Source organism: Serratia sp. CY83965 (assembly GCF_052166375.1).
GTDB classification, from domain to species: Bacteria; Pseudomonadota; Gammaproteobacteria; order Enterobacterales; family Enterobacteriaceae; genus Serratia; species Serratia marcescens.
In genome coordinates, this window is sequence record NZ_JBJNOV010000004.1 from 1 (window position 1) to 450,691 (window position 450,691).

430 protein-coding genes, 3 tRNA genes, 8 pseudogenes and 2 riboswitches (1 of these 443 cut by a window edge) are annotated in these 450,691 nt (G+C 58.1%); of the genes and pseudogenes, 232 read left to right on the plus strand and 209 right to left on the minus strand.

Annotation, left to right across the window (positions count from 1 at the left end; all coding sequences use genetic code 11):
* The 9 genes and pseudogenes from ACJ8PL_RS10825 to dhbA form a co-directional block, all read left to right on the plus strand.
* Window positions 1-251, plus strand: a pseudogene (locus ACJ8PL_RS10825) (citrate lyase subunit beta); the annotation flags it as partial.
* Window positions 251-1,756: a citrate lyase subunit alpha gene (gene citF / locus ACJ8PL_RS10830; RefSeq protein ID WP_028130661.1), complete on the plus strand. Its 1,506-nt coding sequence runs from the start codon at window positions 251-253 to the stop codon at window positions 1,754-1,756. The pseudogene ACJ8PL_RS10825 and the gene citF, both read left to right, overlap by 1 nt.
* A 3-nt stretch (window positions 1,757-1,759) precedes the next feature.
* Complete coding sequence (citX, locus tag ACJ8PL_RS10835) at window positions 1,760-2,308, plus strand: citrate lyase holo-[acyl-carrier protein] synthase (RefSeq protein ID WP_033639902.1); 549 nt, start codon at window positions 1,760-1,762, stop codon at window positions 2,306-2,308.
* Window positions 2,289-3,173: a triphosphoribosyl-dephospho-CoA synthase CitG gene (gene citG, locus ACJ8PL_RS10840; RefSeq protein WP_016927088.1), complete on the plus strand. Its 885-nt coding sequence runs from the start codon at window positions 2,289-2,291 to the stop codon at window positions 3,171-3,173. The genes citX and citG overlap by 20 nt, the downstream gene beginning before the upstream one ends.
* Before the next feature lie 25 nt (window positions 3,174-3,198).
* Window positions 3,199-4,662: an anion permease gene (locus ACJ8PL_RS10845; RefSeq protein ID WP_015378437.1), complete on the plus strand. Its 1,464-nt coding sequence runs from the start codon at window positions 3,199-3,201 to the stop codon at window positions 4,660-4,662.
* Window positions 4,663-4,808: 146 nt separating this feature from the next.
* Complete coding sequence (gene agp, locus ACJ8PL_RS10850) at window positions 4,809-6,038, plus strand: bifunctional glucose-1-phosphatase/inositol phosphatase (protein WP_016927090.1); 1,230 nt, start codon at window positions 4,809-4,811, stop codon at window positions 6,036-6,038.
* A 161-nt stretch (window positions 6,039-6,199) separates the two neighbouring features.
* On the plus strand, window positions 6,200-6,892 hold the full coding sequence (locus tag ACJ8PL_RS10855) for a 4'-phosphopantetheinyl transferase family protein (RefSeq protein WP_016927091.1): 693 nt from the start codon (window positions 6,200-6,202) through the stop codon (window positions 6,890-6,892).
* 188 nt (window positions 6,893-7,080) lie between these two features.
* Window positions 7,081-8,271 carry an isochorismate synthase gene (locus ACJ8PL_RS10860; protein ID WP_442531154.1) on the plus strand — a complete coding sequence of 397 codons (1,191 nt, stop codon included), beginning with the start codon at window positions 7,081-7,083 and terminating at the stop codon, window positions 8,269-8,271.
* Window positions 8,272-8,373: 102 nt separating this feature from the next.
* Window positions 8,374-9,132, plus strand: coding sequence for a 2,3-dihydro-2,3-dihydroxybenzoate dehydrogenase (dhbA, locus tag ACJ8PL_RS10865; RefSeq protein WP_025303452.1), 759 nt, complete (start codon window positions 8,374-8,376; stop codon window positions 9,130-9,132).
* A 1-nt stretch (window position 9,133) separates the two neighbouring features.
* Here dhbA and rarD read toward each other — a convergent pair whose 3' ends face one another.
* The gene (rarD, locus tag ACJ8PL_RS10870) at window positions 9,134-10,012 is read right to left on the minus strand and encodes an EamA family transporter RarD (RefSeq protein ID WP_305178179.1); all 879 of its coding nucleotides are present in this window, start codon (window positions 10,010-10,012) and stop codon (window positions 9,134-9,136) included.
* A gap of 139 nt (window positions 10,013-10,151) precedes the next feature.
* Here rarD and alkB point away from each other — a divergent pair, with 139 nt between their 5' ends.
* Window positions 10,152-10,799 (plus strand): DNA oxidative demethylase AlkB, encoded by a 648-nt coding sequence (alkB, locus tag ACJ8PL_RS10875; RefSeq protein WP_016927095.1) that lies wholly within the window; start codon window positions 10,152-10,154, stop codon window positions 10,797-10,799.
* Here alkB and ACJ8PL_RS10880 read toward each other — a convergent pair.
* The gene (locus ACJ8PL_RS10880; protein WP_305178185.1) at window positions 10,782-11,717 is read right to left on the minus strand and encodes a LysR family transcriptional regulator; all 936 of its coding nucleotides are present in this window, start codon (window positions 11,715-11,717) and stop codon (window positions 10,782-10,784) included. The two genes, alkB and ACJ8PL_RS10880, sit on opposite strands and share 18 nt — an antisense overlap.
* 85 nt (window positions 11,718-11,802) lie before the next feature.
* Between ACJ8PL_RS10880 and ACJ8PL_RS10885 the strand changes: the two genes are divergently transcribed.
* Entirely contained in the window at window positions 11,803-12,435 is a 633-nt protein-coding gene (locus ACJ8PL_RS10885) for an alanyl-tRNA editing protein (protein WP_306376866.1), read from the plus strand.
* Between the two features lie 10 nt (window positions 12,436-12,445).
* Here the strand turns inward: ACJ8PL_RS10885 and ACJ8PL_RS10890 are convergent, their stop codons facing one another.
* Window positions 12,446-12,688 carry a hypothetical protein gene (locus tag ACJ8PL_RS10890; RefSeq protein WP_016927098.1) on the minus strand — a complete coding sequence of 81 codons (243 nt, stop codon included), beginning with the start codon at window positions 12,686-12,688 and terminating at the stop codon, window positions 12,446-12,448.
* 320 nt (window positions 12,689-13,008) lie between these two features.
* Here ACJ8PL_RS10890 and ACJ8PL_RS10895 point away from each other — a divergent pair, with 320 nt between their 5' ends.
* Entirely contained in the window at window positions 13,009-13,764 is a 756-nt protein-coding gene (locus ACJ8PL_RS10895; protein ID WP_016927099.1) for a glycosyltransferase family 2 protein, read from the plus strand.
* Between the two features lie 36 nt (window positions 13,765-13,800).
* Here ACJ8PL_RS10895 and ACJ8PL_RS10900 read toward each other — a convergent pair whose 3' ends face one another.
* The 4 genes from ACJ8PL_RS10900 to ACJ8PL_RS10915 form a co-directional block, all read right to left on the minus strand.
* Window positions 13,801-15,441: a Na+/H+ antiporter gene (locus ACJ8PL_RS10900; RefSeq protein WP_016927100.1), complete on the minus strand. Its 1,641-nt coding sequence runs from the start codon at window positions 15,439-15,441 to the stop codon at window positions 13,801-13,803.
* Between the two features lie 191 nt (window positions 15,442-15,632).
* The gene (locus ACJ8PL_RS10905; RefSeq protein WP_442531155.1) at window positions 15,633-17,999 is read right to left on the minus strand and encodes a membrane-bound PQQ-dependent dehydrogenase, glucose/quinate/shikimate family; all 2,367 of its coding nucleotides are present in this window, start codon (window positions 17,997-17,999) and stop codon (window positions 15,633-15,635) included.
* A gap of 430 nt (window positions 18,000-18,429) precedes the next feature.
* Window positions 18,430-18,603 (minus strand): hypothetical protein, encoded by a 174-nt coding sequence (locus tag ACJ8PL_RS10910; RefSeq protein WP_153297017.1) that lies wholly within the window; start codon window positions 18,601-18,603, stop codon window positions 18,430-18,432.
* 495 nt (window positions 18,604-19,098) lie between these two features.
* On the minus strand, window positions 19,099-19,986 hold the full coding sequence (locus ACJ8PL_RS10915) for a helix-turn-helix domain-containing protein (RefSeq protein ID WP_079449911.1): 888 nt from the start codon (window positions 19,984-19,986) through the stop codon (window positions 19,099-19,101).
* 773 nt (window positions 19,987-20,759) lie between these two features.
* Between ACJ8PL_RS10915 and ACJ8PL_RS10920 the strand changes: the two genes are divergently transcribed.
* The gene (locus ACJ8PL_RS10920; RefSeq protein ID WP_233504947.1) at window positions 20,760-21,500 is read left to right on the plus strand and encodes a helix-turn-helix domain-containing protein; all 741 of its coding nucleotides are present in this window, start codon (window positions 20,760-20,762) and stop codon (window positions 21,498-21,500) included.
* Between the two features lie 718 nt (window positions 21,501-22,218).
* On the opposite strand, the gene ACJ8PL_RS10925 is transcribed toward ACJ8PL_RS10920, so the two are convergent.
* Complete coding sequence (locus ACJ8PL_RS10925) at window positions 22,219-24,135, minus strand: sigma-54-dependent Fis family transcriptional regulator (protein ID WP_305178199.1); 1,917 nt, start codon at window positions 24,133-24,135, stop codon at window positions 22,219-22,221.
* 277 nt (window positions 24,136-24,412) lie between these two features.
* On the opposite strand from ACJ8PL_RS10925, the gene ssuD reads away from it, so the two are divergent.
* From ssuD to ACJ8PL_RS10965, 8 genes are all read left to right on the plus strand, one after another.
* Window positions 24,413-25,585, plus strand: a complete 1,173-nt coding sequence (gene ssuD / locus ACJ8PL_RS10930) for an FMNH2-dependent alkanesulfonate monooxygenase (RefSeq protein ID WP_197829818.1) — start codon at window positions 24,413-24,415, stop codon at window positions 25,583-25,585.
* Window positions 25,585-26,964 carry an FAD/NAD(P)-binding protein gene (locus ACJ8PL_RS10935; RefSeq protein WP_305178204.1) on the plus strand — a complete coding sequence of 460 codons (1,380 nt, stop codon included), beginning with the start codon at window positions 25,585-25,587 and terminating at the stop codon, window positions 26,962-26,964. Before ssuD ends, ACJ8PL_RS10935 begins: the two co-directional genes overlap by 1 nt.
* A gap of 84 nt (window positions 26,965-27,048) precedes the next feature.
* On the plus strand, window positions 27,049-28,455 hold the full coding sequence (locus ACJ8PL_RS10940) for an LLM class flavin-dependent oxidoreductase (protein ID WP_049300268.1): 1,407 nt from the start codon (window positions 27,049-27,051) through the stop codon (window positions 28,453-28,455).
* A 7-nt stretch (window positions 28,456-28,462) separates the two neighbouring features.
* The gene (locus tag ACJ8PL_RS10945; protein WP_110147160.1) at window positions 28,463-29,482 is read left to right on the plus strand and encodes a methionine ABC transporter ATP-binding protein; all 1,020 of its coding nucleotides are present in this window, start codon (window positions 28,463-28,465) and stop codon (window positions 29,480-29,482) included.
* Window positions 29,479-30,183, plus strand: coding sequence for a methionine ABC transporter permease (locus ACJ8PL_RS10950; protein WP_016927110.1), 705 nt, complete (start codon window positions 29,479-29,481; stop codon window positions 30,181-30,183). The genes ACJ8PL_RS10945 and ACJ8PL_RS10950 overlap by 4 nt, the downstream gene beginning before the upstream one ends.
* A 2-nt stretch (window positions 30,184-30,185) precedes the next feature.
* A complete protein-coding gene (locus ACJ8PL_RS10955) occupies window positions 30,186-31,061 on the plus strand; it encodes a MetQ/NlpA family ABC transporter substrate-binding protein (protein WP_016927111.1) in 876 nt (291 codons plus the stop codon).
* Between the two features lie 183 nt (window positions 31,062-31,244).
* Complete coding sequence (locus tag ACJ8PL_RS10960) at window positions 31,245-32,678, plus strand: MFS transporter (protein ID WP_016927112.1); 1,434 nt, start codon at window positions 31,245-31,247, stop codon at window positions 32,676-32,678.
* A gap of 17 nt (window positions 32,679-32,695) precedes the next feature.
* Window positions 32,696-33,913 carry an acyl-CoA dehydrogenase family protein gene (locus tag ACJ8PL_RS10965; protein WP_033639920.1) on the plus strand — a complete coding sequence of 406 codons (1,218 nt, stop codon included), beginning with the start codon at window positions 32,696-32,698 and terminating at the stop codon, window positions 33,911-33,913.
* Window positions 33,914-33,927: 14 nt separating this feature from the next.
* Here the strand turns inward: ACJ8PL_RS10965 and ACJ8PL_RS10970 are convergent, their stop codons facing one another.
* Complete coding sequence (locus ACJ8PL_RS10970) at window positions 33,928-34,563, minus strand: flavodoxin family protein (protein WP_033639921.1); 636 nt, start codon at window positions 34,561-34,563, stop codon at window positions 33,928-33,930.
* Window positions 34,564-34,678: 115 nt separating this feature from the next.
* On the opposite strand from ACJ8PL_RS10970, the gene ACJ8PL_RS10975 reads away from it, so the two are divergent.
* The 3 genes from ACJ8PL_RS10975 (at window position 34,679) to ACJ8PL_RS10985 (ending at window position 36,656) form a co-directional block, all read left to right on the plus strand.
* A complete protein-coding gene (locus ACJ8PL_RS10975) occupies window positions 34,679-35,575 on the plus strand; it encodes a LysR substrate-binding domain-containing protein (RefSeq protein ID WP_110147157.1) in 897 nt (298 codons plus the stop codon).
* A 69-nt stretch (window positions 35,576-35,644) separates the two neighbouring features.
* The gene (locus ACJ8PL_RS10980; RefSeq protein ID WP_015378412.1) at window positions 35,645-36,232 is read left to right on the plus strand and encodes a nitroreductase family protein; all 588 of its coding nucleotides are present in this window, start codon (window positions 35,645-35,647) and stop codon (window positions 36,230-36,232) included.
* A 130-nt stretch (window positions 36,233-36,362) separates the two neighbouring features.
* Complete coding sequence (locus ACJ8PL_RS10985; RefSeq protein WP_016927116.1) at window positions 36,363-36,656, plus strand: DUF2623 family protein; 294 nt, start codon at window positions 36,363-36,365, stop codon at window positions 36,654-36,656.
* A 13-nt stretch (window positions 36,657-36,669) separates the two neighbouring features.
* On the opposite strand, the gene ACJ8PL_RS10990 is transcribed toward ACJ8PL_RS10985, so the two are convergent.
* Window positions 36,670-37,239 (minus strand): helix-turn-helix domain-containing protein, encoded by a 570-nt coding sequence (locus ACJ8PL_RS10990; RefSeq protein WP_115436245.1) that lies wholly within the window; start codon window positions 37,237-37,239, stop codon window positions 36,670-36,672.
* Between the two features lie 38 nt (window positions 37,240-37,277).
* Here ACJ8PL_RS10990 and ACJ8PL_RS10995 point away from each other — a divergent pair, with 38 nt between their 5' ends.
* The 9 genes from ACJ8PL_RS10995 (at window position 37,278) to ACJ8PL_RS11035 (ending at window position 48,277) form a co-directional block, all read left to right on the plus strand.
* On the plus strand, window positions 37,278-37,796 hold the full coding sequence (locus ACJ8PL_RS10995; protein ID WP_151254650.1) for a GNAT family N-acetyltransferase: 519 nt from the start codon (window positions 37,278-37,280) through the stop codon (window positions 37,794-37,796).
* 17 nt (window positions 37,797-37,813) lie between these two features.
* A complete protein-coding gene (locus ACJ8PL_RS11000) occupies window positions 37,814-38,254 on the plus strand; it encodes a DMT family transporter (protein ID WP_274872057.1) in 441 nt (146 codons plus the stop codon).
* Window positions 38,255-38,694: 440 nt separating this feature from the next.
* The gene (locus tag ACJ8PL_RS11005; protein ID WP_349402415.1) at window positions 38,695-39,831 is read left to right on the plus strand and encodes an MBL fold metallo-hydrolase; all 1,137 of its coding nucleotides are present in this window, start codon (window positions 38,695-38,697) and stop codon (window positions 39,829-39,831) included.
* Entirely contained in the window at window positions 39,828-41,273 is a 1,446-nt protein-coding gene (locus tag ACJ8PL_RS11010) for a HamA C-terminal domain-containing protein (RefSeq protein WP_442531159.1), read from the plus strand. The genes ACJ8PL_RS11005 and ACJ8PL_RS11010 overlap by 4 nt, the downstream gene beginning before the upstream one ends.
* Window positions 41,270-43,465: a DEAD/DEAH box helicase gene (locus tag ACJ8PL_RS11015; protein ID WP_080528201.1), complete on the plus strand. Its 2,196-nt coding sequence runs from the start codon at window positions 41,270-41,272 to the stop codon at window positions 43,463-43,465. Before ACJ8PL_RS11010 ends, ACJ8PL_RS11015 begins: the two co-directional genes overlap by 4 nt.
* 12 nt (window positions 43,466-43,477) lie before the next feature.
* Complete coding sequence (locus ACJ8PL_RS11020) at window positions 43,478-44,425, plus strand: hypothetical protein (protein ID WP_442531160.1); 948 nt, start codon at window positions 43,478-43,480, stop codon at window positions 44,423-44,425.
* Between the two features lie 69 nt (window positions 44,426-44,494).
* Complete coding sequence (locus ACJ8PL_RS11025; protein ID WP_142925259.1) at window positions 44,495-44,998, plus strand: hypothetical protein; 504 nt, start codon at window positions 44,495-44,497, stop codon at window positions 44,996-44,998.
* A 517-nt stretch (window positions 44,999-45,515) separates the two neighbouring features.
* Window positions 45,516-46,463 (plus strand): ArdC family protein, encoded by a 948-nt coding sequence (locus ACJ8PL_RS11030; RefSeq protein WP_442531161.1) that lies wholly within the window; start codon window positions 45,516-45,518, stop codon window positions 46,461-46,463.
* A 482-nt stretch (window positions 46,464-46,945) separates the two neighbouring features.
* Complete coding sequence (locus ACJ8PL_RS11035) at window positions 46,946-48,277, plus strand: RES domain-containing protein (RefSeq protein ID WP_024218866.1); 1,332 nt, start codon at window positions 46,946-46,948, stop codon at window positions 48,275-48,277.
* A 175-nt stretch (window positions 48,278-48,452) separates the two neighbouring features.
* Here the strand turns inward: ACJ8PL_RS11035 and mobC are convergent, their stop codons facing one another.
* The 21 genes from mobC to ACJ8PL_RS11140 all read right to left on the minus strand — a co-directional run bounded on the left by mobC (window position 48,453) and on the right by ACJ8PL_RS11140 (window position 67,165).
* Complete coding sequence (mobC, locus tag ACJ8PL_RS11040; RefSeq protein ID WP_442531163.1) at window positions 48,453-49,199, minus strand: MobC family replication-relaxation protein; 747 nt, start codon at window positions 49,197-49,199, stop codon at window positions 48,453-48,455.
* 9 nt (window positions 49,200-49,208) lie between these two features.
* Complete coding sequence (locus tag ACJ8PL_RS11045; RefSeq protein WP_442531165.1) at window positions 49,209-51,068, minus strand: type IV secretory system conjugative DNA transfer family protein; 1,860 nt, start codon at window positions 51,066-51,068, stop codon at window positions 49,209-49,211.
* A 746-nt stretch (window positions 51,069-51,814) separates the two neighbouring features.
* Window positions 51,815-52,120: a hypothetical protein gene (locus tag ACJ8PL_RS11050; RefSeq protein ID WP_094898014.1), complete on the minus strand. Its 306-nt coding sequence runs from the start codon at window positions 52,118-52,120 to the stop codon at window positions 51,815-51,817.
* Window positions 52,121-52,138: 18 nt separating this feature from the next.
* The gene (locus ACJ8PL_RS11055; protein WP_094898015.1) at window positions 52,139-52,441 is read right to left on the minus strand and encodes a TrbM/KikA/MpfK family conjugal transfer protein; all 303 of its coding nucleotides are present in this window, start codon (window positions 52,439-52,441) and stop codon (window positions 52,139-52,141) included.
* A 49-nt stretch (window positions 52,442-52,490) separates the two neighbouring features.
* A complete protein-coding gene (gene virB11 / locus ACJ8PL_RS11060; protein ID WP_094898016.1) occupies window positions 52,491-53,519 on the minus strand; it encodes a P-type DNA transfer ATPase VirB11 in 1,029 nt (342 codons plus the stop codon).
* A complete protein-coding gene (virB10, locus tag ACJ8PL_RS11065) occupies window positions 53,509-54,804 on the minus strand; it encodes a VirB10/TraB/TrbI family type IV secretion system protein (RefSeq protein ID WP_049264836.1) in 1,296 nt (431 codons plus the stop codon). Before virB10 ends, virB11 begins: the two co-directional genes overlap by 11 nt.
* Window positions 54,801-55,688: a P-type conjugative transfer protein VirB9 gene (gene virB9, locus ACJ8PL_RS11070; RefSeq protein WP_049264837.1), complete on the minus strand. Its 888-nt coding sequence runs from the start codon at window positions 55,686-55,688 to the stop codon at window positions 54,801-54,803. Before virB9 ends, virB10 begins: the two co-directional genes overlap by 4 nt.
* Window positions 55,688-56,371 carry a virB8 family protein gene (locus ACJ8PL_RS11075; RefSeq protein ID WP_049264838.1) on the minus strand — a complete coding sequence of 228 codons (684 nt, stop codon included), beginning with the start codon at window positions 56,369-56,371 and terminating at the stop codon, window positions 55,688-55,690. Before ACJ8PL_RS11075 ends, virB9 begins: the two co-directional genes overlap by 1 nt.
* Before the next feature lie 222 nt (window positions 56,372-56,593).
* Window positions 56,594-57,625: a type IV secretion system protein gene (locus tag ACJ8PL_RS11080; protein ID WP_142471391.1), complete on the minus strand. Its 1,032-nt coding sequence runs from the start codon at window positions 57,623-57,625 to the stop codon at window positions 56,594-56,596.
* Window positions 57,626-57,636: 11 nt separating this feature from the next.
* On the minus strand, window positions 57,637-57,861 hold the full coding sequence (locus tag ACJ8PL_RS11085; protein WP_071823624.1) for an EexN family lipoprotein: 225 nt from the start codon (window positions 57,859-57,861) through the stop codon (window positions 57,637-57,639).
* Window positions 57,862-57,871: 10 nt separating this feature from the next.
* Window positions 57,872-58,588, minus strand: coding sequence for a type IV secretion system protein (locus ACJ8PL_RS11090; protein WP_049264912.1), 717 nt, complete (start codon window positions 58,586-58,588; stop codon window positions 57,872-57,874).
* A 23-nt stretch (window positions 58,589-58,611) separates the two neighbouring features.
* A complete protein-coding gene (locus tag ACJ8PL_RS11095; protein ID WP_442531166.1) occupies window positions 58,612-61,359 on the minus strand; it encodes a VirB3 family type IV secretion system protein in 2,748 nt (915 codons plus the stop codon).
* An 11-nt stretch (window positions 61,360-61,370) separates the two neighbouring features.
* On the minus strand, window positions 61,371-61,649 hold the full coding sequence (locus ACJ8PL_RS11100; RefSeq protein ID WP_047611357.1) for a TrbC/VirB2 family protein: 279 nt from the start codon (window positions 61,647-61,649) through the stop codon (window positions 61,371-61,373).
* Entirely contained in the window at window positions 61,649-62,296 is a 648-nt protein-coding gene (locus ACJ8PL_RS11105; RefSeq protein WP_270221635.1) for a lytic transglycosylase domain-containing protein, read from the minus strand. The genes ACJ8PL_RS11100 and ACJ8PL_RS11105 overlap by 1 nt, the downstream gene beginning before the upstream one ends.
* A gap of 68 nt (window positions 62,297-62,364) precedes the next feature.
* A complete protein-coding gene (locus ACJ8PL_RS11110) occupies window positions 62,365-62,586 on the minus strand; it encodes a hypothetical protein (RefSeq protein ID WP_094898021.1) in 222 nt (73 codons plus the stop codon).
* Between the two features lie 396 nt (window positions 62,587-62,982).
* Window positions 62,983-63,192 (minus strand): TraR/DksA family transcriptional regulator, encoded by a 210-nt coding sequence (locus ACJ8PL_RS11115; protein WP_009635174.1) that lies wholly within the window; start codon window positions 63,190-63,192, stop codon window positions 62,983-62,985.
* On the minus strand, window positions 63,182-63,769 hold the full coding sequence (locus ACJ8PL_RS11120; protein WP_094898022.1) for a DUF2857 domain-containing protein: 588 nt from the start codon (window positions 63,767-63,769) through the stop codon (window positions 63,182-63,184). The genes ACJ8PL_RS11115 and ACJ8PL_RS11120 overlap by 11 nt, the downstream gene beginning before the upstream one ends.
* Before the next feature lie 14 nt (window positions 63,770-63,783).
* Complete coding sequence (locus tag ACJ8PL_RS11125) at window positions 63,784-63,978, minus strand: AlpA family transcriptional regulator (protein ID WP_009635172.1); 195 nt, start codon at window positions 63,976-63,978, stop codon at window positions 63,784-63,786.
* Window positions 63,979-64,116: 138 nt separating this feature from the next.
* The gene (locus ACJ8PL_RS11130; RefSeq protein WP_120150989.1) at window positions 64,117-65,043 is read right to left on the minus strand and encodes a hypothetical protein; all 927 of its coding nucleotides are present in this window, start codon (window positions 65,041-65,043) and stop codon (window positions 64,117-64,119) included.
* A gap of 220 nt (window positions 65,044-65,263) precedes the next feature.
* Entirely contained in the window at window positions 65,264-66,457 is a 1,194-nt protein-coding gene (locus ACJ8PL_RS11135; protein ID WP_024359931.1) for an MFS transporter, read from the minus strand.
* Between the two features lie 3 nt (window positions 66,458-66,460).
* The gene (locus ACJ8PL_RS11140; protein ID WP_024359930.1) at window positions 66,461-67,165 is read right to left on the minus strand and encodes a type 1 glutamine amidotransferase domain-containing protein; all 705 of its coding nucleotides are present in this window, start codon (window positions 67,163-67,165) and stop codon (window positions 66,461-66,463) included.
* A gap of 142 nt (window positions 67,166-67,307) precedes the next feature.
* Between ACJ8PL_RS11140 and ACJ8PL_RS11145 the strand changes: the two genes are divergently transcribed.
* Window positions 67,308-68,225, plus strand: coding sequence for a LysR family transcriptional regulator (locus tag ACJ8PL_RS11145; RefSeq protein ID WP_032693554.1), 918 nt, complete (start codon window positions 67,308-67,310; stop codon window positions 68,223-68,225).
* Between the two features lie 425 nt (window positions 68,226-68,650).
* Window positions 68,651-69,553, plus strand: coding sequence for a LysR family transcriptional regulator (locus tag ACJ8PL_RS11150; RefSeq protein WP_015689822.1), 903 nt, complete (start codon window positions 68,651-68,653; stop codon window positions 69,551-69,553).
* A gap of 38 nt (window positions 69,554-69,591) precedes the next feature.
* On the opposite strand, the gene ACJ8PL_RS11155 is transcribed toward ACJ8PL_RS11150, so the two are convergent.
* The 4 genes from ACJ8PL_RS11155 to ACJ8PL_RS11170 are packed head-to-tail and all read right to left on the minus strand — an operon-like array spanning window position 69,592 to window position 72,569.
* Complete coding sequence (locus ACJ8PL_RS11155; protein ID WP_015689823.1) at window positions 69,592-70,473, minus strand: polysaccharide deacetylase family protein; 882 nt, start codon at window positions 70,471-70,473, stop codon at window positions 69,592-69,594.
* 43 nt (window positions 70,474-70,516) lie between these two features.
* Window positions 70,517-71,248, minus strand: coding sequence for an HAD family hydrolase (locus tag ACJ8PL_RS11160; RefSeq protein WP_024359928.1), 732 nt, complete (start codon window positions 71,246-71,248; stop codon window positions 70,517-70,519).
* A gap of 4 nt (window positions 71,249-71,252) precedes the next feature.
* Window positions 71,253-71,828, minus strand: a complete 576-nt coding sequence (locus ACJ8PL_RS11165) for a DJ-1/PfpI family protein (protein WP_094898025.1) — start codon at window positions 71,826-71,828, stop codon at window positions 71,253-71,255.
* Between the two features lie 21 nt (window positions 71,829-71,849).
* The gene (locus ACJ8PL_RS11170; protein WP_024359926.1) at window positions 71,850-72,569 is read right to left on the minus strand and encodes a cupin domain-containing protein; all 720 of its coding nucleotides are present in this window, start codon (window positions 72,567-72,569) and stop codon (window positions 71,850-71,852) included.
* Between the two features lie 460 nt (window positions 72,570-73,029).
* Here ACJ8PL_RS11170 and ACJ8PL_RS11175 point away from each other — a divergent pair, with 460 nt between their 5' ends.
* The 3 genes from ACJ8PL_RS11175 (at window position 73,030) to ACJ8PL_RS11185 (ending at window position 74,698) form a co-directional block, all read left to right on the plus strand.
* On the plus strand, window positions 73,030-73,587 hold the full coding sequence (locus ACJ8PL_RS11175) for an OsmC family protein (protein ID WP_048284453.1): 558 nt from the start codon (window positions 73,030-73,032) through the stop codon (window positions 73,585-73,587).
* 183 nt (window positions 73,588-73,770) lie between these two features.
* On the plus strand, window positions 73,771-74,340 hold the full coding sequence (locus ACJ8PL_RS11180) for a TetR/AcrR family transcriptional regulator (protein WP_094898027.1): 570 nt from the start codon (window positions 73,771-73,773) through the stop codon (window positions 74,338-74,340).
* A gap of 16 nt (window positions 74,341-74,356) precedes the next feature.
* Window positions 74,357-74,698, plus strand: coding sequence for a carboxymuconolactone decarboxylase family protein (locus ACJ8PL_RS11185; RefSeq protein WP_032693558.1), 342 nt, complete (start codon window positions 74,357-74,359; stop codon window positions 74,696-74,698).
* Between the two features lie 127 nt (window positions 74,699-74,825).
* Here ACJ8PL_RS11185 and ACJ8PL_RS11190 read toward each other — a convergent pair whose 3' ends face one another.
* Window positions 74,826-75,728, minus strand: a complete 903-nt coding sequence (locus ACJ8PL_RS11190) for a LysR substrate-binding domain-containing protein (RefSeq protein ID WP_032693559.1) — start codon at window positions 75,726-75,728, stop codon at window positions 74,826-74,828.
* Between the two features lie 142 nt (window positions 75,729-75,870).
* On the opposite strand from ACJ8PL_RS11190, the gene ACJ8PL_RS11195 reads away from it, so the two are divergent.
* A complete protein-coding gene (locus tag ACJ8PL_RS11195) occupies window positions 75,871-77,190 on the plus strand; it encodes a 6-phospho-beta-glucosidase (protein WP_270221634.1) in 1,320 nt (439 codons plus the stop codon).
* A gap of 121 nt (window positions 77,191-77,311) precedes the next feature.
* Here ACJ8PL_RS11195 and ACJ8PL_RS11200 read toward each other — a convergent pair whose 3' ends face one another.
* A complete protein-coding gene (locus tag ACJ8PL_RS11200) occupies window positions 77,312-77,641 on the minus strand; it encodes a thioredoxin family protein (RefSeq protein ID WP_094898028.1) in 330 nt (109 codons plus the stop codon).
* A 291-nt stretch (window positions 77,642-77,932) separates the two neighbouring features.
* Here ACJ8PL_RS11200 and ACJ8PL_RS11205 point away from each other — a divergent pair, with 291 nt between their 5' ends.
* Entirely contained in the window at window positions 77,933-78,775 is an 843-nt protein-coding gene (locus tag ACJ8PL_RS11205) for a helix-turn-helix transcriptional regulator (protein ID WP_142471411.1), read from the plus strand.
* Here the strand turns inward: ACJ8PL_RS11205 and ACJ8PL_RS11210 are convergent.
* On the minus strand, window positions 78,759-79,322 hold the full coding sequence (locus tag ACJ8PL_RS11210) for a YbhB/YbcL family Raf kinase inhibitor-like protein (protein ID WP_015697016.1): 564 nt from the start codon (window positions 79,320-79,322) through the stop codon (window positions 78,759-78,761). The two genes, ACJ8PL_RS11205 and ACJ8PL_RS11210, sit on opposite strands and share 17 nt — an antisense overlap.
* A gap of 368 nt (window positions 79,323-79,690) precedes the next feature.
* On the opposite strand from ACJ8PL_RS11210, the gene ACJ8PL_RS11215 reads away from it, so the two are divergent.
* The 4 genes from ACJ8PL_RS11215 to ACJ8PL_RS11230 all read left to right on the plus strand — a co-directional run bounded on the left by ACJ8PL_RS11215 (window position 79,691) and on the right by ACJ8PL_RS11230 (window position 83,256).
* Window positions 79,691-80,797 (plus strand): alkene reductase, encoded by a 1,107-nt coding sequence (locus ACJ8PL_RS11215; RefSeq protein ID WP_049264864.1) that lies wholly within the window; start codon window positions 79,691-79,693, stop codon window positions 80,795-80,797.
* Between the two features lie 81 nt (window positions 80,798-80,878).
* Entirely contained in the window at window positions 80,879-81,580 is a 702-nt protein-coding gene (locus tag ACJ8PL_RS11220; RefSeq protein ID WP_142471388.1) for a DsbA family oxidoreductase, read from the plus strand.
* A gap of 62 nt (window positions 81,581-81,642) precedes the next feature.
* On the plus strand, window positions 81,643-82,416 hold the full coding sequence (locus tag ACJ8PL_RS11225) for an SDR family NAD(P)-dependent oxidoreductase (RefSeq protein ID WP_015697019.1): 774 nt from the start codon (window positions 81,643-81,645) through the stop codon (window positions 82,414-82,416).
* 87 nt (window positions 82,417-82,503) lie between these two features.
* Window positions 82,504-83,256 carry an alpha/beta hydrolase family protein gene (locus ACJ8PL_RS11230; protein WP_049264868.1) on the plus strand — a complete coding sequence of 251 codons (753 nt, stop codon included), beginning with the start codon at window positions 82,504-82,506 and terminating at the stop codon, window positions 83,254-83,256.
* Window positions 83,257-83,499: 243 nt separating this feature from the next.
* On the opposite strand, the gene ACJ8PL_RS11235 is transcribed toward ACJ8PL_RS11230, so the two are convergent.
* The gene (locus ACJ8PL_RS11235; RefSeq protein WP_049264871.1) at window positions 83,500-83,994 is read right to left on the minus strand and encodes a thioredoxin family protein; all 495 of its coding nucleotides are present in this window, start codon (window positions 83,992-83,994) and stop codon (window positions 83,500-83,502) included.
* 185 nt (window positions 83,995-84,179) lie between these two features.
* Between ACJ8PL_RS11235 and ACJ8PL_RS11240 the strand changes: the two genes are divergently transcribed.
* From ACJ8PL_RS11240 to hxlB, 12 genes are all read left to right on the plus strand, one after another.
* A complete protein-coding gene (locus ACJ8PL_RS11240; RefSeq protein ID WP_049264873.1) occupies window positions 84,180-85,028 on the plus strand; it encodes a DMT family transporter in 849 nt (282 codons plus the stop codon).
* 130 nt (window positions 85,029-85,158) lie between these two features.
* Window positions 85,159-86,382 (plus strand): MalY/PatB family protein, encoded by a 1,224-nt coding sequence (locus ACJ8PL_RS11245; protein ID WP_064367713.1) that lies wholly within the window; start codon window positions 85,159-85,161, stop codon window positions 86,380-86,382.
* Between the two features lie 34 nt (window positions 86,383-86,416).
* Window positions 86,417-87,769 (plus strand): glutathione-disulfide reductase, encoded by a 1,353-nt coding sequence (gene gorA, locus ACJ8PL_RS11250; protein WP_142471387.1) that lies wholly within the window; start codon window positions 86,417-86,419, stop codon window positions 87,767-87,769.
* A gap of 90 nt (window positions 87,770-87,859) precedes the next feature.
* Window positions 87,860-88,621 (plus strand): thiol:disulfide interchange protein DsbG, encoded by a 762-nt coding sequence (dsbG, locus tag ACJ8PL_RS11255; protein WP_032693652.1) that lies wholly within the window; start codon window positions 87,860-87,862, stop codon window positions 88,619-88,621.
* A 224-nt stretch (window positions 88,622-88,845) separates the two neighbouring features.
* The gene (locus ACJ8PL_RS11260; RefSeq protein ID WP_071825604.1) at window positions 88,846-89,157 is read left to right on the plus strand and encodes a hypothetical protein; all 312 of its coding nucleotides are present in this window, start codon (window positions 88,846-88,848) and stop codon (window positions 89,155-89,157) included.
* A gap of 197 nt (window positions 89,158-89,354) precedes the next feature.
* On the plus strand, window positions 89,355-90,323 hold the full coding sequence (locus ACJ8PL_RS11265; RefSeq protein WP_015697025.1) for a sugar-binding transcriptional regulator: 969 nt from the start codon (window positions 89,355-89,357) through the stop codon (window positions 90,321-90,323).
* A gap of 419 nt (window positions 90,324-90,742) precedes the next feature.
* Complete coding sequence (gene gatA, locus ACJ8PL_RS11270; RefSeq protein WP_047611334.1) at window positions 90,743-91,192, plus strand: PTS galactitol transporter subunit IIA; 450 nt, start codon at window positions 90,743-90,745, stop codon at window positions 91,190-91,192.
* 18 nt (window positions 91,193-91,210) lie between these two features.
* Complete coding sequence (locus ACJ8PL_RS11275; RefSeq protein ID WP_024359913.1) at window positions 91,211-91,504, plus strand: PTS sugar transporter subunit IIB; 294 nt, start codon at window positions 91,211-91,213, stop codon at window positions 91,502-91,504.
* Between the two features lie 24 nt (window positions 91,505-91,528).
* Window positions 91,529-92,782: a PTS transporter subunit IIC gene (locus ACJ8PL_RS11280; protein ID WP_020439340.1), complete on the plus strand. Its 1,254-nt coding sequence runs from the start codon at window positions 91,529-91,531 to the stop codon at window positions 92,780-92,782.
* A 24-nt stretch (window positions 92,783-92,806) separates the two neighbouring features.
* Window positions 92,807-93,451 (plus strand): ribulose-phosphate 3-epimerase, encoded by a 645-nt coding sequence (rpe, locus tag ACJ8PL_RS11285; protein WP_270221633.1) that lies wholly within the window; start codon window positions 92,807-92,809, stop codon window positions 93,449-93,451.
* 109 nt (window positions 93,452-93,560) lie between these two features.
* On the plus strand, window positions 93,561-94,313 hold the full coding sequence (locus ACJ8PL_RS11290) for an SDR family NAD(P)-dependent oxidoreductase (RefSeq protein WP_049089945.1): 753 nt from the start codon (window positions 93,561-93,563) through the stop codon (window positions 94,311-94,313).
* Between the two features lie 15 nt (window positions 94,314-94,328).
* Entirely contained in the window at window positions 94,329-94,889 is a 561-nt protein-coding gene (hxlB, locus tag ACJ8PL_RS11295; protein ID WP_024359910.1) for a 6-phospho-3-hexuloisomerase, read from the plus strand.
* Between the two features lie 225 nt (window positions 94,890-95,114).
* On the opposite strand, the gene ACJ8PL_RS11300 is transcribed toward hxlB, so the two are convergent.
* From ACJ8PL_RS11300 to xylB, 4 genes are read right to left on the minus strand one after another with little or no spacing between them, the layout of a single operon-like run.
* Window positions 95,115-96,623, minus strand: coding sequence for a sugar ABC transporter ATP-binding protein (locus ACJ8PL_RS11300; RefSeq protein ID WP_038423126.1), 1,509 nt, complete (start codon window positions 96,621-96,623; stop codon window positions 95,115-95,117).
* A gap of 22 nt (window positions 96,624-96,645) precedes the next feature.
* Window positions 96,646-97,626, minus strand: a complete 981-nt coding sequence (locus ACJ8PL_RS11305) for a substrate-binding domain-containing protein (protein WP_024359909.1) — start codon at window positions 97,624-97,626, stop codon at window positions 96,646-96,648.
* Between the two features lie 41 nt (window positions 97,627-97,667).
* On the minus strand, window positions 97,668-98,693 hold the full coding sequence (locus ACJ8PL_RS11310) for an ABC transporter permease (RefSeq protein ID WP_032693575.1): 1,026 nt from the start codon (window positions 98,691-98,693) through the stop codon (window positions 97,668-97,670).
* Entirely contained in the window at window positions 98,690-100,138 is a 1,449-nt protein-coding gene (xylB, locus tag ACJ8PL_RS11315) for a xylulokinase (protein ID WP_270221632.1), read from the minus strand. Before xylB ends, ACJ8PL_RS11310 begins: the two co-directional genes overlap by 4 nt.
* Window positions 100,139-100,410: 272 nt before the next feature.
* Here xylB and ACJ8PL_RS11320 point away from each other — a divergent pair.
* The 3 genes and pseudogenes from ACJ8PL_RS11320 to ACJ8PL_RS11330 form a co-directional block, all read left to right on the plus strand.
* Window positions 100,411-100,638: pseudogene (locus ACJ8PL_RS11320) on the plus strand (integrase catalytic domain-containing protein); the annotation flags it as partial.
* Window positions 100,639-101,335: 697 nt separating this feature from the next.
* Entirely contained in the window at window positions 101,336-102,013 is a 678-nt protein-coding gene (locus tag ACJ8PL_RS11325; protein WP_126501350.1) for a hypothetical protein, read from the plus strand.
* Between the two features lie 18 nt (window positions 102,014-102,031).
* The gene (locus ACJ8PL_RS11330) at window positions 102,032-102,751 is read left to right on the plus strand and encodes a hypothetical protein (RefSeq protein ID WP_049264894.1); all 720 of its coding nucleotides are present in this window, start codon (window positions 102,032-102,034) and stop codon (window positions 102,749-102,751) included.
* Window positions 102,752-102,897: 146 nt separating this feature from the next.
* Here ACJ8PL_RS11330 and ACJ8PL_RS11335 read toward each other — a convergent pair.
* Window positions 102,898-104,136: pseudogene (locus tag ACJ8PL_RS11335) on the minus strand (IS110 family transposase).
* 369 nt (window positions 104,137-104,505) lie between these two features.
* Here ACJ8PL_RS11335 and ACJ8PL_RS11340 point away from each other — a divergent pair.
* On the plus strand, window positions 104,506-105,048 hold the full coding sequence (locus tag ACJ8PL_RS11340) for an RES family NAD+ phosphorylase (protein ID WP_075206699.1): 543 nt from the start codon (window positions 104,506-104,508) through the stop codon (window positions 105,046-105,048).
* 244 nt (window positions 105,049-105,292) lie between these two features.
* On the opposite strand, the gene ACJ8PL_RS11345 is transcribed toward ACJ8PL_RS11340, so the two are convergent.
* Window positions 105,293-106,177, minus strand: coding sequence for a LysR family transcriptional regulator (locus ACJ8PL_RS11345; RefSeq protein ID WP_049268274.1), 885 nt, complete (start codon window positions 106,175-106,177; stop codon window positions 105,293-105,295).
* A gap of 159 nt (window positions 106,178-106,336) precedes the next feature.
* Here ACJ8PL_RS11345 and attM point away from each other — a divergent pair, with 159 nt between their 5' ends.
* Window positions 106,337-107,131: an AttM family quorum-quenching N-acyl homoserine lactonase gene (gene attM / locus ACJ8PL_RS11350; protein WP_179275577.1), complete on the plus strand. Its 795-nt coding sequence runs from the start codon at window positions 106,337-106,339 to the stop codon at window positions 107,129-107,131.
* Window positions 107,132-107,454: 323 nt separating this feature from the next.
* On the opposite strand, the gene ACJ8PL_RS11355 is transcribed toward attM, so the two are convergent.
* Window positions 107,455-108,723 (minus strand): tyrosine-type recombinase/integrase, encoded by a 1,269-nt coding sequence (locus tag ACJ8PL_RS11355; RefSeq protein ID WP_049267539.1) that lies wholly within the window; start codon window positions 108,721-108,723, stop codon window positions 107,455-107,457.
* Between the two features lie 161 nt (window positions 108,724-108,884).
* Window positions 108,885-108,960, minus strand: a tRNA-Asn gene (locus ACJ8PL_RS11360).
* 62 nt (window positions 108,961-109,022) lie between these two features.
* On the opposite strand from ACJ8PL_RS11360, the gene ACJ8PL_RS11365 reads away from it, so the two are divergent.
* Complete coding sequence (locus ACJ8PL_RS11365; RefSeq protein ID WP_126502250.1) at window positions 109,023-109,247, plus strand: hypothetical protein; 225 nt, start codon at window positions 109,023-109,025, stop codon at window positions 109,245-109,247.
* A 51-nt stretch (window positions 109,248-109,298) separates the two neighbouring features.
* Window positions 109,299-110,222 (plus strand): nitrogen assimilation transcriptional regulator NAC, encoded by a 924-nt coding sequence (nac, locus tag ACJ8PL_RS11370; RefSeq protein ID WP_306376861.1) that lies wholly within the window; start codon window positions 109,299-109,301, stop codon window positions 110,220-110,222.
* A gap of 36 nt (window positions 110,223-110,258) precedes the next feature.
* Here the strand turns inward: nac and ACJ8PL_RS11375 are convergent, their stop codons facing one another.
* Window positions 110,259-111,722 carry an AMP nucleosidase gene (locus ACJ8PL_RS11375; protein WP_015378406.1) on the minus strand — a complete coding sequence of 488 codons (1,464 nt, stop codon included), beginning with the start codon at window positions 111,720-111,722 and terminating at the stop codon, window positions 110,259-110,261.
* Between the two features lie 137 nt (window positions 111,723-111,859).
* Window positions 111,860-114,163 carry a phosphatidylglycerol--membrane-oligosaccharide glycerophosphotransferase gene (opgB, locus tag ACJ8PL_RS11380; protein ID WP_193842889.1) on the minus strand — a complete coding sequence of 768 codons (2,304 nt, stop codon included), beginning with the start codon at window positions 114,161-114,163 and terminating at the stop codon, window positions 111,860-111,862.
* 284 nt (window positions 114,164-114,447) lie between these two features.
* Here opgB and ACJ8PL_RS11385 point away from each other — a divergent pair, with 284 nt between their 5' ends.
* Window positions 114,448-115,188 carry a transporter substrate-binding domain-containing protein gene (locus ACJ8PL_RS11385; RefSeq protein ID WP_016927121.1) on the plus strand — a complete coding sequence of 247 codons (741 nt, stop codon included), beginning with the start codon at window positions 114,448-114,450 and terminating at the stop codon, window positions 115,186-115,188.
* Here the strand turns inward: ACJ8PL_RS11385 and ACJ8PL_RS11390 are convergent, their stop codons facing one another.
* From ACJ8PL_RS11390 to ACJ8PL_RS11405, 4 genes are read right to left on the minus strand one after another with little or no spacing between them, the layout of a single operon-like run.
* Complete coding sequence (locus ACJ8PL_RS11390) at window positions 115,189-116,124, minus strand: ABC transporter substrate-binding protein (protein WP_079451552.1); 936 nt, start codon at window positions 116,122-116,124, stop codon at window positions 115,189-115,191.
* A 35-nt stretch (window positions 116,125-116,159) separates the two neighbouring features.
* Entirely contained in the window at window positions 116,160-116,927 is a 768-nt protein-coding gene (locus ACJ8PL_RS11395) for an ABC transporter permease (protein WP_079449898.1), read from the minus strand.
* Entirely contained in the window at window positions 116,924-117,664 is a 741-nt protein-coding gene (locus tag ACJ8PL_RS11400; protein ID WP_306376860.1) for an ABC transporter ATP-binding protein, read from the minus strand. Before ACJ8PL_RS11400 ends, ACJ8PL_RS11395 begins: the two co-directional genes overlap by 4 nt.
* Complete coding sequence (locus tag ACJ8PL_RS11405) at window positions 117,661-118,344, minus strand: TenA family protein (RefSeq protein WP_016927125.1); 684 nt, start codon at window positions 118,342-118,344, stop codon at window positions 117,661-117,663. Before ACJ8PL_RS11405 ends, ACJ8PL_RS11400 begins: the two co-directional genes overlap by 4 nt.
* 62 nt (window positions 118,345-118,406) lie before the next feature.
* Window positions 118,407-118,509, minus strand: a riboswitch (TPP riboswitch).
* A gap of 149 nt (window positions 118,510-118,658) precedes the next feature.
* On the opposite strand from ACJ8PL_RS11405, the gene ACJ8PL_RS11410 reads away from it, so the two are divergent.
* From ACJ8PL_RS11410 to gap, 4 genes are all read left to right on the plus strand, one after another.
* Window positions 118,659-119,681 carry an LLM class flavin-dependent oxidoreductase gene (locus ACJ8PL_RS11410; protein WP_016927126.1) on the plus strand — a complete coding sequence of 341 codons (1,023 nt, stop codon included), beginning with the start codon at window positions 118,659-118,661 and terminating at the stop codon, window positions 119,679-119,681.
* A gap of 13 nt (window positions 119,682-119,694) precedes the next feature.
* Window positions 119,695-120,429, plus strand: coding sequence for an SDR family NAD(P)-dependent oxidoreductase (locus tag ACJ8PL_RS11415; RefSeq protein ID WP_016927127.1), 735 nt, complete (start codon window positions 119,695-119,697; stop codon window positions 120,427-120,429).
* Between the two features lie 127 nt (window positions 120,430-120,556).
* On the plus strand, window positions 120,557-121,531 hold the full coding sequence (locus tag ACJ8PL_RS11420) for a GlxA family transcriptional regulator (RefSeq protein WP_028128346.1): 975 nt from the start codon (window positions 120,557-120,559) through the stop codon (window positions 121,529-121,531).
* Between the two features lie 78 nt (window positions 121,532-121,609).
* Complete coding sequence (gap, locus tag ACJ8PL_RS11425; protein WP_016927129.1) at window positions 121,610-122,620, plus strand: type I glyceraldehyde-3-phosphate dehydrogenase; 1,011 nt, start codon at window positions 121,610-121,612, stop codon at window positions 122,618-122,620.
* 54 nt (window positions 122,621-122,674) lie between these two features.
* Here the strand turns inward: gap and ACJ8PL_RS11430 are convergent.
* Both ACJ8PL_RS11430 and mtfA read right to left on the minus strand, forming a co-directional pair.
* Window positions 122,675-122,750 (minus strand) — tRNA-Asn (locus ACJ8PL_RS11430).
* A gap of 99 nt (window positions 122,751-122,849) precedes the next feature.
* On the minus strand, window positions 122,850-123,650 hold the full coding sequence (gene mtfA / locus ACJ8PL_RS11435) for a DgsA anti-repressor MtfA (RefSeq protein ID WP_048795162.1): 801 nt from the start codon (window positions 123,648-123,650) through the stop codon (window positions 122,850-122,852).
* Window positions 123,651-123,742: 92 nt separating this feature from the next.
* Between mtfA and ACJ8PL_RS11440 the strand changes: the two genes are divergently transcribed.
* Window positions 123,743-123,832, plus strand: a tRNA-Ser gene (locus ACJ8PL_RS11440).
* A 235-nt stretch (window positions 123,833-124,067) separates the two neighbouring features.
* Here the strand turns inward: ACJ8PL_RS11440 and ACJ8PL_RS11445 are convergent.
* The 3 genes and pseudogenes from ACJ8PL_RS11445 to ACJ8PL_RS11455 form a co-directional block, all read right to left on the minus strand.
* Window positions 124,068-126,438: pseudogene (locus tag ACJ8PL_RS11445) on the minus strand (membrane-bound PQQ-dependent dehydrogenase, glucose/quinate/shikimate family).
* A gap of 201 nt (window positions 126,439-126,639) precedes the next feature.
* Entirely contained in the window at window positions 126,640-128,016 is a 1,377-nt protein-coding gene (locus ACJ8PL_RS11450; protein WP_079451545.1) for an MFS transporter, read from the minus strand.
* A gap of 255 nt (window positions 128,017-128,271) precedes the next feature.
* The gene (locus ACJ8PL_RS11455; protein WP_442531171.1) at window positions 128,272-130,167 is read right to left on the minus strand and encodes a bifunctional sugar phosphate isomerase/epimerase/4-hydroxyphenylpyruvate dioxygenase family protein; all 1,896 of its coding nucleotides are present in this window, start codon (window positions 130,165-130,167) and stop codon (window positions 128,272-128,274) included.
* A 229-nt stretch (window positions 130,168-130,396) separates the two neighbouring features.
* Between ACJ8PL_RS11455 and pcaH the strand changes: the two genes are divergently transcribed.
* The 3 genes from pcaH to ACJ8PL_RS11470 are packed head-to-tail and all read left to right on the plus strand — an operon-like array spanning window position 130,397 to window position 132,746.
* The gene (gene pcaH / locus ACJ8PL_RS11460; protein WP_016927158.1) at window positions 130,397-131,134 is read left to right on the plus strand and encodes a protocatechuate 3,4-dioxygenase subunit beta; all 738 of its coding nucleotides are present in this window, start codon (window positions 130,397-130,399) and stop codon (window positions 131,132-131,134) included.
* Window positions 131,134-131,754, plus strand: a complete 621-nt coding sequence (gene pcaG, locus ACJ8PL_RS11465; protein WP_016927159.1) for a protocatechuate 3,4-dioxygenase subunit alpha — start codon at window positions 131,134-131,136, stop codon at window positions 131,752-131,754. Before pcaH ends, pcaG begins: the two co-directional genes overlap by 1 nt.
* Window positions 131,755-131,813: 59 nt before the next feature.
* On the plus strand, window positions 131,814-132,746 hold the full coding sequence (locus ACJ8PL_RS11470) for a LysR substrate-binding domain-containing protein (RefSeq protein ID WP_028128141.1): 933 nt from the start codon (window positions 131,814-131,816) through the stop codon (window positions 132,744-132,746).
* Window positions 132,747-132,755: 9 nt separating this feature from the next.
* On the opposite strand, the gene pcaDC is transcribed toward ACJ8PL_RS11470, so the two are convergent.
* Genes pcaDC through ACJ8PL_RS11495 form a run of 5 tightly spaced genes read right to left on the minus strand, consistent with a single transcriptional unit; the run spans window position 132,756 to window position 137,821 of the window.
* Entirely contained in the window at window positions 132,756-133,910 is a 1,155-nt protein-coding gene (gene pcaDC, locus ACJ8PL_RS11475) for a bifunctional 3-oxoadipate enol-lactonase/4-carboxymuconolactone decarboxylase PcaDC (protein WP_028128140.1), read from the minus strand.
* Entirely contained in the window at window positions 133,901-135,250 is a 1,350-nt protein-coding gene (locus tag ACJ8PL_RS11480) for a 3-carboxy-cis,cis-muconate cycloisomerase (RefSeq protein ID WP_028128139.1), read from the minus strand. The genes pcaDC and ACJ8PL_RS11480 overlap by 10 nt, the downstream gene beginning before the upstream one ends.
* Window positions 135,251-135,253: 3 nt before the next feature.
* Entirely contained in the window at window positions 135,254-136,456 is a 1,203-nt protein-coding gene (gene pcaF / locus ACJ8PL_RS11485) for a 3-oxoadipyl-CoA thiolase (RefSeq protein ID WP_047574595.1), read from the minus strand.
* Window positions 136,457-136,466: 10 nt separating this feature from the next.
* Window positions 136,467-137,120, minus strand: coding sequence for a 3-oxoacid CoA-transferase subunit B (locus ACJ8PL_RS11490; RefSeq protein WP_016927164.1), 654 nt, complete (start codon window positions 137,118-137,120; stop codon window positions 136,467-136,469).
* A gap of 11 nt (window positions 137,121-137,131) precedes the next feature.
* Entirely contained in the window at window positions 137,132-137,821 is a 690-nt protein-coding gene (locus ACJ8PL_RS11495) for a 3-oxoacid CoA-transferase subunit A (protein WP_016927165.1), read from the minus strand.
* 189 nt (window positions 137,822-138,010) lie between these two features.
* Between ACJ8PL_RS11495 and ACJ8PL_RS11500 the strand changes: the two genes are divergently transcribed.
* The 3 genes from ACJ8PL_RS11500 to ACJ8PL_RS11510 all read left to right on the plus strand — a co-directional run bounded on the left by ACJ8PL_RS11500 (window position 138,011) and on the right by ACJ8PL_RS11510 (window position 140,810).
* Window positions 138,011-138,817 (plus strand): IclR family transcriptional regulator domain-containing protein, encoded by an 807-nt coding sequence (locus ACJ8PL_RS11500; RefSeq protein WP_016927166.1) that lies wholly within the window; start codon window positions 138,011-138,013, stop codon window positions 138,815-138,817.
* Window positions 138,818-138,951: 134 nt separating this feature from the next.
* Entirely contained in the window at window positions 138,952-139,584 is a 633-nt protein-coding gene (locus ACJ8PL_RS11505; protein WP_016927167.1) for a helix-turn-helix domain-containing protein, read from the plus strand.
* A 263-nt stretch (window positions 139,585-139,847) separates the two neighbouring features.
* Window positions 139,848-140,810 (plus strand): hypothetical protein, encoded by a 963-nt coding sequence (locus ACJ8PL_RS11510; protein ID WP_079451543.1) that lies wholly within the window; start codon window positions 139,848-139,850, stop codon window positions 140,808-140,810.
* A 51-nt stretch (window positions 140,811-140,861) separates the two neighbouring features.
* Here ACJ8PL_RS11510 and ACJ8PL_RS11515 read toward each other — a convergent pair whose 3' ends face one another.
* Window positions 140,862-141,296, minus strand: a complete 435-nt coding sequence (locus ACJ8PL_RS11515) for a DoxX family protein (RefSeq protein WP_016927169.1) — start codon at window positions 141,294-141,296, stop codon at window positions 140,862-140,864.
* Between the two features lie 217 nt (window positions 141,297-141,513).
* Between ACJ8PL_RS11515 and ACJ8PL_RS11520 the strand changes: the two genes are divergently transcribed.
* The 3 genes from ACJ8PL_RS11520 to ACJ8PL_RS11530 all read left to right on the plus strand — a co-directional run bounded on the left by ACJ8PL_RS11520 (window position 141,514) and on the right by ACJ8PL_RS11530 (window position 143,737).
* Window positions 141,514-141,714 (plus strand): hypothetical protein, encoded by a 201-nt coding sequence (locus tag ACJ8PL_RS11520; protein WP_016927170.1) that lies wholly within the window; start codon window positions 141,514-141,516, stop codon window positions 141,712-141,714.
* 76 nt (window positions 141,715-141,790) lie between these two features.
* Window positions 141,791-142,189: a type II secretion system pilot lipoprotein GspS gene (gene gspS / locus ACJ8PL_RS11525; protein ID WP_016927171.1), complete on the plus strand. Its 399-nt coding sequence runs from the start codon at window positions 141,791-141,793 to the stop codon at window positions 142,187-142,189.
* Window positions 142,190-142,303: 114 nt separating this feature from the next.
* Window positions 142,304-143,737 carry an EmmdR/YeeO family multidrug/toxin efflux MATE transporter gene (locus ACJ8PL_RS11530; RefSeq protein ID WP_004935263.1) on the plus strand — a complete coding sequence of 478 codons (1,434 nt, stop codon included), beginning with the start codon at window positions 142,304-142,306 and terminating at the stop codon, window positions 143,735-143,737.
* A gap of 28 nt (window positions 143,738-143,765) precedes the next feature.
* On the opposite strand, the gene ACJ8PL_RS11535 is transcribed toward ACJ8PL_RS11530, so the two are convergent.
* From ACJ8PL_RS11535 to pqqU, 3 genes are all read right to left on the minus strand, one after another.
* On the minus strand, window positions 143,766-143,945 hold the full coding sequence (locus ACJ8PL_RS11535; protein WP_015378373.1) for a hypothetical protein: 180 nt from the start codon (window positions 143,943-143,945) through the stop codon (window positions 143,766-143,768).
* A gap of 398 nt (window positions 143,946-144,343) precedes the next feature.
* Window positions 144,344-146,716, minus strand: coding sequence for a glucose/quinate/shikimate family membrane-bound PQQ-dependent dehydrogenase (locus tag ACJ8PL_RS11540; protein ID WP_004935255.1), 2,373 nt, complete (start codon window positions 146,714-146,716; stop codon window positions 144,344-144,346).
* A 147-nt stretch (window positions 146,717-146,863) separates the two neighbouring features.
* Window positions 146,864-149,002, minus strand: a complete 2,139-nt coding sequence (pqqU, locus tag ACJ8PL_RS11545; RefSeq protein ID WP_176062978.1) for a TonB-dependent receptor PqqU — start codon at window positions 149,000-149,002, stop codon at window positions 146,864-146,866.
* Between the two features lie 305 nt (window positions 149,003-149,307).
* Here pqqU and ACJ8PL_RS11550 point away from each other — a divergent pair, with 305 nt between their 5' ends.
* Window positions 149,308-150,297, plus strand: a complete 990-nt coding sequence (locus tag ACJ8PL_RS11550) for an aldo/keto reductase (RefSeq protein ID WP_015378370.1) — start codon at window positions 149,308-149,310, stop codon at window positions 150,295-150,297.
* Here ACJ8PL_RS11550 and ACJ8PL_RS11555 read toward each other — a convergent pair.
* On the minus strand, window positions 150,294-151,187 hold the full coding sequence (locus ACJ8PL_RS11555) for a LysR family transcriptional regulator (RefSeq protein WP_016927175.1): 894 nt from the start codon (window positions 151,185-151,187) through the stop codon (window positions 150,294-150,296). The genes ACJ8PL_RS11550 and ACJ8PL_RS11555 overlap by 4 nt on opposite strands.
* A 173-nt stretch (window positions 151,188-151,360) precedes the next feature.
* Between ACJ8PL_RS11555 and ACJ8PL_RS11560 the strand changes: the two genes are divergently transcribed.
* On the plus strand, window positions 151,361-151,756 hold the full coding sequence (locus tag ACJ8PL_RS11560) for a (R)-mandelonitrile lyase (protein ID WP_016927176.1): 396 nt from the start codon (window positions 151,361-151,363) through the stop codon (window positions 151,754-151,756).
* 6 nt (window positions 151,757-151,762) lie between these two features.
* On the opposite strand, the gene ACJ8PL_RS11565 is transcribed toward ACJ8PL_RS11560, so the two are convergent.
* The 3 genes from ACJ8PL_RS11565 to gabD form a co-directional block, all read right to left on the minus strand.
* Window positions 151,763-152,131, minus strand: a complete 369-nt coding sequence (locus ACJ8PL_RS11565; protein ID WP_025159860.1) for a glyoxalase/bleomycin resistance/extradiol dioxygenase family protein — start codon at window positions 152,129-152,131, stop codon at window positions 151,763-151,765.
* A 22-nt stretch (window positions 152,132-152,153) separates the two neighbouring features.
* Complete coding sequence (locus tag ACJ8PL_RS11570) at window positions 152,154-152,567, minus strand: GyrI-like domain-containing protein (protein ID WP_016927177.1); 414 nt, start codon at window positions 152,565-152,567, stop codon at window positions 152,154-152,156.
* Between the two features lie 90 nt (window positions 152,568-152,657).
* Window positions 152,658-154,133, minus strand: coding sequence for an NADP-dependent succinate-semialdehyde dehydrogenase (gabD, locus tag ACJ8PL_RS11575; protein WP_016927178.1), 1,476 nt, complete (start codon window positions 154,131-154,133; stop codon window positions 152,658-152,660).
* A gap of 214 nt (window positions 154,134-154,347) precedes the next feature.
* Here gabD and ACJ8PL_RS11580 point away from each other — a divergent pair, with 214 nt between their 5' ends.
* Window positions 154,348-154,563, plus strand: a complete 216-nt coding sequence (locus ACJ8PL_RS11580) for a glycogen synthase (RefSeq protein WP_004935234.1) — start codon at window positions 154,348-154,350, stop codon at window positions 154,561-154,563.
* Between the two features lie 37 nt (window positions 154,564-154,600).
* Here the strand turns inward: ACJ8PL_RS11580 and ACJ8PL_RS11585 are convergent, their stop codons facing one another.
* The gene (locus ACJ8PL_RS11585) at window positions 154,601-155,515 is read right to left on the minus strand and encodes a pyridoxamine 5'-phosphate oxidase family protein (RefSeq protein WP_079451542.1); all 915 of its coding nucleotides are present in this window, start codon (window positions 155,513-155,515) and stop codon (window positions 154,601-154,603) included.
* Window positions 155,516-155,519: 4 nt separating this feature from the next.
* Window positions 155,520-156,137, minus strand: coding sequence for a glutathione S-transferase (locus tag ACJ8PL_RS11590; RefSeq protein ID WP_016927180.1), 618 nt, complete (start codon window positions 156,135-156,137; stop codon window positions 155,520-155,522).
* 98 nt (window positions 156,138-156,235) lie between these two features.
* Between ACJ8PL_RS11590 and ACJ8PL_RS11595 the strand changes: the two genes are divergently transcribed.
* From ACJ8PL_RS11595 to ACJ8PL_RS11615, 5 genes are all read left to right on the plus strand, one after another.
* A complete protein-coding gene (locus ACJ8PL_RS11595) occupies window positions 156,236-157,147 on the plus strand; it encodes a LysR family transcriptional regulator (RefSeq protein WP_016927181.1) in 912 nt (303 codons plus the stop codon).
* 147 nt (window positions 157,148-157,294) lie between these two features.
* The gene (locus tag ACJ8PL_RS11600; RefSeq protein ID WP_016927182.1) at window positions 157,295-158,092 is read left to right on the plus strand and encodes an alpha/beta hydrolase; all 798 of its coding nucleotides are present in this window, start codon (window positions 157,295-157,297) and stop codon (window positions 158,090-158,092) included.
* Window position 158,093: 1 nt separating this feature from the next.
* Window positions 158,094-158,465 carry a RidA family protein gene (locus tag ACJ8PL_RS11605; RefSeq protein ID WP_016927183.1) on the plus strand — a complete coding sequence of 124 codons (372 nt, stop codon included), beginning with the start codon at window positions 158,094-158,096 and terminating at the stop codon, window positions 158,463-158,465.
* Between the two features lie 58 nt (window positions 158,466-158,523).
* Window positions 158,524-159,711 (plus strand): amino acid aminotransferase, encoded by a 1,188-nt coding sequence (locus tag ACJ8PL_RS11610; protein WP_016927184.1) that lies wholly within the window; start codon window positions 158,524-158,526, stop codon window positions 159,709-159,711.
* A gap of 20 nt (window positions 159,712-159,731) precedes the next feature.
* Complete coding sequence (locus ACJ8PL_RS11615) at window positions 159,732-161,129, plus strand: amino acid permease (RefSeq protein WP_016927185.1); 1,398 nt, start codon at window positions 159,732-159,734, stop codon at window positions 161,127-161,129.
* 39 nt (window positions 161,130-161,168) lie between these two features.
* On the opposite strand, the gene paaY is transcribed toward ACJ8PL_RS11615, so the two are convergent.
* The 13 genes from paaY to paaA form a co-directional block, all read right to left on the minus strand.
* On the minus strand, window positions 161,169-161,765 hold the full coding sequence (paaY, locus tag ACJ8PL_RS11620) for a phenylacetic acid degradation protein PaaY (RefSeq protein WP_016927186.1): 597 nt from the start codon (window positions 161,763-161,765) through the stop codon (window positions 161,169-161,171).
* A 12-nt stretch (window positions 161,766-161,777) separates the two neighbouring features.
* Entirely contained in the window at window positions 161,778-162,716 is a 939-nt protein-coding gene (gene paaX / locus ACJ8PL_RS11625; RefSeq protein WP_016927187.1) for a phenylacetic acid degradation operon negative regulatory protein PaaX, read from the minus strand.
* Window positions 162,717-162,794: 78 nt separating this feature from the next.
* The gene (gene paaK / locus ACJ8PL_RS11630; RefSeq protein ID WP_016927188.1) at window positions 162,795-164,102 is read right to left on the minus strand and encodes a phenylacetate--CoA ligase PaaK; all 1,308 of its coding nucleotides are present in this window, start codon (window positions 164,100-164,102) and stop codon (window positions 162,795-162,797) included.
* Between the two features lie 15 nt (window positions 164,103-164,117).
* On the minus strand, window positions 164,118-165,323 hold the full coding sequence (gene pcaF / locus ACJ8PL_RS11635; RefSeq protein ID WP_079451541.1) for a 3-oxoadipyl-CoA thiolase: 1,206 nt from the start codon (window positions 165,321-165,323) through the stop codon (window positions 164,118-164,120).
* Window positions 165,320-165,760 (minus strand): hydroxyphenylacetyl-CoA thioesterase PaaI, encoded by a 441-nt coding sequence (paaI, locus tag ACJ8PL_RS11640; RefSeq protein WP_016927190.1) that lies wholly within the window; start codon window positions 165,758-165,760, stop codon window positions 165,320-165,322. The genes pcaF (ACJ8PL_RS11635) and paaI overlap by 4 nt, the downstream gene beginning before the upstream one ends.
* Complete coding sequence (locus ACJ8PL_RS11645) at window positions 165,757-167,289, minus strand: 3-hydroxyacyl-CoA dehydrogenase (protein WP_442531172.1); 1,533 nt, start codon at window positions 167,287-167,289, stop codon at window positions 165,757-165,759. The genes paaI and ACJ8PL_RS11645 overlap by 4 nt, the downstream gene beginning before the upstream one ends.
* Before the next feature lie 2 nt (window positions 167,290-167,291).
* The gene (gene paaG / locus ACJ8PL_RS11650) at window positions 167,292-168,083 is read right to left on the minus strand and encodes a 2-(1,2-epoxy-1,2-dihydrophenyl)acetyl-CoA isomerase PaaG (protein WP_015378353.1); all 792 of its coding nucleotides are present in this window, start codon (window positions 168,081-168,083) and stop codon (window positions 167,292-167,294) included.
* 3 nt (window positions 168,084-168,086) lie between these two features.
* A complete protein-coding gene (gene paaF / locus ACJ8PL_RS11655) occupies window positions 168,087-168,860 on the minus strand; it encodes a 2,3-dehydroadipyl-CoA hydratase PaaF (RefSeq protein ID WP_016927192.1) in 774 nt (257 codons plus the stop codon).
* 8 nt (window positions 168,861-168,868) lie between these two features.
* Window positions 168,869-169,927, minus strand: coding sequence for a 1,2-phenylacetyl-CoA epoxidase subunit PaaE (gene paaE / locus ACJ8PL_RS11660; RefSeq protein ID WP_016927193.1), 1,059 nt, complete (start codon window positions 169,925-169,927; stop codon window positions 168,869-168,871).
* Window positions 169,928-169,940: 13 nt separating this feature from the next.
* Complete coding sequence (gene paaD, locus ACJ8PL_RS11665) at window positions 169,941-170,438, minus strand: 1,2-phenylacetyl-CoA epoxidase subunit PaaD (protein WP_060444593.1); 498 nt, start codon at window positions 170,436-170,438, stop codon at window positions 169,941-169,943.
* Window positions 170,439-170,447: 9 nt separating this feature from the next.
* Window positions 170,448-171,206: a 1,2-phenylacetyl-CoA epoxidase subunit PaaC gene (paaC, locus tag ACJ8PL_RS11670; RefSeq protein ID WP_442531173.1), complete on the minus strand. Its 759-nt coding sequence runs from the start codon at window positions 171,204-171,206 to the stop codon at window positions 170,448-170,450.
* Between the two features lie 8 nt (window positions 171,207-171,214).
* On the minus strand, window positions 171,215-171,502 hold the full coding sequence (paaB, locus tag ACJ8PL_RS11675) for a 1,2-phenylacetyl-CoA epoxidase subunit PaaB (RefSeq protein WP_004935173.1): 288 nt from the start codon (window positions 171,500-171,502) through the stop codon (window positions 171,215-171,217).
* A gap of 21 nt (window positions 171,503-171,523) precedes the next feature.
* Complete coding sequence (gene paaA, locus ACJ8PL_RS11680; protein ID WP_015378348.1) at window positions 171,524-172,462, minus strand: 1,2-phenylacetyl-CoA epoxidase subunit PaaA; 939 nt, start codon at window positions 172,460-172,462, stop codon at window positions 171,524-171,526.
* A gap of 316 nt (window positions 172,463-172,778) precedes the next feature.
* Here paaA and paaZ point away from each other — a divergent pair, with 316 nt between their 5' ends.
* Window positions 172,779-174,845, plus strand: a complete 2,067-nt coding sequence (gene paaZ / locus ACJ8PL_RS11685; protein ID WP_016927196.1) for a phenylacetic acid degradation bifunctional protein PaaZ — start codon at window positions 172,779-172,781, stop codon at window positions 174,843-174,845.
* A 43-nt stretch (window positions 174,846-174,888) separates the two neighbouring features.
* Here the strand turns inward: paaZ and ACJ8PL_RS11690 are convergent, their stop codons facing one another.
* Together ACJ8PL_RS11690 and ACJ8PL_RS11695 are read right to left on the minus strand one after the other, a co-directional pair.
* Window positions 174,889-175,782, minus strand: a complete 894-nt coding sequence (locus ACJ8PL_RS11690; protein WP_028128136.1) for a Kdo hydroxylase family protein — start codon at window positions 175,780-175,782, stop codon at window positions 174,889-174,891.
* Window positions 175,783-176,261: 479 nt separating this feature from the next.
* A complete protein-coding gene (locus tag ACJ8PL_RS11695) occupies window positions 176,262-177,815 on the minus strand; it encodes a sensor domain-containing diguanylate cyclase (RefSeq protein WP_033639975.1) in 1,554 nt (517 codons plus the stop codon).
* Window positions 177,816-177,975: 160 nt separating this feature from the next.
* Between ACJ8PL_RS11695 and ACJ8PL_RS11700 the strand changes: the two genes are divergently transcribed.
* Window positions 177,976-178,170, plus strand: coding sequence for a hypothetical protein (locus ACJ8PL_RS11700; RefSeq protein WP_049240706.1), 195 nt, complete (start codon window positions 177,976-177,978; stop codon window positions 178,168-178,170).
* A gap of 15 nt (window positions 178,171-178,185) precedes the next feature.
* Here ACJ8PL_RS11700 and yjdN read toward each other — a convergent pair whose 3' ends face one another.
* Complete coding sequence (gene yjdN / locus ACJ8PL_RS11705) at window positions 178,186-178,605, minus strand: VOC family metalloprotein YjdN (RefSeq protein ID WP_016927200.1); 420 nt, start codon at window positions 178,603-178,605, stop codon at window positions 178,186-178,188.
* Between the two features lie 176 nt (window positions 178,606-178,781).
* Window positions 178,782-179,702 carry a Kdo(2)-lipid IV(A) acyltransferase gene (locus tag ACJ8PL_RS11710; protein WP_442531174.1) on the minus strand — a complete coding sequence of 307 codons (921 nt, stop codon included), beginning with the start codon at window positions 179,700-179,702 and terminating at the stop codon, window positions 178,782-178,784.
* Window positions 179,703-180,330: 628 nt separating this feature from the next.
* On the opposite strand from ACJ8PL_RS11710, the gene ACJ8PL_RS11715 reads away from it, so the two are divergent.
* The 3 genes from ACJ8PL_RS11715 (at window position 180,331) to ACJ8PL_RS11725 (ending at window position 181,279) form a co-directional block, all read left to right on the plus strand.
* Window positions 180,331-180,528 carry a glycine zipper domain-containing protein gene (locus ACJ8PL_RS11715; protein ID WP_004935148.1) on the plus strand — a complete coding sequence of 66 codons (198 nt, stop codon included), beginning with the start codon at window positions 180,331-180,333 and terminating at the stop codon, window positions 180,526-180,528.
* Between the two features lie 14 nt (window positions 180,529-180,542).
* Window positions 180,543-180,791 carry a GlsB/YeaQ/YmgE family stress response membrane protein gene (locus ACJ8PL_RS11720; protein ID WP_004935146.1) on the plus strand — a complete coding sequence of 83 codons (249 nt, stop codon included), beginning with the start codon at window positions 180,543-180,545 and terminating at the stop codon, window positions 180,789-180,791.
* 95 nt (window positions 180,792-180,886) lie between these two features.
* Window positions 180,887-181,279 carry a YidB family protein gene (locus ACJ8PL_RS11725; RefSeq protein ID WP_016927203.1) on the plus strand — a complete coding sequence of 131 codons (393 nt, stop codon included), beginning with the start codon at window positions 180,887-180,889 and terminating at the stop codon, window positions 181,277-181,279.
* A 3-nt stretch (window positions 181,280-181,282) separates the two neighbouring features.
* On the opposite strand, the gene ACJ8PL_RS11730 is transcribed toward ACJ8PL_RS11725, so the two are convergent.
* Window positions 181,283-182,215, minus strand: a complete 933-nt coding sequence (locus tag ACJ8PL_RS11730; protein ID WP_033639977.1) for a LysR family transcriptional regulator — start codon at window positions 182,213-182,215, stop codon at window positions 181,283-181,285.
* Window positions 182,216-182,325: 110 nt separating this feature from the next.
* On the opposite strand from ACJ8PL_RS11730, the gene ACJ8PL_RS11735 reads away from it, so the two are divergent.
* Window positions 182,326-183,378 carry an SDR family oxidoreductase gene (locus tag ACJ8PL_RS11735; RefSeq protein WP_442531175.1) on the plus strand — a complete coding sequence of 351 codons (1,053 nt, stop codon included), beginning with the start codon at window positions 182,326-182,328 and terminating at the stop codon, window positions 183,376-183,378.
* Window positions 183,379-183,422: 44 nt separating this feature from the next.
* Here ACJ8PL_RS11735 and ACJ8PL_RS11740 read toward each other — a convergent pair whose 3' ends face one another.
* From ACJ8PL_RS11740 to ACJ8PL_RS11750, 3 genes are all read right to left on the minus strand, one after another.
* A complete protein-coding gene (locus tag ACJ8PL_RS11740) occupies window positions 183,423-184,430 on the minus strand; it encodes an NAD(P)H-quinone oxidoreductase (RefSeq protein WP_028128134.1) in 1,008 nt (335 codons plus the stop codon).
* 153 nt (window positions 184,431-184,583) lie between these two features.
* Entirely contained in the window at window positions 184,584-184,793 is a 210-nt protein-coding gene (locus ACJ8PL_RS11745) for a hypothetical protein (RefSeq protein ID WP_004935132.1), read from the minus strand.
* A gap of 512 nt (window positions 184,794-185,305) precedes the next feature.
* Window positions 185,306-185,683: a hypothetical protein gene (locus tag ACJ8PL_RS11750; protein WP_028128133.1), complete on the minus strand. Its 378-nt coding sequence runs from the start codon at window positions 185,681-185,683 to the stop codon at window positions 185,306-185,308.
* 377 nt (window positions 185,684-186,060) lie between these two features.
* On the opposite strand from ACJ8PL_RS11750, the gene cspE (ACJ8PL_RS11755) reads away from it, so the two are divergent.
* Window positions 186,061-186,273 (plus strand): transcription antiterminator/RNA stability regulator CspE, encoded by a 213-nt coding sequence (cspE, locus tag ACJ8PL_RS11755; protein ID WP_004935122.1) that lies wholly within the window; start codon window positions 186,061-186,063, stop codon window positions 186,271-186,273.
* Between the two features lie 320 nt (window positions 186,274-186,593).
* Window positions 186,594-186,794 (plus strand): protein DsrB, encoded by a 201-nt coding sequence (gene dsrB, locus ACJ8PL_RS11760; RefSeq protein WP_004935117.1) that lies wholly within the window; start codon window positions 186,594-186,596, stop codon window positions 186,792-186,794.
* A gap of 217 nt (window positions 186,795-187,011) precedes the next feature.
* On the opposite strand, the gene rcsA is transcribed toward dsrB, so the two are convergent.
* Entirely contained in the window at window positions 187,012-187,641 is a 630-nt protein-coding gene (rcsA, locus tag ACJ8PL_RS11765) for a transcriptional regulator RcsA (RefSeq protein ID WP_004935115.1), read from the minus strand.
* Between the two features lie 797 nt (window positions 187,642-188,438).
* On the opposite strand from rcsA, the gene ACJ8PL_RS11770 reads away from it, so the two are divergent.
* Window positions 188,439-189,080, plus strand: coding sequence for a GNAT family N-acetyltransferase (locus tag ACJ8PL_RS11770; protein ID WP_240294092.1), 642 nt, complete (start codon window positions 188,439-188,441; stop codon window positions 189,078-189,080).
* Between the two features lie 13 nt (window positions 189,081-189,093).
* On the opposite strand, the gene ACJ8PL_RS11775 is transcribed toward ACJ8PL_RS11770, so the two are convergent.
* On the minus strand, window positions 189,094-190,509 hold the full coding sequence (locus ACJ8PL_RS11775) for a pyridoxal phosphate-dependent decarboxylase family protein (protein WP_442531176.1): 1,416 nt from the start codon (window positions 190,507-190,509) through the stop codon (window positions 189,094-189,096).
* A 101-nt stretch (window positions 190,510-190,610) separates the two neighbouring features.
* Between ACJ8PL_RS11775 and ACJ8PL_RS11780 the strand changes: the two genes are divergently transcribed.
* The gene (locus ACJ8PL_RS11780) at window positions 190,611-191,486 is read left to right on the plus strand and encodes a LysR substrate-binding domain-containing protein (protein WP_016927211.1); all 876 of its coding nucleotides are present in this window, start codon (window positions 190,611-190,613) and stop codon (window positions 191,484-191,486) included.
* Here ACJ8PL_RS11780 and ACJ8PL_RS11785 read toward each other — a convergent pair.
* Window positions 191,483-192,868 carry a CoA transferase gene (locus ACJ8PL_RS11785; protein WP_197789201.1) on the minus strand — a complete coding sequence of 462 codons (1,386 nt, stop codon included), beginning with the start codon at window positions 192,866-192,868 and terminating at the stop codon, window positions 191,483-191,485. The genes ACJ8PL_RS11780 and ACJ8PL_RS11785 overlap by 4 nt on opposite strands.
* A 61-nt stretch (window positions 192,869-192,929) precedes the next feature.
* Window positions 192,930-193,091, minus strand: a complete 162-nt coding sequence (locus ACJ8PL_RS11790; protein ID WP_162883457.1) for a hypothetical protein — start codon at window positions 193,089-193,091, stop codon at window positions 192,930-192,932.
* A gap of 432 nt (window positions 193,092-193,523) precedes the next feature.
* Here ACJ8PL_RS11790 and ACJ8PL_RS11795 point away from each other — a divergent pair, with 432 nt between their 5' ends.
* Complete coding sequence (locus tag ACJ8PL_RS11795; RefSeq protein WP_028128127.1) at window positions 193,524-194,222, plus strand: MgtC family protein; 699 nt, start codon at window positions 193,524-193,526, stop codon at window positions 194,220-194,222.
* 243 nt (window positions 194,223-194,465) lie between these two features.
* Window positions 194,466-197,165, plus strand: a complete 2,700-nt coding sequence (gene mgtA, locus ACJ8PL_RS11800; RefSeq protein WP_028128126.1) for a magnesium-translocating P-type ATPase — start codon at window positions 194,466-194,468, stop codon at window positions 197,163-197,165.
* 48 nt (window positions 197,166-197,213) lie between these two features.
* Here the strand turns inward: mgtA and ACJ8PL_RS11805 are convergent, their stop codons facing one another.
* The 4 genes from ACJ8PL_RS11805 to ACJ8PL_RS11820 form a co-directional block, all read right to left on the minus strand.
* Window positions 197,214-197,987, minus strand: coding sequence for a DUF3307 domain-containing protein (locus ACJ8PL_RS11805; RefSeq protein ID WP_016927216.1), 774 nt, complete (start codon window positions 197,985-197,987; stop codon window positions 197,214-197,216).
* A gap of 2 nt (window positions 197,988-197,989) precedes the next feature.
* Complete coding sequence (locus tag ACJ8PL_RS11810; RefSeq protein ID WP_015378329.1) at window positions 197,990-198,586, minus strand: hypothetical protein; 597 nt, start codon at window positions 198,584-198,586, stop codon at window positions 197,990-197,992.
* A gap of 213 nt (window positions 198,587-198,799) precedes the next feature.
* Window positions 198,800-198,979 carry a hypothetical protein gene (locus tag ACJ8PL_RS11815; protein ID WP_004935085.1) on the minus strand — a complete coding sequence of 60 codons (180 nt, stop codon included), beginning with the start codon at window positions 198,977-198,979 and terminating at the stop codon, window positions 198,800-198,802.
* A 95-nt stretch (window positions 198,980-199,074) separates the two neighbouring features.
* Window positions 199,075-200,184 carry a YbdK family carboxylate-amine ligase gene (locus tag ACJ8PL_RS11820; RefSeq protein WP_261459987.1) on the minus strand — a complete coding sequence of 370 codons (1,110 nt, stop codon included), beginning with the start codon at window positions 200,182-200,184 and terminating at the stop codon, window positions 199,075-199,077.
* 151 nt (window positions 200,185-200,335) lie between these two features.
* Here ACJ8PL_RS11820 and ACJ8PL_RS11825 point away from each other — a divergent pair, with 151 nt between their 5' ends.
* The 3 genes from ACJ8PL_RS11825 (at window position 200,336) to arsC (ending at window position 202,461) form a co-directional block, all read left to right on the plus strand.
* A complete protein-coding gene (locus ACJ8PL_RS11825) occupies window positions 200,336-200,662 on the plus strand; it encodes a metalloregulator ArsR/SmtB family transcription factor (RefSeq protein WP_016927219.1) in 327 nt (108 codons plus the stop codon).
* 69 nt (window positions 200,663-200,731) lie between these two features.
* Window positions 200,732-202,021: an arsenic transporter gene (locus tag ACJ8PL_RS11830; protein WP_016927220.1), complete on the plus strand. Its 1,290-nt coding sequence runs from the start codon at window positions 200,732-200,734 to the stop codon at window positions 202,019-202,021.
* A gap of 14 nt (window positions 202,022-202,035) precedes the next feature.
* Window positions 202,036-202,461, plus strand: coding sequence for a glutaredoxin-dependent arsenate reductase (arsC, locus tag ACJ8PL_RS11835; protein ID WP_442531177.1), 426 nt, complete (start codon window positions 202,036-202,038; stop codon window positions 202,459-202,461).
* 32 nt (window positions 202,462-202,493) lie between these two features.
* Here arsC and ACJ8PL_RS11840 read toward each other — a convergent pair whose 3' ends face one another.
* Genes ACJ8PL_RS11840 through fdhD form a run of 3 tightly spaced genes read right to left on the minus strand, consistent with a single transcriptional unit; the run spans window position 202,494 to window position 205,309 of the window.
* A complete protein-coding gene (locus ACJ8PL_RS11840; protein ID WP_016927222.1) occupies window positions 202,494-203,456 on the minus strand; it encodes a Dyp-type peroxidase in 963 nt (320 codons plus the stop codon).
* Window positions 203,457-203,490: 34 nt separating this feature from the next.
* Window positions 203,491-204,408, minus strand: a complete 918-nt coding sequence (locus ACJ8PL_RS11845; protein WP_016927223.1) for a bestrophin family protein — start codon at window positions 204,406-204,408, stop codon at window positions 203,491-203,493.
* A gap of 58 nt (window positions 204,409-204,466) precedes the next feature.
* Window positions 204,467-205,309, minus strand: a complete 843-nt coding sequence (gene fdhD, locus ACJ8PL_RS11850) for a formate dehydrogenase accessory sulfurtransferase FdhD (protein ID WP_442531178.1) — start codon at window positions 205,307-205,309, stop codon at window positions 204,467-204,469.
* A gap of 294 nt (window positions 205,310-205,603) precedes the next feature.
* Here fdhD and ACJ8PL_RS11855 point away from each other — a divergent pair.
* The 7 genes and pseudogenes from ACJ8PL_RS11855 to umuC all read left to right on the plus strand — a co-directional run.
* Window positions 205,604-205,774 (plus strand): annotated as a pseudogene (locus ACJ8PL_RS11855) (DNA polymerase V); the annotation flags it as partial.
* A 34-nt stretch (window positions 205,775-205,808) separates the two neighbouring features.
* Window positions 205,809-206,054, plus strand: a complete 246-nt coding sequence (locus ACJ8PL_RS11860) for a hypothetical protein (protein WP_016927225.1) — start codon at window positions 205,809-205,811, stop codon at window positions 206,052-206,054.
* A gap of 263 nt (window positions 206,055-206,317) precedes the next feature.
* Window positions 206,318-206,813 (plus strand): annotated as a pseudogene (locus tag ACJ8PL_RS11865) (recombinase family protein).
* Between the two features lie 75 nt (window positions 206,814-206,888).
* A complete protein-coding gene (locus ACJ8PL_RS11870; RefSeq protein ID WP_126502249.1) occupies window positions 206,889-207,260 on the plus strand; it encodes a hypothetical protein in 372 nt (123 codons plus the stop codon).
* 313 nt (window positions 207,261-207,573) lie between these two features.
* Window positions 207,574-207,753, plus strand: a pseudogene (locus ACJ8PL_RS11875) (SOS response-associated peptidase family protein); the annotation flags it as partial.
* A gap of 188 nt (window positions 207,754-207,941) precedes the next feature.
* A complete protein-coding gene (gene umuD, locus ACJ8PL_RS11880; RefSeq protein WP_079451533.1) occupies window positions 207,942-208,376 on the plus strand; it encodes a translesion error-prone DNA polymerase V autoproteolytic subunit in 435 nt (144 codons plus the stop codon).
* Between the two features lie 2 nt (window positions 208,377-208,378).
* Entirely contained in the window at window positions 208,379-209,695 is a 1,317-nt protein-coding gene (umuC, locus tag ACJ8PL_RS11885; RefSeq protein WP_079451532.1) for a translesion error-prone DNA polymerase V subunit UmuC, read from the plus strand.
* 27 nt (window positions 209,696-209,722) lie between these two features.
* Here umuC and aceE read toward each other — a convergent pair whose 3' ends face one another.
* Window positions 209,723-212,398: a pyruvate dehydrogenase (acetyl-transferring), homodimeric type gene (gene aceE / locus ACJ8PL_RS11890; protein ID WP_442531179.1), complete on the minus strand. Its 2,676-nt coding sequence runs from the start codon at window positions 212,396-212,398 to the stop codon at window positions 209,723-209,725.
* Between the two features lie 154 nt (window positions 212,399-212,552).
* Between aceE and ACJ8PL_RS11895 the strand changes: the two genes are divergently transcribed.
* Window positions 212,553-212,990 (plus strand): MarR family winged helix-turn-helix transcriptional regulator, encoded by a 438-nt coding sequence (locus ACJ8PL_RS11895; protein WP_028128123.1) that lies wholly within the window; start codon window positions 212,553-212,555, stop codon window positions 212,988-212,990.
* Here the strand turns inward: ACJ8PL_RS11895 and ACJ8PL_RS11900 are convergent, their stop codons facing one another.
* Window positions 212,991-214,070 (minus strand): transketolase-like TK C-terminal-containing protein, encoded by a 1,080-nt coding sequence (locus ACJ8PL_RS11900; RefSeq protein ID WP_442531180.1) that lies wholly within the window; start codon window positions 214,068-214,070, stop codon window positions 212,991-212,993.
* Window positions 214,071-214,375: 305 nt separating this feature from the next.
* Here ACJ8PL_RS11900 and ACJ8PL_RS11905 point away from each other — a divergent pair, with 305 nt between their 5' ends.
* Window positions 214,376-215,725, plus strand: a complete 1,350-nt coding sequence (locus tag ACJ8PL_RS11905) for a colicin-like pore-forming protein (RefSeq protein WP_442531181.1) — start codon at window positions 214,376-214,378, stop codon at window positions 215,723-215,725.
* 52 nt (window positions 215,726-215,777) lie between these two features.
* On the opposite strand, the gene ACJ8PL_RS11910 is transcribed toward ACJ8PL_RS11905, so the two are convergent.
* The 4 genes from ACJ8PL_RS11910 to ACJ8PL_RS11925 form a co-directional block, all read right to left on the minus strand.
* A complete protein-coding gene (locus ACJ8PL_RS11910) occupies window positions 215,778-216,194 on the minus strand; it encodes an RbsD/FucU domain-containing protein (RefSeq protein ID WP_049299083.1) in 417 nt (138 codons plus the stop codon).
* A 49-nt stretch (window positions 216,195-216,243) separates the two neighbouring features.
* Window positions 216,244-217,008: an SDR family NAD(P)-dependent oxidoreductase gene (locus ACJ8PL_RS11915; RefSeq protein ID WP_016927235.1), complete on the minus strand. Its 765-nt coding sequence runs from the start codon at window positions 217,006-217,008 to the stop codon at window positions 216,244-216,246.
* Window positions 217,009-217,029: 21 nt separating this feature from the next.
* Window positions 217,030-218,265 (minus strand): MFS transporter, encoded by a 1,236-nt coding sequence (locus ACJ8PL_RS11920; protein ID WP_442531182.1) that lies wholly within the window; start codon window positions 218,263-218,265, stop codon window positions 217,030-217,032.
* Between the two features lie 270 nt (window positions 218,266-218,535).
* Window positions 218,536-219,570 (minus strand): LacI family DNA-binding transcriptional regulator, encoded by a 1,035-nt coding sequence (locus tag ACJ8PL_RS11925; protein ID WP_016927238.1) that lies wholly within the window; start codon window positions 219,568-219,570, stop codon window positions 218,536-218,538.
* 295 nt (window positions 219,571-219,865) lie between these two features.
* On the opposite strand from ACJ8PL_RS11925, the gene kynA reads away from it, so the two are divergent.
* The gene (gene kynA / locus ACJ8PL_RS11930; RefSeq protein WP_016927239.1) at window positions 219,866-220,708 is read left to right on the plus strand and encodes a tryptophan 2,3-dioxygenase; all 843 of its coding nucleotides are present in this window, start codon (window positions 219,866-219,868) and stop codon (window positions 220,706-220,708) included.
* Window positions 220,709-220,731: 23 nt separating this feature from the next.
* Window positions 220,732-221,199, plus strand: a complete 468-nt coding sequence (gene sbmC, locus ACJ8PL_RS11935; protein ID WP_234212926.1) for a DNA gyrase inhibitor SbmC — start codon at window positions 220,732-220,734, stop codon at window positions 221,197-221,199.
* 181 nt (window positions 221,200-221,380) lie between these two features.
* Here the strand turns inward: sbmC and ACJ8PL_RS11940 are convergent, their stop codons facing one another.
* The 35 genes and pseudogenes from ACJ8PL_RS11940 to ACJ8PL_RS12110 form a co-directional block, all read right to left on the minus strand.
* Window positions 221,381-221,755 (minus strand): hypothetical protein, encoded by a 375-nt coding sequence (locus ACJ8PL_RS11940; protein WP_079449861.1) that lies wholly within the window; start codon window positions 221,753-221,755, stop codon window positions 221,381-221,383.
* Between the two features lie 6 nt (window positions 221,756-221,761).
* The gene (locus ACJ8PL_RS11945) at window positions 221,762-226,222 is read right to left on the minus strand and encodes a glycohydrolase toxin TNT-related protein (RefSeq protein ID WP_240293604.1); all 4,461 of its coding nucleotides are present in this window, start codon (window positions 226,220-226,222) and stop codon (window positions 221,762-221,764) included.
* A gap of 2 nt (window positions 226,223-226,224) precedes the next feature.
* The gene (locus ACJ8PL_RS11950; RefSeq protein WP_016927243.1) at window positions 226,225-226,665 is read right to left on the minus strand and encodes a DcrB-related protein; all 441 of its coding nucleotides are present in this window, start codon (window positions 226,663-226,665) and stop codon (window positions 226,225-226,227) included.
* A 55-nt stretch (window positions 226,666-226,720) separates the two neighbouring features.
* Window positions 226,721-228,649 carry a type VI secretion system Vgr family protein gene (locus ACJ8PL_RS11955; RefSeq protein ID WP_197754841.1) on the minus strand — a complete coding sequence of 643 codons (1,929 nt, stop codon included), beginning with the start codon at window positions 228,647-228,649 and terminating at the stop codon, window positions 226,721-226,723.
* Window positions 228,650-228,792: 143 nt separating this feature from the next.
* Entirely contained in the window at window positions 228,793-230,238 is a 1,446-nt protein-coding gene (locus ACJ8PL_RS11960) for a serine/threonine protein kinase (RefSeq protein ID WP_143778254.1), read from the minus strand.
* A 49-nt stretch (window positions 230,239-230,287) separates the two neighbouring features.
* Window positions 230,288-232,942 (minus strand): type VI secretion system ATPase TssH, encoded by a 2,655-nt coding sequence (gene tssH, locus ACJ8PL_RS11965; RefSeq protein WP_442531183.1) that lies wholly within the window; start codon window positions 232,940-232,942, stop codon window positions 230,288-230,290.
* Between the two features lie 56 nt (window positions 232,943-232,998).
* On the minus strand, window positions 232,999-234,069 hold the full coding sequence (gene tssG / locus ACJ8PL_RS11970; RefSeq protein ID WP_016927247.1) for a type VI secretion system baseplate subunit TssG: 1,071 nt from the start codon (window positions 234,067-234,069) through the stop codon (window positions 232,999-233,001).
* Window positions 234,066-235,952, minus strand: coding sequence for a type VI secretion system baseplate subunit TssF (gene tssF, locus ACJ8PL_RS11975; RefSeq protein ID WP_049188373.1), 1,887 nt, complete (start codon window positions 235,950-235,952; stop codon window positions 234,066-234,068). Before tssF ends, tssG begins: the two co-directional genes overlap by 4 nt.
* Window positions 235,953-235,956: 4 nt before the next feature.
* A complete protein-coding gene (locus tag ACJ8PL_RS11980; RefSeq protein WP_442531184.1) occupies window positions 235,957-236,532 on the minus strand; it encodes a type VI secretion system baseplate subunit TssE in 576 nt (191 codons plus the stop codon).
* Between the two features lie 2 nt (window positions 236,533-236,534).
* Window positions 236,535-237,356 carry a type VI secretion system accessory protein TagJ gene (locus tag ACJ8PL_RS11985; protein WP_275895864.1) on the minus strand — a complete coding sequence of 274 codons (822 nt, stop codon included), beginning with the start codon at window positions 237,354-237,356 and terminating at the stop codon, window positions 236,535-236,537.
* Between the two features lie 15 nt (window positions 237,357-237,371).
* Window positions 237,372-238,358, minus strand: a complete 987-nt coding sequence (locus ACJ8PL_RS11990; RefSeq protein ID WP_442531185.1) for a type VI secretion system-associated protein — start codon at window positions 238,356-238,358, stop codon at window positions 237,372-237,374.
* A gap of 28 nt (window positions 238,359-238,386) precedes the next feature.
* On the minus strand, window positions 238,387-239,160 hold the full coding sequence (locus ACJ8PL_RS11995; protein ID WP_015378289.1) for a PP2C family protein-serine/threonine phosphatase: 774 nt from the start codon (window positions 239,158-239,160) through the stop codon (window positions 238,387-238,389).
* Window positions 239,160-240,881 carry a type VI secretion system-associated FHA domain protein TagH gene (tagH, locus tag ACJ8PL_RS12000; protein WP_442531186.1) on the minus strand — a complete coding sequence of 574 codons (1,722 nt, stop codon included), beginning with the start codon at window positions 240,879-240,881 and terminating at the stop codon, window positions 239,160-239,162. Before tagH ends, ACJ8PL_RS11995 begins: the two co-directional genes overlap by 1 nt.
* 103 nt (window positions 240,882-240,984) lie before the next feature.
* Window positions 240,985-241,374 (minus strand): T6SS amidase immunity protein Tai4 family protein, encoded by a 390-nt coding sequence (locus tag ACJ8PL_RS12005; protein WP_234212922.1) that lies wholly within the window; start codon window positions 241,372-241,374, stop codon window positions 240,985-240,987.
* Between the two features lie 45 nt (window positions 241,375-241,419).
* Window positions 241,420-241,769 (minus strand): annotated as a pseudogene (locus tag ACJ8PL_RS12010) (T6SS amidase immunity protein Tai4 family protein).
* A gap of 12 nt (window positions 241,770-241,781) precedes the next feature.
* Complete coding sequence (locus ACJ8PL_RS12015) at window positions 241,782-242,240, minus strand: T6SS amidase immunity protein Tai4 family protein (protein WP_016927257.1); 459 nt, start codon at window positions 242,238-242,240, stop codon at window positions 241,782-241,784.
* Complete coding sequence (locus ACJ8PL_RS12020; RefSeq protein WP_071525932.1) at window positions 242,237-242,740, minus strand: type VI secretion system amidase effector protein Tae4; 504 nt, start codon at window positions 242,738-242,740, stop codon at window positions 242,237-242,239. Before ACJ8PL_RS12020 ends, ACJ8PL_RS12015 begins: the two co-directional genes overlap by 4 nt.
* A gap of 50 nt (window positions 242,741-242,790) precedes the next feature.
* Window positions 242,791-243,273 carry an Hcp family type VI secretion system effector gene (locus tag ACJ8PL_RS12025; RefSeq protein ID WP_004961372.1) on the minus strand — a complete coding sequence of 161 codons (483 nt, stop codon included), beginning with the start codon at window positions 243,271-243,273 and terminating at the stop codon, window positions 242,791-242,793.
* Between the two features lie 304 nt (window positions 243,274-243,577).
* Window positions 243,578-245,083 (minus strand): type VI secretion system contractile sheath large subunit, encoded by a 1,506-nt coding sequence (gene tssC / locus ACJ8PL_RS12030; protein WP_016927259.1) that lies wholly within the window; start codon window positions 245,081-245,083, stop codon window positions 243,578-243,580.
* Between the two features lie 3 nt (window positions 245,084-245,086).
* Entirely contained in the window at window positions 245,087-245,623 is a 537-nt protein-coding gene (gene tssB / locus ACJ8PL_RS12035) for a type VI secretion system contractile sheath small subunit (RefSeq protein WP_016927260.1), read from the minus strand.
* 121 nt (window positions 245,624-245,744) lie between these two features.
* Window positions 245,745-246,776: a type VI secretion system protein TssA gene (gene tssA / locus ACJ8PL_RS12040; protein ID WP_442531187.1), complete on the minus strand. Its 1,032-nt coding sequence runs from the start codon at window positions 246,774-246,776 to the stop codon at window positions 245,745-245,747.
* 23 nt (window positions 246,777-246,799) lie between these two features.
* A complete protein-coding gene (gene tagF / locus ACJ8PL_RS12045) occupies window positions 246,800-247,519 on the minus strand; it encodes a type VI secretion system-associated protein TagF (protein ID WP_028128112.1) in 720 nt (239 codons plus the stop codon).
* Window positions 247,520-247,537: 18 nt separating this feature from the next.
* Entirely contained in the window at window positions 247,538-251,173 is a 3,636-nt protein-coding gene (tssM, locus tag ACJ8PL_RS12050; protein WP_442531188.1) for a type VI secretion system membrane subunit TssM, read from the minus strand.
* Window positions 251,173-252,375, minus strand: a complete 1,203-nt coding sequence (locus ACJ8PL_RS12055; protein ID WP_016927264.1) for a DotU family type VI secretion system protein — start codon at window positions 252,373-252,375, stop codon at window positions 251,173-251,175. The genes tssM and ACJ8PL_RS12055 overlap by 1 nt, the downstream gene beginning before the upstream one ends.
* Window positions 252,376-252,396: 21 nt before the next feature.
* On the minus strand, window positions 252,397-253,743 hold the full coding sequence (gene tssK / locus ACJ8PL_RS12060; protein WP_028128110.1) for a type VI secretion system baseplate subunit TssK: 1,347 nt from the start codon (window positions 253,741-253,743) through the stop codon (window positions 252,397-252,399).
* A 40-nt stretch (window positions 253,744-253,783) separates the two neighbouring features.
* Window positions 253,784-254,314: a type VI secretion system lipoprotein TssJ gene (tssJ, locus tag ACJ8PL_RS12065; RefSeq protein ID WP_042705419.1), complete on the minus strand. Its 531-nt coding sequence runs from the start codon at window positions 254,312-254,314 to the stop codon at window positions 253,784-253,786.
* Window positions 254,315-254,343: 29 nt separating this feature from the next.
* Window positions 254,344-254,844, minus strand: coding sequence for a type VI secretion system accessory protein TagV (gene tagV, locus ACJ8PL_RS12070; RefSeq protein WP_033632731.1), 501 nt, complete (start codon window positions 254,842-254,844; stop codon window positions 254,344-254,346).
* A 48-nt stretch (window positions 254,845-254,892) separates the two neighbouring features.
* Complete coding sequence (locus ACJ8PL_RS12075; RefSeq protein ID WP_004934933.1) at window positions 254,893-255,285, minus strand: DUF4150 domain-containing protein; 393 nt, start codon at window positions 255,283-255,285, stop codon at window positions 254,893-254,895.
* A 16-nt stretch (window positions 255,286-255,301) separates the two neighbouring features.
* Complete coding sequence (locus tag ACJ8PL_RS12080) at window positions 255,302-255,937, minus strand: DUF3540 domain-containing protein (RefSeq protein ID WP_115436192.1); 636 nt, start codon at window positions 255,935-255,937, stop codon at window positions 255,302-255,304.
* A gap of 30 nt (window positions 255,938-255,967) precedes the next feature.
* Complete coding sequence (locus ACJ8PL_RS12085; protein WP_442531189.1) at window positions 255,968-257,035, minus strand: pentapeptide repeat-containing protein; 1,068 nt, start codon at window positions 257,033-257,035, stop codon at window positions 255,968-255,970.
* Complete coding sequence (locus ACJ8PL_RS12090; protein ID WP_115436191.1) at window positions 257,032-259,584, minus strand: DUF2169 family type VI secretion system accessory protein; 2,553 nt, start codon at window positions 259,582-259,584, stop codon at window positions 257,032-257,034. The genes ACJ8PL_RS12085 and ACJ8PL_RS12090 overlap by 4 nt, the downstream gene beginning before the upstream one ends.
* A 171-nt stretch (window positions 259,585-259,755) precedes the next feature.
* The gene (locus ACJ8PL_RS12095) at window positions 259,756-260,256 is read right to left on the minus strand and encodes a hypothetical protein (RefSeq protein WP_442531190.1); all 501 of its coding nucleotides are present in this window, start codon (window positions 260,254-260,256) and stop codon (window positions 259,756-259,758) included.
* 86 nt (window positions 260,257-260,342) lie between these two features.
* Complete coding sequence (locus ACJ8PL_RS12100) at window positions 260,343-260,732, minus strand: DUF3592 domain-containing protein (RefSeq protein WP_016927272.1); 390 nt, start codon at window positions 260,730-260,732, stop codon at window positions 260,343-260,345.
* Between the two features lie 10 nt (window positions 260,733-260,742).
* Window positions 260,743-263,082, minus strand: a complete 2,340-nt coding sequence (locus tag ACJ8PL_RS12105; RefSeq protein ID WP_306376843.1) for a type VI secretion system Vgr family protein — start codon at window positions 263,080-263,082, stop codon at window positions 260,743-260,745.
* Between the two features lie 521 nt (window positions 263,083-263,603).
* A complete protein-coding gene (locus tag ACJ8PL_RS12110) occupies window positions 263,604-264,536 on the minus strand; it encodes a LysR family transcriptional regulator (protein ID WP_261104810.1) in 933 nt (310 codons plus the stop codon).
* 97 nt (window positions 264,537-264,633) lie between these two features.
* Here ACJ8PL_RS12110 and pcp point away from each other — a divergent pair, with 97 nt between their 5' ends.
* A complete protein-coding gene (pcp, locus tag ACJ8PL_RS12115) occupies window positions 264,634-265,281 on the plus strand; it encodes a pyroglutamyl-peptidase I (RefSeq protein WP_079449957.1) in 648 nt (215 codons plus the stop codon).
* A gap of 34 nt (window positions 265,282-265,315) precedes the next feature.
* Here the strand turns inward: pcp and ACJ8PL_RS12120 are convergent, their stop codons facing one another.
* The 3 genes from ACJ8PL_RS12120 to ydgT all read right to left on the minus strand — a co-directional run bounded on the left by ACJ8PL_RS12120 (window position 265,316) and on the right by ydgT (window position 267,264).
* On the minus strand, window positions 265,316-266,347 hold the full coding sequence (locus ACJ8PL_RS12120; protein ID WP_261104811.1) for an NADP-dependent oxidoreductase: 1,032 nt from the start codon (window positions 266,345-266,347) through the stop codon (window positions 265,316-265,318).
* An 84-nt stretch (window positions 266,348-266,431) separates the two neighbouring features.
* The gene (uspC, locus tag ACJ8PL_RS12125; RefSeq protein WP_016927278.1) at window positions 266,432-266,851 is read right to left on the minus strand and encodes a universal stress protein UspC; all 420 of its coding nucleotides are present in this window, start codon (window positions 266,849-266,851) and stop codon (window positions 266,432-266,434) included.
* A gap of 197 nt (window positions 266,852-267,048) precedes the next feature.
* A complete protein-coding gene (gene ydgT / locus ACJ8PL_RS12130) occupies window positions 267,049-267,264 on the minus strand; it encodes a transcription modulator YdgT (RefSeq protein ID WP_004934895.1) in 216 nt (71 codons plus the stop codon).
* A gap of 1,345 nt (window positions 267,265-268,609) precedes the next feature.
* Between ydgT and flhD the strand changes: the two genes are divergently transcribed.
* From flhD to ACJ8PL_RS12205, 15 genes are all read left to right on the plus strand, one after another.
* Complete coding sequence (flhD, locus tag ACJ8PL_RS12135) at window positions 268,610-268,960, plus strand: flagellar transcriptional regulator FlhD (RefSeq protein WP_004934891.1); 351 nt, start codon at window positions 268,610-268,612, stop codon at window positions 268,958-268,960.
* On the plus strand, window positions 268,960-269,544 hold the full coding sequence (gene flhC / locus ACJ8PL_RS12140; protein ID WP_016927281.1) for a flagellar transcriptional regulator FlhC: 585 nt from the start codon (window positions 268,960-268,962) through the stop codon (window positions 269,542-269,544). The genes flhD and flhC overlap by 1 nt, the downstream gene beginning before the upstream one ends.
* A gap of 145 nt (window positions 269,545-269,689) precedes the next feature.
* Entirely contained in the window at window positions 269,690-270,580 is an 891-nt protein-coding gene (gene motA / locus ACJ8PL_RS12145; RefSeq protein ID WP_015378266.1) for a flagellar motor stator protein MotA, read from the plus strand.
* The gene (gene motB / locus ACJ8PL_RS12150; RefSeq protein WP_016927283.1) at window positions 270,577-271,641 is read left to right on the plus strand and encodes a flagellar motor protein MotB; all 1,065 of its coding nucleotides are present in this window, start codon (window positions 270,577-270,579) and stop codon (window positions 271,639-271,641) included. Before motA ends, motB begins: the two co-directional genes overlap by 4 nt.
* Window positions 271,638-273,659 (plus strand): chemotaxis protein CheA, encoded by a 2,022-nt coding sequence (gene cheA, locus ACJ8PL_RS12155; protein ID WP_016927284.1) that lies wholly within the window; start codon window positions 271,638-271,640, stop codon window positions 273,657-273,659. Before motB ends, cheA begins: the two co-directional genes overlap by 4 nt.
* 32 nt (window positions 273,660-273,691) lie before the next feature.
* Window positions 273,692-274,192: a chemotaxis protein CheW gene (cheW, locus tag ACJ8PL_RS12160; RefSeq protein WP_004934876.1), complete on the plus strand. Its 501-nt coding sequence runs from the start codon at window positions 273,692-273,694 to the stop codon at window positions 274,190-274,192.
* Between the two features lie 194 nt (window positions 274,193-274,386).
* Window positions 274,387-276,057 (plus strand): methyl-accepting chemotaxis protein, encoded by a 1,671-nt coding sequence (locus ACJ8PL_RS12165; protein WP_004934873.1) that lies wholly within the window; start codon window positions 274,387-274,389, stop codon window positions 276,055-276,057.
* A 76-nt stretch (window positions 276,058-276,133) separates the two neighbouring features.
* Window positions 276,134-277,750 (plus strand): methyl-accepting chemotaxis protein, encoded by a 1,617-nt coding sequence (locus ACJ8PL_RS12170; RefSeq protein ID WP_016927287.1) that lies wholly within the window; start codon window positions 276,134-276,136, stop codon window positions 277,748-277,750.
* A gap of 37 nt (window positions 277,751-277,787) precedes the next feature.
* Entirely contained in the window at window positions 277,788-278,660 is an 873-nt protein-coding gene (gene cheR, locus ACJ8PL_RS12175; RefSeq protein WP_025159837.1) for a protein-glutamate O-methyltransferase CheR, read from the plus strand.
* On the plus strand, window positions 278,660-279,709 hold the full coding sequence (locus ACJ8PL_RS12180; RefSeq protein WP_442531191.1) for a protein-glutamate methylesterase/protein-glutamine glutaminase: 1,050 nt from the start codon (window positions 278,660-278,662) through the stop codon (window positions 279,707-279,709). The genes cheR and ACJ8PL_RS12180 overlap by 1 nt, the downstream gene beginning before the upstream one ends.
* Before the next feature lie 102 nt (window positions 279,710-279,811).
* Complete coding sequence (cheY, locus tag ACJ8PL_RS12185; RefSeq protein ID WP_004934862.1) at window positions 279,812-280,201, plus strand: chemotaxis response regulator CheY; 390 nt, start codon at window positions 279,812-279,814, stop codon at window positions 280,199-280,201.
* A gap of 10 nt (window positions 280,202-280,211) precedes the next feature.
* A complete protein-coding gene (gene cheZ, locus ACJ8PL_RS12190) occupies window positions 280,212-280,856 on the plus strand; it encodes a protein phosphatase CheZ (RefSeq protein ID WP_004934858.1) in 645 nt (214 codons plus the stop codon).
* Between the two features lie 165 nt (window positions 280,857-281,021).
* On the plus strand, window positions 281,022-282,173 hold the full coding sequence (gene flhB, locus ACJ8PL_RS12195; RefSeq protein WP_033640021.1) for a flagellar biosynthesis protein FlhB: 1,152 nt from the start codon (window positions 281,022-281,024) through the stop codon (window positions 282,171-282,173).
* Window positions 282,166-284,244 (plus strand): flagellar biosynthesis protein FlhA, encoded by a 2,079-nt coding sequence (flhA, locus tag ACJ8PL_RS12200; protein ID WP_016927291.1) that lies wholly within the window; start codon window positions 282,166-282,168, stop codon window positions 284,242-284,244. The genes flhB and flhA overlap by 8 nt, the downstream gene beginning before the upstream one ends.
* Window positions 284,244-284,648 carry a flagellar protein FlhE gene (locus ACJ8PL_RS12205; RefSeq protein ID WP_033640022.1) on the plus strand — a complete coding sequence of 135 codons (405 nt, stop codon included), beginning with the start codon at window positions 284,244-284,246 and terminating at the stop codon, window positions 284,646-284,648. The genes flhA and ACJ8PL_RS12205 overlap by 1 nt, the downstream gene beginning before the upstream one ends.
* A 2-nt stretch (window positions 284,649-284,650) precedes the next feature.
* Here the strand turns inward: ACJ8PL_RS12205 and ACJ8PL_RS12210 are convergent, their stop codons facing one another.
* The 5 genes from ACJ8PL_RS12210 to flgA form a co-directional block, all read right to left on the minus strand.
* The gene (locus ACJ8PL_RS12210; RefSeq protein ID WP_015378258.1) at window positions 284,651-284,953 is read right to left on the minus strand and encodes a helix-turn-helix domain-containing protein; all 303 of its coding nucleotides are present in this window, start codon (window positions 284,951-284,953) and stop codon (window positions 284,651-284,653) included.
* Complete coding sequence (locus ACJ8PL_RS12215) at window positions 284,946-285,320, minus strand: type II toxin-antitoxin system RelE/ParE family toxin (protein WP_033640023.1); 375 nt, start codon at window positions 285,318-285,320, stop codon at window positions 284,946-284,948. Before ACJ8PL_RS12215 ends, ACJ8PL_RS12210 begins: the two co-directional genes overlap by 8 nt.
* 230 nt (window positions 285,321-285,550) lie before the next feature.
* Window positions 285,551-285,985 (minus strand): flagella synthesis protein FlgN, encoded by a 435-nt coding sequence (locus ACJ8PL_RS12220; RefSeq protein ID WP_016927294.1) that lies wholly within the window; start codon window positions 285,983-285,985, stop codon window positions 285,551-285,553.
* Window positions 285,986-286,024: 39 nt separating this feature from the next.
* Window positions 286,025-286,336: a flagellar biosynthesis anti-sigma factor FlgM gene (gene flgM, locus ACJ8PL_RS12225; RefSeq protein WP_016927295.1), complete on the minus strand. Its 312-nt coding sequence runs from the start codon at window positions 286,334-286,336 to the stop codon at window positions 286,025-286,027.
* 129 nt (window positions 286,337-286,465) lie between these two features.
* On the minus strand, window positions 286,466-287,119 hold the full coding sequence (gene flgA / locus ACJ8PL_RS12230) for a flagellar basal body P-ring formation chaperone FlgA (protein WP_049299124.1): 654 nt from the start codon (window positions 287,117-287,119) through the stop codon (window positions 286,466-286,468).
* Window positions 287,120-287,279: 160 nt separating this feature from the next.
* Between flgA and flgB the strand changes: the two genes are divergently transcribed.
* The 11 genes from flgB (at window position 287,280) to flgL (ending at window position 297,356) form a co-directional block, all read left to right on the plus strand.
* A complete protein-coding gene (gene flgB / locus ACJ8PL_RS12235; protein ID WP_015378256.1) occupies window positions 287,280-287,693 on the plus strand; it encodes a flagellar basal body rod protein FlgB in 414 nt (137 codons plus the stop codon).
* 5 nt (window positions 287,694-287,698) lie between these two features.
* A complete protein-coding gene (gene flgC, locus ACJ8PL_RS12240; protein ID WP_004934826.1) occupies window positions 287,699-288,103 on the plus strand; it encodes a flagellar basal body rod protein FlgC in 405 nt (134 codons plus the stop codon).
* A gap of 12 nt (window positions 288,104-288,115) precedes the next feature.
* The gene (gene flgD / locus ACJ8PL_RS12245) at window positions 288,116-288,793 is read left to right on the plus strand and encodes a flagellar hook assembly protein FlgD (RefSeq protein ID WP_016927297.1); all 678 of its coding nucleotides are present in this window, start codon (window positions 288,116-288,118) and stop codon (window positions 288,791-288,793) included.
* A 54-nt stretch (window positions 288,794-288,847) separates the two neighbouring features.
* A complete protein-coding gene (flgE, locus tag ACJ8PL_RS12250; protein WP_016927298.1) occupies window positions 288,848-290,071 on the plus strand; it encodes a flagellar hook protein FlgE in 1,224 nt (407 codons plus the stop codon).
* A gap of 12 nt (window positions 290,072-290,083) precedes the next feature.
* A complete protein-coding gene (locus tag ACJ8PL_RS12255; protein ID WP_016927299.1) occupies window positions 290,084-290,839 on the plus strand; it encodes a flagellar basal body rod protein FlgF in 756 nt (251 codons plus the stop codon).
* An 18-nt stretch (window positions 290,840-290,857) separates the two neighbouring features.
* On the plus strand, window positions 290,858-291,640 hold the full coding sequence (flgG, locus tag ACJ8PL_RS12260; protein WP_049299126.1) for a flagellar basal-body rod protein FlgG: 783 nt from the start codon (window positions 290,858-290,860) through the stop codon (window positions 291,638-291,640).
* 83 nt (window positions 291,641-291,723) lie between these two features.
* Window positions 291,724-292,425 (plus strand): flagellar basal body L-ring protein FlgH, encoded by a 702-nt coding sequence (flgH, locus tag ACJ8PL_RS12265; RefSeq protein WP_004934817.1) that lies wholly within the window; start codon window positions 291,724-291,726, stop codon window positions 292,423-292,425.
* Between the two features lie 10 nt (window positions 292,426-292,435).
* Window positions 292,436-293,536 (plus strand): flagellar basal body P-ring protein FlgI, encoded by a 1,101-nt coding sequence (locus tag ACJ8PL_RS12270; protein ID WP_004934816.1) that lies wholly within the window; start codon window positions 292,436-292,438, stop codon window positions 293,534-293,536.
* Window positions 293,536-294,480 (plus strand): flagellar assembly peptidoglycan hydrolase FlgJ, encoded by a 945-nt coding sequence (gene flgJ, locus ACJ8PL_RS12275; RefSeq protein WP_442531192.1) that lies wholly within the window; start codon window positions 293,536-293,538, stop codon window positions 294,478-294,480. Before ACJ8PL_RS12270 ends, flgJ begins: the two co-directional genes overlap by 1 nt.
* A 207-nt stretch (window positions 294,481-294,687) precedes the next feature.
* Window positions 294,688-296,337, plus strand: coding sequence for a flagellar hook-associated protein FlgK (gene flgK / locus ACJ8PL_RS12280; RefSeq protein WP_016927301.1), 1,650 nt, complete (start codon window positions 294,688-294,690; stop codon window positions 296,335-296,337).
* Between the two features lie 59 nt (window positions 296,338-296,396).
* Complete coding sequence (gene flgL / locus ACJ8PL_RS12285) at window positions 296,397-297,356, plus strand: flagellar hook-associated protein FlgL (protein WP_016927302.1); 960 nt, start codon at window positions 296,397-296,399, stop codon at window positions 297,354-297,356.
* 272 nt (window positions 297,357-297,628) lie between these two features.
* Here flgL and sra read toward each other — a convergent pair whose 3' ends face one another.
* The 14 genes from sra to fliF form a co-directional block, all read right to left on the minus strand.
* Window positions 297,629-297,763 (minus strand): stationary-phase-induced ribosome-associated protein, encoded by a 135-nt coding sequence (gene sra, locus ACJ8PL_RS12290; protein ID WP_087763075.1) that lies wholly within the window; start codon window positions 297,761-297,763, stop codon window positions 297,629-297,631.
* A 352-nt stretch (window positions 297,764-298,115) separates the two neighbouring features.
* On the minus strand, window positions 298,116-298,898 hold the full coding sequence (fliR, locus tag ACJ8PL_RS12295) for a flagellar biosynthetic protein FliR (protein WP_110147109.1): 783 nt from the start codon (window positions 298,896-298,898) through the stop codon (window positions 298,116-298,118).
* A 2-nt stretch (window positions 298,899-298,900) separates the two neighbouring features.
* Window positions 298,901-299,170: a flagellar biosynthesis protein FliQ gene (fliQ, locus tag ACJ8PL_RS12300; RefSeq protein ID WP_004934803.1), complete on the minus strand. Its 270-nt coding sequence runs from the start codon at window positions 299,168-299,170 to the stop codon at window positions 298,901-298,903.
* A 21-nt stretch (window positions 299,171-299,191) separates the two neighbouring features.
* Entirely contained in the window at window positions 299,192-299,953 is a 762-nt protein-coding gene (gene fliP, locus ACJ8PL_RS12305; protein WP_004934802.1) for a flagellar type III secretion system pore protein FliP, read from the minus strand.
* Entirely contained in the window at window positions 299,950-300,354 is a 405-nt protein-coding gene (gene fliO, locus ACJ8PL_RS12310) for a flagellar biosynthetic protein FliO (RefSeq protein WP_197754854.1), read from the minus strand. The genes fliP and fliO overlap by 4 nt, the downstream gene beginning before the upstream one ends.
* Window positions 300,354-300,770: a flagellar motor switch protein FliN gene (gene fliN / locus ACJ8PL_RS12315; RefSeq protein WP_004934799.1), complete on the minus strand. Its 417-nt coding sequence runs from the start codon at window positions 300,768-300,770 to the stop codon at window positions 300,354-300,356. Before fliN ends, fliO begins: the two co-directional genes overlap by 1 nt.
* Window positions 300,763-301,767, minus strand: coding sequence for a flagellar motor switch protein FliM (gene fliM / locus ACJ8PL_RS12320; RefSeq protein WP_004934798.1), 1,005 nt, complete (start codon window positions 301,765-301,767; stop codon window positions 300,763-300,765). Before fliM ends, fliN begins: the two co-directional genes overlap by 8 nt.
* A 5-nt stretch (window positions 301,768-301,772) precedes the next feature.
* Entirely contained in the window at window positions 301,773-302,258 is a 486-nt protein-coding gene (fliL, locus tag ACJ8PL_RS12325; RefSeq protein WP_016927307.1) for a flagellar basal body-associated protein FliL, read from the minus strand.
* Between the two features lie 165 nt (window positions 302,259-302,423).
* Window positions 302,424-303,653, minus strand: coding sequence for a flagellar hook-length control protein FliK (locus tag ACJ8PL_RS12330; RefSeq protein WP_016927308.1), 1,230 nt, complete (start codon window positions 303,651-303,653; stop codon window positions 302,424-302,426).
* Complete coding sequence (gene fliJ / locus ACJ8PL_RS12335) at window positions 303,650-304,096, minus strand: flagellar export protein FliJ (RefSeq protein WP_016927309.1); 447 nt, start codon at window positions 304,094-304,096, stop codon at window positions 303,650-303,652. Before fliJ ends, ACJ8PL_RS12330 begins: the two co-directional genes overlap by 4 nt.
* Window positions 304,097-304,117: 21 nt before the next feature.
* Entirely contained in the window at window positions 304,118-305,479 is a 1,362-nt protein-coding gene (gene fliI / locus ACJ8PL_RS12340) for a flagellar protein export ATPase FliI (RefSeq protein WP_004934781.1), read from the minus strand.
* A complete protein-coding gene (gene fliH / locus ACJ8PL_RS12345) occupies window positions 305,479-306,183 on the minus strand; it encodes a flagellar assembly protein FliH (protein WP_016927310.1) in 705 nt (234 codons plus the stop codon). Before fliH ends, fliI begins: the two co-directional genes overlap by 1 nt.
* Window positions 306,176-307,168 (minus strand): flagellar motor switch protein FliG, encoded by a 993-nt coding sequence (gene fliG / locus ACJ8PL_RS12350; protein ID WP_004934775.1) that lies wholly within the window; start codon window positions 307,166-307,168, stop codon window positions 306,176-306,178. The genes fliH and fliG overlap by 8 nt, the downstream gene beginning before the upstream one ends.
* Window positions 307,165-308,859 (minus strand): flagellar basal-body MS-ring/collar protein FliF, encoded by a 1,695-nt coding sequence (gene fliF, locus ACJ8PL_RS12355; RefSeq protein WP_048794699.1) that lies wholly within the window; start codon window positions 308,857-308,859, stop codon window positions 307,165-307,167. Before fliF ends, fliG begins: the two co-directional genes overlap by 4 nt.
* Before the next feature lie 315 nt (window positions 308,860-309,174).
* Here fliF and fliE point away from each other — a divergent pair, with 315 nt between their 5' ends.
* Together fliE and ACJ8PL_RS12365 are read left to right on the plus strand one after the other, a co-directional pair.
* Entirely contained in the window at window positions 309,175-309,489 is a 315-nt protein-coding gene (fliE, locus tag ACJ8PL_RS12360) for a flagellar hook-basal body complex protein FliE (RefSeq protein WP_004934773.1), read from the plus strand.
* A gap of 316 nt (window positions 309,490-309,805) precedes the next feature.
* Window positions 309,806-311,824 (plus strand): hypothetical protein, encoded by a 2,019-nt coding sequence (locus tag ACJ8PL_RS12365; protein WP_442531193.1) that lies wholly within the window; start codon window positions 309,806-309,808, stop codon window positions 311,822-311,824.
* Window positions 311,825-311,874: 50 nt separating this feature from the next.
* Here the strand turns inward: ACJ8PL_RS12365 and ACJ8PL_RS12370 are convergent, their stop codons facing one another.
* A complete protein-coding gene (locus ACJ8PL_RS12370; RefSeq protein ID WP_089184733.1) occupies window positions 311,875-312,474 on the minus strand; it encodes an FMN-dependent NADH-azoreductase in 600 nt (199 codons plus the stop codon).
* A 128-nt stretch (window positions 312,475-312,602) separates the two neighbouring features.
* On the opposite strand from ACJ8PL_RS12370, the gene ACJ8PL_RS12375 reads away from it, so the two are divergent.
* Window positions 312,603-313,520, plus strand: coding sequence for a LysR family transcriptional regulator (locus ACJ8PL_RS12375; RefSeq protein ID WP_079449840.1), 918 nt, complete (start codon window positions 312,603-312,605; stop codon window positions 313,518-313,520).
* A gap of 43 nt (window positions 313,521-313,563) precedes the next feature.
* On the opposite strand, the gene ACJ8PL_RS12380 is transcribed toward ACJ8PL_RS12375, so the two are convergent.
* The 5 genes from ACJ8PL_RS12380 to fliD form a co-directional block, all read right to left on the minus strand.
* Window positions 313,564-314,859, minus strand: coding sequence for a hypothetical protein (locus ACJ8PL_RS12380; protein WP_079449839.1), 1,296 nt, complete (start codon window positions 314,857-314,859; stop codon window positions 313,564-313,566).
* Between the two features lie 706 nt (window positions 314,860-315,565).
* Window positions 315,566-316,414, minus strand: coding sequence for a helix-turn-helix transcriptional regulator (locus tag ACJ8PL_RS12385; RefSeq protein WP_028128106.1), 849 nt, complete (start codon window positions 316,412-316,414; stop codon window positions 315,566-315,568).
* A gap of 308 nt (window positions 316,415-316,722) precedes the next feature.
* Window positions 316,723-317,091, minus strand: coding sequence for a flagella biosynthesis regulatory protein FliT (fliT, locus tag ACJ8PL_RS12390; RefSeq protein WP_016927319.1), 369 nt, complete (start codon window positions 317,089-317,091; stop codon window positions 316,723-316,725).
* The gene (fliS, locus tag ACJ8PL_RS12395; RefSeq protein ID WP_239441944.1) at window positions 317,091-317,501 is read right to left on the minus strand and encodes a flagellar export chaperone FliS; all 411 of its coding nucleotides are present in this window, start codon (window positions 317,499-317,501) and stop codon (window positions 317,091-317,093) included. The genes fliT and fliS overlap by 1 nt, the downstream gene beginning before the upstream one ends.
* 26 nt (window positions 317,502-317,527) lie before the next feature.
* Window positions 317,528-318,928 carry a flagellar filament capping protein FliD gene (gene fliD, locus ACJ8PL_RS12400; RefSeq protein WP_239441942.1) on the minus strand — a complete coding sequence of 467 codons (1,401 nt, stop codon included), beginning with the start codon at window positions 318,926-318,928 and terminating at the stop codon, window positions 317,528-317,530.
* A 281-nt stretch (window positions 318,929-319,209) separates the two neighbouring features.
* Between fliD and ACJ8PL_RS12405 the strand changes: the two genes are divergently transcribed.
* The 7 genes from ACJ8PL_RS12405 (at window position 319,210) to tcyN (ending at window position 325,183) form a co-directional block, all read left to right on the plus strand.
* On the plus strand, window positions 319,210-320,262 hold the full coding sequence (locus tag ACJ8PL_RS12405) for a flagellin N-terminal helical domain-containing protein (RefSeq protein ID WP_147880014.1): 1,053 nt from the start codon (window positions 319,210-319,212) through the stop codon (window positions 320,260-320,262).
* A gap of 182 nt (window positions 320,263-320,444) precedes the next feature.
* Window positions 320,445-321,167, plus strand: a complete 723-nt coding sequence (locus ACJ8PL_RS12410) for an RNA polymerase sigma factor FliA (protein WP_274984961.1) — start codon at window positions 320,445-320,447, stop codon at window positions 321,165-321,167.
* Between the two features lie 54 nt (window positions 321,168-321,221).
* On the plus strand, window positions 321,222-321,731 hold the full coding sequence (gene fliZ, locus ACJ8PL_RS12415) for a flagella biosynthesis regulatory protein FliZ (RefSeq protein ID WP_004934751.1): 510 nt from the start codon (window positions 321,222-321,224) through the stop codon (window positions 321,729-321,731).
* Window positions 321,732-321,856: 125 nt separating this feature from the next.
* Window positions 321,857-322,849 carry a D-cysteine desulfhydrase gene (locus tag ACJ8PL_RS12420; protein ID WP_048794696.1) on the plus strand — a complete coding sequence of 331 codons (993 nt, stop codon included), beginning with the start codon at window positions 321,857-321,859 and terminating at the stop codon, window positions 322,847-322,849.
* 115 nt (window positions 322,850-322,964) lie between these two features.
* On the plus strand, window positions 322,965-323,765 hold the full coding sequence (gene tcyJ / locus ACJ8PL_RS12425; protein WP_016927325.1) for a cystine ABC transporter substrate-binding protein: 801 nt from the start codon (window positions 322,965-322,967) through the stop codon (window positions 323,763-323,765).
* Entirely contained in the window at window positions 323,765-324,427 is a 663-nt protein-coding gene (gene tcyL / locus ACJ8PL_RS12430) for a cystine ABC transporter permease (protein ID WP_016927326.1), read from the plus strand. Before tcyJ ends, tcyL begins: the two co-directional genes overlap by 1 nt.
* A gap of 3 nt (window positions 324,428-324,430) precedes the next feature.
* Window positions 324,431-325,183, plus strand: coding sequence for an L-cystine ABC transporter ATP-binding protein TcyN (gene tcyN, locus ACJ8PL_RS12435; RefSeq protein ID WP_015378232.1), 753 nt, complete (start codon window positions 324,431-324,433; stop codon window positions 325,181-325,183).
* Between the two features lie 324 nt (window positions 325,184-325,507).
* Here the strand turns inward: tcyN and putA are convergent, their stop codons facing one another.
* Window positions 325,508-329,479 carry a trifunctional transcriptional regulator/proline dehydrogenase/L-glutamate gamma-semialdehyde dehydrogenase gene (gene putA / locus ACJ8PL_RS12440; protein ID WP_049299138.1) on the minus strand — a complete coding sequence of 1,324 codons (3,972 nt, stop codon included), beginning with the start codon at window positions 329,477-329,479 and terminating at the stop codon, window positions 325,508-325,510.
* Window positions 329,480-330,049: 570 nt separating this feature from the next.
* On the opposite strand from putA, the gene putP reads away from it, so the two are divergent.
* The 6 genes from putP to lpxO all read left to right on the plus strand — a co-directional run bounded on the left by putP (window position 330,050) and on the right by lpxO (window position 337,733).
* A complete protein-coding gene (gene putP, locus ACJ8PL_RS12445) occupies window positions 330,050-331,534 on the plus strand; it encodes a sodium/proline symporter PutP (protein WP_015378228.1) in 1,485 nt (494 codons plus the stop codon).
* A 243-nt stretch (window positions 331,535-331,777) separates the two neighbouring features.
* A complete protein-coding gene (gene efeU / locus ACJ8PL_RS12450) occupies window positions 331,778-332,623 on the plus strand; it encodes an iron uptake transporter permease EfeU (RefSeq protein WP_016927330.1) in 846 nt (281 codons plus the stop codon).
* Between the two features lie 20 nt (window positions 332,624-332,643).
* Window positions 332,644-333,780, plus strand: a complete 1,137-nt coding sequence (gene efeO / locus ACJ8PL_RS12455; RefSeq protein ID WP_016927331.1) for an iron uptake system protein EfeO — start codon at window positions 332,644-332,646, stop codon at window positions 333,778-333,780.
* Between the two features lie 11 nt (window positions 333,781-333,791).
* The gene (efeB, locus tag ACJ8PL_RS12460; protein ID WP_016927332.1) at window positions 333,792-335,090 is read left to right on the plus strand and encodes an iron uptake transporter deferrochelatase/peroxidase subunit; all 1,299 of its coding nucleotides are present in this window, start codon (window positions 333,792-333,794) and stop codon (window positions 335,088-335,090) included.
* A 717-nt stretch (window positions 335,091-335,807) separates the two neighbouring features.
* Window positions 335,808-336,596 (plus strand): phosphate starvation-inducible protein PhoH, encoded by a 789-nt coding sequence (phoH, locus tag ACJ8PL_RS12465; RefSeq protein ID WP_015378226.1) that lies wholly within the window; start codon window positions 335,808-335,810, stop codon window positions 336,594-336,596.
* A gap of 234 nt (window positions 336,597-336,830) precedes the next feature.
* Window positions 336,831-337,733, plus strand: coding sequence for a lipid A hydroxylase LpxO (lpxO, locus tag ACJ8PL_RS12470; protein WP_015378219.1), 903 nt, complete (start codon window positions 336,831-336,833; stop codon window positions 337,731-337,733).
* A 36-nt stretch (window positions 337,734-337,769) separates the two neighbouring features.
* Here the strand turns inward: lpxO and chaA are convergent, their stop codons facing one another.
* Together chaA and ACJ8PL_RS12480 are read right to left on the minus strand one after the other, a co-directional pair.
* Window positions 337,770-338,873, minus strand: a complete 1,104-nt coding sequence (gene chaA / locus ACJ8PL_RS12475) for a sodium-potassium/proton antiporter ChaA (protein WP_004934723.1) — start codon at window positions 338,871-338,873, stop codon at window positions 337,770-337,772.
* A gap of 294 nt (window positions 338,874-339,167) precedes the next feature.
* Window positions 339,168-339,986, minus strand: a complete 819-nt coding sequence (locus tag ACJ8PL_RS12480; RefSeq protein ID WP_016927334.1) for a siderophore-interacting protein — start codon at window positions 339,984-339,986, stop codon at window positions 339,168-339,170.
* Between the two features lie 130 nt (window positions 339,987-340,116).
* Here ACJ8PL_RS12480 and chaB point away from each other — a divergent pair, with 130 nt between their 5' ends.
* The 10 genes from chaB to ACJ8PL_RS12530 all read left to right on the plus strand — a co-directional run bounded on the left by chaB (window position 340,117) and on the right by ACJ8PL_RS12530 (window position 351,259).
* Entirely contained in the window at window positions 340,117-340,344 is a 228-nt protein-coding gene (chaB, locus tag ACJ8PL_RS12485) for a putative cation transport regulator ChaB (protein WP_016927335.1), read from the plus strand.
* Window positions 340,345-340,596: 252 nt separating this feature from the next.
* Entirely contained in the window at window positions 340,597-341,292 is a 696-nt protein-coding gene (locus ACJ8PL_RS12490; protein ID WP_016927336.1) for a gamma-glutamylcyclotransferase, read from the plus strand.
* A 300-nt stretch (window positions 341,293-341,592) separates the two neighbouring features.
* Window positions 341,593-342,546, plus strand: a complete 954-nt coding sequence (gene cbl / locus ACJ8PL_RS12495) for an HTH-type transcriptional regulator Cbl (RefSeq protein WP_004934716.1) — start codon at window positions 341,593-341,595, stop codon at window positions 342,544-342,546.
* 174 nt (window positions 342,547-342,720) lie between these two features.
* Window positions 342,721-344,289 (plus strand): ABC transporter substrate-binding protein, encoded by a 1,569-nt coding sequence (locus ACJ8PL_RS12500; protein WP_016927337.1) that lies wholly within the window; start codon window positions 342,721-342,723, stop codon window positions 344,287-344,289.
* Window positions 344,289-345,344 (plus strand): ABC transporter permease, encoded by a 1,056-nt coding sequence (locus tag ACJ8PL_RS12505; protein ID WP_118891944.1) that lies wholly within the window; start codon window positions 344,289-344,291, stop codon window positions 345,342-345,344. Before ACJ8PL_RS12500 ends, ACJ8PL_RS12505 begins: the two co-directional genes overlap by 1 nt.
* The gene (locus ACJ8PL_RS12510; RefSeq protein ID WP_016927339.1) at window positions 345,341-346,210 is read left to right on the plus strand and encodes an ABC transporter permease; all 870 of its coding nucleotides are present in this window, start codon (window positions 345,341-345,343) and stop codon (window positions 346,208-346,210) included. Before ACJ8PL_RS12505 ends, ACJ8PL_RS12510 begins: the two co-directional genes overlap by 4 nt.
* Window positions 346,200-347,042 carry an ABC transporter ATP-binding protein gene (locus tag ACJ8PL_RS12515; protein ID WP_110147103.1) on the plus strand — a complete coding sequence of 281 codons (843 nt, stop codon included), beginning with the start codon at window positions 346,200-346,202 and terminating at the stop codon, window positions 347,040-347,042. Before ACJ8PL_RS12510 ends, ACJ8PL_RS12515 begins: the two co-directional genes overlap by 11 nt.
* Window positions 347,039-347,710, plus strand: a complete 672-nt coding sequence (locus tag ACJ8PL_RS12520; RefSeq protein ID WP_016927341.1) for an ABC transporter ATP-binding protein — start codon at window positions 347,039-347,041, stop codon at window positions 347,708-347,710. The genes ACJ8PL_RS12515 and ACJ8PL_RS12520 overlap by 4 nt, the downstream gene beginning before the upstream one ends.
* Window positions 347,711-347,842: 132 nt before the next feature.
* Window positions 347,843-349,417 carry an ABC transporter substrate-binding protein gene (locus ACJ8PL_RS12525; protein WP_079451508.1) on the plus strand — a complete coding sequence of 525 codons (1,575 nt, stop codon included), beginning with the start codon at window positions 347,843-347,845 and terminating at the stop codon, window positions 349,415-349,417.
* 231 nt (window positions 349,418-349,648) lie between these two features.
* The gene (locus ACJ8PL_RS12530; protein WP_117286719.1) at window positions 349,649-351,259 is read left to right on the plus strand and encodes a hypothetical protein; all 1,611 of its coding nucleotides are present in this window, start codon (window positions 349,649-349,651) and stop codon (window positions 351,257-351,259) included.
* Here the strand turns inward: ACJ8PL_RS12530 and ACJ8PL_RS12535 are convergent.
* Window positions 351,256-351,924, minus strand: a complete 669-nt coding sequence (locus ACJ8PL_RS12535; RefSeq protein ID WP_033640046.1) for a prepilin peptidase — start codon at window positions 351,922-351,924, stop codon at window positions 351,256-351,258. The genes ACJ8PL_RS12530 and ACJ8PL_RS12535 overlap by 4 nt on opposite strands.
* Window positions 351,925-352,353: 429 nt before the next feature.
* On the opposite strand from ACJ8PL_RS12535, the gene ACJ8PL_RS12540 reads away from it, so the two are divergent.
* Complete coding sequence (locus ACJ8PL_RS12540) at window positions 352,354-353,865, plus strand: YchO/YchP family invasin (RefSeq protein ID WP_442531224.1); 1,512 nt, start codon at window positions 352,354-352,356, stop codon at window positions 353,863-353,865.
* On the opposite strand, the gene narL is transcribed toward ACJ8PL_RS12540, so the two are convergent.
* Together narL and narX are read right to left on the minus strand one after the other, a co-directional pair.
* Window positions 353,862-354,512: a two-component system response regulator NarL gene (gene narL / locus ACJ8PL_RS12545; RefSeq protein WP_016927346.1), complete on the minus strand. Its 651-nt coding sequence runs from the start codon at window positions 354,510-354,512 to the stop codon at window positions 353,862-353,864. The genes ACJ8PL_RS12540 and narL overlap by 4 nt on opposite strands.
* A 10-nt stretch (window positions 354,513-354,522) precedes the next feature.
* A complete protein-coding gene (gene narX / locus ACJ8PL_RS12550; protein ID WP_060444650.1) occupies window positions 354,523-356,307 on the minus strand; it encodes a nitrate/nitrite two-component system sensor histidine kinase NarX in 1,785 nt (594 codons plus the stop codon).
* Between the two features lie 349 nt (window positions 356,308-356,656).
* Here narX and ACJ8PL_RS12555 point away from each other — a divergent pair, with 349 nt between their 5' ends.
* The 27 genes from ACJ8PL_RS12555 (at window position 356,657) to ACJ8PL_RS12685 (ending at window position 389,221) form a co-directional block, all read left to right on the plus strand.
* Complete coding sequence (locus tag ACJ8PL_RS12555) at window positions 356,657-358,051, plus strand: NarK family nitrate/nitrite MFS transporter (RefSeq protein WP_016927348.1); 1,395 nt, start codon at window positions 356,657-356,659, stop codon at window positions 358,049-358,051.
* Between the two features lie 771 nt (window positions 358,052-358,822).
* Window positions 358,823-359,722 (plus strand): winged helix-turn-helix domain-containing protein, encoded by a 900-nt coding sequence (locus ACJ8PL_RS12560; protein WP_028127498.1) that lies wholly within the window; start codon window positions 358,823-358,825, stop codon window positions 359,720-359,722.
* Between the two features lie 179 nt (window positions 359,723-359,901).
* Window positions 359,902-360,864, plus strand: a complete 963-nt coding sequence (locus ACJ8PL_RS12565) for an NAD-dependent epimerase/dehydratase family protein (protein WP_016927350.1) — start codon at window positions 359,902-359,904, stop codon at window positions 360,862-360,864.
* Window positions 360,865-361,038: 174 nt separating this feature from the next.
* Entirely contained in the window at window positions 361,039-362,088 is a 1,050-nt protein-coding gene (gene wecA, locus ACJ8PL_RS12570; protein WP_110147099.1) for a UDP-N-acetylglucosamine--undecaprenyl-phosphate N-acetylglucosaminephosphotransferase, read from the plus strand.
* Between the two features lie 45 nt (window positions 362,089-362,133).
* A complete protein-coding gene (locus tag ACJ8PL_RS12575) occupies window positions 362,134-363,267 on the plus strand; it encodes a polysaccharide export protein (RefSeq protein ID WP_049299147.1) in 1,134 nt (377 codons plus the stop codon).
* Window positions 363,268-363,294: 27 nt separating this feature from the next.
* Window positions 363,295-365,475, plus strand: a complete 2,181-nt coding sequence (locus ACJ8PL_RS12580) for a polysaccharide biosynthesis tyrosine autokinase (RefSeq protein ID WP_049299148.1) — start codon at window positions 363,295-363,297, stop codon at window positions 365,473-365,475.
* A 4-nt stretch (window positions 365,476-365,479) separates the two neighbouring features.
* A complete protein-coding gene (locus ACJ8PL_RS12585; protein WP_048795031.1) occupies window positions 365,480-366,778 on the plus strand; it encodes a flippase in 1,299 nt (432 codons plus the stop codon).
* Window positions 366,759-367,607 carry an ATP-grasp fold amidoligase family protein gene (locus tag ACJ8PL_RS12590; RefSeq protein WP_028127496.1) on the plus strand — a complete coding sequence of 283 codons (849 nt, stop codon included), beginning with the start codon at window positions 366,759-366,761 and terminating at the stop codon, window positions 367,605-367,607. The genes ACJ8PL_RS12585 and ACJ8PL_RS12590 overlap by 20 nt, the downstream gene beginning before the upstream one ends.
* Before the next feature lie 6 nt (window positions 367,608-367,613).
* Window positions 367,614-368,768, plus strand: a complete 1,155-nt coding sequence (locus tag ACJ8PL_RS12595; protein ID WP_028127495.1) for a hypothetical protein — start codon at window positions 367,614-367,616, stop codon at window positions 368,766-368,768.
* A 3-nt stretch (window positions 368,769-368,771) separates the two neighbouring features.
* Complete coding sequence (locus ACJ8PL_RS12600; protein WP_016927357.1) at window positions 368,772-369,677, plus strand: glycosyltransferase family 2 protein; 906 nt, start codon at window positions 368,772-368,774, stop codon at window positions 369,675-369,677.
* A 1-nt stretch (window position 369,678) separates the two neighbouring features.
* Complete coding sequence (locus tag ACJ8PL_RS12605) at window positions 369,679-370,734, plus strand: glycosyltransferase family 4 protein (RefSeq protein WP_442531194.1); 1,056 nt, start codon at window positions 369,679-369,681, stop codon at window positions 370,732-370,734.
* A gap of 7 nt (window positions 370,735-370,741) precedes the next feature.
* Entirely contained in the window at window positions 370,742-371,485 is a 744-nt protein-coding gene (locus ACJ8PL_RS12610) for a glycosyltransferase family 2 protein (protein WP_015378195.1), read from the plus strand.
* A gap of 11 nt (window positions 371,486-371,496) precedes the next feature.
* Window positions 371,497-373,356: a carbohydrate-binding protein CenC gene (locus tag ACJ8PL_RS12615; protein WP_079451504.1), complete on the plus strand. Its 1,860-nt coding sequence runs from the start codon at window positions 371,497-371,499 to the stop codon at window positions 373,354-373,356.
* Between the two features lie 292 nt (window positions 373,357-373,648).
* Complete coding sequence (locus tag ACJ8PL_RS12620) at window positions 373,649-377,410, plus strand: nitrate reductase subunit alpha (RefSeq protein WP_442531195.1); 3,762 nt, start codon at window positions 373,649-373,651, stop codon at window positions 377,408-377,410.
* Complete coding sequence (narH, locus tag ACJ8PL_RS12625) at window positions 377,407-378,951, plus strand: nitrate reductase subunit beta (RefSeq protein WP_016927361.1); 1,545 nt, start codon at window positions 377,407-377,409, stop codon at window positions 378,949-378,951. The genes ACJ8PL_RS12620 and narH overlap by 4 nt, the downstream gene beginning before the upstream one ends.
* Complete coding sequence (gene narJ, locus ACJ8PL_RS12630) at window positions 378,948-379,670, plus strand: nitrate reductase molybdenum cofactor assembly chaperone (protein ID WP_079451502.1); 723 nt, start codon at window positions 378,948-378,950, stop codon at window positions 379,668-379,670. Before narH ends, narJ begins: the two co-directional genes overlap by 4 nt.
* A 2-nt stretch (window positions 379,671-379,672) precedes the next feature.
* A complete protein-coding gene (narI, locus tag ACJ8PL_RS12635) occupies window positions 379,673-380,350 on the plus strand; it encodes a respiratory nitrate reductase subunit gamma (protein WP_016927363.1) in 678 nt (225 codons plus the stop codon).
* A gap of 273 nt (window positions 380,351-380,623) precedes the next feature.
* Entirely contained in the window at window positions 380,624-381,631 is a 1,008-nt protein-coding gene (locus tag ACJ8PL_RS12640) for a 3-oxoacyl-[acyl-carrier-protein] synthase III C-terminal domain-containing protein (protein WP_016927364.1), read from the plus strand.
* On the plus strand, window positions 381,628-382,644 hold the full coding sequence (locus tag ACJ8PL_RS12645; protein WP_016927365.1) for an NAD-dependent epimerase/dehydratase family protein: 1,017 nt from the start codon (window positions 381,628-381,630) through the stop codon (window positions 382,642-382,644). Before ACJ8PL_RS12640 ends, ACJ8PL_RS12645 begins: the two co-directional genes overlap by 4 nt.
* Window positions 382,637-383,443 carry an MBL fold metallo-hydrolase gene (locus ACJ8PL_RS12650; RefSeq protein ID WP_442531196.1) on the plus strand — a complete coding sequence of 269 codons (807 nt, stop codon included), beginning with the start codon at window positions 382,637-382,639 and terminating at the stop codon, window positions 383,441-383,443. The genes ACJ8PL_RS12645 and ACJ8PL_RS12650 overlap by 8 nt, the downstream gene beginning before the upstream one ends.
* Window positions 383,440-384,726, plus strand: coding sequence for a F390 synthetase-related protein (locus ACJ8PL_RS12655; RefSeq protein WP_033640061.1), 1,287 nt, complete (start codon window positions 383,440-383,442; stop codon window positions 384,724-384,726). The genes ACJ8PL_RS12650 and ACJ8PL_RS12655 overlap by 4 nt, the downstream gene beginning before the upstream one ends.
* Window positions 384,723-385,340 (plus strand): phosphatase PAP2 family protein, encoded by a 618-nt coding sequence (locus tag ACJ8PL_RS12660; RefSeq protein WP_049299154.1) that lies wholly within the window; start codon window positions 384,723-384,725, stop codon window positions 385,338-385,340. Before ACJ8PL_RS12655 ends, ACJ8PL_RS12660 begins: the two co-directional genes overlap by 4 nt.
* Window positions 385,337-386,470 (plus strand): sterol desaturase family protein, encoded by a 1,134-nt coding sequence (locus ACJ8PL_RS12665; protein WP_117286725.1) that lies wholly within the window; start codon window positions 385,337-385,339, stop codon window positions 386,468-386,470. Before ACJ8PL_RS12660 ends, ACJ8PL_RS12665 begins: the two co-directional genes overlap by 4 nt.
* Window positions 386,463-387,545 (plus strand): fatty acid desaturase family protein, encoded by a 1,083-nt coding sequence (locus ACJ8PL_RS12670; RefSeq protein WP_016927370.1) that lies wholly within the window; start codon window positions 386,463-386,465, stop codon window positions 387,543-387,545. The genes ACJ8PL_RS12665 and ACJ8PL_RS12670 overlap by 8 nt, the downstream gene beginning before the upstream one ends.
* Window positions 387,542-388,627 carry a fatty acid desaturase family protein gene (locus tag ACJ8PL_RS12675; RefSeq protein WP_318669756.1) on the plus strand — a complete coding sequence of 362 codons (1,086 nt, stop codon included), beginning with the start codon at window positions 387,542-387,544 and terminating at the stop codon, window positions 388,625-388,627. Before ACJ8PL_RS12670 ends, ACJ8PL_RS12675 begins: the two co-directional genes overlap by 4 nt.
* 106 nt (window positions 388,628-388,733) lie before the next feature.
* On the plus strand, window positions 388,734-388,958 hold the full coding sequence (locus ACJ8PL_RS12680) for a hypothetical protein (RefSeq protein WP_016927372.1): 225 nt from the start codon (window positions 388,734-388,736) through the stop codon (window positions 388,956-388,958).
* A complete protein-coding gene (locus ACJ8PL_RS12685) occupies window positions 388,955-389,221 on the plus strand; it encodes a hypothetical protein (protein WP_033650914.1) in 267 nt (88 codons plus the stop codon). Before ACJ8PL_RS12680 ends, ACJ8PL_RS12685 begins: the two co-directional genes overlap by 4 nt.
* A gap of 9 nt (window positions 389,222-389,230) precedes the next feature.
* Here ACJ8PL_RS12685 and ACJ8PL_RS12690 read toward each other — a convergent pair whose 3' ends face one another.
* Genes ACJ8PL_RS12690 through ACJ8PL_RS12700 form a run of 3 tightly spaced genes read right to left on the minus strand, consistent with a single transcriptional unit; the run spans window position 389,231 to window position 391,808 of the window.
* Window positions 389,231-389,383: a DUF2474 domain-containing protein gene (locus ACJ8PL_RS12690; RefSeq protein WP_016927374.1), complete on the minus strand. Its 153-nt coding sequence runs from the start codon at window positions 389,381-389,383 to the stop codon at window positions 389,231-389,233.
* 14 nt (window positions 389,384-389,397) lie between these two features.
* Window positions 389,398-390,405, minus strand: a complete 1,008-nt coding sequence (gene cydB, locus ACJ8PL_RS12695) for a cytochrome d ubiquinol oxidase subunit II (protein WP_016927375.1) — start codon at window positions 390,403-390,405, stop codon at window positions 389,398-389,400.
* 2 nt (window positions 390,406-390,407) lie between these two features.
* Window positions 390,408-391,808, minus strand: a complete 1,401-nt coding sequence (locus ACJ8PL_RS12700) for a cytochrome ubiquinol oxidase subunit I (protein WP_016927376.1) — start codon at window positions 391,806-391,808, stop codon at window positions 390,408-390,410.
* Between the two features lie 144 nt (window positions 391,809-391,952).
* On the opposite strand from ACJ8PL_RS12700, the gene ACJ8PL_RS12705 reads away from it, so the two are divergent.
* From ACJ8PL_RS12705 to ACJ8PL_RS12730, 6 genes are all read left to right on the plus strand, one after another.
* Complete coding sequence (locus ACJ8PL_RS12705) at window positions 391,953-393,371, plus strand: aminotransferase-like domain-containing protein (RefSeq protein ID WP_004934613.1); 1,419 nt, start codon at window positions 391,953-391,955, stop codon at window positions 393,369-393,371.
* Between the two features lie 187 nt (window positions 393,372-393,558).
* Window positions 393,559-395,214 carry an ABC transporter substrate-binding protein gene (locus tag ACJ8PL_RS12710; protein ID WP_016927378.1) on the plus strand — a complete coding sequence of 552 codons (1,656 nt, stop codon included), beginning with the start codon at window positions 393,559-393,561 and terminating at the stop codon, window positions 395,212-395,214.
* A 48-nt stretch (window positions 395,215-395,262) separates the two neighbouring features.
* A complete protein-coding gene (locus ACJ8PL_RS12715) occupies window positions 395,263-396,219 on the plus strand; it encodes an ABC transporter permease (RefSeq protein WP_004934604.1) in 957 nt (318 codons plus the stop codon).
* A 4-nt stretch (window positions 396,220-396,223) separates the two neighbouring features.
* Window positions 396,224-397,174 carry an oligopeptide ABC transporter permease gene (gene opp4C, locus ACJ8PL_RS12720; RefSeq protein WP_016927379.1) on the plus strand — a complete coding sequence of 317 codons (951 nt, stop codon included), beginning with the start codon at window positions 396,224-396,226 and terminating at the stop codon, window positions 397,172-397,174.
* Window positions 397,171-398,157, plus strand: coding sequence for an ABC transporter ATP-binding protein (locus ACJ8PL_RS12725; protein WP_016927380.1), 987 nt, complete (start codon window positions 397,171-397,173; stop codon window positions 398,155-398,157). The genes opp4C and ACJ8PL_RS12725 overlap by 4 nt, the downstream gene beginning before the upstream one ends.
* The gene (locus ACJ8PL_RS12730; RefSeq protein ID WP_016927381.1) at window positions 398,147-399,115 is read left to right on the plus strand and encodes an ABC transporter ATP-binding protein; all 969 of its coding nucleotides are present in this window, start codon (window positions 398,147-398,149) and stop codon (window positions 399,113-399,115) included. The genes ACJ8PL_RS12725 and ACJ8PL_RS12730 overlap by 11 nt, the downstream gene beginning before the upstream one ends.
* A gap of 2 nt (window positions 399,116-399,117) precedes the next feature.
* Here ACJ8PL_RS12730 and ACJ8PL_RS12735 read toward each other — a convergent pair whose 3' ends face one another.
* Window positions 399,118-400,092 carry an alpha/beta hydrolase gene (locus ACJ8PL_RS12735; protein WP_016927382.1) on the minus strand — a complete coding sequence of 325 codons (975 nt, stop codon included), beginning with the start codon at window positions 400,090-400,092 and terminating at the stop codon, window positions 399,118-399,120.
* A gap of 658 nt (window positions 400,093-400,750) precedes the next feature.
* Between ACJ8PL_RS12735 and ACJ8PL_RS12740 the strand changes: the two genes are divergently transcribed.
* From ACJ8PL_RS12740 to ACJ8PL_RS12765, 6 genes are all read left to right on the plus strand, one after another.
* Window positions 400,751-401,965: an aspartate aminotransferase family protein gene (locus ACJ8PL_RS12740; protein WP_016927383.1), complete on the plus strand. Its 1,215-nt coding sequence runs from the start codon at window positions 400,751-400,753 to the stop codon at window positions 401,963-401,965.
* Between the two features lie 52 nt (window positions 401,966-402,017).
* A complete protein-coding gene (gene astA, locus ACJ8PL_RS12745; protein ID WP_089184716.1) occupies window positions 402,018-403,052 on the plus strand; it encodes an arginine N-succinyltransferase in 1,035 nt (344 codons plus the stop codon).
* Window positions 403,052-404,524: a succinylglutamate-semialdehyde dehydrogenase gene (gene astD / locus ACJ8PL_RS12750; protein WP_442531225.1), complete on the plus strand. Its 1,473-nt coding sequence runs from the start codon at window positions 403,052-403,054 to the stop codon at window positions 404,522-404,524. Before astA ends, astD begins: the two co-directional genes overlap by 1 nt.
* 52 nt (window positions 404,525-404,576) lie before the next feature.
* Complete coding sequence (gene astB / locus ACJ8PL_RS12755; protein ID WP_442531197.1) at window positions 404,577-405,917, plus strand: N-succinylarginine dihydrolase; 1,341 nt, start codon at window positions 404,577-404,579, stop codon at window positions 405,915-405,917.
* Between the two features lie 10 nt (window positions 405,918-405,927).
* Window positions 405,928-406,911 (plus strand): succinylglutamate desuccinylase, encoded by a 984-nt coding sequence (gene astE, locus ACJ8PL_RS12760; RefSeq protein WP_048796589.1) that lies wholly within the window; start codon window positions 405,928-405,930, stop codon window positions 406,909-406,911.
* Between the two features lie 568 nt (window positions 406,912-407,479).
* Window positions 407,480-408,562: a porin gene (locus ACJ8PL_RS12765; protein ID WP_284065314.1), complete on the plus strand. Its 1,083-nt coding sequence runs from the start codon at window positions 407,480-407,482 to the stop codon at window positions 408,560-408,562.
* A gap of 82 nt (window positions 408,563-408,644) precedes the next feature.
* Here ACJ8PL_RS12765 and ACJ8PL_RS12770 read toward each other — a convergent pair whose 3' ends face one another.
* A complete protein-coding gene (locus tag ACJ8PL_RS12770) occupies window positions 408,645-408,869 on the minus strand; it encodes a biofilm development regulator YmgB/AriR family protein (RefSeq protein ID WP_079451492.1) in 225 nt (74 codons plus the stop codon).
* Between the two features lie 123 nt (window positions 408,870-408,992).
* The gene (locus ACJ8PL_RS12775) at window positions 408,993-409,184 is read right to left on the minus strand and encodes a YebW family protein (protein ID WP_079451491.1); all 192 of its coding nucleotides are present in this window, start codon (window positions 409,182-409,184) and stop codon (window positions 408,993-408,995) included.
* Between the two features lie 228 nt (window positions 409,185-409,412).
* Between ACJ8PL_RS12775 and lysM the strand changes: the two genes are divergently transcribed.
* The 5 genes from lysM (at window position 409,413) to ACJ8PL_RS12800 (ending at window position 412,296) form a co-directional block, all read left to right on the plus strand.
* The gene (gene lysM / locus ACJ8PL_RS12780; protein ID WP_016927389.1) at window positions 409,413-409,859 is read left to right on the plus strand and encodes a peptidoglycan-binding protein LysM; all 447 of its coding nucleotides are present in this window, start codon (window positions 409,413-409,415) and stop codon (window positions 409,857-409,859) included.
* 265 nt (window positions 409,860-410,124) lie between these two features.
* Complete coding sequence (locus tag ACJ8PL_RS12785) at window positions 410,125-410,280, plus strand: hypothetical protein (protein ID WP_016927390.1); 156 nt, start codon at window positions 410,125-410,127, stop codon at window positions 410,278-410,280.
* A gap of 23 nt (window positions 410,281-410,303) precedes the next feature.
* Window positions 410,304-410,468, plus strand: coding sequence for a hypothetical protein (locus ACJ8PL_RS12790; RefSeq protein WP_004934557.1), 165 nt, complete (start codon window positions 410,304-410,306; stop codon window positions 410,466-410,468).
* A gap of 105 nt (window positions 410,469-410,573) precedes the next feature.
* Window positions 410,574-411,515: a pirin family protein gene (locus tag ACJ8PL_RS12795; protein WP_442531198.1), complete on the plus strand. Its 942-nt coding sequence runs from the start codon at window positions 410,574-410,576 to the stop codon at window positions 411,513-411,515.
* Between the two features lie 427 nt (window positions 411,516-411,942).
* Window positions 411,943-412,296, plus strand: coding sequence for a DUF1304 domain-containing protein (locus tag ACJ8PL_RS12800; RefSeq protein WP_079451489.1), 354 nt, complete (start codon window positions 411,943-411,945; stop codon window positions 412,294-412,296).
* 21 nt (window positions 412,297-412,317) lie between these two features.
* On the opposite strand, the gene ACJ8PL_RS12805 is transcribed toward ACJ8PL_RS12800, so the two are convergent.
* Together ACJ8PL_RS12805 and ACJ8PL_RS12810 are read right to left on the minus strand one after the other, a co-directional pair.
* Window positions 412,318-412,704, minus strand: coding sequence for a helix-turn-helix domain-containing protein (locus ACJ8PL_RS12805; protein WP_004927697.1), 387 nt, complete (start codon window positions 412,702-412,704; stop codon window positions 412,318-412,320).
* Between the two features lie 445 nt (window positions 412,705-413,149).
* Window positions 413,150-413,362: a YccJ family protein gene (locus tag ACJ8PL_RS12810; RefSeq protein ID WP_004927694.1), complete on the minus strand. Its 213-nt coding sequence runs from the start codon at window positions 413,360-413,362 to the stop codon at window positions 413,150-413,152.
* 184 nt (window positions 413,363-413,546) lie between these two features.
* Here ACJ8PL_RS12810 and ACJ8PL_RS12815 point away from each other — a divergent pair, with 184 nt between their 5' ends.
* The gene (locus tag ACJ8PL_RS12815) at window positions 413,547-413,786 is read left to right on the plus strand and encodes a DUF2766 family protein (RefSeq protein WP_004927692.1); all 240 of its coding nucleotides are present in this window, start codon (window positions 413,547-413,549) and stop codon (window positions 413,784-413,786) included.
* Between the two features lie 40 nt (window positions 413,787-413,826).
* On the opposite strand, the gene ACJ8PL_RS12820 is transcribed toward ACJ8PL_RS12815, so the two are convergent.
* Window positions 413,827-414,060, minus strand: coding sequence for a YobH family protein (locus ACJ8PL_RS12820; RefSeq protein ID WP_016927394.1), 234 nt, complete (start codon window positions 414,058-414,060; stop codon window positions 413,827-413,829).
* A gap of 161 nt (window positions 414,061-414,221) precedes the next feature.
* On the opposite strand from ACJ8PL_RS12820, the gene ACJ8PL_RS12825 reads away from it, so the two are divergent.
* Window positions 414,222-414,380 (plus strand): PhoP/PhoQ regulator MgrB, encoded by a 159-nt coding sequence (locus tag ACJ8PL_RS12825; protein WP_004927688.1) that lies wholly within the window; start codon window positions 414,222-414,224, stop codon window positions 414,378-414,380.
* A gap of 81 nt (window positions 414,381-414,461) precedes the next feature.
* The gene (locus ACJ8PL_RS12830) at window positions 414,462-414,734 is read left to right on the plus strand and encodes a YebO family protein (protein WP_016927396.1); all 273 of its coding nucleotides are present in this window, start codon (window positions 414,462-414,464) and stop codon (window positions 414,732-414,734) included.
* Window positions 414,735-414,773: 39 nt separating this feature from the next.
* Here the strand turns inward: ACJ8PL_RS12830 and fos are convergent, their stop codons facing one another.
* On the minus strand, window positions 414,774-415,181 hold the full coding sequence (fos, locus tag ACJ8PL_RS12835) for a fosfomycin resistance glutathione transferase (protein WP_015378164.1): 408 nt from the start codon (window positions 415,179-415,181) through the stop codon (window positions 414,774-414,776).
* A 170-nt stretch (window positions 415,182-415,351) separates the two neighbouring features.
* Between fos and ACJ8PL_RS12840 the strand changes: the two genes are divergently transcribed.
* From ACJ8PL_RS12840 to ACJ8PL_RS12850, 3 genes are all read left to right on the plus strand, one after another.
* The gene (locus tag ACJ8PL_RS12840; protein WP_016927397.1) at window positions 415,352-415,654 is read left to right on the plus strand and encodes a phage protein NinX family protein; all 303 of its coding nucleotides are present in this window, start codon (window positions 415,352-415,354) and stop codon (window positions 415,652-415,654) included.
* Window positions 415,655-415,728: 74 nt separating this feature from the next.
* A complete protein-coding gene (locus tag ACJ8PL_RS12845; protein WP_004927680.1) occupies window positions 415,729-415,965 on the plus strand; it encodes a DUF4060 family protein in 237 nt (78 codons plus the stop codon).
* A gap of 175 nt (window positions 415,966-416,140) precedes the next feature.
* On the plus strand, window positions 416,141-417,502 hold the full coding sequence (locus ACJ8PL_RS12850; protein ID WP_016927398.1) for an amino acid permease: 1,362 nt from the start codon (window positions 416,141-416,143) through the stop codon (window positions 417,500-417,502).
* 46 nt (window positions 417,503-417,548) lie between these two features.
* Here ACJ8PL_RS12850 and ACJ8PL_RS12855 read toward each other — a convergent pair whose 3' ends face one another.
* Entirely contained in the window at window positions 417,549-417,839 is a 291-nt protein-coding gene (locus ACJ8PL_RS12855; protein WP_016927399.1) for a hypothetical protein, read from the minus strand.
* 219 nt (window positions 417,840-418,058) lie between these two features.
* Here ACJ8PL_RS12855 and ACJ8PL_RS12860 point away from each other — a divergent pair, with 219 nt between their 5' ends.
* Window positions 418,059-419,093, plus strand: coding sequence for an MBL fold metallo-hydrolase (locus ACJ8PL_RS12860; RefSeq protein WP_016927400.1), 1,035 nt, complete (start codon window positions 418,059-418,061; stop codon window positions 419,091-419,093).
* Window positions 419,094-419,244: 151 nt separating this feature from the next.
* Here ACJ8PL_RS12860 and ACJ8PL_RS12865 read toward each other — a convergent pair whose 3' ends face one another.
* On the minus strand, window positions 419,245-419,454 hold the full coding sequence (locus tag ACJ8PL_RS12865) for a hypothetical protein (RefSeq protein WP_442531199.1): 210 nt from the start codon (window positions 419,452-419,454) through the stop codon (window positions 419,245-419,247).
* A gap of 306 nt (window positions 419,455-419,760) precedes the next feature.
* Between ACJ8PL_RS12865 and ACJ8PL_RS12870 the strand changes: the two genes are divergently transcribed.
* Window positions 419,761-419,877 carry a DUF2627 domain-containing protein gene (locus ACJ8PL_RS12870; protein WP_002211058.1) on the plus strand — a complete coding sequence of 39 codons (117 nt, stop codon included), beginning with the start codon at window positions 419,761-419,763 and terminating at the stop codon, window positions 419,875-419,877.
* 41 nt (window positions 419,878-419,918) lie between these two features.
* Window positions 419,919-420,128, plus strand: a complete 210-nt coding sequence (gene cspE, locus ACJ8PL_RS12875; RefSeq protein ID WP_002221949.1) for a transcription antiterminator/RNA stability regulator CspE — start codon at window positions 419,919-419,921, stop codon at window positions 420,126-420,128.
* A gap of 52 nt (window positions 420,129-420,180) precedes the next feature.
* Here the strand turns inward: cspE (ACJ8PL_RS12875) and pgeF are convergent, their stop codons facing one another.
* The gene (pgeF, locus tag ACJ8PL_RS12880) at window positions 420,181-420,897 is read right to left on the minus strand and encodes a peptidoglycan editing factor PgeF (protein WP_004927619.1); all 717 of its coding nucleotides are present in this window, start codon (window positions 420,895-420,897) and stop codon (window positions 420,181-420,183) included.
* A gap of 161 nt (window positions 420,898-421,058) precedes the next feature.
* Between pgeF and rlmA the strand changes: the two genes are divergently transcribed.
* Window positions 421,059-421,877: a 23S rRNA (guanine(745)-N(1))-methyltransferase gene (gene rlmA / locus ACJ8PL_RS12885; RefSeq protein WP_033640078.1), complete on the plus strand. Its 819-nt coding sequence runs from the start codon at window positions 421,059-421,061 to the stop codon at window positions 421,875-421,877.
* Window positions 421,878-421,939: 62 nt separating this feature from the next.
* Here rlmA and mntP read toward each other — a convergent pair whose 3' ends face one another.
* The 5 genes from mntP to manX form a co-directional block, all read right to left on the minus strand.
* Complete coding sequence (mntP, locus tag ACJ8PL_RS12890) at window positions 421,940-422,509, minus strand: manganese efflux pump MntP (protein WP_025159822.1); 570 nt, start codon at window positions 422,507-422,509, stop codon at window positions 421,940-421,942.
* Window positions 422,510-422,520: 11 nt separating this feature from the next.
* Window positions 422,521-422,703, minus strand: a riboswitch (yybP-ykoY riboswitch).
* Window positions 422,704-422,921: 218 nt separating this feature from the next.
* On the minus strand, window positions 422,922-423,380 hold the full coding sequence (locus tag ACJ8PL_RS12895; protein ID WP_016927403.1) for a DUF986 family protein: 459 nt from the start codon (window positions 423,378-423,380) through the stop codon (window positions 422,922-422,924).
* Window positions 423,381-423,434: 54 nt separating this feature from the next.
* The gene (locus ACJ8PL_RS12900; protein WP_015378157.1) at window positions 423,435-424,277 is read right to left on the minus strand and encodes a PTS mannose transporter subunit IID; all 843 of its coding nucleotides are present in this window, start codon (window positions 424,275-424,277) and stop codon (window positions 423,435-423,437) included.
* A 15-nt stretch (window positions 424,278-424,292) separates the two neighbouring features.
* Window positions 424,293-425,093: a PTS mannose/fructose/sorbose transporter subunit IIC gene (locus ACJ8PL_RS12905; RefSeq protein ID WP_015378156.1), complete on the minus strand. Its 801-nt coding sequence runs from the start codon at window positions 425,091-425,093 to the stop codon at window positions 424,293-424,295.
* 56 nt (window positions 425,094-425,149) lie between these two features.
* Entirely contained in the window at window positions 425,150-426,109 is a 960-nt protein-coding gene (manX, locus tag ACJ8PL_RS12910) for a PTS mannose transporter subunit IIAB (protein ID WP_004927601.1), read from the minus strand.
* Between the two features lie 562 nt (window positions 426,110-426,671).
* On the opposite strand from manX, the gene ACJ8PL_RS12915 reads away from it, so the two are divergent.
* A complete protein-coding gene (locus ACJ8PL_RS12915; protein ID WP_442531200.1) occupies window positions 426,672-428,216 on the plus strand; it encodes a TerC family protein in 1,545 nt (514 codons plus the stop codon).
* Window positions 428,217-428,232: 16 nt separating this feature from the next.
* Here ACJ8PL_RS12915 and ACJ8PL_RS12920 read toward each other — a convergent pair whose 3' ends face one another.
* The 4 genes from ACJ8PL_RS12920 to pabB form a co-directional block, all read right to left on the minus strand.
* Window positions 428,233-429,819: an EAL domain-containing protein gene (locus tag ACJ8PL_RS12920; RefSeq protein WP_016927406.1), complete on the minus strand. Its 1,587-nt coding sequence runs from the start codon at window positions 429,817-429,819 to the stop codon at window positions 428,233-428,235.
* 268 nt (window positions 429,820-430,087) lie between these two features.
* Window positions 430,088-431,452 (minus strand): L-serine ammonia-lyase, encoded by a 1,365-nt coding sequence (gene sdaA / locus ACJ8PL_RS12925; protein WP_004927589.1) that lies wholly within the window; start codon window positions 431,450-431,452, stop codon window positions 430,088-430,090.
* Between the two features lie 446 nt (window positions 431,453-431,898).
* A complete protein-coding gene (locus ACJ8PL_RS12930) occupies window positions 431,899-432,477 on the minus strand; it encodes a CoA pyrophosphatase (RefSeq protein ID WP_049299169.1) in 579 nt (192 codons plus the stop codon).
* On the minus strand, window positions 432,474-433,847 hold the full coding sequence (gene pabB, locus ACJ8PL_RS12935; RefSeq protein ID WP_442531201.1) for an aminodeoxychorismate synthase component 1: 1,374 nt from the start codon (window positions 433,845-433,847) through the stop codon (window positions 432,474-432,476). Before pabB ends, ACJ8PL_RS12930 begins: the two co-directional genes overlap by 4 nt.
* Window positions 433,848-434,369: 522 nt before the next feature.
* Between pabB and ACJ8PL_RS12940 the strand changes: the two genes are divergently transcribed.
* Entirely contained in the window at window positions 434,370-435,371 is a 1,002-nt protein-coding gene (locus ACJ8PL_RS12940; RefSeq protein WP_028127489.1) for a glycosyltransferase, read from the plus strand.
* Between the two features lie 70 nt (window positions 435,372-435,441).
* Window positions 435,442-435,681 (plus strand): YoaH family protein, encoded by a 240-nt coding sequence (locus ACJ8PL_RS12945; protein WP_015378151.1) that lies wholly within the window; start codon window positions 435,442-435,444, stop codon window positions 435,679-435,681.
* A 34-nt stretch (window positions 435,682-435,715) separates the two neighbouring features.
* Here ACJ8PL_RS12945 and purT read toward each other — a convergent pair whose 3' ends face one another.
* The gene (gene purT, locus ACJ8PL_RS12950) at window positions 435,716-436,894 is read right to left on the minus strand and encodes a formate-dependent phosphoribosylglycinamide formyltransferase (protein WP_049299172.1); all 1,179 of its coding nucleotides are present in this window, start codon (window positions 436,892-436,894) and stop codon (window positions 435,716-435,718) included.
* A gap of 246 nt (window positions 436,895-437,140) precedes the next feature.
* Here purT and cspE (ACJ8PL_RS12955) point away from each other — a divergent pair, with 246 nt between their 5' ends.
* The 5 genes from cspE (ACJ8PL_RS12955) to yebF all read left to right on the plus strand — a co-directional run bounded on the left by cspE (ACJ8PL_RS12955) (window position 437,141) and on the right by yebF (window position 440,070).
* Window positions 437,141-437,350 carry a transcription antiterminator/RNA stability regulator CspE gene (gene cspE, locus ACJ8PL_RS12955; RefSeq protein ID WP_004927572.1) on the plus strand — a complete coding sequence of 70 codons (210 nt, stop codon included), beginning with the start codon at window positions 437,141-437,143 and terminating at the stop codon, window positions 437,348-437,350.
* A 147-nt stretch (window positions 437,351-437,497) separates the two neighbouring features.
* Entirely contained in the window at window positions 437,498-438,880 is a 1,383-nt protein-coding gene (dbpA, locus tag ACJ8PL_RS12960) for an ATP-dependent RNA helicase DbpA (protein WP_274984945.1), read from the plus strand.
* 88 nt (window positions 438,881-438,968) lie between these two features.
* On the plus strand, window positions 438,969-439,292 hold the full coding sequence (locus tag ACJ8PL_RS12965) for a YebG family protein (protein ID WP_016927414.1): 324 nt from the start codon (window positions 438,969-438,971) through the stop codon (window positions 439,290-439,292).
* Window positions 439,293-439,331: 39 nt separating this feature from the next.
* On the plus strand, window positions 439,332-439,640 hold the full coding sequence (gene yqfB / locus ACJ8PL_RS12970; protein ID WP_004927562.1) for a N(4)-acetylcytidine aminohydrolase: 309 nt from the start codon (window positions 439,332-439,334) through the stop codon (window positions 439,638-439,640).
* 70 nt (window positions 439,641-439,710) lie between these two features.
* Window positions 439,711-440,070: a protein YebF gene (gene yebF, locus ACJ8PL_RS12975; protein ID WP_016927415.1), complete on the plus strand. Its 360-nt coding sequence runs from the start codon at window positions 439,711-439,713 to the stop codon at window positions 440,068-440,070.
* A gap of 57 nt (window positions 440,071-440,127) precedes the next feature.
* Here yebF and ACJ8PL_RS12980 read toward each other — a convergent pair whose 3' ends face one another.
* From ACJ8PL_RS12980 to mdtH, 5 genes are all read right to left on the minus strand, one after another.
* Complete coding sequence (locus ACJ8PL_RS12980) at window positions 440,128-440,691, minus strand: lipoprotein (protein ID WP_016927416.1); 564 nt, start codon at window positions 440,689-440,691, stop codon at window positions 440,128-440,130.
* Window positions 440,692-440,843: 152 nt separating this feature from the next.
* Complete coding sequence (locus ACJ8PL_RS12985; protein WP_442531202.1) at window positions 440,844-442,484, minus strand: ABC1 kinase family protein; 1,641 nt, start codon at window positions 442,482-442,484, stop codon at window positions 440,844-440,846.
* 32 nt (window positions 442,485-442,516) lie between these two features.
* Entirely contained in the window at window positions 442,517-443,164 is a 648-nt protein-coding gene (gene grxB / locus ACJ8PL_RS12990; RefSeq protein WP_049299174.1) for a glutaredoxin 2, read from the minus strand.
* Window positions 443,165-443,291: 127 nt separating this feature from the next.
* Window positions 443,292-443,540, minus strand: a complete 249-nt coding sequence (locus ACJ8PL_RS12995; RefSeq protein ID WP_016927419.1) for a hypothetical protein — start codon at window positions 443,538-443,540, stop codon at window positions 443,292-443,294.
* Between the two features lie 73 nt (window positions 443,541-443,613).
* Window positions 443,614-444,819, minus strand: a complete 1,206-nt coding sequence (gene mdtH, locus ACJ8PL_RS13000) for a multidrug efflux MFS transporter MdtH (protein WP_442531203.1) — start codon at window positions 444,817-444,819, stop codon at window positions 443,614-443,616.
* Window positions 444,820-445,165: 346 nt separating this feature from the next.
* On the opposite strand from mdtH, the gene rimJ reads away from it, so the two are divergent.
* The 4 genes from rimJ (at window position 445,166) to murJ (ending at window position 448,962) form a co-directional block, all read left to right on the plus strand.
* Entirely contained in the window at window positions 445,166-445,750 is a 585-nt protein-coding gene (gene rimJ / locus ACJ8PL_RS13005) for a ribosomal protein S5-alanine N-acetyltransferase (protein WP_028127485.1), read from the plus strand.
* A gap of 9 nt (window positions 445,751-445,759) precedes the next feature.
* On the plus strand, window positions 445,760-446,407 hold the full coding sequence (locus ACJ8PL_RS13010) for a YceH family protein (protein ID WP_016927422.1): 648 nt from the start codon (window positions 445,760-445,762) through the stop codon (window positions 446,405-446,407).
* Complete coding sequence (locus ACJ8PL_RS13015) at window positions 446,400-447,320, plus strand: Gfo/Idh/MocA family protein (RefSeq protein ID WP_261104916.1); 921 nt, start codon at window positions 446,400-446,402, stop codon at window positions 447,318-447,320. Before ACJ8PL_RS13010 ends, ACJ8PL_RS13015 begins: the two co-directional genes overlap by 8 nt.
* A 106-nt stretch (window positions 447,321-447,426) precedes the next feature.
* Window positions 447,427-448,962: a murein biosynthesis integral membrane protein MurJ gene (gene murJ, locus ACJ8PL_RS13020; protein ID WP_442531204.1), complete on the plus strand. Its 1,536-nt coding sequence runs from the start codon at window positions 447,427-447,429 to the stop codon at window positions 448,960-448,962.
* Between the two features lie 62 nt (window positions 448,963-449,024).
* On the opposite strand, the gene argS is transcribed toward murJ, so the two are convergent.
* Window positions 449,025-450,691: the 3' portion of an arginine--tRNA ligase gene (gene argS / locus ACJ8PL_RS13025; RefSeq protein WP_016927425.1), read on the minus strand. 64 nt of this gene lie beyond the right edge of the window; the window shows 1,667 of its 1,731 coding nt (coding positions 65-1,731); its start codon lies beyond the right edge, outside the window; it ends in the stop codon at window positions 449,025-449,027.

Genomic DNA, 450,691 nt, shown 5'->3' on the forward strand with positions numbered 1-450,691 from the left:
GCAAATCGCTGATTAACCCGCGCCAGATTGAGCTGCTGCACAACCTGTACGCGCCGACCGCCAAAGAGGTGGCGCACGCGCAGCGGGTGGTGGACGCCGCCGAGGCGGCGGAGCGGGAAGGGCGCGGCGTGGTGTCGCTCAACGGAAAAATGGTCGACAGCCCGGTGATTGAACGCGCCCGGCTGGTGCTGGAGCGCGCCGCGCTGTCCGGCTTACGGGAAGAACCGGCGCAGCACGGGGAGGAAGCATGATGAACCGCCAACAACGATTGATGACCTTCGCCAACCCGGCGGATCTGCCGGGCTATCAGGACGTGTCCAAAGCCAACCTGCAGGCGCGCAAACCGCGCGATCTCAAGCTGTGCGACTCCTTGCAGGAAGCGGTGCGCCGCAGCGGGCTGCAGGACGGCATGACCATCTCCTTCCACCATGCGTTTCGCGGCGGCGATCTGGCGCTCAATCAGGTGATGGAGACGCTGGCGGCGATGGGGTTCCGCAACCTGACGCTGGCCTCCAGCTCGCTGACCGACTGCCATGCGCCGTTGGTTGAGCATATCCGCCACGGCGTGGTGAGCCGCATTTACACCTCCGGGCTGCGCGGCCCGCTGGCGGACGCCGTTTCGCGCGGCCTGCTGGCGGAGCCGGTGCAAATTCACTCGCACGGCGGCCGGGTCAACCTGATTGAATCCGGCGAGCTGAAGATAGACGTGGCCTTCCTCGGCGTGCCGGCCTGCGATGAGTTCGGCAACGCCAACGGCTACAGCGGTGAAGCCTGCTGCGGCTCGCTCGGCTATGCGCGGGTGGACGCCGAGGCGGCGGGCACCGTGGTGCTGCTGACCGAGCAGCTGGTGCCGTATCCGCATCATCCCGCCAGCCTGGCGCAGGATCGGGTGGATCTGATCGTGCAGCTGGAGCGGGTGGGCGACGCCGACAAGATCGGCGCCGACGCCACGCGCATGACCTCGAACCCGCGCGAGCTGCTGATCGCCCGCCGCGCCGCCGAGGTGATCGCCGGTTCAGGTTACTTCACCGAAGGGTTTTCGCTGCAAACCGGCACCGGCGGCGCCTCGCTGGCGGTGACCCGTTTCCTGGAGGACAAGATGCGCGCCCGCGGCATTCGCGCCGCGTTCGCCCTCGGCGGCATCACCTCGACCATGGTGGATCTGCACGAGAAAGGGTTGATCGGCAAGCTGCTGGACGTGCAGAGCTTCGATCGGGCGGCGGCGACCTCGCTGGCGCGCAACCCGCGCCATATCGAAATCAGCGCCAACCAGTACGCCAACTTCAGCTCCAAGGGCGCGTCGGTCGATCGGCTCGACGTGGTGGTGCTGAGCGCGCTGGAAATCGACACCGGCTTCAACGTTAACGTGCTGACCGGCTCCGACGGCGTGCTGCGCGGCGCGTCCGGCGGCCACTGCGACACCGCCGCCGCCGCGCGGCTGGCGATCATCGTCGCGCCGCTGGTGCGCGGGCGCATCCCGACGCTGGTGGAGCAGGTGACCACCTGCGTCACGCCGGGTTCCAGCATCGACATTCTGGTGACCGACCACGGCATCGCCGTCAACCCGGCGCGGCCGGAGCTGGCGCAGCGCCTGCGGGAGGCCGGGCTCGAGGTGGTGAGCATCGACTGGCTGCGCGCCCGCGCGCTGCAGCTGACCGGCGAACCGCAGCCGATCGCCTTTACCGACAAGGTGGTGGCGGTGGTGCGCTACCGCGACGGCTCGGTGATCGACGTGGTGCATCAGGTGGCGGAGTAACCGATGGCCGCCGTCGATCCCCAACTGGCCGCCGAACGCGCGGTCAGCCTGCCGGAGCTGCTCACCAGCCGCGAATGCCGCCAGGCGCGCCAGCAGGCGTGGCTGGCGCAGCACGAGTGCACGCTGCTGGTGCTGACGCTGGTCGTCCCCGGCCCGGTGAAGGACAGCGCGCTGACGCGCGGCATCTTCAACCTCGGGTGGGCGGCGCTGCTGCGGCTGTGCGCCGAGCAGGGCTGGCCCAGCCCGCAGGCCGAGGCGCTGGCGCTTTCCACCGGCTGCGAAGGGTTTGTGGCGCTGCGCGCCGACGCCCAGCGGGTGAAAGATTGCGCCATGCAGCTAGAGGTGAGTCGCCCGATCGGCCGGCTGTGGGATATCGACGTGCTGGATGCGCAGGGGCGCATTTTGTCGCGCCGCGACATCGGCCTGCCGGAACGGCGCTGCCTGCTGTGCGGCCAACCGGCCAAGATCTGCGCCCGCCAGCGGCGGCATGGCAGCGAGCAGCTGCTGCAAGAAATGGAAAGGATGTTCAACGATGCGATCTCTGCCGATTAATCCACCCGCCCGTCGCACCGAGCCGGCCTGCGACTTCGCCCGCGCCGCTTTCCGCGCGCTGCTGGTGGAGGTCAACCTCACGCCCAAACCGGGGCTGGTGGATCGTCATAACACCGGCGCCCACCGCGACATGGATCTCGGGCACTTCTACCGCAGCGCCCGCGCCATCGGCGTGTGGCTGCCGCGCTTTATCCAACGCGGACGGGAAGACGCGGCTTTGCCGGCAGAGCAGCAGCTGGCGCGGCTGCGGCCGCTCGGCATGGCCTGCGAAAACCAGATGTTTCGCGCCACCGGCGGCATTAACACCCACAAGGGCAGCGTGTTCTCACTCGGGTTGCTGTGCACCGCCTTCGGCCGCCTGCAGCAGCAGAGCCGTGACATCGGCGCGGAGGCGCTGTGCGGCGAGGTAGCGGCGATGTGTCGGGGGCTGGTGGACCGTGAGCTGCGGCGCAACAACGCCGGGCAGACCGCCGGCCAGCGCTTGTTCGCTGCGTATGGCCTCAGCGGCGCGCGCGGCGAGGCGGAGTCCGGTTTTCGGTTGGTGCTTGACGGCGCGCTGCCGCTGTATCGGCAACGGCTGGCCGCCGGCGGCGACGAACAGCGGGCGCTGCTGGACAGCCTGCTGTGGCTGATGGCCCACAACGATGACACCAACGTCGCCTCGCGCGGCGGCCTGCGCGGGCTGCGCTGGCTGCGGTGCCGGGCGGCCTGGCTGCTGGCGCAGGGCGGCTCGGCGGGGGAAGCGGGCCTGGCGCGCCTGCGGCGCTTCGATGCCGACTGCATTGCCCGCAACCTCAGCCCCGGCGGCAGCGCCGACTTGTTGATAGTGACCTGGCTGCTGGCGCAGCTGGGTGCCCAAGAATAATAACCAAGCCTTCAGGAGAGTCCCTATGTCACAAACCCAGGAAAAGATCTGGAAAGCGATAGCGCCGCTGGCGGTGCTCGCGATCCTGTTATTGATACCGGTGCCCGACGGCATGCCGCCGCAGGCGTGGCACTATTTCGCCATCTTCGTGGCGATGATCGTCGGCATGATTCTGGAGCCGATCCCGGCCACCGCCATCAGCTTTATCGCGGTGACCGTCAGCGTGCTCAGCGCCAACTGGGTGCTGTTCGGCGCGCAGGAACTGGCGGAGCCGGGCTTCAAGGCCGGTAAAGAGGCGCTGAAATGGGGGCTGGCGGGCTTCTCCAGCACCACCGTCTGGCTGGTGTTCGGCGCCTTTATCTTCGCGTTGGGCTACGAGGCCACCGGGCTGGGGCGGCGCATCGCGCTGTTCCTGGTGAAGTTCATGGGCAAGCGCACGCTGACGCTGGGCTATGCGGTGGTGATCATCGATATTCTGCTGGCACCATTCACGCCGTCCAACACCGCGCGCACCGGCGGCACGGTGTTCCCGGTGGTGAAAAACCTGCCGCCGCTGTTCGATTCCTTCCCTAACGATCCCTCTTCGCGCCGCATCGGCGGCTACCTGATGTGGATGATGGTGGTCGGCACCAGCATCAGCTCCTCGATGTTCGTCACCGGCGCCGCGCCGAACGTGCTGGGCATCGAGTTCGTCGGCAAGATAGCCGGGGTGCACATCAGCTGGATGCAGTGGTTCCTGGCGTTCCTGCCGGTCGGCCTGCTGCTGCTGATCATCGCGCCGCTGATCTCCTACTACCTGTACAAACCGGGCGTGACCCACAGCAGCGAAGTGGCCGCCTGGGCGGATACCGCGCTGGGGGAAATGGGCAAGCTGACGCGCAAGGAGTACACCCTGATCGGCCTGGTGCTGCTCAGCCTGTGCCTGTGGGTATTCGGCGGCAAGGTGCTGGACGCCACCGCGGTGTGCCTGTTGGCGGTGTCGCTGATGCTGGCGCTGCACGTGGTGTCGTGGAAAGAGATCACCAAATACTCCAGCGCCTGGAATACGCTGGTTAACCTGGCGACGCTGGTGGTGATGGCCAACGGCCTGACGCGCTCCGGCTTTATCGACTGGTTCGCCCAGACCATGAGCACCCACCTGGACGGCTTCTCGCCGAACATGACGGTGGTGGCGCTGGTGCTGGTGTTCTACTTCGCCCACTACCTGTTCGCCAGCCTGTCGGCGCACACCGCCACCATGCTGCCGGTGATCCTGGCGGTCGGCAAGGGGTTGCCGGGCGTGCCGATGGAACAGCTGTCGATGCTGCTGGTGCTGTCGATCGGCATCATGGGCGTGCTGACGCCGTACGCCACCGGGCCGGGGGTGATCATCTACGGCTGCGGCTATGTGAAATCGAAAGACTACTGGCGCCTGGGCGGCATTCTCGGCGTGGTGTACATCGCCGCGCTGCTGCTGATCGGCTGGCCGATCATGAGCCTGTGGTACTGAGTTGACGCACAGCGGCCGCCGCCCGGTGGCCGCTGGTACGATCTTTTCCCGTGAACCCTGTCACACACTTGTCACACTAACCCCGCCATCATACGCAGGCAAACGCTAACACCTTAAAAATAATCATTTTCCGGGAGCCTCTGCGGATGAGAAAAAAAACGTTATTGCTGTGCCTGCCCTTGTTATTCACCGGGAACGCGCTGGCGGACGCCGGCGGTTATCAACTGGAACAGGTGCTGGTGATGAGCCGCCATAACCTGCGCGCGCCGCTGGCCAACAACGGCAGCGTGCTGGCGCAGTCCACGCCGAAGGCCTGGCCGGCCTGGGAAACGCCGGGCGGCCAGTTGACCACCAAGGGCGGGGTGCTGGAAGTGTATATGGGGCACTATTTCAACGCCTGGCTGAAGCAGACCGGCCTGTTGCCGCAAGAGGGCTGCCCGACCGCCGGCAGCGTGTACGTCTACGCCAACAGCCTGCAGCGCACGGTGGCCACCGCGCAGTTCTTCAGCAACGGCGCGTTCCCCGGCTGCGACGTCAGCGTGCACCATCAGGACAAGATGGGCGAGATGGATCCGACCTTCAACCCGATCATCACCGATACCAGCGAAGCCTTCAACCAGCAGGCGCTGGCGGCGATGAACGCCGCGCTGGGCTCGCTGAAGCTGGACGCCTCTTACCAACAGCTGGCGAAGATCATCGACTACAAGGATTCCGCCGCCTGCAAGACCGACAAACACTGCGACCTGACCAAAGAAGCCAGCGTGATGAGCGCAGTGCCGGGCAAAGAGCCGGGCGTCTCCGGCCCGCTGCGGGTGGGCAACTCACTGGTGGACGCCTTTATGCTGCAGTATTACGAAGGTTTCCCGATGAAAGAGGTGGCCTGGGGCAAAATCGTCACCCCGCAGCAGTGGAAGCAGCTGGCGCAGTTGAAAGACGGCTATCAGGATTCGCTGTTCACCTCGCCGGTGGTGGCGCAGAACGTCGCCAAACCGCTGCTGACCTACATCAACAACGCGCTGCTCGGCGAGCGCAAACCGGACGCGCCGAAGCTGACGGTGCTGGTCGGCCACGACTCCAATATCGCCTCGCTGCTGTCGGCCATGCAGTTCCAGCCGTATCAGCTGCCGCAGCAGTACGAGAAAACGCCGATAGGCGGCAAACTGGTGTTCCAGCGCTGGCGCGACGCGCAGAACAGCCGTGAATTGCTGAAGATTGAGTACGTCTATCAGTCCACCGAACAGCTGCGCAAGGCGACGCCGCTGACGCTGCAAACCCCGCCGCAGCGCGTGACGCTGGCGCTGAAAGGCTGCCCGATCGACAAAGACGGTTTCTGCGCCTGGAGCGATTTCGAAAAGACCATGAAAGGCATCTTGTAATGCCCAGCCTCTCTCCCGACCGCGGGGGAGAGGCCTCTCCCCATCCCGGCTAACGTGCCGCCGTACGAGCCTTAACGTCATTTATTTTGCCCAGGGTCATTGTTGCAGGCGGTTTCGGGGGCTAACATCATCAGCCTGCCTGCTTATCATGGATACCGCCGTTGCCCACTTTTATCCGCAATATCGAATTTTTCACGCCGGACGGCTATCCGGGCCAGGTGGCGCGCTGCCAGTTTGCGCTGGCGGAGTATCGCGACGAGAGTTTTCCCGAGGCGGGCTTTGCGCTGCCGGACCATCTGGCGCGCGCGGTACCGAAACGCCGTGCGGAGTATCTGGCCGGGCGTGTGCTGGCGCGACAGCTGCTGGCGCCGCTCGGTTTCGCCGACTTCACCCTAGCGCGCGGCGAAGATCGCGCGCCGCAGTGGCCGCCGGGCATCGCCGGGGCGCTGAGCCATAATTCGGATACCGCGCTGTGCGCCGTACACCGCGAGAGCGGGCTGGGCGGCGTTGGGTTGGATGTGGAGACGCTGCTCTCCGACGTGCGAGCGGAGGAGCTGTGGGGGGCGATCGTTTCGGCGGGGGAGCGCGAGGCGTTGCTGCGCGAAACGCTGCCGTTCAACGAGCTGCTGACGCTGACGTTTTCCGCCAAAGAGAGCCTGTTCAAAGCGCTTTATCCGCAGGTGCGTTGTTACTTCGATTTTCTCGATGCGCGCATGGTCGCCGTGGATACGCAGCGGCAGACGTTCGTATTAGCGTTGCTTAAGACCTTGACGCCAAATTGCCCCGCCGGCCGCCGGTTCAGCGGGCATTTTTGGCGTGAAGGTGACGACGTCACGACCTTTATTTTTTGCTAAAATACAATAATAACAGTGTGTTATTTCTTGCTGCGCCGTAACGTGGATTTGCCGCAGCGGGCGGAAAGATTCATTCATCGGAGATTGACCCTCGGTGGGGAATCGGTGTAATTTATCCTCCTTTTACAGCTAATGATAATTATTCGCATAAACATTATCATTGGTGAGGCGCAACAAAGGAGTGGTCTGTGGCGACACTGACGACAGAAAACCAAACCTTCCCCGGGTTTGCGTACGCCGAACAATCGACCTTTTTGTACCGGTCCGAATTCCGTTCCCTCTCCGCCAGCGGCGTGTCCGAACGGATTGAGACGCCGGCGTTCGGCGGCGAGCAGGAAGGCAGCGCGCTGGCGCAGCATATTCGCCAGGCGCTGGCGCGAGCCAACGCCGCCGGCCAGGAGACGCCGGTGGTGGTGGGCGCCATTCCGTTCGACACGCGCCGGCCTTCCTGCCTATATGTGCCTGAAAGTTATGAGTTTGTCGCCAACGATAGCTTTACCCGCGCCGCGCGCCCGATGCTGCAACAGCCGCATCGCCTGGCCGCCTGCACCAGCATTCCGGACGAGCCGCGCTTCAAGCACGCGGTGGCCGAAGCGGTCAGCCGCTTTAAACAAGGCAAGCTGGACAAGGCGGTGCTGTCGCGCATCCTCGACATCGAGCTGGAGCAGCCGGTGGCGGGCCACCAGATCCTCAATAACCTGATGGTGCAGAACCCGACCGGTTACCACTTTTCCCTGCCGCTGGCCGATGGCGGCGTGTTGATCGGCGCCAGCCCGGAACTGCTGATCCGCAAGCAGGGCGGCGAGATCCACACCAACCCGCTGGCGGGCTCGGCGCGCCGTCAGGACGATCCGCAGCAGGATCGCCTCGGCAGCGAGCGCCTGATGCGCTCGACCAAAGACAAATACGAACACAAGCTGGTGATCGACGACATCCGTCGGCACCTGGCGCCGCTGTGCGCCAGCCTGAGCGTGCCCAGCGGCCCGTCGCTGCTCAGTACCGGCACCATGTGGCACTTGTCCACCCGCATTCGCGGCGAGCTGCTGAACCCGAATCTCAACGTGATGCAGCTGGCCTGCCTGCTGCATCCGACGCCGGCGCTGTGCGGTTTCCCGACCGAGAGCGCCCGCCAGCTGATCGCCGATCTGGAGCCGCACGATCGCGGCCTGTTCAGCGGCATCGTCGGCTGGTGCGACGCCAACGGCGACGGCGAGTGGGCGATCGTCATCCGCAGCGGCCTGCTGCGCGGCAACCGGGTGCGCCTGTTCGCCGGCGCGGGGATTGTCGCCGCCTCGACGCCGCAGCCCGAGTGGCTGGAAACCGCCGCCAAACTGGGCACCATGCTCAACGCTTTCGGCCTGAACAGCGGTGCGCTGTAGGGCCACTTTGCGGCGCAGCGCGCGCCGCATCCTATCCTTTTCGCAGGAGACAACGATGAACAACAACATGACCCGGCTGTGCGCCCGGATGGCGGTGCGCGCATGAGCATTCAGATGGATTTCACCGGCAAACGCGTGTGGGTGACCGGCGCGGCGCGCGGCATCGGCGAGCAGATCGCCCGGCATTTTTTGACGCAGGGCGCCGAGGTGGTGGGGTTTGACCGCGAGTTCGCCAACCCGGATTTGCCTTACCCTTGCGTGACGCTGGACATCAGCCGGCCGGAGCAGGTGGAGGCGGTGTGCCGCCAACAGCTGGCGGAAAACCCGCAACTGGACGTGTTGGTCAACGCCGCCGGCATTCTGCGCATGGGCAATACCGAAGATCTGAGCGTGGATGACTGGCACCAGTGCATCAACGTCAACGCCTCGGGGGCGTTTTACCTGTTCCGCGCCGTTCTGCCGCACTTCAAGGCGCAGCGCAGCGGGGCGATCGTCAGCATTGGCTCCAACGCCGCGCACGTGCCGCGCGCGCAGATGGCGGCTTACTGCGCCTCCAAGGCGGCGTTGACCAGCCTGAACCACTGCGTGGGGCTGGAGATGGCGCCGTTCGGCGTGCGGTGCAATCTGGTGTCGCCGGGCTCGACCGACACGCCGATGCAGCGCGGCATGTGGCAGACCGATGATGCGCAGCAACGCACCATCGCCGGCTTCCCCGAGATGTTCAAGTTGGGGATCCCGCTGGGCAAAATCGCTCGCCCGGACGAGATCGCCAACGCGGTGTTGTTCCTGGCCTCCGACTTGGCCAGCCACATCACCATGCAGGACATCGTGATCGACGGCGGCGCGACGCTGGCCGCCTGAGTCAGACCCGCTGGCGGCGCAGCAGGTGCCGCGCGCCTTCCGCCGCCAGCAGCAGCACCGCCAGCCAGATCGCCAGATAGGTCGGCCATTCGCTTTGGCCGATGCTTTCGCCGAGCAGCAGCGCGACGATCACCAGCAGCACCGGTTCCACATAGCTCAGCAGGCCGAACAGGCTGAACGGCAGCAGGCGGCTGGCGAGGATGTAACACACCAATGCCACGGCGCTGATGACGCCGAGCAGCGGAATGCGCCAATACAGCTCGGCATTGATCGGCAGCGCCGCCGCGCCGCCGTCGCCGAAGGCGAACCAGGCCGCCGCCGGCAGCATCAGCGCCAGCTCGCACCACAGCCCGCCGAGATTGTCGGTGCCGAAACGCCGCCGCAAAATAAAGTAGAGCGGATACCCCAGCGCTACCACCAGCGTCGGCCACGATACGCCGCCCGCCTGATACAGCTCATTGCCCACCCCCGCCACGGCGCACGCCACCGCCAGTTTTTGCAGCAGCGACAGCCGATCGCGGTAGATCAAACGGCCCGCCAGCACCATGGTCAGCGGCAGCAGAAAATAACCGAGCGATACGTCGAGCGCCTTGCCGTGCAGCGGCGCCCACAGGAACAGCCACAGCTGCACCCCCAGCAGCGCCGAGGTGAGCAGCAGACCCAGCAGGCGCCGCGGCCGTTGGCCGATCCCGACCAGCGTGTCGCCCGCCTTGCGCCAATCGCCGGACAGCGCCATGAACAGCGTCAGGAACGGCAGCGTCAGCAGCGTGCGCCAGCCGTAGACCTGTTCGCCGTTCAGCGGGGTGAGGGTAGAGGTGAAGTAATACATCGCGCCGAACAAGATGGAGGCGACGACCGAAAGAGTGATGCCCTTAATCACACGCATTCCTGGTGAGTGATTGATTTTATGGCGGCTACTGTAGAGAAATTTGCCGCCAACGACAATGGCGCCGCCGGGCGCTGGACAATCGGCGGCGGCGGGTTACAATGGATACTGTGTATTCATACAGGCTTTGGCGATGACAATCGATCTTTTTGAAGACGCGCTGCCGCCGCCGTGGCGCGAAGAGATCGCCCCCGGCGCGGTGGTGATGCACGGCTTTGTGCGCGATCACGGGCCGGCACTGCTGGCGGCGGTGCAGGGCGTGGTGGCCCAGGTGCCGTGGCGGCATTTGACCACCCCCGGCGGGCACGTGATGTCGGTGGCGATGAGCTGGTGCGGCAACGGCTGGACCAGCGACAGCCGGGGCTACCGCTATTCGGAACGCGACGCGCGCAGCGGCAAACGCTGGCCGGCCATTCCGCCGATCCTGATGGCGCTGGCGGACGAAGCTGCGCAGCAGGCGGGCTTCGGCCCCTTCGTGCCGGATTCCTGTCTGATGAACCGTTACGATCCGGGCAGCAAGCTGTCGCTGCATCAGGATAAAGACGAACACGACTTCGGCGCGCCGATCGTCTCGGTGTCGCTCGGGCTGCCGGCGGTGTTTCAGTTCGGCGGCCTGCAACGCAGCGACCGGGCGCGGCGCATTCCGCTGGCGCACGGCGATGTGGTGGTGTGGGGCGGCCCATCGCGGCTCTGTTTTCACGGCATCCTGCCGGTCAAGGAAGGCTATCACTCGCTGGTGGGGCCGCACCGCATCAACATCACGCTACGCAAGGCGCTTTAACTGCGGCTCCTGCGCCAGGCAGGCGACGAGATAGTCGATAAACACCCGCAGTTTGGGCGGCAGATACTGGTTGGGCGCATAGAGCAGCCACAGGCCGCCGTGATAGCTGCTGAGGAAATCCCATTCTGGCAACACCTGCACGATCTCGCCCTCGTCGAGCGCCTGGCGGGCGGTAAAGTACGGCAGGCTGCCGATGCCGATATGCCGTTTCACCGCGTCCAGCCGCACGCCGGTGTGGTTGGCGGCGTAGCGGCCGCGCACGCTGACCGTCACCGTTTTGCCGCTGCGGCGGAATTTCCATTGCGCGTCGCTCGGCGTTTCTCCCAGATAGATGCAGCTGTGCGCCGCCAGATCGTGCGGGTGCAGCGGCGTGCCGTGTTGCGCCAGGTAGTGCGGCGTGGCGCACAGCAGATGGTCTATTCTCATCAACTGGCGGCCGATCAACCCGGGCGACGGGCGATCGGTAATGCGCAGCGCCAGATCGACCCGATCGTCGATCAAATCCATGTAACGATCTTCCAGCCGCAGCCTCACGTCCACCTTCGGGTAGCGGCGCAGGAACTCCGGCATGTGCGGATGCAGCACGAAGCGGCCCACCGCTTTGGGTACGCTGACGCTGATCAGCCCTTCGGGCTCCGCGGCGCCGCGCCCGCCGATCGCCATGACCGCGTCGGCCGCCGCCAGCAGGGTGCGGCAGTGCGCAAACGCCTCTTCGCCGCTTTCGCTCAGCCGCAGTTTGCGGGTGGTGCGGTGCAGCAGCTGCAGCGCCAGCGCCTGCTCGAGCTTCGCCACGCTGCGGCTGACGGCGGAAGGCGAAGCGCCCAGCTTGCGGGCGGCGGCGGAAAAACTGCCGCTCTCTACCACCTGAACGAAAACGGCCATTTCGGTCAACAGCGCGTAAGAAAGATTTGTGCTCATGACGCAAAGGTCCATTGTGATGGCGGCGGATTATGCTCCGATTATGACATGAATATAATGGCTCTTCGAACCGAGGAGAAAAATGATGACCGAACGACGTTATTACTACAGCGACGATTTACAGGGCCAGGCGCAGGTGTTGAGCTGTGCGCCGGCCGAGGCGGGCGCTTACGCCGTGGAGCTGGACGCCACGCTGTTCCACCCGCAGGGCGGCGGCCAGCCGTCCGATGTGGGGTCGTTAGGCGGCGTCACCGTGCTGCGGGTGCAGCAGCAGGGGGATACCGTGGTGCACTTTACCGCCGCGCCGCTGCCGAACGGGCCGGTTACGATGCAAATCGATGAAGCGCAGCGCCGGCTGCACGCCCGCTGGCACTCCGCTGGGCATCTGATCGGTTGGTTGGGCGAAACCCGGGGCTGGCGGCCGGTCAAGGCGCATCATTGGCCGGGTGAAGGGCGCATCACTTTCGCGCCGGGGCCGGATGCGCAGACGATAGAAGCGGATTTTTTGCAGGCGGAGCTGGCGCGCTTGATCGCCGCCGATCTGCCGCGCCGCCAGCAGGCGGTGGACGGTTTGCGCCAGGTCGGTTTCGGCGAGTTGCCCGCCTACGGCTGTGGCGGCACCCATGTCGCCGCGCTGGGCGAGGTGGGCGCGATCGCGATTACCGGCCTAAAGATGAAGAAAGGGCAGTTGAACGTGCAATATGAGCTGGTTGAATGAGGGGGGCGGCTCAGCGCCCGGCCTGCCGCAGCTGGGTGCAGAACGCGCATTGGCATCCCGCTACCGGCACCGCCGCGCAACTGCCGATGCTCACCGGCTGGGCGTCCATGGCGTGAAAGCCGTAAAACAGATTCTCGATGTTTTGTTCCGCCGCCCGCGCCTGCTCCGGGCGCGGTTCGGGCACTTTCGACTGAAACGCTGCGGCCTTGCCGGCCAGCAGGCTGAGAAACAACAGCGACAGCTGGATTTTCATCGTCGTCTTCCCTTTACTTGTTTTTTGATACGTTATAACAAAACCAAGACGCCGCCAAGCGCCGCGCTCGCGCTCGGCGCCCGCCAGCGCGTGAGCCGGTGCGGTGAACGCCCGTGTTTAATTCGCCTTTCTATTTGATTTCATTGAAATTGATGAAATAGTCAGATGCCATCATCCAGGGCATGACAGGGCAGCCAATATTCTAAATACTTAATCGAAGAGGCGCTCTGGGCAGGAGAAGCGCTTTGGGATCGCGCTTTTGCACGGCGCGCCCGCCGTTTTGGCATGGACTGCATTTTTTCAGTGTCGTGGAATGTAAAATGGATTTTTGTAACCGGATTTCCGTGTGTTTATTGACGTTTAATTCATCGCGCTTGCTGCGTGACGTGTTGCAACCTGTGGCGGCGTTCGCCGATGAAATCATCGTGGTGGATTCGGGCAGTACTGACGGCACGTTGGCCATTTGCGACGACTTCAATATCAAGCCTCTTTATCACCCGTTTGAAACCCATGGCCGGCAAATGAATTACGCCATATCCTGCGCGCGGCATGACTGGGTTTTGTGCCTGGACAGCGATGAGATCATGGATGATGAAGCGGTCGACGCGATGCGGCTTTTCAAGCGCACCCCAGGCCCTGACAAAAACAACGCCTATCGCATTCGTCGCGATTGGTTTGTGTTGGGACAGGCGGTCAGAACGCTTTATCCCGTCTCGTCACCGGATTACCCCATTCGCTTTTTTCATCGCCAGGTGGTGAAGTTCAATGATGCGCCGGTAGATGATGCGGCGGAAGGGGGCGCATCCACCTTGATACTGGCCGGGCACGTTAAACACGACACTTTTTTCTCAATCGAGGAAGTGTTTGCCAAGCTGAACAGCTATACGGCGCGCGTGGTGAAATACAAGGCGATAAGGCCATCGATTCTCCGAGGGGTGATTAGCGCCATCGGCGCATTTTTCAAGTGGTACATTTTCAGCGGCGCCTGGAAAGCGGGCCGGGTCGGGGCCGTGACCGGCGTTTACGCGGTGTCCTACAGCTTTTTGAAGTATTTCAAGGCGTGGTACCACAGATAGCCGAAGGCGGGGGGCGAACCGCCTTCATCTCCTCGTTTAAACGCTGTCTTCAGCGATCAGCACCTCAGTGATATCAATGCGATGCAGCAGCTTTCTCTGTTTCTCATGGCTGATTTTCTTCATGCGGCGCAGCCGGTACAGCTCTTCTCTTTCCGCGTGCAACGAGGCTAAGTACAGCTGCTTTTCCAGCCGCTTCAGCGCCACGATATTCTTAACGTCTTCTTTGGTCAGAATTTTACGTTGCAGCACGTCCAGCATCCGCCGCGTCGTTTCTTCAATCAGCTCCGGCGTGGCGTCGTCCGGCGGGGCGACGAGCAGCTTTTCCTTGGTTTCGTTGACGGCCTTGGTCGCCGCGCTCGCCAAGGCTTCTGAAACGGAGAAAGCCTCTTCCTGATCTTCTTCCGGCGGCAGATTGCCGCGCAACAGGAAGGGCAGCGTGACGATGCCGACGACGATCGACAGCAGGATGACCCCCGAGGCGATAAACACCAGTTGATACCGGCCCGGGAATGGCGAACCATCCAATAAAAACAGCGGAATTGACAGCACGCCCGCCAGGGTCACCGCCCCTCGCACCCCGGCAAAGGCGGCGACGAACAGATCGCGCGTGCTGAATTTCGAAAATAACAACGGATCTTTGCGCATCAGGGTCGCGCTGCCGACCTTCATCAGCCACAGCCAAATCAAACGCACGGCGATCAAACTAAAATAGATGATCACCACGTAAGCCAGCAGCGTCTCCAGGCTGATGGAATGATCGATACCGGTTTGCGCCACGGTGAAGTTCAAGATGCCCGGCAGCTGCAGCCCAAGCAGAATAAACACCATGCCGTTAAACACGAACTCGAGCATTTCCCAAATATTATTGGTGCGTAAACGCACCAGCGGCATGCTGCGATTCACTTTGGATTGGCCAATCATCATGCCGGCGCTGACGGCGGCCAGGATGCCGGATACGCCGATTCTTTCCGCAATCAGGTAGCAGGAAAAGGGCAGTAACAGCGAGAAAATAATCTGAGTGGCGGAATCGTTATACATCCATTTATGGATGAACTTAACCATTTGATTATAGAGAAAAACAATAATGATGCCGCACAGCACCCCACCAATCGATACCTGCAGAAAGGTCAGAAAGGCACTCTCCAGGGTAAACGCCATCGCGCCGAGCGCGACAGCGATGGAGAAGTTGAGGGAAACCAACCCGGAGGCGTCGTTCATCAACGCCTCCCCTTCGATCACGCTCATCACGGGTTTGGGCATGCGTCCTTTACCGACGATGCCGGACAGCGCCACGGCGTCCGTTGGCGACAGAACGGCGGCCAGGGCGAACGCGGCGGCGAGGGGGATTGACGGGAGCAGGAAGTGAATCAGATAACCCACCCCGACGACCGTGATGATCACCAGCACCAGGGCCAGACAAAGGATTTCTCTGCCGTAATGGATGAACTCTTGCGCCGGCGTTTTCCAACCGTCGGCGAACAGCAGCGGGGGAATAAACAGCATCAAGAAAAGCTCGGGATTGAAGTCGATATGCAACCCAAACTGCGGCCAGGCCAACACGGCGCCAACGATGATTTGCATCAGCGGAAGCGGGATCTGGAAGGGCAAGATGCGCGTCACGACGCCGGACAACGAGACGGTGAGCAATAAGATCAATATGGTGAAGAATGTTTCCATCGTGAACCTTTTGTGGATTTAATTTTTCTCGTCGTTATCAAACGGTTTTTCTGCATGCCGGCGTCAGGCGGGCTCGCCGGCCAAGGCTGAGCAGCGGCCATGGCGGCCGCTGTCGATAAAGATAGCGCAGTTGAGCAAGGCCGGTTCGCCCCGCTTGCCTGTGGGATGGCGCAGACAAACGGGGCAACGGGTTAAGGCAGCGCAAACGCCATCACGTAATCGCCGGTTTCTGTCGAATGCGCGGCGCCGCCGACCACAATAACGATGTATTGCTTGCCGGTTTTAGGCGAAACGTAGCTCATTGGCGTCGCGCTCGCGCCGACCGGCAGCGCATATTTCCAGACTTCTTTGCCGGTGCTGCTGTCGTAGGCGCGCAGATAATAGTCCTGGAAGCCGGCGAAGAAGACCAGGCCGCCGGCGGTCGTCATAGTGCCCGCGTAGGTGGGCATGCCAACCGGCATCGGCAGGTGCGATCTGATGCCCAGCGGCCCCATTTTTTCGGCGGTGCCGGCCGGTATCTGCCAGGCGATCTTTTTGTTTTTGTAATCGACGGCGGTGATCGTGCCGTAAGGGGGTTGGTTGCAAGGCACTTCGAGCGGCGACATCCACATCAACGTGATCATGCCGTATGGCGTGCCGATCATGGGGGAAGGCCCGTGGCCATCGATCACTTTTTGCGGGTACTGTTTCGCGACGCGTTCATAGCTGTCGCGCGCCACTAACCAAAACACGTTCGGAATGCGCACATCGTTCATGTAAGCCATATGGTTCACAGGATCAATCGACATGCTCCCCCAGTTGAGTCCGCCTAAATTGCCGGGCTGCTCAAGCGTTGGGCGGGTGCCGATCGGGGTCATGTCGCCCTGGTAATTCATCTGTTTGAACAGGATGCGGCAGGCCATCTGGTCAAACAGGGTGGTGCCCCACATTTTTTCTTCGGTCAGGCGTTCGGCGCCAATGGTCGGCATGCCGACGGAGAACGGCTGGGTTGGCGAGAGGCGCTCTTCCTCTGCGGCGCCTTGGGTCGGCACGGCTTTCTCTTCAACCTGCGCCAGCGGTTTGCCGGTCTCCCGGTTCAGGTAGAAAATCTGCCCCCGTTTGGTGCCGAGCAAAAGGGCGGGCACCGGGCGATGTTGCTCATCAAAACCGTCCACCAGCGCGGGTTGGGATGCGAGGTCATAATCCCAAATGTCGTGATGCGTGGTTTGGAACTTCCAGCGCTCACGGCCTGTTTCAATATCAATGGCGACCAGGGCAGAGTTGTACTCATCCGAATTTTCCGGGCGATTCATGCCGTAATAGTCGGGCGTTGCATTGCCAAGCGGCGCATACAACAAGCCTAATTTGTCGTCATAGGCGGCGGTGCTCCACATATTCGGCGTACCGCGCGTATAGGTGCTTCCGGCCGGCGGAGCCTTGGTGATGCCCGGGTTGCCTAAGTCCCACGCCCAGTCCAACTCGCCGGTTTTGGCGTCGAACGCCCTGATGACGCCGGAAGGCTCGCCTTTCATCACGTTATCGATAACCCAGCCACCGACGATAATCTTCCCTCTGGCGATGGTCGGCGCCGAGGTTTGGAAGTAATAGCCCGGTTTCACTTCCCCCATATGCTGACCGAGATTCACCTCACCGTTTTGACCGAAGGCGGGACATTTCTGGCCCGTTTTGGCATCCAGCGCAATGAGGCGGGCATCGATCGTGGTGTGAACGATCGCTTTCTCGCACAGAGCGCCTGGCGCAACATCCTCATTTTTGTAGTAGCCAAGCCCGCGGCAGCGTTGCCAAACGGGGGAGGTGGAATGCGAGTCAAATTTCCAGCGCGCTTTACCCGTATCGGCATCGATAGCGGTGATAAGACCGTTGGGCGTACAGCTATACACCAAATCATCGATCGCGAGCGGGGTATTTTGGTCCACGCCCGGCCGGAAATCGCCGGTGCGATAAACCCAGGCGAGTTTCAGGTCTTTGACGGTTGAACGGTTCACCTGATTGAACGGCGCGTAGCGCGTTCCTTCCGTCGTGCGGCCATAGGCGCTCCAATCGGCTGGCGCATTGTCGCTTTTGCTCTCGATAAACGTCACGTCGCCAGAAGGGGTAATTTCGCCATGGGGAAAGAAGGCGCCGATAAAGAAAGCGACAAATGCCACGGATAATACCGAACCGGCGATGTAAGCCTGCTTTTGACTCTTGGCGCTGTGCAGGTACGAGGGAAGTAAAAACGCGGCGATAATAGAGAGGCCGGCGGGCACCAGCAGGCGAGGGAACAATGCCCAGTAGTTAAGCCCCGACTCCCAAAGCGCCCACGGCACCGTCATCAAAAACAGCAGGCCGGTTAAGTAACAAGCTGATTTGCTGCGTTTGAGGACCAGCACTGCGGCGGCGATGTAGCCTATCCCGGTAATGGCATAGTAGAACGATCCGCCGAGGGCGATAAGCCAAACTCCCCCCACGGTTAACGCGACGCCAGAAAAAACCAGCAAGCAAAAGAACGTGATTATTGCGGCTCTCTTACCAAACGATGTTCTAATCATATGTTTTCCTTTGACTTTAAAATCCACATTGGATCACCATCCCATCGCTGCCAACGCGTGAAAATGCCGGCGCGAAAGGCAAGGCATTTCCCGCCTTGAGACTTTTTATTCTTTAACGCTTTAGGGGCATTGAGTTGTCGTTTTGATATCCATTTCAACAGTGGCCATTGCGGTTTGGATCAGTCGCCGGACCAAGATAAGGGGATTTTATTGGGCGATGACAGAACGCGCGCGATAAAAATAACCATCAATGTTTTTATTTAATACCGGGTTGTAACCGTTTCGCAGAGATACGGTTTTGGGTGTGCTGGGCAATCCGATATTCTATTGCAGTGATAAACGCATTGAATGAAAGAGCCTCTCTGGACTAATTATTTAGAGTGATGATGAATGCGGAATCGCTTTTAATCACGAGGTTGCGTAGAGGTTTACCCTGCGTTGAGTTCAGAGTGAAACGTCATTCTTTATCAAGCCGGTGTCGGTAGAAGCGGCGAAAAAAATGATTCAATGCCATTCTTTCTCCATCGACATAGACAATATAACCTTTCCCGCGTTCGCCGACGGTGACTTTTTCAACATTAACATTAGGATAGTGTTTTTTTAGGTTTTTAGACCATAATTGAATACTCATAACTCTATTTTCCTGACGCGCTTTATTCTTGTTTAAGGCATATTGATAGCACCCGTAAAAATAAGTCTCGTGGAAATAAAATATCGTCACTATCTGGGGATGTCTACAAGCGGGCGGGCGGGATAAAGCGAAAAATGTCGGCTGCGCTCAGGCGAGGGATTTATAAAAAATGAAATAAAAACAATAAGTTATCCAATCAACCGCACAAAAAGTAAATATGGGTAACGTATTGATATTTAAGGTTTTGGTACGTAAGTCATATCGGAGAGAACGCTTAACGGATAAGCGGTTATTCCTTGTGAGGGCGAGAAGATCCCATCTTGGCGCGATTTTCAGGGAGATGTTAATGTGTTTTCCAATTAGATAAGTCTTAAAGTTGGTGCTTTTTGGCGAGTGGATAATGCGTGGTTTTGAGCCTAAACTCATCATAATTCTTTATTGATAAATATAAATTATTACCATTTTTAATAAATAGCAACACCGATCGTGACAGGGTTACCGCTCTGGCCCTGGCGCTACCTCTTTCTCTCTGTGTTTGATCGGGAAGACAATGGGGATATAGGTCTTCATCTCTATTCTATCGCCGCCTTTGGGGGTGATAATTTCAATGAGAAAGCGATCGATCATGCCAACTTTATTTATCGGGAATGATTTGGTGTAGATGCTTTGCGTGAATTTTTGCGCCTCATCGCTTGCGCCATCAAAACTGAACTCTGCAAAAAGTTGCATGTCTTTTTTTCCCTGGGCGTCGGCCAGGGAGGCAAGCACGTTGCCAAGACAGTCTTCTTCAGAAATATAGAGGGTCTTCAAATAGATGCTGACGTAATTCTCTTTCCTGATGCTCGCGCCAAAATTGAAAAAATTAATCACGCCGCTATCCGTTTTTTTCATGTTATCAATTGCCGCCAATCGCAGCGCGGAAACCGCAGGATGGAAGTGATATATCTCTGCATCAACGCCATCCCCTGAATCGTCGAAAAATTTTGGCAGGTGCACATAGCGATGCTCGGGAATGCCGTCGAGAAACAGCAATGGGATGGCGGAGGACACGTCCCACGATTTACTTTTGCGATACTGCATCGGCGAGGTTCTGAATTGCTTGCGAAAGGCCCGTTCAAAGGATTGATATGACTGAAAGTTCAGCGCTTTAACGATATCGGAAATAGAGAGGTTCGTCGCTTTCAACATAAATGCGGCGCGAATGAGTTTTCTGCCCCTCACATAGCTTCCGAAAGTCATCCCTGTTTCATCTTTAAACGCTTTTTGGATATGCCCGCGTGAATATCCGCTTTTTTCTGACAGCATCTCAACGGTAAGCTTCTCATTGAACCCACTTTCTTCCACCCAGGCGAGCAGCTCCTCAATGACTTTGGTTATAAACATGCAGGAGCTCCCTTTTAGTTATCTGCCTAATGGTTGCGTTGGGTAAAATAACGCGATATCGGTATTCAGCGATAAGCCCCAATTCATCCGATCTTTTAGGCAATATCCTGAGTATAGAACGCGTGCAATATTAACGCGGTAAATTAAAAAAAATGTACTTAAAAGTGTCATTTACCAAATAGCAGCGTATGGCGAAGAAGTAGAAAGTGTATGGATACATTTTAAGTATATTAATTTGTTGATTTTTATTCACTTATATGAATGAACCAAGCTGGTGGGAGCACAATTTTTGCTCATTGATAGATAAAAACACTATATGGCTGCCAATTTATTGACAGTAACATCTTTTCGAATCGAAATAATTAACTATTCTATGTTTAAGAGTAGGGGGAAGCGGAAAATAGGCCCGGCAGGGGATTGTGAAATTAAATAATGGTTAATTCAAGGGGGCATCAAGGCTAATGACATTCAGGGAGGAATATGGGGGGGTATTTTCTCGAAAAATAGCGATTGCTATTTATCTTCTGGCTGTGGCCTGCGTTTTTCTGTCTTGGCGCTCGTGGTTTATCAGCGTTTTTCCACACGACTTCTTTGCGAATCTCATCTTGTGCGAGAGGTGAATCGGCATCTTTCATCCTGGAAATGATTTTTGTGCAACGTGATACGTGGATATATTTGAACGGGTATGGGAATGCCATTCTTCGAAAGAAAGCAAGTCGGACAGCTTTTGATTCTGCAAGAAGAGGGATGCATTCAATAATAAAAATAGCAAGATGACAGGCTTTACTATGGATTGTTCTAACAAGTTCAGACGCAATATTTTAGATGAGATAATCGCTATCATTGAAAAAGCCATTGATACACAAAGCCATGTATCAATAAGGGCGTTATCCATTAAGTCAGGGTATTCCATCGGGCATTTACAACGGATGTTCTATTTGTATGAAGGGATGAAGATAGGGACCTATATCAGAAAGCGCAGACTAAGCCGCTCGACGTTATTGCTGAAATGTACCGATATGAAGATCTATGAAATCGCGTTGCTCTCTGGATTTAGTTCTCAGCAATCATTTAGCCGTGCGTTTTCAAATCAGTTCGGTTGCCCGCCGAGAACATTCAGAACCCTGCGCGATTGGCCTTTTCTCAATTACCAACCGATTATTGGCTTCGATAAAGAGCCTTTCCCCAGCAGCATCGTGTACTTGAATTTGCATGAGTATTACGAGAAAAAAAGGATCGTGCAACTGCTTTCGCCGGTAATCAGCCGGGGGCAGATGAAGGTAAACGTAAAGAATCCAATAACCTGTAGCCTGTACAACGCATCGGCAAAGTACATTGCGATCAGGCGCAAAGAAAAAAAGATGAGTGAAAACGAGTTCATCCTATCGCTCTATGAGGGGGTGTTGGCTTCTCTGGATATCTTCATCACGCAAAGCGTAATCTTTAAAATCCACGATCACTGTCCAGGTGAAAAGGAAAACGTCAGCATGTGGTATTTCATCCCGATAAAATGATCTTTGTTTATCGCACATGGCAGAGGGTTGCCTGATTACAACGGAAAGCTTTGGTTATGCCATCGATATTTTGATGGCGTCCACCTGTCAACGCCCCATAAGCCTGCTTCAACCAACGAAGGTTGGCGAGGGAGAAAAAAAACCGACCGCGAGGATCGGTAAGCATGGGGTATTCAATAGGTATGACAACACTACAATTAAATAATAGCGCGCGTTGGGGATTTTTATTTACCGAAAAGTGTTATCTCACGGAACAATAGACCCGGCGTGCGCGCATCCTCTCTGGCAATAAGACGGGGGGCCTGCGCAACGCAGGCGTCATAAAATGAAGATAAAAAAAGCCGGCGATTAACGCCGGCCAATGAAACATCGACAATCTCTCTGAGATGCACGCCCCCTATACGGGAAATAAGGTCATGCAGTTCCTATGTAACCCTACCTGGTGCGTTTTTTTTTACCAAAAAGCGATATTTTTGGCCGGTGAGACGGAGAAATAAAAAAGCCGGTCATGACGACCGGCGAATGCGAAAATAACAGGGTAACGTTAATTGAAAGTGCACATAAAATGATAGCGAATTAATCCTAGCACTGACATCGGCGGTATATTTTACCTAAAAATGTCTTTGCGGCATTGGCCTTACCGCTCGGTTCCGGCGGCGGTATGGGGTTGCGTGGAGAGGCGAAAGGGCGGCCGATGCTGCTCCCCCTCGAAGCCAGGCTAAGATCCCCGCGGCCAGACCGCCTCGCGCACGGCGATCGCTCTGGGCAGCAGCCCGAGGGCGTAGAAGCGGTCGGCGATGCTTTGCTGCTGACGGATCACCTGTAAATCCATGGCGCGAACCTCATGGCTGCGGCGCGACAGCGCGAGTTCCAGTGAGGCGCTCGCCAGCCCCAGTTCATTGGAAAGGTGACGAGCGGCTTCTCTTGGCTGCGCGGCGATGTAACGGCCGGTGTGCTGCAGCGCCTGCATCAGCGGCCGCAACAGATCGTCCGAACGCTCGGCGAAGCCGCGGCGCGCCAGGTAGAATTGCTGATTGAGCACCCGCTGGGTGCCGTCGGCGATCACGCGCAGTTCCCCGTTGCGCTGCGCGTCGCTGAGCAGCGGATCCCACATCATCCAGGCGTCCACCGCCTGCAGGTCGGTCGCCGACAGCGGATACTTCGGCGGCGCGTAGACGATACGCACGTCGTTCAACGTCAATCCCTGTTCGTCCAGCATCTGCAGCAATAAATAGTGCACGTTAGAGCCTTTGTTAAGCGCGATGCGTTTGCCGCGCAGATCGGCGGCGCTGCGTATCGGGCTGTCTTGCGGCACCACCATCGCCACGCTCTGCGGCGCCGGCGGCTCAAAACCGACGTACACCAGCGCATTGCCCTGTGCCTGGGCGAAGATCGGCGGCACTTCGCCGGTGGTGCCGAAGTCTATCTCATCGCCGTCGAGCGCGTGCAGCAGCTGCGGCCCGGCGGGAAACTCGCTCCACAACACGCTGATGCGCTGTGTGGCGAAGAGCTGTTCCAGGCTTTGCCGCGCCTTGAGCACCCCGAGGTTGCCGAACTTTTGATAGCCGATGCGCAGTTCGCGTTCGGGCAGAGACGCTGCGGCGATGGCCGGTGAATGTGCGGGTGCGCCGGCGCTGCGACGGCGCGGTTTGATCAGACCAAGATGTGCCAAATGGGTGCGCAGGGTATTGCGGCTGACGCCGAGCAACGACGCCGCTTGCAGCTGGTTGCCGCCGCTGCGTTCGAAGGCGTTGCGCACCAGCGCATCCAGCACCCGTTGGTAAAGCTGTGCGCTGTCGCCTTGCAACTGCCGCTGCACAAAGCGGTCGATGGCGTCGTCGCCGCCGTCGTTATCCGTCAGGCGATGGGTAAGCTGCAGTTGCTGCGGTGCGATCGCCCCCTCCTGGCTCAGCAAGACCGCATTATGCAGCGTGTTCTCCAGCTCGCGCACGTTGCCAGGCCAAGGGTAGTCCAGCAGCGCCTGCTGCGCTTCCGCCGTCAACCGCGGCAGTGGCCGTTCCAAACGGCGGGCGTACAGCGCAAGAAAATGTCTGGCCAGCACCGGAATATCGTCCGGCCGCTGGCGCAAGGGCGGTAACGTCACCGCCGCCACGTTCAGGCGGTAATAGAGATCTTCACGGAACCGCCGTTGGCGAATCGCGCCGGCCAGATCGACGTGGGTGGCGGCGATGACCCGCACATCGATCTTCAGCGGTTTGCGCGAACCGACGCGGGTGATCTCCCGCTCTTGCAGCACGCGCAGCAGCTTGACCTGCAGCGACAGGTTCAGCTCGCCGATCTCGTCCAGCAGCAGGGTGCCGCCTTCCGCCGCTTCGAACCAGCCCTGATGAGTGCCGACGGCGCCGGTGAAGGCGCCTTTCTCATGGCCGAACAGTTCGGCTTCCGCCAGGCTTTCCGTCAGCGCGCCGCAGTTGACCGCCAGGAAAGGTTGATGGCGGCGCGCGCTGTGGTGGTGCAGATAGCGCGCCACCACTTCTTTGCCGGTGCCGGTTTCACCGACGATCAGCACGGTGGCATCGGTGGGAGCCAGCCGATCGAGCACGCTTTGCAGAGCGAGCGACGCCGGATCGATCAGCACCGGCTTGTCGGCGGCGAACGGTTGGGGATCGTACATGGGCGTCTCCTGTCTACGACGATGGGAAAAAAATCTTATCCCAGCCAATGGGCAGCCGCGAGAGGATAAAAGGCGCACGGTGCTGCATTGGCAACAGCCTTCCGCCGCCGCCTGCTGCCAATGCAGCAGTGTTTTTACGTCGATATCTCATCAATCTATTGATATATATTGGTTTTTTAAAATCTGCAATGTGGCATGCATCCTGCTTTTCTTTTTATAACCAAGCAAAGTTTTTCTATCGATAAATACTGAAAATAGTTATATAGGAAAGGCATAAATGACTGAGTCAGTGAAAGATCGCATCAACGTTTTCTGGTTTCTGCCGACCCACGGCGACGGCCGCTATCTGGGCACGGCGCAGGGCGGGCGCCCGGTGGACCTGCCTTATTTGCAGCAGGTAGCGCTGGCCGCCGACAACCTCGGCTATTACGGCGTGCTGATCCCAACCGGTAAAAGCTGCGAGGATTCCTGGCTGGTGGCGGCGGCGCTGGCGCCGATCACCCGCCGGTTGCGCTACCTGGTGGCGGTGCGCCCCGGTCTGCAGCCGCCGAGCCTGGCGGCGCGCATGGCGGCGACGCTGGATCGGCTGTCGGACGGACGCCTGCTGATCAATGTGGTAACCGGCGGCGATCCGGTGGAAAACAAAGGGGATGGCATCTTCCTCAGCCATGCCGAACGCTACGAGGTGACACAGGAATTTCTCACGGTGTATCAACGGCTGTTGAAAGGAGAGAAGGTGGACTTCAGCGGTAAGCATATTCGCGTCGAAGGCGCCGAATTGCTGTTCCCGCCGGTGCAGGAAAACGGCCCGCCGCTCTATTTCGGCGGCTCATCGCCGGAAGCGATCGATATCGCCGCCGGGCAGATCGACACCTACCTGACCTGGGGCGAGCCGCTGGCTCAGGTGGCGGAAAAGCTGGCGGCGGTGCGCCAGCGCGCCGAGCGGCAGGGGCGTAAACTCAGCTATGGCATTCGCCTGCACGTTATCGTGCGCGAAACTGAAGACGAAGCCTGGGCGGCGGCCGAGCGACTGATCGCGCATCTGGATGACGACACCATCGCGGCGGCGCAGCAGATCTTTGCTCGCATGGACTCCACCGGCCAGCGCCGCATGAGCGAGCTGCACGGCGGCTCGCGCGAGAGTCTGCGCATCGGCCCCAACCTGTGGGCCGGCGTCGGCCTGGTGCGCGGCGGCGCCGGCACCGCATTGGTGGGCAACCCGCAGCAGGTGGCGGCGCGCATACGCGAGTATCAGGCGCTGGGCATCGACAATTTCATCCTTTCCGGCTATCCGCATCTGGAAGAGGCTCACCGCTTCGCCGAGCTGGTGATGCCGCTGCTGCCGCTGGCGCAGTCGGCTCATCAGACGGCTCGCACGATCAATACCGGCCCGTTTGGCGAAACCATCGGCGGCGATCGTCGTCCCGCCCCGGCGCAGCGGGAGGGCTGATGGCGAAGCGTGCCCATATTATCGTTATCGGCGGCGGTTTCACCGGCGCGGCGCTGGCGATCCAGCTGGCGCGCGGAGCGGTGGATGTCACGGTGATCGAACCGCGCGCCGCGCCGGGCTATGGCGTGGCGTATTCGACCACCGATCCGACCCACCGCATCAACGTCCCGGCCGATAGGATGCAGCTGGCGGATGAACCGGCGGGGGATTTTGACCGCTGGTTCCGTCAGGGCGGCTGGCTGGCGGCCGATCCGCAGGCGTTATGGCGCGACGGTAAGGCCTATCCGCAGCGCGGCGCCTTCGGCCGCTATGTCGAGGAACGTTTTCATCAGGCGGCGCAGACGGGCCTGGCCCGCGTGCGGCACCTGCGCGATCGGGCGCAGCACCTGCAGCCGCAGGCGCAGGGCGCGTCCGTCATCACCGCCGGCGGCGAACGGCTGTGGGGTGATTATGTGGTGTTGGCGACCAGCCATCCGCCGCCTGCGCTGCCGCGGCAAATCGCCCCGGAACTGGCGCGCGACGCGCGGTTGATCGCCAATCCCTGGGCGGAGGGGGCGCTGGATGAGATTGAGCCCGATGAATCGTTGGCGATCGTCGGCAGCGGGCTGACGATGGCCGATGCGGTGGCGGCGTTGCACCGCCGCGGGCATCGCGGGCCGATTACCGCGTTCTCTCGTCACGGCCTGTTGCCGCGTGCCAATGCCGAAGGGGAGTACCCGACGTGGTCGTTTACCCCGCCATCCGGACTGCGTGACGGGGTGCGGCAGGTGCGCCTTGAGGTGGTGCGCGCCGCTGGGCAACGGGTGCCGTGGCAGGCGGTGTTGGACGCGGTGCGCGCCCAGGGCCAGCGTCTGTGGCAAGCATTGACGCTGACCGAACAGCAGCGCTTTCTGCGGCATCTGCGCGCCTATTGGGACGTGCACCGCTATCGCATTGCGCCGCAGGTGAGCACGCTGCTGGCGGAGCAACAGGCGGCGGGCACGCTGCAGGTATTGGCCGCTCGTCTGCGGCGGGCGGAACCCTCGCCGCAGGGCGTGCGCTTGACGATTCTGCCGCGCCAGGGCGCAGAGCGGGCGCTGCAGGCGCAGCGGCTGCTGATCGCTACGGGTCCGGCTCATGCCGGCCTGATCGCCGCCAGCCCGTTGCTCAGCTCGCTGGCTGAGCAGGGGGCGCTGCGCGCCGATCCGCTGGGATTGGGGCTGTGGGTCAATGCCGACAGCCAGGCGATCGGCGGCGACGGCCTTGCCAACCCGCGCCTGCTGGTGGCCGGCCCGGCGGCGCGCGGCCGCTTCGGCGAACTGATGGGGCTGCCGCAGGTGGCGGAACACGCCCAAAGCGTCGCGCAATACCTGTTGGCGCGATGTCCGGCTGCAAACTGATCGTCCATTCCCGTTTTTAACACCCTAAGACCCCCCATCCGGCCCGGCTTCGCCCGCGGCCGGCAGATAATTGTGGAGCTCGCTATGTCATCGCAACGTGAAATTCGTCTTAACGCTTTTGATATGAACTGCGTCGGCCATCAGTCGCCGGGGCTGTGGGCGCACCCGCGCGACCGTTCCTGGCAGTATAAGGATCTCGAATATTGGACCGATCTGGCGCGCCTGCTGGAACGCGGCAAGTTCGATGGATTGTTTATCGCCGACGTGCTGGGGATTTACGACGTGCTTAACGGCAGCGGCGACGCGGCGATCCGCCAGGCGACGCAGGTGCCGGTTAACGATCCGCTGGCGCTGGTGACGCCGATGGCGCTGGTTACCGAACATCTCGGCTTCGGGCTGACCGCCTCGCTGTCATTCGAGCACCCTTATCCTTTCGCCCGCAGATTGTCGACGCTTGATCACCTGACCAAGGGGCGCATCGGTTGGAATATCGTCACCTCTTACCTGGAGAGCGGCGCGCGCAATATTGGCCACCGGGCGCAGACCGATCACGATGCGCGCTACGACTACGCCGATGAATACCTGCAGGTGGTTTACAAGCTGCTGGAGGGCAGTTGGGAAGACGGCGCGATTTTGCGCGATCGTCAGCGGCGCATCTTCAGCGATCCGGCGAAAATTCATCCGATCAACCACAAAGGCGAGTTCTTCCAGGTGCCGGGCATTCACCTGAGCGAGCCTTCGCCGCAGCGCACGCCGGTGCTGTATCAGGCCGGCGCTTCCAGCCGCGGCAAGCAGTTTGCCGCGGAGCACGCCGAATGCGTGTTTGTCGCTTCTCCTTCGAAAACATTGCTGAAAAAAACCGTGGCCGATATCCGCCGCCGCGCCGCCGAGGCCGGGCGCGACCCGCGCAGCATTCTGATCTTCAACCTGCAGACGGTGATCGTCGGTGAAACTGACCGACAGGCGCAGGAAAAATGGCGGGAATACAAATCCTATACCAGCTACGAAGGCGCGCTGGCGCTGGTGTCTGGCTGGACCGGCATCGATTTCGGTCAGTATCAGCCGGATCAGGTGCTGAAGCATCTGCACACCAATGCCATTCAGTCGGCGGTGGAAACTTTCTCCAGCGCCGATCCCAGCCGTGAATGGACCGTACAGGGCATCGCCGAATGGGTCGGCATCGGCGGTTTCGGCCCGCTGTTGGTGGGCGGCCCGCAAACCGTGGCCGACGAACTGCAGGCGTGGGTGGAGGAAACGGATGTTGACGGTTTCAATTTGGCCTACGCCGTTACCCATGAAACCTTCACCGACGTGGTGGAACTGCTTGTCCCCGAGCTGCAAAAACGCGGAGCGTACAAGCGCGACTACACGGCGGGCACTCTGCGAGAAAAATTGTTCAATCAGGGGCCGCGCCTGGCGGAGCCGCACCCGGCGGTGGGCTACCGCTGGCCGGCCGGCGCGCCCTTGGCCGATGCACTGAGCGTCAAGTGAGGATGCGATGATAGAGATTGAAGGATTGCACAAGGCTTACCGCGCGCCGGACGGGCGACGGATTGAGGTGCTGAAGGGCGTTTCGCTGCAGGTGCCGGCCGGATCGATTACCGCCGTGGTCGGCCCCAGCGGGGCGGGCAAATCGACGCTGGCGAAATGCATCAGCCTGCTGGAACGGCCGAGCAGCGGCAGTATCCGGGTGAACGGCCAGGACTTGTCGCGGCTTGCGGGCGAGGCGCTGCGCAGGGAGCGGCGGGCGATAGGCACGGTGTTCCAGTCTTCCGCGCTGCTGCAGCGCAAAACCGCCTGGCAGAATGTGGCGCTGCCGTTGACCTATCTGGGCGTGGTGCCGCGCGATATCGACAAGCGGGTAAAGAGCCTGCTGGCGGCGGTGGGGTTGGCGGACAAGGCGGCGTTTTACCCGGCGCAGCTGTCCGGCGGCCAGCGCCAAAGGGTCGGCATCGCCCGCGCGCTGGCGCTGAATCCGTCGGTGCTGCTGGCGGATGAGGCCACCTCCGGGCTGGATCCGGACGCCACCGGGGCCATTCTCAGCCTGCTTAAACAGCTGCGCGATCGGTATGGCCTGTCGATCATCCTGATCACCCACGAGATGGATGCGGTGCGCGACGCCGCCGACGCGGTGGCCGAGATCCGCGACGGCGTGATTGTGCAGCAAGGGCCGGTGCGCGAGCTGTTGGCGGCGCCCGATTCCTCGCTGGGCCGCCGGTTGTTCCCGCTGAAGACGCTGGCGTCCGACGCCGCGCTGCGGCTGCAGGTAACCTATTCCGCCCGTCAGCCGGCGGCCTCCGACTGGATCAGCCGCATCAGCCGCCAACTCGACCTGCAGATCGATCTGCTGGGCGGCCACGTTGAAGTGGTGGGCGGCAGCCTGGCCGGGCGGTTGGAGATTGCGGTGCGTTTTGGCGGCATTTCGCGTTCGGCGGCTGAACTGCAGGGCGAGCTGCGGCGGTTGGGCATTCTCGCCGAGGTGCTGGAACAGCCGGCGGCCTTGCGGGAGGCGGTATGAAAAATCTGTCTGACAGCGTGATGAGCCAGGACACACCCTGGCGCGAGATCCATCGGTTGATGCTGCCGGCCTACGGCGAAACCTGGCTGATGGTCGGCATCGTGATGCTGTTTGTGGTGGCGATCGGCGGCGCCGTCGGCGTGGTGTTGTTCAACACCTCATCGCGCGGCTTGTTTCCGCGCCCGGCGCTGAATCGCGCGCTGAGCTGGTTGGTGAATATGGGCCGTTCGCTGCCGTTTCTGGTGCTGATGGCGGCGATTATTCCGTTCACCTTCTGGTTGACCGGCACCACCATCGGCATTCCGGCGGCGGTGATCCCGATGATCGTCGCCGGCATTCCGTTCTTCGGCCGGCTGGTGGAGAACGCGCTGCGCGAACTGCCGCCGGAGGTGACGGCGGTGGGGCTGGTGTCCGGCGGTTCGATCTGGCAGATAGTCACCCGCGCGCAGCTCAGCGAAGCGCTGCCGGCGATCGTCGCCGCCATCACGCTGAACGTCATCTCGATGATCGAGTATTCGGCCATCGCCGGCACCATTGGCGCGGGCGGCATCGGCTATCTGGCGGTGGTGTACGGCTACCAGCGTTTCGACAATCACATCATGATCGCCACCATTGTGGTGCTGATCGCCACGATTCAACTGATTCAGTTTATTGGTGACCGCTTGGTCGCCGCGTTGCGTCATCATCAGGAAACCTTTTAATCATGCCTAATCACGATTTTGAGATAGTGAAGAAGAAACGCTGGCCGTGGCCGGTGGGTATCGCGGCGGTGGCGATTATCGCCGCCGCGGTTTGGCACTTCAGCGCCCGCCAGCAGCAGACGGTGCAGTTCGGCAGCACGCTGAAAGTGCACTTTGAGCCGGCGATGGCCGGAGAGCAGCGGGTGATCGAGTACGTCGGCGAACATATCGCGCCGGATTACGGCCTCAGGCTGGAGGCGGTTGGCCTGCAGGATCCGGTGCAGGCCGATCGTGCGGTGGCGCAGGGGCAGTACGCCGCCACGATCTACCAGCACCAGTGGTGGCTAAAGCAGGTGGTGGATGCCAACGGTTTTAAGCTGACCCCGACGCTGCCGGTGTTTCAGTGGGCGTTTGGCATTTATTCCGACCGCTATACGTCGATCGCCGAGTTGCCGGACGGCGCGGAGATCGTGGTGCCCAACGACGGCGCCAATCAGGGGCAGGCGTTGTGGCTGCTGCAGCGCATTGGACTGATCGGGCTGGATCCGGCGATCGAGGCGCGCACCGCCAGGCTGAAAGACATTCGCGAGAACAAGCGCCATTTTAACTTCACGGAGTTGGATTTGCTGACCATGCCGCGCGCGCTGAATTCGGTAGATGCGGCCATTGGCTATGTGTCGCAGTTCGACGCCGGCAAGGTGCCGCGTGAGAAGGGCATCTTGTTCCCACCGGCGCCGAAAACCTTCGCTTCGCAGCTGGTGATTGGCACGCCCTATCTGCAGGACGAAAATATTCGCAAGCTGCAGCGGGCGTTTGCCGATCCCAGGTTGCAGGCGTGGCTGAAAAGCACCGACGACCCGCGGGTGAAAGGCGTGCTGGTGCCGGTCTCGGCAGAATAATCCCCGCCCGAAATGACCGTGATAAAGACCGGATTAACGCGCGTTAATCCGGCGTTTTTGTTACGCCGTAACGGTGTTTAATTTATTGATATTAATGATATTTATAGAAGAAATTGTTGTTTGTCGGCGTAATTTTTTCACCCTATAAACGAGGTGTCACCTGCCAATTACAACGAGGAAGCTATGAGTACCTTAAATATCGATACCGCGCCGCCGTTATCTGCGCCCATCGGCTCGGCCAGCGATGTGGCGCGTTTGATTAACCAGCGCAGCGAGAAAAATACCCATGCGCGCATGATCGTGCTGTTGGCGCTGGGCGGTGTTTTTCTCGATGCCTATGACCTGACCACGCTGTCTTACGGCATCGATGACGTGGTGCGTGAATTCAGCCTCAGCCCGCTGCTGACCGGGGTGGTAACTTCTTCGATCATGGTCGGGACCATTCTCGGCAACCTGGTCGGCGGCTGGTTGACCGATAAGTACGGCCGCTATCAGGTGTTTATGGCCGATATGCTGTTTTTTGTGGTTTCCGCCATCGCCGCCGGGCTGGCGCCCAACGTCTGGGTGCTGATCGGCGCGCGCTTTTTGATGGGTATCGGCGTCGGCATTGATTTGCCGGTGGCGATGGCCTATCTGGCCGAATTCTCCAAATTCACCGGCAAGGCCAACAAGGCGTCGCGCCTGGCGGCCTGGTGCCCGATGTGGTACGCCGCTTCGTCGGTGTGTTTTCTGATCATCTTTGCGCTCTATTTTCTATTGCCGGCCGAATATGCGAACTGGCTGTGGCGCGCCTCGTTGATTTTCGGCGCCGTGCCGGCGTTGCTGATCATCATGGTGCGCAGCAAGTTTATGAACGAGTCGCCGCTGTGGGCCGCTAACCAGGGCGATCTGAAAGAGGCGGCGCGCATCCTGCGCGAGTCATACGGCATTGCCGCCCATGAGGCGGAACCTGACGCCGCCCAACCGGCGGCGCCGCCGAAGGTCAGCTTCCGCGTGCTGTTCCGCAAGCCGTACCGCGAGCGCACTCTGGTCGCCAGCGTGATGAACGTTTGCATTTCCTTTGAATACACCGCCATCGCCTTCTTTCTGCCGTCGATTCTGGCGCAGTTTCTCGGCGCCGGGGTGTTTGAAACTATCTCCGCTTCGCTCGGGCTGAACGTGCTGTTCGCTTTTACCGGTGGCCTGCTCGGCATGCGTCTGGCATGGAAGTATCCGTCGCGCCACGTGGCGATCGCCGGATTCGCGCTGCAGTTTATCGCGCTGATTGCCCTGGCGTTGATCGGACATCCGCAGGCGGCGTTCGGCGTTGGGCTGGCGATCCTGATGTTGGGCCTATGGCTGTTCGCCGAAGGATTCGGCCCCGGCGCGCAGATGATGATTTACCCGGCGCTCTCTTACCCGACGGCGATCCGCGCCACCGGCGTCGGTTTCGGCCGTTCGCTGTCCGGTATCGGCAGCGCGCTGGCGCTGTTTATTCTGCCGATTTTGCAGGCGCGCTTCGGCACCGACATGTTTTGGATTGTTTCACTGGCGGCGGCGATCCCCATCGTCTTCCTGCTGATCATTCGCTTTGAACCGACGGCGCGCGATATCGACGATCTGGCCGATCGCGCTTAACCACAGAGGACACTGACATGACGCAACACCTGTTATCCACCGGAGCAGACTACGCACAGCTGGCCGCGCGTTTTCGGCCGATCTTCGCCGAAATCGCCGCCGGGGCGGTGGAGCGCGAGCTGTCGCGCACGCTGCCGCATGAACCGATCCGTTGGCTGAAAGAGGCGGGGTTCGGCAGGGTGCGCCTCCCGCGTGAAAAGGGCGGCGACGGCGCTTCGTTGCCGCAGCTGTTCGAACTGCTGGCCGAACTGGCGGAGGCGGACTCTAACCTGCCGCAGGCGCTGCGGGCGCATTTCGCCTTCGTGGAAGATCGGCTGAACGCGCCGGACGGCCCGGAGCGCGATCGCTGGTTCGAACGCTTTCTCGACGGCGAGCTGGTCGGCAGCGGTTGGACCGAGATCGGCGGCGTGAAGCTGGGGCAGGTCAATACCCGGGTAACACCGCAGGCCGACGGCTGGTCGCTCAACGGCGAGAAATTTTACAGCACCGGCAGTCTGTTTGCCGATTGGATCGACGTGTATGCCGAGCGCAGCGACAGCGGCGGCCCGGTGATCGCTTTGGTGAACGTCGCCCAGCCGGGCGTAGAGCGCGACGACGACTGGGACGGATTTGGCCAACGCACTACCGGCAGCGGCACCACGCGTTTTATTGATGCGCGGGTCGAGCAGGCGCACGTCTATGACTTTGCCGAGCGCTTCCGCTACCAAACTGCGTTCTATCAGCATGTGTTGCTGGCGACGCTGGCGGGGATCGGCCGCGCGGTGCTGCGAGACGTCGGCGAGGGCGTGAGGCAACGTAAAAGGATCTATAGCCACGGCAACGCCGGTTGGGTGAAGGACGACGTGCAGATCCAGCAGGTGGTGGGGCAAATCAGCGCCTGGGCCTATGCGGTTGAGGCGACGGTGCTAAAAGCGACTTCCTCGCTGCAGCAGGCTTACGAGGCGCATCGATCCGGCGATGAAGCGCTGCTGCAGGCGCTTAACGTGACGGCGGAGCTGGACGCCGCCAGGGCGCAGGTCATCGCCGGGGAGTGGGTGCAGCGCGCCGCCGGTGAATTGTTCAATGCGCTCGGCGCTTCAGATACCCGTACCGGCAAGGCGTTGGATCGCCACTGGCGCAATGCGCGCACGCTCTCTTCACATAATCCGGTGATCTACAAGGCGCGCAATATCGGTGACTGGGAAATTAACCGCCATACGCCGACCTTTATCTGGCAAATCGGCAGTGGCGGTTGAGGCCGAGGCCGAGGCTATTCCGTCCAAACCTGCGTGCTGCGCGGGCTGTCCATCTGATAATCCGAGTAGGGGCGGGTGAAGAACTCGCGCCCCAACTCGCGGGCGGCCCGCAGCGGGTTGCGCGGATCGCGGGCGATCTCGCCGCGCTGGTTGCCGGCGCCGTGCACCAGCCCGACGAAGGCGGAATGGGTGTAGCGGCTGAACTCCTGGATCTGATGCACGATGCCCAGCGCCGCGCCGGGATAAGTTTCTTCCGACGCCACCGCCAGCCCGATGCGTTTGCCGCTCATGCGTTGGTGCACCTGTTCCGCCTGAGGGTAGGCGTTGGAATAAAAGCTGAACGAGCGATCGAAAAAGGCCTTGGTTTGTGCCGACATGCCGTACCAGTAAATCGGCGTGCAAAATACCGCGCCGTCGGCCGGCAGGAAGTGCTCCAGGAACAGCTCGGCGTAGCGATCGGTCGGCGGCGGCGTATGGCGTTCATCGCTCAGGAAACCGCTCAGGTAATCGTCGAGAAAATGCAGGCTGGCGGAAGTGCCGGCTTCGGCGGCGCCCGCCATGATCGCCTGCGCCAGCGTGGCGCTGTTGCCGTCGCGGCGCGGGCTGCCGACCAGCACCACCAGGCGTTTGGATTGATGAGTTGTATTCATGTCATGTTCCTTGGTGTGAAGTGAACTCAGCCTTAATTTAGAGGCAAGCGTCCGCAGGCGACAAATGACGGTTTTTCTGCCAGGATGAACTCAACTCATCTCAAGAGGCTTCGCCATGTTCGCCACGCTGCCCGTCAACGCGTTACGCACCTTTGAATCCGCCGCTCGCCTGCGCAGCTTCAAGCTGGCGGCGGCCGAGCTGGCGGTGACGCCGACGGCGATTTCGCACCAGATCAAGGCGCTGGAACAGCAGCTGGGTTTTGCGCTGTTCGAGCGGGTGCCGCGCGGCGTGCGGCTGACGGCGAAGGGCGAAACGCTGTTTACCGGAGTGCATGGCGCGCTGCTGGACGTCGCCGCCACGCTTGAGGGCCTGCGGCCGCAGCCCAGCAGCGGCTCGCTGTGCGTCTCGGTCACGCACTCGTTCGCGGCGCTGTGGCTGGTGCCGCGCCTGGGACGTTTCTACCAGGCGCATCCGCACTATCTGGTGCGCCTGGAGGCCTGCGCCGAGGTGATCGACCTGCAGCAGGACGCCAGCGTGGATGTGGCGGTGCGCTACAGCCGCGCGCATTATCCCGCGCTGCATCAGGCGGCGCGGCTGGAGGAAAGCTTTGGCGTCTACGCCGCGCCGGGGCTGGCCGCCGCCGAACCGGAAAACCCGGTGCTGATCACCGTCAAGTGGGGGGATTCGGCGCTGTACGACAGCGGCTGGCATGACTGGTGCCGGGCCGCCGGCGTGGACTGGTGGCAGCGCCATGCGGCGATGCGCAGCTATCACGAGGAGCATTACGCCCTGCAGGCGGCGGTGGCCGGGCAGGGATGGGTGCTCGCCAGCTCGGTGATGGTGTCCGAGATGGTGGACAACGGTCTGCTGGTGGCGTACCGGCCGGAGGTGCGCGTACCGGGCGCCGCATACAGCGTGCTGTGCGCGCCGGGGCGCGAGCGGCACCCGCCGGTCAGGGCGTTTCTGGCCTGGCTGCGGCAGGAATTGCCGCAGGACAATGGCACGAAATAAAAGTTTTACCGTCCTAAGCTGTGGGAATATCAGCGAACTTTTGTTTTTACTTCACTGCGAGAACCTATCATGAGCCAGCCAAGAATCTCCGATTACCCGATTGACGCGCAATTTATCGAGCGCTGGTCGCCGCGCGCGATGACCAACGACGCCATCGACGATCAAACGCTGCTGAGCTTCTTTGAAGCAGCGCGCTGGTCGCCTTCGGCCTACAACATTCAGCCGTGGCGCTTTGCCTACAGCAAGCACGGCTCCGACAGCTGGGAGAACTACCTGGAGTTCCTGATCGACTTCAACCGCGGCTGGGCGCAACACGCCTCGGCGCTGGTGGTGATCGTCTCCAAAACCACCAGCCTGAACGGCGAGCGGCTGGTGGACAACCCGACCCATGCGTTCGACACCGGCGCGGCCTGGGCCAACCTGGCGCATCAGGCGCATCTGAAAGGCTGGCTGACCCACTGCATGAGCGGCATTCACCACGACAAGATCAAAGCGGCGTTGCAGCTGCCGGACGACTATGCGGTGCACGCTATGGTGGCGATCGGCAAACCGGGCGACAAAGCCCGCCTGCCGGATTTCCTGCAGGAGAAAGAAGCGCCGTCGGGCCGTCTGCCGCTCGGCAAGACCGTTAGCGAAGGGCTGAATTTCACGCTGTGATTGCCCGCTTTCTCGCAGGCCCGCTTGGCGGGCCTTTTTTATGCGGCGAGTAAAACTTAGGGAGTATGTTCTCGTTCGCTCATTCGATATATATTTTGTTATATAGCGATTGCGTGGTGAGGAGGAACCCGTGGGAGATCATTTTGGCAAAGGGCTGTTGGCGGGGTTAAAGGCGGAGAACCTGAAGCCGGAGGCGGAGCTGTCGCGTTTTTGCTCCGACTACAAGCGCGGTTTCGTGCTCGGCTATGCCCACCATTTGGCGCAGCGCTGCGGCGACGAGAACCGGGCGGCGTTCGAGGCCGGGCAGCTCAGCCGCGCCTATGGCCTCGGCAGCGAGCCGATGAGCGAGTTCTTCTCCGGCGGCGACAGCCGGTTGGCGGAGAAGTTTTTCCACGCCGGCTATAACCAGCCGACGCAGGGGTAGCGCCGGCGAGCCGTCAGGCGGCGCTCAGCACCGCCACCAAATACACGCATGCCTCATCGCTTTGGTTTTCAAAGCGGCAGTCCGCCGGTGGGCCGAGCTCCAGGCAGTCGCCCTCGGCCATTTCATGGCGCGCGTCGCCCTCAAGAAAGACCAGCTCGCCGGATAAAACCCAGATCAGCTGACGCTTGAAGGCGTACACCGACGCCGGCATCGGGATCGCCGCGCCGGCCGGCAGTTCGATGCGCACCAGATCGAGCGGCAGATCGGTGCGCGGCGACACGTGGCGCCGCACGTAGCCGCTCTCAGGATCGACCCACACCGGTTGATCTTCCCGGCGCAGCAGCCGGCCTTCTTGCGTTTCCGCCCGGGCGATCAGTTTGGACATGCTGAGGCCGAACGCCCCCGCCAGTCTGCCCAACAGCATCGCCGTCGGGCTGCTCTCGCCGCGCTCGATCTTATGCACCATCGCCCGTGAGACGCCCGCCCGTTCGGCCAGATCGGACAGCGACCAGTGGCGCGCCTCGCGTTCAATGCGAATGCGCGCGCCGATCAGCTGATTTAGATTGTCTAATTTAATATTCATATCGTAGTATTATAGTGGACAATTGGCCGGGGTAAACCATGATTATACGAAATGCGACGCTCAACGATAGCGCGGCGATTGCCGCTATCTATAACGACGCGGTGTTGAACAGCACCGCCATCTGGAATGAACAAACCGTGGATACGGCCAACCGTGCGGCGTGGATCGGCGAACGCCAGGCGGCGGGCTACCCGGTGCTGGTGGCGGTGAACGCCGCGGACGAGGCGATCGGCTATGCGTCGTTCGGCGACTGGCGCGCCTGGGATGGCTATCGCCATACCGTGGAACATTCGGTGTATGTTCATCAGGCGCATCGCGGCGCAGGGATTGGCAAGACGTTGCTGCTGGCGCTGATCGCACGGGCGCGGGAAATCGGCAAGCACGTGATGGTGGCCGGCATCGAATCCGGCAATCAGGCCTCGATTGAGCTGCATCTGGCGCTGGGGTTCCGCGAGGTGGGGCGCATGGAACAGGTGGGCGCCAAATTCGGCCAATGGCTGGATCTGACGTTCCTGCAGCTGACGCTCGACGAACGGGCGACGCCGCCCGCGCGCTGATCCCGGGAGACAGGGCGATGAATATGCTGTTACTGCTGATCGCGGCCGGGGTGGGGCTGGTGGTGCAGAATCTGCTGATGGTGCGCATTACCGAAAGCGTTTCGACCATCCTCATTACGCTGGTGATCAACTCCAGCGTCGGTTTGTTGTTGCTGGTGGGGTTGCTGCTGGCCAAAAACGGCCTCGGCGCGGTGGCGGAAGTGACCGGCGCCGCCAGGTGGTGGATGCTGTTGCCGGGGCTGCTGGGATCGCTGTTCGTGTTCGCCGGCATTCTGGGTTACCAGAAGTTGGGGGCGGCGGCGACCATCTCGATCCTGGTCGCCAGCCAGCTGTGCATGGGGCTGTTGGCGGACGTCTACCGCGCCGGCCCGGCGGCGCTGCGCGAGAATCTGCCGGCGCTGTTCGGCGCTCTGCTGCTGGTGGCGGGCGCCTATCTGGTGGCGAAACGCAGCTTTTGACGGCAACTGAAAGGCAAAAAGCCCGCTCGGGTCTCCCTGAGCGGGCTTCTCTAAATATGGCTCCTCTGACTGGGATCGCCTAAGCCAATAAGTGGCTAATATGTAAGCTAAACCTTAATCCAAGGTCTGTCAAGACCACCAGAATGACCACCAATTGTTGTGATAACGTCAGTGCAAGAGAGTAGCTAGGTTTAAGCCAGAACTAAGCGACGAACGATGTCTTATCTTAGTGGATGTGAGTAAGAAATGTGATGTCAATCAACTTTTGCAGTCTACTAAATAGCCTTTTTTTGATTTATTTTAATGACTTAATCCCTAACGTGTTGAATTTATATGCTTTTTTATTCATTTTGGCTTGAGATTGAAAATGAAATTTTAGGATGACTTGAAGGTGACTTTGGATTAAATTTTTAGTATGTAAAAATTTTGAAGGGACTCTAATGCATCCTCTTAAGATCCGGTTATTACCATCTGGTAATGGTGACTGTATATTGATCTCATCAGAAACGAGTTTTTTTCTTTTCGATGGTGGAACAGCTTCTTCTTACAAAGAATGGAAGAATGAAATTTTAACCTTACCAAAAATTGATGGTTTATTTATTACGCATATAGATAACGATCATATTAGCGGTATAATCAAACTTATACAAGAAAATGAGAATCATGCAGCACCTAATCTTATTGAAATAGGAGATGTATTCTATAACGGTGTGGAACAAATCTTAAAAGATAAAATTATCAATGACGTTTCAAATCAGAATGAATTTTTGCGGTTAAACGCTTACTTTGATACTAGTGTTCAGGGAAAAAATATTGGCTATAGTGAAGGTACAGGGTTGTCCTATCTTCTCAAAGAATTCGGTTACCCATTAAACCGTGGTTGCACTAATGGCAAGTTTTGTCGAGAAACCACACCAGGCTTATCATTATCTGGGATGGAAATTGATGTAATAGGTCCTAGTATTTCCGTTCTTGATAAAATGAAGAACGATTGGGATAATGAATTACAAAGACAACGCATTTCTAATCGCATATTAAATAAAATACACGCTCATTCTTTTGAAAAGTATGTGTCAAATATATATAGTGATGAGGATTTCGCGGGGGATATTTCATATAGTGTCAGAAAAAATCTGGATGCACTAGCAAACTCTCCTTATCATACTGATGACTCGCTGGCAAATCGATCAAGTATCTGTCTGCTTGCTGATTTTTCAGGAAAAAAAATTATGATGCTTGGTGATACTAACTGTGAAACAGTGATCGACTGGTTGAATAATAAAGCTATTTCTTGCTTGTCTGTTGATGCAATAAAAATTTCTCATCATGGTAGTAAAAAAAACATAAATAAAGAATTGATAAAAAGAGTAAAAACAAAGAATTATATAATATGCACTGATGGAAAGTTACATAAGCATCCTGACATGGAAGCTTTAGCAAGAATTGTGTATTATTCGACAGAGCAGGAGGTTTTCTTTCACTTCAATCATCGGCATGATTATCTGGATTATGACTTGTTATGTTCTATGCCGGGAAAAACGGTTTCATTTAATTTTTCCGGAGTTATACAAATATGAGTTTTCAAAATAAAAATGCTAGTTACTATATAATCGCTCAGTTTGATTCTGAAGGGTTTCTTATTTCTCGAGCTACGTCATTTAATTTAGATAATGAAAATATCATAACTGCTAGTCATTTTATAAAAGAATCTCCAGGGTGTGTTTTTAGAATATTTTTGACGCCTGATGACTATGGAAAATCAAATGGAAAAGTGGTTGAGCTAAAAAAAAATAGACCTGAACTAGATATTGCAATTTTTACATGCCCATGGAATTGCTTATCGTTAACTCCAAGTCTCGGTGGTTATACAATTCCAATTGGTGCTGAAGTTTATGTTAACGGCTATGCTGCTGAGAAAGGAAATATCCCCTCTCTGTTTTTCTCTGATATTGTTACTGATCTAAGGGCTATTGATACTTCAATCTACTGCTATGAAATTACGCAATGTAAAAAAAATACCATCACAAATTATTCTGGTGTATCTGGTGCACCACTTTTATATAAAGGCACCATAATAGGTATTGTTTTATTTCAGCAAAAAAATAACACACTTTATTGTGTATCACTTGAGAAAATAATACCGATAATATCATTGGATATAGGTAAGAATTATTTTCTTATCTCGGAAGAAGAAGTTGATTATTTAGCACCTAAATGTCCTAAAGAGCCGTTTAACCTTGTCTGTGAGATAAACACAAACTCGCCAATTACAAAAGGATTAAGTGTGCAGTTTTCCTTTAATCGATGGAATTTGAGTGAGTTCTCGAAAGAATTATCTGAATGGCTTGTTGATTATGTTATATCACCAAGTAAATTAATAGATTACGAGAATAGAACGCGAGCCGCGGTTAAAGTTGCTGAAAAACATTTTGTTAAAGTTAGTGAAAAGGAGTTTTTGGATCTTTTATTACATATAGCTATACGAAAAAGTTTCAAGACCATACCTGTAATAAATAAGATATTTACAGTTGGTAATGAACTTATACCTAGCTGCTCTCATGCAGTGATAAATAGTGGTAGGTTAGAGTTATGGCTTGGTGTTTCTGGGTATGAGAAAAACATAGCGGACGCCATATCTAATGTTAATGACACGATATCAAAACTAATAACCGCTGACAATATTTCAGAGAGGTTTAAATTAATAATTAATGATGTCAGTAAAGAATGGCCGTTATTTGAGAAATTAAAAAAACTTGGTGACAACTCATTATCATTAGACAAACGTGTCGATAAAATTATAGTGCCTGTTTTTATTTGCTATGAGGCTAGTATCGTCAAAGACTATAAAGATGAAGAAAGTTTCACTGATGCTTTTAAAAAGGAAATTTTAGAGCTTCAAAGTGGTTTTACTGAAAAATATAAGCATTCATTTATTGATAAAGTCGATATAAGGCTCTTCTCATTCCCTTTGGATTCATTTCAACAGATATTAGAAAGTTTTATTAAGGAATTATCATGACTAGTGAAAAAGGATTAGAAGTTTTTTTAAGGGGGCAATTAAATTCTGGTTCTATTGAACCACAGAGTTTTCTTCTAAATTTAGTTGAGCTACATAACACTCATAGTAGTGAAAGGAGTGTTCAAGATTTAATTATAAGGTGTCTTGAAAATCGGGAAGAGTTTAACGGATATGGCCATGTTTTAGATTATTTGCTTGAGGCTAGAGGGCTTTTCCCATATAAAAAATTCGATGACAACTTCAAAGATAAAATAACGGAAAGCATAGTAACATCGCCTTTAACTAATGCGGGAGGGGGAAGTAAATTATTCCATATCAAGCAGTTTGATGTATATCAGTTATTGATGAAACGAAAAAGTGTTATATTAAGTGCACCAACAAGCTTTGGGAAAACCCTTTTAGTTGAGGCATTAATTGCAACTAGAACGCTTTCAAATATAGTTATTGTAGTACCCACTCTTTCACTTATTGATGAACTTAAAAAGAAATTTCATAAGTACACAGTCGATAGCGATGAGTTTGTAGTGAAATATAAAATTATAACCCAAGTTAATCAAGCTCATGGAAAGAATAATATTTTTCTCTATACTCAAGAACGGGTAATTGAAAAGGAAGGGTTTCCTGTAATAGATTTTTTTGTAGTAGATGAGTTTTACAAATTGATGCCGCAAGGTATGGACGATTACAGAAGTGAACGCCTAAATATTGCATTTAAAAAATTACTATCATTGTGTAGTTTCTTTTATATGCTTGGTCCTAATATTAAAAACATTAATCCATTGACATTATCTAAGTTAGGATGTAGATACATTGATGAGTCTGATTTTATTACTGTAGCAACGAATGAGTATACCTTTACTATACCTCCAGGAAATGATACTGAGCGAGATATTACGAGAAATGAATATTTAAAGAAGGTAATGAATAATATTTCAGGAGAGCAAACGATTATTTATTGTAAATCTCCTAAAAGAGCCAGTGTTTTGGCTAATTTTTTGAGTGAAATTATTCCCCTAAAAAAAGAGCATGATCTCAATTCTCTATCCAACTGGCTTAAAGAGACTTTTCATCCAGATTGGTCTCAGTCTAAGATAATACAACATGGCATTTGTGCTCATCATGCTAAACTACCTCGTTCCATTGCGAGTCTTTTTGTTGATCTTTTTAATGAAAAACGTATTAATGTACTAGTTTGCACTTCAACTTTAATTGAAGGTGTAAATACTAATGCTAAAAATATCATAATTTATGACGATTGCATAACTAAACGAGTTCAGCTTGACTCTTTTACTTATAATAACATAGCTGGAAGAAGCGGCCGGATGTTCGAACATTTTGTAGGAAATGTATTTTTCTTCGGTGAAAAACCAACAGATGGTTTGAATCAAATTGATATACCAATTATTTCACATTCTGATAATGTACCCGACTCGTTGCTTCTTCACTATGATGAACCTTACTCTGAAAAAATAAAGGGGCGGCTTAATAAATATTTTGATCAGGATATTTTGAGTATTGATGTAATTACTAAAAATTCAGGGGTACCTCCAGAGGCACAATTAGAATTCGCAAATGATTTAATGGAGAATTTTCAGTCATGGCATAAGTTAATGTGTTGGAATAACATGCCGAACAGTGGTCAATTGAATCATATAAACAAAATTGCTGAGAAATACTTTAATATAAAAAGCTTTGCTTCTGGCGCTGTAAAAAGTGATGTCCAGTTATCTAGAAAAATTGTATCCATATTAAAAAATGAAACGTTAAAAGATATTATTGATCAGGATTACGAATACTTTAGTGAAGATGATGATAGTTTCACAATAGATGATGCAGTGTTAAGAAACTTTGATTTTAGACGTAAAATACTTGGACATTACTATCCTGTGATCATTAATGCTATTAATAATATTCAAGAATATGTTTTTACTAAGTTTGGATATAAAGCAGGAAATTATAAAGCCTTTATACTACGTGTTGAAAGCTTAAATGTCACGCCTTCACTTATGACGTTGGAAGAGTATGGTATACCAATATCTATATCTCTTAAAGCTAATAAAATTTGGAAAGTTAAAGATTCTGATAGTTTCGATGAGGCGATTGACAAAATAAAATCCTGCAGTTTATCTGATGATTTTAAATTAAGTGAATTAGAATTGAAAATTTTAGAAAGAAATATTGTTTTTTTATAAGAGGATATATTAATGAAAAAATGGCTTCAAACTCGACTAATAGATGAGGATTATGCATTTAATCCGGACTTTGCATTTTTAGGGACAGTTAACTGGATAAACTGTCTTGCTCAAAATTGCAATGTTTATTATCCTTTTGAGAGTAAGTTTATTCCTGAGTTACAGGAAAAATCTAAGTCTTTATCTATTTCTAATGAAAATAGAGTTTTTGAATACTTATTCATGGCACAGCATTCCTTAGTAGGATTAAACACAATAGTTGAAAATATTACTTTCCCCAGTGACGTGTGCAAATTATGTGTATATGCTTGGTATGATTGCATTCTAAATTCAATAAGAGCTATGGTAATATCTAACACCGGAATCATCCCACAAAATGAAATTCAACTTGAAAAATTGTGGTTCGAATTAGTCGAAGAATTTGATTTCATTCCGGTGCCTTTCAGGCTACAGATCAAAGATCTTACTGAACATAATGTTAAAAATGAAATTGAATCTCTGCGTAATGGAAACTCTTTTACGTTGAATAGTTTTGCTAGTAATAATGAACAAGCGTTTGGTGGATTGGTTTCATATTTAAGTGGGACTATTAAGTATTATGTTGATTGTGAAAAAAATAAACTTTTAGAAAGTGAATTGTTTATGTCCAAAAATATTTTAAATTTTAGAACTAATAAGGCCAAGGAGTATAGGGATACCCATTTGAGTAATTTAACAATCAGTTTCTTGTCATGCCTGACCAGATTTAAAGGGAAGGTGCTTGAGCGTGACTCAATATTTTTATCTTATGGTAATGTTCAGGATGAAAAAGTGACAAAAATGCTCAATGACTTATTGCTCGTTGCAAAATGTTTTTCTGATATTGCAGAGCAATTTTGTGCTAAAAATATAGACTCTAGTACATGGAGACTTTTCAAAGCTGATCTAGATGAAAACTCCAGGTTAACAGCTATTTTTTGAACTGGCAGGTTAAAAATAAATTATTTTTTAATTGGTATGGTTTATCTAACTCATAGAGGAGAGATGAATGTGAATGAAAATATTTTTATCTCAAAATTAGAGACGGCAATTAATGGTATTACTCATCCTCGTTTTTACGAATCAGAAAGAGGTTATCAAGGCGCTCTTGTTTCCGAATTGAATAAAATATTGCCAGATTTAGAGCTTAATGGCGCAATTGTTGAGCAGGAGTACCAAAAAAGAATTGAACAACATGGGATTAGAATTCGCCCTGATATAATAATCCATGTTCCTTTTGATAGTAATAATCATAACTCTCGCAGCGAGGGGAATTTTATAGCCATAGAGTTGAAGCTTGGTAGTAATTTAACTGAGAAACAGGCGGTTGCTGATTACTATAGCCTGGCATTAATGTGTGAGCATTTATCGTATCCTTTTGCATTGTTTATTGTAATTAATGGTAGTAGTACTTATTTTGAGAAATATTCTGGGCCTCACAAAGATAAAATTAAAGCATACATAATAAATCTAATTGATGGTGTTGTTGATTTTAGAAAAACAGAAAATCCATAGTTTTATTTAAGATGTTGTAAATATTACTTGGAAAGGTATCTACCTGACCCTATAAATAATTTTGCGTAAACTCCATCGTATTAAAGGTGATCGCTCAGGCGGTCACTGAACTGGCTAATAAAACGGTTTGGCCGAGCATAAACTAACTTCTCTGAGCCAGACTTATGACACCGAGGAATGCAGTCCAGATCCCTAACGGTTATGGATAATAATAAGTAAAGGGAAGCCTCAGTCTGACGTATAAGCATATCGCCACCTCTTATATGACTAAATCAGAACCCCCAATCCCATTTCATCGCTCGACCTAAGGGGCGCTACGCCCGGCTATGCAAGGGTAAGTTTTTCTCCTGTGCTCTTTTCGTTCTCGTATCGTCTTCGGTTAATCGTTTCCCAACACAGCCCGTCCCACAAGGGTAAATTGCACGCATGCTGCGCCCTTGCAGGACAGAACGATGCCGGGAAAGCGAACCGTCAGGCGATACGAAGACGAAAATCACACACTGACGGAGAAACAACCATGACGATTTCCTTGCATACCACCTGGACAAGCGCCCCTAACACCGGCGCGGCGACCAGCGTATCCCCGCTGGAGCAGTCAGGCTCCTCAAAAACGAATTTTTCTAAAACCAGAACGGACATTTATCAGACCGTTACCGACAACATCATTGCAGCACTTGAAAGCGGTGTAAAACCGTGGTCCTGTCCGTGGCAACGCGTATCGGGCATGTCTGGTCTGCCACCTAATTACGCAACCGGAGCAGCCTACAACGGTATTAATATCATGCTGTTATGGTGCAGCGCATCTAAAGAGGGTTTCAGCGATTCACGCTGGATGACTTACAAGCAGGCACAGGCAGCAGGCGGACAGGTTCGCAAGGGTGAACATGGCACAGCAGCCATTTTCTATACAACTCTGGAAAAGGAAAATGACGCCGGAGAAGTTGAACAAATCCCTATGCTGAAAACTTTCACCGTGTTTAACATTCAGCAAATTGATGGTTTGCCTTTGACAATTGAAACGGCCAGCCCGGAAGCAACTTTTGATCCGTTGCCGCAGGCTGAGAACCTGTTACGTAAGAGCGGCGCAAACATCATCGAGAAAGGACAAAACGCTTTTTTCAGCCCATCAACTGATGAAGTCTGGCTACCGGAGCGCCATCTGTTTTCGAATGCGGCTAACTTCTACGCTACCGGCCTGCATGAGCTTGTCCACTGGAGTGGGGGTAAAAAACGCCTGAACCGTGAAATGAAAGGGAAGTTTGGTAGTGCGGATTATGCAGAGGAAGAACTGGTGGCGGAGCTGGGAAGTGCTTTTTTGATGGCGGATTTGGGGATTGATGGAGAGGTACAACATGAAAGCTATATTGCTTCCTGGCTGAAAGCGCTGAAAAACGATAAGCGCAATATTTTCAAAGCGGCCAGCGCCGCCTCCAAGGCGCATTCTTATCTGATGGATAAACTCTGAGGTCGGGAGCTGGACAACAGCAAGCGAATGCGGTTACATGTTTTTACTGGCAACGCTGCAAGGTGCAGACTGAGGCGGAACACAGCACAGCGAGTAACGAACAGTCTGCGTTTTGCAGTGGAATAAAAAATCACCAGGACTGGCTACGATATCGCAGGCCGGGTAAGCCCATCATGCTGGCACTTTCCGTGCCCGGTAAACTTGGAAAATCATTTTGTGCTAACTGCAATCTTTTTCTTGTACGACTATAACTGCCTCTTGCTCGTTCAGGGTGAACCCCCGAGAATGTCAGAATCGGACATTGCAAACATTCAGGTGTGTTAATCATCGGGGAACAAGTCACATGTTTAGTTGGGTAAGATGGTTACCTGATTAAGAAAGATCTGACCAACCTACTAAACAATGTTGCTTATGGTAAAGTCGGTGCTAATCTGTTGAGACTGACAGCAGTCCTTCATCTTTATTCGGATATTAGAGAATTTATGAACGAAGAAAAATATATATGTCATAGATGTGTGGGTGAAGAGTATGTAAGGCTAGTTATAAAAAAAACAGGAAATGCCAACAATGATTGTAATTACTGTGGTAGGAAATTAAAGAGTATTAAATTGGAAGTTCTTGCAGAGATGGTGCACAATGTCTTTATTGAATATTATGAACAGCCTGATGATGGCGAGTTTTATAATGATAGTGGTGATACTGCAACCTCTATTATTCAAGACGAGCTAATCATTGAAGAAGAACCTGCCGATGATATATTCAATGTGATGCAGGACATTTATAACGATTATCACGGCATAGATGTAGTTTATGATGAATGCTTTAATTATGTTCGTGTTAATCGCGTCAATAATTCGCTTGGCTGGGCGTGGGAGAAAATGGAGCAGTCACTTAAAAGTGAAGCTCGTTATTTCAATAAGCATGTAAAAGAGTTTCTGGATGAGCTTTTTTCAGACATAGAAAGAATGAGGACAGGTGAAAGCAGGCAGGCAATTAATGATGTTGGCAGCGATGTCATTTTTTACCGGGCTCGGGCATTTGAAAACTACGAGGACGTGCAGGAAGCACTGGAGCATCCTGAGCGGTATTTTGGTCCACCACCACAAGCGTTGGCACGCTCAGGAAGAATGAATGCACACGGCATTCCAGTATTTTATGGTGCAACGTCACCGAGCATTGCTGTGTCGGAAATACGTCCAGTGGTTGGGAATTTCGTGGTGGTCGTACCGTTTCGACCTATCAGAAATTTGAAAATTCTCGATATTTCAGCCCTAAACGATCTCTCAAATATCAAAGGTAGTATCTTCGATCCATATGTGACCGGGCATAACGAGAAGGTCTCTTTCATGAGGACGCTTGCCAGAAAGCTGACTATGCCCGTTTCTGGCAGAAAGCCGGAAGATGAATACCTGATCACACAAGCAGTATCAGAATATCTTGCCTTATCCGATAAATTTAGTCTTGACGGTATTAGTTTTGAATCCACTCAGCATTCCGGTGATGAGCCCGAGGATATTGGTCACCACAACGTTGTGTTGTTCAGAAAATCATCGAGAATACTGAATTCTGAGAGTAACGAAAAATCTTTTCAAGTAGATCTATTTGAAAATGTGGAAGATGATAATTATATTTTTTCACCCGCTATTCATCCAATCAATAAAAATAAAACAAGGAGAACATTGTCTTCTTCTTTCAGTATCGATAAACACTTGTGTGCTCTTGAGTTAATGCCTGATGGCATCGTATTTCATAGAGTAAAAGGCGTTAAGTATTACACAGACTCAATTGATGTAAAATCAGATGGGATGTTATGAAAATTCACATCGTATATCTTTATGTATGCTACGTTTACGACCGTCTCTAGAATTATCGTGACTAGTCAATACTAATCGAGATATAAACCAAAAAATACCAGCATGAAAGGGCTTAAAATTCGGTGAGCCCGCTTTTGCTCATGCAGAAAGTTAGGCTTGCAACGATTTAACCAGCTTATGAATAGTTCTCGAGCTCTATACGCTCCAGTTCGGCAAGTGTATAAATGCGAAAAACGTTTCGGTGACGCGCTTCCAATTGAATGTGTTGATGGTTGATGATGACATGCCTGATGCTGTCAAACAGCAGTTCAAGCGCACGCTTCTTCTGTGGATCGGGCACAACATAAAAAACGTAAATCCACTGCTTGCGGGTACGGGCCAGCAGGTGGCTGGCAATAATCGACTGGTAGCGGGCTCGGGTTTTCAGGCGGCGCTCGGTTTCAATGGCAATAACGTTACCGTCAGGCAGCGTCAGTAATCCGTCCGGGCGATGTTTTACCTGAAACTGGCTGAGAAAGCTGGCCCGGTCGCCGTTAATCCATCCCGAAGCGCCTTTCTTCTCCAGAATAAGTCTGGCGGCCTGATTATCAAGATGGTGCTCCAGCGTCCAGCCGGTGATTTTTGATGGTTCAAACCGCGCAGGAAAGATTTTATCATCCAAGTTTAACACCACCGCCAGCCCGTCGCTGGTGATCCCCCACAATGAAATCTTAATTGTCAGTGATTCAAGCACATGCTTCTGGATTAACCCCATTCGCTCCGTTTTTGCAAGCAGCGAATAAAGCGACTTATGATCCCGGAAACCAAATAACAGCATCAGCGTTTTAAAATCACTGTAGGTTTCTTCTTTCAGGAAGTTCAGCAGTTGTTTTATTTTTTCTCTGTTGCGTGTCTGGCGCTCTTGATATGTCGAAATCAGCATAACCGCTCCTTAAAAATCCAGCGGGGACAGGTGTTCTCCCTCATCAGGTTGGGGCTCTGCCGGTTTGACTTCGCTTCCGTTGAAGAAAAGATCCGGGTACGTTGTCATTACATCCTGTATGGATGGTTTATCATCCTCGTCAAAATCCAGTGCGATTTTCACCGGTGCCGCCGATGCGGCAATATCAGGGGAAACCGAGAAGATTTTTAGCTGACGCTTTCTGACCTTTATCGGTGAAATCAGTGAAGCAGAAGGTAGCGTTTTTGTCGTAAAGATAAAGCTGACAAAATCGGGCAGGTTCAGGATCATATTGCTGTCGGTAAAGAAACGCTCGGCCTGCCTGATGGTGCGTTCACTGTCGATAGTCTCTGTCAGCACGGCGTCGGTTTTCGCTTTGCGGACCTCATCATCGACTAATATGGTGCCTGACATTCTGGCTACCCATTCAGCGGTATCCGGGTCCATGACACGATAAACCAGTTTGAATTTGGCATTTTCAACGACCGCGCCGACAACGGCGTCGCCTTTCAAATCTGCCGGACAGTCTTTTAAATCGGCAATCGACTGATGGTCCATAATAATATGCACGCCTTTATCGCGTGCCGCGCCTAAACCTTCCAGCGCTGGCCTGGATAAATGGTATTTCAGTTCGGAAAGATAAATAGCAATGGGGCGGGGTACGTCTTTCACCCGCTCGCGCCTTTCTGCCAGCTGGTACAGGCGAACCAGCAGCATGCGCTGCGCGGTAATGATTTTGCTGTTGCGCATTGAACCAATTACATAACAGCAACCGCCTTTCTTAAATATCGTATTAAGCGAAAATCCGGTGGGGGCATTGATGGCATTGAGCAAGGCCAGCTCCTCAATTTTCCCGAAAAAGGCTTTTATCTTATCTGCAATACCCTGAACGTAGTTACCGTTATACACATCCCGAATGGTTGAGGCAGTATTACGAGTGACAAATTGTGCGGCTATCCGGGCCGCTTTCCGATCGTCAATCCGATAAAAGTCAGATTCCTGACCTTTCTCTGCCAGGCTGAACCCGGCAACAAAAAGCTCTTCCAGTTCATCGGCGGTGATCTCTTCAATCAGGTTTAACTGGTATTGGGGTTTACGCAGGTCAATCAGGGCAAAAGGTTTGCCTGCATCCTCACAGGCCTTGCGGTAAAGGTGGGGTGCCCATTCATCATCCTTCGGGTCCATCACAAATACGCCTTCACCAGCCAGAATACTTTGATAAAGTAATATCCCGGTGGCAACGCCCTTACCGGCTCCGGTGGTGCCGATAATATCCGCGTGTTGTTTTTGCCAGTCCTTTAACGGCAGGTACATCGGCTGAATATCGCGGTCCATGCCGATAAATAATCCTTTGCTCAGGTCGATATAATCCAGCGGGTCATAATGCAGAGTTTCCGGCAGCAGGGATTTCACCGTGCGGACATCGGTGCGCAATTCCCGTTCAAGCGTGGTTTTTCTGACGAGGTGCTTCTTTATTTTGTCTAATTCAGGTGTTAATACCCTGCGCAGCAGAATATGCAAAATAAAACCCGTTACGGTAAAGGCAATCAGCACTGGCCATGCCAGATCGGGAATGCTGGCGACTACACGGCCTTTATAAAGCCACTGGAAAATCCAGATAACAACTGGGGCCATCGTACCGGAAAGAAAACACAGCAGGGAAAAAGCCATAATCAGCTTTTGCCACAACGGGGCTTTTTGCCGTTCATCGCTTTTCATCGACGCGAAAAACGGCATCGTCAGCCCCGATAACAGCGCCAGCATCAGTTGATGCTGTTGCATAAAAGCAATGAAGCTCAGCGCGCCATTCACTATCGGCGACAGTGAAACGGCCAGTTTATTCAAAATCACGATGCCTCCTTCGTCAGCAGTTCGCCCCATGACATCGCCCCATCAGTTCGCCCCACGGTGTCGGGCGAAAAGGCGGGGCGAACGTCAGGGACGAAGAAGGTGGCCGCTATGCGGCCATGTGCAGGAAAGCATGCTTTCCTGCACCAAACGGCGTGCGCCAGTACATGCGGGCTGGACGCCCTTATGATATGTCACATGGGGGTAATGTCGTGGCTGGACGCCGCGCCAAAACCCCCAACGTCAACGGCGGCACACCGTCGCCCGCTACGCGCGACCACCCCCTTTAAGACGGTCGCTTTCGCCTTTTTCTTCCCTTTGCTCGTTCCTCGCAGCGGGAATAAAAGGGAAGCTGACCTTTAAAGAGGGTGGTCGCGCCACGCTACCGGCTTTGGGCCGGAGACTTAGCCGCGACGGTGTGCGGGGCGATGCCCCCCAAATAAACCGCTGTCGTGGGCGACAGCTTTTCGCTCGCTGGGGCGGCGAAATTTATTCGGCTCCCCCCGGCCGGCAAAATCCGCGTGGGCGCGGCTGTTTGCCGGTGAGGCACGGCGCCTGAACTATTTTCGCTCCTTAACCCGCGAAAATAATTCTGTCCGCTGCCTCATTTTTACGGCCCGCATTTCTTCACTCCTTAATTCGCGAAAAATGTGGGGCCGTAAAAACCTGAAAACCGTCACGCCTTAAGCAAGAGTCGGCTGAAATATTTGGGCACTATAGGAGACCTGCGAATAAAACTAAGGCAGGGATTAATATTGGCTCTCACGGATTTCCCTGATGATGTCGGAATAACACTGACGACTTTCTTTAATGCCGGTTTCATCAAGCGTAAATCCTCGTAGGTTAGCTTCTTGTGTCAGCGTTATTCTGTCGGTGGCGTTCAGCGTTTGCATCAACTGCAATAACCGGCAGACAACCCGGTAGTGATAAATTTCATAATAAAGGCCGCATCCGTGCATCGCCTCATTTTCAATGTGCTCAATAACACAGGCTGCGCGAATGGAATCTCCGCGCTGACGTGTCCAGGGATGCTGAATAAAACCCGGTTTTGTCATGATGACTACCTCCGTTAATTAACCACGCATGCGGCCAAATTTATTGATAATCTGGCTGATAATTGCCGGGTCTGCCGAATCACACTCAAGTAAAAACGATTTTCTGGCATCGGCAGTATGGTCTGGCAGAAAACCGTGCTTGTTCTTTTTCACGATATTAAAGAATGCACGTTCAGCAGAATGGCATTCATTGCCGCCGCCGTTCCCGGTGGCTTTACCGTACATGCATAACACCACTTCACAGGCGTCAGCGGCCATGACGGAGGTTGAATATGACGCCATAGCGCTGAGTAATAATGCGAAGGATATTACTTTTTTCATTTCGGTCACCTTCATATTTAAACGAGGGTTGCGTAATTAGATATTTTATTTACTGAATCCCTTTGCTGAATACACCTCTCATGTCATTAAGATGAAGGGGTTTAAAATAAACATCACTCATCCGGCGTATGTCACCGTGAATATCAATGCTGACTATCACATCAATGCTCTTAAGCACCTTGCGTAACAGCACCTCAAAAGGAATATTCTGGCAGTCGGGATTTTCATAACAGCGGTCAATTAACCCTTCAATACATTCTTCCGGGCTGCCCGCATGCAGGGAAGTCATTAATCCCTCATGCCCGGAACCGACGATTTTCAGTGCATCCCAGGCTTCCCGACCGCGAATTTCAGCCAGTAATATCCGGTCAGGGTTCATACGATAATTGGCGCGTATCAGCCTGCCGGGCGTGATAATGGCATTATCCCCGGCATCCGCCGGATAAAAGAGATGGACATAATTGGTGTGGTGATAGAACCGGATTTCGGGATTATCCTCGATGGTGGTCAGCCTGAGGTGCCGGGGAATAGAGTGCAGCAGCGTTTTCATATAGGTGGTTTTACCGGAGCCGGTTTCACCGACGATAAAAATCGTCTTGCCGTATTCCACTGCCTTTTCCATAAAGCGGGAAATATCCCCCCCTTGGTAATAGCGGGTCAGTTCAACATCTTTGCCTTCCGTTTGCTCCTTACCGGTCACCCGGTTATAAAATCCCGCATCAATCCATGACTGATGCGTTTTCTGCCCAAATGAGGGCTTGCGCAGCGTAATAGACACGGTATTGCGCTCACAGGCCGGGGGAATAATGGCCTGAATGCGCTCGCCTGATTCAAGCGTGGCGGAAAGGATCGGCGAGGTGTCGTCGATATTATCGTCCTGCCACGACGCCAGCGCTCTGGCAAAGGCGTAACACTGGCGCAGCGTAATCGGAGCTTCATGTCTTCGCCATTTCCCCCGGATTTTGGTATGCAGTTCACCCGGCCGGTTAACGGCAATTTCCGTCAGGCCGTCCTGCGCAATAAACTCACCAAACAGCTGGTTTTTCATAAAATCCAGCGACAGGTTTTCAGCGTTCATACCACCTCTTTTTCAGTCGCAGCTGCCAGACGGATGAGAAATCAATATCGGTGCCGGTCATGATGCCGATGACATCACCCTGATTCAGGTACAGGGTGGGCGGGATATTGATGCTGTTGTCCAGCGTCGTTTTCGCCATTTCCGCCGTGGCGGCGCGGGTGTTTTCGGTGTAGTCGGTATTGCGGTCTTTCCCCGGGGCAGCATCCGACGCCGCCGCAGCCACGTCCTGCACGGTACTGAGCATCAGGGCATTGCCGAAGCGCTCCCAGAAATGGTTGTCGATCCAGCCTGAGATCCCCGCCTCGCCGAGCGGGCCGCTGGCCTGCGTATCAGTTAGCGGGATTTGCAGGCTGCCGGGCTCAGGCGTACGCAGCTCCGTCCACAGCACAAACATCCGGCTACGTCCGTGTTGCAGCGCCCCGGTGCGGTAGATGCCACGGGCGACCGTTCCCGCCGGGATCAGCGTCACATGGTTGCTGGCGCTGTAAACATCTTCACTGACCAGGCAGGAAATATGCCCTCCGACATCGGACACGAAGCGCCACATCATCGAACACGGGATATAGCGGTCCACCGGGATATAGAGATCCGGATCGAGACCCAGTCGTCTGACGCCGGTGACACGGGCGACGCCCGGATTGTCGTTGTTACCCGTTTCCGGTGCGGCAGTCTCCGGGCAGCGCAGGCGGCCATCCTTTCCTCGGGTCAGTACTGACGGGCAGGATGTGTACGTTGTGGATGATGACCGACTGTCGGACGTTTCTGCGTTGCTGCGCGTTTCACCCGGGGACGTGCGTGCATTATCGCCCGGCATTGGTCGGGCGTTGTTCACTCCGTCAGCCAGCGCGGCTGCCTTGTTCAGGGCTGGTGGCAGGGTGGGTGCGGGAGTGGCGGCCTGGCGGGCAGGGTCTGTTCCGCCCTGTGCGCGCGGCCCGAACAGGCCAAACGGGTTACTGTCCATGCCCAGATTTTGACGCTCATGCAGCGTCTTCCCGGCAGAGGGCGGCGGCGCGGTGTCGGCTTCTTTCTCATTACCCCCTTTCAATGCACTGAAAAGACGATCGCCGCCGGATGCCAGGGCGATCACCAGCGTCAGACTCAGCAGGCTGAGGATCAGCGTGCGGCGACCGGATGCCTTACGAAAACGGGTCACTTCCGGCTGGCCGGGCGGTGTTCTTTGCTCCGGCTCCTGATACGCCATTGCCGCACGGGCGCGTTCGCGGGCTTCCGCTTCCCGCTCTGCGGTGGTTTTTTCCGGTTCATCCGGGACAGGTTTATCGGTCATTTGGCCTCCAGCGTAACGGACGGTGAAACAGTGTCGCTGCGGGTTATCGGAATGCCCCCGAATCCGTCGTTTTCGATCCCCACCACCGAGGTGCCGTAACGCAGCACCAGTTGTGGCGCTGCCGGCACTACCATCACGATGTAGTTACCCTGTTTAACCGTCCGGGGCGTGACTGCCTGCTCCTGTCCGTTAACCACCCGGAAAACGGAAGGCAGGGTTCTGCTGGGGGAAAAACCGATATATGCAAAACGACCATCATCCCAGGCAAAATCCGGTGCGATGGTGGCCGAACCGGCGGCGACCCGTTTGGTGTAGCGCCAGTTGCGTGGCGTGCTGGCCTGTCCGAATGCCGCCGCTATCTGCTGCTTCTCCTGTCTTTCCCGCTGCTGCGTCTGACGTGCGGCGCTGGCGGCGGCGGATTGCTGGCGAACCTCGGCCGGATAGTGGTAACGGATAACGAACGCCTGCGCGGGGGAATCGTGGTCCAGCACGTTCAGCTCCAGGCTGTAATCACGCTTTGAGGTCACCACGAAGAGGTTGGTCTTCCAGTCCTTTGCCGTGGGCAGGAACACCTGGCTGACGTTGTTGCCGCTGGCGTCCGTCACCGGCTGGGTGATGGGATTCGGGCTGACGTCCACCCGGTTATCACTTTTCGTTACCGTCCAGCCTTTGGGAAAGCCCGCTTGCGCATCAATCACAGCTTCATCGCCGTCAAACAGCAGCGTGGTGACATAGCCAGGGCGGGTATTCACCACGGTGGCGTTCTGGCTGTTATACGATACGTTCTGCATCCGGCTGTCATAGGCGCTGCCGCGCGGGGTGGCGGCGCTCCATGTCGCGCATGACGCCAGTAAGCCCGCCAGGAGCAGGATGTTTTTCAGCATCATTCGCTCCTCAGTTCTTTATCGCGCTGGTAGCTGGTGACGATAAAGCCCAGCGGGTTCACTTCACGCTGACTGTCCGTCAGTTGCTGATGCGGGACATAACGATAAGTCAGGCGGATATTCCAGAAGTCCGTTTTCACTGAATTATCAGAAATACGGCGAAGGGTACGCTTGATACGCAGGGTTGCCAGGTTATCCGGCCCGGTGGCAGGCGCATGCACATTAGAAATAATGTCGATATAGACGACATATTCGGCTTTATTAAAAATAACGTCCGGAGCCTGGTCGCCGTTAAACCCGTCCAGATAATCCCGGTTCACGCTGTCACTGTTAAATAACTGTACGTCGTCATAATCACGCTGGAGGGAGAAATAATTATACCCTTCGCGGAGTCTGACATAGTGTGCCGCCAGTGAATGGGCCAGCGCTTTTTCAGACGCAATATCCCGCTCTTTAATGCGGGTCATATACTCATATCGACCGGTCTGTTTATCCACCGACCACAATTCAATGTCAGTGGTTTTCAGCGGCAGCAGAATAATCATGGCCGTAATTGCCAGTGCAGCCAGAATCAGCCCGGCAGCGGCCACCCGCCAGGCGGTTTTGCGGGAACGCTCTTCCTTTTCCAGCAGGATGGATTCAAAAGAGCGGGAAACATTAATGATGCGCTGAATATCAGACATGGTGAGTCAGCTCCTGAATTATGGCGGGGGAATTCACCGGCTGGGGATCGCCGGACACCGGCGGGAGGTCGCCCTGATGCTGCGCGCAGCCCGTAAGCGCGCACAGCATCAGAAGCAAGATGCTGAATTTCATGGAAGCCTCTTATCGGATAAGTGCAGGAAAGCCGCACCGCTGGCAGAGGTTACGGTGTGACGGGGAAAAGAAATTAGCGGTCGGAAGGATTAACGGTGACGCTGCTGATTCTGGCGTTTCATGCTTTCGATGGCGGTGGCACGTTTCTGCCAGGCGTTCACGGCTTTGCCCGCCCCTGCGGCAATGAACCTGCCGGTTGTCGCGGCTGCTGCCATGCCACCTTTGGCGGTCAGTCGGCCCCCGGCCTTTATGCCGGGTCTGGCGACGTCGGCAGATTTGCTCGCCAGCCCGCTCAGTCCGCTCATGGCTGCACCCTGTAACACGGCCTGCACGGCGGCACCGCCTAATGCGCTGGCAACTTTTGCCGAGAAGTAGATGATGACGCCTGAAATAACACCGGCGACACAGCACTGAACGCCGAGCGTGATGATATTGGCGTTATCCGCGAAATTGACCGCCTTATCCAATATTTCGTTCAGATAATTAATCACTATCCTGATTGATAATGCTGAAAACATAATCGTCAGAATAACGGTAAATATAGTTTTCAACCAGTTATTGAACATGGAGGTTAGGAATCTATATAGCAGGCAGAAAATAAAAATCGGCGCGGTAGTGGTCATTAATACTATTGTGATTTCGGCTAAAAGATTAACGGTCGAGCCGAATAGCAGGGTAACGATAGCGCCTCCCCAGACCAGAACTTCAGCAATCCCTCCGTTAAGTTTTACATAGTTGGAATCATCATTTTGATAAAGTTTTTGTCCGATTGCCTGTGCTTTTTCCCATACGGTATCGAGCAATGCCCAGACATTATCGTCGCCGCTGACACCATCTTTTAATCCATTAATGGCTGAGATGGCTAAATCCAGCCAACTGCCAAGATTTAAAACGAACGTCATGATCAACAACATTCGTCCGACATCCCATACGACATCTTCTATCGGGGTTTGAAGTTTTCCTGCCAGAGTCTGATACCCACGATAAGTGATAAATAATGTAAATGAACTGACGGCGATAACACTGATCATATTGCCGTACACGGAAGTTTGTCCCTGTAGTACGGCATTTAAACCGCCAGTGATAGTGTTGTTCATTCCAACAAACATACCACCTGACATAGGTCACCTCGTTAATTTAAATCGGGAACCTTTGCATTCCCCTGACGGAGTTCAAATCGTGCCTCACGTGCGTTTTTACAATCCATGGAATCATCACCGGATGATTCGCACGTCTTATATCGGATATTCATTTCATCCTGGTGTTCTTTATACCATTGCGTTGATTTCGGGTTATCACATCCTGTCAGTAATAAGAATCCTGAAATAATTGGAATCAACAAAATTGATGTTTTCATGTTTGCCCTCTCAATCATTAAAATCAGGAACAGGCGCGGCGAGTTGCTGCTCATTGAAAGCCTTTTGCCGCTGCTGAGTCAGCATAATGGAACGTTGCTCTGCCTGTTTGACTGACATTTCCCACTGGCTGGTCAGCGCATTCAATTGTACGCTTTTGGCTGCGATGGCGTTAGCCAGGTCCTGCGACTCTTTCGTATCCTGCGCATTAGCAATACGGTCTGATAAATCTGATATATCGTCGAGCGTGTCCGTGATCTTGTTTTCAACCTCGGACGTATTTTCTATCACTACAGCCTGATTCAGGATCATCTGTTTGCAGCTGTCCAGATAGCGTGGTGAAGCGCTGGACGGGTTACAGGTATCGAACGTTTTATATTTGTTATACAAGCTATTCAGTTCAGACGAATATGACCCGCTTTGGTTGCTCAGCAGGTCATCCAGTGAAATACCGTTTTGACGAAAATTTTCAATATCGGTTTTCAGACTTTTGGCCTCGCGGAGAAATGCCTGAACGTCCCGCACGCCCGTTGCCGTGGCTAATTGCTGCTTGTAGGCATCAAGTTCACTTCTGTAATGGGTGACGGTTTCCTGCCATTGCTGGAGTTTCTGGATCCACTGATTCATGGATTCGGTATTCTGTACGGCGTCGAATACCGGTATTCCGGCGCTCATCGCCTGGGTGGACATCAACAGCGAGAATGCCAGTATGAGTTTTCTGAACCGCATTTTCATTACCTCCGTCGTGAATATTACAGGGCTTGTTCAAGGAAGGCGGCTTTCCAGTCATCAGGCTGCATACCTTCCTGATACAGGGTGTCGAACAGTTTCAGGTTGTCTTCGCTCCCGCTCAGCATTTTGGTGAGTTTCCCGAGGCCCGATAAATCCATTTTCGCCACAGCCACAAAAGGCCGGGTTTCACCTGCGCGTAATGGCGTTTTCAGAACCACCATGTAGCGCTCACCCGGATCGAGGTTTCTGACGATGTCGTACACGCTTTCCGGCACTTTCATCTTTTCCACGTAATCCGCCCGGCTGGCCTTCGGGTTGGCGAGAAAAATCTGCGTACTGCACTGCTCGATAATCGCCGGGGCAATAGGGTGCTTGACGATTTCGTCAGGTGACTGGGTGGCGGGGACGAAGATGCCGTTCAGCTTGCGGATCACTTTCAGCATATTGAGCGAGAAGCGGGAGAATTCGACATCGGCCAGCCATTTCCAGAACTCGTCCATGAACATCACCAGCCGGCGACCGTCCAGCAGGCCGGTGACGCGGTACAGCAGATAAAACGTGATGGGGCCGCGAACATCGTCATCATCGAGAAATTCCGTACCGTCGATACCAAAATTTTCGACGTCGCTGATGTTGAAGGTGTCCTCCTCATTGTCTAATACCCAGCCGAACTCGCCGCCCTGCGCCCACTGTTTAAGGCGAATACGTAGCCCGTTGATGCGGGCGTCGGGGGTTGGTGGCTCCGGCAGGACTTCCAGCAGCCGGGTGATACCGAATTTGCGGTATTCCGGCGGGTAGTCGAGCATAATGGTATCCACGGCGGCACTGATGCGCTCCTCATCGCGCGGATCGAGCGGCTTGCCGTTGCGGCCGCACAGCATGCGTACCAGCCGTTTGATAAAGCTGATATTCCGCCGGGTTGGGGCCAGCGAAAACGGGTTGAAACCGGTAGGCACGCCGGTGCGAATACGAAAATAACGCCCGCCCATCTGACGTATCGCCATCTCCGCCGCCCGGTCCTTATCAAAATACACCGTGGTGAACCGCTGGATTGTGGCTGAGGCGCTGAACGTCGCCGGATTGCGGTACTTCTGCATCAGTTGCTGCATCATGGTCATCAGCATCGTTTTCCCTGAGCCGGTTTTCCCGATAATCGCCGTATTACCCGGCGTTTTTTCGTTGAAGTCATCCCGCCCGCTCTGGCTGTCGTGCAGGTTCAGGTAATACCCGCCACCACCCGGTGATTTGAGGATGGCGATGGCATCGCCCCAGGGATTACCGCTCCGCTTGTGGGAATGAAAATTGTGCAGGCTCGCCAGGTCGGCAAAGTTCTGGCTGCTGACGGCCACCAGACGGGGGCGCAGCGTATACACCCCCGGCAGTTGCGCCAGGTACGCGGCGGGCAGCGACAGCGTGGACAGTGTCGTCATGATGCCGAGGTCGGCGAAAGGCTGTGCCAGCGCGTTGGCATCCTTCACCACCAGCTCGGGGCTGTCTGAAGATACCAGCAGGGAAAAGTGGTATTTTCCGCAGGAGACATGCCCGGACTGGAGCAGGTCACGCAACACAATCAGCTCTTCGCGCTGCGAAATGGCGTCGTCATCTGCCGAAGTCAGGCGCTTTTCCGCTAGGCGAATATGCTTCTGCGCCTCATCGCGGGCCATGCAGGTGAAGGACTGCGTCAGCACATACTCGCTTTCGGCATACAGCAGCGCGTCCAGCAGGCCGGTCGCGGTCTCCGGCGAATAATCTTTGATTTCCAGACTGCGGAAAAAGCGGGAGCCGCTGACCGTCTGGCACTCGGCGGTGTCGGTGGTAAAAAAGACATCCGGCGTGCTTAACGTTTCGTAAAATGGTGCACGCGTGACCGCCACCTTTTGCCATTGGCCAGTGAGCAGGCGGTGATAAAAGGACAGTTGGGCGGAATACACCCGCCGGTTTTCTTCATACATCCCCAGCGGCGTCGCCGTATAGCGGGACAGCGCCGAATCCAGCGCCTCCAGGTGTTCCAGCATCACTTTCAGAGCATCATCCAGCGCCGCTTTGCGTTTACCCGATGGCTGCGCCTTCATGGCCTGTTTCTCAAGCGGAGAGAAGGGCACATAGCAGACGGTGAAAAACAGCCGGTGCCGCCAGAACGGCTTTTCGTTGATCGGCTGGTAATACCGCCGGGTCACTTCATCAGAAAAGGGAATACCTGAATTCGCATCAAAGCCATCGTGGTATTTCTCCCGGATACGGTGAAGATAGAAAGTGACCGGCAGACCTTCATACGCACGAATAACATTATTGAGATGCGTCGCCATTAACGTCAGGTGATGTTCATCCTCGCAATCAAAAATGGTGCCCTCCAGCTCCCAGCTGGCAACCAAATCACCCTGGCGGTTTCTGATGACGTGCGGGTGAAGATGGGAGGAATACGGAATGTATTTATCCAGCGTAACGTGCTCGTTTAACTTCATTTTTTCAATAAACTCCGAGACGTCGACGGCGTCATATCGGTTTGCCAGCAGGGCATTGGCACCAAAATGTTTATTGGTGCCAAACCGGCCACGGGTTTTAAAGGCCAGCCAGAGCAGGCCGAAATAGTGAATATCGGTTCTGGCCTTTGCCTTCATCTCCAGCCAGGCGGGAATAAGCAGTAATATCAGGTAATAGCTGACATAGACCGCCAGCAGGACGATGGCCCCGCTGACCATCACGAACGGCACGAGGGGAATGCCGGCTATGGCGGCAGGTCGCGTCAGCGCTTTGTTCAGCGTAGCCATCGTTGCCTCCCTTATGACGCCCAGTAGGCACCGAAACCTGACGCACCGACGATAAGGATGGCGCCAATGATGACGTTGCGCATGTCATGCAGGCTCTTGCCGTCAAATAAGACTTTGTATCCCACCCACATGGTGGCCAGCGTGATGGTGACGGCGGCCAGTCCGAGCAGGCCGGTAGAGGTGTTGCTCAGCGTCTCATTGGCTTTATTAAACCCGCTGTCTGCTGCCAGCACCGGGCTTGCCATTAACAGGCAAGTGAGGACGGGCCAGTCAGTCTGTTTTCGTTTCATCATTGTTCCTCCTGGGGGCCGGGGATGGGTAACGCGCCGCGTATCACGGCGTTGGGGTAGCGCAGGGATGTCAGAACTGGCGTGGCGTTATCGGTAAGCTCGCCACGCATGACGGCGGTGGGGTAATGGATTTCAGGCACGAGCTTTTCGGCAGGAGGTCGCTGCCGGTCTTCCCGCGTTGACGGTACGGCGTAGCCGATGCGCTGGATGTAACTGGTCTGGTTAAACGCGGATTCCGGCTGTTGGCCGGTCGTGAAATTTCCTGAGTAGTAGCAACTGAGCGCACGCTTGAGGGAACCGCCGCGGTGGTAGCAGTCGGTGAGGATGCGCTCAAACACGGACAGGTTGGTACAGGGGTCAAGAAGGTCACGGGCGGTCACGTCGTAATGTCGGAAGTTGGTGCTGGTGATTTGCATCAGCCCGACCGAATAGCGTCGGCCCTGTGCTGCCAGCCGTCCGGTGAGGCTGACGGCCTCATTTATGCTGGCGGGGAAATGTGAAGTCACGCCTTTGCCACCGGGCAGGATTTCAGCAATGGCATACGGATTCAAACCGGATTCGACCCGCGCCACATCAAGTGCCGTCGACGGGTGAACGCTGGCGGCGCACTGCATCGACAGCGTAAGAAAGGCTGTGGTGGATAGCATGGTGGCCTCTTAACAGTCAGCCCGGCGGGTGTATACCAAGCCCCTGCCGGAGGAAGGTCAAAAGCGGATTAAGCAGAGGCGGTATCCTGCGAAATGCCGCTATCTTCTCTGGGTTCAAGCAGCACCAGCTTGCCGGAGACAGCAATACCGGGTGTCAGCATGATATTCAGGCCAGACTTACCGTTATGAGCGAACGCCACGCCAACCTTGGTCCAATACGTGTTTATTTCGCCCTGTGCATCGGGTTGACTTTCCTGGGTGACAAATACGTGATAAATGGGTTTTCGCATGTGGCCTCCTCTACTAAAAACAACGATGAGTTAAAGAAATGTCACATCCCAATTCTGCATTCCGGTTTTAACGGGTCAGCGAGAACATTCAGCGGCACCCTGAATTGTGGTTTCGTGACAGCCCGAACCTTATTTTTAAAGAGCAACGCCTGATTCAGGCGAATTTACGTCAATACGGGTAACTATTATGTAATGACGCTTTCAGGATCAGATATCCGGGGCGGTATATAAACGATAAATTCAAAGTTAAAATGAGAGAGATGAATTAGCGGTAGAAGGGGATAAGCTTTGGGGTAAATAAATGGAAGTGAAATAGTTAATAAAGAAGACTGTGTATTCATAGTTAATGATAGAGACATGCAGGGGAAATATTCCTGCATGTCTCTGTGACCATTATTAACGTCTTCGGCGTTCAAGTTTTTCCTGACATTCCGTGCAGGTGGTTATGCCCGGAAGTGCCTGCCGTCGCTTTTCAGGAATGGGCTTACCGCATACACGACAATGGAATAATGATGGCGTAGACCCTGGCTTAAAACGACTCTGTTCAATCATATCCTCCAGTCGTTGCTCATTAAATTCCTGATCGCGGTCAATCTCATCTGGCATGGGCGGCCCTCCGGTCTGACGCCTCCTGTTCGCAAAGTGCGATACGCTTCCAGACGATGGTCAGTGACAACCCTTCGACTTTCGGCAGCAGGGTTTGCGTTACCTGCATCATGGCGGCCAACGCATCGGTCGATTCCAGGTTGGCCACCCGGCATTGTTGCCATTGCCGCCAGATGGCCGCATCCGTCTCTTCGTCCGGCTCTGGCGTCCGGCCATAAGGCACACGGACGCCCAGTAAGCGGCGGCGAAGGCAAACTTCGTTGGAGGTGAGGCCAAAATACTTATTGAGGAGCGCAATTGACCCACCCAGCCGGATAGCGTGGTTGATACGTTGCTGCTGCAGAACCTCCTCACGGGATTTCGCCAGAAGCAGGTGTAACGCGTCGTGATGAACCGTCACAGCCAAAAACTGCGCAGACTCCCGACTGAGGATAAACAGCTCGTCTAGTGATAATTGGTTGAGGGCATTCATTTCGTCGAAAGTGAATCCTAGCGATTCACAGTAACGAATGTTGCCCTCCTTCAATGCATGCAGGGCATCGGTTAATACGGCGTAATTAAGTGATGGGATAATCATGGTATTATCTCCCTTCAGCCTATTGAGCGGCGGACTAATTTAATATTGATCCATTCGTCAATTTCCGATTCGAGCCAGGCGACACTGGCCGGGCCAATCTTGATTGAGCGGGGGAAGGTGCCGTCTTTCATATACAGATAGATTTGAGAGCGCTTCAGGCCAGTTTTTTCTTCAACCTGTTTCAGACGTAATAACTGATGAGATGTCACGGTATTCTCCTGTGGCAGATATAGCGCTAGCCGGGAGAACACACGACAACACAAAATAGTGGTGTGGAGAAAGCTGATGAGCCCGTATTACGGGAAATACAATCCTTAATACGGGTTTTCATAGCGAAGGGCATCATCTTACTTTTGTGTTGGCAGGGAAGGGGGCGAGCCGCGCTCAAGCGCAGTCTTGAGCGTGTCGCCACTGAATCGATCGGTAATGCCTTCCTCAGATGCCCATTGTTCAAAAATGGACAGTAGTTTATACGGTTGCATGATTAACGGACTGATAGTTTCATTATTTTTGCAGGCAAGCCAGAAGAGGCGTGATAGAGGGGTGGATATCCGAGTTGGAGACGGTTGAAGTATTTCTTTTTCGATCGGTTTGTTGATCAACTTATCAAGTTCACTTTTTCTGAGGACAAAGCAGGCATCACTCGGTAATTCATGCATAGGAAAATAATATTTATGCGAATCTTTCTTTGTAGCGTTTAGTATTATATCTTCGTAATCATCTGATGAAATATCTTTAGGTAGCCTTTTTACGTGTCGTTCGATTCTTTCATGCCATGTCATCTTTTCGAAAAGTTGAAACGATTCCCCCAATAAACAGACGGTAATACCATAATTATTCGACTTTGCTCCTGTTACAGGTGATGGTATCTTTAATGAATGTGCAAGTAAACGCTGTATAAGGACATATTCATAGCCGAGTAATGTTGTGTCAATGACTCTTTGTACAGGGTGGATATATCTTCCTTCAGTACTGAAAGTTAAATTGTTCTCGTTGACAAAGGAACTTTCGGCAGGCATGAATGATTTCATCGTTGACGAATTTTTTATTGGTCTTAGCTTTAATTTATGATTTCGTGATTTAATTTTCCTCAATATTACTGGGGATTGAAAATATATTGAAAACCGAATTTTCCCTTGCAGAGCAAATCGATAAAAATCACTTTTTCTTATTTTACACCCATTCAATGCATTGAGAAGTCTTACCGCCTCCCTTATAGTTATCCAGTCTGGAATTCCATCTCTAATGTTTAGGCAAGTTGGATTGTCTGACATAATACATCTCCTTTCACACAATGATATTGCTGATGAATTTCGCTGTGTTTTTGAAAGATGTTTAAAATTCTGATTGATATGAAATAGATCAGAATGACATGGGCGGATTTTATAAAATAAAAAATAACCTATGTTTGGTTGTGACATTTTTCAAAGAGGTAAAATAAAATGGCTCAGTGATTTGGTGTTCACTGAGCCATTTTAAATGCTATGTGTACTATCAGGAGTAATCGGAGGTGGTGCGTCTTTTATTAGAATTTATTTGTAATAACATCCATAAAATACCAACGATTACTACTCCGCCTCCAACCCAAGTAGGGCTTGTAAGACCAGTAACATCCAGTGCTACCCCCCCCAATAGCGACCCTAATGCAATTCCTCCGTTAAAACCGGCAATATTCAGTCCTGCTGCCACAGCTGGAGCTTCAGGTGCATGTATGTGAGATAGCCCTATCACTCTTGCTTGCATTGAGGGGACCGCTGCGTATGTCAATGCTCCAAGCAACCCAATAAACAGTGCCATTAACATTAAGGATGAGACAGAGAACCACATAGCAAAGAGGACGATCGCCAGACCAATAAGAATTGTCATCACGGCACGATCTGCACCTTGCTTGTCAGTCAGGCGACCACCCCAAACATTCCCGATAGCGGCCATCACGCCGTAGACCAACATAAGCAAACTACTCGTACGCTCGTCTACATGCGTTACCTGAAGTAGAATCGGGGAAATATACGTATACAGGGCAAAAGATCCTGCATAGGCCAAAACTGTAATTCCTGCTCCCGCAAGCAGTAGTGGGTTGAACATGGCTTTTAAACCGTCCATGGCATTTGCTTGCAAGGAGGGATCATTTTGATCCGTGGGCATCAGCATTGCCAATCCAATGAAACCGATCGCTCCACTTGCCGTTACTGCCATGAATATAGACTGCCAACTCAACAGACTACCGATGTAGGTACCAAGTGGTACGCCTAATGCCAACGCAATTGTAAGACCGCCAAAAACGACCGAAACAGCGGCGCCAGCACGATGTCGCCCAGCCAGTTGGGTTGCCACACTTGAAGCAACAGCAAGAAACACTCCGTGCCCTAAACCGGAAGCAAATCGTGCAATCAACATAGGCGTTAGGGACTCAGACGCACCGACGATACCATTGCCAACTGTAAACAGGCCCATAGCAACAAGTAATAATCTTTTACGAGGCCATCGTGTTGCCAACGCAGTTAATCCCGGAGCACCAATTACGGCACCGAGGGCGTAGGCTGTCACCGCTGTACCTACATGACTGACACTGACGTTTAGATCAGCTGATATCCTGGAAACTAAGCCGATCGTGACAAATTCAGTGAATCCCAAAGCAAAAGCGCAGAGTGCAAAGACATATATAACAAAAGGCATGCGTTCTTTCATAACTCAGGCTCTTCTATTTTCAATAGAAGCCAACAAAGGCAGCATTGCCTCAGCGACTCCTTTTGCGGAAGCGGGATTCTGTCCGGTCACTAATCTCTCGCTGACAATCACCTGTGGCTGAAAATTTGCGGCTGCAAGATGCTCAGCACCTCTTTGCTTCAGCGTGTCTTCAAGTAAGAATGGAACAATGTCGTACAACCCTACAGCACGTTCTTCATCGTTGGTAAAAGCTGACACCTTTTTGCCCGCAACCAGATATTCATTATCGGAAAGCCGAATATTCACCAATCCGGCGGGGCCATGACAAACCGCAGCGACAACGCCACCCTTTTCATAAATTCGTGATGAAACACCCGCCAACTCTATATTGTCAGGGAGATCCCACATCGTCGCATGCCCTCCTGCATAGTAGACGGCGTCATAGACGTCAGGATCAATCTGCGAGGGTTTTAATGTGGTTTTAGTTGCCTCGCGTAAGGAATCATTATTCCAAAAGGAGGCGTTAACCGGATCGCTGAGGTCTAAACCGTCAACATGTGTCTTGCCTCCCTTGGGACTCACGAAATCAATTTCATATCCTTCTTTTGTGAGTACATCGTAGGGGTGAGACACCTCAGAAAGATAGAAACCACTGGGTGCGGCATCTTTACTCTCGGCTTGACCTTTACGGTCATGGCTGGTCAATACAAACAGGATACGTTTGGGCATTTTAACTTCCTCTATATGGGGGGACTTAAAGCAAAATTCTTCTGATTGCATGCGACATAACAGACTTGTCATATTGAGTCTTATTGTGGAACAATCTATTTATCCTTTAAATAGACCTAAACGGACAAACACTTACCCCAAAATGAACAAAATAAACTTGAGAAATGACGACCTTGAAGTGTTTTTACACGTCGTCGACAGAAACAATTTCTCTGCCGCAGCACGAGACCTACAGATACTCCCCAAGATGGTGAGCAAGCAGATAGCCAGGCTGGAAACTGCACTTGGCACTACACTTTTTGAAAGAAACACCCGTAATCTACGTATTACAGACGAGGGCAGAGCTATAGCTGAGAGGGCTCGCGTAGCGTTGGCCGTTCTGGATGAGATGAAGGAACTTTCCCGAGGGGATAGTGAGGAGTTAAGCGGAAATATTCGTTTGACTGCGCCCGCACCGTTTGGCCGAAAATATGTTGCTCCTGCGATCGCTGCATTCTGCCAAGTACATCCGAGGGTGGGCTTTGATTTAAGGTTATCTGACCAAATCCAGGATCTTTACAGTGGTGATTTCGATCTGGCTATTCGTATGGGGGATCTGGCTGATTCTCGCCTTCTGGCCAGAAAAATAGCAAATAATAGACGTATTCTCATCGCATCGTCCGAATATCTGAAGAATCATCCACCCATTGAGCGACCAGAAGATCTTTTAAATCACAACTGCTTAGTATTCGCTTACCCGGGTTTTTTACACAACTCATGGACGTTACGTAAAGCCGGTCATGAAAGAAGCATCAGCGTTACTGGCAACCTTATCAGTGACAACGGAGACGTATTGCATGCCTGGAGTTTGGCGGGGCTTGGCATATCTCTTCGAGAAACTTGGGATATTCATGATGAATTGAGAGCTGGGAAACTTTGCCGAGTTCTGCCTGATTGGGAAGCAAACACATCTCAGATCAGTGTTGTCCGGGCGCGGCGAGAACCAATACCCCGTAGGCTAAGTGTATTTATTGATTTCATGACTGAAAAATGGAAACGGGCACCATGGGATGATGATTAATGTTCCGAGAGGTAGTCCGAACCGGTCTAAAAGAAGCTAACCGCTTCGCTGACCAACGGAATTTGTGATAACTCGATTTGAGTTGAGGTCGTCAACGTTAATAGATAAAAATACAATGATTGTTTAGTCAATTTAAAGGTTTAGCGACTATCACTCCCCAGAGTATGTAATAGAAGACAACACGCCAATCCGAATCTCATGGCATGCTTGAAACCTTAATGCCAACCAGTATAACGCACGTAAAATATAGGTATATCAATGGGTTATCTTGATATGTTCTATCCTTGCCCTATAAAATCCTTTAATTGTTAAAATAAGTTAATATGTATAGAAGCATTAACGGAACATGTTTATAACATAATACTGTGCAGGCTTTCGATTTTATGTCGTAATCGGAGAGCTTCAGGCTCTTAAGGATGCGCAGTATGAGCTATCTGGTTCAGTTACGAAGTTTTGTTGAAGTATACAAAGCTGGTTCGATTTCAAAAGCGGCAATGCGGTTGGGCATAAGCCAGCCTGCAATGTCTGCCCACATTCATTCACTTGAGGCTTTTACCGGGTGTGTTCTCTTTACTCGTCGTTCACATGGTGTGGTGGCTACAGTGGATGGGGAGGAATTGGCGAGATTGGTGGCTTCAGATTTAGAAACTATTGAACTGAAGTTGTCGATGCTTAGATCACGTACAAGAAAGTCCTCGGGGACAGTATCTTTCATCGGGCCAGCAGAATTAATGTGGTCAAAATTACCGTACTTGGTGAAAATATTATTCAATGAAGGTATTAAATTTAAAGTTTTGACAGGAAATAGGAAGCGCATATACAGCTGTCTTCTGGACGGAAGTTGTCAACTAGGTTTCACAACTTCTATGCCGGATAAACAAAAATTTGGATATGCTGAAATTGGAATGGAAAAGTTAATAGTTGTGGTAGCGTCACTCATAGCAGACAACTTCAAAGAAAATGAGGACGTGATTGATACGCTGTCGAAGCTTCCTCTAATAGCTTACGATGAACAGTTACCCTTGATAAGGGAAGTTTTCCAGGATTCTTCGCGATTTTTTGCACTGCTTCGTCCGTCTATTACTGTACCGGATTTGCGGATTTTAGAAAGAATGATCCGAGAAAATATTGGTTGGACTGTGATGCCTGAGTATTTATGCGCCCAAAGCATAGCAGGAGGTCAGATCGTTGAAGTGAATGTCCATGAGAGACTCCCTATAAATTCAATCTATTTGGTATGGATTGATAGCTCATTACGTAACCCACTCGTTTCAGGAATAAGAGACAGAATTCTCGAACTATCAAAAAATAGCGGATTTATGGTTTGAGATACATAAAACAGGCAGCCTTATCGGCTGCCGTGTCATTATTTTATCCGTGGAGATCGCTTGGCAAAGTCATCTGCAATGTCATTCAATTTTAGGAATTTCACCCCTGGATGACCAAGCATATGAGTTAAGAGGCGTTCGAGCATCATTAACACGTGCGGGCGTCCAGATACGTCCGGGTGAATCGTAAAAGTAAAGATCGCATATTCATGCTCACGGTAGACCCAATCAAATTGATCTCTCCACAACTGTTCGATGTCCCTGGGATTCATGAAACCTTGGCTGTTGGGTTTTGTTTTCATGAACATGAAAGGAGGAATATCGTCGATTGTCCAACTGGCGGGTAATTCAATAAGGTCCGTCTCTTCTCCGCGTACCAGCGGTTTCATCCATTCGGTCGGTGTCTTGGAATAATCTATCTTGGTCCAGGAATCACCTTTCCTGACATAATAAGGCTGATGATCATGATGCATTAGTGAATGGTCATATTTGATGCCATTTTCTAATAGAAGATCTGTGGTTACAGGAGAAAATTCCCACCATGGAGCGACATACCCAGTAGGTCTCTTCCCTGTTAATTTTGTGACCATGTCAATGCCTTTTAGAAGGACTTCTCTTTCTTGGTCAGGCGACATAGATATTGGGTTTTCATGACTGTAATTATGAACCCCTACCTCATGTCCAGCATTGACAACTGCTTCCATTTGCCGAGGAAAGGTTTCGATGGAATGACCAGGCATAAACCAGGTGGTGGGGATATTAAACTGGTCAAATAGATTCAGAAGACGTGGAGTACCTACTTCGCCAGCGAACATACCGCGAGATATATCGCTTGGAGAATCTTCTCCCCCATAAGAAGATAGCCAGCCTGCAACGGCATCTACACCCACTCCAAAACCACATAGTATTTCTTTCGCCATGAGTTATTACTCCTCATACAGAAAAAATTGAAATAATATTGCGTTAAGAGGGTTTCTTGACTAATTTCAAGAGATCCTCGGTATCTAATTCATTAATTCCTTTTTGAAGTGCCATTAATTTATGCTCAGGGATGTTGTATCCCCAATTAGCCCAAAATGATTGAATGCCATGATCTAATGCATCAATAACATTTTGGATATTATCATCAATAAATAGAATATCCTCGTTTTTATCGAAGGCTATTGATTTTAGCAAGGTAAGAGTCTTGTTTTTGTCAGTCATCCTCCCATATATTTTATTCGCGGGTATGTTTAAACCATATTTACTTAGAATGTATAATATAGACTCTTCATCCTTTCCTGATACAATATAGATATCATTAGCTGTTTCAAATAAATTTGAAACATCCAATAGCGGACGGTGTAGTTCAGCCCAAAAATCAGGGTAGAGACTTCTTGCCAGCTTCCTATAATGGATGAACTTATCCCTGAATATTTTCTTATCTTCAGTTGGAATTGATTCATATATAGCAGTGAATCTGTCATTATCTATAGCTTCATTACCAAATTCAGTGAATGAGGCAATAAAGTGACCGTCATGGCGTACAAAATTCCTTAATTTCCTGAATCGTTTAGCCATCAGGCGTGGGATGTTTTGAAGTACATCTTGGTTAAAATCACTGAGAGGTCTGTCATGTAATACATTCCATGTAATTAGCATGCATTCGTCTACTCCATCAACCACGACCCCGTCGAAATCCATTGCTATTAACATCGAATTATACCACCAGCGGTTCTTTAAGAGTTTCGCCGCGCTTCCATCTATCTATTGCATCGAATGTCTGACGCATAAATTTTCCACATTCAGCATAATAGGAGCAAGTTATGATATTCCCGTCGACAACTACATCTGCTTCAATTACATTGGCGCCGGAATTAATCATATCGTCTTTCAGACCAACATAAGCGCAGGTGAGTTTGTCTCTTAGAATACCGGCAGAAATCATAATCCAGGGACCATGGCAGAGCCCAGCCACAACTTTCCCCTGTATTACCATCTGCTTTAGAAAATCTTTAACTCTCTGATCTTGGCGAACTCTATCAGGCGCTTCATGACCGCCAGTGAGAATAACAGCATCAAAATCAGTGGCGTTGAGTTGATCAAAATTAATATTGTCTTTGGATCTTTTATCCATAGGAACAGTGATGCCATATTTCCCTGTCACTGCACTTCCATCCTTTGTTGCAATAGATATATCGTATCCTTCCTCTTTAGAACGATAGTAAGTATAAACTACATCGTGATCCTGAAAACCTGGACCAGTGATTATCACTACTCGTGTCGGATTAGACATGTTATTTTCCTTCTTATTGCGTTACGGGACGTTAATTAAAAATACATTCTGACCACAGTACATTTCTGAGATGGCATCTTTAGCTCGTAGGATATGAATCTTTCCCATTAGATGGCTTTTTACATCTAATGAAATAAAAATAAAATCATCCTCGTCATTCAACATTTTTCTATCAAGATTTTTGACGGAAAAGTATGCTAATTTGTGTAGGTCATGTTCTCTGATCAATGTGCCTGCAGCTATCTGTTGCAAAGGAGGTAAAAGATCATGTTCCTGTGATTTCTTTTCATATGCCATATTTTGCCGGCCATAATTATCTTTAAGTCTGAGTAAGTCGAATTTGTTTCTTGGATTTTCAACTTCGATTAATTCGATGCCTGATTTTCCCGAAATAGTCTGATGGAATACACCTTTTGCAATATATATGCTGTCCCCAGATTTTAACGCCTGATGTGTACCATCAAGAAATCTGGTCTCGCCATCACCATGTAGGCATATAAGGACGGTGTCTTTGAGTATATGACAATGCATTGAAGTGGATTGATTCTTTGATATATGAAGGCGCCATACATCAAAAATAGAATCACAATAAACTCTATACTCATATCCCCATGGTTTTTCTATGAATCCATTGAGATGTAAGTCTTTCTCAAATGACTCACCATTATTTGAAGTTGAAAGTAGGATTTTGTTTATTTCAAGCAAGTCATATACATTTGGAGTCCGGTTGTGGATTTCCATATGGTCGCTCCCCCGCTAATTGAATTGCTGAATGTTGATTTCACTTCGGTCAATCGTTCTGTGATTTCAGTCTATAACGGTTATTTAGTACGAGAGAAATAACTTTTATGATGATTGCCTATATTGTTTCTTTTGATCAGTCCTTCATACTCAATAATTACTGAAAACTATGCTTCTATACTTGGGTACTGTTAAAGATGCATAGATTCTATGCCGTCAGGAGGTCATAGCTCACAAGCGATTAAGATGCTTAGCAAGATGCCGAACTCGGACGTCAGCACGATACATCGCATAATGTAGATATCGCAGCGTTTACGTCCCTGTTTGTAGCTCTATCTTAAGAAGTTGCCCCCATAGTGGTAGACAACACCTCAATCTTAAAGTAATCTACCATCTAGTAGGTTGATTGCGTTTGGCACCAACCTTATCTTTGAGATCACTCGACACTTCAGGAGTTGTCATGACTAATTCAAAAAAACCTTTTGCTGACGCTAATGTTATTCGCGGTACACGAGAAGCTATTCGCCAGCAGCCAGAGCTGGGCAATCTCACCTTTAACATGAAGAGTAAATCCAACGGTGGGGTATCCGTCCGTGTGGAAACTCATGCGACTATCCAGAACGGCCAGGTTGATACCAGTCGCGCCGGAAAATTTGCTAATGTTGGCGATGAACCTGCTGATTTATCGGGTACTGATAGCGGTATGGGCCCAGCTGAGTACATTTTGCAGGCACTTGCCGGCTGTTATACCGCGACTCTGACTGTGATGGCGGCAGAAAAGGGCATTGAGCTTGATGGTATTGAACTTGACCTGAACTTCGACATTAATCTGAACGGTTTCCTGGGTCTTGACGAAAAAGTTCGCAACGGGGCGAAAGCGATCCGTGTTGGCGTTAAGCTCTCCAGTCCGACCGCCAGCCGTGAACAGCTTGAAGAAATGGTTCGTGCACTGCCAGAAAGCTCGCCGATCCACGATACGTTGGCGAACCCGGTCAATATTGATACTCGGTTGGTGTAGGTAAAGCTCAGAGAGGGAAATGACTGAACACTGTCATTTCCCTACTGCCTGATGGCTATTAACTCCGACCAAAACGCGTTATCAGAGAAGGTTAAATTACTGTTGTGAACTGATGTCCCCTTGCAGGGAACAACAGGCGCAGATAATATCTACCAACTAGTAGATTATAATTGTGAGGATTATATGTCAGTCATGACACGAGAAAGGCTTCTGAATGAAGCGGACCATCTGATGCGCGAACGGGGTTACTCTGCATTCAGCTATGCTGATTTGTCAAAGAGCATTGGTATCACTAAGGCCAGTATTCATCACCACTTCCCAACCAAAGATGTTTTGGGCGAACAAGTGGTGATTCAGGCCCATACCGATACCAAAAACCGATTTGAACAGATTGAAGCGACGGAGAATACGGTTGCGCAGATGCTTACCGCCTACGTGGAGCTTTTCATCGAAAGCTATCGCACGTCGCGTATGCCGCTGTGCTGTGCTTTGTCTTCGGAAATGGCCAATCTGCCACCGAATATCAGAGTTCGGGCGACCGAATATTTCGATATGCAGATTGCCTGGCTGACCAGGATTGTCAGCCGTGGCGTTGATGCAGGGGAGCTGACTGCTGACCTGCTGCCATCAAAAATGGCTCTGCTTATTTTGAATTTATGCGAGGGCGCCAGCGTTGTTTCCCGGGCGATTAATAAGCCTGAGCTTTTCAACGATACGCTTGAACAGATCCTAATGATTGTTAAAAGAAAATAATTCTGGAGATGACCCCATGTTAGATTGGAATGAATACCGCTCAGAAGTGATGCAACGTGTTGGTGATCTGGGTAAGTTGACCCCGGAAACACTAAAAGGCGTCATGGCTTTGGGCAACGCCGGCAATAAGACCAACCTCCTGGGCGCGAAAGTGCGTGAACTGATTGCACTGGCTTGTGCGGTGACGACTCGCTGTGATGGTTGCATCGCCGTCCATGCCGAAGCTGCCGTTAAAGCTGGCGCCACAGAAGAAGAAATTGCTGAAGCCCTGGGTGTGGCAATCAACCTAAATGCAGGCGCTGCCGTTGTCTATTCCGCACGTACGCTGGATGCGATTAAGCAACTGAAAGCGCAATAGTTATCGCGTTGAAAATATAAAAGGGCATGACTGCCCTTTTTTCACTTCTGACATACATTTTCATCATGCTCTCTGGCATTAGGTCTGATATGGCTTACATTGCCCTTTATCAGAACGAAAACAGACTTTATTCCTCGTTAAACACATTTCTTACCCATTCGGCCAAAGCCTGAACGCCCGGTCGGTTAAGGTTTTCTCGTGGCATAATGAGGTCATATCCTCGCCCGGCGGGTATTTCTATTTCAAAAGGGGCAATCAGTCGGCCCTCATCGAGGTAATGTCGAATGAGTCGTTTTCTGCCCATGATGATACCGCCGCCATTGAGTGCCGCTTCAATAGACATCTGACAATTGTTGAAGCTCAAAAAATTATCTTCAACAGGCAGGTTTTTGCCAGACTCCCTGCACCATTCTCGCCATTCGGAAAAAACATTCTGGGAGTCAACGGATTCAGACGTATGAATGAATGGGACTTCAGCTAACCAATGGTTTGCTTGCCTGATTTTTTTTGCAAGAGATGGAATACAGACGGGAACCAGCGTCTCTTCAGATAACCGTTCGCAGTAGAGATCGGGGTATTTCAGATTACTGTAGTATATAGCGACATCTACTCGTTCGAGATTAAAATCTACCAGACCGGCTCTCACTCTGAAATTGATATTCAGCCCCGGCCACCGTTCGGTAAATACCGGTAAGCGCGGCATCAGCCAGAGAAAAGCGAAGGTAGGTGGAAGGCCGACAGACAAGGTTCCTCTCAGCCCCTGCACGCGAATATCTTCTATTTCATCACTGATGCGTTTAAGTGAAAACGCGAGTACGCCAAGTAAACGCTCCCCTTCATCGGTCAACTGAAGCTTTCTGGTCATTCTAATAAACAGTCTGAATCCGAGCATGGATTCAAGAGAACGAATGCGTTGGCTAACGGCCCCTTGCGTCAGATTGAGAGTAGTCGCCGCCTTAGTAAAGCTCATATGCAGTGCTGCCGTTTCAAACGTATGCAATAGTGCCAGTATGTTCTGTTGAGCGAGCATTCATCATTTTCCTTCTTAATTTTCTCTTATGCATTATTTACAGTAATGCATACCCCGGAATTGATCGTTTGTCCACTAAGCCCCTTGTCCTCTTTAATTGGCCCAACAGACGTCCTGACAACAACGATGAGGGGAATATCTAATGAAGGGTCTTAAGTTAGTGGTTATTGGAGCGGGTTCAAGCTACACACCTGAACTGATGGAAGGCATTCTCAAGCGTCAAAATGAATTTCCGATCCGCGAGTTATGGCTGGTTGATATTGAGGATGGCCGTGAAAAAATGGCGATTATCGCGGGCCTCACCCGACGGATGCTGGAAAAAAATGGGCTGGATATACCGGTTTATGAAACCCTTGACCGCACAGAAGCACTGCTCGGTGCCGATTTTGTTTGTTCTCAGTTCAGGGCCGGCTGCCTGGACGCACGGATCAGCGACGAAAGGATATCGCTGAAATACGACATGATCGGTCAGGAGACCAATGGTCTGGGTGGATTTGCCAATGCATGCCGCACTATCCCGATTGCATTGGCTATAGCGAAAGAAATGGAACAACTGTGCCCGGATGCCTGGTTGCTGAACTTCACCAACCCGTCGGGAATGGTCACTGAAGCGATACTGAAACACAGCACAGTCAAAACCGTAGGGCTGTGCAACGTGCCTGTTATTATGCAAAAGGGTATTGCCAGTGCTTTAGGTGTCAGCGATATCAATGAATTTATCATGCAGGTCGCGGGACTTAATCACTTCATTTTTGCGCGCCATATTTATCATGAGGGTAAGGATAAGCTTCCTCAGGTCATTGAGCTGATTTCAGAGGGGAATGATCCTTTGGTGCCTAAAAATATTCCTCCTTTCAAATGGCCGGATCGGTTGTTGGCGAATATGGGAATGATACCTTGCCCCTACCTGCGTTATTACTACATGAGCGACGACATGTACCGTCAGGAGCTTGGCGAAGCACAAGGGGAAGGGACTCGTGGTGAGATCGTAAAGGAGCTCGAAAGAGAACTATTCGAAATTTATCGAAACCCGGAACTCGCCGAGAAACCGAAAGCGCTGGAAGGTCGGGGAGGGCAGTACTATTCGGATGCGGCATGTGAATTGATGAGCGCAATATATAACGACAAACGCATCATCATGCATGTCAATACGCGAAACGATGGTGCGATTGCGGGCCTGCCGGATGACTGTGCGGTTGAGGTCAGTTCAATGATCACCCGTTCTGGACCGATACCACTGAATGTCGAACCTTTCCCGGAAGATGTACTTCGTCTGATTCAACTGATGAAAAGCTTTGAGCAATTGACCATTGAGGCAGCCATCAGTGGTAATCGGTATACGGCATGGCGTGCCTTGGTTATTAATCCCCTAGTCAAAAGCGGTCAACTGCTTGAAAATGCATTGGATGAAGTGATCGAACATAACAAAGCGTTGATGCCGGCCTTCCAACGCAATAAATAACGCTAAGCAGACTGGTCGGTTATTTTATAACAAAGCGGTTATCACTCTGAACGAGGGGTAACCGCTTGCCGATGATGCATCAGACCGCTAAGAGACTTTTTTAAACATAGATAAAATGGCATCACTGCCCTTTTTTCAGCTCTGACAATGCTTGCTGATAAAACCCTGCCGATTTAACACCCGGTATACGCTGGACCAACTGCCCATCCTTGAACATCAGTACGGACGGCAGTCCCCAAATTTCATATTTGGTGGTCAGTACCGGTGCCAGATCCACATTCACTTTGCCGACTTTGACGTCGCTTTCTATCTGCTCGGCAAAATGGTTAAAAATGTCTTCGCTCATCTGACAAGGTGGGCACCAGGGGGCAGAGAAGCGCACCACCGCAACCCCTTCATGCCTCTCGATTTCTCTAAAATTATCTTCATTGTAAAGGGGTAATTCACGCATCATTCACTCCTGCAGGATGTAACTTAATAGTAATGCTACCTACTAGTTGGTAGATTTGATTAACATAAAAAGCTATCATCGATAGAAAGGTGCTTAAGCGAAGACAATGCCATGTTTTATCAAGGGCTAAGCGTCATCTTATGTGGACGGCGTGCTGAGGATTATGATATTTCACTCCATCTGAATGAGAAAACTGACGTATTGCAAAATCGGGATTACTTTATAAAAAAGCAAGCCCATCCATAAAGTGTCGGCCTACAGGGCAGGCCTATTCCTTTTCGTAAGGCGATGATGGAAAGAACATTATCCAGTCGTATTAATGTGGGGAGTACAGCGCATGTGCTGCATACGCAGCCCCTGATGATGCGCCATATCACTATAGATGAACCCACAATCATCCTGGTCCGCCATGGCAGGAAAATAATCCGCTGGGCGCAAGAGGAGATAACGCTGGAAGCGGGGGACGCGGTGGTCATCGGGGAGGGGCACTCTTTTGATATCATCAATACACCATCACCTTTAACGGGTACGTACGAAGCATCATGGCTGAGTTTTTGTGCCGATTTCGTCCAAAACTACTGCTTCATGCATGCCCCACGTATGAGCATGAACGAAGCAAATAAAATGGCAGAGCCAGGCAACAGTTTTCGCCAGGCCTTTTATCACACTGCGGAGGCCATTACAGATACTGAAAACATACCTGAAAGTATCGTGGCCAGGCGTATGGAAGAGATGCTGAGTTGGCTGGATGAATACCGAATTTTCTTCGCGCTGAAACAACATACCGGACTGGCGATAAAAATCCGCAAACTCGTTGCAGCAGACATATCACAAGACTGGAATACTGCGCAGGTGGCGGCTGAATTGGGTATGTCGGCCACCACCCTGAGACGCCATCTGCATGCCGAAAATACGTCATTCACCCATCTGGTGACTGACATTCGCATGTGCCGCGCCCTGACACTTTTGCAGGTGACCGATCTTTCAGTCACCCGCATATCCCTGGAAGTCGGCTATGAAAATCCGTCTAAGTTCGCCGCCAGATTTCGAACTCGCTTCGGATTCAACCCCAGCCTGGTCCGGGTTTCCGGCCAGGCTATCGGCAACCTGGCTGCGGTTAGCGGCCCTGCGTAATCTGAAGATGCGCTTCGCCCAGTGAGTTCGCTTTTGCCATAAAGCCGACCAGGGCGGGCGTCGAGTCCGCCGTTATTCCCGGAAGTTTGTCGACACGAAGTGCCGTCAGCGTGATCTCATAACGGTGCGTTTCACCCTTCGGCGGGCAAGGGCCGCCATAACCCGGGATACCGAAATCAGTCCGGGTCTGAAGAGCCCCTTGCGGGAGATTTTTGTTATCCGCCGTTATCCCAGCCGGTAACGAGTGAAGAGATGAGGGAATATTCACCACCTGCCAGTGGATCCAACCGAGGCCTGTCGGCGCATCCCTATCATAAATTTTGAGAGCGAAGCTTTGAGTTCCTGCCGGCGCGCCACTCCAGTTAAAAGAGGGGGCAAGGTTTCCACCACTGCACCCAAATCCATAAGGTGAACTCAGGGTCTGAGCTGCGGGGAAATGGTTTTTTTCAAGCTCATGACTTGTCAGCGTAAAACTGGCTGAAAAAGCGACCTGGCTCGACAACGCCAGGCATAATGTACTGATAACAGTAAGGTGAAGTTTGGACATTTACTCTTCTCCATCGGGGTGATTAATATCCCAATGATAAGGGGAGAGAAAGACTCCTCGCCGCCCTGAACCGGCCAGTCTTAGCTCCATAACGCCCAATAATGATATTTGTAATTCCCTGATTTCACAGGATGACGACCATCTCACCGACGGGAGCTCACCTTACACAGCATTCCCTGTGCCTGTCTCCGGTGACAAAAGGACAGCATGATTTGTTCTTTTACCTATTGACCAATCAACTAGTAGGTAGGTATAGTGCAGCCATACGCTTAACCGGCATCAGGAAGCGATCGTCAGCTCCCCGGCCCGCTAAGTATTAACTCCGGCCCCAGCGGGGCTTTTCTCACTTTCGCCTTGCGAGGTATACGATGAGTAAGTTGTTCACCCCCTACAATCTGTCAGGCATGCAGTTAAAAAACCGCGTGGTCATGGCCCCGATGACCCGCACCCGCACAATGAACGACGTGCCGGATGACGTCGTTGCACTTTACTACGCCCAGCGCGCCTCTGCGGGGCTGCTTATCACCGAAGGCATGCCTGTTTCTGAAGAAGGGCGCGGCTATCTGTATACCCCGGGGATCTACAACGCTGCACACGTTCAGGGCTGGCGCAAAGTGACCGATGCGGTACATGCGAAGGGCGGTCGTATTTTTGCTCAGTTGTGGCATGTGGGCCGGATGTCTCATACCTCAATTCAGCCGGGCAACATCGCGCCAGTTTCCGCCGGTACCGTACAAGCGGTTAACACCACCGTCTTTGCACTGACCGAGTCTGGCGAACCGGGGCCTGTCGTTCCAAGCCAGCCGCGTGCGCTGGAAACCGCAGAAGTTCGACGCGTTACCGCTGACTTTGTCCATTCAGCGCGTCTGGCAATGGAGGCCGGGTTTGACGGCGTGGAAATCATGGCGGCTAACGGCTTCATTTTCGACCAGTTCCTCAGCAGTGAACTGAACCCCCGCACTGATGAATACGGTGGCTCTGTGGAAAACCGTCAGCGGTTCCTGCTGGAAACGGTTGATGCCATCTCTGCGGCTATTGGTAGCAATAAGGTGGGCTTGCGCATTTCACCGTTCGGGCGGATTTACGACCTGGCGCCTTATGAAGGTGAAGAAGAGATTTGGGCAAGTATCGCTGCGGCCCTCGGCCAACGTGAGCTGGCTTATGTGCACCTCTATTATCAACCTGTTTATACCCAGGCACCGGTACCTGCCGGTTTCAAAGCCGCGTTCCGTAAAACCCTGAGGGGCACCGTTATTGCCGCCGGCGGTTTCACCCGCGAGATTGCCGAAACCGCACTTGAGGCAGACGAACTGGATCTTGTTGCGTTTGGCGTGCCGTACATCGCCAACCCTGATCTGGTCGAAAGAATGCAGAACGGCTGGCCGCTGGCTGAAAGCGATCGCACGACGTATTACGGCGTGACGGGGTCGCCGGAAAAAGGCTACACCGATTATCCCGCCTGGGAAGCCAACTAACGCCACGTAGCTGGTGGTATTTGCGGTGCCCACATAAAGAGGCACCGCCAGACGACATTAATGGGGTATTCAGGAGCCAATATGCAAACCCTTAAGCCGATTATTACGATAGATATCTGGTCAGATCTGGTCTGCCCCTGGTGTTGGATTGCCAAAAAGCGTTTCGAACAGGGCCTTGCCGCCTTTGAACACAAGGAGCAGGTCGTGGTCCGCCACCACAGTTTCCGTATTTCCGGCGACCGGCCTGCCGTGCCGTTCCGCAAAGCCCTTTACAAGAAGTTTGGCGGGGAACATGGGGCGGAACTGATGATGAATCAGGTGGGCACGGCCGGGAAGGCAGAAGGGCTCCAGTATAACTTTGACACCATGCTCTTTGGCGATACCGAAGATGCCCATACGCTGCTCGCGGCTGCACGTCACGCCAATATGGGCGACGCCATGGCAGAACGGTTTTATCGGGCCAGTGTGACTGAGGGGCGTTCCATTTTCGATCCGCAGGAGCTCATTGCGTTAGCTACAGAAGTGGGCATGTCCAGAGCCGACGCTGAAAGTGCCCTTGCCAATGAGGCCTTCCGTGCATCGGTGGCTGAAGATGAAGCCCATGCCCGGTCGATCGGGGTCAGCGGTGTCCCGCTGTTCCTGCTCAATGAAAAATATGCCATCAGCGGCGCGCAATCTGCGGACAACTTCCTGAACGCGTTGAAGCAAGTCTGGGAAGAAAAAGCGGCTGAATTGGCAAAAAACGACGGCCAGACCTGCGGCGCTGACGGTTGCAGCATCTGAAACCTGAACGAGCCGGCTGCATGACTGCCGGCAAATCTACCCTGCAAATAACGGAGTTCAAAATGAGCGATGACTTTAAAGGCAAAAAACTGCTTGTCGTGGGTGGCACCAGCGGCATGGGTCTGGAAACGGCGCGTATGGTGCTGAAAGCCGGTGGCAGCGTGGTACTGACGGGCAATAAAAAAGACAAGGCAGAAGCGGTTCAGAAAGAGCTGAGCCCACTGGGTTCCGTGTCCGTGATTGCGGCAAACCTGATGACCGAAGAGGGCATGAACGCCATTCGTCAGGAGATTAATGCTAATCATCGCGATATTAGCCTGATGGTCAATGCGGCCGGGATCTTCATGCCGAAAGGCTTTACCGAGCATTTGGAAGCCGATTACGACATGTACCTGATGTTGAACCGGGCAACCTTCTTCATCACACAGGACGTGGTGAAGAACATGCTGGCCGACGGCCGTGAAGGGGCGATTGTGAACGTGGGCTCCATTGGCGCGCAAGCCGCACTCGGCGACTCACCGGCTTCCGCGTACTCCATGGCCAAAGCCGGTCTCCACGCCTTGACACGCAACCTGGCCATTGAGCTGGCCAGTGCGGGTATCCGCGTGAACGCGGTCTCGCCAGGGATCGTGCATACCCCGATTTATGAAGGCTTCATGGCGAAAGAAGACATTGCCGGCGCAATGCAATCGCTGAACGCTTTCCATCCGCTGGGGCGTGTCGGCACGCCGGAAGATGTGGCCAATACCATCTTCTTCCTGTTGTCCGACAAAGCCTCCTGGGTGACTGGCGCAATCTGGGATGTCGATGCCGGTATCATGGCCGTTCGCAGATAAGCTCGTCGTAACCTCGCAAAGCCGCCCCATGATGGGGCGGCTGATAGGTATCTTGCTTGTAATTCAACCATTCTGAAAGTTAACATAATGAAAAAATTGAAATTTACCTTCAAAAATGCAGAAGGTGAGGAACTTGCCGGGTTGCTTGAATTGCCAGAAAATCCAAAAGCCTTTGCCCTGTTGGCGCACTGCTTTACCTGCGGGAAGGATCTGAAAGGTGCTGCACGCATTGCCAGGAAACTGACAGAAAATTCAATTGCGGTGCTTCGCTTTGATTTCACGGGGTTAGGCAACAGCGAAGGCGATTTTTCCAATACTAATTTTTCCTCGAATATTTCTGACCTGCTGTGCGCGGTCGATTATCTTCGTCGGGAATACGAGGCTCCTTCGCTGCTGATTGGTCACAGCCTTGGCGGTTCGGCAATCCTCTCTATTGCAGGCAAAGTGCCTGAGGCCAGAGCGGTCGTAACCATAGGTTCGCCAGGCGAATTGACGCATGTACAGCGGTTGTTCAAAGACAATATCGAAGATATTAGGAACCATGGCGCTTTCCCGGTAGAGCTTGCAGGCCGGGTATTCACGCTCAAAAAGCAAATGCTGGATAACATTCAGGAGCATAAAATAGCGGAAAAGGTATTTACCATGAATAAGCCGCTGCTGATTTTTCATGCTCCCAATGATGATACCGTGCTGATTGAACAGGCAGAGAAAATTTTTAAAGCCGCCAGACACCCGAAAAGCTTTATCTCACTGGGTGAAGCAGATCATCTTCTGACGCATCCTCAGGATGCGGAATATGTTGCCGGGATTATCGTTGCCTGGAGTTCTGCTTACATTTAGAGGGAGTGTAAAGCTTCGCGAAGCTGCTGGTGATGTCGTTGGCCACTGAATAAACGGGCGTAGCATTTTGATTGACATACAAAACTGCGTAGCATGCTTTCTTTACGCGAAAAAAGCCCTGCTTAGATGCAGGGCTAAGGGCATTGTTGCTATGGTTTATTTTTATTATTTCCCTGGCATTGCTCAACTTCCAGGTTTATTACCTTCAAGTTGAGATTCAATTAATTTAACTTTAACGCTCTCTTATTTTCCTGGAAAAATTGAAGTCACTTCGCGGGCGGTATCGACCAGAAGCTCACCGTTTTTGTACCTCTCGCTCACTTCTCCATTGTTGCCGGTAGCATTTTCAGGTCGTTCAATAAACTGCCCCAGCGGAGTCGCGTTCTCATCCAGTACCACGGCAAACGGAATTTTGACTTTATCGACACCAAAGTGTGCCTTAAAGACGGCTTCAGCCTTGTTGCGGGTGATAATACCCAGACGTATTGCCGGCGCTGACGCGGCAATGGCATGGATTACAGGCAAGTTTTTATGGCAGTCGGGGCACCACATTTCAGCAGCTACCAGAATGCTGTACGAACCCGGAAGTTGCGAGAGCTTACTAATGACATCGTCAGGTAATGCCTCGTTGGCAAGCCCCTCAAAATGCCGCAATGCGTTGCGGTCTTCTTCTGCTCCGCTGCCAACAAATTCGTTATAATCTGATGCTGCTTCGAGCAGTACGTTGAAATCTTGCATATGTTCTCCTTTGTTAGTAACAGGTCTACGGCTTCACATAAATCTGGCAATGATAAAGGCCAATGCTCCAGGCATGACCTGAAAAGGCGTACCATTTTAGTCTGGCTGCCATAAGTAGATATTGCCATCCTACCTACTAATTGATAGATTACCACGTAATTTATTAATTTTGAGGCGTCACGCTGATGGGGCGGTCTGTTGGATTCAAGATAGTGATAGCAATGATGGCATTCGCAGCCAATTCTGTGCTCTGTCGGATTGCGTTGAAAGGCGAACATATTGACCCGGTGACGTTCAGTGACCTTCGCCTGATGAGCGGGGCGGTGGTCTTGTTACCACTGTTGTTGAGACGTGAGGGGAAAAAGCAGGGCGTCTGGAGCTTGAAAAGCGGGTTCTTTCTTATGACCTACGCCCTGTGTTTCTCCCTTGCCTATATCCATTTGGATACAGGAACAGGTGCTTTGCTCTTGTTTGGCGTTGTGCAACTGGCGATGGTGGCTCATGGCCTTTTCCATGGGGAAAGGCTGTCTTTTTCCAGAGCAACGGGGCTTGGGCTGGCTGTAGCCGGCATGGCTGCTCTTCTCTTACCTGGTGCCAAAGCGCCCCCCTTGGGCAGCGCTGTTCTGATGGCGCTTTCAGGCCTTGCCTGGGCGGCTTATACCCTTTGCGGAAAGCGCTCTCCCAGCGCAGCGCAGGCCACTGCGGCAAATTTCATCCTTGCTGTACCTTTTGCCCTGGTGTTGTCGCCGTTCATTAGCCAGGGAGCGCACTTCGACGGTATCGGAATTGTCCTGGCAATACTCTCTGGTGCCGGTGCTTCTGCCGGAGCCTATGTACTCTGGTATTCACTTTTACCTCGTCTTGAGTCTGTTGCAGCCAGTACGGTTCAGTTGAGTGTGCCCTGTCTGGCGATGCTGGGAGGCGTAACATTTTTGGGCGAGTCACTGAGCCTCAGAATGGCATTTTCAACGCTGGCAGTCCTTGCGGGCATTCTGTTGGTGATCAAGGCACCGGGTCAGAAAATACGACACTGATATCAACGTGCCAGTGATGACTTGATCACTCTGCAAATGGTTTTTTAGGTTTTAAAGCAAAGGAATATCTAATCGTTAGCAAAATCAGTGACGCTGTGACCTCTTTGGATAAACTAATCGGGTAACCTCTATGAAATACGATTTTGATGAAGCAGTGGACAGAGCAGGGACAGACAGCTTAACCGTCGACGGCTGGCGTGAATATATGTTTGGTGCCCATGAAGGCCCCGCGCCGGAAGTACCGGCGAATGGTTTTATAAACCTCTGGGTAGCAGATATGGCTTTTTCCACACCCGAGCCGGTGCTTGAAGCCATACGTTCCCGGTTAGATAAAAAAATTCTTGGCTACACCCGCGTTTATGACAGGGACTACTATGAGATTTTTGGGGCCTGGTGTGAAAGGCATTACGGATACCGGTTTCAGGAAGAAAGCATTGTTTTCTCCCCCGGTATTATCCCTGCGCTTAACCGATTGGTGCCGTTACTCACCCACGAAGAAGATAGCATCCTCATCCTGACCCCTTCTTACGCACCGTTTAAAAAAGCCGGGGACTATAGCGGTCGTCGCGTCGTCGATTGCCCGCTTAGAAATAACGAAGGCCACTGGGCGGTAGATTTTGAGGCAATGGAACAAGCCCTGAGCGATGACCAGCAGCGAATTAAAGCCTTCTTTCTCTGTAACCCGCATAATCCCACCGGGCGAGTTTGGCGACGTGATGAGTTGCAGAAAATGATAGCGTTATGCCTTAAACATGATGTGTGGGTTATTTCTGATGAAATCCACTGTGATTTATCCCGCTCGGGCGTCACGCATATCCCCGCCGCGTCAATTTTTCCTGAAAATCATAAAATTATCACCTGCATGTCGACCAGCAAAACGTTCAACCTGGCGGGTAACCTGCTTGCAAACATCATGATCCCTGATGCCTCAGTGAGAGCCGAATGGCTTCGCCTGCATGATGATTTTATCTCTCCGCTGAGCCTGGTGGCTAACAAGGCCGCCTGGTCCGAGTGCGATGAGTGGTTGACTCAGGTCAGGCACTACATTGACGAGAACTTCCGTTTTCTGCAGGACTACCTAGGGACATATCATCCGCTGGCCCGTTTTATCATTCCGGAAGGGACTTATCTTGCCTGGATTGATATCTCTCGTCTTGTAGATGACAGTAATCAGGAAGAAGTAACCCTCTTTTTTGCCAGACATGCGGGTGTATTGCTTGAAGGGGGGCAAATGTTTGTCAGTAACGGCGACGGGCACATCCGCCTTAATCTGGCTTGTCCACGCGCTATGCTTGCTGAGGGGCTCAACCGTATAAGCAAGGCATTGAGTGCGAGTTCTGGCGATGCTACCTGAACGATGACCGCAGCGATGCTGCCTGGAGAACAAAATGACGAAACACTATGACTATATCGCGATTGGTGGTGGTAGCGGTGGTATCGCCTCAATCAACCGTGCGGCGATGTATGGGCAGAAATGCGCTTTGATAGAAGCGCGGGAGTTGGGCGGGACTTGCGTCAATGTGGGGTGTGTACCGAAAAAAATAATGTGGCACGCTGCGCAAATCGCAGAGGCCATTCATCTTTATGGCCCAGACTATGGCTTCGATACCACATTAAACCGCCTCGACTGGACTAACTTGCTAAAAAACCGCAGTGCCTATATCGATCGTATTCATACTTCATACGAAAATGTGTTAGGTAAAAACAAGGTAGATGTCATCAAAGGTTTTGCCCGGTTTGTGGACGGACATACGGTGGAGGTCAACGGGGAAACGATTACCGCTGACCATATATTGATAGCCACCGGTGGTCGCCCTAGCCATCCCTCTATTCCGGGGGCGGAATACGGAATTGATTCAGATGGTTTTTTTGCGCTTGAGGCGCTACCGGAGCGCACTGCAGTTGTTGGTGCAGGCTACATTGCTGTTGAACTGGCAGGTGTTCTCAATGCATTGGGGTCAAAAACCCATTTGTTCGTACGTAAGCATGCGCCTTTGCGCAGTTTTGACCCGTTGCTCACAGAAACACTGGTTGAAGTCATGAACGTCGAAGGCCCAACGTTGCACACCCAAGCGATCCCCACTGCAGTGGTCAAAAACCAGGACGGCAGCCTGACACTGAAGCTGGAAGATGGTCGTGAACAAACGGTTGACTGTTTGATCTGGGCGATTGGCCGTGAGCCAGCCAATGACAAGTTGAACGTTGAGATGGCGGGTGTTGAACTCGATGAAAAAGGGTACGTCAAAGTTGATAAATATCAGAATACCAACGTGCCGGGTGTTTACGCGGTGGGTGATAATACCGGTGCGGTTGAGTTAACACCGGCAGCTGTTGCTGCGGGCCGTCGCCTTTCAGAACGCTTGTTTAACAACAAGCCGGATGAGTATCTGGATTACAACAATATCCCCACAGTCGTCTTTAGCCACCCAACAATAGGTACCGTTGGCCTGACTGAACCCCAGGCGCGTGAGGAATATGGTGATGATCAGGTGAAAGTTTATCAGTCATCTTTTACCGCCATGTACACCGGCGTGACGCGTCATCGCCAGCCATCCCGCATGAAGCTGGTATGTGTGGGGTTGGAAGAGAAAATCGTCGGTATCCACGGTATCGGTTTAGGCATGGATGAAATACTGCAAGGCTTTGCTGTTGCGCTGAAAATGGGAGCAACGAAGAGAGACTTCGACAATACCGTGGCAATTCACCCAACTGTGGCAGAAGAATTTGTCACGATGAGATAAGGGTGAGTAGTGCCATTTAGCACGTGACGGGAGGGCCGGAGGTTTGTTAAACAACGGCCCGTAATGAGTACGTATTATATTGAGATAAGAATGAACAAATACATCCTCGCGTTATCTGCTGCACTTATCGGCTCGCAGGTTCAGGCAGCAACGCCCGCAGCGCTTCCCGCACCGGTCAAGCAGTTGGAAAAACAAGGTATAGAAATAATCAAACCCTTCACGGCTCCAGGCGGGGTCCAGGGCTGGTTGGGAAAATATCAGGGAACGGGGGTGACAATTTATCTGACCCCCGATAAAAAACATGCCATATCAGGTTATATGTACGATGAGAATGGAAGTAACCTCAGCGAACAGGTCATAAAAGAGGAGATTTACATCCCTGCTGGCCGCGAGATGTGGAAAACACTGTCCAAAGCTGCCGGTATCACGGAAGGCAGTAATAATGCAAATTGCCAGATTGTCGTGTTTGCCGATCCCTTCTGTCCTTACTGTACAAAATTCAGACAGGACGTGCAGCCCTATATTAAGGACAATAAAATCGCTTTGAAAACGCAGTTAGTGGGTGTCATGCAGCCCGACAGTGGCCGTTACGCGGCTGCGATATTGTCTTCTGAAAACCCCGCGAAGGTCTGGCAGGATTTCGAGTTGTCGGGTGGCAAAAACAAGCCTGCACTTTTGGAGAAAACGCCGCAGCCGATTTTCTCGCAGATCCAATACAACCAGAAATTGATGGAAGATGTGGGGGCAAGCGGTACGCCAGCAATTTATTATCTTAACCACGCCAACATGCTTCAACAGATCGTCGGTCTGCCGGACCAGGAACAGATGGCCAATCTTATAGCGTGTAAATAGTTTCTGAGTCACTGGCTACGAAATGGGTAAATTCACACATGGAAGTGAGAATTTCATAAGTGCATCCCTTAAAATTCTATGTTTTATCTTGCACCTAAGTGGCTATCAGATCTTTTCGCTATGTGTTTTGTACTGATTTAGAATGGCGCAGCGCAAAGTGAACGGATTGAAATGTAAATCAGCTACCCTAACTAACGAAACCCGATGCAACCTGGAGAAAAGACATGAACAGAGCTCAATTGTTTTCTTATCTTTTTTTAACGGGATTTTCCGTTATAGCGTTTGCCTGTCAGGGAGGTGAAGGCGGGAAAGGCGGAACTGGAGGAAAAGGGGGATCCGTGGTAATCGGTAATCAAAACGGTGGGGCTGGTCTTAATGGAAAAAATGGAAAATCTGGGATGAATGGTTGTCCCGGTGGAACTCAGGCCGCACCCGATGGGCATTTTTATCTGCGAGGAACACATGAGCAATGTAACCCGTTTCACGCCAAAAAACAGAAATCACAGGCCACAGCGTCACTGATTGAGAGCACATAATGTAAAGCCTTGCCACCGTCTAAAAAACTCTGGTCTCTTCACCCATATCATCAGATGTGTCAGCTATCACACCGCCAAAAGATAAGACTCATTTGCTCATGTCAAAAGAGCAGGTAAAAGTGTACTCTTATGAGTAAATTGCAGGGGTAACAGTTTAACTCAGCTGATATTGTCTTTGGATGAAGATGGAATGCTCTATGCCTAAACGTATAAAAAACAGCCGCTGGTCAGGTTACGATCCCCGCTATATCTATTCTCTCGTCGTCCGACGTTACTTTGTTGAGATGAAGACCAAAACTGAGATTGCTGAAGAACTCGAGATTTCGAGATTTAAAGCGGCGCGTCTTATCGATGAGGCAATAAAGGAAGAGTATGTGAAGTTTCTCTTTCCAAAGCAGCAACTGCTTGACGAAGAGATCGCACTTAATCTCTGCGGAAAGTATGGTCTGCAGAAGGCAATCGTGCTTTCCGTGTCAGAATCCTGGTCCAATCAGGAAGAACTGAATGAGAAGCTGGGGGGTATCACTGCAAGTTATCTCAACAATAATCTCGCTGAGGGAATGAAGGTTGGTATTGCCTGGGGACGCGTTTTATCCAGCACAGTGAGTCAACTCACCAGCTTGCCTGCATTAGATGTTGTGCAGCTATCTGGCGTTCATCCGGGCATTGAATTTAGCCAGGGCCCGATCGACCTTATCCACAGACTGTCGACTATCTCTCAGGGTAAGGCACATCCTATGTATGTGCCGATGTGGGTGGATGATGAAAGCCTGGCCCAAAAACTGGCCAGTGATCCGGCTGTGGTGGATACCCAACAATATTATTCTCAGCTGGATGTTGTCATCACCGGTATTGGCGCCTGGAAAACGGGCTCATCCAGTTTGTGTGATATTTTTCCCGAGTCGTGGCAAAAAAATCTGTTTGAGAAAGATATCGCTGCGGATGTCTGCATTACTCTCGTTAACAGTAAAGGCGAGATCCTTGATAGCCCGATGAGCCGTCTTGGGTTTGGTATTTCAACCGAACAATTGCGTAACACGAAAACCGTGATTGGTGTGGCGGGGGGAGAACAGAAGTATGAAGGCATCGTCGCTTCCCTGAAGTCAGGCCTTTTAGATGTGTTAATCACTGACTTCGATACTGCGGTGAAGCTTGTCAATTCCTGATTGAAATAGATCCCGGAACATCAGCAACAGGGGCGTAGCCCGCGCCCTTGATCACCTTCCTCTCAGGCATGCATTAGGCACTGCTATCAGCCATTCAGTAAACCCTCATGACTTAGATCAGAGCATGGCCAAATCCTCTGACATAGGTCAGTTCGCATATATAAACCTTCAAAAAATCTACTATCCGTCTGATTTATAATAAAAATTTCACTTTCCCTCTCCGGTTGACTTGATTGATCTAAACGATGAATTACTCGATATTGCTCATATGAGCAATTATTTTCGTGCACTTATGCATTTATTTTGTGATCAGCTTATAACTTTTGCATGTTTTCTGTTTGCGCGGAAAATTGGCATGCTATAACTGCTCATGTGATCGATTGTGTTTGCTCTAATGAGCAAAAAGGCGAGGTGAAAAGGTGAGTACAGTCGCTATTAATGTTGCAGATGGTGCAGCATTCAAAAATTACGATGAGGTGCTGCAGCACATCCATGAAAAGCTGTATTCAGAAGGGATAGTGAAAAAGACCTATCTGGCAGCACTGCGCGAACGCGAAGCCATGTATCCAACCGGTATTTTGCTTGATGGTTATTCTGTGGCGATCCCACATTGCGACAGCAACCAGGCCAACAGCCCGTCGATTTATATTATTCGCTTACCTGAACCGGTTCAGGTTGATCAGGCTGATGGCGACGATAAATTGTGGGTCAAACTCATTATCAATTTGGTCGTTACCGATCCGGCTAATCAGCTGCAACTGCTGAAGGCCCTTTTTAGTAATCTTCAAATGGAAGACTTTTATCAAAATTTACTTGAGCTTCCTTCCGAGAAAGCGCAGGCACTTTTTATTTCCACCGTCATGCAATAAGAGTTCAGGAGCATAATGATGATTAATATCCTCGTAGCCTGCGGGAGCGGTGTCGCAACGTCAACTATCGCTGCTGATGAAGTGAAATCCGTGTGTACAGAATATGGCATTACTCAGTTCAAAATAAATAAATGCAGCATGTCAGAACTTCCTTCTGAATTACAGAATGCTGATGTGATTTTAACCACGAATAACTACAAAGGTGATATCGGAAAACCGCATATGAGTGTGGCCGGGTTTATCACCGGGATTAATGAAGCTGTGTTACGAAAAAAACTAGGGGATTTATTAACAGAGCTGGCTAAAAACTAATAAGAAAACACAGGGGATGACAAGATGGACATGTTAAAAAACATAATGCTAACGATAACAAGCATGGGGGCAACGGCAATCCTACCACTTGTCATCTTCATTTTGGGTTTGGTTTTCCGCATGAAAGTCGGTGCTGCCATTAAGTCTGGTATCACCGTGGGTATCGGTTTTATTGGTTTAGGTTTGGTTGTTAATCTGTTGAGTACATCCCTGCAGCCGGCAATTGCCTACTATTCAAAACTGGGAAGCGGATTCACTGTGGCTGATATCGGATGGCCTGCGGTGGGCGCAGCGGCATGGGTGGCACCCTTTGCCGCTTTAGTTGTTCCAGTGGGTATTATTCTTAATTTGCTACTTGTTCGTCTTAAATTAACCAAAACGCTGAACGTTGATATCTGGAATTATATGCACTTCCTGGTTCCCGGCGCGCTGGCCTATTTCGTGTTTGACAGCTTCTTTATCGGTTTTGGCGTGGCAGTCGCACTTAGCGTTATCGCTCTGTTTATTGGCGATTTAATTGCTCCCCGTTGGCAGAAATATTATGGCCTGGAAGGGACGACCTGTACCACCATGATCCATATAGGCTGGACATTACCTTTTGCACTGCTGGTCAATAAAATTATCGACCTGATCCCCGGCCTGAACAAGCTCGACGTTGATTTGGAGAGCGTACAGAAACGTCTGGGTGTTTTTGGTGAACCCGCTATCATCGGTGTCATTGTAGGTTGTCTGCTTGGACTGCTGACTAAACAGCCTGTGACCACTATTGTCCCGATGGCAATGGGGGTGGCTGCGGTAATGGTGCTCCTGCCTAAAGTGGTGGGTGTCCTGATGGAAGGACTGTCTCCAATTGGGAAAAGTGCCAAAGAGATTATGCAAAAGCAGATGGGTAAAGACGCCGAACTGAACATCGGTATGGACTGTGCACTGGCACTGGGCGACCCAGCGACCATCACCGTCACCGTTATCACCATTCCGTTGACCATGCTTTGCGCACTGATTTTACCGGGGATCATGATTTTCCCCATCGGCGTTCTGATGTCAATCATCTATATGACAACCATGACCGTAATGGCCAGCAACGGAAACGTCATCCGCTCAATTATTTCAACCTTACTGTTCAGTATTGTCGTGATGTATTTAGGAGGGTATGTGGCTCCGGGTGCAACTCAATTCCTGCATGGCGCAGGCGTCGGCTTGCAGGGGCAGGGTACTGACTTTGTACTGACTGGTCCGTGGGAAGTATTGACGTATTGGTTGAGCACTGTATTCCATTGATTTTAAAAATGAGGTTTGTTTACCATGGCACAGATTTTACCATCAATTTTTGGCGCGAATATCTTAAGTCTGCAAGATGAGCTCCGTTTTTTAGAAGAAGAGAACACTGAAATATTGCATGTTGATTTAATGGATGGAACCTTCGTAAATAATATTGCCTTTGGGCCGAATCAAATTTCTGCAATGAAAAAAGCCAGCAAAATGACTTTCGACGTACACATGATGCTGGCTAATCCTGAAAGACATATTGATGATGTTATTAATACCGGCGCAGAAATGATCTCAGTGCATTATGAATCAACGCCGCATGTGCATTTTATTTTACAGAAAATAAAAAAGGCCGGGCGAAAAGCCGGTGTGGTCATCAATCCGGGTACGCCTGAAAGTGTTCTGGAATATTTGTTGGACGATATTGATTACATCCTGATTATGACCATTAACCCGGGGCAACCCGGGCAGACTTTCATCGAGAAAAGCCTCGGGAAAATTAAGAAAACCAGAGAAATGATTGCTGGCCGGCACATTCAAATTGAAGTCGACGGTGGCGTTAATCTGGAAATAGCGAAAAAAGTACAGGAGGCGGGTGCTGATTTAATTGTTGTCGGTGGCGCATTATTTAATGACAACCCTAAAGCAAGCTATCAGGCATTAAAGTCTGTCATGCTTTAAGTATCCAACATACATTCACGCGCTCTTAATTGAGCGCGTAATCATTATGTAGACCGCAGACGTGGGGGATTTCTCTCACGTTAAGTACAAAGATTCAGGAGAACAACCGATGAGTCATTTTGAAGGTAAAGTTGCGCTAATTACCGGTGGTGCGCATGGGATTGGTAAAGGAATTGCAAAACAATTCGCCGAACGCGGTGCGCATACCGTCATTGTCGATTATAACGAGGCTAATGGCATCAAAACTGCGCAAGAACTGACCTTTGGCAATGTTAAATCGCTCTTTGTCAAAACGGACGTCTCTGATCCGCAGGCACTGGCTGAAGTGCGCAGAAAAGTTATCGAGGCTTATGGCCGTATCGACATTCTGGTTTTGAACGCAGGTGTCGCTTTTGCTAATAAAGTCAAAGACATTACTTTCGAAGAGTGGAACAAAACACTCTCAATCAACCTGACGGGTTTATTCAATACGGTCAAAGCCTTCTACGATGACTTCTTAACTAACCAGGGTTCAATCGTTTACATCTCCTCAGGTTCTGCGCTGTCAGGTACCGGCGGGGGGGTGAGCTATCCGGCCAGTAAAGCGGGGGGTGAAGGTCTTATTCGTGGTCTGGCGAAGGAGTTGGGTCCAAAAGGTGTTAACGTCAACGCTATCGCGCCGCGTCTTATCGACACCGGCGAAATGATGCGTGTTAATTACCCGACGCAGGCAGATTTAGACGCAGTACTGGAGAAAATTCCGGTCCGTCGTCTGGGCACAATCGATGATGTCGCAAACCTGGCCATCTTCCTTGCTGATAAGTCAAATTCTTACATCCAGGGACAGACGATCCTCATGGATGGTGGCCGTACAATTGCCTGACCGGAGGAAAAGAAAATGGGTGTTCAGGAAAATACTGTCAGTATTCTCAGGGAACTGGAGCAAAACGCGCTCAATATCGACAATGATCAGGCACAGCATTTTATCGGGAAGATCCGTAATGCGAAGCATATTTTCCTGCAAGGTGCAGGGCGCAGCGGTATTGCCATCCGCGCGTTCGCTAACCGTTTATTGCATTTAGGCTTTTCGGTCAGCGTAGTCGGGGAAATTTCATCACCTCATACGAAAGCGGGTGATTTGTTAATTATTGGTTCAGGCAGTGGCGAAACAGGCAGTCTCAAGAGCCTTGCGCAGAAAGCCGTTGAGTGTGGTGTCGACGTGGCGCTGGTCACCATGAAGAAAGACTCTGCGATTGGCCAGTTGGCCAACTGCGTACTGGTATTACCGGGAACGGTCAAAACTGAAAACGATCGCACTCCGGGCCAGTTTTCGCAGCCAATGGGTTCCTCTTTCGAGCAACTCTGCTTTATCACCTACGATGCCATCGTGCTTGAACTCATGGACCAACTGCGTGAAACCAGTGAAACCATGTTTAAACGACACGCTGATTTTGAGTAATGACACTGAGCGCTTCGCCGGAAGCGCTCATTCGTTTATAACATCACATCATTAAAATTAACGTGCTGAATGTGTTGCCCTGCATTGTCTCTGCGTATACCCGAGATGTAAAAGTCTGCCATTTTTTTTGCCCTCTCGCCGCTGGCACGTTAATTAAACGCTGAAACAAAAACGGCCAGCTAAGCTGGCCGTTGGAGATGCGTTCTGTTCCGGGGAATGAGTGCCCTAAGCCTGGGCTTCAGCATGCACCCATGCGGCTTTGCGAAGATCTGCGGGTTTAAGGTCGCGTGCAGGAATGATCACACCATCGCATTTACCCTGTCGGAACACCGTAATGGTATCTGCCACGTCCAGCAATTCCTCTTCCTCGCTCGATACCACGATGACGCAGCAGCCTTTATCTGCCAACTGATGGATGATGCGATAAATATCCGCTTTTGCCCCAATGTCGACGCCTTTGGTCGGCTCATCCAGCAATACCAGATTGGCGTTTTGCGCAATGACCCTGGCGAGCAGAACTTTTTGCTGATTGCCTCCGGAAAGCGATTTAATCGGTCCGCTCAGCGTTCCCAGCGTATTCATCTTGCTCAGCAACTCAGCGGCGGCCTGCCGCGCAGCGCTGTGACTGACAAATCCGCCAGAACGGAATTTTTTCAGAACCGGCAGCATGGCGTTGGCATAGCTCGACATCTGAGGAATGAAGCCATCTTTTTTACGTTCTTCTGTCAGGTAAGCAATCCCCTTATCAATGGCTTTTGCCGGTGAAGAAGGATGGTATTCTTTGTGACCCAGCCGGATGTCACCACCGGTAACGGTTTCCAACCCAAACAGCGTCTGGCACAAGCGCGTTCGCCCTGCGCCGGCCAGCCCGTATATACCCAAAATTTCCCCGCGATATGCCTCAAGGTTGATGCCTTTCAGGCGATCAGTCTGCAGGTTGGTGACCGAGAGCCAGGGTTTGCCCATCGCGCCGCGTATCAGACTACGGCTGTTAGACGGCGCCTGATAGGCATTTGCGTCGCCCACAATAGCGTCAATGATGGCGCTTTTGCTCAGCGTCTTTTTGCCTTCGTTGTAAATCACCCGGCCGCCGCACATGACGGTCGCTTCATCACAAACACCCAACACTTCGTCTAATTTATGAGAGACCAGCACTACGCCAATCTGCTTTTCGCGTGCGATACGTTGTACTGCCTGCAGCAGTTCTTCTGCCTGCGCACCTTCCAGCGCGGTTGTCGGTTCATCGAGGAAAAGAAAACGGGCGTCGCGATCAAGGTTAGAAACCACTTCCAGCATCTGCTTTTCAGGATGTGACAGATTTTTGACCAGCGCGGTAGCGCTGAAACTCAGATGGTAATCATTTAGTACTTTCTCGGTATGCGCGATCATACTTGCATCATCTATAAAGCCACTGCCTTTACGACATTCACGTCCGAGAAAAAGGTTTTGCCAGACGCTCATGCCGGGAATGAGACGGAGTTCCTGATACACACAAGCAATACCTTTGTTGAGTGCATCCCGTGGCGAAGCAAGGTGCACCGGCGTTTCGCCGATCATCAGCTCTCCACTATCCTGCGTGTTAACGCCCGCCAGGATTTTCAGTAGCGTTGATTTACCCGCTCCATTATGGCCAAAGAGGCCGTGGATCTCGCCAGGCTTTACGCTGAAATCCACACCGTGGAGAACCTGCACACCCGAAAAACCGATTTTGACCTGCTTCGCCACATAATTCATCATTCTTCGCCTTTCACTTAAGTCAGTATGCTGAACCCATTACCGATGCTGCGTTGTCTTTGGTGACCAGCAGCGGTGGGTTGTTGATCATGGCTGGAACCTGTTCACCGTTCAGACTCTTCCTGGCATTTTCAACCAGCAACTGAGCCAGTTTAACCGGCTCCTGAATCGCACCGGCTTTCAATATGCTGTTGTTCTGAACGGCTTTGACGCCTTCTTTATCCACAAACGCATACAGCTTCACTTTGTCACTGACCCCCAGTTGCTGGATTGCCGCCAGTGACCCGAGCGCGGAAGGTTCGGTGTCTGAGTACACGACGTTAATTTCTGGCCTGCCCTGCAGCATTTCAGTGGTGACTTTCAGGGAGGTTGTTTCTTCTACTTTGCCATTGACCAGCGCGACGAACTTAATGTTTTTGTTGGATGCCACGGCTTCCTTGAAGCCTTCATCACGTGCATTTGCGGCAATGGATGTTGGTTCTCCCACGATACCCACTGTTGCAGTGCCATTTTCACCAATGTCTTTCAACAGCTGCTGGCCAATGAGCTTGCCGCCTTCACGCTGATCGGTCTGAACACCTTGAACCAGCGTGACGTTTTGCTGCTTCATCCCCTCGGTATCCGGAAGGATGTTGATGGCAAACGCCGGAATTTTTGCCTGATTAAGCTGGTTTATGATCGACACGCACGGGCCTGAGGAGACGCAGTTCACTGCGACCGCATCCACCTTCTGTTCAATGAAGTTCTGCACCTGCGAAAGTTGCTTGGCGTCGTCATTATCAGCAATCGAAATTTTTACGTTCAAGCCCTGTGCCGCTGCATTGTCTTCAAAGCTTTTTTTCATGGCAACGTAATAAGGGTTGGTGAGGTTCGGCAGCGTAACGCCCAATGTTTTTTTGCCGGCACCCACGGTGCTTTCAGTATCCTCACGGTTACAGCCGGCGAGCATGCAGGACAGTGCGACTATCGCTGCACCTGCGGTGATTGTGGTACGGAGTTTCATGTTTATCTCCTGGATATAGGTAGGTCAGGGTTTAAGAAGCGTTATTGTTGTGTTTTGCGTGACTTCCTGACTTTGAGCCAGGGGATCACGATTTTTTTCGAGGTACGTAAGGTATCGAAGGTGACGCCGAACAGGATGATCAGGCCGATGACCAGCGGCTGCCAGTAGGCACTGACGTTTAGCACGTTCATCAGATTCGATATTGAGGCAATAAGCATGGCGCCAATCATCGCGCCGATAAGGCTGCCAGTGCCGCCAAACAGACTGACGCCACCGACCACCGCACCCGCTATTGAGAAGAACAGTTCGTCACCACGGCCCGCCGTCGGATAGCCCGTCATCAGACGCGATCCATAAATCAGGCCGCCGCATGCCGCACAAAGCCCGGAAATTGCATACACCAACAGGGTGATGCGTGGAATGCTGATCCCCGATAAGCGTGCAGCATCTGCGTTACCGCCTACCGCATAGATGTGAGTCCCGGTGATGGTGCGGCGCAGGAAGATGACACCAATAACAATAGCCAGCAGCAGCGCTATGACAGGGAACGGAATACCCAGCGGTTTTGACTGACCGATGAGGCTGTAACCAATTTGCGTCACCCGTATCGATTCGGCGCCGGTGATAATTTGTGGTATGGATGCCGCAACCCCCATCATCGCAAAGGTGACAATGAATGGCGGCACGCCGGTGCGTTCGATTATCAGACCATTTACCAGCCCACTCAGCGCACCCACCGCCAACACGATGGGTACGGCAAGCTGCCACGGAATGCCAAATTTCTCCATCAGCAAAGCTGCAACCACGCAGGTCATCGCCACGATGGAGCCGCAGGAGAGGTCGATACCCCCGGTCAGCAGGACAAAGGATTGTCCCAGGCAAAGGAAGCCGATGACCGCGCCGTTCAGAAGCAATACCATCATGTTCGAAACGGTCAGGAAGTTAGGCGTGGCGATAAACCCGCCCAGCATGACCAGTAAGAAAACAACGGCGATACCCGCTTCTGCAGGGACTTTGAGCGGCTGCTTAGGTGGTTTGATTTTTGCAGGGGTAGTTATTGAACTCATTGCAGCTCTCCTGATAATGCATTGGCATAGGTAACGTAAGCGTCCAGGACATGGCGCGCATCTTGTTGTGGCTCGGCGACTTTCTCGAGCGGCACACTCCAGCGATCGGCCATTTCAATATTTGTGCATCCCAGCACGGCAGCGGCAGCCTGAATGGCTGCACCCGCGGCTGCCGTTTCACCCACCGGAGAAATCCAAACGGGCTTGCCCGTCAGGTCAGCCAGAATCTGACGATAGGCTCGTGACTTTGCGCCGCCGCCGGTGACAATAATGCGACCGTCGTCAGTGAAACCGTGTTGTTTCAGTGCCAGACCGCCCGCCAACAGACCGCACAGCACGCCTTCCACGGTGGCGCGAGCCATATCCTGCATCGTTGTGGTGGTACGTAATCCGCGCATGTGTCCCGTGGCGTCAGGAAGGTTGGGCGTGCGCTCGCCGTCCAACCACGGAACAAGCTGAAGACCGTTGGCGCCGGGTGGTGAACTCAGCGCGAGCTCGTCGAATTCGTCAGGGGTAACGCGCAGCATTTTGCGAAACATATCGGTGACTTTGGCGGAGTTCAGTGTAGTAATCATGGGGATAAAGCGATCGGCCGCATCGGCATAACCGTTGATGGTGCCGGTGCTGTCGGTAATCCCCTTATTGGTGATGCCATACAACGTACCGCTGGTCCCGATAGAGATACCGGTATCACCGGTTTTCAGGTTCATCCCTAACGCGGCAGACATGTTATCGCCGGTCCCGACACCCGCGATTGCACCCGCCAGTTCCTCCAGCTCAGGCATCAACTTCACCACGCCTGCAGGTTGATGCGACGGGATGATAGTGGGCCAGCGGGAAATCCAGTCAATTTGACTGTTAACCACCGCTGCCAGCTGTGGTTCCCAGCTATTGGTGAAGGGGTTGAAGTAACCCGTACCGGATGCCCCGCCGCGCTCGCACACAAAGCTACCGCTCAGACGGTAAACCAGATAATCAAACGGCAGCATGATGCGGTGGGCTTTTTCCAGCAGCCCCGGATAATTTTGTTCTGTCCAGGCCAGTTTAGAAATGGTCATTGCCGGCCCCGGAACGGAACCCGTCAGGCGTGCCCATTCTTCCGGAGCAATCTTCTCGCACAATTCACGCGCCTGCGGTGCAGACTCCGTGTCATTCCACAGCTTCGCAGGACGCAGCGGGCGATCGTGATTATCAAGCATGACGAGGCCGTGCCCCTGACCACCGACAGCCAGACCTGCAATACGTGGCCACCATTGTTTTAATTCAGTGAGCGCGGAGACTAATGCATCCCACCAGGCTTGCGGATCCTGCTCGCTACACGGCGGTGTGGTCGGTGGATGCAACTTACGAGCCTGTGCGATCACCTTGCCATTTTCAAGACTACGCAGCATGACGGTACAAGACTGGGTGGAGGAATCTATACCGGCAACAAGGTCCTGTTTCATTGAACTACCTCTGAACTATCGTTAAGAAATGACAGAGCTGAAAGCGATAACTGAATGACAAGCAAACTGGGTTATGGTTTTAGATACTCAGTTTTTGCTCATATGATCAGTTTTGTTTGCTCGTTTGTAAGATATAGACAATACCCACGGCAAAACATTCGTCAATTGTCGTGTTAAGAGAACGTTACGCAGCTCTCACTTTTAGTTTCAGAGAACAGCGTCATTAGCCAGCGACGAGCTATAAGATTTGTAAAATTCCTCATAAATCTAACTTCAATGTGGTCGATGACTTTAATTGAGAAATATTGGACATAGAGATCGATCTTAATCTGTCAGCGCAACGCATAGTCAGAGTCTTGGAGAGGGTAGGAATAAGTCGTGGCTACCCAGCCATGATCCGCCTGGATAATGGGCCAGAGCTTATCTCTCAAACCTACCGCAATGAATTACTGGATTTTTTTCTGTTCAGAACACTGAATGAAGCACGGGAAATAACGGAGTGCTCTCCTCCCTGAAAACAAGCCCGTCTAGGCCAGATGTATGGGATTGGTCTCGGTGCGAAGATGGATTTAACTCAAGCCTATAATTGGACTGCGTTGGCTGCACAGCAAGATTATGCGTTCTCCCAGGCAGAGTCCTCGGTGTTATGTATGCCGAAGGGTGTGGCGTCAAACAAAACCAAGTATTAACTAAAGAATGGATTAATAGATCTTGTAAAAATGAAAAAAAATTAAGTTTCTGAAATTAGTGAAAATAGGTTTCAGTTGCCTGGATCTCCGGGCAGTTGTGCTGCAGAACCAAATTGACACATTCCTGCTTGAACTCATGGGTGAACGTTTTTCTTCGCATTCTTTACTCGTTAGCGTTGCCCATCATATCTCTAACAAAGTATACGGCTTGATTAGACCATTACATCTTACAGGCAGCTCGGTGCCAGGAGCAGACATTACAAGCATTGCTTGCATTAGTCGGTCAGGGACAAACAACCCGCCTTCCACTCCAACTGAGAATCAGTTTGAAGCTCCGGTCTTGGCAGACTCTTCTCAGAACACATAGTCAAGAACGGACTTATGTGCTCGCTTTCTTTTTTGGGTCGAATCTTTGAGCCTACACTGATAGCATTCGGTTGCTTCTGAGAAACAACACTGTTTTTTGTAATGGGTTAAAATGGTTCATAGGGTTCAATTAGGGTATACGATGATGGAGCAGAACACTTTTGTTGACCGATTTTTCCACAGCAGCTGTGAGCTCACAGATTTCAGGAAAACTGGTGAGCGTGATATTAATACATTATTCAGCTTTCTAAATAATTTACACTCCTTACAGGACAGAGTCCGTGAGCAGTTTGGAAAAACTATTTCACAGCACCCAGAGTTTAAATTACTGCGAATAATCAGAAACTATCATCATCACGTCGGCGACGTTGATGAATTCAGAGTTTTTAATACTAGGAATGAATTTTCATTTAGCCATTCTGAGATGATTATTATCCCGTTATTCGTAGTTGCTAAAGCGATTGTTAACGCAAAAAAAAGACCTATTGGAGAAAAGGAGATCAAAGCAATATCAGAGTTCATCGATAACTTTGAGCATATTTCAGAGAGGGATTCTTTTTTTTCTGAAGAGCGACATCTCATTAATAAAGGTAAAAAATACTATCCAGGGTTTGACATTTATAAATGCGTTTATAACATTACAAATATTATTGCTGACATCTGTCGTGACATACCCGAGCTTTCGATCAAAGAATGTATTACTACTTTAGATGAAACATATACCAGTGCAAATAATATAGATAAACTCAATCTATTCTGTCATGCCGGAGAGGTTCCATTTCTCACTACTGAAGGTTATATAATAATTTCACAAAACTGAATATATTATGAGGCCCACATGCTTAAAAATTTAGCGAGAATGAAACATGCCCTTACGGAATGGGCTATCAAAGAGAGCATGCTTGATGATGCTACTTTTTTTACTCAGAAGGAATGGAACGACCGTGGAGAAAAACTCCATAACGATGCACTACTGGTCCTAGTGATTGACGGCAGCGGGTTATTTAGTTTATTGAACAACGGTTGTGACACAACCGAATTTGAGGATCTAGTTGAGTCCTTTGGCTTCTGGTATGAACAGGGGTATAGCTGGAGCCTGGGTTTTTACCCTACTGACAATTATGATTACAGCAGGCTAAGTGGTACCTACACATCCAAACTTCGGGATCCGAGATGGTTAAGGAAAGCAGTCCTAGTTAAGGATGAGGCTGGACACCGGTGCGAGGATTGTGGAGCGCGTGTATGTCTCGAAGCTCATCACTGCTATTACACGACGATGAGTCTGGGTTATGAGCCATGGGAGTATCCACTTAGTGCATTTCGGGCGCTGTGTTCTACCTGCCATATTACACGTCCTATTCCTGAAATAAGGGCACGGGCTTTCCTCGCGCGACTGAACCAGTCCCAGCTTTCAAGGCTGCTTGATGGGTTGGATAATGGTTTCAACCGATTTGAAGCCGATTCCTTCATTGAGTTTATGCGGAAGGCTAACTTTCATAAGAAGCATATGGATGAAGCTCTTTTGCTTCTGAAAAAAAATACCGATATATATGACTGACTGTTTCATTTGAGCTATAACGGTGCTCAATGACAAGGAAGGCCGCTACAATCAGTTGCTACACGTGAAACAAGTCATGTCGCATCTGGAGGAATAGGCATCTAAAGTAACTTCCGCTTCACGCCCTGAGACATTCGACAAGTTTTTTACGGCATCAGTAAGGGCGATTTTCGCTCTTCCAGTGCCAACAAATATTTCGCTTCGTCATAGCGGGTTCTGGTCTTCCAGCAGTGGTAAATGATCCTTAGCCATTTGAATGCCAGAGCCCGGATCGCGGATTGATGAGATTTTCCCTTTTCTCGCTGCCCCTGATAATACAATTTGGCCCAGTATGATGAGTTAACCGTCTTGGCAGCCCATTCCACGAATGTCTGCCTGACGAACTTCGCACATTGCCATCGCCAGTGAACCCAGGATTTCTGGCCACTTCGTTCTGTCACCGGTGCAATACCTGCGTAGTTTTGAATTTCTTCAGCGCTGTTAAACCGGTCTCGGTTATCACCCAGTGCAGCAAGCATACGTGGGCCCATACACGGCCCCATGCCCGGAAGTGATTTGAACAGCCCCGCATCTGGCAATGTGTCAAACAGCGTTTCGATTCATTCGTCATAGGTTTTGATGATTTCACTCACGACTTTAATTTGTGTCGCCAGTGCGGTTGCCATCAAAGCATTAGCCTCTATAACACTCGGGTCTGTCGTCAATGGGATCGCGTTATCAATACTCGCAACACGCTGCTCGGTAAGGGCCATTGCGCGGCCACCTTTGGCATTCAGAAAGTTGCGGATCGTGTCGCGCCTGGCGCGTTTAAGTTGTTGCAGACTGGGCCATCGTATAATCAGTTCACACAACAGTAAGCTACCCCGATGTGAGAACCACTCCAGGGGCTGAGGGTAATACTGTTTAAGCGTGTTGATTATCCGGTTCACAAAGCGGCGTTTATCTTCAACCAACTGACGACGCTGCTCAACCAGTTGCTGGAGTAACCGGATATCCGCATTGTCGGGTTCAATAGCTTTTATTTTTTGGGGATAACGCAGCATTAACTCTAATGCCAGTTCTGCATCCTGCGGGTCATCTTTAGCGCCGCTGGGCGAGAAGGCTTGCCGGTAACGAGCCGGTGACAAAGCGTGGACGGGGAAAACGGTGATAAAGGGATATTTTTGAAGAGCATATACCACGGGGCCCTTCTTCAGCTCAAGGGCGATAGCTATTTTGCCTTTCACCTGTTTGTGCAACGCGTTGAGCCAGGCATCAAGCGCTTCTGCTGTATGTTCAATCACATGGAATGTGCGTTCGCCGTTTTTAAACTGAACGCAAACATCATGCTTTTTATCCGCCCAGTCCAGACCAACATGAGCAGCAAACTGATCTATCGCAGTCATAACCAACTCCTTTTCACCGGGGATTGGTATGCATTCCACGCTCTTCGAAAGAAATATAGTCAGCAGTTTGTCTGCATGCCCTGAGTATTCGTTAGCGAACGTGGAGCACTTACTGGCTCGGAAGCAAAGCGGCAATCATCAAACCATATGATTCTGGCACAATATTCGTAACCAGTAAGCGCATACCCTGAATCACTTAAAAGTGTAACTCTCAGGGTTCGAATGACTATACCTCGCTCTCAGCAGACCTTCAGCGTCACGTGTTTGTCTGCTGCGTGCCAGAAGTGGACATTTTGTAACATTGGATATGCACTATCGGACAGATTACCGTCTTCGTATAAGGCACATTTGTTAATTCTGCGAGGTCATATGAATCAGGCCGACAAGAAATTTTTAAGAAGAATGAGTGGATATTTTTTTCGCACTGTACGCATAGATAAACTGGCTCATGTCCTTGATCTGCCAGAACCAGAAAGTAGCGGACGGTATCATCGCCCTGGACAGCCTATACTCTACATGAGTCCGGAAATAGAATGGTCAATAAGGGCTGTGTCCGGGTATATGCGGGCTGACGGAATTCGACGCGTAGTTGTTCCACTCTATATCGACGAGGCGTTTGTCTTGGATCAGAATGATGAACTAGCTAGTAGTGTGTTGGGGATTGATCCAGAGCTTTCAAAAAAACCTTGGATACCTGCGCTACAGGAAAATCGTGAACCTCCATCATGGAAAAACTCTGACCTTGCTCGTAGATATGGTGCTGATGGCCTTATTGATTGCTCAAGATTAATACCGGGCGGCTGGCATCTTAATCTATTTCGATGGAATGAACCTGGTGCTCCAACTGTACACATTTGCGGAGAACCTATTGAGTTCAGGCTATCTGTGGAAGGGAATAAATGGGATCTGTAACAAAAGAATCAGCCTCATGAACCTCACCATTACAACATTATGAAGATAGCACTCTGAGATGTGAGTAAGGTGCCAGAACCGAGGAATAAAGTCGCGAAAGTGGTTTTTTACGGCGATTAGCATGATTGCTGGGCTTGAACATTCTTTTCTTCGCCAACGTCAGCTCCTCGCTCACAACTGCCCAAAGAAACCCATGCGGGCAGTTTAGTGCCAGGAGTGGACGCTATCCGGGGAGATTACCGTATCACATCAACTCAAGCAGAGACTCTCTGAGATAACCCTCTAGCAGAGATGCGCAAATTCGCGTTTCATATGACATCATGCCTGCCGGTGGGTGGAGCAACCAGGCGCTAAAAGGCGGGATCTGGTAGTGGCTTAAAAGGGGGATTAGCGCTCCCTTTTCAATTTCGTTTCTGCAAACCGGAAATTGCAAAACACCAATGGCATGTCCCGCTAATAAATAGGAGAGGACACTTCGCCAGTGCGTGGACTGAAATTTAACGTTGACGGGAACATTAATGAGTTGGGTTTCAGAGGTGATCATTGGAATGCGATTACTGGCAAATACGCTAGAAACAGCGGCAAATGGATAACCAGCCAGCGCATCTGGAGAGTGCGGATAACCCATTTTAGCCAGCAAAGCAGGGGAGGCCAGTAACACTCTTCGCACGTTACCAAGTGGACGTGCGACAAAAAATCCTTCTGAGACCTCTCCTAGCCTCAATGATAAATCCACACCCTCAGTGACAGGATCGATGACACGGTCGTTAAAAATGACATCGACCTGCAGCCCCGGATGTTCGTTCTGAAGCTGTAACAATGCAGGCATCAGTAAGCTTTCCCCGGCAGAATAAGGCGCCGCAATACGGATTTTGCCTTGTAGGCCCTGATTTTCTTCATTCACAGACAGAGCGTGCTCTGCCGCCTGAATCGCCGCTTTACTTCTCTCATAAAACAAATTACCGCTCTGCGTCAGAGACATGTTCCGCGTATTGCGCCTTAGCAAACGCGTACCAAGATGTGCTTCCAGTTTTTCTATTCTTTCACTGACGGCGGGTTGGCCAATGCCGAGATCGCGGGCTGCAGCCGACATGCTGCCCCGCTCAACCACCCTGATAAATATGCGCATTGCTGAGAAGAGATCCATTTGGCGATTATATTGGTTTTACCGATAAAAGTAATTCGATACAGGTATCTACTGTTCTTCTGCGAGATGATGAAAACTCAACGCTCAAGTAAGATTTAAGCAAAATATGAATCTATTTTATTGATTTATTGGTGGGAGATAATTATGTCAGATATCAAACTTTTCATGTTCCAGTCAGGAACGCAGCATTGTAAATATCACCATATTCGGATGAATCAGGGAGTGGGAGAGAGTTATGAAATTCCGGTCCCTTGGTTCCTTCTGACACATCCGGATGGTTTTACCCTGATTGACGGTGGTCTGGCTGTAGAGGGATTGAAAGACCCCTTTGCCTATTGGGGAGGCGCTGTAGAGCAGTTTAAACCGGTAATGTCAGAAGAACAGGGCTGTCTGGAGCAGCTTAAAAGGATTGGCGTCGCACCAGAAGATATCCGCTACGTGGTACTGTCCCATTTGCACTCTGATCATACTGGCGCGATTGGTCGCTTCCCACATGCCACTCATGTGGTTCAGAGGAGAGAGTATGAATATGCCTTTGCTCCTGACTGGTTTACATCTGGAGCCTATTGCCGATACGATTACGATCATCCTGAGCTCAACTGGTTTTTTCTAAACGGGTTGTCTGAGGATAACTATGACCTTTACGGTGATGGCACGTTACAGTGCATTTTTACGCCAGGGCATTCACCCGGGCATCAATCTTTTCTTATCAGATTATCCAGCGGTACAAATTTTACGCTAGCGATTGATGCGGCTTACACCTTAGATCATTACCATGAGAGGGCGCTCCCTGGCCTGATGACGTCAGCCACTGATGTCGCTCAGTCTGTCCAAAAGCTGCGCCAGCTTACCGAGCGATATAACGCGATATTAATACCCGGTCATGACCCTGAAGAATGGGAAAAAATCAGGCTTGCTCCAGCCTGGTACAGTTGAATCATTGCTCACTCATTCTTTTAAAAACGGACTGACCGGAATGGCAAAACGTGACCTACTCTCCGTTTACTAACACACGGCAATGCTAGCAATAGCCAAGGCAACTCAATTTCCAACGTCCGCTTTTCGCTCATAACAGACCTAATACGTTTCCGTGGATAGTTCTGTATGAGAAGCGGACTTCACACTTTCGATTCACGCAGGACAGTCTGGCTGACGATGCTCATAACGGCTTAACAATTTATCCGCACTGAAACTAGAAAAATAGCCGTATCAGTACAGACTGATACGGCTATTTTTTGGGTTTTATTTTGCCAGGCCAGTTATCCCATTGTGCAACTGATTTCCTTTCCACAAATATAAGGTGGCACATACACTTTCCGGCACATATCCAGATAATCCGACCACCATTGCATCATCGCTTTACGGGCATCGAGATATTCTGCTTTATGGACGTAGGCTGCTCGAACGCTATTGCGTTCCTGGTGACTCATCTGCCGTTCAACCGCATCCTGTGCCCATAGGCCAGATTCCATCAGGGCACTACAGGCCATTGCCCGAAACCCGTGGCCGCAGATTTCATCTTTTGTGTCATAGCCCATCAGGCGTAGCGCCTTGTTGACCGTGTTTTCACACATCGGTTTATACGGATTGTGATCGCCGGGGAATACCAGCACCTGATGACCGGATATTTCCCGTATCTGTTTCAGAATAGCGATGGACTGACAGGAGAGTGGAACGATATGTGGAGTACGCATTTTTGCACCACGCCCAGAGTAACGGACACCGGGGATGGACTCGCGAGTGGCAGGAATGGTCCAGATTCTATTTTTGAAATCGATCTCAGACCAATGGGCGAAGCGCAGCTCGCTGGAGCGGATGAATAGGTGAAGGGTAAGTGATACGGCCAGGCGGGTTAACTCTCGTCCTTGCTTGTAGTCCTCAATGCGTGTCAACAGTTCCGGCAGTCGCTCCAGCGGAAGGGCAGGGTAGTGGCGTTTAACGGGAGGGACGATGATACCGTCCAGATTTGCTGCAGGATTATGCTCTATCAACTCCTGATGTACGGCATGACGCATGATGTTGCACATATGCTGCCGGGTACGTGCTGCGACTTCCAGCAGACCTTTTTGCTCAATGCCTTTCAGCAGGTCGATAAAATGGCGAGGTTTCAGTTCAGTTACCGGCAAGTGTCCAATCACAGGAAATATATGATTGTTCATGCTGGCAAGCAGACGGGTTGCATGGTTCTCTGACCATGTTCGGTTGCTGTTATGCCACTCCAGTGCCACATGTTTGAAGGTTTTTTCTGGTGTGGAAGTGGTTCTTTCAGCAGAGCGCTGTTGTGCTGGATTGATATTTTGCGCGAGGAGTTTACGGATACCATCACGCTGTTGACGAGCATCAGCCAAAGACACGTCAGGGTAGGCGCCTAAGCCAAGGCGAGATTCTTTTCTATTGATACGATATTTGAGATACCAGAGACGTGAACCGCCTGGATTGACCAACAGGTACAGACCATGGGAATCGGAAATTTTGAAGGGTTTAGCGGATGGTTTTAAGCTGCGGATTTTTGTGTCGTTAAGAGACATTTGGGGGTCACTCCGTCATCGAACCAACATGACCCCAAATCTGACCACCAAATTCTCCCGATGCGGAGGGAAAACTGAAAATGCATCGGGAAGACTTTTCACGCTAACTCATTGAATTCGAATCATATAGGGATTCGCAAAGTGGCATGAAAATAAGAATTTGGCTCCTCTGACTGGACTCGAACCAGTGACATACGGATTAACAGTCCGCCGTTCTACCGACTGAACTACAGAGGAATCGTGTGAACGGGGCGAATAATAGCGGGGCGGTTGCGGCTTGTAAAGCGTGAAGACGTCCGATGCGTTCGTTTGCTGCAAGATTACCCAACCTGCTGCTTTTTCTCGCTTTTGTCGCTTATCCCGCGCGCAGCGTCGCCGAATCGCCCGTTGATCGGCGCCGTTGCCTGCCGATGGTGCAACGGTTGCCCTGCGCGGTGGCGCGCGCCGCCCGGCGAACGGCCATTTACCGCCTTGTACCCCGCTTCCACGGCCGTTTACCGACTCTGGCCTGGATCTTGCTGTGATTGCATGACCGGATTTCGGCATTCTCAATTTAGCGGCTCGCTGGAGGCACTATGAATTTCAGACGTCTGAAGTACTTCGTGAAAATCGTCGATATCGGCAGCCTGACCCAGGCGGCGGAGGTGTTGCACATCGCCCAACCGGCGCTCAGCCAGCAGTTGGCGACGCTGGAAGGAGAGCTGAAGCAACAGCTGCTGATCCGCACCAAGCGCGGGGTGCAGCCGACCGAGGCCGGCAACATTCTGTATGCCCACGCGCAGACCATTCTGCGCCAGTGCGAGCAGGCGCAGAGCGCGGTCAACAGCGCCGGACAGGCGATGAGCGGTCAGGTGTCGCTCGGGCTGGCGTCGGGCAGCACCGCGGCGCAGCTGGCGCTGCCGCTGTTGCAGACCCTGCGCGATCAGCAGCCGGGCATCCTGCTCAGCCTGCATGAAAACGGCGGCGCGGCGTTGGCCGGGCAGGTGGCTAACCAGACGCTGGACATGGCGATGGTCTACGGCGCCAAAATGCCCGCCGGGCTGCACGCCATCGCATTGATGCGGGAAGATCTTTATCTGGTGGCGACGCGCGCGGTGCCGCATCCCGGCAACAGCGTCGAGCTGCTGGACGTGGCGCGGCTGAACCTGTTCCTGCCGCGTGAGGGCGATGCGGTGCGCAACCAACTGGAGGAGGCGATGGCGCTGCGCAAGCTGGCTGCCAACGTGGTGGGGGAGATCGAATCCTCGGGCGCGCTGAGCGCCGCGATCGCCAGCGGGCTAGGGGCGACCGTGCTGCCGGAATCGGTGGCGCGCGCGATGATCGGCCCGGCCAAGGCCTGGATGGCGCGCATCAATGCGCCGACGATGTCGGTGCCGCTGTCACTGTGCATGTCGAGCCAACAGGCGCTGTCCGCCCCGGCGCTGCTGGTGAAAGACCTGTTGCTGTCGATCGCCGGCGGCCGCAGGCAGGAGAAGCGCGCGTTGGCGCTGGTGCGTTGAGGAAAAAACGGCCCGCCGCAGCGGGCCTGAGCACCGTTACCGGAACGGCGGTTCGTTGAAGGTGCGCAGCTTGCGCGAGTGCAGACGATCGCCCTCGGCGCGCAACAAATCGATGGCGCAGATGCCGATCTGCAGGTGTTCGGAGATCGCCCCTTCGTAGAAGCGGTTGGCCTGGCCCGGCAGTTTGATCTCGCCGTGCAGCGGTTTGTCGGAGACGCACAGCAGCGTGCCGTACGGCACCCGGAAGCGATAACCCTGAGCAGCGATGGTGGCGCTCTCCATGTCGACCGCCACCGCGCGGCTGAGATTGAAGCGGCGCGCCGAAGCGGAGTAGCGCAGCTCCCAGTTGCGGTCGTCGGTGGTGACCACGGTGCCGGTGCGCAAACGCTGTTTAACCTCTTCGCCGGGCATGCCGCTGACCATCTTGGTGGCGTCGTACAGGGCGCGCTGCACCTCGGCGATGCTCGGGATCGGGATATCCGGCGGCAGCACCGCATCCAGCACGTGATCGTCGCGCAGATAGGCATGGGCCAGCACGTAATCGCCGATCTTCTGGCTTTCGCGCAGGCCGCCGCAGTGGCCGATCATCAGCCAGGCGCTCGGGCGCAGCACCGCCAGGTGATCGCAGATGGTTTTGGCGTTGGACGGGCCGACGCCGATGTTGATCAGCGTGATGCCCTGGCCGGTGCGCGAGATCAGGTGATAGGCCGGCATCTGGTGGTTTTTCCACGCCAGATCGGACACCGCTTGCTCGGGCGCGCTGGTTTCCGGCGTGATGTAGGTGCCGCCGGCGCTGGAGAGCGCGATGTACGGGCTGGCCGGATCGGCGATCTGGGCGCAGGCCCAGCGCACGAACTCATCCACATAGCGGGTGTAGTTGGTGAACAGCACGAACGGCTGGAAATGCTCCACCGGCGTGCCGGTGTAGTGTCGCAGACGCGCCAGCGAGAAATCCGCGCGCAGCGCATCGAAATGCGACAGCGGGAAATGGTTGTCGGTGGCGTGGTACAGGCCGTCGGCGGTCTCGTCACCGATCTGCGCCAGCTCGGTGGTGGGGAAATGCTGCGCGATGCCGGCGCTCATTGAACGATCGAGCGCCAGGCTGGAGCCGTCGATGACATAAGGGAACGGGATCTCCTGCTGCGACGGCGCCACTTCGATATGGGCGGCGTAGTCGTGTTCCAGCATCGCCAGCTGTTCGGCCAGATAGTGGCGGAACAGCTGCGGCCGGGTCACGGTGGTGCTGTAGCTGCCGGGATGGGTAAAGCGGCCGAAGGCGCGGGTTTTGCTCGGGCCGGATTGCTGCCCGTCCCAGCTGACGCGCAGTTCGGGATACACGAACAGTCCGGCGGCGCGCGCTTGCGCATCCGGCAGGGTGCCGTGGCTGATAAAGTCACTGACCGCCTGCCGCAGCGCGTCTACCGCGGCGTCATACAGGGCTTCCAGTTGATCGAGTGCCTGATCGGCGCTGAGGCCGCTGCGAGGTGGGGCATAGCTCATACTTTCTCCTTCGATGTCCCGGCTCTGGCGGGATTGGCGGCGTTTCACCGTCACAGGTTAGCCGAAGAAGGGCGTAAAAGCTTGGTTGAAATGACGGGCGCGGCAAAGAAATTACCGCGCCCGTGAAGGCGGAGAGATCAGGAGGCGGGAGCGGCCGCTTCGACCTTCAGCGACACCAGGCCGATGCCCAGCTTCTTCGGCGTGAAGCCGCCGCTGGCGTTCTCTTTCGGCTCGGTCGGCGCCGGCGGGGTAATGCTGATCTTCTGCGCGCCGCGCGGGTTATCGAAGCGCAGGGTGACGGTGCTGTCCTGTTCGCCGAGCGACACAAAGCGCTCTTCGTCGCCGACGCGCACCGAAATCGGTTCGCCGACGTTGTTGCCGTAGGCGCGGGCGCGCAGCACCAGATCGAAGCTTTTCGGCAGCGGGTCGACGTAATCGATGTCGACCGCCGGCGCCAGATTGGCGTCGGACCAGCGGCCCCATTCCTCGACGGCGGAGACGCCGGTGATGGCCTTCACCTGTTCCGGCATGCCGGGCAGCATGAACTCGATGGCGTCCGCCCGGTATTTCACCGCCGCGTCGTCCACCTGCAGGCGGGCGACGGCGTTTTGGTAATCGGCGACGCTGTCCGCCGCCGGGCCGGTGAAGTTCACCTTGCCGTTGAAGCGTTCGCCGCTGGCCTGCGCGATCTGCGGCGGCGAGGCGAGGGTGCCGGAGGCCACGCAGATGTCGGTGCTCAGCGCCAGCTGCGGCGCCCAGACCCGGCCGATCTCGTAGCATTTATCGACCCAGACGAATTTCTCCCCCGCCCCCAGTCCGGCCAGCTGTTTGCGCAGCGGGGTGGAGAGGTAGACGTTGAACATCGGTTCGATGCGGTTATCGCCCACCCGCAGGATGAACGGCACCTTGTAGGTGACGCCGGAGAAGCTGAAGCTGCGCTGGCGCGTGTCCACGCTGTAGTCGCTGATGCGGTTCGGTAGGCCCCACTGGTTGATCACCGCCGGTTTCCAGCCATTGATCTTCTCTTCGATATTCAGGAACACCGTAGACAGCGACGGCGCCGACAGGCTGCTGCGGCCAAGGCCGATGTAGTTGTCGCCGCCCATCACGTCCAGCACCGTGGCGCCGTTGTCCAGCGTGCTGCGTTTCTCGTTGCGCTGTTCCGCCAGCGGCCGGGTGCCGTCGATGATGAAGAACAGATTGCGGCGCTTCTGTTTGGTCAGGATGTCGTAGGCGGTGTTGTTCATCGCCAGATGATCGGAGGACACCACGATCACGGTGTTGCTGAAATAGGGCGAGCGTTTGATCTTGTCGATCAGCGCGGCGATGTGTTGCTGGCTGCAGGCTACCGCGCTCAGCGAGCGGTTTTCCTTGTTCTGCCAGGCGTAGCTTTTCTTGCTGCAGCCGGCGGAGATAAAACCGTCCGGGTGATGGGTATCGACGGTCAGGGTGAACAGCGAGAACGGCTGGCGCTGTTTGGACAGCTCGACGAACTTGCCGTACACCACGTCCAGCACGCTGTCGTCGTACCAGCCCCAGTCGTTTTTGTAGCTCGGATCGGCGACCTGTTCGCGCAGTTCTTTGAAGCCGTATACGTGGTCGAAGCCGTGGGATTTCAGGAAGGTGTCTTTACCGGCGAACGCCAGCTCGGCGCCCTGATAGAAATAGTTGCTGTAGCCGGCGGCCTTCAGCACGTCGCCCAGGCAGACGTTCTCCGGGTAGAAGGTGGAGACCGCGCTGGAGGCGTTGCCGTCGAAGGGCGCGAACAGCGGAATGCCGCACTGTGAGGCGACCATGCCGGCGATGGTGTAGCCGGTGCCCGGCAATTGCTGGGTATTGCTGAAATCGATGCTGTCCGCGCGCAGGGCGTTCAGCTCGTCGGCCAGGCCGGGAAACAGCTCGGTATCGAAGTAGGTGCGTTCCAGGCTCTCGGCATAGATGTACACCAGGTTCGGCCGCTTGCCCTGTACGGTTTTTTTCGGCGCTTTGTAGTAGGTGGTGAAATCGGCGGTATCGCCGACGATCTGGCTTTTGACCAGCAGCGAGATGTCCTGAAATGCCGGGGTGGTGCCGACCGAAAACAGCGCCAGCAGCACGGCGACGAGGCTGTAGGCCACGCTGCTGCCTTTGGCTTTGCGGCGCAGCAGGCTGCGGGCCAGCACCGCGAAGATAAGCCCCAACGCCGCCAGCAGGCCGATGAACGGCAGCACGTATTTGCTGATGCCCGCGCCTTTGAGGCTGCTGGTGACGGTGTAAATCACCGCGTCGGTGATGCCGTCGCCGGTAAAGTAGTTGCTGGCGATCAGGATGACGTTCAGCACCAGATAGCTGCCGAGCAGCGTCAGCAGAATGGCGAACCACCAGCGGTTGGCGGCGGCCCGGGTGCGATAAATCAAAATCGACGCCAAAAAGAGAACAAAAGAAACGACTGCTAAAACCATCCGCCAAACCTTGTCTGATTGGAAAAAAACGTTGCTGCCCTGGTCTGCGCCGCCGACCGTGCCGCGGCGCGAAAAGTGAAGGGTATAGCCTATTGCCGGCGGCGGAACAACGCGCGATCTCCCGCTACGGCCGACGAACGGCGGCTATTGTACATTTTTATGACAATAGTGTGACGTTAATCACGCCGACGGCGGCCGCGGCGGCGAAAGCTTGCTGGTCGGAGGTTTCGCTCTACGCTTAATGAGCGCCGGACGGTGCGCCCATCAGCCATTCAGGAGGAAGTATGCAGACAATCCCCGCAGCGGTACTCGACGATCTGGCCCCGCAAGGCGTGTTGCGCGCGGCGATCAACTACGGCAATCCGGTGCTGGCGCAGGCCGGGGCCGGCGGTAAACCGCAAGGCGCTTCGGTGGAGCTGGCCGCCGCGCTGGCTCGCGAACTGGGCGTGGCGCTCGAACTGGTCACCTATGACGCGGCGGGCAAGGTGTTCGCCGACCTGGACAGCGGCGCCTGGAACCTGGCGTTTATGGCTATCGAGCCGGTGCGCGCGGCGCAAATCGCTTTCAGCGAACCCTACGTGATCATCGAGGGGACTTACCTGGTGGCGAACGACGCGCCTTACTTTGAGGCGGCGCAGCTCGACCGGCCGGAGGTGCGCATCGCGGTCGGCCAGGGGGCGGCGTACGATCTGTTTTTATCGCGCACGCTGCAGCAGGCGCAGCTGGTGCGGGCGGCAACCTCCGCCGAGGCGATCGCGCTGTTTTTCGAACGGGGGCTGGAGGCGGCGGCCGGCGTGCGTCAACCGCTGTTGGCCGCCGCGGCCGCCCATCCCGGCTACCGGGTGCTGGACGGGCATTTTACCGCTATCCGCCAGGCGATGGCGGTGCCGCGGCAAAAAACGCAGGGCGCCGCCTACGTGAACGCGTTTATCGAACGCTGCAAGGCCAACGGGTTGGTGAAGGCGGCCTTGCAGCGCAGTGGCCAGGGCGAGGTGACGGTGGCGCCGCCGGCCGCCTCGGCATGATCAGTCGAGCTCCACCGCGTACTGTTCCACCGGGGTGATTTTCTTGATCAGCTTGTTGTCGAACAGGAACTGTTCGTAAGCCTGGTAGCGGGCGCGATCCAGCCTGGCCGGGTCACGCGCGAACAGCGGCAGGCTGGCTTGCCACGCCTGTTTGTTCAGCTCGGTATTCAGCTCCGGGTGCGCCTTGGCGAACGCCAGCCAGGTGTCCTGCGGGTGCGCATGCAGGTAGTCGCTGCCTTGCTTCAACGCGGCGAGGAACTTGCGGATTTTCGGCTCGTTCACCGCATCGCGGTTGGCGACGATGATCAGCTCGTCGTAGGCCGGCACGCCGTAATCTTCGACGTTGAACACCACCGGCGTCTTGCCCTGCAGCTTCAGCTCCAGCGCTTCGATGTTGCGGTAGCCGCCGATCACCGCATCGACCTGGCCCGCCAGCAGGGCGCTGGTCAGCTGGAAGTTGACGTTGATAAGCTTGATGTCCTGCGGCTTGAGGTGTTCGTGTTCGACCATGGTGGCCAGCGTCGCCTGTTCGATGCCGCTGACCGAGTAACCCACCGTTTTGCCCTTGAGATCTGCCGGCGACGTGATGTTTTTATCCAGCGCGATCACCGTATTCAACGGCGTGTTGATCAGCGTGCCGACGCGCATCAGCGGCAGGCCCTGATCGGCGAAGAAATGCAGCTGCGGTTGATAGGTGATGGCAAGGTCGGCCTGTTTGGCGGCCACCAGCCGCGGCGGCAGCGCCGGATCGGACGGCGGCACGATCTTGACGTCCAGCCCTGCGGCCTTGAAGGCGCCGATCTGCTCGGCCACCATAATCGGCGCGTGATCCGGGTTGATGTACCAGTCGAGCACCAGCGTCAGCTTTTCGGCCGCGCCGGCCTGGCCGGTGATGGCGGCGCCCAGCAGCAGCCCGCAAACGGTTTGTTTGATCATGGTCGTTCCTTTATCCCTGGTTATGGTTGCAATCATCAGTCGTTTTCCGGCGCCCAGGCGATCAGGCGCCGCAGCAGCGCATCCACCGCGGCCCACAGCAGCACGGTCATCAGCACCAAAATAAACAGCGCGGCGAAGCAGACGTCGGTCTGCATGCGCGCGTTGGCGTTCAGCATCACGTAGCCCAGCCCTTCGGCCGAGCCGACCCATTCGCCGATGATGGCGCCGATCGGCGCGACCGCGGCGGCCATGCGCAGGCCGGAGCCGAAGGCCGGCAGCGCCGCCATCAGCCGCACGTGCCGCAGCTGCGCCCAGCGCGAAGCGCGCATCGTGCGCGCCAGATCGAGATAGTCGTTGTTGACCCGGCGCAGCCCGTCGAAAAAGGCCGACACCACCGGGAAGAAAATCACCAGCACCGCCATCGCCACCTTGGCGCTCATGCCGAAGCCGAACCACAGCACCAGCAGTGGCGCCAGGGCGAACACCGGTATCGCCTGGCTGGTGAGCACCAGCGGCATCAGCCAGCGCTGCAGTCGCGGCGAGAAGATCATGCACAGCGCCAGCGCCGCGCCGAGCAGCACGCCCAGCACCAGCCCGCTGACGATCTCCGAAGCCGTGACCAGCGTGTGCCAGGCGAGATAGCCGCGCCCGTCCCACAGCGCCTGCGCCACCGCGCCCGGCGTGGGCAGCAGAAAGGCCGGAATGCCGCTTTGCGCCGCCAGCCACCACAGCAGCAGCAGGCCGGCAAACACCGTCAGCCCACGCCGCAGGCGGGTGAGGCCACGCTCTTTGGCAATCTTCATTGCGCCGCCCTCACCAGTTGCTGCAGCAGCTCGGCCTGGCTTTTCAGCAGGTCGGCGTCATCCGGCGCGCGTGGCGGTAGCCCGCTGATGCGGTGAGTATCGTCGAGGCCCAGCGGCCAGGGCGACAGCACCAGCAGCCGGTGGCTCAGGCGGCAGGCTTCCATCGGGTCGTGGGTGATCAGCAGCACGGTGTTTTGCGCCAGCAGCTCGGCGGCCAGGCTCTGGATCTCGGCGCGGGTGATGGCGTCCAGCGCGGAAAAGGGTTCGTCCATCAGTACGATCGGCTGGCGTTCGTAGAGCGTGCGGGCGATGGCGGCGCGCTGGCGCATGCCGCCGGACAGCGCGGCGGGCAGGCTGTGGCCATGCGCGGCCAGGCCTACGCGTTCGAGCAGGTGCGCCGTCCACGCCCGATCCGGCGTCTCGCCGCGCAGCCGCGAGCCGAGGGCGACGTTCTCTTCGACGGTCAGCCACGGGTAGAGCAGGTCTTTTTGCCCCATGTAGGCGATGCGCCCGGCGATCGGCAAACCGTCGCTGCCGATCACCGTACCCGAACTGGCCTGCGCCAGGCCGGCGATGATCTTCAGCAGGCTGGTTTTGCCGGCGCCGCTGGCGCCGAGCAGGGCGACGAAGCTGCCGCCGGCGATGTCGAAGCTCAGCCGGTCGAAGACGATTTGCTGACCGAAATGCAGGCTGAGATCCCGCACCTGGATGCCAGGCGGGAGACGCGGGGAGGTCATGAGGCGTTCAGCCCCATTTGCCAAAATGCCGACTCCAGCTGGGTGGCGGTGGTGAAAATCTGCGCCAGCTCGGTGAAGCGGCCCTGTGCGCCGCGCTGCTGACCAACGGTTTCCAGCAGTTCGATGGCGGCGCGCACGCCGGCCAGATAGCCCTCGTCGCCGTAGTTGCGGATCCAGGAGGCGTAAGGATTGCCCTCCATCTGAGTGGCGGGATCGTGCAGCAGCCGCAGGCCGATTTCGGCATAGCCGGCCACGCAGGGCAGCAGGCCGGCCAGCAGATCGAGGGCGTCGCCGGCATGGCCGATATCCAGCACGTAACGGGTGTAGTTCATGGTTTCCGCCGCTTCCGGCTGGGCGGCGATCTGCGCTTCGTTCAGCCCCCATTCGGCGCAGTAGGCCACGTGCAGCGGCAGTTCGGCGACGATGCCGTTGAGCGAGGCGGTGGCGGCGCGCATCTCCGGCAGAGTGCGCAGCTTGCTGACCAGCAGCGCGTAGGCGCGGGCGAAGTGCAGCAGAAACAGATAGTCCTGGGTCAGGTAGCGGCGAAAAGCGCGTTCAGGCAAGGTGCCGGCGGCCAGCTGCTGCAGAAACGGATGATCGACGTAATCTTGCCAGTGGCTGCCGGCATGGTGGCGCAGCCGGCCGTAAAGACCGCTTTCGAACAGGGTAGTGATGGACATGGGACCTCCTTGAGTCAGTGGAGATCCGGGCACGCTGGGGTATGAACAGGCAACGGGTGATCGCGTTGTTGCCTAACCGTCCCTTCGCTGGCATGACCCAGATCAGGTTCAAAGGGTTCGGCTTGCGCCATCTCAGCCCGTAACAGGACACCCCTCGGAGCTGCTTGTTATACGACATTTGTTTTTTGATTACAATCGCCGGGCGGCGCGGCGGCAATCGGTTCGTTTAGTGCGATCGGGGGCGATTTTGCTGGCGCAGAGCGCGCGGTTTTTGTCACTGTAGGCCCATGTTTTGCCTCTGAGGATGATGCCCGATGAAAAAAATTGGTTTTCTCTCGTTTGGCCACTGGTCGCCTTCCGCCCAGTCCGGCACCCGTTCCGCAGCGGATGCGCTGCTGCAGTCCATCGATCTGGCGGTCGCCGCCGAAGATCTGGGGGCGGACGGCGCCTATTTTCGCGTGCACCACTTCGCGCGCCAGCTGGGATCGCCGTTCCCGCTGTTGGCCGCCATCGGCGCCAAAACCCAACGCATCGAGATCGGCACCGGCGTGATCGACATGCGTTATGAAAACCCGCTGTACATGGTGGAGGACGCCGGCGCGGCGGATCTGATCGCCGGCGGGCGGCTGCAGCTCGGCATCAGCCGCGGTTCGCCGGAGCAGGTGATCGACGGCTGGCGTTATTTCGGCTATGCCCCGGCCGACGGCGAGACCGACGCGGACATGGCCCGCCGCCATACCGAAGTGTTCCTGGAAGCGCTGCGCGGTGAAGGGTTCGCCGAACCCAATCCGCAGCCGATGTTCCCGAATCCGCCTGGGCTGCTGCGGCCGGAGCCGTTTTCCGCCGGGCTGCGCGATCGCATCTGGTGGGGCGCCGGTTCGAACGCCACCGCTGTCTGGGCGGCGAAGCTGGGCATGCATCTGCAAAGCTCGACGCTCAAGAACGACGAGACCGGCGAGCCCTTCCACATCCAGCAGGCCAAGCAGATCCGCGCCTATCGCGCGGCCTGGCAAGAGGCCGGCCATGCGCGCGAGCCGCGGGTTTCCGTGAGCCGCAGCATCTTCGCGCTGGTGGATCAGCGGGATCGCAACTACTTCGGCGGCGGCGGCAAGGAGGGCGATCAGCTGGGGTATATCGACGCGCAGACCCGGGCGATCTTCGGCCGCAGCTATGCCGCTGAGCCGGATGTGCTGATCGAGCAGCTGGCGCAGGACGAGGCCATCGCCGAAGCGGATACCTTGCTGCTGACCGTGCCTAACCAACTGGGCGTGGATTACAACGCGCACGTCATCGAATCGATTTTAACCCATGTCGCGCCGGCGCTCGGCTGGCGCTAAACGGAGGAGTGGCATGTCACGCATTTTCATTACCGGCTCGGTCGACGGGCTGGGCCGCGCCGCCGCGCAAACGCTGTTGGACGAAGGGCATCAGGTGATCCTGCATGCGCGTGAGCCTGGCCGTTTGGCCGCGGTGCGCGATTTGCTGGATCGGGGCGCGCAGGCGGCGATCGGCGATCTGTCCGATGTGCAGCAGATCCGGCAGCTTGCCGAGCAGGTCAATCGCCTCGGCCGCCCGGACGCGGTGATCCACAATGCCGGCATGTTTACCGGGCTGCAGGTGATGCCGGTGAACGTCATGGCGCCCTACCTGCTGACGGCCCTGATCGAACGCCCCAAGCGTGTCGTCTACCTGAGCAGCAGCATGCATTTTGACGGCGTGGCGGAACTGAACGGCGTGGATTGGCTTGGCGGCGCTGGCGGTTCTTATTCGGACAGCAAGCTGTTCGTCACCGCGCTGGCCGCCGCCGTGGCGCGCCTGTGGCCTGACGTGATCAGCAGCGCGGTCGATCCCGGTTGGGTGCCGACCAAAATGGGCGGCGCGGACGCGCCCGACGATCTGGCGCTGGGGCATGTGACGCAGGCGTGGTTGGTGACCAGCGATGAACCGCAGGCCCTGGCGTCCGGCGGCTATTGGCACCACCAGCAGCGGCTTGAACCTCACGCGGCGGTGCACGATGAGGCGTTTCAAACGGCGCTGTTGGCGCAATTGGCGCGCGCCGGCGGGGCGCACCTGCCGCAGGCTTGATGGCCGTTCCTTCCTGGCCCGCCGGTGATTATCGGCGGGCTTTTTTTATGCCCGCAGGGTGAACCGACGGGGCTTTTCTTATACAGTGGTCGCCTGGCCTGTTTTGATTGTTATTTATATTATCGCCATGCACTCATTCCTGATTATCGTCCCTGAAGGGGGCATGCTGTTCGAAGCGGCGGGCATCGCCGATATCCTGATGCAGGCTAATCGCCTGAGCCCTGCCGAGACGCCGCTGTATCAGATCGCGGTCGCCACCACGCAATCTCACCGGGTGGTGCACGGCCTGTCCGGGCTGAGCCTGTTGGCCGATCATCGCCTGGCGGATCTCGATCCGGCCCAGCCGCGCGATACCGTGATCGTCGCCGGCAAGGGGGCGACCGAAGAAGAGGGCGCCCTGGTCGCCGATTGGCTGCGTCGCGCGGCGCCGCAGGCGCGCCGTATCGCTTCGGTTTGCGGCGGGGCTCTGCTGCTGGCCGAAGCTGGGTTGCTGGACGGGCGGCGGGCGACCACCCACTGGCGGCTGGCGGAGACGCTGCAGGCGCGCTTCCCGCGAGTGCAGGTCGAAAACGGCCCAATCTACGTGCAGGACGGGCCGATCTGGACCTCCGGCGGCGTCAGCTCCGGCTTCGATCTGACGCTGGCGCTGGTGGAGGATGATTACGGCTTCGTGCAGGCGCGCGAAGTGGCGCAGGATCTGGTGATGTTTCTGCGTCGCCCCGGCGGGCAGGCGCAGTTCAGCCGCTATCCGCTCAACCAGGCCAAATCGCCGGGGCCGATCCGTGACCTGCAATCCTGGATCCTGGAAAACCTCGCCGACGATCTCAGCGTCGATCGGTTGGCCGAGCGCGTGGCGATGAGCCCGCGCAACTTTACCCGGGTGTTCACCCGCGAGACGGGCATTTCTCCCGCCAAATTCGTCGAAGAGGGGCGGTTGCATACCGCCAGGCAGCGCCTCGAACAGAGCGCGGAAGGCATCGAGCAGATTGCCTTAGCCACCGGCTTCGGCAACGGCCTTAACCTGCGGCGGGTGTTTGAACGCAAACTGCAATTGACCCCGAGCGAATACCGCGAGCGCTTTCATGCGCGCAATTTGGCGTAAATTGATTGGTAAACGTCATTTACGCCGTTTCTGGTCGGCGCTAGATTTTAGGCAAAGCCCAAAAACGAGGAGTGCATCATGGTGAGAGTAGGCATTAACGGCTTCGGCAGGATCGGGCGCAACGTGCTGCGCGCGGCGCTGGGGCGCAGCGATTTTGAAGTGGTGGCGATCAACGATCTGACGGACAGCAAGACGCTGGCGCACCTGCTGAAATACGACACGCTTTCCGGCACGCTGGCGGCCAGGGTGGAAGCCGGCGACAACCAGCTGCTGCTGGACGGCCGGCCGATTCAGGTGTTTTCGCAGCGCGATCCCGCCGAGATCCCCTGGCGCAGCGCGGGCGTTGACGTGGTGATCGAAGCGACGGGCTTCTTTACCGACAAGGCCAAGGCGGAAGTGCACATCACGCACGGCGGCGCCAAGCGGGTGATTATCTCGGCGCCGGCCAAGAATGACGACATTACGCTGGTGATGGGGGTTAACGATCACCTCTACGATCCGGCTCTGCATAAGGTGGTCAGCAACGGCAGCTGCACCACCAACGGGCTGGCGCCCGCCGCGCAGGTATTGCATCAGGCGTTCGGCATCGAATACGGGTTGATGAATACCACGCATGCCTATACCAACAGCCAGGCGTTGCACGATCAGCCGGAAAAAGATCTGCGCGGCGCGCGGGCGGCGGCGGAATCGATCGTGCCTTACTCCAGCGGCGCGGCCAAGGCGCTCGGCAAGGTGATCCCCGAACTGGACGGCCGCCTGACCGGTTATTCGCTGCGGGTGCCGGTGCCGGTGGTTTCCATCGTCGATCTGACGGTGACGCTGAAACGCCCGGCTACGGTGGAGGAGATCAACGCCGCTTTCCGCGCGGCGGCGGCGTCCGGCCCGCTGAAAGGGATCCTGGGGTACAGCGATGAACCGCTGGTGTCGAGCGACTATCGGGGCGATGCGCGTTCGTCGATCATCGACGGCCTGTCCACGCTGGTGATCGGCGGCAACCTGGTGAAAGTGCTCGCCTGGTATGACAACGAGTGGGGCTTCTCCAACCGCTTGGTCGATCTGGCGCTGCTGATGGAACAACGCGGGCTGTAAACGCCCAACAGCAAAAAGCCCGCTTAAGTTTCCTTAAGCGGGCTTCTCTAAATATGGCTCCTCTGACTGGACTCGAACCAGTGACATACGGATTAACAGTCCGCCGTTCTACCGACTGAACTACAGAGGAATCGTGTGAACGGGGCGCATGATATCCAGCGGCCCCGGGTGTGTCAACGCTAAATTGCCCCGGGCGGTGCGACTGCTCGGTATCTGAGCAATAAGCTCGTCAATCAGCCCATTGCGCGTCGTTTTCCGCCTGGCCGCGCAGCAGGCGCGCCAGCGGATCCTGGCGGTAGAAGCGGCAAAAGTGCTGATACAGCGCCGGGAAGCGTTCGGCCAGCAGTTCGGGAGCGCTGAAGAAATACTCCGACAGCACGGCGAAGCACTCGGCCGCATCGGTGGCGGCGTAGGCATCCATGCTGGCGGCCTCTTCGCCGACCATGTCGATCTCGTCCTGCAGGCTTTCCATCGCGGCGTGCAGATCATGTTCCCAGGCGGCCACCTCGCGCAGCGGGATCGGCGGCACGCCGGTGGCGACGCCGCCGTTGCGCATATCCAGCTTGTGCACCGCTTCGTGGATCACCAGATTGAAACCGGAAAGGTCGAAAGAGTCCTGCACGTCTTGCCAGTTGAGCACGATCGGCCCCTGTTCCCAGCTTTGGCCCGACTGCACCACCGGCCCCGAGTGCACCAGACCGATCTCGTCCTGCCATTCGTCTTCCACCACGAACGGGGTGGGGTAGAGCAGAATTTCGTTGAAGCCGTCGAGACACTCCGCGCCGAGTTCCAGCACCGGCAAGGCGAACAGCAGGGCGATGCGCGCCTGCATTTGCGAGGTGAGCTGCAGCCCCTGCAGCGGCACGATGCGCTTTTGCTGCAAGATCTGCCCGGCGACGGCCACCAGCCGCTGCCGCTCCTGCTCATTCAGCGGCGAGAGCAGCGGGATCGCCAGCGCGTCCTGCCACTGGGCCTCGATGTCTGCCTGGGGTTGAGAGGGTTGAGTCGCTTTCCACGGCCATTTAATCATCAGGTTGCTCGTAAAGTCGTCACTTGAACGTTCAGCGGTATGCTAATGCTGTAAAAATGCCGCAAAAGCGGGCATGATAGCAAGCGTTGTCAGGAGAGATGCCGGAGCGGCTGAACGGACCAGTCTCGAAAACTGGAGTAGGGGCAACTCTACCGGGGGTTCAAATCCCCCTCTCTCCGCCACTATTCAATCACTTACGAATGAATCTTTCAACGATCCCCATCACAGTAAAATCTCAGCTCTGGCCGGTTGCCGTCTGTTTTCCTCTGTCCCGACTCTTTGCCGACGCTTATCAAAACGTCTTTTCGTCTTACTGTTGTCATGTTGCGAGCGAGAGGGCGGGTTTGACGCCGCCCGTTGGTTATGGGATTACTCACACTGTAAACCCCGTGTTTGCCTGATATTTCTCATACCGAATTACTTGTCCGGTAGCGCATAAGCGATAATGTAGTCACCGCGCATCGGTGATTGGCGTGCGCCCCCCGCATTGATGACAATGTACTGTTTGCCGGTTTTCGGCGAGAGGTAAGTCATCGGGCCGGATTGGCTACCTACCGGCAAGCGCGACTTCCAAATCTCTTTACCGTTGGCGGTATCAAAGGCGCGTAAATAGAAATCCTGCGTGCCGGCGAAAAACAGGAGACCTGACTGTGTCGACAGCGACGCGCCCAGCGTTGGCATGCCGATAGGGATAGGCATCCGCATGCTGATGCCAAGCGGCCCAGTATCTTCGACTGTCCCTACAGGGACCTGCCACACCAATTTGCCGCTAGTCAGGTCTACGGCGGACATCGTGCCGAACGGCGGTTTCTGGCAGGGGATCCCCAACGGGGAGAGGAGCCGTTCTCGCATGGCCCCGAACGGGGTGCCTTCCATCGGGACTATTCCCATTTCTATGCCGCTGGCGTTGGTTGGAACCTTATTCCTCGGCACCAGATAATGTGCCAATCCCAGGCGCATATCATTGACGAACATCAGGTTATTGTGTGGATCCGCGGAGACGCTGCCCCAGTTCATCCCCCCCCAGAGATCCTGGGTATTGAAGGGCGCGGTCTTCACCCGGTGGGGTGAAAATGCCCTGATAGCGCATTTCTTTAAACTGAATACGGCATAGCAGCAGGTCAATCAGCGTTGCGCCCCACATATCCGACTCTTTCAATTGTTCATTGCCCATCATCGGCATTCCCACTGAGTACGGCTGGGTGGGGGAATAGCGTTCACCCTTGATGATCCCCGCCGGTACAGGGCGTTCCTCAACTTGCGCGACGGGTTCGCCGTTTACACGGTTGAGCATGAAAATCATGCCCTGCTTGCTGGTTTGCACCAGAACCGGCGTAATGCCACCTTTGCCGTTCGGCAAATCGAACAAGAGTGGCTGTGATGGCAGATCGAAGTCCCACAAATCGTGGTGTGTGGTCTGGTAGTGCCAGCGCACTTTACCGGTAGCGGCGTCTATGGCGACAACGGCGGAGCTGTATTTATCGTCCAGTGCGCTACGAGTGCCACCGAAAAAGTCAGGTGTCGCGTTGCCTGTGGGTAAATAGATTAAGTTCAATTGTTTGTCATAGGACATGGCTGACCAGACATTCGGTGTACCGCGAGTATAGGTTTGCCCCTCCGGCGGCAGGCCGCGCAGTTCAGGATTGCCAGGATCCCAGGCCCACACGAGGTTGCCGGAGTGGACATCATAAGCTCGAACAACGCCGGGAGGTTCGTCAGTGGAAAAGTTATCCGCTACGCGTCCCCCCACGACGACGACGTCTCCGGCTACCAGCGGCGTGGAGGTTTGTTGATAATAGCCCGGTTTGATTTCGCCCATGCCACTACCGAGATCGACGGTACCGCGATCGCCAAAGGCGTCGCACAATTTCCCCGTGTCGGCATCAAGGGCGATGAGTCGGGCATCAATCGTGGGCAGGAACAAACGGCGCGAACAGAGCGCGGGTGGGCGACTCGGGGTTGTTACCGCTGGTGTGGCGTGATTCTCGTAGTAACCCAGGCCCCGGCAGCGCTGCCAGTTCGGCGAGGCGGCTTGCGGATCGAAACGCCATTTTTCTTTTCCGTTATCCACATCTAAAGCCAACACTTTACTGTATGGAGTACAGACATACAGCGTGTCGCCGATCTGCAAGGGTGTATTCTGATCTTCCGCACCAGAACCTTTGCTCGCGGGGATATCGCCGGTATGGGCTGTCCAGGCCACCTGCAATCGGGAAACGTTCTGCTTGTTTATTTGGTCAAGTGCGGCGAAGCGATCGCCGTAAGGGGTATTTCCCCAGTGTTCCCAATTCTTCTGTTGCTTGCCGGCGGTTACCGGAAACACGGGGATGGTTTTCGTCGCGCTGACCAGAGGTTGGAAACTGAACATCCATCCGAAGCTGACTCCCAGTCCGATGGCGAGGAACGCCGCTAAACTGAAAGCTGGGCCTTTGTTGATCGAATGACCGGGCATTAATGGCCAGGCGATAGCGCAAAGAAACGCTAAAACACCGAGGGTGAAAAGGCGCGAGAACAGCGGCCAGTAATGCCAGCCGGCATCGGCAATGGCCCAAAACAGGGAGACGGTGAAGGCGAGCGCGTACAGGATTATGCCGCTGCGACGACGGCGAGCAATCAGGCTGGCGGCTATAATCATCGCCAGACCCATCGCCAAGAAATAAAACGTTCCGCCGACGAAGGCCAATCTGGCGCCGAGAAGGCAGATAGCCAGACCGATGATGAACATCAGCCCGGCAAGAAACCACAGGAGGTATTTTTTCCCGTCCCGTGTCCTATGCGCTTTTTGCATATGAACTCCTTAGTGACTTTTCTCTGAGGTTGTCAAATTGGGGGAATGAGGTGGCGTTTTTAGTCAGATGGTAGGGTGTCTTCCGGCTCAGGCGTCGCGCGCTTGCAGCCGGAATGCGTGTGTTTCGAAGAAAGGACGTGAGGGAATGTCATCCTTGCTCTCCTATCTCTCGTTCTTCAAACGCGGCGCTAATCCGTGCGTTCAGCGAATGTCATTTGAACGCGCGTCAAAGCAGGCGGTATATTGATGCTCTGTCGCTTGACGCGCCTGATGACGCCGTTTAGCGACGATCATCGCCACCGTCAGCAGGGCGGGAAGCGCCAGGACGGCGAAAATGGTGCTGAAGCTCCAACCGAGCGCCAGCATTTCAGCCCCGGCCAGCGCGCTTAAGATAGCGCCCAAACGGCCGATGCCGTGCATCCAGCTGGAGCCGGTGGCTCGCGCTTCGGTGGGGTAAAAGCTGGCCGACAACGCGTTCATGCCGGTGTTGGCGCCCCCGATGCAGAACCCGATGGCCATCGCGCAGCCGCCCATCAGGAGGGGGTAACCCATTGCCATCCCCATCAGCAGAGTGAACAGCGCCCCCAACCCATAAATCGACGCCAACGCGCGATGTGGTTCGGATCTGTCCATCACCCACCCGGAAAATAGCGATCCTAATGTCCCGCCCGCCTGAAACAGCGCGGTGATGACCGCCGCTTGCGCGATGTTGAAACCGCTGTCTTTAATCAGCAGTGGCAGCCAACTGCCTAAGGTGTAGTACAGAAACAGCGCGCTAAAATACGCGCCCCACAGCATTAAACTGCCGAAGCGGTACCGTGCGCTCACTACCAGTTTAACCGGATGAGTGCAGACCTGGCCCGGCGGGGGCAGAACGACGGTAGAATGTCGAAAATCGCGATCGGGCGCCAGTTTCGCCAGAATGCGCTGAATGCCGCCCTGATCTGCCCGTTTCGCCACCAGGAAACACACCGATTCGGGTAACGCCGCCATCAGCACGGGCGCGAACAGCAGGGGCAAGATACCGCCAAGCAGCAGCACGGCATGCCAGCCGAAGCGCGGCATCAGCCAGGACGCGGCGAATCCGCCCAAGGCTGCGCCAAAGGTGAAGCCGCAGAAAACCACGGTAATCAAGAAAGCGCGGCGTCGGGCGGGCGCGAACTCCGCCACCAGGGTGCCGACATTCGGCATGGCGGCGCCGAGCCCCAATCCGGTGAGCAGGCGAAATAACATCATCTGCTCCATATTTTGAGAAAACGCCGTCACCAGCGTCCAAACGCCAAAAAAGAATACGCTGTTGATGATGACGACTTTGCGGCCGAATCTGTCTGACAATGGTCCGGATAGCATCGCGCCCAGCGACAGGCCAATCAGCGCCGCGCTGATCACCAGCCCCAGTTCGCGGTTAGTGATTTGCCAATCCGCCTTAAGCTCTGGCGCAATAAATCCCATGATAACGATATCGAATCCATCCAGAGCAATGATGCAAAAGCCGAGCAGCACGATCATCTTTTGCCATTTGCCTAACGGGCGGTCGTCGATCAGCGCCCGAACATTGATTGCGTTGTTTCCCGACATGGGGGGCTCCCGGTGCAGTAGTTGAGTGTCATCACTATAAGCAGCCCCTGGGCGGACGTTAAACGGCGATAATCGAAAAAATGTGCGTTTATCGGACAATTGAGCCGGCGGTGAGTGACGAGGCAGTGTTAACTTTATGTTATGAAAAGGGATTGCCGTGAGAATGGCAGTGCCGGAGGCCACTGAGAGTGTGAGCGCGGTCATTAACCTTTTCAGTAAGATGGAAGAACAGGCGGGCCTTGATGGCCCGCGTGATTAATGCATGGCGGTGAGCCGAACCGGGGCGTTGGCGGCCCCAAAGCCGCGGTAGCCGCCTCGGCGCTCCAGAAGTTCGAAGAAGAAGCGGCCTTTTTCATAGGGCACGGTGTAGACATGCAGCAATTCACCGCCCTGATCGTCTCGATCGTAGAGCACATTGCCCGCTTGCAGCTGTGAGAGGAAAGCGGGGTCGAGATCGAAACGCGCTCTGAGATCGTGATAGTAGTTATCGGGAATACGCAGCGTTTTTAATCCGCGCGCCTGCGCCGCTTTCACCATGCTGAACAGATCCTCGCAGCCAAAGGCGACGTGCTGCAAGCCTGCGCCCTGATAGGCGGTTAGCGCCTGGGCGATTTGCGTTTCCCGGCTCACCGACATATTCAGCGGCAGCCGGATGGCGTCGTTGGGGCTGCGCAAGACGCGGCTGCGAACCAAACCCAGCGGATCGGGCAATTCCCACTCGTTGTCCTGCACAAAACCCGGCACGCTGCGCAGGAACATGATCCAGTTGCCGCTCGATTCATCCGCCAGCGCAATCGCCAGGTGATCGATGCTTTGCAGCGCGGGCGGCGGCGCGCTGCGATGAGTCAGATGAAAATCAGCGTGATAAATATCGTTCTTGGGATCTTCGTCCGCTTCCACCAGATAAATCAGGCTGCCGTCCGGTGCGCACAGCGCGGGGATTTGCCGCTCGTTGGGGCCGGTTTCTCCTTGCCAGATGGCGTACCCGTAGTCTTGCGCCCGTTGCAGTAAACGCGCTACGCCGCGCACCCGCCACGCCACGGCGCACAGGGAAATGCCGTGCAGGTGATAATAGCCGCTGGCCTGACTTTCCGGCTGGGCATTCAGAATGACATTCACTTTGCCGTTGCGATAGAGGGCGACGCTTTTGGAGCGGTGCTCGCCGGCGTGAACCAATCCCAGCTGCGTCAGCCATTGGCCCATCGCCAGCCCGTCGTTGTGCGAGACGGCAAATTCGATAAACTCCAGCGCCAGCAAGGGCGGATGCGGCTGCGAATGGAATAAGGAACGTTCCATGAGCGAGGCCATGGCGTTGGGCAGCAGAGGCTGTTTGGCCAACCAGTCATAGGTTTGCTCCTCCAGCCACAACAACGATCGGAAACCGTCCTGGGCCGTGGGGAGCACCGGCGAGGCGCGGAAACCATCGTTAAATATCTCCAGCGACCAGGCGCCGCGATAGCCATGCGCGGAAAGTTGGGTCATGAACTGGGTCAGATTCAGCTCCCCTTGGCCGGGGAAGCAGCGGAAATGGCGACTCCAGGCGAGCACATCCATCTTCAACAGCGGGGCGTCCGCCAGTTGGACAAACACGATTTTTTCGGGCGGCACGTCCTCGAGGCCATCGAGGTTATCGCCGCGCGACAGGATATGAAAACTATCGAGAATGATCCCCAACGCCGGATGATCTACGGCCTTCACGCGCGCCCAGGCGTCGCGCCACATATTCACGTGACGTCCCCAGGCCAGCGCTTCATAACCGACAGTAATATCATACTCGGCGGCCAACTCCGCCAACGCGCGCAAATCGCTCACTTGCGTGGCCATATCTTCGCTGCTGTCGGGCGAGACATTGCTGCAGAGCAGCATGCGAGAACAGCCCAGTTGCTGCATGACTTCGAACTTGCGCGCCGCGCGGGAAAGGTTATGCGCCAGCGTTTCGCGCGAGCCTCCTTCGAAGTCCCGAAACGGTTGGAACAGTAAAATTTCCAGGCCCAGTTCGGCGCACAACTCACGGATTTCCGCCGGTGAGCCGGGGTAGTAGACCAGATCGTTATCGAAAATTTCGACGCCATCAAAGCCTGCGGCGGCGATAGCCCGCAGTTTTTCCGGCAGCGAACCCGATACCGAGACCGTCGCGATAGAACGTTTCATCATTGCCTCCAGTTAAGCGGTCATGGATGACCTGAAAGCGACCATTCAGCAGCGAGGCGGACCACCGACGGGAATTGAATCATGTTATGGACCAAATGAAATGTTTCGTCAATTCAGAACATTCCATTACCTTTGGTTATATAAAGCGATCGGTTTTCTCACTTTACTTTTACATATTGCGCTTCCTACACTCTGTCGACATGTACCCTCAAATAATAAGGATACCGGGATGAAAAGTGATTGGATGGCGCGAGAACTGGTGCATCGCGATTACAGTCATCACCCGCCGGCGCTGGCGCCGCTGTATAAAACCAGCGTGCTGCGGTCGCCGCGCAATGCATTAATTTCATTGCAAAACTCGCTGTCTGAACTGACCGCCCCCGTCTTCACGCCAACGGATATCGGCCCGCTGGATCACGATCTGATTCTGAATTACGCCAAAGACGGCTTACCGATCGGCGAGCGGATCATCGTGCATGGATTTGTGCGGGATGCCTTCGGGGCGCCGGTGCGCAACGCCCTGGTCGAGGTATGGCAGGCCAATGCGGGAGGGCGCTATCGTCACAAGAAAGATCAGTATCTGGCGCCTATCGATCCCAACTTTGGCGGCTGCGGCAGGATGCTGACCGACGACAACGGGTATTACTGTTTTCGTACGATCAAGCCGGGCCCGTATCCCTGGCGCAATCAGGTCAGCGACTGGCGTCCGGCGCATATTCACTTCTCGCTCTCCGGCGAGGCGTTCGCGCAGCGCTTGATCACGCAGATGTATTTCGAAGGCGATCCGTTGCTCGTTCGCTGCCCCATCTTGCAGTCGGTAGGCAGTGACGATGCGATGCGCACGCTGATTGCCGAGCTGGATATGCACGCCGCCGTGCCGCTGGACAGTCTGGCTTACCGCTTCGATCTGGTGCTGCGAGGCCATCGAGCCACGTGGTTTGAGAACCGTACACAGGGAGCCGCGTGATGAAAAAGTATTTGTCTGAAACGGCCTCGCAAACCGCCGGGCCTTATGTGCACATCGGTTTGGCACCGCATGCCGCCGGCTTTGATATTTTCGAGCGTAATTTTACCCATGTGTTGACGCAACCGGAGACGCGTGGGGAGCGCATCGTGGTGGAAGGGCATGTCTATGACGGTTCCGGCACGCCGGTTCGAGACGCGCTGGTCGAAGTCTGGCAGGCCAATGCCGCCGGGCGATATCAGCACCCCGCCGACGGCCAGTTGGATAAGCCCGACGATCCGGCGTTTCGCGGCTGGGGGCGAACCTGTTCGGATTTCACCAGCGGCCTGTGGCAATTCGAGACGATTAAACCGGGGCGCGTGACGGGGCGCGACGGCCGGTTGATGGCGCCCCATCTCAATCTGTGGATAGTGGCCCGCGGCATCAACATCGGGTTGAACACGCGTCTCTACTTTGCCGACGAACAGGCGGCCAATGCCGAAGATCCGGTGTTGAATCTCATCGAGTGGGAAAAACGGCGCAGCACGTTATTGGCGCAAAGGCGGCAGCGCGGGGATCAGACGGTGTACCATTTCGACATCTGGTTACAGGGCGAGAACGAAACCGTTTTTTTTGATATTTGATCCTCCGTTCGCCCTGACAATGAGCTTGCCGCGCCGGCGGCAAGTTAATACTATAAATCATGAACATGACTTCTCGCTTTAGCCAACGCATCCGCCTTCGTCATCTGCACGCCTTTGTCGCTACCGCGCAACAGGGGACGTTGGTGCGCGCCGCACAGCAATTGGGCATCACGCAGCCCGCGCTCTCTAAAACGCTCAACGAACTGGAAAGCCTGGCCGGCGAGCGCCTTTTTTCGCGCAATCGGCAGGGGGCGGAACTGACCGCCGCCGGAACGCGTTTCCTGCAGGATGCCAGCCGCGTTTTGGATGCGCTGAATGTGTTGGGGCGCACGCTTGCCTCGGACAGCGAGGCGCTGCCGGCGCCGCTGCATATCGGCGCGCTGCCCACCACGCTGGTGAGCCTGGTCGCGCCGGTCGTGGTGGGGTTGCAGCAGCAATCCCCCGGCTGGCGCATGCAGGTTACGACGCTGGCCAACGATGCGCTGATGATGGCGGTGAGATCGGGGCAATTAACGTTAGGCATCGGGCGCATGTCAGACCCCTCCCGCATGGAAGGGCTCAACTTCGAGCTGCTGTATCATGAAACGCTGCGGCTGGTGGTTGCTCCTCATCATCCGCTGTTGCATTCGGATGTCTCGCTGGCGGAGGCGTTGAGCTGGCCATTGGTGCTCTCCCCACGGGGTACGGTGCCGCGTCAGAATGCGGAGGCGCTCATTGTCAGCCACGGGCTGGCGGTGCCGGAAGGGTGCGTCGAGACGTTGTCGGTTACGCTGGCGCGCTGCCTGACGCTACAGTATGGCTATGTGTGGCTGGTGCCTTACGGCGCGGTGCGTGACGACTTGTTCAGCAATCACCTGCGTGCGCTGCCGTTGCCTACCCAGGGCATGGCCGAGCCGCTGGGCATCATTACCCGGCAAGAGGCGCTCTCGTCCCCTGAGCAGCAGCGCCTGATTGCTGCGCTGCGCCAAAGGGTGCTGGATGTACCGGTATAACCGCGTCTTCTAGTCGTCCGATCGCCGCCCGGCGTCGTGTTCGGCAAAGACGGACTGCGCCAGATGAAAAGCGGCGTTCGAGGCGGGTAAGCCGCAGTAAAGCGCCGCATGCATCAGAACTTCTTTGATCTCTTCACGCGTGACGCCGTTATTGAAGGCGGCCCGGATATGCATTTTCAGCTCAGCTTCGCGATTCAAGGCGATCAGCATCGCGATGGTGATCAGGCTACGGGTATGGCGCGACAAGCCCGGACGCGTCCATATTTCTCCCCAGGCGTAGCGAGTGATGAAATGCTGAAACTCCTCGTTGAGCGGCGACAGCGCCGCGAGGGTATTATCGACATGCTCATCGCCCAACACCGCTCTGCGCACCGTCAGGCCTTGCTGATAACGTTGCCGCTGCGTGAGCTGCTCATCCAAAAAGGCCCGGAACGCGCGGTTAAATGCCCGCCAGGCTTCGATGCTGGACAGGTGGGCGGCGGGCAGGATGACGCATTGCGCGTCGGGAATGCCTGCCGCCAAGGCTTTTGCATCGTCGACGGTCGTTACCGCATCCTCATGTCCGGCGATAACCAGCGTCGGAACGCGGATGCCTGCCAGCTCGGCGCGTAAATCGGCGGTCGCCAGCGCGTCGCAGCAAGCGGCATAGCCCTCGGGATCGCAGGCGGTGAGCTGTTGCACGACGGTTTGCACCTTGACGGGGGCGGATTGGCAAAATGCCGAGGTGAACCAGCGCGCTGCCGCGCCATCGCTGACGGCGGACATGCCGCACTGGCGCACCTGCGCGGCGCGTTCTCGCCAATGCTCCGTCACCCCGATTTTCGCGGCGCTATTGGCGATCGTCAGCGTCAGCAAGCGATCGGCATGAAAGCGCGCCAGCCATAACCCCGTCAGCCCCCCCATGGAGATGCCGCAGAAATGCACCCGATCAATCGCCAGAGTGTCCAGCAGGGACAGCACCTGTTCACCCAGTCGCGCCAGCGAGCCGGGCTGTTCATCGGGCGCAGAGTCGCCGTGGCCGGCAACGTCGTAGCGCAGAATGCGATAGTGGGCGATGAACGCGTCGCGCTGCGGCTGCCACATTGCCAATGAGGTGCCCAGCGAGTTGCCAAACAGAATAACCGGGGCGTTTTCAGGCCCCTCAAGGACATAATTCAACATGATTGCTCCCTCTCGGCCATCGCCAGGACTTGTTGAATGAAACGCTGCGTGCTGCCGGTGGCATTGGCCGGATCGAGCAAGGTTTCCAGGGTTTCCCGGCTGAGTCGGGAAGAGACTTCCGCATCGGCGCACAGGAGGGTTAACAGGGGTTGCTGGGTGGCCAGGGCTTGCCGGCAGCACCGTTCTATATGATGGTGCGCCTGTTGACGGCCGAGGGTGGGGGCTAAGGCCAGGGTAACCGATTCAGCCATGATCAGCCCTTGCGTCAGCGCCAGATTGCGCCGCATCGCCGCTTCATGCACCTCCAGACCGTTAATGAGATCCAGGCTTTGCGCCAATGCTGCCCCGCTCAGCACCAGGAGCTGCGGCAGGCTTTGCCACTCGGCCTGCCAGCCGCCCAGCGCGCGTTCGTGCTCCTGCACCAGGCCGGCATACAATCCGGACATCAACGCAGGCAGACGGTTGGCCGCGCTGAGGATGGCGGCGCAGAGCACCGGATTGCGCTTATGCGGCATCGTGGAAGAGCCGCCGCGTCCGGGGGCCGACGGTTCGCTGATTTCAGCGACTTCGGTCTGCATCAACAAAGACATGTCGCGCGCCAGCTTGCCGAGCGAGCCCGTCAGGCCGGCATACCAACTCGCCAGCTCCAACAACCGATCGCGTTGGGTATGCCACGGCGTGGCGCTGCGCGGCAGGGCCAGCGCTTGCGCCAGCGCCCGCTCAACGCGCTCGCCCTGTTCGCCGAGCGAGGCGAGCGTGCCGGCCGCGCCGCCGAATTGCAACGCGAGCACGCGTGGCCGCATTTCAGCCAGACGAGCCCGATAGCGCAGCAAGGCGTCCAGCGTGCCGGCCAGCTTCAGCCCCAGCGTCGTTGGCAAAGCGTGTTGCAGCCAGGTGCGGCCCACCATTAACGTTGCGCTATGGCGCCGGCATTGCGCCGTCAGCGCCGCAATCAGCTGATTGAGCAGCGCGTCGGTTTTATCGAGCGCGCTGCGCAGTTGCAGCACCAGCCCGCTGTCAATCGCATCCTGACTGGTCGCCCCCCAGTGAACGAAACGCGCCGCTTCCGGTGAGGTTTGCGCCACCAACGCCGTCAATTGTTTGACGAGGGGAATGGCTAAATTGCCCGCCAATCCGGCGGACTGCGTCAGCGCGGCGGCGTCGAGCTTTTCCGCCTGGCAGTGGCTGCGTATGATCCGCGCGGACGCGTCATCGGTAATCCCTGCAGACGCCAGGGCCTGCGCCAGACCGGCTTCGAAATCAAGCATGCCCTGCAGCAGCGCCGTGTCGCTGAAGCAGGGCGTTAATGGGGAAGCCATAAACATTGCGCTATAGAGAGACATTCGTTATATCCGTTCCAGAATCAAGGCGACGCCTTGCCCGACACCGACGCACATGGTGCACAGGGCAAAACGCCCGCCGGTGCGCCGCAGTTGATAAGCGGCGGTCATGGCCAACCTGCCGCCGGATGCCCCCAGGGGATGCCCCAGCGCGATAGCGCCGCCGTTAGGGTTGACCTGCTCCGCGTCATCCGGCAGTCCCAGGGCGCGCGTCACGGCCAGCGCCTGGGCGGCAAAGGCTTCATTCAACTCGATGACGTCCATTTGCGCCAGGCTCAAACCGGTTTGCGCCAGCACTTTGCGGACCGCGGGAACCGGCCCGTAACCCATGATGCGCGGCTCTACGCCGCAGGCGGACATGCCGACCACACGCGCCAGCGGGGCGAGTCCATACTGCACCGCCGCGCGTTCGCTGGCAATGAGCAGGGCGCTGGCCCCGTCGTTGATGCCCGAGGCGTTGCCGGCGGTGACGCTCCCCTCGGGGCGCACGACGCCTTTCAGGGCGGACAGCGCGGCCAAAGAGGTGCTGCGGGGATGTTCGTCGCGAACCAGGCTGAGCGGCTCGCCTTTGCGTTGCGGAATGCTGACGGCGATCAGTTCCTCATCAAACAGACCCAGCTCCTGAGCGCGGGCGGTGCGCTGTTGGCTGCGCAATGCAAAGGCGTCTTGATCGGCGCGGCTGACGGCGAAATCGCGAGCCACATTTTCGGCGGTTTCAGGCATGGTTTCGACACCGAACCGCGCGCGCATTTGCGGGTTGATAAAGCGCCATCCCATCGTCGTATCTTCCATTTTCAGCGATCGGCTGAAGGCGCTGTCCGCTTTGCCGGTGACAAAGGGCGCGCGCGACATGCTTTCCACGCCGCCCGCGATGATGACCTCCGCTTCGCCGCATTTAATGGCGCGCGCCGCCATGCCTACCGCGTCCAATCCCGAACCGCACAGGCGATTGAGGGTGGTGCCCGGCACGGTGTGGGGCAACCCGGCCAACAGCAGCGCCATTCGCGCCACGTTGCGGTTGTCTTCACCGGCCTGGTTGGCGCACCCCAGAATAACGTCATCAATGGCGTGGGGATCCAACTGCGGCAGTCGGGCAAGCAGCGCCTTCAGGGGCAGAGCGGCCAAATCGTCGGCGCGCAGCGCGGATAATGCGCCGCCGTAACGGCCGAATGGCGTACGAACGGCATCGCAGATAAAAGCCTGTTGCATGGCGATTTCCTCAAGCGGGGATCAAGTCAGATTGCAGTAAACGTATCGGGGTTAACGCTTGCAGCGCGTCAAAGGTGAGCCCCGGACACAGCTCCCGCACCTGCGGGCCGTCCGGGGTGATATCAATGATTGCCATATCCGAATAAATGCGGCTGACGCAGGCCAATCCGGTCAACGGATAGCTGCACTGTTCCACCAGCTTGCATTCGCCGGTCTTGGTCAGGTAGTCCATCATCACATAGACTTTGCGCGCGCCGATGGCCAGATCCATGGCGCCGCCCACCGCCGGGATCGCGTCTTCGGCGCCGGTGCTCCAGTTGGCCAGATCGCCGGCAGCCGAGACCTGATACGCCCCCATCACGCAGATATCGAGGTGGCCGCCGCGCATCATGGTAAAAGAGTCGGCGTGATGGAAATAACTGCCGCCGGGCAGCAAGGTCACCAGTTCTTTACCGGCGTTGATGAGTTCCGGATCTTCTTCGCCCGGCGCGGGTGACGGCCCCATGCCGAGCAGGCCGTTTTCGCTGTGCAGAATCACCTCTTTGTCGGCGGGCAGGTAGTTAGCGATGCGGGTCGGAAGCCCAATCCCGAGGTTGACGTAGGCGCCTTCCGGAATATCGCGCGCTACCCGTTGGGCTAATTGGTCGCGGGTTAATTTTTGCATGTTATGACTCCTCAGGCAGAGAGGGAAAAGGTCGCGGGGTGCGCCACCGCCACCAGGCGCTGGACGAAGATGCCCGGCGTTATCACGTTTTCCGGATCCAGTGCGCCCAGCGGCACCAATTCAGCGACCTGCGCTATCGTCGTGGCGGCGGCCATCGCCATCACCGGGCCAAAATTACGCGCCGCTTTGCGGTAAACCAGATTGCCCCAGCGGTCACCCCGATGGGCCTTTATCAAGGCGAAATCCGCCTTTAAGGGCGTTTCAAACACGTAATGCCGCCCGTCGATTTCACGCGTTTCTTTGCCTTGCGCCAGCGGCGTGCCAAAGGCGGTTGGGGTGAAAATGCCGCCCAATCCGCTGCCGGCGGCCTGCATGCGGGCGGCAAGGTTGCCCTGAGGCACCAGTTCCAGTTCGATCGCGCCGCGGCGATAAAGGTCGTCAAAGACCCACGAATCGGCCTGGCGCGGGAAGGAACAAATCATCTTTCGCACACAGCCGGTCTTGAGCAGCGCCGCGAGGCCGCTGTCGCCGTTGCCGGCGTTATTGCTGATTACCGTCAGCTCACGGGCACCGCGTTCAATCAGCGCATCGATCAGTTCCAGCGGCTGTCCCGCGGGGCCAAAGCCGCCAATCATGATGCTCGCACCGTCCGGAATGATGGACACGGCGTCTTCCAGAGTGGCCACACTTTTATCGATCATCTGTTGTTCCTTTCATTCGGCGCCCGCCGGGGGAGTGTTTATCGTCAATGGGAAAAGTAGATCGTCCCTTTCGGGCAAACAATACCGATTATCGAAAAAGTGTGCGATTATCGGCTATTCTTTGAGAGGCATTCGCAGGTTGTGATCGTCGGCACACCGATATTTCAGGCAGACAGCGGGGTAACGAGAATGGAAAAAGAACAGGAAATTACGCGCAGCAGCACCGATCCCTGGAAGGGGGATCCCGACTTTATGGCCTCTTTGGCGCGAGGATTGGAGGTCCTGCAGGCTTTTACGCCGCAGCGGCGGCTGATGTCGGTGTCGCAGATTAGCCAGCGTACCGGCATTCCGCGCGCGGCGGTGCGCCGCTGCCTTTACACCCTGAGTAAGCTGGGCTTTGTGTACGCGGAAGACGGTAAGAATTATGAGCTGCGCCCGCGCGTCTTGTCGCTGGGTCACAACTGGCTGGGGGCTTCGCCGTTGGCCAACGCCGCGCAGCCGGTGTTGAGGCAACTCAGCCAGACGCTCAATGAGTCCTGTTCCATGGCCATATTGGACGGCGATGACATTCTTTATATCGCCCGCGCATCAACTTCGCGGATCATGACCATCGATTTGCACGTCGGCAGTCGCTTACCCGCCAGCACGACGTCGATGGGGCGGGTGCTGCTCAGCGGGCTCGCCAGTGAGACGTTGAATGACTATTTGGCGCGATTGACTCAACTGCGTTACACCAGCCATACCCTGGTGAGCGTCAGCGCATTGCGGGAAGAGCTGGCGCGCGTGCGTCAGCAGGGATATGCCATCAACGATCAGGAACTGGAGATTGGCCTGCGTTCACTGGCGGTGCCGCTCACCACGCCGGACGGCCGCATCGCCGCGGCGTTGAACGTCGGCGTGCATGCCGGCCAGGTTTCCGCAGAGCGTTTGCATCAGCACCACCTGCCTTTGTTGCGCTCGGCCGCCGACGAGATATCGCTGCTGTTGCACGACTAACCGTGGGTGATCGCGCCGGGGTGCGTATACGGCCCGATTTTTCCGTATCCTGCAGCGCGATGCGGTGTTGTACTGTTGCCCGCGGGTAAGGTAATTTGCTGAGGGCATGATGACTGACGCAGGGGCCAACGGACATGAATGAAAGGATCGACTACCACATCGAGAAATACCACTTCGCGCCGCTGGATGAAGCCCCGCGGCTCGCGCGCCAGTGGAGCGAGGTGTTGAACGAGTGTCGCCAGACGCAGGCCGGGGCGGAACAGCGTCTGCGCATTGCGCTGCTCAACGTGGACTATGTGACCAGTTTCGAATTGCCGTTTCGTTTATTGCTGGTGCGGGCGCCGCAGCTGATTGCCGGCCTGCGCGATGAGTTGTCGATCAGTCAAAAAAATGTGGTGTTCAACGGCAAGCGCTTTGGCTGCGTTTACAGCCTGAAAAGCGATTTAAGCGACGTGCCTGAGGCCTTCCAATACGGCCTGTCGACCCGTATTCACCGCACTTCGGCGTCGGGCGTGGACGCGTTGCCTTACCGGGAAATCGCCAAAGCGCTCAAGGCGCCGCGTGAGCGACTTAAGCTGGCGCTGGAGCAGGGGCTGCGGGTCACGGCGTTGGACGGACTGTTCTGGTTCGGCATACAGCGCATTGCCGCCGAGGTGCGCAGGCTAAGAAAAACCGGCATGGCGATCGTGACGGCGGAAACGGAGATCTTCGACACCCTGACCGGCACCACGCGCAAGGTTCCGGTATACCGCCTGGCCGAGAGTTGATGACCGATAGTCGGCGGTTCAGCTTATGAAGCGCGATTCCCGCCGGGCTCCTCTACGGTTCTTTTTTACCCGCATCTCCTTGCCGCTCAGCAAGAAAACCGACGTGACATATTCCTAAAATCTGACCTGTGTTCGTTCTGCCGTAGCACAACGCAAACGACGGGCCACCGCCGATAGCCGGTGCCACGATGGTGTTTCCGGTTGGCGGCGCCGTTTGCCGTCCACCTTTGGCTAACATCGACGAGGGTTTGAAGGAGAAGAGTATGTTGAAACGTTTTGCACTGTTGTGCTGGTGCCTGATCGGCGCCAATGCGCTGGCGGCGAGCCCCAACGCCAATATCAAGTATTACGGCTATGACTGGCTGGACTTTTATGAAACCGCCACGCCGTCTTTCAGCGCCACAGAGGCGCTTAAGGTGATTACCGGCACCGGCTTCAGTATGACCAATCTGAATGTGGTGCACACGTTGGCAAGCCTCAATCTGCCCGTTTGCGCCGGGGGGACTTGCGCCGTGAACATTCAGGCTGGTTCGGGGGCGGTATCGGGCTCGCCGTTTATCGATATCTGCCCTGGGGCGGTCTCGAACAGCACCTGCCAGGCCGCAGGTTCCTGGAACGCCATCTGGACGGTGGTCAAGAAGATCGCCGAAGCCAAATATAAGCCCGGCGCCATTTATTTCATCGATGAGCCGTTCGACGTTCCTGCCTTACAGACCGGGGGAAAATATGACGCTTACCAATACTCCAGCTATGTTTGCACCCTGCGACAGGCCATGCAGGAGTACGGGGTCGCGATCCCCGTCTACACCATCTTGTCCTACCGACATGCCAATAACGCCGAATGGATCCGTGAAATACAGCAGGGCGCGCCCGCGACCGCGTGTCCGACCAATGTAAAAAGCACGCCAGATTGGGTTGGGGTGGATAACTACAACTGGTCGGTGGCGGATATGTGGAGTACCTACAATCGCCTGGCGCCGATAAGCGCAGCCGGACAAAAGTGGGTGTTGGTACCGCCTTCTACGGCATCGTTAGGAATGAACGACCAGCAACTGCATGCGCAAATTCAACTGTATTGGGATTTTATTAATCAATATCCGACTGCGCCCGTGGTTTACATCATGAACTGGCGGTTTGATCGCGCGGTCACCGAGAATCGCGCGGCCTTCCCCGAATCGACCGCCTTATTGTCTTTCATGGCGAACACGCTGCTCACCCAACCTTAAGCGTGCAAAAAGGAGGTTCGCCATCAGGAACCTCCTTATGGATTGCACGGCTTACCGATAGGCTTCATTGCGCGCGATCGCGTATTTGCCGCTGCCCAGCAGCAGGATGGCGAGCCCGCCCATAAAGAACACCAGCTCGTTTTCAATGCCCCAGGCGCCGACGTCGGTGACGCTGAACACCTTGCCGGTGCCCACCATCAAAAACGCCACCACCAGCGTAAAGGCGTAAACCAGCGCAGCGGGGCGGGTGAACAGCCCCAAAATGATCAGTATCGGCGCCAGGATCTCCCCCACATACACGCCGTAGGCGATGAAGGCGGGCAGCCCGTGATCCTGCAACGCACCGGCGATCCAACCGACGCCGTGCTGAATCTTCGCCACGCCGTGAAACAGCATCAGCCCGCCGAAGGTCAGCCTGAGCGCCAACTTGCCGGCGTCCGGGCGATCAAAAAGGCGCGTGAATGCCGCATTCAATGACTTAACCATGGCCCTTCCTCCTGAATAGGAATGATTTTTAATCAATATATCTGCAAGATAAATACAAAACATGTCCTGGATCAGTAAAACGGCGGGCTTTACGCCGAATCACCGGGTGAGGTTTAGCGGACGCTTCGCACGGCAACGCAGGCTGTCCCCGCAGCCCAAATCGCGGTAAAATGCAGCAGTTCACCTTATCGCACGTCATCAGGCCGTCGTACTCGCTATGAAAATGCGCAAACCGCGCCGTCCGCCCGGGCGGTGGATCTATTACATCCTGCATGAAGACATGCTGTGGCCCTGCCCGGTCAAATGGGAGTGGGAGAGCGGCTATAACGCCTGGCTGCCGTTTTACTATTCCCCCACGCTGGAATTTGTCGCCGGCAACCCCGCCCGCGCCACCAAGGTCAGCAGCGGCCGGCGCTAAGCGTGCTGCCCGCCTTGCCGCCCGGCATCCGCTCACCTAAGATCATTGCATCACCCACAGGTTTCCGGGAGCGTCCATGTCTACTCTGTTTCGCACGTCTCTTTGCGGCGCGGCGGCGTTGCTGCTGCTTGCGGGTTGTCAGCAGACGGCGCACCAACCGGCGCCGCCGCTGCAGGCGCAATTGGATCACATCGCTCTGATGCTGGCCGGCGGGCATTTCCTGCGCGTGGACTGCGGGCGCAGCGACGTGCCGGACGACGTGAAATTGCAACGCACTGCGATGCGTGCAGCGCAGCACCGCGGCTGGGATACGCATGCGGCAGGGTATCGGCAGTTGCCGGCGCTCACCCAGGCGCGTTACCTGACTCTGCAACAGGGTGATCAGCTGCTGACGGACAAATGCGCCACGCTCAGCCGCAGCACCGCGCGCTTTATTGCGGCGGCGCAGGCCGATCAGGAAGACTACATGGAGTAGCGCTACGGTGTGCCTGTCGGGCGCTCGCCACGGGCGCCCAAAAATTCTTTGCAGGATAACGATTTATCGCTCATCATTTGAAATGATGTTTCACTTTTATCCATCGAGCCCACCTTGAACCTGTATGCCGCACTGCGTCAGCGCGTGGAAAATACGCCTTGGTACGCCAAACGGAAAAGCTACCGCGTGCTGTTCTGGCGCGAAATCACGCCGCTGGCGGTGCCGATCTTTCTGGAGAACGCCTGCGTTCTGTTGATGGGGGTGCTGAGCACCTTTCTGGTGAGTTGGCTCGGCAAAGAGGCGATGGCCGGGGTGGGGCTGGCGGACAGCTTCAACATGGTGATCATCGCCTTTTTCGCCGCGGTGGATCTCGGCACCACCGTGGTGGTGGCCTTCAGCCTCGGCAAGCGGGATCGCCGGCGCGCGCGGGCGGCGGCGCGTCAGTCGCTGGTCCTGATGACCGGTGTGGCGTTGCTGTTGGCGGCGGGCATTCATCTGGCGGGTGAGCCTATCATTGATGTGATCGCCGGTGCGGCCTCGCCGGAAGTGAAAGCGCTGGCGCTCTCTTACCTGCAAACCACGGTGTGGAGCTACCCGGCGGCGGCGATTGCGCTGATTGGCAGCGGCGCGTTGCGCGGCGCGGGCAACACCAAGATCCCGCTGCTGATCAACGGCGGCATGAATATCCTCAATATCATCATCAGCAGCATCCTGATTTACGGCATGCTGGGCTGGCACGGGCTGGGCTTCGTCGGCGCCGGGCTGGGGCTGACGATTTCCCGCTATATCGGCGCCATTGCCATCCTCTATGTGCTGGCGATCGGTTTTAATCCGGCGCTGCACATCACGCTGAAAAGCTATTTCACGCCGCTGAAGATGAGCATCCTGTGGGAAGTGCTGGGGATCGGCATTCCCGCCAGCGTCGAATCGGTGCTGTTCAACGGCGGCAAACTGTTGACGCAGATGTTCGTCGCCGGCATGGGCACCAACGTGATCGCCGGTAACTTCATCGCCTTCTCCATCGCTTCGTTGATCAACTTGCCGGGCAACGCGCTGGGCTCGGCTTCGACCATCATCGTCGGCCGGCGGCTCGGCAAAGGCGAGATCGGTCAGGCGGAACGGCAGCTGCGCCATATTTTCTGGCTGTCTACCCTTGGGTTGACCGCTATCGCCTGGGGCACGGCGCCGTTGGCCGGGGTATTCGCCGCGTTTTATACCTCGCAGGATGACGTGAAAACGGTGGTGAAAACCCTGATTTGGCTCAACGCCGCCTTTATGCCGATCTGGGCCGCTTCCTGGGTGTTGCCCGCCGGGCTGAAAGGCGCGCGCGACGCCCGCTTTGCCATGTGGGTGACGATGCTCGGCATGTGGGGCTGCCGCGTGGTGGCGGGTTACGCGCTGGGTATCGAACTGGGCATGGGCGTGGTGGGGGTCTGGTTGGGGATGTTCCTCGATTGGGCGGTGCGCGGCGCCTTGTTCTACTGGCGCATGGTCAGCGGACGCTGGCTGTGGAAATACCCGCGGGCCAAACGCCGGGAGGCCGGGTAACCGGCCGCGGGGCACCGGCGAGGTGGACTCAGTATAAAAGCGTCATCGCGCTGAAGAACAACAGCGTCAAGGCGATGATGATGAGGTTTTGCGTGGCTTTGCGCACCAGTTTACTGGCGCTCAGGCGGCTGTCGATGACGTAGAGCAGCGGCACCATCAGCAGCACGTAGGCGAACATCAGCATGGCGGTAAAGGGTTGCAGGTTCATTCTCGCCCCTCCTGTGCGCCATCATGGCCGACCAGGTGCACCAGCACGGCCTTCGGCGGATGGGGCAACGCAATAAAGGGCGGGGTGGCTGGGGAGTCCGCCGCGAACGGCAGACCGGCGCGCCGCGTCCTCACCGCCGCTTGCAGAATTTTCTTTCGATGCTTCCGAGTATGGTCGACCATGCGCCTCCGAATAAGGCCGCCGGCAGGCGGCCGATCGCTGTATTGCAAGGATTACAGGCCGCTGCCGGGGCCATGCATTTATAATATTGCGAATGATAACCATTATCAATGGTGGGGGGTGAAAAAATTAAGGGTATTGCAAGGGGGCATCGGGCGGTGGCGTAAAAAGAAAAAGCACGCCTTGCGGCGTGCTTTGCGGGGTACTAACGGCGGTAGTTACTTCTGATCGGGCAGAGCGTAAGCGACCACGTAGTCGCCCAGCTTGGTGCCGAAGGAACCGTGGCCGCCGGCGTAGATCAGCACGTACTGCTTGCCATTGACCTCATAGGTCATCGGCGTCGCCTGGCCGCCGGCCGGCAAGCGCGCTTCCCACAGTTTTTCACCGTTGGTCACGCTGAAGGCGCGCAGGTAGTTGTCTGCGGTGGCGCCGATGAAGAACACGTTACCGGCGGTGGTCACCGGGCCGCCCAGCATTGGCATGCCCATTTTGAACGGCAGCGGCAACGGTGAGCTGTCGCGCACGGTGCCGATGCGTTTTTTCCACACGATGTCGTTGGTTTTCAGATCCACGGCGGAAATGTAACCCCAGGCCGGCTGTTTGCATGGCAGACCAAACGGTGACAGGAACGGGTTCAGGGTGACGCCGAACGGCACGCCATACTGCGGCTGTACGCCGGATTCGGTGCCGCTGCCGCCTTTGTCGCCTTCCGGCGGCTCAATCGGGTTGCCTGGGCCGCGCGGGATCAGTTTGGAGACGAACGGCAGCGCGATCGGGTTGGCGATGGCGATTTCGCGATCGGTATCGACGGCCAGGCCGCCCCATTCGAACATGCCCAGGTTACCCGGGAACACCAGCGTGCCCTGCTCGGAAGGCGGGGTGAAGGTGCCTTCATAACGCAGGCTGTGGAACATCACGCGGCAGACCAGCTGATCATAGATGGTCGCGCCCCACATGTCGGCGCCGGTCAGTTTCTTCTCAGGACGGAAGGTCAGTTCGGAGAACGGCTGGGTCGGTGACAGGCGATCGCCCTTGGCCGGGCCTTGCGGTACCGGTTTCTCCGGTGCCGGCACCACCAGTTCGCCGTTGGTGCGGTTCAGCACGAAGATGTTGCCGGTTTTGGTCGGCACATAGATGACCGGCACTTTTTTACCGCTCTTGTCGGTAATGTCCGCCAGGGTCGGCTGCGCCGGCACGTCCATATCCCACAGGTCGTGGTGGACGGTCTGATAGAACCAGGCCAGTTTGCCGGTGGAGGCGTTCAGCGCCAACAGGCCGCTGGCGTAGCGTTCCATTTCCGGGGTGCGATCGCCGCCCCAGATGTCCGGAGTGGAAACGCCCATCGGCAGGTAAACGATATCCAGCTTGGCGTCATAGGCGGCAGGCGCCCAGGAGTTCGGCGAGTTCGGCACGAAGTGGTGCTCGTCCGCCGGGATGGCGTTCGGATCTTTCGCGCCCGGATCGAAGGCCCACAGCAGCTTGCCGCTGTTGATGTCGAAGCCGCGGATCACGCCGGAAGGCTCGCGGTTGGAGTAGTTGTCGGTCACGGCACCGGCGATGACGATCACTTTATCGGTGATCACCGGCGGCGAGGTCGGCTCGTAGTGGCCCGGCGTCGCATACGGCATGTTGCTCTGCAGGTTCAGCTCACCGTTGTTGGCGAAATCCGGGCAGGGTTTGCCGGTTTCGGCGTCCAGCGCGAACAGACGGCCGTCGTTGACCGGCAGAATGATGCGGCGTGCGCACATTGCCGGTGCGGCATCGCCTGTGGCGCCTGCGGCTGCGGCGGTTTCGTGGTAAGACACGCCGCGGCAGGTGATGTGCTGGAAGGTTGGGTTGTATTTCAGCTGCGGATCAAACTTCCACTTTTCTTTACCGGTGGCGGCATCCAGCGCAAACAGCTTCTGGTGCGGCGTACACATGTAAAGGGTATCGCGGATTTTGATCGGCGTGACTTCGTTGGTGATCTCACCCGGATCGTTGGCGGTCTTCAGATCGCCGGTCTGGAAACGCCAGGCTTCTTGCAGCTGGCCAACGTTTTTGTCGTTGATCTGGCTCAGCGGCGAGTAACGGGTGCCTTCCTGGGTGCGGCCATAGGCCGGCCAGTCGGCGCCGGTGGCGTCTTTCGGCTGTACCTGCGCGGCGTCGAGCGTGCCGTTGATCTCTTGCGGATCGTTGAACACGGCATAGGCCAACGCGATGACGGTGATCGCCAGCGCCGCGCTCAGCGCGCCGTAGGCGAATTTGCCGTTGGCCACCAGCTTGCGGTAGATAAACGGCAACACCAACCACAGGCCGAAGAAGAAGGTGACGTCCAGGCGCGGTGTCAGCGCCCAGAAGTCCGGGCCCACTTCCCACAGGGCCCAAATAGTGGTGCCCAACAGAAATACCGCGTACAGCAGCAGCGCGGTGGCGCGGCGGCGGAACAGCAGCCAGGAAGTCGCCAGCAGCACCAGCCCGGCGATGATGTAATACAGCGAACCGCCCAACTTGGCCAGCCAAATGCCGCCGCCGAGCAGATAAAGCCCGCTCAGCGCGGCAAACAGCGCCGTTATGACGATAAGCGGCGATAGTGACGCTTTATTTTGCATAGCAATACCCTTACCAAAAATGAAAGTCCCCGATTTAGAGATTAAGCCAAATCGGAAAAAACACGCGGTTTCTCCCTATTATTTCAGCGAGAAGCCGCTAGGGTGACGTAAAACCCATCCCGTTTTTTAACCTTAAGGTGCTTTGCCTTATTCAAAGCGATAAGACAAGGTGGCGCCGCCACCCCAGTTGCGCCCCGGCGCCGGCTCGAAGTAGCGGCCGTTGCCTTCGTTGACGATCACCGAACCGACGTATCGGCGATCGAAAACATTGTCCACCCGGCTGAACACGTCCAGCGCCCAGCGGTCCCAGGTAAAGCGATAGCCGGCGTTTACGCCGGCCACGGTGTAAGTGGGGGCCTGCGCGCTGTTGGCGTCATTGGCCTGAATGTCGCTCATGTAGCGCAGTTCCGCGCCGGCGTGCCAGCCTTCCGGCGGCGCAAACGCCAGCGAGGCGTAGCCCATGTTGCGGGCGATGCCCGGCAGGCGATTGCCGGCGGGGGTGCAGCCGGCTTTGCCGCACATTTCGCTGCGGTAGGTGGCGTCCAGCAGCGTCCAGGCCATATGCAGCCGCCAGTCCAGCGCAAACTCCTGATCCAGCGCCAGCTCCAGGCCGCGCCGCCGGGTTTTGCCGGCGTTGGCGTAGCTGGTGCGTCCGCCGCTGCTTTCCGCCACCACCAGCTCGTTGTCGGTATCGGTCTGGAACAGCGCAGCGCTCACCAGGCCGTTGCCGAGGCGCAGTTTGCTGCCCAGTTCGACGGTGTCGCTGGTGGATGGCTGCAGGCCGATATTAAGGCCCGCCTGGCCGTCGGGGCGGTAGGAGAGTTCGTTGATGGTCGGGGTTTCAAAGCCGCGGCCGGCGGAGAGATAAACGTTCCACGCCGGGTTGATCTTGTAGTTGAGCGAGCCCATCGGCAGCCACTGGTGGTAGCGTTTGCTGCCGCTGTCGTCGCCGTTGCGCGGCGTGATGTAGTAATCGGTCGAGTCGAAGCTGACCGTGCTGTAGCGCAGGCCGGCGTCCAGCGTCCAGTGTGGCGTCAGTTGCCAGGAGGTTTGCAGGTAAGGATCCAGGTTCCAGATGCGGTTCTTCTCGTTGCGCCGCTGGTCGCCTTTCTCGCCGTAGTCCACTGTGCCGTCTCGCAGAATAAAGTTTTCGAACCCCTGGCGGCGTTCGGTCATGGTTTCATAATCCAGACCGCCGATCAGTGTTACCGGTAACGATGCGAGAGTATCCTCATGCTTCCAGCGAGTGTCAATGCCCTGATATTTTCTTTCCAGCACGATCACCCCGCCGGCGTGGGTGGGGTTGAGCTGCGGCCCCATCGGGATCGATTGGTACTGCGTGGTGTGGCGTTCGCCGTGGTAAGCGGTCAGCGTCAGTTCGTCGCGCTCGCTCATCTGGCGCTGATAGCGCAGGCCGGCCTGGGTTTGATCGAGCGATTTGCGGGTGTTGTATTGATCCGCGCGCGGCGCCTGGCGCGGGTTTTCCTTCCATTCCGCTTCGGTCAGGCCGCCCGGATCGCCGGCGTCAATCGAGACGCTGTTGAACATCAGCGTCAGGGTGCTGACGTCGTCCAGCCGCACGCCGAGCTTGCCGTTGCCGAGGTTTTTCCGCGCGGCGCTGTGATCGCGGTAGCCCTGAGTGGTGAAGCGGGTACCCGAAATGGCGTAGTTGACGTCGCCGGCCTGGGTGCCGTCGCCGGTGGCGCCGGTCGCTTTCACCCCGTAGCGCCAGGTGTTGTCGCTGCCGAAATAGCCGCCGGCCTCCAGCGTAGGCGGCTGGGTGCCGGTAATCGTATCAACATTGATCACCCCACCCGAGGCGTTGCCGTACAGCGCGGAATAGGGGCCGCGCAGCACCTCGATGCGTTCGACGGAATTGATGTCGATGTTGGAGGTTTGTCCCTGGCCGTCGGGCATGGTGGCGGGAATGCCGTCGACGTACATGCGCACGCCGCGCACGCCGAACATCGAACGGCTGCCGAACCCGCGTATCGACAGCTGCAGATCCTGCGCATAGTTTTGCCGGTTTTGAAGCTGCAGGCCCGGCACGCTGCCGAGGTTTTCCGACAGGTTAATCTGCGGGGCGGCGTTGCGCAGGTCCTGGCCGTCGATCACGCTGACGGACACCGGCGATCCCAGCTCGGTCAATCCGGTGGGTTGCGCCATCACCACCAGGGTGTCGCTTTTCTCTTTATTATTTTCTGCCGCCAGCGCCTGGCTGGCAAACATGGGATGTAGCAATAGCATTGCAGCCGGGGTCAGCACGGCGCTTTTCTTATTGGTCATGGGATAAATCTGCCACTGGTATTGAAAGGGAATCGCAGGTCGATTCAGAGTTAGCCATCTGTCGCTCCATCTACATGACGCTAAACGAAAAGGGTAAGGCATCCTGACATCAGTATAGAGTATCTCGGGCAGGAACGTTCCCGCAAAAACGCTGGTCCCAGCAACGGTTAACGGATTCATGAGCCTGGTTCATAAGCTCAAGCGTATTTTGCCCCATAGTCATGGCGGCAGCCGCCTTTTACAGTCACCACACCGGAGCGGCGCCGCGTCAGGCGGAGCCGGTATCATTCAGTGGGAGAGTGAAGATGCAAACACGCAAGTTAGGGCGAGAAGGGCTGGAAGTATCGGCGTTGGGTCTGGGCTGTATGGGGCTGAGTTTTGGCTACGGCCCGGCCACCGACAAACGGCAGGCGATCGATCTGATCCGCGCCGCGGTTGACGAGGGCGTGACGTTCTTCGATACCGCCGAGATTTATGGTCCGTTCACCAACGAGGAATTGTTGGGCGAAGCGCTGGCGCCGGTGCGCGATCGGGTCGTCATCGCCACCAAGTTCGGTTTCGATCTGCCGCAGCCGGCGGGGCAACAGGTGTTGAACAGCCGTCCGGAGCATATTCGCCGGGCGGTGGAAGGTTCGTTGAAGCGCCTGCGGGTAGAGACGATCGATTTGCTGTATCAACATCGCGTCGATCCCGAAGTGCCTATCGAGGAGGTGGCCGGTACGGTGCAGCAACTGATTCGCGAAGGGAAAGTGAAGTACTTCGGCTTGTCGGAAGCCGGAGCGCAAACCATCCGGCGAGCCCATGCGGTGCAGCCGATTACGGCGCTGCAAAGCGAATATTCGCTATGGTGGCGCGAGCCGGAGCGTGAAATCTTGCCGACGCTGGCGGAACTGGGCATCGGTCTGGTGCCGTTCAGCCCGCTCGGCAAGGGCTTTCTCACCGGCGCCATCACCGAAGACACCGCCTTTGACAGCGGCGATTTTCGCAACCTGGTGCCGCGCTTCAGCGCCGAAGCGCGCCGGGCCAATCAGGCGCTGGTGAGCGTGCTGGGGCAGATAGCGCAGCGCAAGGGCGTGACGTCGGCGCAGATCGCCTTGGCCTGGCTGTTGGCGCAACAGCCGTGGATCGTGCCAATCCCGGGAACCACCAAGCGTCATCGGCTGCAAGAGAACCTCGCGGCGGCGTCGGTGGTGTTGGCGGCGGACGAACTGGGCGAGATTGAGCGCGCGCTCTCCGCTATCGACGTGATCGGCGATCGTTACCCGGCGCATCTGCAGAAAAACGTCGGGCGTTAAGCCCCGCGCCGCAACGCCTCAATCAGCAGCGCAAAGGCGGTGGTGTGTTGCCTGCGGCTTGGATAATAGAGGTAATAACCGGGAAACGGCGGGCACCAGTCGTCCAGCGCCATCTGCAACCGCCCGTCGGCCAACGGCTCGGCGACGCTGTCTTCCGGCACAAAGGCGATACCGAGGCCGAGCTGCGCAGCGTCGATCCGCTGGCGCAGGCTGTTGAAGGTCAGTTGCCCCTCCACACGTACTTTGATCTCCCGGCCATCGCGGGCAAATTCCCAGGCGTACAGCCCGCCGAGGGTGGGCAAACGCATGTTGATGCAACGGTGGTTTTGCAATGCCTGCGGCGTGGCGGGGAGGCCGTGACGGGCGAAATAGGCGGGTGAGGCGACGGCCACCATGCGCATGTCCGGCCCGATGCGCACCGCGATCATGTCCTTCGCCACCTGTTCCCCCAGCCGGATGCCGGCGTCGAAACGCCCGACGACGATGTCGGCCAGACTATTGTCGACGGTGATTTCCACGTTGATGTCCGGGTAATCGATGAGGAAAGTGCGCAGCACCGGCCACAGCACCGCATCCACCGCATGTTCGCCGGCGGTAATGCGGATGTTGCCGGCCGGGCGATCGCGCATTTCACCCAGCGCGTTCAGCGCGTTTTCTATCTCCGCAAAGCGCGGACCGATGCTGTTGAGCAGCCGCTCACCGGCCTCGGTAGGGGCGACACTGCGGGTGGTGCGCGTGAGCAAGCGCAGCGCCAGGCGCTCTTCCAGCCCGCGTATAGCGTGGCTGAGCGCCGATTGGGAAACGCCAAGCTGCGCCGCCGCTTTGGTGAAGCTGCGTTCTCTGGCCACCATCAGGAAAGCGATCAGGTCGTTAACGTTTTCTTTCAACATATCGGCACCGAAGAGCAAGGTTAGGGCGCGGCCGCGCGTAGATTTATGAATTTAGCTCATAGCTCCTTGCGCATTTTACCCGCTAGTCGGCGGAAAAGCATGGCGCTATCTTGGCATCACTCACTTATGACTATCAGCGCCGGTTGTGAGAGCCGGCGCGGAGGATAAAACAGATGAAAATACAACGCAGCGGTTCGATCCCATCACAGCGCGGTTCGGCGGATTATTTTACCGGGCAGGTGCGCATCGACGCGCCGTTCGCTGGCGAAGCGCCGGCCAGAGTGGGCGGCGCAACCGTCACCTTTGAGCCCGGCGCCCGCACGGCCTGGCATACGCATCCGCTCGGCCAGACGCTGATCGTCACTCAGGGACGCGGTTGGATCCAGATGTGGGGCGAGGCCACGCAGGAAATGCACCCCGGCGATATCGTCTGGATCCCGGCTGGCGTCAAACACTGGCACGGTGCGACGCCGGACACCGCCATGACTCATATCGCCATCGCCGAAGCGCTGGACGGCACTCCGGTGACCTGGCTGGAGCCGGTCAGCGAGGCGGAGTACCGGCAATAACGGCGCTCAGGACCTGCGGTTCTGTTCGCAGAACCGCAGGCGGTTGCCGAACGGATCGGTGAGGTTCAGTTCCTTGCCCCAATCGACAATCTCCAGGCCCGGCCGTGCATAGCGGTAGTTTTTGGCCGTGAGCTCCCGGTGCAGCGCATCGATGTCCTGCATCGGAATGAAAATGGCGGCGCCGGGCGTGCTGTCGCCGTAGTGTTCGCTCAGGTGCAGCGTCAGCCCGGCGCGGGCAATCTGCATGTACAGCGGCAGGTCTTCGCTGAAACGGTGCTCCCATTCCAGCGTGAAACCGAGAAAATCCAGGTAAAACTCTTTGGCCTTGTCGACCGAAAAGATACGCAGGATCGGAATGGCGGGCGAGAAGGCGATCATCGTTGACCTCATTGTCGCGTTAGCGGCAGCCGATGTGGATATCGACCGCGTCGGGGCCGGTATAGGCTTCGAAGTCGGTCAGGAAGCGGCGTTCGATCTCAGGGTGTTGTTCGAAGTAGGCCCAGATGCGCTGCCAGCTTGCGATGACCGCCGCCGGCATCGCGCCACGGGCGGGGAAGACCAGATAGCGGCCGGGTTGGATGTGTAAACCGCTCTGTGCCTCACTGCCGGCGGTGACGTCAAACGGCCCGCTGGCGTCGGAAGCGTAATTGGAATAGACCCCGTATACCGGCAGGGCGGGTGAGGTAGCGAAAAAATCCGACCACAGCGCGGGAATCTTTGCCGTTTCGGCTTGGGTTTCGTTCTGGTTGGTGGTTCTGACTGTTTGGCCGGCGACGTAAAAGCCGGGCAGATGTACCGAGATGGGCCGCATAGAGACAATCCCTTTTAACCGCACAAAGATGCCTAACCTAAAGATAGCAAACGCCAGACAGAACCCCCGCAGGTGCGGGGGCCGAACGCATCAGGCATCCACGCCGCCAAGGCATAGGTATTTGATTTCGAGATAGTCCTCGATGCCGTACTTCGATCCTTCGCGGCCCAAACCGGAGTGTTTCATGCCGCCGAACGGCGCTACCTCGGTGGAGATCAACCCTTCGTTGATGCCGACGATACCGTACTCCAGCGCTTCGGCCACGCGCATCACCCGGCCGATGTCTCGGCTGTAGAAGTAAGCGGCCAGGCCGAACGGCGTGTCGTTGGCCATCTCGACGGCGTCGGCCTCCTGGCTGAAGCGGATCAGGGGCGCCACCGGGCCGAAGGTTTCCTCGCGGAAGATTTTTGCCGTGCGCGGCACGTCGGTCAGGATGGTCGGGGTGAAGAAATTGCCGCCCAGCGCGTCAGGCTTGCCGCCCAGCAGCACCGAGGCGCCGTGCTCGACGGCGTCGGCGATATGCTCGCGCACTTTCTCCACCGCGTCCGGGTTAATCAACGGGCCGATGGTGACGCCGTCATCCAGGCCGTTGCCGACTTTCAGCTTGGCGACGGCGGCTTTCAGTTTGGCGGCGAAGGCGTCGTACACGCTGTCCTGCACCAGAAAACGGTTGGTGCAGACGCAGGTCTGGCCGGCATTGCGGTATTTCGAGGCGACCGCGCCGGCCACGGCGGCGTCCAGATCGGCGTCGTCGAACACGATAAACGGCGCGTTGCCACCCAGCTCCATGCTGGTTTTCTTGATGGTGGGCGCACACTGGGCCAGCAGCTGCGCGCCGACTTCGGTGCTGCCGGTGAAGGAGAGTTTACGCACGTCCTGGTTGGCGGTGAGCTCGCCGCCGATGCCTTTGCTGGGGCCGGTGATCACATTGCACACCCCGGCGGGCAGCCCGGCGCGCTCCGCCAGCACGGCGATCGCCAGCGCCGAGAACGGGGTCTGGCTGGCGGGGCGGATCACCCCGGTGCAGCCCGCCGCCCAGCCGGGGCCGGCTTTGCGGGTGATCATCGCCGCCGGGAAGTTCCACGGGGTGATGGCGGCGAACACGCCGATCGGCTCTTTCTGCACGATGATGCGGCGGCCCGTCTGGGGCTGCGGAATGGTGTCGCCGTAGACCCGCTTGCCTTCCTCGGCGAACCATTCGATAAAGGAGGCGGCATAGGCGATCTCACCGCGGCTTTCAGCCAGCGGTTTTCCCTGTTCCGCCGTCATGATGCGCGCCAGATCCTCCTGATTTTCCATCATCAGCTCAAACAGCCGCCGCAGTTTGCCGGCGCGCTCTTTGGCGGTCAGCGCACGCCAGGCGGGCAGCGCCTTCTTGGCGGCGGCGATGGCGCGCGCGGTTTCTTCGGCGCCGAAGGCCGGCACATGGCCAACCAACTCGCCGTTGGCGGGGTTATGGATGGCGATCGCGTGGCCTGCTTTGGCCGGCAACCATTGCCCGTCGATGTAATTGGCCTCGCGGAACAGCGTGGGGTCCTTGAGGGTAGCGCAGATGCTGGTGCTCATGAGTCTCTTCCTTCTTTGCTGAGTTCAACAGAGTGGTCTATCCCATACGGCTACCCTTTACCCTAGCAAATTTTGCCGCCGCCGTTTGCCCGCGCGGCAACAGGATGATCGTTTTCTTTATGCGCACCTTCTGTACAAAAAATATCCTCCGCCGGGCCGATACTGAAAGAGCAGGCATATGACCCTTTTCGATGTAATTAAAAGGAGTGTGCGAATGATGAAATCAGTGGACAGACATCTCGCGGCCTACGGCAGCGAAATGGATTTTTTGGCGTCGAGCATCGCTCTGATGGAATGGCAAGGGCGGCAGATTGACGCCGGGCAGGTGGCCGGCAATATGTCGGAGCAGCAAAGCCGCCTGTTCTTTGCGCGGTTGAATTATTTTCGTCAGCTTTATCAGGCCGCATCGGCGGCCGAACACAGCCTGTAATTTCCGATCCAGCCCCGCCGCAGCGGGGCTTTTCATTTCAGCGCTGCCACACCCCGGTCGCCAGCGTCGCCGGCGAATACTCCAGATTGCGCCCCCGCCACGGCAACGCTGCCGTAAAACGCCAGGCGCGACGAACGTCAAACCGCCAATAGCGTTCTGCGCCTTCAACGGCGGGATGCCCCTCCGCTTGCCAGAGGATCTGCGTTTCCCCCTGCAGATGCAGCACGTCGCCGCGTTCAAAATCGATGAACAGCAGCGCCGCCCGCGGTTCGGCCAGCAGATTGCCCAGCGTGTTCATATAGCGGTTGCCGCGAAAGTCCGGCATCCACAGCGTGTCACCTTCCAGGTGGATAAAGCCGGGGCGGCCGCCGCGATGAGAAATATCGATGCCGCCCTGCGTCAGTGCCAGGTGCGCGCAGCTGGCAACGAAGCTGGTATCCGCGGCGCGGATCAGCGCCTGCGCCGCCGCATCCAGCGAGGCTAAATGCTCAACCGGCTGTGGCCGGCTGTCCACCGGGTAGAGTTCGCGGCGCTGAATGTACTGCGGGCAGTTACCGAAGCTTTGTTGAACGACGATCTCCACCCGGTTTTTGTCGGTGCGGCCGACGGTGCCGTTGGCGCGGTTGCGTCGCCGGTTGCTGAAGTCGAGCCCGAGCGCGCCGATCGGTTTGCCGGGCAGCAACAGCGCCTGGGCGGGATCGTCGCTGCGACGCGGCGCGCTGATGCGTAAATGCGTGTCGTCCGGCGCGCGTAAAAATCCGGGCGGGCCGGTGAACAGGGTGGCGATCGGCCAGCCTTGTTCATCCAGCGTGGCGACGAACAGGTAGGGCAGCGCGGCGAAAAACGCGCGGTGCTGATCCGGCATCGCGGGATAGATGCCGCCGCCTACGCCGCCAAACCCGGCCAGCGTCTGCGCGCGCAGCTCGTCGGGATGGAACAGTTGCGGGATCATGGCGTCAGCTCCCCGCCGGCGCCGGCAGGGCCGGCATGGCGAAGAAACCGGGAAGCGCCGCGATGCGCGCCGTCCAGCGGCGTATCGCAGGGTAAGGCGCCAGCGAAATGCCGCCTTCGGCCGCGACCGCCACGTAGCTGTGGCAGGCCAGATCGGCGATGGTCGGGTGTTCGGTGGCCAGGTAGTCGCGCTCGCTCAGGTGCTGTTCCATCTGCGGCAGGAAACGATCGCTGATCGCCCGCGCCGCCTGATAATCCTCCGGCACGGCGAATTGGGCGATCAGTCGGCAAGAGGCCGGGCCGTAGCGAACTTCACCGGCGGCTTTGGAAAGCCAGGCTTGCACTTGCGCCGCCGCGGCCGGCTGTTCCGGCAGCCAGTGGCTGTCCGGCGCATAGCGTTTCACCAGATAGACCAGAATGGCGTTGCTGTCGGCCAGCGTCAGATCGCCGTCCTGCAAGACCGGGATCTGGCCTAACGGGTTGAGCCGGCGAAAGGCTGCGCTCTGCCGCACCTCCGCCGAGGCTTCGACCCATTCATAGGGCAGCGCCAGCATGCGCAGCAGCAACGCTACGCGGTGAACGTGGCCGGAAAGCGGGGTGCCGTAGAGAGTGATGGCGGACATGGCGTTTCTCCTCAGTGCTTTTTGTCAGCATACTCTTGCGCTGAGTGAGCGGAATACGGCAATGTGGAAATTGATAATTTCACTTTTCGGAAGAATCTATGGATCGGCTAGACGAGTTGGCCATCTTCGTGGCGGTGGTGCAGCAAGGCAGCCTGGCGGCGGCCGGGCGCAAACTGCGGCGTTCGGCGCCGGCGATCACCCGGGCCATCGCCGCGCTGGAACAGCGTTTTGGCACCCGGCTGGTGGAGCGCACCACCCGACGGCTGGCCCCCACCGAAGCGGGTATGCGGCTGTTGGAACGCGCGCAACAGCTGCTGCAGGATTATCAGGCGGTGGTGCAGGATACCGCCGAAGCGCAACTGAGCGGCTTGCTGCGCGTTACCTCGCCGGTGCAGTTCGGCCGCCGGTACGTGGCGCCGGTGGTGATGGCATTTCTCGATGACTACCCGCAGATGCAGATCGAAATGGTGTTGAACGATCGCAATCTCGATCTGATTGACGAAGGGTTGGATATCGCGGTGCGCATCGGTCATCTGCAGGACTCTTCCCGCGTGGCGCGGCGACTGGGGCAGGTCAGCCGGATGACGGTCGCCAGCCCGGATTACCTGGCGCGCTGCGGTGAACCGCGATCGCCGGCGCAGCTGGCGGAGCACGCCACCATCGTCGGCACCCAGCGGCCGTCGCTGCGCGAATGGCGCTTCGGCCCGCAGGAAAACGGCGAACGGGTGCGATTGGCTCCCCGACTGTTGCTCAACGACGTGGAAGCGCAACTGCTGGCGGTGCGCGCCGGCAAGGGCATCGCCCGGTTGCTCTCTTATCAGGTAGCGGACGATTTGGCCGCCGGTACGCTGGTGCGGCTGTTGACGGATCATGAGCCGTTGCCAATGCCGGTACAGCTGGTGGCGCAGCAGGCGCAACGCATGCCGCTGAAGGTGCGCGCCTTTTGGGATTATGCATTTGAACGGCTCAGCGCCTTGCCGCAAATTCAGCCGGACTGGCGGGGGAAATAAACGCAAAAAGTTTCATGGGTTAAACTTTTTCATTATTCTGCAGGTTTTATTTTACCGGGCGCGCATTGCTGGTGCGCCCGTCTTGACAATAATTTTGCCGGTGCTAATAGTTAATTTACATTTTAAATAATAAACGAAGTTTAATATATGAAACCACTTGCGGGGAGTTATGATAACGGCGCCACGGTGGATAATGAAGCGGCTATTTTGACTTCATTTCAAACCCGCAGCGCGGCTGTTTATAAACAGACGCGCCATGAAAATAATATTGCTTATGGCAACGGCGAACGCGAAACATTTGATTGGCTCTATTCTGCAAAGCAGCACCAGGGGACGTTAATTTTTATTCACGGCGGCTATTGGCAATTCTGCGATAAGGCGGATTTTGCCTTTATCGCCGCCGAACCGTTGGCGTTGGGTTTTGACGTGGTGCTGGTGGAATATGCGCTCGCGCCGGCGGTGGATCTTGACGAAATATGCCGACAGATCGGGGTGGCGTTGAATGCCATTCAGCGCCGCCTGCCGCCGCACTATGCCCATCCGGTTTATCTGTGCGGCCATTCTGCCGGCGGGCATCTGGCGGCGTTCTGGCAGCAGCATGCGTTGGTGGATGCCGTCTTTCCCATCAGCGGCCTGTTCGAGCTGGCGCCGCTGCAACAAAGCTATGTCAATCGGGCGCTGCAGCTGAGCGCGCGGCAAATTGAAACGCTCAGCCCGGCGCGCCGCCTGCCGACGCGCGGCAAGCCGCTTACGCTGTATTACGGCGCATTGGAGCTGCCGGAACTGAGAGGTCAGTCGCAACACTATCATGCGACGCTGCGTCAACGCGGGCTGCCGGCCGACCTGGTCGCGGTGCCCGGCGCCAATCATTTTACCATTCTGGATGCGTTGTTCGCCGCCGACGGCGCGCTGCTTCGCCAACTTAACCATCACGGGAACCACTGACATGCGCGAGATCGTAGAAACCGGGCTGCCGGAGATCGGCCAGCCTTTTTCCTGGGCCACCCGGGGTGGCGGCATGCTGTTTACCGCTCACGGCCCGGTGCGGGCGGACGGCAGCATCGACACCGGCGCACCGGAGCGACAGATTACGCTGACCTTCGATAATCTGGCGCAGACGCTGAAGGCGGCGGGCAGCCACAGCGATAAAGTGCTGCAGGTGGTCGTGTATCTCACCGACGTCAATGACGTTAAATTACTCGATGATATTTACCGGAAATACTTTAATTATCCTTATCCCAATCGCTCCACGGTCATTGTCGAAAAATTGGTGGTGCCGGGAATGAAAATAGAAATTACCGTCAGCGCCATCGCCTGATTTAATTTCTTCTTAAGTCAGTCTTAATATTAATTCAATAACGAGTTAAGGATGAGTCATGTTTAAACAGATTACACCTTCCGCCGCCGACCCTATTATGTCGCTCATGGAGACCTATTTGCAGGATCCCAATCCGAAAAAAGTGAATTTAGGCATTGGGCTGTATTACGACCGACAGGGGAATATTCCGCTGATGCAGGCGGTTGAGGCCGCCGAGCAGCGGTTGCTGGCGCTGCGTCGCCCGCACGGTTATCCGCCGATCGAAGGTTCGCCGCAGTTCGCTCGCCAGGTGCAGACGCTGCTGTTCGGTGAGCAACAGGCGGCCGAGATCGCCACGGTGCAGACCGTCGGCGGCTCCGGCGCGTTGAAGCTGGCGGCGGATTTTTTGCGCCACTTTCTGGCGCGCGGTGAAATTTGGGTGTCCGATCCCACCTGGGCCAATCACTGGGCGATTTTCGAAGGCGCCGGGCTGCGGGTGAATACCTATCCCTACTTTGATGAAGCGGCGGGCGGCCTGCGTTTCGCCGCCATGCTCGACGCGTTGGACAGCCTGCCGCCCGGCAGCGTGGTCCTGTTGCATCCTTGTTGCCATAACCCGACCGGCACCGATCTGACGGCGGAGCAGTGGCGCGCCACGCTCGCCGTGCTGCAGCGGCGTAACCTGCTGCCGCTGTTCGATATCGCCTATCAGGGCTTCGGCGACGGGCTGGAGGAGGACTGCTTTGCGTTGCGCGAAGCGCTGAAAACCGATCTGCCATTTTTGGTCTGCAACTCGTTTTCCAAAAACGTCGCGCTGTACGGCCAGCGTCTGGGCGCGCTGTCGGTGCGCTGCGCCGATGCGGAAAACGCCGTCAACGTCAAAGGGGCGTTAAAAACGCTGATCCGCCGCAGCTACTCCTGCCCGCCGACGCACGGCAGCCAGATCGTGGAAACTCTGCTTGGCGATGCCGAACTCGGCGAGCTTTGGCGCGATGAGCTGGCGGAAATGCGCTCGCGCATCAAGCAAATGCGTGAACAGCTGGCCGCCGGGCTGGCGCAGGGCGGTTCTTCGCTGGATCACCGGCGCATACGCGATCAGCGCGGCATGTTCAGCTATACCGGCCTGAATGAAGCGCAGCTGCAGACTCTGCGACAGCGCTACGCCATCTATCTGGTCTCACCCGGCCGCATGTGCTTGCCGGGGCTCAATCCCGGCAACATTGACTACGTGACCGCCGCCATTCTCGACGTCACCCGTACCGCCTAACTCCGCCCGGGAGCACAGCCATGCCACAGATGAATGATTTTGAGCATATCGCCCGCCGCCAGGGCGGGTTGAACAAGCATCTTACCGCCGGGCAGATGTCGATGCTGGCGATCGGCGGCGCCATCGGCACCGGGCTGTTTCTCGGCAGCGCCTACGCCATTCAGATGGCGGGGCCGTCGGTATTGCTGAGCTACCTGATCGGTGGCGTCATTGCGCTGCTGCTGATGGGCAGCCTGGCGGAAATGACCTCCGAACACCCGACGCCCGGCTCGTTCGGCGACTATGCCGAATTCTATCTCGGCCCGCTGTTCGGTTTTCTGGTGCGTTATTCTTACTGGTCTTGCGTGGTGCTGGCGGTGGGCACCGAAGTCACCGCCATCGGCATGTACATGCAGTTCTGGTTCCCGGCGACGCCGACCTGGCCGTGGGTGCTGCTGTTCTCGGCGGCGGTGATCGTTGTTAACGTGATCGGCGTGAAATCGTTCGGCCAGGTGGAATACGCGCTGTCCACCGTCAAAGTGACGGCGATCGTGGCGTTTATTCTGATCGGCATCGGCATTCTGGCGTTCTCGGGCAACCCGGCCTATGGCCTGCGCAACCTGACCGCCGGCGGCTTTATGCCGTTTGGCGTCAAGGGCATGTGGTTCGCCGTGATCGTGTCCATCTTCAGCTACCTGAGCATTGAAATGATCGCGGTGGCCGCCGGCGAGGCGAAGAATCCGGTGATTGCGGTGAAGGCGGCGTTCAAGGGCACCATCGTGCGGCTGTTCATCTTTTACATGCTGTCGATCGCCCTGATGCTGGCCATCGTGCCCTGGCGCCAGTCCGGCACCGGCGAAAGCCCGTTCCTGATGGCGATGAACGTGATCCATCTGCCCGCCGCTGCCGGTATTTTCAACTTTATCGTGCTGGTGGCGGCGCTGTCGGCAATGAACAGCCAGCTGTATATCACCACTCGCATGATGTTCTCGCTGTCGCGCGCCGGGCAGGCGCCGGCGGCGTTGGGGCGCGTCAGCCGGCGCGGTATTCCGGTCAATGCACTGGCGATGTCGTGCATCGGTATCGTGGTGTCTATCGTGCTGAGCTTGGTGGCGCCGGAAACCTCGTTCGCCGCCATGATGTCTATCTCGGTGTATGGCGCCTGCTTTACCTGGCTGATGATTTTCGTCACCCACCTGTTCTTCCGCCGCCGGCATCGGCAGACCCACCTGAAATTTCGCATGTGGGGCTTTCCCTATACCACCTTGCTGGGCGCCGGGCTGATGGCGGCGTTGATGATCTCGACCGCGTTTACCGAATTTTTCCGCATGACGTTGTGGTTCGGTATTCCGTTCACTCTGTTGCTGGTGGTGGCTTATCACTTCCAGAGCCGCCGCGCGGCTGAGCCGTCGCCGCTCAAGGCGCCGGAAGTGAAGTAATGCGGGGGAGGGGCTGAGGCGCGCCTTCAGCCCTTGTGACTACAGCTGGCTTTTCGGGATCAGGTGGTCGCCGAAACTCAGGCGTTGGCGGCCCGGCTCGATTTCGGCCAGCGGCGCCACTTCGTGCAGCGAGGATTTGCAGCGCTGCACCAGATCCTGATACTCGCGGGTGCCGGCGATCTTCCAGGCCAGCTCCTGTTCGGTCAGATCGCGCAGCACGCGCGCCGGGCTGCCGACCACCAGCTTGTTGGCTTCGATCACCGCCGCGGCTTTGACGAACGCCATCGCGCCGACGATGGTGTTCTCGCCGATCTCCGCACCGTCCATCACCACCGCGTTCATGCCCACCATCGCGTTGCGGCGAATGCGGCAGCCGTGCAGGATGGCGCCGTGGCCGATATGACCGTCTTCTTCCACCACCGTGTCCTGCTGCGGGAAGCCGTGCATCACGCAGTTGTCCTGAATGTTGGCGCCGTCGCAGATCACCAGGCGGCCAAAATCGCCGCGCAGGCTGGCGTTCGGGCCGATATACACGTGCTTGCCGACGATCACGTCGCCGATCAGCACCGCGGTCGGGTGCACGTAACTGCTGGGGTCAACGACCGGCGTCAGGCCGTCAATCTGATACACAGGCATAGCGTGAGTTCCTTAATATGTAGGGTCGCGCGGCAGGCCGCCGAAGCGCCGATAGTAGCCGGCGGCCGGCGCGGGCAGGGCGCCGATGGTGGTCTCCGCCAGCGCGCTGACGTATTCCGTCGCGGCGCGATCGACCTGCTGATAGAGATTGATGCACAGGTTGCGGGCGATCTGGCCCTCCCACTGCGCGGGCAGCAGCGCGTCCGGCAGCAACGGATCTTTCAACACCACGCGACGGAAGAAGTGAATCAATAATAGCTTAATCTGGAAGCAGCGCAGCGGCGTCAGCGCCGCCGGGTCGACTTCGCGCAGCAGCGCCATCAGCGGCCGGAAGGAGACGATAAACTCGTGATAGCCGGCCGCCACGTCGCTGAGCGACCAACAGTCGGCCACCAGTTTCTGCAGGGTTTGCTCGGAGCGGTTATAGGGGTAATCGGCGCGAAAGTAGATCACCTGCTCGCTGGCGTTCAGTTCGCCGAGCAGCGCCGTCACGTCGGTTTGCGCATGGGTGGGGGCGGCCATCAGATTGTTGGCGATTTGCCCGAACCCGAGCCAGCCCAGCTCTTTTTTCAGCCGCGCACGCGCGTTTTTTTCGGCGCATTCCAGCAGCAACAGCTCCCACTTGCCGTCCCAAGCGGGCTGCTCGCGCAGATAGATCTTCGATTCGGCGTGGCGGAACTGGCGCATTCCCTGCTCGGTCACGCGGTAGAAGCTGCGGCGGCCGATTTTCTCCACCGCCAGCCAACCTTCTTTTTGCAGGCGGAACACCGAGGTGCGCACGAAACGATCGCCGAAACCGAAGGCCTCCAGCAGCGCGCTCAGGCTGCCGAGCCACACTTCGCCGCCGCGGTGGCTGAGCGCGTCGCCGTACAGCGAAATGATCAGCGACGTGCCGCTGATCGGCTGGGCGTCGACGGCATGGCGAATGAACTCATCCAGTTTATGTTCCATATTTTTCCATGGGTTAGCCTTCGATGAGCCACAACATTAACATAATTTGGGGCGGCGTCATCCGTGACGCCGTGCGCCTCAGCGCGGCCGCAGATCGACCACGCGCTGCGCCTTGCCTTCCGAGCGCGGAATATCGCCGCAGTTGGCGATGCTGACGTCGGTGCTGACGCCCACGATCGATTTAATGTGATGGCGCAGCTGGTGGCAGATATCGCAACGCTGCTGATGGCTGAGGCTGAGCGCCGATTCTTTCAGCTCGACGCGCACCGCCAGCGTGTCGAGATGCCCGCTGCGGCTGACCTGCAGCTGATAGTGCGGCGACAGCTGCTCGAACTGCATGATCTGTTCTTCCACCTGCGACGGGAAGACGTTGACGCCGCGAATGATCAGCATGTCGTCGGAGCGGCCGGTGATCTTGCCCATGCGGCGCATCTGGCGCGCGTCGCCCGGCAGCAGCCGGGTGAGATCGCGGGTGCGGTAGCGGATCACCGGCAGCGCCTCTTTGGTCAGGGTGGTGAACACCAGTTCGCCGTGTTCGCCGTCCGGCAGGGCGATGCCGGTCTCCGGACAGATGATCTCCGGCAGGAAGTGGTCTTCCCAGATGGTGGGGCCGCCGCCGCTTTCCAGACACTCCATCGCCACGCCCGGCCCCATCACTTCCGACAGGCCGTAAATATCCAGCGCCTTGATGCCCATGCGGGTTTCGATTTCGTGGCGCAGGGCTTCGGTCCAGGGTTCGGCGCCGAACACGCCGAGCCGCAGCGAGCAGCCGCGTGCGTCGCCGCCCATTTTGCGTTCCAGTTCGTCGATCAGCGTCAGGCAATAGGACGGCGTCACCATGATGATGTCGGGTTTGAAGTCGAGGATCAGCTGCGCCTGGCGTTCCGTCTGGCCGCCGGACATCGGGATCACCGTCGCGCCGAGCCGCTCCGCGCCGTAGTGCGCGCCCAGGCCGCCGGTGAACAGGCCGTAGCCGTAGGCGACGTGCACCTTGTCTTTGGCGGTGGCGCCGCCGGCGCGCAGGCAGCGGGCGACGATATCGGCCCAATTATCGATGTCGCGCTGGGTGTAACCGACCACCGTCGGGCGGCCGGTGGTACCCGAGGAGGCATGGATGCGCACCACCTGCTCCATCGGCACTGCGAAGGTGTCGAACGGGTAGTTGTCGCGCAGATCCTGCTTGGTGGTGTAGGGGAAGCGCGCCAGATCGCTCAGCTGTTTGAGATCGTCGGGGTGTACGCCGGCCTGGTCGAATTTGCGTTTGTACATCGGCACATTGTCGTAGGCGTGGTGCAGCGTCCACTTCAGACGCGCCAACTGCAACGCTTCAATCTCATCGCGCGAGGCGAATTCGATCGTTTCGAGGGGCTGTGGATTTATTGTCATGGTTAGCCTCAGGGGTCAGACACGCTCAATGATCATGGCGATGCCTTGGCCGACGCCGATGCACATGGTGCAAAGCGCATAGCGGCCGGCTCGCCGTTCCAGTTCAAACAGGGCGGCCAGCGCCAGGCGCGCGCCGCTCATGCCCAGCGGGTGCCCCAGAGCGATCGCGCCGCCGTTGGGGTTAACCTGCGGGGCATCGTCCGGCAGGCCAAGCTGGCGCATCACCGCCAACGCCTGGGCGGCGAACGCTTCGTTCAGTTCGATGACGTCCATCTGCGCCAGGTTCAGCCCGGCGATCTCCAGCACCTTGCGGGTGGCCGGCAGCGGGCCGATGCCCATCAGGCGCGGCTCCACGCCGCAGGTGGCGGTGGCAAGGATGCGCGCGCGCGGCGTCAGGCCCTGGCGCGCCGCCATCGCTTCGGAGGCGACGATCAACGCCGCCGCGCCGTCGTTCAGGCCCGAGGCGTTGCCGGCGGTGACGCTGCCGGGCTGACGGAACGGGGTTTTCAGCGCCTGCAGCTGCTCGAAGGTGGTGTCGGCGCGCGGGTGTTCATCCTGGCTGAACAGGGTGACCGCGCCTTTTTTACCGGTGAGGCTGACCGGTGCTATCTCCTGCGCCAGGTGGCCCAGCGCCTGCGCCCGGGCGGCGCGCTGCTGGCTGCGCAGCGCAAAGGCGTCCTGATCGGCGCGGCTGATATTGAACTGCGCCGCGACGTTTTCGGCGGTCTCCGGCATCGAATCGGTGCCGAACTCGGCCTGCATCCGCGGATTGACGAAGCGCCAGCCGAGGGTGGTGTCGTACAGCTGCGCCTGGCGGCTGAAGGCGCTGTCGGCCTTGCCCATCACCAGCGGCGCGCGGGTCATCGATTCCGCGCCGCCGGCCAGCAGCAGCCCGGCGTCGCCGGCCTTGATGCTGCGCGCCGCCATCGCCAGCGCATCCAGGCCCGAACCGCACAGGCGGTTCACCGTAGTGCCGGAAACGCCGACCGGCAATCCGGCCAGCAGCAGCGCCATGCGCGCCAGATTGCGGTTGTCTTCCCCGGCCTGGTTGGCGCAGCCGAGGATCACGTCGTCCAGCTGCGCCCAATCCACCTGCGGATGGCGCTCCAGCAGCACGCGCAGCGGCAGGGCGGCGAGGTCGTCAGCGCGCACCTGGGCCAGCGCGCCGCCATAGCGGCCGATCGGGGTGCGCACGCCGTCGCAGATAAATGCCTGATTCATGCCTGATCTCCTAAAATGCTGTGACCGAGGCGGTGCGCGCGGCCACGGAACCAGGCGACGGTTTTGCCCAGTTGGTTAACGATCTCGACGTCGTACAGCCCGGTGGCTTTGCCCTGGTGGCGCACCGCCGCGCTGGCGGTGAGGCGATCGCCGGCCAGCGCCGGGCGGACGAAGTCGATGCTGCAGCCGGAGGCCACCGCCGCCAACCCCTGGCTGTTGCAGGCGTAGGCGAAGGCGGTGTCCGCCAGGCTGAACAGCTGGCCGCCGTGGCAGGTCTGGTGGCCATTGAGCATCTGCGGGCCGACGGTCATGCTGACCTGAGCGTACCCGGCGTCGACGGCGTCGATATGCATCCCCATCGCCTGAGCGCAGGTATCTTGCTGGAACATCTGTTCGGCGCAGCGCTGAGCCAGCGCGCGCGGCGTATTGGCGTTCATCGTTCGGCTCCTGAGAAAGAGGCGGGGGAAGCGTAGCGGCGCAGCAGCGGCATCGGGCGATAGCGCGCTTCGCCGTAATAGCGTTGCAGGTTTTCCAGCGTCGTCAGAATGTGGCGCCAGCCGAGTGCGGCGCCCCAGGCCAGCGGGCCGCGCGGATAGTTGACACCGCGCAGCATCGCCAGATCGGTATCTTCGGCGCCGGCGACGCCTTTGTTCACCACGTCGAGCGCTTCGTTGGCCAGCATGGCCAGAGTGCGCATCGTCAGCAGGCCGGGATAATCCGGCAGTTGAATGACCTGCTTGCCGAGGGACTGCAGCAGGCGAATCGCGTTGGCATTGTGTTGCGCGCCGTTTTGCGCCGCGCAGCTGATGGCGATGGCGGAGGCATGCGCATAGTCGGCACAGAGATCGAACAGCACCACGGGCGTTCCACGTTCGTCGGCCAGTTGGTCGGCGGTTTTACCATTGGTTAACATCAGTGTAACGTCGTCGATCGTGAGGTACGGGCTGGTCTGGCCAGGTTGTTTGATCGCCCCCGCATTTTCGATCAACAGTTCCGCCAAATCGGCCAGCGAAGACCAGTCGCCGTGCAGCGTGACGCGTTGCGGCGGCGCGGCCTGCGCCGGCGGCGCAAAGGCGATCATCTCTGCGGCGGGGCGTTGCGCGTCGTAGCGGTAGAAGCCGCGGCCGGATTTGCGGCCGAGATGTCCGGCGGCCACCAGCTCCTGCTGCACCAGTGAGGGGGTGAAGCGCGGATCCTGGTAGAAGGCCTGATACACCGAGTCGGTCACGGCGTAATTGACGTCCTGGCCGATCAGATCGGTCAACTGCAGCGGGCCCATGGCGAAGCCGCCGGCGTCGCGCATGACTGCATCCAGGGTGGCGGCGTCGGCCACCCGTTCCTCCAGCGCGCGCAGGGTTTCGGCGTAGAATGGCCGCGCCACGCGGTTGACGATGAATCCCGGCGTCGAACGGCACACGACGCTCTGCTTACCCCAGCGCTGCGCCAGGGCCTGCAGCGCGGCGAGGGTCTCGGCCCCGGTTTCCAGACCGCTGACGATCTCCACCAGCTTCATCAGCGGCGCCGGGTTGAAGAAGTGCAGCCCGGCCATGCGCGCCGGGTGTTGCAAGGCGCCGGCGATGGCGGTGATTGACAGCGAGGAGGTATTGCTGGCGAACAGCGCCGTGGGCGAGCAGACCGCTTCCAGATCGCGGAACAGGCTCTGCTTGATCGCCAGATTTTCCGCCACCGCTTCAATCACCAGCGCGCAGTCGGCCAGTTGCTCGAGCGAGTCGGCGCGTTCGAGGCGCGCCAGCAGCGCCTCGGTGGCGTTTACGTCGGCCTTGCCGCCGTCGACCCGCTGCCGCAGGCGGCGAGCGAGTTCGTCGATCGCGCGCTGGGCGGCGGCGGGCGCGATATCGAACAGCCGTACCGGGTGGCCGGCGGCGGCGGCCACCTGGGCGATGCCGATGCCCATGGTGCCGGCGCCGATCACCGCCACCTGGCCATTAAGAAGGGGCGCGTTCATGGCTATTTCCCGCTGAAATTTGGCGTGCGTTTGGCGAAGAATGCGCTGACGCCTTCGCGATAGTCGTCGCTGCGGCCCCCCAATCGCTGCAGATCGCGTTCCAGATCGAGCTGTTGATCGAGGCTGTTGGTGGCCGAGCTGTAGATGGCTTTCTTGATTAGCCCCAAACCGTAGGTCGGCTGGGTGGCCAGATGGCGCGCCAGCGTTTGCGTGCGGTCGGCCAATTCATCCGCCGGCACCACCTGCCAGATCATGCCCCACTCCAGCGCCTGTTGAGCGCTGATTTTGTCACCCAGCAAGGCCATGCCCATCGCGCGGGCGTGGCCGGCCAGCCGCGGCAGGAACCAACTGCCGCCGGAATCAGGCACCAACCCCAGACGGCAGAACGACTGAATAAAGCCGGCGTTGTCGGCGGCGATGACGATATCGCACGCCAGGGCCAGCGCGGCGCCGGCGCCGGCCGCCACGCCGTTGACTGCGCATACCACCGGTTTCGGCAGGGCGGTCAGGCGGCGGATCAGGGGGTTGTAGAAACGTTCGACCGACAGGCCGAGATCCGGCGCCTGTTGATCGGCGCTGACGTTGCGATCGTTGAGATCCTGCCCGGCGCAGAAACCGCGCCCGGCACCGGCGATCAGCAGGCAGCGCACGCTGTCGTCGCGCTCGGCTTGCGTCAGCGCTTCGCTCAGCTGGCGATGCATCTCGTCGTTAAAGCTGTTGAGCCGATCCGGCCGGTTGAGGGTCAGCGTCAACACGCCGGCGTCGAGATGGCTGAGAATCAATGCGTTATCCATAAATCAGCGCCCCTGATAGTTTGGCGTACGTTTTTCGAAAAAGGCGGCGATGCCTTCGCGGCGATCGTCGGTGGCGGCCAGGGTGACAAATTGCTGACGCTCCATCGCCAGCCCCTGGCTAAGGCCGATTTCCTCGGCCTGTTTCAGCGCCTGTTTGGCGGCGCGCAGCGCCAGCGGCGCCTGGCGGCTGATGCGATCGGCAATCTGCTGCGTGCGCTCCAGCGTCAGGGCATCGACACATACTTCGCTGATCAGGCCGGCCTGCAGCGCGGTGCGGGCGTCGATGGCTTCGCCGGTCAGTACCATCTGGCTGGCGCGCGCCTTGCCGACGCAGCGGATCAGACGCTGGGTGCCCCCGGCGCCCGGCATCAGGCCGAGGGTGATCTCCGGCAGGCCGAAGCGGGCGCTTTCGCCGCCGATGACGATGTCGCAGGCCAGCGCCAGCTCGCAGCCGGCGCCCAGGGCATAACCGTTCACCGCCGCCAGCAGCGGTTTGCTGAACTGCGTCAGCCGTTGCCACAGCTGCGGACGGCGATCCGCCAGCGTGGCCGGCAGATCCTGCTGTTGCAGTTCGCGCAGATCGGCGCCGGCGGCGAAGAAGCGCGCCGCGCCGGCGATCACCACGGCGCCCACGCCGCTGTCGGCGTCGGCCTGCTCCAGCCGGGCAACCAGCTGTTCCAGACACGGCGTGCTCAGGGCATTACGCGCCTCCGGGCGATGCAGCGTCAGCGTGACCACGCGGTGTTGCTGCTGATGCAAAATAAAGGGGGTGTCCATCGCGGCTCCTAGACGTCGAAGTCCAACACCACGCCGTCGCCTTTCGGCCACGACTGGCAGCTCAATACATAGCCCGCCGCCAACTGATCCGGCTCCAGGCTGTAGTTGACGCCCATCTCCACCTGGCCGGCCTTGAGACGGCATTTGCAGGTGGCGCACACGCCGCCTTTGCAGGCGTAGGGCAGATCGGCACCCTGGCGCAGCGCGGCATCGAGAATGCTGTCGTCCTGTTCGCCGACCTCGATATCCAACCGGCGGCCGTCGAGCAGGATCGCCACCCGGGTGGCGTTGCGATCGCCGCTGTGGCGCGGGCGGGTGACCAGGCCGCTGGTGTTGAAGCGTTCGCTGTGGATGTGATTGGCCGGTACGCCGGCCTGCTCCAGCACGGTCTGCGCGTCGTCCATCATCGATTCCGGCCCGCAGATAAAGGCGTGGTCATAGTCGCGGAAATCCAGCAGCGCGCCGCCGATCGCCGCCAGGCGTTCACGGTCTATGCGGCCGCTGAGCAGCGGGCTGTCGAGGCTCTCTTGGCTGAACAGGTACAGCGGCTGAAAACGCTGCGGGTAGCGGTTTTTCAGATCCGACAGCGCCTCTTTGAACATCATCGAACGGCTGTTGCGGTTGCCGTAGATCAGGGTGAACCTGCTGCCCGGTTCGAACTGCAGCGTTGCCTTGATGATCGACAGCATCGGTGTGATGCCGGAGCCGGCGGCGATCGCCAGGTAGTTGCCGCGGCGCTCCGCCTGCGGCTGATAGCCGAAGCGCCCCTGCGGCACCATCACTTCCAGCGCATCGCCGACTTTCAGCATGCGGTTGACGAAGCCGGAGAAACGGCCCTGATCAATCGCTTTTACGCCGATCTGCAGCAGGCCTTCCTGCGGCGAACTGCAGATGGAATAGCAACGCCGCAGTTCTTCGCCGTTGACTAGCGCCTTGAGCGTCAGGTGCTGGCCGGGGGTATAGCGGTATTGGTTTTGCAGCTCTTCGGGCACCCGCAGGGTGATGGCTACGGCGTCCGGCGTTTCGCGCTCGATGGCGGCGACGCTCAGGCGATGAAAGACCGTCATGGTGTCAGCGCTCCTATATGCATTTGAAATAGTCGAACGGTTCCCGGCAGTCGCAACAGCGGTACAGCGCTTTACAGGCGGTGGAGCCGAACTCGCTGATCTTCTCGCTGTGGGTGCTGCCGCAGCGCGGGCAGGCTACCGGGCCGTGGGCATGCGGCCGATCGCAGGTGTGGCCCTGCGGCGGCGCTACGCCGTATTGCCGCAGCCGCTCGCGGGCGTCGGCGTTCATCCAATCAGTGGTCCAGGCCGGGCTGAGACGGATGTCCACCTGCACCGGGCTGAAGCCGGCGGCCGTCAGCCGCTGCTCAATGGCGTTGAGCAGAAATTCGGTGGCCGGGCAGCCGGAATAGGTTGGGGTGAAGGTCACGCGCCAGCCGCTGCCGTCGCGGGCCACGTCGCGCACCATGCCCAAATCGGTAATCGACAGCACCGGCAGTTCGGGATCGCTGATCTGTTGCAGACAGTGCCAAATCTGCGGGATTTCAGCGGGTTGCAAACGAGTGACGTTCATCGCAGCCTCCTACCATTGGCCGTTTGGATAGGCGCGTTGCAGGAACTGCATCTCCGCCAGCAGCGGGCCGAGGTGTTCACTGTGTCGGCCTTGTTTGCCGCCGTGCCGGAACGCCTGCTCGGCGGGCAGCGTCAACGTCGCCTGGCGCAGCGTCTCCTCCACCTGCGCTTGCCAGGGAGCCTGCAGCTGGCGCGGATCGACGGCGATGCCCTGTTCCGCCAGCTCAAGCTCCAGCGCGTCGGCGTGGAACAGCTCGGCGGTGAAGCGCCACAGGTTATCCAGCGACTGCTGGATCTTGCGGTGGCTGATGTCGTTGCCGTCGCCGAGGCGGATCATCCAGCCGCGGCTGAAGCGCAGGTGGTAATCGGCCTCCTTCAATGACTTGGCGGCGATGGCGGCGATCTGCGCATCGCCGCTGCGGCTCAACGCCTGATGCAGCTGCACGTGGTAGACGTCGAGCAGGAACTGGCGCACCAACGTGTCGTTGAAACCGCCGTTCGGCTGTTCCGCCAGCAACAGGTTATGAAACTGGCGTTCGTCGCGGCCGAAGGCCAGGCTGTCTTCGCTGCAGGGCGGCCCGGCCAGTTCGGCGGCGTAGCTCAGGAAGTTGCGCGCCTGGCCGAGCAGATCGAGTCCGATGTTGGCCAACGCCAGATCGATTTCCAGCTCGGGCGAGTGGCCGCACCAGGCGCACAGACGCTGGGCGAGGATCAAAGGCGTGTCGCCCTGGCGGAGCAAATAGCTGATGCGCGGATCGTTAACCGTCATGGTCGCCTCTACATGTTCTTGATGCCGTCGGGAATGGTGTAAAACGTCGGATGACGGTAGATCTTGTCTTCGGACGGATCGAAGAAGGCGCCGCGGTCTTCCGGCTGCGAGGCGATCAGATGGCGGGATTGCACCACCCAAATCGAGCAGCCTTCATTACGGCGCGTGTAGGCGTCGCGGGCGTTTTCCAGCGCCATTTGGTCGTCGGCGGCGTGCAGGCTGCCGACGTGGCGATGCGCCAGCCCTTGTTTGCTGCGGATAAACACTTCATACAGCGGCCATTCAACGTGGCTCATGATCTCGGTTCCTTATGTTGGCTATGCGGCGGAAGCGGCGTTTTTCGCGGCGTGGGCCATGGCGCCGTCACGCACCCAAGCGCCGTCTTCCCAGGCGCGGCGTTTGGCCTGCAGGCGTTCGTGGTTGCATTGGCCACGCCCTTTGATCACCTCATGCAGCTCGCTCCAGTCGATCTCGCCGAAGCGATAGTGGCCGGCGGCGGCATCCCAGTGCAGATCCGGATCCGGCGCCGTCATGCCCAGCGCTTCCAGCTGCGGTACGGTGTTGTCGACGAACTTCTGCCGCAGCTCATCGTTGCTGTGGCGTTTGATCTTCCACGCCATGCTCTGGGCGCTGTGGGGGGAGTCGGCGTCGCTCGGGCCGAACATCATCAGCACCGGCCACCAGAAGCGATCGATGGCGTCCTGCAGCATGGCGCGCTGCGTGTCGCTGCCGTTGGCCATCGCCATTACCGCCTCATAGCCCTGGCGCTGGTGGAAGCTTTCCTCTTTGCAGATCTTCACCATCGCCCGCGCATAGGGGCCGTAGGACGCGCGGCACAGCGCCACCTGGTTGACGATGGCGGCGCCGTCGACCAGCCAGCCGATCACGCCGATATCCGCCCAGTTGAGCGTGGGGTAATTGAAGATAGAGGAGTACTTCATCTTGCCGTCGAGCATCTTTTGGTAGATGTCCTGGCGCGAACAGCCGAGGGTCTCGGCGGCGCTGTAGAGGTACAGACCGTGGCCGGCCTCATCCTGCACTTTGGCCAGCAGCACCGCCTTGCGGCGCAGCGTGGGGGCGCGCGTCAGCCAGTTGGCTTCCGGCAGCATGCCGATGACTTCCGAGTGGGCGTGTTGGCCGATTTGCCGAATCAGGTTCTGACGATAGGCGTCCGGCATCCAGTCTTTGGCCTCAATGGCGATATCCGCCGCGATCTTGTCGTCGAAATGCTGCTGATACTGTGCGTCAGTTGTCATGCTTGCCTCTTGGTGATTCGTATTTTTCACATTAAATATAAAAATGTGAATCACTTTAACTAACCATAAGGCTACAAACTGATAACAAAAAGATCAAACGAGATTTATGTGGTTTTGCGAGCTCACTCACAAGTGTTTGTGTTAATTTTTTGATTTTATTTAATAAATAAAAGCAATGACTCCGTATTAACGCCGGAAAATCGGCTTGAAAGCGCTTCTTGTTCTCTTTTTGTTAAAATTGAGTTTGGCGTCGACTGGCATTTATGTGATACGTAATTAAGCTGTATGGTGAAAATTTATGAATTCCGGAGGGCACATGCAGCAGTTACACAGTTATCTTTCTGGCGCCTGGGTGTACGGGCAGGGAGAGGCGCGCGAGATCCGTCACGCCGTGACCGGCGAAGCGTTGTACCAGGTCTGCTCCGACGGCCTGCCGTTAGCGGCGAGCCTGAGCTATGCGCGCAGCCACGGCGGCCCGGCGCTGGCGCACATGACATTCCAGCAGCGCGCCCAGATGCTGAAAGCGGTGGCGAAACACCTGCTGGCGCATAAAGAGGCGCTGTATCAGATTTCCTATCAAACCGGCGCGACGCGCGGCGACGGCTGGGTCGATATCGAAGGCGGCATCGCCACGCTGTTCGCCTATGCCGGCATGGCCGGCCGCGATCTGCCGGATGATACGCTGTGGCCGGAAGATGAGCTGATCCCGCTGTCGAAGCAGGCGCAGTTCGCCGCCCGCCACGTATTGACCTCGCGCCCCGGCGTGGCGCTGCATATCAACGCCTTCAACTTCCCTTGCTGGGGCATGCTGGAAAAACTGGCGCCGACCTGGCTGGCGGGCATGCCGGCCATCATCAAGCCGGCCACCGCCACCGCGCAACTGACGCAGGCGATGGTCAGGCTGATCGTCGACAGCGGGCTGGTGCCGGAAGGGGCGCTGCAGTTGGTATGCGGCGGCGTCGGCGACATGTTTGCGCACCTGGATTACCAGGATGCGGTGACCTTTACCGGCTCGGCGCAGACCGGGCAGCGGCTGCGGGCGCATCCGCGCCTGTTGGAAAAATCGATCGCGTTCACCATGGAGGCGGATTCGCTCAACTGCTGCGTGCTGGCGGAAGACGTGACGCCGGAGATGCCGGAATTTGCGCTGTTTATCAAAGAAGTGTGCCGTGAAATGACTGCCAAGGCGGGGCAGAAATGCACCGCGATCCGCCGCATCATCGTGCCGGCGGCGCAGGTGGCGGCGGTACGTCAGGCCTTGTTGCAGCGTCTGGCGGGAGTGACGGTGGGCGACCCGCAGTTGGAGCAGGTGCGCATGGGGGCGCTGGTCAGCCACGAGCAGCGTGATGATGTGCAAAGCAAGGTGGAGTTCCTGCTGCGCAACGGCTGCGAACCGCTGTGCGGCGCGTCGCTGGATAAGCTGGAAGTCATGGGCGACGGCGCGCGCGGCGGGGCGTTTTATCCGCCGACCCTGCTGTATTGCGCCGATCCGTTCACCCATCAGGCGGTGCACGGCACTGAGGCCTTCGGCCCGGTGGCGACGCTGATGCCGTATGCGGATACCGAGCAGGCGATCGCGTTGGCGTTGCTGGGGCAGGGCAGCCTGGCGGGATCGCTGGTGACCGCCGATCCGGCATTGGCCAAGCGATTCATTCGCGCGGCGGCGTGCGCCCATGGCCGCATGTTGATTTTGGATGAACAGGCGGCGGCGGAGTCCACCGGCCACGGTTCGCCGCTGCCGATGCTGGTGCACGGCGGCCCGGGGCGCGCCGGCGGCGGTGAAGAGCTGGGTGGACTGCGCGCGGTGAAGCACTATATGCAGCGTACGGCGATCCAGGGCAGCCCGGCGATGCTGGCGGCCATCGGCGGCGAATGGGTGCGCGGCGCGCCGGTCGCCGAACACCCGGTGCACCCGTTCCGGAAATACTTCGAGCAGCTGCAGCTGGGCGACAGCCTGTTGACCGCGCGCCGCACCGTGACCGAAGCGGATATCGTCAACTTCGCCTGCCTGAGCGGCGACCACTTTTACGCGCACATGGACAAGATCGGCGCTGCCGATTCGCTGTTCGGCGAGCGGGTGGCGCACGGTTACTTTGTGGTGTCCGCCGCGGCTGGGCTGTTTGTCGACGCCGCCGTCGGGCCGGTGATCGCCAACTATGGCATGGAGAATCTGCGCTTTATCGAACCGGTGAAGATCGGCGACACCATTCAGGTGCGGCTGACCTGCAAAAAGAAAATCCGCAAGCCGCAAAAAACCGCCGAAGATCGGCCGCACGGCGTGGTGGTGTGGGATGTTCAGGTGTTGAATCAGGAGCAGCAACCGGTGGCGCTGTACAGCATCCTGACGCTGGTGGCGCGCCAGCAAGGGGACTTCGAGGCATAATGCGCGTTTCGCCGCCGCCGGCATCCCGGCGGCGGCGAGTCATTCAGATCAGCGGCTGCCCGCGCAGCTGTTCCAACACTTTCAGCGGCGAACGCTGCGGATCCTGCATCTTGTTCACCGGCAACAGGAAGGTCTGTTCCAACATAAACTGGCCGCCCATCGCGGCGTGCGGCGTTTGATCCGAGAAGCAAATCCAGCTGCTGCCCGGCGGGAATTCCAGCGCCAGCTGCGGACCCCGTTGCTGATAATCACCGTCGGCCTTCATGGCGTCATGCAACTGCAGCATCAGGTGGTCATAATGGCTGCGCCGGGTTTTGGTGATGCGCACCTGGTGCTGCAGCCAGCTGCTGAAGGCGGAATAGCGCGCGAGGCGCGGCATAAAGCGTTGCGCAAGTTCAGGAAACGGCTCGCCGACGCGCCATTGGCGACGCTCGCCGTGCGGGTTGATGTTGGTGAAAATGCGCAGAATGCGTTCGCCATAGTTCGGGCGCGACGGGAAAGCGTCAACGTGCAGGCGGCTGTCGTCTTTGCGCCAGGAACTGGTCGCCCGCCAGGCGGAAACCGGGTGCAAACGCAGGCTGCCGGTGGGGTGGTGCAGCGCCTCCTGATACTCGGGCAACAGCCCGGCGATCAGCTGGCGGCAAGATTGATAATAGCGCTCCAGCAGTTGCTGAACCTGTTGCCGGCGTTCCGCGACGGCGACGCCGCTCAGTTTGCCGGACAGCGGTTGATAGCTGATGTTTTTGCGTTTCGGATCGACCAACGTCGGATCCAGCAGCGGCATTTCCTGCTCAGATAGAGTGAAGGCCAGCTCGGGCAGAAACAGCACCTTGCCCTGTTCCAGTTCGCTGACCGCGCTGGATGCTTCCGCTGCCGCCCATTGTCGCAACGGCAGCGTCAGGACGGCCTGTTCACGCATAATATCGCCAGTAGGCATGAGATCTCCTCGCAAATCTATATCGCTTTATTCCCGCTTTCAGGTTGCCGCGTGGTTGGCTGCACTGGCTTGCGCCGTGGCTGGCTGGAGCGGCGTCAACAGGCCGCCCAATTGCAACGTGAAATTTGTGGGTTCTATTATGGATGTATCAGCAGGGCGCAGTGCGCCGAAGCGTGCGATGGCTTCCTGATATAGAGAATAGTCCTGATAAGAGTATCACCGGCAATACCAATGAAAAGTAAACGAGGGCTAAACGGAGCTACGTGTAGGCACGAATAATCAAAAATGGCACGAATTGTCTGCGGAATGGCGAGTTTTTTATCTCATTGAATTTTAATAGAAATAAATATTGCGCTTATTATTGGCGTTATTTTATCCAGAGCGCAGGGTAAACCGGGGAAATAATGTTGCGGAGGGGAATTATTTCATTTGGGTTAGTAATAAATCGGGCCGCCAAATTTTGGTGGCCCGATTAATGATTAAGCGCCGTAAATGCAGTTTTTGCCTTTTTTCTTGGCCTGATACAACGCACTGTCCGCCTCATTGATAAAGCTGATCGGCGTATCGTTATACATATGCGGCACTTTGGCGCAGATACCGATGCTGATGGTGACGATGCCGTGCGGATTACCCTGATGCGGAATTTTCAGATCGCGCACCGCGTTGATGACGCGTTCGGCGAAAATCAGTGCGCCCTGGACGTCGGTATCCGGCAGGATAATCCCCATCTCTTCGCCGCCGTAACGCGCCAGAACGTCGTTGCTGCGGCACGCCAACCCTTTGAGCGTTTGGCCGATCTGCTGCAGGCATTGGTCACCGGCGACGTGGCCATAGCTGTCGTTGTACTGTTTGAAATAGTCGATATCCAGCATCAGCAGCGCCACGCTGCGGTAGTTGCGCGAAGCCCGCGCCAGCTCGTTCTTCAGCGCGATATCAAACTGGCGGCGGTTGGCCAGCCCGGTCAGGCCGTCCAGCAGCGCCAGCTCTTCGAGCATCTGGTTGATGCTGGTCAACTGATCGCGGGTACGCATCAGCTCAGCTTCGGTTTGCATGCTGTGCTTGATTTGCCGCAGCAGAACCATGCCCATCGCCAACAGGATCACCAGCAGCGAGAGGCCGCCGGCGGCGAATAGCCCGGCGTCGGTGCGCCAGTCCGCCAGCGCGTCGCGTTTCGACAGCCCGGCGGCGATCACCAGCGGAAAGCGGTTGACCCGCGAATAGCCGTAGATGCGCTCTACTTTATCGTACAGCGAGGTGATGGTGGCGTTACCGAATTCCGAATGCGGCAAAATTTCGCTGAACAGCACGCCCTTGGCGATGTTTTTACCGATCGACGCCGCCGAGTAAGGGCGGCGGTAAAGGATGGTGCCGTCCGCCAGCAGCAGGTTCAGTGAGGCGTCGGTGTTGAGGGCGAAGCTGTCGTAAAACTGGCGGAAATAATCGATGTACAGCGTCGCCAGCACCACGCCGCCAAAGCTGCCGTCCGGGTTGTTGAAACGCCGCGAAACGGGAATGATCAGATCGCCGGTGGTGCGGCTGCGGATCACCTTGCCGATGTACAGGCCGCCGTCGTCGCGGTTTTGATGGTATATGAAGTAATCGCGATCGGCGTTGTTGGCGTTCTTGATGAATTTGCCCGAAGAGGTCGCCAGCCAGCGGCCGCGCGCATCGTAGAGAAACAGCCCATGCAGCTGCGGCAGGTTGCCGACCTGCGTTTGCATCACCCGCTGCAGCCGGGTCAATTGCGAGGGCCCCAATCCGTCGTTCTGGAGACGTTCGGTCAGATCGAGCAGATTGCCGTCCACCTGCATGAAAGTATCGTCGGCATGCTGCGCCAGCGAGCGGGCGAGGTTGGCGGATTCATGCTCGGCGCTGCGCAGATCGCGCTGGTGTGCGTTCCAGATTTGCCAGCTGTTAAAGAGGATCAGCGTGGCGGCAACGATGATGACAAACACGCCGGCCTGAAATAATAATGGGGAGCTTTTAACGCTGCGCGCCGGCACGGCATCCTGTATGGGTTGCTGCTGAGTCATGTCACCCTTGTTGTGTGATTACTATTCAGTTTGAGTTAAGAGCAATCTTATATTTTATGCATAAATGCGCCAGACCTCTAGCCTTTAACGAGGCGATAAGGCGAAAGGTCGATCGCAGCCCGCATCAGCGGCGGTGTGAGCACCTCGGAGTGAAAGAGCAATGTCTGATTACATCATTATCGCTTTACTGACGCTGGCGGTGTATTACCCCCTTACGCTGGGAACGCTGGCGGTGATGATGTACTTCGCCTGGCGCCGCCGCCGGTCGCCCTATTGGCGGTTGGGATTGGCGCTGTTGGCGCTGCTGTTCGTGCTGTTCGCCAAAGCGGCGTATGACTGGCACCGCTACAGCTAGCGGCGCCATGCGGGGTTATTCGACGTTGATCATCCAGTTGACGCCGAATTTGTCGGTCAGCATGCCAAAACCTTTGGCCCAGAAGGTGGCTTGGTAAGGCATCGTCACCTGGCCGCCCTGCGCCAGATTGTCGAACAGTTTGCGTCCTTGTTCCGCATCGCTGGGGTTCAGCGACAGCGAGAAACCTTTGTGGGAAGCACCGCCGCTGTCATCTTGCGGACAGCCGTCGGAGGCCATCAGTACGCCGTCGCCGATCAGCAGGCGCGCATGCATGATCGCTTCAGGATTGACGTCCTCCGGCCCGCCTTGGCGGGCTTCTTCGGGCATGTCTTTGAAGCGCATGACCATTTCAATTTTGGCATTCAACTGCTGTACATAGAAGTTAATCGCTTGCTCACAGTTGCCGCTGAAGAACAAATAGGGTTGTACCAGCATGACATTGACCTCGGTTGTGGCCCGACAGGCAACGACCGGCCCTCGGGCGGGAAGAAATGATTGCTGGCGGCAATAATTGCCGTCGGTGACTTATTAGTGTAGTCCCCCTGACGTAGAATGCTCGTGCGAGGTGAGCGCCTTCGCCGCCGGTAGGACGGGCAAAGGCGCGAACGCGGTTAATACAGCGACGGCTCGCCGGGTGGGCGGGTTTTAAAGCGGCGGTGCAACCACATGTATTGATCGGGCGCCAGCAGCACCTGTTCTTCCACCACGCGGTTCATCATGGCCGCCGCGCGCGTTTCATCATCCAGCGGGAAGCCCGTCAACGGCGGCTGCACGATCAGCTCATAGCCCTGAGCGTTTGGCAGGCGGCGCGGCACGAAAGGCACGATCGACGGCCGCCCCATGCGCGCCAGGATAAAGGTGCCGGTGGTCGTGGCGGCATTGTCCACGGCGAAGAACGGTGTGAATACGCTACTTTGCGGCCCATAATCGTGATCCGGCGCGTACCACAGGATTTCGCCCTGTTTTAGGTTGCGGATCATGCCTTTGATATCTTTACGATCGATCATGAATTTATTTGAGCGCAGCCGGCCGCGGGTCTGTACCCATTCCATCAGCTTGTTGTTGTGCGGGCGGTGCACGCCGATGCCGGGGTTTTGCATGCCGAAAATGCGCGCGCCCAGTTCCAGCGTCAGGAAATGCAGACCGATCAGCAGAACGCCTTTGCCGTCCTGACGCGCCAACCGCATGTTTTCCATGCCGCTCACCTTGAACCAGCGGGCGATGCGCCAGTCGGGCCAGAACCAGGCCATGCCGACTTCGAACAGCCCCATGCCGACGGACTCAAAATTTTTGACGATCAGCGCCTCGCGCTCGGCAGCGGGCATCGCGGGGAAGCAGAGTTCTAAATTGCGGCGCGCTATTTTTACCCGGCGTTTCATTAGGCGCATGGCTATTCTGCCAAGGCCGTGTCCGAGCCGATAAATGAGCGGGTAGGGCAGTAATACCAAGAGATAGAGTATTCCCAGTCCTATCCACAACAACCAATAACGAGGGCGCAATAATTCGCGCTCAAAGCGTTGGTTAGAAAGCATTTTTCCTGTTATTCCTTTTCTTTCCCAATGGGACCTTAACCCAAATTTCCATAAGGAAGATGATAGAATATTTTGTGCTAAACAGGATTTTCCATTAATGCTTTTTTTACGCTTTATTTAAACGCAGGCGAAAAACGAAGCGAAATAGGATTTTTACCGAGGGAGGAGGGGATATTTTCCGCTATTTCAACCGGCTGGCGAAATTGAAAAATAAAGACACAATTAAGCACATCGCAAAAGTGACAACGGCTATGTAACCTCAATGAAACAGTAACGCCGCGGAACCGTCCCAAGCGGCGGCCAGTGCGTACAGTAGCGCGAGGATCAGGACTACAGGGGCATTGAACATTGGCGTTTCCTCCAGGAGGATGTGTTTAAAGTTTAGCCTTGCAAGATGACAGTGGGATGAAATCAGATCGTTTTTTGTATGGTGAAATTCAGACGGACGGAAATGGGTAAACCGCTGATTTTTTACTATAGTCATAGTGTGAAGTTGTGCGTTTGCCGCCGGACGCCTCCGCATTGAGCGGCAGCGGGCAGATTGCCCAGAGCAAGATCGCGGAGCGGACGGCGCCTGGCGCGAAACATGTGACGAAATTCTCAGAGAGTTGGTCTGTAAGGGTTTGACATGTCATATGAAAATGACGATCTAAACGGTGTTGAGCAACCGAGCGACTACGTGAAAACCACCGCCTGCGAAGTGAGCAGCGGTGTAAAAGCAGCGCTCGAGCAATCATGTGCCTGCCTTAAGGATAACCCTTGGGCGGGGATAGGCGCCGGCGCCGTCGTGGGCCTGGTAATAGGATTTCTGTTAGGCAAAAGGTAATAGGGAGAGTAAAGATGGGCATCATTTCCTGGATCATTTTTGGTTTAATCGCCGGTATCCTGGCCAAGTGGATTATGCCGGGCAAAGACGGCGGCGGCTTTATTGTGACCGTTATATTGGGGATCGTGGGCGCCGTCGTCGGCGGCTATATCAGCACCTTCTTCGGTATGGGCCGCGTTGACGGTTTTAACCTGGGCAGCTTTGTGGTGGCGGTAATCGGTGCTCTGGTGGTGCTTTTTGTCTACAGGAAGATCAAAGGCTAAGCAGCCGTTGCTCAACAGGGTCGCCGCGGCGGCCCTTTTTCGTGAAATCAATCCGGCGGTGCGGCGCGGGCCGTACCCGCTGAAAGGGGAATATCATGGGTCTGTTCGATAGCGTATTGGGTAACATTCTGGGCGGCGGCGCCAACGGTGGTAAAGGTATCGACTACATCGCCATTATGCAGTGGGTCGAGCAACAAGGCGGCCTGCAGGCCATTTTGGACAAGTTCCGTCAGGGGCAGTTCGGCGATATCGTCGGTTCCTGGCTCGGCAATGGCGAAAATCAGTCGATTACCGGCGACCATGTGCAGCAGGCGTTGGGTAGCGACGCCATCAACCAACTGGCTGAAAAGCTGGGCATCGATCCGGCACAGGCGTCCAGCACCATTGCGCAGTTCTTGCCAACGGTCGCGGATGCCGCCTCACCAAACGGTGAAGTTCAGCAAGACAGCAACGAGCTGGGCGATATGGTCGGTAAACTGTTCAAATAATGATTAGGCTCCCGGCGCCTGGCCGGGAGCCTTCACTCCGCTAATTCCCTCGATCGCCGTCAACGCCTGCTGCAGATGCGCCACCCAGGCGCGCACTTTCTCCGGAATAAAACGTAAGGCGGGATAGACCGCGTGCAGCGCCATGGGCGGGTAGCGGTATTCCGGCAAAACGGGCACCAGCGCCCCCGTCGCCAGCTGCTCGGCGATTAACGGTCGTTGGGCGCCGCCGATACCGGCTCCAGCCTCAATGGCGGCCAGCAGCGATAGCGTATTGTTGGCGCGGAACGTGGGCCGCACTGCAACCATCTCGGGGCCGTGCGGCCCGAACAGAGTGAGCGTATCGCCGTCGTTCAAACCGCTGTAACGAATGTGCGCATGTTTAGCCAGCTCCGCCGGCGAACGGGGCGTGCCATGTTTGTCCAGATAGGCCGGTGACGCCACCAGCAGGCGTTGCAGCTCGCCCAAACGTTTCGCCACCATGCCGGGCGCATGCAGTTCACCGAAACGCAGCGCTACGTCGATGCCTTCGCCGATCACGTCGGCGCGACGATCGTCCAGCAGCAGCTCGATGGCGAGGCTCGGATGACGTTGCTGGAAAGCGATGGCCAGCGGCGTGACGTGCAACTGCCCGAACCCGGTCGGGGCATGAATGCGCAGATTGCCCTGTAACTGGTGGCGCTGGCCGCGCAGCGCTTCTTCCGCTTCGTCGACCGCCGCCAGAATCGGTTTGAGGCGCTGATAATAACTGCTGCCGGCATCGGTCAGGGTGACCGCCCGGGTGCTGCGAAACAGCAGTTGGGCCCCGAGTTGCTGCTCCAGGCCGGCGATTTGCTGACTGACCGCCGGCTGCGTCAAACGCAGATCGCGAGCGGCGGCCGACAGGCTGCCCAGCTCCGCCACCCGCATAAAGGTTTTCATGGCGTTCAGCTTATCCATGTCGATCTTGCCTCTAGATTTTTCTTATAAGTGTTAGTGGAAAGTCTCTTCTACCGCAAGCATTACTAATCAATGACACTCAGGGCATCGATAACCCGAGGAGTGACAAGATGAATGCAAAGCGGCAGGCATTGGTGATCGGCGCCAATGGCGTGATTGGGCGCCGATTGATTGAGGAACTGGCCGGACAGGACTGGCAAGTGGTGGGGGTCTCGCGGCGGGGTGGGCAACCGGCGCCGGGGGTGCGCCACCTTCAGGTTGATCTGCTGGATGCGGCGGCGACGCGCGACGCGCTGCGGCCGCTGAGCGCGATTAGCCACGTTTTCTATGCCGCCTATCAGGATGCGCCGGACTGGGCGGGGCTGGTGGCGCCGAACCTGCAGATGCTGCAACACGTCGTCGAGGAACTGGAGCCGGTCGCGCCGGCGTTGGAACATATCAGCCTGATGCAGGGCTATAAGGTGTATGGCGCGCATTTGGGGCCGTTTAAAACGCCGGCGCGCGAAAGCGACGCCGGGCATATGCCGCCGGAGTTTAACGTGGCGCAGCAGCAGTATCTGGCGCAGCGGCAGGCCGGCAAGCGCTGGCGTTGGAGCGCCATCCGTCCAAGCGTGGTGGGGGGCTTCTCCCTCGGCAATCCGATGAATCTGGCGTTAAGCATCGCGGTTTACGCCTCGATCAGCAAAGCGCTCGGGCTGCCGTTGCGCTTCCCGGGTAAACCGGGCGCTTACCACAGCCTGCTGGAAATGACCGACGCCGGGCTGTTGGCGCGCGCCACGCTGTGGGCGGCGACCGAGCCGGCGGCGGCCAATCAGGCGTTTAATATCAACAACGGCGATCTGTTTCGCTGGAGCGAGATGTGGCCGAAAATCGCCGCTTACTTTGGGCTGGAATGTGCGCCGCCGCTGCCGATGCCGCTGGAGAGCATGATGGCGGACAAAGCGTCGCTGTGGCGGGAGTTGGCGCAGCGGCACCAATTGGCCGAACCGGACTATCGCGCGGTGGCCGGCTGGCGTTTCGCCGATTTCGTCTTTTCCTGGGACTATGACATGTTCGCGGATGGCAGCAAGGCGCGGCGCTTCGGTTTCCACCAGTTTGTCGAAACCGAAGCCATGTTTTTCTCGCTGTTCGATGAGTTCCGCCGCCGCGGCATCATTCCCTGAGTGCGGCATCGGTTTCCCCGCAGCACCGGCCGCGGGGAATAGGCTCAGAACGTCAGCATGATCTTGCCGATGTGCTCGCTGGACTCCATCAGCGTATGCGCGGCCGCGGCCTGCTCAAGCGGGAAGGTTTTAAAAATTTGCGGTTTCAGCACGCCGCGCTCCAGCAGCGGCCAAACCTTTTCGCGCAGATCGGCGGCAATCTGCGCTTTGTCCGCCACGCTGCGCGAACGTAACGTCGACCCGGTATGGGTCAGGCGTTTCAGCAGCAGCGGCATCAGATTGAGCTCTTTCACCACGCCGTTTTGCGTGCCGATTTGCACGATGCGGCCTTCCATCGCTGCGGCCTGATAGTTTTTGGCGACATAATCGCCGGCGATCAGGTCGACGATGACGTCGGCGCCTTTACCGTTGGTGGCGTCTTTGGTGCGTGCGACAAAGTCTTCGCTGCGGTAATTAATCGCCACGTCGGCGCCCAGCGCCAGGCTGGCCTGACGTTTCTCTTCGGAGCCGACGGTGGTGATCACCTGGGCGCAGAAGGCCTTCGCCAGCATGGTGGCGACCGTGCCGATGCCGGAGGTGCCGCCATGGATCAACACGGTTTCGCCGGCTTTGAGATGACCGCGCTGGAACACGTTGACCCAGACGGTGAAGAAGGTTTCCGGCAGCGCGGCGGCCTCGGTCAGGCTCAGCCCCGCCGGCACCGGCAACGCATTGCTTTCATGCACGGTGCAGTATTCCGCATAGCCACCGCCGGCGATAAGGGCGCAAACCCGATCGCCGAGCGCGAAGTGGGTCACGCCTTCACCGATGGCCACCACTTCGCCGGCAATTTCCAGGCCGGGGATATCCGAGGCGCCGGGCGGCGGGGCATAGTTCCCCTGGCGCTGCAGCACGTCGGGGCGGTTAACGCCGGCGGCGGCGATTTTCACCAGCAGTTCGCCCGCTTGCGGAACGGGCACCGGGCGTTCGGTAACGACCAGAACGTCGGGAGCGCCCGGTTGGCTGATTTCAATCGCTTTCATCGTGTCGGGCAGCGCTGCATTTGTTGACATGGTTACTCTCCTCATCGTGGCGGACGTGATTATCAGGCGAAACGTCCGCAATAAAGTCTGCTGTTAGCTTAGCGAAATCGAATGAGGCGCGCGTGGTTGAATAGAGCGGTTTTGCGAGGAAGGGGCGAAGCCGCCGCGATGGGCGGCAGGGCATTAATCGTTAGGCGGGATGCGGAACCCTTTCAACGAGACGATGAAGTGTTCTTTTCCTTTGGAGATTTTGGCGCCTTTATCGCACCACAGGCTGGCAAGCTGGAAGAAGTCGTCGCTGCCGATATCGTAGGCCAGTTCGATTTTCTTGGCGGTGCCGGCGCGGATGAGTTTTTCTGCTTCCTGATGGTTTGCAGCTTTAATTATGGTCATGGGCGAAATCCTTGGTGTTAAGCCAGAGCGGATAAACGCGAATCATCATATGGCCATAATGTGACAATTTTGTGATGAAAGCATGACAGCCCGCGAAGGCGCGGCGTGCGATGTGCCGGGCCTTCGCGGTGAAAGCGCGTTGTCGGTTACCGATCGTGCGGGCGGACGAGTGTGCTTTTTTTCTGAGATTTTAAATGCTTGTAGAGGGCGAAGCCCGCAATGCCGGCCAAGACGGCCAGGAGGGCAAGGGATCCTGTGGCCATGAACGTTACCTCCGAATAAGAATGGCAAGGAGGCGTATTTGTGACATTCATCACTTTGTGGGGCAATGAGAGCAATCTGTAATCGGAAGACGCTTTGAGGGATAGGCCCCAAAAAAAAGCGCCTATAGGGAGGCGCATAAAGATTTGCAACACAGCTTGTTGTGTTCAACACCAGGAGGAGTGGTGAACTGAGGCATATTCTATGCAGCGGCAAAGGAGGCTGATATAGGCATTACTCCGAAAGCGCCACTACCACTCATAGCCCAACTGAATGTTGTAATCGGGATCCTGATTGGTGGAATAAGGATCAGACTGGCGGCGGCGATCGGTTTTCTTCACCGGGCCTTCATACGCGGGATAAGGTTTGGCGCGCGGTTTGCTGCAGCCAGGATGATCGCACTCAATATCGACGCGAAAACCGCTTTTATCTCTCGCCTCTGTCCAGGCGATCGGCGGTTTTCCCGTTTTGGGGGCCGGCTCAGAGGGGGCAGGCGGCTTGGGCGCGGGAGCCATGCTGGGGTCGGGGGCTTGATAATTGAGCTCCAGTGCACTCTGCGGAGCGCTGTAAGCGGCAAAGGCTAGCAGGGCGGCGGTACTGACAGCCGGTAATGTAAGCCATCTCGGCATGGTGAATCTCCCTGAATGATTTCGTCAGGCAACTATAAAACAGCAGAACGAGAATTACTATCATTTGCCTTGGGCGTTACGGGCGAGTCAGGCGGCGGCCCTATCGGCAGACAGGGTCAATTCCTGTGCGTTTAGCCGAGATTAGCGCCCCATTGCGGCGAAAAAGGTTGCTATTGCCGCTCGCTCATGAGTTAATGATGTCGGCCTGTGGTACAGACCTATTTATGCACGACATTTTGAGTAAAGTAGTTCAAATTTAAAGCGTTATCCCGGATAGCCCTTCTCTGACGAATTTCCTTTCCAGTGCCTCCATAAGTAACTGATGACCGGCTACCTCGCCCATGGCGGCTTACATTTATTATTGAAGGAAATTAGACATGTCTAACATGATCAAAGGTCAAGTGAAGTGGTTCAACGAAGCTAAAGGTTTTGGTTTCATCACCCCAGCAGACGGCAGCAAAGACGTATTCGTACACTTCTCTGCTATCCAGGATCAAGGCTTCAAGACCCTGGCTGAAGGCCAGAACGTACAGTTCTCTATCGAGAACGGTGCGAAAGGTCCATCTGCGGCTAACGTTACCGCTATCTAATTGGCGCCTGGCGCTGATTGAGAAAAACCCGCCGCGGCGGGTTTTTTTATGCCTGCAATTCAGCGGTGCGCAAAAAAAAGCCCGCAAGTCTGCGGGCAAAAGTTCCTTGTTACTTCTTCATTTGCGAGCGCTTCTCTGGGGGGGAAACGCCTGAAGACAGGCTACGCGAGACCGGCTTAAGATTCTGCGGCCAAACCGTTAAGAAAGTGAAAATCCAGGCGGCTGCTACGCTGATAGCAGAGGCCGGCAGGGCTGGAGCGGTGTCCATCACCTCCGGTTTTGTAATACACTGACGGCAATCGCAAATAATGGAGAAGGGTATGCAGGTTAACGATCGAGTGACGGTAAAAACAGACGGCGGCCCGCGGCGTGAAGGCGTCATTCTGGCCGTAGAGGTGTTCAACGAAGGCACCATGTATCTGGTTTCTCTTGACGACTACCCGGCGGGCGTCTGGTTTTTTAATGAAATCGACAGCCGTGACGGCACGTTTGTGGAGCCCTGTCGCGAGCACGGGCAGTAACTTAGGCTAATCTCATTAATTTGCTAATGAAATTGTCCATTTTGAGATTATTTCATTGCGGTAAGATTTTTTTTATCGACGGCAAAAAAATACCCGTTGCGCTAGCGGGGGATAACGCAGCAGGTATTTTTTTGTGGTTCCAGCGGCGGCTATCCAGATGACATTATCACCGGGTATTTAACGGCTGGTAAAACAGAGCGGGGGCGTTCTCTGTGGTTCAGCGGCTATTGACGAATATTCCACTGGTCAATGTATCGGTCAAACGAACAACGTGATAAATGATCTGCTTGTTGTGCGTTTTTATTTTCCGCTTGATGTTTCCCTTGTGGGAAGAGACCGTTTTGGCCTTTATTTGCATCTGGTCTGATATCTGGATGGTGCCTTGACCGGACATCCACATGCGTAACATGTTTGATTCAGTCTGGCTCAGCGTTACCGGCGTTTGATCCAGAGAGGATTTCTCCGTACGCAGAGACGTTCTCTCGAGATAGTGACTAAGTAGCTGATTCATAGTCTCTGGCTTGATGGATTTTGACGATATGATGACGTTCTTGCGAACATATAAATAATCGTCGAAATGTACGTTGGTAATGGCCATGAAGATGAAGAATAACGTATCCGGGTGCAGTGAAATGACCCGTTTTATTCGCTCGGTGGCGTTTGCTTCGTGGATGAAGCAGTCCTCGTTAATAAACACCAGGCTCGGATTCAACTTGCTGCATTTTTCATGCAGGCTGTCAATGTCCTCGATGGCATTAATATGGCGCTTCTTCACGCCATGCGAAGTCAGATAGTCGGTTAACCCCAATCTGGTATAGCTACATGAATCCATGATAATCGTTGGCATATCGCACCCCCACTTAAATCCGTTTTACTGCGGTAATATGAGAAAAAGCCTAAAAAGCCGAAAGGCAAAATGGAGCAATAATTCAGTGTAGCGAGTGTTCTATCAATAAACACGGCGTCACTCAATGATATTTTCATACTAAACTTATTAATTGCATGAATCTATAAGTTTGGCTTAAGTCAGAGCGATCTGCTGCTCGTCCAGCTTCGGCATGTTGAGCCTGATCTGCGCTTGGCGCCCGTGCCTGTCTGCATTGCTTGCCGCGAATCTGTTCATCATGTCACGAAACAAAATTTTAGTTTGCTAGGAAAAGTCTTAAAAAAAATTCATGTGTCGTTTTTTTGACGTCTTTCAGCGCATTTTTTGAGTGGACAAAAAACGCTCCCTCTGGTGTTTTTTCGTTTTTTTATTTAAAAATCATTAAGTTATGGTATTTTTCTGCTTTCCATGCTAATGATTAGCACTTCTTTTTTTATCATAACGGCAAACGAAAGTTAACATTATGGCCGGAATGTGTAGCTTATTTGTTGCTATAAATCACCGTTTTACAATGAGTTATCTGGATATTTATTTTACATGAAATAGTTTTCGTGAATGTTTAACGGTGATTCAGTGATTTCTCTAAACTATCATCCTGCGGCTCGATCCGCAGGGGAGGAATGGCAGGTCGGAGTTGTCTCTGGCTCGCGTTGGTTTTAACTTGCCTCTCCACCTTTCAAAAACAGGATGTCGCGGTGAGACGGAATCAGTATGGGCAGCCGATAGGCGAAGCCCTCCCTCATTGGCAGCCGGCAGGCATGCCCGGGCACTCGCCGTTGCAAGGGCGGTTTTGCCGCCTCGAACCGCTTAACCTCGCGCGCTGGGGGGAGGCGCTTTATCAGGCTTATCAATCCGCCGAGGACGATCGCGACTGGACTTATCTGTTTTGGGAACGGCCGCAGTCGCGCGCAGATTTCCAGCGTTATCTTCAGGCTCAGGCGTCCAGCGCTGACAGAAACACGATGGTAGTGATCGATCAGTCAAACGGGTGCGCGGTGGGAAGCTGCGCTTTTTTGCGCATCGATTCTGCCAACGGCGTGGCCGAACTGGGCACCATCAACTGGTCGCCGCTGATGAAGCGCAGCGCGCTGGGCAGCGAGGCGATTTTCCTGATGCTGCGGCATCTGTTCGACGATCTTGGCTACCGGCGCTGCGAATGGAAATGCGATAGCCTCAATCTGCCTTCACGCCAGGCCGCCGAGCGCTTGGGTTTCCGCTATGAAGGCACGTTCCGCCAGGCCGTCGTCGTCAAAGGACGCACGCGCGACACCGACTGGCTGTCGATCGTCGACGGGGAATGGCCGGCGCGGCGCGCGGCGTTTGCCGCCTGGCTGTCGCCGGATAACATCGGCGATGACGGGCGGCAAGAACGGCGTTTGCAGGCCTTCCAACTCGGGTAATACGCCGCGCGCGCTAGGCCGTTTCCGCCAGGCAATGGCGCAGCGAGTCCAACGCCAGCCGGATGTCCTGTTCCTCCGTCATCCAGTTGACCAGCGCGGCGCGGATCCCCGGCTGACCGTTATAGCGCGTAGGGGTGCAGCGCACCACGCCGTGCCGGCTCAGGCGCTCGAGAAAGCGATCGCGCGCCGCCTCGCTGTCGCCCAGTGGATGGCTGAGTGCGAAGCACACCACGTTCAAATTCACCGGCGCCAGCAGCTGGAAACCGTCATCGGCTGCCAGCGCCGCCCCCAGCGCCTGCGCCAATCGGACGTTGCGCTCGACGATATCCCGTATGCCGCTGCGGCCATAGGCTTTCAGCGTCAGCCAAAGCGGCAGGGCGCGGAAGCGGCGCGAATTTTCCGGCGTCAGATGCAGATAGTTGTCTGGCCGCAATGTCGGTGCTTCCAGGTAGGCCGAATGGTTCTGAAATACCTGCATTTGCAGATCCAAATGGCGGGTAAATTGGATCGCGCTGTCATAAGGCACGTTCAGCCATTTGTGCGCGTCGACAGTGATGGAATCGGCATGCTGCCAGCCCTCAAGTCTTGGAGCGTAGAGCGGCGAGCAGGCCGCCACGCCGCCAAATGCCGCATCGACATGCAGCCAAAACGGATAACGCTCCCGCAGCGCCAGCAGACGCGGCAGGTCGTCGAAAGCGACGGTGTTGATCGTACCGGCGCTGGCCAGTACCAACGTTGGCTGGCCGGCGCCGGCGGCGAGCTGCCGTTCCAGTGCTTCCATATCCATGGCTTCAGACTCCGGCAGGCTGGCGACGGTCGTCAGCGCCTCGCGGCCGATACCGAGCATGCTGAGCGCCTTCACGCTGCTGGAATGTGGATTGGCCGACAATACCCGGATGGAACCCAGCGCCGCCAGGCCCTGTTGGGCGATATCCATGCCGTGCTGTTGTCCCAGCCACTGCCGGCCAATGGCCAGCCCGGTGAAATTGGCCATGGTCGCGCCGCTGACCAGGCTGCCGCTGAACGTTTCCGGCAGGCCCAGCAGGGATTTCAACTGCGTCACGGCCGCCAGCTCGATCGTGGCTGCGATGGTATCATGGCTGAGCAAGCTATTTTGGTCTGTCACGCTAACCAGCCAGTCCGCTGCGACCGCCGCCGGGGTGCCGCCGCCGGTGACGAAGCCGAAATAACGCGGGCCGGCGCTGGCGGAAATGCCGGCCTGATAACGTTGCCAAAAGCGCTCCAGCGCCGCCAGGGCGCCTTCGCCGTTTTCATCTAGTCGATCGTCGCCCGGTTGCAGCTGCTGATGCTCGAGCGGCGGGCAGACCGAGCGTTGCTGCAGCCCGGTCAGAAAATCTTCCGCCAACTGGCGGGTGTGGTCGAGGATCTGCGGAAACTGCGCGAGATCCTGTTGTAAACGTGGGTGCATGGTGGCTCCGAAAGCGTCAGGGATGATGGGGTAAACATAGAACATTTGCCTGCCGGTCAAAATCGATGAAAAATAACCTCTTTGGATAGCCTGGTTAACCAATGATGAATGAACGCATTCCCCTGCATGTTTTGCCGACCTTTGCGATCGCCGCCAGGTTGGAAAATTTGCGCGCTACGGCGGAACAGGTGCATTTGACGCACGGTGCGGTCAGCCAGCAAATTCAGCTGCTGGAGCAGGCGGTCGGCTATCCGCTGTTTGAACGGCGCGGGCGCGGCGTGCGCCTGAATGCGGCCGGGAAAGAGATGCTGGCGGCGGTGGAACCGGCGCTGCAGGCGCTGCAGCAGGGCGTCGCCCGCGCCCGGCGTGCGGCGACAAGCCAGACGCTGCGCATCAGCGTGTTGCCGTCTTTTGCCCATTATTGGCTGTTGCCGCGTCTGCCTGCTTTTCATGAGGCCTGCGCCGATATTGCGCTGGATATCGATGCGTCGCTGGCGCTGCAGGATCTGTCGCAGCGAGGGTTCGATGCGGCGATCCGCATCGGCAGCGGTCAATGGGCGGGGCTGCAGGCGCAGCGTATCGCGTCGGGTGACGTGCTGCCTGTCGCTTCGCCGGATATGGCGCGAGAATGGGGGGCGGCGTTCGAGAACGGTGGCGATATTCCGTTGCTCGAGCACGACGTCAGTCCCTGGCGCGACTGGTTCAACGCGCAGGGGCGGCCGTTATGCGGGCGGCAACAGGCGTTGTTCAACGATGCCGGATTGTTGATTCGCGCGGCGGAGCAAGGGTTTGGCATCGCGTTGGCGAAAAAGCTGCTGGTCCAGGATGCTCTCGACGCGGGGAGACTGGTGGCGTTGGCCGCGCCCCGTCGTCTGAGCGATGACGACGTTTATCTGGTGTGGCCGCAGACCGCCGGGTTGACGCCGGCGGTCACCCGCTTGCTGCAGTGGCTGCAGCAACAGTTGGCGGCGATTTAGCGGCGTAGCCATTCCGGTTGCGAGGTGCCGAGCGTAGTCGCCGGCAGCGCCCATTGCAGCGCCGTGCCCTGCAGGCTTAACGGGGCGCGCAGGCGTTGCGCGGCCCCCCAGTAAGTCAATTCCGTTTCCGGGTTCTCGTCGGCGGTTCCGGCCGGTGCCAGCGGTTCCGGCCGGTAGTCTGCCGAACAGGGATGCGCCAGCAGCAACTGAGCCGTGCGCGCCAGCGACAGCCGCGCGTGGTAGCCGGTGCCGCGGCTCAGGCGCTGCGCCATACCGGTCAGCACCGCCGCCGCCATCAAATAGCCGGTGGCGTGATCCAGCGCCTGTACCGGCAACGGCACCGGCAAACTGGCGCTGCGCCAAACCATGCCCGCCTCCGCCAACCCGCAGCTCATCTGTACCAGGCTGTCGAAACCGCGCCGGGTGCGCCACGGCCCGCTCCAGCCGTAGGCATTCAGGCAGACGTCTATCAGGCCCGGCGCCAGCGCGCGTCTTTCCTCCGCGCCATAGCCCAACTTCTCCAGCGCACCGGCACGGTAGCCGTGCACGATCACGTCGGTGTTTCTCAGCAGATGTTCAAACGTATGGCGATCGTGCGCATTGGTCAGGTTGAGGCGCGCGCTGCGTTTGCCCAGCATGACTTCATGTTCAACGCCGGGCTCATCCCAACCGTAGGGATCGATGCGCAGCACGTCGGCGCCCAAACCGGCAAGAAAACGCGTGGCGATCGGCCCGGCGAGAATGCGCGTCAGGTCCAGCACCCGCACGCCGTGCAGCGGCCGGGCGACGGGTAGCGCCCAGCACGGCGGTGGCGCTTCCGGCTGCAGCGAGGCGTGGATCAGCGGTTCGAGCGCCACGCTTTTGCCCTGAATATGTTGTCGCCACGCGGCCGCCGAGCGCATTTGGGCCGCGCAGCCGCCGGCCTCGATCACCGCTTCCTCCAGCTCGCTTTTTTTCCAGCCCAGCACGCGTTCCGCCAGCGTGCCTTTATCCGATGCCGAACCCAGCACCTGCTCCACCGCTCGCCGATGGTGCGGCGCATTGGTATGCAGGCGTATCCAGCCATCCGCCGTCGCATAGTCGCCGGCCAGTGCATCCCAGGCCGCAGGCAGCGTCCACCCCAGCGGACGCAGCGTCCAGCCGAACCAGAGCGAGGCCAGGCGTTGATCGATCCAGACCTGCGGCGCGTCGGCCGCCTCGCGGCGAAGCAACTCGGCGCAGGCCAAACCGGCGGCGCCCCAGGCGGCGGTAGCCAATTCGGTCACGGGAAACGCCGAAGGCAATGCGCCGGTGCCGCTTACGGTTAGCCGGTCGGCGGGGGCGGGGCGCTGCCCCAGGCTTTGCCAAATTTCGTCGAGCAGAGTGTGGATCAGAGGCGTCATCGGCCACTCCTTGCGGGTCGTCGGAAATATAGCCTAGCGTAGCCCACCGCCGGCGACCTTGCTAAGGCGCAACGTCGAACGTGCGGCCGTCGGCCAGTGTGGCGCGCAGGCTGTGGGCCGCGATGCCGGCGAAAGGCTGCGCGCTGAAATTGGCGGTCAGCGCTTTGTCCCATAGGGCCTGATGCAGCGGCCGGAAGGCGGCGTCGGCGCCCAATGTCGCCATCTTCTATTTGTGACATCGAAATATCATCGCCGTATTCCAGTTTATTTTTCGTTTAATAAATTAGCCTTTACTTCATTATCCGACGTCACTATACTCAGCCAAAATTTCGGTGGAGAAACCCAATTGGACAGTTGTAGTTGTAATAAAACAAATAAGGCAAGCTGACCAATTCTCTTCTGATTTGTTGCTTGCCGTTATCGGCGGGCAGCACCCCTCTCCAGTTATTTCTGAGCTGTGCATACCCGAGTAATAAACGTTTCCTGATGCCTGACGGTTTCAGGTGAATCGAGTTGGACGTTATTATGGTATTTTGCAGCCACAGCCTTTTCCCTCCAGGCACGACACGCTGATTCGCTGATTTATTTTCAGCGCGCTTTCGCGTGTGCTAAACAGCACATGATTTTATCTCCTGCGGTTATTAAGGGGACAGTCATGGCGATGACTCCTTTCGTTTTAAATTTATTGCTGGCGATGTGCCTGGGCGCGGTCATTGGCGCTGAGCGCCAGTGGCGCCAGCGCATGGCCGGCCTGCGCACCAATGCGCTGGTGGCGACCGGTGCGGCGGTCTTTATTCTCAGCGCCATGTCCACCGATCCGGCCAGCGCCGGCCGGGTGGCCGCGCAGATCGTATCCGGTATCGGTTTCCTCGGCGCCGGCGTTATCATGCGTGAAGGGCTGAACATTCGCGGCCTCAACACCGCCGCCACGCTGTGGTGTTCGGCGGGGATTGGCGTCCTGTGCGGCCTGGGCCAGCATTGGGATGCGGTGGTCGCTACGCTGGTGATCCTGTGTGCCAATATCCTGCTGCGCGAAGCCGCGCAGCGCATCAATCTGCAGCCGCATCAGCAGGCGACCGATCTGGAACTGTGCTACCGCATTCAGGTGACCTGCGGCGAGCAGGACGAAATTCTGGTGCGCACCCTGATCTTGCAGGCGCTGAACGGCGTCGCCTTGCGGCTGCAATCCTTGCGCAGCGCCGATATTTCCAGTCCGGGGCAATTGGAAGTGTGCGCGGAAATTACCGCCACCCCGGCTGCGCAAAAAGAAATCGAAGGTATTGTTTGCCGCGTCAGTCTGGAAAAAAGCGTGAGTGCCGTTCGCTGGCGCGTCGCGTCCGAATTACCGGTCTGAATAATAATATAAATATTGATTAACTTGATTATATGTTCGGTTTTATTCATGAACACCTTGAATAACGTGGGGCATTAAGGAGGCGTTATGGACGATGACCCCGGAAGGGAAATGATTCTTGCGTGGCTGACAGGGTAATTCCGCCATTTAGTCACGCTAATTAAAAATTCCACTCTGCGCAGAGCCACCTGTTTATCGGGCGGGATATCCCTGTGCGTAGAACGAAAATAAGAGAATAGCGTTATGACTCAGATTAATGAAAGAATGCGTCGCCGTGATAAAGATGCGGCGGCCTACGCCATTGCGCAAGAGGCGACCAACAGCATCGCCCAAACGCTGGCGAACCTGAAGTGCAACCGCAACGGCTTGACCCAGGACGACGCCGATGAGCGGCTGGAGCAGTTCGGCGCCAACCAGGTCGCCCACGACAAGGCACCGCATGCCTTGATTCAGCTGATCAAGGCCTTCAACAACCCGTTTATCTTCGTACTGATGGTGCTGGCTGCGATCAGTTTCTTTACCGATTATTGGCTGCCGCGCCAGAACGGTGAAGAAACTGAACTCACCGGCGTCATTATCATTCTGACCATGGTCACGCTGAGCGGGCTGCTGCGTTTTTGGCAGGAATACCGCACCAACAAAGCGGCGGAAGCGTTGAAGTCGATGGTGCGCACCACCGCCACGGTGCTGCGCCGCAGCAGCTACAGCGCGCATCCGCTGACGCTGGAAGTGCCGATCCGTGAACTGGTGCCGGGGGATATCATTCAGCTCTCCGCCGGTGACATGGTGCCGGCCGACGTGCGTCTTATCGCCTCGCGCGATCTGTTCATCAGCCAGGCGATTTTGACCGGCGAAGCGATCCCAATCGAGAAATACGATGCCATGGGCAACGTGGCGCAGAAGTCGAGCGAAGGGGAAGTATCCAGCGAGAACGCGCTGCTTGAGCTGTCCAATATCTGCCTGATGGGCACCAACGTCGCCAGCGGCACCGCCACGGCGGTGGTGGTGGCGACCGGCGGGCGCACTTACTTCGGCTCGCTGGCCAAGTCGATCGTCGGTTCGCGGGCGCAAACCGCGTTCGATCGCGGGGTGAACAGCGTCAGCTGGCTGCTGATTCGCTTCATGCTGGTGATGGTGCCGGTGGTGTTGCTGATCAACGGTTTCACCAAAGGCGACTGGAGCGAGGCGGCGCTGTTCGCACTGGCGGTGGCGGTCGGTCTGACGCCGGAAATGTTGCCGATGATCGTCAGCTCCAACCTGGCGAAAGGGGCGATCGCCATGTCGCGCCGCAAGGTGGTGGTGAAGCGCCTGAACGCCATTCAGAACTTCGGCGCCATGGACGTGCTCTGCACCGACAAGACCGGCACGCTGACCCAGGATCGCATCATTCTCGAGCACCACATCGACGTCACTGGCGCCAGAGATAACGAGGTGCTGCACCTGGCCTGGCTGAACAGCTTCCATCAGAGCGGCATGAAGAACCTGATGGATCAGGCGGTGATCCGCTTTGGCCGCGGCAAACCGGGGATTGAAGCCCTGGGGCGTTTCAGCAAGGTGGATGAGCTGCCGTTCGATTTCGTGCGCCGCCGTTTGTCGATCGTGGTGGCGGACGAAAATGGCAAGCAGCAGCTGATCTGTAAGGGCGCGGTAGAGGAGATGCTTGAGATCGCCACCCACGTGCGCGAAGGCGACAAAACGCTGGAACTGGACGACGCGCGCCGTGCGGCGCTGCAGGCGTTGGCTCGCGAGTATAACGAAGACGGTTTCCGCGTGCTGGTGCTGGCGACGCGCGAACTGGATGCGAAGCGCCCGGCCGAACCGTTGAGCGTGGCCGACGAGCGCGACATGGTGGTGCAAGGGCTGCTGACTTTCCTTGACCCGCCGAAGGAGAGCGCGCAGCAGGCGATCGCCGCGCTGCAGGAAAACGGTGTGACGGTGAAGGTGCTGACCGGCGACAACCCGGTGATCACCTGTAAGATTTGCCGCGATGTCGGCCTGGAGCCGGGCGAGCCGCTCTCCGGGCTGCAGATTGAACAGATGGATGACGAAGAGCTGGCGCGCGAAGTGGAACAGCGTACGGTCTTCACCAAGCTGACGCCGCTGCAGAAATCGCGGGTGCTGAAAATGTTGCAGAGCAACGGCCATACCGTCGGCTTCCTCGGCGACGGCATCAACGATGCGCCGGCGCTGCGCGACGCCGACGTCGGCATCTCGGTCGACACCGGCACCGACATCGCCAAGGAATCGGCGGACATCATCCTGTTGGAAAAGAACCTGATGGTGCTGGAAGAGGGGGTGATCAAAGGGCGCGAAACCTTCGGCAATATCATCAAGTACCTGAACATGACCGCCAGCTCCAACTTCGGCAACGTGTTCTCGGTGCTGGTGGCGAGCGCTTTCATCCCGTTCCTGCCGATGCTGGCGATCCACCTGTTGATTCAAAACCTGATGTACGACATTTCCCAGCTGTCGCTGCCGTGGGACAAGATGGACAAAGAGTTCCTGCGCAAGCCGCGCAAGTGGGATTCCAAAAACATCGGGCGCTTTATGCTGTGGATTGGGCCGACCTCGTCGATCTTCGATATTACGACCTATGCGCTGATGTGGTACGTCTTCGCCGCCAACAGCGTAGAACACCAGGCGCTGTTCCAGTCCGGCTGGTTCATTGAGGGGCTGCTGTCGCAAACGCTGGTGGTGCATATGCTGCGCACCCAGAAGATCCCGTTCATTCAGAGCACCGCGGCGCTGCCGGTGTTGCTGACCACCGGGTTGGTGATGGCGCTCGGCATCTACATTCCGTTCTCGCCGCTCGGCGCCCTGGTTGGCCTGCAGCCGCTGCCGTGGGAATACTTCCCGTGGTTGGCCGCTACGCTGGTCAGCTACTGCGTGGTCGCCCAGTTGATGAAGCGTTTCTATATCCGCCGCTTCGGCGAGTGGCTGTAAGCCGCCTCGGCGTTCGCTCCAGGGGCGAAATTCTTCGCCCCTGCACCGCTACAGCAGTTTGTTGACCAGCAGGCCGAGCATGATGGTCAGCGTGAAGGAAAACAACGTGCCGAGCAGCACATACTCGGTACGCATCTTATCGTCGCTCTGGCGCAGATCGCCGAAACGGAAGATAGATTTGGCCGCCAGCAAAAAGCCGATCGCCGGGATTTGCCCCAGCAGCACAAAGGTCAGGATCAGCGTTCTCTCCAGATAGCCAATCTGTTTGCCCGCGCGCAGCAGCGAGTCGTTGTCGGCCTTGGCCGAAGGCGGCATTTGCGGCGTCCAGTGCGCCAGCAGTTGCCCGATCAGCAGGCTCATCGGCAGATAAATCAGGCTGTAGGCCACCAGCACCAGCCCGGTTTGCCAACGCCCCAGCTGCCGCCCCAGCGCGGCGAGCAGTTCACCGGCGTTCGGCGTTAGCCCCAGCCACAGCAAGGCGATCACCGCCAGATGCAATCCCTGATCGAGCAGGAAACTGCGGGCCGGGCTCAGGCGGTTCATCGCGGTGACTTTCAGCAAATCGATCAGGTAGTGGCTGACGGCGATGACCAGCAGGCTGGCCAGCACCTGCAGTGAAGAAAGCCCGCCATGCAGCAGGCCGAAACCGGCCACCGCCCAGGCGGCCAGCACCCCGTGCAGCAACGCGTGCAACACCAGAAAACGCGAACGCGCGCGATGCCGAATTTTATCTTCCACCCAACTCAGCGGCTGCAGCGGAAAATCCGCCAGCAGATGGACGAGCAACAGCCAGGCCAGCAAAGGCGCATAGGTCAGATCCATGGTCAGACGATCCTGTTAATGGCGTGAATAAACCGCATGATTTCCTCGTAGGCCGCGCGTTTCAGCGCGGCGGAGACCGTGGAGGCGGCTTTTTGCAGCTGGTCCGCCACGGCGGCGCCGCTGTCGGCGAACATTCTCGCCTGAACGATGCGCGCTTCGGCCTGTGACAGGCGGCCAATCACATGATCTAACATCGGCAGCAGATCGCTGACAATGGCGTTTGTCCGATCGTTGTCGGTTTTCAGAGCCAGCCGGCAATTTTTTGCCATGGCGTCCAGCGCGCTGCCGGAGTTGATAAAGGCGCTGCCGTAACCGGCGGCGTCGGGCCGTTGGCTGCCCAGCCCGACGGCGATGCGCGCATCCCAGTGCGCGGCGCCCATCGCTCGCAGCGCGAGGCGAATGTACACCGCCAGCAACAGCCCGTCCTCTGGGGCGGCCTGCGCCTGGAAGGCATCGCCGCGAAAGATTTCCACCTGATGCAGCCGCCCGTCACGCCGCAGTCGATCGAGCAGGTTATGCAGCCCATTGAGGTAGTTGACGGTGTCTGATCGGCGGGAATCGACCAGATCGCCGCTGATTACGCTGATTGGCGTCGGCATGGCGCGTTCCATTGTTTGTGGAGAGATAACTATAAATTCGCACCTGGATACGAATATGTCAATAATTCGCCTCTGGGTGCGAATTTATGGGGTTTTCGCCTGTGGGGACGAAACGAGGCAGGATGAGGAACGGGGAATGAACGGCCGGGAATGCGCGGGCCTGTCAGGCTCGCCACCGGCGGCGTAGAGGGAAAATGGCCGGCAACCGGCTGTTCAGAAGCTTTTAACCAGCACGTCACGCGGCATTTCGCTGCCGTGTTTCAGCAGATGCTCAAACGATCGCTCGCTGCTTTTCAGCTGCTGCAAAAATTCCTGCGGCGACAGATCGTGTTTTTTGCCGCTCATGTAAGCCAGCGCCAGTTCTTTTGCCTGATAGCGGGAGAAGTTGTACATGGTGTCCTCGATACGGTGAATGTCAGTGCTCACGATTGTAGCGAAAGAGCACATAATGAACAGCGGCTTTGGCGTATGGAATCGATAGCCGAAACTTAACTTGCAGGCTGCAACAGCTCATCGCACAGGCGCTTGATCACCTGAGCTTGCGGCAGGCCGTTGTGCAACATCTGGCGGATATGCTCCGAATCGCTGATGCCCTGGCGGACATGGCGCTCGACGGCCTGCAGCAGGGCACGATCCTCCCGTCGCTCGGCAAAACCGCTCAGCGCTTCGAGAGTGTGCAGGATGTGGGCGGTCAGGCTGCTGCGGCGCAGCGTCGCGGGATCGACGTATTCGGCGGCAAAGCCGCTGCGATAGGCGTTGATCTTGTTGTAATTGGTGAAGGCATCGTATTCCGGCGCGATCGGCGAACGGCGCTGCAACAGAAAATCGGCCAGCAGGCGGCAGTAACCGACCAGCAGCACGGCGTGGGAGATCCGCAGCGGCGTATCGCAGATGCGGATCTCCACCGTGCCCAGCTCCGGTTTTGGCCGCGCATCCCAGTAAATATCCTTGACGCTTTCAATCACGCCGGCGGCATTCAACCGTTCGTAGTAGGCGTTGAATTCATGCCAGCTGTAGATGTGTTCCAGGCATCCGTAGTTGGGGAAGGAGTTCTGAGCGCTGAAGCGGGAACTGGCAAAGCGCGTGTCGACGCCCTGATACAGCGGCGACGAGGCGCTGAGCGCGATCAGCTGCGGAAAGTAGGGCGTCAGCGCATGGCACAGGTACATCGCCTCGTCCCCGTCGTTGACGCCGAGGTGAATGTGTTGGCCGAACACGCAGGCCAGCTTGGAGAGATAGCCAAAACGGCTGGCCAGCTGCCTGTAGCGCGCGTTGTCGCTGATGACCTGCTTGCGCCAGTCGTTGCTCAGGTGGCGGCCACCGCCGCAGACGTCACAGCCCAGGCGCTGCGCGCAGCGCCGGACGGTATGGGTCAGGGTGCGCAGCTCGGTGTGCAGCTCATCGAGATCGCGGTGCACCGAGCTGTTCAGCTCCACCATCGATTTGGTGAGCTCATGCTTGACGCGCCGGCGGTCGCCGACCGCGCTGACCACCCGATCGGCTCGATCCGTAAGATCGTAGTGCTCGGCATCGACCAGCTGTAACTCTATTTCGGTGCCGATGGAGAGCCTTTCCGAACGTTTGAATGTGAGCGGCATGGTACCTCCTTCCTGCAAGAGCGGCATAAAGATAAGTATATGTCTCGGTGAGGAGGGCAACGTTTTGCATTTTATATTTGTTTTTTCGAATGTGAAGCTGGTATCTTCACGAGCGAGCTGTGATGAAGAGAAAGGTTAACGGGAGTGTGACATGCCGTCATTGACGCCGCTGAAACTGTTTAAAAACCTGTCTGACGAGACGCGCCTGACCTTGGTGCTGCTGTTGCGCCACGCCGGTGAACTGTGCGTGTGCGAGTTGTCGGGCGCACTGGCGCTGCCGCAACCCAAGATTTCAAGGCATCTGGCGATGCTGCGTGAAAGCGGGCTGCTGCTCGATCGGCGCGATGGTAAATGGATACATTATCGCCTGTCGCCGCATATGCCGGCCTGGGCGGCGGCGATTATTGAGCAGGCTTATCAGTGCCGGCCAGAACAGATGTCGGAGTTAGCGCAACGCGTGGCGAAAGGTTGTCCGTAACGGTAAAAAATTTACGCAAACACATATGAAAAATCGAATATGTAAACTTAAAAGGGCGGAAGGGCAGCGATGATAGTGGCAGGGGCGATCTTTATTCTGACGTTGATCTTGGTCATCTGGCAACCGAAAGGGCTGGGTATTGGCTGGAGTGCGTCGATCGGGGCGGGATTGGCATTATTGAGCGGCGTGGTGCACGTCGGCGACATCCCCGTGGTATGGCAGATAGTCTGGAATGCGACTGCGACCTTTATCGCCGTCATCATCATCAGCCTGTTGCTGGATGAAAGCGGCTTTTTCGCCTGGGCCGCCTTGCACGTCGCGCGCTGGGGCAACGGCAGGGGCCGCTGGCTGTTTACCTATATGCTCCTGTTGGGCGCGGCTGTGGCGGCGCTGTTCGCCAATGATGGCGCCGCGTTAATCCTCACGCCGATCGTGATCGCCATGCTGTCGGCGCTCGGTTTTCGTCCTGCTGCGGTGCTGGCTTTCGTCATGGCGGCGGGCTTTATCGCCGATACCGCCAGCCTGCCGCTGGTGGTGTCCAACCTGGTGAATATCGTTTCGGCGGATTTCTTTCACTTGGGCTTTACGGAGTATGCGGCGGTGATGGTGCCGGTCAACCTCGTCGCCGTGGCGGCGACGCTGGTGATGTTGCATCTGTTCTTCCGCAAGGATATTCCGCCGGGCTATGCGCTGACGCGTTTACCGGCGCCGCGGGAAGCGATTCGCGATCGCGCGACGTTTCGAGCCGGTTGGGCGGTATTGGCGCTGTTGCTGATTGGCTTTTTCGCCCTGGAACCGCTCGGCGTGCCGGTGAGTTTGGTCGCCGCCAGCGGCGCGCTGGTGCTGCTGGCGGTTGCGAAACGCGGGCGAGCGATCGATACCGGTAAAGTGCTGCGCGGGGCGCCCTGGCAGATCGTGATTTTCTCGCTGGGCATGTATCTGGTGGTCTATGGGCTGCGCAATGCCGGCTTGACCGATCTGCTGTCCGGCGTGCTGGATGCGCTGGCGCGGCAGGGGCTGTGGGCGGCGACGCTCGGCACCGGCTTCCTGAGTGCGTTTCTCTCTTCCGTCATGAATAACATGCCGACGGTGCTGGTGGGGGCGCTGTCGATCGACGGCAGCGGCGCGGAAGGCGTCATCAGGCAGGCGATGATTTACGCTAACGTCATCGGCAGCGATCTCGGCCCTAAAATCACCCCGATCGGCAGCCTGGCCACGTTGCTGTGGCTGCATGTGTTGGCAAGGAAAAACATCGTCATTACCTGGGGCTATTATTTCCGCGCAGGACTGGTGATGACGCTGCCAATTCTGTTCGTCACCCTGGCAGCGCTGGCGCTGCGGCTGTCCGTTTTATCCTAACCGGAGAAACCGTCATGAGCAGTATCAATATTTATCACAACCCGGCCTGCGGCACGTCGCGCAATACGTTGGCGCTGATCCGCAACAGCGGCGTTGAGCCGGAGGTGATTCTGTATCTGGAAACGCCTCCCAGCCGCGAACGGTTGATTGCGTTGCTGGCCGACATGAACATGCCGCCGCGCGCGTTGTTGCGAAAAAACGTCGAGCCTTACGCCGAGCTGCAGCTGGACGACAGCGCCTGGAGCGACGAACAACTGATCGACTTCATGGTGCAACAGCCGATCCTGATCAATCGCCCCATCGTGGTGACGCCGCTTGGCACGCGCCTATGCCGTCCGTCGGAGGCGGTGTTGGAGATTCTGCCGGATCCGCAGCGCGGCGCCTTCAGCAAAGAAGACGGCGAGCCGGTGATCGATGCGCAGGGCCGCAGGATAACCTAAGGCTGATCGCTGCGGCCCCGCATTTCGGGCAATCAGTGCAGTTCGGCGCCGCTGCGATCGGCCAGCGCTTCCAGCAGCGGGGCGGAAGGCACGAAGAACAGGGTGCCGGTCACCGCGCGGCTAAAATCGAGCAGCCGATCGTAGTTGCCGGCCGGGCGGCCGATAAACATGTTTTCCAGCATCTGCTCGATCGGCTGCGGGGAGCGCGCATAGCCGATAAAGTAGGTGCCGAACTCGCGCAGGCCGGGGCGGCCGAACGGCATGTTGTCGCGCAGAATTTTCACCTCGTTGCCTTGCTCGTCGGTGATGGTGGTCAGCGAACTGTGCGACGACGACGGTTTGACCGCTTCATCCAGCTCGATGTTGGACTGCTTATGGCGGCCGATGATCTTCTCCTGCGTTTCCACGCTGAGCGAATTCCAGCCCTGCATGTCGTGCAGGTATTTCTGCACCAGCACATAGCTGCCGCCGCTGAACGCCGCGTCTTCGTCGCCGATCACCGTGTAGTCGAAGGCTTCGTGCCCTTCCGGGTTCTCCGTGCCGTCGACGAAGCCGATCATGGCGCGCTGATCGAAGTAACGGAAGCCGTGCACCTCCTCGATCACCGTCACGGCGTCGCCGAGCTTGGCGGTCAACTGAGAGGCCAGTTCAAAACACAGATCCATTTCATCGGCGCGGATATGCAGCAGGATGTCGCCAGGCGTGGCGACGGCGACGCGTTCCCCGCTGCCGATCGGGCTGAACGGATGCAGCTGGCGAGGGCGCGGTGCGCCGAACAGCGTATCCCAGGCCTCGGAGCCGAAGCCGCAGACGCAGGTGAGGTTGCCCGCCGGCGCGCGTTTGCCGACCGAACGCACCACGGCGGCGATGTCGCCGCACCAGGCGCGCACCGCCGCCAGATGGGCGGGAACGGGCGACAGGGTGGCGACGATAAAGATGGCATGGCGCGTCACCGGCGTGAATACGGCTTGCGGCAGGGGGGTATTTGCATTCATTGCATTCGGCTCCAGTGTGTTCGGGTGAAATAGCTCAGATCAAATTAAAGTGCTCGTCGGGTTTCATCGGCGGCGGCAGCGGGCTTTGGTCATTCATTTCCAGCAGGTTGCGCTCGATGGTGTTGCAGATGGCGTTTAACGGCAGATGGTTGGCCGACACGCCAAACGGATCCTCCAGCTCTTCGGCCAGTGAGTCCCAGGATAAGAAGGTATAGGAAATGAACACCGAAACAAACGGTGTCATGTAATGCAGGTCGGTCACCAGGGCAAAAGGCAACAGGCTGCAGAACAGGTAAACGGTGCGCTGCAGGATCAGGGTATAGGCGAACGGCACCGGCGTGCTGGCGAGCCGTTCGCAGCCGCCGAGGGCGTGGGACAGTTCGCTCAGCTTGTTGTCGAGCAGCTCGAAAGTGATGTCGCTCAGCAGCCCCTGTCGGCGCAGCTTGCCGATCTCCTGGCCCAGCATCAGCAGGATGCGGTTGGTCGGCATCGGGCTGGCGATCACCTCGGCCAGCTCTTTGCTGCTGAGATTGTGGTACAGATCGGCGGTGGGATCGGTGGCGCGCAGTTGATGCTTCAGGCTCCAGCTGAAGGCGATCAGCAGCTTGGCGACCTTTTGCTGCACCGCCGGTTCGTCCGGCAGCAGGCTTTTGATCTGTCGCAGCAGGGATCGCTCGGTAATCAGCAACGAGCCCCACAGGTTGCGCGCTTCGACAAAGCGGCTGTAGCCGGCATTATTGCGAAAGCCGAGAAAAATCGCGATGGCGATGCCCAGCAGGCTGAACGGCGCGATGGTTAAATGCACGCCGAGCTGTTCGTACCATTGGTAGCTGATCACCGCCACTATCGACATCAGCACGTTCAGCGACAGACGAAAGGTGATCTTTGACAGCACGGAACCGTGCCAGGCGAACAGGCGAAAAAACCAGTTCTGGTGCGGGCGAATTATCATGACGTGGATGCTTCCTGGTGTCCTGCTATTGAGAATAGTCGATTCTTATCCGGCGGCGTTAGGCCGCCGTTGTCGATTGCCAGAGCCGCTGCGGGTGCGTATAGACGGTGGCGCGCCCCGGCTTGCTGAAGCCCACCAGCGTCAGGTTGCTGCGCTCGGCCACCTCCACCGCCAGGCGGGTGGCGGCGGAAACGGCGAACAGGATCTCGACGCCGCACATGGCGGATTTTTGCACCATTTCATAGCTGGCGCGGCTCGACACGAGCGCCGCACCCTGCAGCCACGCCTGTTGGCTGCGGTAGCCCAGCAGCTTATCGAGCGCCACGTGGCGGCCGACGTCTTCACATCCGCCGCTGAGCGCGCCGTCCGGCTGGATCCAGGCCGCCGCGTGGGTGCAGCCGGTCAGTTTACCCACCGTTTGCACGTCCTGCAGCTGCGCCAACGCCTGGTCGAGCAGCGCCAAATCGAAACGTTGCGTGAAAGGCAGCGGCGCGATGGGTTGAGCAACCTCCTGCAGCTGTTCCACCCCGCAGACGCCGCAGCCGGTGCGGCCGGCCAGGCTGCGGCGCTTCTCTTTCAGCTGCATAAAGCGGCGGCTCGAGAGTTCCACATGCACTTCAATGCCGTTGCAGGCCGGTTGCTGGCGGATGTCGTAGATGTCGTCGGGGGAGGCGATGATGCCTTCGGACAGCGAAAAACCGATGGCGAAGGCCGCCAGATCTTTTGGCGTCGCCATCATCACCACGTGGGAAATGCCGTTGTACACCAGGGCGACCGGCACTTCTTCCGCCAGCCAATCCTGCTGCGCCTGAGCCAGATCGGTGCGCTGCCAGACCGCGTGGCGCGACAGGCATTCCTGTTTGATATCGTCGGTTTCTGCGAAGAGTAGGTGCTTGTTCATAACGTTCTCGTGACCGTCGGTGACGAGGCGCCGACGAGGATGAATTCTTATTAGCAGGTGTGGGGATTATACAGGATTCTGATCCCGCTCGCGTAGGGAATCACGCCCTGCAGGTTATCCACAGTTTTGGTGGATAACGTGTGTGCAAGGGGCAGTGAAACACTTAGCAGGCGTAAAAAAAAATCGCTCAGAAAATTATTATATTACGCGACAAAGCGCGATCCGCAGGGGGATAGGGGGTTGCACGCGTTCGCGTTTTGTTTATGCCTTGCTGTATAAATATACAGTTTGGTTATGATTATGCTGAGCAATTCAAGGTTGTATGCTTTTTCACCAGGTGAGCCCCTGACGTTACCGCTGTTTGCCGATCGCGTGGCCTGCGGTTTTCCCTCCCCGGCGCAGGACTATGTCGAGAGCCGGCTGGATATCGGCAAACTGCTGGTGCGGCATCCTAATGCCACTTATTCGTGCGCGCCAGCGGTGAGATGGAGCGAGCAGGATGGATCAGGCACTGAATTTTTCACTCAGCTATGCGCAGCTGATCCGGGAAGCAGAAGATGCGATTAAAAAATGCAATCTGAACCAGGGCGGGATGGGTTACACCCTAGAGTTGGGTAAGGCTTCTGTCATTCTGAGTTTCTGGTACGGTCTGGCGCTGCAGGGCTATCCGGGCACAATAATGGATGAACGTGTTGATGCCGACCGGCTGCGCCTGCATGTCCTCATCTATAAGAGAGAGGAGTGACATCGTGGCAACGGTTAACGTCCGCCGGCCGTCGCCGCTGTAGAGACGGATGCTGATTGTGCTGGCCGAACCTGCGCGCCCCCTGCCAGCTTCTGTGGCGCGCGGACGGAACGTTCATAAAGCTGGAAGGTGACGCGCTGCAGGTCGCCGGCGGGTATCAGGCCGCGTATGATGCCGGACTGCCGGTGCAGATCCAGGTGAATGACGGCCGTATCCGGGCAAAGGAATAGACGCTGGGGTTGGAGCCTGTCCTCATCGGCGCTATGCTGGAGACTGATGCGGAAGTATGCCGCCCCCAAACGGTAACTGATATTTTGCTGGTTGAGCAGATAGACCGCCTGACCCGTCTCAGCAACAGTGACTGGATGACGTTGAAAAAGCAGATTGAGCAGCATGAGTTACGGATTGTCAGCCTGGATGTCCCTACCTCATGGCAGGCGCTGTCAGAGAAAGATCCTTCACAGGCGGACCCGATCACCCGTGCAGTAATAACCGCCATCAATAACATGCTAATCGACCTGATGGCCGCGATGTCACATAAGGACTGGTTGAGTCGCCGCCAACGGCAAAAGCAGGGAATTGAACGGGCGCATAGGTAGATACCGGGGAAAGCAGGCAGATCAGGAACGACATCAGAAAGTCCTGTACTACCGACAGATTAAGAAACTGAGCATCCGAGAAACAGCAGACGCGACAGGCTACAGTACTTCCCAAGTTTGTCGCATTCAGGCCTTCTATAAAGAAGTTGAGACTGATTAAAAAGCAGCCTTAATGTACAATAATTTTCGATATCCAAACTGACCCCATGAACAATCAATGAGTTAGAGGTGAAAGATGATTTCATACAAAAAAATCATACCTGCTCTTGTCATATTCGCTTTATCTAATGCTGTGGCATATGCGAATGATTTCGACAAATCAAATGAAGCGATGGCAATTTCAGCAATAGGTTTTTCTGGCTCAAATGCTCGTGTTGCACATGATGTTTGTGGGGCAACCAATGAGAAAATTGATAAATATAAAAAACAAATAAAAGACTCATTAACTAGAACATTAAAGTATGAACAGTCAGGATTCGATACGCATTGGGATAATGGTTGGAAAAATGCTGATTTTTTGGTTAAGTCATTAAGTAATGATGAAGCCTATAAAAAAGAATATTGCCGAGAGGTTTTAGATGGAATTAATAATCCGGAGATGAATTAAGGATTATTCCTTATTCGGGGTTCTACGCCGGAACCCCAGATTTTTCCGTCCGCTAAAATTATCCCCGGTTGAGCAGCTTTATACCGTCAGCTCGCAGTGGACCATCAGGGGAAATGTGGCGGTACAGCGTTTGTCGGGTTATCCCAAGCTCCTGGCATAACGTACTGACTTTCGTCTCTGGCCGTCCCATTGATGCCATTGCCAGTCGCAATTTTATTGGCGTCATTTTGTAAGGCCGTCCGCCGTTCCTCCCGTGGGCTCTTGCTGAGGCAAGGCCTGCCGCTGTTCTTTGCGGCGCTGTACGCAGCAGAGACCGACGGCCGCGCGCGACTGGCTCGACACCCGCTTAGTCCCGCCCTCTGGTCAAATGCATGCTGACGTGTACAGCCTGCAGGCAGAGGATTTCGTCTGGCAACCGGTATCGCCCGCCGTCGGCGCCGTTCGCAATGACAATCCCTCACTCATCCTGCCCATCGATACGCCAACGGTCTGAGTGCCGCATTATCCACAGTTTTGGTGGATATCATGTGTGCAAACACACGTGAAGAACGCCAAAAGCTGCAGGAAAAATCGCTCAGAAAATTATTATATTACGCGGGAAAGCGCGATCCGCAGGGGGATTGGGGGTTGCACGCGTTCGCGTTTTGTTTATGCTTAACTGTATAAATATACAGTTTGGTTATGATTATGCTGAGCAATTCAAGGTTGTATGCTTTTTCACCAGGTGAACCCCTAACGTTACCGCTGTTTGCCGATCGCGTGGCCTGCGGCTTTCCTTCCCCGGCGCAGGACTATGTCGAAGGCCGGCTGGACATCGGCAAGCTGTTGGTGCGGCACCCCAACGCCACCTATTTCGTGCGCGCCAGCGGCGAGTCGATGATCGACGGCAATATCCGGGATGGCGATCTGCTGATTGTCGACAGCGCCCTGACGCCGGAGCATGGCAATATCGTGATCGCCGCGGTGGATGGCGAATTCACCGTCAAAAAACTGCAGCGTCACCCCGACGTGCGGCTGTTGCCGATGAACCCCGCCTACGCGCCGATCGTGTTCGACGACGAAGCGCAGCTGGAGATCTTCGGCGTGGTGACCTTTATCGTCTACGCGGCGCTGTAACCATGTTCGCCCTGGTAGACGTCAACAGCTTCTACGCTTCCTGCGAGACCATCTTTCGGCCCGACCTGCGGGGGCGGCCGGTGATCGTGCTGTCCAACAACGACGGCTGCGTGATTGCCCGCAGCGCCGAGGCGAAGGCGTTGGGCGTGCCGATGGGCGCGCCTTATTTCAAAATCAAAGAGGAGATGCGCCGTCGCAACGTTGCGGTGTTCTCCTCCAACTACGCGCTGTACGCCGATATGTCCCGCCGGGTGATGGACACGCTGGAGGAAATGGCGCCGGCGGTGGAGATTTATTCGCTGGACGAAGCCTTTCTGCGGCTGGACGGTGTGGCCCACTGCGAGGCGCTGGAGCCGTTCGGCCAGCGGGTGCGCGATCGCATCCGGCGCGAGCTGCATTTGACGGTCGGGGTCGGCATTGCGCCGAGCAAAACGCTGGCCAAGCTGGCCAACTTCGCTGCCAAGAAATGGCGAGGCACCGGCGGCGTGGTGGATTTATCCGATCCGGTGCGCCAGCGTAAACTGCTGGCGCTGCTTCCGGTGGAAGAGGTGTGGGGCGTGGGGCGCCGCCTGACTCGCCAGCTGCAGGCGATGGGTATTCACACCGCGCTACAGCTGGCGGACTGCGATACCCGGCTGGCGCGTAAAACCTTCAGCGTAGTGCTGGAGCGCACGATACGCGAGCTGCGCGGCGAATCGTGCCTGCAGTGGGAAGATGAGGCGGCGGCGAAAGAGCAGATCATTTGTTCCCGTTCGTTCGGCCAGCGGTTGACGCATTATCCGCACATGCGCGAGGCGATCTGCAGCTACGCCGAACGCGCCGCCGAAAAGCTGCGGCAGGAAAAGCGCTACTGCCGCAACGTCTCGGTGTTTATCAAAACCAGCCCGCATTCGGCGGGCGAAGGGTATTACAGCAATATGGGCACCGCCCGGCTGCAAACGCCGAGCAACGACAGCCGCGACATCATCGCCATGGCGGTGCGCGCGCTGGAGAGCATCTGGCAGGAAGGGCGGCGTTACCTGAAGGGCGGCGTGGTGCTGGGGGATTTCAGCGCCGCCGCCATGGCGCAGATCGACCTGTTCGACGACTGCCCGCCGCGCCGCAACAGCGAACGGCTGATGGCGACTCTCGATCGCCTGAATCAGGAAGGGCGCGGGCGCGTATGGTTCGCCGGGCAGGGGATCGTCAAGCCGTGGCAAATGAAGCGCGACATGCTGTCGCCGGCCTACACCACCCGGCTGGCGGATATCCCGGTGGCGCGGCTGGGGGAGCGGGCGCCGCGCACCGCTGAACCGAAGGAAGAAAAACGCCGCGGGTGACAACCGGCGGCGTGGGTAGGCCGAGTGTTACTTCACCGTCGCCGGATCCGGCTTATCGGGGGCGATGCCATACAGTACCATGGCGCGGTTGACCTCGCTGCGGGCGATACGGCCTTCGTCAGCCAGCAGCTTCAACGCGGCGAGCGCGATGAAATGGCGGTTGACCTCGAAGAACTCACGCAGCGCCTCGCGGGTGTCCGAGCGACCAAAGCCGTCGGTGCCCAAGGCGATAAAGGCGCGGTCGGGCAAGAACGGTTTGATCTGATCGCCGACGATCTTCATATAGTCCGTTACCACCACCACCGGGCCGGGATGCGCCGCCAGCAGGCTCTGAATATAAGGAACTTTCGGCGGATCTTCCGGATGCAGCAGGTTCCAGCGTTCGGCCGCCATGCCGTTGCGGCGCAGCTCGCTCAGGCTGGTGGCGCTCCAGATATCGCTGGCGACGCCAAAGTCCGCCGCCAACAGCTCCGCCGCCGCCAGCGCCTCGCGCATGATGGCGCCGCTGGCGACCAGTTGAGCGCGCGGGCTCTCTTGGTTTGCCGCTTCGTTCCGTTTGAGCAAATAGGCGCCCTGGATAATCCCGTCCTCCACGCCCGCCGGCATCGACGGCTGCGGGTAGCCCTCGTTGAGCAAGGTGATGTAGTAGTAAATATCCTCTTGTTCAACGAACATTCTGCGCATGCCGCTCTGGACGATCACCGCGAGTTCATAGGCATAGGTCGGATCGTAGGAGACGCAGCTGGGGATCACCGAAGACAGCACGTGGCTGTGGCCGTCGTCATGCTGCAAGCCTTCGCCCATCAGGGTGGTTCTGCCGGAGGTGGCGCCGAGCAGGAAACCCTTGGTGCGCGCGTCGGCCGCCGCCCAGGCGAGATCGCCCACCCGCTGCAGCCCGAACATGGAGTAGAAGATATAGAACGGGATCGTCGCGACATCGTGGTTGCTGTAGGCGGTGCCGGCGGCGATCCAGGTCGATATTGCGCCGGATTCGTTGATGCCTTCCTGCAAAATCTGGCCGTCTTTGGCCTCTTTGTAGTAGCTGAGCTGCCCGGCGTCTTGCGGGGTATACAGCTGGCCGTGCCAGGAATGGATGCCAATCTGGCGGAACAGGCCTTCCATGCCGAACGTGCGCGACTCGTCCGGCACGATGGGCACGATCAGTTTGCCGATGTTGGCGTCTTTGAGCAGCACGCCGAGGATATTGACGAAAGCCATGGTGGTCGACATGTTGCGTTCGCCGCTGCCTTTCAGGAGGCCGTCGAAGCGCGATAGTTCCGGTATCGCCAGCGGAGTGGATTGGCCGAAGCGGGCAGGGATGTAGCCGCCCAGCGCGGTGCGCGTCGCGGTGATGTACTTCGCCGCCGCGCTGTCGGGTTCGGGCTTCAGGTAAGGGATCTCTGCCAGTTGGGCGTCGGAGATGGTCAGCCCTAAACGGTCGCGGAAGGCTTTCACCGCATCCTGGCTCATTTTTTTCAGCTGGTGGTTGATGTTCTGCCCTTCACCGGCTTCCCCCATGCCAAACCCTTTGACGGTTTTGGCCAGCACCACCGTCGGTCTGCCCGTGGTATGCACCGCCTGATGGTAGGCGGCGTACACCTTTTGCGGATCGTGGCCGCCGCGGTGCAGCGCCCAGATCTCATCGTCGCTCAGGTCGGCGACCAGCTCGAGCAATTCCGGGTACTTGCCGAAGAAATGCTCCCGCACATAGGCGCCGCTTTGCGACTTGAAGGTTTGGTAATCGCCGTCGACGCACTCCATCATGCGCTGCATCAGCAATCCGGAGCGGTCTTTTTGCAGCAGTTTGTCCCAGCCGCTGCCCCAAATTACCTTGATCACCTGCCAGCCGGCGGCTTTGAAGGTGCCTTCCAGCTCCTGAATAATCTTGCCGTTGCCGCGCACGGGGCCATCCAGCCGTTGCAGGTTGCAGTTCACGACGAAGATCAGGTTATCGAGTTTTTCTCGCCCGCCCAGCGCAATCGCCGCCAGTGATTCCGGCTGATCCATCTCGCCGTCGCCGAGAAACGCCCACACCTTTCTTCCCTGGTGCGGTTTCAGTTCGCGGTATTCCAGATAGCGCATGTAGCGCGCCTGGTAGGCGGCGGTCAGCGGCCCCAGCCCCATCGAAACGGTGGGATATTGCCAGAAATCCGGCATCAGCCGCGGGTGCGGGTAGGAGGAGAGGCCGCGGCGTGTGGATTCGCGGCGAAAGTTGTCGAGCAGTTCCTCGTCGATGCGGCCTTCGAGATAGGCGCGGCCATAAATGCCGGGGGCGGAGTGGCCCTGGATATACACCATGTCGCCGGCAAACTCATCGGTGCGTCCGCGGAAAAAGTGCGTGAATCCCACATCGTAAAGCACCGCGGCCGACTGATAGGTGGCGATATGCCCGCCGACGTTGGAATGTTTGCCGGCGCGCAGCACCATCGCCATGGCGTTCCAGCGAATAAACGCATTGATGCGCGCTTCAGCGGCCAGATCGCCGGGATACGTCGGTTGCTTATAGGCCGGGATCGTATTCACGTAGGGCGTGGTGACCAGGCTGAAGAAATCACCGTGTTTTCGCTGATCGGCTTCGGCCATTCTTTCCAACAAAAAATGCGCGCGTTCACGGCCGTCGATGTCAGTGACACCTTCAAATGCCTCAAGCCATTCAGCCGTCTCCTGTGGGTCAAGATCTGCTTTTACCGCGGGTTGGTTCATAAAGGCTCCAAATGTACTTACCTGATAAGGCGCTGAGCGATACAGGGATTTAGTGAGTTGCAAGCGCAAGAATTGCAAATGCAACAATGGCGAAAGCCACTCTATCCCTTTACAATTGCAATTGCAACTCACCGGTTTTGACGAGAAAAATGACATGACAGATAAACAACCCGACCTGTGGTTCTCCTTTGTGCGCGCGCATCGGGCGATGATCAGAAAGATAGAGGCGAAGTTGTCGGAGGCGGGGCTGCCGGTTTACGCCTGGTATGACGTGTTATGGGGATTGGAAAGCGGGGAAAACGGCACACGCCGCATGCATGAGCTGGCGGACGTGTTGGTGATTGAGCGTTACAACCTGACCCGCCTGATGGATCGCCTGGAAAAAGAGCGGCTGGTCACGCGTTTTCGATCGGATGACGATCGCCGGGCCTCCTTCGCGACTATCACCGAGGAAGGCAAGGCCCTGCGGAAAAAGATGTGGGAGATCTACCGTTCGGTGGTCAACACCCACTTTCTCAACCAGTTCAGCGAAGAAGAGATCGCACGCTTCTCCGACGCGTTGAACAATGCGATGCAGCTGGCCAGAGAATGATCAGGCATCGGGCGTGATGTGCAGAACGCGCAGCGCATCGGCGATCAGCGTCGAAGGGATTTTCTGCTCGTCGGCCAGCAGTTTGAGGGCGCAGAGCGCAATCCATTCCGCCTGCGGGTAGTGGATTTCGCCGCGCACCCGTGAATCTGAGCCCACCGCGGCAAAGCGTGCGGGAATGAACCGCTTGAGCTGGTTGGCGAGCAGATGCGAATAGTCGGTGACGGCGACGACGGGGGCATTCCCGGCGCCCAGACACGTTTTCAGATGGCATTCGCCGCCGCTGTCCTGGCGCTGCATGTCGGCGAGTTCGGCGTCCTGCGCCAACCGCGTGTAGCTGGGGCAGCTCCAGATTTCGGCCGCGATACCCCAATTTTTCAACACCTCAGCCGCCTGCTGAACGCGGGCGAGCGCACGGCCGGCGCCGCACAGGCGAACCTGCAACGGCGAGTCCGCCGCCGCCGCGACACGATACATCCCCTTGAACGCCTGTTCTGCGACAAACGGCTCCCCTGAAGAGAGGGGGCCATTGTCTGCGTTGGTCGCGAGATACACCATCTTCCTCGTTCCCTCCAGATAGAGCGCGCGCAGGGCGTGATGGAGTATCGCGCCGGTTTCTCTTGCATTGGCCGGATCGAAAGGCAACCAGCCCGGCATGGCCGTGAGCTGAAGCGGGAACCAGGCCTGAACGCCTTTCGGCAAATCGGCACTGCCGGTATCTGCATCGCTGATGAAAATCCCCTTGCGATTGGTTTCCGGCTCAAGCCCGCGGAGCATGTCCACCGAGGGCGTGTTGACGCAGTAAAACAACGGCTTCTCATAACGCTCTGATTGATGGCCAAACCAGAGCGGCCAGGCGGTGGCGTAGCGGGAACTCGGCGGCTCGGCGCGCCTTCTGCCGTCGATAAGCCAGATGTCGCCGCTGGCGTTGAGTTCGCTCAAGGCTTCCGCCGTCCAGGCGGTGGAAGAGGGAAGCGACGCGCCGGCGTTCTGGCTGACGGAGGCCATCTTGCGGATACAGGCTTCGGCCAGAGTTCTGGTCCTGGCGGAGGCGGCAGGCATTGTTATACGTTGAGGCGACATGCGGAGCATTCCCTTTAAGTTGCAAGTGCGATGATTGTAATTGCAATTCACGGCGTGTGCCAATGACTTCTGAACAGGTCGCAGCCATCCAGGCGTGACCCGCGGCGATATATTCAGGTTATGCAGACGCGATCCTATTTGTTTCACCGACCAGACAGCCGCCATCCGTTGTCCTTATTTCTGCGGTTTTTTATAAATGACGGGCAGCTAAAAACGGTTTGCCGATAGGGATAATGCGCGTGTCAATCCGCGTTAAACGAGAATATCGGCATCTTAAAAATAAAACGAAATAAGGATGAAAGCATATGCCTGGATTTAATTATGGTGGTAAAGGAGATGGAACTAACTGGAGTTCTGAACGCGGTACGGGCCCTGAGCCGGGGGGCGGCGATAAAGGCCATTCCGGCGATCGCGATCGCGGCGGCGCCGGCGTTGGCAACAGCCCGGAACAGCAACAGATAGCGGCGATCCAAAACGATCCGGCGCTGCGCATGAAACTGGAGGCGGTGATTAAGGCGGCGCGCAGAATTAACCCGGATGCGAAATTGCATATTGAAAGCGTCAGCCCATCCGGCACGCTGAGCCTTTCCGCCACCGGTTTGACGGCCGATCAGGCGAAGCACATTGGCCTGGGGGGGCTGGTGATGGGGGTCAACGCCAAGGGGGTGACAGTGGCGATCGGGGATATCGAAACCGGCCATGCGCGCAAGCCCTCACCCCCTGGCAAAGGCGGCAACAATGGCCTGAATGCCGGGCAGATCGGCGCCTCTTCGTTAGGCAGTTTCGTGACAGACTCGCATCGCGATCGGCCCGTCAGCGGCTGGCATGGCAACGGCAAAACCGGCGAATTCTCGACGACCCGCACGACCGGGAGTTACTACGGTTTTCATCATTTGAAGGTGGAAAAGCAAGACGGAGTGGCGACCTACAATCTCTACTATAAGGCCAATAAGAACCGGCCCGCGTTTATCGCCGTGGTGAGAGGGGATAACCTGAATGCCATGGAGGTGAAATATGCCAACGGCAAGCCGGTAAAATCGCCCGGCTCGGTAAAAACGATCGTTAAGGAATTCGTCGAATATCAAAATGCGGAATTAAAAGCCATCAAGGATGGCGTCAGCCTGGCCGCAGGCATCAATAAAGATATCGCGGAAAAGATCGGCGCGAAATACGCCAAACTCGCCAAGGATTTGGAGGCGGGAATTCAAGGAAAATATATCCGCAACGTGCAAGATGCGGAGAAAACCTACGAGCAATTGACGAAGGGCCTGAACAAAAAGCTCAAGGCGCAGGACAAAGCGGCGATTGTCGCCTGGCTGAAAATGATCGATGCGGAACAGTATGCCCGCAATGCGCGGGTATTGGGCAAGGTCTTCACCGGGGTGGACTGGGCGATCAAGGGCGTGGATCTGGTAAACGCCGCGATTGAAGGTTTCTCTACCGGCAACTGGAAAGCGTTCCGCAACCAGCTCGAAGCGCTCGGGTTGTCGATCGGCGCAGGGTATACGCTTTCCGCTATCGCCGCGTTTTTCGCGCCGACGCTGGTGTCGTCGACGGTGGGCATTTTCGCCTTCGCTTACCTGTTTGGCTGGGCCACCAGCTATATCGATGCGGAACGTGCGGGGGAGCTGGAGAAGTGGGTCGTTGACCTGTAACGGCATGAGGGGGCTGGCCCCCTCATTTTACCCCTCACACCCTCTACCTCTTTCACACCACCGGCGCCACCGTCAGCAGCAGGTTGGCGAAACGGCGTTGTTCGCCGGAGGCGATCACCAGCAGCGTCCGATCCGATTTGACCGCGGCGTAAAATGCCTCGCGCGGCAGGTATTCTATCGGGCAATGCTCTGGCAGCAGCTGCCGGTATTCGGCTTCGATGGTGTTGGTGAAGTCCGGCGGGCAGGCCATCAGCGCCGCGCTTTCCACGTTGATGCAGGCCAGCATTTTTTCCAGGATCGGCGGGGCGGCGAGCGTGCCGGGCGCCAGGTTCAGATAGACCACGGTGGCGTCTTTCGGCGCGTGGGTCACGCAGGCGTAGTTGCCGTCGGCGATCAACACCTGGGTTTTATGCCCGCATTGCGCCAGCGCGGCAAGCAGCGGCGGGTGAGTGATGGCGGATTTGATCATAAAGCGATTCCTGAATGGGCGGGCGGCAAGCGCGCCGCCCGCAGCTGAATTACATGCGGTAGATGCCGCCGTTGATGTCGAGAGTCGCGCCGGAGATGAAGCCGTCGTATTCCGCCGCCAGGAAGGCGATGGCGCGCGCCACGTCGTCCGGTGCGCCAGCGCGGCCCAGCGGGATGGCGCGAACGGTTTCCTCCGCCGATGCCTGGGTAGTGTGGCGATTGTGGAAACGGGTGCCGAGGATCAGGCCGGGCGCGACCGCATTCACCCGGATGCCGTGCTCGCCCAGCTCCGCCGCCAGCGAGCGCGTCCAGGTGAGTACTGCGCCCTTGGTGGCGGAATAGACCAGCGAGCCGGAGTGCCCGCCGGCGCGGCCCGCCTGTGAGGCCAGGTTAACGATGCTGGCGCCGTCCGGCGCCGCTTTCAGATGCGGCAGCGCGCTCTGGGTGACGTTCAGCATGGTGGTCATGTTCACGTCGATCACGGTTTGCCAGAAGGCGCGGTCGATCTCGCCCAGCCATTTGCGCCCGACGATGCCGCCGACGTTATTGATCAGGATATCGATGCCGCCGAGAAACTCGGCGCCGGCCGAGACGCAGCGCTGCGTTTCGTCGGTATCGATGAGATCGGCGTAGCCGTAAGCGGCCTTTTGCCCCAATGAATGGGCCAGCGCCACCAGCGCTTTGGGACCGCTTTCGTCGCTGTGGTAGTGAAAATAGATGTCGCAACCGGCCTTGATCAGCCGCTCCGCGGTGGCGCGGCCGATGCCCTGTTCCGCCCCGGTGATAAAGACCTTTTTGCCCGCAAGATCGCCCATGATTGACTCCTTATTGGTTCGTTAAGAATTGATGACGCCTTCACGCTGTTTGGCGCAGTAGAAAATGCAGATCAGCCCGGTGGCCAGCAGGCACGAGGCCAGGAAAAACAGCCCCGGCGCGCTGCTGCCGGTCAGATCGTTCAGCACGCCCACCGCATAGGGGGCGACGAAACCGCCGATATTGCCGATGCAGCTGACCACCGCCAGCCCGGCGGCCGCGGCCGCGCCGGTGGAGATATTGGCGGGCATGGATAAAAACGGCGGCACGGCGGTGTAGATGCCGATGGCGGCGATGCACAGGAACGACAGCGCGACGAGCGGGTCGTATTTAAAAAACGTCACCGCCCCCATCAGGCCGATGGCGGCGACCACCATGCTGAGGCCGGCAAACACGCCGAGTTTTTTGGTTTTGCTGGCCCACAGGCTCCACGGATACACCAACAGCGCAGCCAGGCCGTAGGGAATGAGCGCCAGCAGGCTGACGCGGAAGATATCGCCGCCGGAGAGGGCGCTGATGATCGACGGCAGCCAGGTGCCGAAGCCGTAAATGGCGCACACCATGCCGAAGTTGAGCAGCGCGTAGAGCAGGTATTTCTTGTTTTTAATCCCTTTCAGGAAGTCGGCCAGCGTGATTTTAGAGCCGGATTTGGAGCGGCCGGCGTTGCTCATCAGCCAGGCCTTTTCCTCCACGTTCAGATAGCCGACATCTTTGGGCGAGTTCTTGATCAGGAACGGGATCAGCAGGCCGATGACGATCGGCGGCAACCCTTCGAGGATGAACAGCAACTGCCAGGGGGCGAATCCGAACCAGTCATGCTGAATATTGAGAATAAAGCCGGAAATCGGCGAGCCGACGGCGTTGGACAGCGGCTGGACGATGATAAACATGCCGAGAATTTTAGTGCGGTACTTTTCCGGGAAGAAGACCGTGAAGTAATACACCACCGAGGGAAAGAAACCGGCTTCGCACACGCCCAGCATAAAACGGCAAATATACAGCTCCAGCGGCGTGCGCACAAAACCGAGCAGGGTCGCGAAGATGCCCCAGGAAATTAATATTCTGGCGAACCAGATGCGCGGGCCAAATTTAATGGTGCCGGCGTTGCTGGGTATTTCAAACAGGAAATAGCCGATAAAGAAAATTCCGGAGGCGAAGCCGAAAGCCGAGGCGGTCAATCCCAGATTATCTTCCAGCGCTTTGGCGGCGTAGGCCATATTGTTGCGGTCGAGAAAGGCCAGGAAATACAACAATATCATGAGGGGCACAATATGCAGCGTCAATTTCCTGATGGCGCTGCGTTCAATATCCTTTGGCATTGTTTTTTTCATCATGGTTTTTCCCATGTGGTTAATCGGAATAATAGCGTCCCGGCCCAAAGTCATGAGCGGAGAGCTGAATAACAACGTTGCGTGCATAAAAGCGTCGCGCCGTTTATTTATTGCGACGATTCTATTTTTTCTGCTTTTAGCTGTGGCGATCCGGACGATGCCGACTGCGCATCGTCTGGGAAAGTCGTTTTTACCGTATTAACCGGCGGCTTTGACCGAGCGCCGGCTGATGACCGTCGGCGGAAAGAGAAACTCGCCGGGCGGTTTCGAATCATTGTTGATGCGGCCGATCAGGCGTTCGACCATCAGCTGCGCCATCTCCGCCAGCGGCGGGCCAATCGACGTCAACCCCGGTTCGGCCAGGCCGGCCAGCGCGATATTGTCGATGCCGATCACCGAGATGTCTGCGGGCACCTGGACGCCGGCGGCGCGCAGGCCCACCATCAGGCCGATGCCCAACGCATCGTTAATCGCCACGATGCCGTCCGGGCGCGGCGCCAACGCGAGAACGCGCGGCGCCAGCGTCAGCCCCAATTCGAACATTTCCGTGTCGCCGTAGGCGCTGGTGGCTTTGCCTTCGATCACCCGTTGGCGTTCGCTTAGACTGTGCCCCAGCGCGCTCAGAAAACCGTCGATCTTGTGGCTGCGCCCGACGGTCAGCGTCGCTTCGGTGGCGAACACGATGTGTCGGCAGCCGCGCTCGAGCAGGTGCTGCGCGGCCAGGCGCCCGGCGGCGATATTGTCCATCGACACGCTGTCGAACAACCGGGTATCGGTGGCCATCGGCTCGGCGAACGGGCTGTCGTAGCTGACAATCTTCATGCCTCGCTCGGCGGCCCGAACAAAATGAGTCTGGCGAATGTCGCTCGCCGCCACGATGATGCCGCGCACGCCGTGCAGGAACATATCGTCGATAAACGCGGCTTCTTCCTGTTCCTGGCGGTAGGCGTTGCCGAGCAAGACGCGGTAACGGTGAGCCCGCGCCGCGCCGTCGACCGCATGCGCCAGCGCCGAAAAGCTCGGGTTGACGATCGACGGCAGCAGCAGGCCGATGATCTTCGCCTGCGGCGCGGGCGCCGCCGCTCGGGCCGGCCGGTATCCCAGGGTTTCCATCGCCCGTTCGATGCGCTCACGGGTCTGCGCGCTCATCTGGTGGCTGCGATTGTTCAGCAGGTTCGACACGCTGCTGATGGACACGCCGGCCAACCGCGCCACATCACGAATATTTGCCATTTGCCGATACCTTGCTGCCTGCCGTTAGCCTGCAATCTATAAGGGAAGCCGGCCGCAGGCAAGCCGCAACCGGGGCGCCGCGCGCATGGGATTGCGCATTTGTGAGAGTCGTCAGGCGGCAGCCGTGTTGTTTACTAAACAACAAAGGGGCAGGGGGCATGTGTTAACGCAGATGAGTGAGATCTGCGAAGCACCTCTCGTTTATCGTCCTTCGGGGCGGCGGGTTCTGTACTATTGTTTTCTCTTTGCGGCACGTTCCAGGCCGATGGGGCGCTGGGCGCAACGGAGATCACAGATGAACAAACGGGACTTAGAAAGCGCGATTGTCACCGATTTTTCCAAACGCATGAGCTATGGCGACTACCTGTGCCTGGACTCGCTGCTGGACTGCCAGCACCCGCTCTCCAACCCGCCGCATCATGACGAAATGCTGTTCGTGATACAGCACCAAACCTCCGAACTGTGGATGAAGCTGATGCTGCACGAGCTGCAGGCGGCGTTGCGGCTGGTGCAGCAGGACAAACTCAGCCACTGTTTCAAAATCCTCGCGCGCGTCAAACAGATCCAGCGGCTGCTGTTCGAGCAGTGGGCGGTGCTGGAAACGCTGACGCCGTCGGAGTACGTCGAGTTTCGCGACGTGCTGGGCAGCTCATCGGGCTTCCAGTCGCACCAATACCGGTCGATCGAGTTCCTGCTCGGCAACAAGAATGCGGCGATGCTGGCGGTGTTCAGCAACGACGCGGAAAAGCACGCCGCGCTGAAGGCGATCCTCGAAGCGCCGAGCCTGTACGACGAATACTTGCTGTACCTGGCGCGCCACGGCCTGCCGATCCCGCAGGAGTGCCTCAAGCGCGACTGGACGCAGCCCTACCAGCGCAACCCGGATCTGCTGCCGGCGTTTAAAGTGATCTACGACAACCCGCAGACCTACTGGGAAGCCTATGAAATGGCGGAGAAGCTGGTGGATATCGAAGAGAGTTTTCACCTGTGGCGTTTCCGCCATATGAAAACGGTGGAGCGGATCATCGGCTTTAAGTCGGGCACCGGCGGTTCCAGCGGCGTCAGCTTCCTGAAAAAGGCGTTGGATCTGACCTTTTTCCCCGAGCTGCTGGATGTGCGCACCGAAATCGGCGCCTGAGATAACGAAAGAGGATAAGGGCGATGAGCGTGAGGATTATCGATAAGGCGGCGGAGAGGGTAGTGGGTGTCAGAGTCGTGGGGCCGTATCCGCAGACGATCCCGCAGGGCTCGCAGCAACTGCTGGCATGGCGGCAGCGCCACGGCGTGCCGTTTGGCAAATGGCTGGTGCTGTATTGGGACGATCCGGCGGAAGTGGCGCCGGAAAAGCTGCGCGCCGACGTGGTGATGAGCGTGGCGGACGATTTCGCGCTGCCGGCGGGCAGCGAGGGCGTTACCGTGCAGACGCTGCCCGCCGGGCAGTACGCGGTCTACCACGTGCGCATCAGCGATGGCGATTTCGAGCGGGTGTGGGGCGAGTTCTATCAGAAGCTGCTGCCGGCCAGCGGCTACCAGCCGATTGAGGGGGTGAGCTACGAACACTATCTCAACGACTGCGAAGCCGACGGCTATTTCGACCTCGATATTTACCAGACGGTGAAGAAGTGGTGAAGGGGCTAACGGCGCGGTAGCGTATCAAAAGGCTCTTTGGGAGCCTTTTGATGGGGTATTTAAAGACTCATTTAAAAGAGGAAAAGTCATAAGAATAATTATTCCATGTCTATATCATAGAATGTATGTTTAAGGTTTTTTATAAAATCTATTGTTTGCAGTAAGCGAACTTAATAGAATGCTAGTGAAAAATGAAACCCAGCAACTTTATCTTATATCTTGCTGGTTGTGATTCACCCGTCGCCGTGATTATTGTTATTCTTTTTTTGTGCATGTCCGACTCTACTGGTTGAACATAGATATCCAGATTTTCATTTTTATATGAAGGTATTGGGTCATATGGGTACTCTATGACTTTTATTCCGCTTATTTTTTCTGCGATCGCCTTCCTGATGTTTTCATCTATATCCCATATGGGTATCGCAGAGCTGTTATCATAAAGTACTTTTTCGTTAGAGTTAGGGATGGATACTTCTTTTTTAAATAAGTGAAACTGCTCTTCGTTACCATCAAACAGTTGCTTATCTTTCTTCACGCTAACGTATTTTTCGCTCATAATTCCTCAAATTGGCCGGATTCGGCCTTCTGCAAGAAGTTGACTGATGGATTTGGACAGTTCAAATTGTGTTCCTCCACCAGCTTGGTTAAACCACGGTATAGCAGGCCCCATATCTGCTTGGATTGGTTTAACCACCTCATATACTCGATACGGTTTTTCCAGTGTATCTAACGGTAATGCCCGGCTGCCAAAAGAGGCTCCAGCAGGAGAGACAAAGGTACCTCGGTCGTTGAATACGCCATTATTTGTCCAGCCACCGTATCTATCAATTTTTGCTCCAGGCATAAGAGTAGTAGGCGTTGCTTGTACAAAACCTCTATTGGGAGGCCATGAGCCATGCCCCATGAATTTTTCTAAGGCCGCCCAATCTTGTTTTTTCCACAGATTATAAGCTTTAGATGCCTGGCTTCTGGATGCAAAAACACCTTTCGACTTCGATTGAAAATTATTCCAGGAATTGCCGCAACTCAACCCCAACGGATCCACCCAACCCAGCGAGTTCGGCGCGTATTGGTACAGGTTGATCCCGCCGGCCAAACCTATCGGATCGTGCTGGGTAAATCTGCCGATATCCGGATCGTAATAGCGGAACAAATTGTAGTGCAATCCCGTTTCCCGATCCAGGTATTGACCCTGCAGGCGCAGGTTTTGGGAGTAATCCAGATCTTGCTGATTTTCCTCATACTTTATGCGGCCCCAGGCGCTGCTGTGGCTCTGCCAGCGCAGCGTTCCGTCGCTGTCGGTCAGGCTTTCCGGTTCGCCGTTCGGCGCCGTGTGGAAGTAAAATACTTGGGCCGGCGCGTGGCCGTCGATGCGCGCCAAAGGTTCATAGCTGCCCTGATCGGCATAGACATAGGTGAGGGGCATGCCGTCGCGAGTTTCCTGCAGCAGCCGGAAACCTTCCCACAAAAACGTGGTGGTTTGGCATTTGCCGGCCGGTTGGCGCAGATCCTGACTTTGCTGCCACACCCGCTTTTGCGTGCGCCGCCCGAGCGGATCATAGTGGAACTGCACATGCTGCTGTGCTTCGCTGCGATGCTGGCTGTAGCGCACCACCTCGCAGAGGCGATGATCGGCGTCGTAGAGATATTGCCAACGGTAGTGGCCTTTGCGTTTTTCCACCGTGCGGCCAAAGACATCGTACCGATAATCAACGCCCTGATAATGCAGTACGCGGTTGTGCCGCTGGCGGAATTGCCCCTCATCCAGCAGGTTGGATGCCGGATCGTACCGGTAGCGCTCGGTATCCGGCAGCGTGCCGTCCCGGTTCAGCAATCGACCGGAGGCATCGTACTGATAACGCTGGTAGGAGAACGGGTTGGCGTTGTGTTCTTCGCGCGTCAGGTTGTTTTGATAGTCGTAGGTCCATTGGCGCGAGCTGCTGGCCGGCGCCGGGCGCTGGCGGTTGTCATTGAAGATCTCCCGCCGGTCTTTGCGCCCCAGCCGGTCATAATGCACTCGGCTGGTCAGGCGACCCTGCGTACGGCTCAGCTCGCGGTGCAGATTGTCGCGTTCGAACTCGCTGAGGGTGATATCGTCCAGCGCCAGCTGCAGCAGGTGGCCGCTGCCATAGTACAGCGCGCGCAGCGCGCGTCCGTCGGGCAATGTGGTTTGCGTGCGGTTACCCATCGGATCGTAATCATAGCGCAGCGTACCGTTGGCACCTTGTTCACGGGTTACCCGCCCCAGCAAGTCATAGTCAAAACTGACCTCGCTCTGAGCCGTTGTCGGCTCGTCATGCCATGCGTTGCCGCGGTCACTGGCGGCATGCAGCAGTTGGCCGATCGGGCTGTAGCGGTAGCGGGTTTCTCCATCGGGCGTTTGTTTGCTCACCAGTTGGCCGGCGGCGTCATGGCTGAAATAGTGCGAGAAGGAGGCGGAGGTATTGGCGGCGAAGCGGCGCTCGACGACCCGGCGGCATTCGTCGTAACGATAACGGGTGCTGACGCCGTCCAATCCGATTTCTTCCTGCAACAAGTTGCAGGCCGTCCAATGGAACAGGTAGCTTTCGGCATTCTCGTTGCGCAGCGCCGTTAATCTGCCGCGGGCGTCGTAGTGGCGCACCACCTCGCCATCGAGCGGATTGCGCGTGGCCAGCAGGCGGCCGGCTGCGTCATAGCGATAATGCGTCAGGCGCCCATTGGCCCCCTGATAGCGATCCAACTGGCCCTGCGCGTTCCAGCTCAGCGTCTCTTGCCAGCCCTCGGCGCGCTGCAGCTGTGTCAGGCGACCGGCGGCATCGTAGCGGTAATGAACGCGTTCGCCGGCGGCGTCGGTTACCTCGCTGAGCCAGCCTTGAGCCGTATATTTGTAGAGGGTTTGTTTGCCGGAGCAATCGCGGGCGCGCAATAATTGCCCGTGCTCATCATAAGCGAAATGGCTGATGCCGCCGTTGGCGTCGACGGCTTGCACCACCTGGCCATAGCCATCGCGCAGGTAGCGCTGGGTATGGCCGAGCGCATCGATCTCGGCAATCAAGGCATGGCGCTCGTCGTAGTAGAAATGCTGTGTGGCGCCGTTGGGCTCCTTGACGCTGATCGGCAGCGCGCGCTGCGGTAGCCAACCGGTGAGGCGAATATGGCCGAGCGGATCCTCTTCCTCGACCAGATTGCCGGCTTCATCGTAGCGGAAATGCCAGCCGTGGCCGAGCGGATCGCGCGTGGCGATCAGCATGTCTTCGTCATTCCATTGATAATGCCAGACCTCACCACGCTCGTCGGTATATTCGACGATCAGCCGTTGGGCGTTCCAGCGGTGCTGGTGCCGCAAGCCGTCATACTCGGTGACCGTCGTTAACCCGGTGGCCAAATCGTAGTCGATTGTGCAGCCGCCGCCGGCGCTGTCGCGGTGTTCCACCACGCGCCAGTCGTCGAACATCGCCCAGCGATACTCGAAGCTGGGCCCACCGGCCTGTTGGTGGCGGGTCAACAGATGTTGGGCGTTATAGTGAAATTCACGCGTGACCAAGCCGCCGGCGTCGATCACCTGATGCAGATCGCCGCCGTCGTCATAACGGTAGCGTACGCGTGCTTCGTCGTTATGCCGCAAGGCGGTGACGCGATCGTCGAAGCGCGGATCGCCGTATTCCAGCCGCAATGTCATGGCGCCGGCGCTATCGGTGATACTGCTCAGGCGCTGTCGTTCGTCGTAGTTCAGCAGCAGCGCGTTATCGTACTCATCGCTCAACGACACTAGCCGCAGGCGGGAAGGGTTCTGCGGCAGCGGCACGAACAGGCGCCAGACGCTGCCGTCGGTGTCGGCGATCAGCAGCTGTCCCTCTTCACCGCGGCGGAACATCAGCCCTTCACCGGCGCTGAAGCTCGGCTGGTTCACCTCAGGCAGCGGGAAGCGTAGCTCACGACCGGTTTCATCATGCAGGCAACACTCAACGACGCCGTCCCGGTCGTTAAGATCGACCCAAATTTCAAAAGGCGTGCGCCAGCCGTGGCCAAACAGTCCCTGATAGCCATTGCGGCTGTTGTAATTGCGCTGCCAGACCAGCGGAAAGCGCGCCGGCAGCAACAGGTCCAGATCTTCTTCGCCGTTCAATACCTTGGCGCCGGTGGCGGCATGCACCGGGTTAAAGGCGGCGTGGATCGCTTCGCCGAGGGCGTTAACGCCCGCCGCCGCCAGACCGCCGCCGATCATGCAAGGCAGGTTCTTAACCAGCTTGGCCGGATTACCGAGCAGCAGCGGCAGCACGGTCAGCGCCAAACCGATACCCGGCAGCTTGCCGCTCTTGATGTCGCGTACCACCGCCGTGCCGCCGCCGATCTGCACATTTTTGGAGACGTCGGTCGAGACTTTCGCCTCGCAGGTTGAACGGTCATTGCTGCGTACGGCCGGTTGGCCGTTGATAAATACTTTACGGGAGCCTTCCGCCAGGTATTGCGGAAGCGGGTGTTTGTCGCAGCTGATTTTATCTTCTTCCAGCGGTTGGCTGGGCTGGCTGGGGCCGGCGACACCGGGCTGCCATAGCTGCGAGAGGATATTACCGCCGGCGGCCAGCAGCTCGGCGCCATAATCCCAGAAGCTTTGCGGCGGCTGTGGCGCCGGTAACGCTTTGATCTCTGCGGGCGTGAGTAAGCGACCGGCGGCGCGTGCCGCCGGTTTGGCGTTGGTGAAGACGTTGGGGGAGCCCGTGAGAATGACGCCGGAGACGGAAGGCGGGAAGAGCCAGTTGGCCACGGCGTCGCAGCCGTTGCTGATATGTTCTCCGACGCCGGTCAGGCTGGTGGCAAAACCGACGATTAGCCCGGCGCCGACGCAGCCGGAGGCCGCCGTCGCCGCTGCGCCGAGCACCGCCACCCCTGCCAATGCCGGCGCTGCGGCGGCTGCTGCTGCGGACACGGCGGCGGTCGCTACCGCATATACCGCGACTTCCGCGACGGCGCTGGCGATGTCCGCCAACGCGCTGGTGTGGATCAGTTCGTCATCCTTTCTTGCTGCCCAGATCTCAGCCATGGCTATCGTTCACTGTGTTCGGTCAAGACCAGCGACGCTTTCACCTGCTGCCAGTGAGCGTCATCCTCGGGGGTGAAGGGGCGCATGGCGGCATAGGTGACGATCAGTAACGTCTGGCTCTCGTCCGGCTGCACCGTCAACTGATGCTGATGATGGTGGTGTCCGGCGCGGATAAAGCGACTGGTGACTTCAATCGCCTTGAGATGGCCCTGCGGCCCGGCGCTGATGCGCCGGCGCGGCGACTGTTGCAAATCGCTGATCTGTGGCAGCAGTGCTTGCCACTGCTTCTCGAATTCGTCCTCCAGCGTGGCACCTTGTGGAATGATGCCGCGGGTGATGACCAGCGAGGCGCCGGTTTGCGGGTTTTTGAGAATATTGACCGTGCAGTCCTGCCAGGCGATGGCGGGTAGGGTGAAATAGCCTTCCTGGAAAAGGTAATCCATGGATGTCCTTGCAAGTAATCAGGGGGAAAGGACGCGGCGCAGGGCCGCGTCGGCATCAGGATTTCGGGAACAGCTGATCGACGGCGCTCTGGATTGCCGCCTGATGGCCGCCACCCGGTGCGGCGGTGCGCGCGGCGCCGCCAGGCTGGTTGAGATCCAGCTGGCCGCCGGTGTTGATCTCCCCGTCCTCTTTCACCGTGATATTGAAGCTGGTGCCGGTGATGTTGATTTGGCCGTTCGCCAGTAGCTCGATCACGCTTTCGCCGCACTCCAGCCGCAGCGATTCGCCGGAGCCGAGGGTAAAGGCGTTGACTACGGCGTCGCTGCGCGTTTTGCCGGTCAGCGCGGAGGATTCGCCTTTGACGCCGGTCGCCTGATTGAGCACCACCCGTTTGATCTGGTTACCGCCCACCAGATGCGTGTGGTCGTTAGCGATGGTGTGGCTTTCATCGTTTTTCACCTGGGTGTCCATGTTGCGTTCCGCCTGGATCCACACCTGTTCGGCGCCGGCCTTGTCTTCGAAACGCAGGGCGTTGGCGTTGTCGGCGGTGCCGTCCTTGGTGCGGCTCATAAAGCCCATCTGGGTGGCGGCGGCCGGCAGCGCCCACGGCGGCATGCTGGCTTCGTTATAGACGCGCCCGGTGACGATCGGCCGATCCGGATCGCCGTTGATAAAGTCCACCACCACTTCGTCGTTGACGCGCGGGATCTGCACGCCGCCGTAGCCCTGGCCGGCCCAGGCGCTGGAGACACGCACCCAGCAGGAGCTGCCGTCGTCTTTCGGCCCGAAGCGATCCCAGTGGAATTTCACCTTGATGCGGCCGTATTTATCGGTCCAGATCGATTCGCCGGCCGGACCGACCACCCGGGCGGTCTGCGGCCCGTGGGTTTTCGGCCAGCTGGCCTGCTGCGGCGGGTGCCAGGGCACGTCCGCCGGCAGCACGGTGAAGTCAATGCGGTGTTCACTGCTCTGATCGTCGCCGCTGGCGTAGCGGTTCTCTTTCAGATGGTAGTTGGCCTGCAGCGTCAGGTACTCGCGGTTGTCGTCGGCGTGCGGGGCGTTATACAACGTAAAGGTGCTGCCGGGAGCGATGCCCAACGCGGTGGCGGTGCCCCGGATCTGCTGATGCTCGGCCTGCCAGGCCTCCTGGCGCACGCGTGCGTAGAACTCCCCCTGCTGATGCTCGGTGTAGCGGCCTGGCCAGTCGTAAACGTCGATCTGCCCCGGCGTCGGCGAAACCGGATTTTGCCGCGCCTGGAACAGCCAGGCGTTTGGTTTGCGAAAATCGTAGTCGTCCAGGCTGTAGATGCCCGGCGTGACGCGATCGGACAACGTCCACTGGCTGATGCCTTCCTCGCTGGTGCTGCCGCCGGACGGCGTCAGGTGGTAGGGGATCATCTCGTAGCCGGGATAGGGCTGGTGGTGGTGGGGCGCATCCCCGAGCACCAGCGTGTGTTTGCCCATCTCGTGTTTGAAATAGTAATAGATGCCCTCCTGCTCCATCAGGCGGCTGATGAAGTTGAAGCTGCTTTCGTTGTACTGCACGCAGTAGCCCCACAGGCGATAGTCGCCGGTCAGCTGATCTTCCAGCTGCACGTTGTGCTCCGCCAGCAGGGTCTTGACGATCTGCGGCACCGTCTGTTCCTGGAAGATGCGGAAGTTGCGGTCTTTGGTCATCGGCCACAGATCCGGCTGCACGTGCAGGTTATACACCGCGTAGCGCGTGCCGCCGATCTCTTCGCTGCTGACGGCGATGGCGGTGATCTTGCCGTTCAGGTAGCGCGGGGCGCTGAGAAAGCCCTGGGTCGGGATCTCCAGCGTCAGCGGTTGGCCGAGCAGCGCTTTGCGATCGAGCCGCGCGTCGGTGCTCAGCAATTCAATAGAGAAGTCGAAAGGAGTGGAAAGCGCTTCGATGCCGTCCAGCGAGCGGAACAGCAGTTGCTCCTGGCCCAGCGGCGTGTGCGCAATAATGCGATCCAACATGAGAACGTCCTCTGTGATTGACGTCATGCCCTGCATACTCCGGCGTTGCAGCGGCTTTGCCGTGCGGCCAATGAGGATGGGCAGTGGTGCGCCAGTCTCATGAAATAGGGAAAACCCCGCCGCGGCGGCGTTTCAGAACGGGATTAACCGGCGGTGGCCGGGTTGACCAGCCAGGTTCCGGCGGTGTCGATGCTGAGCTGTTGGCGGCGCAGCCGATCGTTGTGGCGGATCTCCAACTGATAACGGCCCGGCGCCAGGTTCAGGCTGGCAAAGCCATTTTCGCCCGCAGTGACCTGCTGCGGCTTGCCGTCGAGGCTGACCTGCTCACCCGGTTGCAGTTTGAAGTACACCAGCGCCACCGGCTGCGGTGGCGGCGCCGCTTTTTCAGGTTCCGCCGCGGCAGGCTGCGCGCCTTGCGGCGCGCTCGGCTGCTCCGTCAGGGTTTTCTGCGCCGGTGACGCCACGGTGTTTTGGGCGACGGCCTGGGCGTCGTCCTTGCCGCCGCTCAGCCAGGCGACGGCGCCGATCACCAGCAGCGCCGCGACGCCTGCGCCGGCCATCATCGGGCGCGAGAATTGGGTGCCGCGCGCGGTAACGGCGCCGGCGGCGGCCGCAGCGGCGGCCGGGTTGGCGGCGACCAACAAGTTCTCCGGCGCGGCGGCCGGGGTGCTGATGATTTCGTTTTCATCGGCGATCGGCAGATGCAACAGCTCGGCCATTTCATCGATGGTCTGCGGGCGGTCTTCCGGCTTCAGCGCCAGCGCGCGATCGACGGTGCGCAACAGCTCCGGCGAGTAGCCGGCGGGGCGGCGCTCGGCCAGCGGCTGGTAGCTGTCTTCGATGCTGCGCACCACGCTGACCGGCGGCGGCGAACCGACGATCAGCGTGTGCAGCACGGCGCCCAGCGCATAGATATCGGTCCACGGCCCCTGTTCGCCGTCGCTGTTCTCGGTGTACTGCTCGATCGGCGCGAAGCCCGGTTTGAGCATGATCTCCGTTTCGTCCGACAGGTTGCCGATCTCTTTGCGCGCCGATCCAAAGTCCAGCAGTACCGGCAGCTGGCTCTCCTGGATCTGGATGTTATCCAGCGAAATGTCGCGGTGCAGATAGCCTTCCTGATGGATGGTGTTGATGGCGCTGAACAGCGGCGGCAGCAGCCGCCGGATCCACGCCTCGTCGATTTTCTCCGGCTGCTGCGCCTGCAGGTTTTTCAGCGTGGTGCCGCTGTAAAACTGGGTGCCCATGTAGGCAGTGCCGTTCTCTTCCCAGAAGCGCAACACGTGCAGCAGGCCGGGATGCGAGAAGCGCGCCAGCAGACGCGCCTCCTGAATAAAGCTGTTCAGCCCGGCCTGGAAGGTTTTGCCGAAGCGCTCGCCGCGCAGCCCGATGCTGAGATCGTCGTTGCGTTTCGCCAGCGAGGTCGGCATGTACTCCTTGATGGCGATGGTGCGTTCCAGTTGGTGATCGTAGGCGCGGTAGACGATGCCGAAGCCGCCTTCGCCGATCGCTTCCTGGATCTCGAATTCGTTGAATCGATAGCCGCTCGGCAGGCTGTTCGAATTCGGTTTGGTTATCCCGGTTCCCGACATAGTGATGACTCTCTGTATTCAAAGGGCCGCCGTCTCGGCGGCCGCGGCGTTATGCCTGAAATTGACAAATGAATTCGTGGTTCTGCAGCGCGATGTGCAGCCGGCGATAGCGCTGGTCGTTGGCGCTGCCGGTCAGCAGGGTGTGGCTGATCTGCGGCAGCAGGGTGTTGGTCAGGATGGCGTCGACCATGCGGCCGCCGGACTCCACTTCGGTGCAGCGGCTGACGATCTGCTGGATGACCGCGTCGTCGAAGGTGCAGACGATGTCGTGATTCTCCGCCAGGCGACGCTGGATGCGGCCCAGCTGCAGGCGCACGATGTTGCCCAGCGTGGCGTCGGTCAGCGGGTAATACGGCACCACCAGCAGACGGCCGAGCAAGGCGGCCGGAAACACCGACAGCAGCGGCTGGCGCAGCGCGCCGCTCAGCGCCTCCGGCTCCGGCAGCAGCTCCGGATCGCTGCACAGCCCGGCGATCAGATCGGTGCCGACGTTGGAGGTCAGGATGATGATGGTGTTGCGGAAATCGATATGGCGGCCTTCGCCGTCCTCCATCCAGCCCTTGTCGAACACCTGGAAGAAGATTTCATGCACGTCCGGGTGCGCCTTCTCGATCTCGTCCAACAGCACCACGCTGTATGGACGGCGGCGCACCGCCTCGGTCAGCACGCCGCCTTCGCCGTAGCCGACATAGCCGGGGGGCGCGCCTTTCAGCGTCGAAACGGTGTGCGACTCCTGGAATTCGCTCATGTTGATGGTGATGACGTTCTGCTCGCCGCCGTACAGGGTTTCCGCCAGCGCCAGCGCGGTTTCGGTCTTGCCGACGCCGGATGGCCCGGCCAGCAGGAACACCCCGACCGGCTTGTTCGGATCGTCCAGCCGCGCCCGCGAAGTGCGCACCCGACGGGCGATCAGATCCAGCGCATGGCGTTGGCCGATGACGCGCTGATTCAGGGTGTCGGAGAGCTGCAGCACCGCTTCAATCTCGTTTTTCACCATGCGGCCCAGCGGGATGCCGGTCCAGTCGGCCACCACCGCCGCCACGATGTTGGCGTCGACGGCGGCGAAGATCAGCGGCGCTTCGCCCTGCAGCGCGCTCAGCTGCTGCTGCAGTTCGCCCAGCTGGGTGCGCAGCGCGTCGGCGTCAGGGGCTGCCTCCGTTTCTTCGCCGGCAGGCTCCGCTTCCTGCTGGTGCAACTGCGCGCGCAGCGTGATGATCTCTTGGATCAGCGCCAGCTCCTGCTGCCAGCGGTCGGTCAACTGTTCCAACTCCTGGCGCAGCGCGGTCAGCTGGGTTTCAATCTCCTGCGGGCGCAGGGGATCGCCAATGCCGACCTTGGCTTCGCGGCGGGCGATATCCAATTCGATCTGCAGCGCATCGATGCGATGGCGGCAGTCTTCGACCTGGGCGGGCTCGGCGTGTTGGCTGACCGCCACGCGCGCACAGGCGGTATCCAGCAGCGCTACCGCCTTGTCCGGCAACTGGCGGGCTGGAATATAGCGATGGGACAGCCGCACCGCGGCGTCCACCGCTTCATCCAGCAGCAGCACGCGGTGGTGTTGCTCCAGCGGGCTGACGGTGCTGCGCAGCATCAACAGCGCTTTGTCTTCGCTCGGTTCGTGTACCTGCACCACCTGGAAACGGCGGGTGAGCGCCGGGTCTTTCTCGATGTATTTCTTGTATTCCGACCAGGTGGTGGCGCCAATGGTGCGCAGTTGGCCGCGCGCCAGCGCCGGTTTCAGCAGGTTGGCCGCGTCGCCGGTGCCCTGGGCGCCGCCGGCGCCGATCAGGGTGTGAATTTCGTCGATAAATAGGATGATTGGCGTCGGGCTGGACTGCACTTCGTCGATCACCGCCTGCAGCCGTTTTTCAAACTCGCCCTTAACGCCGGCGCCGGCCTGCAGCATGCCGATGTCCAGCAGGCACAGCTTCACGTCGCGCAGCTGCGGCGGCACGTCGCCGGCCACGATGCGCAGCGCCAGGCCTTCCACCACCGCGGTTTTGCCGACGCCGGCCTCGCCGGTCAGCAGCGGGTTGTTCTGGCGGCGGCGCATCAGGATATCAATGATTTGCCGGATCTCCTCATCGCGGCCGGCCACCGGGTCGATCTCGCCGTCGCGCGCTCTGGCGGTCAGATCCTGGGCATACTGCGCCAGCACGCTTTCACCGCTGCGCGCCGCGCCGGAGGCGTTCTCGGCGCGGCTTTCCGCCGGCGCATCCTGGGCGTTTTCCGCCGAGTGAGCGGTAATGGCGGCGAACTGCTCCATCAACAGATCGGCGTTGATGCGCTCGAACTGCGGGGAAATGGCCTTCAGCAGATGGCGCAGGCTGTAGGTTTTCAGAATGCCGAGCAGCAGGTGGCCGCCGCGGATGCGCGACGCGCCGAATTTCAATGAGCCATAGACCCAGGCACGCTCTACCGCGCTGTCGATGTGCTCGGACAGATCGGAGATGGCGCTGGCGCCGCGCGGCAGGCGATCGAGCGCCTCGACGATGTCGCGCGCCAGCTGCGCCTCGTCCAACGCGAAGTGGCGAACGATCTGCTGCAGATCGCCGTCCGGCGATTGCATCAGCTGATGCAGCCAGTGCGCCAATTCGACGTAGGGGTTACCGCGCAGCTTGCAAAACGCCGTCGCACTTTCCAGAGAGGTGAATAACAGGCTATCCAGTTTGCCAAATAATACCGAGCGGCTGATTTCAGACATGGTTTTCCTCAGGTCTCAGGGTGGCCTGACGCCGCGGGGCGTCGGCCGAAATAGGGTCAGAACGGATTTTCCAGCGGTTCAGGGCTGAAGATCAGATCGTCGAGATCGCGCTGTCGCCGATGGTTGGCCAGCCAACTGCTCAGGCCCAATCGCTGCGCGCCGCCGAGCTGGGTGCCGTGCGCCTGTTCCTTCGCCAGGATCAGGCGCACTTCCCAGACGAACTCGATGCCCAGATATTGGCGCACCCAGTCGCGCAGTTGCCGGCACAGGTCTGCGCCCGGCAAGAAACGGTCATAGTCCTGCTGCGGCATCGGCCCCAGCTCGATGCGGAATTTGTGCTGAATATCGCGCACCGCGATGCCGAGAAAGGCCGACTCGCCGAGCCGCGGCGCACCGCGCCCGGCCTTGAGCCGCGCCTGCTCGCGCGGCTCCACCCGCAGCCAGTGCGGCACGTTTTCGACGATGCGCACCGGCACCTTGAAATACTGTTGCAAAATTTTGCTCAGGCCTTCCGGATCGCGGCTGTGGCGAATCAGATGACCGGCCATAAAATGCTTGGCGTGGGCGTTGATGCTGTCGCGCTCCTGCTGCGCCGGCTGGCCGATGCCGATCAGGCTCGACAGGTACTCGTCGAAGCGCCGGTTGTCCGGGCGATCCAGCGATACCGTCGGCTGTGCGTCGGCCCAGGCGCGATAAAACAGCAGCGTCAGGCGGTGATGGAACAGGTTGGTGAACGCCAGCAGGGTGGTGTCCTGATGGTGGTATACCCGTTCGCGCACGTATTCGGTCAGGTGCAGCGGCAGCGGCCCGTTGGGGCCGAACAGGCCGAAACTGAAGATCGAAACGTCGTGCAGCGGGCCGTTGGCGCGCGGCGTCACCTGCGCCAGCGTGGAGGGCGCGAACGACAGCGACGGCTCCTGGCCTAGGCGCAGCATCTCGTGGCGCGGCAGCGGCGCGCGCCCCAGCAGGTAGGGCTGGCCGCCCTGGGCGTCGATGCGGCGCAGCAGCTGAAACAGATCGTGCTTGTAAGGCGCGCTGCGCAGCCGCGGCCAGAAGTCGTCCGGCAGGCGATACAGCGCGTTGATCTGCGGCGGCGCCAGTTCGGTGGCGATCATCTCCGCGCTCATATCAGCGTCCTTTTGCCCATGCGCGCCTGCCAGTGGGCGATCTCGCCGCGCTGCTGGCTGGAGAGCGTCATCTCGGTGAAGGTGTTCATCGCCACCAGGCGCGAGAACAGGCGCTCCAGCACGCTGCCGAGCAGGTAAGGGCTGTTGCCGGAGAACGCCTGCTCATCGACCGTCAGATCGATGGCGATGCCGCGCGCGAATACGATGGGGCCGGGTTCAGGCACTCGCCGATAGACCGGCCGCAGGTTGCAGTGGCGCACGCCCTGGATCTGTTTGGCGATCGCCGGCTCGCTCAGGTTGCCGTACAGCCCCAGCAGCTGGCGCAGGCTGGCGGCGCCCTGTTCCGGATCGCCGTCCATCATGCTGAGGTAATTCAGCTGCAGCTGACTGATCAACCGCCAGGTGATCATCCCTTCGGCCAGCGCCGGGCGTGGCGGGGTGGGGCCTTTGCGCAGTGAGACCTGCTTGATCGGGATCGAATCGGGCATCACGAAGTTGCCCTGATCCTGCTGCAGCAACATCAATGGCAGGTCGCGGCTGGTGCACAGCACGTCGGCGGTGAGGTATTTCAGATCGCTGTGCCACGGCGATTGCCGCTCGTCCACCAGCGACACGAACACTTCCGAACCGGCGTAGCCGGTGCGGGTGCCGTAGCGGCGGGCGTGCTCCGACAGCGTGCGCTGTTCGCGCCGCAGCGAGAAGTAGGCGCCATAGTTGCCGTCGTCCGCGCTCAGGGTGCTGTAAAACGGCCGAAACTCTTGCTCGTAGCGTTTTTCGCTGGCGCTGCCGCCGAGCCGCTGCACTGAAAACACTTCGTAATCCAGCGGCCGGATATTGTCGACCACCAGATGGTATTCGTGGTTTTTTTCGTTGATCGCGATGCGTTCGGCGACCTTCGGAAACAGGTTGATCACCGGCGTGCAGTGCAGCGCCAAATGGGCGGCGTCGACCACCCGTTCCAGCGCGGCGTCGTGTCGATCCAGCAGCACCACGATCTCGAACTGGCGCAGCCCCTTTTTCCCTTCGCGCACGCTCTGCAGCAGCGGACGCAGGCCGTTGACGCTGAAGAACTGGAAGCGCGCCGGGAAGGCGAAATACTCCTGCAGCAGCCGGTAGCCTTCGAAGTTGCGCAGATCGTTGGGCAGCAGCGCCTGATCGGCAGCGAAGCCCTCCTGTCGCAGCCCGTCCAACGCCAGCGCCCGCCGCTGCGGCTGAGCCTCCACCGTTTGGCAGACAAGCCCGACGCTGTGCTGCATCAGCAACTCCAGCAGCTGCTGCGCCTGCATGTCCGGCCCGGCCAGGTAAAACATCAATTGATCCAGCTGCAGATTGTTGAGCGTCACGCTTTCGTAGCACTCAAGACGAATGCGCAGCGCGCTGACGCAGCCGCTGTGCTGCAGCCCCAGCGAGGCCAGCGGGATATCGGCCGGAATGCCGCCCAGCTCGACGCCGGCGATGCGCACCGGCTGCAGCGTGACGTCATGCGCCGTGGTGTAACTGCAGGTGATGCCGCTTTTCTTCAGCGTCTGGCTGTCCATCATGGTACCGCGCGGCACCACGAAGCCGTTGCTGATGTCGCCTTTGCTGCTGTCCGGCTGCAGCTCGGCGATCGCCATCGACGGCGTCGGTGACAGGTAGTTGGGGTAGATGATCTCCAGCAAGCGCTGAGAAAAGCGCGGGAACTCGGCGTCCATTTTCAGCTGCACGCGCGAGGTGAGGAAGGCAAAGCCTTCCATCAGGCGCTCGATATAAGGGTCCGCCACGTCGATGCCGCGCATGCCGAGGCGGCCCGCAACCTTCGGGTACTGTTCGGCGAACTCGGCGCCCATCTCACGCAGATAGGCCAGCTCGCGGTTGTAATAATCTAACAGTTTACTGTCCATCGCCTTACCCTATGTCTTTCAGATCGAAGTGGCCATTTTCCAGATCCACGTCGGTACGGAACAGAAACTCCAGCGGATAGGGCACGCACCACAGGCGGCCCTTGATTTCGATCGACAGCACGTTGTGCAGCTCCAGCGAGCCGGTATCCGAGATGCAGCGCACCTGGAGCCCCTCGGGCAAAATGCGCGGCTCGAAATGCAGAATGGATTCGGTCAGCGCGCGCTGAATGTCGAGCCATTCGATGTCCGACATGCGCTTGCCCGCCAGCGAGGCGATGCCGTAATTCAGGGTGGAGCACCGCACCTGCGGAAAATCGCCGAGATCCAGATTGGATTCGCTGTTGACGCAGTTGAACAGCCACTGTAGATCGCGCAATACCCGGCGGCGCAGCTCGCTGTGCGACACCAGGTTGCGCGCCTGCGCCTCCTGCTTTTTCTGCGGTTCGTCGTCGGTCAGCATATCGAGCAGCACCGGCTGCATTTTGTCGCGCGAGGTCAGGCGTTCGCTGTCCTGACGATAGCGATAGCCCTGGTGGCGTAGATCGCTGCCGTCGTAGTGGGGTGGGCGCTTATCGTTCATGGTCAGGCGCTCGCGTCGAAGCTCAGCTGCCGCAGGCTGTGCAGTGGGAATTCATCGCTTTCGCTGAGCCAGGTTTTCAGGCCCAGCCCCGCATAGTGGGTGCCGTCGCCCAGCGGTTGCCATTCGGTGCGCTTGCCGAGCAGCAGCGCGTCGTCGCTGCCTTCTGCCAGCGGATAACGGGCGGGCAGTTGGCACACCTGTTCGCGGCCATCGGTCAGGCGCACCAGCGCATGGCTCCACACCAGGTCGATGGCGCTCTGCGGCGCCTGGAACTGGATCGCGGCGATGTCGGCAAACGGCAGCCAGTAGTAAACGCCGTTCAGCGCCAGTTCGCATACCGGCCCGAGGCGGCCGTCACCGTCGGTCAGCCAGTCGAAACGCAGCTGCCGTTCTTGGTCGCCTTCGGCCAGCGTTAACTGCCCGGCGCCGGCCGGGGCGGCCTCCAGCGCTTCATCGCGCAGCGCCTGGGCCTGTTCGGCCGCCCCTTGCGCATCCTGATGCAGCGCCTGCACCATCAGTTTCAGCCAAGGCTGATCCTGCCGCAGCAGCGCCGGCGCGGCCGTGCCGGCAAACACCGCCTGGCGTTGCAGCTCGGCGTTGACTGACTGCATCAGCAGCAGCGTGGTCGGTTGGGCGATCGGTTTCAGCGCCTGCCAGGATTTCAGCTGCGCGTTGGCGCGCGTCCAGTTGCCGCTCAGGCACAGCAGTTGCACCAGCGCGGCGCGCAGGTCGGCATCCGCCGGTTTCGCCTTGATATCGTTTTCGACGGTGGTGATGGCCGCGCCGATCGACTGGCCTTGCAGCATGCTTGCTAATGATTTCACAGGCTTTCCTTATAATCAGTGAGGGGCGCCGTTAACCGACAGGTAGCTGCCGCTGGCGGGATCAACGCGGTCTGTGGCCAGCTTTTCCACCAGCTTGAAAGTCAGCGGGGCGGGGGCGCTCAGCAGAGGCTGCCAGGCGGTTTGCGCCTGCTGCACGCGCTGGTTGATCTTGTTCTCATCGGCGGCGTCGACGCGCGGCATTTCAACGATCGCTTCACCGTTGAACGCCCAGGCGTGCAGCTTCGGTTCGAAGCTCAGCAGCAGGAAGCTGCCCGGCGCCTGCGGGTTGCCGCCCAGAACCAGCCGTTGGGCGTTGGCGCTGACGACGGTCAGCGCGCGATCGCCGCCGTTAACCTGCGCCAGCGGGTAACCTTGCAGGAACCACAACGTCGGCGAGAGGGTTTGGCCGCCTTGTTGCAACGTGACCGCGCCGCGGCCCTGCAGCCAGCCGTCCTCGCCGCAGCGCAGCGCAGCGCCGGCGGGAATGAACAGCGCGCCGCCGTTGGTCTCGTCACTCCAGTAGGTGCGGAAGTGGCAGCCCTGCGGCAGGCTGAAACGCTGAGCCGGCGCGCTGTCCGCCTGCGGAGACGTCACGGCCACCGCCGCAGGGATCGCCGGTTGCGGTGGAGTTTCCGGCGGCTCGGAGGCCTCTTGTTTGACCACCGGTTTCCAGCCGCGCGCTTTGGCGGCTTCGCCGCTGGCCAGTTTCTCTCCGCGCTTGTCGGTCAGCGTCCAGGGCAGGTGGCCGGCTTTCGGACACTGCTTTTCCAACAGATTGCCGACGCGCGGCAGAAAGTCGTTCAGCACCGCCGGATCCTGGCTTTGCGCCGAGACGATACGCAGCGGGATGCTTTTGCCGCACCAGCTTGCCGGATTGCTGTTTTTGACGTCATCGATAAACACTTCCAGCTTCTGGCTGGGGGAGTAAACCAGGCGATAGTTCATCGCCTGCGCGGTCGGTACCGCCATCAGGGCGACGAGCCCTGGCATCCAATATTTCATAGTGAACCTTGCTGTGAATGTGCGCTGCTCAGTCGCGGCTCAGAAACCGCTCCGCATCCGCCAGCGAATGCAGCAGGGTGGTTTCCTGCGGTGAGCCAATCCAGACGGCGATAGCGCTGTAGTTATCGCTGTTATTGTTTTTCTTCCATGCCTGCTGCATCAGGGCGATCCACTCGCTGGGGGAGTTGACCATATGCAGCGACTGTTCCAGTTCGGCCTGGCTGAAGCTGTGCCAGAAGCCGTCGGTGCACAGCAGGAAAACGTCGCCGTCCTCCAGCTGCAGCACGTCGCTGTAGGTGGCGTCGCGCTCTTCGTTGAGCCCCAGCGCGAAATACAGCAGGTTGCTGTTGATGCCGTTGGTCTGATAGCCGGCGTCCTGCATCTGTTGGATCAGGCTGTGGTCGGTGGTGACGGCATGCAGGTAGCCGCGGCGGAACAGGTACAGGCGGCTGTCGCCGGCGTGCGCCCAGTAGGCCAGCTGGTAATCGCGATCGATAAACAGACTGACCAGCGTGGTGCCCATCTTGCTGTATTCGTCCGACTGCCGCTGCTGCTGGTGGATGGCGGCGTTGGCGCGCGTGATGTGCTGACGAATGCTCTGGGCGTTCAGGTGCTTTTCGCCGTCAAAGTTTTGCAAAATGGTGTCGCGCGCCAGTTTGGCGGCGATATCGCCGCCCGGAAAACCGGCGATGCCGTCGCACACCACGAAGCAGGCGGCGCGGTTGCCGAGCACCTCGCCGGTCTGATCCTGGTTGGAGGCGCGGCCGCCCTGGTTGGAAGTAGAGGCTATGGTGATATTCATTACGCGTCCGGTTTGGTCTGTGAGTCTTTGTATTGATTCACTTCAACGTCATAGGCGTGCAGGAAGGCTTCGCCAAACAGGGTGTGGAAATCGTCCTCGATCTCGCCGGAGGTTTGCTGATAGTTCTTCACGAAGTAGTCCCACAGCGCAGCCTTGCGGTTGGCGGGCAGCGACAGGCGCGGCGCCACGCCTTCCTTGCGCGCTTCCTCTTCGAGGCGCTCCGGGTTGAACGACTGCAGCATGGCGGCGATGATGGCGCGAATACCGGCGATCATCCCAAGCTGGTGCGCCTGCAGGTCGATCAGCGCGTCGCGCACCGCTTGCTCCGGCGGCATAAAGCCCGGCATCTGGCTGCCGAACATCTGCATCAGCACCGTTTTTCCCGAAGGCAGCAGCTTGAACGGGTTGTTGGCTTCGTCGAGGATCATGGTCATCTCGGCCTTCACGCCGCGCTTGAGGATCGAGCGGGATGAGAGTAGGGCGACGGTGCCTTGCGAGAACAGGCTCAGCAGGCGACCGGCCAGGCGGATCTGTTGTTCGTCAAAGTGCGGCTGCGGTTGCAGATCGTCGAGACCGATGCCTTGCAGCAGCGCCGCCAGCAACGGCCCCTCCAATGCGTCGCCACTCGGCGCGGCGGCGTGCTGCCGCTGAGCGGACTGGTAGGCGACCGGATCGATGCCCAGGCGGTTGCCCTGGCGCGGGCGCGGAGGTTGCGCAGGCGGCTCCTGCGGGCTGAACTGCGGTGCAGGTTGGGGCTGTGGCTCAGGCGTCTGCACGGGTGGCGGCGTCGGCTGCGGGCGCGGCGCTTGTGGTTGTGCGGCCATCGGTGGCGGCGACGGCGGCGCGGGCGGTTCCTCCGGCTGGGCCAGTGGCACGGCGCCGCCCATCAGCAGACCCAGCGGATCGTTGCTGTTTAACGTCTCTGGCGAAGCGGGCGCGGATGAACCGCCGAACAGCGCCAGCGGATCCAACTCCTGCTCCGGTTGCTGCGCATTCCGGGCCGGAGTTGCCGGACGCGGCGGCGCAGCCTGCTCCGCCAGCAGCGCGCTGGGGGTGGTATCGGCCAGAATGTGTTCGCGTTCAAAAGTGGTGTCGGTGTTGAACAGCGCCGCCGGATCGGTTTGTTGCTGTTGCAGCTGGCGCAGATCGACCTCGCCCGCCAGCTGCGTCAGCGGATCGGCCGGGTTCAGCTCGCGAGCGGGGGTGTCCAACAGCGGATGGCTGTCTGGATTGGCGGCCGGCGGCGGCGTGACGGCGGCCGGCGCATTCGGCGTAAATTCTTCCACCAGGCTGTCCCAGATTTCGTTGGGGATTGGCGCGGCGGATTTTTCTTTGGCGGTGGCAGCAGGGGCCGCAGCAGCGGCAACAGCCTTGGCCACCGGTTGAGCCTGTGGCGCGGCGTGCTGGTGCAGCGCGCTGACTTCAATCTGGTAATCGTCGATGCCGAGCACGTCGCCATCCTGCAGTTCAACCTGGCGGCCACGTTCCAGCGGAATGTCGTTCAGTAGCACGCGGGTAACGTTGCCGCGGTTGGTGATGCGGCATTCGCCGTCAGCGGAAATATGCACAATCGCCTGCAGGCGGGAAATGGCGCGCTCTTCGTCCGGCAGCACCAGGTTGTTGTCCACACTGCGGCCGATGGTGCCGCCCGGCGGCAGAAAATCGCAACTGCTCTGCGGCGGAACCTGGCCGCTTTTATTTTTTACAATGGAAAATCGCATAAGGCATTCCTGCTGATTAGGAGGTAGTGCAATAATTAATGATTCGATCTTTGGCTTGCCAAAATTGGCGGGTATTTTGGCAAGCCGTAAAGTGATTTTGTGGCTAAGGTTTATTGTTTTCTTTCGCTGCGTGAATTGCTTTATTCTTGATGAAGATTTTATGAGCGTCTTTTGATTGGGATAAAGCGAGGCATTCAAGCGTATGATAACTATCAGTGGTAGCCGCTTGACGCTCTTGTGTTAAATAACTCTCCACCAGCATCTCACCCTCTTCAAACGCGGAAAGGGGCAGCTTGCTAAATTCCAGATAAGCGCTGGCGCTTCTAAACGCGTCTTTCCTAGTGTTTTCTGAATCTGTAAACTTTCCCAAACAACGACTGATTAACCAATTTTTATACAATGTTTCTTGCGGTAGAGAGTCAACAGAGGTTTCAGCAAAGGCCATCTGACTTGCGAGCAGTAGAAACACCAGAAAGTTATTGTGTTTTCTCATCCAAGATCACCTTTAAGAAAATCCCTCGTTTAATAACCCCGGATATCAATTATCGTCTTTTCCATGGTATTTCTTGATGATGGCTTGCAGCGCTTGGCTATGTACAAGATCGATGCACTTTGCCATCGTCATCGGCTCCCCAGACATGCTGTCATAGTGCTTTGCCAGAAATTCTTTTGCCAGCGCCCTGACGGCTGTGTGCGCTTTCAGAGAATAATCGCCGAACTCCATGTAACCTCGAGCGGCGGCGGCATCGTTTTTGACTTTTTTGCTGAGTACCCCTCGGCGATACAAACGCTAAGCGCGTAGTTTTTGAGGTACTCGGCAGGGGAATAGTCAATTTCTGTCGCTGCATTGACGTTCAACGTTGCGGCGATGGCCACAGTCAGTGAGATTTTTTTCACTGATTATTTCCGAGGAGGATTTTCATTTACTCTGTCCGGATTGTCTTTCACCCAATTATCATTAGGGCGCTGTACATAATCTTTCGCAAGTTTATCAAGCTCTTCACTATGGTACATATCCATGCACTTCATTAAATCTAAGCGGCTTTTCCCATCCTTAGCATTGTAATTCTTTTGCAAATACTGCTTTGTCAGCTTGATGATAGGGGATTCTTCATCACGAATTGCATAGTATGACCAAGCATCGATACCATTCGATGAGGCAATTGCATCTTTGCTAGCCTCTGGTGATGTCTTATAAGCGACGGAAATGCAGTAGGTCAGAGCAATATCCTTGTAGTTTTGCAAATAGTTTCGGTACGCCGCTTGCGGTGGCCACTTTTCAATGGGTTCTTCTTGGTTTTTCTGTGCTATAGCACAAGTAGCATATATACAAAGAAAAGAGATAAGGATTTTTTTCATCTCAATACCCAAAAGTTAGCGTAATTTGTTGTATAGCGAGCTTCTGGTTCATTGAAATAACAATGATCATAACAATCGCCGTTCCCATTCCAAAGCGTAGCATGTCCTCCAGCATCGCTCCAACCTGCAATTTCAAACAGTATGATCCCTTTCTTTCCGGCTAATTCACCACCACCTGGAGGAGGGAATTTGACTCGAAGGTCGGGTTTGCCCCAGATCTTTGTCAGATAAGCGATAAGATCTTTAACTCTAAAAAAATACCATTGACGATCGGCGCCTGATACGGTCTGATCTTTTACATAAGGAATGGGGAAGCCAGATTTATTCAAGATGTAGCTCATACGCACAGCGCAGGTGTTTTCCCACTTTCCATTGGGCGCAATATTCATGGCGACACGCCCGCCGATAATCTTGGCAACATTTTGAGCTGAATATTGCGCGTTATATATTTTAGTGCTTGCAGCCCATGCTGCTGAAAAAATGGGGCGATTATTATTCATTGTTATTTCCCTATATTAATCCCCCCGGCCGTAACCGGGGGGCATGCAGATTAAGCTTCGCGGTTTTCCTTGATGTTCCAACCTGCGCTGCTTTCGGCGCCTTTGCCGCCTTTATCGCTCTGCTCCCAGTACTGCTGTTTCACTTTCGCCGCCTGGAAGGAGTAGGTGACGCCCACGGTGTCTTCGCCGCCTGCACCAGTGTACTGCACGGCGGTGACCAGCACGTCGTCCAGGGTGATTTTAACGTACTCAACCTGAGTACCGCCCGCCTTGCAGACAGACAACTCAACCTTGGTCAGGTGCTTACCGCTGGAGCAGTGCTTCAGCAGCGCCGGGGTTGACTTGTCGACCAGCGCGTTGACGTGCAGATCGTTGAAGCACACTTTACCGGCGCCGCCGCCGCCGCCAACGCCCATATTGCCCGGTTGAGAAGCGCCCCAGGAGAAAGAAGTAATGTCGGTCCAGCCTTTGTGATTCGAATCTTTAGATTCGCCGCTGGCACCTTCAACTTTCAGGAACATATCAATAGCCATAGTTTCTTCACTCTTTATTAAGGGTTAACAGTAGTATTAACGTTACGTTGAAAAACTCAGGTAATAGCAGCAGGAATTGCAAGTGTGGTAATGCATTACCAATTTATATCCTTGTGCCATGCACCTTCTTAAATACCGAAAACTATCGGTACGGGTTACCGAGCCACTATTAAGTGCTAATGGCTCAATGCTCAATTATTTCGCGTTATCTTGATTCCACGTGCGATCCGGGTTTTCTGCGATAGGCTGACGATGAGGTTGATGTATCAGCCAGGCCGCACTACCGCGGCCTGACTTCAGCCCATCAGGACGCGTCGTTTTGTTTCAGCGAAGGCAGCTTCGACACCAGGCGCAGGGAGACGGTCAGACCTTCCAGCTGGTAGTGCGGGCGCAGGAAGAACTTGGCGCTGTAATAGCCTGGGTTGTCTTCGATCTCTTCCACCTGCACTTCCGCCGCGGCCAGCGGTTTGCGCGACTTGGTTTCCTGCGAGGAGTTGGCCGGATCGCCGTCCACGTAGTTCATGATCCAGTCGTTCAGCCAGCGCTCCATGTCGTCGCGCTCGCGGAAGGAACCAATTTTGTCGCGCACGATGCACTTCAGGTAATGCGCGAAGCGGCAGCAGGCGAACAGATACGGCAGGCGCGCGGAAAGCTGGGCGTTGGCGGAGGCGTCGGCGTCGTAGTATTCCGCCGGCTTCTGCAGCGACTGCGCGCCGATAAAGGCGGCGAAGTCGGAGTTTTTGCGGTGCACCAGCGGCATAAAGCCGTTTTTGGCCAGCTCGGCTTCGCGGCGGTCGCTGATGGCGATCTCGGTCGGGCACTTCATGTCCACGCCGCCGTCGTCGCTCGGGAAGGTGTGGCACGGCAGGTTTTCCACCGCACCGCCGGACTCCACCCCGCGAATGGCGGTGCACCAGCCGAACTCTTTGAACGAACGGTTGATGTTGGCGGCCATGGCGTAGGCGGCGTTGGTCCAGGTGTAGTTGCCGTGGGTCGCGCCGTCGGTGTCTTCTTCGAAGTCAAACTCGTCCACCGGGTTGGTGCGGATGCCGTACGGCAGGCGCGCTAGGAAGCGCGGCATCACCAGCCCCAGGTAGCGCGCGTCTTCCGACTCACGCAGGCTGCGCCAGGCGGCGTACTCGGTGTTCTGGAAAATCTTGGTCAGATCGCGCGGGTTGGAGAGCTCCTGCCAGGACTCCATCTGCATCACGCTTGGCGCGGTGCCGGCGATGAACGGGCAGTGCGAGGCGGCGCCGATCTTGGCCATTTCGCCCAGCAGCTCCACGTCCTGCGGGCTGTGATCGAAGTAGTAGTCGCCCACCAGGCAGCCGAACGGTTCGCCGCCGAACTGGCCATACTCTTCTTCGTAGACTTTCTTGAAGATCGGGCTCTGATCCCAGCCCACACCTTTATAGCGCTTCAGCGTGCGGCCCAGCTCCTGCTTGGAAATGCTCATGAAGCGGATCTTCAGCATCTCGTCGGTTTCAGAGTTGTTGACCAGGTAGTGCAGGCCGTGCCACGCGCCTTCCAGCTTCTGGAAATCGTCGTGGTGAATGATCTGGTTGATCTGCTGCGACAGCTTTTCGTCGATTTCCGCGATCAGCGCCTGGATGGTGCGGTAGGCGTCGGAAGAAACGGTGACGGTATTTTCCAGCGCCTGCTGCGCCAGGGTTTTCACCGCGTTCTCGACGGCTTCTTTGGCCTGGTCGGTCTTTGGCCGGAACTCTTTGTTCAACAGCGCGCTGAATTCATCGCTGGAAAAAGTCTCGGTGGTTTGCAACGCATTCTGTTGCTGAGGCGAGTTGCTCATCGATTAATCCTCACGCTCGTTGTTGTCATCGTTAACCGCCGGCTTCGGCGCGTCGGTCAGGGATTGCAGCAGCGCCGGGTTTTGCAGGATCTTGGAGATCAGCTCTTCGGCGCCGTTCTTGCCGTCCATGTAGGACAGCAGGTTGGAAAGCTGGGTGCGGGCGTCCAGCAGATTGTCCAGCGCGTCGACCTTGCGGGCGATAGCGGCGGGGGAGAAGTCTTCCATGCTTTCGAAGGTCAGATCGATGTTCAGCTTGCCTTCGCCGGTCAGGGTGTTGTCAACCTGGTAAGCGACGCGCGGTTTCAGCGACTTCATACGCTCGTCGAAGTTGTCGACGTCGATTTCCATGAATTTGCGTTCTTCCACGCTGGCTTGCGGATCGACCGCTTTCCCCACCAGATCCGCCATCACGCCCATCACGAACGGCAGCTGGATTTTGCGCTCTGCGCCATAAATTTCGACATCGTATTCAATCTGTACGCGCGGCGCGCGGTTGCGGGCGATGAATTTCTGCCCGCTGCGGGATTTCGAGTTTGACATGATTTACTCCATCTAATGGCGATTGGGAACGCGCCTCGTCCGGCTGGGAGAGTCAGGTTCTGATTCGGGTCTGCGCAGGGGCAGACGGTATCGGATGCGTCAAGAGAACAAAGGTCGGCGGCTAGCTGTTCTCCTCGTTGTCGGGGCGACCGAGAATGGTCTCCAGTTGGTTAAGCCCATCGGGCGCCAAATCGCGGACGATTTGCATAAAGTCCAGCGTAATCAACCGCTGGACCCGATCGATCATCAGCGGCGCCGGGTGGCTCGGCTCATGAAGACGGAAATAATTTTTCACCTTATCCAGCATCAACTGGGCATCGTCGCGCGACTGGATCTGCGCGCTGCGCCAGTTGAGCGGGGCAGTGGCGCTCTGTACGGAGGCCGGTTGCTGCATGGCCGCCGTTTCAGGCGTCGCGTCCGCTTCGGCGGCGGCGGGCACCTCGCTCTGGCCGGCGAGCGCCACCAGAGAAAACACCTTGGTCAGCGCGCTCATTTCCGGCAGCGCGCTTTCCCCCAGATGGCGGGTCACTTCGCTGCGGATGGCGCTCAGGGTGTTGGCGATGCGCGTCACTAAGGCGCCCTCGGGGCGATCCTGCTGCGCCAGTTCATCCTGCAGCCGCGCGCGGCCGCCGGGAAAGTTGGGGCACTCCTGCTTGCTGCCGTCGAGCAGGGCGCCGGCATCGCGCAGCGAGATTTCTCCGGCGGCGCTTTTCAGCAGCGGGGCGGCGCGCACGCTGGCGGCCAGCGCGGCCTTGTCGCCAAGGTCGGCCAGCGCGTTGATGCGAAACAGCGGGTCGGCTTCCCCATCGAACTCCAGCGGCGGCTGCAGGGTGTCCCAGTAACGGGTCATCGACTGATGGATCAGCGTCAGCCCGTCGGCGTAGCCCGGCAACCCGCGCAGCTGGGTCCAGGCGCGGGTGAGATACAGCATGACGCGCAGGTCTTTGGTGCGCGTCAGCAGCGAGGTCGCGAGGCGCTCGACCTGCACCCAGTCCGGCGCTTCTTCCGGAATGATGGTGCTGCCGAACTGTTGTTCGGCCTTGCCGGTGGCGGCTTGTTCCATCGCCAGAAAGTCGGCGTCGTATTCCAGGTTGTCGCCGCAGGGATTGTCCGCGTCAACCGGGGCCAGCAGGGTATCGGTATCGATAGCCATAAAATTTCCTTCAACGAACGATGTTAATCAAACATTTGCGGGTACTGGCCGCCGCGGCCGGGGCGCGCCCAGCCGTTGGGCTCGAACAGCAGTGAAAACAGCTGCACGGTGAGGTTGCCGCTGTGCACGTGGGTGTAGAGCGGGTGTCCGTCTGCCTGATTGGTCCACCAGAAGCTGGTGTACTGCGCCGGATCGAAGCAGTCGGCGGCCTGTTGCCAGCCGAGGCCCGGCACGTCCGGATGCTGGAAACCGATAATCGACAATATTTCGGAATCCGCTTCCGCCGGCGGGCTGGGCAGCGCCGGGATCGCCTGCAACGCGCGGTCAATTTGCTCGGCGGAGAAACCGTTGCGCACGCCGTTCAGCAGGGTATGACCGAGCTGTTGGTACCAACTCGCCGCCATGTTCAACTGTTGCGATCGCCAATCCTGCTGGCTGAACAGGCGCAGCGCGCAGATCGGGTAGCGCCGCCCGACGCGGTCGCGCGCCGGCAACAGGCAGCCCATCTGCACGTACTGGCTGCCGAGCGTGGCGGGGATCACGAAGTTCCACACCGGCGCGTTGCTGAATGGGTGATCGTTAGGCCCTTGCGCATCGCGCTGCAAATTCACCAGCCCGTTATGGAACCAGTGGGCCCAGTTGTTGACCACCGGATCGGGCAAGCGGCGTTGCAGGAAATCGCCGGCGGAGGGGAGTTTGCCGTACCAGCCAATGCTCGTCGGGGCGCTTGAATCAGTGCTCATGGTCATGTCCTTTCGGGGCTACGGGCACGAGAAGGCCGGCAGTTGGAACGGATTGCGGATGCTGTTGGGCGTAAACTCCAGCGTGACGCGGTGGCCGTCGAGATTGAAGGTCGCCTGGCGGCCGAGGCCGGCGGTGCCCGACGATTGCGCCATGTCCACCAGACGGTTCAGCGCCCACGGCCCGCTGGTCACCAGACTGGCCGTGGTGCCGTTGGCCAGCGCCAGCTGCAGATGCACCTGGTTGGTATTGCGGGTGCCCGGCCAACTGACCACCAGCGGCACCTGTGGGCCGTGGCTGTATTTGAACAGCTGCCCGTCGATATCCAGCGTCAGGTTGAGGATGTCGTTATCCATCCGCACCGGCCGCACGGTCACGCGGTAAGAGGGCGTCGCGGTGCCGTTGGCGAAAAAGGCGTCGCGGATGCGCTGCGCCTGCTGGAACGAGCGCAGGATGCCTTCGCCGCCGGGCAGCGTCTTGCCGTCCACGCCGGGGGTGAAACGCCAGTTGGCGCGGGTGGTGTCGACCTTGCCCTGCAGGTTGTCGCGGAAGAAGCTGTCCATCAGCCCGCTGTTCGGTGCGAACATGCGCGCCAGATCGTCCGGCGTCACTTCCTGGCGCGCCCGGGCCACCAGCGGATAACGCCCGGCGATCGCCTGGCGGCAGAAGCTGCCGACCTCGAAGCTGATGCGTTTTTTCACGTTCTCCATCTCTTTGCGCTGGGTGTCGCTGCTGGCGCCGATCGCCAGCGACAGCAGCATCTGTTTGAACGGCACCGGCAAGCGGCCGGACTCGGCCTGCAGGCGCGGGATGATGTCGCTCGGCGGCGCCGACATGCCGCTGTTGGCCGCGCCCTGAACCGCCGTCAGATAGCTGTACAGCTCATCGACCTGCTTCAGCACGCTGTCGAAAGGGATCGCCTTATTGCCTTCGCCCTGGCTTTGCGCCAGCTCCAGCAGCGGCGCGAAGTGCGCCATCACCAGCTGTTCTGGCTGGGCCGACACGTCGCCGTCGGCGTTGGCCGGCCGGTTGGTGAACAGCGCCTCCAGCGTGCGGTTGGCGTTTTGGTTCAGCCTGTCTTCGGTTTTGGCCAGCAGCGAGCGGGAGTCGGCGTCGCTTTTCTCGTCGCGCAGGGTGACGTTTTTGCTGACGTTGACCAGCAGGTTGCGCATCGGCGACGGATTGCCGGACAACAGGCGCGCGCTGCTGATGCGCTGAGTCAGGTTGCCGATGTTGGCCAGTTGGATATCCCCCAGCAGCTCATCCCAGGCGCTGATGAAGTCCTGCATGTACAGCTGGCGGATGGTCTTGGTCAAATCGGCGCTCTTCTGCTCCGGCGTCTGGCTGTTCAACACCCAGACGTCTTCCTTGCGCAGGGTGTCGGTCACCGGGTCGATGTTGTCGTTGAACGCTTTCCAGTACCCTTGTGAGGTGAACAGGCCCGGCACGCCGTCGGTGACCGGTTTGCCGCTTTTGCGGCTGAACGCCAGCTCGGTTTGCGGGCCGGCCAAATCGACCAGGCTGACCGGCTTGATGTCGGTCTGTTTCAGCAGCAGGCGCTTGAGGCGGCCATAGACGCGCTGCGACAGCGGCGCCCGGTTGATGGCGGCCTGCGCCTGCGCCACCAGCTGTTCGTCTTTGGCGTAGGGCGAGGCCTGGATCTGCGCATCCAGCAGTTGGCTCAGGTGCCATTCGATCTGTTGCAGCTGTTTTTGGGTGCTGCCCTGCGGCAGGTTGCGCTGCAGGTTGAGCATCACCCAGGCGCGCAGGAATTTGCCGTCGTACTGCTTCGGCAGATACAGCATCTGGTAGGCCTTCAATGCTTCATAGCTGAAGTCCGCGTCGCCGTGGTTATCGTTGCGCAGCGTGGTGGCGATCTGTTGCGCCACCTGCGGCAGCAGCAGCTCTTTCAGCGCTTTTTGGTACAGGGCATTGCCGGCGTCACCGACCTGATCGCCGCGGAACAGCCCCATGCGGTAGGTGAACGGCGGATCGTCCAGCGAAAAGTTCTGGCTGTCCGGCAGGTGCAGCAGGCTGTTGAGGAACGGCAGCAGCGAGAACATGTCGCCATTGCCCACCTGCGTCAGGTTTTGTCCCTGGCGCTCGACGCCGGGCACCTTGGCGGCCACTTCCGCCAGATAGGCCTTGTTATTGCCATAGCTGGTGAACCAGAGCATCGCCAGCACCGCCAGGACCACCGCCAGCGCGATGTAACCCGCCCAGTGCAGGGCGCGGTTGCGGTATTCCCACCAGCGGTTGCTGCCCGCCAGCCCGGACTCCTGGAAGACCACCGATTCCAGCGTCTCTTTCAGGAAGAAGCTCTGGCCCTTGGCCGCCGGGATTGGCGTTTCTTGGCCCACGCTGTCCCAGGCGGTGTTGGCCTGCGCCCCTGAGTTTGCCGTTGGCAGCTGCAGGTAGCGGTTCAGCTCGCCCATCACTCGGTCGAACGGCAGGCCTTCCTGGGTGCCGCTGGTGAAATAGATGCCGCGCGGGGTAAAGCGGGTTTCAAAACTGGAGGTGGCGAACACCTGATCCAGATAGTGGCTCAGCAGCGGGCGCAGCGCGGCGAATTCCTGCGGGAACAGGTAGCTTTCGGCGCGCTGGCGCGCGTCGTGTTCCATCAGCAGCGTATCCGGCAGCGCCGCGTCCAACCGCTGTTGCAACAGGGCGTAGTGCTGTTCGAAGGCGGCGTTCAGGTTGAAGTCCGGCTGCCGCGAGCGCTCGTAAGGGAAGGTGAACCCCCAGATCTGGTCGCGCTGCGCTTTGTCGAAGCTGCCGAAATAGGCCATAAAGCCGTTGAGCAGGTCGGTTTTGGTCACCAGCACATAGACCGGGAAGTGAATGCCCAGCTGTTCATGCAGTTCGATCAGGCGTTTGCGCAGCGCGCTGGCCTGGGCGGCGTGCGCTTCGGCGCTGTCGCTCAGCAGATCGGCGACGCTGATGGTGACCATCACGCCGTTGATTGGCTGGCGGGTGCGATATTTTTTCAGCAGCGCGACGAAGCGTTGCCATTCGCCGGCGTCTTCTTCGCGCTGGCTTTCCTGGGTGGTGTAGCGGCCGGCGGTGTCGAGCAGCACGGCGTCGTTGGTAAACCACCAGTCGCAGTTGCGGGTGCCGCCCACGCCGCGCAGCGCGGATTTGCCGAAGCGATCCGCCAGCGGGAAGTGCAGGCCGGAATTGACCAGCGCGGTGGTTTTGCCGGCGCCGGGCGCGCCGATGATCACATACCACGGCAGCTGGTAGAGGTATTGGCGGCTAAAGCGGGTCATCCAGCGGTGTTTGCCGTCGCCCTGGCCCGGTGCGAAGCGCGCCTTTTTCAGCAGCTGCGCCGCTTCGTCGAAGCGCTGCGCCAGCTGATCGTCTTGTTTAACCTCGGGCTTGCCGTCTTCCGCCGGCACCGTTTCGGCGGCGCGCAGGTTGCTCAGCAGGCGGCTGTTGAACCAGGCGCTGTAGAGGCGCGGGATCAGGCGGCACAGGAACCAGATCAGGTAGATGACGCCAATGGCGATCTGGCGGTTGAGTTCCGGCTCCAGCGGGCGATAGTCGCCGATGGCCACCAGCGGGCCGATCATCCAGATGATGAACGCCAGCGCGGTAATGCCGACAAAGCCCCACAGCAGGCGGCTGGTGATGATGGAGAATAACGTACTGAGCATTACTTTCCGGTTCCTTGCGGCAAGCCGTTGATTTCCGCCTGGGTGTTTTCCGGGGCGACCAACAGCGTAATTTCTACCCGGCGGTTCAACGCGCGGTTCACTTTGTTATCGTTCGGCGCGACGGGGTTGCTCTCGCCGCGGCCCTCGGCCTTGACCCGCTGCGGGTTGGCGAGGTGTTTTTGCAAGCGGGCGCTGACCGCTTCGGCGCGCGCCAGCGACAGCTCCCAGTTGGAGGCGAAGCGGGCGCTGCGGATCGGCACGTTGTCGCTGTAGCCGGTGACCAGGATTTTGCCGCTGACGCCGTTCATGGCGGCGGCGATGCGATCGATGACCGGGATATAGTTGGCGCGTACCGTGGTGGCGGCGGAGTCGAACAGCCCGTCGCCTTTGAGGATCACCACGCTTTGCTGCGCTTCGTCGCGCACCACCACCAATCCTTCGGCGATCTCCTTGCGCAGGAAACTTTTCAGGCTCAGCGTCGGCGGCGCGGCCGGCGCCGGATTACCGATCGCCACCTGCGGCAGGTTGGTTTGATAAATCGCCGCCAGCACCGGGCTGGTGTTGTCGCCCAGCCGCCAGTTGAGGGCGATAAACAGCAGCGAAGCCAGGAAGCCGGTCAGCGCCACGCAGGCCCACAGCGGCACCAGCGGGCGCCACAGTTTTTGCTGTACCGGCAGATCCAGCGCATGAGGCGACAGGGGAGGGGCGTAGCCGCCGCGCACCGTCCGGATCAGCTGCAGCAGACGCTGTTTCATGGTTTCCAGCTGAGAACGGCCGTTTTCCATGACCCGATAGCGGCCTTCAAAGCCCAGCAGCAGGCAATAATTGATCAGCTCCAGCAGGTTGATGTGCTCACGCGGGCTCTGCGACAGCTTGGCCAGCAGCTGGAAAAACTTTTCGCCGCCCCAGGTTTCGTTATGGAAGGTCACCAGCAGCCCGCTGCCGGACCACACGCTGTTGCTGCCCCACGGGGTCAGCGCCGCCGCTTCATCCAGCGCGGTGCACAGGCAATAACGCGCGCCGATGATCACTTCGTACGGCAGATTGGCGCGTTGGCCGCGGATCTCGAAGCGGCGCATTTCGTCGATCAGCTGTTGGCGCAGCTGCGCCGGGTTGGCGTGCGTAGCCGACTGGCGGATCTGCGAAATGGCGTTCAGCAGCGGGTTGGCGGCGTCCACCAGCGGATTGGCCGCCGGCGCCATGCTATTTTCCTGAGTCATAGGTTACCGGTCCGTATGGCTGCGAATCGCCCAAAATTCCATGTCCAGCCCCGGGAACTCGCCGGCCAGGTGCAGGGCGAAGGCGCTGGATTTTTCCATCTGTTTCCACAGGTCGCCGCCTTTTTCCAGCTCGAAATAGGTGTAGCCGGCGTGATAGGGGATCTGACGCGGTGCGGCGGGCATGGTGCGCAGGCCGATGCCCGGCAGCTGCAGCTGCACCAGATCGCGGATGCGCGTGACCGGGGCGATCTTCATCTGCGCCGGGAAGTGGGTCAGCAACACCTCGGCGGCAACGTCGGCGCGCACCGCCAACACGAAGCCGAAGTCGCGCATCATTTTGGCGTCCTGCACGGTGGCGACGTTCAGCCCGTGGGATCGTTCGACCAGGGTCAGCTGAATGGCGTTGTCTTCCAGCACCACCGACAATCCTTGACGCAGCAACAGCATCAGCTTGCCGAAGCACAGCGCCAGGTTGTCGTGGTCGTACACCGGCAGGCGGCCTTCCGGGGTGCGCTGCGCCGAGAAGCTGGCGAGCTCGGTGGCGAACTGCAGCCAATCGGCGAACAGGCGCTCCGGGTGCAGATGGTCGAGGTGATAGGCGTGACTCACCTGGCCGAGATGGCGGTTGATCAGCTGCAGCAGCATGAAATCGACCATTTCGGAACTGCCGCCGCGCCCCGGCTGCAGCAGGCGCTGGCTCATCTGCTGGCTGCGCTGTTGCAGCAGGCCCTGCAGATCGTTGATGAAGGTCTTCAGTACCGGGTTGCCCTGGCAGTTCAGCATCGGCGGGATCTGTGCGGTATCGAGACGCAGGCTGTTGTCGCCGCGCTTTTCCAGCACGCGGGTAACGCCGAGCGCCGTCCATTCGGCGTTGAGTTCACTCTCCAGCATCAGCCGCAGGCGCAGGCGGCCAAATTGCAGCGCCGCGCTGCCCACCGAGACGGCATTAAGATCGTCGACTTCGTTCTCGTAAGCCAGATAGCGCGCCAGCGCCTCCGGGCTTTCCTGAAAGATCACGTCTTCACGCCCTGCGCGGTAAGTCGGCAGGGCCAGCACCACGTTTTCACCGGTCTTGTTTTCGGCGATGCTCAGCGGCGCGGGCGCCTGCTGGGCGCCGGCAAAGCGAAACGGCGTGCCGTCCGGCATGATGCCGCTGGCGGCGTTGAGCGCAATCTTGCCCTGGCGCAGCAGCGTTTGGTCCAGATCCAGGGTGAGGAACCCCCAGAAACAGCCGCTGTGGGCCTGACCCCAGTTGCGCATATAGCCTTCGAGATAGTTTTCCGCCTGCTGGAAATGGTGAGGGCGCAAAAACATCCCCTCAGTCCAGACAACCTTATGAGCATCTTTCATCATCACACCTATAGTTACTTCGCTTCAGCGCAGCGGTAGGTCAGTCGACCTTTTTTACGGGACGCAGGCCATTCACGCCCGCGACGATATGCGCTTCCAGCTCATCCGGCGAGAATTGCCATACCTTGTAGAAATTGGTTTCGGTGGGCTCCGGCAGCGGCAGCGAAATGCGCCAGGTCTTGCCGTCCAGGTTTTGATACTCGGCGATTACGCCGATGTAACGTGCGTCCAACGCGCTTTGCCCGCCGAGCGTCTTGCCGGTCTGGCCCGGCGTCAGGAAGAACTGATCGCTGTCCAGCAGGCTATTGCCGAGCACGCTTTTGGCGTCGTTTTGCAGACTGAAGAAGTCGGCATCCATGAATTCCGCATCCGAACGCAGCAGCAGCACGCGAATTTTTATCGGCGCCGGTTGCGCGCCGGCGGCGGCGTTGACCTGGCGATCGGCATCGAACACCAGGCTGTAGCGCGACGGCACGCTTTTGGCGGAAGACATGCAGCCGCCGAGCGCCAACGCGCCCAGCAGCAGAAACAGCATCCCGCACCAGCGGGAAGCGATAGGGGTCGTCATCATGGGAATCTCGTCGCCCGCAGGCGTACTGACTACTGGAGGATCCAGGTGGCTGAGCCGGCATTTTTACACGCCTTGCTGTCGCCGCCGACTTTGACGCAGTCCTGTTTGGCGGCGCGCGCACGGCGCGGCAGATCTTTGCGCAGCGTCGATTTGTAGCGCGCTTCCGGCACGCCGGCGTTGGCCTGGATATAACCCACCAGATCGCCGCCGCGGATGGCGGAGATCGCCAGCCAATTGTTTTCCACTTCGCCCAGCGCGTAGAACGCGGCGGCGTTGTCCAGGCTGCCGACGGCGGTGCCGGTATAATCGGGGCTGCTCATGATGCTGGCGGCGTACAGACTGCGGTATTCCTCACCGATCGGTTTGAACTGTTTCGGCGCGCTCACCGCGGCGCGGTGCTTTAGCGTGACGCCATTGACTTCACTGCTGACGATGGCGTCGTTATTGAGCGCCGGCGGCGGTGGCGGCGGGGTAGAGCAACCGGCAAGCGTCAGGGCGGTCAGCAGCGTCAGGGTAATCCGTGTTTTCACAATGTCCTCTTCTTCTTGATTGAATGGCTGTGTAATAAGGCGCCGTCATCAGGGCGCAAGCAGCAACACTTTTAATTGGCTCGGCACGATGCGCATGCCGAGCGCGTTGGTGGAATTCTGCAGGCTGAGGCTGGTCAGCCGGGTGGCCGGGGTGCCTTTGAGCAGCACGGTAAAGGCGCCGGTCAGGTGGCGGGACGGCCCCATCACCGTCCCGGAAGCGACCCCGGTGGCCACGCCGGGGTTGTCGCCGTTGGTCAGCGGTGTCACCGTCGCCATGTTGTGCGCCGGGGTGCCGACGAACAGAATATTGAATGCGTTCGGGATGGCGGTCGGCGCGAGGGCGATATCCGGGTAGGGCACGGGCACCGGCGCCGGGCTTGGCGTCAGACAGACGTCGGGAAACGCCAGGTCCACGCCGATCATTTGGCTGTTGGCAAACATAAAAGGCCTCCGCAGGTTATCCGACGTGGATTTGTTCCGAATCCAGCTTGGTGATGTCTTTCGAGGTAATCAGCGTGTTGCGGGCATGAATGCGGGCGTAATCTTCCGCCTGGTAATCCAGCTGCCCGGCGCGCACGTGCTCGGTTTGGCGCACTTTGCGGAACAGCGAATGGCTGATCTGGCTGACTGAATGCCACAGCGACTCGCAGCGTTTGCCGACCAGGCGGCTGAGGCTGACGAAGGCCGACAGCTCTTCGCCGCTGTATTTCATCTTGTCGACGTGGCAGTCGCCGCTGTTCGCCTGCAGCGTCATGGCGTCGCCGCTCAGGTTCAGCGCCTGCGCGCCGTGCAGCGACAGCGAACCGTTCGGCGTTTCAATCTGCAGATCGCCTTCGACGCAGAGCCGCGCCGCGTTTTGCGGTTCCGCACGTTCGAGGACGGCGATCGCCCACAGCTGGTGGCCGCTGCCGGCCACCAGCACGTTATCGCCGAGGGCCGGCGTCAGCAGGCAGCTCGCCGCCCGGCGGCAATGCCAGCCGCGGCCTTCGCACTCCACCACCAGGCTGCCGTCCGGCAACAGATTGACGATCTGGCCGGCGGCCTGCTGGGGCGGTGCGATGTTGACGGCGCGAGTTGAGTTGGCAACGCTCATGGTGATCCCCTCGTGAAGTGGTCAATGCATTCAGATTCGGCTCTGGCGCTGTGCGCTCCAGGTTTCAGCGGCGTACAGCTCTTCGTCGCTCTCGAGGATCCCGCTGCGATCGCCCCAGCGTGTTTGCTGCTGGTGGGCGCGGTGCATGCGGGTGCGCATAAAACGCGCGCGCCGGAAATCGGCGGCGCCGATGTCGGCGTAACAGAAGTCGGCGTAGGTCAGGTCGCTGTCGCTGAAATCACAGCGCGCCGCGCGGCTGCGCTGGAACACGCATTGATACAGGCGCGCCTGGCTAAAGTTGGCGGCGTCCAGCGTCGCTTCGCTGAAGATCGCCTGATCGAACTGCCCGCTGCGGCACTGCGCGTGGGTCAGATTGGCCTCCAGCCACAGTGACTGCTGCGCTTGCACACCCGTCAGGTTGGCGCGCCGCAGCGAAGCGCCCTTGAAATTGCTCTGGCGCAACGTCGCCTGGCTGAAATCGACGTCGTCCAGTTGGTTATCGGTAAACTGGCAGGCGATGAGGCGCTGCCCGGCGTAACTTTTGCCGCGGTGGTCACATTCGAAAAACGTGACGCGGTCGAAATAAACCCCTTCAAGCCTTGTTTCACAGAGATTTAATCGAAAGAATGTGACAAGTGACAGCCTCGTATGGCTTAAATCTGCACCGTCGAGCGGGCTTTCGTAAAAGGTGGTGCGATCGTGCTGAGTGGCGGAAAAATTCGCGCCGGCCAATTGGCATGACATCCAGTGGCTTTGGTTGAGCGACAGCCGGCTGAAGTCGCTCTGTTCGAGCCGGCAGTCGTTGAACATCGTCAGTTCGATATGGCTCTCGCTGAAGCGGCCGCCCGCCATGACGCACTGATTGAAGGCCGTTTGCTTCAGGTTCGCCCGCGCAAATTGAGCGTGTTCGAGCCGGCAATCGCTGAAGACGCTGTCGCGCAGATCGCAATCGGAGAAGTTCACGCCGTTCAGGTTCAGTTCGTTGAACATGCCGCCGGCCAAATCCATACCGGCGAATGACAGGCCGTGCAAATCCTCACCGGCAATCAGCTCGCCGCGTTTCACGCGCTGGCGTATCTGCTCAGGTTTTGACGTCATACTTCCTTCCCGTTATGGCGAGGCAATGTTTTCACCCTGGCGGTATAGGCACCGTCGAGCCGTGTCGCCTGATCCACTTGCGACTGCGACAAATCGGCCCGGAACAGATTGGCGCCCTGCAGGTCGGCGCCTGACAGCACGCATTTTTGCAGGATCGCCGCGATGAAATTGGCGTCGCGCAGGTTGGCCTGGGACAGATCGCAGCGAATGAACAGGCTGCCGCTGCCGTTGGCCTGACGGAAATCGGCCTCGTTCAGCCGGGCTTCCGACAGGTCGCAGTTGTCGAGGCGCGCGCGGTTGAAATTCGCCCGCTGCAACGGCATCTGGCGCAAATTGCACTGGTTCAGCGTCGCGTCGCTGAAATCCGCCTGCGGCAACAGCGTCTTGGCCGCGAAGGCGCAGGCGGTGAGGCGTGCGGCGCGGAAGCTGAGGCTTTGCGTCTCGGTATCAACCCAGGCGCAGCTCTCTAGCCGCGCCCGATCGAAGTTCACCGCCAGCAGCCGGCATTTGACGAAGCTGACTTTGTCGAGCCGGGCGTGGCTGAATGTCAGCTGCTCCAGTTGCAGCTCCATCAGCGTAATGTTGGCCAGCGTGGCGCGGTTGAAGTCACACTGCCCGAGCAGGGTTTCGTATCCCAGCAAGTCGCGTAACGACGCCATCGTGAAATCGCAGCGTTGAAACAACGTTTGCTGAATGTTGGTTTCGTGCAACCGCGCGCCGCCGAAATCCGTCGCTTCGCATTTCGCCAGGGCCAAGGAGGCGTGGCTCAAATCGGCCTGCTGTAAGACGGCGCCGCTGAGATCGGCGCGCGCCAACATCGCCTCGCGAAGATCGCAACCCACCAATTGGGTTTGGCGCAGATCGGCGTTTTCCAGCAAAGCGCCGCGCAAGTTAGCCTGGCAGAGATCCATGCCGGACAGATCGGCGCCGGTGAGATCAAGACCGCTGAGATCCTTATCGCGCAGCATGGCGGCGGCGACGCGTTGGCGAATGATTTGCGCCAGATCGCCACGCAAACGCAGTGCAGGGCTTTGCGCCTGCGCCGACATTAAATACATTTGATGCAGCGCGCGCTCGCTTTCCCCACGCTGTTTAGCGCTAAACGCGTCGGGATGGCGGCGCGCCTCCTGGAACAGCAGATCGCGTTGCTGCTGGTAGCTTTCCGCACCGGATGGCGGCACGTGATCCCCACCGGGGTTGAGCGGATCGATGCCCTCGGCTTGCGTCAGCTTGAGCATGTCCTGATACTGCGCCTCGGCCTGGTTTTCCAGACGCTCGACGAATTCGGCGAGCTGGTCAAGCTTCGGCGGCGCCTCTTGCGACGGGCGCGGGAAAAGTTCATCGATGTCTTGCCCCTCGCGCAGCAGACGCTGGCGATGCTCTTCGCGTTGCTGGTGCTCGTAGGCGGCGATATTTTCCGCCATCGGGCTTTGCTGCGTCGGCGTTTCCGTATCCAGCCAGGCGCCGATGCACGCCTCCGGCAGCAACTCTTGTTCACGAAAAGCGTGCAGAGCACCCCGTTCTTTATCCAGCCGCTGGGCCAACACCTGCCGATAATGCGCGGCGGAGCGGGGCTCGCCTTCGGTTTCCAGGGCCGGCATCAGCTGCATCACGTCGGCGGCATCGTCTTCATTGATGCGTGTGCTGCCCTGATAAATCAGCAGCATCTGTTCCCGATGTGGGAAGAACCAGACGGTGGTGTGGCGCATCGCGATCTCTTCGAAATGCGTTTCGCCGCCGCGCAGCCGGTTGATGAAGCAGCGCGCGCGCCACGGCGGCAAATGCCCTTGCTGCACCGGTTCTGAAGGGTGCATGTTCCAAATCCGATAGGCGGCCCGGGGCGGCAAGCTGTCGCGTTGAGGAAACTGCTGATCGCTTTCCGCCATGTTGAACAGGCGCCAGTCGATATCGTTGGCGAAGCCGGGAAAGCCGTTTTTCAACCAGTCGGCGTCGTAGTTTTTGCCGATGCGGGAGAAGCGGCGCGGCCAAGTGATATCCAACGCGTCAAAGCTTGCCGGTTGCGCGCTTTGCCGAGAAGACGCAAGGCGTCCCTGCAGGGGTTCAACATTGGGTAGGCGATGGATGCGGCCTTGCGGAAATGTTTCTGGGGTGGCGCCGATGCCGTGCGGATTATCGGCGAACTGTGCGCCGCCGTAAGCCCGGCGCCAGTCCAGACGCATCTCTGCAAAAGGGAGGGGAGTAGAGGGGCGATCGTTGATCCAATGGCGATCGCCGAAAACCACCAGCGTTTTTTCCAGCGAATCAAGCTGGATCTTCACGGCGCAAGCGGTTTTGTCTTGTTGATGATGGGTGTAGGCGTTGCCGGTGGCGAGAAACTCCGCGCAGGCTTTTGGGATAGCCAAATCGAGCACGCCGCCGCTCAACGTGAGTTCGTCGGCGGCCAACTGCCACAACTCCGGTTCGGGACGCAGGCGCGGGGCTGCCCCCATGTCGGCCAAGGCCAAAACGGAAACGCCCAGATGGTTTTGCCCTTGCCAAGAGAAGGGTCGATGAAGCGCGCTGAGGCGCAGAGGTTTTACGACTTTCATTGTGTGTGTAAAGCTTCCTGTGGATATCAGCCGGCAGCCAGGCTGCTTGCTCAAAAACAATCCGTTTTTCGGTTTAATAGATATCAGGCTATGTCACAACAGATGAAGAAAACGATGCGGCGTTCAGAGCCGATCGCCAATGCGGGGAGCGCCCCGCTTCGAAATGGATGATCAAGAGGACAGTGCGTTGTCCTTTCCGCTTATTCCACGAGCCAGCAGCACGGCCGCCACGGACAACGCCGCGGCGATCGCCTTGGCGATCAATTGGCTGGCGCTCTCCAGGTGATAGGGCGCAAAGAAGCCGACGTCGGCGGTGCCCAGGATCAGCAGCGCGGCGAGCGCCGCAAAACAGGGCAGCTCTATCGCCAGCGCCAGGCGGCCGGTGGGCGCCGCACCCAGGTAACTCATCAAAAAGCCGGGAAAAATCAGCAATCCGATCAGTTCTGCGGGGGCATTCACCGCAGACATCACCTGCTGGTTGTATTTCAGGAGCGCCAGCATCAGCGCGACAAAGATCAGCAGCCGCAAAGGCAACGTGGCCGCTCGGTTGGCCGACAAGAAGGTTTTGCCGATCGCAGCGAGCAATACGCAGCCAACCAGGATGCCAAAGAAGGTAAACAGGATTTGTCCCCAGAGGCTGTCCTGCGTCGAAAAGGCAATGAACGTGCCCATCGTGACACTTCCTTATGCAAGGTGATTTCGCGAACTGATGAACGATAAGCCGTTTCGGATCGCGTGATTGAAGGGATGCTTTTCGCTCAAAGCCGGGAAAGCTCTTCGATCACCGCTTTTTTGGGATTCTTCGGATCGTACTTTATCGCGATGAAATGGCCCGGCTGATAACGCGGCAGATCCACGACGCTGATCGGGCCTTTCGCCACGGCCGTACGGTTTTTCCCGTCTTGGGCGATGTACTTGACTTCGACTTCGCAGACCGGCCGATTCCCGTCCCACAGGTTGGTCTGGCGAATGCTGACGATTTGCCCTGAGGCGGAAATACCGTTCTCCATCACGCTGAGGGAAGAACCGATATGTTTGAAATAACCCCAGATATCGACCGTGATGAATTTGAAAAAGCCCACCAGGCTGAGAATGGGAGCCAATAAAATCAAACCGATAACGGTGAAAACATTTTTGGCCTTCGACATGGGTGTCCCTTTACAAGAAGATCGCCAGCGCCTTGGTGCTCAATCGTAAGGCACCGTTGGTCACCAGCGCGCCAAGCTGTGTGAACGTCATGGGATCATTACTGAGCTTGAAATTGGTTTTGCTGATCGACAGCGGGTTGTGCGAAATATCGAGCATCGTGTGTTTCAGGCTGGCCCCTGTCAACGCAAGATTTGAACCGTAAAAGGCGAAGTTGGCCCCGGTCGCCACCCATTTCAAGCCGTGGCAGTTGTCTTTCCAGCTCGGTGTTTGCACCGATACGCCGTCGCTGCTGGTGATATTGATCGTTTTCGCTTTGATGGTCAGCGTGCCGGTGATCGTTGTGCTCTGATCGTTTTTGTAGGTCTCGGTGACATTCCCGGTTACGGTGGCGGTTTGGCCGCCGCCTTTAATCGTCAATTCCTGCCCGCCTGCGGAGATGGTGGTGTGCTGCCCGCCGGAAGTGATGTTGACCGTTTGCCCTTGTTTGATGGTGCTGGTTTGTTGCCCCTCGGTAATGTCGAGGGTCTGGTTGCCTTTGACCGTGACATGCTGGGTTTGCGTAATGTTTTGCGTCTGCGCGCCGTCGAGCTTGAAGGACTGATTGCCGGTGATGTCGATTTTATCGCCGCCGTCGATAATCGTCAGGTCGCGGCCGCCTTTGATGTTCACCGTCTGATGAGCGTTCAGGTTGGCGGTTTCCAGCCCATTGACCGTCGTGGTGCGTTTCGCTTTGTACAGGAACGTGGCGTCGCCGGTGACGGTGTCGTCCTGCTGGCGACCGATGATGGTGGTGCGACTGCCGTCAATATTGACGTTCTTGTCGTTTTCCACCGTCATGTTCATGTTGCGTTCGGCGTGCATGTCGAAAGATTCGTTGCCGGGCGCATCTTCCAGGAACAGGAAGCTGGCATTGTCGGCGCCGCCGCCTTTACTGCGGCTCATAAAGCCCATTTTGGTGGCGTCGCCGGGCAGATCCCACGGCGGCATGCTGTCTTCGTTGTAAACGCGGCCGGTGATGATAGGGCGATCCGGATCGCCGTTGATAAAGTCGACCACCACTTCTTCACCGACGCGCGGGATCTGGATCCCGCCGTATTTCCAGCCGGCCCAGGCGCTGGAGACGCGCACCCAGCAGGAGCTGGTTTCGTTGCCGCTGCCGTGGCGATCCCAACGGAACTTGAGTTTCACCCGGCCATATTTATCGGTCCAGATGCTTTCGCCTTCCGGGCCCACCACTTCGGCAGTTTGCGGGCCATGGGTTTTCGGCCAAGGCGTGGTGCGCGCCGGGCGCCAATTGATGTCCGCCGGAACGACCTGAAATTCGGTTCGCTGCTCGCCGACGTCGTTATCGTTGCTGGCGTAGCTGTTTTCCTGCATGAAGTAATGCGCGCTGACCACCAGGTAGGCGCGGTTGTCTTCTATACGCGGCGCCTGGGTCAGTTGAAAACGGTAGCCGGGCGCAATGCCCTGCGAATTGCCTTCGCCGCTCATCTGCTCATGCTGCGCTTCGAACTCCTGTTGGCGAACCTTGACGTAAAACTGGCCATGGGCGTGATCGGTATAACGGCCGGGCCAGTCGAACACCTCGGCTTTGTCCTGCGCGAACGAGGCGGGATTTTGCCGGGCTTCCAGCAACCGCGCGCGCGGCTTGCGAAAATCGTAGTCATCCAGGCTATACAGGCTGGGCGTGATGGCGTCAGAAACGCTCCAGCTATTGATGCTGTCTTTGTTTTCCACCAGGCCGCCTTCCGCGAGCTGATAGGGAATGCTGGCGTAGCCGGCGAGTTCCTGATGCGCCGCCGGCGCGTCAGCCAGCACCAGCGTATGGCCGTCTTGCTGGTGCGTGAAATAGTAATAGATGCCTTCGTGTTCCATCAGACGGCTGATGAAATCGAAATCGCTCTCCTGGTACTGCACGCAGTACCCCCAGATGCGGTAGTCGTAACTCAGGCGGTTATCGATTTTCACCTGATACTGCCCCAGCACCTGAGTCAGGATGTCGGGAACGGTCTTTTCCTGGTAGATGCGAAAATCGCGGTTTTGCGTCAGATACCACAGCGTGGGGCGCAGCACGGCGCGGTAGATATAGTAACGGTTGCCGCCGGCTTCTCGTCCAGAGAGGGTCATGCGCGTGATATTGCCGTTGAGATAACGCGGCGCCAACGGATTGCCCCGCAGCTCCAGCGTGATTTTTTGTCCCAGCAGCGCTTTCAGATCGAGCCGATTGTCGGGGCTGAGCAGCTCGACGTCGAATTCGAACAGGCCGGCCAGTTTTTCCTCACCGGAAAGGCTTCTGAACAACAGCTGATGGGCGGGCAAAGGCGTGTGCGCAATGATAAGACGATCCATACTATTCCTCGGTTTAGGCATAGCTACCGCACGAGAATTGACGCGCGATCCCGATGGCGTATCTGTCACGAATGGAGACAGGAACTGACGAAAGATTTAACAAAGTTTACACAAAGGCACGATTTGTGCAGTCTACAATAGAGCACTGCATTTGCAAAATAGCCTTGTGGATCAATGCTCAATTCGTTAACTTGCTCACGATCTTGTTTTTTATCATTTAAAACATATGGATGCGGGTAGATCATTTTTTATCTCAAATTATTGGGTAATTGGTAATACCAAAAAATAAATGTGTAACACATAAGTCAACGTGCTTATAAAACAACTCTTTTTTTACGTAAAAAAAGTCACTGACTGTTTTTTATCCTTACCATTTGCCAGTTAAAGATGATCAAATATATAAATTTGGCGAATGTTAATTCGGATGATTCCTATTTGGTAGGCGTCCCAGGGCCCGCCGACGGGCCTGGGAATATGCGTTTGAACGGTTGAAAATGCAGCGAATGCAGCGAATGCCGCCGTTAGCGTGGAGAGGAGGCGAAGGGGAGTTGACCGATCAGCTCGCAGAGCCAGATTAAAGCCGGGTCGCGTTGCGCCTGCCGGCCGGCGATCAGCTCAATGGGGAAAGGCGCGATGGCCAACTCGTCAGGCAGCGGGAGAATGCGTACGCGTTGCGGATCGGAAAAATGCCGGGCCGCGCTGGCGGCCAGCGTGGCGATCAGATCGCTGTCGGCGACCACGGCCGGCAGAGCGGCAATGTGTGAAAAGGTCACGGCAACGCGCCGTTGGCCGCCGATTTCCGCCAGGCGGCGGTCGACCAAGCCTCTGGCGGAGCCGTCGTCAGCCGGCGCGTACAGCCCGTGCGGCAGGCTGAGGTAGCGGGCCAGATCCCAGCGGCCATCCGCCAATTGCGGGTGTGAACGGCTGGCGATACACACCAGATGCTCTTCAAACAACGTGCGTACATAGTGGCTTTCTGCCCCGGAAAGATGCCCTCCCAGCGCGATATCCACCTCCCCGCGATCCAGCTGCCGGTAAATATTGCGGCGATCCAGACGCGAAACGCGAATATCGATGCCGGGTGCCGCCTGGCGCAAACGGCTGATGATGGCGGGCAGCAGCAAGATATCGGCATAGTCGCCGGCCGCCAGCGTAAAACGCCGCTGCCCGGCGGTGGCCGGGTCGAAACGGGCAGGGGGCGCCAACGCCAGATGGATCTGTTCAAGCACCCGCTGTATTTGCGGCATCAGCTGGTGGGCGCGCGGCGTGGGCGCCATGGCGCCGCCGCTGCGAATAAACAGCGGATCGTTCAGAAGAATGCGCAGCCGCGCCAATGCATTGCTGACGGAAGGTTGCGCGCGGTTAAGACGCCGGCCTGCGGCGGTGACGTTGCGCGTCTGATACAACGCCTCAAACACCACCAGCAAGTTGAGATCGACGTTGGCTAAATTCATTTTATGAATACTCTATATACAGATAATCCATTTCCAGAATCTTACAGCGTTCCCTAGGCTGGTAGCACACGAATTTAGCCTTCAATCAGGGGAAATGATGAACAAAGTGTTAATCACGGGCATTGAGCCGTTCGAGGGGGACGCGGTGAACCCTTCCTGGCAGGTCGCGCAGGCATTGGCCGGAGAGCGTATCGCCGGCGCGGAGATCGTGGTGCTCGAGCTGCCCTGCGTATTGGGCGTGGCCAATCAGCAGTTGATCGCGGCGATTGAGGCATTGCAGCCGCTGGCGGTGATTTGTCTGGGGCTGGCCGGCGGCCGGGCCGAGATATCCCTGGAACGGGTGGCCATCAATCTGATCGATGCCCGCATTCCCGACAATGCCGGTAAACAGCCGATTGACGTGCCGGTGGTGGCCGGCGGGCCGGTGGGCTATTTCAGTACGCTGCCCGTCAAGGCCGCGGTGCAGCAACTGCGCCGGCAGGGGATCCCCGCGGCGGTCTCTTATACGGCAGGCACCTACAACTGCAACCATATTTTTTATGGGCTGCGTCACTATCTGGAGACGCAGCATTCGCGGGCCAGGGGCGGGTTCGTGCATATTCCGTACAGCCATGAACTGGCGGCAGCGCACCCGGGCAAGCCGAGCATGGCGCTGGCGACGATGGTGGAAGCGGTGCGCACTGTCGTGCAGGTGACGCTGACGGTAGAGGAAGATGTGCGATTCGGCGATGGCGCCGTACATTAAAAGCAGGGCGTGGCGTACCACGCCCTGCCGCGGGTTATTCGTCGGCGACGCGGATCACCAGTTTGCCGAAATTTTTGCCCTGCAGCAGGCCGATAAACGCCTGCGGCGCCTGCTCCAGCCCGTCGACGATGTCTTCGCGGAACTTGATTTTCCCCTGTTCGACCCAACTGCTCATTTGTTGCAAGAACTCGTCAAAGCGTGCGCCGTAGTCATCGAAGATGATAAAGCCCTGCATGCGGATGCGTTTGCGCAGGATCAGTCCCTCCAGCAGCGGCAAGCGGTCCGGCCCCGCGGGTAATCCGGTGGCATTGTAATGGGCGATAATGCCGCATACCGGAATGCGCGCTTTGGTGTTCAACAGCGGCAGTACGGCGTCGAATACGGCGCCGCCGACATTCTCGTAATAGATGTCGATACCCTGTGGGCAGGCAGCGGCCAACTGTTCGGCAAAGTCTGGGGCGCGGTGATCGATACAGGCGTCGAAACCCAACTCTTCCACCACATAGCGGCATTTTTCCGCACCGCCGGCAACGCCGACGACGCGGCAGCCTTTCAGTTTGCCGATTTGGCCGACCACTGAACCGACCGCGCCGCTGGCGGCGGCGACCACCAGCGTTTCACCCGCCTGCGGTTGGCCGATGTCGAGCAGCCCCATGTATGCGGTAAATCCCGGCATGCCGAGCACGCCCAGCAGGCGGGAAGGGTGCGGCAAATGCGGGCCGAGGTTGCGCAGGCCGCTGCCGTCGGACAGCGCGTAATCCTGCCAACCGTCATAGCCCAATACCCAATCGCCGACGTTGAAATCGGGATGCTGTGAGGACGCCACGCGCGATACCGTACCGCCCACCATCACCTGACCGATCTCCACCGGCGGCGCATAGGAGGGGGCATCGCTCATGCGTCCGCGCATATAAGGATCCAACGACAGATAGACGGTGCGCAGCAGCAGTTGGCCGGCACCGGGTTGCGGTGCGGGGACGGTTTCGAGACGGAAGTTCGCCGCCGTCGGTTCGCCGTGCGGACGCGAGGCCAGCAGGAAGCGGCGGTTCTGTTGAGAAGGGGACATCGAAAGCTCCTTTGTGTTGCGGCAAACAAGGTCCGTTAAGCCTAGTCCAGGGGCGCTAAGGGGACGTGACCGAATGTGCTTAGCTCAGAGCGGAACGATCAGCACGTCGATATGACTGATATTGATAAAGCGGGCGGCGGAACAGGAGACTTTGTTCATCATGCTGTCTCGGTGATTGCCGCAGAGCAGCAGGTCAAACGGCTGACGGCGGCTGGCGAATGCCAGGCTGTCACCCAGCTCGCCATGCACGATCAGCGTATCGGCGATAGGGTAGCCGGCGCGTTGGCGCAGTTCTTCCATAAACAGCCGGGTTTCCTCTTCCATCAGCGAGCGCAAATCGCCCAGCATCGGTCCGGCGAAATTATTGTACATTTCCGGATTGGCGAGGGTGCTTAACAGGGTGATGCTGCCGCCGTAAGGGCGAACGATGGAGACGGCCTTTTCCACCAGGCGGTGGCTGTCAGGGGCAACGGCGACGGTGACCAGAACGTTTTGATACCCCATATCCGACTCCTTGTTGTATCCATCGTGTTTCAGGCTGCCGCATCGGCGGCCTTGGTGGAAGCACTGCGTCGGATAAAGGGTAGAACCTGGTGAGCCTAATAAATGTGTTTCATATCACGCGCGGCAATAAAAGCTGAATTTGCCCCGGTTATATAGCAATAAAAGATAAAACCGTTGCCGCACGTAATTTCACTGAATTAAAGCACCTGTGCCCACAGCGTTTTCGGCACCTTGCCCAGATCGAACAATTTACCGGCAACCAACTCGGCGCGACGGTGGTCGGCGGCACGGTACATATTGCTCATTTCCGTATCGTTTTCAATGGAGTAGTTCAGTTTGTCGTACACCTTCTCCAGGCTGTCCAAAGAGGAGCATTTACGAAATGTCAGCAGATATTCGAGCGTATCGGTCATGATTAAAATATAGCCTGTTAATAGTTAAAGCCGGGTGAATAACACATGGCGACTCACGGCGACGCCGTCGAGGCAGCGATGTACGACCTGACAAAAATCATTTCGATTAGATAAATTGCACTGGGTAATGATGTCACGCCGCCCGTAGCGGCGCTTTGATAAATCATAATATGCCAGTGCGCCGTCAGCAATCTCAGCCTGCTGATTAATGGAGAAATAGGGAAAGTCTCAGGGCGGTTGACGGCCGACGCGTCGTCATTCGTGCTGTGCACCAGCGCGCGGTGCCGTGCCGGGCCTCTTTTGCGGTGATTTTTTCACCCGGCCGTGGCGCCGTCGCGGCATTGGGCGGTGTTTGTCGCCGCTGCTTGCGTTGAAAAACCGTTTTTTCGATGACGAAATATCAATAGTAAAACAAAACTGCGTTTTATTTTATGACAATGAAGTGATGAAAGCCAAAGCCATGTAAATAATCTCTGGGGTGAGGGGGGAATTATCTCGGCGTCAGAAAAAGAAATAAAAAGCATTAAAGTTTTATGAATTGCCGCCGATATAACGTTTTGGGGAAATTTAACTAAAAAAAAGCATTCTTGCATCGTGCTAATACGGAAACATATCGTTACGTCTGTTAGCTTGTTCACTACGCCTGCGAATCATTGATAAGCCATAATCACCTGATGTTGAAAATTAGAACAGCCTCAGGCGGAGGGCTTAAGTCAAATCCGATAGCTAATAACCTTATAGTTTACATTGGTTATTTTTCAGCTTGGATATTTTTTAGTAACTCAAATGGTTATTTATACTGAGTTTGTTGCCTATATGCAGATTTTTGTTCTGTTATTTTGGTTTGGTGATGCTTTTGTTCGAATTGATCTAAAAAAGATAATTTTTTGGCGGATAAACATTGTTTTTAAGACGTTTTTTTACCTATGGCTGTTTTGTGAGCAAATTGGCGGTCAATAAATGAACGTATTTGGGTGTATTTGGCTCAATTATTTTTTATTTTTGTGATCTATGTCACATTGTATTTAAAATTGCCTCTCACTTACATTGTGTGTGCTAATGGTTCGGGGGTAGAGTTGCGCTGCTTTAGGAATAATCTTATTAAATTTGTAAAAATAGTTTCATGGTGACTAAACACTATCGAAGCAGAATGCTGTACATCCATACACGTTGGTTTACGCTCGTAGCAAATACTGAACAGTGGTCGAATTTAGCGATTGTCGAAAATTATAGCAGTCGTTTTTGAGAGATTAATTTGCCAACTTTGGGAAACAACCCAAGTCACGGGCGATAAAATTTATCACCCAGCGTATGTTTTTAAACATAGTCTGTCGGGATGGGGAATATGGGTACGTCTGAATTACTTAAGCATATTTATGACATCAATCTGTCATATTTACTTTTAGCACAGCGTTTGATCAACGATGAAAAAGCGTCCGCAATGTTTCGCCTGGGTATTGATGAAACCATGGCCGATGCGCTGGCGCAGCTGACTTTGCCGCAAATGGTTAAACTGGCCGAGACCAACCAGCTGGTTTGCCACTTCCGCTTTAACGAAAGCCAGACCATCGAACGCCTGACCAAAGAGTCGCGCGTCGACGATCTGCAACAAATCCATACCGGCATTTTGCTATCAAGCCATTTACTGCAAGAGCTATCGAGTAAAGACGCTAGCCCGACGAAGAAAAGAGCCTGATGATGGTTGAGAAAAGTATCGTTCAAGAAGCCAAGGACATTCAGCTCGCCATGGAGCTGATTTCGCTGGGAGCCCGATTGCAGATGCTGGAGAGTGAAACCCAGCTTAGCCGCGGGCGCTTGATTAAACTTTACAAGGAGTTACGCGGCAGCCCGCCGCCAAAAGGAATGTTACCGTTCTCAACCGACTGGTTTATGACCTGGGAACAAAATATTCACTCGTCGATGTTTTACAACGCTTACCTGTTTTTGATGAAAAGCGGGCAGTGCAGCGGAGTGGAGGCGGTGATCAAAGCCTATCGCCTCTATCTCGAGCAGTGTCCGCAGCAGGCCGGCGAGGCGCCGTTGCTGGCGCTGACCCGTGCCTGGACGCTGGTGCGCTTCGTCGATAGCGGCATGTTGCAGCTTTCCGCCTGCAGCTGCTGCGGCGGCGCATTTATCACCCACGCGCACCAGCCGCTGAATGGTTTCATCTGCAGTTTATGCCAACCCCCATCCCGCGCCGTAAAAAGACGTAAACTTTCGCCGCAACTGGCCGATATTATTCCTCAACTGCTGGACGAGCAGGTCAAACGCGCCATTTGAGCCGCCACATTGCCGGCTCTCGGCAATGAATACCGACGTGTGATACGCAGGGGCGGCATGCCGCCCCCAGACATGCAGCCTGGTCTGTCGCGCCAGGGCGCGTTTGCCCCACCTTCCATCCACATTGTTAATTTAAGGAATGCGTGTGCTAGTTATTTTGGGTTATCTCGTGGTATTGGGCGCGGTGTTTGGCGGCTACCTGATCGTGGGCGGTCATCTCGGTGCGCTATATCAGCCGGCGGAGTTTCTGATTATCGGCGGGGCGGGGGTCGGCGCTTTCATCGTCGGCAACAACGGCAAAGCGATCAAAGCCACGCTGCGCGCCCTGCCGCGCCTGATGCGCCGTTCCAAATACAACAAAGATCTGTATATGGATCTGATGGCGTTGCTGTTCCGTCTGCTGGCCAAATCGCGTCAGCAGGGCATGCTGTCGCTCGAGTTCGATATCGATAATCCGCAAGAAAGTGAAATTTTCTCTAATTATCCGCGCATCCTTGCCGATAACACCCTGGTGGAGTTCATTACCGACTATTTACGGCTGATGGTGAGCGGCAATATGAATGCGTTCGAGATCGAAGCGCTGATGGACGAAGAGATCGAAACCTACGAGCAGGAAAGCGAAGTGCCCGCCGGCAGTCTGGCGATGGTGGGCGACTCCTTGCCGGCGTTCGGCATCGTCGCGGCGGTGATGGGGGTGGTGCACGCCCTGGCTTCGGCTGACCGTCCGGCCGCTGAACTGGGCGCGCTGATCGCTAACGCCATGGTCGGTACTTTCCTCGGCATTTTGTTGGCCTACGGCTTCATCTCGCCGCTGGCGACGTTGCTGCGCCAGAAGAGCGCCGAAAACGTCAAGATGATGCAATGCATCAAGGTCACGCTTTTGTCGAGTCTGAACGGTTACGCGCCGCAGATCGCAGTCGAGTTTGGCCGCAAAACGCTGTATACCACCGAACGTCCTTCTTTCGTTGAGCTGGAAGAACACGTGCGCCGCGTGAAAGCGCCGGCGCAGCAGGCGACGGAAGAAGAAGAAGCATGAAACAGAATCATCCGGTCGTTCTGGTCAGAAAGCGCAAATCGCATCATGCCGCTCATCATGGCGGCTCCTGGAAGATCGCTTATGCCGACTTTATGACGGCGATGATGGCGTTCTTCCTGGTGATGTGGCTGCTGGCGATCGCCAGCCCGCAGGAGCTGACGCAAATCGCCGAATATTTCCGTACGCCGCTCAAGGTCGCCCTGACCAGCGGCGACAAGAGCAGCTCCGAGAGCAGCCCAATCCCGGGCGGCGGCGACGATCCCACGCAGCAGCACGGCCTGGTGAGAAAACAGGTCGATTCGCCGGACGCGCGCGCCGAAGAGCTGCGCCTGAACAAGCTGCGCGAAAAGCTGGATGAGTTGATTGAGTCCGATCCGCGCCTGAAGGCGCTGCGCCCGCATCTGCTGATCAACATGATGGACGAGGGGTTGCGCATTCAGATTATCGATAGCCAAAACCGGCCGATGTTCAAAACCGGCAGCGCGCAGGTCGAGAGCTATATGCGCGATATTCTGCGGGCGATAGCGCCGATCCTCAACGACTTGCCGAACAAGATCAGCCTGTCCGGTCACACCGATGATATCCCTTACGCTACCGGCGAGCGCGGCTACAGCAACTGGGAACTGTCGGCCGATCGCGCCAACGCCTCCCGACGCGAGCTGATCGCCGGCGGCCTGGCGGAAGGCAAGGTGCTGCGGGTGGTGGGCATGGCGGCCACCATGAGCCTGAAACAGCATGGCGCCGATGACGCGATTAACCGACGCATCACCGTGTTGGTGCTGAACAAGCAAACGCAAGAGGGCATCGAGCACGAAAATGCCGAAAGCAACGCGCTGGATATCGCCCAACCGGACAGTCTGAAGCAGCTGGCGCCGTCGGCGACCGCACCGGCCAGCCAAACGCCGGAACCCTCGGCGACAGCCCCGGAACCGGTGGCGCCAACGCCAAGCGCTCCACCGCAGGCATCCCCGGCAATAGCACCGGCCGATCAGGCGCCGGAACAACCGGCTTCCGCACCCGCACCGACTAACCGCGACTCACAGCCAGAGGTGACCCCGTGAGCATGGACATTAGCGATTTTTATCAGACCTTCTTTGATGAGGCAGACGAGTTGCTGGCCGACATGGAGCAACACCTGCTGGAGCTGGATCCGCTGGCCCCCGATATCGAGCCGTTGAACGCCATCTTCCGCGCGGCGCATTCGATCAAGGGCGGCGCGGCGACCTTTGGTTTTTCGGTGCTGCAGGAAACCACCCACCTGCTGGAGAACCTGCTGGACGGTGCAAGACGCCAGGAAATGAGCCTGAGCACCGAGATTATCAACCTGTTTCTGGAAACCAAAGACATTATGCAGGAGCAACTGGACGCCTATAAAACCTCGCAACAGCCTGACGCTGAAAGCTTTGAATACATTTGTCAGGCGCTGCGCCAGCTGGCGTTGGAAGCGCAACAGCAGCAGGAGGCGCCTGCGGCTCAACCGGCCGTTCAGCAGCCTGTCGTTAAGCCATCGGCCGCGCCGGCGGCGATCGAGGGCGGCATGCGCATCAGCCTGAACGGGCTGAAAGCCAGTGAAATCCCCTTGATGTTGGAAGAGCTGGGCAACCTCGGCGAGGTTAAAGATCCGCATCAAACGGAACACAGTCTGGACGTGACGTTGCTCACCTCCGCCAGCGAAGACGACATCAGCGCCGTGTTGTGCTTCGTGCTGGAACCGGAACAAATCAGCTTCTCGACGCCGCCCCAGAGCGAACCGGCCATCGCAGAAGCGAGCTTACCGGAAGCGGTCGACGTGCCGGAGCCTGCGCCTGCGGCGGTCGCGAACGCCGCGCCGCCTGCCGCCAAACCGGCCGCCGCAGCGGCCGAAGCGCCAAAAGCGCGCGCCAAGGCGAGCGAGTCCACCAGCATTCGCGTGGCGGTGGAAAAGGTGGATCAGCTGATCAACCTGGTGGGCGAGCTGGTGATCACCCAGTCGATGCTGGCGCAACGCTCCGGCACGCTCGATCCGGTGAACCACGGCGATCTGCTGAACAGCATGAGCCAGCTGGAGCGTAACGCGCGCGATCTGCAGGAGTCGGTGATGTCGATCCGCATGATGCCGATGGAATACGTCTTCAGCCGCTATCCGCGCCTGGTGCGCGATCTGGCCGGCAAGCTGAACAAGCAGGTGGAGTTGACGCTGCAAGGCAGTTCCACCGAACTGGACAAGAGCCTGATCGAACGCATTATCGATCCGTTGACGCACCTGGTGCGCAACAGCCTCGATCACGGCATCGAAGAGCCGGCCACCCGCATCGCCGCCGGCAAGTCGGCGGTGGGCAATCTGGTGCTGTCGGCCGAACACCAGGGCGGCAACATTTGTATTGAAGTCATCGACGACGGCGCCGGCCTGAACCGCGAAAAAATTCTCGCCAAGGCGGCTTCGCAAGGGCTGGCGGTCAGCGACAGCATGAGCGACGAAGAGGTCGGCATGCTGATCTTTGCGCCGGGCTTCTCTACCGCCGAACAGGTGACCGACGTTTCCGGCCGCGGCGTCGGCATGGACGTGGTGAAAAGGAATATTCAGGAGATGGGGGGCCACGTCGAGATCCGTTCGCAGGCCGGTAAAGGCACCACCATCCGCATCCTGTTGCCGCTGACGCTGGCGATCCTCGACGGCATGTCGGTCAAGGTGAACGACGAAGTCTTTATCCTGCCGCTGAACGCGGTGATGGAATCGCTGCAGCCGCAGGCGGAAGATCTGCATCCGTTGGCCGGGGGTGAACGCGTGCTGCAGGTGCGCGGCGAATACCTGCCGCTGGTGGAGCTGTATCGGGTATTCGAAGTGGACGGCGCCAAAACCGACGCCACGCAGGGCATCGTGGTGATCCTGCAAAGCGCCGGCCGCCGCTATGCGTTGCTGGTAGATCAACTGATTGGCCAGCATCAGGTGGTGGTGAAGAACCTGGAAAGCAACTACCGCAAAGTGCCGGGCATCTCCGCCGCGACCATTCTGGGCGACGGCAGCGTGGCCTTGATCGTCGATGTCTCGGCGTTGCAAACCTTGAACCGTGAAAAGCGTCTGACGGACGCCGCCGCATAATAATGAGTTTATTGATTTAAAAGGTGAATGATATGGCAGGATTGGCAGCCGTCAGCAAATTGGCTGGCGAAACGGTAGGGCAAGAGTTTCTGATTTTTACCCTGGGCAACGAGGAGTATGGCATCGATATCCTCAAGGTGCAGGAAATTCGCGGCTACGATCAGGTGACCCGCATCGCCAACACCCCGGCGTTCATCAAGGGCGTCACCAACCTGCGCGGCGTGATTGTTCCCATCATCGATCTGCGGGTGAAGTTTTCGCAGCAGAGTGTTTCCTACGATGAGAACACCGTGGTGATCGTGTTGAACTTTGGCCAGCGCGTGGTGGGCATCGTGGTTGACGGCGTCTCCGACGTGCTGTCGCTCACCGCCGATCAGATCCGTCCGGCGCCGGAGTTCGCGGTGACGCTGGCGACCGAATATCTCACCGGCCTCGGTTCGCTGGGCGAGCGCATGCTGATCCTGGTGGATATCGAAAAGCTGCTGAGCAGCGAAGAGATGTCGCTGGTCGACAGCGTGGCGAAAAGCGTCTGATTTCAGACTCAAGGGGCGGGGCGCCGCCCCCTTTAACCTTCACTTTCCCTGATCTGTCGCGATGGCCTCAGCCGCGCCCGGAACCCCCACTAAAAATAGTTACTTTCCCGCATAAAGTTTTGCCGCACGGCGCCGATAACTCTCACATTCAACGTCATCAGAGCCTGTCTGCGCGGGCTTCAACAAGGGAAATCATGTTAAATCGTATGAAGGTGGTCACCAGCCTGTTGCTGGTGTTGGTGCTGTTTGGCGCCTTGCAGTTGATTTCGGGCGGACTGTTTTTCTCCTCGCTGAAAAGCGATAAGGAAAACTTTACCGTCCTGCAAACGATCCGCCAGCAGCAGCTGCAGCTGAGTGAAAGCCGCGTTGACCTGCTGCAGGCGCGTAACTCCCTGAACCGCGCCGGTATTCGCTACATGATGGATACCAACAAGATCGGCAGCGGCGCCACCATTGATGAACTGCTGGCCAAAGCGAAGGAAGAGCTGGGTGAAGCGGAAAGACACTACGCCGCGTACGAGAAAATTCCTCAGGACCCGCGCCAGGATCCTCAGTCGGCGGAACGCCTCAAGCAGCAGTACGATGTGCTGTACGGCGCGCTCTCCGAGCTGATCCAACTGCTGGGCGAAGGCAAAATCAACGCTTTCTTCGATCAGCCTACGCAGAGTTACCAGGACAACTTTGAGCAGAGCTACAACGTTTATCTGGAGCAAAACGGCAAGCTGTACCAAATCGCGGTCGACGGCAGCAACAGCTCCTACAACTCGGCCATTTGGACGCTGATCGTGGTGCTGGTGGTGGTGCTGGCGGTGATCGTACTGGTCTGGACCGGTATCCATCACATCCTGGTGCGCCCGCTGAACCGCATGATCGACCACATCAAACAGATCGCCGCCGGCGACCTGACTCAGCAGATCGTCGTCAACAGCCGCAACGAAATGGGCGTGCTGGCGGCCAGCCTGAAACACATGCAAAGCGAACTGATCGAAACCGTCAGCGGCGTGCGTCAGGGCGCGGACGCCATCTACAGCGGCGCGTCAGAAATCGCCGCGGGCAACAACGATCTCTCCTCCCGCACCGAGCAGCAGGCCGCGTCGCTGGAAGAGACCGCCGCCAGCATGGAACAGCTGACCGCGACGGTGAAACAGAACGCCGAAAACGCCCGTCAGGCTTCACAGCTGGCGCTGAGCGCCTCCGAAACCGCGCAGAAAGGCGGCAAGGTGGTGGCCAACGTGGTGCAGACCATGCACGACATCGCCGGCAGTTCGCAGAAGATCGCCGATATTACCGGCGTGATCGACGGCATCGCCTTCCAGACCAACATCCTGGCGTTGAACGCCGCAGTGGAAGCGGCGCGCGCCGGCGAACAGGGCCGCGGCTTCGCGGTGGTGGCCGGTGAAGTGCGCAACCTGGCGCAGCGCAGCGCACAGGCGGCGAAAGAGATCAAAGGCCTGATCGAAGACTCGGTCAGCCGCGTCGATATGGGCTCCGTGCTGGTGGAAAGCGCCGGGGAAACCATGGGCGACATCGTCAACGCCGTCACCCGCGTGACCGACATCATGGGCGAAATCGCCTCGGCTTCGGACGAGCAGAGCCGCGGCATCGATCAGGTTGGCCAGGCGGTAGCGGAAATGGACCGCGTCACCCAGCAGAACGCCTCGTTGGTGGAAGAATCCGCCTCGGCGGCGGCGGCGCTGGAAGAACAGGCCAGCATGCTGACCCAGTCGGTAGCGGTATTCCGCTTGAGGTCGGAAGGCCAGGAAGAGTTTAAGGCGCCTGTCACCAGCAAGGCGCCGGTAACACCGGTAATCAATCATAAGAAAATGAACGCCAGCGATCTGCAGGATAACTGGGAAACGTTCTGACCGGTATCGGGCCTCTCTCGCAGAGGCCCTTTTCCCTACGTAGGCCGGTCGCCGGCCGGCTGCAAGGAGGTTCACAGTGTTTAACCGAATCCGTATCTCTACCAGCTTGTTCCTGTTGTTGATGACCTTCTGCGTTCTGCAGTTGGCCAGCAGCGGCCTGTCGTATTCCGCGTTTCGCTCCGATAACCACAACCTCGACATCATCACCCTCGGCAGCCAGCAGCGCGATTCGCTCAGCCTGAGCTGGGTGTCGCTGTTGCAGGCCCGCAATACGCTGAACCGCGCCGGCACCCGCGCGGCGCTGAAACTGCCGCAGGAGCAGGTGAACGAATTGATGAGCAGCGCCCGCAGTTCGCTGCAGAAGGCCGACCTCTATTTCAATCAGTTCATGGCGGTTGAACGCAGCAGTGAACAGCAGAACCAGCAGACGGCCACCACCAAGGCCAGCTACGAGCGGCTGCGCGGCGCGCTGCGTGAACTGATCGGTTTCCTGGAAAAGGGCGAGCTGCAGGCGTTTATGGATCAGCCGACGCAGAAAACCCAGGACCTGTTTGAGGCTGACTTCGTGCAGTATTTGCAGTTGGTCAACGGCGACATCAGCGAGGCTCGAGACGCCAACCAATTCTCCTTCACGCTGGCGGGCCTGATGCTGGCGGGGGCGGTCTTGATGCTGATCGTGGTGACCGGCAGCGCCATGTGGTGGTTGCGCACCATGTTGGTACAGCCGCTGAACCAAATCCGCAGCCACTTTGAACGCATCGCCGCCGGCGATTTGGCGACGCCGATTCAAGTGTATGGCCGCAATGAAATCAGCATGTTGTTCGCCAGCCTGCAACGCACGCAGCAGTCGCTGATCGGCACCGTCGGCGCGGTGCGCGACGGTGCGGAGTCGATTCTGATCGGCCTGCAGGAGATCGCCGAAGGCAATAACGATCTCTCTTCCCGTACCGAGCAGCAGGCCGCTTCGCTGGAAGAAACCGCCGCCAGCATGGAACAGCTGACCGCGACGGTGAAGCAGAACGCCGACAATGCGCGGCAGGCCTCTCAGCTGGCGCGCGACGCTTCGGCCACCGCGGCCAAGGGCGGCGAACTGGCCGGGGACGTGGTCACCACCATGCACGATATCGCCAACAGTTCGCAGAAAATCGGCGCCATCACCAGCGTGATCGACGGCATCGCCTTCCAGACCAACATTCTGGCGCTCAATGCGGCGGTGGAAGCGGCGCGCGCCGGCGAACAGGGGCGGGGTTTCGCCGTGGTCGCCGGCGAGGTGCGCAACCTGGCGAGCCGCAGCGCGCAGGCGGCGAAAGAGATCAAGGTGCTGATCGACGAATCGGTCAGCCGCGTCAAACACGGCTCGGTGCTGGTGGAAAATTCCGGCGCCACCATGCAGGACATCGTGCGTTCGGTGACGCGCGTAACCGACATCATGGGCGAGATCGCCTCGGCATCGGATGAACAGAGCCGCGGCATCGAGCAGGTGACGCAGGCGGTGACCCAGATGGATCAGGTCACCCAGCAGAACGCCGCGCTGGTGGAAGAATCCGCTTCTGCCGCCACCGCGCTGGAAGAGCAGGCCATTACCCTGGCCGACGCGGTCGCGGTATTCCGTCTGGCGGACGATAACGTCGTCGCGTCAGGTAACAGCAGCAACGCAGTTTCACCCGTGGTAAAGGAAGCCCAAGATTGTTAAACCGCATAAGCAGCACGTTTTTCTCCGGTGAGGCGGCATGAAACAGGCGCCGTCAACTTCTAACCGGGATACAGCGTCGATGTTGACGCAAATGGTGCAGCGTCTGCCGCTGTCGGACGTGCATTTTCGCCGTATCAGCCAGTTGATTTATCAACGCGCCGGCATCGTGCTGGCGGAGCATAAGCGCGAGATGGTTTACAACCGCCTGGTGCGCCGGCTGCGGCTGTTGGGATTGCACGATTTCGGCGACTACCTGGCGCTGCTGGAAAGCGATCCGAACAGCGCGGAATGGCAGGCGTTCATCAACGCGCTGACCACCAACCTGACGGCCTTTTTCCGCGAGGCGCATCACTTCCCGATCCTGGCGGAACATGCGCGCTCGCGGCCGAACGGCTACAGCGTCTGGAGCACCGCGGCCTCGACCGGTGAAGAGCCGTATTCGATCGCCATCACGCTGAGCGATGCATTGGGTCAGCGGGCCGGCAGTTGCCAGGTCTGGGCCAGCGACATCGATACGCAGGTGCTGGAAAAAGCGGAGGCGGGCGTTTACCGCCAGGAAGATCTGCGCACCCTGACGCCGACCCAAATGCAGCGCTATTTTCTGCGCGGCACCGGGCCGCATCAGGGGTTGGTGCGCGTGCGGCCGGAGTTGGCGGCGCGAGTGAACTTTCAGCCGCTGAATCTGCTGGCGCCGGAGTGGGCGCTGCCGGGGCAATTCGACGCCATTTTTTGCCGCAACGTCATGATCTATTTCGATAAGGCGACGCAGGAGCGCATCCTGCGCCGCTTCGTTCCCTTGCTTAAGCCGGGGGGGCTGATGTTCGCCGGCCACTCCGAGAATTTCAGCCAGATCAGCCGGGATTTCTACTTGCGTGGGCAGACCGTGTATGGGCTGACCAAGGAGAGGTAATGAGTAAAATCAGAGTGTTATGCGTAGACGATTCGGCACTGATGCGCCAGCTGATGACGGAAATCGTGAACGGCCATGCCGACATGGAAATGGTGGCGACCGCGCCGGATCCGCTGGTGGCGCGCGATCTGATCAAAAAATTTAATCCTCAGGTGCTGACGCTGGACGTCGAGATGCCGCGCATGGACGGGCTGGATTTCCTCGAGAAGCTGATGCGCCTGCGGCCGATGCCGGTGGTGATGGTCTCTTCGCTGACCGGCAAAGGCTCGGAAATCACGCTGCGCGCGCTGGAGCTGGGCGCGGTGGACTTCGTCACCAAACCGCAGCTCGGCATTCGCGAGGGCATGTTGGCCTACAGCGAGCTGATTGCCGAGAAGATCCGCACCGCCGCCAGAGCGCGCCTGCCGCAGCGCTCCAGCAGCCCGGCGCCGGCGATCCTCAGCCATGCGCCGCTGTTGAGCAGTGAAAAACTGATCGCCATCGGCGCTTCCACCGGCGGCACCGAAGCGATTCGCCAGGTGCTGCAGCCGCTGCCGGCCACCAGCCCGGCGCTGCTGATCACTCAACACATGCCGCCGGGATTCACCCGTTCGTTCGCCGAGCGGCTGAACAAGCTGTGCCAGATCACGGTGAAAGAAGCGGAGGACGGCGAGCGCGTGCTGCCGGGCCACGCCTACATCGCACCGGGGGATCGCCACCTGGAGCTGACGCGCAGCGGCGCCAACTATCAGGTGAATCTGCATGACGGCCCGGCGGTCAACCGCCATCGCCCGTCGGTCGACGTGCTGTTCCGCTCGGTGGCGCAATACGCCGGCCGCAATGCGGTGGGGGTGATCCTCACCGGCATGGGCAACGACGGGGCGGCGGGGATGCTGGAGATGCACCGCGCCGGGGCCTATACCTTGGCGCAGAACGAGGCGAGCTGCGTGGTGTTCGGCATGCCGCGCGAGGCGATCGCCAGCGGCGGCGTCAGCGAAGTGGTCGAGCTGGACAGAATGAGCCAGCGCATGCTGGCGCAGATCGCCGGCGGCCAGGCATTGCGCATTTGATTTTAGTCCGCAGGGCCTACCCGGCGGCGATATGACCCAGGTTCGCCGCGCGGCGGCCTGCGGTGTTGCATCATTAAACGGTTAACTATTTCAGGAGTAACAATGGCAGACAAAAACCTCAGATTTCTGGTTGTGGACGACTTCTCCACCATGCGCCGCATCGTCAGAAATCTGCTCAAAGAGTTGGGCTTCAACAATGTCGAAGAGGCTGAAGACGGCGCGGATGCGCTGAACAAGCTGCGCGCCGGCGGTTTCGACTTCGTGGTGTCCGATTGGAACATGCCGAACATGGACGGACTCGAGCTGTTGCAAACCATCCGCGCCGACAGCGCGCTGGCCGCGATGCCGGTACTGATGGTGACGGCGGAAGCCAAGAAAGAAAATATCATCGCGGCGGCGCAGGCCGGCGCCAGCGGTTATGTAGTGAAACCATTTACGGCGGCGACGCTGGAAGAAAAGCTCAACAAGATTTTTGAAAAATTGGGCATGTAAGGAGAGGGCGATGAGAGACATTCCAATGCCTGCCAGCGATGCAGCGACCGCGGGAGAGATCATCTCCCGCATCGGCCAACTGACCCGAATGCTGCGCGACAGCATGCGCGAACTGGGGCTCGATCAGGCGATCGCCCAGGCGGCAGAGGCGATCCCGGATGCGCGCGACCGTCTTGACTATGTCGTAACCATGACGGCGCAGGCGGCGGAACGGGCGTTGAACTGCGTGGAGGCGGCGCAACCGCGCCAGGCGGAGCTGGAATCCGGCGCCAACGCGTTGAAAGGGCGCTGGGACGAGTGGTTCGCCAATCCCATCGAACTGGACGACGCGCGTTCTCTGGTCAACGACACGCGTCAGTATCTGGATCAGGTGCCGGGCCATACGGCCTTTACCAACGCCCAGTTGCTGGAAATCATGATGGCGCAGGACTTCCAGGATCTGACCGGTCAGGTGATCAAGCGCATGATGGACGTGGTGCAGGAGATCGAAAAGCAGCTGCTGATGGTGCTGATGGAAAACATGCCGGAGCAGCCGGTGAAGGAAAAACGGCCGAACGACAGCCTGCTGAACGGCCCGCAGCTCGACCAGAACGGCGTCGGCGTGATCGCCAACCAGGCGCAGGTCGACGATCTGCTCGACAGCCTCGGTTTCTGAGGCTTTTCGGGGCGCGCGACGGCGCGCCCCGACAACAAGCCACGCAGTTTTCGTCTCATCCCCTAAATAACCCGTCTTTTTCCCCGTTGTTCCGCCAATGACATCGCCAATTTTTTGGCATGCTGACCGCCATTCTTTACCCTCCCGATACAGGAACGGCGTTTCGTGGCTGAAGACAGCGATCTGGAAAAAAGCGAGGCCCCCACGCCCCACAGGCTGGAGAAGGCGCGTGAAGACGGCCAGATCCCGCGCTCCCGCGAGCTGACCTCGGTGCTGATGCTGCTCTCCGGCCTGGCGATTATCCTGATGTCCGGCAGTAACATGGCGCAACAGCTGGCGGCGATGCTCACGCAAGGTCTGAACTTTGACCACGGCATGGTCAGTAACGACAAGCAGATGCTTCGCCAGCTCGGCATGCTGTTGCGACAGGCTGTGCTGGCGCTGCTGCCGATCATGGCGGGATTGGTGCTGGTAGCGCTCGCCGCGCCAATGCTGTTGGGGGGCATTCTGTTCAGCGGCAAGTCGATCAAGTTCGATATGAAGCGGCTGAACCCGCTGTCCGGGTTGAAGCGCATCTTTTCCAGCCAGGTGTTGGCCGAGCTGCTGAAAGGGATCCTGAAAGCGACGTTGGTCGGTTGGGTCACCGGTCTTTATCTGTGGCACAACTGGGCGGCGATGCTGCATCTGATGACTCAGCAGCCGCTCGATGCGCTGGGCAATGCGCTGCAGATGATCCTGTTCTGCGGTTTTCTGGTGGTGCTGGGGCTGACGCCGATGGTGGCGTTTGACGTGTTCTATCAGCTGTGGAGCCACTTCAAAAAGCTGAAGATGACCAAGCAGGATATTCGCGACGAATTCAAAGACCAGGAAGGGGACCCGCACGTCAAGGGGCGCATTCGTCAGCAGCAGCGGGCGATCGCCCGGCGCCGCATGATGGCCGACGTGCCCAAGGCGGACGTGATCGTCACCAACCCGACGCACTACGCCGTCGCGTTGCAGTACAACGACAAAAAAATGAGTGCGCCGAAGGTGCTGGCCAAGGGGGCCGGCGAAATCGCCTTGCGCATTCGCGAGCTCGGTGCGGAGCACCGCATCCCGATGCTGGAAGCGCCGCCGCTGGCGCGTGCGCTGTATCGGCACAGCGAGATCGGCCAGCATATTCCGGCCACCCTGTATGCCGCGGTCGCCGAAGTGTTGGCCTGGGTATACCAACTGCGCCGCTGGCGGCGCGAGGGCGGCCTGATCCCGAAAAAACCTGAACGTTTACCGGTGCCGGAAGCACTGGATTTTGCAAGAGAGAGTGACTCTGATGGCTAATTTGGCCTCCCTGCTTCGTTTGCCGGGCAATTTTAAAGATACGCAGTGGCAGGTTCTGGCCGGCCCGGTGCTGATCCTGCTGATTCTGTCGATGATGGTGTTGCCGTTGCCGGCGTTTATCCTCGACCTGCTGTTTACCTTCAACATTGCGCTGTCGATCATGGTGCTGCTGGTGGCGATGTTCACCCAGCGCACGCTCGAATTCGCCGCTTTCCCGACCATCCTGCTGTTCTCCACGTTGCTGCGTTTGTCGCTCAACGTCGCGTCGACGCGCATCATCTTGCTGGAGGGGCATACCGGTTCCGCCGCCGCCGGCCGCGTGGTGGAAGCCTTCGGCCACTTCCTGGTGGGCGGCAACTTCGCCATCGGCATCGTGGTGTTCATCATCCTGGTGTTAATCAACTTCATGGTGATCACCAAGGGGGCGGGGCGTATCGCCGAAGTGGGCGCGCGTTTCGTCCTGGACGGCATGCCGGGTAAACAGATGGCGATCGACGCCGATCTGAACGCCGGCCTGATCGGTGAAGACGAAGCGAAGAAACGCCGCGCCGAAGTGACCCAGGAGGCCGACTTCTACGGCTCGATGGACGGCGCCAGTAAATTCGTGCGCGGCGACGCCATCGCCGGCCTGATGATCATGGTGCTGAACGTGGTTGGCGGCCTGTTGGTCGGCGTCGTGCAACACGGCATGGAACTGGGGGCGGCGGCGGAAAGCTATACGCTGCTGACCATCGGTGACGGCCTGGTGGCGCAGATCCCGGCGTTGGTGATCTCCACCGCCGCCGGCGTTATCGTCACCCGCGTCGCGACCGATCAGGATGTCGGTGAGCAGATGGTGGGCCAGCTGTTCAACAATCCGCGCGTGATGCTGCTGAGCGCCGGGGTGCTGGGCCTGCTGGGCCTGGTGCCGGGCATGCCGAACCTGGTGTTCCTGCTGTTTACCGCGGCTCTGCTGGGCCTCGCCTGGTGGCTGCGCGGCCGTGAACAACAGGCGCCGAAAACGGTGGAAGATCCGGTGATGCCGGAGAATCCGCAGGCCGCCGAGGCCAGCTGGGCCGACGTGCAGTTGGAAGATCCGCTGGGGATGGAAGTGGGCTACCGGTTGATTCCGATGGTCGACTTTCAACAGAACGGCGAGCTGCTGGGGCGTATCCGCGGGATCCGCAAGAAATTTGCCCAGGACATGGGGTATCTGCCGCCGGTGGTGCACATTCGCGACAACCTGGAACTGCCGCCAGCCAGCTATCGCATCCTGATGAAAGGCGTCGAGATCGGCAGCGGTGAAGCGCAGCCGGGCCGTTGGCTGGCGATCAACCCCGGCAATGCCGTTGGGGAGCTGGCGGGAGACAAAACCGTCGATCCGGCCTTTGGGCTCGAGGCGGTGTGGATCGACAGCGCCTTGCGCGAGCAGGCGCAGATCCAGGGCTTTACCGTGGTGGAGGCCAGCACCGTGGTGGCGACACACCTCAATCACCTGATCGGCCAGTTCGCCAGCGAGCTGTTCGGCCGCCAGGAGACCCAGCAGTTGCTGGATCGCGTGTCGCAGGAGATGCCTAAACTGACCGAAGACTTCGTGCCGGGCGTGGTGTCGCTGACGACGTTGCACAAGGTGCTGCAAAACCTGCTGGCCGAACGCGTCTCTATCCGCGATATGCGCACCATCGTCGAAACGCTGGCGGAACATGCCCCGGCGCAGAGCGATCCTTATGAGCTGACGACCGTGGTGCGGGTGGCGCTGGGCCGGGCGATCACGCAGCAGTGGTTCCCGGGCAACGGCGAGATTCAGGTTATCGGGCTGGATACCCAGCTGGAGCGCTTGTTGTTGCAGGCGTTGCAGGGCGGCGGCGGCCTGGAGCCGGGGCTGGCCGATCGCTTGCTGGATCAGGCGCGCCAGGCGCTGCAGCGGCAAGAGATGCTCAGCGCGCCGCCGGTGCTGTTGGTTAACCATGCGCTGCGTCCTTTACTGGCGCGCTTCCTGCGTCGCAGCCTGCCGCAGCTCGTGGTGCTGTCCAACCTGGAGATTAACGACGATCGCCAGATTCGCATGACCTCGACCATTGGAGCCGCCTGATGAAACGCTGTTTGTTCGTATTTTGTTTGCTGGCGCCGCTCGCCGCCTATGCGGTGTCCGGCTCCTGGGTGGCCGAAGGGGCGGGCGTGACGCTGGAACAGGGCGGCATGCGTGATGAATCCGCCGCTTTGCGGCCGCCGAACGCGCTGCCGGATGCCCATGCGCGCATCACCCGCGTTAGCTGGCGCTACCGTTTGCTGGGGCCGGAGCCAGTGGGGCTGCAGGCGCAGCTGTGTACGGTGAACCGCTGCATTCCACTGGGCGGCGGCAGCGGCAGCAGTGACGGTCTGCAGGGCGAGCCGGCCAATGCGGAATTGCGCTTTATCTATTACGTGCAGTCGCAAGGCGGGTTGAACCCGCCGCTGCGGGTGATTGGCAATCAGGTGATCGTCAATTATCAGTAACATCAGGCCAGAATTTGCAGGCCGTTGCGTTCCACCAGCGTCAGCAGTTTCATCGCGGCGGAGTTCGGTTGCGCTTCGCCGCGCTCCCATTTCTGCACCGCTTTTTTGCTGACGTTGAGATACAGCGCAAATACCGGCTGACTGACGTTTTCCCGTTCGCGCAGCGCGCGGATCTCGGCCGGCCCGAACTGCTTCACCGGCCGCAGGCACAGCATGTCGAAGGTGCGCATGGTCACGTCGTCGACGAAACCGGCGCGGTGCAGCCCCTGAACTTCCTGGTGGATCTCGGCAAGAATTTTACTCATCGCTTAGCCTCCGTAACTCCCTGTTGTTGACCAGCTGGTAGAGTCTGAATGGCGAATAATCCAGATACAGCGCAGCCAGATGTTTCAATCCCTGTAACTCATCCGTACTGATGTTTTCTCTCTCACTTTTGGCAAAGCCGCGCATAAAAAACAGGCGTTCTTCATCGCGAAAAACGATCAGTACCCGATAGCCGCCACGTTTGCCCGCACCAGCCCGAGCGATGCGCTTTTTGTATACGCAACCGCCAAGATTGGCGTCGTACAGCTGATGTTGCATCTCTCGCGCCGCTTTCACTATCGTGGCATCACTGATGCGCTCGCGTGCGGCAAAACCCTGAAAGGTTTTGGTGAGATAAATGTCGACCATTCGCTCTCCCTGCGAATCTATACCCGTTAAGGGTATATTTCAAGTGGTTTAAAAATAACCACAGGGTGACAAGCGGCCAAAGGGAAAGAAACAGCCAAATTCACGCCATGCGCAGCCTGGCGCAAAGTCTTAAGTGAATTCAAAGAGTGATAGGGAGAAAATGCGAGGGGATGCGCAGAAGCCGGTTAACGCGCGCCCGGTGATAGGCTCACCGGGCGAAATGAGTCAGGTCAGACGCCGATTTTTCTGCCGAGCAGGCTGCCGGCGTGCGACTGGCCATCTGGGCCATACAGCGATTTGTTGTTTTTGCTGAGGATGGCCAGCGCCTGCGCGTTATGGTCGATCTGCTGATTGAGCAGCAGACCGTTGTGCTGGTTCTTTTCGCGCAGCGTTTGGCTCAGCAACTGAACGCGCTGCCAACGATCGGCCAGGGGCGCTTGGCTGGCATAGGGGGCGCGTTGCCCGCAGGTTTTTTCTTGCCCCAGGCGCTGTTGCTCGAGGTAAGCGACTGTCGCCAGCAGTTGGCTTTTGGCATCGGTGACGCGCTGCAAGGCCACGCCCGGCAACTGGCCGGAACACAGCAAGTCGTGCTCTTCCTCCAGCACGCCGTTGAGCGCCTGCAGCGTTTCCAACAGTTTGTCCAGCAGTTGTGCCAGGTTTTCCATAGTAATGACTTATCCTTTACCGCTACTCGCCGCTCGCTGTCAGTCGCGTCCGGCGATCCATTGAACATCGCTCTGCGCGTCTTGCAGCAGCGCATCGGCGATTTTGCCGGCGTCCATCTTCAGTTCGCCGTTGCGGATCGCCTGCTTGATGGCCTCGACCCGACCCATATCGATATCCTGGGTGCCCGGCTGCATCAGGCGCGCCTGCGCCTCGCTCAGTTTGACCTGCGTGCCGCTGACGGCGGTTTCCGCCACGGCGGCCTTGCGCGATTGGAGCGGGTTGTCGGCCGGGGTTTCTCGCGGTTGCACAGTGGAAACCGGCTGTAACCGCTGGGTGCGATCGATACTCATGGTCCATCTCCGTTTACGCCGTGACCGCTCGCGGGCGACGACGCTGCAATGAAAGTTTTGCGGCCCTGGTGGCCAATAAAATGCTGCTTGATTTGTCTTATCGGCAAGGTTTGCGGAACCTTTACTTTTTTATAACGTAATGCGGATCGCGCCGTCGTCCCCGACCACGCCGCTGACGATCTGCCCGGAGGCCATGCGCACCCGCACGCTGTCTTCGGCGGCGGCGTTGTTCATCGCCTTGCCCGCACCGCTGATGCTGAATCCTTCGCCCTGTGCGTTGACCTGCACCGGTTGCCCTGCCTTGATAATCCAGGCGCGGCGCAGCATGGCGAGGGTCAGCGGCTGACCGGGGCTGATGTTGCGCAGGCTGACGGCGCCCACCGCTTTGCCCGCTTCGGTCAGCGCGCGCGGCGGCAGGGTATCGAGCCGGCCTGCTTTCAACGCCAGATCCGCCGCCGTCAACCGGCTGCCGGCGCTGATGCCGCGCGCCGAAACGAGATAGCGGCCGAACACCTGCACCTGCGTCTGGATAAAACGCCGCTCCTGCCCACAGCGCGCCGAAATGCTGACGTTGCCGCCGATCCGCGCGTTGGGTGGCAGCGACAGCTGCGGCAGTTCGCAAGCGGGCCATTGGTTCGGCGGCGTGCGCACCCGCACTTTTACCTGTACCGGTTCACCGCTGAACTTGCCCTGGATGAAGCTTTCGATTTGCGTCGCCAGATCGTCGGCGCGCGCGTTCAGACTGCACAGCAGGCCGATAAGCAGCAGCATTTTACCTTTCATCGTCATCTTCTCAAGCTTCATCGGGATACGCGTAAGTGTACCCGCAGCGCGCGCAGGCTAAGCAGATAAATAGCGCCCCATTTTGCGTTTATTCCCGCGATAGGGTGGCGCAGGGGGCGTTTATGCTGTCGACTCCAAATTCTAACCTCGCGGAGGGAGCATGCTCGACAAACTGGACGCGGCTCTGCGCTTTGGCCAAGAGGCGCTGAACTTGCGCGCCCAGCGGCAGGAAATTCTGGCCGCCAACATCGCCAACGCAGACACGCCGGGTTATCAGGCGCGGGATATCGATTTCGCCAGCCAATTGAACAAGGTGCTGGAGCAGGGGCGCGTCAGCGGCAACGGCATGGCGCTCAACCTGACGGCGGCGCGCCACATCCCGGCGCAGACCCTGCAGCCGCCACAGCTCGATCTGCTGTTCCGAGTGCCGGACCAGCCGTCGATGGACGGCAACACGGTGGACATGGATCGCGAACGCACCAACTTTGCCGATAACAGCCTGAAATATCAGACCGACCTGACGCTGCTCAATGGGCAGATCAAAGGGATGATGTCCGTGCTGCAACAAGGATAAGGCGCATGTCTTTACTGAATATTTTTGATATCTCCGGCTCGGCGTTATCGGCGCAATCCCAGCGCATGAACGTCAGCGCCAGCAACATGGCCAATGCCGACAGCGTGACCGGCCCGGACGGCGAACCTTACCGCGCCAAGCAGGTGGTGTTCCAGGTCGCGGCGGCGCCGGGGCAACCGACCGGCGGCGTGCGCGTCGCCCAAGTGGTGGACGATCCGGCGCCCGAGCGTCTGGTGTATCAGCCGGGCAACCCGCTGGCGGACGCCAAGGGGTATGTGCGCATGCCGAATGTCGACGTGGTAGGGGAAATGGTCAACACCATCTCCGCTTCCCGCAGCTACCAGGCCAACGTCGAGGTGCTCAACACCACCAAGTCGATGATGATGAAGACCCTGACGCTGGGTCAGTAACCGGAGCTTCCCATGGCTATTGCCGCAACCACCAACGAGTCGTTGGATAACACCGTCATCGGTAACAACAGCAAAAATACCAACAGCCAGGATCTGCACAACAGCTTCCTGACGCTGCTAGTGGCGCAGTTGAAAAACCAGGATCCGACCAATCCGATGCAGAACAACGAGCTGACGTCGCAGCTGGCGCAGATCAACACCGTTCAGGGTATCGAAAAGCTTAACACCACGCTGGGGTCGATCTCCGGCCAGATCAACAGCAACCAGTCGCTGCAAGCCACCGCGCTGATCGGTCATGGCGTGATGGTGCCAGGCAACAACATTCTGGTCGGCAGCAAGGATGGCAAGGTCAGCACCACGCCGTTCGGCGTGGAACTGGAGCGCGCCGCCGATCAGGTGACCGCCACCATCACCAACGCCAGCGGGCAGGTGGTGCGCACCATTGAAATCGGCGGCCTGACCGCCGGCGTGCACGCCTTCACCTGGGACGGCTCGCTGGATGACGGCTCCACCGCGCCCGACGGCGCCTACAAAGTGGCGATTAACGCCAAAGGCAACGGCGAGCAACTGGTGGCGCGCAGCCTGCACTTCGGGCTGGTGAACGGCGTGATCCGCGACGGCAACGGCGCCAAGCTGGATCTCGGTCTGGCGGGCAACGCCACCCTGGAAGACGTGCGACAGATCTTATAACCCCAAGCATCAGGCTCAATCGGACGATAGCCTGACCACTATTCGGAGAATAACATGGCCTTTTCTCAGGCAGTCAGCGGCTTGAACGCGGCAGCAACCAACCTGGACGTGATCGGTAACAACATCGCCAACTCCGCGACTGCGGGCTTCAAATCCGGCAGCGTCTCCTTCGCCGACATGTTCGCCGGTTCGCAGGTCGGGCTGGGCGTCAAAGTGTCCGGCATCACCCAGAACTTCAAGGGCGGCACCACCACCGGCACCAGCCGCGCGCTGGATGTGGCCATCAACGGCAACGGCTTTTTCCGCATGCAGGATAAAGATGGCGGCATCTTCTATACCCGCAACGGCCAGTTCAAGCTGGACGAGAACCGCAACCTGACCAACATGCAGGGCCTGCAGCTGACCGGCTACCCGGCGGCCGGCTCTCCGCCGACCATCCAGCAGGGCGCCAACCCGGTGCCGCTGAGCATTCCTGAAGGCATGATGAACGCCAAGGCGTCCACCTCCGGCGAGATGGTGGCCAACCTGAAGTCCACCCATAAAGTGCCGGAGAACAAGACCTTCGATCCGACCAAACAGGACAGCTACAACTACGTCAACACCATCACCGCCTACGACTCGCTGGGCAACGCGCACAACATCAACGCCTACTTCGTGAAGACCGAAGACAACAAGTGGCAGGTCTACACCCAGGACGGCAGCGCGGCTCCGGTGGATGCCGGCACCATGGAGTTCAGCACCAGCGGCAACCTGGTCAAAACCACCAGCACCAACGGCGCGCCGGGCGAGTTCAGCATGGTGATCCCGATGGCCGCCAAAGACGGCGCGCCGGCGCAAAACTTCACCCTGAGCTTCGCCGGCAGCATGCAGCAGAACGTGGGCAGCGACTCGGTGAGCAAAGTGGCGCAGGACGGCTATGCCGCCGGTGAATACACCAACTTCCAGATCAACAACGACGGCACAGTGGTGGGTATCTATTCCAACCAGCAGACTCAAGTGCTGGGCCAGATCGTCATGGCCAACTTCTCCAACCCGGAAGGGCTGGCGTCGCAGGGCGATAACGTGTGGCAGGAAACCGGCGCGTCCGGTCAGCCGCGCGTCGGTCTGTCGGGCGGCGGCGGCTTCGGTAAGCTGACCAGCGGCGCGCTGGAGTCTTCCAACGTCGATCTGAGCCAGGAGCTGGTGAACATGATCGTCGCACAGCGTAACTACCAGTCCAACGCCCAGACCATCAAGACGCAGGACTCCATCCTGCAGACGCTGGTTAGCCTGCGCTGATAGGGCCGAGTTATGGATCACGCGATTTATACCGCGATGGGCGCGGCGCGCCAAACGCTGGAACAGCAGTCCATTACCGCCAACAACCTGGCCAATGCGTCGACGCCGGGCTTTCGCGCCCAGCTCGCCGCATTGCGCGCGGTGCCGGTCGACGGGCCGAGCCTGGCGACACGCACATTGGTAACCGCGTCGACGCCGGGCGCCGACATGAGCCAGGGGGCGCTGAACTACACGGCGCGCCCGCTGGACGTGGCGCTGCAGCAGGACGGTTTCCTGGCGGTGAGTCTGCCGGGCGGCGGTGAGGCCTATACCCGCAACGGCAACATTCAGATTTCCTCCACCGGGCAGTTGACGGTGCAGGGGATGCCGGTGATGGGCGACGGCGGCCCAATCGAGGTGCCGCCGTCGGCGGAGATCACCATCGCGGCCGACGGCACCATTTCGGCGCTGAACGCCGGCGATCCGCCGAACACCATCGCGCAGATCGGCCGCCTGAAGCTGGTGAAGGCCGATGCACGCGAAGTGATGCGCGGTGACGACGGGCTGTTCCGCCTGACGCCGGAAACCCAACAGCAGCGCGGCAATCAGTTGCAAAACGATCCGCAGGTGCGGGTAATGCCCGGGGTGCTGGAAGGCAGCAACGTCAAGCCGATGGAGACCATGGTCGACATGATCGCCAACGCCCGCCGTTTTGAAATGCAAATGAAGGTCATCCACAGCGTGGATGAAAACGAACAGCGTGCCAACTCACTGCTCTCAGTGAGCTAAGCAGCAAGGAAATAACCGATGATTCCATCCTTATGGATTGCCAAAACCGGTCTGGACGCGCAGCAGACCAACATGGACGTGATCGCCAACAACCTGGCGAACGTCAGCACCAACGGCTTCAAGCGCCAGCGTGCGGTATTTGAAGATCTGCTGTACCAGACCATGCGTCAGCCGGGCGCGCAGTCCTCCGAGCAGACTACGCTGCCTTCCGGTCTGCAGATCGGCACCGGCGTGCGTCCGGTGGCGACCGAGCGGCTGCACAGCCAGGGCAACCTGTCGCAGACCAACAACAGCAAAGACGTCGCCATCAAGGGGCAGGGTTTCTTCCAGGTGATGCTGCCGGATGGCACCCAGGCCTACACCCGCGACGGGTCGTTCCAGATCGATCAGAACGGCCAGTTGGTCACCTCCAGCGGTTTCCAGGTGCAGCCGGCGATCACCATTCCGGCGAACGCGCTGTCCATCACCGTCGGCCGCGACGGCATCGTCAGCGTCACCCAGCAAGGGCAAACCACCGCCCAGCAGGTGGGCCAACTGACGCTGACGACCTTTGTCAACGACAGCGGTCTGGAGAGCGTGGGCGAGAATCTGTATCAGGAAACCGAAAGCTCGGGCGCGCCGAACGAGAGCACGCCGGGGCTGAACGGCGCCGGTCTGCTGTATCAGGGCTACGTGGAAACCTCCAACGTCAACGTGGCGGAAGAGCTGGTCAACATGATCCAGACTCAGCGCGCTTATGAGATCAACAGCAAAGCGGTATCGACCTCCGATCAGATGCTGCAAAAGCTGACGCAACTGTAATCTGTCCTTGACGGGCCCGGCATGCCGCGCCCGTCATTCTCTTTCGTGAAACAAAGGCGATACCCGTGGTAACCACATATTCGATGGCAATCCTGCCGCGGCAGGGACAACGCTGGCTGGCGGGAATGGTGATGCTGACGCTGAGCGGCTGCGCTTATATTCCGCACAAACCGCTGGTGGACGGCGCGACCACGGCGCAACCCGCGCCGGCCAGCGCGCCGATGCCGAACGGCTCGATCTTCCAGACGGTGCAGCCGATGAACTACGGCTATCAGCCGCTGTTCGAAGACCGCCGGCCGCGCAACGTCGGCGACACCCTGACCATCGTGCTGCAGGAAAACGTCAGCGCCAGCAAAAGCTCCTCCGCCAACGCCAGCCGCAACGGCGCCAGCAAGTTCGGCGTCGCCACCTCGCCGCGTTATCTCGACGGCCTGTTGGGCAATGCGCGCGCCGATATGGACATTTCCGGCGACAGCACCTTCGGCGGCAAGGGCGGCGCCAACGCCAACAACACCTTCAACGGCACCATCACGGTGACGGTCAACCAGGTGCTGGCCAACGGCAACCTGCACGTGGTGGGGGAAAAGCAGATCGCCATCAACCAGGGCACCGAATTCATCCGCTTCTCCGGCGTCGTCAACCCGCGCACCATCAGCGGCAACAACTCGGTGACCTCGACGCAGGTGGCGGACGCGCGTATCGAATACGTCGGCAATGGCTATATCAACGAAGCGCAGACCATGGGCTGGCTGCAGCGCTTCTTCTTAAATGTTTCACCGTTCTAAGGATTGACTGATGCTGAAAAAATGGTTTATCGCGCTGTGCGTCGGGCTGGTGTGCTTGCCGGCGGCGGCGGAGCGCATCCGCGATCTGGTGACGGTGCAGGGCGTGCGAGACAACGCCCTGATCGGCTACGGCCTGGTGGTGGGGCTGGACGGCTCCGGCGACCAGACCATGCAGACGCCGTTCACCACCCAAAGCTTGAGCAACATGCTGTCGCAGCTGGGCATCACCGTGCCGCCGGGCACCAACATGCAGCTGAAAAACGTGGCGGCGGTGATGGTGACCGCCAAACTGCCGCCGTTCTCACGCGCCGGGCAGAATATCGACGTGGTGGTTTCTTCGATGGGCAACGCCAAGAGCCTGCGCGGCGGCACTTTGCTGATGACGCCGCTCAAAGGCGTGGATAATCAGGTCTATGCGCTGGCGCAGGGCAACGTGCTGGTCGGCGGCGCGGGCGCGGCGGCCGGCGGCAGCAGCGTGCAGGTCAACCAGCTGGCGGGCGGGCGCATCAGCAACGGCGCCACCATCGAGCGCGAGCTGCCGACCACCTTCGGCAGCGGCGGCGTTCTCAACCTTCAGCTGAACGACGAGGATTTCACGCTGGCGCAGCAGATCAGCGACGCCATCAACCGCCAACGCGGCGGCGGCACCGCGACGCCGCTCGACGCCCGCACGATCCAGGTGCTGGTGCCGCAGGGCAATAGCTCTCAGGTGCGCTTCCTGGCGGAGATTCAAAACATCACCGTCAACGTCGGGGCGATGGACGCCAAAGTGATCATCAACTCGCGCACCGGGTCGGTGGTGATGAACCGCGATGTGATCCTCGATTCTTGCGCCGTCGCCCAGGGCAACCTGTCGGTGGTGGTCGATCGGCAGAACACCGTCAGCCAACCGACGACGCCGTTCGGCGGCGGCCAGACGGTGGTGACGCCTAACACCCAGATCTCGGTGCAACAGCAGGGCGGATCGCTGCAGAAAGTGAACGCCAGCGCCAACCTGAACAACGTGATCCGGGCGCTGAACGCGCTGGGCGCCACGCCGATCGATCTGATGTCGATCTTGCAGGCGATGCAAAGCGCCGGCTGCCTGCGCGCCAAGCTGGAAATCATCTGATGGCCGGCGATCTGATGGCGATGTCGGGCGCGGCCTATGACGCCCAGGCGCTGAACGGCCTGAAGCGCGACGCGGCAGCCGACCCGCAGGGCAACCTCGAGCAGGTGGCGCAGCAGGTAGAAGGCATGTTCGTGCAGATGATGCTGAAAAGCATGCGTTCCGCCTTGCCGCAGGACGGGGTGTTGAGCAGCGACCAAACGCGGCTGTATACCTCGATGTACGACCAGCAAATCGCCCAGCAGATGTCGCAAAAAGGGCTGGGGCTGGCCGACATGATGGTCAAGCAGATGAGCAACGCCAACGCGGTGCCGAGCGAAACGGCGGGCCTGTCGCCGATGGCGCTGGACAACGAGGTGCTGCAAACGCTGCCGAACCAGGCGCTGGAGCAAATGGTGCGCCGGGCGATGCCGAAGGCCCCGCCGGCCGCCGCGCCGCTGTCGCTCAACAACGGCAACTTCGTCGCTCGCCTGTCGATACCGGCGAAGGTCGCCAGCCAGCAGAGCGGCATTCCGCATCAGCTGATCGTCGCGCAGGCGGCGCTGGAGTCCGGTTGGGGGCAGCGCGAAATCCCGACATCAGACGGCACGCCGAGCTACAACCTGTTCGGCATCAAGGCCGGCGGCAGCTGGAGCGGACCGGTGACGGAGATCACCACCACCGAGTTCGAACAGGGTGCGGCGAAGAAGGTGAAGGCGAAGTTCCGCGTCTACGGTTCCTATGTGGAAGCGATCGCCGATTACGTCAAGCTGTTGACCAACAACCCGCGCTACGCCGATGTGGCCGCTGCGCGCAGCCCGGAGCAGGCGGCGCATGCGCTGCAACGCGCCGGGTACGCCACCGACCCGCAGTACGCCAGCAAACTGGTCAGCGTGATTCAGCAGATGAAGAACGCGGGGGAGCAGGCGGTGAAAGCCTATACCCACGATCTGAACGATTTGTTCTAAATCCCCCGTCATTCTTGACGCTGCAGCGGCGCCAATTATTTAGGGGGTAGGCGGCAATGGAGGCTCGCTGGATGCTGACCGCATTGCCGCTTTTTTTCCTCAAGTTCTTCTCATTTTTGCCGATAACCGAAACAGGCTGAGCGAACAGGCTCAGCAGCTCAATTAAGAACCCTGTGGGCCACCGGCGCCGCAGCATAAGGAATTCCGATGTCCAATAGCTTAATCAATACCGCGATGAGCGGGCTGAATGCGGCTCAGGTGGCGCTCAGTACCGTCAGCAACAACATCTCCAACTACAACGTGGCGGGCTACAACCGCCAGACCGCGATCCTGGCGCAGAATGGCGGCATGGCCACCATGAGCGGCTTTATCGGCAACGGCGTGACCGTCACCAGCGTCAACCGCGAATACAACCAGTTCATCACCAACCAGCTGCGCGGCGCACAAAGCGCGTTCGGGGCGCAAAACGCCTATTACGAGAAGATTTCACAGATCGACAACCTGTTGGCGAGCAAGACCAACCCGCTGTCGACCAACATGCAGGACTTCTTCACCAACCTGCAGAACCTGGTGAGCAACGCCGGTGACGACGCCGCGCGCCAGACGGTGCTGGGCAAGGCTAACGGCCTGGTGAACCAGTTCAACAACACCGATAAATTCCTGCGCGATATGGATAACGGCGTTAATCAGCAGATCAGCGATACGGCGCAGCAGATCAACAGCTACGGCCAACAGATCGCCAAGCTGAACGACGAGATCACCCGTTTGCGCGGCAGCGCCGCCGGCGAGCCGAATGCGTTGCTGGATCAGCGCGATCAGCTGGTCACAGAATTGAACCAGCTGGTGGGCGTACAGGTCACGCAGCAGGACGGCGACGCCTATACCGTCTCCTTCGCCAACGGCTTGACGCTGGTGCAGGGCAGCAACACCTATCAGGTGGAAGCCGTGCCTTCCAGCAGCGATCCTTCCCGTCTGACCATCGGCTATAACCGCGGCAACGGCGCCAGCGAAGTGCCGGAAGGCCAGATCACCAGCGGCACGCTGAGCGGCGTGCTGAAATTCCGCAGCGAAACGCTGGACGGCGTGCGCAATCAACTGGGCCAGTTGGCGCTGGCGATGGCGGACAGCTTTAACCAACAGCATCGCGCCGGCTTCGATCTGAACGGCGATGCGGGCGGCGACTTCTTCAGCTTCAGCGGCGGCCGGGTGGTGGATAACACCCGCAACACCGGCGACGCGTCGCTGTCGGTCGCTTATACCGATACCGGCAAGGTGAAAGCCAACGATTATCGCGTCGAGTTCGACGGCAGCAACTGGCAGGTCAGCCGCCTGCCGGACAACGTGAAAGTCAACGCGACGCCGGGCACCAGCGCCGACGGCAAACCGACGCTGAACTTCGACGGGTTGGAAGTGAGCATCGACGGCAATGCGCAAGCCAAAGACAGCTTCACCGTGAAGCCGGTCAGCGACGTGGCGGGCAACCTGAAAGTGGCCATCACCGATTCGTCCAAGATCGCCGCCGCCGGTAAAGACGACAGCGGGCGCGGCGATAACGAAAACGCCAAGAAGCTGCTGGATCTGCAGACCAAAAACCTGGTGGACGGCAAGGCGACCCTGAGCGGCGCTTACGCCGGCATCGTCAGCGGCGTCGGCAACCAGACCGCTGCCGCCAAGGCCATCGCCACGTCGCAGGCCAAGATCGTCACGCAACTGGGCGCGCAACAGCAGTCGATGTCCGGCGTCAACCTTGACGAAGAGTATGGCGAGCTGCTGCGTTTCCAGCAGTACTACATGGCCAACGCGCAGGTGATTCAGACCGCCAGCTCGCTGTTCGACGCGCTGCTGAATATTCGTTGATTTCATTGTTAATCGGCGCCGATAACGGCGCCGGTCGCTCAGAGTAAGGAACCCACAGCATGCGCATGAGCACCAGCATGATGTACCAACAGAACATGAACGGCATCACGGGCAACCAGTCGCTGTTCATGAAGGCGGCCGAGCAGCTTTCTTCGGGCAAGCGGGTGATCAACCCGTCCGACGATCCGCTGGCGGCGTCGCGCGCGGTGATGTTGTCGCAATCGCAGGCGGAAAACAGCCAGTACACGCTGGCGCGCACCTTCGCTCGTCAGAACGTGTCGATGGAAGAAACGGTATTGGCCGGCGCGACCTCCACCATCGCGGACATGAAGGCGCTGATCGTCAACGCCGGCGGCACCGAAAGCGATAACGATCGCCAGTCGCTGGCCACCCAGCTGCAGGGGCTGAAAGATCAGCTGCTGAATCAGGCCAACAGCACCGACGGCAACGGCCGCTATATGTTCGGCGGGTATGTGAACGACAAGGCGCCGTTCGTCGATAACGGCGGCACCGTCAGCTATCAGGGCGGCGACAAGACGGTTCAGCAGAAAGTGGACGCCAACCGCACCATGACCATCGGCCATACCGGCAACGCGGTGTTCATGTCGTTGACCAGCAACCCTAAGCCCGAGCCGGACGGCAGCGCGCCGGTCAGCAACGTATTCGAGAGCATCGATATCGCGCTGAACGCGCTGAAAACCCCGCTGCAGGGCGCCGACGAGGCCACCAAGCAGCAGGTGAACGATGCGCTGGCGAAAGCCAACCGCGGCCTGGACAACTCCTACAACAACGTGCTGAGCGTGCGCGCCGAGCTGGGCAGCCAGCTGCAGGAGATGGATCAGCTGGACAGCATCGGTAAAGAGCGTGACATGACCAACCAGATCCAGATGAGCGCGTTGACGGATGCCGACCTGGCCGAGTCTATCTCGTCTTATTTCATGCAGCAGGCGGCGCTGCAGGCGTCGTATAAAACCTTCAGCGATATGCAGGGCATGTCGCTGTTCCAGATGAATCGTTAAGAGCAATACCCCGTTGCCTGACCGCGACGGGTTTCCCTTTAGTGCGCTTAGAAAATGCCTTCTCCGCCCCGCGGGGAGGGAGGCTTCTTGAAACCGGGCGCACTCGTTTGGCGCGTCACTCGTTCTCCCACTACTGACTGAGTGACGCGCCTTTTTTTCATCAGGAAAGTAATAATAAGATTGTCACCCCTGTTTAATGCGTAACGGCATGATTGAAATCAGTGGCGGAAAAATCGCGATAGATATTATTTCCCTGACGATAAATAGCGCTGCTATTTCTTTTTCTTCTCCACTTTCCATTTTCCGCCGTCGGCCGTCTCGGTAAACGAAACTCTAAACTTGTTGCTTTTCCAGTGGGTCAAACCGAATAACCGGCGTGCTTTTCGGTTGCTTTTCGCTTTAATCATGAATTCGCTCCTGTGGTTAGCAAAGGTCGATGCTGCGCCCTGCAGCCGGCGGGTGCCGGACGCATTTATTCAGGGTGTAAGTTATCTGTCGCGCATTTAACCCTGCGTGACTGCGTTATTTTTTATTTTCACTTGGGAGTCAACGTTTTTATCGCCGCTGATGGCTAGCGTGGTACAAGCGATATTTCTGTTGCCGGGTCTATTCTAGGTCGGGGTTTTATTTATTCAAGCCGCCGGAGACATTTGAACCTTAATCCGGATAAAAGCCGTTTCTCAGGCTTTTGTCCCAAGAAAGCGTTTTTATTGCCATTTTGTCTTAGGCGGAAGAGGGGGAAGGAAGGGGCCGCCGGATTCAGAAGGTCATGCCGCCGATCACCGCCGCCAATCGATCGAACACTTCGCCGAACAGGTGTTCGCAGAACGGCGCCAGCATCGGCATCATCATGCCCAGCGTCATGATGCCGAAGGTCATGGTGACCGGGAAGCCGATCACGAAGACCGACAGCTGCGGCGTCATGCGGTTGAGCAGGCCGAGCGCCATGTTGAGCGTCAGCAGCAGGCAGATCAGCGGCAGCGCCAGCATCATGCCGTTGATGAAGATCAGCGAGCCGACCTGAGTCAGCACCAGGAAGCCGTTTCCGTTCAGCGGCTGCGTTTGGACAGGCAGGGTGTGGAAACTGTCCGCCAGCAGCGAAATCAGCCACAGATGGCCGTCAAAGCTGAGGAACAGCAGCATCGCCAGCAGGTTGAGCAGGCGCGCCAGCACCGGCATGTTCGGGCCGCCGCTGGGATCGAAGAAGGTGGCGAACGACAGGCCCATCTGCATGCCGATCACTTCGCCCGCCAGGCGCACCGCCGCGAAGGCGAACTGCATGGTCAATCCCAGCGCCACGCCGATCAGAATCTGTTGGATCGCCAGCCACAGGCCGGCGGCGGAGAAGATCGGGATATTGCTGGCGGGCAGCGTCGGCGCAATCAGGATGACGATCAGCCCGCCAAGGCCGATTTTGACCTTTTTGCTGATTTGCTTTTCGCTGAATATCGGCGCGGTGCTTATCAGCGCCAGAATGCGCAGCAGCGGCCAAAAGTAGTGGCTGAGCCAGACGGTGAGCTGGGCGCTGTCGAAGGCGAGCACGGTCAGCCGATCAGGGTTGGCAGGTTGCTGAACAGGGTGCGCATGTAGTCCAGCAGCAGGTTCAACATCCAGGGGCCGGCGATGATGATGGTGGCCACCACCGCCAGAATTTTAGGGATGAACGACAGCGTCATTTCGTTGATCTGGGTGGCGGCCTGCAGCAGGCTGACGACCAGGCCGCTGATCAGCGCCGCCAGCAGCAGCGGGGCGGCCAGCGCCAGCGCGACTTTCATCGCCTCGGTGCCGAGCGCCATAACCGATTCAGGTGTCATCTCGCGTTCTCCGGTCAGGGGTTACGAATAGAAGCTCTGCGCCAGCGAGCCGAGCAGCAGCTGCCAGCCATCGACCAGCACGAACAGCATCAGCTTGAACGGCAGCGAGATAGTGGCCGGCGGCACCATCATCATCCCCAGCGCCATCAGCACGCTGGCGACCACCAGGTCGATGATCAAGAACGGAATAAACACCGTAAAGCCGATCTGGAAGGCGGTTTTCAGTTCACTGGTGACGTAGGCGGGCAGCAGGATGCGCATCGGCACCGCTTCCGGGCCGGCCAGCGGCGGCTGATTGGCCAGTCTGGCGTACAGCGCGAGATCGGTTTCGCGCGTTTGCCGCAGCATGAATTCGCGCAGCGGCTGCGCGCCTTTATCCAGTGCGACCTCCAGCCCGATCTTGTCCTGGCTGAACGGCAGATAGGCGTCCTGATAAACCTTGTCGAACACCGGCGACATGATGAAGAAGGTCAGGAACAGCGCCAGCCCCAGCATCACCTGGTTCGGCGGCGCCGAAGGCGTGCCCAGCGCGTTGCGCAGCAGGCCGAGCACGATGATGATGCGGGTGAAGCTGGTCATCATCAGCAGCATGGCCGGCAGGAAGGTCAGTGAAGTCAACAGCACCAGCGTCTGCACCGGCAGCGACCAGCTTTGGCCGCCATTGGCCAGCGGTTGGCTGATCAGCCCCGGCAGTTGTGCAAAAGCCGCCGGGCTGATCAGCAGCAGGGCGGCGGGGAGCCAAACCGCCGGGCGGCGGACGAGGGTATGAAGAGTCGAGGTCATGCCGATTTTTCCGGGCGTTTCATAACTTTTTGCATCAGTTGACGGAAGTCCGCCGGTGTCGCCGCGTCGGCCGCGCCCTCGTCTTTCGGCGGGGCGGGCAGGGTGTGCAGCGGGGTGATCTGCTGGGCGGTGACGCCCAATACCAGCAAGGTGTCGTCGACTTCCACCACCACCACGCGTTCACGCTGCCCGACCTGGCAACTGGCGCGCAGGTTGAGCAGTTTGTTGTTGCGCGCCTGCGGGGCGAAACCCAGCCGACGGAACAGCCAACCGGCCAGCAGGATCAGCAGCAGAATGCCGCCGAGCGCGCTGCTGACCTGCATCAACACCGAACCGGCCGGCAAGGCCGGCGCGGCGGGGGGGGGGGTGCTTTGGACGGTAACGGGCGCCGCGGCGGTCATCAGCGGCTCAGTCGACGCATGCGTTCGGAGGGGGTGATGATGTCGGTGATGCGCACGCCGAACTTGTCGGCCACCACCACCACTTCACCTTGCGCGATCAGGTAACCGTTGATCAGGATATCCAGCGGTTCGCCGGCCAGGCCGTCCAGCGCCACCACCGAGCCTTGCGACAGGCGTAGCAGCTCTTTGATGGTCATCTTGGTGCGCCCCAGTTCCACGGTCAGCTTGACCGGAATATCCAGGATCAGGTCGATATCCTGCAGGCTGCCGAGCGCATCCTGAGCTTCCAGCGACTTGAACACCCCTTCGGTGCTCGCGCCGGATTTCTCTGAAGACTGCTGCTCGTTAAACGCATCAGCCCACAGATCGTCTACGGATTCCTTTCCTTCGCCAGACGGTTGCTTAGGATCACTCATTGGGCTGTTCCTCACTCAGAGCATTCAAAATAGGGTTAATCAAATGTTCAACACGCAGGGCGTATTGCCCGTTCAACGTGCCGTATTGGCTGGTCAGAACCGGTACGCCGTCCACATGGGCGATCAGGCGTTCCGGCTTGTCTATCGGTAATACATCGCCCGGTTGCAGCTTCAGGACTTTCGACAGCCGCATCGGGATATCGACGAAGTTGGCGATCAGTTCCAGTTCGGAATGCTGCACCTGCTTCACCAGGGTTTCGCGCCAGTGGCTGTCTTCCTGCCGCGAGTTTTCCAGCGGCGGGTTGGTCAACAGCTCGCGCAGCGGTTCGATCATCGCGAACGGAATGCAGATGTTGAACTCGCCGGTCAGCGCGCCGATCTCCACTTGGAACGGCGTGGTGACCACGATGTCGTTCGGCGAGGTGGTGATGTTGGTGAACTTCACCTGCATTTCGGCGCGCACGTATTCCACATCGATTTTGTAGATGGCGCTCCAGGCGTCGCCATAGGCGTCCAGCGCCAGGCGCAGCATGCGTTTGATCACCCGCTGTTCGGTCGGAGTGAATTCGCGGCCTTCGACCTTGGTCGGGAAGCGGCCGTCGCCGCCGAACAGGTTGTCGACGGCGATGAACACCAGACTCGGCGCGAACACGAACAGAGCAGTGCCGCGCAGCGGATTCAGATGCACCAGGTTCAGGTTGGTCGGCACCGGCAGGTTGCGGGCGAACTCGTGATACGGCTGGATTTTGATCGGGCCGACGGTAATGTCCGGGCTGCGGCGCAGCAGGTTGAACAACCCCATGCGGAACTGCCGGGCAAAACGTTCGTTGATGATTTCCAGCGCGTGCAGACGCTCGCGCACCACGCGGCGCTGGGTGTTCGGATCGTAAGGCTTGACCTCGCTCTCTTTGCCGACCACCGCCTCGGGTTCATCACCCGCGCTGTCGCCGTTGAGCAAGGCGTCGATCTCTGCCTGTGAAAGAATGCTATCGCCCATAGTGATTACCGCAGTATGAAGGCGGTGAACAGCACGTCGCTGACCACCTGCTTCGGTTGTCCCTTAACCAGCGGCGGGCTGAGCACGTCCTTAATCTGCGCCACCAGCTGTTGCTTCCCTTGTTCATTGGCCAACTGGCTCGCTTCCTGGCGGGAGAGCAGCATCAGCAAGCGGCTGCGCACTTCCGGCAGAAAATCGTTCAGCTGACGGCGGGTACTTTCGTCCGGCAGACGCAGCGTGAGGCCGATGTACAGCACGCGATCCGGGTTGTTGTCCGGCGTCACCAGGTTGACGGTAAAGGTGTCGAGCGGCATGAACACCGGCGCGGCCGGCGGTTGCTGTTTGGCGGCGGCCGGTTCGGCGCCGTTTTTATGCTGTTGCAGCAGCCACCAGCTGTAGCCCGCGGCGCCACAGGCGACGACGCTGATCAACACCAGCAGGATGACCAGAAGGGAGCGTTTCGGTGCTGCCGGAAGGGTGTTCTGAGACATAGCCAAATCTAATTCCTGTTGTTCCACCCGCGGCCGGCGAGGCGGCGGGCATGGCGCGCGGCAAAGCCGCACGCATGACATGTAAAGGTATTATCGCGTCTATCGCGGCGTGCAATAGCCTGAATAGACGCGCAAATGGGTGCCAGCTTGGGCGTTTGCGGCGGCTCAGGCGAAAATATCGACGCCGTTGACCGCGCTGGCCATGCGCTGCAGCGCCATCGGCGCGCTGACGCCATCGGCGGCCGCAGCCTCATCGCCAGGGTGTTCCGCATAGCTGGAACGCCCCTGGCTGTTGGAGGCCTGCTGCTGCGCCTGTTGCCATTGTGGCGTGGACTCGCCGCCCACGCTGCTCTGCCCCAGGTTGATGCCGCTCTCCGCCAGCGCGTGGCGCAGCTGCGGCATCGCCGCTTCCACCGCCGCGCGCACCTGGCCGTGAGCGGAGGCGATGTGCAGTTGCGCCTGCTGATCGTCCAGTTTCAACGTGATCTGCAAGGCGCCCAGCTCCTGCGGATGCAGACGCAGCTCGGCGCTTTGCTGGCCGTTGCGATGGAACATCAGCACCTGTTGGTTCAACGCCTGCTGCCATTCCGGGCTACCCAACTGCGCGTTTAACTGCGGCGTAGGCGGCGCCGTCACCAGTGAGCCGGCCGGGGCGGCCGTTTGCGTTGGGCTGGCGGCGGCCAGGGCGACGGCGTGATTGAGCGTCGGCTGCTGCTGGGTATCGCCCGCCGGCAGCGGCTGTGCGGCACTTGCGCGCTCGCCGCTGGTCGATTGCGGGAGCGCCGCCGTGGCATTATCGCCATCGGCTGCAGGCGTTTTCGTGCCTGTTCCTGTCGGAGCAGGGGATGCCGATGAACGCGCGGCGGTGTTATCACCGGCCGCCGCAATGTTCAGCAGGCCATTGCCGGTCTGCAGCGCGGCCGCATCGTCAGCGTTTTCCACCGGCAGCGGCCGTTGGCCATCGGCTGGCTGAGGCTGGGCGACGATCGCGGCCGGCAGCATGGCATACAGCGCCTGCAGCGTCGCGGCATCCAGCTCTTTGGCGGCGGCGATCGGCGGCTGCGCCGGTTTATCGCCGGCCACGAGCGTCTCGCTCTCGGCGCCTTCAGGTGAAAGCGCGTCGGCTGGGGTTGCCAGACCCGGCAGCAGGCCGCCGCGCTCGCCGAAGGTGGCCAGCAGTTGATTGAGCTGATTGCGGCTCAGGGCCGGGGCGCGTTCATCGTCCGCGCTCAGCGCGACCGGCGGCTGTTTGCCGTCGGCGGCGGGCGCAAAACGTGCGCCGAGCAGTTGGGCGAAAGCGGATGACAGCTGGCTCTCATCCAGCGCCGACGTCAGTTCGGCCAGACCGCCGGCATCGCCGGGTAAGGCCAGGCCGGGCAGGGCGTTCAGATTCATGGGTTGATATTCCTTTGTGCACTGCGTTGAGCGAACTCATCCATCAGTTTTTGATCCCGTTTATTCTCCTGCTGCTGCTCCGCATTTATGGCGCGGGTATGCAGAGTCTCGAAAGCATTCAGCCGCTGTTGTTTGTCTTGCCATTGCTTCACCGCATGATCCACTTTCTGCCCCCACTGCAGCAGCTGCTGGCGGTGCTGGTCGATGGCCTGTTCCAGCGTGCCGATAAACTGCTGGTAGTTTTGCCAGCGAGAGCTGTCCATGCCGTCGCAAAGCGTATGATTCAGCTTCTGGCGATATTCGTCCTGATAGTTGAGCAGCATCGACAGCTGTTGCTCCGCCGCCTGCTGCGCCTGCCGCACCTGGCCAAGCTGTTGCGCGGCCTGTTCCACCGCATCCTGCGCCAGATCGCGCAGGGTAATCAGGGGGGATTGTGATTTCATCGCTGTGCGCCTCTGGTGACGTTAAACAATCAACTGCTGCAGCTGTTGACAGGCTTCATCGTAGCCGCTGCGTTCAAAGATGCCCTGTTGCAGGTACGCTTCCATCTGCGGGTACAGCGTCATCGCTTTGTCCAGCAACGGATCGCTGCCCGCCGCGTAGGCGCCGACGCTGATCAGATCGCGGTTGCGCTGATAGCTGGCCAGCATCTGCTTGAAGGTGCGTACCCGGCGGTAATGCTCTTCGTCGATCAGCGATGTCATGGCGCGGCTGATTGACGCTTCGATGTCGATCGCCGGGTAGTGGCCGGCCTCCGCCAGCCGCCGCGACAGCACCACGTGGCCGTCGAGGATGGCGCGCGCCGAGTCGGCGATCGGATCTTGCTGATCGTCCCCTTCGGTCAACACGGTGTAGAAGGCGGTGATGGAGCCGCCGCCGCTGATGCCGTTGCCCGCGCGTTCCACCAGCGCAGGCAGCTTGGCGAAGACCGAGGGCGGATAGCCTTTGGTCGCCGGCGGTTCGCCGATGGCCAGGGCGATCTCACGCTGCGCCATGGCGTAGCGGGTAAGGGAGTCCATGATCAGCAACACGTGCTGCCCGCGATCGCGGAAATCTTCGGCGATGCGGGTGGCGTAGGCCGCCCCCTGCATGCGCAGCAGCGGCGACACGTCCGCCGGCGCAGCGATCACCACCGAGCGCGCCCGGCCTTCGGCGCCGAGAATGTTCTCGATAAAGTCTTTGACCTCGCGGCCGCGCTCGCCGATCAGGCCAACGACGATCACATCCGCCTGGGTATAACGGGCCATCATGCCGAGCAACACGCTCTTGCCGACGCCGGAGCCGGCGAACAGGCCCATGCGCTGGCCGCGACCGACGGTCAGCAGACCGTTGATGGTGCGCACCCCCACGTCCAGCACCTGCTCGATCGGCGTGCGCTGCAAGGGGTTGAACGGCGCGGTGATCAGCGGCGCGCGGTAACCGGTTTCCGGCGAAGGCAGGCCGTCGAGCGGTTTGGCGCTGCCGTCCAGCACGCGCCCCAGCAGCGCCGGGCCGAGCGGCAGCTGTTTGCCGGCGCTTTGGCCTTCCGGCGCGATGCGGGCGTAAACCCGCGCGCCCGGCACGATGCCTTCGACTTCTTCCAGCGGCATCAGGAACAGCCGTTGGCCGTTGAAGCCGACCACTTCGCTTTCCACTTCCTGCACCTCACCGGCGTCGTGCCGTTCGATGAGGCAGGTCGCCCCGAGCGGCAGCTGCAGGCCGGTAGCCTCCAGCACCAACCCGGTGGCGCGGGTCAGGCGACCGTAGCGGCGCACCGTCGGCGCGCGGGCGATGCGTTTTTCCAGCGTATCCAGAGAACTCAGCCAGCGGCCGAGACGCGCGGTCATCAGACTTCTCCCGGTGCCGCCAGGCGGCACAGTTCATGCCAGCGCGTCGCCAGGCTGGCGTCAAGATCGCCTTCCTCGGCGCTGACCTTGCAGCCGCCCGGATGCAGTTCGCCGTCCGCCAACAGGCGCCAGCCGTGCAGGCTGAGGGTAACCCCCAACTGCTGCTCGACGCGTGGATAGTCGTCCGGGTGGACCCGCAGCTGCGGCTTGCCGTTGAACATCGGCTCCTGTTGAATCAGCTGTTGGATCTGCGCGAGCAGGGCGGTGCCGTCGCACACCGGCGGCTGGCCCAGCACCTGTTTGGCGGCGGTCAATGCCAGTTGCATCAGCCGCGAAGCGATCACGCTGTCGAGCGCGTCCAGCGTGTGCTGGAATTCAGTAACCAACTGCTGCCAGTGGGCGGTCAGCGGCTGTTGCTGCTGCTGCGCTTCCAACAGCCCTTGCTGACGGCCTTCTTCCAGACCGGACTGAAAACCGGCTTCATAGCCTTTTTGCTGGCCGTCGGCATAGCCCAACTGCTGGCCCTGTTGCTCGGCCTGCAGCCGCAGCGTCGCCAACTGCTGCTGCAATTCGGCCTGCGCGTCCGGCGACGGATCGCTTTGTTCGAGATCCGGCAGCGGCGGCAGTTCGAACGCCGGTTTCTGTTCGCCCAAATCGTTGAGCGACCAGGGCTGCCAGGGCAGGGTGTTAATGCGATCAGACATAGGTGTCCTCGCCGCCGCCGATGATCATTTCGCCGGTTTCCGCCAGGCGTCTTACCACCAACAGGATGGCTTTCTGCTCGTTCTCCACCTGCGACATGCGCACCGGCCCACGGTTGGCCAGATCGTCGCGCAGGATGTCGGCGGCGCGTTGCGACATGTTCTTGAGGAACTTCTCGCGCAGCGGCTGTTCGGCGCCTTTCAACGCGATCAGCAGCGACTCGCCTTCCACTTCCTGCAGCAGGCGCTGGATGCTGCGATCGTCGACTTCCACCAGGTTTTCGAACAGGAACATCTCGTCGATGATCTTCTGCGCCAGCTCGCCGTCGTATTCGCGCATCGCGTCGATGACCGCTTCTTCCTGCTGGGTTTTCATCAGGTTGATGATCTCGGCGGCGGTGCGCACCCCGCCCATTTTGCTGCGCTTGAGGTTCTGGCCGTCGAGCAGGTTGTTCAGCACTTCGGTCAGCTCTGCCAACGCCGCCGGCTGCACGCCGCCGAAGGTGGCGATACGCAGCATCACGTCGTTGCGCAGGCGCTCGTCGAACAGGGCCAGGATGTCCGCCGCCTGGCCGCGTTTGAGGTGCACCAAAATAGTGGCGATGATCTGCGGGTGTTCGTCGCGGATCAGATCGGCGGCGCTCTGCGGCTCCATAAAGTTGAGCGTTTCCATGCCGGTGGTGGTCTCGCGCGATTCGAGAATGTCTTCCAGCAGGCTGGCGGCGCGCTCTTCGCCCAGCGCCTTGACCAGCACCGAGCGCAGGTAGTCGCTGGCGTTGACGCTCAGCGCCGCGTATTGCTCGGCGTCGTCTTCAAACTCGGTCAGTATTTCGCCGAGCTGTTTGTGTGAAACCTGGCTCATGCCGGCCATGGTGCCGCTCAGCAGCTGTACTTCGCGCGAGGAGAGGTGTTTGAACACCTCCGCCGCGCGATCTTCACCCAGCGTCATCAGCAAGATGGCGCTTTTGTCGGTTCCGGTCAGGCTCATATCTCGTTACTCATCCATTGGCGGATTACCAGAGCGACCACGCGCGGGTCTTTGTCAGCCAGATCGCGGATCCGCTGGCTCTGGACTTCTGCGCTGACGCGCTGCTGCGATTTGCGACGCTGCGCCAGCTCCTCGTTGCTCGGTTTGTTGCTGTCGACCGCTTTGGCGGCAGGGGCGTTGGCGGCGGCGATGGCGGCCTGTTGCGCAGCCTGGCGCTGTTGCAGCTGCGGCCGCACCAGTTTGCGCCACAGCAGCCAGGCCACCAGCAGCACCAGCAGATAGCGGCCCGCGTCGATCAGGCGATCGATAAACGACTGGCTTTGCCAGAACGGCAGTTCGCCACCGGTCACCTGAGTGTCGGTAAACGGCGTATTGACCACGTTCAGGGTATCGCCACGGCTGCTGGAGTAGCCCATCGCTTCACGCACCAGCGCTTCGATCTGCGCCAACTGCTCTTTGCCCATCGGCTGCGGTTTGCCGTCTTTACCGGTGCCCAGGTAGTTGACCACCACGGCGACCGACAGACGCTGCACGGTGCCGGCTTTGTGCTGGGTATGGCGGATGGTGCGATCGAGCTCGTAGTTGGTGGTCGCGTCGCGTCGGGTATTTTGCGGCACGCCGCTGGCCGCCGCGCTGCGGGTGGTTGCGGCGTTTTGCGCGGTGGCGTTGGCATTGTTGCCTGCCGCGGGCTTGGCGGTTTCAATCGGCGCGGTGGCCGGCGCGCTCGGTTGGTTGGACAGCGCGCCTGGCACGCCACCCACCTGCGGCCCGCCGATCTGTTCGCTCAGGCTGGTTTGCTGGGAGCGGATAGCGGCTTTGTCCGGCTGCTGGTTCGGCTGGTATTGTTCATCGGTTTGCTCGCGCGTGGCGAAGTCGATCTGTGCTGTGACCTGCGCACGCACGTTGGCGCTGCCGACCACCGGAGCGAGGATCGCTTCGATGCGGCGCTGGAAGCCGTTTTCCACTTCGTTGGCGTATTTCAGCTGCGAAGCGTTGAGATCGCGCCCGGTGCCGTCGGACTGGGTCAGCAGGCGGCCGGCCTGATCGACCACGGTCACGTTGCCCGGCGGCAGGCCGGCGACGCTGCTCGACACCATATAAACGATGGCGTTGATCTGGCCGTCGTCCAGCGCACGGCCGGGTTGCAGGGTGAGCGTTACCGAGGCGGAAGGGGATTTCTGTTCGCGCACGAACAGCGAAGGTTTAGGCAGCGCCAGGTGAACGCGGGCGTTTTGCACCGGCCCCAGCGATTCGATGGTGCGCGACAGCTCGCCCTCGAGGGCGCGCTGATAGTTAATCTGCTCGCTGAACTGGCTGATGCCGAATTTTTCCTGGTCCAGCAGTTCGAAGCCGACGGCGCCGCCTTTCGGCAGCCCTTGCTGCGCCAGACGCAGACGGGTTTCATGCACCTTTTCCGCCGGGATCAGCAGCGCCGCGCCATTCTCGGCAAAGCGGTAAGGGATGTTCATCTGCGTCAGTTGGGTGACGATGGCGCCGCCGTCGCGGTCGTTCAGATTGCTGTACAGCACGCGGTAGTCGGGGCTTTTCACCCACAACAGCAGCGCGACGACGATCGCGATCGCGGCGGAAGCGGCGACCAGCAACGGAATTTTCGGGTTGGCGCGCAGACGGTTCCAGATGGCCTGCAGGCCGTTGTCGCGGCTTTCGCCGGCGGTTATCGAAGCACTCATTTTAGGTCTCGTCCTTCAATGGCGCTCACGATCCCGTACGGGCCGCTGAGCAGCTCCCTGCCAGGCTGATGAACGGTATGGTTAGCGTTGTGTGACAAAACAGACTCCCTGATACACATATCTTCTAAATAGCGGCGCTCCCATTTCTGGGCAGGCCATTATTCGCCTTATCAGACAATTCCGATTGCCCGATAAGCCGGGTTTTTTGCAGTTAATTAACCGCTTTAGGTCCGAAAACGCTGTGCTAGGGTGTGCATCATTGGAGAAGTGCAGGGTGAAAACGTCACCCGGCGAGACGAGATGATTGAGGACCAGATGGCGATTCAGGGCATTGAAGGGGTGCTGCAGCAGATGCAGACCATGGCGGTTCAGGCCGGCAAGATGGGGCAGAATGCGGCGCCGCAGGGCGTCAGCTTCGCCAGCGAACTGACCGCGGCGCTCGGCAAGATCAGCGAGACCCAGCAAACGGCGCGCAAGCAGGCGCAGGATTTCGAGCTGGGCGCGCCAGGCATCAGCCTGAACGATGTGATGGTCGATCTGCAGAAATCGTCGGTGTCTTTGCAGCTGGGCGTGCAGGTGCGCAACAAGCTGGTGGCGGCCTACCAGGATATTATGAATATGCCGGTGTGATACTACGCGACATCAGCGTGGTTTCACCTGCTGAAAGCGGCCTGCCTGGGAGGTGGTAGGCCGCTTTATGGCTTTAACCCTTTCTTATCTGTGCTTACACCTCTCTGTATATAGCGATATAGCGCTCCCCATTTTTATCGTAAACACCCATTATTCGGTCAATAGCGGATTTCCCCGTTTGGCAGCGGTCCTGTAGTACCTGAAACAGCGGTTATAACTCTGTGACTCTGAGAATTCTTGATACGTTCATAATACGGCACGCTGCCGTAGTCTGCGCTCGTTATTTCCATTCTTCTGAATCTACACCGAGGTGTTTATGAATAATTTAAGTGCCGCTGCCACCGTAATTAATGATACTGATGTAACTTCGCAATTAGGCAGCATTAATAATGGCTATACCAATGTGCATGCGCAACTTGGCGTGACGCTATCGCGATTCGGAGCCGATCCTACGGGCAATACCGATTGTCGTGAAATATTTCAGCAGGCATTGGATTATGCGGCGACAACGCAGCATAAAACCGTCTGGATCGATGGAACCTTTCTTATTACCGGCGATGTTTCGTTAAAAGTGCCTGTTGGGGTCACCGTCAGAGGTTATCGAACTGGGCGAAATCAAAGCATAATGACAGCTGGTTTTAATCCTAAAGCTGAACCTTCGGTGTTGTTAGTGCGTACAAAGCCAGCAACACAGGGGGAACCAGGAACTAATCTATTCGAATGTACAATCAGTCCTTCATTTGATGGCTTCGTGATCTATTACGATGAACAGCCAAAGAATATCACCGATCCGGCAATGTTTATTCAGTATGGTTATACTTTTCACACCGTAGGGCGTTCATGTTCAGTTACTAACATTCTATATGCTGGTGCCTGGAATTTTTTCTCGCAGCAAGGTGAGGCGCCGTTCTGCCAAAACATTTATGGTTTTGCTTATGGCATCGATTTTCATGTGGAGAAGTGCGCCGATGTAGGGGTTTTTGATAATATTCATTGCAATCCGAATGTTGTTCGGCCTAATTTTAGTACTATCACCGCAGCGGCTAAGCTGGAAACAAGCATTATGTTTGATTTTTCAGAGCATGACGGCATGATGCTGAGCAATATTCATGGTTTTGGTAAAGGAGTTGTGTTCAACAATGATCAAAAAGGGACCACGCGGCTAATGACCCTGTCAGGTAGCAATTTTCTTTTTGATAAATGTGGCACTCTCGTGAATTCGAATGCTTCTGGTGCAAGAATTGTGGACTTCTTTGGCGGAACATTCATTCATGACTATGCACGCTTAAAGGGCATGATGACGCTAAGTAACTCGACCCAAACACAGATAGCGCAATATTATCTCAATGGATGGAAATTCCAACTGGGTTCTCCCTTACTGGGGGAAAGCACTGACACCTTCTTTTACTTTGCTGACCCTGCGGGTTGCAGCTTGATTCTGAACTCAGCGATTTTGCCATCAAAGGGAACATTAGAATTAAATAACCCATTAAAAAGCAATATGATGAATGGTGACATTACCATCGGAAGTCGGCGGATTAATCTTGAAAGAACCTATGGTAATTATATTCCCAATTCCCGCTTGCTGACTGTTGACCAGAATAACGGGATGCCTGTGGGTTTTAATATTTCCGGTAACGGTGTTAAGGTTGTTGCGCAAGAGGTGACAAGCAGTAATACTGCGATGTCCTATTATTCCGGATTATTAAATAGGACCTTTGATGTCAACCAGACCGGTACGATGACCGTTATGGCTTATGCAACTGCTATCGGCGATTCTCCGGGTATCCGGGTGACGGCAACCGATGATAACTATACTGAGGCGACAAAAATAGAGAAGAAAATCCCGTGGACGATTGAAGGTGGCTATTATGTGGCGCGTATTACCATTGAAAGCACCCCTCTTTATTCTATTTGGGATATCTGCTGTGCAGCGCCATCGATATCGGGCGGCGCATTGCGGATGCATAGTGTGTCGTTGATACCTTCACCGGTATTTAACTACTCGTCTGAATTGAGAGAGCCGCCTTTATTAAAGTCACAGGTGGGTAGTATGGCAACAACGATGTTGCTTCAAGCGAACACGCCTACGATGCTTCAACGTTCAGTGTGGGGGAAAACAAGTGGAGTAGCCAGAGTTTATTTAAAAACTGACACCACGGTTGCGATATTTACATTATATAAATTGAAAGATAGTGAACCTGTCACTGTCGTTAAAGATGTTTACTATCAAGGTGGTGATGATGTTTTAAATCTTACGTGGCCCACTGGCGGCCGCTTAACACTTTCAAGCAGCGCCGGTGGGAATATACAAATACGCATTGATGGCGCTTAGGAAAATAAATTAGGCAATGGACTGCCTTTCATCCTATTGATATTTTTGCGTCAGCCCACTAACTCCACGATCCGCTGGTGGGCATTCGCCAGCCCCTGCGCGAGGCCGTGCGGTCTCATATCCAGCCCTTCGGCATAGATAAATTGCACGTCGCCGATCCCCATCAACCCCAGCACCGAACGCAGGTAGGGCGTTACGGCATCGGTCGGATGCCCGGCGTGCATGCCGCCGCGTGAACTGAATACCAGCGCATTGACGCCTTCCACCAGCCCCACCGGGTAGGTGGCGGTATAGTTGAAGGTCATCCGGGCGCGGGCCACCAGATCGAACCAGTTTTTCAGCTGGGTCGGGACGTTGAGGTTGTACATTGGCGCGCCGAGCAGCAGCAGATCGCTCTCTTTCAGTTCGGCAATCAGCCGGTCGGAGAGCGCCACCGCCGCTTTGGCGCGTGGGCTGATGTTTTCCGCGCCGCGCAGCGCACCGAACAGCTCGCCGTCCAATACCGGCAGATCCAACGCCGTCAGATCGTGTTCGACGATCCGATCTTCGTGTCCTTTCGCCTTACGCGCCGCCAGATAGCGGTCAATCAGGTTATTGGTCTGCGAGTCATTTCCCATAATGCTGGATTTGAGTACCAGTATTTTTTTCATGCTGTTGTCCTCTGACGGTCATCTGTGGTTTTCACCGGGGATTCGGAATGACTGCAGGTTATCATTGCTTGATGTTCACCAGTGGTGATAGGTTTTCACTAAATTGATTCCAATTTGGATGCATTAAGATGAAAAGCGATCTCAGCGCACTGCCGGCGTTTGTCGCCGTGGCGGAAGGCGGCAGTTTCGCCGCCGCCGCAGAGAAACTGCATTTGACGCGCTCTGCGGTCAGCAAAATCGTATCGCGTCTCGAGGCTCGGCTTGGCGTGATGTTGTTTATGCGCACCACGCGCAGCCTGAGCCTGACGGATGAAGGGGCGCTGTACTATGAGCACTGCCGGCAGGCGTTGGCAAACGTTCAGGCGGCGGAAAACCAGCTCGACAGCGGCAAGATGCAGGTCAGCGGCCGGCTCAGAGTCTCGGTGCCGGTGCTGTTCGGCCATTTGTGCATTGCGCCCGTGTTGACGGCGCTGGCGAATGAACATCCCTTGCTGACGCTGGAAATTTCATTCAGCGACCGCAGGATCGATCTGATCGACGAGGGGTTCGATCTGGCGGTTCGCATTGGCGAGCTGGCGGACAGCGGCAGCCTGGTTGCCCGGCGCTTGGGCGAACACGGCATGCTGCTGTGCGCCTCGCCCGATTATCTGCAGCGCTGCGGCGAGCCGAGAACGGTAGAGGCGTTAAGCCGACATCAGGCGGTGGGGTATCTGCACGCCGGCGCCGTGCTGCCCTGGCAGCTTCGCGGCGAAAACGGCGAGCTGCGGCCTTTCAGGCCACCGGCCAAGATGATGATGGATGACATGCAGGGGATCGTCGATGCGGTGTCCGCCGGCGCCGGTATTGCCTGGCTGCCGGAGTGGCTGGTGCGCGAGCGCTTGATGGCGGGGACGTTGGTGGAGATCATGCGCGGTGAGTCCAGCCTCAGTTTCCCGGTGAACGTCGTGTGGCCCTATATGCCTTACCAGCCGCTCAAGGTGCGGCTGGCGGTAGACAAACTGGTGGCGGAGCTGCCTGGCAGGCTGACGCGGTTCGCGTCGGCCTGAGCGTGTATGTGGTGGCAAGCGGTCCAAGGGACGCTTGCCGATGTCAGAGCGCGCGCTGTTGCGTTGATCGTGGCAGTGACGGCTGTGTTTTCCCTGTCAACAGGCAACTGAAAATAAGAACCCAAATGAACCCGTAAGAGTAATCGGGGTTGGCGGCGCAGGAGCCCAAAAATGCGGAGAAAAGCATAAATTTAAGCATGGAATGGGCTTCGTTGCCGGCGACGTTATATTGCGAACGAATAAGCTTGGATACGATAAAACCGACTAACAGTATCGTCCCCAATATTCCGAAGTTAGCAAGTAGGGACAGAGGCAGAGAAGATATTCTTGCGCTACCGATACCGACGCCCAAGCCAAAGGTATTATACATAATTTCAAGGGCATTGTAGTTGGAGGCGGAGCGCACGAGGTGAGAGATCGTTTGCGCTTTTTTATCCGCGTAATCGGTTATTTTCTCCAGGAAAAAGATGAATGTGAGCTTTGATACGATGACCAAAGCCAGAGAAAATAGAGCTTTTTGTATCAGGCTAAAACGCGTACTGAAAATGAATGTGCCGCACAGCGACGTAAGCAGGGTAAAATAGCCCGATGTAGAGCCGTTTTTAACCAAGAGCAGCACCATCAATAGAGCCACTAGCTTCAGTCGCAACCCCTTGGCAACCAAAAGAGGCACGATGGTTGCGCCGATAAAGATACCGGCGAATGACGGTTCACCGAAGGTACCGCTCAGTCTGGATTCAAAAATGGCATTGGCGTTATGCATGCTGTTATACATCAAAATCTGAATCGCATTCGCCAGCGGCCTGGCAAGGAGCCAAATCAGACAGTAAGCGGAGAAAACCAGCGTCGTGAAAATGATGGTTTTCAGTGCGTATTCAGGCGTGATTTCACGCCGCTTGACGTAAATGACATACAGCGTTATCAGGTTCAGCGTGATTAGAATCAGTTGCTTGATGTTGTTATTGCCCCACACAAGCGAGATACCTTTTTTGGCGTAATTATTTTCAAAGCTATAAGCCGGTGAATAAACTCTTACTCCTTCAAATAGGTGGGTTAACGCATAGGTGAAGAACCAAAAAAGAACAATTATTACCAGCGATTGCAGTAATACCCGGTGTTTTAAGTTCCAGACGGATGTGCTGTTTTTTGAAGTGAAAAAAAACCGGGTTATTAAAACCAGTTCGATAAAGTAAAATATAGGTAGGCTATTACTCCCTGTGTTAATAATAGCGCTTGATTGAAAGATGGATGCAAGAATCAACAGGGCGAAAATGGTTCTGTGGTGTAGGAAAAAAGTGGCGAAAGCAAGAGCCAGCCAAACAAAACTTAATATATTCACATTATATTCCCTAAGTTACTTATCCTATATGGCATCGTCTGGCTTCAGATTAAAGTAGTTATAAAAACCAGCGTATTTCCGCGCGCTATCATACAATAAGAAGGTGGGACGGTCTAGCTGCAAGGGTAGTATATTCAGGGGGTTATAGAATTAGACTGCAAGTATATGTCATTCTTATAATTAACGAGCTAATCAAGTCGCGCGGGTTTTGCGCTTGGGATAGTGACGATTGGCCCTCGGAATTTGCCGTGGCAGCAGGAAACAGGCCACCGGTGCAATTAATTCAGTAATAAAATAAATAAATAAAATTAATTAAAAATCACCGAGGAGCAACGACCATTGCAATGCGTAATAAAGCAGCAACAAGAGACAGCTGGCAAGCACCAGCTTTTCACCAGCTTGCTTAAGCTTGGCTTTAACGTTGTTCCTTTGTCGCATTTTTACGTTCTCGCTTTAGACAGTCAGATAGAAAAGCAGTATAGCAAGCAAATTTTAGGCGTCGGTCAAAATAGGAAAATACTTAATGCTTTGGTGGAGAACCGAGCAGTGGGTTGTGCGGGATAAATAGCCAGCGGCAAGAAGAGAACAACCAGGAAAAGGTGCCAGCGGTCGCTGGCGGATACGTCAAGATAGGTTGCTCGGCACGCCCACATCATTGCGATGCCATCGTTTATCCGGGCTAAATTGCCGTGTTTGCCGCCATTGATTAGCCGGAACCGTAATGCTGTTCAAAGGCAGGTTCCATTATTCTCTGATGACCGCGAATGGCGGTAGGGGCGAAACCGAAGCGTTTGCGAAAACGTTCGGCGAAACGCGAGGCGCTTTCATAACCCACATGTTGCGCGATGGCGGAGATCGGCCAGTCGGTCGACTGCAGCAGGGCCAGCGCGCTACTCATGCGCACGTCAATCATCAGGTTGCGCAACGCGGTGTTTTCCATCGACAGTTTGCGGCGCAACATCACTTCACTCATCGACAGGCTCTCCGCGACTTTGGCCGCCGTCCAAATGCTGTGCGGATCGGTCGCCAGGCAGCGGCGCACGCGCTGCGTCAGATCCTTGGCTTCGTTGTGAATAAAGCGAATGCCGAATTGGGCCAGCCACAACAGAATTTCCAGCATTTTGTGCCGCACGATGATGGTAGGAAAGCGTTGCCGCAGCGTCAGCGCCAGGCCGGTGGTTTCAAAGCTGTGCTTTAGAGCGCAGGGCAGGTTGCGCAGCGCCAGGACGGCATCGAACGGCATCGGCGCCGGCGTTTCCTCGGCCGGAGGTTGGACGGTGAGCAACAGGGGATCGCAGGTCAGCAGTTGGCAACTGAATACGCCGTCTTCGGACGGGCCGTTAATAATGTCCACCGTTTGCCCGCCATCGATAATCAACAGCTCGCCGGGATGAGCGACCACTTCGTGTTGTTGCCAGCGTACGCGCTTATGGCCTTGTTGTATCAGATACAGATGTGGTTGCTCAAAATAGACTGAAGGGAATAATAATTCAGTATACTGAATGATGTGCGCTGAGGCGCCAATTCCAGGACAGAGATTAATTGTACGTTCCATCGATATTCATTTCGCAGCCATTATCTGGGAATATCTTTACGCTTTGATCCGCGCTGGAGCAACATTTTTCCATGGGCCGTGAAACACAGCGGCGAGTTTTATCTATCAAAAATCAATTTCCTGCTGAACAGAAAACGTCCGTGTCGGGATGATGTTTATCCATTAAAGTGAGAGCCAGGCTCGAAGCGCGCATTTTACCAATTACCCATAAGCTGAATAATTCAAATGCCATAGATTAATATCCTAACGTAACCCGAGAGTAATAGCGCATAGTGCTATTTAATCCATTTTCGTCAGTATTGTCGATCTTATCGGACCTGTGGTTCCCCCAGCAACAGCGCACGATCATGAAACTGGCCGTAGGCATTGTTGACCACGTTCTGGCGCGTGGACTGTTCGATCAACATTTTCAGCTCATCCATACGCTGCTGTAACAGACGTTTGAGTTCGGTTTCGTTGTCGAGGATCTGTTGCAGCTTATTGCGCAACATCTCCTGCAGCGCCATGGACGGGCCGGCTTGCCCGGTAAAGGCGGCGGTTTTTTCCACCGCCGTCACGTAAGCGAATTCGAGCTCGACGAGCTCCTCCCAGCGCCCGGTTTGCGCCAGCGCGATCATCTGGCTGCTCAGGCTGTAAATTTGTTGATAAGCGGCTAACAGCTGCTGTTGACGTTCCATTACACGGCGTCCTGCGAAGGTTGGTAGTTGGGGCCAATCTGGCGCCAGGCGTCGGCGATGTTTTCCAGCAGTTTAACCACTTCGGCGATCGCCGCTTCGTCGTTGTGCAAGTTGGCCTGCATCAGCCGACGCTTCATGTAGTCGTACAATGCCGCCAGATTTTCGGCGATCTCGCCGCCCTGTTGAAGGTCGAGGCCGCTTTTCAGGCCGTTGTCGATGATATTGATGGCTTTGGACAGCGCCATGCCTTTGCCGGCGATATCGCCCTGGTTCATCAGGATGCGTGCGCGAAGCAGGGCGCTGAGCGCCCCGTCGAACAACATCACGATTAACTGGTGCGGGCTGGCGCTCATGGCGCCGCTTTCCAGACTGACCTGTGCATAGGCCTGAGTGCCGCTACGGTTATACATGCTGTTTTCTTTACCTTGTTAAAGGGTTACTTGAACTGTTGAGCCAAATAGTTACTGGTGCCGTTCATTTTCGACATCATGGTATCCAGCTGAACGAACTGTTGTTTATAACGATCGATGGTGTTCTGAATGCTGGCGGTGACCGTCGTGATCTGGCTGTTCAGGCGATCGAGGTTGGTGTTGATGCTTTTGGTCGAGTTTTCGATGATGCCGCCGGATTTGATGTAGCTCTGGATCTCGTTGTGGATCTCGGTGGCCATGCCGGTGTCTTTGCCGTTACCGACGAAGAAGTTGCTGACTTGATCCGGCTTCTCATCCATCGCTTTCTTCAGCTTGGCGCTGTCGATTTCCAACTTGCCGGTTTTGGTGTTGGTGGAAATGCCGAGGTTGCCCAGGCCTTTCAACTCCGGGTTGTCTTGGGCGGCGCTCAGCGCGCTTTTGATCGACGACTGAACGCCGCGCAGGGTGTTGTCGCCCAGCAGCGGGCCGTTGGTTGGGTTTGGCGCTTCGCCGGTTTTCACCGGGGTGAACTTGGACAGCGAGTTGAAGGTGTCCAGCAGCGAGTTATAGCTGTCGACCCACTCTTTGATCTTGTCGGTGGTGCCGGCGGTGTTGGTGCTGATCACCAGGTGTTGCGGTTCATCGGTTTTGGTTTTGGTTTTCAGATCGATGGTGACGCCCTGCAGGGCATCGCTGATCGAGTTGGTGCTGCGTTTGATGGCCGTGCCGTTCACCATCAGCTCCGCATCCTGCGGCGCGACCGTCTGCTTCATGGCGGTGGAGGTGCCGCGCGTGGCGTTGTAGTTCAGGATATCGCCCAGTTTGTCGTCATTGTCGACTTGGAGGGAAATCTTGTTGTTTTCGCCGGTGGTGGAGGAACTGACCGCCAATTGATAATCGTTGTCGCCAACGCGCATGATGCTGGCGGTGACGCCGGCTTTGGCGCCGTTGATGGCGTCACGCAGCTCAACCAGCGAGGTTTGATCGTCGCTGAGCGGGATTTTGGTTTCTTTCGGCGGGTTGCCGGCGGTGATGGTCAGGGAACGGTCGGTGACGCCTTCAGCGCCTAATTTAGCGCCTTGATCGCTGACTTTCGCCTGCGTGGTCAGCGTTTGCGCCTGCGCCAGGTTTTTCACTTCCACCACGTAGTTGCCCGGTACCGCCTTGGCGTTGGTGGTGATCTTGAAGGCGTCGTGTTCGGTGGCGGTGGTGGCCTTGAAGAAATCTTCTTTCGCCATCTCTTTGCTGAGATTGTCGAATTTTTCCAGCGCGCCTTTCAACGTGCCGTAACCGGTCAGCTGGGCGTTGTAGCTGGATTGCTTGGTGGTGTAAGGGGTCAGACGCTGTTGTTCCGCTTTGGTCAGCTTATCCAGCAAGCCATTGAGGTCGAGCCCTGAGCCGAGACCTAATGAACTGATCGTTGCCATGAGTAATTCTCCTTGATGATGACTTTATTCGCTTTACGCGTTATCGGCCCAGTGGTGAAAAAGTTTACCGAAAAAAACAAAAAAACGATGGCGCAATAGAGGAGGGAAAAACCGCGTTATTTCCGCCATTGCAGCGGGCGCAAAAAATTTTAAAAAATTGCTAAAGGTTGTTAGGGGAGGGCCGATACCTGAGGGGACGGTGGTTGACGCCGTGGGCAAACAAGCCCGAACCTTTTAACCGTGTTGCGAAGAACGCAACTGACTCGTAAGGAAAGCAAACAATGGCACAAGTAATCAACACTAACAGCCTGTCTCTGATGGCGCAGAACAACCTGAACAAATCTCAGTCTTCTCTGGGCACTGCGATTGAGCGTCTGTCTTCCGGTCTGCGTATCAACAGCGCGAAAGACGATGCTGCGGGTCAGGCGATCTCCAACCGTTTCACCGCTAACATCAAAGGCCTGACTCAGGCTTCCCGCAACGCCAACGACGGTATCTCTCTGGCGCAGACCACTGAAGGCGCACTGAACGAAGTTAACGACAACCTGCAGAACATCCGTCGTCTGACCGTACAGGCGCAGAACGGTTCCAACTCCACCAGCGACCTGAAATCCATCCAGGACGAAATCACTCAGCGTCTGTCTGAAATCAACCGTATCTCCGAGCAGACTGACTTCAACGGCGTGAAAGTGCTGAGCAGCGATCAGAAACTGACTATCCAGGTTGGTGCTAACGACGGCGAAACCATCGATATCGACCTGAAAAAAATCGACTCCAAGCAACTGGGTCTGGACACTTTCAACGTGACTGACAAAGGTCCTTCAGTGGGTGCTGCTGTTACCGACGGCACTATGGTGAAGGGCGCTACTAAAGATGTGGCTTATAACGCAGCAGCATCTGGCTTGGATGCAACCAAAGGCGAAGCGCTGGTTTCTGGTAAAGACAAAGACGGCAACGCAGTTAACTATGTGCAGACTACCGCTGCTGACGGCACCAAAACTTACAAAGCCGCTACTATTGCTGATGACGGCAAAGTAACTGCAGGCGCCGATGTTACCATCAAAAACCCACTGGATACCCTGGACAAAGCGCTGGCACAGGTTGACGGCCTGCGTTCTTCCCTGGGTGCGGTACAGAACCGTTTCGATTCTGTTATCAACAACCTGAACAGCACCGTGAACAACCTGTCCGCTTCTCAGTCCCGTATCCAGGATGCTGACTACGCGACCGAAGTGTCCAACATGAGCCGTGCCAACATCCTGCAACAGGCTGGCACCTCTGTTCTGGCACAGGCTAACCAGTCTACTCAGAACGTTCTGTCCCTGCTGCGTTAATCGTCTCTCCCGATTAACTGTCGCAAAGAAACCCCGCTTCGGCGGGGTTTTTTTATGCTCGCGCCCCGCGCGGTTATTACATGGCGCAAATAAAGCCTGTTTTGTGCGACTGTTCTGCCGATTGGCATTTCGCCCCCTACGCATAATAGCGCTGACTCTCTTATCCGCAGGTTTAAGACATAGTGAGCGATCTGTATACCGCCGAAGGCGTGATGGACAAAAATTCTCTCTGGTTGCGCTACGTGCCGTTAGTGCGCCACGAGGCGTTGCGCCTGCAGGTCAGGCTGCCCGCCAGCGTGGAGCTTGACGACCTGCTGCAGGCCGGGGGAATCGGGCTATTAAACGCCGTTGAGCGTTATGACGCCCTACAGGGAACCGCCTTTACCACCTATGCGGTGCAGCGCATTCGCGGCGCGATGCTCGACGAGTTGCGCAGCCGCGACTGGGTGCCGCGCAGCGTGCGGCGCCACGCGCGCGAAGTCGCGCAGGTGATGCGGCAACTGGAACAGCGTTACGGCCGCCCGGCGAGCGAAACGGAAGTGGCGCAGACGCTGAACATCTCGCTGGATGAGTACCGTCAAATTCTGTTGGACACCAATAACAGCCAGCTTTTCTCCTACGACGAATGGCGCGAGGAGCATGGCGAGAGCGCGGAACCGATGCTGGATGGGCATGAGGAGGCCAACCCGCTGCATCACCTGTTGGAAGGCAGCCTGCGCCAGCGGGTGATCGATGCCATCGAGGCGTTGCCGGAGCGCGAAAAAATGGTGCTGACGCTGTATTACCAGGAAGAGTTGAATCTCAAAGAGATCGGCGCCGTGCTGGACGTCGGGGAATCCCGCGTCAGCCAACTGCACAGTCAGGCGATCAAACGGCTGCGTGCGCGGCTGGCGAACGATACCTGACGGCGGAGCGCCGCCCCCAACTCGATGACTCATGCGACAATCGGACTGCCCCTTATGCCAGGAATACTGTTGAAGAAACGGCCGCTTAGCCGTTACCTGAAAGATTACAAGCACAGCCAGACCCATTGCTCCCAGTGCGGCAAACTGTTGGACCGCATGGCGCTGGTGTTTCGCGGCAAGATAATCAATAAAGAAGCCATCGCGCGCATGGATCAGCCGATCGACGATGCGGTCTGGCAAAACGTGCAGCACGAGCTGACCGCGCTGTGCCGCTTTTGCAGCGAGATTTCCTGCAACAGCCACCCGAGTTATTTCGACATTATGGCGTTCAAGCAGTATCTGTTCGAACAGACCGAGATGAGCCACAGCACCATTCGCGAGTATGTGGTGCGGTTGCGCCGTCTGGACGAAATGCTGGTGGCGCGGAATTACCCGGCGGACAAATTCGCCAACAGCGCCAGTCATCAGCGCATCATCGACGATCTGCCTACCGCGGCGCACAACAACTACCGCATTGCGCTGCGCAAGTACGATCAGTATCTCGCCTGGCAGCGCAGCTACTGAGACTTTCCCCGGCCGCTGGGCCGGGGTCTGCCGTATCCCCCCGTGATAAAGGATGATTATTCAGTTCACATCTGCTAAATCTATCGGTTATCAGATGTTGATATTCGATTCCCTGGGGGGAAGTAGTGAACCTGCAACAACAACTGGCGCAATTTCCGCGTCTGGATCTGGTTGGCACCGCCACACCGCTGGAAAAACTGTCCCGTCTCTCCGATTACCTCGGCCGCGAAATCTACCTTAAACGTGACGATGTCACTCCTATGGCCATGGGCGGCAACAAGCTGAGAAAGCTCGAGTTTCTGGCCGCCGACGCGCTGCGACAAGGCGCCGATACGCTGGTCACCGCCGGCGCCATTCAATCCAACCACGTGCGCCAGACGGCGGCGGTGGCGGCGAAACTGGGCCTGCACTGCGTCGCGCTGCTGGAAAACCCCATCGATACCCGTGCGGAAAACTACCTGACCAACGGCAACCGCCTGTTGCTCGGCCTGTTCAACGCCGAGGTGGTGATGTGCGAAGCGCTGCACGATCCGCAGCAGCAACTGGCGGAACTGGCGACGCGCCTCGAGGCGCAGGGCTTCCGGCCTTACGTGGTGCCGGTGGGCGGCTCCAATGCCCTGGGCGCGCTGGGATACGTGCAGTGCGCATTGGAAATCGCCGAACAGAGCCGGCGCAGCAACGTGGCGTTCAGTTCGGTGGTGGTGGCGTCCGGCAGCGCCGGCACTCACGCTGGGCTGGCGGTGGGGCTGCAACAGCTGCTGCCTGAAACCGAGCTGATTGGCGTGACGGTCTCGCGCACCGTGATCGATCAACTGCCGAAGGTGGAGCAGATCCAGAAAGCCCTGGCCTGTTCGCTGAATATCGACGAACTGGCACCGATAGCGCTGTGGGACGATTATTTCGCGCCGCAGTACGGCATGCCGAACGAAGAGGGCATGGCGGCGGTGCAGCTGCTGGCGCAGCAGGAGGGCGTGTTGCTGGATCCGGTATACACCGGCAAAGCGATGGCCGGTTTGATCGACGGCATTGCCCAGCGGCGTTTCCGCGACGAAGGGCCCATCCTGTTCGTTCACACCGGCGGTGCGCCGGCGCTGTTCGCCTACCATCCGCAGGTGTAAATACCGCTTGTTATTCCATTTTGAACTATATTTATAAGGTTATATTCCTTTATGCGGGCGGTTGCACTGTTAAAGTGCTGATATCAAAAAAGATAAACAACATACAGGGGTGTTTATGATGTTTGCAAAAGTTCGTCGCCAATGGTTGTTGGGCGTGGTGGGCGTTGCGTTGGCCGCCGGTTTGACGACTCAAACCTACGCCGCCGACAATCTGCTGCAGCAGGTGAAACAGCGCGGCACGCTGATCGTCGGGCTGGAAGGCACCTATCCGCCGTTCAGCTTCCAGGGTGAAGACGGCAAGTTGACCGGTTTTGAAGTGGATTTCGCCAACGCGCTGGCGGAACATCTGGGCGTGAAAGCCAAGCTGAACCCGACCAAGTGGGACGGCATGCTGGCGTCGTTGGACTCGAAACGTATCGACGTGGTTATCAACCAGGTGACGCTCTCCGATGAGCGCAAGAAGAAATATGACTTCTCCACCCCTTACACCGTTTCCGGTATTCAGGCGCTGGTGAAAAAGGGCAACGAAGGCACCATTACCAAGCCGGAAGACCTGAAGGGCAAGAAGGTCGGCGTTGGCCTGGGCACCAACTATGAGCAATGGCTGCGCGAGAACGTGCAGGGCGTAGACGTGCGCACCTACGACGACGATCCGACCAAGTATCAGGATCTGCGCGTTGGCCGCATCAACGCCATTCTGGTGGATCGCCTGGCGGCGTTGGATCTGGTGAAGAAAACCGGCGATACGCTGGCGGTGGCCGGCCCGGCATTCTCCCGCCAGGAGTCCGGTGTGGCGCTGCGCAAAAATAACCCAGAGCTGCTGGCCGCGATTGACCAGGCGATCGCCGAGATGCAAAAAGACGGCACGCTGGCGAAGATCTCCGAAAAATGGTTTGGCGCGGACGTAACTAAATAATGCACGAAAGTATTCAACTGGCGCTGGATTCAGCGCCATTTTTATTGAAGGGCGCCATACTGACGCTGCAGCTGAGCCTGGGCGGTATGGCGCTAGGCTTGTTGCTCGGTTTTCTGTTGGCGCTGATGCGCCTTTCGCCGCTGTGGCCGCTGTCGTGGCTGTCGCGCATTTACGTGTCGCTGTTCCGCGGCACGCCGTTGATCGCCCAGCTGTTTATGATCTACTACGGTCTGCCGCAGTTCGGCGTTGAATTCGATCCCTTCCCGGCGGCGCTGATTGGCCTGTCGCTCAATACCGCCGCCTACACCTCAGAAACGCTGCGCGCGGCGATTTCGTCGATCGACAAAGGGCAGTGGGAAGCCGCCGCCAGCATCGGCATGACCCGTTGGCAAACCCTGCGCCGGGTGATCCTGCCGCAGGCGGCGCGCACCGCCTTGCCGCCGCTGGGCAACAGTTTTATCGGCCTGGTGAAGGACACCTCGCTGGCCGCCACCATTCAGGTGCCGGAACTGTTCCGCCAGGCGCAGCTCATCACCTCGCGCACGCTGGAAGTGTTCACCATGTACCTGGCGGCATCGCTGATTTACTGGGTGATGGCGACCCTGCTTTCCGCACTGCAAAACCGTCTGGAAGCCCACGTTAATCGCCAGGATCAGGAGTAACGCATGAGTGCCATTGAAGTTAAGCAATTGACCAAGCAGTTCAAAGGTCAGACGGTGCTGCATGGGATCGATCTGGCGGTGGACGCCGGTGAAGTGGTGGCGATCATCGGCCCGAGCGGTTCCGGGAAAACCACCTTGTTGCGCTGCATCAACCTGCTGGAGGAGCCGGATTCCGGCACCATTCGCGTCGGCGATATCCTGATCGACGGCAGCAAGCCGCTGAGCAAACAGAAAAATCAGGTGCGCGCGCTGCGCCAGCAGGTCGGTTTCGTGTTCCAGAACTTCAACCTGTTTCCGCACCGTTCGGTGCTGGAAAACATCATCGAAGGGCCGGTTATCGTTAAAGGCGAGGCGAAAGCCAGCGCCGAACAGCGCGCTCGTGCGTTGCTGGCCAAGGTGGGGCTGAGCGGCAAAGAGGCGGCTTATCCGCGTCGGCTGTCCGGCGGGCAGCAGCAGCGGGTGGCGATCGCGCGCGCGCTGGCGATGCAGCCGGAGGTGATTTTGTTCGATGAGCCGACGTCGGCGCTCGATCCCGAGCTGGTGGGGGAAGTGCTCAATACCATGCGTTCACTGGCGGAAGAGAAACGCACCATGGTGATCGTCACCCATGAGATGAGCTTCGCTCGCGACGTGGCCGATCGGGTTATCTTTATGGATCACGGCCGCATCGTCGAACAGGGTCCGGCCAAAGCGCTGTTCGCCAATCCGCAGCATCAGCGTACCCAGCAATTCCTCGATAAGTTCCGGAATCAATAAGGCGTCGGGGGCGTTTCCCCCGACCGCATTCACTGTGCTTTCAACAATTCATTGCGCGCGGCGGCGGCGAGAAATCCGCTGCGGCTGCCGTATCCCGGATATTACCGAACCCGAAAGTCAATGCGTCTCGTAGCGCTCTGACGCGGCTTTCAAGCAGAGTAATCCGTCTATGATGTTATCGTCCATGAGCGACGCCCCACCCTGTAAGGATAATAAGGCGCTAACGGCAGGTCGGCCTGCGGACAATAAAAAACCCTGCACTCGTGCAGGGTTTGCGTAGCGGTAAGCCCATCAGGCTGCAACGCGTGCAGCCTTGAGGATGCGTTAACCGATGGTCATCAGGCTGGCGTTACCGCCGGCGGCGGCGGTGTTGACGCTCAGCGAACGTTCGATCAGCAGGCGTTCCAACAGAATGTTGGTTTCACCGTGGGCGAAGCCCTGCACCGAGACGATGGCGCCGCCGCGCTGCGCGATCTGCTCGCACAGGGTGCGCAACTGGTCGGCATCGCCGTGGTAGATGGCGGCGTCGAACTCGACCTTGTCCTGCTGCCAGTCTTTGCTGAAGGCGATGCGCGCCTGCACATCGTTCGGCAAGCGGCGGAACAGATTGCGTTGCAGTTCCGCTTCCGGCCACAGCGCGCAGCTACCAACCGCCAGCACGGCGGCCAGCTGGATCAGCGCGTCGGTTTCGTTATCCGCCAGGCACAGCACGCGTTCACGCGGCAGCAGGGCATAGGTGTTGCGCTCGCCGGTCGGGCCCGGCAGCGGACGTACGGTGCCGCCCTGGCCCAGTTCCGCATAACGTTGCGCCAATGCCGCCAGTTCGCCGTGCTGGCTGGTGACCGCCCACTTCTCCAGCGATTGCAACGCGCCCAGCAGCTGCGGCCGCGCGGTGGCTTCCATCGGGCGCTCTTCGTCCTGGCGGTGCAGCGTACGTTGCAGCGCGTCGTCCGGACGGTTGGCCAGCAGACGGTACAGGTACAGCGGGCCGCCGGCTTTCGGGCCGGTGCCCGACAGGCCTTCGCCGCCGAACGGCTGCACGCCGACCACTGCGCCGACCATGTTGCGGTTGACGTACAGGTTGCCGACCTTGGCGCGTTCGGTCACCCGGGCGATGGTTTCATCGATACGGGTGTGAATGCCCAGCGTCAGGCCGTAACCGGCGGCGTTGATCTGATCGACCAGCGCGTCCAGATTGTTGCGCTGGAAGCGCACCACGTGCAGCACCGGCCCGAAGATCTCTTTCTGCAGCTCGTCGAAGCTGTCGAGCTCGATCAGCGTCGGCTTGATGAAGGTGCCGCGCGCCCACTCTTTTTCATCCTGCGCGCTGCCTTTGGCGGCCTGGTACACCTTGCGGCCTTTGGCGCGCATTGCCTGGATGTGGCGTTCGATGCCGGTTTTGGCTTCGGCGTCGATCACCGGGCCCACGTCGGTGGAAAGGCGCTCCGGGTTGCCCATGCGGCATTCGGCCATCGCGCCGCGCAGCATTTGCAGCGTGTGCTCGGCCACGTCTTCCTGAATGCACAGGATACGCAGCGCGGAGCAACGCTGCCCGGCGCTGTCGAAGGCGGAAGCCACCACATCGGTCACCACCTGTTCGGTCAGGGCGGAAGAGTCGACGATCATGGCGTTCAGGCCGCCGGTTTCGGCGATCAGCGGCGTCGGCCGGCCTTGCGGATCGAGACGACCGGCGATGCTGCGCTGCAGAATGCCGGCGACGTCGGTGGAGCCGGTGAACATCACGCCGCGGACGCGGGCGTCGTTGACCAGCGTCGAGCCGACGGTTTCACCCTGGCCCGGCAGCAACTGCAGCACGCCTTGCGGAATGCCGGCCTCCAGCAGGATGCGCACCGCCTGCGCGGCCACCAGCGGCGTTTGCTCGGCCGGTTTGGCCAGCACGCTGTTGCCCGCCGCCAGCGCGGCGGCGATTTGGCCGGTGAAGATCGCCAGCGGGAAGTTCCACGGGCTGATGCAGACCACCGGGCCCAGCGGGCGGTGGCTGTCGTTGGCGAAGTCGTCGCGCACCTGGCCGGCGTAGTAGTGCAGGAAGTCGACCGCTTCACGCACTTCGGCGATGGCGTTGTTGAAGGTTTTACCCGCTTCACGCACCAGAATGCCCAGCAGGCTTTGCAGCTGGCTTTCCATCAGTTCGGCGGCGCGTTCGAGGATCGCGGCGCGTTCCGTCGGTGGCGTAGCGAACCAAATTGGGCCGGCGGCCGCGGCGGCGTCGAGCGCGCGGCTGACTTCGCCTTCGGTGGCTTCACGCACGTAGCCGACCACATCGCCCGGCTCGGCCGGGTTGATCACCGGCTGCTCCACGCCCTGATCCAATTCGGCGTCGATAATCGGTTCCGCGCGCCACGGATGGCTGGCGCTGGTGAGCAGGGCGCTGGAGAGCGAGGCCAGACGCTGTTCGTTGGACAGATCCAGACCGCTGGAGTTAACGCGTTTCTCGCCGTACAGCTCGCGCGGCAGCGGGATGCGCGGATGCGGCAGGCCAATCTGGCCTTCGTTGGCCGCCAGCGCTTCCACGGCGCTGACCGGATCGGCCACCAGTTCGTCGAGCGGCAGGGTGGCGTCGGCGATGCGGTTGACGAACGAGGTGTTGGCGCCGTTTTCCAGCAGGCGGCGCACCAGGTAAGCCAGCAGCGTTTCATGGGTGCCGACCGGTGCGTAGATGCGGCAAGGGCGGTTCAGTTTGCCGTCGGCCACTTTACCCACCACCTGTTCGTACAACGGCTCACCCATGCCGTGCAGGCACTGGAATTCATACTGGCCAGGGTAGTAGTTGTTGCCGGCCAGGTGATAGATGGCGCTCAGGGTATGGGCGTTGTGGGTCGCGAACTGCGGATAGATCAGGTTCGGCACCGACAGCAGTTTGCGGGCGCAGGCCAGGTAGGAAACGTCGGTGTACACCTTGCGGGTGTAAACCGGATAACCTTCCAGGCCGTCCATCTGGGCGCGTTTGATTTCGCTGTCCCAGTAGGCGCCTTTCACCAGACGGATCATCAGGCGGCGGCGGCTGCGTTGCGCCATGTCGATCACCGCGTCGATGGCGAACGGGCAACGTTTCTGATAGGCCTGGATCACGAAGCCGATGCCGTTCCAGCCGGCCAACTGCGGCTCGAAGCACAGCTTCTCCAGCAGATCGAGCGAGATTTCCAGGCGGTCGGCCTCTTCGGCGTCGATGTTGATGCCGATATCATACTGACGTGCTTGCAGGGTCAGCGACAGCAGGCGCGGATAAAGCTCTTCCATCACGCGTTCGTACTGCGCGCGGCTGTAGCGCGGGTGCAGGGCGGACAGCTTGATGGAGATGCCGGGGCCTTCATAGATGCCGCGGCCGTTGGAGGCTTTGCCGATGGCGTGGATCGCCTGCTGGTAGGAAACCAGGTAGGCCTGCGCGTCGGCTTCGGTCAGGGCGGCTTCGCCCAGCATGTCGTAGGAATAGCGGAAACCTTTTTCTTCCAGCTTGCGCGCGTTGGCCAGCGCTTCGGCGATGGTTTCGCCGGTCACGAACTGCTCGCCCATCAGGCGCATCGCCATGTCCACGCCTTTGCGGATCAGCGGTTCGCCGCTCTTGCTGATAATGCGGTTCAGCGAACGGGACAGATTGGCTTCGTTATGCGTGGACACCAGCTTGCCGGTAAACAGCAGACCCCAGGTCGCGGCGTTGACGAACAGCGACGGGCTGCGCCCCAGGTGCGAATGCCAGTTGCCGTTGCTGATCTTGTCGCGGATCAGGGCATCGCGGGTCGGTTTGTCCGGAATGCGCAGCAGCGCTTCCGCCAGGCACATCAGCGCCACGCCTTCCTGCGAGGAGAGGGAGAACTCTTGCAGCAGGCCTTGCACCATGCCGGCGCGGCCGTTTGCACTTTTTTGGTTACGCAATTTCTCGGCGATGCCATAGGCCATTTTGTGAGTGGCCTGCGCAAGATCGGCGGGTAATCGCGCCTGTTCGAGCAACATCGGCACCGCTTCGGTCTCTGGGCGGCGATAGGCGGCGGTGATGGCGGCGCGGGTCACCGACTGAGGCAGAATTTGTTCGGCGAAATCGAGGAATGGCTGGTGTGACTCTTCCTGCGCTTGCGGCATAATGTCGTCCGCTTCAGGCTGGCCCGCTGCGGCCAGCGCTGGAATTTCAGGAATATCGGTACCGCTCTCGAGACGCTCGAGGTAATTAAAGATGGCCTGCTTGATGAGCCAGTGCGGCGTGCGATCGATGCGCTGCGCGGCGCTCTTGATCCGGTCGCGTGTTGCCTCGTCGAGTTTCACGCCCATTGTGGTAGTGCCCATGCCTGTCCAACTCCTGTGTTTAGAACCTATCCCATCAGGCTAGACAAACAGCAGGCCGGAAAGCCTGTTGGGATAGGTTCGTGAGATGTGTGGGTTAAGAATGCAGACAATATCCTGCATGTTGCAACTTTGTGCAACCTTGTTAAATCAGGCTGATGAGCGAAGTGTGAGTTTCATCGATTTTTTAACACGGGCAGTTGGCATGAATGTTGCGTTATTGAGCGAATGCGGCGGAGTTTATGATGCCGCAAGCGCTTTACCTTGCGGTATATAAGGGTAATAGCAAGGTGCAACTCATTTTGCTTGTCGTGAGTGCAACCTTTGAGCCCGGTAAATGTGACGCAGGGTAAACTTTGTGTAACTTTGTTGTTAAATATCTTGTTGGTTGATGAAAGGCTCATCTAGGATAACCGACGGTCAACAATTACGGGCAGAAACTATTTTACCTGCACTTGCTAGCAGGCTGCGCCACGTTCCGGCGCGGCGGCCAGTGAAATGCATTGCGCGTGGGTTTACCGGCGCCGGCATGGCCGGAGCGAAACGCGAATAATAATGAAAGTGGAGAATTAAATGACAATGAGCACACCTATGCTGGTGACCTTCCTGGTGTACATTTTCGGGATGGTGCTGATCGGCCTGCTTGCCTACCGGGCAACCAATAACTTTGATGACTATATTCTCGGCGGCCGCAGTTTGGGCAGCGTGGTGACCGCGCTGTCCGCCGGCGCTTCCGACATGAGCGGCTGGTTGCTGATGGGCCTTCCGGGCGCCATCTTCCTCTCCGGCATCTCTGAAAGCTGGATCGCCATCGGCCTGACCATTGGCGCTTACCTGAACTGGAAGCTGGTGGCAGGAAGGCTGCGCGTGCATACCGAAGCCAACAATAACGCCCTGACGCTGCCGGACTATTTCACCAGCCGTTTTGAAGACAACAGCAAGCTGCTGCGGGTGATCTCGGCCATCGTCATTCTGGTGTTCTTCACCATTTACTGCGCCTCCGGCATCGTGGCCGGCGCGCGCCTGTTCGAAAGCACCTTCGGCATGAGCTACGAAACCGCCCTGTGGGCCGGCGCCGCGGCGACCATCCTGTATACCTTTATCGGCGGTTTCCTGGCGGTGAGCTGGACCGACACCGTACAGGCCAGCCTGATGATTTTCGCGCTGATCCTGACGCCGGTGATCGTGATCTTCGCCGTCGGCGGCATCGATACGTCGATGCTGGTGATCCAGGCGAAGAACCCGGCCAACCTCGATATGCTGAAGGGGCTGAACTTCGTCGCCATCCTGTCGCTGCTGGGTTGGGGCCTGGGCTACTTCGGCCAGCCGCACATCCTGGCGCGCTTCATGGCGGCTGATTCTCACCGCACCATCCGCAGCGCGCGCCGCATCAGCATGACCTGGATGATCCTGTGTCTGGCCGGGACCATCGCCGTCGGTTTCTTCGGCATCGCTTACTTCGCCAATAACCCGGATCAGGCCGGCAACGTGTCGCAGAACGGCGAACGCGTGTTCATCGAACTGGCGATGTTGCTGTTCAACCCATGGGTGGCGGGCGTGCTGCTGTCGGCGATTCTGGCGGCGGTCATGAGCACCCTGAGCTGCCAACTGCTGGTGTGCTCCAGCGCGATCACCGAAGACCTGTACAAGGCGTTCCTGCGCAAGGGCGCCAGCCAGCGTGAGCTGGTGTGGGTCGGCCGCGTGATGGTGCTGGTGGTGGCGTTGATCGCCATCGCCTTGGCGGCCAACCCGGAGAACCGCGTACTGGGCCTGGTGAGCTATGCCTGGGCCGGTTTCGGCGCCGCCTTCGGCCCGGTTGTGCTGATCTCGGTAATGTGGTCGCGCATGACCCGCAACGGCGCGTTGGCCGGTATGCTGGTCGGTGCGGTGACGGTGATCGTCTGGAAACAGTACGAATGGTTGGGCCTGTACGAAATCATCCCTGGCTTCATCCTGGGTTGCCTGGCTATCGTGGTGGTGAGCCTGATGGGCCGCCAGCCATCCTCAACCATGACCGAACGTTTCGATCAGGCGGAAGCCGAATACAAAACGGTATAACGCCGTTCGATGTCAGTCGGCAAGGGGCGCGCAGAGCGCCCCTTCTTTTTGCCTGTTTGCCCGTCATTCAGCTGTAACACCTGGCGACATTTGATTAGAAAAAATCACGCTTGCGCCTCTTGTATTTCTTTTTGCCAGAATGATAATCACTCTCGTTGTATTTTACGTTTCTTTACATACTCGCCGCGGCTCATTTCGAGCCGGTTTGCTCTGCCGCCGCGGTCTTTTCAGGGGTGATTAGTTATGTTCGTTCCCTTTCTTATCATGTTCCGTGAGGGGCTGGAGGCCGCGCTGATCGTCAGCCTGATCGCCAGCTACCTGAAGCGCACGCAGCGCAGCCAATGGCTGGGCGCGGTGTGGATCGGCGTAATTGTCGCTGCGGCGCTGTGTCTGGCGCTCGGCATCTTCATCAATGAAACCACCGGCGAGTTCCCGCAGAAGCAGCAGGAGCTGTTCGAAGGCATCGTGGCGGTGGTGGCGGTGCTGATCCTCACCTATATGGTGTTCTGGATGCGTAAGGTGTCCAAATCGGTCAAGGTGCATCTGGAAGGGGCTATCGATCAGGCGCTCAGCGCCGGTAAAGGGCAGGGATGGGCGCTGGTGGCGATGGTGTTCTTCGCCGTGGCGCGCGAAGGGCTGGAGTCGGTGTTCTTCCTGCTGGCGGCGTTTCAGCAAGACGTGGGCGCCGCGGCGCCGATCGGCGCGGTGCTCGGCCTGGTGGCCGCCATCGTGCTGGGCATGATGATTTACTGGGGCGGGGTGAAGCTGCACCTGGCCAAATTCTTCAAATGGACCAGCCTGTTCATTCTGTTCGTCGCCGCCGGCTTGGCCGCCGGGGCGATCCGCGCCTTCCACGAAGCCGGTCTATGGAACCACTTCCAGGACATCGCCTTCGATTTCAGCAGCACCCTGTCGACCCATTCGCTGTTCGGCACCCTGCTGGAAGGCATTCTCGGTTACCAGGAAGCGCCGACGGTCAGCGAAGTGGCGGTCTACTTCCTGTATCTGATCCCGGCGCTGATTTTCTTTTTCCTGCCGCAGCGCGCGGAGCCGGCAGCGGCCCCGGCGCAACGTAAAATCAATCATTAATGTTTAATAGGGAATCTCGTATGTCTACTCCGTTATTTCGCCGCAAGGCGTTGCACGCAGCATTACTGGCTATCCCGGCGTTTGCGCTGAGCCTCGACGCCTTGGCCGCGGACGTGCCGCAGGTCAAGGTTACGGTTAACGACAAGCAGTGCGAACCGATGCAGCTGACGGTCCCGGCCGGCAAGACGCAGTTTGTGGTGCACAACACCAGCCAGAAAAACGTCGAATGGGAAATCCTGAAAGGGGTGATGGTGGTGGAAGAGCGCGAGAACATCGCGCCGGGCTTTACCCAGAAAATGACCGCCACGCTGGAAGCGGGCGAATATGACATGACCTGCGGGCTGCTGAGCAATCCGAAAGGCAAACTGATCGTCACCGCAGCGGCCAACGGCGCCACCGACGGCAAGCCGAACGCGCTGGACTTGGTTGGCCCGATCGCCGAATACAAGGTTTACGTCACCAAAGAAGTCGATGGGTTGGTGAAACAGACCAAGCTGTTTACCGACGCGGTGAAGGCCGGCAACGTGGAGCAGGCGCGCAAGCTGTATGCGCCGACCCGCCAGCACTATGAGCGCATCGAGCCGATCGCCGAGCTGTTCTCCGATCTGGACGGCAGCATCGACGCCCGCGAAGACGACTACGAGAAGAAAGCGGCGGACCCGAACTTCACCGGCTTCCACCGTCTGGAGAAGGCGCTGTTTGCCGACAACTCGACCAAAGACATGGGCAAATATGCCGATCGTCTGTATCACGACACCGTTGAGCTGCAAAAACGCGTGAGTGAACTGACCTTCCCGCCGAGCAAGGTGGTGGGCGGCGCAGCCGGGCTGATCGAAGAAGTGGCGGCCAGCAAGATCAGCGGTGAAGAAGACCGTTACAGCCGCACCGATTTGTGGGACTTCCAGGCCAACGTCGACGGCGCGCAAAAGATAGTCAATCTGCTGCGCCCGCTGCTGGTTAAGGCCAATAAGCCGCTGCTGGACAAGATCGACGCCAACTTCAAAACCGTGGACACCATTTTGGCGAAGTACCAAACCAAAGAGGGTTATGAGTCCTATGAGAAGCTGACCGATGCCGATCGCAATGCGTTGAAAGGGCCGATCACCACGCTGGCGGAAGATCTTTCCCAGCTGCGCGGCGTATTGGGTCTGGACTGAGGCATACGGTTATGAGCAACAAGGCAGGCCCGCATAACGGGCCGCATCCGCAATCGCAGGGGGCGGCATCGCCTTCGCGACGCCGTTTGCTGCAAGGGCTGGGGCTGGGCGCGCTGGCGCTGGGCGGCAGCCGCCTGGCGCAGGCGGCGGGCAACGCGGCGGAGCCGTTGGCGACGCCGCAGGATGAGCGCTGGCAGAAACAGCCGTTTTATGGCCGCCATCAGGCTGGGGTGCTGACGCCGCAACAGGCGGCGATGATGCTGGTGGCGTTCGATGTGCTGGCGACCGACAAAGCGGGGCTGGAGCGCCTGTTCCGGCTGCTGACCGATCGCATCGCCTTCCTGACTCACGGTGGCAAGGCGCCGGAGGTGGACGCCAAGCTGCCGCCGCTCGATTCCGGCATCATGGGGCCGGAGATTTACCCGGACAACCTGACCATCACCGTGTCGGTCGGCGCATCGCTGTTTGATGAACGCTTTGGTCTGCAGGCGCAAAAACCGCTGCGGTTGCAGAAAATGACCCGCTTCCCCAACGATGCGTTGGACGCCGCGCTTTGCCACGGCGACCTGCTGCTGCAGATCTGCGCCAACACCAACGAAACGGTGATTCACGCGCTGCGCGACATCATTAAGCATTCGCCGGATCTGCTCAGCGTGCGCTGGAAGCGGGAGGGGTTCATCTCCGCGCACGCGGCGCGCAGCAAAGGCAAAGAGACGCCGATCAACCTGTTGGGTTTCAAAGACGGCACCGCCAACCCGAAAACCGACGACAAACCGCTGATGGATAAGGTGGTGTGGGTCGGCGACAACGTCGGCGAGCCGGCGTGGACGGCCGGCGGCAGCTATCAGGCGGCGCGCATTATTCGTTTTCGCGTCGAGTTTTGGGATCGCACGCCGCTGCAGGAGCAGGAAACCATCTTCGGCCGCGAGAAGCACAGCGGGGCGCCGCTGGGCATGCAGCATGAACATGACGAGCCGGACTACGCGAACGATCCCGACGGCAAGGTGATCCCGATGGATGCGCACATCCGGCTGGCTAACCCTCGCACGCCGGAAAGCCAAAGCAACCTGATGCTGCGGCGCGGCTACAGTTATTCCCTTGGCGTCTCCAATGCCGGGCAGCTGGAAATGGGGCTGCTGTTCGTCTGCTATCAGGCCGATCTGGAGAAAGGCTTCCTGACGGTGCAAAAAAGGCTGAACGGCGAAGCGCTGGAGGAATACATCAAGCCGATTGGCGGCGGGTATTTCTTCGTGTTGCCGGGCGTGAAAGAGGGCGGCGATTATCTGGCCAGCGGCCTGCTCAAGGCCTGAAGCAGGAATGACGAGGCGGGATCTTCCGCCTCGTTTTACGTTTGTCTTACCCGCTGCAGGGGGCAGTGAACGATGAAACGCAATTCAATGCTTTGCCGGCAGATTAAAAAACACGCAGTCATGCTGTTTTTGATTGCGCAAAATTTAATCGGGAAACTAAAGTGTCATTCGCGGGTTTTAATTGTAATGCATTGATATTTATTGATTATAATTTTCTATGGAATGACGTCTTGGGCGTGATATAGTGTTTTAGCGTTAACTGAAAACAAAAAATATTAAATTTTTTTACATTTTAGTAACGCCGTGGGATTGAATGTCATTATACTGTAATCATCTGGCGGTAGTTTTCACACGGTGCACAGCTTGAAGCTGTAAATATCACTGCGGGGATCGCTAATGGTAAAGTCCTTGGTTGGGCTGGAAAGAAAAAATAACACATCTCCCCTGATTTCTCGTTGTAACGAGGGTTCTCTCTCCGACTCTCTTTTACCGGCAACTCCGCACTCTTATCGCTACCGAATCTCATCGCTTTTTACTCCACGTTTATTGATGCAGTCCGCGTTGTCCCGTGAAGACACGGCGCTTAAGCGTTGCCGTCGATTCACTTTGTCCCTTGGCTCTTATTGGCTCGGAGGAGGCCAAAACCTAATACGTGTGTGAAACATAATCGCGCGGCCTGGCCGTTGCGGTAGGTGAAACAAACTGTAAGGTGCCACTATGGGTAGACAGAAAGCAGTGATCAAAGCACGTCGTGAAGCGAAACGCGTTATTCGTCGTGACGCTCGTAGTCATCGCCAGCTGGAAGAAGAGTCTGTGACCTCGCTGGTGCAAATGGGGGGAGTCGAGTCTATCGGCATGGCGCGAGACAAGCGCGATAGCTCACCCATCGAGGCTAGAACCGAAGCTCAGGGTCATTACTTATCAGCCATAGAGAATAAGCAGCTGATCTTCGCCACTGGCGAAGCCGGCTGCGGCAAAACATTTATCAGCGCCGCCAAGGCGGCGGAGGCGCTGATCCATAAAGAGGTGGATCGGATTATCGTTACCCGTCCTGTTTTGCAGGCGGATGAAGACCTCGGTTTCTTGCCGGGGGATATCTCCGAGAAGTTCGCGCCTTATTTCCGCCCGGTGTATGACATTCTGGTGCGCCGTTTAGGATCTTCCTTTATGCAGTACTGCCTGCGCCCGGAAATCGGCAAGGTAGAGATTGCGCCGTTCGCTTACATGCGCGGGCGCACCTTCGAAAATGCGGTCGTTATCCTGGATGAAGCCCAGAACGTGACCGCCAGCCAGATGAAAATGTTCCTGACCCGCCTGGGGGAAAACGTGACGGTTATCGTTAACGGCGACGTGACCCAGTGTGACCTGCCGCGCGGCGTGAAATCCGGCCTCAGCGATGCCCTGGAACGCTTCGAAGAGGACGAGATGATCGGCGTTATCCGCTTTGAAAAACAGGACTGCGTGCGTTCCGCTCTGTGCCAGCGCACGCTCAACGCTTACAGTTAACCTATCCGCTAATGGAAAGGCCGCTTCGGCGGCCTTTTTTATCTCCGCAATTTCCCCTCTCGTTTAACCTTTGTGTAAATTATTGTGGTTTTCTGTATAGATTTTCGTTGAGTTAGCGTTAATGATTAATGGGTTCCAGATTGGCGCGCAATTTGCCTGTGCCGCCAAAAGGACATTATCTGGGGTGTGCGCCGCGCGGCGCATAGCGTGTGGGTTCCTTGATGCGATTCAAACATGAAATACATCATTCTGCTTTTGCTTATTTTATGCGTCGTCTATGTGCATTACCGCGGGCGGGTGCGCTACAACGTGTGGCGTCAGCTGTCTGACCATTCCACCTTTACCGCACCGCTGAACGTCTTCATGTATCTGTTTTCCCGTGTGCCGACCACGCCGTACCTGAAGCCGGAGCAGTTTCCTGAGCTGGCGGTACTGCGGGAGAACTGGGAAACCATCCGCGACGAAGGACAGAAGCTGATGGAGATCCAGCAGATCAAAGCGTCCGATCAATTCAACGACGCCGGCTTCAACTCGTTTTTCAAGACCGGTTGGAAACGCTTTTATCTGAAATGGTATGAAGACAGCCATCCCTCCGCCATGACCCTGTGCCCGCAGACCACGGAACTGCTGCGCAGCCTGCCTTCGGTCAAGGCGGCGATGTTCGCCGAACTGCCGGATGGCAGCCGGTTGCCGCGCCACCGCGACCCTTACGCCGGTTCGCTGCGTTATCACCTGGGGCTGATTACCCCCAACGATGACCGCTGCTTCATTGAGGTGGACGGCGAACGCTACAGCTGGCGCGACGGTGAAGGCGTGATGTTCGATGAAACCTATCTGCACTACGCGGAAAATCAGAGCGGGCAGAATCGTCTGATCCTGTTCTGCGACATCGAACGGCCGATGCGCTACCGCTGGGCGCAGGCGGTTAACCACTGGCTGGGGCGCAATCTGATGAGCGCCGCCACCGCGCCGAATGAAGAGGGCGATCGCACCGGCGGCGTCAACAAGATGTTCAAATACATCTATGCGATACGCCGGGTGGGGAAACGCCTGAAGGCCTGGAACCGCACCGGCTATTACATCATCAAGTGGATTTTGTTCGGGGGGATCGCCGCGGCGATATTCTTCTCGGTATAACGCAGGCAGGGGCGCACAGAGTGCGCCCCTTTTTGATCAGGCGAAGATCGTCATCATGTAGGCGGCGAACAGCGCCAGGTGAGCGGTGCCGTTCAGCACGTTGGTGCGGCCGGTCGAGAACGACAGCTGGCACAGCAGCAACACCGTCAGCATCACCACGATATGCGGCGTTTGCAGGCCGAAGATCAGCGTCTGCCCGGTCAGGGTAGCGATGATGGTGACCGCCGGCACGGTCAGGGAGATGGTCGCCAGCACCGAACCGAAGAACAGGTTCATGGCGCGTTGCACCTGGTTGTTCAACACGGCGCGCAGCGCGCCCAGGCCTTCCGGCGACAGGATCAGCAGCGCCACCAGGAAGCCGGTGAACTGCGCCGGCGCATTCATCTTGGTCAGCAGGCCTTCCAGCGGATTGGCATTGAACTTGGTGACGGCGATAACCGCGATCAGGTGCACGATGAGCCAGGCGGCGTGCCAGGCGCTGCTGTGCGAAGAAGGCTTGCCGTGGTGCGGGTCGCCATCGTCGTCTTCATGCTCGTACACGAACAGGCTCTGGTGGGTTTTGGTCTGGATCACCAGGAACACGCCATACATGGCGGCGGAGATCAACGCCACCAGCAGTGCTTGCCCGGTGCTGAAGTTGCCGCCTGGCAGCGCGCTCGGGAACACCAGCACGATCACCGCCAGCGGGAAAATCGCCATCAGGTACTGTTTGATGCCGCCCAGGTTGACGTACTGGGTGGCGAACTTGCGCCCGCCGAGCAGCAGCGCGAAGCCGACCAGGCCGGCGGAAACGATCATGATGATGGAGTACAGCGTGTCGCGCATCAGCGCCGGCGCGGCGTCGCCGGTGGCCATCAACGCCGAGATCAGGCTGACTTCGAGGATCACCACCGACAGGCTGAGGATCAGCGAGCCGTAGGGTTCGCCCAATCGGTGGGCCAGCACGTCGGCGTGGCGCACCACGCTGAAGGCGCTGCTGAGGATCCCCACCAGCGCGAGAATATTGATGCCGACAATCAGCGGAAAGTTAGCGGTGCTGCCCCATAAATTCAACACCACCAGCGCGGCGATGGGGAAGATCAGCGAGTATTCGGTGTGGCGAGACTTGGTGGATCGGCCAGGATCGTGTTGCGACTTCATGAGGGTGGCACTCCTTCTCAAACAGCGTAGCCCGTCAGCGCCGGTCGCCGTGATGCGGCAACTCTGCGTTTCCAGTAGGTATTTTATATTAGGATACACCCGCGGCGCCGGTGTGATGTTGTTTTTATCTGAGAAAGCAATTGCTTGCTTTATGTGATCAGGGTAACAAAAAAACCGCACGGGGTGCGGTTTTATTTACTTACTTTTACGCAATAACGCTAATTTTTAACGTTAGATTTGAGAAAAGTCGTGTTTACTTGTTTACTGCTCGGTTAATCAAGGAGAATGAGACGGTCAGTCGTCAATATTATCCATGATTTCATGCCGTTTATTGTGGTAACCCTCTTCATTTAGCCCCTCACGCCAGTAAGGCACGGCATAAAGACGATTACGATCGCATTGACGTTCGCGCCGTAGGTAACGGCGCAACTCTACTACCAGGCGATCTTCACCGGCGAGCCAGAAATGCGCTTCACCCTGCGGCACGGACTGCGCGCGGAACCGAGCGACCAATTCGTCGGTTTTCTCTGTGCCGCCGACGACCCAATTCACCTCAACGCCGGCAGGCTTTTTCAGGTCAATCACGTCGGCAGTGCTATCGACGCGGACGAAAGCGCGCCCGGCGCCGTGCGGCGGCAGGTTTTCCAGCAGCGCGGCCAACGCCGGCAGCGAAGAAGGATCGCCCGCCAGGCAGTAGAAGTCGGCGGCCGGCAGCATCGGTTTGGGGCCGCCTGGATTGCTGATGCCGATTTTATCGCCGATTTTCGCCTGGCGCGCGAAGTCGACCGCCGGTCCCTGGTGATCGTGAATGGCGAATTCGATGTCCACTTCCGCCTGTTCCGGGCGCACGGCGCGAATGGAATAGGTGCGCACGATCGGGCGCACGGCATCGGCAGCCCAGCGCGGGCCGTTTTCGGTCAGCGTCGGCAGATCCGGCTGCGTTTGGCCGGCGAGCGGCAAAAAGACCTTGATGTGCGCGGCGGCGGCGTTGGCCGGGTAGTAGCGCAGATCGGGCGCGGTAAAGGTGATGCGGCGCAGGTGCGGCGTAATGTCCTGTACGGCGCTGACGGCGATCAGGTAGGGGGCGCGTGAGCGAGGGGATTCGGTAGTCACGGGGATCTCCTTATAGGTCGTTTGGCGGTGAGTATACCATGCCGTTTGATAATGAGAATTGTTTGCTCATTGAGGCGTAACCGCGTGTGGGCTAGGCTTAAGGTTCACGCAATACGCACGGGAGGATGTGATGCCATACCAAGACACGAACGACTTGCCGGACAATGTGAAGCATGTGCTGCCGGAACATGCGCAGGCGATCTATAAAGAAGCGTTTAACAGCGCCTGGCAACAATACCGGGATCCCGACGATCGGCGCGGTGACGACAGCCGGGAGGAGACGGCGCATAAAGTGGCCTGGGCGGCGGTCAAGCAAAGCTATCGCAAGGGCGACGACGAACGCTGGCATAAAAAGTAACGCCTCTATGCCCCGGTAAGAATCGCGCAGACGTTATGCTGACCTCGGCAATTAATATTGTTGCTGCTCAGTACAAATACTTTTCCACGTTAACGCCGCTTTGCAACTTGATTGCGCGGCGGGAAAAGAATATGGTCATTATTAATCGGCGCGGTTATTGAATTAATAAAATTCCGCACCAAAAAATAAAATTGCAAAGGTTCAGTAGTGGCGAGGGAGGACGAGAAATCGTATTCCCGGGAGGTTGTAACAGTGTTAACGCGAGATTTTCTGCAAAAAGCGGATTGCAAAACCGCCTTTGGCGCTATTGAGGAGTCGCTGTTGCTGACGCCTGAACAGCGCGCAGCCTCGTTGGAATGCACGCTATCGCGCCGGCCGGATCACAGCCCGGTATGGGTATTCGGTTACGGTTCGCTGATGTGGAATCCGGTTTTCGAATCTGAAGAAGTGCGGCCCGCCATGCTGCAGGGCTGGCATCGGGCGTTCTGCATGCGTTTGACCGCCGGGCGCGGCACGCTGCATCAGCCGGGGCGCATGCTGGCGCTGAAAGAGGGCGGCCAGACCACCGGATTGGCGTTTCGTCTGCCGGAAGGCAAGCTGCGAGAAGAGCTGGAGCTGCTTTGGAAGCGCGAAATGGTGACCGATTGCTACGTGCCGACCTGGTGTGAACTGCAGTTGGATGGCGGAGAGACCGTCACGGCGCTGGTGTTCGTGATGAACGCGCAGCACCCGCTGTTTGAAGCAGACACCAGCCACCAGGTGATCGCGCCATTGATCGCCAGCGCCAGCGGCCCGCTGGGCACCAACGCGCAATACCTGTTTGCGCTGGATAACGAGCTGAAGCACCACGGCATGCAGGATGATTGCATCGGCGATCTGGTGCGCTATGTACAGCAATGGTTGCAGCAAAACCGCACCGGCGGCATCGGCAGCGAGGCCACCGCCTGAGGCTGCGGCGGGAATGCGAACGGTGAGGGGCTCAGCATGCTGGGCCCTTTTTTATATCTAATGCCTCTATTTAATAACTTTATTCTGCATGATGACTTAAGTCGCTTTATTTGTGTGGTTATTTATCTCTTTATTTTTAAAGCCATTCATCATTTTCCCCCGTCCTCATCCCCCGAGAGCCACGATAAATAATTCACTTAGTATTAAATTGCATAAGTAAAGGTTATTTCTTATTTGTTCAGCCCCGCAGGACTCCGTATCAATATGGCAGACGCTACTGCAAGAAACAGGGAGACGGGGATGAACTTTCAACAATTAAAAATTATTCGCGAATCGGCGCGCTGCAACTACAACCTGACCGAGGTCGCCAATACCTTATTTACTTCGCAGTCCGGCGTTAGCCGACATATTCGCGAGTTGGAAGAAGAGCTGGGCATCGAAATATTCATTCGCCGCGGCAAACGGCTGCTGGGCATGACCGAGCCCGGCAAAGAGCTGCTGGTGGTGGCGGAGCGCATTCTTAACGACGCGAACAACATCCGTCGCCTGGCGGATGTCTTCAGCAGCAACGATTCGGGGCAGCTGCATATCGCGACGACGCACACCCAGGCGCGCTATAGCCTGCCGGGGGTGATCAAAGAGTTTCGCGCGCTTTACCCACGGGTGCGGGTGGTGCTCAATCAGGGCAGCCCGGAGGAGATCGTCTCGATGCTGGCCGCCGGTGAAGCCGATATCGGCATTGCCAGCGAACGGCTGATGAGCGACGAGTCGCTGGCGGCGTTCCCTTACTACCGCTGGCATCACACCATTCTGGTGCCGGAAGGGCACGAGTTGACGCGGCAGCCGCAGGTGACGCTGGAGATGCTCAGCACCTTGCCGCTGATCACCTACCGCCAGGGCATTACCGGCCGCGCGAAGCTGGATGCGGCGTTCAAATCGGCGGGCCTGACGCCGGACATCGCGCTCAGCGCGCAAGATTCCGACGTGATTAAAACCTATGTCGAGCTGGGGTTGGGCGTGGGCGTGCTGGCGGACATGTCGTATGAAAAAGAGCGCGATCGCGGGTTGGTCAGCCTCAACGCCGAGCATTTGTTTGAACCCAATACGGTCTGGCTGGGCCTGAAACGCAGCCAGCTGCAGCGCAACTATGCCTGGCGCTTTATTCAGCTGTGCAACCCGACGTTGTCGCTGACCGAAATCAAAGACAAGGTCTTCTCGTCGCAGCTGGATGCGGTGATTGACTACCAGATTTAATCGATAGCGGCAGGCAATGCCTGCCGCACATGCTGCATCGCCTGCCTAATAATCAAAATCCCATCTATATACATAAAAAGAATATCTATAGTGATTTAAGTACCTTCAGCTGCCGATCGTGCTCGCATACACTCGCAAAATTATTATAAATTCCATCCGCTTGGAGAGTTTCAGATGAAAGCGCTCGTTCCTTCTTTGCTGTTTTTGGCCGTGGCGGCCAGCGTAAACGCACAGGCGGCGACGCCGGCCAACACGCTGGTGATCGCGCAATCTATCGATGACGTGGTCAGCTTTGACCCGGCCCAGGGATTTGAGTTAACCACGGTGCAGTCGTTCAACAGCCTGTATCAACGTCTGATCCAGTCAGATCCGCACAATCCCATCGATCTTAAACCAACCCTGGCCAGCAGCTGGCAGGCCGGCGCCGACGACCGCAGCCTGACTTTCAGCCTGCGCCCGGACGCCACGTTCGCCAGCGGCAATCCGCTGCGGCCGGAAGACGTGATCTTCTCGCTTTCACGGGTGGTTAAACTCAATCTCGAACCGTCGTTTATCCTGACGCAGCTGGGCTGGAACGCGAAGAACGTGGAGCAACACCTGAGCAAGGTGGACGAGCACACGGTAAAAATCAGCTGGAGTGAGAACGTCAGCCCGGCTTTCGTGCTCAGCCTGCTGTCGGCGCCGGTATCCTCGATCGTCGACGCCAAAGAGGCGCTGGCGCACCAGCAGGGCGACGATCTGGGGCACCAATGGTTGAACAGCCACTCCGCCGGCAGCGGCCCTTACAAAATCCGCACCTATGTGCCGCACGAAGTGGTGGTGCTGGACGCCAATCCCGGCTCGCCGGAAGGGGCGCCGACGCTGAAAACCATCCTGATCAAAAACGTGCCCGATCCGGCGGCGCGCCGTTTGCTGATCGAGCAGGGCGATGCCGATATCGCCCGCAACCTGGGGGCGGACCAGATGGCGGCCCTGAAGGGCAAGCCGGGCGTCAAACCGTTGGCCATTCCTTACGCCTCGCTTTATTTCCTGCAGTTCAACGCCAAGGCGTCGCCGGCGCTCGGCAATCCGGCGTTCTGGGAGGCGGCGCGCTGGCTGTTCGATTACCAAGGCATCGCTGACGATCTGCTGAAAGGGCAATTCCAGAGCCATCAGGCATTCCTGCCGGACGGTTATCTGGGCGCGCTCAAGGATCAGCCGTACAGCTTCAATCCGCAGAAAGCCAAAGAAATACTGGCCAAAGCGGGGCTGAGCAACGTCAGTTTCCGCCTGGACGTCAACAACCAGCCGCCGTATCTGGATATCGCCCAGGCGCTGCAGGCCAGTTTTGCCCAGGGCGGCGTGAAGGTCGAACTGGTGCCGGGCATCAGTTCGCAGGTCTCCACCAAGGTGAAAGCGCTTAACTACGATGCGACGCTGACCTCCTGGGGGCCGGATTACTTCGACCCTAACACCAACGCCGCCGCCTTCGCCTACAACCCGGAAGACGGCAGCAAGACGCTGGCCTGGCGCGCCAACTGGCAGATCCCGGCGCTGAGCAAGCTGACGCTGGCCGCCACCGCGGAAAATGACACCGCCAAACGGGTGGCAGACTACCAGCAACTGCAAAAACAGGTGCAGCAAAGCTCGCCGTTTGTCATCGGCCTGCAGGCGCGCAGCCTGATTGCGGTGCGTGACAACCTCAAGGGCTATGTGCAGGGCATCAACCCTGACATGGTGTTCTACAGCAAGGTCAGCAAGTAATGGCCGCTGACCTGTCCGCCGGCGCCGGGGCGGCCCGGCGGTATTGGCGCTGGGGCGGGCGGCTGCTCGGCGGCGTGCTGTCTCTGGCGCTGACGTTGCTTGGCCTGCTGCTGTTCACCTTCATGCTGTCGCACCTGGCGCCGATCGATCCGGCGCTGCAGGTGGCGGGCGATCACGCCAGCGAAGCCACCTATGCGCAGGTGCGGCACGAGCTGGGGTTGGATCAGCCGCTGCCGGTGCAATTTTGGCGTTACCTGGTGCACCTGGCGCACGGCGATTTGGGCATTTCGCGTATTACCGCGCAGCCGGTGTTGAGCGATCTGTTGCGCACCTTCCCGGCGACGGTGGAGCTGGCCACCTGCGCCATTATCCTCGGCGCCCTCGGCGGCATTACGCTGGCGTTTCTGGCGGTGCTCAAACCGGGCAGCTGGCTGGATAACGCGGCGCGTCTGCTGTCGTTGATCGGTTATTCGGTGCCGATTTTCTGGCTGAGCCTGCTCGGGCTGTTGCTGTTCTACGCCACGCTGCATTGGTCGGCGGGGCCGGGGCGGCTGGACGACATTTACTTGTACAGCATGGAGCCGCGCAGCGGTTTCGTGTTGATCGACAGCTGGCTGTCCGGCGATCGTGAAATGTTCTACAACGCCATCGGCCACCTGTGGCTGCCGGTGGTGGCGTTGGCGCTGCTGTCGATGGCGGGCATCACCCGGCTGCTGCGGGCGGCGATGCTGGAAGAGTGCAACAAGGAATACGTGACGCTGGCGCGTTCCAAGGGCGCCGGCCGCCTGCGCATTCTGCTGCGCCATGTGTTCCCCAACGTGTTGGGCACGCTGATCACCGTACTGTCTCTCTCCTACGCCAGCCTGCTGGAGGGCGCGGTATTGACCGAAACGGTGTTCGCCTGGCCCGGCGTCGGGCGTTACCTGACCTCGGCGCTGTTTGCCGCCGACACGCCGGCGATCCTCGGCGCCACGCTGCTGATCGGCACCTGTTTCGTGCTGTTGAATGCGCTGGCCGACGCCTTGACCTATTTAGTGGATCCGCGAACCCGATGAGCCAATATCTCTCTGAACACGAACCGCAAAGCGAGCCGGCCGTCGGTTACCGCCGCGGTCGACGTCTGACCACGCTGACGCTGGGCGCGGCGCTGGTGGCGATCCTGATCGTCACCGCGCTGCTGGCTCCGTGGCTGGCGCCTTTCGATCCCAATCTGCAGCATATCGAGCTGCGGTTACTGCCGCCTTCGGCTGCACATTGGCTGGGCACCGACGGCTTTGGCCGCGATTTGCTCTCCCGCGTGATTTACGGCGCGCGGCCGACGCTGATCCTGGTGTCGCTGATTCTGGTGTTGACCATTCCCATCGGCCTGCTGGTCGGCATTTGCGCCGGTTACCTCGGCGGCTGGGTCGAGCGCATTTTGATGCGTCTGACCGACATTTTCCTGTCGCTGCCGAGTCTGGTGATCGCGCTGGCATTCGTGGCGGTCATGGGACCGGGGCTGATGAACGGCGCGCTGGCGCTGGCATTGACCAGCTGGCCGGCCTTTGCCCGCCAGGCGCGGGCCGAAACCCTGGCGCTGCGCCGCAGTGACTACCTGGCGGCGGCGCGCATGCAGGGCATCAACGGGTTGCGGCTGATGGTCGGCCACATTTTGCCTTTATGCTTGCCGAGCGCGGTGGTGCGTGCGGCGCTGAGCCTGGGCGGCATCATCCTGTCCGCCGCCGGTCTGGGGTTCCTCGGCATGGGCGTCGCGCCGCCGACCGCCGAATGGGGGTCGATGGTGGCCGAAGGCAGTAAAGTGATTTTCGACCAATGGTGGGTCGCCGCCGCACCAGGCGGGGCGATCCTGTTCGCCAGCCTGGCGTTTAACCTGCTGGGCGATGGCCTGCGCGACAAAATGGATCCTCGTCATGGGCACTGATAACACGTTATTGACCGTTGAACGGCTGGCGATCGGCGTGCCGGGGCCGCAGCCGGCGGCGCTGGTGAAGAATATCTCGTTCAGCATGGGGCGGGAGCGGCTGGCGCTGGTCGGCGAGTCCGGCTCCGGCAAATCGTTGACCGCGCGCGCGCTGATGGGGCTATTGCCGCCGCCGTTGCAGCTGCAGGCGCAGCGCCTGACGCTGGGCGACGACGACTTGACGCGCCTGAGCGAGCGCCAGTGGAGCCGCCTGCGCGGCGACCGGGTGGCGATGGTGATGCAAGATCCCAAGTATGCGTTGAATCCCAATCAGCCGATCGGTCGTCAAGTGGAGGAACCGTTGGTGTTGCATGCCAAGCTGAGCCGCGCCGAGCGGCGTGAAAAAGTGCTGGAGATGCTGGCGGCGGTGGGATTGCCCGATCCGGCGGCGCTGTGCGGCCGTTATCCGCATCAGCTCTCCGGCGGCATGGGGCAGCGGGTGATGCTGGCCATTGCGTTGATCAACGATCCGCAACTGTTGATTGCCGATGAACCGACTTCGGCGCTGGATCACCAGATGCGCGATCAGGTGCTGCAACTGATAGACAATCTGGTGGCGCAACGCAACATGGGGCTGATCCTGATCAGCCACGATTTGCAGCAGGTGGCGCACCACTGCGAGCGGGTGCTGGTGATGTACAAAGGCGAGCTGTTGGATCAACTGCCGGCAGCAGAGCTGGCGCAGGCCACGCATCCTTATACTCGCACGCTGTGGGCGTGCCGGCCGAGCCGCGAGACGCGCGGCAAACCGCTGCCGGTGCTGGACCGCGCGCTGTTGGAGACGTTGAAATGAGCGTAATTGCACTGGAGAACCTGAGCGTCAGTCACCGCCAGGGCTACGAGCTGCGCACCGTGGTGCATGAGGTTAACCTGCACATCGAACCGGGTGAGTGTTTCGGGCTGGTGGGGCCTTCCGGCTGCGGCAAGTCCTCGTTGCTGTGGGTGCTGGCCGGGCTGAATGGCAGCTGGCAGGGCGGTTTTGAGCTGCTGGGGCGGCGGCTGCAACCGGGGCAGGCATTTACCGGCGAGCTGCGGCGCGAGGTGCAGATGGTGTTTCAGGATCCCTATGCTTCGCTACACCCCAAGCACCGGCTGTTGCGTACGCTGTCGGAACCGCTCAAATTGATGCAGGAAAGCGACATCGAACGCAAGATCAGCGCGGGCTTTCGCCAGGTGGGGTTGGATCCGCGCCTGCTGGATCGCTACCCGCATCAGCTGTCGGGCGGCCAGCGGCAGCGCGTGGCGATCGTGCGCGCCTTGCTGTTGCGGCCGAAGCTGCTGCTGCTGGATGAACCGACTTCGGCGTTGGACATGTCGGTGCAGGCGGAGATCCTCAATCTGCTCAACGAGCTGAAACAGGCGGGCGATCTGACTATGGTGCTGGTCAGCCACGATGCGGACGTGATTGACCACATGTGCGATCGTTCGGTGGCAATGGCGCACGGCCGCATCATCGTTTGACCCAATGCCCGTCAATGCGGCGGGCATATCCATCTTGGTAATAAATAAAGCAATTTATCGTCGTTCTTCTGTTAATTCTTACCCCCTACACTCGAAAAACAACGCAACCGCGTGATTATGGAGAGTGTATCGATGAAACGGTTAATCCCAACCTTATTGTATGGCGCGCTGGCGGCCGCTTTCGGTGCGCAGGCTGCCACCCCGCAGGATACCTTGGTGGTGGTCAGTTCGTTGGAGGGCATTATCAGCCTCGATCCGGCGGAGAGCTTTGAAACCGTCAGCTCGGCCAATCTGGTCAACCTCTATCAGCGCCTGGTGGCGCCGGATCGCGCCGCGCCGCAAAAGCTGGCGCCGGACGCCGCAGGCAGTTGGCAAGCGGGCGCCGATGGCCGCAGCCTGACCTTTACCCTGAAACCGCAGCAGCGTTTCGCTTCCGGCAATCCGCTGCGGCCAGAAGATGTGATTTTTTCGCTGGTTCGCGCGGTGAAGCTGAACAAGGCGCCGTCGTTTATTCTCGGCGAGTTTGGCTGGACGCCGGATAACGTTGAGCAGCAGTTGAAGAAGGTGGGAGATAACCAGGTGCAACTCAGTTGGCCCGCCAACATCGGCAGCGAATTGGCGCTGCGGCTGCTGACGGCGAATGTGGCTTCGATCGTGGATGAAAAGCTGTTGAACGAGCACGCGCAGCAGGGGGACTACGGTAACGCCTGGCTGCGCAGCCATTCCGCCGGCGGCGGCCCGTATCGGGTGAATAACTATGTGCCGCATGAAGCGCTGCTGTTTGGCCGCAATGAGTACGCCCCGTCGCCGGCAAGGTTGAAAACGGTATTGTTCAAGAACGTCAGCGACGCCGGCACCCGCCGTTTGCTGTTGCTGAAAGGGGATGCCGACGTGGCCTACGATCTGGGCGCCGACCAGTTCGACTCACTGCGCAACGCGTCTGGCGTGCGCATCGAGCAGGCCGATGCGCCCCGGATCTATTACCTCGGTTTCAACACCGGCAGCAAAGACAATCCGGCGCTGGGCAATCCGGCGTTGTGGCAGGCGGCGCGCTGGCTGGTCGATTATCAGAGCATCGCCGAGCAACTGCTGAAAGGGCAATATCGCGTGCATCAGGCCTTCTTGCCACAGGGATTGGACGGGGCACTCGACGATCGGCCGTTTAAGCTCGACGTGGACAAAGCCAAACAGATCCTGCGCGATGCCGGCATCGCTGAAGGTACGCGCATCGATCTTATCGTCATCAACCAACCGCCGTATACCGACATCGCGCAGGCGCTGCAGGCCAGTTTTGCGCAGGCCGGGCTGCGGTTGGATATCCATCCGGTGGTAGAAAGCGATCTGTGGGGCAAGATGCGCGGCCGCGATTTTCAGGCGATCTTCACCTACTGGGGCGCCGACTACCTGGATCCGAACACCAACGCCAGCGCCTTTGCCTATAACGTGCCCGGTGGGCCGAAAACCCTGGCCTGGCGCACCCAGTGGGGCATTCCCGCCATCAGCGCGGAAACGCGCGCCGCGGCTGCGGAGGGGAACAGCGCCGCGCGCAGCGCACGTTACGTCACGTTGCAACGGGAATTGCAGGCCAGCTCGCCCTATGTGGTGGCGCTGCAGGGGCAAACGCTGGTGGCATTGCGGGACAACGTCGAAGGTGCCCGGCTGGATATCGCCAACAGCATGCTGTATCTGGATCGGGTCAGCAAGTAGCGGCAACGCCGCGCGCCTGGCCGAGCTTTCTGTCGCACCAAAGGCCAACAGCGAGTGAAATCGCTTGCTGTTGCCACCTCGAATCGCGAGATGTTGTGTCAGGGTGAAATAAAATGAAATTTCATAACGCGCTCATATGACGGTGATAGATTGGCACTGAAAGGCGGCGTTGTTTACGCCTTTCACCGCGGTCGTCCGCAATGATGCGGACACATCACGTCAGGAGATATTATGGACAATAACGAAAACGTTTCAGGAGCGCGCGCAGCAAGCTTGCTCGCCACCGGTGAGGTTGTTACGCCGGAACAGTTTTATCAGGACAGCGACGGAAGCAACTGGGGGCCGGCGATCAACAAAGCGGCGGCGGCGGCGCTGCAAGCCGGCGGTACGCTGTCCCTGGGGAAGCGGGTGTATACGGTCGCCGGACACGTACTCATTCAGACGACAACGGACATCTACGGCGGCATCGGTTTGCGGGTGGTCGGATTGGGGCGGGCGACCAAAATTGTCAAGACTGCGGACAGCAGTTACACCAACGAACAGGGCGAAACGAAGAAAGCGGTGATCGTAGTGAAAGGCTTCGCCAATCTGACGCTGCACGGCTTGACGCTGCGGGATGATACCGGCGTAGATGACACCCACGGCGTGTGGTTCAGCGATCGCAACATGACGAAGTTTGATATTCGCGACATCTACACCAAGGTCGGCGGTTATTCGCTGTTTGTCTCGGGCGACATGTTCATTAACTGGCTGGTGAACGTGCAGATGGAGGCAAACGCCAATCGCCCGGGCGATGGGGTGCTGTGGATGGACAAGTCCGGCACCACCAATTTTATAGACGGCCTCTACGCCGCTCGCGCCAAGGGGACTGCGTTCAGAATTTCAGGGTTTTACTCTACTATCGGCTCGTTGGCTGCGGATGACTGCATCGGCGATATCTACTCTTTCAAAGATTTTAACGGCACGATCAATTCGTTGGGTTGCGAGAACCGCAATACGCAGCGCGCCGCCAATGTCAGCGTGTTGTCCACCAACTTTGCCCAGGGCACGATAGGCAATATCAATATCCAGGACGCGCAGAATGTGGAGAGTGGGGGCGTGTTGTGCCGATTCATCAACGAATCTCGTTGGGATATCGGTCAGTTGACTCTTTACAGCGGTTCTAAGACGCCTTTCCCGGCGGCGATCGCCGCCTGCAGCAACAATACCGAGGTAACCTTCAGTAACGTATACAACGGCGGCGTCCCGGTGGCCGGCAAAAGCACCGTCGATGTGACGTCGTTTTTAAGCGGGGTCGAAGCGATGTACAGTCTGGGCGAGCGGGGAATTGCCCCTTCCGCCACCAGCAACCATTTGCCGCGCAATATCTCGAAACAGCAATCGTGGACTTTTTTAGGCACCCTGACCGCGCCGGATCGGCAACCTACAACGCGCATTACTCTTCAACAGGGCGTAAGCACCAAGGTGCTGGCGTGCGATTTATATATCACGTTCGATCTGTCTTCGCAGGCGACCGCCTTTGTCGTCAATAAAGGCAGCTATAGCGCGAAAGGCGCCTTTATGTTGCGGCGCACCGGGCCGTTGAGCTGCGAAATATATTACCGCGTCGAGAAAGATTTCGGCTTTGGCAGTTATCAGGTGCAGACTACGCGCGGCAGTTACTGGCGGCCGGACGGCGTTTCATTGAGCACGCCCCCCTCCGATGCGTTGGAAATCCGCAGCGATGAGGTGTTATCCACGACCAGGCTCGCGGTGATCCAGCCACTGGCCAATCCGACAACAGCCAGCACGGCGGAAGTGGCCGGATTGCTCAATCGGCTGATCGAGACACTGAAGAACTAACCGAATAACGCCGGCGCGTTCTGGCCGGCGTCCATCAAGAGCAACAGCCAGCCGGCGGCCGCCAAGGCGATGCCGAAAGGTTGCCGCGTTCGCCAGGCGCGGCGGTTGCGTCGGCCGCGGGTCAATGCCATGCCTAACCCGAACATGGCCGCCAGACAGACCAACAGCGGCAGCATCGTCCAACCGAGCCAGGCGCCCAGCGCCGCCAGCAGTTTGAAATCACCCTGGCCGATGCCGTCACGCCGCCGCACTTGTCGATAAAGCGCGTTGAGCAGCCACAACCCCCCGTAGCCGGCGGCGGCGCCGATAACCGCGTCGCTCAGCGTCGCCCAGCGAGCGTCAAGATTGCACAGCATCCCGCCCCACAGCAGCGGCTGGGTCAACCGGTCCGGCAGCCACCGGTGGCGCCCGTCTAGCCAGGCCAGGGCGATCAGCAGCGCCGCGGCCGGCGGCAACCACAGCCGGTGCGCTGCCGGCAGGTCGAAGGGCAGCGCCGTCAACGCCAAACCGAAGGCCGTCAGCAGCAGGCTGCGGCGGCGCAATCTCGGTGGGCTGGCGCGCACGGCCACCGTTCGCTCCAACCGGGTGATGAGCGCGAAGGCGACCATACCTGCCGACAGCAGCGCGGTGAAAAACAGCGCGGGCCACAGTAAGGAAAGAAACATCGAGACTCCGTCAGTCGTGAAATAGATGTTTAAAATAACGGCAAAATGCGTATTTCATCGGGGTGAAATGCGGTGAGTGGTGAGGAGTGCGCAGTCGTACGCATCGCCACTTCACGTATTGCAGAGTGATGCAATGTCATGCGCGGAGGCGCGCAGCAGTGGGGTGTTGCGTTGTTTATCGGCAAAATCGGCGCTGAAATAGTGTGAATTCACCTGGCGGCCGGAATGGATCGGTAAATGGCGTAAGTGACGGCGTCACTGGGGAGCGATTGGGGTTTATCCTATTGTTTCTGTTCGTCAAGCCGTTAGGCTTTAAGGGAGAGGCGCCCCGGCCTTGATGGGGCGTAGGGTATCCAGATCTGCCGCGGGAAAGGCGACAGCAAAGCAGTGGGTTGGCATGCTCCAGGAGGGAGGGTGGCCAACGGTGCCATGAAAGACGAAATTCAGGCGGGACTCATCAAAACCAAAAAACGACTCTGGCACAGCCGCCAGACGGTGTGGCTGAGCGGGACGCTGGTGTGGCTGGCCGGCGCGGCGCCCGCCTGCGCCGAATCCCCGCCGGCGCCGGCGAGCGTTGTCTCTTCCGAACCGGCCGCCGCAGATCCGGTCGCGAATTTGCCCGAACTGGGCGGCGCGCCCGATGACGCCGCGCGCGAGAAGCAGTGGGCCGAGATGGCCAAGCAGTTCGGCGAAAAAGATCTGAATAACGTTTCCCGTCAGCAGATGCGCAGCCGCGCCGAGGATTATCTGCTGGGCCAGGCGACCGGCGCGCTGCAACAGCAGGCGCAGGCGCTGTTGTCGCCGCTGGGCACCGCCCGGTTATCGCTGAAGATGACCGGTGAGGGGGACTTTACCGGCAGCAACGGGCAGTTATTCAGCCCGCTGTACGACGTCGACGGATTGCTGACCTATAGCCAGATCGGCTGGTTGCAGCAAAGCGCCGGGGCGCTCGGTAATTTCGCGCTGGGGCAGCGCTGGATCGCCGGTGACTGGCTGCTGGGGTACAACACGGCGCTCGACAGCGATTTCGCCCGGCAGCGCAATCGCGGCAGCGTCGGCGCGGAGGCCTGGGGAGACTACCTGCGTTTCTCCACCAACTATTACTACCCGCTGTCGGCGCTGGCGCAACAGCCTGGCGATGGCGTGTTTTTCAGCCGCCCGGCGCGCGGTTACGACATCACGACGCAAGGCTATCTGCCGTTTTATCGCCAGATCGGCGGTTCGCTCAGCTATGAACAGTATCTCGGCGATAATGTCGATCTGTTCGGCAGCGGCAAAAAACAAAACGATCCGCGCGCGATGCAGCTGGGGCTCAATTACACCCCGGTGCCGCTGGTGACGATGAAGGCGCTGCATAAGATTGGCGCGGGCGGGCAGAGCCAGGATCAGATCGAGCTGGCGCTGAGCTATCGGCTCGGGGTGCCGTTGGTGAAGCAGATTTCGCCGGAGTATGTGGCGCAGGCCAAGTCGCTGCGCGGCAGCCGCTACGATCCTATCGAACGCAAGAACGTGCCGGTGCTGGAGTTCCGCCAGCGCAAAACGCTGCAGGTGTTCCTGGCCACGCCGCCGTGGAGCCTGCAGGCGGGGGAAACCGTGCCGCTGGTGTTGGAAATCAAGGCGCTGAACGGCATCGCTCACGTCAGTTGGCAGGGGGATACGCAGGCGCTGAGCCTGACGCCGCCGCACAACGCCAACGATCCGCAGGGCTGGACGGCGATCGTGCCGCCGTGGGACGACGCGCCGGGCGCCGCCAACAGCTACCGGCTATCGGTCACGCTGGAGGACGATAAACAGCAGCGCGTGACCTCCAACTGGATAGAGCTGAAAGTGGCGCCGCCGCTGACGGCGACCGCCGGTGATGACGCGGGCCTGCCGCCGATCAAAACCCTGACGCCGCCGCCGATCCCGGCGCAAACCGGGCCGCTGTACGGCGGCGATTAACCGTTTTTACCCTGCAGCACCCACACGGCGGCCTCGACGCGGGATTTGAGCTTCATCTTTTTCAGCAGGTGTTTGACGTGCACCTTGACGGTGCTTTCGGTGATGGTCAGGCGGCGGGCGATCAGCTTGTTCGGTAGCCCCTGGGCGATCAGCTTCAGGATATCCCGTTCGCGCGGCGTCAATTGCTGAATATCGCGATCGGCGCTGGGGCGGTTTTCCCGCAGGCTGGCGGCGAGGATCGGCGTCAGCGTTTCGCTGAGCACCATCTGCCCGGCCGCCGCCTGATGCAGCGCCTTCAGCAGATCCTCCGGCTCCATGTCTTTCAACAGATAGCCGTCGGCGCCGCGTTTGAGCGCGCTGACGACGTCGTCTTCATGGTTGGATACGCTGAACACCACAACGCGCCCCGACAGGTCGGTCTGGCGCAGGCGATCCAGCGTTTCCAGCCCGTTGATGCCGGGCATGTTGAGGTCGAGCAAGATCAGATCCGGATCGTGCTGCTCCGCCAGCGTGACCCCTTGTTCTCCGTTGCTGGCTTCGGCGATGACCTGCAGGCGAGCGTCCATGCCAATCAGCTGTTTTACGCCGTTGCGCAGCATCGGGTGGTCGTCGATCAGTAAGATTGTGGCGGCGGTTTCTGTCGTCATGGTGTCTCCGTTAGTCGATGGCGTGGTTATCCGGCGTGAAGCTGACCCGCACCTCGGTGCCGCCGCCGCTGCGCGGTAAAATGTCGCAACGGCCGTGCAGGCTCTTGGCGCGATCGCGCATGATGATCAAGCCGTAATGGTCGGGGCGGGATGTTTCGGCCGGCAGGCCGCGTCCGTTGTCGCATACGCTCAGGGTCACTTCGCCCCGTTTGTTGATGACCTGAATGCTCACCTCGCTGGCTGCGGCATGCTTAAGGATGTTACTGAGCGCCTCGCGGGCGATCTGCAGCAGATGAATGGCCTGATAGGCGGGCACCGTGCGCGGCCCCAGTTGGTAATCGAGGCTGATGTTCAGGCCCAGTTTGGGATTGAACTCCGCTACCGTCGATTGCAGCGCCGCCAGCAGGCCCGGTTCGGTCAGCTGCAGGCGGAAGGTGGTCAGCAGCTCGCGCAGCTGGCGATAGGCGCCGTTCAGCTCTTCGCGCATCTGCTGCACCAGCGCCTGGCTGGCGGGCGAGAGCGTTTCGCCCTGCATCTGCAGGCAGGCGATCTGCATTTTCAGGCAGGAGAGCGATTGGGCGATGGAGTCGTGCAGCTCGCGGGCGATCGCCGCCCGTTCTTCCATCAACATCAGCTGCTGCTGGTGGTCTACCTGACGTTCGATGGCCAGCACGCTGGTCAGTTGCTCCACCAGAGTGTTGACCAGCTGGCGGTGCTCATCGTTCAGCGGCTGTTGCGGCGCATGTTGCGCCACGATCACGCCGTAGTCGCCAAGCTTGTCGCTCAGGCTCCAGCTCAGCGACGGGCTGTCGGGATGCTGGCGGTCGCTGTCGTGCAGGCAGGCGCTGCACACCGGATTATGGCAATGCTCCGGCCGCAACGGCTGGTTGCCGCTCAGCTGCAGCAGCGGCTCCCGGCTGTCGTTTTCATACAGCCGCACCTGAATGGCGCGCAGCGGCGTCAGGATTTGCAGTTGGTTGAGCAGCGGCGTCAGGCGGCTGCACAGCGGCTCGCTGGCGTGCAGCAGGCGGCTGGCGCGATAGAGAAAACTCAGCATCTGATTTTTTTGCTGCAGGTCCGCGGTCTTCTCGGCCACGCGCTGCTCCAGCCCGCTGTAGGTGGCCGACAGTTCGTCGGACATGGTGTTCAACGCGCCGCCGAGCGACGCCATTTCATCCTGATGGCCGCGCTGCGCGAAGCGGCGGCTAAAGTCGCCGCGGCCCACCGCCAACGCCATTTCCACCAGCTGTCGCCACGGATGCAGCAACCGACGGCGCAGGTAGCAGGTGGTGCCGATCAGCAGCAGCAGGGTCAGCGCGATAAAGCCGGCCTGCACCAGCGTCACCATCAGCAGGCGGCGCTCGGTTTGCCTGTCGATATCCGACACCAGCTTATCCAACAGCTGCACGAAGTGCGCCACCTGCGGCGCGGCGTCGGCCGGGCGCTGCGCGCTGCGCAGGCGAGGTTGCAGGGTCTGTTGCCAGTAGTCGCGCAAGGCGTCGAAAGGTTGCGTCAACCCTTCCTGTTCCACCGAACGCTGCAGGTCGGGGCTGTTTTCGTCGCGCTCCAGTTCGCGGATCAACGCTTCATGCCGTTCATCCAGCGGCACCTGCGCCAGCAGACGGTAGCTTTGCATACGCAGCGAGCCGGCCTTGTTGATGGCATGCGCGTTGCCCTGAATGCTTTGCGACATCCAGGCGGAAATCCCCATGCCGGCCACGCCCAGAATGCCCGACAGCAACATCAGCAGGGCGACCTGATTCACGATCGAAAGCGGGGCCAACAGGCGTTTCATAAGCGCGGGTTCCTGGCATTTGGCGCCGCTGAAGCTCAGGGGCGAAGGCGGCGACGGGGTAAACAAGTAACGATTCAGCCGTATTTTTGATTATCCCTGAGCATAACCCCATACCTCGAATGAAGTACCCATTAGTTTCCAGGGGGGCGGAGAAGCGGTGAGGATGACGAAGTGATTCATTCTAATTTATTGATTATAAATGATTTAATTTTTATCCAGAACGTACCCCTAAGGGGATGAAGGCGCTATTTGTGCCGCCAACTACTTGCATTCGGGTTGATATACATCAACTTTGCCGCCGGGACCGCCCCCTAGGGTGTCGGAATAATCCCCCGTGTCTGAGGTTTTTATGTCGCAACTTGCAACGCCTTCATCAAAGAAAACCGGTGCGCTGATTCAGGATTGGCATCCTGAAGACAGCGCCTTTTGGCTGCAGCGTGGCCATCGCATCGCCACCCGCAACCTGTGGATTTCCATCCCCTGTCTGCTGCTGGCCTTCTGCGTCTGGATGCTGTTCAGCGCCGTGGCGGTCAACCTGAACAAGGTTGGCTTCAACTTTTCCACTGACCAATTGTTCCTGTTGACAGCGCTGCCGTCGGTCTCGGGCGCTATTTTACGCGTGCCGTATTCCTTCGTGATCCCGCTGTTTGGCGGCCGTCGCTGGACCGCTATCAGCACCTGCTTCCTGCTGGTGCCGTGCCTGTGGCTGGGATTCGCGGTGCAGGACAGCAGCACGCCGTACAGTGTATTCGTCATCATTTCCCTGCTGTGCGGTTTTGCGGGCGCCAACTTTGCCTCCAGCATGGCCAATATCAGCTTCTTCTTCCCGAAAGCGCGTCAGGGTGGCGCGTTGGGTCTCAACGGCGGGTTGGGGAATCTGGGCGTCAGCGTCATGCAACTGGTCGCGCCGTTGGCGATCTCTTTCAGCCTGTTTGGTCTGTTTGGCGGCACGGCGCAAGATCAGGCAGAAGGGGGACAGCTGTGGCTGGAAAATGCCGCCTGGATCTGGGTACCGTTCCTGCTGGTCGCCACCTTGGCGGCCTGGTTCGGCATGAACGATCTGGCGGCGGCCAAGGCATCGCTGCGCCAGCAACTGCCAGTGCTCAAACGTGGGCATTTGTGGATGCTGAGTTTGCTGTACCTCGCGACCTTCGGTTCTTTCATCGGTTTCTCCGCCGGTTTCGCCATGCTGTCGAAGACGCAATTTCCGGAGGTCGTGATCCTGCATTACGCTTTCTTCGGGCCGTTCCTCGGTGCGCTGGCACGGCCGGTCGGCGGCGCGCTGTCTGACCGTTTCGGCGGCGTGCGGGTGACGTTGATCAACTTTGTGGTGATGGCCGTGTTCGCCGCGCTGTTGTTCCTGACCTTGCCGGCAGCGGGCGAGGGCGGTTCGTTTATCGCCTTCTACGGCATCTTTATGGTGTTGTTCCTCACGGCGGGGCTGGGCAGCGGATCGACTTTCCAAATGATCGCCGTCATTTTCCGTAAAATCACTGTCGATCGCGTGAAAGCGGCCGGCGGCAGTGACGAGAGCGCACAGCGTGAAGCGGTGACGGACTCCGCCGCCGCATTGGGCTTTATCTCGGCGATCGGCGCCGCAGGCGGTTTCTTTATTCCCCAGGCATTCGGCACCTCGCTGGCGCTGACCGGTTCGCCGGCGGGGGCAATGAAAGTATTCCTGGTGTTCTATATCTTGTGTGTGGTCATCACCTGGGCGGTGTATGGCCGCAAGAAAAAGGCCTGAGTATCAAACCGCTTTCTCAATCCCTCCCGACAGGGGAGGGATATTTCTCTCATTCCGAGTCATCTCACCTCGCCTCCTCAGTGAAATTTTCTGCCTTTAGGTAAAATTCTCATCTTCGCTTGCCGTTTTTTTCTTTTTTTATAGCACTATCTCTCAATGTGGGAATATTTTCGCCAAAACGGATTATATTATTTGCACGTTTTTTTCGTTTTATTGAGAGTATTCTTACATTAAGGCGTTAATGTCTTTTCGCAGATTAAATGAAATTTCCGGGAGAGGAAGGCATAATTAGTGCGATTGTTATAAAATCAGTAATAGGGTTTTGTCTTAGATGCTGCACACGCCGAGTGGAATGTGTGACGGGGTTAAATCAGATAACTCTCATTCTGTTTTTTTCGGCTTTTTGTAGTCTATCTGACAATCAGATTAGGTGGGAAAACACAATGAATTCACGGATAGGAATGAAATTTCACAATTTCATTCGATTAACAATCGAACAACATGGTTAGTTTTTCCTTTTTAAATCAATGAGGTGTTCATTTGAATTTTACGGTGACCATGAAAGAAATCCATGTTGCCAGCAGGGAAAAAGAGTCATTTGGATAAACGGAACATCCTTAATATGGCCTAATGTAAAAAATGAAATCAGAAAATTTTTATAAAGGCCAATATCCGATGAATGCAACCTGTTGAGTTTACATTTAATTTCTTGAACATTTTTTGATATTTCTATACAAAGTGTGCAGGACAGGCACGCTAAGGAAATTAAAAGTGAATCTTGATAAAAGAATAAAGATTAGGAATCTCGATGTTCTGACTCCTGCCGGGGAGAAATTTCGTCTGCGTTGGAAGGAGTATCAAATTCTTTCGCTGCTTGTCGCCAGATCACCAGAACTGGTTACCCGAACGGAAATTATAGAAAATATCTGGAAAGGAACCTATTGCTCAGATTCAACGATAAATCAAACAATTAAATCTATTCGCCAAAAGATTAGCGACACGGAACACACGCTTATCAGAACCATTCCTCGCTTGGGTTACAAGGTGGAAAATCAAGCGGCTTTTCACTTTATATCCGAGGATGAAGACTACGCTGATGATGATATATTAAATGGCGGTGAAGATATTGGTGTTGATATTCAAGCGGAACTTTCTGAAAGTGAAAGTGAGTCGTCTGAAACAAACGATGAAAAAATAGATAAGCCGCATAAATCGACGCTGGTTGCTGCGCCTGTTGCAACGGTGGAGTCATCCAAAGAACCGGTGCGTGAAAAAAAGTCGGCGGCGGTGCGTCGCTTTTTCAGCATACCCGCCAGCCGTGTAGTGAAATACCTGACGGTATTCGCCTCTTTGCTGGTTATTTCACATTTTTCATATGTGCTCGGCAACCAAACCCGCCCCCCGGTGATCAATGATATTCAGAACAACACGCGCGTGGTGTTGACGCTGACGCTGAATAATCCCCATACCAACAGCCCGCAAACTCTGCTCTGCCTTTACCAGGGAGAGAACATGGATCAAGCCACCATCGAATGTGTCGATCCTAAGCAAGGGCAGCTTAAATTGCCGGTAAAATATGAGACCTCTTCGACGCCCGGTAAAGGTCGGATTAATCTCATATTGCCGAATAAAACCTTGCAATATCAAGTTGCTTACGATGTTAAAAATTAGCGCTGAATGAGGTTTTATCTTTAGCGATAATTTTACATTTGATGAAATCTTTTATTTCATTATTTGTTATTTGAAAGCCAGGTTCGATTTGTCCAGTCTGGAACTCATTACCTAACGCGTATTAGCGTCCTGTCCCAATGGGGCGACAGGAATAATGAGAACCTGCTGAGTGACAAATTATGGATAAGCGTAAAGTAGCTATTATCGGGGGTTCCGGTTTTATCGGAACACGCCTGGCGAAACGTCTCAGTGCGCGCGATGATCTGACGTTGGTCATCGTGGATAAGCAACCCAGCGCACATTTTCCCGCGCTCTATCAGTATGGCGATGTGACGCAACCTCAGACTTTGCAAGAACCGCTGACGGGCTGCGACGCCATCATTAATCTGGCGGCGGAACATCAGGACAACGTCGATCCCATTTCGCTCTATTATCAGGTCAATGTCGAAGGCGCGCGGCATGTCTGCATGACCGCCTCCGCTCTGAATATCCGCCAAATCATTTTCACCTCCTCCGTCGCTGTTTACGGCTTCGTTAAACAGGAAACCGGCGAAGAAGGAAGTTTCGAGCCTTTCAACCATTACGGCAAGTCCAAGCTCGAGGCGGAATACGTTTATGAAGCCTGGCGCAAGGCCGATGTGGAAAATCGGTTGACTATCATCCGTCCAACGGTGGTATTCGGCGAAGGCAACCGCGGCAACGTGTATAACCTGTTCCGTCAGATCGCCAGCGGACGTTTCGTGATGATTGGCAGCGGCAATAATATGAAGTCGATGGCCTACGTTGAAAATATTGCCGCGCGGCTGGAACATGCGCTGGATCAACAGTCAAGTTATCAGGTCAGCAACTACGTCGATAAACCGGACTTTACGATGAATCAATTGGTCGACGTCATTTCCTCTTCATTGGGGAGAAAAAATAAGACAATTCGCATTCCTTATGCCGTAGGCATATGCGGCGCAACCGCATTGGATGTTGTGAGTAAAATAAGTCGAAAGAAATTCCCAATAAGCCGCGTCAGAGTACAGAAATTCTGCGCCAGAACGCAGTTTAAAAGTAATGTGCAAAATAATTTCGTGGCGCCTGTTGAACTTGATTCGGCAATCGAAAGAACCATTAAACATGAGTTTTCTGATAGATAACTTAACCGCACGCTGACGTTATTTACTTATTTCCGCCGACAAGCGGATAAATCTGTATTTTTCAGGATTAATTCATGCTGACTTATATCCTGGCAGGATCAATTTTGTTTTTGTTAATAGCGCATTGGGAGCTGTAACTCAAGGGCGGTAGCGTGCTTATTCGCTGGAGGAACGATGTTATATCAACTGAGCGTGATATTTGTGCTGGCGGTCGCGTGGATCCTTATTGCCCGCCGGGTCGCCTTGACGGTGGGATTAGTGGATAAGCCCAATGCGCGCAAGCAACATCTGGGACATATTCCGTTGGTCGGCGGCATCGCCGTGTACCTGACGCTGATGCTGATGGCGCTGTGGCAACCCGCCTGGCTGCCCGACAGCACCGTCTATCTGCTGTGCATTACGGCGCTGGTGGTGTTGGGCGTGCTGGATGACCGCTTTGATCTGCCCGTGGCGCCGCGCGTCATGGTGCAGGGAGGGATCGCGCTGGCGATGATGCTGGCGGCAGGGATGCAGCTTTCCTCATTGGGCCATGCCTGGGGCCATCAGGAAGTGATGCTCGGTTATGGCGCGTTGCTGCTCACGCCGCTGGCGGTATGGGGGGCGATCAACGCCTACAACATGGTGGATGGCATCGACGGGCAACTGGGCGCCTTGTCCTGCGTGACCTTCGTTGCGCTGGCCATCGTGTTCGGACTGGGTGGCCGGGGAGATCTGGCGCTGTGGTGCCTGGGCGTGATCGTCGTGCTGGCGGCTTATCTGCTGTTCAACCTGAGCCTGTTCGGCGCGCGTAACAAAATCTTTATGGGAGACGCCGGCAGCATGGTAATCGGCTTCAGCGTGCTGTGGCTGGTATTGCTGGCGACGCAGGGGCAGCAGGCGGTAATGCGCCCGGTCACCGCGCTGTGGCTGATCGCCATTCCGCTGATGGACATGGTGACCGTGATGGTGCGCCGCCTGTTGCGCCGCCAAAGCCCCTTCAAAGCGGGCCGCGATCATTTGCACCATATTCTGATGCGTCGCGGACTCAATGCGCGTCAGGCACTGGCGATGAGCACCATGCTGGCGGTGACGCTGGCCTGCATCGGCATTTGCAGTGAAGTGTTGCAACTGCAGGAAAGCCTGATGCTGGTGGCGTTTCTGTTCTGTTTTTGCGGTTATTTCGCCATGTTGCGCGAACCGCGTCAGGCGACGATGCTCAGCGATAATCCAACCGTCGGGCGTTAATCCTCTCACGGGCTGCGGCAGCAGCCCGTTTATCACGGTACTTCCATGAATTTTCATTTGCCTCTTTTGATGCCGTTGGCCTTCACCTCCGCGTTATTGAGCGGTTGTACGGTGGTTCCCGGCTCACATTTACCGACCAGCGGAAAAGCCATCGTCGTGCAACAAGACGACGATTTCGATTTGAACAGCCAGGTACAGGTCTACCGCATGTCACCGATGCTGCTGCAGAAAATGCGGCGCGTTGAACCGGTCGCCCAGCCGAATCCGGCGCTGGACCAGCGGTTGCAGAGCTACCAATACCGTATCGGCGTCGGCGACGTGTTGAACGTCACCGTCTGGGATCACCCCGAGTTGACCACGCCGGCCGGGCAATATCGCAGCGCCAGCGACACCGGTAACTGGGTGCATGCGGATGGCACGATCTTTTACCCCTATATCGGGCGCGTGGCGGTGGTGGGTAAAACCGTCACCGAAGTGCGCAGCCTGATCGCCGGCCGTCTGGCGCAGTATGTGGAAAGCCCGCAGGTGGATGTCAGCATCGCCGCGTTCCGCTCGCAGAAGGCTTATGTGACCGGTGAGGTGAAAACCTCCGGTCAGCAGGCGATCACCAACGTACCGCTGACCATTCTGGATGCGATCAACGCCGCCGGCGGCCTGACGGACAATGCCGACTGGCGCAACGTGGTGCTGACGCATCAGGGCAAAGAGCGGGCCATCTCGCTGCAGGCGCTGATGCAGCGTGGCGACATCAGCCAGAACGCGCTGCTGCAGCCGGGCGACATCCTCTACATTCCGCGCAATGACAACTTGAAAGTGTTCGTGATGGGCGAGGTGGGCAAGCAAGCGACGCTGAAGATGGATCGCAGCGGCATGACCCTGACCGAAGCCCTCGGATCTTCCGAAGGGATCAGCCAGACGGTGGCGGATGCGACCGGGGTGTTCGTGATCCGGCCGAGCGGCGGCAACCCCCCGCAGCGGCTGGCGACGCTGTATCAGTTCGATCTCTCCGACGCCAGCGCGCTGGCGATGGGCGCTGAATTTCAGCTGCACCCTTACGACGTCGTGTACGTCACCGCGGCGCCTATCGCGCGCTGGAACCGTTTGATCAGCCAGCTGGTGCCGACCATCAGCAGTTTTAACGATCTCAGCGAGGCTACCTTGCGCGTGCGCAACTGGTAACTCCGCAGGGTGAATAAGGAACAGAAGATGAAAAACAATGCGCTGTCCGTGATGGTGGCCGAACAAGATGAAAAGCTGGAGTGGGAGCGTCTGGTAGGGCCGCTGTGGGATAACCGCTGGCGGATCGCCGTCGTGACCGGCGTGGCCGGTGCGCTGGGCGTCGCCTACGCCCTGTTGGCTACCCCGGTGTATCAGGCCACGGCGGTGGTGCAGGTGGAGAATCAGCTGTCCGGCGATTCGCTGCTGCGTGAAACGCTGGACAGTTCGCTGGGGCAAAATTCGACGACGCAGGATGAGGTGACGCTGGTCAAGTCGCGCTACGTGCTCGGCAAAACGGTGGATGCCCTCGGCCTGACGGTGCGCGTCGAACCGGACTATTTCCCGGTATTCGGTAAAGGTTTTGCCCGACTGAGCGGTGAAAAGACGCCGGTATTGGACATCGGTACGCTGACAACGCCGGCGGACATGCAGGGCGAAGCGCTGACGCTGACGGTGCGCGATGGGCAACATTACGAGCTGAGCCATGACGGCGCCAAATTGTTCAGCGGCGTGGTTGGGCAACCGGTGGCGCAGGGCGAGTGGAGCATGACCGTTTCGGCGCTGGATGCGGCGCCGGGCACCAGTTTCACCGTGGTTAAAGTCGCGCGTCAAGAAGCGGTGGACGATCTGCGTAAATACCTGGGCGTAGTGCCGAGCGGCAAGGACAGCGGCATCATGACGTTTACGCTGCCGAGTGAAGATCCGCAGCGTGCCGAGGCGGTGCTGAAGAACATCACCGATAACTACCTGCAGCAGAACGTGGATCGCAAAACGGAAGAGGCGCAGAGAATGCTGGCCTTCCTGCAGGAGCAGCTGCCGCAAACGCAAACCTCGTTGAACAACGCCGAAAACCAGCTCAACCAGTTCCGCCAGCAAAACGATTCGGTGGATCTGTCGCTGGAAGCCAAGTCGGTGCTGGACACTCAGGTGCAGCTCGAAGCCCAGCTCAACGAGCTGACCTTCAAGGAGGCGGAGATTTCCAAGCTTTATACCCGCGTGCACCCGGCTTACCGGGCGCTGATGGAAAAGCGCGCCACGCTGGAGGCGGAAAAGGCGCGGCTCGGCAAACAGGTACAGACGCTGCCGAAAATGCAGCAGGAGATCCTGCGTCTCACCCGCGACGTGCAGGTGGATCAGCAGGTTTACATGCAACTGATGAACAAACAGCAGGAGCTGAGCATCAGCAAGGCCGGCACGGTGGGCAATATTCGCATCGTCGACGAGGCGGAAACCGCTATCCGACCGATTCAGCCGCAAAAGATGCTAATCGTGTTGTTGGCGTTGATACTGGGCGCTGCGGGCACCGCGGCCGTGGTGCTGCTGCGCACGGCCTTCCATCGCGGCATCAATGATATCGATACGCTGGAGAAGCGAGGCATCAACGTCTACGCCACCGTGCCGCTGTCGCCATGGCAGGCGAAACGCAATCGCGAACAACGCCTGCTGTTGCCCAAATCCGGCGGTCGTCGCCTGCCGATCCTGGCGGTGGTCGAGCCGGCGGATCTGTCGGTGGAGGCCATTCGCAGCCTGCGCACCAGCCTGCATTTCGCCATGCTGGAGGCCAAAAACAACATTTTGATGGTCTCCGGTGCCAGTCCGGAAAGCGGCAAGAGTTTTACCAGCACCAACCTGGCGGTGGTGGTGGCGCAGGCCGGGCAGCGGGTGCTGTTGATCGATGCGGATATGCGTAAAGGATTTTTGCATCGTTGGTTATCGGACGACGCTCATCAAGGGCTGTCCGACATGCTGGTGGGCAAAGTGATGACGGAACAGGCGGTGCGGAAAACCGCCATCGCCAATCTGGACTTCGTGCCACGTGGTCAGGTGCCGCCGAACCCGTCCGAGCTGCTGATGCATCGCCGTTTCGCCGATTTCCTGCGCTGGGCCGGGCAAAACTACGATCTGGTGCTGATCGATACGCCGCCGATTCTGGCGGTGACGGACGCGGCCATCGTCGGCAATCACGCCGGTACGTCACTGTTGGTGGTGCGTTTTGAGGTGAACACCGTCAAGCAGATCGAAACCAGCATGCGCCGTTTCGAACAGAATGGCGTGGCGATCAGAGGCGTAATCCTCAACGGCATCGTGAAAAGGGCGGCGACCGACATGAGCTATTACAACTTCGCCTATCCAAGCCATCGGGAAGATCAGCGGCAGGCAGAGGAATAAGCGGGTGAAGGCCATTATCACCAATGCCCTGTGGCTGATGCTGGAACGCGTTTCGCTCAGTTTGTCCGGCATCTTCGTCTCCATTTACGTTGCGCGCTATCTGGGGCCCGCCCAGTTTGGCGCTCTCAACTATCTGTTGGCGACGATCGCCATCGTGGTGCCGCTGGTGCAGCTGGGCGCCGACAGCATCATTTTCAACCGCGTCGCCCGCCGCCCGCCGAGCGGCATTCGCCTGATGTTGGCTTCGATGCGTTTGCGCCGCCGGCTGTTCCTGGTGGTGGCGCTGCCGATGCTGATATGGAGCTATTTCAGCCAGCCGCCAGCCGGTCAATTGATGACGCTATTGCTGCTTATCAGCGCCTATTTCTCGATTCAGGACGTGTACAAAATTTATTACGATGCCCGCCTGCAGTCGAAACGCAATACGCTGATCAACAACCTGGCGCTGCTGTTGTCGATCGGACTGCGGCTGGCGCTGGTGAGCGCCGCGCTGCCGCTGGTGTGGTTCGCGGTACCCTACATCCTCAGCAGCGCCGTACCTTATCTGGTGCGCCTCTGGCTATTTCGTGGGGAAGCTGCGGCCTCGCCGCGGGTTACGCCGCGCCAGGCCGGGCGCTATGGCCGTTATTTGCTGAAAGTGGGCCTGCCGTTGGCCATCTCCAGTCTGGCGATAGTGATTTATACCCGCATCGATCAAATCATGCTGGGCAATCTGGTCGGCGAGCAGGCGGTGGGCTGGTTCAGCGCCGCGACCACCCTCAGCCAGGGGTGGGTTTTTGTGCCGATGGCGCTGATCACCTCGTTGATGCCGGGTATTGCCAACTGTCGCGACCCGTTGGAGCAGGAGTACCGCATCCGGGTGCTTTATCTGGTGGTATTGGGCCTGTCGTTGCCGGTGCTGCTGGGTCTGTGGTGGTTCGCCCACCCGGCTATTGCGCTGCTGTATGGCGCCGCTTTTCAACCGGCTGCCGACATCCTGGCTATTTGTACGCTGACCTCGCTGTTCTCAGTGATGGGGACGGTTTCGTATCGCAGCATCGTGCTGTTCGCCGGTTATCGCTTTATCGCCATCAAGATGCCGTTGGTGGCTCTGCTGAACGTGGCGATGAATCTGCTGCTGATCCCGCGTTACGGCCTGACCGGCGCTGCGGTGTCTACGCTACTGGCGGAATTCATTTCGTTCTTCGTTCTGAACAGTTTATTCCGTGGCGGGAAAATTACCCGACTGCAGCTGACCTGTTTTTACTGCCTGCCGCGTCTTGTCAGCAAATTAAGGAGAGAGCATGTTAAACACCCTGGTTAAAAGCATTTCCAAGCGCCTGCCCGATGCCTGGCACCATCAGGTTAAATACGCGCTCTATTTCAAAAAATTGCCGCACCTGTCAAAACCGACCGGCTTCAGCGAAAAGATCATGCGCCGCAAAATTTATCCGCGCAGCATCTACACCACCTTGTCGGACAAATACAAGGTCCGCGAATTTATTGCCGGCCTGTGGGGCGAAGAGTATCTGGTGGAGCTGTATGCGCATGGCACTGAACTCAGCTACGACACGTTCAGGCAGTTGCCAGACGCCTTCGTGCTGAAGGCCAACCATGGCAGCGGCTATAACCGGTTGGTGTTCGACAAGCAACAGGTTAGCTACGCGGAATTGTACGATCTCAGCAGTTCGTGGATGCGCAGCAACTTTTACGAGCAGAGTCGCGAAAAGCATTATCTGGACATCGAACCCTGCATCATGGTGGAACGCATGTTGCTGGATGGTGAGCAGGTGCCGAACGATATCAAATTTCATTGTTTCAACGACAACCATGAAATTCGCATGTTTATCCAGGTGGATTACCAGCGTTTCGGCACCCATCGGCGCGATATTTTTGATCTCGACTGGAACCGCACCGAAATCCGCATCAACTTGCCGAATGCCGACGAACCGATGCCGCGACCTACGCGGCTGGAAGAAATGACGCGTTTGGCTCGCCAGGTTGCGCAGCAGTTCTCTTATGTCCGCGTGGATTTCTACCAGGTCGGTGAGAAGGTCTATTTCGGTGAATTGACGTTTACGCCTGGTGCGGGATTAAGCAAGCTTAAGCCGGAAAACATCGAGCAGGAATGGGGCAGTTATTTTACTGAGTAAACGCTTATGCAGAGAGTCGCCTCCAATTTTCACATGCATGCCAATGTTGGTTATAATCAGTCGCGGGATTTGGTCAATCAATCAATCATATTGACCTTCCTGTTGATCTTTTTCGTGAAAACTTTCCTGACCTCGGGATCGTTCAACAGCGAGCTGATTAATAAAACCGTGATGGGGCTCAATGCCCTGATGTTGCTCTATGTCGGCTATGCATTTTTCATCGCTACGATGGCGGAAAAAGCGGTTGCGGGTTTTTTGGTTCTGCTGTTTCTGGTTAATATCGCCACCGGACATGGCGATTACCTTTTTGGCGCGGTATTCAGCTCTGCGGTGATAATTTTATTCCGCCGCATCGAGATGGTGCGCGGCGCTGAAATGTTCGCTATCGCTTTTGTGGTTGCCGGGCTGTTGATGGTTATCCCTTATACCTTTTACACCAATGGATTTGTTTACCTTGATGAGCGCTATGGCAACAGATTAACGCTGGGTTTCGATAACCCGAATACCTTGGCGTATTATTCTTTTGCCTTGTTCGCCATGCTGCTGTGCCTGATCGACCATGCGAAATTAACGCGTGGAATGAAAAATATCGCCTCACTGGCGGTGTCGGCGTTAATTATCCCGGTGCTGATGTATTCCTATTCCCGCACCTGTTTTATGTTGGCACTGTTGATGTTGTTGCTGTTTTGGCTGGCGCCGCTGTTGCGTTTTACCCCCAATAGAAAAGTCTGCATTGCGCTGACGTTGGCCATCGTAGGCTTCCAGTTCGCCAGCGTTATACGCTGGGGGAGCAATCCGGCATTGGATGCGCTGTTGAACCAAGCGTTGACCGGGCGCATCTGGTTCTCCTGGCAGATGTTTCAGGCGGTGGGGCTACCCAATCCGCTGTTCGGCATGAATATCGAACCCTATAAGCCGGTCGATTTCTTCTTCATCGCCATGTTTTATTCGGCTGGTGGGATCGCCTCTGTTGTCATGCTTTTTTGTTATTTTCACCTGTTGGGTAATATGCGCAGGCTGAGTCGATTCATGCGCTGGGTGGTGGTTGTTTTTCTGCTGACAACTTTTACGGAAACCTATTTTTTGGTCCCGGTATTTAACGTGTCGTTATTGCTGCTTTGCCGTGGAAAAGAAATGATAAATTCTAAGTTGGAGGGTTAAGAAATGGATTTCTCGATCGTGATCCCTATTTATAATAGTGCGCGTTACCTGCCTAAAACTCTGAAGCGGATTTTCAGCGCTTGCCAAGGGTTCGACTATCAGGTGATTTTGGTTGATGATTGCTCTGACGAGGATGATATCAAATATATTCGCCAGATGGCGGCGACTAATAGCAACGTGATGCTACATGAGAAAAAACAGAAGAGCAATGCGGCGGTATCGCGCAACCTGGGCGCCAATTTAGCGCAATCGGAGATCGTGTTTTTTCTCGATTCGGATGATTACTTTACTACCAACTATATTATTCGCCGCATGAAGAAGCATGAAGATCGCCATATTGATATTATCTTCGGTAATTATGCAGAGGTGAGCGGCGATTCGGTACGCGACTTCAACTTTCACTACAAATCCGGTTCTTCCGGCGAGGATTTTCTTTTTCTGGAAATGGGCGATATTCGGTCATCCACCATCAGCATGCGTAAAAAAAGCGATCGCCGCTTTTTATTTCCCGAGTTTCTCAACAAGCATCAGGATTGGGGCTTTCTGGTCAACGCCACCAATTTGGGCGCGCAAGTGGCGTATGACGCCGGTGGCGGGGTGTTTCTCGACGTGGGGCGTTACGGACGCATGACGGCGAAGCTTAATCTGGAGGCCAGCGACCGCTTTATCAATACCTTCCTCAGCCCCAGCGATCGCCATATCAGCGGATTCGCCTGCAAGCACCTGCTGGCCTCGCTGTATTCGGAAAACGCCCAGGCGTTCAATTATTACTCGTCGCGCATCGTGCGGCACAGCCTGAGCGGCAAGTTCAAGATGATTAAATGGTATGGCGATTGTCTGACGCGGCTGGGGTTGTTCTCGGTTGGCGGCCGGCTGTTGCGCAATGTGCGCCAGGGATTCAGGAGATGATATGCAAGCACGCAAGGTAATCATCGTCATCGAAAATATGGCGGGCAAGGGCGGCACTGAACGGGTCGCCAGCGGTTTGGCCAATGCGCTGGCGCGTCTGCCGAATTACGAGGTGGCGGTGTTTTCGCTGTGTGGCGAGCGGAGCTTCTTTCCGCTGGCGAGCCACGTCCGGCTACGCTGTGGCGGCGGCGATTCGCTGTTCTGGCCATGGCGGCTGGCGTTCGCACTGCGGCGTGAACGCGCGGACGCGATCATTACCGTTTCCATGGGAAAACTGTCGGTGGTGATGACGCCTTTTCTACGTTTGTTCTGTGCCCGCAGCCGGCTGTTATTGAGCGAGCACGTCAGCTTTCACCAGTATCCGCGCGTATTTAAATGGCTGAAGTTGTTGGTTTACCGGTTGGGCGATCGCGTGATTTTCCTGACGCGGCAAGATCGCGACGCCATCGCTCGCTGGGTGGGCGCCGGGAAATGCCGGGTGATCGAGAACGTTTCGCCGTTCGGCGCACAGGCGCCGACGCCGGCGCTGCAGGAAAAGGTGGCGCTGGCGGTGGGGCGGTTGAGCAATCAGAAAGGCTTCGATCGTCTGATCGCGCTGTGGCGCGGGGTGGCGGCGCAAATGCCGGATTGGCGGCTGTTGATTATTGGCGACGGCCCTGAGCGTGACGCACTGCGGCGGCAGATTAAAGGCGCCGGGCTGGAGCGGCAGGTGAGCCTGCTGCCGGCCACCGCCGACGTGGCGGCCTATTATCGCCAGGCCAGTCTGTATTTGATGACGTCGCGCTATGAGGGGTTGCCGATGGTGCTGATCGAAGCCATGAGTTTCGGCCTGCCGTTGGTGGCCTACGATTGCAAGACCGGCCCGGCCGAGCTGATAGACAACGGCGTCAACGGCTATCTGGTGCCCGATGACGATGCCGCCGCCTTCAGCGAAGGCGTGCTCGAACTGATGCGCGACCCGGACCTGCGCGATCGCTTTTCTGTCGCCGCGCTAGATAAGTCTCGCCGTTTTTCTCCCGAACGTATTTATCCCCAGTGGCAACAGCTCATTGAGTGAGGACAGAATGGAAAAGATATCCGTGATAATGCCCGCCTACAACGCGGCAAACTCTATCAAAGAATCGATCCTTGGCGTGCTGAATCAGCAATTTACCGACTATCACCTGTATGTGATCGATGATGCGTCCACCGACAACACCGCCGAGGTGGTGCGGCCGTTTATCCACGATCGCCTCACCTATATACGCAATGAGCATAACCAGGGCGTGGCGGAAACGCGCAACATCGGCATTGAGGCGGCGAGCGGGGACTATATCGCCTTCTGCGACAGTGATGACGTATGGCTCCCCAACAAGCTGTCGCGCCAGGCGAGCATTTTGCAAACCCGCCGCTATGACGTGGTGTGTTCCCATTATTACACCTTCGAAGACGACCTGAAATTGATCAAAAACACCCGTGGTGCGGATGAGCTTATCGGCTATCAGGACATGTTGAAAAGCAACTGGATCGGCAATCTCACCGGCATCTATAACCAGAAGCGCATCGGTAAGGTATATCAGCAAAAAGTGGGGCATGAGGACTACTTGATGTGGCTGGCGGTGCTGCAGAAGGCGCGTAACGGCCTGGCCTACTGCATTCCCGAACCGCTGGCCTGTTACCGATTGTCTACCCATTCGCTGTCGGGCAACAAAATCCGCGCTGCGGACTGGCAATGGCGGATTTACCGTCAGCATTTGGGGCTGTCTTACCAGAAATCCTGCTATTTGTTCGCCACCTATCTGTTCAATGCCGTGGTGAAAAGGAAATGACCATAAGGGGGATGTATCAGCGGGCGGCTCTGGGCTGTTGCGCCTTGTGGGGCGCAGCGACTCTGGCGCAGAACTGCCAACCCAATCTGTTGACCAACCCCGGCTTTGAGCAGGGGCTCAGCGGCTGGCGAGCGCAGGGCGCGCAGGCCGACGGCGATACGCACAGTGGCAGGGGGAGTCTGCGTTATGACAATGCAGATATAGCGCGATACCGTACCTTCAACCAGGCGCTGCAGGTTGAGCCCGGACAGACGATAGATTTCGGCGTCTGGCTCAAGACCCGCGGCGTGCGCGGGCAAAGCCGCGACGGCGGGGCTGGGGTTTATCTGCAGAGCTTTGATGCGCAGGGGCGCTTTCTGGAAGGCAGTTATCCGGCTGGGGTGACCGGCGACAGCGGCTGGCGGCAGGTGAACGCCAGCTATACCGTGCCGCCGCAGGCCGCGCGAATCACTTTTGGCGTTTATCTGCGTAAGGGGAGCACCGGTACCGCCTGGTTTGACGACGCCTATGCGTGTGCTCGCGCGTCTATGCCGGCGTTGTATCAGCTCGGCGCGTCGGCGCAGGGAAAGGTCGACACGTTGGTCGTCACTGCGCAGCCGCAGCATTTGCAGGTCGACAGCGAATTGCTCAATGCCGAGGGGCAGGTTGTTCACCGTAGCCGCGACCGTTATCAGGTTGAAGGGCAGCGCCGTATCGAATACCAACCGCCGGCCGGCCTGGCACAGGGGGAATACCGCCTGCGTCAGCAGGTCACCGGTCAGCAATCCCAGCCGGCACAGGGCAGCGAGCTGTCTTTTCGCGTCGGGCAGCCTGCGGCCAAAGTCGCGATCGACAGCGAAGGCTTTACCCTGCGCGATGGTCAACGGCTTTTTCCGTTGGGCATTTACGCCAACGTGGCTACCGATGAGCATTTGGCGCGCATCGCCTCGGCGGGATTCAACACGGTGCTGAATTATGATTATGGGGAAAAGAAAGATCCTTACGCCTTTTTCCGCAACGCAGGCAAGCGCGGGCTGCTGGTTATTTACTCCGTCAAAGATCAGTACCGCGGCAGCCGCTTCGCGCCGGCCGCGCGCGGTGGCGACTACGCGGCGATGACGGCCTGGTACGTGCAGCGCTTGCGCTCTCAGCCCAACCTGCTCGCCTGGTACATCAACGATGAACTGGGGCCGGAATATCTCGATAAGATCGAGGAAAAAAACCTGCAAATAAAGCGGCTTGACGGCGATCATCCCACCTTCCAGGTGTTGAACAAAACCGGGGAGTTGGACGCCTACTTTAACAGCAGCGACATTTTGGCGACCGACCCTTACCCTGTGGGGAACGATCGCGATCTGACGCGCACGACGCGTTATACCGAACTGACGGTGCAGGCCGCCCGCCAGGCACGCGGGGCCTGGGTGGTGATGCAAATCATGGATCACGCCGCTTATGACGCCCGCCGCAAGCCACATCCGCCGTCAGAGGCGGAAATTCGCAATCAGGCCTGGCAGGCGCTGATCGGCGGCGCCAAGGGGCTGTTGTTTTATTCTTATACCGATCTGTTTTATAAGCGTAAAACCGGCCGCTTCGACCAACGGGAGTTTGACGCCACCTGGCGTGGCGTGGCTGCCGTGTCGCAGCAAATCGCCGCCTTCACCCCTTATCTGCTGACGGGAAAATCGACGCCGCTGGCGGGAAGCGACCCGCAAATGCCGGCGCGGATGTTTATTCTGGGCGATCGCGCCTTGCTGCTGGTAGCCAATCCTTACTATCGAGAGGGAAGCACCCGCTTGCGCCTTCCGGCGGGTTGGCGGCAGCAGGGAGAGGGCACGGAGGTCAAGCTGACGTTGCCCGCCGTGGGTACCGCGACGCTGTGGCTTCAACGCTGAAAGCGACGAGTCAGCATCACGCGGGAGGTTTCTCCCGCGTCCTACCCCCAAATACCCCGCCTTGCCTCCCAGCTGTCCGCCTTCATCTTGATATTCTCCTTTATTCATTTTAATTCAATTAATTAACCTAATTTATCGCACCTATACTTTGGTGGTATTTCACCCCCGACGCGCGCGTCGCCTCCCGCTTTCTCTTGATCGCAATCAATTTGCCGCCGGTTGGCCGTCAGTAGGCTGGCGGCAGATTGAGCATGTCTTCTTATAACGACAAGAGCCTTCAGGAGCATTCCGGATGAGCAAATTTTTAGACCGTTTCCGCTATTTCAAGCAGTTGGCGGAGCCTTTTTCTGGCGAGCACGGCCAGACCTTGAACACTAACCGCGACTGGGAAGACGGCTACCGCAGCCGTTGGCAGCACGACAAAGTGGTGCGTTCCACCCACGGCGTGAACTGCACCGGTTCCTGCAGTTGGAAAATCTACGTGAAGAATGGTCTGGTGACCTGGGAAACCCAGCAAACCGACTATCCGCGCACCCGTCCCGATCTGCCCAACCATGAACCGCGCGGCTGCCCGCGCGGCGCCAGTTACTCCTGGTACCTGTACAGCGCCAACCGGCTGAAATACCCGCTGATGCGCAAGCGTCTGCTCAAACTGTGGCGCGAAGCGAAAGCGCAGCACAGCGATCCGGTCACGGCCTGGGGCTCTATCGTCGGCGATGCGGAAAAAGCCAAAAGTTACAAGGTGGCGCGCGGCCGCGGCGGTTTCGTCCGCTCCAGCTGGCAAGAGGTCAATGAACTGATCGCCGCCGCCAACGTCTATACCGCTAAAACCTTCGGCCCTGACCGCATTATCGGCTTCTCGCCGATCCCGGCGATGTCGATGGTGTCCTACGCCGCCGGCGCCCGCTACCTGTCGCTGATCGGCGGCGCCTGCCTGAGCTTCTACGACTGGTATTGCGATCTGCCGCCGGCCTCGCCGATGACCTGGGGCGAGCAGACCGACGTGCCGGAATCCGCCGACTGGTACAACTCCTCCTACATTATCGCCTGGGGCTCCAACGTACCGCAGACGCGCACCCCGGACGCCCACTTCTTTACCGAAGTGCGTTACAAGGGCACCAAAACCGTGGCGGTGACGCCGGACTATGCCGAAGTCGCCAAGCTGTGCGACCACTGGTTGAATCCGAAGCAGGGCACCGACAGCGCGATGGCGCTGGCGATGGGTCACGTGATGCTGAAAGAGTTCCATCTCGATCGCGAAGTCGGCTACTTCCGCGACTATGTGCGCCGTTATACCGACATGCCGATGCTGGTGCTGCTGGAGCCGCGTGAAGGCGGCCACTACGCCGCCGGCCGCCTGCTGCGCGCCGCCGATCTGGTGGACGGATTGGGCCAGGAAAACAACCCCGAGTGGAAAACCGTCGCTATCGACAGCCGCAGCGGCGATCTGGTGGCGCCGCAGGGCTCCATCGGTTTCCGCTGGGGCGAGAAGGGCAAGTGGAACCTGGAACAGCGTGAAGGCAAGGCGCAACAGGAAGTCGAGCTGCAGCTCAGCCTGTTGGGCATGCATGACGACGTCGCCGAGGTGGGTTTCCCGTACTTCGGCGGCGCCGACAGCGAGCATTTCAACAGCGTGGCGCTGGACGAGATCCTGCTGCACAAGCTGCCGGTGAAACACCTGCGGCTGGCGGACGGCAGCGAAGCGCTGGTGACCAGCGTGTACGATCTGACGCTGGCCAATTACGGCCTGGAACGCGGGTTGGGCGACGCCAACTGCGCAGCCGACTATGACGAGGTCAAGGCTTACAGCCCGGCCTGGGCCGAGCAGATCACCGGCGTATCGCGCCACAACATCATCCGCATTGCCCGCGAGTTCGCGGAAAACGCCGAGAAGACCCACGGCCGTTCGATGATCATCGTCGGCGCCGGCGTCAACCACTGGTATCACATGGACATGACCTACCGCGGCCTGATCAATATGCTGATCTTCTGCGGTTGCGTCGGCCAGAGCGGCGGCGGCTGGGCGCACTACGTCGGCCAGGAAAAACTGCGGCCGCAAACCGGCTGGCTGCCGCTGGCGTTCGGCCTCGACTGGCAGCGCCCGCCGCGCCACATGAACAGCACCTCGTTCTTCTACAACCATTCCAGTCAATGGCGCTATGAAACCGTCGGCACCGACGAGCTGCTGTCGCCGCTGGCGGACAAGTCGCGCTTCGGCGGCAGCCTGATCGACTTTAACGTGCGCGCCGAACGCATGGGCTGGCTGCCGTCTGCGCCGCAGCTGGGCGCTAACCCGCTGCGCCTGGCGGAGCAGGCACGCGCGGCCGGCCAATCGCCGGTCGAATTTACCGTCGACAGCCTGAAGAACGGCTCGCTGGGCTTCGCCGCCGAGCAGCCGGACAATCCGCAGAACTTCCCGCGTAACCTGTTCGTCTGGCGATCCAACCTGCTGGGCTCCTCCGGCAAGGGTCATGAGTACATGCTCAAATACCTGTTGGGCACCGAAAATGGCATCCAGGGGAAAGATCTCGGCCAGCAGGGCGGCGTGATGCCGCAGGAAGTGGAATGGCGCGAGCAGGGCGGCGAAGGCAAGCTGGATCTGGTGGTGACGCTCGATTTCCGCATGTCGAGCACCTGCCTGTACTCCGACGTGGTGCTGCCGACCGCCACCTGGTACGAAAAAGACGACATGAACACCTCCGATATGCACCCGTTCATTCATCCGCTGTCGGCGGCGGTCGATCCGGCCTGGGACTCGAAGAGCGACTGGGAAATCTACAAGGGCATCGCCAAGGCCTTCTCCGAGGTGTGCGTCGGCCATCTGGGCCAGGAAACCGACGTGGTGACCCTGCCTATCCAGCACGACTCCGCCGCCGAGCTGGCGCAGCCTTACGGCGTACAGGACTGGAAGAAGGGCGAGTGCGATCTGATCCCCGGTAAAACCGCGCCGCACATCATCGCGGTGGAGCGTGATTACCCGGCCACCTACGAGCGCTTTACCTCACTGGGGCCGCTGCTGGACAAACTGGGCAACGGCGGCAAGGGCATCAGTTGGAACACCCAAACCGAGGTCGACTTCCTCAAGCAGCTTAACTACGTCAAGGCCGACGGCCCGGCGGCGGGGCGGCCGAAGATCGAGAGCGCGATAGACGCGGCGGAAGTGATCCTGTCGCTGGCGCCGGAAACCAACGGCCAGGTGGCGGTGAAAGCCTGGGAAGCCCTGAGCAACGTCACCGGCCGCGATCACCGGCATCTGGCGCTGAACAAGGAAGACGAGAAAATTCGCTTCCGCGACATTCAGGCGCAGCCGCGCAAAATCATCTCCAGCCCGACCTGGTCCGGTCTGGAGGACGAACACGTTTCCTATAACGCCTGCTACACCAACGTGCACGAGCTGATCCCGTGGCGCACCCTCAGCGGCCGTCAACAGCTGTATCAGGACCATGAGTGGATGCGCGCCTTCGGTGAAAGCCTGCTGGTATACCGGCCGCCGATCGACACCCGCGCCGCGCAGCCGCTGCTGAACAGCAAGCCGAACGGCAACAAGGAGAAGGCGCTGAACTTCCTGACGCCGCACCAGAAGTGGGGCATTCACTCCACCTACAGCGACAACCTGCTGATGCTGACGCTGTCGCGCGGCGGCCCGATCGTCTGGCTGAGCGAAGACGACGCCAAAGATCTGGGCATTGCGGACAACGACTGGATCGAGGCCTTCAACGCCAACGGCGCGCTGACGGCGCGCGCGGTGGTGAGCCAGCGTATCCCGGCCGGCATGACCATGATGTACCACGCACAGGAGCGCATTGTGAATCTGCCGGGCTCGGAGATCACTCGCCAACGCGGCGGCATCCACAACTCGGTGACTCGCGCCTGTCCGAAGCCGACCCACATGATCGGCGGCTATGCGCAGTTGGCCTACGGCTTCAACTACTACGGCACCGTCGGTTCCAACCGCGACGAGTTCGTGGTGGTGCGCAAGATGAACCGCATTGATTGGTTGGACGACGAAGGCAACGACTACGCGCAGGGCAGTCAGCAGGAGAACAGCAAATGAAAATTCGTTCGCAAGTCGGCATGGTGCTGAATCTGGACAAGTGCATCGGTTGCCACACCTGTTCGGTCACCTGCAAAAACGTCTGGACCAGCCGCGAGGGTATGGAGTACGCCTGGTTCAATAACGTGGAAAGCAAGCCCGGCGTCGGGTATCCGCACGCCTGGGAAGATCAGGAAAAATGGAAGGGCGGCTGGATCCGTAAAATCAACGGCAAGCTGGAGCCGCGCATGGGCAGCCGCGTCGGCGTATTGTCGAAAATCTTCGCCAACCCGGACGTGCCGGCGCTGGACGACTACTACGAGCCGTTCGATTACGACTACCAGCATCTGCACACCGCCAAACAGGGCAAGCACCAGCCGGTGGCGCGCCCGCGCTCGCTGATCACCGGGCAGCGCATGAACAAGATCGAAAGCGGCCCGAACTGGGAAGAGATCCTCGGCGGGGAGTTCGAAAAACGTTCGCAGGACAAGAACTTCGACAACCTGCAGAAGGCGATGTACGGCCAGTTCGAAAACACCTTCATGATGTATCTGCCGCGCCTGTGCGAACACTGCCTCAACCCGGCCTGCGTCGCCACCTGCCCGAGCGGGGCGATCTACAAGCGCGGCGAAGACGGCATCGTGCTGATCGACCAGGACAAGTGCCGCGGCTGGCGCATGTGCCTGACTGGCTGCCCGTACAAGAAAATCTATTTCAACTGGAAAAGCGGCAAGTCCGAGAAGTGCATCTTCTGTTATCCGCGTATCGAAGCCGGCCAGCCGACGGTTTGTTCGGAGACCTGCGTGGGCCGCATCCGCTATCTCGGCGTGCTGCTGTACGACGCCGATCGCATCGAGCAGGCGGCGGCGGTGGAGAACGACAAGGATCTGTACCAGAGTCAGCTCGATATTTTCCTCGATCCGCATGATCCGAAGGTGATTGCTCAGGCGCTGGCGGACGGCGTGCCGCAGGGCGTCATTGAAGCCGCTCAGCAGTCGCCGGTGTACAAAATGGCGATGGACTGGAAGCTGGCGCTGCCGCTGCACCCGGAATACCGCACGTTGCCGATGGTGTGGTACGTGCCGCCGTTGTCACCGATTCAATCGGCCGCCGACGCCGGCGAGCTGGCGCACAGCGGCGTATTGCCGGACGTCGAGAGCCTGCGCATCCCGGTGCAGTATCTGGCGAACCTGTTGACCGCCGGCGATACCGAGCCGGTGCTGCTGGCGCTGAAACGCATGCTGGCGATGCGCCACTACAAGCGGGCGGAAACCGTCGACGGCGTGGTGGACACCAGCGCGCTGGAGCAGGTCGGTCTGAGTGAAGCGCAGGCGCAGGAGATGTATCGCTACCTGGCGATCGCCAACTATGAAGATCGCTTCGTGGTGCCGTCGAGCCACCGCGAGCTGGCGCGCGAAGCCTTCCCGGAAAGCAAGGGGTGCGGCTTCAGCTTCGGCGACGGCTGCCACGGCAGCGATGGCAAGTTCAATCTGTTCAACAGCCGCCGTATCGATGCCATCGACGTGACCGCGAAAACCGCGCGGCCGGAGGATGCCTCATGATCAGCCTGAAAGTGATCGCCCGCCTGCTGGATTACCCGGAGCAGGCGCTGTTTGACCATCAGCAGGCGCTGATCGAAGCGCTGGAGCCGGCCAGCGAGCTGGATCTGCACCACAGCGCGCAGCTGATTCTGTTTATCCGCCGCCTGTGCGCGCGCCCGTTGCTGGACGCGCAGGCTGACTATTGCGAACTGTTCGATCGCGGCCGCGCCACCTCGCTGCTGCTGTTTGAGCATGTGCACGGCGAGTCGCGCGATCGCGGCCAGGCGATGGTTGACCTGATGGCGCAGTACCGCGCCGCCGGGCTGGAGATCGACAGCCGTGAGCTGCCGGACTTCCTGCCGCTGTACCTGGAGTATTTGGCCAGCCGCAGCGCGGCGCAGGCGCGGGAAGGGCTGCGGGACATCGCGCCGATCCTGGCGCTGCTGGGCGCGCGTCTGCAGCAGCGCGAAAGCCCGTACGCGGTGCTGTTTGATCTGCTGCTGGCGCTGTCCGGCAGCGAGGTGCAGGCCCAGGCGCTGGAGATGCAGGTGGCGCAAGAGGCGCGCGACGATACGCCGCAGGCGCTGGATGCGGTGTGGGAAGAGGAGCAGATCAAGTTTCTCGGCGAACAAGGCTGCGCCTCCGCCCAGCAGACGGCGCACCAGCGGCGCTTCGCCGGCGCGGTGGCGCCACAGTATCTGGACCTGACGGATGCGTTAACCGGAACCAAAGGACGCTAATCATGCAATTTTTGAATCAGTTCTTCTTCGATATCTACCCTTATCTGGCCGGCGCGGTGTTCCTGATCGGCAGCTGGCTGCGTTACGACTACGGGCAGTACAGCTGGCGCGCCGGCTCCAGCCAGATGCTGGATAAAAAGGGCATGCGGCTGGCGTCCAACCTGTTCCACATTGGCATTATCGGCATCTTCGCGGGCCACTTCCTCGGCATGCTGACGCCGCACTGGATGTATGAGGCCTTCCTGCCGATCGACGTGAAGCAGAAGCTGGCGATGATCGCCGGCGGCGCCTGTGGCCTGATGACGCTGATCGGCGGCGCGCTGTTGCTGAAGCGCCGGTTGACCAACCCGCGGGTACGCGCCACCAGCAGCTTCGCCGACATCATGATCCTGACGTTGTTGGTGGTGCAGGTGTGTCTGGGGCTGCTGACCATTCCGTTCTCCGCCCAGCATATGGACGGCAGCGAAATGATGAAGCTGGTGGCCTGGGCGCAGGCGGTAGTGACCTTCCACGCCGGCGCCTCTGCGCACCTGGCAGGGGTGGCGCTGATCTTCAAACTGCACATGGTGCTGGGGATGACGCTGTTCGTGCTGTTCCCGTTCTGCCGCCTGGTGCATATCTGGAGCGCGCCGGTAGAGTACCTGACCCGCCGTTATCAGCTGGTGCGCAACCGCCGCTGAGCCTGACCCCGCCGCCGCCGATCGCCAGCGGCGGCGCTATTCCGATAATTCCCCCGCCGTCTGCCCATTCTCGCCGCCTTGTCGTAAACTCACTATCTCAGTTATGTTACGCTTATGCTTCCGCCGACGGACGTCGGCCCGTGGTAGTCGATAACAAGAGATACCGCCTTGATGAAAGGCATTTTGGGACATAAAAACCGGGGATGATCCGCGTGGCCTTAGTGCCGTGCGGGAGAATCGCTTTATGGATAGTCAGGTTAATCAATAACAATAATGACCACACAATGTCGCTCACCCGAGCTGTTGCCTCTGAAAATCATCGCCACCGGGGCCGCATTGCCGCCCAACCGCGTGGCCTCCTCTACGCTCGACGCTCGCTTGGGGAAACCGGCCGGTTACGTTGAAAAACGCTCGGGCATCGTTTACCGCTATCACGCCGCCGACGACGCCAGCCAGGCCGAGCTCGCCGCCGCTGCGCTGCAAGATGCGCTGGCTCGCCGCGCCATTCCGGCAGACTCGATCGATCTGCTGATCTCCGCCTCGGCGATTTCGGTGCAGGCATTGCCGTGCACCGCCGCGCATATTCTCAAGGTGGCGGGGCTGGCGGCGGGCACGCCAGGCTTCGACATCAACAGCAGCTGCGTCAGCTTTATCTCTGCGCTGCAGGTGGCGGCGGGGCTGCTGAACGCCGGAACGTATCGGCGTATTGCCATCGTCTCAGCGGATCTCGCTTCACGCGGCATCGACTGGCAGCATGAAGAGTCGTCGCTGATCTTCGGCGACGGCGCCGCCTGCGCTATCGTAGAGCGCGGCGACGGCGCCAGCGGCATCCTCGCCAGCCTGGTGGAAACCTACCCCGGCGGCAGCGAACTTTGCGAGATCCGCGCCGGCGGCACGCGCCGCAACCCGCGCGCCGGCATGTGCGAGCAAGACTTCCTGTTTCATATGCAGGGCAAGCCGCTGTTCCGTCAGGCGTCGGCGCTGATAGAGGGCTACCTCGATCGGCTGCTGAGCGCCAGCGGCTTGACCCTGGCGCAGATCGCCACCGTGGTGCCGCATCAGGCCAGCCATTTGTCGCTCGAACACATGCGCAAGCGGCTGCACGTTTCGAGCGAGGCGCTGGTAGATATCTACCGCCACCACGGCAACCAGGTGGCGGCGTCCATCCCGACGGCGCTGCATGCCGCCGTGACCACCGGGCGCTTCAACCCCGGCCAGCCGGTGATGCTGATCGGCACCGCCGCGGGGCTGGCGTTGGCCGGCATGGTGTTGCTGCCATGAGGGTGCTGGTCACCGGGGCGACCAGCGGGCTGGGGCGCAACGCGGCGCAGTGGCTGCTGGAAGCCGGACATCAGGTGCGCGCCACCGGCCGCGATGAACGGGCCGGCGAAGCGTTGCGTCAGCTGGGCGCCGAGTTTTGTGCGCTCGATCTGGCGCAGGCGACGCCGCAGCAGTGCCGGCAGTTGGTGACCGACTGCGAGTGGGTGTGGCACTGCGCGGCCAAGTCTTCCCCCTGGGGCGGCAAAGCGGAGTTTCACCGCATCAACGCCGCGGCGACGGAGAAGCTGGCGGAGGCGGCGGGGCGCTGCGGCGTGCGGCGCTTCGTGCATATCTCCACGCCGGCAATCTACTTCGATTTTCAGCCGCATTACGATCTTGACGAGGGTTACCGCGCCCGGCGCTTCGCCAATCACTATGCCGCCAGCAAGCACGCCGCCGAACAACGCCTGTTGGCGCAGGCGAAGATCTATCCGCAAACCACCTACATTATGCTGCGGCCACGCGGCCTGTTTGGCCCGCACGATCGGGTGATCGTGCCGCGGCTGTTGCAGCAGCTTGAACGCGATCGCGGCGTATTGCGATTGCCCGGCGGCGGACAAGCGCTGCTGGATCTGACCTTTGCCCCCAACGTGGTGCACGCGATGGATCTGGCCAGTCGGCAGCGCGGATTGCCGTCCGGCGCCGTGTACAACATCACCAACCACCAACCGCAGCGGCTGGCGGAGATGCTGGATGCGCTGCTGCGTCAGGAGCTGGGGCTGAGTTACCGGCTGCAGGCCGTGCCCTATCCGCTGCTGCATACGCTGGCCGGCGGCATGGAGCTGTGGGCGACGCTGAGCGGCAAGGAACCGCTGCTGACGCGCTACAGCGTGGCGGCGGTGCATTTTGACATGACGCTGAACCAGACTCGTGCGATCGAAGAGTTGGGCTATCGGCCGCGTTATTCGATGGAAGAGGGCATTCGTCTGACCGGCGAGTGGCTGCGGCGGCAAGGAGGCGGACAGCATGGCTAAGGTCACCGTTTTTGAAGTGGGCTATTGCACGCATATCGGCTGCATGGCGCTGCGCGGCGCCGGGTTCCGGGTATGCAAATTCCCGGCGCGCGCCTATCTGCTGGAGGTGGGGGAGCGCCGCTGGTTGTGGGATACCGGCTACGCGCGTTATTTTCAGCAGCACACGCAGTCGGGGGTGTTCAGCCTTTATCGCCGCATGACGCCGGTCTATTTCGATCCCGCCGAGTCGCTGGCGCACCAACTGCGCGAAGCCGGTTACGCCGAGGGCGATATTCAGTCGCTGATCGTCTCGCATTTTCACGCGGACCACATCGCCGGGCTGCAGGATTTCAGCCAACTCGACTTTATTTGCTCCGGCGAAGGCTGGCGGCAAACCCGTGGATTGCGCGGTTTCGCGGCGCTGAAGCGCGCCTTTATTCCCGGCCTGATCCCGGCGGATTTCGAGAGCCGCCTGCAGTTTATGGAGGCTTTTCCCTCGGTGGCGTTGCCCGCGCTGCTGGCGCCGTTCGATCGCGGTTACGCGCTGCCGGGCAGCGAAGGGCAGATCGTGTTGGTACCGCTGCCGGGGCATGCGGCCGGCCATATCGGCGCCTTTATTCTCACCGACGCCGGCTGGACGCTGCTGGCCAGCGACGCGGCTTGGTCGCCGCAGAGTTACCAGACGCTGCGCGGGCCTTCGCGCCTGGCCAATCTGGTGATGGACGATGCGGCGGCGTACACCCGCACGCTGGAGCGGCTCAACCAGCTGTGGGCGGGCGGGCAGGTCAACATTTTGCTGTGCCACGAGGGGGATCTGTGATCCCTTTCATGACCCTTTGGCACTATTTCCGCGCCCGGCGCCTGCGCTTTGGCGATCGTGCGGCGCTGGAGGCGCATCAGGCCCGGCAGCTTGAGAGCTTTGCCCGCCGGGTGCTGAGCAAGAGCCCCTATTTTCAGCGTTTCAGCCGCCGGCCGTTCGCCGAATGGCCGCAGATGGACAAGGCGCTGATGATGGCGCAGTTCGACCGGATGAACACCGCCGGGCTGCAGCGCGATGCGGTGCTGGCCTGCGCGCAGCGCAGCGAGGCGGATCGCGATTTCACGCCGAAGATCGGGCGCTACAGCGTCGGATTGTCGTCCGGTACCTCCGGGCAGCGCGGCGTGTTTGTCGTCAGCCCGCGCGAGCAGCAGGTGTGGGCCGGCGGCATGCTGGCGAAAATGCTGCCGGACGGGCTGTTGGCCGGCGAGCGCGTTGCGCTGTTTCTGCGGGCGGACAATAATCTCTATCACAGCGTGAACAACCGTTGGCTGAGCCTGGCGTTTTACGATCTGCTTGCGCCGTTCAGCGAGCATTTGCCCGCATTGGAACGGCAGGCGCCCAGCATCATCGTGGCCCCGGCGCAGGTGCTGCGCGCCTTGGCGCTGGCGGTGCTGGCCGGGCAGGTGAAATTGCCGGTCAAAAAAGCGATCTCGGTGGCCGAGGTGTTGGAAGAGCAGGACCGCCGCCTGCTGCTGCAGGTATTTCCGGCGGTCGGCGAAGTGTATCAGGCCACCGAAGGATTTCTTGCCGCGACCTGCGCGCACGGTACGCTGCATCTGAACGAAGAGTTTTTGCATATCGAACCGCAGTGGATCGACGAACGGCGTTTTACGCCGTTGATCACCGACTTTACCCGCAGCACGCAGCCGATCGTGCGTTATCGGCTGGACGATGTACTGGTGCTGCGCAAGGAACCCTGCCCGTGCGGGCAACCGACGCGGGCGATCGCACGTATCGAGGGGCGGCGCGACGATCAGCTGATGCTGCCCGATGCGCAGCGGCAACCGCAGGCGGTGTTCGCCGATGCCTGCAGCCGAACGATCGCCAATGCGCTGCCGCTGACCAGCGATTACCGCCTGATCCAGCGCGGCGAACGGCGGTTGGAATTGATTGCCGATTGCAGCCCGGCGGCGTTGGCGCATTGTCAGGCGCAGCTGATCGCGCTGTTCGCTCGCCAGGGCATCGCCACTGAGCGCCTCGAATGGCGGCTGACGGCGCAGACGGTACTGCCGCAGTTCGATCGCAAGCGGCGGCGCATCGTTCGCCAGGCGGAGGAAACATGAAAAATACGCTGTTCAGACTAGGACACATGTTGCTCGGCTGGGGCACGGTCGGGGTGGTGTATAGCCTGACCGATCGCTTGCAGGGAGCGGGAACCTTGCTGCCGCCGTCGGCGCTTGACCGGGCGATCCCGTTCAGCCCCACGGCCATCTGGCTCTATCTCTCTTTCTTCCTCATCGTTCCGGCGGGCTATCTGCTGGCGCCGCTGCAGCGGGTCACATGGCTGACGCGGGCGATGCAGCTCACCGCGCTGGGCGCCGGGGCGGTTTATCTGCTGTGGCCGACCACCATGGCTTATCCGCAGAACGATGGCGTCGGGATCAGCGCGCAACTGCTGGCGGCGTTAACCCAGGTGGACTCGCCGCAGAACTGCCTGCCTTCGCTGCATATGGCGCTGACGGTGCTGGCGGTGTGGGCGCTGAGCGACGGCGAGCGCAAAGTGCGCACGGCGCTGTGGATGCTGTGGGGCGTGGCGATCGCGTTCTCGATTCTGCAACTGCGCCGGCATTTGTTTGTCGATTTGGCCGGCGGCGCGCTGCTGGCGCTGTTCGCCGGCTGGCTGGCCCTGCGCATGAACACCCTGCGCCGGCGCGCGGTTAAAGGAGAAGTGGGATGAGCGATCTGGCATTGCCGATAGTGTTCATGCTGTTCATCGTGGTGGCCGAGGCGGTGGCGCTGCAGTGGGGGCGTCGCGAGCCGGTCAACTGGCACGATCTGGTGTTCAACCTGAACTCCGGCCATATCATGCTGTGGCTGTTCCGCGGGCTGGAGATCACCTGCTACGGCTACGTGGCCGCGCATTTCAGCCTGGGGCTGCTGGACGCCTGGCCGCCGCTGTTGATGTGGCTGTTTGCTTTGCTGGCGTGGGACTTCGGTTTCTACTGGCTGCACCGTCTGCATCATCGTTTCCGCCTGCTGTGGGCGGTGCATGTGGTGCACCATCAGGGCGAGCATTTCAATCTGTCGCTGGGGGTGCGCAACTCCTGGTATTCGTCACTGACGTCGATCCCGTTCTTTTTGCTGCTGGCGCTGGCGGGCGTGCCATTGCCGGTGTTCGTCGCGGTCTCGATTTTTCACTACAGCATTCAGCTGTTCAATCATAACGCGCTGACGCCGAAGCTTGGCGTGCTGGAGAAAGTCCTGGTCACGCCGGCGCATCACCGAGTGCATCACGTCAAGGACATGGCCTATTCCAATAAGAATTTCGGCGGCAGCTTTATCTTCTGGGACAAGCTGTTCGGCACCTTCTGCCCGGCATTGCCGACCACGCCGTTCAGCTACGGCGTCAGCGGCGACAGGCCATCCGCCAACCCGTTCTGGGCGAGCAATCTGCCGTTCCTGCGCTATTTCCGTATGGCATGGCGCCCGGCGCCGGGCCGGCCACGCGACCGCCGTTCGGCGCTCAGCGTATTCAGCGGCGCCATGCTGCTGTTCTCGCTGGTGGTCGGTTACGTCTACCAATACGGTTACGGCTACGGCGACATCAGCTGGCCGCAAATGGCGCTGCTGGTGCTGCTGGCGTTGGGCTCGGTGGCGCTGGGCGGCATGACGGAAGGGCGATCTTGGGCGAGCGCCGTCTGGTTGCTGGTCGCGTTGGGCATGCCGCTGCTGTTTATCGGCTACCTCGGCTGGCCGCAGCGTTATTGGCATATCGCCATGGCCGCCGTGGCGTTGCATGCCCTGTGCGTCGCGCTGGGCTGGGGACGGGGGGCCGCACCGGCCGCCGTGGAGGAACCGCATGGCTGAAACATTGCCGCCGCTGCGTTTTCCCGCCGATGGCGAACAGGCATTCCACCGCGATCTCAAGCGCGCGGCGCACGCCTGCCTGGCGGGCGATCATCGCTATGCCGATGCCGCGCGATTGGCCAAGGCTGCGCTGTTGCTGGCGCTGTGTGCCGGGTTTTACGCGCTGAGCCTGCTGCAGCATCAGCCCTGGGCGTTTTTCCTCTGCTATTTCCTGTTCGTGGCCATGGGCATGCTGCTCAACGTCAACGTCAACCACGATGCTTCGCATAACGCCTTCTTGCGCGCGCCCTGGGCGAATCGCCTGGTGGGGCGACTGGTGACGCTGCCGCTGGGCGTCGATCCGGACTATTGGCGCACGCGGCACGTGGATTACCACCACGTCTACGCCAACGTCGAACACTACGATCTGGACACCGAAGAGAATGGCTTTTTCCGCCAGACGCCGTTCCAGCGCTGGCGACCGCATATGCGCTATCAGCATCTGTACTGGCCGCTGATCGCCGCGCTCTCCTTGCCTTACATCGCGTGGATTTTCGATTGGTCCGATCGGCTCGATAAAACGCCGCTGCGGGAAAAACGCGTGCTGGCGGGACGCGGCGGTTGGGCGTTGTTCGTGCTGAGCAAGTTGCTTCATGTGGCGCTGGTGCTGGTGGTGCCGCTGATCGTGGGCCACCAGCACGGCATCGGTTGGGGCTGGGTGTTGCTGGCCTATGCGGTCGGCCAGATGTGCGCCTCGCTGCTGGTGGTGTTCCTGCTGTTGGGCACCCACTGGGCGCAGGCCGAGTTTTACCCGGCGCCGACGGGTGACAGCATGCCGCAAGGCTGGTACCGGCACAATTTCGCCACCGCCTGCGACTGGCAACCCGAGCCGCACTGGCTGGAGCACCTGACCGGCGGGCTGAACTATCACCTGACGCATCACCTGTTCCCCGGCTGGAATCACCGCCACTACCCGGCGTTGGCCGCGGCGCTGGCGGAGGTGGCGCAGCGGCACGGCATGGCGTATCGCTGCATCGGCTATCGTGAATTGCTGGCGCAACAACAGCGCTTTTTGCGCCGGATGGGGCAGCCGTGAAACCGCTGCGTCCGTTAGCCTATCGGCGCGACGACAGCGGGTTGCACCGCGCGCTGATGCAGGCCGCCCAGCACTATCTGGCGGCCAACGGCGATCACCGTTTCGCCGACGGCGGCATGTTGGCGAAGGTGGCGCTGCTGCTGGCGCTGTGTGGCCTGTGTTACGGGCTGGGCCTGCAGCAGCAGAACGGCTGGGCATTTTTCGCCTGCTATTTCGGTTTTATCTTTATCGGCATGTTCCTGACGGTGAACGTGGTGCACGACGCCTCGCACAACGCGTTTTTCCGTCGGCCCTGGGCCAACCGCGGGCTGAACGCCCTGGTGAGCGTGCCGCTGGGGCTGGATCCCGACTGCTGGCGCGTGCGGCACGTGCTGTTCCATCATGCCCATAACAACATCGAACATTACGATCCCGACATCGACGCCAATGGCGTGCTGCGGCAAACGCCGTTCCAGCGCTGGCGGCCCTTTATGCGCGCGCAGCGTTACTATTGGCCGCTGGTGGCGGCGCTGACGTTCCCGTACTACATCTGGCTGTTCGATTGGCTGGACAGGGCGGGCCGCACCCGCGTGGCGGCGCGCATGGCGCAGCAGGGCGCGCGCGGCTGGTGCGCGTTTCTGGCGGGTAAGGCGGCGCACCTGATGCTGGCGCTGGCGATCCCGTTCTGGCTGCTGCCGCCGGCTATCGGCATCGGGCAAATTCTGCTGGTCTACTTGCTGAGCCAGATGCTTTCTTCCTTGCTGTTCGTGATGTTGATCATCGGCACCCACTGGGCCAAGGCCAACTTTTATCAGGCGCCGACGCAGGGCGCGATGCCGCACGGCTGGTATCACCACGTGTTCGCCACCACCTTCGACTGGCTGACCCGGCCGCGCTGGCTGGGATACTGGCTCGGCGGAGCGAACCTGCATTTGACGCATCATCTGTTTCCGCACTGGAGCCACCGCCATTACCCGGCGCTGAGCCGCATCATCGGCGAGGTGGCGCCGCGTTTCGGCATCGACTACCGCCTGCTGGAACTGGAGGAGCTGCTGCGCCTGCAGCAACGTTTCCTCAGCGCGATGGGGCGCAAGCCGCAATAGCGTTGCATGCGGATTGTGCGAGGCGTTACGCAGTTCACTAATTGAACGATATTTGGCGTTCCAGTAGACTTTCCCTCGGTGAATCAACGACCACAGGAGGTGGAGTATGCGCAGCTTGCCGATTCGGTTATCGAATAAAATTGATGATGATCTGAACGATATTGCCCGGCGTCACGGGATGGAAAAAACCGAGGTAATTAAAATGGCGTTTGCACTGATCGCCATTGCCGATAAGTACTGGATGAAACAGGATGGTACTTCTCTTGGCATTGTACGGGAGAATGGTGAACAGCTTGAAGCGGTGGGGCGGGTCGTGGAGATCTTCCCATGAACATCGAAAGCCGTAATCTGCGCGATGAGGCCAGCCAGGTTTATCTGGAGCAGGTCTTGGTCTTCGACGAAATGGAGCGACTGCGCCTGGCACGCCAGGTACTGTGCGGGATATTCGCCGTCAGCGTGGGCGTATTCGCCGCCCACGCCTATTGGGACAAAAACGAAGCGCTCGGTCAAGTGTTCGAACTGGTCAAGATCGGCGCCTTGCCGCTGGTCACGCTGGTGGTCTCTTTTTACTTTCCCAACAGCGCGTCCAGATAAGGCGCCGCGTCAATGCGACTTCATGCCCGCCGCGGTCATCAGCAGGCGGAACAGCGAGGCGACCACGAACAGCCCCAGCACGCTGGCGCTCCAGATGATCACCAGCCAACCGATGCGTTTCCACCAGGGCGCCGGAGCGGTTGCCGCCGTTTTATCTTGCATAGCGTCCTCCCTCCTCAGTGATAGCCGTGTTCATGGCTGATCTTGCCGCGGAACACGTAGTAGCTCCAGAAGGTGTAGACCAGAATGATCGGGATGATGAACAGCGCGCCCACCAGCATAAAACCGAGGCTCTGCGGCGGCGCGGCGGCGTCCCACAGGCTGATGGCCGGCGGGATCAGGTGCGGCCAGATGCTGATGCCAAGCCCGCTCAGGCCGAGGAACACCAGCAGCAGCGTCAGCATGAACGGCGAGTAGTGCGCGCCGCGTTTCACCCCGCGGTGAATGCCCCAGGCGCTGAGCAGCACCAGCAGCGGCACCGGCAGCAGCCAGAACAGGTTCGGCAGCGTAAACCAGCGGGCGGCGATTTCCGGATGGGCGATCGGCGTCCAGACACTGACCGCAGCCAGCACCAGCAACAGGATCGCCAGCAGCGGCGTCGCCAGGTGATACATGCGCGCCTGCAGATCACCGGCGGTTTTCATCACCAGCCAGGTGCAACCGAGCAGGGCGTAGGTCACCACCAGCCCCAGCCCGCAGAACAGCGCGAACGGCGTCAGCCAGTCCAGCGCGCCGCCGGCGTAGGTGCGGCCTTCGACCGGGAAGCCGTTGATCACGGCGCCTACCACCACACCCTGGCTGAAGGTGGCGAACAGTGAGCCCCAGATAAACGCCTTGTCCCAGATATGGCGCTTCTCAGGCGTCGCCTTGAAGCGAAACTCGAAGGCCACGCCGCGGAAAATCAGCCCGATCAGCATCAGCGTCAGCGGGATCGCCAGCGCGTCGAGGATCACCGAATAGGCCAGCGGGAAGGCGCCGAACAGCGCCGCGCCGCCCAGCACCAGCCAGGTCTCATTGCCGTCCCACACCGGGGCGACGGTGTTCATCATCAGATCGCGGTCGCCGCTCTCTTTCACCCACGGAAACAGGATGCCGATGCCCAGGTCGAAACCGTCCATCACCACATACATCATGGTGCTGAACACGATGATGACAAACCAAATCAGCGGAAGATCGATACCCATGTTCAGCTCCTGTCGTCCAGAGTGTCGTTGACCGCGGACAGCGGACGCGCCGGGCGGCCCTCGGTATTGTCTTCTTGGTGTTCATGCGGCTGCGGCCCTTTGCGGATCAGGCGCATCATGTAGGAATACCCCACGCCGAACACCGAGCAGTAGACGATAATGAACGCCAGCAGGCTGATGCTCATGTGCAGATCGCCGTGCGCGGAGACCGCATCCTTGGTGCGCAGCAGGCCATACACCACCCACGGCTGGCGGCCTATCTCGGTGGTGAACCAGCCCGCCAGCAGCGCCAGCAGTCCGGATGGACCCATCCACAGAATGAAGTACAGGAACGGGCGCGACTGATACAGCCCGCCGCGCCAGCGCAGCCACAGGCTCCACACCCCGGCCAGAATCATCAGCATGCCCAGCCCGACCATGATGCGGAACGACCAGAACACCACGGTGGAGTTGGGGCGGTCCTCCGGCGGGAAGGATTTGAGCGCCGGCACCTGCTCGGTCAGGCTGTGCGTCAGGATCAGGCTGCCGAGGTAGGGCACCTCCAGCTTGAAGCGGGTCTCTTCACGCTGCATGTCCGGCCAACCGACCAGGATCAGCGGCGTGGCTTCGCCCGGCGGGTTTTCCCAGTGGCCTTCGATGGCGGCGATCTTCGCCGGCTGATGTTTCAGCGTATTCAGGCCGTGCGCATCGCCGATCATCGCCTGCACCGGCGCGACGATCAGCGCCATCCACATCGCCATCGACAGCATTTTGCGCATCGCCGGGGTATCGCGGCCGCGCAGCAGATGCCAGGCGGCAGAGGCGCCGACGAAGAACGCCGAGGAGAGGAAGGCGGCGGTGGACATGTGCAACAGGCGGTACGGGAAGGACGGGTTGAAGATCACCTTCAGCCAGTCGACCGGCACCACCTGGCCATTGATGATTTCATGCCCCTGCGGCGTCTGCATCCAGCTGTTGGAGGCCAGGATCCAGAAGGTGGAGATCAGTGTGCCGAGCGCGACCATGCAGGTGGCGAAGAAGTGCAGCCCTGGGCCGACGCGGTTCCAGCCGAACAACATCACGCCGAGGAAACCGGCTTCGAGGAAGAAGGCGGTCAGCACTTCATAAGTCAGCAGCGGCCCAGTAATGCTGCCGGCAAACTCGGAGAAGAAGCTCCAGTTGGTGCCGAACTGATAGGCCATCACCAGCCCGGACACCACGCCCATGCCGAAGTTAACGGCGAAAATCTTTGACCAGAAATGGTAAAGCTCACGGTAGGCTTCATTGTGCGTTTTCAACCATAATCCTTCCAGCACCGCCAGATAGCTGGCTAAACCGATGGTGATGGCGGGGAAAATGATATGGAAAGACACGGTGAAGGCGAACTGTATTCTGGCGAGTTCCAGTGCATCAAGACCCAGCATGGCGCCTCCTAGGGTTGAACATAAATTAACCTCTTGAGTATAGCTGTCATTTTTATGTGAAAAGCTTGGCGTTAAGTTAATCACGAAGTACAGTGACTATAATAGTGACAGTTATTTTACTTTTTCATATAACAGTTAATGGTTATGACCCGATACGAGCAGCTTGCGCAGCAGATTAGAGAACAGATCCAGAACCGGGTGTGGCGGGCGGGCGACAAGCTGCCTTCGCTGCGCGAGAGCGGCAAACGCGCCGGATTGAGCCTGATGACGGTGGTGCAGTCTTATCAACTGCTGGAGAGCCAGGGGTGGATCGTCGCCCGGCCGCAGTCGGGCTACTATGTGGCGGCGCGTCCGCAGCCGCTGCCTCAGCCTTCGCGCGGCGAGAAACTGCTGCTGAGCGAGCAGGTGGACATTAACGCCTTTATTTTCGACGTGCTGCAGGCCTGCAAGGATCCGGACATCGTGCCTTTCGGTTCGGCGTTTCCCGACGCCACGCTGTTCGCCCAGCCGAAGCTGGCGCGGGCGCTGAGCAGCGTAGCGCGCAAGTTCACGCCGCACAGTTCGCTGGCCAACCTGCCGCCGGGCAACGACGCGCTGCGGCGGCACATTGCCCAACGTTATGCGCTGAGCGGCATGCAGGTTGCGCCGGACGAAATTGTCATCACCGCCGGGGCGATGGAGTCGCTCAGCCTCAGCCTGCAGGCGGTGACCCAACCGGGCGACTATGTGGCGATCGAGTCGCCGGCGTTTTACGGCGCGTTGCAGGCGCTGGAACGGCTGCGGTTGAAGGCGGTGGCGATCGCCACCCATCCGCAGGACGGCATCGATCTGGACGCGCTGCAGCAGGCGGTGGAACAGTATCCGATCAAAGCCTGCTGGTTGATGACCCACTTCCAGAACCCGCAGGGCGCCACCCTGCCGGAAGCTAACAAACAGCGTCTGGTGGCGCTGCTGCGCGAACGGCAGATCTCGCTGATCGAAGACGATGTCTACGGCGAGCTGTACTTCAGCGCCGAACGGCCGTTGCCGGCCAAGGCGCTCGACAGCGGCGGCCAAATTCTGCACTGTTCGTCGTTTTCCAAATGCCTGGCGCCGGGCTTTCGCGTCGGCTGGGTGGCGGCGGGGCGTTATGCGCAGCAGATCCAGCGTTTGCAGCTGATGAGCACCGTTTCCACCAGCGTGCCGACCCAGATGGCGCTGGCGGATTATCTGCTGCACGGCGGCTACGACACCCACCTGCGGCGGTTGCGCCGCCTGCTGGCCCAGCGCCAAAGCGCGATGCGTCAGGCGATCGCCCACCATTTCCCGCCGACGGTGAAGGTCAGCCAGCCCGACGGCGGTTACTTCCTGTGGCTGGAGCTCGATCCGGCGCTGTCGTCGATGGAGCTGTACCGGCGGGCCCTTTCCCGGGGCATCAGCATCGCGCCGGGGCGCATGTTCACCACCGGCGACCATTTCAACCACTGCTTCCGTCTCAACGCCTCTTTTGAATGGAATGACCGCTTTGAAGAGGCGATAAAAACCTTAGCCAAACTTATCCGGGGGCTGGCGGCGGCCGGCTGAACCGCATTTTTCCCGCCGCTTCGCCCCAGAAAAATTCATAATGCTTTTTTCGGCAATGGAATGCCGGTTTCGTTGTTAGACAGCCCTCCAGCCGCCCATTACTCTGCGATAAATTTTGTCACATTTTTATCAACGGGTAGACGAGGGGCAGTGGGTGAGTAGAATAAAAAACAAGCTAAACAAACTGTTGCGTTATCGGTTGACGCCGCTGGCGTTGATCTGCGCGCTGGGATTGAGCGCCGGCGCGCAGGCGGAAACGCTGGCCGAAGGCATCACGCCGGCCAGCGACGTCAGCCGGGTGCCGGCCGCCGCCAAGCTGCGCAAAGACACCGTGGTGGCGGGCATCTCGGAACCGCAGGGGATTTTCAACCCGTATCTGTTCACCAACGGCTGGGACGAGAACGTGACCGACGTGATCTTCAGCCGCCTGATCGGCCTGGACAGCCAGGGCAAGCCGGAAGGGCGCCTGGCGGAATCCTGGCAGGTCAGCCCCGATAATCTGACCTATACCATCAAGCTGCGGCCGAATCTGGTCTACAGCGACGGCTCGCCGCTGAAAGCCGACGATATCGCCTTTACCCTGACGCTGCTGCACGATCCGGCCTATGACGGCGACACCGATATCACGCCGGCGCACATCCAGGGCGGCGCCGAGTATAAAAACGGTACCGCCGCCGGCATCAGCGGGCTGAAGGTGATCGACGATCGCACCATTCAGATCGTCACCACCCAACCGGGCGCGACCACGTTGCAACTGATTGGCGGGCCGGTATTGTCGCGGGCTTACTACGGCAAAGACTATCAGCGCGGCAAGCTCGACAGCGTGCGCGCTTTCAACGGCAAGCCGCTCGGCAACGGCCCCTATATTTACGACAAGTACGTGCCGGGGCAGGAGATCCGCTTCCACGCCAACCCGAACTTCTACCTCGGCCCGCCGCCGATGGCGCGCTTTATCTACCGCGTCACCAACCCGGCCACCAACTTCCAGCTGTTCCAGACCGGTGAGACCGACTACGACGCCTTTACCGCCAAGCCGGACGATATCGAACAGCTCAAGCTGCTCGGCTTCGCCAATATCAACCTTTACAGCTCAAGCGATTACAGCCGCGTTGATTTCAACCTCAGACGCCCGGCGCTGCAGGACAAGCGGGTGCGTCAGGCGCTGATTTACGGCCTGGATCGGCAAAAATTGATCGCCGTGGTGTACCAAGGGTATGGCAAGGTCGCCAACCAGCCGATTTCGCCGATTTCCTGGGCTTACGACGCCAACGGCATCAATCCTTACGCTTACGATCTCGATAAGGCCAAAAAGCTGTTGGACGAGGCTGGCTGGCAGGTGGGCGCTGACGGCATCCGGCAGAAAGACGGTAAAAAGCTGGAGCTGACGCTGCTGGTGACCAAAAAGCTGATCAACGACGCGCTGGTGCCGATCGCCAAGGATAACTACCGCCGGCTCGGTGTGGTGCTGAAACCGCAGGTATTGGATTTCAACGCGCTGCTGGCGCAGCGCAAGGCGGGCAATTACGACCTGGCGTCCCTCAGCACCAGTACGCTGAACGATCCGCACGACGGCGTGCGCGATTTCATCAGCCGCGAGAGCGAGACCGGCTACCATAACCCACAGGTGGATGCGCTGATCGCCAGGGCCAACGCCACGCTGGATATCGCCCAGCGCAAGCCGCTGTACCACCAGTTGTATCAGGCGCTGTCGGACGATCCGCCGGTGATCCTGCTCGGCAACCGCGAGATTTTGAGCGCCAGCAGCGCGCGCGTCACCGGCTTTAAACCGGATATCTATAACGGATTGGTCGGCAGCCTGCCGAACGTCAAACCGGCGCCGTAACGCCCTGACGCCGCCGCGCCATTCCGGGCGGCGGCGATGGAACCCGCGATGAGAAACTTTATCTTGCGCCGTCTGTTGCAGACTATCCCGATGCTGTTGTTGGCTTCCTTGCTGATTTTTTGCATTTTCGCCCTGGCGCCCGGCGACTTTATCGACGGCAACATCAACCTGACCGCGCAACGCGCCGCCGAGCTGCGGGCGCTGTACGGGCTGGATCAGCCGTTGTTCAGCCGCTATCTGCACTGGCTTGGCCGGCTGCTGCAGGGCGACCTCGGCTTTTCACTGCAGTACCAGATCCCGGTCAGCACGCTGCTGAACCAATACATCTGGAACTCGTTCCTGCTGGCGGCGGTGGCGATGGTGTTGTATTGGGGCATCGCGCTGGCGGTGGGGGTGATCTCGGCGATGAAACCCTATTCACTGTTCGATCATCTGATCACCGTGGCGGTGTTCGCCGCCATGTCGTTTCCGACGTTCTTCCTGTGCCTGTTGCTGATCAAATGGTTCGCCGTCGATCTGCACTGGCTGCCGGCGGGCGGCATGCTGCGCACCGGCAGCGAGGCGAGCGGGCTGGCCTGGGCGCTGGAGGTGGCGGCGCACCTGCTGTTGCCGGTGCTGGCGCTGGTGATGCTGCAGGCCGGCAGCCTGACGCGCTATTTCCGCGCCAGCATGCTGGAGGTGATCCGCATGGACTATATTCGCACCGCGCGCGCCAAAGGGCTCAGGGAGAAAACGGTGATCCTCAAACACGCGCTGCGCAATGCGCTGTTGCCGATCATCACCCTGCTGGGGTTCGAGCTGCCGGGATTGTTCTCCGGCGCGCTGATCACCGAAAAAATCTTCAACTGGCCGGGCGCCGGACATATCCATATCGATTCGCTGGCGGCGCGTGATTACCCGGTATTGATGGGGTTCACGCTGTTTCTGGCCGCCTTGACCATTCTCGGCAATCTGCTGGCGGACATTCTGTACGCCTACGCCGATCCACGCATTCGCTTGAGGTAACACGATGTTGGCTACGTTGTTTTTCGGCCGCCGTCGCCGCTGGCGCCAGGCGCAACTGCCGGCGCTGGCGCAACTGTCGCCACCGCCCGCGGCGCAGGCCTGGCGACGGCTGCGCCGCCACCGGCCGGCGATGATTTCGCTGGCGTTGCTGGTGCTGTTGGCGTTGCTGTGCCTGATTGGGCCGTCGTTGTCGCCGTGGCGCGACGATGCCGGCGATGTGCTGAATATCAATCAGGCGCCCAGCGGCGCGCACTGGTTGGGCACCGACTTTCTCGGCCGCGATATCTGCACCCGGCTGCTGCTGGCGGGGCGGATATCGCTGACCATCGGCCTGGTGTCGATGCTGCTGTCGGTGACGCTGGGCTACGTGCTGGGGGCGCTTTCCGGTTATCTGGGTGGCGTGGCGGATCGGCTGATCATGCGCTTCGCCGATCTGCTGATGACCATTCCCGGCCTGCCGCTGTTGATCATCATGGGCGCGATGCTGACCGAACTCGATGTGTCGCCGGACTACCGCATCTACATGGTGATGATCATGCTGAGCCTGCTGGGCTGGCCGTCACTGGCGCGGCTGGTGCGCGGCCAGATCCTGTCGCTGCGCGAGCGGGATTTCATGTTGGCCACCGAAGTGCTGGGGCTCTCCACCCGGCGGCGCCTCTTCGGCCATCTGTTGCCCAATACCGTGCCGATTTTGGTGGTGGTCGCCACCATGGCGGTGGCCAACGCCATCCTCAGCGAGTCGGCGTTGAGCTACCTTGGGCTGGGCGTGGTGCCGCCGACGCCGTCGTGGGGCAACATGATGGACGCCGCCAACAGCCTGATCGACTTTCAGCGCCGCCCTTGGCTGTGGATGCCGCCGGGGCTGGCGATCTTCGTCACCGTGGTGGCGATCAATATCTTGGGCGACGGCCTGCGGGACGCGCTCGATCCGAAAATGAGCGGGGTAAAACGATGAGTCAACCGCTGGTGGCGTTCGACCGGCTGTCGGTGTCGTTTCAGGGCGAGCAGGGGCCGGTGCGGGCGGTGCAACAGGTCAGCCTGGAACTGCAGGCCGGGCAAACGCTGGGGATCGTCGGTGAATCGGGCTGCGGCAAAAGCGTGACCGCCATGGCGCTGATGGGGCTGTTGCCGCAGCCGCTGGCGCAGATAGACGGCGGTGAGATTCGCTTTGAAGGGCAAAACCTGCTGTCGCTGCGGGCATCCAAGATGGCGGATCTGCGCGGCAACCGGCTGGCGATGATCTTTCAAGAGCCGATGAGCGCGCTGAATCCGGTGTTGACCCTCGGCGAACAGCTGGTGGAGCCGCTGATCAGGCACTTGCTTCTGTCGCCGAAAGCGGCCTGGCGTCAGGCGATTCAACTCTTGACGGAAGTGGGGTTGGCGCGCGCGGAGGCGCTGATGCGCTGCTACCCGCATCAGCTTTCCGGCGGCATGCTGCAGCGCGTGATGATCGCTATGGCGATCGGGTGCCGCCCGGCGCTGTTGATCGCCGACGAACCGACTACGGCGCTCGACGTTACGGTGCAGGCGCAGATCCTGGCGTTGCTGCGCGAGCAGAGCCGGCGACACAACATGGCGATGATCTTGATCACCCACGATCTCGGGGTGATCGCCCAGATGGCCGATCGGCTGGCGGTGATGTACGCCGGGCGCGTCGTCGAGCAGGGAACGACCCGGGAAGTGCTGGACGAGCCGAGGCATCCCTATACGCAGGGGCTGATCGCCTCGCGGCCGGTGCCGGGGCAGCGGCGACGCCGCTTGTACTCCATTCCCGGTCAGGTGCCGGATCTGGCGCGGCTGCCGGAGCATTGCGCTTTCGCCGAGCGCTGCGCGCAGGCCTCCGCTCGCTGCCGCGACGGCATTCCGCCGCTGTACGGCTCCCGTCAGCGTCAGTCCGCCTGTTTTCTCAATGCCGGAGGGCATCCGTATGTCGACTGAACCTTTGGTGGAGGTAAAGGGGTTAAAGAAATATTTTCCGCTGCGCGACGGGCTGTTCGGGCGCACCACCGGCCAACTGAAGGCGGTGGATGATGTCAGCTTCAGCATCCGCAAGGGGCGCGTTTTCGGGCTGGTGGGCGAGTCCGGCAGCGGCAAAACCACCGTCGGCCGCACGCTGCTCGGCCTGCACGATAAAACCGCCGGCGAGGTGCTGTTCAAAGGGCAGGCGCTGGATAGCCTCAACAAAGACGCGCTGCGCGCCCTGCGGCCGAAAATGCAGCTGGTGTTTCAGGATCCGTACAGCTCGCTGAACCCGCGTCTGCGCGTGGGCGACGCCATCGGCGAAGCGCTGTTGCAGCACGGCCTGGCAAGCAAGGCGGAACTGCGCGAACGGGTGCTCGATACCCTGGCGATCTGCGGGCTGTCGCCGCAGCATTACGGGCGGTTTCCACATGAGTTTTCCGGCGGCCAGCGGCAGCGCATCGGCATCGCGCGCGCGCTGATCCTGCAACCGGAATTTATCGTCGCCGATGAACCGATATCGGCGCTCGACGTGTCGATCCAGGCGCAGATCATCAATCTGTTTTCCGATTTGCAGGAACGGCAGGGGGTGACGCTGCTGTTTATTTCGCACGATCTCGGCGTGGTGGAGCATCTGTGCCAGGACGTGGCGGTGATGTATCTGGGGCAGATCGTCGAGAGCGCCGACCGCGATTCGCTGTTTCGCCAGCCGCTGCATCCCTACACGCAGGCCTTGTTGGCGGCGGTGCCGACGTTGGATGCGCAACGTTCGCCGGCGTGGGCGGCCGGCGGCGAGCCGCCGAACCCCGCCAACCCGCCGCGCGGTTGCCGTTTCCATCCCCGCTGCCCGCTGGCCACGGCGCAATGCCGTGAACAGGCGCCGCATCTGCGCAGCGTGGCTCCCGGCCATCAGGTGGCTTGCCACGTGGTTGGCTAGCGTCAGGACAGATAGTGCTTCAACGCGCGCCCGGCCTGGTGGATCGCCGAATGCACCGCCGGGACGTGGGCGAGCGGATTCAACAGGCCGTAATCGTGGATCAGGCCGTTGTAGCGGGTGGCGGTAACCTCGACGCCGGCGGCGTCAAGCAGACGCGCGTAAGCTTCCCCTTCATCGCGCAACACGTCCAGCTCGGCGGTTTGCACCAGCGCCGGCGGCAAGCCCCGCAGCTGTTCCGACGTGGCGTTGAGCGGCGAGGCGTAGATGTTTTTGCGCTGCGCCTTATCGGGCGCATAGCTGTCCCAAAACCACTTCATCATGTTGCGGGTCAGGAAATGGCCTTCGGCGAACTGATGATAGGAATCGGTATCAAAATGGGCGTGCGTGACGGGCCACAGCAGGATCTGGCAACGCAGCGCCGGTATGCCTTTCTCTTTGGCCATCAGGCTGACCACCGCCGCCATATTGCCGCCGACGCTGTTGCCGACCACCGCCAGCCGTGACCCATCGACGTTGATTTTTTCGCCGTACTCGGCCACCCATTCCGTGGCGGCATAGGCCAGATTGATCGCCTGTGGGTAATGCGCTTCCGGGGAACGGGGGTAGTTGACGAACACCGCCGCCGCGCCGGAGCTGTAAACCAGATCGCGCACCAGCCGTTCATGGGTGGGAAAATCGCCCAGCACCCAGCCGCCGCCGTGAAAGAACATGAATACCGGCAACGCCTCCTTGACCCTGGCCGGTCGCACCAGATGCAGCAGAATATCCTGGCCCTCAACGTGGATGGTTTTCTCGCTGATTTCCACCTCGCGCAGCGGCACCTCGACGCTGCGTTGCGCGTCCTCCAAAACCCTGCGCGCCTCTTTGGGCTTCATCTGCTCCATGGGTTTACCGCCGGCGGCATTCAGCGCGTCGAGAAACGCGCGGATGTCGTGTTGGGCGTGCGGCTGGCTGAGATCGACGGTTTTCTTGGGCATGGTGGCTCCTTGTGCGCAGAAGAGAAGGGGCGGTCAGGATCACAGTGTAGTCGCTGGCGTACAAAGCAGGAACCGCGGTCAACGCGGCTCCTTTTGCGCGAGTATAGCGGGTGGCGTCGCTGCCGCGTTGCACCATGCTGGCGCGCCGCCGCACCCGATGGGGGCAAAAAGTGTGATAGCGAGCAAATTGGGTGAAATTATTTTTGCGAGCCCGATCAGAAATCCTGAAGTTTTTCGTAATTGAATAGGATTTCGCACGCAATGATGATTTTAGGCCTTATTTTTTAATTTATGCATTACCAATGCATAGAAAATGAATAAATATTCATTATAAGCCGTTGTTTTAACGTAAAAAATAGCAAAATCCGGCAAAAATCCCGTTTTGGCACGATAGCTGCTCTACACTCTTTATCAAACGACATGTATTTTAACTGCTCGTTAACATTTACTCCCCGCTCAGGGACCGGATATACGCCATAAATAGTGAAAAACCGATTTTATGTAACATATTTGTTTCTAAATCAGCGGTGAGGGACAGCATTTTCTCCGCCGCGAAAGTCGGTTTTGAACAACGGTTTTTTTGCATTGTGGCGGTCTAATCGGGCTTGAGCGGCCCTTACAGTCAAAATTCAGCCTTTGCTGAGATTATGAGGTCACTATGGAACAGCCAATCGCAGTTACCCGCCAGTCTTTCGATGACTGGATGGTCCCGGTTTATGCCCCTGCCGATTTTATTCTGGTGCGTGGCGAAGGATCGCAGGTGTGGGATCAGCAGGGTAAGTCTTACATCGATTTCGCCGGCGGCATCGCGGTTAACGCGTTGGGCCATGCGCACCCGGCGGTCAAGGCGGCGCTGGTGGAGCAGGCGGGCAAACTGTGGCATCTGGGCAATGGTTATACCAACGAACCGGTACTGCGTCTGGCCAAAAAACTGATCGACGCCACGTTCGCCGACAAGGTGTTTTTCTGTAATTCGGGTGCAGAAGCCAACGAAGCGGCGCTGAAACTGGCGCGCAAGCATGCGCACGACCAGTACGGCGCCGGTAAAGATCAGATTGTGGCGTTCAACAACGCGTTCCATGGCCGTACGCTGTTCACCGTTTCCGCCGGCGGCCAGCCGAAATATTCGCAGGATTTTGCGCCGCTGCCGGGCGGCATCACCCATACGCCGTATAACGATCTGGCCGCAGCGGCCGAGCTTATCAACGATCGCACCTGCGCGGTGATCGTCGAGCCGATCCAGGGCGAGGGCGGCGTGCTGCCGGCGGAGGCCAGTTTCCTGCAGGGGCTGCGTGAACTGTGCGATCGTCATAACGCGCTGCTGATCTTCGACGAAGTGCAGACCGGCGTCGGACGCACCGGCCACCTGTATGCCTACATGCAGTACGGCGTGGTGCCGGACGTGCTGACGACCGCCAAAGCGCTGGGCGGCGGCTTCCCGATCGGCGCGATGCTGACCACCGATGCGCTGGCGAAAACGCTGGGCGTCGGCACCCACGGCACCACCTACGGCGGCAACCCGCTGGCGACGGCGGTGGCGGGGGAAGTGTTCTCCATCATCAACACGCCGGAAGTGCTGGAAGGCGTCAAGCAACGTCACCAGTGGTTCATCGACGGGTTGAACGACATCAACCGCCAGTACCCGATCTTCGCCGAGATCCGCGGGGGCGGTTTGCTGATCGGCTGCCAATTGAAGAAAGATTATGCCGGCAAAGCGAAGCAGATCACCCAACTGGCCAACGAAGAAGGCGTTATCGCGCTGATCGCCGGCCCGGACGTGGTGCGTTTCACGCCGTCGCTGATCATCCCTGAGCAGGATGTGAAAGAGGGGCTGGCGCGATTCGCGCGCGCCGTGGCGCGCATTTGCAGCTAATCAGCGGGCTGCGCCTTCACCGGCGCAGCCTGATTCAGAAGAGGTTCGCATTATGATGATTATTCGCCCTATAGAGCGTCGCGATCTGGCGGATTTACTGACGCTTGCCGGTAAATCCGGCATCGGTCTCACTTCACTGCCGCAGAATGAAGATACCTTGTCGGCACGCATTGAGCGGGCGTTAAAAACCTGGCAAGGCGAACTTCCGCAAAGTGACCAGTGTTATTTGTTCGTGTTGGAAGACAGCGAGCGCCGGCAGGCGGTGGGGGTCTGCGCGATCGAAGTGGCCGTCGGCCTGTCGGAACCCTGGTACAGCTTCCGCGTCGGCACGCAGGTGCACGCTTCCAAACAGCTGAACGTCTATAAATCGGTGCCGACGCTGTTCCTCAGCAACGACCATACCGGGCATTCGGAACTGTGCACGCTGTTCCTCGATCCGGATTATCGCCACGGCGAGAACGGCAAACTGCTGTCGAAGGTGCGTTTCCTGTTTATCGCCGCGTTCCGTGAACGCTTCTCCCGCCGTCTGATCGCCGAGATGCGCGGTTTCTCCGATGAAAACGGCCGGTCGCCGTTCTGGGAGAGCGTCGGCCACCGTTTCTTCTCCATCGAGTTCGCCAAGGCGGACTACCTGAGCGGCACCGGGCAAAAGGCGTTTATCGCCGAGCTGATGCCGAAACACCCGTTGTATGTCGATTTTCTGGCCGAAGATGCGCAGAAAGTGATTGGCGAAGTGCACCCGCAAACCCTGCCGGCGCGCCGGTTGCTGGAGGCGGAAGGCCTGAGCTATCAGGGCTACGTCGATATCTTCGACGGCGGTCCGACGCTGGAAGCGGAGATCGACCATATCCGCGCGGTCAAGCAGAGCCGCCTGGTGAAAGTGGTGCTGGATGACACGCCGATGCGCGCCGATGCGCCGGTGCATCTGGTGGCCAACGACAACTATCAGAATTACCGCGCACTGTTGGTCAATGCCGATCTGTATGACGACCGCCTGCATATCAACGCCGCCACCGCTGCGGCGCTGGGCGTCGAACAGGGCAGCCCGGTGCGGGTGCTCCCCCTTATTGCACAGGAGAAAGCATGATGTCCTATCCTGCTCTGTTGATTAACGGCGTCTGGCGGCAGGGCCGCGGCGCCGAGTTCGGCAAGGCCGATCCGGTCGGCAACCAGCCGCTGTGGCGCGCTAACGCCGCCGACGCCGACGACGTCGCCGCCGCCTGCGAAGCCGCGCGCGCCGCGTTCCCCGCTTGGGCGCGCACGCCGTTCGAGCAGCGCGAACAGCTGGTGAAACGCTTCGCCGCCTTGCTGGAAGAACACAAGCAGTCGCTGGCGGAAACCATCAGCCGCGAGACAGGCAAGCCGCGTTGGGAAACGCTGACTGAAATTCAGGCGATGATCGGCAAAGTGGGCATTTCGCTGCAGGCCTATCAGACGCGCACCGGTTTTAGCCAGACGGCGATGGCCGACGGCGCTTCGGTGCTGCGCCACCGTCCGCACGGCGTGCTGGCGGTGTTTGGGCCTTACAATTTTCCCGGCCATCTGCCGAACGGCCATATCGTGCCGGCGCTGTTGGCCGGTAACTGCGTGGTATTCAAACCGAGCGAGCTGACGCCGTTGACCGCCGAGGAGACCCTGAAACTGTGGCTGCGGGCCGGTCTGCCGGACGGGGTGATCAATCTGGTGCAAGGCGGCCGCGAAACCGGCGAAGCGTTGGCGGCCAGTGCGGATATCGACGGTCTGCTGTTCACCGGCAGCGCCGGCACCGGCTATCACCTGCATCGCCAATTGGCGGGGCAGCCGGAGAAGATCCTGGCGCTGGAGATGGGCGGCAACAATGCGCTGATCGTCGACGGCTTCGAGGATCGCGACGCGGCGGTCAACCTGGCTATCCAGTCGGCGTTTATCTCCGCCGGCCAACGCTGCACCTGTTCGCGTCGGATTCTGGTGAAGCAAGGGGCGGAAGGCGACGCTTTTATCGCGCGTTTGGTTCAGGTGGCGGGCGAACTGCGCGTCGGCCGTTGGGATGCCGAACCGCAGCCGTTCATGGGCGGGGTGGTGTCGGCGGCCGCGGCGGAAAACATGCTGAAAGCGCAGCAACGTTTGCTGGCGCTGGGCGGCAAATCGCTGCTGAGCATGCGTCTGCTGGAGCCGGGCAGTTCGCTGCTCAGCCCGGGCATCGTCGATCTGACCGGCGTGGCCGGCGTACCGGACGAAGAGTATTTCGGGCCGTTGACCACCATCGTGCGTTATCGCGATTTTGACGAGGCGCTGCAGCTCGCCAACCGGACACGCTACGGCCTGTCGGTGGGGCTGGTATCGCCGCAGCGCGAGCTGTTCGAGCGGCTGTTGCTGGAAGCGCGCGCCGGCATCGTCAACTGGAACAAGCCGCTGACCGGGGCGTCCAGCGCTGCACCGTTCGGTGGCGTGGGGGCCTCCGGCAACCATCGCCCAAGCGCCTTCTATGCGGCGGACTATTGCGCCTGGCCGATGGCTTCGCTGGAAAGCGAAAGCCTGTCGCTGCCGGCCACGCTCTCGCCGGGCTTGTCGTTCCGTTAATCGTCTGCGGCGGCGCGATGGCGCTGCCGCACGCTATCCCCAGGGGATAAACATGTCAGGATATGAAGTCAATTTCGACGGTTTGGTGGGGCCGACGCACCACTATGCCGGGCTGTCGTTCGGCAACGAGGCGTCAACGCTGCATCAAAACAGCGTATCGAACCCGAAGCTGGCGGCGAAACAAGGTTTGCTGAAAATGAAGGCGCTGGCCGATCTCGGTTTCCAGCAAGGGGTCTTGCCGCCGCAGGAGCGGCCGCATTTGCCGATGCTGCGTCGCCTGGGTTTCAGCGGCAGCGATGAGGCGGTGCTGGCGCAGGCGATGCGTCAGTCGCCGCGCCTGCTGTCGGCGCTCAGCTCGGCGTCGTGCATGTGGACCGCCAATGCGGCCACCGTGTCGCCTTCGGCGGACAGCGCCGACGGCAAGGTGCACTTCACCGCCGCCAACCTGAACAACAAATTCCACCGCGCCATCGAAGCGGAGACCACCACCGCCGTATTGCGGGCGATGTTCAGCGACGATCGGCATTTCGCCCACCACGAGGCGCTGCCGCAGGTGGCGTTGTTCGGCGACGAAGGGGCGGCCAACCATAACCGTTTGGGCGGTGATTACGCCAAGCGCAGCGTGCAGGTGTTCGTCTATGGTCGTCAGGAATTCGGCGGCGAAACGGCGCCGGCGCGTTATCCGGCGCGCCAGACGCGCGAAGCCGGCGAGGCGATCGCTCGCCTGCACCAATTGGATGAACAGCATACGGTCTTCGTGCAGCAAAACCCGGCGGTGATCGATCAGGGCGTGTTCCATAACGACGTGATTGCGGTCAGCAACCAGAACGTGCTGTTCCATCATCAGCAGGCGTTTTACCGCCAGCAACAGGCGCTGGATGAAGTGCGCCGCAAGATGGTGACGCTGGACAGCGAGCTGGTGGCGATCGAAGTGCCGACAGAGCGCGTCTCGGTAGCGGACGCGGTGGCGACCTATCTGTTCAACAGCCAAATTCTTACCAAACCGAACGGCAAGATGATGATCGTCGTGCCGGAGGAGTCGCGTCAGCACGCCGGCGTGTGGCGTTACCTCAACGATATGGTCGGCAGCGGCGGCCCGATCGATGAAATCCGCGTGTTCGACCTGCGTGAAAGCATGCGCAACGGCGGCGGCCCTGCCTGCCTGCGGTTGCGGGTGGCGCTCAACGAACAAGAGCTGAGAGCGGTCAATCCGCGCGTGATGATGAACGATCGGCTGTTCGCAACATTGAACGAGTGGGTCGATCGTCATTACCGCGACCGCCTGACGCAGGATGACCTGGCCGATCCGCTGCTGCTGCGCGAAGGGCGCGAGGCGTTGGATGCGTTGACGTCGATCCTCGGTCTCGGCGCCATTTATCCGTTCCAACGCTAAGGGAGGCAGCATGATCGATCTACTGCCCCTGACGCTGGAAGGGAACGAACCCGTCGAATGGCAAGGTGAAACACCGCAGCTGCGGTGGCGCTGGCAGGGGGAAGGGGTGCTGGAGCTTACGCCGCGACAGCCTTACCGCCAGGCGATGGTGATGTCGGCGGGCGTGCACGGCAATGAAACCGCGCCGATTGAACTGCTCAATCAACTGGTCGGCGATCTCCTTGCCGGCCGGTTGCCGCTGACGGCGCGACTGTTGGTGGTGCTGGGCAACCCGGCGGCGATGCGGGCCGGCAAGCGTTATCTGCACAGCGATATGAACCGCATGTTCGGCGGCCGCTACCGCAACTTCGCCGCCAGCGGCGAAACCGTGCGCGCGCAACAGTTGGAGCGTGCGCTCGCCGCCTTTTTCGATGGGGAGCAGGCGGCGCGTTTCCATTACGATTTGCACACCGCCATCCGCGAATCGCGTTTGCCGCGTTTCGGCATTCTGCCCTTTCAGAAACGCCCGTACAGTGAGCCGATGTTGAAGCTGCTGGATGCCGCCGATCTGGATGCGTTGGTGGTACACAGTGCGCCGGGCGGGACGTTTAGCCATTACTCCAGCGAACATCTCAATGCGGCGAGCTGTACGCTCGAGCTGGGCAAGGCGCGGCCGTTCGGCAGCAACGATCTGCAGCAGTTCGCCGCCATCGATCGCGCTCTGCGGGCGGCGGTCAGCGAAGGGGCGCTGCCGGCGCGTGCGGGCGCCGAGATTCGGGTTTTCCGTGTGATGCACTCGTTGATCAAGCACAGCGAAGATTTCAAACTGCATCTGGACGATGACACGGCCAACTTCACCGAGCTGGAACCGGGCATGTTGCTGTGCGAGCAGCCGCAGGAGGACTATCGCGTCGGCCAGGAGGGGGCGTGGATACTGTTCCCTAACCCCAGCGTGGCGTTGGGCCTGCGTGCCGGCATGTTGTTGAGCGAAGTTTCCCGCTCTACGCTGTATTGATTTATCCACGGTGGCGCCGTCAGCGCGCCGCCGTTATTCCTTTCATTATTTTAATCTGCTATTTCCCGCTATTTTTATTCCCGTAAGGCGAGTTTTATTCGTCACGAATCCGTGTCTTTATGCGAATGAATAGAAGGCAGTGTCAGGTCGTTATCTGAAAGCCTTAATTGCCTGATGAATTTGTTAAGATAAAAATGTGAAATAAGTAACGTTTTTAATAACCATGCTAATTTTATTGTTACTTTTGAATCGCGCAGAAAGCACGCAAAACGAAACTGAATTGCACTATGATGGTGCATTGCACCGTTTTGGTTATAACTTATGTGATAAAAAATTCTTATATTCAATGGGTTGAGTGATTTCTTTTTTGTAATATTTGGTTACACATAAACATGCTTTCTCCTCGTTGTTTCATGAACTTTTTGATTTTAAGTTTTGATTCATGATGCTAATGTCACATCACCCCGGCATTAGGGGAGCTCATAAAATACCAAAAGATAAAATCACAGCCCAAATTATAAATTGGGCGTGACGGGCAGGGTTCTAATTATAATATCTAGGAAAATAAATGATGAAACGCAGTGTATTAGCCTTAGCTGTCGCCCTCGGGGCGATCACCTCCTTTGCCAACGCGGCTGAAATCTACAATAAGGATGGCAATAAACTCGACCTGTACGGCCGCGTTAACGCCAAGCATTATTTCAGCGACAGTAAGTCCAACGACGGTGATATGACCTATGTTCGCCTGGGCTTCAAAGGCGAAACGCAAATCAATGAACAGTTGACCGGCTACGGCCAGTGGGAATACAACGTCCAGGCCAATCACGACGAAGCGCAGGGCACCGCCGGCACCAAAACGCGTCTGGGCTTCGCGGGGCTGAAATTCGGCAACTACGGTTCTTTCGACTACGGCCGTAACTACGGCGTGGTGTATGACGCCGAGGCTTACACCGACATGCTGCCGGAGTTCGGCGGCGACTCCTACAGCTATACCGATAACTTTATGACCGCCCGTTCCAACGGTTTGGCCACCTACCGCAACCGTGATTTCTTCGGTTTGGTGGAAGGCCTGAACCTGGCGGTGCAGTATCAGGGTAAAAACGACGGTGACGGCCGCAGCGTGACCAAGCAAAACGGCGACGGTTACGGCCTGTCTCTGGACTATCAGGACATCGGCGGCAGCGGCATCGGCGTAGCGGCGGCGTTCTCTGATTCCAACCGCACCAGCAAGCAAAAAGAGCTGCAGTATGGCAAGGGTGACAGCGCTACCGCCTGGACCACCGCGGTGAAATACGACGCCAACCAGGTTTACCTGGCCGCGATGTATGCCGAAACCCGTAACATGACGCCGATCAGCGTCAACGGCACTTCCGGCTTCGCCAATAAAACGCAAAACTTCGAAGTGGTGGCTCAGTATCAATTTGAGAACGGCCTGCGTCCTTCCGTGGCTTACGTGCAGTCCAAAGGCAAGGATATCGAAGGGATCGGTGATGCCGACCTGGTGAAATACGTGGAAGTGGGGGCGACTTACTACTTCAACAAAAATATGTACACCTACGTCGATTATCAAATCAACCAGCTGAGCGACGATAACAAACTGAAACTGGCCAACGATGATATCGTTGCCGTCAGCCTGACGTATCGTTTCTAATTCTGCAATTTCATTACCTTCATCCTGTGTCGGGATTGGTAATCAGGCAGGGCGCAAGCCCTGCCTTTGTTTTATCGGGAACTCAGCCTTTTGGCGCCAACCCGACCAGCTCAATGGCGGAACGCAGCGCGGCGAAACGTTGCTGATCCTGCTCCCGCTCTATTTCGGTCACCAGCTGTGAAAGAATATTGCCGCCGGATACCTTTTTATGGTTTTTGATTAACTGCAACACTGCGTCGCCTAACGCCAGGCTGACGTCGCGCAGCAGAGTTTCATATTGCTCGTTGGAATGAGCCGATACTGGCATGACCTTTCTCTGTCTCTCTCTTCTTCGGGAGCCGCAATTTAGCAAAACAGCGGCCTTATGCCTCGGAGGAAGACGAAGTTTCCGATGAAATCAGAAATTCCTCAGCATCGCGCGGGGAGGAGGTTAAAAATCGGAATATTCGCTGGCTGGCAACCAGAAGCCGTCGATAAACTCTTCCATGGGATAACAGCCGGCGTGTCGCAAGTTCTGTTCCTTCATCGCGACCAGGCATTGCGGCTCGTCGTGCAATATATCGACCACCATTTCACTGCAGCCGCCATCCAGATAACAGACAAACATCACCAATGCGTACATCGTTGCACGCCTCCTTCGTCGAGTTACCTTGTCTGCAACAGTGTAGGTAGAAAAGCGCGATTTTTCAGCATCATTGCGCGATTAATCGCCATGGAAACGCCGCTGACGACACTTTCGGAATACTCTACCCATTTCTGACGCCGTAAGCGGATGGCATATCCTTTTGTCGATGCTAAGCTTAACAAGCCTTACTTAAACGCATTACTGCAACCATCAAAAGGAGTGAATATGGGCTTGTTTAACTTCGTCAAAGAAGCGGGCGAAAAACTGTGGGATACAGTCACCGGCAATGCCTCCGCCGAAGATCAAAGCGCCAAACTCAAGGAACATCTCGATAAGAGCGGCCTGCCGGGCACCGACAAAGTTGATGTGCAGGTGGTCGATGGTAAAGCCGTAGTGACCGGCGACGCCGTCAGCCAGGAGTTAAAAGAGAAGATCCTGGTGGCTATCGGCAACGTGGCGGGGATCAGCGGCGTGGAAGACAAGGTGGCGGTAGCGCAATCCGACGCCGAGAGCCGCTTCTATACCGTGAAGAAGGGCGATACGCTGAGCGCGATCTCTAAAGAGATGTACGGCAACGCCAATCTGTACAACAAGATTTTCGAAGCCAACAAGCCGATGCTGTCGAGCCCGGACAAGATTTATCCGGGGCAGGTGTTGCGTATCCCGCAATAACGCATCGGTCTACCCAGGCCCGGTTACGTACCGGGCTTTTTTTTGTCCTCTGCAATAGGCGTCTCTTATTTCCCTGCGATCTCCATTCCAGTTACATCTCCCCTGTGTACCTGCTCGCTCGCCGGCAGGCGCGGTGTTGACCCTGATGGGGAAAATTGATAGCGTCATCCCCCGGTTGAGGCCGGAGCGACCAAGTCAGCGACGTTGGCGCCTTATTCTGAGGGGATGTTTTGCCCCGTCAAACAGCAATGCAGCAGTTGAACGAGTGAAAACCGATTTAGTGAAACAACAGCGTAACGCCTCAACGGATAAAAATTATCGAGAAACCTTGGGTGATGCGCAATTTGCGATCGTCGTGTTGGCGGTGGCGTCCTGCTCACTGATTATCTTTACGCTGGCGGTCACGCTGTGGGTGACCTGACGCGATTAACTAGGGGAGATAAAATGGAGCCTAATCTCCATGATGAAACCAAACTGCTGGCGATCATTGGCCTGTTGGTGTCCGTGCTGCTGGTGGTATCAATTCTCTTTGGCGTGACCTATTTCTCCGATCTCAGGCACGCGCATGACGATATAGACATCAAGAGCTGCTATATCAAAGCACCCTGAACCGCGCGGACGTGCCTGCACGTCGTCGCTCTGCGGGGGAGCTGTCCTGTGTTAAGCTTGGGCGGTTACCCTTGGCGAATCGGCGCCATTCAGGAGGTCTTTGCGATGAGTCAGCCACGTCCTACGCTCTCTTCACCTTCACGCGAGTGCCCCGTCGTTGACGGCGTGCGCCAGATACAACGTATTGCCGTGCGTAACGCCGAAGTGGGGGGCATTCCGATCAACCGCGCGTTGCCAACCCGGGAGCGGCGCACCGTCGGCGCCTGGTGTTTTCTCGATCACGCCGGGCCGACGGTATTCAACGGCACTTCGCCCGGCATGGATGTGGGGCCGCATCCGCACAGCGGGCTGCAAACGTTCACCTGGATGATAGAGGGTGAGGTGCTGCACCGAGACAGCCTCGGCAGTGAGCAGGTGATTCGCCCGGGGCAGGTTAACCTGATGACCGCGGGGCACGGCATTGCGCATACGGAACAGTCGGTGGGCGAGCAGCGGCGGTTGCATGCTGCGCAATTATGGATCGCGCTGCCGGCCGAACATGCCGACATGGCGCCACGCTTCGATCATTATCCTGACTTGCCGCAATGGCAGAATAACGGCGTGAATCATCGTTTGTTGGTCGGGGAATTTGGCGCTTATCGTTCACCGGTGTTTACTCTTTCGCCATTAATCGCCATTGATCTGGAATGGGAAGAAGCGGCAAGAATCGAATTGCCGTTGCGCGATGATTATGAAATCGGCTTTTTGCCCCTTATTGGTGCATTTGAACTTAATGGTGAAATCTTTTCACCTGATGAATTCGCCTATTTGGGCATGAAGAATAACTCTATTGGGTTAAATGCACAGAAGGGGAGCCGGGGATTACTCATCGGTGGGGCGCCATTAAACGAAGAGATCCTTATCTGGTGGAATTTCGTTGGCCATACCAAGGCTGAAATTACTCGGGCTCAGCATGATTGGGAACAAGGCGCGCCGCGTTTCCCGACGGTTAGCGGTTATTCTGGTGAGCGCATGACCGCACCACGCCTGCCTTGGGACGATGTTTGATAGCGTTAGGATATAATCGCCGCGATTATTCGGCTTATTTCGCTCTAATAAGGCGTAATTAATGTGATCGCGGCTCCAGCTTTACGACAATATAAGGGTTCTCGGCGGAAAAGTGATCTGGCGCATATAACGACAGTGAGAAGAAGTTTAGGATAATCCTCAGGAAGTCAGGTTGTCTCCCGTTAGTCAGATGTCAGTGAGGTCATTATGAGCCAGGTACTTTATCGTGCAAGATTGTCCCATGTCGTGGTTGCCACGGCGCTGTTTTGGGTCTCTGTCGCGGCATTGTTGGTCGCCGTATTAAACTAACCTCAAAAAATGACTCCTGCATAAACCCGCTTCGGCGGGTTTTTTTATCTCCGCCGATGGGGTGGTGAGCGAAGGAGTTTATAATTGATGACATCTTCAATAAACGACTGGAACCACCATGAAGTTCTTTGCCGATATTTTGCTGCTGCTCATCGCAGCGCTCCATCTTTATATCCTGATGCTGGAAATGTTCCTGTGGCGTACGCCACTCGGCAGGCGCGCATTCGGCACAACGGCGGAGTTCGCCGCAGCCACGCGGGTGTTAGCCGCCAATCAGGGGCTGTACAACGGCTTTCTGGCCTTGGGGTTGGCATGGAGCTACTGGCGTGAGGATATGGCACTGCAGCTGTTCTTTCTCGGGTGTGTGCTGGCGGCCGGGGTGTTCGGCGGGTTGAGCGCCAGCCGCAAAATTCTGTGGGTGCAGGCGCTGCCGGCCGCGATCGCGATGCTGGCGGTCTGGGGGGCGCGTTAACCCGCCGATTTGCGGCGGGCTTCAGGCGGATTTTTGGTGAATGACGTGCAGCGGCGGATCGATGTGCAGATCAACGCTCAAATCCTGGCGGAAATCATAGGGTGTGATATTAAAACGCTTTCTGAACATGTAGGTGAAGTGGGACTGAGAACCGAAGCCAAAGTCCAGGGCGATGTCGAAGATCGACGCTTCACTGCTGCGCAGTTGATAGACCGCGCCGGCCAGACGGCGTTCGCGAATGTATTTACCGAGCGAAATCCCTGTCGCTTCTTTGAACAGCTTCTGCATGTGCCACAGCGAGTAGCCGGAGTACTCGGCCAGCTCTTCGAGATGGATCACTCGTCCGAGGTGAGTTTCGACCCATTTGCTGAGGGCGCAGACCAACGAGAGGTGGTGTTCTTGTATCATCAGTGCGTCAGTGTGAGACCTACATAGCGGTGAAGTATACACAACTTGCCGCCGTGGACAAAAATGCCGCCCGTGACGGGGGGCAATTATTCGGAAAAACCGTTTGACCGCCGCTTGTCAGCCGAAAGGAAAAACGGCTAATCTGGGACTGTCGCCGCCGCGGTGGGGGACGCAAAGAAAGCCGCAGCAAGAACCGCCAAAACAGAGTCAGCCGTAACAACTCAACGTTGATGGGGTGATCGCATGTTAATGACAGTGATTATTACTCTGGTTGTAATCGTGGGCGTCGGCGCTTTTATGGCGACGCCGGTGATGAGCATGAAAAATGCGGAAGGTGTGGGAGGTGAAGAACCGTGAGAGCAAGAGACATGCACGCCGCTGAGCGGGGCGAGCGCTAATCGGGAAAGCCTGGGTCAGAAACCCGGGCTTTTTGTTGCGTAACCGCTCAAACGTTTTTCCGCTCGACGGTTTCCTCTCCCCAATAAAGCTGGTCGGCGGTGGTTTTGGCAAAGGCCTTCTCCAGCGCCTCATCACTGCCTTCTTCCCAGATTTTCTGCGCCAACACTTCATCGTTCCCTGCCAGCTCAAAAATGGCTTCGGCGATTTCCACCGAAGTTTCACGCACTGTCGCCCAGGATTTCACATTGTGATTCGCCATAACTTTCTCCTGTTGGTTGTGGCTTGCGGGTGGTTTTTACCACCGCCATGCAGCAAGTATAGGCCAATCCGCCGCGGGCTTTTGCCCGCCGGTGCGCAGAATGGGGAAAAAGACGGGGAGAGCGGGCAATGGCGCGGACGCCATGCTATTCTGTGCGGCGTTTGAATCAAGAAGGAAATTTATTATGTCTGACATGCTGAGCAACGAGCAGGAACTGGCTTCCGATCTGGTCGCTTGCCAACTGGTCATCAAACAGATTCTGGACGTTATCGACGTGATTGCGCCGACCGAAGTGCGCGACAAGATGGCGGGTCAGCTCAAAAGCATCGATTTCTCCACGCATCCTGCCGGCGCCGATCCGGTGACCCGCCGAGCGATTGACAAGGCGATTGCGCTGATCGAGATGAAGTTTACCCGCAACTGAGGCGGGGCCGCCGCAGAGCGGCGGCGTCGGGCGGTGGCGGTTAATCCACCACCGTTTCGATTTTCTTGAACAGCGGGCAGTCGGATACGCCGATGAAACCGTTGTCGCCATTCACGTACTGGGCGATCGCCACGTTGCGCGCCGTCAGGTATTTGCACTGCAATCCCAACCCGCCAACGTTTTTGTTGCTGCCGATCAGCACGCCGTAGCCCGAGATCAAAAAGCCGCCGTAAATGACCGCCAACACCAATACCCACTTAATCAATTTGCTCATCGTATTTCCTCGTTATCCCTGAGGGTTCATCTAGCCACGGCGCCTATGCGAGGGCAAGGGTAACAGTCTGAAAACCGGGCGATAGCCAGAAATCTAAACGGAAAGTTAAACTTCGTTTAACTTCGCTGTGATAACATGCGCGATAGATTACCAAGATAACAATGAGGCTGCTAAATTTGTTGCGAAAAAAAATCCTCGTGATAATGACGGCCGTCGCTGCCTGCCTGTTTTTCTACCTGCTGGCGCTGGACAGCTATTGCGACGATGGTGGAAATTTTGCGTTGGGCATCTGTTCGGTGACCCGCTTCGTGCCCTGGTAAGCAATTTTTGGCAGGGATGTTCGCACGGCCGCCGCGAGTGTTAAGATGGCGGCCTGAATTTCGCAGTAGATAGGGTTGTCCATGTACGATTTAGGTTTTGGCCAGAACGGCCTGTTGTCGCTGGCCCTCGCCGCCGTGGCGTTGCTGGCCGGGCTGTGGGTCTGGTTCCTGGTGAACCGCGCCAGCGTGCGCGCCAACGAGCAGATTCGCCTGCTGCAGGAGATTGCCGAGCAACAACGTCAGCAAACGGCGCTGTTGAAGCGTATGGCGCACCGCGCCGGCGCAGACGGCGCCGCTGCTGACGACGATCTCAACCCCGCGCTGGATTTCAAAGGTTTCATCCCCGAACGTTGAGCATGATGCCCCGGCCGACGGCTGCGTCGCCGGGGCGCCTCAGTAAAACACCATGCCCTGATACGGCTTTTCCCGGCATGCCGCCAGGCGGCTGGCCAAATCGCCGGCATGGATCTCCAATTGATGCCCATCGGGATCGAGAAAATAGAGTGATTCGCCTTCGCTGCGATTGCTTTTCCACTCTTCGACGCCGGCCTGGCGCAACCGCTCGCTGACCTGCTCAATGTGTTCAGGCGCGACGCTGAAGGCGTAATGGGTATAATCGCGCTCGCGTTGTTGCATGCGCGTTTCATCCAGCGACAGGCATAGCCACAACGGCCCTAACGAAAGATAGGCGCCGCCTTGCCAGCGGGCGTGCGGGATAAATCCCAACAGATGACGATAAAAATCGAAGCTGCGATCGAGATTGCTGACGGCGAGCGTCAGATGGTTAAGGCCGGTCAACATGCATGCGTTCTCTGGGCGCTGAACAGGGAGAAAAGTTTACGCAGGCGCTAAGGAAAGATAAAGGGGACAAAGCATTAGTAGAGATAATGTGAAAACCGGCGGCGCTGTCATAAAACTGTCGTACAGACATCGTAATGTAGCGCGAACCTTACGAAAGATGGATGAAGCCGATGATTAAATGGTACGAAGAAAGCGATGCCGAAGTGAACCGCAGCATTGCGCTGCTGACCGGAGAGAACCCGGACAAGTGGTATCCCTACGGTGGTGTGAAAGGTAAAGATTACTGCAAGAATCCCTCCGATGCCTGGCCGATCATTTGCGCCAACAAAATCAGTCTGAACCCCGACAACCAAAGCGACAGCCCGCAGTGGCAGGCGCGCATGAGCACTCAGGGCGGTGAATGGCAGGCGGACAGCGCCAGCCCGCTGCGCGCGGCGATGATCTGCTTCCTGATGAGCCGACAGGTTAACTGAGTCGAACAATACCGGTGATTGGTAAGAGTTTCTCCTTTTTCTAATAACAGAGCTGTCGTTGGCGGAGGCTGTTTATGAAGCGCATTATCAAAGGTGATAAAAACTTGTCTCATCTGGTGATTGCCCATGCGGCGATCGATCGTCATGCCGAAAGCTTCGGCCAGCGCCGTCAGGGCTGGCCCTCGACCTACCTGATAAAATATCAAAACGATCGCGTGGCGGTGGAAGTGGTCACGCGTAGCCAATCTTATGTCGCCACGCTGATGATCGGCGCGCGCAATCTGACCAAACTGTGCGGTATGCCTGGCTGAACGCTGCCGTTATCCGCTTTCTCGCGGTAAAAAAATCGCGCTCCGGCCTGCCGTCTCGGGGCGCTTCTCCTTGATGCTCACGGGGTTAAGTGTTAAAAAGCCGCCCGCAGATACATTTATTGATTGGTGAAATCTTGGCCGATAGCGGCAAGGGTATACGCCATATGAGGATAAGATGGGCGGTCAGCATCAGGATACTCCGCTAAAACGCGGTTTAAAAAACAGACACATACAGCTTATTGCCCTCGGGGGCGCCATTGGTACCGGTTTATTTCTCGGCATTGCGCAAACGATTAAAATGGCCGGCCCCGCCGTGCTGCTGGGCTACGCCATCGGCGGTTTTATCGCATTTTTGATCATGCGCCAGCTGGGCGAAATGGTGGTGGAGGAGCCGGTCGCCGGCTCTTTCAGTCACTTTGCCTATAAATACTGGGGCGATTTCGCCGGCTTCCTTTCCGGCTGGAACTACTGGGCAATGTTCATTCTGGTCGGCATGGCGGAATTGACCGCCGTCGGCATCTACATTCAGTACTGGTGGCCGGAAATCCCCACCTGGGCCTCCGCCGCGCTGTTTTTCGTGCTGATCAATCTGATTAACCTGGTGAACGTGCGCCTGTACGGCGAAACCGAGTTCTGGTTCGCCATCATCAAGGTGGTGGCGATTGTCGGCATGATCGTCTTCGGCGCCTGGCTGTTGGCCAGCGGTAACGGCGGGCCGCAGGCCAGCATCACCAACCTGTGGCAGCAGGGCGGCTTTATGCCGCACGGCTTCTCGGGGCTGGTGATGGCGATGGCGGTGATCATGTTCTCGTTTGGCGGCTTGGAAATGGTCGGCATCACCGCGGCGGAAGCCGCCGATCCGCGTCGCAGCATTCCCAAAGCCACCAATCAGGTGGTGTACCGCATCCTGATCTTCTATATCGGCTCGCTGACTGTGCTGCTGTCGCTCTATCCGTGGGGGCAAGTGGTGGAGGGCGGCAGCCCGTTCGTGCTGATCTTCCACGCGCTGAACAGCAATCTGGTGGCAACGGTGCTCAACGTAGTGGTATTGACCGCCGCGCTGTCGGTCTACAACAGCGGCGTTTATGCCAACAGCCGCATGCTGTTCGGGCTGGCCAGCCAGGGCAATGCGCCGAAGGCGCTGACGCGCGTGAATAAACGCGGCGTGCCGGTGCTGTCCATCGCGCTGTCGGCGTTGATTACTTCGATCGGCGTGCTGATCAACTACCTGATGCCCGGCAAGGCGTTTGAGCTGCTGATGGCGCTGGTGGTTTCAACGTTGGTGATCAACTGGGTGATGATCTGCCTGGCGCACCTGAAATTCCGCGCCGCCAAGAACCGCCAGGGCGTCATTCCCAGCTTTAAGGCGCTGTGGTATCCGTTCGGCAACTACCTGTGTCTGGCGTTCCTCGGCCTGATTCTGGTGATCATGTATTTCAGCGAAGGGATCCGCATTTCGGTGTTGCTGATGCCGGTGTGGGTTGCGGTGCTGTGGTGCGGGTTTATGCTGACGCGCCGCAAAGGCGGCAAGCGTTAATCCGTGTGCTGCGGAGGCGTATGGCACGCCTCCGCTCCTTTTCTCGTTAGCCGCGCGGCATAAAGGCGCGGCCCTCACCGTGACCCCGCCCCAGCAGTTTCCGGCACAGCAGCAGCAGAGTGCTGATCACGTCGATGGCGACTACGCTGAGCATCAGCAGAGTCAACATGAAGAATCCAAGCAGCGAACCGCCCAGCAGCACCAACGGTGCAGGCACGCGCAGCCGGCGGAACTTCATGGCGAAATACATTTTCCAGTATTGCTTCTGCGCCAGCAGCGCGCTGCGAATACGGCGCCCCAGGCTTGAGCCTGATTTGCGGGATGTAGAACGACTCATAACTTCTCCTTTTCTGTATGCCCTACAAGTCAATCACAAAGATCTTAAGAGAGTCTTAACGGGCTCTTGGCGGCCCTGGCTTTCCATCGGAGTGAGACAACAGCATACGGCAAAAGGTCCCGAGATGCAGCGCACGGCTGACAAAGTGCGAGCTTCATCGGGTTTGTTACACTGAAAGTCATGCCCGCGCAGGGCGCAGTGGTCGGGAGAAAAGGCAGGATGAAAAGAATCAACCGTTATTACGACGCGGCCAAGGCGCATCATACGCCGGAGGGATTTCGCAACCTGGAACCTTCGCGGCGTCAGGAGGGCGATCTTCAGCGTTGGCAAGATGAACGCAAGCGGCAGGGGCTGCCCAGACCGCCGCAGCAGGGCTACGCACAATTTACCGAACGCTGGTGGCAACCTGCCGATCTCAGCGGCAGCGACGACTGCGTTTGGTGGTTGGGGCATGCCTCGATGCTGCTGCGGTTGAGCGGGCGTTATATCCTGATCGATCCGGTGTTGTCCGAACGCGCATCGCCACTGAGCTTTTACGGCCCGAAGCGCAGAACGCCGCCGCCGCTGACGGTGGAGCAGCTGCCGGCGGTGGATGCGGTGCTGATCTCCCATAACCATTATGACCACCTTGACAGGCGCACGGTGCGGCAATTGGCGCGGCGTTTCCCTCAGGCCGAGTTCATCGTGCCGCTTGGCTTGAAGCGCTGGTTCCGCCGTTATCGGCTGAAGGCGCATGAGCTGGACTGGTGGCAGAGTCTGCCGTTGGGCGAGCTGACGGTCTACGCCACGCCGGCGCGGCACTGGAGCATGCGCACGCTGTGGGATCGCAATCGCTCGCTGTGGTGCGGGTGGGTGATCCACCATCCGGCGCTGCGGTTTTATTTTTCCGGCGACAGCGGTTATTCGGAACGGCTGGCGGAGATCGGTCAACGGCTGGGGCCGTTCGACGTGGCTGCGCTGCCGATTGGCGCCTATGCGCCGCGCTGGTTTATGCAGGAGCAGCATATGGATCCGCAGCAGTCGGTGGCGCTGTATCGCGAGCTGAATCAGCCGCGCGCCATTCCCATCCATTGGGGGGTATTCGAACTGGCGGATGAATCGCTGGACGAACCGCCGCAGCAGTTGAACCTGGCCCTGAGCGAGGCGGGGTTGGAGCAGCATCAATTCCTCCCGCTGAAGATTGGCGAGCGCATCGCGTTGCAGGATGCTCAGCAAGCGTTGTCTCTTCGCCCTGCGGTACAGAGGAAAGAATAAGAGCAACGGTTTGAAAGCGCGGCAGTAATTAGCAAAATTGATAAGATCGGGTGGTGATTCAAATAACCACCCGATCTTCAGGATTTAATTCAACGCCACACTTTTGCTATTCATAAGATTATTCCGGCTATTGGGGATAATGACCTTCGGATTATTTATGATGGAACCACAGGCAAGCGGGATATGTGCCGGCGCTTTGCATGCTTATGCATCCGTTGCGCAGGGCGGAGACGTCGCCGCCGACCCGCGCGCCGTTTGGCGGCAGGGCTGAAAGCCGATGATGAATGGGCTTTCCGGCGGTAAATGGTCGGAGGAGCGATGAATAAATTGGCCCCCGTTCATCGATATTCAGATGTTGCATATCAAATTCCATAAAGATTCAAATTTTTTAACGCTATAAGCGGCCAAAAAGCGGAAATGATGAGACGGAAAGGCGTCAATACGATGAAAGTTTTGTTAAAACTCCAGCAGAATGCGGGGTCTGGCGCAGTGATTTTGGCAAGCAGAAAATAGCCGATGCTTCAACATCTTTTGGCCTATTTAAGCAAATGTGGCGCTCGACCGTTTCAAATATGTGCGACATGTCGTTCAGTGATTAAAAATGGCTTGCCATCGCATACAGAGTATGTGATAACGCATCTGGGTAAAACGAGGTACAGTTCTGTATATGTGTGGCATTTTCAGTAAAGAAGTTCTGAGTAAAGACGTTAGCGTTGAATACCGCTTCTCTGCCGATCCTTATCTTAGTGCCTCAAGCAGTAACGACTCTAGTTTGTCTATGTAACGCCCTCGGGCGGTTTAAACAATCCAAAGGAAATACTCAAGATGGCAAAGATCAAAGGTCAAGTTAAGTGGTTCAACGAGTCTAAAGGTTTCGGTTTCATCACCCCGGCTGACGGCAGCAAAGACGTGTTCGTACACTTCTCTGCAATCCAGGGTAACGGCTTCAAAACCCTGGCTGAAGGCCAGAACGTTGAGTTCGAAATCCAAGATGGCCAGAAAGGCCCATCTGCAGTAAACGTTACTGCTATCTAATCAGCGTCAGCTGTACAAAAAGCCCGCCTTCGCGCGGGCTTTTTCGTTTCCGTCATCCGGCGGCGATGATGATGCCGGCGTACTGGTTGCGGCCTTTGATCCCCGGATGCGTCGGATCCTGCGCGCGCCGGTGGCTGTTGCGGCGATAGCTGGTGTATTTGAAGCGCTGCGGCCGCTGCGGGTCGACGTCCGGCGTGCAGATGGTGCAACTGCCGGCGCGGTCAACGGCGGCGAAGCCGAGCGCCGCCAGCTTGTATTCGGCAATTGCGGCCAGATCCAGATGCCGGTAATGCGGGCTGATCAGCGTGGCGGGCAGCGGCAGGCGCTGTTTAAAACTCTCCACCAGCGCTTCATCGACTTCGTAGCAGCACGGGCCGGCGGCAGGGCCGATGGAGACGACCCAATCGGCGGTGTCGCCGTCCTGGCGAATGCGCGCTGCCATCTGTTCCAGAATGCCGTCAAGCAGTCCGCGCCAGCCGGCGTGAACCGCTGCGATGGCGCCGCCGTCACGGCGGCTGAACAGCACCGGCAGGCAATCCGCCGTCAGTACGCTGAGCAGAATGCCGGGCTGGCGAGTGTAGAAACCATCGGCCTCGCCGCACGCCTGCGCCGGCTGCAGCACGTCGACGATGCGGGTGCCGTGCACCTGTTTTTTTTCCGGCAGCGTGGCGCTGTAGGGCAGCAGGTGCCCGGGCAGCAGCGCGAGTTTGCTGCCGAAGCCGTGCTGAATATGGGGCACCGCATCGAGCAGCGCGGAACGATCGCTCATAAGTTATGTTCACCTGCGTGAGAAAACAGACTCTCAGTGTAGCCAGCTTTTTCCCCGCTTGGCCAGGTGTTGTTGGCGGCGAAAGCGAGCGGGGATGCGCCTTGCATCAAGCCGACGCCTTCTTTAGACTAGCCGCGCCCTGTCTTTCTGGAAGCCCATTCATGTCTTATCAATGCCCTCTGTGTCATCAACCGCTGTATTTTTCATCACAACACTGGCGTTGTGACGGCAATCATCAGTTCGATCAAGCCAAAGAAGGCTACGTGAATCTGCTGCCGGTGCAGCACAAACGCTCGAAGCAGCCGGGAGACAGCGCGGAAATGATGCAGGCGCGGCGCGCGTTTCTCGACGGTGGATATTATCAGCCGTTGCAAGCGCAGGTGGCCGAGTGGCTGGATTTGGCGCTGGCGGCCGATGCAGGCACGTTATTGGACATCGGCTGTGGGGAAGGGTATTACACCGCCGCCGTGGCCGCCAGGCTGGCGCAGGAGCGCACTATGGCGGTCTATGGGCTGGATGTCGCCAAGGTGGCGATCCGCTATGCCGCTAAACGTTATCCGGCGGTCTCGTTCTGCGTTGCCTCCAGTCACCGTTTGCCGTTCGCCGACGGGGCGCTGGATGCGGTCTTGCGCATTTATGCACCCTGCAAGGCGGAGGAGCTGGCGCGAGTAGTGAAGCCGGGCGGCGTGGTGCTGACGGTGTCGCCGGGCCCGCGTCATCTGTACCAGCTGAAAGAGCAGGTGTACCAGCAGGTGCAGCTGCATGCCGAACAGGATGAACAGTTCGACGGATTCGACTGCGAGCGCAAAGAGGCGCTGGCCTATACGATGACCCTACCGGGCGCGCAGGCCGCCAATCTGCTGCAGATGACGCCGTTCGCCTGGCGCGCTACGCCGGAGGTGCAACAGCGGTTGGCCGAGGGCGGCGAGTTTGTGTGCGAGACGGATTTCGTGCTGGCGTTGTACCGACGTCGCGCTTAAGGGGCCTTGAACTCAGAAACAAAAAAACCTGCCGCGGCAGGTTTTTTTGCAGTTCGGTCGCCTCAGGCCAGGTAGCCGAGGTGCTCCAGCAGGATGTTGACGCCGATACCGATCAACACCACGCCGCCGAGGATTTCGGCGCGTTTGCCCAGCAGCGGGCCGATAAAGCGGCCGATCATCATGCCCAGGGTCGCCATGATCATGGTGGCGCAGCCGATGGCCATCGCGGTGTGCACGATGTTCACCTGCAGGAAGGCCAGACCGACGCCGATCGCCATGGCGTCGAGGCTGGTGGCGATGGCGGTGGCCACCAGCAACCAGAAACCATGACGTTTGACCTTCTCTTCTTCGTCGGGCCTGTTGCGCACCCCTTCGACGATCATGCGCATGCCGAGAATAAACAGCAGCGAGAAGGCGACCCAGTGATCCCATTCCATGATGTATTGGCTGGCGAACAGGCCGATAGCCCAACCGATGAGCGGGGTGATCGCTTCGACCACGCCGAAGATCAGGCCGGTGCGGATCGCTTCGCGAAAGCGCGGTTGATGCAGACTGGCACCTTTGCCGATCGAAGCGGCGAAAGCATCCATGGACATGCCGAAAGCGAGAATAAGCGTTGCTGAAAGGTTCATGTGAAATAGCCTCGGCCGGGTGGCTCCATATACACGTAACCCACCCCCAACCAAACGACGGAGTTACGTGTCTATGGTCTCGCCAACCTTACCTGGCTGCCCGCACCACGTTTCATACGGCGAAACGAGTATGTTGATACGGGCGTTTCTGGTTTTTATTCTCCAGAAACCGGCTACTCCCCAATGACGGCGCAACCATACCATATTATTTCCGGTGCCGACAACTTTATTCTGGCGTGATTTTTGTTCTTAATTGAGACTCGTTTTCATTAATCTGAGTTCATGTGGGAATATAATGTAGACGCGGGTAACAATGTTGCGGAAATAATAGTCAGAAAGGAAATGGCGCTGCCGATTAATTATCCACAAGCAGCGCAAGGTTTGAGCGAAAGTAAAATGAGTTTTTCTTTACTTATTGATTATCAATGAAAAAGTGGTAAATCTTCTCCAGGTCGTCCAAGTGCGTCACCTGAACCAACAGCCGGCGCTGTTCCAGGTCGACGGCCAGAATGCCGTCCTCCGATAAATTCATGGCTTTAATGCGGTTATATTCGACAAACACATTGGCGAAGAAAAATCCGTGCGCTTTAAACACCATCTTGGGCGCGCGAATATAAGAAACATAGATAGCGAGCAGCGCCAAAGAAATAAGCAGATAGGTGGTTAATACCGCGCCGTTGTCGGTGACATTGCGGTAAATCAGAATGGCGATCAGGCCGACGAAAATCAGGCTGTCGAGGCGGTTACGGCGTTTGAGCGGCACTTTGAGCCGCGTTTTGCCTTTCAGCAGATCCATGCCGAATTCGTCATACAGCGAATACAGCAACAGCAGGGCGATAAACAGCATCAGTACGGCGTCGGTCAGTGACATCTCTTGCTCCACACATAAAAAAGCCGGGGGTTGCCCCCCGGCCGTTTCGAACGATTACAGGCCCAGCAGGCCAATCCAATAGCCAAAGATGCCAATGACGAAGAAGCCGATAATGATCCACAGCGCGTTGACTTTCTTGCGCAGCAGCCACATACAGGCGAAGGTCAGCAGCAACGGCACCAGGCCCGGCATCAGCTGGTCGAGGATGGTCTGCACCGTGGTGACGTTGGTATGCCCGGTCTGGTCGGTTATCTTGGACACCACCAGCGGGATATTCACGTGCGTCCACTTGTTGACCAGCGCCCCCATGACAAACAGGCCGAGAATGGACGCTCCTTCCGTCAGTTTCTGCAGGAAGCCGCCGCCCATGTCGTTGACGATATCGACCCCTTTGCGGTAACCGTAGGCCACGCCGTAGTAGCGGGTCAGCAGGCGCACCAGGTTGAACAGCACGAAGAACAGGATCGGTCCAAGCAGGCTGCCGCTCATGGCGATGCCCGCCCCAAGCGCGGCGAATACCGGCCGCACGGTGCCCCAGAAGATCGGATCACCGACGCCCGCTAGAGGCCCCATCAAACCGACCTTGATGCCGTTGATTGCGGCGTCGTCGATCGGCGCGCCGTTGGCGCGTTGTTCTTCCATCGCCATGGTCACGCCGAGCACCGGCGCCGCCACGTAAGGGTGGGTGTTGAAGAACTCCAGGTGACGCTTGATCGCCTGTTTGCGATCGTCATTGTTTTCCGGATACAGGCGACGGATCACCGGCACCATCGAGAAACAAAAACCCAGCGCCTGCATGCGTTCGAAGTTCCATGAACCCTGGAACAGGTTCGAACGCAGGAATACGCCGCGAATATCGGCCGGCGTGAGTTTCTTTTGAGCAGTTGTATCAACCATTTCTCTCACCTATTCCTAGTCGAGTTCGTTATCGAGATCGTTCGCGTTAGCCGGGCCGGCCTGGACAACCTGAGACTTGTTGTATTTCGGGCTGAGCTGGATATACAGCACGGCCATCACCACGCCGATGACGCCGAGCGCCACCAGGTTGAAGTTGGTGAAGGCGGCGGTAACGAAACCGAGATAGAAGAACGGCATCAGGTAGCCGGCGCGCATCATGTTAATCACCATTGCGTAACCGACCACCACGATCATGCCGCCGGCGATGTTCAGGCCGCTGGTGACCACTTCCGGGATCGAGTTGAGCAGGGCGTGCACTCCGGCGGTGCCCACCGAGATGGCGACGATGACCGCCGGGATGGCGATACGCATCGCCTGCAGCAGCAGGGCACCGACATGGATCCAGCTAATGGCGCGCAGGCTGCCGCGCTCCGCCGCGCTGTCCGCTGCGTGCTGGAAGGCCACGGTGAGGGTTCGCACGATGATGGTTAACACCTGGCCGGCCGCCGCCAGCGGAATGGCCAGGGCGATACCGGCGCCGACGCTTTGCCCACCGGCAATGACCAGGATGGTCGAGATGATGGACGCCAGGGCGGCATCCGGCGCGACCGCCGCGCCGATGTTCATCCAGCCGAGCGCGATCATTTCCAGCGTACCGCCGATGATGATGCCGGTTTTCATATCGCCGAGAATGAAGCCGATCAGGGTACAGGCGACCAGCGGACGGTGGAACTGGAACTCGTCGAGGACGGAACCCATCCCGGCGATACAGGCAACGATAAATATCAGCACAATCTGAAGAGTGGTGATCTCCATTGCACTTCTCCTATGACCAAAAAAGCTCTGAGTAAAATAATCAGCGGCTGGCGCCACTAATTGAGTTTGTTAATCAGGTCCATCATTTTTAGCCGGCTGTCGGACGAGACCTTACGCACCTCCAGCTCGATACCGCGATCGTTCAGTTTCTTAAACGCTTCGATATCTTTTTCATCGACGGAAACGGCGTTGTTCACCTGGGTTTTCCCCTGGCGGAACGCCATGCCGCCGATATTGACGGATTGAATATCCACGCCGCCCTCCACCAGACGCCAGACGTCGGTCGGATTGGTAAACAACAGCATCACGCGGTCGTTGGCGTATTTGGGGTTGTTCCAGACGCGGATAGCCTTCGCCACGTCCACCACGTGGGCAGTGACGCCCGGCGGGGCAACCTGAGTCAGCAGGGTTTTGCGCACATGGTCGGCGGCGACTTCATCGCTGACGACGATAATACGGCTGACGTTGGTCTCTTTGGTCCAGCGGGTAGCGACCTGGCCGTGGATTAAGCGATCATCGATGCGCGCCAGGCCGATTTTCATGTGGTCGTTCGGCCCCAACGGCGCCTGAGGGGCAGCGGCTTTGGCGACGGGCGCTGCGGGTTTTGCGGGTTCTTCCTGCGGTTTTTTCAGCGCTTTCACGCCTTCTCGGCCGGTTTCCAACGCCAGCGCCACCAGTTCATCGAAAGCGGGGTTGTCGTCCCGCGCCATGAAGGTTTCCACCAGCATCGGGATGTTGACCCCGGTGACGACCTCATAGTTTTCTTTGTCGACCGCAATGCGGCTGGCGGCGTTGAACGGGCTGCCGCCCCAGGTATCCACCAGGAACAGCACGCCGCCGCTGGTATCCAATCCACTGATTTTCTCGTTGTACTTGACGATTAACGTTTCGGCATTCTCACCGGGAACGAAGTCTATAAAGGCGACGTTGTCCTGCTCGCCCAATAGCATCTCCGCCGTTTTCAGCAGTTGTTCCGCTGCAGCCCCGTGTGTGCCGATGATAATAGCTATTGCCACTCGCTACCTCCTCGTTGAACTCCAGACGCGGTTTGTGTCGTTTCTCCGCGCCGTCTTGGCAGTCACTTCCGCGGTTCAGATACATTATGGTAGAAAAAAAGAAACGCACGCCTAACATTTCTCACGCAGTTTCAAATGCCTGTGCGTGATACTTCACGAACGCGAGATTTATTTTAGTGAGTGAAAAAATATTTTTTGTGACGCTGCTCCGCTATTGAATGCTCGGAGAAATCTTAGCTGTCGCAGACGATATGGCGTGGCGTCACCCTAAACCGCCGTTGAAAAAGCCGCTTTGTCCCCCAGAAAAATCCTGATACAGTAATTTCCTCTTTCATCACTAAGGAGTGAAGGGCCTCAGCCCTCCCTATGGACTGTCACCGAAGTAACTGTTTTTCCAGGTTTCACCCGCCACCTGCTGGCGTTGCATATGCTGTTCGGCCCTTCGGCCATCTCCCGGTAATCCCATCCCGTCACTTTGCTATTGTCGACTGCGCCCATGCAGCGGCGGCATCGTCACGTTTGAGCGGCGTGCGCTCATTCCCACTTTTCTCTGGAGTCTGATATGGAATTTTTAATGGACCCCTCTATTTGGGCGGGGTTGCTTACGCTGGTGGTGCTGGAAATCGTGTTGGGCATCGACAACCTGGTGTTCATCGCCATTTTGGCCGACAAACTGCCGCCTAAGCAGCGCGATAAGGCGCGCGTCATCGGCCTGTCGCTGGCATTGCTGATGCGTTTGGGCCTGCTGTCGGTGATCTCCTGGATGGTAACCCTGACCACGCCGCTGTTCAGCGTCGGCGATTTCAGCTTCTCCGGCCGCGATCTTATCCTGCTGTTCGGCGGGGTATTCCTGCTGTTCAAGGCCACCATGGAGCTGCATGAACGGCTGGAAGGGCAGACGCACCAGGATGGCGCCAACCGCGGTTACGCCAAGTTCTGGGCGGTGGTGGTGCAAATCGTGATCCTGGACGCGGTGTTTTCGCTCGATGCGGTGATTACCGCCGTAGGCATGGTGAACGATCTGCCGGTGATGATGGCGGCGGTGGTGATCGCGATGGCGGTGATGCTGCTGGCGTCCAAACCGTTGACCAACTTCGTCAACGCGCACCCGACCATTGTGGTGCTGTGCCTGAGTTTCCTGTTGATGATCGGTCTGAGCCTGATCGCCGAAGGCTTCGGCTTGCATATTCCTAAAGGCTATCTGTACGCCGCGATCGGCTTCTCGATCCTGATTGAATTGTTCAATCAGATCGCGCGTCGCAACTTCATCAAGCATCAGGCGCGTCGCCCGATGCGCGAGCGCACCGCGGAAGCGATCATGCGCCTGATGGGGCAGCAGCGCGCGCAGCAGGCGGACGATGAGGTCGCCTTGCCGCGGGATGAAACCTTTGCGGCGGAAGAGCGTTATATGATCAGCGGCGTGCTGACGCTGGCCTCGCGCTCATTGCGCAGCGTGATGACGCCGCGCACGGATATCTCCTGGGTCGACTGCGAGCGCTCCCGTGAGGAGGTGCGCGCACAGTTGCTGGATACGCCGCACAGCCTGTTCCCGGTGTGTCGCGACTCTGTGGATGAGATCGTCGGCGTGGTACGCGCCAAGGATCTGCTGGTGGCGCTGGAGCAAGGGGAAGATATCGCCGAGTTTGCCGCGCGCACGCCGCCGATCGTGGTGCCGGAAACCATGGATGTCATCAAGCTGCTGGCGGTGCTGCGCCGCGCCAAAGGGCGCCTGGTGGTGGTCACCAACGAGTTCGGCGTGGTGCAGGGGCTGGTGACGCCGCTGGACGTGCTGGAAGCGATCGCCGGCGAGTTTCCGGACGAAGATGAAACGCCGGACATCGTGGCGGAAGGCGACGGCTGGCTGGTCAAGGGCGGGACCGACCTGCACTCGCTGGAACAGGCGCTGGCCTGTGACGACCTGGTCAGCCCAACCGCAGACTACGCCACTCTGGCGGGGCTGCTGTTAGCCCACTACGGCCAGATGCCGGTGGTGGGGGACACCATTGAACTGAACCACCTGCGCTTCGATATTGTCGAGGTCTCCGACTATCGCATCGAGTTGGTGCGTGTCACCCGCGCCGTCTTAGACGAACCGGCGCATTCGTAACCCATCCGCCGGAGGCTCAGGCCTCCGGCGGATGCTCTTCCGCTTTCCTGACGCGCGATTCGTACTGCTGCAACCACAGCGGGAAAACGTGGATCGGCATCGGCTTGGCGAAATAATACCCCTGCAGGGCATTGACCTCGCGTGAGCGCAGATAGTCGGCCTGTTCCGCCGTTTCTACCCCCTCAGCCACCAGCTTCAGTTTCAGCCGCTGCGCCAGCGTAATGATGGTATCGGTCACCGTGGCGTTGACCGCGTCGGTGCCGATGGCCGCGGTAAACCCGCGGTCGATCTTTAACACGTCCGGGCTAAGGTTCTTCAGGTAGCTCAGCGAGCTGTGGCCGGTGCCGAAATCGTCGATGGCCAGCATGATCCCCATGTCTTTCAGCGTCCGGATCTGGTCATGCTGGATCGCCGACAGCGCGGTGCGCTCGGTCAGCTCCAGCATCAGTGACGGCATCGGATGCGCCGGAAGCCAAATCCGGCGGATATCGTCGATGATGTTGAGCGTTTTAAAGTGTTCGGCGGCGACGTTGATGCTGATGTAGAACGACGGTCGCGGCGGGAACAGCTGCAGATTTTCCGTCACGGTGTTCATCAGATAACGGGTCAGCGGAATGATCAGCTCATGCTGCTCGGCCAGCGGAATAAACACGTCGGGGGAGATCCACCCTTGACGCTTTTTTTTCCAGCGCAGCAGCATTTCGACGCCGGCGCAGCGCCCGGTGTCGCTATGAATGATGGGCTGGCAATAGACGCGGAACTCGCGATGGGTGATGGCATGGCCGATGTGATAAGACAGGCTCATACGATTAGCGGTGAGCAGATAGACCACATAGGCGGCCAACAGGCTGATCAGCAGCGCCAGCGGGATATGGCGCGGCAGTGCGGAAAGCGCCAGCATGCCGATCTGCGGGCCGAACAGCGAAATCGAGAACGGGTATAGCGCAGAGCCGGCGGTGTAGCGCAGATCGTTGGTCAGGGTGTCGCGGCTCAGGATTTCGCGTCGGCCGTATTCCAGGCTGCTGTCAGCCACGTTCAGCACCACGCGCTGAACGTAAGGCTCCTGCGGCTCGAGTAAAAAGTTGGACAACAGCTCGATATTAAACACGTGCAGCACGCCACTGGTTTTATCGCGTGGGGATGGCGTCCACATCACCAGCGTGGGCAGGCCTTTGCTCACCGCCAGCGAGGGGCGCAGCGCCAGCCTGGCGTTGCTGTTGACGAAGGTAGGCATGACCGCGGCCAGCTGATAATGACGGGAACCAAACAGGCTGGAGCAGTAAATAATGCCGTTTTTTACCAGCAACATGGCGCGTAGCGCCTGATTCTGCGCGGCGCGAAAGCGCAGGGTCGACGAAACGTTCTCGCAGGGCTGGTCCAGCATGTCCATGCTGCGCTCCGCCTGCAGCTGAGCCGGTGTCAGCAACTGGTTGAGCTTGCCGACGGTGCGGGTGGCCAATGTCTGTTGGCTCAGCTCGATACTTTTGACCTCTTGATAATAACGGGTATACAGCGATACCAACAGAATAGCCGCGCCCACCGCTCCGGCCAGCAGCCAACGGTAATAACGATATCGGGACGCGGCGAGGTGGGTCATCAACATCCGGTAAATCCTTGTTCGGTAATCCAGCCCCGAGTCACGGTCAGGTCATAGATCCTTAAGTTGCGCTCGGCTAATTCTAGCCTGAGGTTATACAAGATTGATGGTAACTCAGTAAATTATTTCGATTTGGCAAAACAGAAGGTCAATTTGCAGGCTAACCGCCGGATCGATGAGAGAAATGCAGGATTTTTTCTGGTGACATTGTCACAAAAAGCGGCCAATGAATTGATTACCCATAAAAAACCCCGCCGGATGGCGGGGTTGTCTGTCAGTCGCATTGCACCTTGATTGCCAGGCCGCCGCGTGACGTTTCGCGGTACTTGGCGTTCATGTCTTTGCCGGTTTCGTACATGGTCTCGATCACCTTATCCAGCGAAACGCGCGGCTCGCTGGTGCGGCGCAGGGCCATGCGGGCGGCGTTGATCGCCTTGACCGAGGCGATGGCGTTGCGCTCGATGCACGGCACCTGCACCTGGCCGGCGACCGGGTCACAGGTCAGACCCAGGTTGTGTTCCATGCCGATCTCCGCCGCCACGCAGACCTGCTCAGGGCTGCCGCCCAGCAGTTCGGCCAGACCGGCCGCCGCCATGGAGCAGGCAACGCCGACTTCACCCTGGCAACCGACTTCGGCGCCGGAAATGGAGGCGTTCATCTTGTACAACGCGCCGATGGCGCCCGCCGCCATAAAGTAGCGGATGTAGATATCCGGGCTGACGGACTCGATGAAGTGATCGTAGTAAGCCAGCACCGCAGGCACGATGCCGCAGGCGCCGTTGGTCGGCGCAGTGACCACGCGGCCGCCGGCGGCGTTTTCTTCGTTAACCGCCAGCGCGAACATATTGACCCAGTCGATCACGTTCATCGGATCGCTGGACAGTTTGTCCGACGCCACCAGCATGCGGCGCAGCGCGGAGGCACGGCGCGGTACGCGCAGCGGCCCCGGCAGTACGCCTTCGGTGTTCAGACCGCGATCGATACAGGCGCGCATGGTTTGCCACACGTTGCCGAAGTAGGTCTCGATCTCTTGCTTGCTGTGCAGCGCCAGTTCGTTCTGCATCACCATGCCGGACAGCGACAGGCCGGTCTCGCGGCAGTGGTCGAGCATTTCGCGCGCGGAGTTGAACGGATATGGCATTTGCAGTTCTTGCTCGGCGGCCTTGCCGAAATTCTCCTCGTCGACGATGAAACCGCCGCCGATAGAGTAATAGGTCTTGCTGTACACTTCTTTATCGCCGGCGAAGGCGTGGATCTGCATGCCGTTTTCGTGCAGCGGCAGGTTGTCGCTGCGGAAGACCATGCCGCCGTCGCGAGGGAAATCGACTTCATGCAGGCCGTTGGCCAGCATCAGGCGTTGACGTTGTTCTACATCGCGAATAAAACCCGGAATGCTATCGATATCGACGGTGTCCGGCATGTTGCCGGCCAGTCCGAGAATGATGGCGATATCGGTATGGTGACCTTTGCCGGTCAATGAGAGTGAGCCGTAAACGTCTACGGCAACACGCGTGATAGAAGGCATCAGGCCTTTATTTACCAGATCGTCGACAAACTGTTTGCCGGCTTTCATCGGTCCAACCGTATGAGAGCTGGACGGGCCGATGCCGATCTTAAACATGTCGAAAACGCTAATCACGCTAAAACTCCTTAAAGAGACGTATTGTTATGGCTGCGGCGGTCAAAAACCGCGCAGGGAACAGCGATATTGTAAAAGGGCCGTGCGGGTTCAGCTGCCTTTTTCGCATGAAATTAAATAATCCTTGGTGTCGCTTTTTTTACTGATTACCCGGGGCGAACCCTTGTGCGGGGTATCCGCTTTCGCCCAAGCTCCATTAACGGTAATCGCGCCAGCTTTCCGTGCTGAACGCCGCCGGCTTAATCCCTGTTTCTACAGTGGTTTATCTCGGACGGTGGTATTTTACAGGTATTTCGTAAGGTTTAAGAGAGGGTTTACAGTTTTTTTAAAACCATTCAAACGGAACGGTAGTTGAAAAAGCGATCATATGAAGTGATATCGATCGCTTTACCCGCCGCGGAGGCCGGCAACCGTGCCAGATTGCGAGTCAGATCACGTAATGCGGGCTAAATACTGACCTGTTGCGCCAGGCGCCGAATGATGGCGGCGGTCAGCCCCCAGATAAACTGGCTGTGATACCAGGAGAGGTAGATGCGGTGGGTATGGCCGGCGCGATGAATATCCAGCGGATAGTAACGCGACAGGGTCAGCGCTTCCCGCAGGGGCATCTCGAACACGTCCGCCACTTCGCCTTCATTGGCGTGGAACTGCACGTCCGGCGGGATGAGGCCGACGATAGGGGTAACCTGAAATCCGGTGCTGCTGTCGAGCGGCGCCATTTGGCCGAGGACAGTCACCGCTTGCGGCGGTATCGCCACTTCTTCCTGCGCTTCTCGCAGCGCCGTGACGATCGCCGATCCGTCTTCGGCGTCGGTTTTTCCGCCGGGAAAGGCCACTTGACCGGCATGTTTGCGCAGCGAGTCGGCACGGCGGGTCAACAGCAGCGTCGGCTCGGCGCGGCAGACGATCGGGATCAGCACCGCCGCCGGGCGCACATTGTGCGAAATCTGCGTCGCCTGCGGCAGCTGCAGTTGAAAGCGGCTGATAAAGGCGCGCAGTGAGGCCGGTGAGTTAGATGGGATCACGACAGGGCATACTCCCCTAGCTGCGGCAAAATGCGGCCAACCTTGTCGAAGGTCTCCTGGTATTCCGCCTGCTCCTGGCTGTCCGCCACGATGCCGCCGCCGGCGGAGCAGTGGATGCGACCGTTTTCGGTGACGAGCGTGCGAATGGTGATATTGGTGTCCATGGTGCCGCAGGCGCTCAGGTAGCCGATGCTGCCGCAATAGGCGTTGCGGCGCTGCGGCTCCAGCTCTTCGATGATTTCCATCGCTCGCACCTTGGGCGCGCCGGTGATCGAACCGCCGGGGAAGCAGGCGCGCAGCAGTTCGGCCGCCGAGGTATGGTTTGGCAGGGTCGCGGTGATGGTGCTCACCAGGTGATGCACAGCGGGGAATGGCTCCACGGCGAACAGTTCCGGCACCCGTACGCTGCCTGGTTGGGCGACGCGGCCGATATCGTTGCGCAGCAGATCGACGATCATCAGATTTTCAGCGCGATCCTTGGGTGAATCGGCCAAACGGCGAGCCTGCGCGGCGTCCTGTTCCGCGTCCGCCAACCGCGGCAGCGTGCCCTTGATCGGGCGGGTTTGGATGCGTTGCTGCTCCAGCCACAGGAAGCGCTCGGGAGAGACGCTCAGTACGCTGTTGTGCGGCAAGCGCAGGAAGGCCGAGAATGGCGCGCGGTTGCAGGCGCTCAGGCGGCAGAACGCCTGCCATTCATCCCCCAGATAGTCGGCGGAGAACCGTTGGGCCAGATTAATTTGGTAACAGTCGCCGCTGCGCAGGTAGTGCTGAATACGTTGGAACTTCTCGCCGTATTGCCGCCGGCTCATATTGGCGCGCCAGTCGCTCAGCAGCGTGAAAGGGCGTTCTTTAGGCGCAGTTTGGCTATTGAGCCAGCGCCAGCGCTGCTCGACATCGCCATAGCTGAGCAGCGTCAGGGTTTGCAATTGGTGGTCGGCGATCACTGCCCAGTCATAAATGCCCACTGCCATATCCGGCAAGGCGAGGTCGGCTTCGGCCAACTGCGGCAGGGTTTCCACCCGGCGCCCGAGATCGTAGCCGAACAGCCCCAGAGCTCCGCCCTGAAACGGCAGGTCCGGATTAAACGCCGGCTGCCAGCCTTGCGCCGCCAGTTGCTGCTGCAGCAGGGAGAACGGATCTTCCTGCGACTGAATGGTGACGCTGTCACTTTCAATTGTCGTGCCGGCACCGTGGGTGGTGAGTGTAACGCGCGGCTGTGCGACCAGGATATCGAAACGGTTATGCGAATGGTCGGCGAAGCCCGAATGCAGCAGCATCGCCCAAGGTTGCGATGAAAGCGGGGCGAAAAGCGTCATCAGGGCACGGCGGCTGTAGGGCAAAGATTTTATGTTTGGGGCGGTTACGCTCATGAACGTCAATAAACCTGGCTGTGAGGACGGCGATATCTGGCGGCTAGTGTGCCATAGACGGTCACGTCATGCATGTTTTGCCATGCGCGACATGCAGCACAGTTCACATAAACGGCAGTTCAATAAACCTGAAATAAGGCATTTTTTGCGCCATTGATTATACTTCGATATGTTAAAAATTTAACATCAAATGCACTGGAAGCCTATTTATCGAGGGCGCAATACCCGAGAAATATAAAAAAAGATTCGTTAATTTCATAAATTTATTATTTCTGCTTGTTATTAGAGGCGGGAGGGATGTTGTTATGCCCGATTTTAGCCAACGTCGCCGCCCTTTGGAATTAATGGCTTAATTACTCAGCGCTTTTCTGGCGCTGGTTTGAGAAAGAAAGGCCGGTTCGGTCCCATTAGTCACCGCGGGAATTTGCAGGTTTCACGCCTATCCCAAGCGTACGCTGACCGAATGAGTCTTTTAGAAAAATAAAATTATTATTTTGTTACATTATCATTGAAGAGCTGACTATGTCGTTAATGCTGAGCGTGATCGTCCCGATGCACAATGCGGGGGAGTTATTGGAGCCTTTCCTGGCCTCGCTGCTGGCCCAGCGTGAGCAACGGTTGGAGGTGATCATCGTCAATGATGGTTCCACTGACGGTTCGGGAGAGATCGCACACCGTTACGCGGCGGTACATCCGCATATTCGTGTGATCGATCAGGCCAATGCCGGTGTTTCTAACGCGCGTAATGCCGGGCTTGCCGTTGCCCAAGGCAAATATGTGGCGTTTCCCGATGCCGACGACTTGCTGGCGCCGGAGATGTATTCCACGCTGCTGGAACAGGCGGAACAACATCAATTAGACGTGATGCAATGTAATGGCGAACGCTATTTTACCAGCCAAGATGAATTGCAGCTGATTTTTCCTGAGGCGCGTTTGCGCACCACCGATGTTATCACCGGCGTGCAGTGGTTTGAACGTGCGCTGAAATCGCGAAAGTTTATTCACGTTGTATGGCTGGCAATATATCGCCTCGACTTTATTCGCCAGCATCGGCTTTATTTCGAGCCGGGATTACATCACCAGGATATTCCCTGGACGACGGAAGTCATGTTTAATGCCAAACGGGTCAAATATTTAAGTACGCCGCTGTACCGTCAACGGGTGCACGACAAGTCGATCAGTAACCGTCGCCGCATCGGTAAGGCGAACGTGGAGTATCAACGCCACTATATGAAAATCGTCGAAATGCTGGAGCGGCTCAACCAGCGCTATGCGGGCACTGTCGCCATTCGTCCGGCTTTCCATTGGCAAATCACCCGCGAAGCGCTGGGCATTTGCCACAGCATTCGTCGTGAGCCGGAACCGGCCGCTCAGAGTCAGATCACCGAAGAGTTCTATCAGCGCGGCATCGACAGAGCGATGTTCGCCAATGCGCGCGGCCTGAAGCAGGGGTGGCATGTCATGCTGTGGCGGCATCGCCTGAAGCAGTGGCGCAACGATAACGGCTGTTCGCAACCGGCCTGAGGCACCAGACGTTGGGATCCGCCGCGTTAGCGCGTATACTCCTTCTCCCTTTTGCCGGAGAGAACGACACATGCATGCAGGTATGCCATTACTGAATCACGCGGAGCAGCAGGAAGCGGCGGATCGCATCCATCAACTGATGGAGCAGGGCATGAGCAGCGGTGAGGCCATTGCTCGCGTTGCGCAGGAAATTCGCGAGAAGCATCAGGGCGCTCAGGTTGCGGTACTGTTCGATGATGAAGACGAGCAGCATGAGGCCGCACCGGAGGCGTCGCGGGATGACGATGCTGAAGAAGACGAAGACTATTGACGTTATCGGGGCCGCGCATGCGGCCCCGTGAGTATCAGCCGTTGACCGCCACGGCGGCGGCGGCTTGTTTCGCTTGCTCCACCGCCAGTTCCGTCGTGCTCGCCGTCGCCAGCGCCACGCCCAGGCGACGCTGCCCGGCGATCTCCGGTTTGCCGAACAGACGCAGCTGGTTGTGCCCGCGCAGCGCATTTTCCAGGCTGCTGAAACGCACATCGCTGCTGGTGAGCTGCGGCAGGATCACCGCTGAAGCGGAAGGGCCGAACTGGCGGATGGCGCCAATCGGCAACCCGAGAAACGCGCGAACGTGCAGGGCGAACTCGGACAGATCCTGTGAGATCAACGTAACCATGCCGGTATCGTGCGGCCGCGGAGACACTTCGCTGAAGATCACGTCGTCGCCGCAGACGAACAGCTCCACGCCGAACAGTCCGAACCCGCCCAGGGCTTTCACCACCTTCTCCGCGATAGCCTGAGCACGGCTCAACGCCGTAGCTGACATGCGCTGCGGTTGCCAGGATTCGCGATAATCTCCGTCTTCCTGACGATGGCCGATCGGCTCGCAGAAATGTACGCCGTCCACGGCGCTGATGGTCAGCAACGTAATTTCAAAATCAAATCTTACCAACCCTTCGACGATCACCCGGCCGCCGCCGGCGCGTCCGCCCTGTTGCGCGTAATCCCAGGCGCTTTGCAGCTGCTCAGGCGTGCGGATCAGGCTTTGTCCTTTGCCGGAAGAACTCATCACCGGTTTGACGATGCACGGGTAGCCGATGTGCTCGACCGCTTGCCGGAAAGTCGCTTCGCTGTCGGCAAAGCGGTAGCTGGAGGTGGGCAGGCCAAGTTCTTCCGCCGCCAGACGGCGGATGCCTTCGCGGTTCATGGTCAGGCGCGTGGCTTCGGCGCAGGGCACCACGCGGTGGCCCTGACGTTCAAGTTCGACCAGCATGGCGGTGGCGATCGCTTCGATTTCGGGAACGATATAGTCCGGCCGCTCTTGTTCGATAACGGCTTTCAGCGCGTCACCGTCCAGCATATTGATGACGTGACTGCGGTGCGCCACATGCATGGCGGGGGCGTCGGCATAGCGATCGACGGCGATCACTTCCAGACCGAGGCGCTGGCATTCAATGGCGACTTCTTTACCCAGCTCCCCGGAGCCGAGCAACATGACGCGGGTGGCGGAAGGACGCAGGGCGGTTCCAATCGTTAACATAGTTTCGTACCTGGATCGGTGAAAGTAAGCGGATTGATGATCGGCGGGCAGTATATACGAAAACGATTGCGTTCACAGCCGCCACGCCAGGTTTGTTGCTAACTTACTGTTTTTATAACAAGCAGAAATATTTGCCCTGCCTGGGCGATTGTGCGTTAATAAGCGACGGCGAAAGAAGGCCTATATATAGCAAGGTTTTCGCGTCTCGTGCCGTCAAGGCAGGTTTATCAAGTAAAGGAAACACAAATGAGCAAGATCACTGGTCACGTTAAATGGTTCAACGAAAGCAAAGGCTTCGGCTTCATTACGCCTGCCGACGGTTCTAAAGACGTTTTCGTTCATTTTTCCGCTATCGTTAGCGATGGTTTCAAGACCCTGGCTGAAGGCCAGCAGGTTGAATTCTCCATCCAGGACAGCCAACGTGGCCCTGCCGCAGCCAACGTCGTTGCGATTTAACGACTGCGTTGCCAAGAAACCCGCCGCCGGCGGGTTTTTTTATGCCCGCAGCCCGTAACGCCGCCCATCTCTGTTATCATTTACCGCTGATTCGGCGCCAACCTGCGGGCGCGCCGCCATTCCATTCGTCATATAAGAGTTATCGCCGTGAGCACAGTTTCTTTTTCTTCCCTGCCGCTGCCAGCCGAACAGTTGGCCAACCTCAACGAACTGGGGTACGCCGAAATGACGCCGGTGCAGGCCGCCGCGTTGCCCGCTATCTTGCAAGGGCGAGACGTGCGCGCCAAGGCGAAAACCGGCAGCGGCAAAACGGCGGCATTTGGCATTGGCTTGCTGAATAACATCGTCGTTACTCAGGTTGCCACACAGGCGCTGGTGCTCTGTCCCACCCGCGAGTTGGCCGATCAGGTGAGCAAAGAGCTGCGTCGCTTGGCGCGTTTCACGCAAAACATCAAAATTCTGACGCTGTGTGGCGGCCAACCGATGGGGCCGCAGCTCGATTCGCTGGTGCATGCGCCGCACATCGTGGTGGGGACGCCGGGCCGTATCCAGGAACACCTGCGCAAGAAAACGCTGCAGCTGGACGAGCTGAAGGTGCTGGTGCTGGATGAGGCCGATCGCATGCTGGACATGGGGTTCGCCGACGACATCGACGATGTGATCAGCTATACGCCGCCGCAACGTCAGACGTTGCTGTTTTCCGCCACGTACCCGGCAGGCATCGAGCGCATCAGCGCGCGCGTTCAACGCCAGCCGCTAAGCGTCGAGGTGGACGATGGCGAAGCGCAGACCTCCATTGAACAACGCTTTTATGAGACTACGCGCGATCAGCGCCCAGCGCTGCTGGTGTCGGCCATTCGCTATCATCAACCTGCGTCTTGCGTGGTGTTCTGCAATACCAAACGCGACTGTCAGATGGTGCTTGAGGCCCTGGAGGCCCGCGGCATCAGCGCGCTGGCGCTGCATGGCGATCTGGAACAGCGCGACCGCGACCAGGTGTTGGTGCGTTTCGCCAACCGCAGTTGCCGGGTATTGGTGGCGACCGACGTCGCCGCACGCGGGCTGGATATTAAAGAGCTGGAGCTGGTGGTCAACTACGAACTGGCGTTCGATCCCGAAGTGCATGTGCACCGTATCGGCCGCACCGGCCGCGCCGGCATGAGCGGGCTGGCGATCAGCCTGTGCACGCCGCAGGAAATGGCGCGTGCGCACGCGATTGAAGACTATCTGCAGATGAGCGTCGACTGGTCGCCGGTGTCCGAGCTGAGCGGGGCGGCCAACGGCTCGCTGGAGGCGGAAATGGTGACGCTGTGCATCGACGGCGGCCGCAAGGCGAAGATTCGTCCCGGCGATATCCTTGGCGCGCTGACCGGCGACGCCGGGCTGACGGCGGCGGAAGTGGGCAAGATAGACATGTTCCCGGTGCATGCCTACGTCGCGATCCGCAAAGCCAGCGCGCGCAAGGCGCTGCAACAGTTGCAGCAGGGCAAAATCAAAGGCAAAAGCTGCAAGGTGCGGCTGCTGAAATAAGCCGAAGGCGGGCGGCGGTTTGCCTTCCCGCCACGATCTATTTATGCTGTACATAATTACAGTGATTTGAGTATTTGAGGACGCACGCATGGCGGTTGAAGTTAAATATGTGGTGGTGAGAAACGGTGAGGAAAAAATGACTTTCGCGAGCAAGAAAGAAGCCGACGCCTACGACAAAATGCTGGATCTGGCGGACAACCTTGGGGAGTGGCTGCTGCAGGCGCCGCTGAACCTGGATGACGAACAGCGCGAAGGGCTGAGCTTCTTCCTGGCGGAAAATAAAGATGCGCTGGGTCTGATTCTGCGCGGCGCATCGCCGGCGGAAACCCTCAAGAAACCGGCGGAAAGCAAAGCGAAAAAAGCGGCCTCTAACCCAAAAGAGGGATCTGCGTCAGAAAAGCAGGCGGCATAATGACTTATGTTGCGGTGTTGTGATGAAAAAGGATCTAAAATGAGCCGTGAAATAACTTTCTTCAGCCGCTTTGAGCAAGACATTCTGGCCGGGCGCAAAACCATCACCATTCGGGATGCCAGTGAGTCGCACTTCGAACCGGGCGAGGTATTGCGCGTCAGTCGCAATGAGGACGGCGTATTTTTCTGCTTTATCGAAGTGCTGTCGGTAACGCCGGTGCGCCTGGATGCGCTGACCGAACGCCACGCGCAGCAGGAGAACATGTCGCTCGGCGAACTGAAGCAGGTGATCAAGGAAATCTATCCGGGCCTGGATGCGCTGTTTGTCATTGAGTTCGTCAAACGGTAACCCTTTGCCGACGCCCTGTTGTGAGCCAGGGATGGGCGCCCGGATAGCGCTAATCACAACGGGAGGACATATGAAAAAAACGGGTTTGGCTATCGCCTTGTTGGCCATGATGGGAGCATCGACGGCGGTGTGGGCGCAGGATCACGAACAGCGCGCCGCCAAGGTAGGCCAGTGTGCGGGTCTGCAACCGGCGGATATCGCCGCCCAGGTTAAGCGCGACTTCTTGCAGAACCGCATTACGCGCTGGGAGTCGGACAAAAAGCTGCTGGGCACCGCAACGCCGATCGCCTGGGTTAGCCCGGATGCCATCAGCGGCAAGGATCAGATATGGCAGGTGCCGTTGACGGTGCGTGGCACCAAGGCAGATAAAACCTACAACGTGACGCTCAACTGCAACACCGGTGAAATCGCCTACAGCGCCCCGCAGTAACGCTTTCCCGGCAATAAAAAGCCCGCCGAGCGGCGGGCTTAATGTCCTCAGACGGTGTCAGTCGCTGAATGGGATCACCAATTCACCCGGTTTCACTTCCAACCCTTTCGCCAGTTTTTTCGCCAGCGCTTCGGTTTTGCTGTTGTCAGGATTCAGCACATAAGCCGGCTTTTGGTCGAAGTAGGATTTCAGCGACTGGTTCAGATACGGCGTCAGCGCTTTCATTACCGTCTGCATTTTTTCCGGCTGCACGCTGTAATCGGTCAGCTCCATGTCCTTCAGGAAAATGGCGCCCTGCGCCCGGTCGTAGACCGGCTGCGCCTTCAGCGTCAGCTTCAGATCCGCGGTCTGCGGGCCGAGAATCGACGTGATGTTGACCTTGGCGTCGCCGGAAAGGGTGACTTTACCCGGTTCGCTGCGGCCGATTTGGCTTTGCAACTGAGTCAGCACGATGTTGGCGTCCAGCAGGCCGGGCACGCCGATCTGCTTCTGGTAGTCGTTATGTTTCTGCAGGTAATCATTCACTTCCTGCTCGCTCAGGGTGTACTGGGTCAGTTGATTGCAACCGGCCAATACGCCGGCGAACAGCAGGGCGGCTGCGCCCATCAGGATCTTCTTCATTAATGCCTCATTGCGACTGCTGGCGAAAAGTGCTGCAGATAATTGATTAATCATTATAAACGTTCCGCCTGCGCGTGAAAACGGCAGGCGGCGATGTGCAGAGGATAGTGCGCGCAAAAGCGGGCGACACCTATCGGATAACGCCGAAAGCGTCAGCGCCGCAATCGCAGCGCCAAGAGGATCACGCCGGCCAGGCAGGCCGCTCCCCCCAACAGCGGGAACAGCGGAATGCCCCACAGCTGCAGTGAGGAGTGCATCAGATAAGGCGCCAGGCCCAGGGCAAAAGCGGCGGTGACAATGGCGATAGCCAGGGTGACGGCGGCGCGTTCCAACGCCTTGCTCAACTGGCCGAGATTACTGACGTTGATATCGGCATTGAGCTGCCCGCGTTTTAGGCGGCGCACCAACAGCCGCAGGGTTTGCGGCAGTTCTTCCCCGGCGTCGAGTGCTTCCCCGCCCAGGGCCAACAACCGCTGGCGCACGGCGTCAGGGGCATAGCGTTGCAGCACCGTTTGTTGCAGCATCGGTTTGAGGGTGGCGACGATGTCGAAGGCCGGATCCAATCGGTGCAGCACGCCGTCGGTGGTGATTAACGCCTTGAACAGCAGCACCAGATCGGGCGGCAGCGCCAACTGGTGTTCACGCGCCATCATCAGCAGGTCGGTCAGAGCCTTGCCCAACGTCAGGGTGGTGGCGGCCTGTTTGTCGAGAAAGTTTTGCGCCGCCAGCTCCAGATCCATCAGATCCAGCGGCTCGCTGTCCGACCAGGCGATCAGCGTGTTGACGATGCCTTCGGACTGACGATCGGCAATGGCCTGCAGCAGCAGGAGCAGCTGGTTGCGCCGCCGTTCGGACAGCTGGCCCACCATGCCGAAGTCGATGAAGCCGACGCGGTCGCCGCTCAGCGCCATCACGTTGCCGGGGTGCGGATCGGCGTGATACAGCCGGTGCTCCAGCACCATGCTCATAAAGGCGCGGGCGCCGCGCTGCGCCAGCAGCGGGCCGTCAAAGCCCGCTTCCGCCAACTGCCGGGGGTTCTCCGGCGCGGTGCCGGGCAAGTACTCCTGCACTAACAGACGTGGGGAAGACCATTGCCAATAGATTTTGGGCACGACCACGTCGGGTTCACGCGCGAACATGCCGGCGACGCGATCGCAGTTATGCCCTTCATGGGTCAAATCCAGTTCATGATTGAGCGCCGTCGCTAGCGCTCTGACCATCTGCCGTGGTCGATAGCGCGCCAGCGCCTGACTCTGCTGCTCTACGGTTTCCGCCAGCGAGGCCAGCAGCCGCAGATCGGCGTGAATGGTTTTCGCCAGGCCGGGCCGCAGCACTTTCACCACCACTTGTTCGCCGCTGTGCAGGCGCGCGCGGTAGATTTGCGCCATCGACGCCGCCGCCAGCGGTGTGCGATCGAATTCAGCAAACAGTTGCTCGGGATCATCGCCGAGATCGGCAACGATCTGCGGCGCCAGCGTTTCCCATGGCAGCACCGCCGCCTGGCTGTGCAGGCGATCCAGTTCGTCGGTCCAGGCCGGATCCAACAGGTCAGAACGCGTGGCCAGGATCTGGCCGAATTTGACGAAGGTTGGGCCTAGCGCCTCGAGCGCTTCGCGCAGCCGCTCGGGCAGGGTTTGTGCGTCCAATTGGGCGGGTTCAGCGCGGGCGCCGCGCAGCAAAGCCCCCAGGCCTAGCAGACGCAGAACGTCTTGCAGGCCGTAACGAATCAGAACGGAGGTAATTTCCTTCAGCCGCGCCCGATCGCGAGCGGTGGCGAGCACCATTTTCAGCATCAGTACGCCATATCCTTTGGGTTATTCAAACGTTATTGTTCCATGTCCAGCAGCAACGGCACTTCGCTGCGTTGCGCCATGCGGTTGCGGTAGGTTTCCACGTTGTCCGGCAGAGCAACCCCGGCGACGATCGACAACGAGCGCAGCAGCGGGAACAGGTGGATATCGTCTTCGGACAGCTCGCCGTTTACCGCTTCGGCGGAGACGATCAGCGGTGACAGGGTTTGCAGATCGGCCTCCAGCTGGGCGATCAGATCGGCGCTGTTGGCGAGATGCTCGGCGAAATCACCGATTGACGCCTGCTTTTTATCGATAAAATAACGGCGGGCGCTGTCGGTGGCGAACTCTTCGAAATCGGCATGCGCAATACGCGGCAACAGCAATTTTGCGCTGTACTCGCCGACCCGCTGCAGCCACTCGGCAATGGCGGGGTTGGTGCGGCCGGTCAGCACCGGCTTGCCGTCCAGGTTATCGACATAGCGTACGATATCCAGGCTTTCCGGCATCGCTTCGCCGTTGTCTTTGACCAGGATAGGCACCATTTTTTGGCCGATCAGGTTGAGCGGGGTCGTCTCATCGTCGTTGAGCAACGTGACCAGGCGAATCGGCAGACGTTTCAGGCCGAAAATCATGCGGGCTTTAACGCAGAATGGGCAATGATCGTAAATGAACAGTTTCATGCTTGCTCCGGGTTGTCAGGTTTTAACAGCAGTAGTTACCACAGCTTATCGAGGCTGTCTTGATGTGCGTGTGTTGGATGGTGCGTTATTGCGATATTGCCCGCGCACCGGCGCGGGCTAGGGGGCGTTATTTCTTGGCCGGTACCGAGTTGAGCACATCGATCAGGTGAATGCGAGCTTCTTCCAAGTCGATTTTGTCACGTTCGTTGGTGGCGGTGACGACCTGCAGCTGTTTGATAATATCGTTTTTCAGGCCGGCGTCGCTGGCGAGGATATGGGCCAGGGCCTTTTCCACCAGGGTGGAACGCGCATAAATCATGCGCAAGTTCAGTATCATATGTTCGAGTAGTTGCGGTAATTTTGCTTCTTCGTTCATGCCGACGGGCTCCTGTGGGTGTTTTTACTAACAGGATAGCAGCTGTTGCCGATTCGGCCGGATTTCTATGGCGTTAACCGCCGCGCAGCATCATCGATGCACTGCGCCGCGGGCTGAACTGCCAGTACAGCGCCAGCAACGTAGCGAAGCCCACGGTTCCAAGCAGCAACCAGGGTAACTCCGGCATGTTCATCGTCCGTCCGGTATCGTACATCCAGCCGCCGCCGGTGTAACCTAACGCGCCACCCAGCGCCAGACCAAGGCGGCTGAAGCCCATATAGCTGCCACGCGCACGTGGATCGGCCAGTGAAGCGCTCAGCGTCTCGCGCGCCGGTTCGGCGATGATCGATCCCAGATAGAAGCAGCAGATCAGCGTGAACACGCCCTGCAAGCTGGTGGCGAGACCGATCGGCAACAGGCTGAGCGTCATCAGCAACAGGCCCGCCATCAGGCGCTGCTCAAGCCGGAAGTGTTTTTCTCCCCAACGCGCCAGCGGATAGAGCAGCGACAACGACAGCGCCGCTTCAATCGCATACATCCATTTCACCGCCGCCGGTGAGCCGGCGATTTCGTTAACCACGATCGGCATCATCAGCATCACCTGTACCGCCAACATGTAATAACCGGTCAGCGTCAGGACATAGGTGAGGAAGCGGCGATCGCGCACGACCCGCAGCATGCCTTCCTTCATCGGTATACGCACGGTAGAGATGCGGTAAGCCGGCAGTAGCCAAGCGTTCCAGCCAGCGGCGAGCACGAAGATCGCCGCTCCCACCCAGCAGACAAAGTGGAAATCGTACTGCAGCAGCCAACTGCCGAGCAGCGCGCCGACCACCGCACCCGCGCTGTCCTGCATCATCAGCAGCGAGAAAAAACGGCCGCGTTCATGCGGGCGGGTCAACTTGATTACCAAAGCGGTGCGCGGCGGATCGAATAACGTGCCGCCCAGGGCGGACAGCGCGCAGGAGAACCACAGGATCCAAGGCTCATCCGCCATCGCCATGGTAGCGAAACCGGCGGCGCGCAGCAGCATGCCGGTGACGATCATCGGCTTGGCGCCGAAGCGATCGGCGATGGCGCCGCCAAAGATGCCGAGCCCTTGTTGCAGCAGCTGGCGCAAACCCAGCGCGATGCCGACGATCAGCGCCGCCCATCCTAATTGATCGACAAAGCGGATCGAAATAAGCGGGAACACGACAAAGAAGCCTAAAACCACCAGCAGGTTGTCGAGCAACAGAAAATATTTACCCAAGCTGCGCGCTTGCGACACCAGAGACATGAATCACCATGAGCAATTAAGAGAGAGGGGGAAGGCAACCCCACCATTCTCTACCCAATTGCCGGACGGCGACAGGGGCGGAGTAGATAATATTTTTTTATCGTCAAGGTGTTACTTGCGCTGCAAAATAGGCGGAAAAACGCCGTAAAACGCGTATTCGGTGATTTACTGAGCGACCGGGATTTTACCTTGAGGGCGGGCTACGGTTATATTGAATGCAGGGAAGTGCGGTTCTGAGGCGCTATTGGCTAAATAAAGTCATGGCATTAGATCGGCGCCGGATAATTAACCATGCGACTTCCCAATAAATACTTCTTATCGAACCGTTTTGACTGCGGGGGAAATGATGTTCGGCTACCGCTCTGCATCGCCAAAAGTACGTCTTACTACCGACCGGATGGTGGTCCGTTTAGTGCATGAACGGGACGCCTATCGTCTGGCGGATTATTATGCCGAGAACCGAGCCTTTCTCAAACCCTGGGAGCCGGTGCGCGACGAAAGCCACTGTTATCCTTCCGGCTGGCAGGCGCGTCTGGGCATGATCGCTGAAATGCAAAAGCAGGGCAGCGCCTACTATTTTATCCTGCTCGATCCGCAAGAGCAGGAAGTGCGCGGCGTGGCGAACTTCAGCAACGTGCTGCGCGGTTCGTTTCACGCCTGTTTCCTCGGTTATTCGCTGGGGGAGAAATGGCAGGGACAGGGGCTGATGTTCGAAGCCTTGCAGTCCGCCATCCGCTATATGCTGCGCCAACAGCGCATGCACCGCATCATGGCCAACTATATGCCGCACAACCAGCGCAGCGGCGCATTGCTGACGCGTCTGGGATTCGAACGCGAAGGTTACGCCAAGGATTACCTGCTGATCGACGGCCAGTGGCAAGACCACGTTTTGACGGCATACACCAATAAAGAGTGGCTCCCCCCACGTTGAGGCCAAACGATGAAATATGAATTGAACGCCAGAGAGGCTCGGGTTATCGGCTGCCTGTTGGAAAAACAGGTCACGACCCCGGATCAATACCCGCTTTCGCTGAATGCCATTACGCTGGCATGTAACCAAAAAACCAACCGTGAACCGGTGATGGATCTGAGCGAAAGCGAAGTGCAGCAGCTCCTCGATCTGTTGCTGCGCAAACATTTCCTGCGCACCCTCAGCGGGTTCGGCAACCGGGTAGTGAAGTACGAACAGCGGTTTTGCAACTCCGAGTTCGGCCAACTGAAACTTTCGCCCGCCGAACTGGCGGTGATCGCCACATTACTGCTGCGCGGCGCGCAAACGCCCGGCGAGCTGCGCACCCGTACCAATCGGATGCACGAGTTCAGCGATGTCAGCGAAGTCGAACAGGTGTTGCAACAGCTGGCCACGCGAGAAGATGGCCCGTTCGTGGTGCGCCTGGCGCGTGAGCCGGGCAAGCGCGAAAGCCGATTCATGCATCTGTTCAGCGGCCAGATTGATGAAGCGCCGCCCGCGGCGTTCGAACCCGAGGACGACGGCGAACTGAGCGCCAGGGTTAGCGCATTGGAAAGCGAAGTGGCGGAACTGAAACGGCAGTTGCAACACCTGTTGGTGAGGGATGCGAATGACTAAATTGCGTGTAGGCGTGGTGGGATTGGGCAGTATCGCGCAGAAGGCTTACCTGCCAATCCTCGGTCAGGCGGCGGATTGGACTCTGGTGGGCGGTTTTTCGCCCAATCAGCAAAAAGCGCAGCCGCTGTGCGACAGCTACCGCATGGCCTGTTTCTCTCGGTTGGACAGCCTGGCCGAACAGTGCGACGCGGTCTTTGTTCACAGCAGCACCGCCAGCCATTTTTCGGTAATAGGCGAGCTGCTGAACCGCGGTGTGCACGTTTACGTCGATAAACCGCTGGCGGAGACGCTGGAGCAGGGCGAGCAGTTGCTTGAGTTGGCCGAGCGGCGGGGCAAAACGCTGATGGTGGGGTTCAACCGCCGTTTCGCACCGCTTTACCGGCAGCTCAAGCAGCAAATGAATCAGCCGGCCTCCATTCGCATGGATAAACATCGGGCGGACAGCGTCGGCCCGCGCGATCTGCGTTTTACCCTGTTGGATGATTACCTGCACGTGGTGGACACGGCGCTGTGGCTGGCGGGCGGAGGCGAGCAACTGCTGAGCGGCAGCGTGCGCGCCAACGCCGCAGGCGAAATGCTGTACGCCGAGCACCACTTCGCCTGCGGCGAAACGCAGGTGACGACCAGCATGCATCGCCGCGGCGGCAGCCAGCGCGAAAGCGTGCAGGCGGTGACCGACGGCGCGCTGTATCAGTTGACCGATATGCGTCACTGGCTGCGTGAAGATGCGCAGGGCGAGTTGGAACAACCGGTGCCGGGCTGGCAAAGTACGCTGGTGCAACGCGGCTTCGACGGTGCGGTGCGGCATTTCCTTGATGCCGTCGCCAATCAGAGCGCGCCGGAAACCGGCGGCGAACAGGCGCTGTTTGCCCAGCGGGTGGTCGAGCGTTTGCTACGGGATAACTCTATGTAACATATGGCGGTAGCTATTCTTTTCCGGATGCGTAAACTGAGCCGATTGTTTCACTGACGCCTGCTGTTGCAGGCGTTGATATTTACGGTACCTATCAGACAAGCACATGAACCTACTCAAATCCTTGGCTGCCGTCAGCTCGATGACGATGTTTTCGCGGGTGTTGGGCTTTGCCCGCGATGCGATCGTCGCGCGGGTGTTCGGGGCCGGCATGGCAACGGACGCCTTCTTCGTGGCGTTCAAACTCCCGAATCTGTTACGCCGTATCTTTGCCGAAGGCGCGTTTTCGCAGGCCTTCGTGCCGATCCTGGCCGAATACAAAAGCCAGCAGGGCGACGAGGCGACACGCACGTTTATCGCCTATGTCTCCGGGCTGCTGACGCTGGTGCTGGCGGTGGTGACGGTACTGGGGATGTTGGCCGCGCCCTGGGTTATCTATCTCACCGCGCCGGGCTTTACCGATACGCCCGACAAGTTTGCCCTGACGTCGGCGCTGCTGCGCATCACATTCCCCTATATTCTGTTGATCTCGCTGGCGTCGCTGGTGGGGGCGATCCTCAATACCTGGAACCGCTTCTCGATCCCGGCCTTTGCGCCAACGCTGCTTAACGTCAGCATGATTGGCTTCGCGCTGTTCGCCGCGCCGTATTTCCACCCGCCGGTGCTGGCGCTGGCCTGGGCGGTGGTGGTAGGCGGCGTGCTGCAACTGGGCTACCAGCTGCCGCACCTGCGCAAGGTCGGCATGCTGGTGCTGCCGCGCCTCAAATTGGGCGATGCCGGAGTCTGGCGGGTAATGCGTCAGATGGGGCCGGCGATCCTTGGGGTGTCGGTCAGCCAAATCTCGCTGATCATCAACACTATCTTCGCATCGTTCCTGGTATCCGGCTCGGTGTCCTGGATGTACTACGCCGACCGCCTGATGGAATTTCCTTCTGGCGTGTTGGGTGTGGCATTAGGCACCATCCTGCTGCCGTCGCTGGCCAAAAGCTTCTCAAGCGGCAACCACGACGAGTATTCGCGCCTGATGGATTGGGGGCTGCGCCTGTGTTTTCTGCTGGCGCTGCCGAGCGCCATCGCGCTGGGCATTTTGGCCAAACCGTTGACCGTCTCGCTGTTCCAGTACGGCAAGTTCAGCGCCTTTGACGCGGCGATGACGCAACGTGCGCTGGTGGCTTACTCGGTGGGGCTGATGGGGCTGATCGTGGTTAAAGTGCTGGCGCCGGGCTTCTATTCGCGGCAGGACATCAAAACGCCGGTCAAGATCGCTATCATCACGCTGATCATGACGCAGGTGATGAACCTGGCGTTTATTGGTCCGCTGAAGCATGCCGGCCTGGCGCTGTCGATCGGCTTGGCGGCTTGCCTGAACGCCTCGCTGCTGTATTGGCAGCTGCGCAAGCAGAAGATTTTCCAGCCACAGCCGGGTTGGGCGCTGTTCCTCACTAAGCTGGTGATCGCCGTGCTGGCGATGTCGGCGGTGCTGATTGGCGTGATGTGGCTGATGCCGGCTTGGGATCAGGGCAATATGCTGGAACGTTTGCTGCGTTTGGCTGCGGTGGTGGTGGCCGGTGTGGTGGCCTACTTTGGCGTGCTGGCCGGGTTGGGCTTCCGCCCGCGTGATTTTGCGCGCCGCGTCGCCTGAGCCGAATGCAAGAACAAAAAAAGGTCGCCTTGGCGACCTTTTTACTTTCCGCGCGGTGCGGCTTACATGCGTTCGACGGTTTCGATGCCCAGCGTGTCCAGGCCGGTTTTCAGCGTTTTAGAGGTCAGCAGCGCCAGCTTCAGGCGGCTCTGACGGGTTTCTTCGCTGTCGGCGTTCAGGATCTGGCAGTGCTCGTAGAAGCTGGAGAACAAGCCGGCCAGATCATACAGGTAGCTGCACATGACGTGAGGCGTGCCTTCACGTGCAACGGTGGTGAGCACCTCTTCGAACTGCAGCAAGCGGGTAGCCAGCGCAATTTCACGCTCTTCGGTCAGCGTCAGCGGCAGTGTCAGGCTGCTTTCGTCGATCCCGGCGCGCTTGAATACCGATGCCACACGGGTATAGGCGTATTGCATATAAGGCGCGGTATTGCCCTCGAAGGCCAGCATGTTGTCCCAGTCGAAGACATAGTCGGTGGTGCGGCTTTTCGACAGATCGGCGTATTTCACCGCGCCGATGCCGACCACGCGGGCCACGGTCTTCATTTCATCTTGCGGCATGTCCGGGTTTTTGCCGGCGATCAGCTGTTCGGCGCGTTCGATGGCTTCATCCAGCAGATCGGAGAGCTTCACCGTGCCGCCCGAGCGGGTTTTGAACGGCTTGCCGTCTTTGCCCAGCATCATGCCGAACATGTGGTGCTCCAGCGAGACGGACTCCGGCACGTAACCGGCCTTGCGCACGATGGTCCAGGCCTGCATCAGGTGCTGATGCTGGCGGGAGTCGATGTAATACAGAACGCGGTTGGCGCCCAGAGTTTCGTAGCGATACTTGGCGCAGGCGATATCGGTGGTGGTGTAGAGGTAGCCGCCATCCTTTTTCTGGATGATGACGCCCATCGGGTCGCCGTCCTTGTTCTGGTATTCGTCGAGGAACACCACGGTGGCGCCTTCGCTTTCCACCGCCAGCCCTTTGGCTTTCAGATCGGCGACGATGCCCGGCAGCATCGCGTTATACAGGCTTTCGCCCATCACGTCGTCTTCGGTCAGCGTGACGTTCAGGCGGTTATAGGTCAGCTGGTTTTGCGCCATGGTGATGTCGACCAGCTTGCGCCACATTTTCAGGCAGTACTGATCGCCGCCCTGCAGCTTCACGACGTAAGCGCGCGCGCGCTCGGCGAACTCGGCGTCTTCGTCGTAGTGTTTCTTGGCTTCGCGATAGAACTGTTCCAAATCGGACAGGCCCATATCGCTGGCGTTTTCGTTCTGCATTTTTTCCAGGTAGGCAATCAACATGCCGAACTGAGTGCCCCAGTCGCCGACATGGTTGGCGCGAATCACTTTATGGCCCAAAAACTCCTGGGTACGCGCCGCGGCGTCGCCGATGATGGTGGAGCGCAGGTGGCCGACGTGCATCTCTTTCGCCACGTTTGGCGCGGAATAGTCGATAACGATGGTTTGCGGTTCAACCGGCGCAATGCCCAGCTTCGGTGCGTTCAGCACCTGATCGGCCTGGCGGGCGACCCAATCGCTGTTCAGGAAAATGTTGATAAAGCCGGGACCGGCGATTTCCACTTTACCGGCGACGTCGCCGAGATCCAGCAGTTGCACCACTTTTTCCGCCAGCTGACGGGGCGGCATGCCCAGCTTTTTGGCGACTGACATCACGCCGTTGGCCTGGTAATCGCCAAACTGCGCCTTGGCGGAAGGGCGGACCTGCGCTTCGCAATCGG

What these genes read in the sequence shown, in the direction of transcription:
- citF (WP_028130661.1), top strand. Translation starts at nt 251, where the DNA reads ATGAACCGCCAACAACGATTGATGACCTTCGCCAACCCGGCGGATCTG.
- citX (WP_033639902.1), top strand. Translation starts at nt 1,760, where the DNA reads ATGGCCGCCGTCGATCCCCAACTGGCCGCCGAACGCGCGGTCAGCCTG.
- citG (WP_016927088.1), top strand. Translation starts at nt 2,289, where the DNA reads ATGCGATCTCTGCCGATTAATCCACCCGCCCGTCGCACCGAGCCGGCC.
- ACJ8PL_RS10845 (WP_015378437.1), top strand. Translation starts at nt 3,199, where the DNA reads ATGTCACAAACCCAGGAAAAGATCTGGAAAGCGATAGCGCCGCTGGCG.
- agp (WP_016927090.1), top strand. Translation starts at nt 4,809, where the DNA reads ATGAGAAAAAAAACGTTATTGCTGTGCCTGCCCTTGTTATTCACCGGG.
- dhbA (WP_025303452.1), top strand. Translation starts at nt 8,374, where the DNA reads ATGAGCATTCAGATGGATTTCACCGGCAAACGCGTGTGGGTGACCGGC.
- alkB (WP_016927095.1), top strand. Translation starts at nt 10,152, where the DNA reads ATGACAATCGATCTTTTTGAAGACGCGCTGCCGCCGCCGTGGCGCGAA.
- ACJ8PL_RS10880 (WP_305178185.1), bottom strand. Translation starts at nt 11,717, where the DNA reads ATGAGCACAAATCTTTCTTACGCGCTGTTGACCGAAATGGCCGTTTTC.
- ACJ8PL_RS10885 (WP_306376866.1), top strand. Translation starts at nt 11,803, where the DNA reads ATGACCGAACGACGTTATTACTACAGCGACGATTTACAGGGCCAGGCG.
- ACJ8PL_RS10890 (WP_016927098.1), bottom strand. Translation starts at nt 12,688, where the DNA reads ATGAAAATCCAGCTGTCGCTGTTGTTTCTCAGCCTGCTGGCCGGCAAG.
- ACJ8PL_RS10895 (WP_016927099.1), top strand. Translation starts at nt 13,009, where the DNA reads ATGGATTTTTGTAACCGGATTTCCGTGTGTTTATTGACGTTTAATTCA.
- ACJ8PL_RS10900 (WP_016927100.1), bottom strand. Translation starts at nt 15,441, where the DNA reads ATGGAAACATTCTTCACCATATTGATCTTATTGCTCACCGTCTCGTTG.
- ACJ8PL_RS10910 (WP_153297017.1), bottom strand. Translation starts at nt 18,603, where the DNA reads ATGAGTATTCAATTATGGTCTAAAAACCTAAAAAAACACTATCCTAAT.
- ACJ8PL_RS10915 (WP_079449911.1), bottom strand. Translation starts at nt 19,986, where the DNA reads ATGTTTATAACCAAAGTCATTGAGGAGCTGCTCGCCTGGGTGGAAGAA.
- ACJ8PL_RS10920 (WP_233504947.1), top strand. Translation starts at nt 20,760, where the DNA reads ATGACAGGCTTTACTATGGATTGTTCTAACAAGTTCAGACGCAATATT.
- ACJ8PL_RS10925 (WP_305178199.1), bottom strand. Translation starts at nt 24,135, where the DNA reads ATGTACGATCCCCAACCGTTCGCCGCCGACAAGCCGGTGCTGATCGAT.
- ssuD (WP_197829818.1), top strand. Translation starts at nt 24,413, where the DNA reads ATGACTGAGTCAGTGAAAGATCGCATCAACGTTTTCTGGTTTCTGCCG.
- ACJ8PL_RS10935 (WP_305178204.1), top strand. Translation starts at nt 25,585, where the DNA reads ATGGCGAAGCGTGCCCATATTATCGTTATCGGCGGCGGTTTCACCGGC.
- ACJ8PL_RS10940 (WP_049300268.1), top strand. Translation starts at nt 27,049, where the DNA reads ATGTCATCGCAACGTGAAATTCGTCTTAACGCTTTTGATATGAACTGC.
- ACJ8PL_RS10945 (WP_110147160.1), top strand. Translation starts at nt 28,463, where the DNA reads ATGATAGAGATTGAAGGATTGCACAAGGCTTACCGCGCGCCGGACGGG.
- ACJ8PL_RS10950 (WP_016927110.1), top strand. Translation starts at nt 29,479, where the DNA reads ATGAAAAATCTGTCTGACAGCGTGATGAGCCAGGACACACCCTGGCGC.
- ACJ8PL_RS10955 (WP_016927111.1), top strand. Translation starts at nt 30,186, where the DNA reads ATGCCTAATCACGATTTTGAGATAGTGAAGAAGAAACGCTGGCCGTGG.
- ACJ8PL_RS10960 (WP_016927112.1), top strand. Translation starts at nt 31,245, where the DNA reads ATGAGTACCTTAAATATCGATACCGCGCCGCCGTTATCTGCGCCCATC.
- ACJ8PL_RS10965 (WP_033639920.1), top strand. Translation starts at nt 32,696, where the DNA reads ATGACGCAACACCTGTTATCCACCGGAGCAGACTACGCACAGCTGGCC.
- ACJ8PL_RS10970 (WP_033639921.1), bottom strand. Translation starts at nt 34,563, where the DNA reads ATGAATACAACTCATCAATCCAAACGCCTGGTGGTGCTGGTCGGCAGC.
- ACJ8PL_RS10975 (WP_110147157.1), top strand. Translation starts at nt 34,679, where the DNA reads ATGTTCGCCACGCTGCCCGTCAACGCGTTACGCACCTTTGAATCCGCC.
- ACJ8PL_RS10980 (WP_015378412.1), top strand. Translation starts at nt 35,645, where the DNA reads ATGAGCCAGCCAAGAATCTCCGATTACCCGATTGACGCGCAATTTATC.
- ACJ8PL_RS10990 (WP_115436245.1), bottom strand. Translation starts at nt 37,239, where the DNA reads ATGAATATTAAATTAGACAATCTAAATCAGCTGATCGGCGCGCGCATT.
- ACJ8PL_RS10995 (WP_151254650.1), top strand. Translation starts at nt 37,278, where the DNA reads ATGATTATACGAAATGCGACGCTCAACGATAGCGCGGCGATTGCCGCT.
- ACJ8PL_RS11000 (WP_274872057.1), top strand. Translation starts at nt 37,814, where the DNA reads ATGAATATGCTGTTACTGCTGATCGCGGCCGGGGTGGGGCTGGTGGTG.
- ACJ8PL_RS11005 (WP_349402415.1), top strand. Translation starts at nt 38,695, where the DNA reads ATGCATCCTCTTAAGATCCGGTTATTACCATCTGGTAATGGTGACTGT.
- ACJ8PL_RS11010 (WP_442531159.1), top strand. Translation starts at nt 39,828, where the DNA reads ATGAGTTTTCAAAATAAAAATGCTAGTTACTATATAATCGCTCAGTTT.
- ACJ8PL_RS11015 (WP_080528201.1), top strand. Translation starts at nt 41,270, where the DNA reads ATGACTAGTGAAAAAGGATTAGAAGTTTTTTTAAGGGGGCAATTAAAT.
- ACJ8PL_RS11020 (WP_442531160.1), top strand. Translation starts at nt 43,478, where the DNA reads ATGAAAAAATGGCTTCAAACTCGACTAATAGATGAGGATTATGCATTT.
- ACJ8PL_RS11030 (WP_442531161.1), top strand. Translation starts at nt 45,516, where the DNA reads ATGACGATTTCCTTGCATACCACCTGGACAAGCGCCCCTAACACCGGC.
- ACJ8PL_RS11035 (WP_024218866.1), top strand. Translation starts at nt 46,946, where the DNA reads ATGAACGAAGAAAAATATATATGTCATAGATGTGTGGGTGAAGAGTAT.
- mobC (WP_442531163.1), bottom strand. Translation starts at nt 49,199, where the DNA reads ATGCTGATTTCGACATATCAAGAGCGCCAGACACGCAACAGAGAAAAA.
- ACJ8PL_RS11050 (WP_094898014.1), bottom strand. Translation starts at nt 52,120, where the DNA reads ATGACAAAACCGGGTTTTATTCAGCATCCCTGGACACGTCAGCGCGGA.
- ACJ8PL_RS11055 (WP_094898015.1), bottom strand. Translation starts at nt 52,441, where the DNA reads ATGAAAAAAGTAATATCCTTCGCATTATTACTCAGCGCTATGGCGTCA.
- virB11 (WP_094898016.1), bottom strand. Translation starts at nt 53,519, where the DNA reads ATGAACGCTGAAAACCTGTCGCTGGATTTTATGAAAAACCAGCTGTTT.
- virB10 (WP_049264836.1), bottom strand. Translation starts at nt 54,804, where the DNA reads ATGACCGATAAACCTGTCCCGGATGAACCGGAAAAAACCACCGCAGAG.
- virB9 (WP_049264837.1), bottom strand. Translation starts at nt 55,688, where the DNA reads ATGCTGAAAAACATCCTGCTCCTGGCGGGCTTACTGGCGTCATGCGCG.
- ACJ8PL_RS11075 (WP_049264838.1), bottom strand. Translation starts at nt 56,371, where the DNA reads ATGTCTGATATTCAGCGCATCATTAATGTTTCCCGCTCTTTTGAATCC.
- ACJ8PL_RS11080 (WP_142471391.1), bottom strand. Translation starts at nt 57,625, where the DNA reads ATGTCAGGTGGTATGTTTGTTGGAATGAACAACACTATCACTGGCGGT.
- ACJ8PL_RS11085 (WP_071823624.1), bottom strand. Translation starts at nt 57,861, where the DNA reads ATGAAAACATCAATTTTGTTGATTCCAATTATTTCAGGATTCTTATTA.
- ACJ8PL_RS11090 (WP_049264912.1), bottom strand. Translation starts at nt 58,588, where the DNA reads ATGCGGTTCAGAAAACTCATACTGGCATTCTCGCTGTTGATGTCCACC.
- ACJ8PL_RS11095 (WP_442531166.1), bottom strand. Translation starts at nt 61,359, where the DNA reads ATGGCTACGCTGAACAAAGCGCTGACGCGACCTGCCGCCATAGCCGGC.
- ACJ8PL_RS11100 (WP_047611357.1), bottom strand. Translation starts at nt 61,649, where the DNA reads ATGAAACGAAAACAGACTGACTGGCCCGTCCTCACTTGCCTGTTAATG.
- ACJ8PL_RS11105 (WP_270221635.1), bottom strand. Translation starts at nt 62,296, where the DNA reads ATGCTATCCACCACAGCCTTTCTTACGCTGTCGATGCAGTGCGCCGCC.
- ACJ8PL_RS11110 (WP_094898021.1), bottom strand. Translation starts at nt 62,586, where the DNA reads ATGCGAAAACCCATTTATCACGTATTTGTCACCCAGGAAAGTCAACCC.
- ACJ8PL_RS11115 (WP_009635174.1), bottom strand. Translation starts at nt 63,192, where the DNA reads ATGCCAGATGAGATTGACCGCGATCAGGAATTTAATGAGCAACGACTG.
- ACJ8PL_RS11120 (WP_094898022.1), bottom strand. Translation starts at nt 63,769, where the DNA reads ATGATTATCCCATCACTTAATTACGCCGTATTAACCGATGCCCTGCAT.
- ACJ8PL_RS11130 (WP_120150989.1), bottom strand. Translation starts at nt 65,043, where the DNA reads ATGTCAGACAATCCAACTTGCCTAAACATTAGAGATGGAATTCCAGAC.
- ACJ8PL_RS11135 (WP_024359931.1), bottom strand. Translation starts at nt 66,457, where the DNA reads ATGAAAGAACGCATGCCTTTTGTTATATATGTCTTTGCACTCTGCGCT.
- ACJ8PL_RS11140 (WP_024359930.1), bottom strand. Translation starts at nt 67,165, where the DNA reads ATGCCCAAACGTATCCTGTTTGTATTGACCAGCCATGACCGTAAAGGT.
- ACJ8PL_RS11145 (WP_032693554.1), top strand. Translation starts at nt 67,308, where the DNA reads ATGAACAAAATAAACTTGAGAAATGACGACCTTGAAGTGTTTTTACAC.
- ACJ8PL_RS11150 (WP_015689822.1), top strand. Translation starts at nt 68,651, where the DNA reads ATGAGCTATCTGGTTCAGTTACGAAGTTTTGTTGAAGTATACAAAGCT.
- ACJ8PL_RS11155 (WP_015689823.1), bottom strand. Translation starts at nt 70,473, where the DNA reads ATGGCGAAAGAAATACTATGTGGTTTTGGAGTGGGTGTAGATGCCGTT.
- ACJ8PL_RS11160 (WP_024359928.1), bottom strand. Translation starts at nt 71,248, where the DNA reads ATGTTAATAGCAATGGATTTCGACGGGGTCGTGGTTGATGGAGTAGAC.
- ACJ8PL_RS11165 (WP_094898025.1), bottom strand. Translation starts at nt 71,828, where the DNA reads ATGTCTAATCCGACACGAGTAGTGATAATCACTGGTCCAGGTTTTCAG.
- ACJ8PL_RS11170 (WP_024359926.1), bottom strand. Translation starts at nt 72,569, where the DNA reads ATGGAAATCCACAACCGGACTCCAAATGTATATGACTTGCTTGAAATA.
- ACJ8PL_RS11175 (WP_048284453.1), top strand. Translation starts at nt 73,030, where the DNA reads ATGACTAATTCAAAAAAACCTTTTGCTGACGCTAATGTTATTCGCGGT.
- ACJ8PL_RS11180 (WP_094898027.1), top strand. Translation starts at nt 73,771, where the DNA reads ATGTCAGTCATGACACGAGAAAGGCTTCTGAATGAAGCGGACCATCTG.
- ACJ8PL_RS11185 (WP_032693558.1), top strand. Translation starts at nt 74,357, where the DNA reads ATGTTAGATTGGAATGAATACCGCTCAGAAGTGATGCAACGTGTTGGT.
- ACJ8PL_RS11190 (WP_032693559.1), bottom strand. Translation starts at nt 75,728, where the DNA reads ATGCTCGCTCAACAGAACATACTGGCACTATTGCATACGTTTGAAACG.
- ACJ8PL_RS11195 (WP_270221634.1), top strand. Translation starts at nt 75,871, where the DNA reads ATGAAGGGTCTTAAGTTAGTGGTTATTGGAGCGGGTTCAAGCTACACA.
- ACJ8PL_RS11200 (WP_094898028.1), bottom strand. Translation starts at nt 77,641, where the DNA reads ATGCGTGAATTACCCCTTTACAATGAAGATAATTTTAGAGAAATCGAG.
- ACJ8PL_RS11205 (WP_142471411.1), top strand. Translation starts at nt 77,933, where the DNA reads ATGGAAAGAACATTATCCAGTCGTATTAATGTGGGGAGTACAGCGCAT.
- ACJ8PL_RS11210 (WP_015697016.1), bottom strand. Translation starts at nt 79,322, where the DNA reads ATGTCCAAACTTCACCTTACTGTTATCAGTACATTATGCCTGGCGTTG.
- ACJ8PL_RS11215 (WP_049264864.1), top strand. Translation starts at nt 79,691, where the DNA reads ATGAGTAAGTTGTTCACCCCCTACAATCTGTCAGGCATGCAGTTAAAA.
- ACJ8PL_RS11220 (WP_142471388.1), top strand. Translation starts at nt 80,879, where the DNA reads ATGCAAACCCTTAAGCCGATTATTACGATAGATATCTGGTCAGATCTG.
- ACJ8PL_RS11225 (WP_015697019.1), top strand. Translation starts at nt 81,643, where the DNA reads ATGAGCGATGACTTTAAAGGCAAAAAACTGCTTGTCGTGGGTGGCACC.
- ACJ8PL_RS11230 (WP_049264868.1), top strand. Translation starts at nt 82,504, where the DNA reads ATGAAAAAATTGAAATTTACCTTCAAAAATGCAGAAGGTGAGGAACTT.
- ACJ8PL_RS11235 (WP_049264871.1), bottom strand. Translation starts at nt 83,994, where the DNA reads ATGCAAGATTTCAACGTACTGCTCGAAGCAGCATCAGATTATAACGAA.
- ACJ8PL_RS11240 (WP_049264873.1), top strand. Translation starts at nt 84,180, where the DNA reads ATGGGGCGGTCTGTTGGATTCAAGATAGTGATAGCAATGATGGCATTC.
- ACJ8PL_RS11245 (WP_064367713.1), top strand. Translation starts at nt 85,159, where the DNA reads ATGAAATACGATTTTGATGAAGCAGTGGACAGAGCAGGGACAGACAGC.
- gorA (WP_142471387.1), top strand. Translation starts at nt 86,417, where the DNA reads ATGACGAAACACTATGACTATATCGCGATTGGTGGTGGTAGCGGTGGT.
- dsbG (WP_032693652.1), top strand. Translation starts at nt 87,860, where the DNA reads ATGAACAAATACATCCTCGCGTTATCTGCTGCACTTATCGGCTCGCAG.
- ACJ8PL_RS11260 (WP_071825604.1), top strand. Translation starts at nt 88,846, where the DNA reads ATGAACAGAGCTCAATTGTTTTCTTATCTTTTTTTAACGGGATTTTCC.
- ACJ8PL_RS11265 (WP_015697025.1), top strand. Translation starts at nt 89,355, where the DNA reads ATGCCTAAACGTATAAAAAACAGCCGCTGGTCAGGTTACGATCCCCGC.
- ACJ8PL_RS11275 (WP_024359913.1), top strand. Translation starts at nt 91,211, where the DNA reads ATGATTAATATCCTCGTAGCCTGCGGGAGCGGTGTCGCAACGTCAACT.
- ACJ8PL_RS11280 (WP_020439340.1), top strand. Translation starts at nt 91,529, where the DNA reads ATGGACATGTTAAAAAACATAATGCTAACGATAACAAGCATGGGGGCA.
- rpe (WP_270221633.1), top strand. Translation starts at nt 92,807, where the DNA reads ATGGCACAGATTTTACCATCAATTTTTGGCGCGAATATCTTAAGTCTG.
- ACJ8PL_RS11290 (WP_049089945.1), top strand. Translation starts at nt 93,561, where the DNA reads ATGAGTCATTTTGAAGGTAAAGTTGCGCTAATTACCGGTGGTGCGCAT.
- hxlB (WP_024359910.1), top strand. Translation starts at nt 94,329, where the DNA reads ATGGGTGTTCAGGAAAATACTGTCAGTATTCTCAGGGAACTGGAGCAA.
- ACJ8PL_RS11300 (WP_038423126.1), bottom strand. Translation starts at nt 96,623, where the DNA reads ATGAATTATGTGGCGAAGCAGGTCAAAATCGGTTTTTCGGGTGTGCAG.
- ACJ8PL_RS11305 (WP_024359909.1), bottom strand. Translation starts at nt 97,626, where the DNA reads ATGAAACTCCGTACCACAATCACCGCAGGTGCAGCGATAGTCGCACTG.
- ACJ8PL_RS11310 (WP_032693575.1), bottom strand. Translation starts at nt 98,693, where the DNA reads ATGAGTTCAATAACTACCCCTGCAAAAATCAAACCACCTAAGCAGCCG.
- xylB (WP_270221632.1), bottom strand. Translation starts at nt 100,138, where the DNA reads ATGAAACAGGACCTTGTTGCCGGTATAGATTCCTCCACCCAGTCTTGT.
- ACJ8PL_RS11325 (WP_126501350.1), top strand. Translation starts at nt 101,336, where the DNA reads ATGATGGAGCAGAACACTTTTGTTGACCGATTTTTCCACAGCAGCTGT.
- ACJ8PL_RS11330 (WP_049264894.1), top strand. Translation starts at nt 102,032, where the DNA reads ATGCTTAAAAATTTAGCGAGAATGAAACATGCCCTTACGGAATGGGCT.
- ACJ8PL_RS11340 (WP_075206699.1), top strand. Translation starts at nt 104,506, where the DNA reads ATGAATCAGGCCGACAAGAAATTTTTAAGAAGAATGAGTGGATATTTT.
- ACJ8PL_RS11345 (WP_049268274.1), bottom strand. Translation starts at nt 106,177, where the DNA reads ATGCGCATATTTATCAGGGTGGTTGAGCGGGGCAGCATGTCGGCTGCA.
- ACJ8PL_RS11355 (WP_049267539.1), bottom strand. Translation starts at nt 108,723, where the DNA reads ATGTCTCTTAACGACACAAAAATCCGCAGCTTAAAACCATCCGCTAAA.
- ACJ8PL_RS11365 (WP_126502250.1), top strand. Translation starts at nt 109,023, where the DNA reads ATGCGTTCGTTTGCTGCAAGATTACCCAACCTGCTGCTTTTTCTCGCT.
- nac (WP_306376861.1), top strand. Translation starts at nt 109,299, where the DNA reads ATGAATTTCAGACGTCTGAAGTACTTCGTGAAAATCGTCGATATCGGC.
- ACJ8PL_RS11375 (WP_015378406.1), bottom strand. Translation starts at nt 111,722, where the DNA reads ATGAGCTATGCCCCACCTCGCAGCGGCCTCAGCGCCGATCAGGCACTC.
- opgB (WP_193842889.1), bottom strand. Translation starts at nt 114,163, where the DNA reads ATGGTTTTAGCAGTCGTTTCTTTTGTTCTCTTTTTGGCGTCGATTTTG.
- ACJ8PL_RS11385 (WP_016927121.1), top strand. Translation starts at nt 114,448, where the DNA reads ATGCAGACAATCCCCGCAGCGGTACTCGACGATCTGGCCCCGCAAGGC.
- ACJ8PL_RS11390 (WP_079451552.1), bottom strand. Translation starts at nt 116,124, where the DNA reads ATGATCAAACAAACCGTTTGCGGGCTGCTGCTGGGCGCCGCCATCACC.
- ACJ8PL_RS11395 (WP_079449898.1), bottom strand. Translation starts at nt 116,927, where the DNA reads ATGAAGATTGCCAAAGAGCGTGGCCTCACCCGCCTGCGGCGTGGGCTG.
- ACJ8PL_RS11400 (WP_306376860.1), bottom strand. Translation starts at nt 117,664, where the DNA reads ATGACCTCCCCGCGTCTCCCGCCTGGCATCCAGGTGCGGGATCTCAGC.
- ACJ8PL_RS11405 (WP_016927125.1), bottom strand. Translation starts at nt 118,344, where the DNA reads ATGTCCATCACTACCCTGTTCGAAAGCGGTCTTTACGGCCGGCTGCGC.
- ACJ8PL_RS11410 (WP_016927126.1), top strand. Translation starts at nt 118,659, where the DNA reads ATGAAAAAAATTGGTTTTCTCTCGTTTGGCCACTGGTCGCCTTCCGCC.
- ACJ8PL_RS11415 (WP_016927127.1), top strand. Translation starts at nt 119,695, where the DNA reads ATGTCACGCATTTTCATTACCGGCTCGGTCGACGGGCTGGGCCGCGCC.
- ACJ8PL_RS11420 (WP_028128346.1), top strand. Translation starts at nt 120,557, where the DNA reads ATGCACTCATTCCTGATTATCGTCCCTGAAGGGGGCATGCTGTTCGAA.
- gap (WP_016927129.1), top strand. Translation starts at nt 121,610, where the DNA reads ATGGTGAGAGTAGGCATTAACGGCTTCGGCAGGATCGGGCGCAACGTG.
- mtfA (WP_048795162.1), bottom strand. Translation starts at nt 123,650, where the DNA reads ATGATTAAATGGCCGTGGAAAGCGACTCAACCCTCTCAACCCCAGGCA.
- ACJ8PL_RS11450 (WP_079451545.1), bottom strand. Translation starts at nt 128,016, where the DNA reads ATGTCGGGAAACAACGCAATCAATGTTCGGGCGCTGATCGACGACCGC.
- ACJ8PL_RS11455 (WP_442531171.1), bottom strand. Translation starts at nt 130,167, where the DNA reads ATGAAACGTTCTATCGCGACGGTCTCGGTATCGGGTTCGCTGCCGGAA.
- pcaH (WP_016927158.1), top strand. Translation starts at nt 130,397, where the DNA reads ATGAAAAGTGATTGGATGGCGCGAGAACTGGTGCATCGCGATTACAGT.
- pcaG (WP_016927159.1), top strand. Translation starts at nt 131,134, where the DNA reads ATGAAAAAGTATTTGTCTGAAACGGCCTCGCAAACCGCCGGGCCTTAT.
- ACJ8PL_RS11470 (WP_028128141.1), top strand. Translation starts at nt 131,814, where the DNA reads ATGAACATGACTTCTCGCTTTAGCCAACGCATCCGCCTTCGTCATCTG.
- ACJ8PL_RS11480 (WP_028128139.1), bottom strand. Translation starts at nt 135,250, where the DNA reads ATGTCTCTCTATAGCGCAATGTTTATGGCTTCCCCATTAACGCCCTGC.
- pcaF (WP_047574595.1), bottom strand. Translation starts at nt 136,456, where the DNA reads ATGCAACAGGCTTTTATCTGCGATGCCGTTCGTACGCCATTCGGCCGT.
- ACJ8PL_RS11490 (WP_016927164.1), bottom strand. Translation starts at nt 137,120, where the DNA reads ATGCAAAAATTAACCCGCGACCAATTAGCCCAACGGGTAGCGCGCGAT.
- ACJ8PL_RS11495 (WP_016927165.1), bottom strand. Translation starts at nt 137,821, where the DNA reads ATGATCGATAAAAGTGTGGCCACTCTGGAAGACGCCGTGTCCATCATT.
- ACJ8PL_RS11500 (WP_016927166.1), top strand. Translation starts at nt 138,011, where the DNA reads ATGGAAAAAGAACAGGAAATTACGCGCAGCAGCACCGATCCCTGGAAG.
- ACJ8PL_RS11505 (WP_016927167.1), top strand. Translation starts at nt 138,952, where the DNA reads ATGAATGAAAGGATCGACTACCACATCGAGAAATACCACTTCGCGCCG.
- ACJ8PL_RS11510 (WP_079451543.1), top strand. Translation starts at nt 139,848, where the DNA reads ATGTTGAAACGTTTTGCACTGTTGTGCTGGTGCCTGATCGGCGCCAAT.
- ACJ8PL_RS11515 (WP_016927169.1), bottom strand. Translation starts at nt 141,296, where the DNA reads ATGGTTAAGTCATTGAATGCGGCATTCACGCGCCTTTTTGATCGCCCG.
- ACJ8PL_RS11520 (WP_016927170.1), top strand. Translation starts at nt 141,514, where the DNA reads ATGAAAATGCGCAAACCGCGCCGTCCGCCCGGGCGGTGGATCTATTAC.
- gspS (WP_016927171.1), top strand. Translation starts at nt 141,791, where the DNA reads ATGTCTACTCTGTTTCGCACGTCTCTTTGCGGCGCGGCGGCGTTGCTG.
- ACJ8PL_RS11535 (WP_015378373.1), bottom strand. Translation starts at nt 143,945, where the DNA reads ATGAACCTGCAACCCTTTACCGCCATGCTGATGTTCGCCTACGTGCTG.
- ACJ8PL_RS11540 (WP_004935255.1), bottom strand. Translation starts at nt 146,716, where the DNA reads ATGCAAAATAAAGCGTCACTATCGCCGCTTATCGTCATAACGGCGCTG.
- pqqU (WP_176062978.1), bottom strand. Translation starts at nt 149,002, where the DNA reads ATGACCAATAAGAAAAGCGCCGTGCTGACCCCGGCTGCAATGCTATTG.
- ACJ8PL_RS11550 (WP_015378370.1), top strand. Translation starts at nt 149,308, where the DNA reads ATGCAAACACGCAAGTTAGGGCGAGAAGGGCTGGAAGTATCGGCGTTG.
- ACJ8PL_RS11555 (WP_016927175.1), bottom strand. Translation starts at nt 151,187, where the DNA reads ATGTTGAAAGAAAACGTTAACGACCTGATCGCTTTCCTGATGGTGGCC.
- ACJ8PL_RS11560 (WP_016927176.1), top strand. Translation starts at nt 151,361, where the DNA reads ATGAAAATACAACGCAGCGGTTCGATCCCATCACAGCGCGGTTCGGCG.
- ACJ8PL_RS11570 (WP_016927177.1), bottom strand. Translation starts at nt 152,567, where the DNA reads ATGCGGCCCATCTCGGTACATCTGCCCGGCTTTTACGTCGCCGGCCAA.
- gabD (WP_016927178.1), bottom strand. Translation starts at nt 154,133, where the DNA reads ATGAGCACCAGCATCTGCGCTACCCTCAAGGACCCCACGCTGTTCCGC.
- ACJ8PL_RS11580 (WP_004935234.1), top strand. Translation starts at nt 154,348, where the DNA reads ATGATGAAATCAGTGGACAGACATCTCGCGGCCTACGGCAGCGAAATG.
- ACJ8PL_RS11585 (WP_079451542.1), bottom strand. Translation starts at nt 155,515, where the DNA reads ATGATCCCGCAACTGTTCCATCCCGACGAGCTGCGCGCGCAGACGCTG.
- ACJ8PL_RS11590 (WP_016927180.1), bottom strand. Translation starts at nt 156,137, where the DNA reads ATGTCCGCCATCACTCTCTACGGCACCCCGCTTTCCGGCCACGTTCAC.
- ACJ8PL_RS11595 (WP_016927181.1), top strand. Translation starts at nt 156,236, where the DNA reads ATGGATCGGCTAGACGAGTTGGCCATCTTCGTGGCGGTGGTGCAGCAA.
- ACJ8PL_RS11600 (WP_016927182.1), top strand. Translation starts at nt 157,295, where the DNA reads ATGAAACCACTTGCGGGGAGTTATGATAACGGCGCCACGGTGGATAAT.
- ACJ8PL_RS11605 (WP_016927183.1), top strand. Translation starts at nt 158,094, where the DNA reads ATGCGCGAGATCGTAGAAACCGGGCTGCCGGAGATCGGCCAGCCTTTT.
- ACJ8PL_RS11610 (WP_016927184.1), top strand. Translation starts at nt 158,524, where the DNA reads ATGTTTAAACAGATTACACCTTCCGCCGCCGACCCTATTATGTCGCTC.
- ACJ8PL_RS11615 (WP_016927185.1), top strand. Translation starts at nt 159,732, where the DNA reads ATGCCACAGATGAATGATTTTGAGCATATCGCCCGCCGCCAGGGCGGG.
- paaY (WP_016927186.1), bottom strand. Translation starts at nt 161,765, where the DNA reads ATGCCTGTGTATCAGATTGACGGCCTGACGCCGGTCGTTGACCCCAGC.
- paaX (WP_016927187.1), bottom strand. Translation starts at nt 162,716, where the DNA reads ATGGAACATAAACTGGATGAGTTCATTCGCCATGCCGTCGACGCCCAG.
- paaK (WP_016927188.1), bottom strand. Translation starts at nt 164,102, where the DNA reads ATGACAATAAATCCACAGCCCCTCGAAACGATCGAATTCGCCTCGCGC.
- pcaF (WP_079451541.1), bottom strand. Translation starts at nt 165,323, where the DNA reads ATGAATCAGGCATTTATCTGCGACGGCGTGCGCACCCCGATCGGCCGC.
- paaI (WP_016927190.1), bottom strand. Translation starts at nt 165,760, where the DNA reads ATGAACGCCAATACGCCGCGCGCGCTGGCTCAGCGCTGCGCCGAACAG.
- ACJ8PL_RS11645 (WP_442531172.1), bottom strand. Translation starts at nt 167,289, where the DNA reads ATGAACGCGCCCCTTCTTAATGGCCAGGTGGCGGTGATCGGCGCCGGC.
- paaG (WP_015378353.1), bottom strand. Translation starts at nt 168,083, where the DNA reads ATGGATAACGCATTGATTCTCAGCCATCTCGACGCCGGCGTGTTGACG.
- paaF (WP_016927192.1), bottom strand. Translation starts at nt 168,860, where the DNA reads ATGGACACCCCCTTTATTTTGCATCAGCAGCAACACCGCGTGGTCACG.
- paaE (WP_016927193.1), bottom strand. Translation starts at nt 169,927, where the DNA reads ATGACGGTCTTTCATCGCCTGAGCGTCGCCGCCATCGAGCGCGAAACG.
- paaD (WP_060444593.1), bottom strand. Translation starts at nt 170,438, where the DNA reads ATGAACGTCACTCGTTTGCAACCCGCTGAAATCCCGCAGATTTGGCAC.
- paaC (WP_442531173.1), bottom strand. Translation starts at nt 171,206, where the DNA reads ATGACGGTTAACGATCCGCGCATCAGCTATTTGCTCCGCCAGGGCGAC.
- paaB (WP_004935173.1), bottom strand. Translation starts at nt 171,502, where the DNA reads ATGAGCCACGTTGAATGGCCGCTGTATGAAGTGTTTATCCGCAGCAAA.
- paaA (WP_015378348.1), bottom strand. Translation starts at nt 172,462, where the DNA reads ATGACAACTGACGCACAGTATCAGCAGCATTTCGACGACAAGATCGCG.
- paaZ (WP_016927196.1), top strand. Translation starts at nt 172,779, where the DNA reads ATGCAGCAGTTACACAGTTATCTTTCTGGCGCCTGGGTGTACGGGCAG.
- ACJ8PL_RS11690 (WP_028128136.1), bottom strand. Translation starts at nt 175,782, where the DNA reads ATGCCTACTGGCGATATTATGCGTGAACAGGCCGTCCTGACGCTGCCG.
- ACJ8PL_RS11695 (WP_033639975.1), bottom strand. Translation starts at nt 177,815, where the DNA reads ATGACTCAGCAGCAACCCATACAGGATGCCGTGCCGGCGCGCAGCGTT.
- ACJ8PL_RS11700 (WP_049240706.1), top strand. Translation starts at nt 177,976, where the DNA reads ATGTCTGATTACATCATTATCGCTTTACTGACGCTGGCGGTGTATTAC.
- yjdN (WP_016927200.1), bottom strand. Translation starts at nt 178,605, where the DNA reads ATGCTGGTACAACCCTATTTGTTCTTCAGCGGCAACTGTGAGCAAGCG.
- ACJ8PL_RS11710 (WP_442531174.1), bottom strand. Translation starts at nt 179,702, where the DNA reads ATGCTTTCTAACCAACGCTTTGAGCGCGAATTATTGCGCCCTCGTTAT.
- ACJ8PL_RS11715 (WP_004935148.1), top strand. Translation starts at nt 180,331, where the DNA reads ATGTCATATGAAAATGACGATCTAAACGGTGTTGAGCAACCGAGCGAC.
- ACJ8PL_RS11720 (WP_004935146.1), top strand. Translation starts at nt 180,543, where the DNA reads ATGGGCATCATTTCCTGGATCATTTTTGGTTTAATCGCCGGTATCCTG.
- ACJ8PL_RS11725 (WP_016927203.1), top strand. Translation starts at nt 180,887, where the DNA reads ATGGGTCTGTTCGATAGCGTATTGGGTAACATTCTGGGCGGCGGCGCC.
- ACJ8PL_RS11730 (WP_033639977.1), bottom strand. Translation starts at nt 182,215, where the DNA reads ATGGATAAGCTGAACGCCATGAAAACCTTTATGCGGGTGGCGGAGCTG.
- ACJ8PL_RS11735 (WP_442531175.1), top strand. Translation starts at nt 182,326, where the DNA reads ATGAATGCAAAGCGGCAGGCATTGGTGATCGGCGCCAATGGCGTGATT.
- ACJ8PL_RS11740 (WP_028128134.1), bottom strand. Translation starts at nt 184,430, where the DNA reads ATGTCAACAAATGCAGCGCTGCCCGACACGATGAAAGCGATTGAAATC.
- ACJ8PL_RS11745 (WP_004935132.1), bottom strand. Translation starts at nt 184,793, where the DNA reads ATGACCATAATTAAAGCTGCAAACCATCAGGAAGCAGAAAAACTCATC.
- ACJ8PL_RS11750 (WP_028128133.1), bottom strand. Translation starts at nt 185,683, where the DNA reads ATGCCGAGATGGCTTACATTACCGGCTGTCAGTACCGCCGCCCTGCTA.
- cspE (WP_004935122.1), top strand. Translation starts at nt 186,061, where the DNA reads ATGTCTAACATGATCAAAGGTCAAGTGAAGTGGTTCAACGAAGCTAAA.
- dsrB (WP_004935117.1), top strand. Translation starts at nt 186,594, where the DNA reads ATGCAGGTTAACGATCGAGTGACGGTAAAAACAGACGGCGGCCCGCGG.
- rcsA (WP_004935115.1), bottom strand. Translation starts at nt 187,641, where the DNA reads ATGCCAACGATTATCATGGATTCATGTAGCTATACCAGATTGGGGTTA.
- ACJ8PL_RS11770 (WP_240294092.1), top strand. Translation starts at nt 188,439, where the DNA reads ATGCCCGGGCACTCGCCGTTGCAAGGGCGGTTTTGCCGCCTCGAACCG.
- ACJ8PL_RS11775 (WP_442531176.1), bottom strand. Translation starts at nt 190,509, where the DNA reads ATGCACCCACGTTTACAACAGGATCTCGCGCAGTTTCCGCAGATCCTC.
- ACJ8PL_RS11780 (WP_016927211.1), top strand. Translation starts at nt 190,611, where the DNA reads ATGATGAATGAACGCATTCCCCTGCATGTTTTGCCGACCTTTGCGATC.
- ACJ8PL_RS11785 (WP_197789201.1), bottom strand. Translation starts at nt 192,868, where the DNA reads ATGACGCCTCTGATCCACACTCTGCTCGACGAAATTTGGCAAAGCCTG.
- ACJ8PL_RS11790 (WP_162883457.1), bottom strand. Translation starts at nt 193,091, where the DNA reads ATGGCGACATTGGGCGCCGACGCCGCCTTCCGGCCGCTGCATCAGGCC.
- ACJ8PL_RS11795 (WP_028128127.1), top strand. Translation starts at nt 193,524, where the DNA reads ATGGCGATGACTCCTTTCGTTTTAAATTTATTGCTGGCGATGTGCCTG.
- mgtA (WP_028128126.1), top strand. Translation starts at nt 194,466, where the DNA reads ATGACTCAGATTAATGAAAGAATGCGTCGCCGTGATAAAGATGCGGCG.
- ACJ8PL_RS11805 (WP_016927216.1), bottom strand. Translation starts at nt 197,987, where the DNA reads ATGGATCTGACCTATGCGCCTTTGCTGGCCTGGCTGTTGCTCGTCCAT.
- ACJ8PL_RS11810 (WP_015378329.1), bottom strand. Translation starts at nt 198,586, where the DNA reads ATGCCGACGCCAATCAGCGTAATCAGCGGCGATCTGGTCGATTCCCGC.
- ACJ8PL_RS11815 (WP_004935085.1), bottom strand. Translation starts at nt 198,979, where the DNA reads ATGTACAACTTCTCCCGCTATCAGGCAAAAGAACTGGCGCTGGCTTAC.
- ACJ8PL_RS11820 (WP_261459987.1), bottom strand. Translation starts at nt 200,184, where the DNA reads ATGCCGCTCACATTCAAACGTTCGGAAAGGCTCTCCATCGGCACCGAA.
- ACJ8PL_RS11825 (WP_016927219.1), top strand. Translation starts at nt 200,336, where the DNA reads ATGCCGTCATTGACGCCGCTGAAACTGTTTAAAAACCTGTCTGACGAG.
- ACJ8PL_RS11830 (WP_016927220.1), top strand. Translation starts at nt 200,732, where the DNA reads ATGATAGTGGCAGGGGCGATCTTTATTCTGACGTTGATCTTGGTCATC.
- arsC (WP_442531177.1), top strand. Translation starts at nt 202,036, where the DNA reads ATGAGCAGTATCAATATTTATCACAACCCGGCCTGCGGCACGTCGCGC.
- ACJ8PL_RS11840 (WP_016927222.1), bottom strand. Translation starts at nt 203,456, where the DNA reads ATGAATGCAAATACCCCCCTGCCGCAAGCCGTATTCACGCCGGTGACG.
- ACJ8PL_RS11845 (WP_016927223.1), bottom strand. Translation starts at nt 204,408, where the DNA reads ATGATAATTCGCCCGCACCAGAACTGGTTTTTTCGCCTGTTCGCCTGG.
- fdhD (WP_442531178.1), bottom strand. Translation starts at nt 205,309, where the DNA reads ATGAACAAGCACCTACTCTTCGCAGAAACCGACGATATCAAACAGGAA.
- ACJ8PL_RS11860 (WP_016927225.1), top strand. Translation starts at nt 205,809, where the DNA reads ATGGATCAGGCACTGAATTTTTCACTCAGCTATGCGCAGCTGATCCGG.
- ACJ8PL_RS11870 (WP_126502249.1), top strand. Translation starts at nt 206,889, where the DNA reads ATGATTTCATACAAAAAAATCATACCTGCTCTTGTCATATTCGCTTTA.
- umuD (WP_079451533.1), top strand. Translation starts at nt 207,942, where the DNA reads ATGATTATGCTGAGCAATTCAAGGTTGTATGCTTTTTCACCAGGTGAA.
- umuC (WP_079451532.1), top strand. Translation starts at nt 208,379, where the DNA reads ATGTTCGCCCTGGTAGACGTCAACAGCTTCTACGCTTCCTGCGAGACC.
- aceE (WP_442531179.1), bottom strand. Translation starts at nt 212,398, where the DNA reads ATGAACCAACCCGCGGTAAAAGCAGATCTTGACCCACAGGAGACGGCT.
- ACJ8PL_RS11895 (WP_028128123.1), top strand. Translation starts at nt 212,553, where the DNA reads ATGACAGATAAACAACCCGACCTGTGGTTCTCCTTTGTGCGCGCGCAT.
- ACJ8PL_RS11900 (WP_442531180.1), bottom strand. Translation starts at nt 214,070, where the DNA reads ATGTCGCCTCAACGTATAACAATGCCTGCCGCCTCCGCCAGGACCAGA.
- ACJ8PL_RS11905 (WP_442531181.1), top strand. Translation starts at nt 214,376, where the DNA reads ATGCCTGGATTTAATTATGGTGGTAAAGGAGATGGAACTAACTGGAGT.
- ACJ8PL_RS11910 (WP_049299083.1), bottom strand. Translation starts at nt 216,194, where the DNA reads ATGATCAAATCCGCCATCACTCACCCGCCGCTGCTTGCCGCGCTGGCG.
- ACJ8PL_RS11915 (WP_016927235.1), bottom strand. Translation starts at nt 217,008, where the DNA reads ATGGGCGATCTTGCGGGCAAAAAGGTCTTTATCACCGGGGCGGAACAG.
- ACJ8PL_RS11920 (WP_442531182.1), bottom strand. Translation starts at nt 218,265, where the DNA reads ATGATATTGTTGTATTTCCTGGCCTTTCTCGACCGCAACAATATGGCC.
- ACJ8PL_RS11925 (WP_016927238.1), bottom strand. Translation starts at nt 219,570, where the DNA reads ATGGCAAATATTCGTGATGTGGCGCGGTTGGCCGGCGTGTCCATCAGC.
- kynA (WP_016927239.1), top strand. Translation starts at nt 219,866, where the DNA reads ATGAACAAACGGGACTTAGAAAGCGCGATTGTCACCGATTTTTCCAAA.
- sbmC (WP_234212926.1), top strand. Translation starts at nt 220,732, where the DNA reads ATGAGCGTGAGGATTATCGATAAGGCGGCGGAGAGGGTAGTGGGTGTC.
- ACJ8PL_RS11940 (WP_079449861.1), bottom strand. Translation starts at nt 221,755, where the DNA reads ATGAGCGAAAAATACGTTAGCGTGAAGAAAGATAAGCAACTGTTTGAT.
- ACJ8PL_RS11945 (WP_240293604.1), bottom strand. Translation starts at nt 226,222, where the DNA reads ATGGCTGAGATCTGGGCAGCAAGAAAGGATGACGAACTGATCCACACC.
- ACJ8PL_RS11950 (WP_016927243.1), bottom strand. Translation starts at nt 226,665, where the DNA reads ATGGATTACCTTTTCCAGGAAGGCTATTTCACCCTACCCGCCATCGCC.
- ACJ8PL_RS11955 (WP_197754841.1), bottom strand. Translation starts at nt 228,649, where the DNA reads ATGTTGGATCGCATTATTGCGCACACGCCGCTGGGCCAGGAGCAACTG.
- ACJ8PL_RS11960 (WP_143778254.1), bottom strand. Translation starts at nt 230,238, where the DNA reads ATGTCGGGAACCGGGATAACCAAACCGAATTCGAACAGCCTGCCGAGC.
- tssH (WP_442531183.1), bottom strand. Translation starts at nt 232,942, where the DNA reads ATGTCTGAAATCAGCCGCTCGGTATTATTTGGCAAACTGGATAGCCTG.
- tssG (WP_016927247.1), bottom strand. Translation starts at nt 234,069, where the DNA reads ATGAGCGCGGAGATGATCGCCACCGAACTGGCGCCGCCGCAGATCAAC.
- tssF (WP_049188373.1), bottom strand. Translation starts at nt 235,952, where the DNA reads ATGGACAGTAAACTGTTAGATTATTACAACCGCGAGCTGGCCTATCTG.
- ACJ8PL_RS11980 (WP_442531184.1), bottom strand. Translation starts at nt 236,532, where the DNA reads ATGAACGATAAGCGCCCACCCCACTACGACGGCAGCGATCTACGCCAC.
- ACJ8PL_RS11990 (WP_442531185.1), bottom strand. Translation starts at nt 238,358, where the DNA reads ATGAAATATTGGATGCCAGGGCTCGTCGCCCTGATGGCGGTACCGACC.
- ACJ8PL_RS11995 (WP_015378289.1), bottom strand. Translation starts at nt 239,160, where the DNA reads ATGAATATCACCATAGCCTCTACTTCCAACCAGGGCGGCCGCGCCTCC.
- tagH (WP_442531186.1), bottom strand. Translation starts at nt 240,881, where the DNA reads ATGCGATTTTCCATTGTAAAAAATAAAAGCGGCCAGGTTCCGCCGCAG.
- ACJ8PL_RS12005 (WP_234212922.1), bottom strand. Translation starts at nt 241,374, where the DNA reads ATGAGAAAACACAATAACTTTCTGGTGTTTCTACTGCTCGCAAGTCAG.
- ACJ8PL_RS12015 (WP_016927257.1), bottom strand. Translation starts at nt 242,240, where the DNA reads ATGAAAAAAATCCTTATCTCTTTTCTTTGTATATATGCTACTTGTGCT.
- ACJ8PL_RS12020 (WP_071525932.1), bottom strand. Translation starts at nt 242,740, where the DNA reads ATGAATAATAATCGCCCCATTTTTTCAGCAGCATGGGCTGCAAGCACT.
- ACJ8PL_RS12025 (WP_004961372.1), bottom strand. Translation starts at nt 243,273, where the DNA reads ATGGCTATTGATATGTTCCTGAAAGTTGAAGGTGCCAGCGGCGAATCT.
- tssC (WP_016927259.1), bottom strand. Translation starts at nt 245,083, where the DNA reads ATGAGCAACTCGCCTCAGCAACAGAATGCGTTGCAAACCACCGAGACT.
- tssB (WP_016927260.1), bottom strand. Translation starts at nt 245,623, where the DNA reads ATGTCAAACTCGAAATCCCGCAGCGGGCAGAAATTCATCGCCCGCAAC.
- tssA (WP_442531187.1), bottom strand. Translation starts at nt 246,776, where the DNA reads ATGGCTATCGATACCGATACCCTGCTGGCCCCGGTTGACGCGGACAAT.
- tagF (WP_028128112.1), bottom strand. Translation starts at nt 247,519, where the DNA reads ATGAGCACTGATTCAAGCGCCCCGACGAGCATTGGCTGGTACGGCAAA.
- tssM (WP_442531188.1), bottom strand. Translation starts at nt 251,173, where the DNA reads ATGCTCAGTACGTTATTCTCCATCATCACCAGCCGCCTGCTGTGGGGC.
- ACJ8PL_RS12055 (WP_016927264.1), bottom strand. Translation starts at nt 252,375, where the DNA reads ATGGCGCCGGCGGCCAATCCGCTGGTGGACGCCGCCAACCCGCTGCTG.
- tssK (WP_028128110.1), bottom strand. Translation starts at nt 253,743, where the DNA reads ATGAAAGATGCTCATAAGGTTGTCTGGACTGAGGGGATGTTTTTGCGC.
- tssJ (WP_042705419.1), bottom strand. Translation starts at nt 254,314, where the DNA reads ATGATGACGACCCCTATCGCTTCCCGCTGGTGCGGGATGCTGTTTCTG.
- ACJ8PL_RS12075 (WP_004934933.1), bottom strand. Translation starts at nt 255,285, where the DNA reads ATGTTTGCCAACAGCCAAATGATCGGCGTGGACCTGGCGTTTCCCGAC.
- ACJ8PL_RS12080 (WP_115436192.1), bottom strand. Translation starts at nt 255,937, where the DNA reads ATGAGCGTTGCCAACTCAACTCGCGCCGTCAACATCGCACCGCCCCAG.
- ACJ8PL_RS12085 (WP_442531189.1), bottom strand. Translation starts at nt 257,035, where the DNA reads ATGACGTCAAAACCTGAGCAGATACGCCAGCGCGTGAAACGCGGCGAG.
- ACJ8PL_RS12090 (WP_115436191.1), bottom strand. Translation starts at nt 259,584, where the DNA reads ATGAAAGTCGTAAAACCTCTGCGCCTCAGCGCGCTTCATCGACCCTTC.
- ACJ8PL_RS12095 (WP_442531190.1), bottom strand. Translation starts at nt 260,256, where the DNA reads ATGGGCACGTTCATTGCCTTTTCGACGCAGGACAGCCTCTGGGGACAA.
- ACJ8PL_RS12100 (WP_016927272.1), bottom strand. Translation starts at nt 260,732, where the DNA reads ATGTCGAAGGCCAAAAATGTTTTCACCGTTATCGGTTTGATTTTATTG.
- ACJ8PL_RS12105 (WP_306376843.1), bottom strand. Translation starts at nt 263,082, where the DNA reads ATGGATCGTCTTATCATTGCGCACACGCCTTTGCCCGCCCATCAGCTG.
- ACJ8PL_RS12110 (WP_261104810.1), bottom strand. Translation starts at nt 264,536, where the DNA reads ATGAATTTAGCCAACGTCGATCTCAACTTGCTGGTGGTGTTTGAGGCG.
- pcp (WP_079449957.1), top strand. Translation starts at nt 264,634, where the DNA reads ATGAACAAAGTGTTAATCACGGGCATTGAGCCGTTCGAGGGGGACGCG.
- ACJ8PL_RS12120 (WP_261104811.1), bottom strand. Translation starts at nt 266,347, where the DNA reads ATGTCCCCTTCTCAACAGAACCGCCGCTTCCTGCTGGCCTCGCGTCCG.
- uspC (WP_016927278.1), bottom strand. Translation starts at nt 266,851, where the DNA reads ATGGGGTATCAAAACGTTCTGGTCACCGTCGCCGTTGCCCCTGACAGC.
- ydgT (WP_004934895.1), bottom strand. Translation starts at nt 267,264, where the DNA reads ATGACCGATACGCTCGAATATCTGCTGACATTTCGTAAATGCTCCTCT.
- flhD (WP_004934891.1), top strand. Translation starts at nt 268,610, where the DNA reads ATGGGTACGTCTGAATTACTTAAGCATATTTATGACATCAATCTGTCA.
- flhC (WP_016927281.1), top strand. Translation starts at nt 268,960, where the DNA reads ATGATGGTTGAGAAAAGTATCGTTCAAGAAGCCAAGGACATTCAGCTC.
- motB (WP_016927283.1), top strand. Translation starts at nt 270,577, where the DNA reads ATGAAACAGAATCATCCGGTCGTTCTGGTCAGAAAGCGCAAATCGCAT.
- cheW (WP_004934876.1), top strand. Translation starts at nt 273,692, where the DNA reads ATGGCAGGATTGGCAGCCGTCAGCAAATTGGCTGGCGAAACGGTAGGG.
- ACJ8PL_RS12165 (WP_004934873.1), top strand. Translation starts at nt 274,387, where the DNA reads ATGTTAAATCGTATGAAGGTGGTCACCAGCCTGTTGCTGGTGTTGGTG.
- cheR (WP_025159837.1), top strand. Translation starts at nt 277,788, where the DNA reads ATGAAACAGGCGCCGTCAACTTCTAACCGGGATACAGCGTCGATGTTG.
- ACJ8PL_RS12180 (WP_442531191.1), top strand. Translation starts at nt 278,660, where the DNA reads ATGAGTAAAATCAGAGTGTTATGCGTAGACGATTCGGCACTGATGCGC.
- cheY (WP_004934862.1), top strand. Translation starts at nt 279,812, where the DNA reads ATGGCAGACAAAAACCTCAGATTTCTGGTTGTGGACGACTTCTCCACC.
- cheZ (WP_004934858.1), top strand. Translation starts at nt 280,212, where the DNA reads ATGAGAGACATTCCAATGCCTGCCAGCGATGCAGCGACCGCGGGAGAG.
- flhA (WP_016927291.1), top strand. Translation starts at nt 282,166, where the DNA reads ATGGCTAATTTGGCCTCCCTGCTTCGTTTGCCGGGCAATTTTAAAGAT.
- ACJ8PL_RS12205 (WP_033640022.1), top strand. Translation starts at nt 284,244, where the DNA reads ATGAAACGCTGTTTGTTCGTATTTTGTTTGCTGGCGCCGCTCGCCGCC.
- ACJ8PL_RS12210 (WP_015378258.1), bottom strand. Translation starts at nt 284,953, where the DNA reads ATGAGTAAAATTCTTGCCGAGATCCACCAGGAAGTTCAGGGGCTGCAC.
- ACJ8PL_RS12215 (WP_033640023.1), bottom strand. Translation starts at nt 285,320, where the DNA reads ATGGTCGACATTTATCTCACCAAAACCTTTCAGGGTTTTGCCGCACGC.
- ACJ8PL_RS12220 (WP_016927294.1), bottom strand. Translation starts at nt 285,985, where the DNA reads ATGGAAAACCTGGCACAACTGCTGGACAAACTGTTGGAAACGCTGCAG.
- flgM (WP_016927295.1), bottom strand. Translation starts at nt 286,336, where the DNA reads ATGAGTATCGATCGCACCCAGCGGTTACAGCCGGTTTCCACTGTGCAA.
- flgA (WP_049299124.1), bottom strand. Translation starts at nt 287,119, where the DNA reads ATGAAAGGTAAAATGCTGCTGCTTATCGGCCTGCTGTGCAGTCTGAAC.
- flgB (WP_015378256.1), top strand. Translation starts at nt 287,280, where the DNA reads ATGCTCGACAAACTGGACGCGGCTCTGCGCTTTGGCCAAGAGGCGCTG.
- flgC (WP_004934826.1), top strand. Translation starts at nt 287,699, where the DNA reads ATGTCTTTACTGAATATTTTTGATATCTCCGGCTCGGCGTTATCGGCG.
- flgD (WP_016927297.1), top strand. Translation starts at nt 288,116, where the DNA reads ATGGCTATTGCCGCAACCACCAACGAGTCGTTGGATAACACCGTCATC.
- flgE (WP_016927298.1), top strand. Translation starts at nt 288,848, where the DNA reads ATGGCCTTTTCTCAGGCAGTCAGCGGCTTGAACGCGGCAGCAACCAAC.
- ACJ8PL_RS12255 (WP_016927299.1), top strand. Translation starts at nt 290,084, where the DNA reads ATGGATCACGCGATTTATACCGCGATGGGCGCGGCGCGCCAAACGCTG.
- flgG (WP_049299126.1), top strand. Translation starts at nt 290,858, where the DNA reads ATGATTCCATCCTTATGGATTGCCAAAACCGGTCTGGACGCGCAGCAG.
- flgH (WP_004934817.1), top strand. Translation starts at nt 291,724, where the DNA reads ATGGCAATCCTGCCGCGGCAGGGACAACGCTGGCTGGCGGGAATGGTG.
- ACJ8PL_RS12270 (WP_004934816.1), top strand. Translation starts at nt 292,436, where the DNA reads ATGCTGAAAAAATGGTTTATCGCGCTGTGCGTCGGGCTGGTGTGCTTG.
- flgJ (WP_442531192.1), top strand. Translation starts at nt 293,536, where the DNA reads ATGGCCGGCGATCTGATGGCGATGTCGGGCGCGGCCTATGACGCCCAG.
- flgK (WP_016927301.1), top strand. Translation starts at nt 294,688, where the DNA reads ATGTCCAATAGCTTAATCAATACCGCGATGAGCGGGCTGAATGCGGCT.
- flgL (WP_016927302.1), top strand. Translation starts at nt 296,397, where the DNA reads ATGCGCATGAGCACCAGCATGATGTACCAACAGAACATGAACGGCATC.
- sra (WP_087763075.1), bottom strand. Translation starts at nt 297,763, where the DNA reads ATGATTAAAGCGAAAAGCAACCGAAAAGCACGCCGGTTATTCGGTTTG.
- fliQ (WP_004934803.1), bottom strand. Translation starts at nt 299,170, where the DNA reads ATGACACCTGAATCGGTTATGGCGCTCGGCACCGAGGCGATGAAAGTC.
- fliP (WP_004934802.1), bottom strand. Translation starts at nt 299,953, where the DNA reads ATGACCTCGACTCTTCATACCCTCGTCCGCCGCCCGGCGGTTTGGCTC.
- fliO (WP_197754854.1), bottom strand. Translation starts at nt 300,354, where the DNA reads ATGACCGCCGCGGCGCCCGTTACCGTCCAAAGCACCCCCCCCCCCGCC.
- fliN (WP_004934799.1), bottom strand. Translation starts at nt 300,770, where the DNA reads ATGAGTGATCCTAAGCAACCGTCTGGCGAAGGAAAGGAATCCGTAGAC.
- fliM (WP_004934798.1), bottom strand. Translation starts at nt 301,767, where the DNA reads ATGGGCGATAGCATTCTTTCACAGGCAGAGATCGACGCCTTGCTCAAC.
- fliL (WP_016927307.1), bottom strand. Translation starts at nt 302,258, where the DNA reads ATGTCTCAGAACACCCTTCCGGCAGCACCGAAACGCTCCCTTCTGGTC.
- ACJ8PL_RS12330 (WP_016927308.1), bottom strand. Translation starts at nt 303,653, where the DNA reads ATGAATCTGAACGCCCTGCCCGGCCTGGCCTTACCCGGCGATGCCGGC.
- fliJ (WP_016927309.1), bottom strand. Translation starts at nt 304,096, where the DNA reads ATGAAATCACAATCCCCCCTGATTACCCTGCGCGATCTGGCGCAGGAT.
- fliI (WP_004934781.1), bottom strand. Translation starts at nt 305,479, where the DNA reads ATGACCGCGCGTCTCGGCCGCTGGCTGAGTTCTCTGGATACGCTGGAA.
- fliH (WP_016927310.1), bottom strand. Translation starts at nt 306,183, where the DNA reads ATGTCTGATCGCATTAACACCCTGCCCTGGCAGCCCTGGTCGCTCAAC.
- fliG (WP_004934775.1), bottom strand. Translation starts at nt 307,168, where the DNA reads ATGAGCCTGACCGGAACCGACAAAAGCGCCATCTTGCTGATGACGCTG.
- fliF (WP_048794699.1), bottom strand. Translation starts at nt 308,859, where the DNA reads ATGAGTGCTTCGATAACCGCCGGCGAAAGCCGCGACAACGGCCTGCAG.
- fliE (WP_004934773.1), top strand. Translation starts at nt 309,175, where the DNA reads ATGGCGATTCAGGGCATTGAAGGGGTGCTGCAGCAGATGCAGACCATG.
- ACJ8PL_RS12365 (WP_442531193.1), top strand. Translation starts at nt 309,806, where the DNA reads ATGAATAATTTAAGTGCCGCTGCCACCGTAATTAATGATACTGATGTA.
- ACJ8PL_RS12370 (WP_089184733.1), bottom strand. Translation starts at nt 312,474, where the DNA reads ATGAAAAAAATACTGGTACTCAAATCCAGCATTATGGGAAATGACTCG.
- ACJ8PL_RS12375 (WP_079449840.1), top strand. Translation starts at nt 312,603, where the DNA reads ATGAAAAGCGATCTCAGCGCACTGCCGGCGTTTGTCGCCGTGGCGGAA.
- ACJ8PL_RS12385 (WP_028128106.1), bottom strand. Translation starts at nt 316,414, where the DNA reads ATGGAACGTACAATTAATCTCTGTCCTGGAATTGGCGCCTCAGCGCAC.
- fliT (WP_016927319.1), bottom strand. Translation starts at nt 317,091, where the DNA reads ATGGAACGTCAACAGCAGCTGTTAGCCGCTTATCAACAAATTTACAGC.
- fliS (WP_239441944.1), bottom strand. Translation starts at nt 317,501, where the DNA reads ATGTATAACCGTAGCGGCACTCAGGCCTATGCACAGGTCAGTCTGGAA.
- fliD (WP_239441942.1), bottom strand. Translation starts at nt 318,928, where the DNA reads ATGGCAACGATCAGTTCATTAGGTCTCGGCTCAGGGCTCGACCTCAAT.
- ACJ8PL_RS12405 (WP_147880014.1), top strand. Translation starts at nt 319,210, where the DNA reads ATGGCACAAGTAATCAACACTAACAGCCTGTCTCTGATGGCGCAGAAC.
- fliZ (WP_004934751.1), top strand. Translation starts at nt 321,222, where the DNA reads ATGCCAGGAATACTGTTGAAGAAACGGCCGCTTAGCCGTTACCTGAAA.
- tcyJ (WP_016927325.1), top strand. Translation starts at nt 322,965, where the DNA reads ATGATGTTTGCAAAAGTTCGTCGCCAATGGTTGTTGGGCGTGGTGGGC.
- tcyL (WP_016927326.1), top strand. Translation starts at nt 323,765, where the DNA reads ATGCACGAAAGTATTCAACTGGCGCTGGATTCAGCGCCATTTTTATTG.
- tcyN (WP_015378232.1), top strand. Translation starts at nt 324,431, where the DNA reads ATGAGTGCCATTGAAGTTAAGCAATTGACCAAGCAGTTCAAAGGTCAG.
- putA (WP_049299138.1), bottom strand. Translation starts at nt 329,479, where the DNA reads ATGGGCACTACCACAATGGGCGTGAAACTCGACGAGGCAACACGCGAC.
- putP (WP_015378228.1), top strand. Translation starts at nt 330,050, where the DNA reads ATGACAATGAGCACACCTATGCTGGTGACCTTCCTGGTGTACATTTTC.
- efeU (WP_016927330.1), top strand. Translation starts at nt 331,778, where the DNA reads ATGTTCGTTCCCTTTCTTATCATGTTCCGTGAGGGGCTGGAGGCCGCG.
- efeO (WP_016927331.1), top strand. Translation starts at nt 332,644, where the DNA reads ATGTCTACTCCGTTATTTCGCCGCAAGGCGTTGCACGCAGCATTACTG.
- efeB (WP_016927332.1), top strand. Translation starts at nt 333,792, where the DNA reads ATGAGCAACAAGGCAGGCCCGCATAACGGGCCGCATCCGCAATCGCAG.
- phoH (WP_015378226.1), top strand. Translation starts at nt 335,808, where the DNA reads ATGGGTAGACAGAAAGCAGTGATCAAAGCACGTCGTGAAGCGAAACGC.
- lpxO (WP_015378219.1), top strand. Translation starts at nt 336,831, where the DNA reads ATGAAATACATCATTCTGCTTTTGCTTATTTTATGCGTCGTCTATGTG.
- chaA (WP_004934723.1), bottom strand. Translation starts at nt 338,873, where the DNA reads ATGAAGTCGCAACACGATCCTGGCCGATCCACCAAGTCTCGCCACACC.
- chaB (WP_016927335.1), top strand. Translation starts at nt 340,117, where the DNA reads ATGCCATACCAAGACACGAACGACTTGCCGGACAATGTGAAGCATGTG.
- cbl (WP_004934716.1), top strand. Translation starts at nt 341,593, where the DNA reads ATGAACTTTCAACAATTAAAAATTATTCGCGAATCGGCGCGCTGCAAC.
- ACJ8PL_RS12500 (WP_016927337.1), top strand. Translation starts at nt 342,721, where the DNA reads ATGAAAGCGCTCGTTCCTTCTTTGCTGTTTTTGGCCGTGGCGGCCAGC.
- ACJ8PL_RS12505 (WP_118891944.1), top strand. Translation starts at nt 344,289, where the DNA reads ATGGCCGCTGACCTGTCCGCCGGCGCCGGGGCGGCCCGGCGGTATTGG.
- ACJ8PL_RS12510 (WP_016927339.1), top strand. Translation starts at nt 345,341, where the DNA reads ATGAGCCAATATCTCTCTGAACACGAACCGCAAAGCGAGCCGGCCGTC.
- ACJ8PL_RS12515 (WP_110147103.1), top strand. Translation starts at nt 346,200, where the DNA reads ATGGGCACTGATAACACGTTATTGACCGTTGAACGGCTGGCGATCGGC.
- ACJ8PL_RS12520 (WP_016927341.1), top strand. Translation starts at nt 347,039, where the DNA reads ATGAGCGTAATTGCACTGGAGAACCTGAGCGTCAGTCACCGCCAGGGC.
- ACJ8PL_RS12525 (WP_079451508.1), top strand. Translation starts at nt 347,843, where the DNA reads ATGAAACGGTTAATCCCAACCTTATTGTATGGCGCGCTGGCGGCCGCT.
- ACJ8PL_RS12530 (WP_117286719.1), top strand. Translation starts at nt 349,649, where the DNA reads ATGGACAATAACGAAAACGTTTCAGGAGCGCGCGCAGCAAGCTTGCTC.
- ACJ8PL_RS12535 (WP_033640046.1), bottom strand. Translation starts at nt 351,924, where the DNA reads ATGTTTCTTTCCTTACTGTGGCCCGCGCTGTTTTTCACCGCGCTGCTG.
- ACJ8PL_RS12540 (WP_442531224.1), top strand. Translation starts at nt 352,354, where the DNA reads ATGAAAGACGAAATTCAGGCGGGACTCATCAAAACCAAAAAACGACTC.
- narL (WP_016927346.1), bottom strand. Translation starts at nt 354,512, where the DNA reads ATGACGACAGAAACCGCCGCCACAATCTTACTGATCGACGACCACCCG.
- narX (WP_060444650.1), bottom strand. Translation starts at nt 356,307, where the DNA reads ATGAAACGCCTGTTGGCCCCGCTTTCGATCGTGAATCAGGTCGCCCTG.
- ACJ8PL_RS12555 (WP_016927348.1), top strand. Translation starts at nt 356,657, where the DNA reads ATGTCGCAACTTGCAACGCCTTCATCAAAGAAAACCGGTGCGCTGATT.
- ACJ8PL_RS12565 (WP_016927350.1), top strand. Translation starts at nt 359,902, where the DNA reads ATGGATAAGCGTAAAGTAGCTATTATCGGGGGTTCCGGTTTTATCGGA.
- wecA (WP_110147099.1), top strand. Translation starts at nt 361,039, where the DNA reads ATGTTATATCAACTGAGCGTGATATTTGTGCTGGCGGTCGCGTGGATC.
- ACJ8PL_RS12575 (WP_049299147.1), top strand. Translation starts at nt 362,134, where the DNA reads ATGAATTTTCATTTGCCTCTTTTGATGCCGTTGGCCTTCACCTCCGCG.
- ACJ8PL_RS12580 (WP_049299148.1), top strand. Translation starts at nt 363,295, where the DNA reads ATGAAAAACAATGCGCTGTCCGTGATGGTGGCCGAACAAGATGAAAAG.
- ACJ8PL_RS12590 (WP_028127496.1), top strand. Translation starts at nt 366,759, where the DNA reads ATGTTAAACACCCTGGTTAAAAGCATTTCCAAGCGCCTGCCCGATGCC.
- ACJ8PL_RS12595 (WP_028127495.1), top strand. Translation starts at nt 367,614, where the DNA reads ATGCAGAGAGTCGCCTCCAATTTTCACATGCATGCCAATGTTGGTTAT.
- ACJ8PL_RS12600 (WP_016927357.1), top strand. Translation starts at nt 368,772, where the DNA reads ATGGATTTCTCGATCGTGATCCCTATTTATAATAGTGCGCGTTACCTG.
- ACJ8PL_RS12605 (WP_442531194.1), top strand. Translation starts at nt 369,679, where the DNA reads ATGCAAGCACGCAAGGTAATCATCGTCATCGAAAATATGGCGGGCAAG.
- ACJ8PL_RS12610 (WP_015378195.1), top strand. Translation starts at nt 370,742, where the DNA reads ATGGAAAAGATATCCGTGATAATGCCCGCCTACAACGCGGCAAACTCT.
- ACJ8PL_RS12615 (WP_079451504.1), top strand. Translation starts at nt 371,497, where the DNA reads ATGTATCAGCGGGCGGCTCTGGGCTGTTGCGCCTTGTGGGGCGCAGCG.
- ACJ8PL_RS12620 (WP_442531195.1), top strand. Translation starts at nt 373,649, where the DNA reads ATGAGCAAATTTTTAGACCGTTTCCGCTATTTCAAGCAGTTGGCGGAG.
- narH (WP_016927361.1), top strand. Translation starts at nt 377,407, where the DNA reads ATGAAAATTCGTTCGCAAGTCGGCATGGTGCTGAATCTGGACAAGTGC.
- narJ (WP_079451502.1), top strand. Translation starts at nt 378,948, where the DNA reads ATGATCAGCCTGAAAGTGATCGCCCGCCTGCTGGATTACCCGGAGCAG.
- narI (WP_016927363.1), top strand. Translation starts at nt 379,673, where the DNA reads ATGCAATTTTTGAATCAGTTCTTCTTCGATATCTACCCTTATCTGGCC.
- ACJ8PL_RS12640 (WP_016927364.1), top strand. Translation starts at nt 380,624, where the DNA reads ATGACCACACAATGTCGCTCACCCGAGCTGTTGCCTCTGAAAATCATC.
- ACJ8PL_RS12645 (WP_016927365.1), top strand. Translation starts at nt 381,628, where the DNA reads ATGAGGGTGCTGGTCACCGGGGCGACCAGCGGGCTGGGGCGCAACGCG.
- ACJ8PL_RS12650 (WP_442531196.1), top strand. Translation starts at nt 382,637, where the DNA reads ATGGCTAAGGTCACCGTTTTTGAAGTGGGCTATTGCACGCATATCGGC.
- ACJ8PL_RS12660 (WP_049299154.1), top strand. Translation starts at nt 384,723, where the DNA reads ATGAAAAATACGCTGTTCAGACTAGGACACATGTTGCTCGGCTGGGGC.
- ACJ8PL_RS12665 (WP_117286725.1), top strand. Translation starts at nt 385,337, where the DNA reads ATGAGCGATCTGGCATTGCCGATAGTGTTCATGCTGTTCATCGTGGTG.
- ACJ8PL_RS12670 (WP_016927370.1), top strand. Translation starts at nt 386,463, where the DNA reads ATGGCTGAAACATTGCCGCCGCTGCGTTTTCCCGCCGATGGCGAACAG.
- ACJ8PL_RS12680 (WP_016927372.1), top strand. Translation starts at nt 388,734, where the DNA reads ATGCGCAGCTTGCCGATTCGGTTATCGAATAAAATTGATGATGATCTG.
- ACJ8PL_RS12685 (WP_033650914.1), top strand. Translation starts at nt 388,955, where the DNA reads ATGAACATCGAAAGCCGTAATCTGCGCGATGAGGCCAGCCAGGTTTAT.
- ACJ8PL_RS12690 (WP_016927374.1), bottom strand. Translation starts at nt 389,383, where the DNA reads ATGCAAGATAAAACGGCGGCAACCGCTCCGGCGCCCTGGTGGAAACGC.
- cydB (WP_016927375.1), bottom strand. Translation starts at nt 390,405, where the DNA reads ATGGGTATCGATCTTCCGCTGATTTGGTTTGTCATCATCGTGTTCAGC.
- ACJ8PL_RS12700 (WP_016927376.1), bottom strand. Translation starts at nt 391,808, where the DNA reads ATGCTGGGTCTTGATGCACTGGAACTCGCCAGAATACAGTTCGCCTTC.
- ACJ8PL_RS12705 (WP_004934613.1), top strand. Translation starts at nt 391,953, where the DNA reads ATGACCCGATACGAGCAGCTTGCGCAGCAGATTAGAGAACAGATCCAG.
- ACJ8PL_RS12715 (WP_004934604.1), top strand. Translation starts at nt 395,263, where the DNA reads ATGAGAAACTTTATCTTGCGCCGTCTGTTGCAGACTATCCCGATGCTG.
- opp4C (WP_016927379.1), top strand. Translation starts at nt 396,224, where the DNA reads ATGTTGGCTACGTTGTTTTTCGGCCGCCGTCGCCGCTGGCGCCAGGCG.
- ACJ8PL_RS12725 (WP_016927380.1), top strand. Translation starts at nt 397,171, where the DNA reads ATGAGTCAACCGCTGGTGGCGTTCGACCGGCTGTCGGTGTCGTTTCAG.
- ACJ8PL_RS12730 (WP_016927381.1), top strand. Translation starts at nt 398,147, where the DNA reads ATGTCGACTGAACCTTTGGTGGAGGTAAAGGGGTTAAAGAAATATTTT.
- ACJ8PL_RS12735 (WP_016927382.1), bottom strand. Translation starts at nt 400,092, where the DNA reads ATGCCCAAGAAAACCGTCGATCTCAGCCAGCCGCACGCCCAACACGAC.
- ACJ8PL_RS12740 (WP_016927383.1), top strand. Translation starts at nt 400,751, where the DNA reads ATGGAACAGCCAATCGCAGTTACCCGCCAGTCTTTCGATGACTGGATG.
- astA (WP_089184716.1), top strand. Translation starts at nt 402,018, where the DNA reads ATGATGATTATTCGCCCTATAGAGCGTCGCGATCTGGCGGATTTACTG.
- astD (WP_442531225.1), top strand. Translation starts at nt 403,052, where the DNA reads ATGTCCTATCCTGCTCTGTTGATTAACGGCGTCTGGCGGCAGGGCCGC.
- astB (WP_442531197.1), top strand. Translation starts at nt 404,577, where the DNA reads ATGTCAGGATATGAAGTCAATTTCGACGGTTTGGTGGGGCCGACGCAC.
- astE (WP_048796589.1), top strand. Translation starts at nt 405,928, where the DNA reads ATGATCGATCTACTGCCCCTGACGCTGGAAGGGAACGAACCCGTCGAA.
- ACJ8PL_RS12765 (WP_284065314.1), top strand. Translation starts at nt 407,480, where the DNA reads ATGATGAAACGCAGTGTATTAGCCTTAGCTGTCGCCCTCGGGGCGATC.
- ACJ8PL_RS12770 (WP_079451492.1), bottom strand. Translation starts at nt 408,869, where the DNA reads ATGCCAGTATCGGCTCATTCCAACGAGCAATATGAAACTCTGCTGCGC.
- ACJ8PL_RS12775 (WP_079451491.1), bottom strand. Translation starts at nt 409,184, where the DNA reads ATGTACGCATTGGTGATGTTTGTCTGTTATCTGGATGGCGGCTGCAGT.
- lysM (WP_016927389.1), top strand. Translation starts at nt 409,413, where the DNA reads ATGGGCTTGTTTAACTTCGTCAAAGAAGCGGGCGAAAAACTGTGGGAT.
- ACJ8PL_RS12790 (WP_004934557.1), top strand. Translation starts at nt 410,304, where the DNA reads ATGGAGCCTAATCTCCATGATGAAACCAAACTGCTGGCGATCATTGGC.
- ACJ8PL_RS12795 (WP_442531198.1), top strand. Translation starts at nt 410,574, where the DNA reads ATGAGTCAGCCACGTCCTACGCTCTCTTCACCTTCACGCGAGTGCCCC.
- ACJ8PL_RS12800 (WP_079451489.1), top strand. Translation starts at nt 411,943, where the DNA reads ATGAAGTTCTTTGCCGATATTTTGCTGCTGCTCATCGCAGCGCTCCAT.
- ACJ8PL_RS12805 (WP_004927697.1), bottom strand. Translation starts at nt 412,704, where the DNA reads ATGATACAAGAACACCACCTCTCGTTGGTCTGCGCCCTCAGCAAATGG.
- ACJ8PL_RS12810 (WP_004927694.1), bottom strand. Translation starts at nt 413,362, where the DNA reads ATGGCGAATCACAATGTGAAATCCTGGGCGACAGTGCGTGAAACTTCG.
- ACJ8PL_RS12815 (WP_004927692.1), top strand. Translation starts at nt 413,547, where the DNA reads ATGTCTGACATGCTGAGCAACGAGCAGGAACTGGCTTCCGATCTGGTC.
- ACJ8PL_RS12820 (WP_016927394.1), bottom strand. Translation starts at nt 414,060, where the DNA reads ATGAGCAAATTGATTAAGTGGGTATTGGTGTTGGCGGTCATTTACGGC.
- ACJ8PL_RS12825 (WP_004927688.1), top strand. Translation starts at nt 414,222, where the DNA reads ATGAGGCTGCTAAATTTGTTGCGAAAAAAAATCCTCGTGATAATGACG.
- ACJ8PL_RS12830 (WP_016927396.1), top strand. Translation starts at nt 414,462, where the DNA reads ATGTACGATTTAGGTTTTGGCCAGAACGGCCTGTTGTCGCTGGCCCTC.
- fos (WP_015378164.1), bottom strand. Translation starts at nt 415,181, where the DNA reads ATGTTGACCGGCCTTAACCATCTGACGCTCGCCGTCAGCAATCTCGAT.
- ACJ8PL_RS12840 (WP_016927397.1), top strand. Translation starts at nt 415,352, where the DNA reads ATGATTAAATGGTACGAAGAAAGCGATGCCGAAGTGAACCGCAGCATT.
- ACJ8PL_RS12845 (WP_004927680.1), top strand. Translation starts at nt 415,729, where the DNA reads ATGAAGCGCATTATCAAAGGTGATAAAAACTTGTCTCATCTGGTGATT.
- ACJ8PL_RS12850 (WP_016927398.1), top strand. Translation starts at nt 416,141, where the DNA reads ATGGGCGGTCAGCATCAGGATACTCCGCTAAAACGCGGTTTAAAAAAC.
- ACJ8PL_RS12855 (WP_016927399.1), bottom strand. Translation starts at nt 417,839, where the DNA reads ATGAGTCGTTCTACATCCCGCAAATCAGGCTCAAGCCTGGGGCGCCGT.
- ACJ8PL_RS12860 (WP_016927400.1), top strand. Translation starts at nt 418,059, where the DNA reads ATGAAAAGAATCAACCGTTATTACGACGCGGCCAAGGCGCATCATACG.
- ACJ8PL_RS12865 (WP_442531199.1), bottom strand. Translation starts at nt 419,454, where the DNA reads ATGCAACATCTGAATATCGATGAACGGGGGCCAATTTATTCATCGCTC.
- ACJ8PL_RS12870 (WP_002211058.1), top strand. Translation starts at nt 419,761, where the DNA reads ATGTGTGGCATTTTCAGTAAAGAAGTTCTGAGTAAAGACGTTAGCGTT.
- cspE (WP_002221949.1), top strand. Translation starts at nt 419,919, where the DNA reads ATGGCAAAGATCAAAGGTCAAGTTAAGTGGTTCAACGAGTCTAAAGGT.
- pgeF (WP_004927619.1), bottom strand. Translation starts at nt 420,897, where the DNA reads ATGAGCGATCGTTCCGCGCTGCTCGATGCGGTGCCCCATATTCAGCAC.
- rlmA (WP_033640078.1), top strand. Translation starts at nt 421,059, where the DNA reads ATGTCTTATCAATGCCCTCTGTGTCATCAACCGCTGTATTTTTCATCA.
- mntP (WP_025159822.1), bottom strand. Translation starts at nt 422,509, where the DNA reads ATGAACCTTTCAGCAACGCTTATTCTCGCTTTCGGCATGTCCATGGAT.
- ACJ8PL_RS12895 (WP_016927403.1), bottom strand. Translation starts at nt 423,380, where the DNA reads ATGTCACTGACCGACGCCGTACTGATGCTGTTTATCGCCCTGCTGTTG.
- ACJ8PL_RS12900 (WP_015378157.1), bottom strand. Translation starts at nt 424,277, where the DNA reads ATGGTTGATACAACTGCTCAAAAGAAACTCACGCCGGCCGATATTCGC.
- ACJ8PL_RS12905 (WP_015378156.1), bottom strand. Translation starts at nt 425,093, where the DNA reads ATGGAGATCACCACTCTTCAGATTGTGCTGATATTTATCGTTGCCTGT.
- ACJ8PL_RS12915 (WP_442531200.1), top strand. Translation starts at nt 426,672, where the DNA reads ATGGAATTTTTAATGGACCCCTCTATTTGGGCGGGGTTGCTTACGCTG.
- ACJ8PL_RS12920 (WP_016927406.1), bottom strand. Translation starts at nt 429,819, where the DNA reads ATGTTGATGACCCACCTCGCCGCGTCCCGATATCGTTATTACCGTTGG.
- pabB (WP_442531201.1), bottom strand. Translation starts at nt 433,847, where the DNA reads ATGAGCGTAACCGCCCCAAACATAAAATCTTTGCCCTACAGCCGCCGT.
- ACJ8PL_RS12940 (WP_028127489.1), top strand. Translation starts at nt 434,370, where the DNA reads ATGTCGTTAATGCTGAGCGTGATCGTCCCGATGCACAATGCGGGGGAG.
- ACJ8PL_RS12945 (WP_015378151.1), top strand. Translation starts at nt 435,442, where the DNA reads ATGCATGCAGGTATGCCATTACTGAATCACGCGGAGCAGCAGGAAGCG.
- purT (WP_049299172.1), bottom strand. Translation starts at nt 436,894, where the DNA reads ATGTTAACGATTGGAACCGCCCTGCGTCCTTCCGCCACCCGCGTCATG.
- cspE (WP_004927572.1), top strand. Translation starts at nt 437,141, where the DNA reads ATGAGCAAGATCACTGGTCACGTTAAATGGTTCAACGAAAGCAAAGGC.
- ACJ8PL_RS12965 (WP_016927414.1), top strand. Translation starts at nt 438,969, where the DNA reads ATGGCGGTTGAAGTTAAATATGTGGTGGTGAGAAACGGTGAGGAAAAA.
- yqfB (WP_004927562.1), top strand. Translation starts at nt 439,332, where the DNA reads ATGAGCCGTGAAATAACTTTCTTCAGCCGCTTTGAGCAAGACATTCTG.
- yebF (WP_016927415.1), top strand. Translation starts at nt 439,711, where the DNA reads ATGAAAAAAACGGGTTTGGCTATCGCCTTGTTGGCCATGATGGGAGCA.
- ACJ8PL_RS12980 (WP_016927416.1), bottom strand. Translation starts at nt 440,691, where the DNA reads ATGAAGAAGATCCTGATGGGCGCAGCCGCCCTGCTGTTCGCCGGCGTA.
- ACJ8PL_RS12985 (WP_442531202.1), bottom strand. Translation starts at nt 442,484, where the DNA reads ATGCTGAAAATGGTGCTCGCCACCGCTCGCGATCGGGCGCGGCTGAAG.
- grxB (WP_049299174.1), bottom strand. Translation starts at nt 443,164, where the DNA reads ATGAAACTGTTCATTTACGATCATTGCCCATTCTGCGTTAAAGCCCGC.
- ACJ8PL_RS12995 (WP_016927419.1), bottom strand. Translation starts at nt 443,540, where the DNA reads ATGAACGAAGAAGCAAAATTACCGCAACTACTCGAACATATGATACTG.
- mdtH (WP_442531203.1), bottom strand. Translation starts at nt 444,819, where the DNA reads ATGTCTCTGGTGTCGCAAGCGCGCAGCTTGGGTAAATATTTTCTGTTG.
- rimJ (WP_028127485.1), top strand. Translation starts at nt 445,166, where the DNA reads ATGTTCGGCTACCGCTCTGCATCGCCAAAAGTACGTCTTACTACCGAC.
- ACJ8PL_RS13010 (WP_016927422.1), top strand. Translation starts at nt 445,760, where the DNA reads ATGAAATATGAATTGAACGCCAGAGAGGCTCGGGTTATCGGCTGCCTG.
- ACJ8PL_RS13015 (WP_261104916.1), top strand. Translation starts at nt 446,400, where the DNA reads ATGACTAAATTGCGTGTAGGCGTGGTGGGATTGGGCAGTATCGCGCAG.
- murJ (WP_442531204.1), top strand. Translation starts at nt 447,427, where the DNA reads ATGAACCTACTCAAATCCTTGGCTGCCGTCAGCTCGATGACGATGTTT.